Genomic DNA, 452,933 nt, shown 5'->3' with positions numbered 1-452,933 from the left:
GGCGACCTCCGCGTCCATGGTCGCCAGCAGCGATTCCGGACTGGCCAGCGCCTTCTCTACGTCGGCCGCCACTTTCGAGTACTCGATGGCGCTCTGAGCCATCAGCACATTGGCGTCAGCTTGCGCAATATTTCCCTTGGCGAGCAGGCTGTTGTACTCGGACATGTTGCCAAGGTGCCTAGCCATGGCCGCGGCCAACGGCCCCTCGATAGCCCCAGCAGCTTCCTGCGCTTGGCTGCGATAGCGGGCAATCTCATCTGCGCGCCGCTTCGCCTCCGCGTCGGCCTTGTCCCGTGCGCCCTTGTCAATATTCCCCGTTGGCCGGTAGCCCACGGCGTCAGGCTTCAGTGCAGATTCCGGCAACGGCTGCCCGTTGTCGATAACAACAACGGAGTCGGCCAAGTCCTTCATTCGTCGGCGCTTCAGAGCAGCATCAACGCGTTCCAACTCTGCTTCTCGGTCACGGACATACTTATCCCATGACTTGGCGTTAGCTTCGCTGTTCGTGTTCTGGAAAAGCCCTCCTTCCCACCATGATGCGTTCCCTGCTCGGGCCCTGGCGGCTACGTCCTTTGCGCCAGCGATCTGCTCCTCGATCCGCATGCGCTCCTGGATCAGACCGGCATAGCTTTTATCGGGAACAGACTTAAATCCTTGCGCTATCAGCGATGAGAGATTTCCAATCATCGACGCAGCTTCGGCGGCCTTGGTCGTTACTGTGGCCAAGCCTTGAACAATTACGCCGAACCCTTGTCGGAAATCGGGGTCGTTCAGGAGTTCAGAGAAATCCGATAGTGCCGGAATGATCTCCTCCGCCACGCTTACCTTTAGCCCCTTGAAGGCTAGATCGGCTTCAAGTGTGACCTTACGGAGGCGTTCGGTCGCCTTGTTGGTCTTTCCATCAATGATGGCCCCTGCCGCTTGCGCTGCATTGCCCCACTGCTGGAACCCAGCGCTGTTGTTGCGCAGCAGCGGGATAAGCGCCGATGCGTCGCTGGCGATAGCCTCCATGTAGAAGGTCAGTTCCGTCTGCGACAGGTTCGCCCGTTCAAGACTCTTGAAGTAGAGCCCTAACGCATCAGGCCCCGACAGCTTGCGCATTTGCTCGGCCGTGACACCCGTTCGCTTGGCGATATTGTCGAAGAAATCGGCAAGGGCTCCGCCCCCGGTCTGGACGTAGTCGCCTATCTTGTCCTGAACGTCCTTGAAGATATCCGCCAGCTTCTCGTGGCTCATGCCAACAGTGTTCGCGCCTGCCGCCATGCGCTGAAACTGCTCCGAGGTCGTCCCCGAAAGCTTGCCGAGCTTGTCGTACTCCACGCCAAGATCGGCGACCTGGCGCGTCCACTGAACCATGGCGGCGCCACAGGCCGTCACTCCAGCGGAAATTGCCAGGCCGATCGCCGTCCCAGCGCGCCGCGCGGACGCCTGCATGCTCTGCATTCGCTGATCAAATTGGCGCGCAGCCTTGCCGCCGTCGCGTTCAAACGAGCCCGTCTTAAGCAGAAGATCAACGGTAAGTGTGTAGAGGCTCATCGCGTAGTCCAAAGAAAAGGCCCGCACGTAGCGGGCCTTGGGCTCAATGTTAGGGGTGATGGCGAATCTGGATTCCCGACGAGCGGATGGGCGTATCGGTCAGGCCGGAACCTCCTCGAACTCCATGTATCCGGTGAAGTACTGCCTGCTGATGTTCTCCGCCGACGGCAGCTGTGTCGGATAACCGTAGATCGCCGACCGCGCCGCCAGCAGCGGGTCGAACGCCTTGCTGACCACGTCCCGGTACTGCGGAACAACGCAAGAGCGCCGGCGCCCCGCGATCGCTGCCGCCACCGTCTCCCAATCAGTCCCACCCAGCCCACCGCCGCGCACTATGGCAGTCGCCCGGCCAGACAGGGTGCATGTCAACCTGCGGTACAGACGCCCTGGAACCGTGTTCACCTGGGCGCCCTTCGTGCGGTTGTGCACACTGGTGTCGATAGTGGCCACCGCCCAGCCGTCGCTGATCCCCACACCGACCGCTCGGAAGATCCCGATCTCGCCAACGTCCACGTTCGTCGCGGTTGTCGCGATCTCGACGGACACGGTCGAAACCAGGGCATTGGCCTGCGGAAACAGCCATGCGCAGACACTCCTGTCGGGCAGTCGAACCGTGGTGCCGCTGGCGCCGGCCGCACTCACCTGCGTGCCGGGCGGGATGTTGAGGCCGAGGACCGCGATGATCCCCGGCACAACAGCCTCGGCCAGGGTGATCGTGATCGCCAGCGAACCGGTGCGCCGGATCCGCGACGATCGCCCCGGCTTGCCATCGAAGAGCGCCGAGCCCTGGTCCGCACTCAACCACGTGCCACCGGTGAGGGTCACCGTCGCGACTGCCGGCATGCCATATCCAATCAACACGTCATCATCCCCACACCGTCAGCACCACGTCCCCCGTGGCAGGGTTGCGCTCGACGCGCCGCACCAGGACAAGCTTGCCGTCCTCAAGCCCGTAGCGGCCATACGTGAGCCGGCCGATTTGACCCGGAAGCGGTGCCAGGTCCTGATCACCGCGCACCGTCAGTTGGTAGAAGTAGCGCTGCACCTGGTACAGCCCGAGTACCCGGTCCATTTCCACCTGGGCATCGCCGGCGTGCCAGAACAACGAGATGACCGGATCTGCCGCCTCCGCTCGCTGGTAGTGGACATGCAGCGGACCGGCGCCATACACCTGGCCTCGGTAGAGGCCAGTCAGCTCATCGCGTCGGGACTGGGGCACATCGACAACGTCGGTGACCAGGTCCGATGCGCCCAGCGCTTGCCCGTTGGGTCGGTAGGCCATGCGCCGCGTCAGGTTCGGAGCATCATCGGGCACCATGACCAGATCAGCGGCCAGATCATCCTCCGACAGGTCGAAGGCAAAAGCGCCGGCATAGGCCTCGGGTGCAGTCACGCGGACGAAGCGAAGCACTCCAGATGGATCCTGGTAGCAGCCGGCGCCGTAGCTGGGCAGGAGCGCATTCAGCGCAGCGCGGCCAGTAATGGCTGTGCCCGCGTAGTAGCCGATACCCATATAGCCAGTGGCCTGGTCGATTACCGCACAGTCGCTGGCCGACCACGCTGCTCGCCCCAACCTGGACATCACATCACCCACCGCCTGCTCCAACCGCGCCGGCATCATGCCCGCGCCGATGCTGGAGGCGTCAACCACCACCGGCGTCACCGGGGGCGACTTCAGGAGCAACTGTTGCCCGTCAGGGGCCTCGTTGTAGGTGTTGATCTCCATCAAGTCGCCGCGGTCCAAGACAGCGTTGATGTAGACCCGGCTGTCGGCGACGAACATTGATGTTGCGTCCGAGTTGGCGCCCATGGCCGGGATGCTTGCCACCGCGCCAATCACCACCGGCTGAGGCTTCCACGCCAGTGACGCCACATTCGGAAGGAACACGCCCCGGTTGATGGTCTCGTCCAGGTAGTCGTGCGCATCGCGCAGGTGCAGCGTCTTGGTGCCGTCGCCGTTGATCTCGATCTGCTCGATAGCGCAACGGAAGGCCGGGACCGCGTCGGCCCGCATCCCGTTCTCGGTTGCCAGCAGGATCTGCACCGAACTGCCTGAGGCGCCAGTGCCTGCCATTGCGTCCAGCAGGCCATCCGCATCGACCACGACGCACTCGGCGGCCGCTGCCTGGGATACCGGATCACCGCCCCATGGCCAGAACGCCAGCTCTTGGATCAGGTTGACGCCCTCGGCCACCAATCCCTCGTAGCGAACGTTCGCCGGGCTGTCGCCGGGCGCCGACAGCCAGTCCACGTCGGCCAGCCGGGTCGGGCTGACGGATGCAGAGGGCAACCGCCAGCCTGCAGCTGCCGCTTCGCTGCGCGGCCCCCACTGCCCCGCGTTTACTGCAAGGCACAGCCCGCCCGCCTTGGTGGCGGCCAGTGACGCGGCGAAGAACAGTGGCCCGGAGAGCTGCAGTTCACGCACCAAGATCTGCGCGCCGTTGAGGTAGAGCCGGATCTGGCGCGGCGCCCCGAAGACCACCTGCAGGCCGACAATGTCGCCGTGTGTCACCACCGGCAGACCCGTGGCGATTGCACCTCCAGCCTGCAGCAGGCGCCCGGCGGCGAGGTCCCAGCCGATGCTGGCGAGATCCGCACCCAGCGCCTTATTCAGCGCTGCGGGGCCGGTGGCGAAGCCTACGAGGGCTCCAACAGCGTCATCGCCCCACACCGCGAACTCCACGCCCACCGTCCCGGCATCAAGACTGAAATCGGAGCGCGCGTGGCTGGCCAACGTGGTGGCACCGGTGGTGGCCAGGGTAAGCCCGCCGTCTCGCGCAGCGAGTACCGGGCCAATGGGTGTGGCGGCGAACCGCCCGAAGGTGTCTGTCATGGTCATCCCAGTCCGTCGAACCAGTCCTGCGCCTCGTCCTCATCGGACCGTGGCACCAGGGCGTCGAGGTAGTGCTGAAAGGAGCGCTTGGTCCCGCCCTGGCTGTGCGAGGCGGTGATGTATGCGACGAAGGCAGCGGGCTTGATGTGCAGGCTCACGGGGTCGATGGGGTTCCGTTTGTGGAACTCCCACCATTCCAGGAACTCGCGGCGCGACATGGTGGCCCGCAAGTCCGACACCGGCCGGTGCAGGTGACCGGCGAGGACCTTCCAGAACCAGTCCTCGCCACGCTGCCTTAGCCGTTTCCCGCGTCGGCCTGAGCCTGCGCGGCATCGTCACCGAACCCGGAGTGCTTCATGGCCACGCGCTGCAGCTCAGCGGCCACCAGAGGCTTGAGCTGGGCGGCCTGCGTCACGTTCATGACCGGCTTGCCGTCTTCGTCGCAGATGGTTGCCGCGATCAGCTTGGCGCGGTCGCCCTCGCCCCACAGCTTGCGGAACTCCGCATCCGGCAGCTCGCGCACGTGGAACTGTGCCTTGGCGCCGTTCGGCAGGGTGATCGTATCGGCATGCACGTCCCTGGACGCGAACATGCCCAGGTCGGTGAACGACTGCAGGATGCTCACGGGCTGCTGCGGCTGGGTTTCGGTGGTTTCGCTGGTCTTGCTCATTGGCCGTTTCCTTGAATGGCGACAGGGCGCGCGGGTCGCGCACGGCTAACACGCGGAGGATCCGCGCGCCCTGTCAGAGAGATGGCCCGCCGCAGCGGGCCTGGGTGTGCGCCGTTGCCGCAGCCTTACGGCGTCGGGCGGTGCGTGGTGACGGCGCCGGAGCCGCGGATGGTGATCGTCGCCTTCCACACGTCGTTGTCCTGGCTGGTCACCGCGAAGTTCTGGACGAAGCCGTCGAACTGCTTGGACAGCACATCGGTGGGCGGGGTGATCTTGCCGGCGACTGCGGCCGGCTTCGCCGCTCCTTCGGTTTCCGACTTCGGCGCGGTCACCAGCCAGTTCACGACGGCACCGGTCTCGTGCAGCTCTTCCAGCTTCTCGTGGTCGACGCTGTCGTAGATGATCTCGATGCTGGTGCTGCCGGTCTGCTTGCGGCCGGCGACGAACTGGTCCCAGTCGTCGTCGTAGTCGGAGATATCGATCTCCGATGCCTGGCCATCGGGGAAGCCGACCGAACGCAGTCGGGTCACCTTGATGACCTCGGCCGCGGCGATGGCGACGAACAGCTGCGAATGCTTCGACTTGATTACCTGTCCCATAGGGGTTTCCTTGTGTTGCGCCCGTCGCCGGGCATGAAAAAGGCCCCTTGCGGGGCCAGTGGGTTGCCGTTGTGTGGTTCAGCGCAGTTGCAGGAGCCTGGCGTCGAAGGAGATGCCAAAGGCGTCCGTGCCGTCGCTGTCAGGCGTCGGGTTGTAAGACTCGATGCTGCCCGCGCGCTCGATCGCGTCGCGGATGGCGACGGCCGCGCCGTTGGCCTGCGTCAGCGCTTCGCCCCACACGGTCAATCGGACGCGCCAGCCGTCGGCCGGCGGCGGCTCGGACAACATCGCGGTGGGCGAACCGCCGACCACCTCCCACGTCGCGTAGGGCAGTGCTGCCTCCTGTGGCGCGGTTCCCGGCCACAAGCGGATCGGGTCGCCCAGCACGTGCCGAACCGCTGCATCACCCTGCAGCAGGGACTGGATCAGGGGAACCATCATCGCCAGCCATCCTTCTTCAGCTGCTTGCCCAGCGCCGCCCAGGTTTCATTGATGATCACCTGTGCCGCCTCCGGCCCCTTGGCCTCGCCTGCCGGCGTGAGGAACGGCTCGGCCCTCATCTTCCTGGTGCCGAATTCCTTGAAGCGCCAGTAATAGGCCCAGCCCGCCTCCTCGTAGACCTTCCCGACGCGGCCGCGGCGGCGGTTGCGCTTTGTGTTGGCGTACTTCCGGCGGCGACCGGTCTTAACTCCAACCGTGAAGTACTCGCCGCCTTGGCCTACACCTGCGCGCTGCCGGCTTTTGGTGTTGGCTCGGCGGGTGACGATCTGCGAGGCCATGAACCCCGATGCTCTCGGAGCGCGCCGCCGGGCATCGTCGCGGATGACGTTGCCGCCCTTGCGCATACCGGCTTGTACGACCCGCCCCTGGATCGCCTTGGGGGCCTCCCGAAGTGAACGCAGGAGGCCGTCCAGGCCGTCGATCTTCACCTGCTCAGCCATCGGACACCCCGGCATCGACCATCAGCGTGATATGCCCGCGTGCTGTCGCATCCGGCAGCACCGCACGAATCGCGTACACCTGCCCGTCAAACACCGCACGCATGGTTGGCACTACCCCGGGCAGGTAAGGGATCTCGATGCGTGCAGTTACCTGCCCATGCTCGGCCGAGGCCGCGGTGAACTCTCGACCCGAGAGCGGAACCACCTCTGCCGGCACGTCAGCCCGCCATCTACGCCATTGCTTCACGTCCCCGCCGAGCGGATCACGCACCGGGCCGTGGTCCTGCAGCTCGATCCGATGCCGGTATTTGCCTGCCCGCCTCATGGCAGCACCCGCCGGTAGGGGAACATCAGCCGGTCCAAGGTTGGGTTCTCGGCCAACTGCGAGCCAGCCACGACCGCCTCGCGGTTGGCGTACAGGTCACCCAGCAACAGCAGCACGGCCGCGCGCAGCGGTCCCGGAAGCGGGCCAGGTGTCGTCGTGAACTTCACCGGATAGGCGCCCGGCTCGCTGTCGAGCGTGGCTGGCTCAATCGGCAGCGGAGAGCGGCCCTCGCCGACCGGGGTCCACTCATAGGTCGCTGCTGCCAACGCATACCCCGTGGTGCGCTCCACCGACTCACGCGCGGCGGTGATGAAGGCGCCGATCAGCGCGTCGTCGGCATCGTGGATAACTACCAGGTGCGCCTTCGCTTCGCTCAGCGACACGGGTTCCTCTGCCGCCGGGGTCAACGTGCGCAGCATGGGTCATTCCTCCGGCATGGCCGAATTGATGGCATTGGGGTGGGGGTCGATCAGCCCGCCAAGGCGCAGCGCCTCAACGTGTGCCGCGTTGACCTGGATCACCTGGCCAATCTTCCCGAGGTGGTTGTTACTGAGCACCAGCGCCGGCACGGTTTCACCCTCCGGCGGAGCCGGTTCTTCATCCGGTGGTGGCAGGTCGTTGTCCGCCCCCACGGTTTCGGGCCTCTGGCTCTCTCCGCCCTCGTCCGTCTCCGGTTCACTGGCGGCCGCTGCCGCGTCAGCGTCGGGGCTTTCGGCGTCCGGCTGCTCGCCCTGGCTAGCCGCTGCGTCCACTACCGTAGCGGGCGCTTCCCGCGCGTCGGCCGGACCGCTGGCCGCCTGCGCGGAGGTGTTCTTCTGCTTTGCCATGATCGTCTCCGAGGGACGCCCGCGCTGGGGCGTCCCTCCGTTCGTGGGCCGAGGCGGTTAAGCCGCAGCGCCGTGCTTGAAGGTCTTCACCGCGCCGCCCACGTCGACCAGGTTGCCGCCGGAGCGCATCCAGGCCATGAAGCCCACCTGGCCCTTCTTCACGTAGGCCGAGTCGTTGAAGCGGAACAGAGTCACGGCCATCACGTCGCGGATCTTGTAGTAGCTGAAGTCGCCGAACGCGATCGAGGTGGCGCCTGCGGCCGGGGCCGGGGCGTGCTGGTTGATCTGGATATCGCGGTTCAGCACACGGTCCGGCGCACCGCCCGGATTGCCCTGCTCGTAACCCGGCACGAAGATCGGCCGGCCCTGGTCGTCCTTCACCTTGCGGATCAGCTTGAGCATGTCGTCGTGGAACATCCACTTGGCCAGCTGGCGGTATGCCGGATCGACGCTGTGTTCCAGGTCCACCAGGTCGTCGTAGGTGATGACCGGCAGCGCTGAGACGGCGCCGATCTTGCCGACAGCCGCGGCGGTGAAGGCGCCCATCGGCTGGCCAACGCCGGTGCCGACGGAGTAGTGGCGGTTGGTGACACGGCCCAGGCGGGTCTGCAGGCGCTTCTCGATGAAGCCGGCGGTATCGGCCGTGCTGTCCTGCAGCAGCTCCCACGGCACGGTCACCACCTTGGAGCTGTACTTGTACACCTGCAGGCCCTTGGTGCCGAAGGCCACGTCCTGGTCGTTCGCCGACTGGTTTTCAGCGACCAGTTCGCCCTCTTCGGAGGTGCCATCGCTGGTCGGGTACTGCATCGGCTCGCCGCCGGCAGTGCTGAACACATCAGCCACCTGGCGCATGCCGCCGAATGCCTTCAGGGCATCCAGGATCTGCTCGGCCAGCGTGGTCGGAACGGTGTAGCCACCCTGCTCCGGGTTGACGGCCGGATTGCCCGACATGGCCGCGTTGACCTGCTTCCAGTCCTCGGCGCTCAGGGCGCTGTCACCGCCACGCGCCCAGCGGTCGAACAGGCGCTCCTCGTTGGACAGCTCCCGGCCGCCGCGGTTGGCGGTGTCGTGTTCACGCACGCCCTGCTCGCGCAGTGCCTCGTCGGCCGTCAGGTCCATGACCTTCTGATGACGCTCGATCGCCGCGTCAATGCGCTCGATCTCGGCGATGTTGTTGTCGTACTTGGCCTGGTTCTCCGGCGTCCACTTGTTGCCGTCACCGGTGCTGGTGTCCAGCAGGTTGCGGGTTTCCTTTGCCAGCGCGGTGCGGCGCTCCCGCTCGGCCTGAATGTTGAAGGGCATTGGTGATTTCCTCGTGTCGAAAAAAAACCGCCTTTCGGCGGTCGGGATGAACTGCGGGCGGGAGTCGCTTACGCAGCGGAGCGTTCCAGCAGCGCCAGGCGGCGCGACAGGTTGGCCTTATGGGCGGCGGCGGCGGCGCCGTCGTCGGCTTCGGGAGTTCGGTTGGCCAGCGCGGCAGGCGCGTTGTCGTAGGCGGACAGGTCCCAGGTGTTGGACGTCTTCTTCTTGCCCACGATCTCCACCACCTCGTCTGCGAAGCCGTGTTCCTTGGCTTCGTCGGCCGTGAACCACGTCTCTTCGTCCATCCACTGGACGATCTGCGCCTGATCCTTCCCAGTACGGCGGGTGTAGTCGCCGGCCAGGCCGGCATCGATCTTGGCCAGCAGCTCACCAGTCTTGGTCATGTCGGCCTTGTTGCCGACCGTGATGGTCCATGCGTTGTGGATCATGAACGCACCACCTTGGCTGATCTCGACCTTGTCGCACGCCATGCAGACCCCGGTCATAGCCGAGGCAGCCAAGCCATCGATGTGGGCGATGACAGTGGCCTTGTGCTGGGCGATGGCGGTCATCATGGACCGGGCCGCAAACACGTCGCCGCCGGGCGAGTCGATGCGCAGATGAATCACGTCCGCCTCGATGCCGGCCATGGCCTGGGCAAACATCGTCTCGTCAATGTCGCCCCACCACCCGCCGATGACGCCGTGCAGGTAGATGGTTGCCTCCTTACCTTCGGTCTCCGCCCTGATGGGCTTGGACTGGCCGGCGTTGTTCTTGGCCAGCTGCAGCAGCTTAGGAATTGGCATCTTCAGGGTTCCTTTCAGGGTCGTCGCTGTCCGGCTTCGCCGGTGGCGCGGGGTCATTCTGTTGGTAGAGCTTGTCGCCGCCCTCGATGGGAGGCAGGTTCTTGAGGCGGCGGACTTCGTTGACGACCATCCAGCCTTGGGTGCCAGGGCCACCCAACGCCTTGCTGAAGTACTCGGCCTGCGTCTTCGAGTCGCCGGCCATGAACATGTCGACGTTGTGCTCAACGAAGTAGCGCGGCGTGCGGAACAGCTTGCGGTTCAACTCGTCCTTGATCCGCTTCAGGTGCGGGCCCAGCGTGTACTTCACGAAGCCGATGCCCATGCTCTCGATGCCACTGCCCCAGCTGGTCGACTTGGTGGTTTCACCGATCATGTGGGGCGGCACACCGAAGGCGCGGGCTACGTCGATCACCTGCCACTGACGCGACTCCAGCAGCTGCTGGTCGACCGCTGACATGGTCAGTTCGTGAACCTCCAGCCCCTCGGTCAGAACCAGCGGAATGCGACGGTTACCCTGCACCCCGCCGTACTTCTTGACCCACGCATCGCGGAAATCGTCTTGCTGCTCCTTGGTCATCTTGTTGGGCGTTCGGATGGCCACTTCGGGCTTGCCGCCCTCGCTGAAGAACTTGCCGGCGTGCTCGTCACCTTGGATGGCGATGCCGATGCCGTTCCGCGCGCCCCACTGGATCACCGACATGCCGTGCACGCCGTTGAAACCGAAGCCGGGGAAATGGAGCACGTCGTCCTGGTCAACGGTGAAGTACCCGTCCGCATCGTGGAACGTGTACTGCAGGCGTGTCGGCTCCCGTGGGCTGGTTTTCTCCTGCTTGAGGATCATCACCCTGTCGCGTGGCCAGGGGATCAACCCGGTCGCCACCCCGGCACGGTTGCGCGTCACGTACACCACACCATCACCGCGCAGCAGCATCTGGCCGACGATGAACTCCCAGCCGGTGGCGCTCGACCAGCCGGAGGAGAACTGCTCGTTCAGCAGCCACCAGTGGTCATGCTCCGCCCGCTTGCGATGGCCGTCCACCCGCTCGAACACAGGCAACGGCAGCTGGGCGATCGCGCCGGCCAGCAGCGAAACGGCAGCGAACACCGCCGAAACCCGCATCGCCGATTCCGGGCTGACCACGGCTCCGGAGGCCGTCATCGGGTTCCCGAACACCTCGAACATGCGCATGTCGGAGGACTGGATCACCTCGCCGTCGACCAGGCTGCTGATCGTCGGCTCGATACGGTCGCGGGCATCGGCCCGCCGGTTCTTCTCGAATAGTCCGAACATCAGTCGATCACCACGAAGCCTTGTTGGGTTGTGCCGGTGTCCCGCGCCTGCATGGCGCGGCCCATGGCCATGATTAGCGCCACCGCGCCGTCGATCTTGCTTTCCATCTTTTCCTTGCGGGGATAGACGTGTTCCTTGGCATCCACGCGCGCCACTACGTTGCCCATCATCCAGGTCATGGCCGCGTTGCCGTCGTGCCACAGGCGCCGCGACAGGATGAGCGCCTCCACTTCTTTCATGGGCTCGGAGAGATTGCGCACGGACTGCGCCATCTCCACGGTCGGCAGCCCTTCCTGTTCAAGGCGCGTCATCAGGTACGCCGCTTGGGCCGGGTCAAAGGCAATGTCCCGCAGGTCGACGCCCTGTGCCGCAAGCTCTTTCAGCTCCTCTTCGATGAACGCGTAGTCCGTCATGTTCCCGGGCGTGGACACGATCAGCTCGTCCAGCAGGAACTGCTGGTACTTCTCGTTTTCCTCCACGGCCGACTCCGGCACGTAGAACCGGGGAATGACGTAGTAGCTATCGCCCTTCTCGAACAGCAGCACCACGGCAGCCACGTCCAGCTTGGATGCCAGATCGACGCCCACCCAGCACGGACAGCCCGCAAAGTCCGACACCTCAAACCGTCGTTTCTGCCGCTGCCAGGCCAGCATGTTCATCCATGCCAGCTTGGCGCCGACCCAGTCGTTCAGGTGCTTGGTACGGAACGCGCTTTGCTTGCTGGCCGACCGCTTTGCCTTGGCGAGCTGGTCGAGCAGGAACTGCTCGAACACGGAAACGCCGTAGTTCGGGTTGGCCTTGCGCAGGCTCGCGGGATCATCCCAGCGGTCGCCCTCGTCTATGCAGTAAATCGCCGCGAAAACCGTCTCGTCGGTCACCTCACCGCGCAGGATGCGGATGGCATCGCCCCGCATCTCGAAGCATGGGCCCGACAGGTTCGTGCCTGCCGTGGTGATGATCGACAGCAGGGGTTGCTCGCGCGCGCCCATGCCGGTTTCCATGGCGTCGACCATGTGGTCATCGTCATGTTCGTGGTACTCGTCCACCAGCGCCGCGTGCGGGCTTGAACCGTCACCGGGCTTGCCGATCATGGTCTCGAACTTGGACATGTCCTCCATGACGAACAGCGGCCCCGGGTTCTTCGGGTTGCCCGCCTGTTCGATACCGAAGCGGGCGCGCAGCGCCGGCAGTTTCTGGACCATCTGCCAGGCCGGGCGGAACACCTCGTATGCCTGTTTCTCGCTGGTTGCGCCCGAATAGACCTCCGCGCCCGCCTCGCCGTCAGCGCAGAACAGGTACAGGCCACGGGCAGCCAGTCGCAACGACTTGCCGTTCTTGCGCGGGATCTCCTCGTATGCGCGGCGGAAGCGCCGGTGCCCGGTCTTCTTGTGGACCCAGCCGAACAGATTGCACTCGATGAAGTGCTGCCAGGGCTCCAGCACCAGCAGGCGCTTCTGCGCCGCCCACTTTCCTTTCGTGTGCGGCATCTTCTCCATGAACCGCACCGCGCGGTCCGCCTTCTCGGCGTCGTACTTGTAGGGCCAGTCGGCCCCCTTGCGCTTCAGGTCATCCAGGAACCGCTGGCACGCCAGACGGATGAACTCGCCGGCCGGGATCTTTCCTGACGTGACGCCCTTGGCGTATGCCTTGGCTGATTCGCTCGGCGTCATGGATCAGAACTCGTCGAATGGGTTGCCCTCCGGGGTCTTTTCGGTCCCCAGCTTCTGACGGTCAGCCGGGGTCAGGCCCAGGCGCGCCAGGCAGCCGATCAGGTGGGAGTACTTGGCCGCAACGAACTCGCCGCGGTTAGCACGGAACTCGGAAAGCAGCGATGACGCCACCTCCATGATGAAACGGTCGGCGCTGGTGAGGACGCCAGGCAGGGCGCACTTCTCCAGCTCCTTCCAGACCACCGCGACCTCGTCCGGCAGATGGCCGGGCACCTTGCCAAGTGCCTTCCCCGTCTTTGGCACCTCGGCCCTGTAACGCTGCGGGTTGCGCTTGTCCGCCCCCTTGAGCTTTGCCAGCTCGGCGGGCTGCTTGTGCCTGGCCATCGCCGGTCAGCTCCAAATCCAAAATTCAAATTCTGTGGACGCGAGAAGAAAGGGGGGCGCGCGTATCGGGCGAGGAAGGCCCTCAACTTTGCCCCTCCCCCCTCCCTCTCCGTTCAGCTTTCGGTGGATAACTCGCCGCTCGTCCAGCTCCGCTCTGCGGGCGGGCATCCCTGCCGAACCCGCCGTTCTCCCGCGCCGTCTTGGCGCTATGGCACGGCCGGCACAGCGGCTGCAGGTTGCTGTCGGCGTTGTTGCTGTCGTCCCCATCGATGTGGTCGACCTCGGTGGCTGGCCGCACCCTGCCCTGCCCAGCGCAGCATCTGCACAGCGGCTCACGGGTGAGCACCACCGAGCGGAGCCGGCGCCACAGCGAGCAGTTGGTGGGCAGGGCGCGGCGTGCCTGCCTCTTACGGACCTGAGCGGTGGTCTCCTTGTAGGGGCGCCAGCCGGCCGCACGGTGCTGGGGTGGCCGGGTTGGCATCAGTAAGGCTTCCCGTCCAGGTCGACTCGCTCCGGCTCGGCACCCTCGTCATGCACCGGCGTGCCGGCCTCCTCGCCCAGCAGCTGCGCCACGGCCTGCACCAGCAGGCCAACGTGCATTGCTAGCTCGGCGATCTGCTTGCCCTGCTGCTCGATGATCCCGACCAGTCGGTCGATACGGCTGTCGGTGCTGCTCTCAATCAGCCCCGCCAGGGCTGTGACAGCCGCAGCGCGCGCCACCTCTTCAATCCGTGCAGCGTCCATCACCTACCCTCGTCGTTCGCAGTACCAGGCCGTGGCGTATCCACCGCTCGACCCGCTCCCAGTCCGGTTCCATGCCCGTGGCCCGGGCAAACCACACCACCGCAGCCAGATACCACCGAAGCCACCACCGCATGCGTATCGACGCCCGCACTGTCGCAGTCATCAGAACTCCTCCACTGCCCAGCCGCCGCCATCCCGTTTCGGCTTGGCCTTAACCGCGATGAAGCGGAATGGGTACATGGCCGCGGCAATCTTGATCTTGGCCCTGGCATCGTCCTGCCAGTGCCCTTTCACCTCGTGGCACTCCATGACGCCGTCGGCAGCCATGACTGCAAAGTCCGGGGTGTAGAACGTGTTGTCCGCCAGGCGCAGCTTCATGCCCTCGAACCGGTGCCATTGGACCTTGCCCACGGCCTGCAGCGCGCGTAGGTGCTCGGCATATGCAGCCTCGGTCTTGTTCATCTCGCCGGTCTTCAGCCGACCCAGCGCGAGCACTCGGCGGTTCATTGCGTCACCGGTTGCCGGTCAGCCACGATCACTGCTTGGCTGGCGCGTACGTGGTCGTCGGCGTCGCGGCCGATTTGAACAGCAGCTCCCGCAACCTCTGCTCGTAGTTCGGCGTGCGCATCACGTTCGACGGCGCCGGCGACGGCTTGGGACAGGAGGCTGGTGCTGCAGGTGGCGAGGTCGTCGCGCAGCTGGAGACGACCAGCGCGCAGGTCAGCCACAACAGCAGCAGGGACGGTCGCGGCCGCAGTGCGGTCTTCTTCATGCTTCGCTCCGATGGTGGCCAGTGTCTCGGCCTTGGCGTGCTCGGTGGCACGGGTCTGGTTCACCTGGGCGGCGGCTGCCTCGGCGCCGGCGGCGCGCTGGATGGCCTCCCTGCCCTCTGCCCGATCACTGCGCCAGGCCCAGCCAACGCAGATCATTGCGCCGGACCACAGGACGAAGGCGGCGACTGCGATGGCGGTGCGGTTCACGGCCGGCCCTCGCACATGCGGCGCTCAGCGGCCCGCCGGTTCACCAGCCCCTGCACGCGCTTGCCGCCGGCATAGACCCATCGGTCCAGCTCCGGGCACCAGCTCGCGGCAGGCTGGCCAGCGTTGATACGCCCCACCAGCGTCGAGCGGCAGGCGGCGCCGACGCCCACGTTGTAGGTCCAGCTCAGAACCGCAGCCCACTCGCGTTCGCGTAGCGGCACCTTGATGCACTGGCTGATGCCGGTCATGTAGCTGCCTAGGCGGCTGTTGAGCTTCTCTGCACACTCCTGCTCGGTGTAGATCGCCTTCTCGGGGCTGCTGGTGTCGCCGTAGCAGTGAGTGGCGACGCCCACCATGTCGATGTAGGGCGTGGGCGAGTAGCCTTCCCACGGCTTGACCAGCGCGGCCGCAGCCAAAGCAATGACGGCGGCGGCGCTGCTTCCGATGATCTTGGCCTTCATGCACGCGCCCTCTGCCGCCATTCGCGAACCCAGCGCCAGCCCAGATAGCTGATCTGGCCCACCAGGTAGATGATCGTCAGAACCACCACCACGCGATCAAGGTTCGCTCCTGCGGCAACCGCGCCGGCTACCGTCACCGGTGGAGCAGCCTTCGCTACAGCACCAGCGGCAGTGCCAATGATTTCGTCCTTCATCGTGGCCCCGTATGTCGTCCGGTTCGGCATATGCCCCTCCCGGTTGATTGGTGCCCGCCCCTAGCGCCGGCTCGGCACGAGAGTTTGTCCGGCTGGGACGCGGGCAAAGAAAAAGCCCCGGCTGGGCCGGGGCTTGCGTCTGGATGCTGAGAAGATTGCGCCTGTTTTCGATGACCTAGGAAGTCATCGCTATGCAGCCTTGGAGAGAGCCCTGTTGAACTTCCTTGCAGCGCGAGATTCAGCCGCACGGAAGTTGACCAGCATCCACTCGTAGACGGGTCGCCAGAACCGGCTATAGGCGGACCAGTCGGCCCCGATGGCAGCCGCGCGTTTGCGTCCGCTCAGGGGCTCATGCCCGCTGCCGCAGCACTCCGTGCAGTTCACGACGCCTGGTACACGAGGGTCCTGAAGAACCCTCTTACCACCACAGTGTGAGCAGTCACGCGCACCGACCATCTCAGCGATCACAGCCCCGGCCAGTACGCCCAACTGCTCCATCGTGTTGTTGGGCCAAGCGACAGCGCGCGCATCGTCCAGGGCCGTCTCTGTACGGTGCAGCTCCCGCCGCTGCAACTCCGTAATCGTTCCGCCGCCCCAGCCCATGCTGGCTTTGGCGATGCCATATGCAGTCCGGGCGTCGGCAAGGTCGTGCATCTGACGGGTAAACTCGGGCGCGACCAGGGATACAACCGCCTGGCGCAGCTGCTCGCGCCTCCGCTGACCACTCTCCGGCCACCACAGCGCCTCCAGCAGTTCTCGACCAAGGCCGGCCGGGACATACGCCAGCGCGGCCAAGATTTCCTCAGTGCTCGGTCCGCCGATGCCCCCGTCGAAGCTCAGTGCCCTCGGCCCCGTCCGGCTCGACAGCAGTTCGCGTGCCTCGTTCATTCCCATGCGCCTTCCCCTTGGTGGTTTGCTCGTGCAGCGCGCGATCGCGCGTGGTCGTTACTCGATGCGGCACCGGTCACGCCGCGCGGTCCCAGCTGGCCGTCAGGCGCTGCACCTGCCCGCCCCGCGCCTCGAACTCCTCCACCGTCTCCGGCGGGCCACCAACCGCAGGCCGCGCCTTCACCCGCCGCGGGCGGGAAACGGTGTTGTGGTCCATCCTCCGCTCGCGCGGCGCACGCTGGGGGTTGATCCTCGGCGCCACGGCCTTCGTCTTCTTCATGCTGCCGCCCTCAGTTCGTTGATGTAGGTCTGCTGTGCGATCAGGTCGTCGTCGGATCCGAACGCCTCGTGGAATCTCTTGGACCAGTGCAGCGGTGGACCCCAGCGGGCCACCATTTGCTTCTGCGTCATGTGTTCCGTTCGGTAGCGCTGGTGATGCCACTGGCACAACGCGTAGCCGAAGAAATGGCCGCGCCGGATGTTTCCCGACTTGGCGTGGTTGTATTCGCAGCCGTAGATCACGTGCTTCTTCGCCAGCAAGCCCTGCGCGTAGCGAACGAGGCATGCCATGCACGGCCCGGTCTTCGCCAGTTCGATGCGTGCTGCCTCCGCCTCGGTCGGCGGCGGTGCGTTCGACCACATCAGCGCAGCTCCGGGATAGGGCCGGCATAGCGGGTGATCGGGATCTGGCGCATGCCGTCCCGCCAGACAGTCATCCCGCGCGTCGCGTAGACCACCAGCGGCTTGATCCCGTAGCCGTAGGCCAGATACCAACCCGCCTCCGCAACCGGCTCGCTCACAGGGCGCACTTCGACGTTGAAGTGATCGGGACTCATGCTGCTTTGCCCTCCAGCAGCTCCGCGATCTCCGCCAGGCGCGCGAGGGTTCGGGCGTCAGCGGTCGGGCATGCCTCGACAGTTCCAGCCAGCAGCGCCACCGGGTTGAATGCCGGCGTTGCCGGCGGCAGCGCCAGGTGCTCGGCCACCTGCTCGTGGGTCAGCTGGCCAGCGGCCACGGCCTGCTGCAGCACACCGTCCCGACCGGACACGTCGGCACCGAGGGACAGGTGGTAGTTGGCGGTCCGGTGTGCAGCGCGCGCTTCCTTCACCAGTCGGGCGTACACCTCCAGGAATGCCGGACGGGCGGCGATCTTGTCACCCGCCTGCACCAGCGGCAGCGCGGCGGCCCAGGCATTGCGCGTCTCCTCGGTCCAGACCACGGTTGCGCCTTCGTCGGCGGCACGGATCGCGTTGGCCCATGCCTCGTTCGGCGCCGGGTGGCCGTCCTCGATGCGTTCGAGGATCGAGGCCAACGACAGCCGCGCCTTCAGTTCCCGGCGGCACGAAGCCAGCGCGCGCTCCAGCATCGGCAGTGGGTACTGCGCCAGGTCCGAAACCATGTAGGCGGCGGCGTTCGGGCTGAGCTGGTCGCCAATCACCTCGGCGGTAGCTACCAACAGATCGACCAGCCGATCCTGCTCCTGATCACCCAGCATGCGCCGCCCTCCGCTGTGCCAGTAGTGCCTTGGCTGCGTCGGCCGCGCCAAGGTTCGTCTGCGTCTTGTCCGTCTGTCGGGCGGCTTCCTCGGTCACCTGCCGACCGGTGGCCCACTGCGTGCGGTATGCCTCGCACTTCGTCAGCAGCGCGCCCAGGTCGTGCATGTTCTGCACCACATAGCGCTCGTTGACGGTCAGGAACCACGCGGCGACCAGCGGCGCCTCGGTGTGGCCGAGCCTCTGCACGATTTGGCGAACGTTGCTGTTCACCTTTGCATTGCGGACCGGCGCCACACCGTGGCGGGTGCGGTAAGCGCTGGCGTAGGCCGCCCAGGTAGCGCGGCACGCGGCCTGCAGGTCGGTCTCGGAATCCACCGCCAGCGGCGCGGCCGGAAGGCCCGCCGGAAATGACGGTTCTCCTGACGGTTCATTGAGGGTTATATGACGGTTAGGCGGCAGGGGGCGCACCCCTAGACCTGCGCCCGGTGCATCCCCTCCTGCATGGGGCGCATCCCCTCCTGTAGCGGGCGCACCCCCTGCATGGGGCGCAGCCCCTGCGCCCGGTGCAGCACCTGCCTTTCCAGCCTTACGGCCAGCCTTCGACGGCGCGGCGGCCTTGTCGAAGTTGGCCGGAGTGACCTTGTAGACCGTGCTGCTGTTGAAGCGGCGGTCACGGGTCAGCAGGCCGACGGCCTCCAGATGATCCATTGCCGTACGCACAGCGCGCGCAGACATACAGCAGCGCGCGGCGATGGTGCCCACCGCCGGCCAGCACACGCCGTCGTCGTTCGCCTGATCAGCCAACGAGATCAGCACAGCCTTCTGCGTGACGCTCAGGCCCTGCAGCGGCCAGCACTGCGACATGATGATGGTCGACATGTCAGAGCCCCAGCGTCAGGTTCTCGCCCGGCGCAACCGGCCACCAGGTGCATGCGGGCTTGCCGGTGGTGGCGCAAGGCGCCGTCGGACCGCGCCAGATGCGCCCTTCGCGCGCCAGCTCAGGCAGGCGGCGCCCCAACATGTGGCGGTCAAGACCAGTCAGCGTCGACAGGTGCAGGCTGCTCTGGCCAGGATGACGGATCACCGCAGCTTCGGTCTTGGCGTGCTGGACACGAAGCGCGCCGCTTTCAGCGAGCGCGGCGGCGGCGATGTGACTGGACTGCGGATCAGTGGAGCGGGCCGGATGGTTCATCGGCGCGCCCTCCCCTTCGCTGCAGCGCGCGACACGTTGCGGATGAGGCGGTGTGCCATCGTGATCAGCGAGTTGGCCTCTTCCACCATCAGGCGCGCTTCGTCGCTGTCGATCTGGCGATCAGCCATCGCATCCACCGCAGTGCCCGACAGGCGCCCTACCCGCGTGGTGATCTCCAGCAGCTTCGTCTGGATGGCGCCAATCTCGTCGGACCAACCGCCCTCCGGCGGCGGCGGGACCGTGGCGACGGCCATGCCAAACTGCCCGGCCAGCGCCTGCATCCAGTCCAGGGCGTAGTCATTGCCGCCGGCCTTCTCCTGCATCCATTCGGTCAGTAGTTCGGCGATTTCCAGCGTCACCGATTCACCCTCCAGCCCGCGCAGCTTGGCGCGCAGCGTTTCCGGGTGCATGGACTTGCCGCGGCGGTCGGCCAGAAAGGCGGCTGCGTCCACGACACCTCCGGGCGTCTTGCGCACGGAGTTGTAGAGAACGTCGAGCCAGTTGAGAGCGGATGTACGGCAGGTCATGGGTCACCTTGGGGAAGGCTGTGTTTCAAGGTTTCGGGCTCGGCCCGGGTGGCGCACGATGGGCGCCATGGAGATCAACAAGTCAGGGACGATGGCCAGGGATGGCCTTTCAGGCGGTATCGACCGGGCCAATGCGGTCCGCGTCGGGGTCGTCGTTGACCGGGGTGGCCACGGGTTCCTGCTCTGTGTGCCCAAGCAGCTTCATCACCTGCGGCAGCGCCGGGACCATGTCCTCATCCGCCCAGCCGCTCACCTGCTCTACCGGCAGGCCCAAGACCTTTGCCAGGTGCTTGTCGTTGCTCAGGCCCAGCCGGGCGCGCAGCGCGCGCTTGTTCATTCGGCTGTCTACCAGGGCGCGCGTCTCGGCTCGAACAGGCGAAACCGATTCGCCGAAGATCATCGGCTCCTTCGCCACCCGTTCCGGGCCCAGCCGGCCGGACTCTTTCTCGATCAGAGCAGCCAGTCCTGGGCTAGGCCGTTTTCCTCTCCAGCGGGTGGCGATCTGCCACAGGTACTCTGGGCTGGTGCCGCAAGCCTCCGCGAGCGCTACGCGGCGGGGCATGTCCGAGATGTAGGTGAGTAGGTCCATGCAGCCAACATTAGCCGCAGGCTATTCAAAAGACAATAGCCAAAAGCTCGTTGGATTGAATAGCCTTTCGCTATTCAATGGCCGGATGCGCCCAATAGACGAAGTCCGCCACGACAACTTGGTTGCCTTGATCGCCGAACACGGCGGCCAGAGGTCCTTCGCCGATGCGGCCGGCATCAAGAATCCGGCCCAGGTGAGCCAATGGGTCAATCGAAGCCGAAACGCCACAACGGGCAAGCCGCGCGTAATGGCCGGCGCGACCGCCAGAGCTATCGAGGCTGCGCTTGGTCTACAAGCCGGATGGATGGACACCGCGCACGGCGACACGGACAAGTCGGTCTCACAAGTCGCGGCGACTGAGACGCCAGCGGGCTATGTTCGCTTCGATTTGTTTGAAGGGGGCGCAGGAATGGGTGTAGGGATCGTCAACCAGGACTACCCCGAGGTAGTGAAGACCATCGAGGTAGCAGAGTGGGAGGTGCGCCGGAAACTCGGCTACCTGCCCCAGCCTGGCAGGATCCAGATCATCACCGGCCGCGGCCCGTCCATGCGGCCCAAGCTGGAGGACGGCGACATTGTCTGGATCGACACCAGTTGCGACTACTTCGACGGCGACGACTACTACCTCATCAACATCGGTGGAGAGACGCAGATCAAGATGCTGCAGAAGCGAGGTGACGGTCTCTACGTGGTGAGCGTCAACACCGACTTCCCGGCCTACCGGCCAGATCCCGGCGACGTGAGTATCTTGGGGAAGGCACTGATCCACGCAGGCCTACGAAAATTCTAAGTTCTGACCCAAATTGGGACAACAAAAAAGCCCCGCCGAAGCGGGGCTTTTTGTAAGAGCGCTAACGCTTACGCAGCGAGCGCGAAATTGGAGCGTGCGAGGATGCTCGCCATTTCATCATGAATGACCTGGAAATCCGCGTTCACTTCACGAGCCAACGCGATGACCTGATCGCGACGCGCAGCCTCGGCTCCGTCGTGCAGTTCAACAAGCATTGCATTAGCTTTCATATCAACCTCATTCCTTTCGTGTGTGGGGACGTGATAGCCGCTAGGCAAATCAGACCGGGCAGTTCTTGACTTCGTGACGGAACATGCCGATGAGTCTATCGATACAGCTTCTGTACTCATCTTCATCGTTTCGCTGCAATGCGACGTGAACGCGACGGACCAAGTGAATGGCAGTGTCACAGTTGATGAGAGTGCTCACGCGCTCCACATCCTTCACCGTACCCGACGCACCGCTGGACAGCAGCAGATCCAGCATCGTCGCAACCTTCGTGCCTACTGCGGTCAACTGAGTGACGATCTTGTCAAGGCTCGGATCTGCCCATTCCAAGATGTACTCGAAGCCAAGCTTGTGGCCGGCGAATACGTCGTCAACATGACGCACTAGGTTCATCCAAATCTTTGTCACTTCGCTTTCAAGCACGTCATCGCGAAATGAACCAAAGTTCCCTGAAGTGTTATCACCGCTCATTCGTTGAGCTGTCCCCTGTAGATAAGACGAAGGCCGCCTACCAAGGGGAGGCGGCCGCTACCGGATGTAGCGATCCGCTACTCACAGGAGCGATATTAACGGCGAATTGCTCCTACCACAACTGGCGCATGCATCAACGGTTGACAAGCGGTCAGGTTCACAAATTCAACCGATTCCCCCCAATTCCTAGATCGGCTTGGCACATTCCAACTTAAGGAAAGCCTTGTGCTGCAAGGGCTCTACGGCACATGAACCGAAATTGAACCCGTTCAGTTTAACGTTAAATTTCACGACCAGCATGTCGTAGAACAGCGCTAAACCTTTGAGACTAGTGATAATCAAGCACTTCGACGCGTGTGCAAATGCTGCCGATTGCGCCAGCCAACTGCTTGCGGCGGCTTCTTAGGGCCGATCAGCCTGCCTGACGGCGGCACGGATGGTCGCCAATGCGCCCTGGGGCTCCTCCCCTTCTACCGGCGGCGCCAAGCGGCTAGGCCCTGGAGGCGTGCGCGCCTCTGCAATTGCGTTGGCCCTGCGCAGCTCTACAAGAATGTCCTGCAGCAGCGGCTTGATCCCGAAGATTGCGAATGGAACGAAGATCCACAGCACGGTGAGGACCAGGCCCAACAGTCCTAGCAACAGCGTCACCCCCGTAAAAGCCCACTCCATGGCACACCCCCTCCTGATGTTTTTGACGCGGCACCGTAGCACGCGCGAATGGAGCAGACCCGCATTCAGAAAAAGATTAGCCTTTGGCTATTGACTGCTGGATAGCCCATGGCTAATTTATCTCCGTCGCCCAACGCAGCCCCATCCCGGGGCCGGGCGCAGGAGATCACGCATGGCCACCCTTTCCCTGGGCTGCCGATCGGTAGAGATGAAAGTCACCGCTGACCCCGTCAGCGAGCGCGTCATCGCAGACATGGGCGCCGCCCGCCTGCACTTGACCGCCGATGAGGCAGAGAAGCACGCCCACACGCTGCTCGCCGCAGCCACACAGCTGCGCGCCGCGCAGCAGGACGCCGCCGCATGAGCGCCGTCATCGCCCACCACTCCAACGCACAGCGCGCGGCAGCCGCCGCCGGCATCGTTGCCCGCGCCGGGCGCCGCTGGGGACTGCTCCCCTACCAGGTCGTCATTGCCGCCAGCATCGCCGCCAATGCCGTCCTGCGGCAGGGCCAGAGCGCCGCAGGTGCCGTCGCCGCGGCCCGCCGCGCAGCGCGCGCGCAGGCAGGTGCTGCATGAGCCGCAGCGGATATAGCGACGACTGCGACACCTGGCCGCTGATCTGCTGGCGCGGCGCGGTTTCTTCCGCCTTGCGCGGCAAGCGCGGCCAGAAATTCCTGGTCGAACTGCGTGACGCGCTCGACGCGATGCCCGAAAAGCGACTCATCGCCGAACAGCTCCAGGACAGCACAGGCTGCCATTGCACGCTGGGCGTCATCGGCGCCAAGCGCGGCTTGGACATGACCGGCCTCGACCCCGACGACCGCGAAGCCGTGAGCAAGGCGTTTGGCATTGCCGAAGCGATGGCGGCGGAGATCGTCCACGAGAACGACGGTGAGTGGCGCCGGGACACCGAAACGCCGGAGCGGCGATGGACGCGCATGCGTGCCTGGGTCGAGAGCCACATTGCCGATGGAGCAGCCGCATGACCGCCTTCCCCTGCGCACCGGCCGCAATGCAGACCTTCACCCTGCCGCGCGGCGAAGACCTGCAGCGCGCTGACGCCTCGCCGCCCAGCAAGTTCACCGGCTTTGTGGTCGGCCCGTTCTTCTGCCACCACGTCATCAGCGACGACGAGTCGACCATGATGGGCGACCGCACCACGGCCGAACTGGGCGACTGGCAGGTCACGCACGTGGTCACCGGAGCGTGTGTGCAGCGCGGTCTGCCGACCCACTACCGCGCCATCTGGTTGGCCGAGAAGCTGTCCGCCTTCCTGGACTTCACGCTGCCCTCGTTCCAGGCCATCAAAGACGCCCTGGCGCCGCATGAGGAAGAAATCGCCTCCCTGCGCTGGGAAGCCAAGAACGGCAACTGTCAGCGCGCCTGCAATTTCAGCTTCACGGGAGTGCAGCCGTGACCGACAACGACTTCTTCGCCGCCATGGCCGTCGGCATCCCGCCCATCACCCCTCCCGTCGGCCAGGCGCCCGCGCCGGCCGAGCCCGCTGCCGAGCAGGAGACCGAGTAATGCGCCACCTGGCCCTGCCCTTCTACTGCGCTTTCATCGTCGGCCTGATGCTGGCGTTGCTCGCGCGCGCCATCTATACCGGCGCCCATTCGTTCGTGTTGGTCGCCCTGGTCGGTATCGGCTACTTCGGCTGGGCCTGCGTGAGGGACCTGCGTACCAGCTGGCCAGCTTTCCGCGACGAGACGAGCCAGCGCGCGGCCGCCCGAGAGCGCATGCCACTGCCAGCCGAGGACACCCACTGACCCCCTGCCCTGCGCTCGCCCCCTGTAGCGCAGGGAACCCGCGCCGGCCGGGTTCCACCAGCCGGCAACCCATTCCAGGAGTCCAGCGTGCGTAACCAGCTCGACATCTTCAAAGACGACCCGGTACGCATGGCCAAGGCCAACCGCGAAGCCGCAGACCACGCGCTGCACGACACACAGTTCACCGAGCGCGAGCGACTTGAGCGCTCCGCCTACTACACCAACGAAGCCGAGCGATGGGAGTTCCGCGCCGCCCTCGGCGGACAACAGATCAACGGCACACAGGAGCCGCGAGCATGACCACCGACAACAAGACCCTTGCAGACGCGCAGCCAGGTGGGAGGGTGAGGCTGGCAACTGTGCCGTACGACCGCGCACGCGACCTGCTGGGCGACGCATACAACGCCGGCACTCACGGCATCGGCTACAGCCAGCAGGCCATGGAGCTCCACGACGCAATCTTCTCCGCCCAGCCCTCCCCGGGTGGTCAGGGGGATGCGTTTTCGAGCGAGAGGGTCCGATGGTTTAAGCGCACAGGTGAGTATCTTGCGCGGGCGCAAGCAGCCGAGGCTGAGTTGGCAAGTTTCGATAGATTCCGAGCAACCTCACGTCGGCAGTCGGCGGTGGAACTCTTGTTGAATCAGGGGTTCATCTGGAATGGTGTGGAGTGGAAAGCCCGCCAGCCGGTGGCATCAAATCAGGTAGTCGAAGATATCGAGCAGCTGCCTTTTGATACCTCGGCTCAGCCGTCCGGAAATTCCGGAGAACTGGCCGTTGATACCCAGCCGGTGGGCTACGCCAACATCCACCAGCTCAACGATCCCCGTAATGACGGGGTGGTGCTTCGTAGGAAGGATGACGATGGGTTCTTCACCGAACCTCTTTATCGCCGGCCGCCCGCGCAGGCCGTGGACCTGGGCCGTTGGTCGCAGCGACATGCGGATGATCTGCACGTGGCAGTGCACACGGCCCTCAGCGTGCACGCTGGTTCGTTGAGCCAGAAGAAGCGCGCTGCAATCAGTGCCTACGTGAAGCGGCTGCTGATCGACAGCCAGGCGGTGGGCAATGGCTGATCTCATCAGCTCAGGGCTGGTCGATCAACTGCCGCGCAAGCTTCGACCCGTATTCGAAAGCTTCCTGGACGCTCTTGAACTCCTCGCTGTGACCGTCAGAAAGGCGGCGGCTTGGGTATCCATCAACGTCGATTCCTTCGACCGAGATTTCCCCGGTGGCGAACTGCCAGATCTGAACGACGAAACCAATGCCCTTGTACTCCCCTTCGCGGGGGTAGCGCTGAATGCTGTCCATGACCGCCTCTCCAATGGTGACGCGGCGGATGCTGGCCGAACTTTTCGCCCGGATCAAGTGGCGGTGTTCCATGGGTAAGGACATGCCTATCGGCCTGTGCTGCGTCTGCGATGACCCGCTCGACCTCAGCGATGCCGGTGTCTGCACGACCTGCGGCAAAGGCTTCTGCTGGAACGACTGCGGCGAATGGCATCACGGCCAACACACCTGCTCCACCTGCATGGACGCCGACGACGGCGACCTGGACGACGACGAGGAAGATTCCAATGGCTGACGGCTCCCGCGCATTCAACTTCCCCATGCCGCAGCGCTCCCGTCTGCGCCCCGGCGAGATCGTCGTGGATCTGTTCGCCGGTGGAGGCGGTGCATCGGAAGGGCTCAAGCAGGCCCTGGGCGTCGATCCCGCCCTGGCCTACAACCACGACGAACTGGCCATCGGCATGCACGCCGCGAACCACCCGCTGACCCAGCACCATCGCGAAGATATCTGGCACGCAGACCCGCGCGTGGACGTGGCCGGCCGCCCCATCGGCTGGTTCCATGCGTCGCCGGACTGTACGCACTTCAGCCAGGCCAAGGGCGGCCAGCCGCGCAGCAGGAAGACCCGCGCCCTGTCATGGGTGGTGCTGAAGTGGGTTGGCCAGCTGCTGCGCGCTGATCGCCTGCACGGGACCAACACCGCGCCGCGCATCATTTCCATGGAGAACGTCTGGCAGATCCTCACCTGGGGTCCGCTGGTGGCCAAGCGCTGCAAGGCCACCGGCCGCGTGATCAAGATGGATGGCACCGTCGCAGCGCGCGGCGAACGCGTGCCGGTCGGGCACCAGCAGCTGGTGCCGGACAAGCGACACAGCGGCCGCACCTGGCGCCAGTTCGTCGCCGCGCTGCGTTCTCTGGGCTACGCGGTCGAGTGGCGCAAGCTGGTGGCAAGCGACTACGGCGCCGGCACCAGCCGCGAACGCCTGTTCCTGCTCGGCCGACGCGACGGCCAGGCCATCGTGTGGCCCGCGCCAACCCATGGCCCGGCACCCGGGCAAAAGCCTCGCGTGAACGCTGCCGACTGCCTGGACTTCTCCATCCCCTGCTCGTCAATCTTCGGCCGCAAGCGCGACCTCGCGGAGGCCACGATGCGGCGGATCGCGAAGGGGGTAATGCGGCATGTGCTGCAAGCCTCTGATCCGTTCGTTGTACCGGCACAGACCACCTGCCTCGACAACAGCAGAGCCGCCGCCGCCTTCATCGCCGAGCACGCGAACAGCAGCCACGCCCTAGGCTCCATGCGCGTCGACGAACCGCTGCGCACGGTCTGCGCAGGCGTCAAGGGCGGCCATTTCTCCGTGGTCTCGCCAATCCTCGCTGGCGTCGGCGGTCGGGCCGGGCAGTCCGAGCCGCGCTCCGGCGCAGAGCCGCTCTACACGATGACCACCAAGGCCGATACCGCACTGGTTGCCCCGACCTTGGTGCAAACCGGTTACGGCGAGCGCGAAGGCCAGGGCCCGCGCGCTCTGGACCTGCAGCAGCCGCTGGGAACGATTGTTGCGGGCGGCGTGAAGCACGCTGTAGCCGCGCCGCATCTCGTGAAGTTCCGTGGCGACAGCATCGGCACCGCGGTCACCGAGCCAGTGCCGACGATCACTTCTGGCGCTGGTGCCGCCCGCCCTGCCGGCGCGGCGCATGCCCTTGGTGTGTCCACCGCCTTCATGGTGCAGGCAGCCCACGGCGAAGGTCGGCCGAATGGCCCGAAGCGCTGGGGCTCTGGTAGCAAGGATCCTCGATCACCGCTCGGCACGGTCACCGCCAGCGGCAATGGCGGGCAGGCCGTAGCTGAGGCGGAGCTGGCGCAGCTGTCGCCCGATCAGGAGGCCGGCGCGCTGCGCGTTGCCGCGTTCCTAGTGAAGTACTACGGCAGCGGCATCGCCGTGGGGCTCCATGACCCCGTGGACACGGTCACCACCAAGGACCGCCTGGCGCTGGTCACCGTGATCATCAAGGGTACGCCCTACGTGATCGTGGATATCGGACTGCGCATGCTCAAGCCGCATGAGCTGTTCCGTGCGCAGGGCTTCCCGGCAACCTACATCATCGACCGCACCGCCGACGGAACGGTACTGAAGACTACTGCGCAGGTTCGGATGTGCGGCAACAGCGTCAGCCCGCCCCCCATGTTCGCGATTGCAGAGGCGAACTTGGATCGTGTGCCGGCCGACATGGCGGTGGCGGCATGATTGCACCACTGCCCATTTCCCCGGCCACCGTTGTCGAGGTCACGAAGGCATCGTCGCCTGTCGCCGCGGTCGTCTCTGCCATGCGGCGCATCGTCCCCGCCGACGGTCCCGTTGCCGCCGACCAGGTGCGCGCGTGGGCCGACACCCTGATGACGGCGCTCTATACCGCGCAGCCGGTGCGCTGGGAGTACCGCCACAAAGACGATCATGCGCCGGGCTGCTGGATGCAGGCCGACGCCGGCCACGTGTATGGCGGGCACCAACGCGGCCTCGTTGTCCGCGCCCTGTTCGAGACCCCGCGCGTAATCCAGCCCGAGAAGGTCCACGACTTCCAAGCCAGGATCTGCGTTCGCTGCGGCGACAGTGAGGACTGGGCCGGTCCCGATTGTTCCCCACTGGTCAAGAAGGCCGACCCGCGCACCCTGCTGCCATTCGACCCCAGCTGGCTCATCCAGCCACTTCAGTGGCTCAGGGACGCACGGGCCAATCTCAACGCATACGACCGGCGCCATCGCGCCGAGCAAGCCGCCTTCCTTCTGGAAAAGCTCGAAGCCCACATCGAGGAGTGCAAGAAGCCATGACTCAAGAACATATCAGCCACCCGGAAGGGTTGCCGAACTGCGCTGCCGGCCACCGCGCGCGCCACATCCACGACAAGCGATGCGCCTCCGCCGGCGGCGGCCACCTGGTGGAATGCGCCTGCCGGTCGACCAGCAAGCATGCAGATCCCGAAAAGGCCATCGCAGCGTGGCGACGGCTCAACCGCCCCGGGCGCAGCGCGCGGCCGGCAGCTGTGCCTGCGGCGGTCGACAACGTAGTCCAGATGCGCCTGGTGATGGCAGGCGGAGGGAAGGTGGCCAGTGCTGTCTGATATGTACCTCTCGCGCGACGAGATCGCGGGCCTCTGCCGCACGCCACAGCGCGCGCGACAGGCTGCGTTCCTCCGCAAGAATGGGATCAAGCACTTCCTGGACGCGCATGACTGGCCAGTCGTGCTTCGCTCCAGCGTTGAAGGAACGGCGCCGGCTCCGAAGGCGCCGCCGACATGGACTTCCAGCAAGGTCGCGTGAAATGGGACGGAAACCGAGCAAGCCAGGGGCAATCCCCCGGTTCAGGGCACGCAAGCAGAAATCGGGAGTGATCCACTATTACTACGACCACGGCGGCAAGCCGCGGCGCGAAACACCGCTGGGCAGCAACTACGGCGTGGCCATCAAGCTGTGGGCAGAACATGAGCATGCGAACACGATCCCAGCTGCCGCGGTAGTTACCTTCCGTCACGTCGCCGACCGCTACCGGGCCGAGGTCGTGCCCACCAAGGCCGTGACCACCCAGCGTCTCAACAATCGATGCATCACCGCGCTGCTGAGCTACTTCGACGTGCCGCCGGCGCCATTTGAGGCTATCCGGCCTATCAACATCCGGCAGTACCTGGATTGGCGTAAGGCCAAGGTGATCGCGAACCGCGAGGTGTCGCTGTTCTCGCATATCTGGAACTGGGCCCGCGGCAAGGGCATCACCGACCTGCCCAACCCATGCGAGGGCATCCGGCGGAATAAGGAAGCCGGGCGCGATGTCTACGTGGATGATGACGCGTTCAAGTCTGTCTATGCCCATGCCGATGCAGCCTTGCGCGATGCCATGGACCTGGCCTATCTGACCGGCCAGCGCGTAGGCGATGTGTGGTCAATGGACGTGCGCCAGGTCACCGCGCGCGGCCTGATCATCCAGCAGTCGAAGACCAGCAACCGGGTCACCATGGAGATCACGGGCGAGCTGGCGGCCCTGCTCGACCGTATTGCGAAGCGTAAGGGGGAAAAGTGCCCGAACGGGCGAGAGAAGGTCTACAGCACGCGGCTGATCGTGGACGACGAGGGCTTGGCCTTGGGGCGGGCAGCACTGCGCTACCGGTTCGACAAGGCCAGGAAGGCGGCGGGCATTGCTAAGGGGGAGTTCCAGTTCCGAGATCTCCGCGCGAAGGCGGGCACGGACAAGGCCGATTCGGCAAAGGACATTCGCGAGGCGCAGGCCCAGCTGGGGCATTCATCGGTCACAACGACTGAGATCTATGTGCGAAAGAAGAGAGGATCCAAGGCCACACCGACGCGATAGCGCGGCTGTGCCTGTATGCAAATTAAAGCGTTACGCCTGCGTTATGGCGACTTTCTAACGGCTTTCGGCGAAATTCTTATCTCCATCCAAACCGAGATCACCGCCATGATGATGCGCAGTTTCCCAACCATGCGGCTCGCTTTTACATCAGCCAACAGGCTCATGGTCGAAGCAGAGCAGTGGCCGGAAGTCTTACAGCTGCTCAGCTCCGGAGGGGTGCAGGGAACCACGTCGGAGCAGACGTGCACGGTCTACCTGGACTCGACTCTGCCACCATCGGCCGGTCAGCCTGGATATTCAGAGACGTTCATTTGGTTTCAGGCATCCGACGCCGAATACGCGAAGCGCGGGCAGCAGCTTCTAGATTCAGTCGCCTGAAATTCCCCCGATTGCGGAGCGGGCCACATATTGCGGAGCGCCGCAAAACTTGGAACCCGTTGGGAGACATGGAGCGGGCGATGGGAATCGAACCCACGTCAGTAGTCGGGTGGGAAGGTGGCCTCGCGGCCACCCTCCCCCCTCAGAACCGTGCGTGAAAGTTACCCTTCACACGGCTCAAGCAGTCACAAACCCCCTTCGTCTATGGGAGGGGGCGACAGCCGTAGCCTGGCACGGGCGTGAAGCTGCTCGTGACAGGTGGTGTGGAGCAAAACAAGGTTGGAGAGGCGGTCAGACCCCCCGTACACCCTGAAAACCTTGTGGTGGATGTGCCAGCTGGTGCTGGTCAGTTTCCGCCCACAGCAGGCGCACTTGGCCTCTTGCTTTGTCCAAAGCCATAGCAGTTTCCTTTTTCCGGTCAGCGAGCGCTTCATGCGGTATTGCAACCGCTGATTAAAGTAGCTCTCGTCCTTGGGGTCGTAGGGGCTAACGTCAGACCGCACCTTGATGTATTCGCCGACCTTGAGGGACGACAGGCGCATCAGAGTGTGTTTACCGACACCGAAGATCCAATCGCGGGACTTGTTGCGCCGGAAGTACCGACGTTTGATCCAGCGGAGACCTTTGGTGGGGTGACGGCGTTTGGCCCAACACCAGACCGCGTGGTGGATAAGGTGATCCAGTCTTGCGAACGGTTCTGAGGCGTTCACAACTTGGTGATACATACCCCACCCCCGAATGATCGGGTTCAGGACATGCAGCACGTCGTCTTGCGTGGATCCCCGCAACAGCCGGAGCTGGCTGCGGATCTTAGCCATGAAGGCGTTGGTGTTTTGTTTCGACGGCCTTCTAAGGAGGAGATTTCCAAATTTCCGGAAGTTCCAACCCAAGAAGTCGAAGCCTTCGTCCATGTGCGTGATCTTCGTCTTGCTTTCGGAGAGCGTGAGCCCTCTTTCCGCGAGGAACTTGACGACGATCGGCTTGACCTTGCGTTCCAGGATCTCCGCAGAGGCTCCTGTGATTACAAAGTCGTCTGCGTAGCGGACGAAGTTGCACTTGTTGCGGCGTGGGAGCGCATCGATGAGCCGGCCCAGCCCGTCAAGGACAATGTTTGCGAGCACAGGGGAAATGATGCCGCCCTGTGGTGTGCCCGCATCCGTCGGAAACAACTTACGGTCTTCCATGAAGCCTGCTTTCAGCCACTGCGACAGCACATGCCGGTCGATTGGTACGTGTTTCATCAGCCAGTCGTGACTGATGTTGTCGAAGCAACCTTTGATATCCCCTTCCATCACCCAGCGTGAGCTGGTCTTCGTGCTCAGACAGGTCTTCAGGTGGGCGGCAGCGTCGGCTGTCGACCTGAAACTACGGAACCCGTATGAGTGAATGTCCCCATAAGCTTCGGCGACGGGGTCGAGTGCATACAGATACAGCGCCTGCATTGCTCGATCTTTCATCGTCGGTATACCGAGAGGGCGGGTGCCACCTCGGGCCTTGGGGATGTGGATTCGGCGAAGCGGTTTTGCCTTGTATCCCTTACGTTGCAAGGAGTTGATGGCATTCCACTTGGCCGCAGGTGTCGACCACGTTGCACGGTCTACACCCGGGGTACGACGGCCTTGGTTCTCCGTGACTCGACGTACAGCCGTTGCTTTGGCTGCAGTTGAGCGGACAAGTAGCTTTTGTAGGCGTTTAACCCTACGCCACTGCTTGTCCTTAGCTGCCTTCGCTATTCTTGCCTGCATCCTCGACACAGCGCAGCTTGTGGCTTTCCAGTTGATGGAGTGCCAGTTGCTGAGGTGTGAGGAGGCGACATCACCATCGATGATGGCGTCCATATCTACCTCCTGAAGTGGAGCGGGTGAAGGGAATCGAACCCTCGTCAGTTGCTTGGGAAGCAACAGCTCTACCATTGAGCTACACCCGCCCAGAGCCCGTCAGGGGATAGACGCCCCAAAGGGGAGTCGTTCCCCGTTGGGTATGAGTTTGCGAAGCCTGTTTAGCGACAGACCACCCGGTGGAAGTCAGCACCCTTTCGGGTTGGGGCGATCTTTTCATCCCCTATCCCCTCGATTACAGAGAGGCGTTCGCTTACTCCACCATCCTATACCCACTTGGTCATCGTTTCTCCTTGCGGAGAACCTAGTCGCCGAGGCGACAACCAGTTGGGCTTACCACGTTCCGTACATGCAACAGAGTACCTAGGATCTCGCCTTTTCGCCGGAGGTGCAATTGTCAGCGTGTCTCTACCAAGCAGAGAAACATCCGACCTCGTCCCGTTTTGGGTAGGGCCCAGTCGCAGTTGGCCCGTCTAGCTTGACGACGTTTATATGGCGATTCGTTTGTACTGATCCTTGATACTCAGCCTAGCGCCTACTCGGTTACGACTACCGAGGTCACGAGTCCTCCCTCACGGGAGAATCGTATCCGTGAGGATGGCTACATTAACGGAGAGCTTAGCACCGGAGAATTACTTCTCCCGCACCACTCCTTGGCTACCGGTGGCTGAACACCGGGTTGGTTCGAGAACCCTTGGCAGGGTGGACGACCAACAATTGCATGCACAGCCTTCGCCGTGCCAGTAGGGATGTACTCCTACCGTTCAACGTATCGTCCACCGTGTTGCTGGGGGACGTTTTGCTGCCAGACCGAGATCTGTACAGCTGTGGCCAGGAAACCGCCTGGTCGGTTGAACGTGCGGCACGGCTCGTGTCGCACGCTTGGGAAGCTACAGCTCTACCATTGAGCTACGCCCGCATTGCGGGTGAAAGTCTATGCGGAGCGGCCGGTGTTGCGCAATGGTGGCCCGCCACATCCGCCGGCAATGGGGTCAGAGCCGTTTCCGGGCGGAAACGGATCTGACCCCGTTCTGCATCAGAAGCTGCCGCTGAAGCTGGCGAAGATCGAGGTATCCATCGCACGCTTCTGCAGCGTGGTGGTGCTCAGGCCGATGTTGCTCTGCAGGCCGAACAGGTCCATGCGGGCACCGAGGATGGCGGTCGCATAGTTCTTGTCGAACTCCATGCCCGGCACGCGGTACATGCCCACGCCCGGCAGGCTCTGCACCCACGCGCTGGCCTGCTTGGTGTCCTCGAACTCGTGGTCGTAGGTCACCTGCACGTACGGCTTGACGCTGCCGCCGTCGAAGCGGGCCTGCCAGCCGATGCGGCCGACGGTGGAATCGACGTCCTGCTTGCCGTAACCCAGCGCGGTGGCCATCGTGCCGGCGTCGGCGCTTTCGGTGTAGCCGTCGATCTTCACCTTCTGCCAGATCACCGAGGCGATCGGGCCGTGGCGGAAGCCACCTTCGGTGCCGAACTCGTAACCGGCGTTCAGCGCCGCGGTCAGGTTGCTGCCGTCCGGCGAACCACCATGCTCGCGGGTGGCCGGGCCGAGCTGCACCTTGCGGTTCACGTCATAGGACAGCCAGCTGTAGCTGACCTGGCCGTTGACCCAGATGCGGTCGCCGTACCAGCCGGCGAACAGACCGGCGGTGGTGTCCTTCTGGGTGAAGTCGCCACGGCTGTTGCCGAAGTCGGCATCCATGCGGCCGAAGCCGGCGAAGCCGCCGAACACCATGCCGTTGCGGGCCCAGTCGACACCGAACAGGCCGGCCGGGGCCATGCCGTCGTACAGGTCGGCGTGGTCGTAGCGCTGCATGTCACCACGCAGGCCACCCCACCAGGACAGGCCATCAGCCGGTCGGCCGCTGCGGTGCAGGCTGACCTGGTCGGCACGCGAACGGCCGATGGTCTGCGCCGAATGGCTCAGCACCTGCTGCAGGCGCGGGCCTTCCAGGATCGAGATCGCGTACTGGCCCAGCATCTGGTGCGCGGCCGAGGTCGGGTGCACGTCGTCAGCGAACAGATAGGTGCTGGCCGCATCGGGACGCACGTAGGCCAGCGGGCTGCAGCTCAGCGACGAGGCCACCAGGCAGGCGCGGCCGGTAACGTTGCTGAAGCCGTACATGCCCGGGTTGGCGATGATTTCATGCAGCAGGGTGTAGGTATCGAGCGGGATGAACTCGATGCCGGCCTGCTTCAGGCCGCCGTACAGGGCGTTGTTGTACGCGGTGGCCAGGGCGGTGCCCTGCGCGCGACCGGCCGCGCCGCGGTCGATGAAGCCCGGGCTGCTGCCGATGTCCGGCAGGTTCGGCACCATCACGTACTGCGCGCCGGCCTGCTTGAGGCTGGCGACGATGCCGATCTGGTCGGTGACGGCGGCGCCGATGACCGCCGGGGCCTGCGCCGGTGCGGTGATGGAGAACAGATCGTTGGCGCCGCCCCACACGGTGTACAGGGCATTGGCGTCGGCCTTGCCGCCATTGGCGGCCAGGTAGCGGGCGGTCTGCGTCTTCAGCGACGGCACCGGCACGTTGCCGAACGCCGGCTGGGTCAGGTCCACGCCGACCCGCGCGCCGCCGACAGCGTAGTTGTCGCCGATCTGGCCGTTGCCGTTCGGGTTGGCGTCGGTGCCGTAGTAGCCGGCCACCACCTGCGCCCAGACCAGGCCCGGGTTGGTGGTGAACTGGCCGGTGACAGGACGCGCGTCGGCCGGCTGGATGAGCGGGCGGTAGTAGCCGCTGTCGGTCAGGCTGTCACCGAGGAACACGGTGCGCGAGAACGGGGATTCGCCTGCCATGGCCGGAAGCGCGGCCAGCGCGATCGCGGCCGCCATCAGGGAGCGGATCGGGCGTTTGCTGAGCTGCATGTAAGAAACTCCTGTGGGGATATCGTTGAGGTCCCGGCGCACGTACGCCGGCGCACGGTGAATGGTTTCACCGGACCGCCGTTTGCTCACGCTGCGCCGCCGCATGGATTGTCGCCGCCCTTGGCCACGCCCGGGTGTGCGGCAGGTGGCGGAACCGGCAATTTGCAAGGGTTCCGATCCGAGCAGGCCATCAGCGACAATGTGCAGATGGACATCCAGCTCAACGGCGAACCCCGCACCCTGCCCGCTTCGGCGACCCTCCACGACCTGCTGCAGGCCGAGCAGCTGCTGCAGCGCCGGGTGGCGGTGGAGGTCAACGGCGAGATCGTCAGCCGCAGCCGCCACGGCGAGCACGTGCTGGCCGAAGGCGACGTGGTGGAGATCGTGCACGCGCTGGGCGGCGGTTGAGACTGTCCGAAGACCCCAGGGTCAGATCCCTTTGCCAGGGGCAAAGGGATCTGACCCCGTTCTCCGCCCCCTTCAGCGTGACCCCATCTTCAGGCGGATAAGCGATAATCGCGTCATGAACGTTCATGTCTCCCCCGATTCGCTGGTGATCGCCGGCAAGACCTATGGCTCGCGGCTGCTGACCGGCACCGGCAAGTTCAAGGATCTGGAAGAAACCCGCCTGGCCACCGAGGCCGCAGGCGCCCAGATCGTCACCGTGGCCATCCGCCGCACGAACATCGGGCAGAACCCGGGCGAGCCGAACCTGCTCGACGTGCTGCCGCCGGAGCGCTACACCATCCTGCCCAACACCGCCGGCTGCTATACCGCCGAGGACGCCGTGCGTACGTGCCGCCTGGCCCGTGAGCTGCTGGACGGCCACAACCTGACCAAGCTGGAAGTGCTGGGCGACCAGAAGTCGCTGTACCCGGACGTGGTGCAGACCCTCAAGGCCGCCGAACAGCTGGTCAAGGACGGTTTCGAGGTGATGGTCTACACCTCCGATGACCCGATCCTGGCCAAGCGCCTGGAAGAGATCGGCTGCGCTGCGGTGATGCCGCTGGCCGCGCCGATCGGTTCGGGCCTGGGCATCCAGAACAAGTACAACCTGTTGCAGATCATCGAAGATGCCAAGGTGCCGATCATCGTCGACGCCGGCGTCGGCACCGCCTCCGATGCCGCCATTGCGATGGAGCTGGGCTGCGATGGCGTGCTGATGAACACCGCCATTGCCGGTGCGCGCCATCCAGTGCTGATGGCCAGCGCCATGCGTAAAGCGGTCGAGGCCGGCCGCGAAGCCTTCCTGGCCGGGCGCATTCCGCGCAAGCGCTACGCCAGCGCCTCCTCGCCGGTGGATGGGTTGATCGGCTGATGACCAATCCTTTCGACAGCGCCGGTTCCAAGGCCCCGCCCAAGCCCTTCACCGTCAGCGAAGGTCGCCGCGAAGTGCGCAGTTTCGTGCTGCGCCAGGGCCGCTTCACCCCCGCCCAGCAGCGCGCGTTCGACGAACGCTGGCCGCGCTTCGGCATCGACTACAACGGCCAGCCGCGTGACCTGGACGCCACCTTCGGCCGCCCGGCGCACAAGGTGCTGGAAATCGGCTTCGGCAATGGTGCCGCGCTGCGCTTTGCGGCCCAGCACGACCCGTCGCGCGATTACATCGGCATCGAGGTGCACGCGCCCGGCGTGGGCCGGCTGCTGAACGCACTGGCCGAGGACAACGCCGACCACGTGCGGCTGTACCACCACGATGCGGTGGAAGTGCTGCAGAACGAGATCGCCGACGGCGCGCTCGATGAAGTGCGCATCTACTTCCCGGACCCGTGGCACAAGAAGCGCCACAACAAGCGGCGCCTGCTGCAGCCGGCGTTCGCCGACCTGCTGGTGCGCAAGCTGCGCCCGGGTGGCCGCCTGCACTGTGCCACCGACTGGGAAGACTACGCCGAGCAGATGTGGGACGTGCTCGACGCCACCGCCGGGCTGGTCAGCCGCGCCGGCCCGCGTGGCAGCGTGCCGCGCCCGGACTGGCGCCCGCAGACCCACTTCGAGACCCGTGGCCAGAAGCTCGGCCACGGCGTCTGGGACCTGTTGTACGACCGCACCTGATCAACGCCTGAGGACGCCGCGCCCCACATGGATACCGCGCTGACGCTGACCAACGACATGAAGCTCGTGCTCGGGCTGGTCGGCTTCACGATGGCGATGTTCCTGTTCGAGCGCATCCGCGCCGACGTGGTCGCGCTGGTGGTGCTGGTGGTGCTGGGCGTCACCGGCCTGATCGCGCCGGAGGAGATCTTCGGCGGTTTCTCCGGTAACGCGGTGATGAGCATCATCGCCACCACCATCCTCGGCGCAGGCCTGGACCGCACCGGCGCACTGAACCGGCTGGCCGCGTGGCTGCTGCGGCGCGGCCACGGCGTCGAGCAGCGGCTGCTGATGATGACCACGGCCATTGCCGGCTTGAACTCTTCGTTCATGCAGAACCCTTCGGTGATGGCTTTGTACCTGCCGGTGGCCTCGCGGTTGGCCGCGCGTACCGGGCTGACCCTGCAGCGGCTGCTGCTGCCCATTTCGGCTGCGATCGTGATGGGCGGTGCGCTGACCATGGTCGGCAATTCGCCGCTGATCCTGCTGAACGATCTGCTGGCTTCGGCCAACAACAACCTGCCCTCCGGCCTGGCCACCATCGAGCCGCTGCGCATGTTCGCGCCGCTGCCGATCGGCGTGGCGCTGCTGGTCGCCTCGCTGCTGTACTTCCGCTACTACGGCGACCGCAAGCTGATCGAGGAAGAGAACCTGGTCAACGACGGGGTGACCCCGGCGCGCACCGAAAGCTACTTCGCCAAGACCTACGGCATTGAGGGCGATGTCTTCGAACTGGTAGTGACCGCCGAGAGCCCGCTGGTGGGCATGACCCTGGGCGAGGCGGAAAACCTGCACGACGCGCCGCTGCTGCTGGCCCTGAAGACCGGCAACGACACCCGCCTGGCGCCGCCAGCTGAGATGCGCATCTGGGTGGGCAGCGTGCTCGGTGCGATGGGCCCACGCGAGCAGATCAGCGATTTCGCGCAGAACCAGTTCCTGCGCATGTCTTCGCGCCTGAAGCACCTGGGCGATCTGTTCAACCCCAGCCGCGCCGGCATTTCCGAGGCCGTGGTGCCGCCCACCTCGAACGTGATCGGCAAGAGCGCGGCCGACCTGCGCCTGCGCAAGGAACGTGGCATCAGCCTGCTGGCGATCAACCGCGACAAGCAGGTGATCCGCGAGGATGTGCGCGACGTGCAGCTGCGCGCGGGCGATATGCTGGTCTTCCACAGCATCTGGACCGACCTGGCGCAGGCCGCACGCAGCCGCGACTTCGTGGTGGTAACCGACTACCCGACCGGCGAGCAGCGCCCGCACAAGTTCAAGATCGCCATGGCGATCTTCGCGCTGACCATCCTGATTGCGCTGACCAGCAAGCTGCCGGTGGCGCTGACCCTGATGACCGGCGTGGCCGGCATGCTGCTGACCGGCGTGCTGCGCATGGACGAGGCCTATGCCTCGATCAACTGGAAGACGGTGTTCATGATGGCCGGGCTGATCCCGCTCGGCTGGGCGATGGATTCCAGTGGTGCCGCCGCGTGGGTGGCCGGGCACACCATCGACAAGCTGCCCACCGGCATTCCGTTGTGGGTGCTGGAAGTGGCGCTGGCGCTGCTGACCACCGCGTTCTCGCTGGTGATCAGCCACGTGGGCGCGACCATCGTGATGGTGCCCATTGCGGTGAACCTGGCATTGGCGGCCGGCGGCAACCCGACTGCGTTCGCGCTGATCGTGGCGCTGTCGGCGTCCAACAATCTGATGACGGCCTCCAACCCGGTGATCTCGATGATCACCGGCCCGGCCAACTACACCCCGCGCGAGATGTGGCGGGTCGGCGGCCCGCTGTCGCTGATCTACACGCTGGTGGTGGTGCTGATGATCAACCTGATGTTCTGAGGGGATTGATCGGCAGGGCTGCGCCCTGCACCCGGCCGCTGGCCGGTAACCTCAACAGCAACAGCGTGCATTCCGTGGGATGGCGGGCACTGTGGGTTTGCGGGGACGCCGTAAACCCATCCATGGGGGCTTGGTCGCCGCATCCATGCCGCTCATACCCCCGCAAACACACAGTGCCCCGCCTTCGACAGTTTCACGCGGCTGGTGATGGGTGCCGACCGTTGGTCGGCACGGATCCCGCTCTGGCAGCTGTCGACCTTGGTCGACACGGACTTTGTAGCGTCGAGCCATGCTCGACTGCTTCTGGCCTCAGGCCAGGTAGACCCGCCCGTCGCGGATATCCACCGGCACCGCGCGCAGGCGGTCGCCCTTGCAGGGGCCGGCAATGCAGTCGCCGCTGTCGAGCGCGAACGACGCACCGTGCGCGGCACACACCAGATGGCCCTCGCGGCTCTTCAGGAACTGGCCCGGCGCCCAGTCCAGGCGGCGGCCGGCATGCGGGCAGATGTTCAGGAAGGCGCGCACCTGCTTGCCGTCGCGATACAGCAGCAGCGATTCGGCATCGCCATCAACCACCGCTTCGACCTCGGCAAACGCACCATCGGCAATGGCTTCAAGGGCGATCAGGGCAGCAGCGGTAGTCATGGCGAGGGCTCGGGCGGTAAAGCGGAATTGTCGCATGCCTGCTCAGGTGACTGGCTGCGACATGAACACAAGTCATTGATTGGTAATAAGCCTCAGCTATATTTAACGAGTTTTTCACTCAATGACAGTGGCACCTCCCGATACTCTGGTTTCGCTGATCCCAGCCTATCGAGCCGCCATGTTCAATCGCGCATCCGCCTTTACCCAGTTCCGCACCCTGTTCGCGCCGCGCAAGCCGCGCCACCCGCTGGTGCGCGTTGCCGTGGGCCTGCTCGGCCTGGCGATCCTGGCCGCGATGGTGTTCATCGGTGTGTTCGTGGGTGCAGCGATGATCCTGGTCGGTCTGGCGTGGAAGCTGCTGGCTTCGCGCAAGCCGGGCAGCGCGCGTCCGGTCGATCCGACCGTGGTCGAGGGCGAGTACCGCGTGGTGCGCAAGCCGGTACTGCCGGCCTCGCGCTGAGCCGCGCCTTTCGCGCCCGCTGACGGCGGGCGCCATGCGTTCTAGACTGCAGGCACGCCCTTCCTGGATGCCCGCATGTCCGATGTCTCCGATGTGATTCCTGCCGTAGCCCTGCCCCGTGTACCGGTGGTCGGCGGTGGCAGTTTCCCCGTGCACCGCGTCTACTGCGTCGGCCGCAATTTCGCCGACCATGCCCGCGAAATGGGCGCCGCAGTGCCGGCCGCCGATGACCGCGGCCGCCCGATGTTCTTCTGCAAGCCGGCCGATGCGATCGTGGTCGGCCACGACGATGCCATCCCCTACCCGCCGGCGACCACCAACCTGCACCACGAAGTGGAGCTGGTGGTGGCGATCGGCCGTGACGCACCGGCCGGTGAGCTGGCCGTGGCCGACGCCGATGCGCTGGTCTACGGCTATGCCGTGGGCCTGGACCTCACCCGCCGCGACCTGCAGGCCGCCGCCAAGGAAAAGGGCCACCCGTGGGATTCGGCCAAGGGCTTCGATGCCTCCGCGCCGATCAGCGAGATCGTGCATGCCGCCGAAGTGGGCGACCTGGCCGCGTTGAACCTGTCACTGGAGGTCAACGGTGAGGTGCGCCAGCAGGCGCTGCTGGACCAGATGATCTGGAACGTGCCGGAGATCCTGCACGAGCTGTCCAAGCTGTGGCAGCTGCGTGCCGGCGACCTGGTGTTCATGGGCACTCCCTCTGGCGTGGCCGCGCTCAAGCCCGGCGACCGCTTCAGTGCGCGCCTGGAGAACGTGGCCGAGCGCCACGGCGTGATCGCCGGCTGACATCACCTGCGCTACCCTGCGCGCTGTCCACTTCCCCCACCGGAGAAAAACAACAATGGGAATGCTCACCGAGTTCAAGGAATTCGCGATGCGCGGCAACGTCATCGACCTCGCCGTCGGCGTGGTGATCGGCGCAGCCTTCGGCAAGATCGTCACCGCGCTGGTGGAGAAGATCATCATGCCGCCGCTGGGTTACCTGATCGGCCGCGTGGACTTTTCAAGCCTGGCCTGGACGTTGTCGCCGGCCCGGCTTGGCCCGGATGGCAAGGAAATCCCGGCGGTGGTGGTTGGCTACGGCGACTTCATCAACACCGTCATCCAGTTCGTGATCGTGGCCTTTGCCATCTTCCTGGTGATCAAGGTGATCAACCGCCTGTCGCGCAAGAAGGAAGCCGCCCCGGCCGCACCGGCCGAGGAAGTGGTGCTGCTGCGCGAGATCCGCGACAGCCTGAAGAAATAAGGTGGTAGCGCCGGGCCATGCCCGGCGGGACGCCATCTTGCCGCTGGGCTCGCCGGGCATGGCCCGGCGCTACCGCAGAGGCACGCGAAAGCCTCGCTCCGGCGGGGCTTTCGCTTTGCCGGACGTGGCGGAAAACAGCGTTCGCGCCAGCCATGACCTCCCGCCCATGCGCCGGCCTGAACGACTGTTAAGCTCCAAGGCTTGGTCCCTTCCGGAGTTGCCCATGCGTCGCCGCGTTCTTGCCATCGCATCCTCCCTCGCCCTGCTGGCCGCCCCGGCCTTCGCGGCGCCGCGCACCACCACCCTGCCCCCGGCCTCGCTGGCCACCGCCGCGCAGCTGCGCGACCAGGCGCTGGCCGACGACACCGGCTGGAAGGTGGTCGAATCGCTGACCACCGAGATCGGCCCGCGCATCGCCGGCAGCGAAGCCGACGCCCGCGCCGTGGCCTGGGCCGAAGCCAAGTTCAAAGCCCTGGGCTTTGACAAGGTGTGGAAGGAACCGGTGACCTTCCCGAAATGGGAACGCCGCAGTGAGCACGCCGCCGTAACCGGCAAGCACCCGCAGCCGTTGCAGATCACCGCACTGGGTGGCAGCCCCGGCGGCACCGTGGAAGCGGAGGTGGTGCGCTTCGCCGACCTGGCCGCGCTGCAGGCTGCGCCGGCCGGTTCGCTGAAGGGCAAGATCGCCTTCGTCGATTACCAGATGCTGCCGTTCCGCGATGGCCGCGACTACGGCCGGGGCGGCGCGATCCGCAGCAAGGGCCCGTCCGAAGCGATCCGCAAGGGCGCGGTCGGCTTCCTGATGCGCTCGGCCGGTACCGACTCGCACCGCGTGCCGCACACCGGCATCACCCGTTTCGATGACGGCCTGACCCCGGTGCCGTCGGCCGCGCTGTCGGTGCCCGATGCCGACCAGCTGGCGCGCCTGCTGGCCCGTGGCAGCACCACGGTGAAGGTGGCGCTGGATTGCGGCTGGGATGGCACGGCGACGTCGTACAACGTGATCGGCGAGATCACCGGCCGCAGCCTGCCGAAGGAAGTGGTGGTGATTGGTGGTCACCTGGATTCGTGGGACCTGGGCACCGGTGCCGTCGATGACGGCGCAGGCGTGGGCATCACCATGGCCGCCGGCCACCTGATCGGCCAGCTCAAGCAGGCACCGAAGCGCACCATCCGCGTGATTGCCTTCGCCAACGAAGAACAGGGCCTGTATGGCGGCAAGGCCTACGCCGAAGCGCATGCCAAGGACGTGGCCCTGCACCAGCTGGCCGCCGAGAGCGACTTCGGCGCCGGCCGCATCTATGCCTTCAATACCGGTTCGCCGAATCCGGAAGGTTCGCGCGAAGCGACGAAGCAGATTGCCGAAGTAATGAAGCCGCTGGGCATCGAGTACCAGGCCGACAAGGGTGGCCCGGGCCCGGACGTCGGCCCGCTGGCAGCCAAGGGTGGCGCATGGGCATGGCTGGCGCAGGATGGATCGGACTACTTCCACCTGCACCACACCGCCGACGACACGCTGGACAAGATCGACCCGAAGGCGCTGGCGCAGAACGTGGCCGCGTACACCGTGTTTGCCTATCTGGCTGCCGAAGCCGATGGCAACTTCGGCAGTGAGGCGAAGGCGACCACGCCGCCGAACGAGTGATGCGGTAACGCCGGGCCATGCCCGGCGAGCGCAGCAGCAGGGGCGGTGCGAACCAAGGTTCGCACCCACCGGGCGTCACTCAACCGCGGCGACTCGCCCACTGCGCCAGCAGCACCGCGGTGGCCGAGGCCACGTTCAGGCTCTCCACCGCGCCGCTGCCAGGAATGGAGACCTGCAGGTCGCATTGCGCGGCCAGGCTGCGGTCCATGCCTTCACCTTCGGCGCCCATCACATACACCAAGCGTGCCGGCAACGGCGCGCGGAATACGTCATCACCACCTTCAACCAGGGTCGCGGCCAGGCCGAAACCGGCAGCGCGTAGCTGCGCCATCGCCTGTGCGGTCTCCGGCAGCTGCACCAGCGGCACCGCCTCGGCACCGCCCTCGGCCACGCGCGCGGCGGCGCCGGACAGGGCCAGCGTGCTGCCGGCCGGCAGCAGCAGCGCCTTGGCGCCGAAGTGCGCGGCCGAGCGCAGGATCGCGCCGAGGTTGTGCGGATTGCCCACACCGTCCAACCACAGCGCCAGCGCAGGGCCATCACCCACCTGCTGCAGCCACTGCGCCAGCGGCATTGCCGGTGCGCGCAGCACGTCGGCCACCACGCCTTCGTGATGGGTGGTGCCGGCGAGCTTGTTCAGATCGCCATCCTCGACCACGCGGTAGCCCACGCGGTTGGCCACGCACCACTTCAACAGCGGCTGCAGGCGCGGAATACGTGCCTCCAGCAGGTACAGCTTGCGCAGCGCCTGCGGCCGCGCTTCGAACGCGGCCAGCACGGCATTGAGGCCGTACAGGCGCAGCTCATCGCTGCCACCGCGCCCGCCACCGCCCGTGGCCGGCACCTCCGGGCGCGGCAACGGGGTTGCACGCGGCGGACGGGCGGACGGGCGGCGGTTGTTCCAAGGGTTGTTCACTTACACACTCTCCTGCTTGCGCTGGCGCCAGAAATCGGCGTTCTTGATGCCAAGAGCATCAGGGTCGAACACCGGATCCAGGCCCAGCTTCTTCTGTCGTTCGTAGTCACGCAGGGCCAGCATCGCCGGCTTCTGGATGATGAGGATGGCGATGATGTTCAGCCAGGCCATCAGGCCCACGCCGATGTCACCCAGCGCCCAGGCCAGGGTTGCATTGTGGAACGCGCCGAACACCACCATGCCGATGATGCCCAGGCGCAGCAGCAGCACGGTCAGCGGCCGCTTCCTGTTGTGGTTCACATAGCTGAGGTTGGTCTCGGCCATGTAGTAGTACGCCATGATGGTGGTGAAGGCGAAGAAGAAGATGGCCACCGATACGAACGCCGAACCCCAGCCCGGCAGCACCGCTTCCACGCCCGCCTGCGCATAGCCGGCGCCTTCGGGAATGCCGGCCAGGCCCTGGAAGATCGGTGCGCCGCCGGCCACCGGCGAGTACACGTTGTAGGTGCCGCTGGCCAGGATCAGGAACGCGGTGGCGGTGCACACCATCATGGTGTCGAAGTAGATGGCGAAGGCCTGCACGTATCCCTGCTTGGCCGGGTGCGAGACTTCCGAGGCGGCGGCCGCATGCGGGCCCGAGCCCTGGCCGGCCTCGTTGGCATAGATGCCGCGCTTGATGCCCCACTCCACCGCCAGGCCCATCATCGCTCCGAACGCAGCGTGGGTGCCGAAGGCACTGCTGAAGATGATGTTGAACATCTCCGGCACGCGGTCGTAGTTGATGATCATGATGATGATGGCCATCAGGATGAAGCCGGCGGCCATGAACGGCACCACCACTTCAGCGAAGTTGGCGATGCGCTTGACGCCACCGAAGATCACCACGCCCAGCAGCAGGGCTACCACGATGCCGATGCCCAGCTTCAGCGCCTGCACCGATTCCATGCCGAAGGCCTGGCCATCGAGCGGGCCGCACAGCGCGGTACCACGGCAGGCATTGATGATGCTGTCGGCGATGGCATTGGCCTGCACGCCCGGCATCAGGAAGCCGGCAGCAATGATCGTGGCGATGGCGAAGGCCAGCGCGTACCACTTCAGGCCCATCGCTTTTTCGATGTAGTACGCCGGGCCACCGCGGTAGCGGCCTTCGGCGTCCTTGGTCTTGTAGATCTGCGCCAGGGTGCATTCCACGTACGAGGTGGACGCGCCGAGGAAACCCATCACCCACATCCAGAAGATCGCGCCGGGGCCGCCGAAGGCGATGGCGGTGGCCACGCCGGCGATGTTGCCGATGCCCATGCGACCAGCCATCGACATGGCCAGGGCCTGGAACGAGGACACGCCGGCGTCGGATTTCTCCCCCTTGACGGTCAGGCGGCACATCTCGAGGAAGCCGCGGATCTGCATGAAGCGCGTGCGCAGGCTGAAGAACAGGCCGGCGCCCAGGCACACGAAGATCAGTGCCTTGCTCCAGATGATGCTGTTGATGAAATGTACGGTAGCTTCCACGCGCGCTCTCTCCAGTCGGCGGGTTGTAAGGACGTCCCGTCGGCTGGAAGGGACCGGTCGATTCTCCCTGATCGAAGGCCGCTGCGGTAGCGCTGTTTTGTAGAGCCGAGCCCATGCTCGGCTTGGGCCCCCGGGGGGGCAGCCGAGCATGGGCTCGGCTCTACAGCGACCCGCCCGCGCGTCAGGGCAGCTGCGTGCGCACCCGGGCGAAGCGGCGCAGGTCGTGCAGCACGCCGCGCTTGTAGACCGCGCAGCGATCCACCCCCTCTTCCTGGAAGCCGTTCTTTTCCAGCACCCGCGCCGAGCCGAGGTTGAAGTCGACCACCCCGGCCTGCAGCCTGAACAGGCGCAGTTCGTCCATCACCCACGGCGCGAACAGGCCGACCACGCGGGTCATCAGGCCTTGGCCCCAATGGGCCTGGCCCAGCCAGTAGCCAAGCTCAGCCATATGACCGCGCTCGGCGCTGCCCTGCTGCGCACCGACGCTGCCGCAGGCCTGGCCGTCGATCTCGATGGCCAGGTTCAGGGTGCCCGGCGTGAGCACGCGACCGGCGAGGAAGGCCTCGCCGTCGGCACGCGTGTAGGGGTACGGGAAGCGGTCGCGCAGACCGCGCGATACGTCGGGGTCGTTGGCGTGGCGCAGCAGTGATTCCAGATCGTCGGGGCGCCAGGGGCGCAGTTGGAAGCCGTCGCCTTGCAGCGGTGGGGTCAGAGCCCTTTCCCGTTGGGAAAGGGAACCGACCCCGTCAGGCACCCCGCCGGCGCGAGGGTCAGGCATGGCCGCCGACCGAGGGCGACTCGGCTTCCTGCTTCTCCAGTTCGCGCTTCACTGCTTCCGGCGAACGGGTGTACGGGGCCAGCCGCGCGTAGAACGCCGGCACCACGAACAGCGACAGGAACGTCGAGAGGGTCACGCCGAAGATGATCACGATGCCGATGGTGCCACGGCTGGCCGAGCCGGGGCCACCGGCCACCACCAGCGGGATGGCGCCGACCACGGTGGCGATCGAGGTCATCAGGATCGGGCGCAGGCGCACCATGGCCGATTCGATGATCGCCTCGCGCACCGTGCGCCCGTCGTCGCGCAGCTGGTTGGCGAACTCGACGATGAGGATGCCGTTCTTCGCCGCCAGGCCGACCAGCATGACGATGCCGATCTGGCTGAACAGGTTCACCGTGCCCCCGCTCACCCACAGCCCGACCAGCGCACCGAGCACACCCAGCGGCACGGTCAGCATGATGGTGAGCGGGTGGATGAAGCTTTCGAACTGCGCGGCCAGCACCAGGTACACCACCAGCAGGGCCATGGCGAAGGTCAGCAGCACCGCGCCGCCAGCGCTCTGGTATTCGCGCGACTCACCCTTCCAGTTCACCTGCGCGTACTGCGGCAGCTCCTCGCGGGCCACGTTCTGCGCCCAAGCAATGGCTTCGCCGAGCGGATAGCCCGGCGCCAGGCCGGCGCTGATGGTGATCGAGCGCAGGCGGTTGAAGCGGTTCAGGGTGCCGGCCTCGGCCACTTCGCTCAGCGTGACCAGGTTGGACAGTGGCACCAGCTCGCCGGAGGTGGCACGCACGCGGATCGCGGCCAGATCGGCTGGGCTGGCGCGGCCATCGCGGCCGGCCTGCACCAGCACGTCGTACTCCTCGCCGTTGTCGACGAAGGTGGTGACGCGGCGCGAACCCATCATGGTTTCCAGCGCCGAACCGATCGCGGTGACCGGAACGCCAAGGTCGGCCGCACGCTGGCGGTCGATGTTCACCCGCATCTGCGGCCGGGTTTCCTTGTAGTCCGAGTCGGGGCCGACCAGGCCGGGATTGTCGGCCATGCGCAGCAGGATGCGGTCGCGCCACTGCGCGATCTCGGCATATTCCGGGCCGCCGAGCACGATCTGGAACGGCTGGCCGCCACTGCGCACCAGCCCGCCGCCGACCTGGGTACGCACGCGCACACCGCGGATCGTGTCCAGTTCCTTCTGCAGTTCATTGGCCACATCCGGCGTGGCCTCACTGCGCTGGCGCCACGGTTGCAGGAAGATGCTGACGCGGCCGGTGTGCATTTCCTCGCTGGCACCGAAGCCGCCGGGCACGCGCGGGTTGGCACGGGCGATGGTCTTGTCGGCGCCGACATGCGGTGCCAGCAGCGCTTCCACCTGCTGCACCTGCTGCACGGTGTAGTCGTAGCCGGCGCCTTCCGGGCCGTCGATCATGATCTGGAACGAACCGCGGTCTTCGGCCGGCGCCAGCTCCGACGGCAGCAGCTTCAGCAGGCCCCAGCTGGCAGCCAGCGCGGCCACCATCACCAGCAGGTAGATCCAGGTGCGGTCGACATGGTGGTCGAGCACGCGGCCATAGCCCGATGCCAGGCGTTCCAGGTTGCGGTTGATGAAGCCATGCAGGCCACGCGGTGCCTGACCGGTGTGCGGCTTGAGCAGCTTGGAGGCCATCATCGGCGTCAGCGTCAGCGCCACGAATGCAGACAGCGCCACCGCCGCGGCCAGCGCCACCGCCAGTTCGCGGAACAATCGTCCGGTATTGCCTTCCAGGAAGCCGACCGGGAGGAACACCGCCACCAGCACGGCGGTGGTGGCGATGACCGCGAAGGCGACCTGCGCAGTGCCGCGCTTGGAGGCCACCAGCGGTGGCTCGCCCAGATCGATGCGGCGCTGCACGTTCTCCACCACCACGATTGCATCGTCCACCACCAGGCCGATGCACAGTACCAGCGCCAGCAGGGTCAGCAGGTTGATCGAGAAGTCGAACGCATACAGCGCGATGAAGGCGGCCACCAGACAGACCGGCACGGTCACCGCCGGAATCAGCGCGGCGCGGAAGCTGCCGAGGAACAGCCAGATCACCGCCAGCACCAGGATCATCGCCTCCACCAGCGTGGCGTAGACGCGGTCTACAGCGGCTTCGATGAAGGTGGTGTTGTCGAACGCCACGAAGATCTGCGTGCCCTTGGGCAACGACAGCGCCACGCGCTCGGCTTCGGCACGCGCGGTGCGCGCCACGTCCAGCGAGTTGGCGGTGGAGGTTTTGACGATGCCCAGGCCGATGCCCGGCTCGCCGTTGCTGCGGTAGTAGGCGCGACGCTCGGCCGAGGCCAGCTCGATCTTCGCCACGTCGCCCATGCGCACCACATAGCCGTCGCGGCCCTTGCCCAGCGGGATGGTCGCGAAGTCTTCGGGCTTGATGTAGTTGCGCTCCACGCGCAGGGTAAAATCGCGGTCGGTCGACTCGATGCGACCGGCCGGCAGTTCGACGTTCTCGTTGCGCAGTGCGGTTTCCACATCGCCGGTGGTCAGCCCACGCGCGGCCAGCTGGTCACGGTCCAGCCAGATGCGCATTGCGTAGCGCTGGCGGCCACCGATGCGGACCTGGGCCACGCCATCGAGGCTGGAGAAGCGGTCGACCACGTAGCGGTCGGCGTAGTCGCTCAGTTCCAGCGTGTCCATGGTCGAGGAGACCATGTTGAACCAGATGATCGGGTCGGCATCGCTTTCGACCTTGGCGATTTCCGGCGGCCGCGCTTCTTCCGGCATGCGGTCGGCGACGCGGCTGACCGCATCGCGCACGTCGTTGGCCGCCGCTTCGATATCGCGGTTGGAGGTGAATTCGATGCTGACCTGCGAGCGGCCGTTGGTGCTGCGCGCATTGATCGTATCGATGCCTTCGATACCGGCCAGCGCATCTTCCAGCACCTGGGTGATGCGGCTTTCGATGACCGCCGCCGACGCGCCGGTGTAGTCCACCGACACCGAGACGATCGGCGGATCGATGGCCGGCAGTTCACGCAGGGTCAGCCGGGTGAACGACATCACGCCCAGCACCAGCAGCAGCAGGCTCATCACCACGGCGAACACCGGCCGCTGGATGGAGATGTCGGACAGCTTCATCCGCCGTGGCCCTCGGCTGTGACCGGCGCCGGCGCGTCAGCCGGCTTCGCACCGCTGGCAGGTGCGGCGTCCTTGGCCGCGACCTTCAGGCCCGGGCGCAGCTTGCCGGTGCCGTCGACCACGATGCGCTGGCCGGCGTCCAGGCCCTGCTTGATTTCCACCACGCCGGCGCGGCGTGCACCGGTGACCACATCCACGCGCTCGACGCTTTCATCGGCCTTGATGCGGTAAACGAAGGTATCGCGGCCAACCTGCACCACGGCGATTTCCGGCACCACCAGCGCCGGGCGCTCGGGCCGGAACAGGCGCACATCGAGCAGCATGCCCGGGCGCAGCGCGTGGTCGCCGTTGGCGAAGTCGGCGCGCACGGTCACCGCGCGGGTGGCCGGGTCGATGCGCGCGTCGATGGTGCTGACCACACCCTCGAAGCTGCGGCCCGGCCACGCCACGCTGGTGGCACTGACCTTGTCACCGACACCAAGCGCGGCCAGTTCCACTTCCGGCACCTGGAAATCAACATGCATATGCTCGATGTCGTCGAGCGTGGCGATCACCGTGGTCGGTGTCAGCAGCGTGCCCGGGCTGACCTGGCGGATGCCGAGCACGCCGGCGAACGGCGCGCGCACACGACGGTCACCGATGTCCGACTGCATCTGGGTCACACGCGCCTCGGCGGCATCGCGGATCGACTTCTGCGTATCCAGCGTGGCGCTGGACACCAGCCGCTGCGTGGCCAGCTCGCGCTGGCGCTTGTACAGCTGGTCGGCTTCGTGGAAGGTAGCCTGCGCCTGTACCAGCGCCGCTTCCTGAGCCTGCCCGCGCAGGGTCACGATCGGCGCACCAGCGGCGATGTGCTGGCCGCTCTCGAAATGCACCTTCTCGACGATCTCGCTGACCTTGGCCGTGACGCTGATCGACTCGCGCGCCTTGGCCGTGCCCAGCGCCTGCAGGGTGTCATTCCACGGCCTGGACTGCACGACCTGCGCGGTGACCGGCACCGCTTCCCCCTGCCGGCGTGCGGCGGCCTCCGGTTTGCCTGCGCACCCGGCCAGCACGGCCAGGCTGAGGCCGAAGGCCAGGGTCGAAGCGATACGAGCCAACATGAACGGTCCTGATTGATCCACGGCCGCCGAGTGTAGGCAAGGGCCCGCAAAAGCGGTATGTGCCAAGCGTTTACCGTCGTGGAACCGATGTTGCGATGGCGCCTTGAACCCGTTCCGTGCAAGGCTGAAGGGCGCGGTGTCGGCGTGTGTCGGGGTGTATCCGGTGCCCCATCGACTGCGCTGTCATCGTAGAGTCGAAGGTGCCTGACAGAGGGCGTCGGGTGGGGGCGGATCCTGGCGGGGATCCGGCCCCGTTTTTTTGCCCGGTGCATGGGTAGCACCGGGCCATGCCCGGCGGATCAGTACCGGTAATTCACCTTCATCCAGACGCTGCGACCGGGCTCGTTGATGCGGACCGGATCGGCCGGGAAGCCGAAGTCGGCACTGCCGGCCAGGTTCAGATGCTCGCTGTAGGCACGGTCGAACAGGTTGTCGACGCCGGCGCTGAGCTGCAGCTGCGGGTTGAAGCGGTAGGCCGCATTGAGTGCGAGGGTGGCGAACCCCGCGCTCGGCCCGAGGTCCTGGGCCACCACGTTGCCCTGTCCATCTGCGACACGATGCTGCTGGGTCACGGCACGCACCAATGCACCGGCACTCCAGCGCTGGCCTTCCCAGTTCGCGCTCAGGCGCGCTTCCAGCGGCGGCATCTGCGGCAGCGGACGCTGCTGGTCGCGGTTCTCGCCCCAGGCATAGGCCATTGTACCGCCCAGCTTCCATTGCGCGCCCACGCGCACATCCAGACCCGCCTCGGCGCCGGCGATGCGCGCATCGATGTTGCTGGCCTGGCTCATGCCCATCATGCCGCTGCCGTGATAGGTGAACAGGATGTAGTCATGGATCTGCCCGGCGTAGGCCGAGACCCAGGCCTGCACGCGCGGCCCCTTGTACTGCAGGCCGATGTCGAGCTGGGTGGTGCGCTCGGGCTGGATGCCGGCAAACGCGTTCGGTGCACCGGCCGGGCCATGATCGGGTGAGAACAGCTCCCAGTAGTCGGGCATGCGCTGGCTGTGGCCGAGGCCGGCGTACCAGGTCAGGCCGTCGGCCAGGTCCTGCTCGTAGCGCAGGAAGCCGCTGCCCAGCCATTCCTTGCGGCGCTGGCCCGCGGTCGGGTTGGGCAGGTTGCCCATCATGCCGCGGATCGACTGCCGCTCATCGCGCACGCTGGCGCGATCGATGCGCAGGCCACTGATCCAGCGCTGGTCGCTGCCAGCGCCCAGCGTCAGTTCGGTGAACAGGCCATAGCGACGGAAGTTGGCATCGGTCTGCCAGTCGGCCTGCCTGTAGGTGTCACGGCCCATGCCCATGCGGCCACGATGACGGCTGTCCTCGCCGTCCACACCGGCCCCCAGCTGCACGTCCTGCCAGCGCCACTCGGAACTGACGCGGCCGCCCTGGGTACGGCGGTCCACGTTCGATGCCATCGGCATCGGCATCATGCTGTGCGGATTCGGCGTGCGCAGCGTGTAGTTGTCCATCACATGGTCGGCTTCGTTGTAGTACACATTGGCCTGCAACGTGTCCCAGGCACCGGGCAGGTTGCGCTTCTCGAAACGCGCCGCGTAGCTGGTTCGCTCGAACGCGGCACCGTCCATGCCGCGCCCGGCATAACGTGCGATCGCATCGCCGGCACCGGCGGAGACTTCCAGCAGCGTGTCCGGATCCGGCGTCCAGCCGACGGCCACGTCGCCATTCCACTTGCGCCACTTCGACGGCACCACCTCACCGTGGCCATCCTTGTAGTCATCGGCCTCGGAACGGTTGCCGCTGGCGCGTAGGTAACCAGTCGGGTTGCCCAGGGTCAGGTCCAGCACCTGGTCATTGCGGTTGCGCGAACCAACCAGGGCACTGGCATCGGCGCGCAGGCCCGGTTCCTCGAAGCGTGGCGTATCGCGTTCGAAGCGCACGGTGCCGGCCGAGGCACCGGCGCCCCAGCGCACGCTCTGTGGCCCCTTGATGATGATCAGCCGGTCGAAGCTTTCCGGCGCGATGTAGGACAGCGGATTGTCCATGCGCGAGGGGCAGGCACCGATCAGGTTGCCGTCGTTGCTGAGGATGTTCAGGCGCGAACCGAACATGCCGCGCAGCACCGGGTCCCCATTGGTGCCGCCATTGCGGATGGCGGAGAAGCCGGGAACGGTTTTCAGGTAGTCGGCGCCGTCACTGGCTGGTACCGGCTGCCGGGGCAGGCGCGGATCGGTCTCCCAGTGCAGCGGCGAAGACGGTGCGGCAGCGGTGACCACCAGCGTGTCGAGGGTGCGCGCTTCTTCGGCAGGCGCAGCGTGTGCCAGTGACGCGGCCACGGCCAGGCCGAGGGCAACCGGCAGGCGCGCGCAGGCGCCCGCAGGGCGGGAAGTCATTTTCATCGGAACAGCTCCAGGGTACGCAAGCGCGCACGGCGTCCGTGCGGACGTCGTGCGGCAGATTCATGGGGACATCAGCGGACGATGGAGCGGCGCGGCGGCCCACGCGCGGCATGTGCCGGCCAGCGCAGCGCCGGCAGCAGCTGCTGTGTGCACGCGAAGATCAGCCGCGGCCGCCACAGCAGCGGCAACAGCAGCACCAGCACCGCCAGCCAGGGCAGCAGGCGCATGGCCAGCACGCAGTATTCGCAGGCTTCGCCGTGCATGGCGTGGGGATCGGCCGGCCGACTGGGTGCTGTCGTCGCAGCGTTGTGCTGATCGTGCCCGGCCATGGCCATGTCGTGCATGTCATGGCCCATTGCGGCGTGATCCATGCCCTCCACCGCCGCGTGGTCCATCGGCGGCGCCTGCAGCGCGCGGCTGACCAGTGGCGCAAGCACCATCAGCAGCGTCGCCAGGACGGCGAGCTGGAGCAGAAGGCGTTGCGGGCGGGACAGGCAGGGCACCGCGCTAGTGTAGAGCCGGCTGCCGGGATGCCCGTGCGACGAACCGTCGCAGGAGGGGTTCATCGGCAGGGCTGCGCCCTGCACCCGCAGAGACCACGGCAAGAGCCGAAGCAACAACAAAAGCAAAAGCGGTTTCCTGTGGGTAGGCGGGGTAGGTCCGATTGCAGGGGACGCCGTGAATCCGTCCATGGAGGCTCGGTCGCGCCATCCATGGCGCTCACGCCCCCGCAACCGGACCCACCTCGCCTTCGACAGTTTTCTGCGAGCTGTCGGAATGGCATGGGGTCAGATCCGTTTTCCGCAGGAAAACGGATCTGACCCCAGATGTATTTCGATATCTGACAGAAGTGTCGACCAAGGTCGACACCTACCCACAGCCGCCGGAATCTGTCAGAGGTGGGGCGGTGTTGGAGTGCGGGGTGTCAGCCGCATGGATGCGGCTGCCAAGCCTACAGGGACGTACTTGCGGCGTCCCCGCACTCCGACACCGCCCCGCCAACCCACGGAATGCCCGCTTCTGTTGTTGCTGTTGAGGTTGCCGGCCAGCGGCCGGCACTACCGCAGGTGCAGGGCTGCAAGCCCTGCTCGCCCCCTCACACCGTGATGGTCTGGGTCAGCGATTCCCACGTCGGCGGCACCGGCCACGCGGCGGCCTGGTTGCCATCCAGCACCCTTCGCAGATCGCGCGGGTCGATCTGCGGGGCCAGCACATGCACCAGCTCCAGCGCGTAATCGCGCAGCACCCGGTCGCGCGGCAGCACCGCCCAGGCGATGCACTCACTGATCGGATCCGGCGCCGGCCATGCCTTCAGGTCTTCATCATTGGCACTGACCGCCATCTCGGCCAGCAGGCCCACGCCCAGCCCAGTGCGTACGTACGTCTTGATCAGATCGGCATCCAGCGCGGTCAGCGCCAGATCGGGCACCAGGCCATGTGCGGCGAAGGCGCGCTGCAGCGACGAGTTCGGGCGCGTGGAGGATTCATAGCTGATCAGCGGTTGCCGGGCCAGCGCGGCCAGGTCCGGCACGCGCCCGGCGCGGTCCAGCGGGTGGCCCTTGGGCACCACCACCAATCGCCGCCAGCGGAACAGCGGCACCGCGATGCCATCGGTCGGTTCACTGCCGGCCGTACTGATGATGGCGATATCGGCATCACCCTGCTTCAACCGGTCCAGCGCATCGGCTTCGGCCGCCTGCTGCAGATGCACGCTGACCTGCGGGTAGGCCTGCTTGATCGCCGCCACCGCCGGCGGCAGTACGAAACGCGCCTGGGTGTGGGTGGTGGTCAGGATCAGCTGGCCCTGGCTTTCACGGCGTTGGTTGGCCGCATAGGTCCGGATGTTGTTGGCTTCGGCCAGCACCGCACGGGCACGCGAAATGACCTCGGTGCCAGCCGGGGTGACCGATTCCAGACTGCGCCCCTTGCGCACGAACAACAGGAAGCCGAGCTCGTCCTCCAGCTGCTTTAGCTGCTTGGACAGGCCGGGCTGGGTGGCGTGCACGCGCGAGGCGGCCAGCGTGATGTTCAGCTCAGCGTCGGCGATGGCAACCAGGTAGCGCAGCTGGGTCAGCGTCATGGGCAGGCGGGCGGCATGGGGCGGAGGTCCACTCTAGGGTCAATTGCCGTCACCAGCTTATAACCAAAGGTTGTTTAAGAAAGGTATCTGGTCATTTCCGGGCGTCATATGCCGGCGCTACGGTCAGCCGGCAGCCGCTGGCCTGAACAGCCAGCCCTCCCCCTTTGCCCGCCGATGCCCGGCGCGGCCCCGTTTCCGGAGTGCATCCATGGCCCTGTACGACTCCATCCTCGATACCGTCGGCAACACCCCCATCGTCAGGCTGCAGCGCCTGGCGCCGCCACAGGTCAGCGTCTACGCCAAGGTCGAGTCGTTCAACCCCGGCGGCTCGGTGAAGGACCGCCTGGCGCTGGCGATCATCCTCGACGCCGAAGCGCGTGGCCTGCTCAAGCCGGGCGACACCATCGTCGAGGCCACCTCGGGCAACACCGGCGTGGCACTGGCGATGGTCGCCGCCGCACGTGGTTACAAGTTCGTGGCGACCATGGTCGAGACGTTCTCGGTGGAACGCCGCAAACTGATGCGCGCCTACGGTGCCAAGGTGATCCTGACCCCAGCCGCCGAACGTGGCAGCGGCATGGTGCGCAAGGCGCGTGAACTGGCCGAGCAGCATGGCTGGTTCCTGGCCAGCCAGTTCGCCAACCCGGCCAATCCGGCCTATCACCGCAACACCACCGCCGCCGAGATCCTGCGCGACTTCGCCGGCAAGCGGCTGGACTACTTCGTCAGCGGCTGGGGCACCGGCGGCACGCTCACCGGCGTAGGCGAAGTACTGAAGGTCGCGCGCCCGCAGACCCGCATCATCGCTACCGAGCCGGCCGGTGCCGCGCTGCTGAAGGGCGATGACTGGAAGCCGCACAAGATCCAGGGCTGGACCCCGGACTTCGTGCCCGACGTGCTCAACCGCGATGTGGTGGACGAGCTGGTGTCGGTCGACGACGACCGTGCCATTGCCACCGCACGCCGCCTGGCGGCCGAGGAAGGCATTTTCGTCGGCATCTCCGCCGGTGCCACCGTCGCCAGTGCGCTGGACGTGGCCGCGCGTGCTGAACCCGGCGCAGTGATCCTGGCCATGCTGCCGGACACCGGCGAGCGCTACTTCTCCACGCCGCTGTTCGCCGATGTGAATGAGGGCTCCGACGACGAGTGGCTGGCCGGTCTGCCGTGATGCACAGGGTCAGAGCCCTTTCCCGTCCGGGAAAGGACCTCGACCCTGTCGGCGCACCTCTGACCCCCTTCTGCTTCAGCTTGCGTGAAGGCCGTCGGATCGCAGCGGGTGAGACGGTCATGACGCAGTATCGATGCCCTGTCCCCTACCGTGGGAACAGCCGGCGCAGAGGCTGCGCGGATCACCTCACAGGCAGGAGACGGACGCATGAAGATCGAAGTTTGGCAGGGCGACATCACGACCCTGGCGGTGGATGCGATCGTCAACGCGGCCAATGAAACGCTGCTCGGTGGCGGCGGTGTCGACGGCGCGATCCATCGCGCGGCCGGCGCCGCATTGCTGACCGAATGTGCGCAGTTGCCGGAGCTGCGCCCGGGCGTACGCTGCCCGACCGGCGAAGTACGCGCCACCGGTGCCTATGCGTTGCCGGCGCGACATGTGCTGCACACGGTCGGCCCGGTCTGGCACGACGGCCAGCGCGACGAACCGGCACTGCTGGCCAACTGCTACTGGAAATCGCTGCAGCTGGCCGAGTCGTTGGGCGTGCAGTCGATCGCGTTCCCGGCCATCAGTTGCGGTGTGTATGGCTATCCGCTGTACCAGGCCGCGCAGATCGCGGTGACCGAAACGCTGGCGTGGCAGCGCAGCCATGCGCAGCCGATGCGCATCGTGCTGGTCGCCTTCAATACGGCCACGGCCAAGGCCTATCAGCAGGCATTGGCTGCGGCGGGCCAGAGCCCGGAGAGCGAGCCGCGCGGCGCGATGTTGCCGCCGCTGGGCGATGCAGGCCTGGCCGCCGCGCATTGAGCGACGGGTTGGGAGAACGAAGAAAGGCCGGGCATTGCCCGGCCTTTTCCGTTGTGCGGCCAGTGTCATCCACGCGTGGCGTGGATCTACCTCATGGGCTGGCGGCTTCCTCGGCGGCGTCTTCGGCCGCGGCGGCGTCAGCACCCGCGCTGGCGCCCTCCACCTGCACGCGCACTTCCACCAGACCGGCAGCGTCGTTCAGGCTGGACACGTCCACGGTGTAGTGACCGGCCGGCAGCGTTTGCTGCAGGCGCGCATTGGTGCCATTGCCACCATCGTCGTCGCTCAGCTCGACGTCGCCACCAACCACGCGCAGCACAGTGTCGACCTGGCTGGAGATCGCATCCAGACGCACGTCGGCCGGGCGATCCAGAGTCAGCAGGAAGCGGCGGCGGCCCTCATTGTCGAGCATGGTGTAGACGCTGCCCGAGCTCGGCAGCGCGCTGCCGTCACGCTCGACCAGATTGCCCGGCAGCTCGATGCGTGTGGCGGTCAGGGTGAACATGCCATTGACGCCGCTGCCGAGGCCACGCGCGGTCAGGGTGTACTTGCCCGGCTTCAGCGACAGGCTCAGGCGCGAGTTGGTGCTGTCACCGCCATCGTCGTTCTCGGCATCCACGCCCTGACCGGACAGCTTCAGCACCGGATCGAACACGTCCGACACCAGGCGAATCTCGTACAGGCCTTCCTTCTCCACCTGCAGCGTGTAGTCCTGCGAATCGCTGGCCAGCATGTCGACCACCTCGCCACTGCCCACCAGCGGCTTGCCGTCATACGGCTTCAGCTTCTCGGCGCGCAGGCGATACGGGCCAAAGGCGGTAGCGCCATCGGCGTTGACCGCCACCTGGTAGGTGCCGCCACCGTTGGCACGGAAGGCCAGCGAAACGTCACCTTCGCGCTCGTAGCCGGTGTTGCTGGTGGACACGAGGCTGCCGTTGCTGAACACGGCGATCGAGCCGCTCAGTGCACCGGTCAGCTTCAGGCCGACCAGATCCTTGTCGGCCAGCGTAATCTGGTAGAGCTGGTGATGGCTGCCGTCGTTGAAGTTGATGCCGCTGCGCGAGGTGATCTCGCCGGACACCGGCTTGTCGAATTCCAGCGACGCGGCCTTGCCCGCATCCGCGCTGCCACCGATGCGGTTGCAACCGCCGGCGACCAGGGCCGTGGCAACGGCCAGTGTGAGTGCTGCCAAACGCATGTTGTTTCTCCTTGGCCTTCCATGTAGTTCCCGCATGCCGGCCGGGCACGCGGGGGCGGAAACGATACCCGCAAAAGCAAACGCCGGCGTGATGCCGGCGTTGCCCTGTTCATCCTGCGATGGAACGGATCAACCGTTCCACTTGCCCAGCGCGGCCAGGCCGTTGTCCTTGGCGCGCTCGAACACGGTCTTCTGCGCCGCAGCGTAGTTGCCCTTCATGTCCTTGGCCCACAGCTTCAGCGCGGCCTGCTGCATGGCACGGCCGTAGGAGAAGCTGAGCGGCCAAGGCAGGTTGCCCAGCTGGTTCATCGCGTTCAGGTGTGCGGTGGACTGTTCGTCGGTCTGGCCGCCGGACAGGAACACCACGCCCGGCAGGATCGCCGGCACGGTGCTCTTGAGGCACATCACGGTCGATTCGGCCACTTCCTCGACGTCGGCCTGCTCATCGCAGCCCTTGCCGGAGATGACCATCGAGGCCTTCAGGATGGTGCCTTCCAGCAGCACGTTCTGCTGGTACAGCGCATCGAACAGCGAACGCAGGGTCGCTTCGGTCACTTCGTAGCAGGTCTCGATATCGTGGTCGCCGTCCATGATCACTTCCGGCTCGACCATCGGCACCAGGCCGCATTCCTGGCACAGCGCCGCATAGCGGGCCAGCGCGTGGGCGTTGGACTCGATGCAGGTGCCCGACGGAATGCTCTCGCCGATGTTGATCACCGCACGCCACTTGGCAAAGCGCGCGCCCAGCTTGTAGTACTCCTGCAGGCGCTCGCGCAGGCCGTCCAGGCCTTCGGTCACCAGCTCACCCGGGCAGCCGGCCAGCGGGTGCGCACCCTTGTCCACCTTGATGCCCGGAATCATGCCGTGGTCGGCCATGTACTTGGCGAACGGCACGCCGTCCTTGGTCGACTGGCGGATGGTTTCGTCGTACAGGATGGCGCCGGAAATGTGCTCGTTGAGCTTCGGCGTGGTCAGCAGCAGTTCGCGGTAGGCACGACGGTTCTCCTCGGTGTTCTCGATGCCGACGCCAGCAAAACGCTTGGCGATGGTAGCGGTGGATTCGTCGATCGCGATGATGCCCTTGCCCGGGGCAACCATGGCCTGGGCGGTTTCAGCCAGCTGTTCGATGCTCATGTACTTCCTGTGGCGGGTGCGGGAAAAACGTAAGTATAGCCCCGCCACCCGTTGCCTCGACGTCGAGGCCAGGATGGAAACGATTCCAATGTCCGCGCAGGACAACGCGTGTCCTGCGCCATGGGGTCAGAGCCCCATCGGGGATCCGACCCCGGGGTCGGATCCCCGATGGGGCTCTGACCCTGACCCGGCGGTTCCGCTTACAGGTCGCCCAGGCCGCTGGCGCGGCCGTCCTCGCCCACTTCCAGCAGGCGCAGGGTGTTGGTCGCGCCCAGCGTCTCCATGTGCTCGCCGCTGGTGAATACGACGCGGTCACCGGCCTGCAGCAGCTCCGATTCCACCAGCAGGCGGATGCTGCCCCGTGCGGCTTCGCGCGGGGTCAGCCCGCGGCTGTCGAAGTTGATCGGGTAGACATCGCGCATCAGCGCCATCTGCCGGCGTGCGCCGTCATGGCGGGTCACCGCGAACACCGGCGCCTTGGCGCGGAAACGCGACAGGTAACGTGCAGTGCCACCGGATTCGGTCATCGCCACGATCGCGCGCACGCCCACGTGCTGCGACAGGAACATGGTGGCCATGGCGATGGCCTGGTCGGCACGCTCCAGATTGCGCGGCGAGGCGTTGAAATCGGTCTCGGTCTGGAACTGGCGCTCGGCGCCCAGGCAGATGCGTGCCATCGCTTCCACGGCCTTGACCGGGTAGGCGCCGGCGGCGGTTTCGGCCGACAGCATCACCGCGTCGGTACCGTCGATGACCGAGTTGGCCACGTCCAGCACTTCGGCGCGGGTCGGGATCGGGCTTTCCACCATCGACTGCAGCATCTGCGTGGCGGTGATCACCACCTTGTTCTGCGCCAGTGAGGCCTTGATGATCTTCTTCTGCAGGCCCGGCAGTTCGGCGTCGCCGATTTCCACGCCCAGGTCACCGCGGGCCACCATCACCACGTCGCTGGCCTCGACGATTTCTTCCAGGTTCTCGATCGCCTCGGTGCGCTCGATCTTCGACACCAGGGCAGCATCGCAACCGTGCGAGCGGGCGATCTCGCGCGCATCGTTCATGTCCTGCGCGTTGCGGCAGAACGACACGGCGATGAAGTCCACGCCGATCTTGGCGACGATGCCGATCAGTTCCTTGTCACGCTCGGTCAGCGCGCCCAGCGACAGGCCGCCGCCCTGCTTGTTCAGGCCCTTGCGGTCGGACAGCACACCATCGTTGAGCACGGTGTTGACGATGCGGTCGCCCTGCACTTCCACCACCTGCAGCTGCATCAGACCATCGTCGAGCAGCAGCACATCACCGGGGCCGACGTCCTGCGGCAGGCCGAGGTAGCTGACGCCGACCTGGCTGGCGTTGCCCGGGCCGGCGTTCTCGCTGGCGATCAGATCGAAGCGGTCGCCCGCCTTCAGCTGCACCTTGCCTTCGGCGAAGCGCTCGATGCGGATCTTCGGGCCCGGCAGGTCGGCCAGGATGCCCACTTCCACGCCCACGCGCGCCGCGGCGGCACGCACTTCGGCGGCACGCTTGGCTTGGCCGGACGGGTCACCGTGGCTGAAGTTCAGACGCACCACGTTGACGCCGGCGCGGAACAGATCCTCCAGCACGCCCGGCGGATCAGTGGCCGGACCGAGGGTGGCAAGGATCTTGGTGCGACGCTGACGCTCGAACATGGTGAAGGGGCCTCTCCCGTTAAAGAACGGAAATTAGCACATCCTTCACGCCCCATGTATACGGTTACATCCTTGCGCCACCTGACTTCGCGGGTCATGCAACGGACATGCCCCGGACATACGCTGGCGCAGGGAGACCGGTAGCGCCGGGCCATGCCCGGCTGGGCCTTGGGCCGCAATCAGCCGAGCATGGGCTCGGCTCTACAGGAAGTTAGGCCAGCAGCGTCGTCAGCTGCGCCGGCTCGCGTGCCAGCTGGCCGGCACCGGCTTCTGTGAGTTCGGCCTCGCCACCAAAGCCCCACAGCACACCGACACTGCGCAGGCCGTGGTGACGTGCGCCTTCGATGTCCATGCGACGGTCGCCGATCATCCAGCACTGTGCCGGCTGCACCCGCAGGCGGCGCAGCGCCTCACCGACCAGTTCCGGCTTGTGGCTGCGTGAGCCGTCCAGGGTGGAACCGACGATCTCCTCGAACAGCCCACCAAAAGGCAGGTGGGCGAGGATACGGCGCGCGTGCGGCTCGTTCTTGGCCGTGACCACCGCCAGGCGGTGGCCGCGACCATGCAGTGTGCGCAGGGTGTCTTCGATCTGCGGATACACGGTGTGCTCGCGCCAACCTTCGGCGTCGAAACGCTCGCGGTAATAGCCCACCGCCTGCTCCACACGCGCCGGTTCACCAAACAGCGGCGCGAAGGTGGTGCGCAGCGACGGACCGATCCAGCCCAGCAGCGTGTCCTGCGCCGGCACTGGATGGTCCATCTTCTGCAACGCATAGGCGATGCAGGCGGTGATGCCCACCTGCGAATCGATCAGCGTGCCGTCCAGGTCGAAGAACAGGACATCCCTGCGCGGGTCGGCACTCATGCGCCGCGCGCCTCCAGTGCCGCCACTGCCGGCAGGGTCTTGCCTTCCAGGAACTCCAGGAACGCGCCACCACCAGTGGAGATGTAGCTGACGTCCTTGGCGATATCGAACTTGTCGACCGCCGCCAGGGTGTCGCCACCGCCAGCGATGGAAAATGCCGGCGAGCTGGCGATGGCGCGGGCCAGCGCTTCGGTGCCCTTGCTGAACGCTTCGAACTCGAACACACCGACCGGGCCATTCCAGACCACAGTGCCGGCCTTTTCGATCAGCTGCGCGTACTGCGCGGCGGTCTGCGGGCCGATGTCCAGGATCAGGTCGTCTTCGGCAACGGCGTCGACCGCCTTCACTTCGGCAGCGGCATCGGGCAGGAACTGCTTGGCGGTGACCACGTCCACCGGCAGCGGGATGTCGGCGCCGCGCGCCTTGGCATCGGCCACGATCTTCCTGGCAGTATCCAGCAGGTCCGGTTCGTACAGCGACTTGCCGACGTTGTAGCCGGCGGCGGCGATGAAGGTGTTGGCGATGCCGCCGCCGACAATCAGCTGATCGACCTTGCCAACCAGATTGGCCAGCAGTTCCAGCTTGGTGCTGACCTTGCTGCCGGCCACGATGGCCAGCAACGGCTTGGCCGGCGCGTCCAGTGCCTGCGCCAGCGCATCCAGCTCGGCCATCAGCAGCGGGCCGCCGGCGGCCACCGGGGCAAAGCGGATGACGCCGTGGGTGGATGCCTGGGCGCGGTGCGCGGTACCAAAGGCATCCATCACGAACACATCGCACAGTGCGGCGTACTGCTTCGACAGGGCTTCATCATCCTTGCCCTCGCCCACGTTCATGCGGCAGTTTTCCAGCAGCACCAGCTGGCCCGGCTGCACGTCCACGCCGTCAACCCAGTCACGCACCAGCGGAACCTCGCGGCCGAGCAGCTCGGACAGGCGGGCGGCGACCGGGGCCAGCGAATCGGCTTCGCTCCACACGCCTTCCTTCGGGCGCCCCAGGTGCGAGGTGACCATCACCGCGGCGCCCTGCTCCAGTGCGCGCTTGAGCGTCGGCAGCGAAGCGGTGATGCGCTGTTCGGAAGTGATGCGGCCATTCTCGATCGGCACGTTCAGATCCTGGCGGATCAGCACGCGCTTGCCGGAGAGGTCGAGGTCGGTCATGCGGACGATGGACATGGGCAACTCTTTGGCTCAGGGACGGGATGCCGGGATGCGGCAGACCGCCATTGTATCGGGTGCGCGTGGTGGGAGGGCCGATGCCTGCGGCAGGCAGAGGCGTACGGCAACGGCAACTGCAACGGCAACGGCAACCGCAACAGCCGAAGCGCTGGCGCTTCATGATGCTGTGGGTGGGCCGGGGCGGTGTGGGCTGGCAGGGGACGCCGTAAACCCGTCCTTGGGGGCTTGGCCGCGGCATCCATGCCGCGGACACCCCTGCCAACCCACACCGCCCCGGCCTCGACAGGTTCCTGCGGTGGAGCGGATGGCAAAGGCAGGAGCAAGAGCAGTTTGTGGTGTCGGATGAAGAAGGAAGGGGTCAGATCCGTTTTCCTGCGGAGAACGGATCTGACCCCGAGGGCCGTCGAGCGAAGCGACCCGCTTCCGCTCTTGCTCTTCTTCTTTCTCTTCCGTGGGTGGAAGCAACCGGAAACTGTCAGAGGCCGGGCGGGGTGGGTTCGCGGGGGGTGTCCGCCGCATGGATGCGGCGGCCAAGCCTACAGGGACGTACTTGCGGCGTCCCCCCGCGAATCCACCCCGCCCGGCCAAGCACGGCTGTTGCTTTACGCGACCAACCGCCCACCCACGAGGGGCTGCGCCGTTCGCCGGAACCTACGCCGAAGGCGACGGCTTCTGCTTCAGCAGGCTGAGTGCCAGGCCACCCACCACCAGCACGCCCAGGCCCAGCAGCGCCCATAGCAGCCACGCCTTCCAGTCATGCTGCGGCTTCAGCGCGGCATCGCCGGCCAGCGGCTCCGGGCTGCCCTCCAGTCGTGCCAGTGTCGGTTGCCATGACGGATCATTGCGCTGCCGCAGTTCCTCGATCAGTACCCCGATCGGGGCTTCGGCGCGGCGCGCGGTTGAACTGCCCACCGCCAACGCGTAGGGCGCGGCCCCCTGACTCAGGAACACCAGCACTTCCGGCTGGTAGCCCAGGCGCAGGGTCGGCGCGGTCGCGGACTCCGCCGGGTTTGCCACCAGTTTCCAGTAGCGGTCCCGGTACACGCCGCCCAACGGCTGCGCGGCCGACTGCTGGCGCTGGCCCTGCGTTCCCTGCTGCACCTGGTAGGCAATCCACGGCGCGCTGCGACGCTGCCATTCCGCGCCCGGGTCATCGCGGCTGAACAGCGTCCACTGCACCAGGCTGTTGTCGGTGCTGGCCACGTCGGCACGTGCCACCGGGAAGCGTCCGTCCATCTCGAAGGTGTACTCGCCCTTGCCGGCCGCGGACGGCTCCAGCGACAGCCATTCCCACGGAATCGTGGCCGGTGCCGGTGGCAGTTCAACCAGTACGCTGCGCAGGGCCGGCAGACGTGCGTCGCCCTGTGCCAGCACGCGCAGGTAGCGCGCTTCACCGTCCACCTGCAGGCGGCGCTGCAGCAGGCGCTTGCCGGCGCGCTGCAGATCCACCAGCGGAATGTCGCGGCCCAATGGACGCCAGTGCTGCAGGTCGTCGCTGGCGTCAAGCTGCACCTGCGCCTGCAGAGGCTGGCCACTGTCGGCCCAGTCCAGCACCAGCGCTGCCATCGGCTGCTTGTCCAGCACGCTGGCGTCGATCAGCCAGCCGCCCTGCGCGTTGGCAGCCACGCCGGCACCCACGCGCGCCTCGACGCGGCGCACGCGGCCGTCGGTATCACGTTCGGTCAGCAACTGCAGATCGTTGCGCTGCGCTTCGGCCAACGGCGGCAGCGCGAACCAGGGCAGTTCGCGCTGCACCGGCGGCTGCGCCAGCGGCTGGTCCGGCGCCAGCAGCGCCGAAGGCAGTGACTGCCCGGCCGCGTTGAACACCTGCAGATCGCCGAGGTCAGCGGCACCGGAACGGCGGTAGATCGCCGGTTCCAGCACGATACGGTAGGCACCGGATTGTGCGCTGGACAGCGTCAGCGGCCATTGTTCGGCGTACTGCGTTCGATACTCGGCGGCCTGCGCAGCCACAGCGGCCAGCAGGCCGAACATCGCCGGCAGCAGTGCCCTGCTCCACGTTTTCATTGTGTTTCCTCCACGGTCGGCGCCGCGCTGGGCGGTGCCGGTGCCAGATAGCCCACGACCGTGCACAGCAGGCCGTAGGCGATGAACGATGCGATGCCCAGCAGGTTGCCCAGATGCTGACGATCGACAAGCACCAGCTTGGCCAGCACCACGCCCATCAGCACCGCGCCGACCATCCACAGCACACGCTGGCCGCGGCGCGAGCCCCACACCCAGGCGATCACGCCAAGCACGCTCCACAGTACGGTCAGGCTGGTCTGCGCCAGGCTGAAGCGCAGCATCGATGTGCTCCACGACAGGCCACCCCACTGATGCACGCCATGCAGCACCAGGCTGGTCAGCGCGACGAACGCCGACAGTGCCAGCAGCGGCGTGCGGAGGTTCAACAGTGCCTGCGGTGCCTGCCCGCTGTACAGCCAACGCGCCAGCAGCAGCAGGCTCAGCCACTGCCCGACCTCGGCCGGGTTCAGCACCGGCAGCCACAGCAGCGGAGCGGCATCGCCCGGCAACAGCTGGCCGAACAGCCAGCCGATCGACAGCAGCCCGAACAGCACGCACTGCAGGGGCGTACGCGCGCGGTCGAACGCTTCACCCAGCGGCCAACGCAGTACGCTCCAGCGCCACAGCGACAGCGCGGCCATCAGCAGCCACGGCAGGGTGATCAGCAGCGTCGTCCAGCCCTGCGCCAGGCCAGCCTCGCCACCGCCCCACAGCGCCAGCAGCGAAAGCAGCGATGGCCACAGCAGCCACCACAGGAACTGCGCAATGCGCGCCACGGTGTCGCCGCCCTGGCGCAGGCACAGCAGCGTGCGCACGCCCAGCAGTGCGAAAACGGCCCAGGCCAGCGCGCCGTAACTTGCGAACGGCTGCTGGTGCGCATCGCTCTGCATCAGGGCCAGCGGGAAGCCCAGCGCCAGCATCGCCAGCGCCGTCACGCCCAGCGCACGCGCCGGCTGGCGGCGCTGCATCTCGGCGGCCAGCCACGCGGTGACGGCCACCAGCACCAGCAGCGCATCGGCTTCGGCACGGTGCGGGAAGAAGCGGAAGATCTCGTGGACAAGCCCGCCCAGCCACCACAGCAGCCCCCACAGGTAGTAGACCAGTGCGACCTCATGGCGCGGCCTGCGCTGGTAGCTCCACGCCGAGGCGAACCCGGCCACAGCCAGCAACAGTGCTCCGATGGCCGTTGGGTTGAGCAGGAAGCGCGCATCTTCAAGCCAATGGTCGGCGCCTGCAACAAAGGCGAACGCCGCGCCGATCTGCAGCAGCGCACCGGCCACCTGCGGCAGCCAGCGCTTCTGACGCAGCCCCAGCCAGACCAGGCCGGCGCCTTCCAGCGCGAACACCGCGCCGGTGGCGCGCGCCGACAACGCCAGCGGCACCGCCAGCGTGGCAAAGCCGACCGCCAGCACCGCATGCGACTGCGCCAGCACGGTGTACGACGCGCGTGCGATCAATGCCCGTGCCAGCACCGCGTAGATCGCCGCCAGGCCCAGCGCGCACAGCGCCAGCGTCATCGGCTGCTCATGCAGCATCCCCGCCTGCAGCGAGAACGCCACCAGCGGCGTGCCGAACACCAGGCTGCCGTCGACCAGATCGCGCCGCCCGGCCGGCTGCCGGCGCGCGTACAGCAGCGGGATCAGCAGGTAGAAAGCGAAGAACAGCAGCAGGAACGGTTCGGTACTGGCGAACTTGTCCGGCGCGTACTGCAGCACGCCCCAGAACGTGCCGATGCCGAAGGTGAAGGCGAAGCCCAGCAGGTTCAGCGCGCGCCACGGGCGGAACCAGGCGATGGCGAAGATGCCGGCATTGAGCACGGCGTAATAGCTGAACAATCCCACGTGATTGCCGCTGCCGGTGGACAACCACAACGGCGCCATGAAACCGGCCAGGATGCCAAGCACCGCCAGCGTGCGCGAATTCTGCACCACCGCCAGCACGCACAGCCCGGCCACCAGTGCAATTGAACTGGCAAAGGCGAACCCCGGCGTGAGCAGTTCAAACCGCTTGAACGCGGCAAAGATGGTCAACAGCAGCACGCCGATGGCCCCGCCCTGCAGGGCCAGCGCGAACAGGCGCCGGCGCTCCCGCTGATGCCAGCCGAATGCCAGCAGGCCCAGCGCACCCGCGGTGATGCCGGCCAGGCGCAGCTCGATCGGCAGCACCAGCCACCCCTGGTCGCTGACGTACTTCAGCAGCGCGGCGACGCCGGCCAGCAGCACCAGCATGCCGATCTTGACCGGCACGTTGCCTTCGGTGAACCAGCGCTTGACCGCGCCGATGCCACGCTCGATCAAATTCGGCAGCGCCGGTTCGGCCGGCAACGGCGGTGCGACGGGGGCCAACGGCACCGGCGGCGGTGCAACCGGGCGCGGCGCGGGCACGTCGGCGGGAGGCGCTGCGGGCACCGGCGGCTGCGCAGGCGGTGGCGCTGCGGTCGGTGCGGGCCGCAGGAAAGGCGGATCAGCGCTGGCCACAGGCGTCACCACCGGCCGTGCAGGCGCACCCTCGGCGGCGGCGACCGGGGCCGGTCGGGAAGCCGGTGCGGCGGCCAGCGCGCCTTCCAGCGCGGCAACACGGCGGCGCAGGCCGGCGATCATCACCAGCGCCACCACCAGCAACAGCGGAATGGCCAGCAGAACCAGGACAACCAGGGCGATCAGTGCTTCCATTGCATGCCTTCCAATGCGATCCCGCGCCCCAGCGGCGGCGGTCGACCGGCCCATGCTACGACAGGCCCGGCCCCATGAACGACGAACCCCGGCCAGGCCGGGGTTCGTTTGCGATCCTGGCCGGCCTTACTTGGCGGCGACGACCTTGGCCATTTCCAGGCACTTGTTCGAGTAGCCCCACTCGTTGTCGTACCAGGTCACCAGCTTGACGAAGGTGCCGTCCAGGGCGATACCGGCTTCGGCGTCGAACACCGAGGTGCAGGTCTCACCGCGGAAATCGGTGGCCACCACCTTGTCTTCGGTGTAGCCCAGGATGCCCTTCAGCGGGCCTTCGCTCTGCGCCTTCACTTCAGCGCAGATCTCGGCATAGGTGGCTTCCTTTTCCAGCTCGACGGTCAGGTCGACCACCGACACGTCCGAGGTCGGAACGCGGAAGCTCATGCCGGTCAGCTTCTTGTTCAGTTCCGGAATGACCACGCCGACGGCCTTGGCCGCACCGGTGGAGGAGGGAATGATGTTTTCCAGGATGCCACGACCGCCGCGCCAGTCCTTGTTGGACGGGCCATCGACGGTCTTCTGGGTGGCGGTGGCCGCGTGCACGGTGGTCATCAGGCCGCGCTTGATGCCCCACTTGTCATTGATGACCTTGGCCAGCGGTGCCAGGCAGTTGGTGGTGCACGAAGCATTGGAGACGATGGCCTGGCCGGCGTAGGTCTTGTCGTTCACGCCGTAGACGAACATCGGAGTGTCGTCCTTCGACGGCGCCGACATGATGACCTTCTTCGCGCCGGCATCGATGTGCTTCTGCGCGGTCTCCTTGGTCAGGAACAGGCCGGTGGATTCGATCACCACGTCCACGTCCACGTCGTTCCACTTCAGGTTGGCCGGGTCGCGTTCCTGGGTCAGGCGGATCTTCTTGCCGTTGACCAGCAGGTCGTTGCCCTGCACCGCCACGTCGGCCTTGAAGCGGCCGTGCACGGAGTCGTACTTGAGCATGTACGCCAGGTAGTCCGGCTCGAGCAGATCGTTGATGGCCACGATTTCGATGTCGTCGCCGAAGTTCAGCACCGCCGAGCGCAGGACGTTACGCCCGATGCGACCGAAACCGTTGATACCAACCTTGATTGCCATTTCTCAAGCTCCTGCGGCCGCGACGGGTGCGGCGGGATGGATAGGGCCCACAAGTCTAGCAAACCGGGGCTGGCCACCGTGGGCCAGCCCCCGGCGCGGCGGGCTGGCGGACAGGAATTGATCCGGATCAAAGCGTTAGCGCGGCGTGAGGCCGAGACTGTCGCCATCCACCCCGCAACGAGATCACCCCCATGCGCAAGACCTCCTCCCTTATCGTGGCCAGCCTGGCCGCCGCCCTGTCGCTCGCCGCCGCCCCGGCCATGGCCCAGTCCAAGGGCGACTGGACCGTCTCGGCCGGCGTGCACCAGGTGGCCCCGAAGTCGAACAATGGCTGGCTGGCCGGCCACACCCTGAAGGTCGACGTCGACAACGACGTCAAGCCGACCATCACCGGCGAGTACTTCATCGCCGACAACCTTGGCATCGAAGTGCTGGCGGCGCTGCCGTTCAAGCACGACATCAACATCAACGGCCTGGGCCGCGTCGGCAGCACCAAGCAGCTGCCGCCGGTGGTGACCGTGCAGTACCACTTCAACAGCAAGGGCAAGGTGTCGCCGTTCATCGGCGCAGGCGTGAACTACACGACCTTCTTCAGCGAAGACACCACCGGCGCGCTGAAGGACAGCCGCCTGAAGCTGCAGGATTCGTGGGGCCTGGCCGCGCATGCGGGCGTGGACTTCGCGATCGGTGAGAAGGGCGCGCTGCGCGTGGACATGCGCTGGATCGACATCGACAGCAAGGTGAAGTTGAACGGCGAGAAGATCGGAACAGTCAACATCGATCCGCTGGTCTACGGCGCGTCCTACGTCTTCAAGTTCTAAGCGGTGTGTTGACGGCGGGGGTCCGCTTCCGCCTACCGTTTTACGCAGAACCCTAGCAGCATGTTGCCCCGGCGTTTGCCGGGGCCTTTTTTCCGGTGGGATGGCTCATCCACGCGTGGGGGGATCTACCGCCGGGCGCGACGTCGCGACAGCGCGGAGCGGGCTGGTTGCCGGTCATTGATCCGGCGCCACTTCCACCCGGTTGCGGCCACTTTCCTTGGCCCGGTACAGCGCTGCATCGGCACGCGCCAACGCCTGCTCCAGCGTGTCGCCGCCATCGTCGTGCCAGCGCGCGACGCCGATGCTCACGCTCACCACCGGTGCCGCATCCGAATCGGCATGGGCGATCGCCAGCGCCTGCACCTGCTGCCGCAACTGCTCGAAAGGTGCGGACTCCGGCTCGCCGGGCACCCAGTGGCCCAGCGCCACGAACTCTTCGCCGCCATAGCGCGCCACCACCGAATCGTTACCGCGCAACTGCGCGGCCAGGGTCGTCGCCACCGCGTGCAGCACGGTATCGCCCGCCGGATGCCCGTGATGATCGTTGTAGCGCTTGAAGTAGTCGATGTCGATCATCGCGATTCGCAACGCGCCACGTGCATGTGGCGTGCGCAGGTAACGCTGGAATATCTGGTGGGCGTGGCGATCGAAGGCGCGCCGGTTGAACAGGCCGGTCAGGCCATCATGGTTGGCCAGCGCATCCAGACGCTGCTCGGCACGCCAGGTCGCACGCGCCTGCCGCTCGGAGATATAGCTGCCGACAATGCCAGCCAGGTTGCTGGCCAGCACGAACATCACGCTCTGCAGCATCTGCGCCCAGTGCCGGCCCACCTGCAGTTCGGCCAGCACGAAGGCCAGCGCGATCAGGGTTCCGGTCAGCGTCGCCACGCCGAAGCGCAGCCCGCACAGGAAGTAGTTCAACAGCAGGAACAGGCTGATGCCTTCATAGGGATAGTTCACGCCAGCACGGTGCGCGGTCCAGATCATGCTCACCAGCGCCAGGCCGCTGACCAGCACCACGCTGCCGCCCAGCCACTGCAGGTGGCGACGGAACACCGGTACGAAGGTGAGTGCCACGCCCAGCAGCAGGGTCGGCAACAGCACGCCCAGCCGCCAGCGCAGTACCGGCGCATGCACCTCCGGTGGCAACCAGTAGGAATCGAGTACGGCAAAGCCCAGCGAGAAGGCACCGGCCACGGCACAGGCCCAGCGCATGCGCCAGACGACCTGGGCGTTGAACGCGGCGGCGAACCCATCGTCTTCGGGGTGGCCTGCCTGGACCCGTCTGTCCGTGATGATCATCACCCTCTCCCACTCCCCTTGGCCGGGCTACCGTAGCGGCCACAGCATCAAGGCGACGTGGCGACCGGCCGGGCTCCATCAAGCCGCCAGTGCCTGGCCGCCGCTAGAATGTGCGCATGAAAGCCCTGCACTCCCTGTTCCTCGCCGCCGCCCTGGCGCCGGCCCTGCTGTCCGCTTCCGCCCCGGCCCATGCCTGGGGCGCACAAGGCCACCGCCTTGTCGCCGAAGTCGCCGACACCCGCCTCAACCCCACCGCCCGCGCCGAAGTGGACCGCCTGCTGGCCACCGAGCCCGACGCCACCCTGGCCAGCATCGCGCCCTGGGCCGATCAGCTGCGCGCCAAGGACCCCGGCCTGGGCCGTCGCTCGGCCGGTTGGCACTACGTCAACATCGCCGAAGACAACTGCCATTACGAAGCCCCCAAGCACTGCAGGAACGGCAACTGCATCGTCGAGGCATTGAAGGCACAGAGCGCCATCCTCGGCGACCGCAGCCTGACCGACGGCGAGCGCCTGCAGGCGCTGAAGTTCGTCGTGCACCTGGTCGGCGACATCCACCAGCCGATGCATGCCGGCTACGCCCATGACAAGGGCGGCAATGATTTCCAGCTGCAGTTCGGCAACCGCGGCACCAACCTGCATTCGCTGTGGGACAGCGGCATGCTCAACACCCGCAAGCTGGACGACAACGGCTACCTGCCGGTACTGCAGGGCCTGCGCGCGCCGAAGCTGGCACGCCAGTCCAACCCTCAGCGCGACCCGCAGACCTGGGCCGAGGCCAGCTGCCGCATTTCCATGCAGGCTGGCGTTTATCCCGCCACGCGTAAAATCGGTGACGAGTACACCGAGCGCTACCGGCCGCTGGCCGAAGCGCAGCTGCGACTGGCCGGCGAGAACCTGGCGCAGTTGCTGAACCGCGTGCTCGGCACGCGTTGAGGAGCGTTCCCATGTCAGTCCAGGTGCAGTCGTTCTTCCACCGTGACAGCAACACCTTCAGCTACCTGGTCAGCGACCCGGCCAGCGGCGAGGCGGCGCTGATCGACCCGGTCCTGGACTACGACCCGGACACCGACGCCAGCAGCGAATCACCGCTGCGCGACCTGCTGCAGGCCATCGAACAGCAGGGCCTGCAGCTGCGCTGGCTGCTGGAAACCCACGCCCACGCCGACCATGTGTCGGCGGGGCGTCGGCTCAAGCAGCGCTTCCCGCAGGCCGCGCTGGCCATCGGCGAAGGCATCCGCGCCGTGCAGGCCACCTTTGCACCGCGCTACGGCCTGCAGCTTCCTGCGGCCGATGACATCTTCGACCGCCTGTTCGCCGACGGCGAGACCTTCGCCCTCGGCGAGCTGCAGGCGCGCGTGATTGCCGTGCCCGGGCATACCAGCGACAGCGTTGCCTACCTGATCGGCGACGCCCTGTTCAGCGGCGACTCGCTGTTCATGCCTGACGGTGGCACCGCCCGCTGCGACTTCCCGGGCGGTGACGCCGCGCAGCTGTATCGCTCGATCCAGCGCCTGCTGGCCCTGCCCGATGCGACCCGCGTGTTCGTCTGCCACGACTACGGCCCGGGTGGCCGCGCGTTCGCCAACGAAACCACCATCGGCGAACAGCGCGCGCACAACATCCACGTGCATGACGGCGTGGCCGAGGCGGAGTTCGTCAGCGTACGCCAGGCCCGCGATGCGACGCTGGCCGAGCCGGCGCTGATGCAGCCGGCGGTGAAAGCGAACATCCAGGGCGGAGCCTGACGCGCGCCGCTGCACCCGCCGCGCATGGCACGGCGCTACCCGCCCTGTGTACGCACCACATGCTGGCCCTTCACGATCTCGAAGGTGAAGGCGTACTGCAGGGTGACGGCGACCGGCTCAACCCGCTCGGCGCTGCGGCAGTCGCCGCGATCGGCCGGCACCTTGCCTGCTGCGAAGTGGCAGACCGCGGCGGACGAGTACCGCCACATCGCAACCGCCTCCTGCGCGGCCTGCAGCAAGGGCGCATTCTCCGGCCTCGCGCCCGCACGGCATTCGCTGCGGTCGCTCAGCGGCATGCTGCGTTCAACGTCGCCCTGCGCATTCACCACCACCTGCAGGCAGACCGTGGTCGGCGGCAGTTCCGTGCGCGGGTCGCGTTCGCCCACCACCGGATCAGGCGCCGTATGCAACTGCGGCATCCGGTAGCCCTCGCTGTCGGCCAGCGTGTAGGGCTGGATCTGGCCGGCGCCGCCTGCGGCATCGGGCCGCAGACGCTGGTGACCGACATTCTCGCTGCGGGTATCGACGGTGGTCAGGCGATCCTGGGTTGCACACCCCACCAGCAGCGCCGCCATCATCAACAGCGGCGCCCGCCTCACTTCGTTTCCTCGGTCTCATCCATGGCGTAGGTGATCGGAATGCGGACGGCACCGGCCACCGGCTTGCCGTTCTTCCGCGCCGGTCGGTAGGTCCAGCTGCGCGCGGCGGCGATGGAGACGGCATCGAACACCCCCGGATTGGTTGCGCTGAGCACCTGCACATCGGTCGGATGGCCCTGTGCGTCCACCTCGATGCGCAGGTTGACCACGCCCACCTGGCTCTGCTCGAAGGCGGACTTCGGATAGGACGGCGGCGGCATCTTGTCGACCTGGATCGGACTGTCCAGCCCCGCCTTGGCCGCATCCTCTGCAGCGTATTCGAACGGCTCGACACCGATCCGGGTACCTGCCGCCGCACCGCCCTGGCTGGCCCACGCCACCGCCGCCATTCCCGCGCATAACCCGACCACCAGTACCTGACCCGACACCCACGGCAATGCCTTCCGCTTGGACTGCTTCAACATGGCGATACGCTCCTTCAACACGGGTTGGCTGCGCCAATGGCAGACCGCGGGCGCAACCGGATGGACCAGCTGCGCCTTCAGCAGCGTGCTGGCATAGAGGCCGCGCAGCGCAGGCTGCGGGGCAATGGTGCGGGCATCACAGGCCAGTTCCTGATCGCGCAGGAAACGGCGTGCAGCCCATGGCAGAAGCGGGTGGAACCAGAACACTGCGCGCACCAGCAGCAGGGCGCCGTTGGCCCAGTGATCGCCATTGCGGCGATGGCTGCGCTCGTGCTGCAGGATCAGGTTCTGCTCCTGTGCGGTGAACTGCTGATCGAATTGCGGACCGACCACGATGCGTGGCCGCCACAGGCCGACCAGCGCGGGCAGGCCCGGATCAGCGCTGGCCTGCCAACTACCGTCGGCGCGCGCGTGCAGCAGGCCCAGGCTGCGTTCGAAGCGGCGCTGCGCACGCAGGTCGCGCAACAGGCTGATGCCCACGCCCAGCGCCCATGCCAGCAACAGCAGCCGAGCCCACGGCAACGACTCCCCGCTGAGGCCGCCGGCAGCCCCCGGCACCACCGTCAACGGCAGCGTCGGCACCTGCTGCAGCAGCGCAACCTCGGGCAGCGGCAGCAACAGCGCCGCCAACAGCAACGGCAGCAGCCACCAGCTGCGGTAGGCCAGCGCGACGCCGCCCAGCCGTACCAGCAACGGGCGCAACGCGGCCAGCAGCAGCGCAGCCACCGCCAGCCACAGGCTGCCCTGCCACAGTCCATCAAGCAGCTCAGTCATGGTCCAGCTCCTGGATCAGCTTCTTCAGTTCGGCGATGTCCTGCGCGCTGAGCTGGCCGCGCTCGCTGAAATGCGCCACCAGCGGCGCCACCCTGCCCTCGAAGACACGACCGATGAAGTCCTGGCTCTGTGCCTCCACCCAGGCCTGGCGCTGCAGCAGGGGCCGGTACAGATAGCGCCGGCCATCGCGCTCGGCGGCGATCGCGCCCTTGGTCAGCAAGCGGTTGAGTAGAGTCTTGATCGTCGGCTCGGCCCAGTCGCGGTGGGCCAGCGCGGCCACCACGTCTTCGGCGCTACGCGGTGCCTGCTGCCACAGCACCTCCATTACAACGGCTTCGGCTTCGCTGATCGGTGTCATGGTTTACATCCGTAATCGACAACCCGATTACGCGCGTAATCGAACCCAGTGTCAAGCCCCCTCGACTCCGGGTTCATCGCAGCTGCGCCAGCATCGGTCCCTCCCGCCCCTGGCCCCGGATGAAAGCACTGCCCAAGAAGGAATTCCCGGTCGAGCAGGCCCGCCGCTTCCTCGAGCCCGGCCCGATCGTGCTGGTCAGTACCGCCTGGCGCGGCCAGCGCAACCTGATGACGATGGGCTGGCACATGGTGATGGGCTTCTCGCCGTCGCTTGTCGCCACCTACCTGTGGCACGAGAACCACAGCTTCACACTCGCCCGGGGCAGCGGCGAGTGCGTGATCAATGTGCCCGGCGTGGAACTGCTCGATACCGTGGTGGACATCGGCAACTGCAGCGGACGTGAGGTCGACAAGTTCGCCCGTTTCGGGCTGGACGCGATGCCCGCTCGCGAGGTCGGCGCGCCGCTGGTCGGGCAGTGCCATTCGTGCTTCGAGTGCCGCCTCTACGACGACAGCCAGGTGGCGTCGAGCAACCTGTTCATCTGGGAAATCGTGCGTGCACACGTTGCGCCGCGGCCGAAACTGCCGCGCACGGTGCATTACCGCGGCGATGGGCAGTTCATGGTGTCCGGCGCGGAAGTCTCGCGTCGACGGCGGTTCAAGCCCGACATGCTGTAATGCCCGAACTCCCCCACACGCAGGACCGCCGCGCATGACCGAACACCTCACCGACCTGGACGCCGCCGTGGACTGGTTGTTTGCGCGCGTGGAAGGGCCGTTGCGGATCGGGGCACCGCTGGCGCTGGGCAAGCCGCATCGGCTGCTCAATGCGCTGTATGCACGCGTCGAACATGACCCATCGCGGCCGCTGCAGCTGTACACCGCGCTGTCGTTGAACCCGCCGAAGGCGCGCGGCGACGGCCTGGAAGCGCGCTTCATGGCGCCGTTCGCGCAGCGCCATTTCGGCGACGACTTCCCGCGCCTGGCCTATGCCGATGCGATTGCGCGCGACGCGCTGCCGGCGCATGTACAGGTGGAAGAGTTCTACATGCAGTCCGGTGCCCTGCTCGGTTCGCGCCAGGCACAGTCCAGCTATACCAGCCTGAACTACACCCACGCCGCCGACGCGGTCGCCCAGCGTGCGCCGCAGGTGATCGTGCAGAAGGTGGCCATGCGCGCCGGTGACCGCCGGCTGTCGTTGTCATGCAACAACGACATCACCCAGGACACCCTGGATGCCATCGCCGCACGTGGCCTGCCGCGGCCCCTGCTGATCGCCGAGATCGATCCGCAGCTGCCCTACCTGGGCGGCTCGGCCACGGTGGATGTGTCGTTCTTCGATCTGGTGATCACCCCGCCGCCGCCGTACCCGGCGCTGTTCGGCCTGCCGCGGCAGCCGGTCGGCGATGCCGACTATGCCATCGGCCTGTATGCCAGCACGCTGGTGCGCGACGGCGGCACCCTGCAGATCGGTATCGGCACCCTGGCCGATGCACTCAGCCATGCGCTGGTGCTGCGCCACACCGACAACGCGCGCTACCGTCGCGTGCTGCACGCGCTGGATCCGCAGCTGGCCAGCCACCCACTGGTGCAGGAAATCGGCGGGCTGGACCCGTTCGAGGTGGGCCTGTACGGCTGCAGCGAAATGCTCAACGAGGGCTTCCGCCGGCTGGTGCAGACCGGGGTGATCAAGCGCAAGGTGCACGACGACCTGGCGTTGATGCAGCGCATCGAGAACGGCAGCACGCTGTCCATCGACCACGCTACCCTGGCGGCCGAAGGTGAGTACCTGCACGGTGCGTTCTACCTGGGTTCGCCGGAATTCTATGAGTGGCTGCGCACGCTGCCGGACGACGAGTGCCGCGCGATCGGCATGCGCCGCATCAGCGAGATCAACCAGCTGTATGGTGGCAACGAGACGCTGGAACGCCTGCAACGCCGCCATGCCCGCTTCTTCAATTCCTGCATGATGGCTACCGCGCTGGGCGCAGCCGTCTCCGATGCGCTGGACGACGGACGTGTGGTATCCGGCGTGGGTGGCCAGTACAACTTCGTGGCAATGGCGCACGCGCTGCCGGAAGCACGCAGCGTGCTGATGTTCCGCGCCGCGCGCGATGACAAGGGCCGGCGCGAATCCAATGTGCGCTGGAATTACGGGCACACCACCATCCCACGCCACCTGCGCGACATCTACCTCAACGAGTACGGCATTGCCGATCTGCGCGGCTTGACCGATGAGGACTGCGTGCAGGCGATGGCGGCGATCACAGAGGCGCCGTTCCAGGGCGGCTTGCTGCAGCAGGCGCAGGCTGCGCGCAAGCTGCTATCGGCTGCGCAACCGGATCCGCAGCGCCTGCAGCGCAACACGCCGCAGGCGTTGTCCGCTGCATTGGCACCGTTCCGCACCGATGGCAGCCTGCCGGACTATCCACTCGGCAGCGACTTCAACGAGATCGAGCAGGTGCTGGTGAAAGCGCTGGGCTGGTTGAAGGCCCACACGCAGACGCGCAGCAGCAAGCTGCGCACCGTGTGGGCCGCGCTGTGGCAGCCGGCCGGCGACGGCGATGCGGTGTACCTGCAGCGCATGGGCCTGCAGGCACCGAAGAATTTCGATGAGCGCTTGAACGCACAGCTGCTGCGCCTGGCGTTGGCGCGCACTGCGTAATCGCGCGTACGGTAGCACCGGGCCATGCCCGGCGAAAAAGCATCAGTGCCAACCAAGGTTGGCACCTACCAGGGTACGGCGGCACGCTATGCTGTGCCGATGAACGACGATTCCCGTTTCCTGCGTGACCTGCAACGCCGCCAGTCAGCTGGCGAGCCCCTGCGCTATCTCTGCTTCTGGGGCCACCAGCCACCACGCACGGGCGTTTCGGCGTCGTGTTTCAGCCAATGGTACGACGCAGGCTTCAACATCAATGGTGTGCGCTACCCCACCGCCGAGCACTTCATGATGGCTGGCAAAGCGCGTCTGTTTGGTGCCACCGACATCCTCGAACAGGTACTGGCCAGCCCCGCGCCCGACACAGTAAAAGCGCTGGGCCGGAAGATCGAGGGCTTCGATGAGGCTGTCTGGGCGCAGGCGCGCTACGGGTTGGTGGTCGAAGGCAATCGGGCCAAGTTTTCGCAGAATGCGGCGCTGGGCGATTTCCTGCGTGCTACGGCAGACCAGGTCCTGGTGGAAGCCAGCCCGGTGGATTTTGTCTGGGGCATCGGCCTGGCCAAGGATCACGTCGATGCGCACAACCCGGCGCAATGGCGCGGATTGAACCTGCTGGGGTTTGCGCTGATGGACGTGCGGGACGCGATGTAACGTTCATCCACGCATGGCGTGGATCTACCCTGGGGAACGGGAAAGGCCGGCTTGCGCCGGCCTTTCCTTCATCACGATGCGATGCTGCTTACAGCGCCTTGGCCGCTTCCACCACATGCGCGGTGGTGATGCCGAAGTGCTTGTACAGCTGGTCGGCCGGGGCCGAGGCACCGAAGGTGTCGATGCCGATCACCGCACCATCCAGGCCGACGAACTGGCGCCAGAAACCGGTGACGCCGGCTTCCACCGCCACGCGCTTGCGCACGGCGTTGGGCAGCACCGATTCACGGTAGGCCGCATCCTGGCGCAGGAACACGTCGGTGGACGGCATCGAGACCACGCGGGTCTTGAGGCCAGCCGCATCCAGCTGAGCCTTGGCTTCGGTGGCCAGCGAGACTTCCGAACCGGTGGCGATCAGGATCACGTCCGGGGTACCGGCGGCGTCAGCCAGCACGTAGCCACCGCGCTCGATCTGGGCGATCTGCTCGGCATTGCGCGGCTGGTGCGGCAGGTTCTGGCGGCTGAACACCAGGCAGCTCGGGCCGTCCTGACGGGTGATCGCAGCCTTCCAGCTCACCGCCGACTCGACCGCATCGCACGGGCGCCACACGTCGTTGTTCGGGATGTAGCGCAGCGAGGCCAGGTGCTCCACCGGCTGGTGGGTCGGGCCGTCTTCGCCCAGGCCGATCGAGTCGTGGGTGTAGACGTGGATGGCGTGGGCCGGGATCAGCGCGCTCATGCGCACGCCGTTGCGGGCGTAATCGCTGAACACCAGGAAGGTGGCGTCGAACGGAATGAAGCCACCGTGCAGGGCCAGGCCATTGGCAATGGCGGTCATGCCGAACTCGCGCACGCCGTAATACACGTAGTTGGCGTTGGCGTCGTCGCTGGCCACCGACGTGCTGCCCTTCCACAGGGTCAAGTTGGAGTGCGCCAGGTCAGCCGAACCGCCGACGATTTCCGGCAGCAGCGGTGCATAGGCTTCGATGGCCAGCTGCGAGGCCTTGCGCGAGGCGATCGTCGGGCCTTCAGCGGCCACCTGGGCGATGTAGGCATCGGCCTTGGCAACGAAGTCGGCCGGCAGTTCGCCGTGCGAACGACGGGTCAGCTCGGCCGCTTCGCCCGGGTACTGGCGGGCGTACTTGTCGAACAGCTGTTCCCACTCGGCCTGGCGCAGGGTGCCGGCGCCATTGGCACGCCAGCCGTCATAGATCGCCTGCGGAATCTCGAACGGGCCGTATTCCCAGCCCAGCTGCTTGCGGGTGGCTTCCAGTTCGTCCTTGCCCAGCGGGGCACCGTGGCTGGATTCCTTGCCCGCCTTGTTCGGCGAACCAAAACCAATGGTGGTGCGGCAGCAGATCAGGGTCGGCTTGTCGCTCTGCGACAGCGCAGCCTCGATGCCGGCCTTGATGCTTTCCGGGTCGTGGCCATCGACATCGCGCACCACGTTCCAGCCGTAGGCCTCGAAACGCTCCGGGGTGTTGTCGGTGAACCAGCCCTCGACGTTGCCGTCGATGGAGATGTGGTTGTTGTCCCAGAAGCAGACCAGCTTGTGCAGGCCCCAGGTGCCAGCCAGCGAGGCGGCTTCATGCGACACGCCTTCCATCAGGCAGCCATCGCCCATGAACACCCAGGTGCGGTGGTCAACCACTTCCAGCTCCGGGCGGTTGAAGCGCTGTGCCAGCAGCTTCTCGGCCAGGGCGAAGCCCACGGCATTGGCGAACCCCTGGCCGAGCGGGCCGGTGGTGGTTTCCACGCCCGGGGTCTCATGGCGTTCCGGGTGGCCGGCGGTGTGGCTGCCCAGCTGGCGGAACAGCTTGAGCTGCTCGATCGGCAGGTCGTAACCGCTCAGGTGCAGCAGCGCGTACTGCAGCATCGAACCGTGGCCGTTGGACAGCACGAAACGGTCGCGGTTGAACCAGTGCGGGTTGCTCGGGTTGTGGCGGAGGTAGTCGTTCCAGAGGACTTCGGCGATGTCGGCCATGCCCATGGGCATGCCGGGGTGGCCGGACTTTGCGGTTTCAACCGCATCGGCGGCAAGGAAGCGGATGGCGTTGGCCAACTGGCGACGGGTAGGCTGCGTCATGGTTCTGTCGGAATCGGGAGGCGGCCGCGGACGTGCGGGCGGCCTATTGTCCCATAGTCGCCGGGCGGGGTCAGGTCGGACCGGAAAACGAAAGGGGTCGGAGCCCATTCCGTTCGGAATGGGCTCCGACCCCGATCAGGTCGCCAGCAGTGGTGCCGGGCTCAGTCCTGGCGCGGGGTCAGCGCCGGGCCGTCGTGCGGCTCGCCTTTGGCCACCAGGGTGGTCAGGGCCAGATCGCCGGTCACGTTCAGTGCGGTACGGCACATGTCCAGGAAGTGGTTCACGCCCAGGATCAGGCCGATGCCCAGCGGGTTCACGCCCACCATCGCGCAGATCATCGCCACCACCGGCAGCGAGCCGGACGGCACACCGGCGGTACCGATGCCCCCGAGGATGCACACCGCCATCACCATGAACTGCTGGCCGATGCTCAGGTCCACGCCAAAGAACTGGGCCAGGAAGATCACCGTCACGCCCTCGAACAGCGCGGTGCCGTTCTGGTTGGCGGTGGCACCCACGGTCAGCACGAAGCGCGACACACGCTGCGGCAGGCCCATCTGGTCGGCCACGCGCAGCGCGGTCGGCAGGGTGGCATTGCTGGACGCGGTGGAGAACGCCATCACCGTCGCTTCCTGGGTATCGCGGAAGAACGACAGCGGCGAACGGCCGGACAGCCACACCGCGGTGCCGTAGGTCACGATCATGTGCAGGCCCAGTGCCAGCACCACCACACCCACATAGGCGCCCAGGCGGATGATCAGCTCGAAGCCGAACAGTGCCGCCAGGTTGAACATGAAGCAGGCCACCGCATACGGAGCCAGACGGATGACCAGGTTGATCAGGGTCATCGAGATTTCGAACACGCCTTCGATGGCGCGACGCAGCGGGGCGACCTTCTCATTGTCGGTCAGCACCATGCCAATGCCGAACATCAGCGCGAAGAACATCAGCGACAGGATCGCGCCGTTGTCCGATGCCGCCTGCAGCACGTTGCTCGGCACGATCGACAGCAGCATGTCCATGCCCTTCGGCGTGCCATGGATACCGGCCACGATCTCCTTGCTGCGCTCGGCATTCTCCGACAGCATCAGCGCCGCCGTCTGTGGGTCGACGCCCGCGCCCGGCTTGAGCACGTTCACCAGCACCAGGCCGATGCCCACCGCGATACCGGACAGCAGCACGGTGAACGCCAGCGTCTTCCAGCCGATGCGGCCGAGGGCGCGGATGTCCCCCATCTCCGATACGCCCATGATCAGCGCCGAGAAGATCAGCGGCACGATCAGCATGAAGATCAGATTGAGGAACAGGCCCGACGCCGGGGTGGTGACGTAGTCCATGACCCACTTGGCACCGGCCTGCAGGCCATCGACGCTGCCGCCCAGGGCATGCACGATCAGTCCCAGGACCAGGCCGATCGCAAAGCCGATGCCCATCTTCCAATGCAGGGGCAACTTCTTCCTGTCGGCAGCAGCTGCTGTCATACGCGGGTTTCCTCGAAAAATGAATGCACTCTAACAAAGCCCGCAAGCGGCGCCGGTTCAGGTTCGCCGCGGTGGATACAGCGGCGCCAGGCCAGTTTCGGCGGCGCCCGTAGCCGCTGACCAGTGCGGTCCGTCACGGAAGACCTCGCGCAGGCGCGCGCGCAGCGACGACAGATCGCCCTGCCCGCCCCAGCGCGCCTGCTGCAGCGCCTGCAGCACTTCTCGCTGGGCCGGATCACCGAGACGGGCAATGACCTGCTCGATGCGTTCAACGCCGGCCATTGCGCACAGCTGTGCTTCAACCTGTTCGAAACCTTCCGCGTCCAGCGCCCGGCGCAGTTCGGCCAGACCGGTACGTCCACTCGCTACCGTCGGCACCGCCGACGCGCCCGCCACGGACGCCGGCGCAGGCGGACGCCGCCCGCGTTGCCAGCCCCACAGCAGGGTCAGCAGCCACAGCACCGCCAGGCCGATGGCCGCGCCCATCCACGGCCACGGGTGCTCGGACAGGCCACTGGCCTGCGGGTCGGTTGCGGCGATGCGGCTGTCGCGGCCATCGGTACCCGGCAACGCGGCATCGGTGTCGATCGGCGGCAGTGCCGCCGGCGCGGTGTTGGCAGCGCCGGAACCGGCGGCAACAGCCAAGGTCAGGTCCGGCAGGTTCGCCTCCTGGGCCTTGCCCGTGCGCACGTCCCACCACGGCAGGCGCGGCCCCGGCACCACCAGCGAACCGGGCTGGCGCGGCACGATCGAATAGCGGCGGGTGATCTTCAACCGCGGCGTGCTGCCGTTGAAGGTTTCCTCGTACTGCGCTGGTTCGGCGAACACCTGCGCGCTGCTGCCGAGGTCGGGCACCGGCAGATCGGTGAACTGCGCGCGGGTGGCACCCTCGGCGATGGCTTCGACCACTACGTTGGCCGCCTCGCCGGCGCGGCCACGGGTGGGCGCGCTGGTGTAGCGCAGCTGCAGCGCCTGCAGCGGCAGCCAGGGCTGCGGTGCCTGCGCCGGCTGTGCCCGCACCTGCAGGGTGCGATCGGCACCGGTGGCGTTCATGCGCCCGTCGCCGCCGCCGAAGAAGTCGTCGAAGAAGCCGCCGGCACTGCGCCCGCTGAAGCGCGCACCGGCCAGCCGCAGCGCGCCGCTGCGCTCGGGAATCAGCAGAAAGCGCCGCTCGACCACGTTGTAGCGCCGGCCATTGACCTGGCGCACATCGGTGCGGTCATCGCCCACGCGCTGCAGCGACGCGCCGGCCGGGGTATCCAGCACCAGCTCGCCGGAGGCCAGCTGCGAGGCGAAGTACAGCCGCACCACCACGCCCACGCTCTGCTGCACATAAGGCGTCTGGTCATCGACAACGGTCTCGATGAAGGCCATCGCGTTGCTGTCCGGGCCGGCCACGCTGGCCGCCTCCACCTGCAGCGTCAGCGGCGCGGTACGCACGCTGCCCACCTGCAGGCCGGGAACCACCAGCGCGCCGCTGCGCCGGGGCGTCAACGCCACGCCGTACAGGTTGCGCTGCTGCATGCTGCCATTGCTCCACTCCACCTGGCGGCTGCTGGTCTGGCCGCTCAGGTCGAAGTCGGTGCGTAATGGCGTGAAGTCAGGGGCACCCTGGTCGCTCTCGACATTGAGGGTGACCGTATCGCCCATCACGATGTGGTCGCGGTCCAGCCAGGCACGCGGTTGCGCCCAGGCCAGCAGCGGCAGCCACAGCAGCAGTGCCGCCAGTACCTGCAGTGGCCAGCGCCCGTGCATGTTGATCGCCCGCGTCATCGCCCTTCCCTCTTCCTGCGTTCGTTTTCCAGCTGGAACTTGGCGCGCAGCAATGCGCCCGGATCATCCGGCACACGACGCATCCACGCCTCCACCGCCTGTTGCTCCTCGCGCTGGCGCGGCGTGCGGCCCTCACTGCCCGGCACGGGTTTGCCGTCCTTGTCGGCCTCACCCTCGCGCGCCTGCTGCATCGCCTGCTGCATGCGCTGGCGTTGCTGTTCGTCGGCCTGCGCCTGCGCCTTGGCATCCTCCACCTGCGGCGGAGCCTGCTGGCCATCGCGGCCACGTTCACCGGGCTGGGGGTTCGACCGCGAGGTGTCATCGCCGGGGCTGGGTTGCCCTTGCTGACCCGACGGCGGCTGACCCTGCCCGCGCGGCGTCTGGCCCTGCTGCGGCTGCCCCTGTGGATTCTGCTGGCCCTGCGGGCTCTGGGCCTGTTTCTGCTGTCCGTTCTGCGGCCGCTTCTGCTGATCCTGGCCCTGGCCGCCACCGGATTGCTTGCGCTTGCGCGCAGCTTCGACCACGGCACGGTTGGCCATCGCATCGGCCATGCCCGGATGCAGTGCCAGCGCACGGTCGTAGGCGGCGATCGCTTCGTCGTAGTTGCCTTGGCGCGCCAGCGTATTGGCCAGGTTGTACCAACCGGCATCGTTGTCGATGCCTTCGAACTGTCTGCGTGCAGTGGCGAAGTCGCCCTTGCGGTAAGCCTGAACCCCCTCGGCCAGGCGCTGGTGCTGCAGCTGGTCGCTACGCTGCCACAGCGTTCCCTGCGCGGGCTGCGAGGCCCGTGTCGCAGGTGCCTGCGCTTGCGCGTCATTCATCCATGGCATCAGGCCGACCGCGAGCACGGCTGCCAGTACCGCACGACGGCGGAAGGCCAGCAGTGCCAGCAGCATCACCAGCGGCAGCAGCCAGAAGCCTTCGTCGCGCCACTGCTTGCCTTCGCCCGGCCGCTGCGCGGCCGTACCCTCGCGCGCATCGAGTACGCCGAGCGCGCGCAGGTCGCTGTCATCGGCGGAGATCCCTGCATAGCGGCCACCACCGGCAGTGGCCACCGCGCGCAGGCTGCCCTCGTCCAGGGCGGCCTGGCGGATCTGCCCGCTGCCATCGCGATAGGCCGCACCAGCAGGCGTGCCCAGGCCCAGCACCGACACCTGCAGGCCCAGGCTGCGCGCCTGCGCTGCGGCCAGTGCAGCTTCACCATCCGCCTGGTCGCTGACCAGCAGGATCTGCCCCTGCAACGCACCGATCTGCCGCATCAACCGTGTTGCCCAGTCGATGCCGCGGTCCGCGCGCTGGCCATCGCGCGGCATCACCTCGGGCGACAACGCGTCCAGATACAGCGCAACGTTGCTGCCGTCGTCGGTGAGCGGCGCCACGGTGTAGGCATCGTCTGCATACACCACCAGCCCCACCTGCCCGCCCTGGCGCGCGCGCAGCAGCTGGCCCAGCTTCGCCCGCGCCTGCAACAGGCGCGACGGTGGCAGATCGGTGGCAGTGATCCGGCTGGACAGGTCCAGCACCACCAGCAGCGGCGCACTGGCCTGGAACATCGGTTGCGCCTGCTGGCGCCAGCTGGGTCCGGCCATGGCCAGCGATGCCAGCGTCCAGCCCAGCAGCAGGGCCCATGGCATGCGGGTACGGCGACGTGTACCGGCCGACAGCAGATGCGGCAGCAGGTGCGCATCCACGGACTGCCGCCACGCATCACTGCGTCGTTGCCGGTACAGCACCAGCGCAATGATCAGCGGCAACGCCAGCAGCGCCCACAGCCATTGCGGGCGCAGGAAATGGAGCGCGTTCCAGTCGGGAAGATTCGCGGCCAGGGCGATCATCGGCGCCGCTCCGGCCACAGCCAGGCCAGCACGCCCAGCAGCAACGCAAGACCCAATGGCCACGCATAGCGTTCTTCGCGCGGGCGCAGGCTCGGTCCCTTCGCGGCAATCGGCTCCAGCCGGTCCAGCTCGGCATAGATCCCGACCAGCTGCGCGGTATCGCGTGCACGGAAGAACCGGCCACCGGTCAGGCTGGCGATCTTCTTCAACGTGGCCTCATCCACCGGGTCCTGATCGGCGGAAACGGGAATGCCCAGAAAGCGCATGCTGCCATCCCCGCCGAAGGCGACGGTGTGGATGCGCACGCCTTCGGCGCGCGCCAGTTCGGCCGCGCGCAGCGGCTCCAGCACGCCTGCGTTGCTGACGCCGTCGGTGAGCAGGATCAGCACGCGCTGGCCTTCGGGCTGGCTGCGCAGGCGCTTCACCGCCAGCCCGATGGCATCGCCGATGGCGGTTTCGCGCCCCGCCAGGCCCACCACACTGTCGCGCAGCTGGTCACGCACGCTGGCCAGGTCGGCGGTGATCGGCGTGAGCGTGTAGGCACGGTCGCCGAAGATCAGCAGACCGATGCGGTCACCGGCACGGCGGTCAAGAAAGTCGGCCAGCACCGCCTTCGCTGCGGTCAGGCGGTCCACCGCCTGACCGCCCAGCACCATGTCGCCCTCGCTCATGCTGCCGGACACGTCCATTGCCAGCATCATCTGCCGGCCCTGCTGCGGCGGCGTAATGGCTTCACCCAGCTGCTGCGGACGCGCCAGTGCGACGCACAGCGCGCACCAGCCCAGCCACAGCAGCAGCGTGCGCAGCCACGACACGTCGACGCGCCCGCCAGCGGACAGCGCTTCCAGCTCACTCGCCGCATAGGGCACACGCAGTGCCGCGCCCGGGTCGGCGCGATGCTTCCACCAACGCATCAGCAATGGCAGCGGCAGCGCCAGCAGCACCAGCGGCCATGCCAACTGCAGCTCCGGCCACGGCCAGTAACTTGCCAGCAGGTTCATCGGCGGCGCTCCAGCAGCATCGCCAGATAACGCTCGCGGGCCCAGCTGCGCACCGCTGCCACGTCACCGGCGTCGACGCGGGGGCGATAGGCGCCTTCGGCCAACAGGCGACGGCGCGCGTTGGGCAACGTGCCGGCTGGATCCGCGCGCTGCCACCAGGCATCGTCGCGCAGCGATTCGCTGCCCGGCTGTGCGTGTCGCGCGGCACGGCGCAGCAGGCCGGCGATCGCCGCCAGTTGCGCTGTGGCATCGGTGGCGGTGGCCAGTTCCTGATCGAACACCTGCAACCAGCGCTGGCGACGACGGCGGCGCTGCCACCACATAAGGGCCAGCACCGCCACCACCAGCAGCAGCACGCCGCCGATCATCAGATAGCCCGGCGCCGGCGGCCACCACGGCGGTGCCGGCGGCAGCTGCACATCGCGCAGCGGCAGGTTGGCACTCATGCCGGCACCTCGGTCGGCGACGCAGCCAGCCAGGCGTCGCTGGGCGCGTCGGTGGACAGCACCTGCACATCGACGCGGCGTGCACCGAGCTGGCTCCGCAGTTCCTGCAGTGGTTCGACGAAGTGTGCCTGCCAGTGCGCCTGCACCTCGCCACGGCGCAGATCCAGACCGATGCGCTGCTGTGCGGTCTGGAACTGCAGGGCCGCCGAGGGCGGTTGCAGTTCCAGCGGATCGACCAGCAGCACCAGGCTGAGGTCGTGATGCTGGGCCAGCGCACTCCAGCGCGCCGGCGCAATCCGGATGGCCTGCTGCGGGTCTGCCAGCACCAGCATGCGCGCACCGGGGCGCAGTACGCGCGCCGCGTGGTCAAGTGCACGCTCCAGCCCCAGATCATCGGTGGGCGGTTGCGCATACCAGCGGGCCAGCGCGTCGAGCACACGCAGCACACCGCGTGGCCCACCGGCAGGCGCGATCGGGGCCTCGCGGTCACTACCGCGCAGGGCGCCAACGCGATCGCCGCGACGCTGCGCCGACCATGCCGCGACCGCGCCAGCGCGTGCAGCCTGCACCGACTTGAAGCGCACACGGGTACCGAAGTAGAGCGCTGGCGAAGTATCGGCCACGATCAGGCTGACCCGCTCGCGCTCGGCCTGGAACAGTTTGGTGTGGGCGCGACCGGTGCGCGCAGTGACGCGCCAGTCGATGTGGCGCGCGTCATCACCGGCAACGTACTCGCGCGACTCGGCGTACTCCATGCCACGTCCACGCATCGGTGACGGCGCCTGCCCGGCGTTGCCAGCACGCCCCCGCCGCGGCGGCGGCAGACGTTGCGCGAGGCGACGCAGGGCCACCAGTTCGGACAGCTGCGGGCGCAGCCCATCACCATCGCTGACGGTGGGTATCTGCTGCGGGGATCGATCGGTCATGCGCAGGCTCAGGGGGCCGGCACCCGGGCCAGCAGTTCCTGCACCAGCCGTTCGCCGTCCCAGCCCTCGGCGGTGGCTTCATAACTGGGCAGCACGCGGTGCCGCAGCACGTCGGCGGCGACGGCGCGCACGTCGTCGGGGGTGACGAAATCGCGGCCGCCCAGCCAGGCGCGCGCGCGCGCGCAACGTTCCAGGGCGATGGATCCACGCGGGCTGGCGCCCCAGGCGATGCGGCGGCCCAGGCCGGCGTCATAGCGCGATGGATCGCGCGAGGCCAGCACCAGTTCGATCAGATAGCGCTCCAGCGCCGGTGCCATGTGCAGGTCCAGCACTTCGCGGCGGGCATCGAACACGTCCTGCATCGGCAGCTTCTGCGGCGCCGCTGCGGCCTCGCCCAGCGCACCACGGGCGCGCTCGCGGGCCAGCCGCAGGATTTCCGATTCGGCCGTCTGGTCGGGATAGCCGATGCGCACGTGCATCAGGAACCGGTCCAGCTGCGCCTCCGGTAGCGGGAACGTGCCTTCCTGCTCGATCGGGTTCTGCGTGGCCATCACCAGGAACAACGGCGGCAACGCATAGGTGTGGCGCCCGACGGTCACCTGGCGCTCGCCCATGGCTTCCAGCAGTGCCGACTGCACCTTGGCCGGGGCGCGGTTGATTTCGTCGGCCAGCAGGATCGGGTGGAAGATCGGGCCGGGCACGAACTCGAATCGGCCTTCCTGCGGGCGCCAGATCTCGGTGCCGGTCAGGTCGGCCGGCAGCAGATCCGGAGTGAACTGCACACGGGCGAAATCGGTCTCCAGGCGTGCGGCAAGCGCGCGGATCGCGGTGGTCTTGGCCAGGCCTGGCGCCCCTTCCACCAGCAGGTGGCCATCGGCCAGCAGTGCGATCAACAGGCGCTCGACCAGCGCCGCCTGGCCGACAATTTCGGCCGACAATGCGTCGCGCAGCTGGCTGAAGGCCGCATGCAGGCGGCTGGCGCCCGGCGTGGACGGCGCGGGGACGGTTTCGGGCATCGGCGGAGGCAGGTTCATGGGGGCCTTTGACCGGCGCAGGACGGCACGGGTTCCCGACATCATCGCAGGGTGCCCTGCGATTGGCATCAAGAACGGCTGAACGGCATCCACGCATGGCGTGGATCTACCAGAGCATCCACGCGGGGCGTGGATCTACCCATGCCAGACGGCGCAGAACGAAGAAGGGCCGCACTGGGCGGCCCTTCTTGGTTTTGCCGGTGCGGGTGGCTCAGTTCTGCTTGGCCACGCGCAGCACCTTCGGGGTGACGAACACCAGCAGCTCGGCCTTGTCCTTGTTGCGGCCGCGCTTCTTGAACAGGTTGCCCAGGAACGGCACATCGCCCAGGAACGGTACCTTGCTGATGCTGCTGCGGTCGGTGAACTCGTAGACACCACCGATCACCACGGTCTGGCCATCTTCCACCAGCACGGCGGTGTTGACTTCGCGACGGTTGATCGACGGCACGGTGCCATAGCCCTGCAGTTCAATAAGGCGATCGACCTCATCCTTCTTCACCTGCATGTTGAGGAACACGCGGTTGTCATTGGTGATGGTCGGGGTGACGCGCAGTTCCAGCACCACTTCCTTGAACTGCACGTTCGGGGTGGAACCGGCGCCGCCTGCAGCACCGGTGCCGCTGATGGTGACGTAGCCGATTTCCTTGCCCTGCTTGATCATCGCCTCGCGCTGGTTGGTGGTGACCACGCGCGGGTTGGAGATCACCTCACCACGCGATTCCTCCTGCATGGCCGACAGCTCCACGTCCAGCAGGTAACCCGCATTGAGGATCGACAGCGCCAGCGAACCGGGATTGTTGGCCGCGGCCACCGGCAGGTTCCAGTTCAACCCGCGCTTGATGGTCGAGCCGCTGGGCACCGGTGCCGGGCCCACGCTGCCGCCGGCTTCCCATTCACGCACGGCCTTGGCATTGGCCAGCGCAGTATCGACCTGCGACTTGCGGGTCTCGGCGTTGGCGTCCAGGCTGCCGCTGAAGTAGACATTGTCACGGCTGCCGCTGATGCCGAACTTCGCACCCAGTTCGCGGGCGAAGGTATCGGTGGCAATGACGATGCGGCTCTCGATCAGCACCTGATCAACCGGACGATCGATCACCCCGATCAGTTCACGCATGCGCGCGATCTTCTTCGGAATGTCGCTGATCATCAGCGTGTTGGTGCGTTCGTCGGCCACGATGCGGCCACGCGAGGACAGGAACCCGCTGTCTTCCTGCGACGAGCTGCCACCATTTCCGCCGCTGCCACCACCACCACCGATGCCCTTGGCCTCGGTCAGCGCCTTGAAGATCTGCGTGGCGCTGTGGTAGTTGATCTGCACGTAATCGGTGACCAGGTCTTCGCGGTTCTCGATGGCGATGCGCGCGTCTTCCTTCTCCTGCTCGAACTTGGCCAGCTCGGCCTGCGGGGCCACCCAGATCACGCTGCCGTCGCGACGCTTGTCCAGGCCCTTGGCACGCAGCACGATGTCCAGCGCCTGGTCCCATGGCACGTTGACCAGGCGCAGGGTCACATTGCCCTGCACCGAATCGGATGCCACCACGTTGAGGTTGGATTCTTCGGCGATCAACTGCAGCACGGTGCGCACCGGCACGTCCTGGAAGTTGAAGGTCACCGGCTTACCGGTGAAGCCACGCTGGCCGACGGCCTTGGCCGCCTGGGTGACACTGCCGGCCGTGACCGCACCGACCGCAGCCGGTGCCTGGCGCGGGCTGATCTCGACCACGTACTCGTTGCCACTCTGGTAGGCCAGCGATTCCACCGCACCGCCGGTGCTCAGCACCAGCTGCGTGCCGGCCCCGGAGGGCTTGGCATCGATGCGCTGCACCGGCGTGGCGAAGTCGGTGACGTTCATCGGCTTCTGCAGGTTGGCCGGGAGGCGGGCGTTGCCGACGTCGACCACCACGCTGTTGCCCTGCGTGCGCAGGTCGGGGATCGCCCCCTGGCCGTCGAACTGCACGATCAGGCGCCCGGCGCCGTCATCGCCACGCTTGAAATCGATCTTGGCCACCGACAGGCCGGCCGGCGCGGTGGCTGCTGCCACGGTGGTGCCTGCCGGTTTCTCTGCCGGTGCGGCGGCCAGCGCCGGAGCGCTGGCCAGCATCAGCGCGACTCCCAGCGCGCTGATGCGGTTCAAGGTAGAGCGCCGGATGGGACGCAGCCCCTTGGCTTGGTGAAAGGTCATCGTGCTATCCCCAGTAAACGATCATTGATCTTCAAGCGAGAGCGTTGCAGGCCGTTCCAGCCAGCCGCCCGCGCCATCCGGCACCAGTTCGATCAGCTCCACGCGGTCTTCAAAGACCGCCGTGACCCGCCCGTCGCTCTGCCCCAGGTAACCGCCCGGGCGCACCCGGTAGGTCACCTTGTCCGGCCCCATCACCAGCGCTACGGTGCCGCCACCGGTACCGATGGTACCCACCATGTCCAGTGCATCCAGCGGGAAGCCTTCCAGAGGCTCCTTGCGCCGGTTCGGATCCGGCCGCAATCCGCCATTCCCCTGCTGCGGATTGGTCCAGGCATCGGTGAACGGATCGCGCATGCCCTGCGCGGAGTATTCAAAGGTTTCGAACTGCTGCATCACCGGCAGCGGCTCCAGCGGCTGCGCCGGTCGCGCACGCTCGCCTTCCACCCACTTTTCCAGGTTCGGTGCATCACCGGGAGTGCTGGTCACGCCGCGGCCGCAAGCGGCCAGCAGCAGCACAGCCAGCACCGTCGCACCCCGCAGGATCTGTGCGCGCATCACGGGGTCCCCTCCTTGCCTGCCTCAGCCGCCTGCTGCGCCTGCACCTCGGTCTCGTCCAGGTAGCGGTAGGTCTTGACCGTACCGGACAGTTCCAGGGCGCCGCTGCGGATATTGCCGCCGGTCTTTTCCTTGGGCTTGAGGTTGATGTCATGCATGGTCAGGATCACCACCCGCGGCAACGAAGCCACGCCACTGACGAACGCGCCGAACTGGTGGTAACTGCCCACCATGCGCAGCTTGATCGGCTTCTCGGCGTAGAACTCCTTGATCTGCTCCTGCTCCGGCTCGAACAGCTCGTTGGTCAGGCCACTGGACAACGCGGTCTGCGAGATGTCGATGATCAGGTCGGGCATTTCGGTCTTGCTGGGCAGCTGCCGCAGCATCTGCTGCAGCACCTGCTCCATCTGCGCCAGCTGCTGCTTCAGCGGCTCCAGGTTCACCGCGCGCTCCTGCTGCTTGGTGAACTCGCCGCGCAGCTCCACTTCCGTCGATTCCAGGCTGGCCAGCTCCTCGCGCTTGCCGCTGATCAGCAGCATCCACGCCACGAACATGATCACCAGCGCCAGCAACGAGCAGAAGACGATCTTGGCCTTCTGCGGCCAGTTGCCGATGTCGTTGAAATCCAGGTTCTTCAGATCGATCTTCTGGCTCATGCGCGGTCCCCCGTCAGCGGGGCGTTGAAGGCCTGCGGCGGCTGCGCCAGGCGGCTGCCCTCGGGCTTCGGCGCCGGGGCGGTGGGCGGGTTCGGCTTGGCCGCAGCAGGCGCCGGATTCGCAGCAGGTGCCGGAGCCGGCGCCGGTGCAGCCGGTGCAAGCTGGCCAGCGGCCGGTGCGGTCGGCGTTGCGGCGTCCGGGCCGGCGGCGAGCGGCGCCACCGGAGCCGGTGCAGGTGCCGCCACCGAGCCATCGGCGTTCAAGCCCGGCGTGGCCGAGGCCTCTTCACTCTGCGCCGGCAGCTTCACCTTGACCACGAACACGTAGGGCAGCGCCTTGATATCGGCAACCGGGCCGGTCTTGCCGTCCTTGTCCTTCTCCGGATCACGCGCCTCGATGATCGACAGTTCCGGGTTGGTCATCCAGCCGGACGTCTCCAGGTTGCGCATGTAGGCCGACACCCGCGCATTGGACTGGGTGCGCCCTTCCAGGGTCAGCACGTCGCCTTCCTGCTTCAGCGCGGTCAGCACCACACCGTCGGGAATCGTGCGCACCAGCGCGTCGAACAGGTGGACCATCTGCGAGCGCTTGGCCTGCAGTTCCTCGATCACCTTCTTGCGCGCCAGCAGGCGTTCCTTCTGCGCGTCGAGGCGGTCGATCTCCTTGTTCTGCTCCTTGACCTTCTCAATCTCGGCCTGCAGGTAGGCATTGCGGTCCATCTGGCCGCTGACCTGGCGGTCGTAGTAGAACCAGATCATCAGCGACAGCAGCAGGCCACCGACAGCGGCCATGCCCAGCATTGCGTAGAACTCGCGCTGGCGTTGCTTGCGCCGTTCGGCGCGCCAGGGCAATAGATTGATGCGTGCCATCAGTCGAAGCTCCTCAGCGCCAGACCGGTGGCGATCATCAGCGCGGGGGCATCCTGGGCCAGCGCATGCGCGTTCACCTTCGGCCCCAGGGTCATCTGTGCCAGCGGGTTGGCGACCACGGTCGGCACGCCCAGCTGTTCTTCGACCATCTCCGGCAGGCCCCCGAGCACGGCGCAACCGCCGGCCAGCACGATGTGATCGACGCGGTTGAATTCGCTGCCGGCATAGAAGAACTGCAGCAGGCGGCTGATCTGCTGGACCGTGGCCTCCTTGAACGGCTCCAGCACTTCCATCTCGTAGCTTTCCGGCAGCCCGCCCTGGCGCTTGGCCAGGCCGGCTTCCTCGTAGCTCAGGCCATAGCGGCGCATGATCTCGTCGGTCAGCTGCTTGCCACCGAACACCTGTTCGCGGCTGTACAGGCTGCGGCCGCCGCGCAGGACGTTGAGCGTGGTCATGGTGGCGCCGATATCGACCAGCGCAACCACGCCGTCGATGGACACCGGCAGTTCACTGGCGACCAGGGCGTAGGCGTTCTCGACCGCGAAGGCCTCCACGTCCATCACCTTGGCCTGCAGGCCGCCCAGCTCCAGTGCCGACTGGCGCAGCTCCACGTTCTCCGAACGCGATGCGGCCAGCAGCACCTGGACCATTTCCGGATTGTTCGGGATCGCCCCGATCACCTCGAAGTCCAGGTTCACTTCCTCGATCGGATACGGAATGTAGTTGACCGCTTCCAGCTCGATCTGGGCTTCCATGTCGTTTTCGTCCAGGTCGGCGGGCATCGGGATCACCTTGGTGATCACCGCCGAGCCGGCCACGGCAGCGGCGGCCAGCTTGGCCTTGCTGCCTGAACGGTTCATCGCGCGGCGGATGGCCTCACCCACGGCCTCCACTTCCACGATGTTCTTCTCCACCACCGCATTCGGCGGAAGAGGTTCCACAGCATAATGTTCCACACGGAAACGATTGCCGCTGCGGGACAGCTGCAAAAGCTTTACCGCAGTCGAACTGATGTCGACGCCAACGAGCGGCGACTGACTTTTTGGGATGAGCCCCACGGTTTCTCCCCTGCCGACGGGCACTTGGACGCAAGAGCTGCGTCCGCGCATTAATAACGTATTCTTAGCAAATGACAACCGCCCTGCTGTGAAATCCCTCACGGATTCACGATGCAGCCCCTGGCAATTCCCCTTGCGTTCCCCTGGTGCCGACCCCAGCCGCCACCTTGCGTAATCTATACTCTGCGACCACGAAATTCGCAATCGGAATCTGAACCCGATGACTCGACTCCGCCGCTGGCTGCGCTGGATCCTCCTGATTGTCCTGGTCCTGGCGCTGATCGGCGCGGCCGCTGTGGGCGGTCTGTATTACGCCGTGTCCTCCAAGCTTCCCGACGTGCAGACCCTGCGCGACGTGGAAATGCAGGAGCCGATGTACGTCTACGCTGCCGACGGCAAGCTGATGGCGGTGTTCGGCGAGACCCGGCGCACCCCCATCACCATGAAGGACGTGCCGGAGAAGCTGAAGCAGGCCTTCCTGGCCACCGAGGATGCCCGCTTCTACGAGCATGGCGGCGTGGACTACAAGGGCATCGCCCGCGCGGTGTGGCTGCTGGCCACCACCAACGACAAGCGCGTGCCCGGCGGCTCCACCATCACCCAGCAGGTGGCCCGCCAGTTCTTCCTCAGCTCCGAGTACAGCTATACCCGCAAGCTGGCCGAGATCCTGCTGGCGCGCAAGATCGAGTCCGAGCTGAGCAAGGACGAGATCTTCGAGCTGTACCTGAACAAGAGCTTCTTCGGCAACCGCGCCTATGGCGTGGCGGCTGCCGCCGAGTTCTATTACGGCAAGAAGCTGGGCGAACTGAACCTGGACGAGATGGCCTCGCTGGCCGGCATCCCGAAGTTCCCCTCCTCGGGCAACCCGATCTCCAACCCGGAGCGTGCCCGCCAGCGCCGCGACAACTATGTGCTGCAGCGCATGGCCGACCTGAAGTTCGTCACCCAGGCCGAGGCCGATGCGGCCAAGGCCGTGCCGATGCATGCCAGTGCGCATGAACCACCGGTGCAGGTGGACGCCCCCTACGTGGCCGAGCTGGTGCGCCAGGAAATGATCGCCCGCTTCGGCGGCGACGTGGTCAACAAGGGCTACCACGTCACCACCACCATCGATTCCACCCTGCAGACCGCGGCCAACCTGGCCGTGCGCGACGGCCTGCTGCTGTACGACCACCGCCACGGCTGGCATGGCGTGGAAAAGCAGGTGCCGCTGGGCGCTGGCGACGATGCCGCCGCCCTGGCCGAGCACCTGCGCGGCCTGTCCAGCCAGGCCGGGCTGTTGCCGGCGATCGTCGCCAGCACCGGCGCCGACGGCAGCGCCACGGTGGTGCTTGCCAACCGCAGCGAAGTGGTGCTGCCGGCCGGTGCCGCCAAGTGGACCAACAAGACCCCGGGCAAGCTGGTGCAGCGCGGTGACATCGTGCGCGTGCGCGCCGGCGCCAAGGAAGGCGAGTGGCTGCTGGACCAGATTCCGCGCGGCCAGTCTGCCCTGGTCTCGCTGGATGCCCACAGCGGCGCGCTGAAGGCGCTGGTGGGTGGCTTCAGCTTCTCCGGCAACAAGTTCAACCGCGCCACCCAGGCCCGTCGTCAGCCGGGCTCGAGCTTCAAGCCGTTCGTCTATGCGGCGGCCTTCGACAAGGGCTACAACCCGGCCTCGATCGTGCTCGACGCCCCGGTCGTGTTCCGCGACCGCCGCGGCAAGACCTGGGCGCCGCAGAACGACGGCGGCGGTTTCCGCGGCCCGATGCGCCTGCGCGAGGCGCTGGTGCAGTCGCGCAACCTGGTCTCGGTACGCCTGCTCGATGGCATGGGTGTGGACTACGCGCGCAAGTACATCAGCGAGTTTGGGTTTGCCGAATCCGAACTGCCGCCGAACCTGTCGATGTCGCTGGGCACCGCCTCGCTGACCCCGCTGTCGGTGGCGCGTGGCTATGCCGTGTTCGCCAATGGCGGCTCGCGCGTGGACAGCTGGCTGATCGACCAGGTCAACGACCGCGACGGCAACCTGGTGTTCAAGGAAAACCCGGCAATGGCCTGCCGCGATTGCGCCGGCAGCAGCGACCAGCCGGTCAACCAGGTGGTGGACGGCTTCAACTTCGGCGCCCCGGCGCCGAAGGTGGACCCGGCCGCGGTGGCCAAGACCGAAGCCAAGCCTGAAACCCCGGCGGCGCCGGCCAACCCGGATGCCCGCACCGCCCCGCGCGCGATCGACGCCCGCACCGCCTACCAGCTGGTGTCGATGATGCGCGACGTGGTCCAGCGCGGTACCGGCGTGCAGGCCAAGGTGCTCGGCCGCGAGGACGTGGGCGGCAAGACCGGCTCCACCAACGACCACCGCGACGCCTGGTTCTCCGGCTTCGGTGGCCCGTATGTGACCACCGTATGGGTGGGCCGCGACGACTTCCGTTCGCTGGGCTACCGCGAATACGGTGGCAAGGCCGCCCTGCCGATCTGGATCGACTACATGCGCACCGCGCTGAAGGACACCCCGATCGCGCAGAACGACCCGCCCAGCGGCATGGTCCAGGCCACCCTCAATGGCGCCACCGAGTGGGTGAAGGTGGAAGACATGGACCGCCTGACCGACTACGACCTGAACCTCAACACCCCGCAGGCCGACGCCGCCGCGTTCGATATCTTCTAAGAGGCAGGTATGGGGAGTGCCAACCTCGGTTGGCACTGCCTTTGTAGAACCGAGCATGGCTCGGCTCAACAGCATCAACGGCCTGCCTTGCCCCGGTAGCTGCCAACCTTGGTTGGCGCCCTGTGCCGACCAAGGTCGGCACCTGCCAGAGCCGCAACATCCGTCATACCCACGCAGATGTCACATCCTTGCGCTAGTCTGTAGCCAGGTCGCAACAGGAGTCATCGCATGCATCGCGCACGCCAGCATGCTGCCAGCCAGACCCGCGAGCGGCGCCACCGCCTCGCACATGAAGCCGCCCGCCTGATGGCCGAAGGCGGCATCCGCGACTACCACCAGGCCAAGTTGAAGGCCGCCAGCCGGCTCGGCATCCACGACGATGCCTCCCTGCCGCGCAACACCGAGATCGAAGACGCCCTGCGCGAGTACCAGCGGCTGTTCTCCGGGCCGCAGCACGGCAATGAGCTGCAGCGCCGCCGCGAGGCCGCGCTGCGCGCGCTGGAGTTCCTGCATGGCTTCACCCCGCGCCTGGCCGGCCCGGTACTGGACGGCACCGCCGACGCCAACAGTCCCGTGCAGTTGCACCTGCACAGCGATGACCCGGAAGCCGTGCACCGCTTCCTGGACGAGCATGGCATCCCTGCCGAATCGCGGGTGCGCCGGCTGCGCATGGACCGCGAGCGCAGCCTCGACGTACCGGTGTGGGTGTTCAGTGCCGAAGAGCTGACCTTCGATCTGGCCGTGCTGCCGTATGACGCCCTGCGCCAGGCGCCCTTGTCGCCGGTGGACGAGAAGCCGATGCGCCGCGCGTCCGCCGCGCAGTTGCGGCAGGTGCTGGCCGACGCCGAGATCACCGCGTACATCGGGGGATGACAGCGCGCCGGGCCCTGCCCGGCGCTTCCCGCTGCGTTACCAGAGCAGGTGCGGGTCCAGTGCATCGCCGTGCAGAACACGCGCCATCCATGGCGCCGCTGCGCGATGCGGGTACTCCAGCATCATCCGCGCGTGCATCCTTTGCAGCTCGCCCAGCAGCCAGAGCTGGTCATGCGTGTCACCGAACCCATCGGACCATGCGCTGCGTACGCGTACCCGCTCGCCACCGCTGAGGTCGGGCATCCTGTCCAGCGGCACCTCCAGGATCGCCTGCAGGCCGACGGTGATCGCCCTGTTCTCCGCCTCGGCCCGGCGCAGCAGTTGCAGGTGATGCAGCACCCGGTTGCAGTCATAAGGGAAGCAGCCGTCCGTCGCATCGATGTACTCGGCGACATCCGCGAGCAGATTGGCCTTCAGCTTCCAGAGCATCTCGCTCTGCAGCACCTGGCGCACACGCATCGCGCGCAGCGTGCCATCGCGCACCGCTTCCGGCGTCGCGAAGGGATCGCCGCCGCTGCCATTGCCATGGCGGACCAGCACGATGCGATGGATCGCCTCGCGCGAGACACTCTCCACACGCACGGCCACCACATCCGGATGCACGCGCGGTGGTGGCAGACCGACCACCCGTGCGTAGTACCAGAGCACCAGCACCACGCCGGCCAGGCACGACGCGCTCAACAGCGACCATCGATCCAGATGCCGGGTGTAGTAGCGATAGCGCGCACGCCACAGGTAATAGCTACGGTAGCTGATAAAGCGGCTCATGAACCGGTACACTGCCATCTCCTCGGCCAGTGCCCCGGCACGGCGGGGCTTGTTACGCGCACCACGCCGGGGCGTCATGGCTTACCAGCCGATACCCACACCCACGCCCAAGGTGCGTTCACCACTGTTGGTGAACGCACCATTGAGGCTGAAGGTGGCTGAGCCCTTGTCGTTGAGCACGCGCTGGTAACCGACCGCCATCGCCGACTCGCCATCGCTGTAGCCCACACCGGCACCGAGGCGGTTGTAGGTGGCAAGGCCAGCAGTGTTCATCGCCATTGCGCTCTGTGCGCTGCTCATCGCCGCCATGCGGTTGAAGCGCTTGTCCATCCTGTTCAGGCGCGCATCGACCTCGCGGGAGATGCCGTCGCTGTACTCATTGGCGCGGGCCAGCATCCGCTCCAGCTCAGCGGTGTCGACCTGCGGCGTGGGCGAGGCGGTGGCGTCCTTCTTCGGTGCAGTCTGTTGCACTGGCGCTGCGCCCTCCGCTGCGGACGCAATCGGTGGCGCTCCGTTGATGTCCGCAGCTGGCGCCCCCTCTTCGCCAGGCGGTGCCGACATCATCGCCAACGCGCGCGGCTGCGCCTGGTCATCGACACGCTGCTCCAGCCCGTCCATGCGGCCATTCAGTTGCTGCTGCACGGCATGCAACTGGCCACCGTTGACCGCTTCGCGGCTGCCAGCGGCGACCAGGCCGTTGGCCACGTTGGACAACACCATGCCATCGGCACCTGCAAAACTGATCTGGTCCCGGCCATCGGCGCGGAGATGGCCGGCATCCTGGAACATTGCGTGAAGCCGGGTTTCGACCTGGTCGATACGACGGCCGCCGGTGACGATGGCCGAATCAAGGGTGGCCAGCGCATCACCGACGGTTCGTTGTTCAGCGCCCTGCACGGTGTAGGTCGGGGCGATGATGCCGCCGCCGGCATCGACATCGGCGCCGCCACCCAGGGTGAACAGCGAGAGGCGCATCTGCTCGACGGTCACTGCGTCATGCCCGTCAATGCCACGGTTCACGTTGATCAGGCGCCGCTTCAACCCGAGGTTGCCCACGGACACCACATTGGAGCGATCGGCATACGAGCCATAGCCGAGAGCGACCGCATTGTCCGCGCCTGCGCCCACGCGGGAAGCGGCGCCCAGCGCCACGCCGGCCCGGGTCTCGACACGCGAGTTCGCCCCCAGTGCGAATCCATCCGTGGCTCCCGCAAGTACATAGGCCGCACGCCCCAGCGCAACCGAATTCGTGCCCAGCGCCTTGGTGAAGCTCCCCACAGCGGTCCCGCCTTCCTGCCCCGGCCCGGTACTGGCCTCGGACGATTCGCCCATTGCCACGCCGAACCAGCCTGCGGCCGCGGGCTCGCTTTCGTCATCGGTACCGATCCTGAAGAACCGGCCCACATCCTCGAGCGCGCGAACCCGGTCATTCGTGGCGAACAGCTGCCCACCGTTGACAGCGTCGGTGCTTGCTGCGGACGACACGTCACCAGCGGCAACACGCTGTATCGCGCCACCAGCGGCGTCCACGTTGCCATCTGCACCGAATCGCACGACACCCTCCAGATCCGGGTCGAAGTCCTCGAACTCGGCACGCAGCCGCTCCAGGTCGATGCGGTTGTCGCCGATGCGCAGGTTATGTGCGGCGATCTGCCGGCGCTGGTCATCGATCGTCAGCTGCGTCGCGTGCAGCTGGCGTCCGGTCACCGCGTCATTGCTGGAGTTGCTCAGCGTGCCATCGGCTACACCGGTGACCTTTCGATTCGCGTTCGATCGATTACGGATGTCGAGCACGAGACCGCTGTTCTCCGCGCCCACGCGCACGTTTCCACTCGTCGACACCTGATTGATCAAGCCTCGCAGCGCGGTGGTCTGGGACAAGGCAGTATTCGCCGAGCTCTGCGCTGCGTTGGCCGCGTTCCTGGCCGCGGTCACATTGGTATTGGTGGTGTTGAGCTGCTTGCCGGTCACAGCGTCGCTGCTGGATGCATTCACGTTGCCATCGGCCACATTGACGATCCTGCGCTTGCGTGTGCTGTTGCCTACGGAGAGCTGGTTGCTGCCGGTGGTCACCGAGTTGGCGCCGATGGCGATGGATTCGACATGCTGGGCGCGCGATCCGCTGCCGATCGAGATCGCGTTCTGGCCATTGGCATAGGCATCGTGCCCCAGTGAAGTTGCACCCACGCCGTTGGTCGCAGCCCGTGTACCTATCGCGGTGCCCTGCGATCCATTCATGTTGATGGCGTAGCCGACCGCGACGTGATCATCGCCACGTGCATGGCTTTCGGTGCCGTAGACATTGCTGCGGTTGCCATTGATGCTGGAGCGTGAGCCCAGGATCATGCTCTTGTTACCGGACACCGTGGAGTTCTGGTACGTCGTGTCTACAGTCAACGCACTCTGGTGGTGGAGACTGGATACGGCGGCGGCCGGCTGCATGGAGGGAGCGGCGAACAACGCCACCGGGAACACCGTCCCGGCAACCGGCACATCCTGCTGATACTCCTCATCACGCTCGTTGCCGGCCCAGGCCGGAAGGACAATCGCCAGGCCCAGCGCAAGACTGGTCACGGCCATCCATCTGCGCGGCGCGGCGGAGTCGCATGGCCGGCGGTGGGGAATGCCGGCCTGCATGCGGAAGCGGGGGGGGCGCGGAATCTTGCTCATCAGGTTCTCCTTGACACACTGCACGAATGCCGCCGCTGGCCTGGAACCGCACAGCCGCGGCGATGATTCAGGGGGTAAGCGTCTGCACGTGCTCGCGATATCCATCGCGGGTGAGCCGATAGCGCAGCTGGACGCTGTGGCCGGGCTGCAGGTCGAACGGCAGGGCCACCTGGCTGCCGGGGTACAGGCTCCGCGACAGCACGTGCGCCGTGCAGCGAGTGCCTTGGCAATCGGCCACGCTGGTGATGCCCAGGCGCAACGTTCCGGCGTTGTGCAGCACGTTGTCGCGCACCTGCACGTCGACCCGCCCATCGGCGGGCACCACGTTCACCAGGGCTCCCCACACCAGGCTCACGCCGAGACTGGCTCTGGCCGAGCTGTTGCCGGTGGCAAGCGTGCCTTCTTCCGGCCCCCGCACACCCTCGAAGTAGACGCGATAGGCGGTCTCGCGCTGTACAGGCTGCAGCGGGATCACACGGATGAGTCGATTGCCACCGCCTGCCAGCACGAACTTCGCCGGCGTGATCGCAATGGCCGCCGTACTCGGCTCGATGTCCACCTCCTGCTCATCCGCATCGGCAGCTTGGTCGATGCGCTTCAGCGACGCCTGAACGTACTGCGGCTGGGTGGACTGGGAGTACACGCGGATGTGCGTGCCCTTGCGTGCATCCACGGACGCCCGCATCGGGTGCACGGTCAGGTTGGCCTGCGCGCTGGGCAGGACCAGCAGCAGGGAAAGAGGCAGGTAGCGCAGGGCAAGGTTTCTCATGTCGTCTCCAGGCATCAGGGGGTTGCGGTCGGCACGCGCAGTTCCACCTGCAGCTGGCCTTCGTAGTAGCCGGCGTCCTTGCTGGTACTGGGAAAGCGCGGCGTGACCAGGGTCATCGGGGTGGGGACGCAGAACACCGGCTGGTTCATTCCGGGCAGGATCACCAGGCGCAGACGCGCGCTGTCGATGCCCTGCAGCTGCTGCTCCACGCCGTTGGACATGGGTACGGCAGCGCCGTTGTGATCGAGCGCGACGGTGTAGTCCACCCGCTGTCGTTCATCGCGCCCGCCGTCGCGGTGCCATACCGAAAAACCTGTCGCTCCAGGTGCCCTTGCACCCACGTCGCGCGCAGTCACGCCGAGGTACAGGCTCTGCGATCCGAGGCCGTCATACAGGCACATGTCCACCACCTTCCTGCCCTCGATGGTCTGCGCGAAAGGGTTGTAGCGCAGGTCAAGGCCGACGCTCGGCGTCGCGTTGTCGAACTCGGGGAGATAGACGGCCACCGCGTTGCGGTCGGTGACGGTCAGCGAGAAATCGAAGGAATACGTTGCCAGCCGGCTGCCGTTGGGGACATTCGCATGGAGTTCCAGCTTCGCGGTCCAGATGCCCGCGACCAGCTTGCGAAGCTCGCTGGACGCGATGGACAGCTGTGCCCCGGTGCCGGCCGGCTCATCCAGGGCGCAGCCAACGGCATGCGTGGACCAGGGCGCGAGAATCAGGTTCTGCCAGTAGTTGCCCAGGCAGGAGCGGCCCGACAGCGCGCGCTCCAGCCCCGCCCGTACGTTCAGCTCGGCCCTCATCTGCGATCGTTCTTCGACGAAGCTGAGCGGGATGCTGCGCAGGCCCGCTGTGCTGTCGGCCTGGCCGCCGGCAGGGCAGCGCCCGGTATCTCCGTTGCCCGGGTTGCACACCAGGTGCAGCGCTCCGAACTGCAGGGAGAGATCGGTATGGTCGTACGCCAGCATGGTCCGCGGCGCCCACAGTTCGATGTCCCCCGGCATCGCCGAGCGATCCCACGACATCACGATGTCGCGGCGTTCGCTGGCAGGATGTACTTCCGGCGGGCGCTGCGCGAACGCGTTGGAAGAGAACATGCCAATGGCGCAGGCCAGCGCCATCACCCAGCCCGTGAAGTGCTTCATGGCACGCCTCCCACGGCAGCCGTCTGCGGCGTGGCCGCGATCAGGGCTTGTTCCTGCAGCAGCCGGGTCACCCGCGCCTGCTGCCTGACATCGGCAGGCAGTTGTGCCACCGCCAGTGCTTCGCACTGCACCTCGCCTACCAGCAGCAGCACGCTGCGGCGCTCACGCACCTGCAGCGGACACTGCAGCAGGCGGTCGTCCTGCAGCAGGTACAACGACTTCTCGCGCCTCGGGAAGTCCGCCACGAAGCCGCCATTGGCGCTGGTGCCCGCGACGGGCGCATTTAGGATGCGTGCACCGCCCAGCGGTACCCCTGCGATGTCACGCGCGTTGCCGATGAACGTGTACGTCACTTCGATCGGTACCGGCAGGCGAGCCAACCGCCCCGGTGCGAGGAACAGCGGCCGTGCGCCCACCGCCCCGGCCACGCGCACCACAGCGCTGCTGTCCAGCGCGCTCACGTCCTGCAGCTCGGCCCGATGCGCCTGATAGGCCGCCAGTGGCAGCAGCCGGCGCTCGCCCAACTGCAGGCGCTGGCTGCGCAGCCCCCCCACCTGCAGTTCGGCCGCCACGCCGGTCAGATCAACGTCGTCCGCATCATCCACCTGCACGGCCAGGCCGGCTTCGCTGCCGATGCCATCGCCCCAGTAGAAGCCCTGCCGGCCCAGCGCGAACCCCGAGCTGTGGGTGGCGCTGTAGGACATCTCGCTGCGGCCCTGTTGCCGGTAGGTCGCCAGCGTAGCGCCGGTATGGCCTGTTCCGTTCTGCAGCTGTGCCGCCGCAATGGCGCCATAGCGATCATCATTACTGCCACGCAGCTCCAGCGACGCTTCGCGGAAGTCGCTGTCATGCTCCTGCCGGAACGTCTGCGCGGCGCTGTACTCCATCTGCGGGCGCGCATGCCGGGGCTGGCGCACATCCACCGCATAGCGACGCTGCGACAGGCCCGGCTCACGCCGCTGCAGGCGTGACAGGCTGAGATTGAGGTAGATGCCGCGATCAAGGCTGCTGCCGGCCGCGCCATCATTCCGCTGGTGCCAGGCCCCCAGCCGCGCCGATACGCTGAACTCGCTCCAGCGCCGGCTGACGCTGTAGCTCGTCTGCCACGTGCGGGCACGTTGCATCCGCCGGTCCAGTTCGGGACGCGACGGTGGCAACCACGGCACGCCGCCGCCCACGGGGTCATCGATGCCGTCCATCCAATCCCGGCCCGGGCGCCAGCTCTGGCGCCGCGTGTATCCCAGGTAGAGGCTGCCTGATGCCACCGGCAATGCCATCGATGCGCTCAACGAGTCCGTGCAACCCAGCCGGTCACGCGCGTCATCCTCCTGCCAGCACGCGGTGCCACGCTGCCGCTGGTGATACACGTTCCAGGAGGCACGGCGGCGGTAGGACAGCTGTTGCTGTTGTCCACGGCTACCGTCACTGCCATGCATGAGGCTGGCGCTTGCACGGATGTCCTGGGTGGGAAATGCATGGCGCAGATCCAGGCGCACCTCGCTGTAACGATGGCCTCCCATGTCGGCTGCACCGGCGGTCAACGCCAGGTCACGGCCCAGGGGAATGCGCACGCCGGCCAGGAAGGCCGACTCGCCATCGAAACGGTCATCGCGGCGCTCGTCGCGGCGCCCGCCCTGTACAAACCACTGCACGCTGCTGTTGGTCCAGTCGCCGCCTTTGTCGAAAGGCGCGTCCTCGGTGCGCACCAGTACACCGTCTTCGTAGATGCGCAGCGCGACCGTATAGGTGCCAAATGGAAAACGGCGTGTATCGAGCTGGTTGATGCCGGCCTGCAGGTAGAAGGTCTGCAGCAGGCGCTCACCGTCGAAGGCATCCACGCGCGCGTCGCGTGCCAGCAGCACCGTCAAGGGCGTGGCCTGCACGGCAGCGTCGGCGTTGACGTAGGCCTGGGTCGTTCCCAGGCGGATTCCCTGGAAGCGATCCAGCGGCAGCATGCTGAAGTTGAACGTGCCACCCTGCGGACTGGACAGGTTGCGACGGTCCATGCGCCCGGCCTGCAGATAGTGCTGCGGTCCAAGATCGTGGCGGTAGTAGCCGCTGTTGAGCTGGACGTCCGAGCGACCGCCATGATGACGGTAGCGCTGGTGATTGAAGTTCCACTCGGCGGCCAGATGGCCGCGGTTGAACAGCCCGAGCGTACCAATGCCCTGCGCGCTGGCCGCCTGGTAGTCACGGCCGCCACTGATGTTCAGCACCTGCTGGTGCAGGAATGCGTTCTCGACATTGCTGGAGATCTGGTTGAAGCGTTCCACCGCAGGTTCACCCGGAATCCAGTGGCGGGCCACGAACAGCCGTACGGCGCCTTCGCCCTCGTCGTACAGCGCGCGCACGGCATGAAGATCCTCGGGCGGATCGAGATAGCCGCAGCCCGCCTCGGCGCCACCGAAACGGCATGCCAGGTGGCTGTTGCGCGGCAACGGCCCTGACAGCGCAGGCAGCAGTGCCGCCTGTGCTTCGGGCGACAGGCCCAGCGCCTGCAAGACGCCCTCCGCCGCTTCCAGCTGTACGCTGTCCAGCGTCACGCGCACCGCTGAAAGGCCGGCAGAGCGCCCGAACAGGCTTACCTCGAGTTGTTCGGTCTGGCCATGGACCAGATCCTCGAAACCGGCAGGGACACCGCGCGCCGCGACCAGCGGCGTGGCCAGCGACAAGGCGAGCGCCACCGCCAGCCGGGTGACGGCGGGTGCGGGAGCTTTCATGGGGAGACGGCCGGAAGTGGCCGGCCCGTTGTACGGGCCGACACAGGTAAACGGGTGTTACGGCTTGACGTTCAGCACGATGCTGGCCATGCCTTCGTAGCTGCCGGCGGCAAGCGTGGCCAGCGTGGTCTGGGCGATGTCCAGGTTCATGGCGACCGAGGCATCAGGGATCGCGCCGTCGTACAACTCGGCCGCGGTGAACTCAATCGGCGTTGTCGACAGCGGCTTGCCGCCCAGGCGGACGCTCATTGGCACGTTGGCACCCGATGCGCTGCCCGGGATCAGCTCGACCGGCGCCTGCAGGCGTACCTGCACGTCGCTGGCGGTGTCGTTGGAAAAGATGCGTACGCGCTCGTTCCACGGGTTCAGGCCACGGGTCGGGTTGTAGGTCAGCTTGACTGCATCGGCGATGGCGCTGCCGTCGGCCTTGAGCAGGGTGAGCGTGTTGTCGATTTCGGCAGTCAGGGTAATGTTGGTCTGGGCGGCGTTCGCCGACAGCGAAGCGGTAACCAACGCTGCAGCCAGCGCGGCCTTCTTGAGCATGTGCATGGGTGTCTCTCTCGGACAGGGGGAATGATCGAAATCCCCCCTTGCGGCCTGGCCGCAAGGGGGACGCCGCAGGCAGAGGTGGTTGCCGGCGACGGAGAGAATGCTAGGCGCCCAGCGCAGTTCAGCCTATTCAAGGATTCCTAAAAGATTGAACGTCAATGAGAATTCTTGAGGTCGCTCAATCTTCTGGGGTTATGCAACTTTTCTCACTGATCAAATGCAAGAAACCTCATTGCACCCATCACCGCTTTTGTACGGTCGAACCATGCTCCACTGCGGTTCGCATCGCACGCATGAAGCGTGCATGGCCCGATGCTGGAATCGTTTCACCCCTGCATGCAGCGGATCTACCGGACGCGCACTGCTGGCACCATCAGGCAGCAAGAAAGCGCCCCGCTCAGGCGGGGCGCTCCCGGTACATGCTGCGCCGGGCCAGCGGCACGCCGATCGTCATACCAGAGTGACTGGTTGCCGCAGCCGGCCCAAGCAATGCTCAGAAAAAGATCGCGTACAGGATAAGCAGCGGAATCGGCACGCCCAGCAGCCAAAGCAGAATCATTTTCATGTCAGGTCTCCTTGCATGGAATTCAGACTACAGGTCACGGCGACGCCCTCCCCAGGTGGCGCTGAGGCTGGCGAAGAACGCGCCGATCAGCAGGGTGATGAACAGCCACAGCGCGGCATGCGCGGCGGCCTTGCGGGCATCGTCGGCCGCCTGCTTGGCGGTGGTCTTTGCCTTCTCCAGTGCGGCACGCATACGTGTCTGCACATCGGTCACACGGGCCTGCGCTTCGGTCGGGCTCATGCCGGTTTCGCGCGCGATGAGCTGCGACAGGTACTGGGTGTCGGCCGGGTCGAGGCCATCGCCCTGCAGGCTGTTGACGATGATGCGGTTCACTTCGGCGCGCAGTTCACGACGGTCTCCCGCCGGTGCACGGCCCGGCATCGGGCGCGGCGGCGCCATGCCGGCCTCGCGCGGGCCCGCATTCGGTGCCTGCGGCGGAGCCGCGTTCGGCTCCATCGGCGCGCCCGGCGGTGGCGGCGCCGAGGGATCGGCAGCACCGGCGTTGGTGACACTGCGGAACAGGGAATCCACCCAATAGTTGAGATCGCCTTCCGGTGCGGCCGCGGCGGCACTACCGGCACCTGCGGCGGCAACGCCTGCCGTGGATGCAGCGGCGCCTGCAGTGGCGCCGGCCACTTTCGCGCCCGTGCCGAGCACGCCGCCGATGGCCGAGGTCAGCAGGCCCGCGGTCAGCAGCGTGGCCACCGCCCACGACACGAAGCCGTGCGCGGTATCGCGGAAGTAGGTTTCATCGCCGTGGATCTGCGTCCACTTGGTGCGCAGGCGGCCGGCCAGATAGCCACCCAGGCCGGAAGCGGCCAGTGCGGTGAAGGTGAGCCAGGCGATGCTGGACCAGCCGAAAGTTTCCTTGCTGACGCCTTCGAACGACCACGGCGACACCGAGGAGAGGCCAAGGCCGACACCGAGGATAAGCAGGATGAGGGAGAGCGCGGCGGCGCCGGCGGCACCGGCGAAGATCGCGCCCCAGGACACGGCGCTTTCGCTGGCAGGCGGCACGACCGGGGCGGTGACGACCGTGGCGATGTCGGGACCGAGCGGACCGCGCTCGGGTGGATCAAAACGGGTATTCATGGAATGGACGCTCCGTGCATGCAGTGCTGCGGGTGCATCTGGCGTCCTGAGGCTGCGCGAGCGGTTGTGAAGCTGGTGAGACCCTTGAATCACGCGGTCTTTGCACGACGGCCGTGCCAGGGCGCGGTAGTTCAGCGCCATGCCTGGATGCTCTCCGTGGACACCACAGAGCGTGCCAACCAAGGTTGGCACCTACCCAGACGCAAAAAAAAAACGCCCCGCGGATGCGGGGCGTTTTCATCACAATCCACGCAGGGCGATCAGCCCTGGTAGTCGCGCACGTCGCTGCCGGTGTAGACCTGGCGCGGACGGCCGATCTTCATTTCCGGATCGACCTGCTGTTCCAGCCAATGCGAGACCCAGCCGGAGGTACGGCCCAGGGCGAACATGACGGTGAACATCTCGGTCGGGATCTGCAGCGCCTTGTAGATGATGCCGCTGTAGAAATCGACGTTCGGGTACAGCTTGCGGGCGACGAAGTACTCGTCCTGCAGCGCGGCCTGTTCCAGCTTCACGGCCACGTCCAGCAGCGGATCCTGCACGCCCAGCTGCTTGAGCACCTTGCTGGTCATCTCACCGATGACCTTGGCGCGCGGGTCGAAGTTCTTGTACACGCGGTGGCCGAAGCCCATCAGGCGGAAGCCGGAGGTCTTGTCCTTGGCCTTGAGCACGGCGGACTCGACGTTGTCGGCAGTGCCGATCTCTTCCAGCATCTTCAGCACGGCTTCGTTGGCACCGCCGTGGGCCGGACCCCACAGCGCGGTGACGCCCGCAGCGACCGACGCGTACGGGTTGGCACCGGTCGAACCGACCAGACGCACGGTCGAGGTCGAGGCGTTCTGTTCGTGGTCGGCGTGCAGGATGAACAGCAGGTCCAGCGCCTTGACCACGTCCGGGTTCAGATCGTACTGGCCGTCAGCCGTTTCGAAGGTCTGCTTCAGGAAGCGGCTGACGTAGTCCAGCGAGGTATCCGGCTTGTTGGCCGGCAGGCCCTTGCCGTGGCGGTAGATCAGCGCCGACAGGGTCGGCACCTTGGCGATCAGGCGCACGGCCGCCTGGCGGCGCTGTTCGGCGTCGGACAGGTCCAGCGAGTCGTGGTAGATGGCCGACAGCTGCGCGATGGCCGCTGCGAGGATGGCCATCGGGTGGGCATCCTTGGCGAAGCTGGCGATCAGGGCGTTGACCGAATCGTCGACGTTGGCTTCGGCGGTCAGCTCATCGGTGAAGGCCTTCAGCTGCTCGGCGCTCGGGCGCTCGCCGTTGATCAGCAGGTAGGCCACTTCGACGTAGCTCGACTTTTCCGACAGCTGCTCGATCGGGTAGCCGCGGTACAGCAGCACGCCCTTGTCGCCGTCGATGTAAGTGATGGCGGACTTGCAGCTGGCCGTCGCGGTGAAGCCGGAATCGTAGGTGAAGAACCCCGTTTCCTTGGTCAGCTTCGCGATGTCGACGCAGTCGTTGCCAAGGGTGGGTTTGATGACGGGCAGAACGACCGACTTATCGCCGGCGTTGAGCGTGACCTGATCAAGATCGGACACTGTGTGCGCTCCTTCATGGGAAGGCGCCTGCCCAAGCGCATTGGTCAGGCACGTGAATGACGTCCACGACCTGTGTCGTGGATCACGCCATTATCGCACAGCAGCATTTGCCCGGCGCTAGACAGAAGTCGTAGACGGCAGGCAGCCAGAACCCGGCCAGCTACCAGCCCGGATCGGCAAAAGCGTTGTCACACGAACGCAGTGTTCCGTCCATCCAAACGCCCGTTGGGCAGGCATTGGGGAAAAACAAACGGCCGCGCAGAGCGCGGCCGTCGGTTCGAAGCTGGATCGACAGATCAGCGCGCGTAGCGCTTCTGGAACTTGTCGATACGGCCCGAGGTATCGATGACCTTGTGCTTGCCCGTGTAGAACGGGTGCGAAGCAGAGGAAATTTCAACCTTCACCAGCGGGTATTCGTTGCCGTCTTCCCACTTGATGGTTTCCTTCGTGCCCATGGTCGAGCGGGTCAGGATCTTGAAATCGGAGGTGACGTCATGGAAGACGACGTCGCGGTAGTTCGGATGGATATCGGCCTTCATGGGCTCACACCGTAAATGGGCTGGTGGTCAAGAGCGGCATTATAAGCACCGGTTGCCCCCCGGGGCAACCGGTGCTGGGCAATTGACTTCAGACCGCACCCAGGGCCTGGCGTACCAGGGCCTCGAAACGCTGCTGGTCGTAGGCCATCAGCAGATCGCAGTTGTCCGGCTGCCCGGTCTGGCGGTTCCAGTCGACGATGGTGGCACCGCGGCTGAACGTTCCGTTCAGCTCCACGTTCAGCGGACGCGATTCGACCTGCAGCTGCCCTTCCGGGTTCAGCGCCCAGGCCATGGCCACGGCATCGGCGGTGTACCAGCGGCCGCCCTTGGCGTCTTCCGACAGCGCGCGGGTCTTGCGCGAGATCAGCTCGTAGAAGCGGGCGCGATCGGAATCGGCCTGCAGCCACTGCTCGGCCTGCTCAAGCGGCAGGCCGTGGGCGACGGTGGCTTCCCAGTCCGACACCAGCAGGTGCTTGAACGAGGTGAACACCACGTGCGCCGCTTCCGGGTCGAAGGCGATGTTGAATTCGGCCGCCGGGGTGATGTTGCCATGGCAGGTGACCGCACCGCCCATCACCACGATGCGCTTGATGCGCTGTGGCAGGGTCGGGTCCAGCTTCAGCGCCAGCGCCAGGTTGGTCAGCGGGCCGAGCATCACCAGCATCAGCTCGCCGGCGTGCTCGTGCGACAGGCGCAGGATCGCCAGCGCGGCGTGCTCGGCCTCGGCCTGGCGGCTCGGCGGCGGCAGGTCCACGTCGCCGTAGCCATCGCGGCCATGCACGTGGGCGGCGTCGACGGAGGGATGCAGCAGCGGATCCGGGCTGCCGGCGAACACCGGCACGTCGGTGCGGCCGACGATGTCGCAGAGCTTGAGTGCGTTGCGGACGGTATATTCGAGGCCGACATTGCCGGCGGCGATGGTCAGGGCGACCACGTCATGCCGTTCATCGGCAAAGGCCATCAGCAGGGCCAGGGCGTCGTCCACACCGGGGTCGGTGTCGATCAACAGGGGGATCTTGTGGGTCATCGTTGCCGTCTTCAGATCGGCAACGAAGTGTGGACCGGGATGATGACCGTTGCAAGTACGGGGTGTTGGGGTTCGGCAGGGCTGCGCCCTGCACCCGCAGAAGCGGTAGTGCCGACCGCTGGCCGGCAACTTCAACAGCAACGGCAAAAGCGGATTTCCTGGAGATGGCGGGGTGGGTCCGGTGGCGGGGGACGCCGTAAACCCGTCCATGGGGGCTTGGCCGCGGCATCCATGCCGCGGACACCCCCGCAACCGGACCCACCCCGCCTTCGACAGATCCCGCGACCTGTCGGAACGGCGTCCTGCCTTGGTAGGTGTCGACCTTGATCGACACATCCACGCGATGCGTGGATGAACATGGAAATGATCGAAAAGATTTTCCGTAGAGTCGAGCCATGCTCGACTCCCGCGCGCAGCGCGAACGACAGCCGAGCATGGGCTCGGCTCTACAGGGATCAGGCCGAGGCGTAACGCACGGCGGTGCCGATCCAGCGCTGCACCACGCGGTCGGCCAGCGCCGGTTGCTGGTCCATCAGGCGCTCGGCCAGGTCGTGCACGCCGGGCAGCAGGCCGGCATCGCGGGCCAGATCTGCAATGCGGAAGCCCGCCAAACCGGTCTGCCGCGTACCCAGCAGTTCGCCGGGGCCGCGCAGTTCAAGATCCTTTTCGGCGATGACGAAACCATCGTTGGTTTCGCGCATGGTCTGCAGGCGCTCGCGTGCCATCTGCGAAAGCGGGGCCTGGTACAGCAACACGCAGCGCGATACCGCCGAACCACGGCCGACGCGGCCACGCAGCTGGTGCAGCTGGGCCAGGCCGAGGCGCTCGGCGTTTTCTATCACCATCAGCGAGGCATTGGGCACGTCCACGCCCACTTCGATCACGGTGGTCGCCACCAGCAGGTCGATCTGCCCGGCCTTGAACGCCACCATCGTCGCCAGCTTCTCGGCCGCTTTCAGGCGGCCATGCACCAAGCCCACGCGCACGCCCGGCAGCAGCGCCTGCAGTGATTCGTAGGTGGCCTGCGCCGGGGTGGCATCCAGCTCTTCGCTTTCCTCGATCAGCGTGCACACCCAGTACACCTGCCGCCCTTCCTGGCAGGCCAGGGCGATGCGCTCGATCAGCTCCGGGCGGCGGTCGTTGTTCAGCGCCACGGTCTGCACCGGGGTGCGACCCGGCGGCAGTTCGTCGATGGCCGACACATCCAGGTCTGCGTACTCGGACATCGCCAGCGTGCGCGGAATCGGCGTGGCGGTCATCACCAGCTGGTGCGGCACGCTGTTGCCGCCTGCGCCCTTGTCGCGCAGGGCCAGCCGCTGATGCACGCCAAAGCGGTGCTGCTCATCGACGATGGCCAGGGCCAGATCCTGGAACACCACCGCCTCCTGCATCAGCGCATGGGTGCCGACCACCACCTGCGCTTCGCCGCTGGCAACCTGTTCCATCACCTTGGCGCGCGCCTTGCCGGTGACCTTGCCGGCCAGCCACGCGATGCGCACGCCCAGTGGTTCCAGCCAGCCCCGCAGGTTGTTGAGATGTTGTTCGGCCAGCAGCTCGGTGGGCGCGGCCAATGCGACCTGCTTGCCCTGCTCCACCGCCAGCATCGCCGCCAGCGCGGCAACCACGGTCTTGCCCGAACCGACATCGCCCTGCACCAGCCGCAGCATCGGGCTGGGGCGGGCGAGGTCTTCGCGGATCTGCTTGAACACACGCGCCTGCGCACCAGTCAGGGCGAACGGCAGTTGCTTCAGCAGCGCTTTGGCCAGCTTGCCGGGGCCGGCCAGCGGCGGCGCGTGGTGCGCCTGCAGCGCAATGCGCTGGCGGCGCAGGCTGAGGTGATGGGCCAGCAGTTCTTCCATCGCCAGGCGGCGCTGCGCCGGGTGCGTGCCTGCGGCCAGCGCAGCCAGATCGGCATCCGGCGGCGGCCGGTGCACGGTCAGCAGCGCGCTGCGCAGCGAAGGCAGGCCGAGGCCATCAAGCCAGCCGCTGGGCAGCAGTTCCAGCGTGCTTTCCTCGGGCAGCCGGTCCAGCGCCTGGCCGATCAGCTTGCGCATGGTCATCGGGCCGACGCCTTCGACGGTGGGATACACCGGGTCGAGGCGGTCGCCGAGTTCGGGATCGTCGTTGCGGCCCAGCACCTGGTAGCTGGGATGGACGATTTCCAGGCCGAGGTGGCCGGGCTTGGGCGTGCCGAAGCAGCGCAGCCGGTTGCCGACGGCGAACTGACCAACCTGCTGCTGGCGGAAATGGAAGAAGCGCAGCACCAGGGTGCCCTGCCCTTCATCTTCCACCGCCACCTTCAGCATCGGCCGGTAGCGCATTCCGCGCTCGACCGCGACCACCCGTACTTCCACCTGCGCCGGAACGCCGTTGCGCAGGTCCTCGATGCGGGTCAGCCGGGTGCGGTCTTCATAGCGCAGCGGCAGGTGCAGCCAGAGATCCTGCAGGGTGGCCAGGCCACGCGCCTGCAGTTTGGCGGCCACGGCCGGGCCCACGCCAGCGAGCATCGCCAGGGATGCTTCGCCGGACGGTGACAGGACCGGGGTGACCGCCGCCTTGCGTGCCACGTGGCGGTCAGTCGATGACCATCACCGCGTCGACCTCGAAGTTGGCGCCCTTCGGCAGGCCCGAGACTTCGATGGTGGAACGGGCCGGGTACGGGGCCTGGAAGTAGTCCTGCATGACCGCATTGACCTTGGCGAACTCGCCCAGATCGGTCAGGTACAGGCCCAGGCGCACGACCTTGTCCAGCGAGCCGCCAGCCGCTTCGGCCACCGCCTTGAGGTTGTCGAAGGCGCGACGGGCCTGCGCTTCGACGTCGCCGGCGCCGACGATGTCGCCGGTGGCCGGGTCAAGCGGGATCTGGCCGGAGAAATACACGGTGTTGCCGGCGCGCACGGCCTGCGAGTACGGGCCGATGGCGGCGGGAGCCTTTTCGGTGTTGATGATCTGGCGGGACATGGTCGCTCCGGTGCGTTGGGGGAAAACAGAGCGGTGATTGTACCGGGTGGGGATGCATCCACGCATGGCGTGGATCTACCGCGCCGCTTCGGTAGTGCCGGCCGCTGGCCGGCAACCTCACAAATGTCGGAAGCACCGCGACGTTGCCGGCCAGCGGCCGGCACTACAGGGTGTGCGCAGGATCTACTGGCGGCGTACCGACTGCACGACCGACAGGCGACGCAGGCGGCGCATCACTTCGGCCAGGTGGTTGCGGTCGCGTACCTGGATGTTGAACGCCAGCACGGCGGCGTTGAAGTCGCGGTCCAGGTAGTCCACGCGCTCGATGTTGGAGTGGCTCTGCGCGATGGCGGCGGCCAGCTGCGCCAGCACGCCGGTGCCGTTCTCCACTTCCACCACCAGCGAGGTGTCGTAGTCGCCGGAGACGGTGGTGTCCCAGCCGATCGGCACCCAGCGCTCGGGCGACTTGCGCAGCTCGGCCAGGTTCGGGCAGTCCATGCGGTGCACCACAATGCCCTTGCCGGCGGTGTGGTAGCCCATGATCTCGTCGCCGGGAATCGGCTGGCAGCAGCCGGCGAAGGTGACCACGCCGCGCTCGCTGCCGTTGATCAGGATCTTTTCCTGCGAATGGTGGCGCGAATGCGGGCCGCCCCGCAGTTCGGCGTAGGCCATCAGTGCCTGCGCGGCCTGGGTCGGCATCCAGTTGCCCAGTGCGACCTCGGCCAGCAGCGCCTCCAGGCGCGGGAAGCGGTGTTCGGTAAGGAACGCATCCAGGCGCCCCTTGGGCAGCCGCTCCAGCGACGAATCCATCGCTTCCAGCGCACGGTCGAGCATGCGATGGCCCAGCTGCACGGCGTCCTCGTGCTCCAGCTGCTTGAGCTGGTGGCGGATGGCGGTGCGCGCCTTGCTGGTGACCACGAATTCCAGCCACTGCGGTTTCGGCGTGGCCGAGCGTGCGGTGATGATCTCCACCGACTGCCCCGACACCAGCTTGGTGCGCAGTGGCACCAGCTTCTTGTCCACACGCGAGGCCACCGCCATGTTGCCGACGTCGGTATGCACGGCGTAGGCAAAGTCGAGCGCGGTGGAGTTGCGCGGCAGCGCCAGGATCTTGCCCTTCGGGGTGAACAGGTAGACCTCGTCCGGGAACAGGTCGACCTTGACGTTGTCGAGGAACTCCAGCGAGGAACCGGCCGCGCGCTGCGAGTCGATCAGTTCGACGATCCAGGCGTGGGCGCGGCTCTGCGCACTGTTGGGCGAATCGCCACCGAACTTGTAGGTCCAGTGCGCGGCCACGCCACGCTCGGCGATCAGGTCCATTTCCTCGGTGCGGATCTGCACTTCGATCGGCGAACCGTACGGCCCGAACAGCACGGTGTGCAGCGACTGGTAACCGTTGGCCTTGGGGATGGCGATGAAGTCGCGGAAGCGCCCATCCAGCGGCTTGAAGGTGGCATGCACCGAACCCAGCGCGTGGTAGCAGCTGGGCACGCTGCGCACGACCAGGCGGAAACCGAACACGTCCATCACCTGGTCAAAGGATTTGTTCTCGTCGCGCATCTTGTTGTAGATGCTCCACGGCGTCTTGATGCGGCTGACCAGACGGTGCTCGATCCCCTCCTTGGCCAGGCGCTGCGACAGCTGCACTTCCACCTGCGCCATCGCCTCGCGGCGCACCACCGGCTGGCTGCGGATGTGCTTTTCGATGATCGCGTGGCGCCACGGGTACAGCGCCTTGAAGCCCAGGTTCTGCAGCTCGCTCTTGACCAGGCTCATGCCCAGGCGCTGGGCGATGGGCGCGTAGATCTCCAGCGTCTCGCGGGCGATGCGGCCGCGTGCTTCGCGGCTCTGCGCGCCCAGCGTGCGCATGTTGTGCAGGCGGTCGGCCAGCTTGATCATGATCACGCGCAGGTCGCGCGACATCGCCAGCAGCATCTTGCGGAAGCTCTCGGCGGCCGCTTCCTGGCGGTCGCGGAACTTCAGCTTGTCCAGCTTGGTGACGCCGTCAACCAGTTCGGCCACAGCTTCGCCGAACTCGGCGGCCAGCGCCTCGCGGGTCAGCGGGGTGTCTTCGATGGTGTCGTGCAGGATCGCGGCGATCAGCGCTTCCACGTCCAGGCCCAGCTCGGCCAGCACCTGCGCCACCGCCACCGGATGGGTGATATAGGGCTCGCCCGACTTGCGCGTCTGCCCGGCATGCGCGGCGGCTCCGACTTCCCAGGCGCGGCGCAGCAGCGGCAGCTGCTCCGGCGGCAGGTAGTGGGCGGCGCGTTCAAGCTGGAGGACGTAGTCGGGTACGGCGGCAGCGGGGACTGCGGCGACCTTGGCAGTGGGGCCTGGGTTCATGCCCGAAGCCTATTCCAGCGCGACGTTTACGGCAAATCCTGAATGCGAAACAGCCCGCACGGGGCGGGCTGTTCGGCGATCCAGCAATGACGTTGATCGATGCGATCAATCGTCGTTCTTGGACATGTCTTCGTCGGCGACCACTTCGGCGGCGGCCCACTCCAGCGCTTCGCGCTCGGCGCGCTCACGCTCGGCCTTCTCGACTTCGTCGATCAGCGCGTTGTCGATCTTGCGGGCGGCGATTTCGCGCAGCGCCAGCACGGTCGGCTTGTCCTCGGTCTCGCTGTTGTCCAGCGTGGCCTGCACGCCGTTGGCGAGCTGGCGGGCACGCTTGGAAGCCATCATGACCAGTTCGAAACGGTTGTTAACGACTTCCAGGCAATCTTCTACGGTGATGCGGGCCATACGGGCTCCCGGCGACCGGTCGGCCGCTCAGTCGAATGAGGGAAAGGGGACGGAGTGTACTGGCAGGGGCTGGACAAAATCAAGCCAACCCCCACCCGATTCTTTTGGAATCAGTCAGTTGCGCCCGGATCGGGGGTCAGCAGCGCCTGGATCAGGCCGGCGTGGCGGACCTTCTGGGCCTCCCGGCGCAGGCGGCTGGCGGTGAAGATGGCGCACAGCTCGTCCACGGCGGTGTCGAACACCTCGTTGACGATGACGTAGTCAAACTCGTTGAAGTGCAGCATTTCATCGCGGGCCGCGCCCAGGCGCTGGGCGATGACCGCCTCGCTGTCCTGGCCGCGCTTGCGCATGCGGTCCTGCAGGGCCTGCTTGGAGGGCGGCAGGATGAACACGGTGACCGTGCCCGGCACCAGCTGGCGCACCTGCTGGGCGCCCTGCCAGTCGATCTCCAGCAGCACGTCCTGGCCGGCGGCCAGCTGCGGCTCCACCGACTGCCGGGCGGTGCCCTTCCAGTCGCCATGCACCCAGGCATGCTCGAAGAAGTCGCCGTCGGCGATCATTTCCTCGAACTTCTCCGCAGAGACGAAATGGTAGTGCTGGCCGTTCACTTCACCCGGACGCATCGCGCGCGAGGTGAAGGAGATCGACAGGGCGATCTGCGAATCACGCGCCAGGGTGGCGTTGACGATGCTGCTCTTGCCGGCGCCGGACGGGGCGGCAACGATGTACAGCGTGCCGCGCGCGATGGCGGCCGACGGATTCGACGGGGCGCTCATGCGGGGGATCCAACGGGTTGATTTCGCAAAGTTTTTCCTCGGTGTTCCGGATCCGGCGCGGAGGATCGCGCCAGGATGGCGGGGGCTGCGCGGAACATCCTGGAACCAGGCCCGGCAGACGCTTCCCCGGGGTGCGGGCACGCAACTTTACCAGAGCGACCCCTTCCCGCGCCCGTCCGGCCGGTGCCGGCCCTAGTGCCACATGGGCATCCGGGGGCCTGTGCTATAACCGCCGCGTACCTACCGACAGCCGGGTGGTCTGCGTGCCGCCCCGCCATCCAAGGAGAACGGCATGCCCTCGATGAGTCGCCGCCAGTTCCTGAAGGTCACCGGGACAACCCTGGTGGGCTCCAGCCTGGCTTTGATGGGCTTCGCGCCCGGCATCGCGCTCGCGGAGGTTCGGCAATACAAGCTGACCCGCGCGACCGAGACCCGCAACACCTGCACGTACTGCTCGGTGGCCTGCGGCATCCTGATGTACAGCCTCGGCGATGGCGCCAAGAACGCCGAGCCGAGCATCTTCCATATCGAGGGCGACCCGGACCATCCGGTCAACCGCGGCACGCTGTGCCCGAAGGGTGCCGGCCTGGCCGACATCATCCACAGCAAGTCGCGCCTGCTCTACCCCGAGTACCGCGCACCGGGCTCGAACGAGTGGAAGCGGCTGAGCTGGGACGATGCGCTGGACCGCATCGCGCGGCTGATGAAGGAAGACCGCGATGCCAACTTCGTGCAGAAGAACGAGGCCGGGCAGACGGTCAACCGCTGGCTGACCACCGGCATGCTGGCGGCCTCGGCCACCAGCAATGAAACGGCGGTGCTGACCCACAAGGTCGTGCGCTCCCTGGGCATGCTGGCATTCGACAACCAGGCACGTGTCTGACACGGCCCGACGGTGGCAGGTCTTGCCCCGACGCTAGGCCGTGGTGCGATGACGAACCACTGGGTCGACATCAAGAATGCCGACCTGATCCTGATCATGGGGGGCAATGCCGCCGAGGCGCATCCGTGCGGGTTCAAATGGGTGACCGAAGCCAAGGCACACAACAAGGCCCGCCTGATCGTGGTCGATCCGCGCTTCAACCGCTCGGCCGCGGTGGCGGACGTGTACGCGCCGATCCGCACCGGTACCGACATCGTGTTCCTGGGCGGCCTGATCAACTACCTGTTGACCGAAGACCGCATCCAGCACGAGTACGTGCTGAACTACACCGACATGTCGTTCCTGGTGAAGGACGAGTTCGCCTTCAAGGACGGCCTGTATTCGGGTTACGACGCGCAGAAGCGCAGCTATGACCGCTCCAGCTGGGACTACGTGTACGGCGATGACGGTTTCGTGCGCAGCGACCCGACGCTGAAGGACCCGCGCTGCGTCTACACCCTGCTCAAGCAGCACTACGCGCGCTACACCGTGGAGATGGTCGAGCGCATCTGCGGCACGCCGGCCGACAGCATCCGCCAGATCTGGGACATGATCGCGTCCACCGCCGGCAAGGACAAGGCGATGACCATCCTGTATGCGCTGGGCTGGACGCAGCACTCGATCGGCGCACAGAACGTGCGTGCCGGCACCATGGTGCAGCTGCTGCTGGGCAACATCGGCGTGGCCGGTGGCGGCATGAACGCACTGCGCGGGCATTCCAACATCCAGGGCCTGACCGACATCGGCCTGATGTCCGACCTGCTGCCCGGCTACCTGACCCTGCCGAAACAGGACGAGCAGGACTACGACGCCTACATCGCCAAGCGCACGCAGAAACCGCTGCGCGCCAACCAGATGTCGTTCTGGCAGAACTACCCGAAGTTCCACGTCAGCCTGATGAAATCGTGGTGGGGTGATGCCGCCACCGCCGACAACAACTGGTGTTTCGATTACCTGCCCAAGCTCGACAAGCCGTACGACATGCTGCAGGCGTACGAGCTGATGAACGAAGGCAAGATCCACGGCTACATCTGCCAGGGCTTCAACCCACTGGCCTCGGCGCCGAACAAGGGCAAGCTGATCAGCGCGTTCTCCAAGCTGAAGTTCATGGTCAGCATGGACCCGCTGGAAACCGAGACCATCGCGTTCTGGCAGAACCACGGTGCGTTGAACGACGTTGACCCGAGCACGATCCAGACCGAGGTGTTCCGCCTGCCGACCACTTCCTTCGCCGAGGAGAACGGCGCGGTGGTGAACTCCTCGCGCTGGCTGCAGTGGCACTGGAAGGGCGCCAACCCGCCGGGCGAAGCGCGCAGCGACATCGAGATCATGTCCGAGCTGTTCCATCGCATCAAAGCGCTGTACCAGAAGGACGGCGGCGCCTGGTGGGAACCGGTGCGCGACCTGGCCTGGAAGTATTCCAACCCCGAGGTACCGACGCCGGAAGAGCTGGCGATGGAATACAACGGCAAGGCGCTGGTGGATGTATTCGACCCGAAGGATCCGACCAGGCTGGTGCGCAAGGCCGGTGAACAGCTGGCCGCGTTCGGCGACCTGCGCGATGACGGCAGCACGTCCTCCGGCTGCTGGATCTACATCGGTGCCTGGGGCCCGACCGGCAACATGATGGCGCGACGTGACAACAGCGACCCGACCGGCATCGGCAATACGCTGGGCTGGGCCTGGGCATGGCCGGCCAACCGCCGCGTCATGTACAACCGCGCTTCGTGCGACGTGGCCGGGCAGCCGTTCGACCCGCGGCGCACCCTGCTGGCCTGGAACGGCAAGAACTGGGGCAGCGTGGACGTGCCGGACTTCAAGGCCGACGAGGACCCGGCCGGTGGCATGGGCCCGTTCATCATGAACCCGGAAGGCATCGCCCGCTTCTTCGCCAAGGCCGGCATGGCCGAAGGCCCGTTCCCGGAGCACTACGAGCCGTTCGACACCCCGCTGCGCAGCAACCCGCTCAGCCCCGGCCAGGCACAGACGCTGAACAACCCCGCCGCCCGCGTGTTCGCCAGCGACCGTGCGCAGATCGGTTCGCCGGACGAGTTCCCGCATGTGGCCACCACCTACCGCCTGACCGAGCATTTCCACTTCTGGACCAAGCACGGCAAGCTCAACGCCATCATCCAGCCCGAGCAGTTCGTCGAGATCGGCGCCGCCCTGGCCGACGAGCTGGGCATCAACAACGGCAGCCGCGTGCGCGTGAGCTCCAAGCGCGGCCATATCGAAGCCGTGGCGATGGTGACCAAACGCATCAAGGCCCTGCAGATCGATGGCAAGACCGTGCACCAGGTGGGCATACCGATCCACTGGGGGTTCCTCGGTGCAGCCAAGCCCGGCTACATCGCCAATACGCTGACCAACGCCATCGGTGACGGCAACTCGCAGACGCCCGAATCGAAGTGCATCCTGGTCAAGGTCGAGAAGGTGTAGGAGACACGCCATGTCACTGCAATCGCTGGACATCATCCGCCGCTCGGCCACCACCACGCCCTCGCCACAGGCGCGCAGCGCGCACACCGGCCAGGTCGCCAAGCTGATCGACGTGAGCAAATGCATCGGCTGCAAGGCCTGCCAGGTCGCCTGCATGGAGTGGAACGACCTGCGCGACGAGGTCGGCAGCTGCGTCGGCAGCTATGACAACCCACCAGACCTGAGCGACCAGTCGTGGACGGTGATGAAGTTCCGCGAGTACGAGGACGAGAAGGGCAAGCTGGAGTGGCTGATCCGCAAGGAAGGCTGCATGCACTGCAGCGATCCGGGCTGCCTGAAGGCCTGCCCGTCACCCGGCGCGATCATCCAGTACGCCAACGGCATCGTCGATTTCCAGGAGGAGCACTGCATCGGCTGCGGCTACTGCGTGACCGGTTGCCCGTTCGACGTGCCGCGCATTTCCAAGAAGGACCACAAGGCCTACAAGTGCACGCTGTGCTCGGACCGGGTGGCGGTGGGCCAGGAACCGGCCTGCGTGAAGACCTGCCCGACCGGCGCGATCACCTTCGGCAGCAAGCAGGCGATGACCGAGCATGCCGCCGGCCGCGTCGAAGACCTGAAATCGCGCGGTTACGAGAACGCTGGCCTGTACGACCCGCAGGGCGTCGGCGGCACCCACGTGATGTACGTGCTGCAGCACGTGGACAAGCCCGAGCTGTACGCCGACCTGCCCAAGGACCCGCGGATCAGCCCGATGGTGGAGATCTGGAAGGGCGTGGCCAAGCCGCTGGGCGTGCTGGCGATCGCCGCCACTGCCTTTGCCGGCTTCCTGCATTACATCGGCATCGGCCGCAATACGGTCAATGACGAGGAAGAAGAGGAAGCCGAGCACGAGGCGAAGACCATCGACGAGGAGCAGCGGCCATGAAGTACGCACCGCACCCGCGACAGATCATCCGCTACCGCGCGCCGACCCGCATCAACCACTGGATCGTGGCGATCTGCTTCGTGCTGACGGCACTGTCCGGACTGGCATTGTTCCACCCTGCCCTGTTCCCGCTCACCCAGCTGTTCGGCGGCGGACCGTGGACGCGCATCCTGCACCCGTTCGTCGGGCTGGCCATGGTGGTGGGCTTTGCCTTGCTGGCCCTGCGCATGTGGCGCGACAACCTGCCGACCGCCGACGACCGCGCGTGGCTGCGCGGCATGCGCGATGTGCTGCGCAACGAAGACGAGCGGCTGCCACCGGTGGGCCGTTTCAATGCCGGGCAGAAGCTGCTGTTCTGGGCCATCATCGGCTGCCTGTCGGCGCTGCTGCTGACCGGCTTTGTGATCTGGCGGCAGTACTTCAGCCACTTCTTCCCGATCGGGGTGATCCGCTTCTCGGTGCTTGCGCACGCGCTGTTCGGCTGGGTACTGATCTGCGCGATCGTGGTGCACATCTATGCGGCGATCTGGATCAAGGGCTCGGTGCGGGCGATGACCCAGGGCAAGGTGACCTACGGCTGGGCGTACAAGCACCACCGGCAGTGGTTCCGCGACATCCTGCGCGGGCGCCGGGAACAGGGTTAGCAGCAGGGCCTGCGGCCCTGCACCCGCTTCAAGCCAAGGCAACAGCAGCTATCGGTGGGATGGCGAGGTCTGATGGTGGGTGCCGACCGTTGGTCGGCACTGATCGAATCCCGACCAACGGTCGGGATCCACCTCTGTAGAGTCGAGCCACGCTCGACTGCTTTGACATTGGCACGCTGGACGCCAGCGCCGACAACGGCGAGGATGGAGCCTGGTTCTTCCGGCTGGCCCTGCATGGCGCAACGCATCCTTGAACCCGGTGAGATCGAGACGCTCGCCTCGCGCGACGTCCCCCGCATCATCCTGCCCGATCCAGCATCGCTGTTCACCGATCGCGCGGCGCGCCTGCGCAGCCTGGCCGTCCACAGTGCCATCGGCGGTTACCTGCAGCTGCTGGCGGCGCTGGCCGATGCCCAGCAGGCACTGCTGGATGAAGTGACACCGCAGCGGCGCGAGGCATTGCAGGCGCAGGCGCGCGCGCAACAGTCAAGCGCCGCTGCCGGTGCCGGCATGCCGTTGCGGCCGGCCAACACGCTTCAGCTCGATGATGGCTGGCGTGACTGGCTGCGCATGCTGTGCCAGCACTGCGCCGACGAAGCCGGGCTGCCGGCAGAAACACGGCAGGAGCTGCAGCGTGTCGCCGCCGCCGATGACCGCTGGCTCGATGCACAGGCCCATGCGGTGCTGGAGCGTGATGACGCACCGTCGGTGGATGCAGTGGCTGCGTTGCTGGTGATGAATGCATTGCAGGTGTACTGGGCCGTGCTGGCCGCCAGCTTCCGCGCCACCGACCTGAAACCACTGGCCGACGCACCCGGCCTGTGCCCGCTGTGCGGCACCCTGCCGGTGGCCAGCATGGTGCAGGCACGCCCGCCCTACGCGTCCTACCGATACCTGTCATGCTCGCTGTGCGCCTGCCAGTGGCACTACGTGCGTGTGCAGTGCAGCCAGTGTGGCGCCGCCGGCAAGGACATCGCCTATCGCGCGCTGGCCGATGTGGACGGTGACAGCGGCGAGGCTGTGCGTGAGAGCGCGGTTCGCGCCGAGACCTGCGACCACTGCCACAGCTACCGCAAGATCCTGTATCTGGAGAAGGACCCGCAGCTGGACCCGGTGGCCGACGATCTGGCGACGCTGGCGCTGGATATCCTGCTGGGCGAGGAAGGCTACGCGCGTGCCAGCCAGAACCCGCTGCTGTGGCAGGCCGACGGCGACTGAACCGATGCCACGCACCCGCCCTGCCCCGGCATCCTCGGCTGCGCTGCCTTCGCTGGATCGGCTGCTGCGCCTGCCGGCGCTGTCGGCACTGATCGAAGGCCACGGCCGCAGCCGCATCACCCAACTGCTGCGCTCGCAGGTGCAGACGCTGCGCGAACGCATCAGCGCCGGTGCGCTTTCGGCCGAGCATCTGCAGCAGGCAACCGAGGGCCCGGCACTGGTTGCGGCGCTCGAGGCGGTACTGGCTACCGATGCCCGCCAGAGCCTGCAGCCGATGTTCAACCTGACCGGCACCGTGCTGCATACCAACCTGGGTCGCGCCCTGCTGCCGGAGATCGCGGTGCACGCGGTCACCCGCGCAATGACCGCGCCGGTCGATCTGGAGTTCGACCTCGACCGCGGTCGCCGTGGTGACCGCGATGCGCGGGTGCAGGCACTGATCTGCGAACTCACCGGCGCTGAAGCCGCCACCGTGGTCAACAACAATGCCGCGGCGGTGTTGCTGCTGCTCAACAGCCTGGCCAACCGCCGCGAGGTGGTGGTGTCACGCGGTGAACTGGTGGAGATCGGCGGTGCCTTCCGTATCCCCGATGTGATGCGCAGCGCCGGTGCACGGCTGCGCGAAGTGGGCACCACCAACCGTACCCACCCGGCCGATTTCGCCGGCGCCATCAACGCGCGTACCGCGCTGCTGATGGAGGTACATGCCAGCAACTACGCCATCACCGGGTTCACTGCCAAGGTCGACACTGCGGCGATGGCCACCATTGCCCACGGGCACGGCCTGCCGCTGGTGGTGGATCTGGGCAGTGGCAGCCTGTGCGACCTGGCCGCCTTCGGCCTGCCATCCGAACCGACGGTGCAGGACGCGCTGGCCGCCGGTGCCGATCTGGTCTCGTTCAGCGGCGACAAGCTGCTGGGCGGGCCGCAGGCGGGCATCATCGCCGGCCGCGCCGACCTGATCGCACGGATCAACCGCAACCCGCTCAAGCGCGCACTGCGAATGGACAAGATGAGCCTGGCTGCACTGGAAGCGGTGCTGGCGCTGTACCGCGAACCTGAGTACCTGGCGCAGCGCCTGCCGACCCTGCGTACGCTGGCGCGCACGCAGCAGGACATCGATGCGCAGGCACAACGCCTGCTGCCGCCGATGCGGTCCGCGATGACGGACGACTACCGCATCGAAGCGGCGCCAATGCACAGCCAGATCGGCAGCGGCGCGCAGCCGCTGGCGCAGCTGGCCAGCGCGGGATTGCGCATCACCTGTACGCGTCGCGGGGGACTGGACCGTTTCGCCAAGCACCTGCGCCAACTGCCGCAGCCGGTTCTGGGGCGCATTGCCGATGACGCACTGTGGCTGGATCTGCGCTGTCTGGAGGACGCAGACGAAGCCGATTTCCTCGCCCAGTGGAGCGCGCTGCAGGCATGATCGTCGGCACGGCCGGGCACATCGACCATGGCAAGACCCGCCTGGTACGCGCATTGACCGGCATCGAGACCGATCGCCTGCCGGAGGAACGCACGCGCGGCATTTCCATTGAGCTTGGTTACGCCTATGTGCCGGTCGATGCGACCGCCACACTGGGCTTCGTCGACGTCCCCGGCCATGAGCGCTTCGTGCACACCATGGTAGCCGGCGCCACTGGCATCGACGTTGCCCTGCTGGTGGTCGCCGCCGACGACGGCGTGATGCCGCAGACCCGCGAGCACCTGGCGATCCTGCAGTTGCTGGGCGTGGATCGCGGCGCGGTGGCACTGACCAAGATCGACCGGGTGGATGTGGCGCGCATTGCCCAGGTGGAGATCCAGATTGCGGCACTGCTGGCGCGTACGTCACTGCAGGATGCACCCGTGTTCGCCTGCAACAGCCTGGATGCCGATGATGCGGGTGTCGCGGCACTGCGCTCCCACCTGCACGCGTGGGCCGCCGGCACCGACAGCGCGCACCCGGCTGAACGGCAAGGCGAACTGTTCCGCATGCCGGTGGACCGCGTGTTCTCGCTGGCGGGCCACGGCACGCTGGTGACCGGTGCGGTGCATGGCGGTGTGACCGGCGTCGGTGCACACCTGCAGCTGATGCCGGCCGGCAACGAGGTTCGCGTACGCAGCATCCATGCACAGAACCAGGCCAGTGAACAGGCCATGGCGGGGCAACGCTGCGCATTGAACCTGGCCTCCATCGCCCGCGATGCGATCGACCGCGGCGACTGGATCGCCGATCCGCGCGCACTGCTGGCCACCACCCGCGTCGATGTGCGCCTGCGGCTGCCTGCGCTGGCGGCGCCGTTGCGCGATTGGGCACCGTTGCACATCCATTGGGGCACGATGCACCGGCAGGCCCGCGTGGTGCTGCTGGAACACGACGATCACGGCAATGGGCAGCTCGTGCAGCTGGTGTTCGATACGCCAGTCTGCGCGATGTGCGGCGATCGCTTCATTGCCCGTGATTCAGCCGCCACCCGCACGCTGGGTGGTGGCATCGTGCTCGATCCGGATCCGCCACAACGGCGCCGGCGCAGCCCGGCGCGACTGGCCTGGCTGGGGGCGCTGGAGCAGCTGGCGGCCGGCGCCGGCAGCGGCCCGCTGCTGCAGCAGGCGCCCGCCGGTGTTTCCCTCGCCGCCCTGCAACGCTACTGCCGGCGTGCGATCGAGCAGATTGAACTGCCCGAGGACGCACGGCGCATCGCGACCCGCCAAGACACCGTCATCATTCTTGCCGCGCACTGGCAGGCGCTGCGCGATCAGGTGGTCAGCTCGCTGCGCGATTGGCATGAACGGCGCCCGGACGAGCCCGGTGTCGACAGCGGCCGCCTGCAGCGCAGCACCCTGCCCGCTCTGGCGGTGAGCCTCTGGAACGCGCTGCTGCAGGACCTGCTCGACGATGGCAGCGTGCAGCGCGTGGGCGCCTGGTGGCGCCTGCCCGGGCACGACCATGCGCCACCGGAGCGCGAACGCCTGCTGCTGCAACGGGTGCTGCCTCGGCTGCATGCCGGCGGCTTCGATCCGCCCTGGGTGCGTACCGTGGCCACTGATCTCGGCCTCGCCGAGGATGAGCTGCGCGCTGTCCTGCGCCGGGCGGCGGCACGCGGCGACCTGTTCCAGATCGTGCCGGACCTGTTCTATGCACCGGCGCGTATCGCCGAGCTGGCTGCCATCCTCGCGCAGCTGTCACATGCCACCGGCACTGTGGACGCGGCGGCGTTCCGCGATGCCATCGGCCTGGGTCGCAAGCGCAGCATCCAGATCTTGGAGTTCTTCAATCGCGTTGGCTACACTCGACGCGTCGGTGACCACCATCGGCCGCGCGGCGACCTGCAGTGGAACGCCCCGCACGGTTGAGCGCAGCGGCATCGCCGTACTTTCGGAAGGCATGCGCATCCGGGCATGCGGCTGGGCTTCAAACCCAGTAGGGGGCGTCGATCGCTCCCTGGTAGGTTCGACTCCTGCTGCCTTCCGCCATTCGTGTTTCCGCAGGAGATGCCGGCATGGCCACGCATGCGCAGTCCCCCACCGCTTCCACGGCCGAGGCCCCGCCGCGATTGACCTCGCTGGCCCATGGCGGCGGCTGCGGCTGCAAGATCGCACCGGGCGTGCTGTCTGGACTGCTGCGCGGTGTTCCAGCACTTCCCGCACCGGCTGAACTGCTGGTCGGCCGTGAGACCAGCGATGACGCAGCGGTGTACCGGCTGAACGACGACCAGGCGATCGTCGCCACCACCGACTTCTTCATGCCGATCGTCGATGACCCGTTCGACTTCGGCCGCATCGCCGCCACCAACGCGCTGTCGGACCTGTACGCGATGGGTGCGCGCCCGTTGTTCGCGCTGGCCATCGTCGGCATGCCGATCAACACGCTGCCGCAGGACACCATCCGCGGCATCCTGCAGGGCGGGGAACGCGCCTGCGCCGACGCCGGCATCGTGGTCGCCGGCGGCCACAGCATCGACGCGGTGGAACCCATCTACGGCCTGGCCGCGATCGGTGTGCTCGATCCGCAGCGGCTCAAGCGCAATGCCGATGCCCGCGCCGGCGATGTGCTGGTGCTGGGCAAGCCGTTGGGCGTGGGCGTGTACTCGTCGGCGCTGAAGAAGGAACGGCTCGATGCCGAGGGCTATCGGCAGATGCTTGATTCGACCACACGGCTCAACACCGTCGGCGTGCCGCTGGCGGCACTGGACGGCGTGCACGCGATGACCGACGTCACCGGCTTCGGCCTGCTCGGGCACCTGCTGGAAGTGTGTCGCGCCAGTGGTGTTTCCGCCGACGTGGACAGTGCCCAGGTGCCGCTGCTGCCTCAGACCCTGGAGTTGCTGCAGCGCGGCTGCGTAACCGGCGCCTCCAGCCGCAACTGGGCCTCGTATGGCGCCGAGGTTCGCTTCGCCGATGGCCTGGCCGCCCATTGGCAGCCGCTGCTGACCGACCCGCAGACCAGCGGCGGCCTGCTGGTGTCGTGCGCCCCGGAGGCGGTGGATGCGGTGCTGGCCTGCTTCCACGAAGCGGGGTTCGGCCAGGCGGCCGTGGTCGGGCGGTTGAGCGAAGGAACGCCGGGCGTCCGCGTGGCCTGAAGCGAGGAAGGGCGCCCCAAGGCGCCCCTCCAGCATCACTCGATGTTCTGCACCTGCTCGCGGATCTGGTCGATCAGAACCTTCAGCTCCACCGCGGCATTGGAGGTACGGCTGTCCACCGACTTCGAGCCCAGTGTGTTGGCTTCGCGGTTGAACTCCTGCAGCAGGAAGTCCAGGCGGCGGCCGACCGGCTCGCGCTGCTTGAGCACGCGGCGGATCTCGGCGATGTGACTGCCGAGGCGGTCCAGTTCTTCATCCACATCCAGCTTCTGCAGCCACAGCACCAGCTCCTGCTCGGCGCGGCCGGGATCGACCGGGTGCGGCAGATCGGCCAGGCGGGCGGCCAGCTTGGCGCGCTGGCCGTCGCGAATTGCCGGAATCAGCGTGCGCACTTCGGTGGCGATGCGCTCGATGCCGTCCACGCGCTCGGCGATGGCGGCGGCCAGCTTGCCGCCTTCGCGTTCACGCGCCTCGATGAAGCCATCCAGCACCTGGTCCATCAGGGCCAGGGCCTCGGCCTGCAGGGCGGGCGCATCGGTGGCCTCGCCGCGGGTCACGCCCGGCAGCTGCAGCAGATCGGTGAAGCTGACCTGCAGGTTGGGGAAATCGGAGGTCAGGCGGTGCGCCAGACGCCCCAGCTGGCCCAGCAGCGCCTCGTCCACCTGCAGGTTGGCAGCGGCCTCCGGTGCGCGCAGGCGCATCACCAGATCCAGCTTGCCGCGGCTCAGGCGCGCGGCGATGCGCTCGCGCAGCTGCGGCTCCAGCGCCCGCAGTTCCTCGGGCAGGCGGGTGCCGACCTCCAGGAAACGGTGGTTGACCGAGCGCAGCTCGCAGCCCAGCGTGCCCCACGGGGTGACGCGCTCGCCGCCGGCATAGGCGGTCATGCTTCGAATCATGGAATGTGTCCGGTGCGTGCAAAGGGGGAATGGTACCCTAGCGCCCTCACCAGAGCCCCCTTGCCCGCCCCGTGAAGGCCGCGGGCATGGCGGCGTACTCCCCTGCCCTTACGGAACCCGCACCATGTCCGATTCCCGCCCCAGCGGCCGCCAGCCCGACCAGCTCCGCCCGGTCGTCATCCAACGCGGCTTCACCCGCCACGCCGAAGGTTCGGTGCTGGTGTGCTTCGGTGAAACCCGCGTGCTGTGCACCGCCAGCGTCGAGAACCGCGTGCCGGGCTTCCTGCGTGGCAAGGGCGAAGGCTGGGTGACCGCCGAGTACGGCATGCTGCCGCGCGCCACCGACACCCGCAGCGACCGTGAAGCGACCCGCGGCAAGCAGGGTGGCCGCACGCTGGAAATCCAGCGCCTGATTGGCCGCAGCCTGCGCGCCTGCGTGGACCGCAATGCGCTGGGCGAACGCACCATCACCCTCGACTGCGACGTGCTGCAGGCCGACGGTGGCACCCGCACCGCCGCCATCACCGGCGCCTACGTGGCCCTGGTCGATGCGGTGAACGTGCTGATCAAGCGCGGCGAGATCAAGCGCAACCCGATCCTCGGCGCAGTGGCCGCCGTGTCGGTGGGCGTGTACCGAGGCGCTCCGGTGCTGGACCTGGACTACGCCGAAGACAGCGACTGCGACACCGACATGAACGTGGTGATGAACGACGGCGGCGGCTTCATCGAGCTGCAGGGCACCGCTGAAGGCCACGCCTTCCGTCGCGACGAGCTGGACGCACTGCTGGGCCTGGCCGAAAAGGGCGTGACCGAACTGCTGGCCGCACAGCAGGCGGCGCTGTCGGCATGAACCGCCGGATCGCCCTGACCACCCTGGTGGTGGCCGACTATGACGAAGCGATCGCCTGGTACACCGGCAAGCTCGGCTTCACGCTGCTGGAAGACATCGACCAGGGCACCAAGCGTTGGGTCGTGGTCGGCCCAACCGATGGCAGCGCAGCCGCCCTGCTGCTGGCACGCGCCAGCAACGACGAGCAGCGCAGCCGCATCGGCAACCAGACCGGTGGCCGTGTCGGCTTCTTCCTCAACACCGACGATTTCCACCGCGACCACGCCGCGATGCTGGCCGCCGGTGTCGAATTCCTGGAAGCGCCGCGCGAAGAACCCTACGCGACGGTCGCGGTGTTCCGCGATCTGTATGGCAACACCTGGGACCTGCTGGAGCCCCGCACATGAAGAAACTGGTACTGGCCAGCCACAACGCCGGCAAGCTGGTGGAGATGCAGGAGATCCTGGCCGACCTGCCCCTGCAGATCACCTCGGCCGCCGAGCTGGGCTTGGGTGATGTCGAGGAAACCGGCCTGACCTTCGTCGAAAACGCGCTGCTGAAGGCCCGCGCGGCCTGCGAAGCGACCGGCCTGCCGGCGCTGGCCGATGATTCGGGTTTGATCGTCGATGCCCTCGGCGGCGCACCGGGCCTGTACAGCGCGCGCTATGCCGGCCACCCGACCAATGCCGCAGCCAACAACGCCAAGCTGCTCGATGCCATGGCCGAGGTCCCCGATGGCCAGCGCAGCGCGCGCTTCTATGCGGTCATCGTGCTGCTGCGCCACGCCACCGACCCGCAGCCGCTGATCTGCGAAGGCCGTTGGGAAGGCCAGATCATCCGCGAGCTGCGCGGCACGAATGGTTTCGGCTACAACCCGGTGTTTCTGGACACCACCCACGGCCTGACCGCCGCGGAAATGGAGCCGGCACTGAAGAACGCCATCAGCCACCGTGCCCTCGCCCTGCAGCAGCTCAAGCAGCAGCTGGCGACGCTGTACTGACGCCACCTGATCGAACCAGGGAAGCCGGCCTGCGGCCGGCACTACCGATGAAGCCCATGCCGCACGCCCACGACCACTGCAACCACCTGCCCGGCGAAGCCTGCTCCGCTGACCACGACACGCCGCCGCGGCTGGTGCCGCCACCGCTGTCGCTGTACGTGCACCTGCCGTGGTGTGTGCGCAAATGCCCGTACTGCGACTTCAATTCGCACCAGGCCAAGGGCGAGCTGCCGTTCGACGCCTACATCGATGCCCTGCTGCGCGACCTGGACCAGGATCTGCCGCTGGTCTGGGGCCGGGTGGTGCATAGTGTGTTCTTCGGCGGCGGTACGCCCAGCCTGTTCCCGCCCGAAGCGATCGACCGCTTCCTGCAGCAGGCCAGCGCACGCCTGCGCTTCGCGCCGAATGCCGAGATCACCCTGGAAACCAACCCGGGCACCGCCGAGCACGGCCGCTTCGACCGTTACCGCGCAGCCGGCGTGAACCGCCTCAGCTTCGGCATCCAGAGTTTCGACGACGCGATGCTCAAGCGCCTGGGGCGCATCCACGACAGCGGCGAAGCCGAGCGCGCAGTGAAGATGGCGCAGGACGCGGGCTACGACAACTTCAACATCGACCTGATGTACGCGCTGCCGGAACAGACCCTGGCCGGCGCCGAGGCCGACCTGGAGCGTGCGTTCGCGCTGCAGCCGGCGCACATCTCGCACTACCAGCTCACGCTGGAGCCGAACACGGTGTTCTTCGCACGGCCGCCGCAGGGCATTCCCGATGAAGACAACGCCTGGGACATGCAGGAACACTGCCAGGCGCTGCTGGCCCAGGCCGGCTTCGGCCAGTACGAGGTCAGCGCCTATGCCCGCCCCGGCCGGCAGAGCGCGCACAACCTGAACTACTGGCGCTTTGGCGATTACCTGGGCATCGGTGCCGGCGCGCACGGCAAGATCAGTTCCGGCGCCGAGGAACACGTGCTGCGGCGCTGGAAGCTGAAGCACCCGCAGGCTTACCTGGACAGCGCCGGCACCCCGGCCTCGTTCGGCGGCGACGACGTGATCGCGCCCGCGCGACTGCCGTTCGAGTACATGCTGAATCTGCTGCGCCTGCACGAAGGCTTCAGCCTGCGCGATTTCGAGTCGCGTACCGGCCTGCCACGCGGCGTGCTCGACGCAGCGCTGGCCGAGGCTGTTCAGCGCGAGTGGCTGGAGGTGACCGACGGCCACGTACAGCCGACCGAACTGGGCCGCCGCTTCACCAACGATGTGGTGAGCCTGTTCCTGGAGGAATAAGGCCTCCGCCGTAACGGGTAGTGCCGGCCGCTGGCCGGCAATCGCGCATCCGGACCGTTCACGTTCACCCTAAAGTAGCGCCGGCATCGGCCGACACGGTAGATTCACCAGATCGATCCGCGGGAATCCGGGTACCGCCTGCCGATGTCAGCTGTCTTCTCCCTTACCTCCGCCGACAAGAACCGCCTGGCCGCCGCCGAGCTGCCACCGCGGGTGCGCGATCTGCTGGGCGCGCTGATCGGCCTGTGCCGGCAGGCACTGGCCGCGCCCCTGATCCTGACCGTCGAAGCATTGGAACAGACCCTGCTGCACGATGCCGACCGCGCCCGCAATCCGGCGCAGCAGGCCGACCTTATGGCCCAGCGCGGCCAGCTGCATGCCTTTGCCGGCCACTTCCCGGATCGCGTGCTGGATGCCCTGGCCGAGTCGCTGGCACGGCTGCGCGAACCGGCCAGTGCCGGCGCGCCTGCCACGCCCGCGCCGGCCCTGCCAGGCATGCAGGGCCTGTCGCTGGTCGCCGAGCACGACGTGGATCGCGACCTGCTGCTGACCGAAATGGTACGGCGCGAAACCCAGCGCTCGACCAACGCGCTGAATCTGCTGGGACAACGCCTGGGCGTGCTGGCCGCCGCACCGGCATTCGAAACGGACACCCTGCCGCTGGCACCGCAGGCGCTGTGCCTGATCGTGCGCCGGCTGGCCGAACAGGATGCGCTTGGCGCGGAGATCCAGCTGGCGCTGTACCGCAGCTTCGAGCGCCAGGTGCTGGAGCGCCTGGGCGACGTACTGGATCGCGCCAACGCCCTGCTGGCCCAGCACGGCATCCTGCCGGGGCTGGTCTACACCCCTTATCTGGCGCGCTCCTCCAGCACACGGCGGATCATCACCCAGTCGGTGGGCGGCGGTCGCGCCACGCAGCCGGCCCGGCAAGCGGCCGCACCGCTGACCGGTTGGAACGGCTCCGCCCCCGCCGGCTCGTGGTCGCATCTGGTACAGGACACCGTCAACGACGCTGGCAGTGCCGCTGTCGTCGGCCTGACTGCCTCCACCGGCGGTGCCCTGCATGAGCTGCTGCAGCAGGCCCGCCACGCAGCCGCCGCCCCGGTTGAAACCGGCGCCGTCCCCAGCGCCGCCGTCGACGCGGTGCTCGCTCGCCTGCAGGCCCAGTCCAGTGCCGCCACCGGCGTGGCCGACCTGCAGGCAGCGGTGGTCGCCCAGCTGCGCAGCGAGCATGGCGCCCAGGCCCAGCTGGGCAGCCACGACCGCGACAACCTCGACCTGCTGCGCATGCTCATGCAGCAGGTGCAGCAGCGGCAGCGCCCCGACCCGGTACCGGCCGCCCTGCTGGCGCGCCTGCAGGTTCCGCTGGCCCGCGCGGCAATGGCCGACCCCGGCTTCTTCGTGCGCGACGAGCACCCCGCGCGCGAGCTGCTCAACCAGATCGCCGAAGTCGGTGCGCACTGGCTGGCCGACGATGACGTCGACCCACAGCTGCTGCAACGCATGGCGCAGAGCGTGCAGGGCCTGCTCGCCCAGGATGCCCGATCACCGGACGCATTCGCCGCTGCCAACGAAGACGTGCAGCAGCACCAGCGCGCCGCAGCGCACCGCGCCGAGCTGGCTGAGCGCCGCCATGTCGAAGCGGCCCGCGGCAAGGAACGCCTGGAGCTGGCACGCCGCCAGGCCAATGCACAGATCGACCAGTGCTGTGATGCACAGCAGCCCCCCCGTTTCGTGCAGTCCCTGCTGCGCCAGGCCTGGGCCGATGCGCTGACCCTGACCCGCCTGCGGCATGGCGACGATTCGCCGCAATGGCAGGAGCGCCTGCAACAGACCGAACGCATTGCGGCGGTCACCGCCCAGGCCGTCGATGCCGCCGATGGCACCGATGCCACGCTGGCCGCCGATGTGGAAGCCGCACTGGTCCAGGTCGGGTACCACGCCGAGGAGGCGGCCGCCGTTGCACGGCGCCTGGCCACACCCGGCGGCGAAGACGAAACGACCTCACGCACCGAACTCAGTGCCCGCCTGAAAGCGCGTGCGCGCCTGGGCGAGCACGCCGCAGGTACTGACAATGCCGCAGCCCCACCACCGCTTCCCCGCAGCAGTGCGGAAGAGGCGGCCTACCAGCAGCTTTCCAGCCTGCCGTTCGGCAGCTGGTTCGATATCGACAGCGGCGACGGCAGCGTGCGACGGCAGCGCCTGTCCTGGTACAGCCTCCTGACCGGCCATGCCCTGTTCGTCAATCCGCGCGGACAGAAGATCGCCGAGACCGACCTGGACACGCTGGCGCGGCAGCTCAGCGCCGGCCACGCACAGCTGGTGACCGAAGACCGTGGCCGGCTGGTGGACCGTGCCTGGCAGGCCAGCCTTAGCGCCCTGCGCGCGCTGGCTGGCGGCCGCCGCAAGGAGACGCACGCATGAACCCGCTGCCACAGGACACCCGTCGCGCCCCGCGCCGCCAGGTCTCGGATCTGGTGCCGGTCACCGACCAGATGCGCGACTGCGTGGTGGGCCGGCTTGGCAATGTTTCCGAGACCGGCATGCTGATGCTGGCCAGTACGCCATTGCGCGAGGACGCGCTGTACCAGCTGCGCTTCCCGCTGCCGATGGGCGACGGTCGCCATGAAGCCATCGACGTGGGCGTGCACCTGCTGTGGAGCGAACCGGCACATGCGCCGGGTCAAAGCTGGACCGGCTTCCGCTTCCTCACCCTGTCGCGCGAGCATCGGCAGCTGCTGCGCCAATGGGTGGGCGAGGACAGCGACGAAGGGCCGCTTTCGACGGCCTGAGTGCCGGTTCCGGCACAGCGGTTTTTCGCGGTATGCGGCAGAATCTAGGGCCGTTTTCCGTGTCGAGCCACCGCAATGATCCAGCAAGACCCCGGCGCCCTGTATCCCGACCACCTGGCCGTGCTGTGCCGACGCGCCGAACAGGCGCTGGCCCGCGGCGGCTTCGATCACCTGGTGGTGCCCAGCGGCACCCTGCACTACCAGGTGTTCGACGATCGCGATTATCCGTATGCGGTGAACCCGCAGTTCAAGGCCTGGCTGCCGCTCACCCGCGTGCCCAACAGCTGGATCGTGTTCACCCCGGGCAGGCGCCCCGCGGTGATCTTCCACCAGCCCTTCGACTACTGGCACGTGGTGCCGGACGCGCCCAGCGGCTGGTGGGTGGACCACTTCGACATCCACATCATCCGCAAGCCCGAAGAGGCGCTGGCGCTGCTGCCGGCCGATCCGGCGCGCTGCGCGATCCTCGGCGAGCCGCAGAGTGCGCTGGGCGCCTTCGTGCCCAACAACCCGGCGCCGGTGGTGAACTACCTGGAATGGCACCGTGGCAGCAAGACGCCGTATGAAATCGCACTGATGCGCCAGGCACAGGTGCTGGGTGTGCGCGGCCACCGCGCCGCCGAGGCCGCCTTCCGCAATGGCGCCGACGAGTTCAGCATCCACATGGCGTACTGCCAGGCCGTGGGCCAGGATGCCAACGAACTGCCGTACGGCAACATCGTCGCACTGAACGAACACGCCGCCGTGCTGCATTACACCGAACTGGGCCGCAAGGCGCCGCAGCCGCTGCGCAGCTTCCTGATCGACGCCGGCGCCAGCGCTCACGGTTACGCCAGCGACATCACCCGCACCTATGCCGCACAGGGTCACGACGAATTTGCTGCGATGATCGCCGCCGTCGATGCCGCCCAGCAGCAGATATGCGCCGCGGTGCGCCCGGGCTTCGACTACAAGCAGCTGCATGTGGATGCACATCTTTCGCTGATGGGCGTGCTGAAGGACTTCGGCGTGATCAACGTCTCGCCGCAGACCGCGCTGGAAACCGGCGTCAGCGCCGCGTTCTTCCCGCACGGTATCGGCCACCTGATCGGCCTGCAGGTGCATGACGTGGCGGGCTTTGCGGCCAGCGACGTAGGAGGCCGCATCGAGCGCCCCGCCGGCCACCCCTATCTGCGCCTGACCCGCGTGCTGGAGCCGGGCATGGTGGTGACCATCGAACCGGGCCTGTACTTCATCGACATGCTGTTGAACGAAGTGAAGGACGCCGGCCATGGCGATGCGGTCAACTGGGACCGCGTGGACTTCTTCCGTCCGTATGGCGGCATCCGCATCGAGGACGAAGTGCTGTGCACCGACGGCGAAGCGGACAACCTGACCCGGCCGGAGTTTGCAGCGGCCAACGGCTGAGCCCCTCGTGGTTTGACGCTGAATTCAAAATGCCGCGCTTGGCGGGGCGGGGTGGGTTCGGGGGACGCCGTGAACCCATCCATGGGGGCTTGGCCGCGGCATCCATGCCGCGGACACCCCCGCGAACCCACCCCGCCCCACCTCTGACAGTTTCCGTGCGCGTCCAACCACGGAAAAGAAAAAGAAAAGCAGAAGCGGGTCGCTTGCTGCGCTCGCTCTGTGTCGACCAAGGTCCACACCTACCAACGGCCGCGCGTGCCAACAGCCTTCGTTACCAACAGCCGCGTGAACCTGTCGAAGGCGGGGCACTGTGGGTTTGCGGGGTGTGAGCCGCATGGACGCGGCGACCAAGCCTACAGGGACGTACTTGCGGCGTCCCCGCAAACCCACAGTGCCCCGCCATCCCACGGATAGCCGCTCTTGCTTTGGCCGTTGCCGTTGCTTCGGCTTGTAGCGGGTGCAGGGCTGCAAGCCCTGCAGAAAACCCCCTACTCCGCCATCACCGCTTCGATCTCGTCGGCGCTGCGCGCCAGCCCTTCGGTCAGCACCCGATGGCCATCATCGGTGATCAGCACATCATCCTCGGTGCGGATGCCGATACCGCGCCAGCGCGGCTCCACCGTCGTGTCATCCACGCCGATGTACAGCCCCGGCTCGATGGTGAAGGCCATGCCCGGCTCCAGCAGACGCGAATCACCGGCCAGGCGGTAATCGCCCACGTCGTGCACGTCCATGCCGATCCAGTGCCCGGTCTTGTGCCGGTAGAAGCGCTGGTACAGGCCTTCGGACAGGTTCTTTTCCAGTGTTCCCTTCAGCAGGCCCAGCCGCAGCAGGCCTTCGGTCAGGGTCTGCACCGCGGCCAAGTGACCAGCCTCATACGGCACGCCCGGCTTGGCCTGGCCCAGCGCCGCGGCCTGCGCGTCACCGACCAGATCGTGCAGCGCGCGCTGTTCGGCACTGAAGCGGCCGTTCACCGGGAAGGTGCGGGTGATGTCACTGGCGTAGCCGCGGTACTCGGCGCCGGCGTCGATCAGCACCAGCTCGCCGTCGCGGGAACGTGCGTTGTTGTCGCGGTAATGCAGGATGCAGCCGTTGCGGCCGGCGCCGACGATACTGCAATAGGCCGGCACGGCATCATTGGCGCGGAACACGCGTTCCAGCTCGGCCTGCAGTTCGTACTCGTGGATACCCGACCTGGCCGCTTTCATCGCCGCCAGGTGGGCGCGCACGCTGATCTGCGCGGCATGGTGCATCAGCACCACTTCCGCACCGGACTTGAACAGGCGCTGCTCGTGCAGCAGGTGGCCCAGTTCGAGGAATTCATGCGGTGGCTGCGCGCCGTGACGCACCTGCGAACGCACGCGGTTGACCCAGCCGATCAGCTTCAGGTCGAAGTCGGCATCGCGGCCGAAGTGGTAGTAGACGCGCGAGCGCCCTTCCAGCAGGCCGGGCAGGATGTCGTCCAGATCGTCGATCGGGTAGGCATCGTCCATGCCGTACTGCGCCACCGCACCTTCCTGGCCGGCACGGCTGCCGTCCCAGGCCTCGCGCTCGGCATCGCGCTCGCGGCAGAACAGGATGGCCTCGCCGTGGCGACGGCCCGGGATCAGCACCAGCACGGCTTCCGGCTCCGGGAAACCGCTCAGGTACTGGAAGTCCGAATCCTGCCGGAACGGATAGTGGGTATCGAGGCTGCGCACCTTCTCGGCCGCGGCCGGCAGCACCAGGATCGCGTCCTCACCGGCCATGTCCATCAGCTGGCGGCGGCGACGCTTGTACTCGCCGGCCGCAATGCCGGTGCGCTGCTTGAGATCCATCAGTTCAGGCGCTGCCGATGGCGCGAGGCCAGCACCACGTCGCCGTGCAGCAGCAGCACTGCCACGCGGATGAATTCCTCGATTTCCGACAGCGCTTCGTCATCGTCATCGCCACCGGCCTCGAAATCCTCGCTGGAGGCACGGGCCAGGCTGGCCATGTCGGTCAGCGCTTCTTCGCCCTCTTCGGACAGGGTCGGGCGGCGGCCGCCGCTGCCCAGGCCGAAACCGCCCAGGAAGGAACGGGTCCAGCTGAACATGGCATCGGCCTGCGCGGACACATCATCGCTGTCGGTCAGCAGCAGCTCGAAAGCGAAGTCGCGGTCTTCCAGCTGCTTGATGGTGGCCTGCTGCAGCTGCCCCAGCACGCTGTCGGCGGCCACCGGCGGCAGGTTGTCGTCGGCCAGCACGCGCGCCGGCCAATCATTGCCGGGGGCGCCGCCGGCGGCCAGCCAGCCGCACAGCGCACCGTGCAGTTCGGCAGCGGTGGCGCCCAGGCCCAGTTCCTGGCTGGCGCGGGAAACGTCGTCGACGGAGGGAAGTTCGGTCATCGTGCGGCTCGTTCGGAAAGGAAACCCGGAGCGCGCACGCGCGCGCCCGTCAGACCCGGTAGTGTAGCAACCCGACGGCATCCTCCCCGTGGCCGTCCAGCCCTGCTGCGACGGCGCTTGACCGCCCTCACCCCGCTTGCCTATCGTGCCCGCATGGAACCCGCCGATCCCCTTGCCCAGCTGCAGGACTTCGCCGCCCGCGTGGAAGCGTTGCTTGAACGCAACCAGCGCCTGGCCGAGGAGAACCGCAGCCTGCGCCACCAGCAGGAACAGCTGGTGGCGGAGCGCTCGACGCTGCTGGCCAAGAACGAGCAGGCACGCTCGCGGGTGGAAGCAATGATCAGCCGGCTCAAATCCCTGGAGCAGCACACATGAGCGCCGAACCGGTCAGTGTCCGCATCCTCGATCGTGAATACACCGTAGGCGTCGGCGGCGATGAGCGCGACAGCCTGATGGCGGCCGCGCGCCTGCTCGATGCACGCATGCGCGAGATCCGCGGCAGCAACCGCATGGCCGCCGTGGACCGCGTGGCGGTACTGGCCGCGTTGAACCTGGCCCACGAACTGCAGCTGCTGCGCGACGAGAACGCCCGCCAGGCCGTGGCCCTGCAGCAGACCCTGGCCGACCTGAACCGGCGCCTGGACCGCGCCATCGACGGCACCCCGTAAAAGGGGACGGAGGGGATCAAGCCGTATTCGCCCCATCCGTGCTGAACGCGTCTTAATCCCCTCCGTCCCCTTTTCTGAATTGGCACGGACTGTTGCCGACGAACGGCCTATCCAGAATCTGCGCGCTGGCTATAATGGCCACGCGTTCTCTGCGGTACTCGACGGCATGTGCAAACATTCGCCTTGTCCCTTAAGAACGACACCGGGAGCGCGACAGCGCCGGGAGTGCAGGTCCGCCTTGTAGCGGGAAGCCCGATGGTTCTCCAGCGTTCCCACTTGAGCCCCCGGGTTCAAGGTCGTTTCGCATGCATCGACATTGCGGAGAATGCAATATTCCAGCAAGGGCGGCGTCTTCGGGCGTCGCCCTTGTTCTTTGCGGCACAATGGCGGCTGTTCCTTGCCGCACGCTGCCATGACCGACCCGCGCCAGGCCCTGCGCCACGACCTGCGGCAACGCCGCCGCGACCTCACCGCCGCTGCGCGCATCGCCGCGGCCGAATCCCTTGCCGATGCCCTGCTGGCGCTGCCGTTCGCCCCGCGCGAAGGTGCGGTGGCCGGCTACTGGGCGCTGGATGGCGAAATCGCCCTGCACCGCTGGCAGCTGCAGTTGCCCGAAGGCGTCAGCTACTGCCTGCCGGTGCTGGCCGGCGAGGTGCTGCGTTTCGCGCCGTGGCAGCCGGGGCAGCCGCTGACCAGCAACCGCTACGGCATTCCCGAACCCGACGTGGCGCTGGAAGACACGCTGGAACCGTCGCAGATGGCGCTGGTGGTAACCCCGTTGGTGGGCTTTGACACGCAGTGCCGGCGGCTGGGCATGGGGGGCGGCTGGTATGATCGCAGCTTCGCCTTCCGCCACGACCGGCCGGCGCCGCCCTGGCTGGTCGGTGCTGCCTTCGCGGTGCAGCAGGTCGAGTCCTTGCCGGTGGCGTCGTGGGACGTGCCGGTGGATGCGATCTGCACCGAAGACGGCACCCTGTTCCCCTCCGCTGCCCCCGTGAACGCATGACCGCCCGCAAGCGCTACTGGCTGATGAAGTCCGAACCGGACGCCTTCTCCATCGATGACCTGGCCAAGGTCAAGGTCGAACCCTGGAACGGGGTGCGCAACTACCAGGCGCGCAATTTCATGCGCGACGGCATGCAGGTCGGCGACGGCATCCTGTTCTACCACTCCAACACCAAGGTGCCGGGCATCGTCGGCCTGGCCACGGTGGCCAGCACGGCCTATCCCGACGATACCCAGTTCGACCCGACATCCGACTACCACGACCCCAAGAGCACGCGCGAGAACCCGCGCTGGATGCTGGTGGACGTGGCCTACGACCGCAAGCTCAAGCAGGTGATCGCGCTGGACGAGATCAAGCTGCACGCCGACGAGCTCGGCGAAGGTTTCCCGCTGGTTGCCAAGGGCAACCGCCTGTCGGTGTTCCCGGTGACCGCCGCGCAGTGGAAGCTGCTGCTGTCGCTGGAAAAGAAATCCTGATTCCCTGCCTGAGAGTTCTTCCCATGTCCGAAGCCAAGCGCCTGGCCGCCGAGAAAGCCATCGAGTACGTTGAAGACGGCATGATCGTCGGTGTCGGCACCGGGTCCACCGTGGCCTATTTCATCGATGCCCTGGCCCGCATCCAGCACCGCATCAAGGGGGCGGTGTCCAGCTCCGAGCAGAGCACCGCGCGCCTGAAGCAGCACGGCATCGAGGTGATCGAGCTGAACCACAGCGGCAACCTGTCGCTGTACGTGGACGGCGCCGATGAGTGCGATCCGGCCAAGTGCCTGATCAAGGGCGGCGGTGCCGCCCTGACCCGCGAGAAGATCATCGCCGAGGCCAGCGAGCGTTTCATCTGCATCGTCGATCCGAGCAAGCAGGTGCCGGTGCTGGGCAACTTCCCGCTGCCGGTGGAAGTGATCCCGATGGCGCGCAGCCTGGTCGCCCGCCAGATCCGCGACATGACCGGTGGCCAGCCGACCTGGCGCGAGGGTGTGGTCACCGACAACGGCAACCAGATCCTGGACATCCACAACCTGCAGATCACCGATCCGGAAAAGCTGGAGCGCGAGCTCAACCAGCTGCCGGGCGTGGTCTGCGTCGGCCTGTTCGCGCGTCGCCGCGCCGATGTGGTGATCGTCGGCGGCGAACCGCCGATCGTGCTCTGACCCTCCTGAAGGATCCTGACGATGTCGCTGTTGCGTTCGCTGCTGATGCTTCCCTTGCTGGCGCTGGCCGGCTGCGCCACCGATGCGGCCCGCCACTGGGTCGAGCTCGATGGCGCCCGTTACCAGGTCGAGCTGGCCACCAATGACGAGACCCGTGCGCGCGGGCTGATGTTCCGCGACCAGATGGCGGCCGACCACGGCATGCTGTTCATCCACGACCGCGAGGAAATGCAGGCGTACTGGATGAAGAACACCAAGATCGCGCTGGACATCCTGTACTTCGACAACGAACGCAAGCTGGTGAGCCAGCAGCGCGACGTGCCTCCCTGCTCGGCCGGCGACATGTGTCCGCCCTACCCCAGCGGCGGCCCGGCGCGGTACGTGCTGGAGCTCAACGCCGGCCAGGCCGAGAAGCTCAAGCTCAAGGACGGCACCGCGTTGACCTTCGGCCCAGGCATCGAGTAACAGGGTTCTGCCGGGCTACGCCCGGCACCCGCGGTTGTGCCGGCCGCTGGCCGGCAATCCAACCCGACCGGGGTCAGATCCCTTTCGCAAGCGAAAGGGATCTGACCCCTGAATTTTTCACGCGACACTGCTTGAAACCGTCTGCGAATGACGCCAGTCTGTGGTCATGCAGGACCGGATCACACTCCCCGACTGGGATGCACTGGCCGACCTCGAAGACGGGGCGCTGCCGTTGTTGCCGACCGCGCTGCTGATCGCGCGCGATGAATACCCCGATCTGCAGCCGTCCACCTACGACGCGCTGATCCAGAGCCATGTCGATCACCTCCGCTCGGAAGTGGAGAGCATCGACAGCAGCCCGTTGAAGATGGCCGCGATCAACCGCCACCTGTTTGACGAACTGGGCTACAGCGGCGACCACGACGAGTACTACGACCCGCGCAACAGCTATCTCAACCAGGTGTTCGAACGACGCCTGGGCAACCCGATCTCGCTGGCGCTGGTGCAGATGGAAGTGTCGCGACGGCTGGGCATCCCGCTCGATGGCGTGTCTTTCCCCGGCCATTTCCTGGTGCGCCTGCCGGTAGACGACGGTGTGCTGGTGATGGACCCGTTCAATGGTGGCCGCCCCCTGGATGTGGACGAACTGCGCGAGCGGGCCAAGTCACATCTGGGCGGGCAGATGCCCGATGACCAGGTGCTTGCGCAAATCCTCGACCCGGCTCCCTCGCGCGCGATCCTGATGCGCATGCTGCGCAACCTGCACGGCGTGTATGCCGAAGCGGGAGAATGGGACCGCGCCGCGCGCAGTGCCGACCGCCTGCTGAAGCTGGCCCCGGACCAGCACGACGCCCTGCGCGACCGCGGCCTGGCCTACCTGCAGCTGGAGTACCTGGCCGGCGCCCGCCACGACCTGGGGCAGTACCTCAAGCGCAATCCCGAGGCCAGCGACGCGCAGTGGCTGCGCGAGAAGCTGATCGACCTCGGCGGGCCGATGCCGCGGCTGCATTGATTTGCCGGTGCGCGGACCAACGGTCCGCACCCACCCGCCTCAATCGACCTCGACCATCTCGAAATCGGCCTTGCTCACCCCACAGTCGGGGCAGGTCCAGGTCTCGGGAATGTCCTCCCAGCGCGTGCCCGGCGCGATGCCCTCTTCCGGCAGGCCGTCCGCTTCGCGGTACAGAAAGCCGCAGACCACACACATCCAGGTACGCAAGGTGGTGGGGGTGGCATCGCTCATCGGATAATCGGGGCTGGATTCACGGGCCGCCATTGTCCCATCGCGGCCCACGCACCGGTAGCCATCGATGACTTCTGCTTCCCCGGCGCCCCGCGGCGTCTACCTGATCACCCCGGACGAGCCGGATACCGCGCGCCTGCTGGACCGCACCGCGCCGCTGCTGGCCGCCGGTGCCACCTGGCTGCAGTACCGCAACAAGACCGCCAGCGATGCCCTGCGGCAGGAACAGGCGACGGCCCTGCAAGGCCTGTGCGCCGCCCACGGCGTGCCGCTGATCATCAACGACGATCCGGTGCTGGCCAAGGCCGTGGGCGCCGCCGGCGTGCATCTGGGCGGCACCGACGGCGACATTTCCAGCGCGCGCGCCCTGCTCGGGCCCGATGCCATCATCGGCGCCTCCTGCTACGACCAGCTGGCCAGTGCCGAAAAGGCCGTGGCCGCCGGTGCCACCTATGTGGCCTTCGGCGCGTTCTTCCCGACCACCACCAAGGTCACCACCAGCCGTGCCCATACCGATCTGCTGCGGCAAAGCGCCGCACTGGGCGTGCCGCGGGTGGCGATCGGCGGGCTGACCCCGGACAATGTCGGTCCCATCATCGAAGCCGGCGCCGACCTGGTGGCCGTGGTCAGCGGCATCTACGCCGCACCGGACCCGGTCGCAACCCAGCGCGCCTTCCTCGCCCAGTTCGCGTAATGCCCAGGAAAGCCCCATGAACCACGACCAGTCCCACGCCCTGTTCTCCCGCGCCCAGCAGCTGCTGCCCGGCGGCGTCAATTCCCCGGTGCGCGCGTTCAAGTCGGTGGGCGGTGAGCCGTTCTTCGTCGAGCGCGCCGACGGTGCCTACCTGTACGACGTCGACGGCAACCGCTACATCGACTACGTGGGTTCCTGGGGCCCGATGATCGTCGGCCACAACCACCCGGCCGTGCGCCAGGCGGTGAAGCGGGCGATCGACAACGGCCTGTCGTTCGGCGCGCCGTGTGCGGCCGAAGTGACCATGGCCGAAACCATTACCCGGCTGGTGCCGTCGTGCGAAATGGTGCGCATGGTCAACTCGGGCACCGAAGCCACGTTGTCGGCGATCCGGCTGGCACGCGGTGCCACCGGCCGCAATCGCATCGTCAAGTTCGAAGGCTGCTACCACGGGCACGGCGACTCGTTCCTGGTCAAGGCTGGCAGCGGCATGCTGACCCTGGGCGTGCCGACCTCGCCGGGTGTGCCGGCCGGCCTGAGCGAACTGACCCTGACCCTGCCCTACAACGATTTCGAAGCCGCCACCGCGCTGTTCGAACAGCAGGGCGAGGACATCGCCGGCCTGATCATCGAACCGGTGGTGGGCAACGCCAACTGCATTCCGCCGCGCGCGGGCTACCTGCAGCACCTGCGTGAACTGTGCACGACGCATGGTGCGCTGCTGATCTTCGACGAAGTGATGACCGGCTTCCGCGTGGCGCTGGGCGGCGCGCAGGCGCACTACGGCATCACCCCGGACCTGACCACCTTCGGCAAGATCATCGGCGGCGGCATGCCGGTGGGTGCCTATGGCGGCCGCCGCGAACTGATGCAGCAGATCGCCCCGGCCGGCCCGATCTACCAGGCCGGCACGCTGAGCGGCAATCCGGTGGCGATGGCCGCCGGCCTGGCGATGCTGGAGCTGGTCCAGCAGCCAGGCTTCCACGCCGATCTGGCCGAGCGCACCGCGCGCCTGTGCGCCGGCCTGGAAGCGGCTGCCGCCGAGGCCGGCGTGGCCGTGACCACCACCCGCGTGGGCGCGATGTTCGGCCTGTTCTTCACCGATGAAACGGTGGAGACCTACGCACAGGCCACCGCCTGTGACATTGCCGCCTTCAACCGCTTCTTCCACGCAATGCTGGAACAGGGCGTGTTCCTGGCACCGTCGGCGTACGAGGCCGGCTTCCTGTCCAGCGCACACGACGACACGGTGATCGAGGCGACGCTGGCCGCTGCACGCGTAGCGTTCAAGGCCGCGAAGGGCTGAGACACCTCCTGGTAGGTGCCAACCTTGGTTGGCACTGCCGCAGCGGGTAGGTGCCAACCTTGGTTGGCACAGAGCCGTCGAGCATGGCTCGACGCTGCAAACGGCATCAACCGAAGACGAGCTTGCCCTTCATCATCGCGAAGTGGCCGGGGAATGAGCAGAAGAAGGTGTAATCGCCGCCCTTCTGCAGGCCCTGCGTAGAGAAGCGCACGCGCGTGGTCTCGCCACCACCGATCACCCTGGTGTGCGCCAGCACGCGCTTGTCGGCCTTCGGCAGATAGCTGTCGGCCAGAGTCATGCGCATGCCGGCCATCGCCACCGGCTGGTAGTCGGCAGTGCGGGTCAGCACCCAGTTGTGGCCCATCGCGGTGGCGGCCAGCTTGCCGGTGTGGCGCAGGGTCAGGTCCACCGCACTGCAATCGGCGGCCACCTTGATCTCGCGGCTGCTGAAGCTCATCTGGTCAGTGCTGTCTATGCTCACCGCACACACCCGCGCCAGCGCCGACGGCGCCAGCATCAACGCGCCCAGTCCCACTGCGATCATCCAAGCCTTCATCGTTGTATCTCCTGCCGGTTCAAGCGCCATTCTAGGCAGGTGCCCGCAACCTGCGCTGCGACCGTCTGTCGCACGCCCGCTCCAGGGTTTCCGCGCCCGCATGTCGATGGCATGCTCGGCCAATGCAGATCGATCTGTTGCTGCTGGATGTGGATGGCGTGCTGGTGCGGTACCAGCGCGCGCAGCGCGTGCTGCAGCTTGCGCACGCACTGGACGTGCCGACGCAGGCGGTGCAGGCCGCGCTCTACGACAGTGGGCTGGAGGCGGCGCATGACGACGGCACGCTGGATGGCCCCGCCTATCTGGAGCGGCTGGCCTTACAACTGGGCAGGAGCGTGGATGTGCCCGCCTGGATCGCCGCCCGCCAGGCCGCCAGCCACCCGCAGCAGGCAGTGCTGCACCGGCTGGAAAGGCTGCAGCTGCCGATGGCGGTGCTGACCAACAACGGCGCGCTGATGAAACAGGCGTTGCCCATCCTGCTGCCGGAACTGTTCCCTGCCCTGCAGGAGCGTGTTTTCTGCAGTGCGGATTTCGGCCTGCGCAAGCCGGCACCGGAGGTGTTCCTACGCACGCTGGAAACACTGGGTGTGGCGCCTGCACACACGCTGTTCGTCGATGACCTGTTTGCCAACGTGCGCGGCGCACGTGCCGCCGGCCTGCACGCGGAAACCGTGCGCGACGGCCGTGGCCTCGGCAAGGTGTTGAAGCGCTACGCGGTGAGGTAGCGCCGGGCCATACCCGGCGTTCCCTGTTCCCCTACGCTCGCCGGGCATGGCCCGGCGCTACCAAATCGGCCTCAGCGCGCCGCGACGAACGCGGCAATCGCTGCGCGCAGTCGCTTGAGGCCTTCGGCCACTTCTTCGTCGGTGATGTTCAGCGATGGCACGAAGCGCAGCACGTCCGGGCCGGCCTGCAGAGTCAGCAGGCCCTGCTCGGCCGCCTGGTCGAGGATCGCACCGGCCTGGCCGGCGAAGTCCTTGCTCAGCACCGCACCCAGCATCAGGCCGCGACCACGCACCTCGCTGAACACGCCGAACTCGTCGTTGATGTGCGCGAAGCCATCGCGCAGTGCCTTCGACTGGCGGCTGACGTTGGCGGCGATCTCCGCCGAGGCCAGCTTGCGCAGCGCCACGCGGGCCACCGCAGCGGCCAGCGGATTGCCGCCGAAGGTGGTGCCGTGCGCGCCGAACTGCATGGTCTCGGCCACCTTCGGGCCGGCCAGCATCGCGCCGATCGGGAAGCCGCCGCCGAGTGCCTTGGCCAGGGTGACCATGTCCGGCACCACGTCATCCTGCCAGTGCGCGAACAGCGTGCCGGTGCGGCCCATGCCGGCCTGGATCTCGTCCAGCACCATCAGCGCATTGTGCTGGTCGCACAGTTCACGCACGCGCTTGAGGAAACCGGACTTGGCCGGCATCACGCCGCCCTCGCCCTGGATCGGCTCCAGCATCACCGCAGCCACGTCGCCGGCGGCCATCGCGGTTTCCAGCTGCACTTCATCGTTGAAGTCGATGTAGCGGAAGCCACCGGGCAGCGGCTCGTAGCCTTCCTGGTACTTCGGCTGGGCAGTGGCGGTCACCGCGCCCATCGTGCGGCCGTGGAAGCTGCCGCGGAAGGTGATGATGACGCGCTTGTCGGCCGGACGACCCTGGCTGGAGGCCCACTTGCGGACCATCTTGATCGCCACTTCGTTGGCTTCGGCGCCGGAATTGCACAGGAACACGCGCTCGGCGAACCGGCTGGCCTTGACCAGCTCCTCGGCCAGGTGCAGCGGCGGTGCGCTGTAGAACACGTTGCTGGTGTGCCAGAGCTTGCCGGCCTGTTCGACCAGCGCGGCCACCAGGTCCGGATCGTTGTGACCCAGGCCGCACACGGCGATGCCGGCGGCCAGGTCGATGAATTCACGGCCCTGGCTGTCCCACACGCGGGCGCCCTGGCCTCGCTCCAGAACCACCTGGCGGGGCTTGTAGACCGGCAGGTAGTAGTGCGAAAGGGAGATCAGCGGATCGGTCGCGGCGGTCATGGCAGTCGGCAAGGTTCAGGAATGCCCATTCTCGCGCCGGAACCCCTGCGGCACAATGCGCCCATGCGACCGTTTTCCGCCCCCCAGCTGAACCCCGCCACCGAGACCGGCTGGCGCCGTCGGTGGTTCGACATCATCTACCGCCACGACTCGCGGCCCTCGCGCAATTTCGACCTGATCCTGGTGGTGGCCATCGTCGCCAGCATCCTGGTGGTGATGATCGACAGCGTGCAGCACCTGCATGCCGAATGGTCCACCGGGCTGTACATCCTGGAATGGGGCTTCACGATCATCTTCACCGCCGAGTACCTGCTGCGGCTGGCGGTGGTCCGGCGACCACTGCGCTATGCGGTGAGCATCTGGGGCATCATCGATCTGCTGTCGATCCTGCCCGCCTACCTGTCCTTGTTCGTGCCCGGCGCGCAGAGCCTGCTGGTGGTGCGCGCACTGCGCATCCTGCGCGTGTTCCGCATCCTCAAGCTGACCCGCTACATCGAAGAAAGCGGCCTGCTGATGACCTCGCTGTGGCGCAGCCGGCGCAAGGTGCTGGTATTCCTGTTCACGGTGATCACCATCACCATCATCGCCGGTGCGCTGATGTATGTGATCGAAGGACCGGAGCACGGCTTCACCAATATTCCGGCCAGCATGTACTGGGCGGTGGTGACCATGGCCACGGTCGGCTTTGGCGACATCGTGCCGCAGACCGTGCTCGGCCGCTTCGTCACCTCGGTGCTGATCCTGATCGGCTACAGCATCATCGCCGTGCCCACCGGCATCTATACCGCCGAACTGGCCAGCACCATGCGCGAAGCCGAGCTGGCGGCGCGCCGTGATGCCCGCGGCTGCCCGCATTGCGGGCTGGAAGGCCACGAGCCGGATGCACGGCATTGCCGCAAGTGCGGCGGTGAACTGCCCGATGCGTTCAACCATTGACGGGTTCGCCGGGCATGGCCCGGCGCTACCCGTAGGCGGTCACGCATGGTTGCGTGCCGTTGCTCACCTCATGCGGTTGCTGGTGGTCACCAGATCGTTGTAGGCGTCCAGGATCGTCGACTGCGCTCCTTCAGGATCGGTGGTAAGCCAGCTGCCCGATGCCTTGCGCTCGGCAGCCAGCCCTTCGGCGGTGATCGGCTTGCCCTGCTGCAGACGCTCCACGCCGCGCCCGGCCGTGCGCACCAGCTTGTCCGCCGAACGCTGCACGTGGCCCCACATCGGGTCGTCCTTGCCCACCCCGGAATTCTGGATTTCCGTCACCAGCGCCTGGTAATCGGCCAGCTGCGTGCGCAACGCCGGCAGGTCCGGTGCGTCACCCTGGAAAGCCGTGGCCAGCTGCTTGCCATCGCCCAGCAGGCGCAGGTGGTAATAGGCCAGCGAACGGCCTTCGCTCTCCTCGATCTGCTTCAGCTGTGCCGCGCGACGATCGTTCTCGTTCTTCTCCAGTGCCGCATCCAGTGCCTCGCTGGCCTTGAAGAAACCGGCATAGGCCTGCATCAACGGCGCGTGCTGGCTGCGCAGGCCCTCACCGCCATCGCGGCGATAGTCCTCACGGGTGAAGTAGCCGTCGGCGCGTTCGATCAGCGCGTACAGCGACTGGAAGGCCTGCTGGTAGTCACGCGCTGGTGCATCCAGCGCGGTAGACGGGGTCTTTGCCAGCGCATCGGTCAGCGCCTGGCCGCAGTACTCCACGCGGTGCGACAGCACCTTGCCCGGTGAGCGCGGCTGCGTTTCCTTGCCGGTCGGACCGGCTTCGGGATCCTTCATCCAGCCGGTGTAGGTCTGGAAGCCTTCGTGGATGGGTTGTTCAACGCCGTTGTAGCACTCGATGTAGGCGTTGACCTTCTCCAGGCCGGGATCGGCCGCCGCCGGTCCCGGCACTTTGTCGCAACCGGCCGTACCGACCAGCGTGCCGAGCAGAAGAAGGGGAAGCAGGCGTACAGAAGCGTTCAAATCGATTCCTTGCAGAAAGAGGCGGTAGGTATCCTCGCGCATGGCGCAAGCACCCGCATCGGCGGCCTCGGGAAGGCCCCACCGTTCGAGAGTGTGCGATGCGATGCGTCGCAATCGACCTGTTCGATTGCGACACAAATGACGCGATGGAGGCTGCGGTTACTGGCGGTTGCTCTGGAAGACCAGCGTGTTGTATTCCTGCATCAGCTTGCTGGCCGAACCGCGCGGGGCCATCGAAGGCGAGTCCAGCATGCGACGCTCGAAATCGCTGTAGGGCGTCTTGCTGCTGACCCGCTGCAGGCGCTCCTTGCCCTCCCGGCGGAAGTTCTCGGCTTCGCGCTCGAAGCTGTTCCAGTCCAGCTTGCCCGGTTCCTGATCGGCCACCTTGGCATGCGCTTCGTCGGAAATGCGGTTGAACGCATCCAGTCGTTCACCGGCCTTGGCCGGATCAAAGTCGTCCTCGCTCATCAGCTCCACGATCGCCTTCGCTTCCAGCATCATTGCCAGGCGGTAGTACTCGCGCGTGCGCCCCTCGGCCTGTTCCAGCACCTTGAGCTGCTCGCGCTGGGCCGCGTCGTTCTGGCGCTCCAGCTCGGCATTGAACGCTTCGCTGGCGACCACGAACGCCTTGAAGGCCGCCATCAACGGCGCGTGCATCTGCTTGCCCTTGGCAAACTGGTCGTCCTCGTAATCCTGGCGATCGTAGTAGTCGTGGGCATCCTTGCTGACCGGCACCAGCGCCTTCAGCGACTGCTGATAGCGGCCCGCGGCGGCATCCAGATCGGCCAGTGCCGGCTTGGCAGCGATCGCCTCGCTCACCGGGGCGTCGCAGCGCTTCATGTCGTAATCGCTGATCTCCGACGGGCCGTACACCTGCGTCTCGCGCCCGGTCGGGCCCGCGTCCACGTCCTTGATCCAGCGCGTGTACGACTCGATGCTGCGGTGAGTCTTCGAATCGAGTGCGTTGAAGCACTCGATGTAGGCATTGAGTTTGGCAGTCAACTGCTGCTGCGTATCGGACAGCGTCGCGCCGCTGCCCGGCTTGGCGGCCGGTCCGCTTTCACCCGCCGTTGCGGGCGACTTGCCGCCGCAGGCAGTCAGGATCAACGACAGCGAAGCGGCCAGCGCCGCAGTGGAAAGCGTACGTGTCATGTGCTCACATCCTTGTTGAAAACGATTACATCCAAACATTCTAGCGCAGCTGGCCGAAGGCCGCAGCCCTCGGCCGGTGTTCAACGCAGTTCTCAGTCCAGGAACAGGTCCGGCAGCAATGGCCGCGACGGATCCACCGCATAGCCGGCAAGATCGGTGATGCCGGCCTGCGCCAGCACGTCATCGTCGATCAGGAACTGGCCGTGGAAACCCGCCGCCTCGCGCACCAGCACCGCATGCGCGGCGTCGGCCATGATCTGCGGCGTACGGCAACCGGCCGCGTCCACGCCGGGAATCATGTTGATCGCATCGGTGGCAATCACCGTGCGCGGCCACAATGCATTGACCGCCACGCCCTGCGGGCCGAATTCCGCGGCCAGGCCCAGGGTGACGAAGCTCATGCCCATCTTGGCCAGCGTGTAGCCGGTGTGCGGCGCCCACCACTTCGGTTCCAGGCTGGGCGGCGGGGCCAGGGTGAGGATGTGCGGGTTCGGCGCCTGCAGCAGATATGGCAGGCAGGCCTGCGCGCACAGGAAGCTGCCGCGCGCGTTGACCTGCTGCATCAGGTCGAAGCGCTTCATCGGCGTATCCAGCGTGCCGCGCAGCCAGATCGCACTGGCGTTGTTGACCAGGATGTCGATGCCGCCAAAGGTATCCACGGTGGCCGCCACCGCCGCCTGCACCTGTTCTTCCTCGCGGATGTCGCACTTCAGGGCCAGACCCTGGCCACCGGCGGCCGTCACGGCTTCGGCCGCGCTATGGATGGTGCCGGGCAGCTTCGGATTGGGCACCGACGACTTCGCCGCGATGGCGACGTTGGCGCCGTCGCGCGCAGCGCGCAACGCGATGGCCAGGCCGATGCCACGCGAGGCACCGGTGATGAAAAGGGTTTTGCCCTGCAGACTGCCCACGTTCCACACTCCAGCGTATGCAATGAGCCGCTAGTATGCCGCGCCGACGTGGAGTTCACCCGGCCTTGACGATACTCGGGCCTCCCGTCAACGCACGAGGTCCACGCCATGCGCCGTTCCCGCCTGCTGCTGCCTGCCCTGGGGCTTGCCCTGCTGACCGCCTGCCAGGGCCGTTCGCCGGAACCTGGCAAGGAGCCGCCCGCCGGTGACGCCTCCAGCGCGCAGCAGGCTGCCGCCGACGGCAAGATGCGCTGGAGCGAAGCGGTGGTGTGGGATGGCGACCTCAATGCCTGCCGCCAGGGCGAGAGCGCAGCCACCCGCGACTGCCTGCGTGATGCGATGCGTGCCGGTGGCGCCAGCGCCGAAGCGATCACCGCCGCCGAGCAGCTGTCCACCGGCGGCGAACTGGCCTATGTGACTGCCTGGCACGAGAACGAAGGGCTGGGCGTGGCCACCGTGGAATACCCGTTCCGCGCCAATACCAACGAAGGCACGCGCCTGGTCGATGCCAGCGGCAAGCGCATCGACGTGGATGCCGTGCAGCTGGATGACACCCTGCGTGCCGACCCGACCGTGCAGGAGCTGCTGAAGGCCAACCCGCAGGCCACGCCGTTCGCTCCGGCGCAGTCGGCCGGAGCGACGCCGCTGGAAAACGGCGGAATCCGCGTGCTGTACCGCACGCCGCTGCGTGACTGTCATGCCTGCCCGGACGTGGGCCAGCTGCAGATCGCCTACGACTTCGATGCCAAGCGCAACTTCATCGGCCAGCAGGTGGTGCCGGCGACGCCGTAAGGTCACCGGCGTCTATAGAGCCGAGCCATGCTCGGCTCTATATTTCTATTCCTGGTACAGCACTTCCACGCCATCACCACGGGCAAGACGTCTCACCTGATCCAACGTATCCACCGCCATGACGGAGTACGTGACCTCCACACCGGAGTGCAGGCGTCCCTCGGCAGTGTCCTCATCAGTCTCTACCGATATCAGCTTGCGGATTCCGGCGAATCGATAGAGGGACGGTTCACCGTCTTCCCCCATCAGGCGGCCGCTCAGATCCTCATACCCGCAAGCAAGCGCGTTTGCATTCTCAAGAGCGCGCTCGTCGTTATCGGCACTGATCAGGTACACGTTCTCATGCACCAGGAACGATTCCTGCCCTTGGCTCTCGTAATAGAAAATGGCGTGTGCGCAGTACCACATGCATCACCTCAATGATTCTCTTGCGGGTTGTCCCTGGTTTGGATGTCGCGAGCCTTCCGCTGCCAGCGGAATCCACATTTATGCGGCACTTGGCAATGAGCCGTTAAGCCGTTAAGCCGTTAAGCCCTTAAGCCGTTAAGCAGCCCGCGGATCACAAACCACATCCACGCATGGTGTGGATTTACCGGTAGGCCTGCACCTGCCTCCGCAGCAGATGCGGCACGATCAGCCGATGCACGGGTGCGACCGGCAGCATGTAGAGGCGCCCGAACGCGTTGTGGGTATGCACCACCGTCGCCACTTCCAGTACGTCGCCCTGCCATTGCAGGGCCAGCTGCACGCGCAGGTGGCGGTCATCGTCTTCCAGCACGATGGCATCGTCATCCAGCGACTGCAGGGTGAAGATGCCCAGCCGTTGCCCTGGGCGGGGATCTTCCACATCCTGCACTGCACGCAGCGAGCCCAGATCCTTCATGCCCAGCAGTCGCATGCCGTGGTTGCGCAGGGCCATCAAGCCATCGAACCAGCCGGGAATGGTCGCCGCCATGTCCTGGTAGGCCTGCAGGGCCGAACGCCCGTCGCGGCGGGTCGTCGCCCGGCAGGCGTGCACGAAGCCGGCACCGGGCAGCTGCGCATGCAGCGCGTTGCCCGCACTCGGCGCTCCACTCACGACCGCGGCGGCGCTCACGGCTTCGGCCCCTGCCCCTCGTTGTCTTCCCAATGCAGGATGCGGCGGGTGACAAAGCGGTAGACCGGCTTGCCGGTGGCGAACCACAGCTCGCGTACCCACGAGGTCCGCTTGAGCACGCGCTTCTCCACCGGGGTCAGCGATTCCCGGCAGTACATGCGCTTGTGCTTGAGCAGGTGGCGCAGGTCCTCGCGGGCCAGCAGGCGCATCCAGCGCGAACGCGGATGGCCGATCACCGCCAGCTGGAAGTCGATCAGCGCCGGACGACCGTCTTCGGTGACCAGCCAGTTGGCTTCCTTCGCCAGGTCGTTGTGCGCCACACCGCGCCGATGCAGCTGCTGCAGCAGGCGCCGCGCGGCATGGAACCAGACCACGTCGCCGCGCGGCGGGCGCTGGTACATGGCATCGCCGGCCATGAAGCTGCGGTCCAGGTGGCGGCCATCCCAGTCCAGCAGCTGTGGCACATCGGCCATGCCGTGGATATGGCGCAGCGCGCGTGCTTCGCGGCGGGCCAGCCACCAGGCCGGCAGCCGCAGCCACAGCGGCGTGGCCCCCAGATCACGGCGGACGAAGGGGCCTTCGGGCCCGTTCACGAGCAGGATGCGACCGAAGCTGTCGGCCTTCAGGGCGTGCGGTGGCGTGTCTGGCGAATGCGGCATGTGCCCATTCTAGGCGATGGCGCTGGTTGCAAACGGTCACGAAGGGGCTGGGAACCAGTCACCTTTGCGCCCCTATAATCGGGCAATGGACTCTTCATGGATCGACGCCACGCTCGCGTGGATTGCCGCTCACCCCGTACTGGCGGGTGCTGTCATCTTCCTCATCGCCTTCTGCGATGCGGTCATCATTCTCGGCGCCATCGTTCCGGCGCTGCCGTTGCTGTTCGCGGTAGGTGTGTTCATCGGCCTGGGCCAGATCTCCGGGCCGTATGCGGTGGCCGCCGCAGCGCTGGGCGCCTTTGCCGGCGACGGCATCAGTTACTGGATCGGCCGCCGCTGGGGCGACCGCCTGCGTGGCGTGTGGCCGTTCAGCCGCTATCCGCAGTTGCTCGACCGTGGCGAGAACCTGTTCCGCCGCAATGCCTTCAAGAGCATCCTGGTGGCGCGCTATGTCGGCGCGATCCGGCCGTTCGTACCGGCCATCGCCGGCATGATGAAGATGCCGGCCAGCCGCTACGTGCAGGCCAGCGGCATTGCCAGCATTTCCTGGGCGGTGCTGTTCCTGGCGCCGGGCTGGATCCTCGGCGAGGCGTATGACGCGGTCGCCGCCGTCGCCGGGCGGCTGGTGGTGGTGGTCGGCCTGCTGGTGGTGATCCTGGGCCTGGTCTGGGCCATCGTGCTGTACGGCTACCGCTGGTCGGCCGCGCGCATGGACAACTGGCTGGCGCGCCTGCTGGACTGGTCCAACCGCCACCCGACGCTGGGCCGCTACACGGTGGGTGTGCTGGACCCGAAACGCCGCGAGTCGGTGCCGCTGGCGATGCTGGCGCTGATGCTGCTGTTGCTGGGCTGGGGCTGGTTCGCACTGCTGACCGTGGTGGTCGCCCACGGCGAACCGCTGGCGGTCGATCTGCTGGTGCACCAGGCCATGCTGGCGCTGCGCAACCCGCTGGCCGACTATCCGATGGCCGCGCTGGCCTCACTGGGTGCCTGGCAGGTGCTGCTGCCGGCCACGGCGGCAGCGATGGGCTACCTGATCTGGCGCCGACGCTGGATGGCCGCCGCGCATTGGCTGGCCGCCCTGGCCTTCGGCCTGGCGCTGACCATGCTGCTGGGTGCCACCGTGGACGTGGTGCGCCCGCTCGATGCCAGCAGCGGCTTCGGCTTCCCGTCGGTGTCGGTGACCATGGCCACCATCACCTTCGGCTTCTTCGCGGTGCTGATCGCGCGCGAGATGCCCGGCCGTACCCGCGTCTGGCCGTACCTGGTGTCGGGCATCGTGGTCAGCCTGATCGGCTTCGCCCGCCTGTACCTGGGCGCGCACTGGCTGAGCGATGTGATCGGCGGCATGCTGTTCGGCACGTTCTGGCTGCTGGTGCTGGGCATCGCCTACCGCCGCCGCTTCAACCGCTCGTTCTGGGTGAAGCCGGTAGCGTGGCTGTTCTACGGCGTCTTCGCGGTGGCAGCGATGTGGTACGCACCGCGCAACATCCCGGTGAAGCTGGAGCGCTTCGAACCCACCCTGCCGGCACCGCAGGCGATGGACATGCAGGCCTGGTGGCAGCATGACTGGGCGCAGCTGCCGGCGCGCCGCAACGAATTCGACGACGACCAGCGCTGGCCGCTGGACGTGCAGGTGGCCGGCCCGTTGGCACCGCTGCAGGCGCAGCTGGAAGCGCGCGGCTGGAAGCGGCAGGAACAGGCCGGCTGGCAGGAAGCGCTGCTGATGCTGGACAAGAACACCGGCGCCGACGAACTGCCGGTCCTGCCGGCCACGCTGGACACGCGCGTGGAAGCACTGCTGATGGTGCGCCAGGGCGCCAGGCCGGACGAACGCTACGTGCTGCGCCTGTGGCCGGCCCCGGTGCAGTTGCAGCCGGGCGCCACTCCGTTATGGCTGGGCAGTGCGCAGACGCTGCGCTACGAGCGCCACTTCCAGTGGATCGGCATGTGGCACCCGGTGCGCGGCGTGGATCCGGCGATGAACGCGGTGAAGGAGGCTGTGCAGGGCCTGCCGCAGCGCGAGGACGCACACAGCGAAACCGGCTTGCCGGTGCTGCGCTTGAAGACCGCCACGCCCTGACGGGTACCGGTCGCGATCACCCACTGTAGAGCCGAGCCCATGCTCGGCTGCTCTTCGCGGAATCCATCAAGCCGAGCATAGGCTCGGCTCTACAGCAGATGCACGCCATGCGTGGATGGCTCTTACGGCATCCAGCCCAGCAACTGCTGCAGACGCTGGTGCGGGTCATCCAGCTGCAGCAGCTGCAACCGCTGCTGCTCGCTCAGCGGCAGCAGTTCGGCCAACCGCCAGCCGACCCAGCTGGCCTGGTCCAGCAGCGCCGGGGTGGCCGGCGCATAGGCCTCGCCGGCCTGTTCGATGATGTGCCCCAGCACCGTGGCCAGCAGCGCATGCTGCGGCCGCAGTTCGTCGTCAGGGTCCTGCTCGCACCAGCGCACGTCGGCCACCACCAGCCCGTTGTCGCGCACGCGGGTACGTTCGACGTGGAAACGCCGCGTACCACGCAGGCGCAGCTGCAGCACGCCATCGGCGCCGACATCGAAATCTTCGATGCGCACCTGCACGCCGTAGGCCGCCGGCGTTGCCGGAGCCCCCACTTCCTGGCCGTCGAGGATCAGGCAGACGCCAAAGCCTTCGCCGCTGCGACCGCAGTCGCGGACCAGATCCAGATAACGCCGCTCGAACACGCGCAGGCCCACCGCCGCCCCCGGTACCAGCGTGGTGTGCAGCGGAAACAGCGGCAGCGATCCGTCGTTGCTCATCGGGCCTGCAGCGCCGCCAGGAAGCGGCGCGGTGCGCCGTCGAAGCCGCCGTTGGACATGAACACCACATGGTCGCCGCGGCGTGCGCTCGATTGCAGCTGCGCCAGCAGCGCGTCGGTATCCGGCACGGCATGGGCTTGGCCGCGTACCGCGGCGATCACCGACGCCGCATCCCAGGCCAGTTCCGGACGGTGCAGGAACACCACTTCGTCGGCCAGCGCCAGCGACGGCGCCAGCGCCTGCGCATGCGCGCCCAGCCGCATCGAATTGCTGCGCGGCTCCATCGCGACCACGATGCGCGCATCGCCGACCTTGGCACGCAGGCCTTCCAGCGTGGTGGCAATCGCGGTCGGGTGATGGGCGAAATCGTCGTAGACGGTGATGCCGTCATGGCTGCCGATCACTTCCATGCGTCGCTTGACGCTGCGGAAACGTGCCAATGCCGGGATCACCTCGGCCGGCGCCACGCCCACGGCATGCGCGGCAGCAAGCGCGGCCAGACCGTTGAGCACGTTGTGCCGGCCCAGCAGCGACCACTGCACATCACCCAATGCCTGCCCGCGGTGGTGCACGCGGAACGCACTGCCATCGGCGGCCAGCAGTTCGGCATGCCATTCCAGCGACGGGTCGAAGCCGAAGCGCTCGACCGGGGTCCAGCAGCCCATCGCCAGCACCTCGGCCAGGTGCTGGTCCTCACCGTTGACGATCAGGCGGCCACGCGCCGGCACCGTGCGCACCAGATGATGGAACTGGCGCTGGATCGCGGCCACATCCGGGAAGATGTCGGCGTGGTCGTACTCAAGGTTGTTGAGGATGGCCACCAGCGGCCGGTAGTGCACGAACTTGCTGCGCTTGTCGAAGAAGGCGGTGTCGTATTCATCGGCCTCGACCACGAACTCGCGGCCCTGGCCCAGGCGTGCGGAAACGCCGAAGTCCTCGGCCACGCCACCGATCAGGAAGCCCGGCGAACGCCCGGCGCTTTCCAGCAGCCAGGTGAGGATGGTGGTGGTGGTGGTCTTGCCGTGGGTGCCGGCCACGGCCAGGGTGTCGCGGCCCGGCAGCACCTGTTCGGACAGCCACTGCGCACCGGAAATGTAGCGCTGGCCGGCGTCAAGCACCGCTTCCACGGCCGGATTGCCACGCGACAGTGCGTTGCCGATCACCACCTGGCCGGTACCGGCCGGCACGCTGTCGGCGCGGTAGCCCTGGTCCAGGGTGATGCCCAGCTGCTCCAGCTGGGTCGACATCGGCGGATAGATGGCCTGGTCGCTGCCACTGACCGGATGGCCCAGTTCCCGCGCCAGGGCGGCCACGCCACCCATGAAGGTGCCGGCGATTGCAAGGATATGTACGCTGCTCATGACCGAGGATTGTGACCGATGACAGCTGTATAGGGCCAATGTCTGCTCAGGGGTAAGACAACCCCTACAACGGATGTGAGAAAACTCCAATCTTCTGTCAGGGAATTCCCGATAGCGATGTTCTGTGAACCCGGACACAATTCGAACTGCCAGCCGCAGTACCCGAACCGGTCCTACTCCCCAAGAGGCCATCCCCAAGGGAGCTCATGCTGCGGGGCCCTGAGCAAGCCCTTCGCTGGCGCCTATGAAATGACACAGGCCTGATCCTCGCGGACCAGGCCTGTGTTTTTTGCGCCCGAGGGGCCGGCAGCGTGTGCCGGCCCGGCCGGATCAGGCCTTGATCGCCGCCAGGATGCGGGCTTCGATCTCGTCCAGTTCGCCCACGCCATCGACGCGGGCCAGGGTTCCACGGCCGGCGTAGAAATCGACCACCGGGGCGGTCTGGTCGTTGTAGACCTGCAGGCGCTGGCGCACCGATTCCGGATTGTCGTCTGCGCGACCCTGCTCCTTGGCGCGACCGGCGATGCGGTCGACCAGCAGCTCGGTGGCCACGTCCAGCTGCACCACAGCGTCCAGCGGCTGGCCGATCTTGGCCAGCAGGCCGTCCATCGCATTGGCCTGGGCCACATTGCGCGGGTAGCCATCAAGGATGAAGCCCTTGGCGACATCGGCCTGGGTCAGGCGCGACTCCAGCATGCCCAGCAGGATGTCGTCCGACACCAGGTTGCCGGCATCCATCACCGTCTTGGCCTGCTTGCCCAGCTCCGTGCCCGCGGCGATTTCCGCGCGCAGCATGTCACCGGTCGAAATGTGGGCGATCCCCAGCTTTTCCTTCAGGCGCGTCGCCTGTGTCCCCTTGCCCGAACCGGGCGGTCCCAACAGAACCAATCGCATTGACCTGACTCCAACGTGTTGAAAACAAAGAAGGTTCGCGCCCCGGACGGACCGGTATCGCTGCACCGCAATAGCGCCACTTTACCGCATCCGGGTAATGTCCCTGCAATGTCCCCTCCCCCGAGCAGGTAGAAGCATGCGCAACGGTACTCTCCTCTACGCCCAGTCCGGCGGTGTCACCGCAGTCATCAACGCCACCGCGGCGGCAGTGATCGAGCAGGCCCGGGCCAAGGGCATCAAGGTGCTGGCCGCCCGCAACGGCATCCTCGGCGCGCTGCGCGAGGAGCTGATCGACACCAGCAAGGAGAGCGCCGCCGCCATCCGCGCCCTGGCCCATACCCCGGGCGGCGCGTTCGGCTCGTGCCGGGTCAAGCTGAAATCGCTGGACGCCGACCGCGCCCGCTACGACCGCCTGCTGGAGGTACTGCGCGCGCACGACGTGCGCTGGTTCCTCTACAACGGCGGCAACGACTCGGCCGACACCGCGCTGAAGGTCTCGCAGCTGGCCAAGGCCTCCGGCTACGACCTGACCTGCATCGGCGTGCCCAAGACCATCGACAACGACCTGGCGGTGACCGACACCTGCCCCGGCTTCGGCTCGGCGGCCAAGTACACCGCCGTATCGGTACGCGAGGCGGCGCTGGATGTGGCGGCGATGGCCGAAACTTCCACCCGCGTCTTCATCTACGAGGCGATGGGCCGCCACGCCGGCTGGCTGGCCGCGGCCGCCGGCCTGGCCGGCAATGGCGACGACGAAGCCCCGCACATCATCCTGTTGCCCGAGCGCGCCTACGACGAGGCGGTGTTCCTGGCCAAGGTGAAGGCGGTGGTCGAGCGCGTCGGCTACTGCGTGGTGGTGGCCTCGGAGGGCATCGCCACTGCCGATGGCCGCTTCGTCGCCGACGCCGGCGGCGGCAAGGACTCGTTCGGCCACTCGCAGCTGGGTGGCGTGGCCGCGCACCTGGCCGGCCGGGTCAAGGATCAGCTGGGCCTGAAGGTACATTGGGCCCTGCCCGATTACCTGCAGCGCTCGGCCCGTCACCTGGCCAGCAGGACCGACTGGGAGCAGGCGCAGGCGGTGGGCAAGGCCGCCGTGCAGCTGGCGCTGAAGGGCCAGAACGGGGTGATGCCGGTGATCGTGCGCAGCAGTGATGCACCGTACCGCTGGAAGATCGAAGCGGCGCCACTGTCGAAGATCGCCAACCACGAGAAGAAGATGCCGGCCGGCTTCATTCGCCGCGATGGCTTCGGCATCACCGCCAAGGCCCGCGCCTACCTCTCACCGCTGATCAAGGGCGAAGCCCCGCTGCCCTACGGCGCCGACGGCCTGCCCAAGTACGTCACGCTGAAGAACGTGGCAGTGAAGCAGAAGCTGCCACCGTTCGAGGGCTGACCCGAAAAAGGGGACGGAGGGGATTACGTCGTATCCGCCCTCTGCCCCCCTTCAGCGCCAGCAAAGGGTTGAATACGACTTAATCCCCTCCGTCCCCTTTCATCGAGGAGCATCATGGCACTGCGTGTTGTTCGACTCGGTACGCCGCGCGCCGATGGCGAGGGCCTGCGCATCGGCACGGTGCGGCGACCGCCGCGTGGCGTGCTGCGCAGCGAGTTCGCCCGGCAGGACTGGTACGACGTCTGGTTCCCGACCCTGGCACCCAGCGCGGAACTGGTGAACCAGGCGCAGGCGGCGCAGGGCGCGGCCCAGTGGAACGCCTTCTTCCGCCACTACAAGGCCGAAATGAAGACGCCGGCTGCGGCCCACGCGCTGGACCTGCTGGCCGCACTGTCGCAGCACAGCGACATCAGTGTGGGGTGCTACTGTGAGGATGAAGCGCATTGCCACCGCAAGGCGCTGCGAGAGCTGCTGATGGCGCGCGGGGCAACGCTGGTCGAATGATGGCAGGGTTGCCAGCCAGCGGCCGGCACTACCTGGATCCGTGCCCGAGGGTCACACTGGATCCACGCCATGGGTGGATTCGCGCTGCCGGACGGCCTCAGTTGCAGGCCTTGCCTTCCATCTGCAACTGCGCGGCAAACATCGTCACCTTCGGGATCTGGCCGGCCGCGGCCTGCTTCTTTGCTTCTTCCAGGTAGATCCGCGACTGGCCCTGTCCGTCCAACGCCTGGCTGTTGTTCACCGGCAGGCGCCAGACGCGCACCACGGCCTGCTGTTCGGGACACGCGACGCTGGGCACGCGGATCACATCATTGAGTTTCCAGCCCTTGTCGGCGCTCGGCTGGGCCTTGGCGTAGTCGACGAAGCGAGCGCGCGGCTGGCACTGTTCGCTGGTGCGCACAGCAGAGAAGCGGTACGGCTCGGCGGCCTGGCCGGTGAACGCGCCCTCCAGGCGTGCGCAGGCCTCGGGAATCTGCCGCAAGGTGTGCACGGCGCCCACCGCCTGCGGTGCACCGACGGCACGTTGCAGTTCCGGGGTCTCGGCGGCCAGTGCCGGTACGGCCGGGACCAGAGCGGCAAGCATCAACAGGGACAGGCGCATGGAGATTCTCCGACAGGACTGTGCGCAGGCTTGCAGAGATTGGCTTAACGGGGTGCAAAGGGCGTGATCGTGCTTTACCCCGAGCGGCAGTCGAGCGGCAGTCGAGCGGCAGTCGAGCAAGCTCGACTCTACGGGGCGGTGAACGCATACTGCAGCCACCAGGGAATGCTGAACACCGCCATACGTCGGACGACCGCCAAGGTCGGTACGGGTTGGTTCCAGGCTGCAGCCCGTCGTCCCCCTCGTGGTGCCGTTCATCGCCACTGGATGCCTACATCCATTCTGCGGAGGGGTCTAATGCTGGAACGTCACGGGCTGTCACTGGCGCTGGGCTGCGCCATCCTCGCAATCCTGTTCGGAATCGTCTCGGCGCGCTGGATCCTGCGCCAACCCACCGGCAATGAACGCATGGTCGCCATCGCCACCGCGATCCAGGAAGGTGCGCGTGCCTACCTCAACCGCCAGTACCTGACCATCGGCGTGGCCGGCGTGGTGCTGTTCGTGCTGGTCGGGGTGTTCCTGAGCTGGTACACCGCGATTGGTTTCGCAGTCGGTGCAGTGCTGTCCGGCGCGGCCGGCTACATCGGCATGAATGTCTCGGTACGCGCCAACGTGCGCACCGCCGAGGCCGCGCGCAACGGCATCAGCGCGGCCATGGACGTGGCGTTCCGCGGCGGCGCGATCACCGGCATGCTGGTGGTCGGGCTGGGCCTGCTGGGCGTGGCCGGTTACTACGCGCTGCTGCTGCGCATGGGCCTGCCGATGGAACAGGCACTGCACGCGCTGGTCGGGCTGGCATTTGGCTCATCGCTGATCTCGATCTTCGCGCGTCTGGGCGGTGGCATCTTCACCAAGGGCGCCGATGTGGGCGCCGACCTGGTCGGCAAGGTCGAAGCCGGCATTCCCGAGGATGATCCGCGCAACCCGGCGGTGATCGCTGACAACGTCGGTGACAACGTCGGCGACTGCGCCGGCATGGCCGCCGATCTGTTCGAGACCTATGCGGTCACCGTCATCGCAACGATGCTGCTGGGCAGCCTGATGCTGGCCGAAGCCGGTGCCAATGCGGTTCTGTACCCGCTGGTACTCGGCGGCGTGTCGATCATCGCCTCGATCATCGGTGCGCTGTTCGTCAAGGTGAAGCCGGGCGGCTCGATCATGGGCGCGCTGTACAAGGGCGTGATCGTCTCCGGCGTGCTGGCCGCGATCGCGTTCTACCCGATCACCACCGGGCTGATGAGCGACAACGTGCACGGGCCGATGGCGCTGTATGGCTGCGCGCTGATCGGCCTGGTGCTGACCGGCCTGATCGTGTGGATCACCGAGTACTACACCGGTACCCAGTACAAGCCGGTGCAGCACGTGGCGCAGGCCTCGACCACCGGCCACGGTACCAACATCATTGCCGGCCTCGGCATCTCGATGAAGTCCACCGCGCTGCCGGTGGTGGCGGTGTGCGCGGCGATCTGGGCTGCATTCGCGCTGGGTGGCCTGTACGGTATCGCCATTGCCGCCACCGCGATGCTGTCGATGGCCGGCATGATCGTCGCTCTCGATGCGTATGGGCCGATCACCGACAACGCCGGCGGCATCGCCGAAATGGCCGAGCTGCCTTCGGAGATCCGCGACATCACCGATCCGTTGGATGCGGTCGGCAACACCACCAAGGCGGTCACCAAGGGCTATGCCATCGGCTCGGCGGCGCTGGCCGCGCTGGTGCTGTTCGCCGACTACACCCACAACCTGCAGGCCGCGCACCCGGGCCAGGAATTCCGCTTCGACCTCAGCGACCACACGGTGATCATCGGCCTGCTGATCGGCGGCCTGATTCCCTATCTGTTCGGCGCGATGGCGATGGAAGCGGTCGGCCGCGCCGCCGGTGCGGTGGTGGAGGAAGTGCGCCGCCAGTTCCGCGAAATCCCCGGCATCATGCAGGGCACCGGCAAGCCGCAGTACGACAAAGCGGTGGACATGCTGACCCGCTCGGCGATCCGCGAAATGATCGTGCCTTCGCTGCTGCCGGTGGCGGTGCCGGTGGTGGTCGGCCTGCTGCTGGGGCCACGCGCACTCGGCGGCCTGCTGATCGGCACCATCGTCACCGGCCTGTTCGTGGCCATTTCGATGACCACCGGCGGCGGCGCCTGGGACAACGCCAAGAAGTACATCGAGGATGGCCACTTCGGCGGCAAGGGCAGCGAGGCGCACAAGGCCGCGGTGACCGGCGATACCGTCGGTGACCCGTACAAGGACACGGCCGGCCCGGCGATCAACCCGCTGATCAAGATCATCAACATCGTGGCGCTGCTGCTGGTGCCGCTGCTGTAAATAGCCTTCTGTAGAGCAAAGCCCATGCTCGGCTCTACGCATTGCGGGGTCGGAGAACAGCCGAGCATCGGCTCGGCTCTACAAGGTCAACGCCCGCGCAGGAAGAACGACACCGGCACCATCACCTGCACCGGGTCGCCGGCCACTTCGGCCGGCGGCGCCGGCACCGGGTTGGCGCGCTGCACGGTGTCCAGCGTCTCCTGGTCAAGCAGCGCGAAGCCGCTGCTGCGGCCCAACGTCAAAGCGAAGACGGCGCCATCTCGCGCCACCGCGAAGCGCACGTAGACCACACCCTGCTGGCGCAGTCGCTCGGCCTGGCGCGGATAGCGCCGGTGCTTCTGCAGATGTCCCAGCAGGCGGCCTTCCCAGGTCGCCTCGGCACGGCTGCGCTCGCCGGCGGTGGTCTGCGGCGCGGTATAGCGCGTAGCCGCATCGGCGGCGACCTGCGGCGGTGCGCTGGTCTGCGCGACATTGGCCTCGGCGGTGTCCGGCGAAGGCATCGGCTCGGGCGTACGCGGCGGCGCCAGCTCACCCTGGGGCTGCACAGGCACCTTGGGCTGTTCGCGCGGTGGCGGCGTGGGCGCCTGCCGCTGCTGTTGCTGCTGCTGCAGTGGTCCCGTCGCCACTTCGCGCGGGGGCGCTGGAGGCGCCTGTGCCATCGGTGCCAACTCCAGCATCAATGCAGCGGGCGGCGCAGTCGCGGCCGGCGCAGGCGCAGGTGCCGCCCACCAGCACGCCGCACCGATCAGCAGTGCATGCACCAGCAGCACGATCGCCAGGCTGGTCGCCCAGCGCCGCAGTCCGCTCATCGTGTGCCCTGCTCCAGGCCAACCAGCGCTACCTTCAGGTAGCCGGCAGCGCGCAGCGCATCCAACGTGGCCATCAGCTCACCGTAAGGCACGCGGGTATCGGCGCGCAGGAACAGGCGCTGTGCGGTGTCGCCATGGGTAGCGGCCTGCAACGCCGCCGCCAGCCCGTCGCGCGCTACCGCCTGCTCGCCCACGCGCAGCGACAGATCGGCCTGCACGGTCACATACACCGGCGCCTGCTCCGGCGGCGTGGCGCTGGCACTGCTGGCCGGCAGCTGCACCGGCACTGACACCGTGGCCAGCGGCGCGGCCACCATGAAGATGATCAACAGCACCAGCATCACGTCGATGAAGGGCGTGACATTGATCTCGTGCGCTTCTTCGGGGGCATCGTCGCGGTCGGAGGCGGTTCTGATCGCCATCGTCGTACCTCAGTGCACCGCGCGCAGCGGTGCCGCTGCGTTACGCGGAACGGCACGATCAAGATCGCGCGAGACCAGCTGCTGTACCGCGGCAGACAGGTCGCCGAGCAGTCCACGCAGACCGGCCAGCACACGGCTGAAGTGGTTGTAGACCAGCACCGCCGGAATCGCTGCGACCAGGCCCAGCGCGGTCGCCAGCAGGGCCTCGGCAATACCCGGCGCAACCACGGCGAGGTTGGTGGTGTTGCTGTGGGCAATGCCGATGAAGCTGTTCATGATGCCCCACACCGTGCCGAACAGGCCGACGAACGGGGCCACCGCACCGATGCTGGCGAGTACGCCGATGCCGCGCCGCTGCTGTCGCGCCGTTTCCAGCTCGATGCGATCCAGCCGCGACGCCACTCGCTCCTTGATGCCCTCGCAACGGCCCAGCCCCTGCGATAGTTGCAGTTCGGTACGCGCAGCCTCCAGCATCGCCAGCGCGCTGCCCCGCTGCAGGCTTTCCGCTTCGCTCTGCACCGGCAACTGTGCGGACTGCAGCAACAGCGCGCGCGCCGCACGCAACTGCTTCGCCTGCCGGGCCAGTTCCCAGCCCTTGGCCAGCAGCACGGTCCAGGTGGCCAGCGATGCCAGCGCGAGGGCGATCATCACCGCCTTCACCACCACGTCGGCGGCCAGGTACATACCCCACGGGGTCAGTGCGGGGGCGGCCACGGGGGCCAGGTCAGCAAGCAGCATCATCTCGGGTTCCATCAGCATCAGGGGATGCGCCACGGCGACGGGCCGCGCGCGCATCGTTGAGATCGTCCACTTCCACCAGCGGCGTGGCTTCAATGCGCGGTGCAGGGCGACTGAGCACATAGCCGGCGCTGACCGCGAAGAACAGGCCCACGCCCAGCAGCAGGCGCCATGACGGATGCGCACCCCAGCAGAACAAGGCGAAGCCCACCGCCATGCCGGCGCTGGCGAACGCCTTGCCCTTGCGCGACACCGCGCCCTGTTCGCGCCACAGCCGCAGCGACGGGCCGTAGCGCGGATGGGCCAGCAGGCGCTGCTCGAACTTCGGCGAGCTGCGCGCGAAGCAGCCCACCGCCAGGATCAGGAAGATCGTGGTGGGCATCACCGGCAGCAGTGCGCCGATCACGCCGAGGCCGACCATCACCCAGCCCAGTGCGAACCAGAGCCAACGCATCAGCGGCACGCCCGCACGCGACGGGCGTGCATCAGTCGAACTCGACTTCAACGTGACCGTGCACACTCCGGAAGGCGGCATCGGCGGCCTCGATCACCTGCTGCTCCTGCTCGGCGTCCAGCGGCACGGCATCCAGCGCGGCGGTGAACTCACGCCAGTGGCGTGCGGCGCCATCCGGATGGGCAGCCAGGTGGCGGGCGCCGAAATCGCGGTCCAAGCCGAGCTTGTTGGCCATCTTGTACAGCACGGTGCCGCCAAGATTGGAGCCTTCGGCCACGTACAACCAGCCCAGGGCGGCCGGCAACGGCAGGTCGGTGGGCAGGGCGGTGATATCCGCGCCCGGCACGGTCTGCTCCAGATCCTGCAGGTCGCGCGCCACCTGGGTCAGGCGACGGCGCTCGGCCAGGTCCGGCAGCAGGGCATCCAGTGCCGGGTTGGCGTACAGCGCGTCGATGCTGCGGTGGAAGCGGTACTGCACGCGCAGGAAGCGGGCGAAGTTGCTGCGGTCGGCGAAGATGTCACCGGCCATGATGCGCTTGTCCAGGGCGCCGTGGCTGTCGCGGGTGGCGGCCTTGAGCCGCAGGCTGCGGCTGTCTTCGGGAGCGATATGTGCGTTCATGGGGAAATGCCAGGGGGTCGTCCTGCTGTAGACGTTCCGCGCGGGGCTTTCCCCAAGGCCATGTGCGCCGATAATGGGCATCCTCCTTCTTCCGCCAGGAATAGACGATGATCACCACCGAACCGCGCATGACCAACCTGTTCCTGCAGCTGGGCCTGGATGCCAGCGCCGAGGGCATCGCCCGCTTCATCGGCGAACACCAGCTGGCCACCGATGTGGAAGTGGTCGAGGCACCTTACTGGAGCGATGCCCAGCGCCAGTTCCTGTCTGAATCGCTGCAGGCCGATGCGGCGTGGAGCACCGTGGTGGATGAACTGAACGAGGCGCTGCACGAGGATGCGGTGAAGGCCGCGACCGGGTTGTGACCCGATGGGGTCAGAGCCCTTTCCACGGGAAAGGGATCCGACCCCGTTGATCAGTACTTCCAGGTCAGCGCCAGGCGCGCGGTGCGGCCCGGTGCCGGCATCACGCCCAGGGCCAGCGGGTCCAGGTAGTAGCGGTCGGTCAGGTTGTCCACGCCCGCCTCCACCGACCACTGGTCGTTGAAGTTCCAGCTGGCGAACAGGTCGACCAGCGTGTTCGGACGGTACAGCTGCTGGATCGCCGACAGGCCCACGTTCCATTCCTTGTCCAGCTTGCTGATCGGGCCGGCGTTGTGGACCACGCGGGTACCGAAGGTCAGGCGCTCGTCGAACAGGCGCGCGCCCAGGGTCAGGTTGACCATGTAGCGCGGCGGGTTCTGCGTGTTGGTGTACGAGCCCTCGAAGCCGCCATCCACGCAGTTGGGCGTGTTGGCCAGCTCATCGTTCCTGCGCTGCGCGCCATAGGCACGACGCTCGGCAGCGATGTCCGGCGCGCAGGTCTTGGCCTTGAAGTAGTAGTGCGCGGACAGATCGGCGAACAGTTTGCCGCTGTCATAGCTGGACTGGAACTCCATGCCCGAGACCTTGAACTGATCGACGTTGCGGATCAGGCCAGCCGACAGCGTGCGGTAGTCGCGGGTGATCAGATCGTCGATGCGGGTATCGAAGTAGGCCAGCTTCAAAGCCAGGCGGTCGCCTGCGGCGAACAGGTCGTAGCGGATCGTGCTGGCACCGATCTCCCAGCTGTGCGCGGTTTCCGGCTTCAGTTCGCCCACCGGCTTGGCGGCGGTGAACAGGCCCAGCGTGGTCTCGAACAGGCTCGGCAGCTTGGTGCCTTCGGCGTACTTCACGTAGACCATGGTGTCTTGGCTGAAGCGGTAGGCCACGCTGGCGGTCGGCGAGAAGGCGCTGTCGCGGCGCCGGATCGGCTGCGACCAGGTCCAGCTGACCGGCACTTCCAGATCCTGTGGCGCATCGGCATCGAAGAAGTTCCAGCCGCCAATGTCGGCCACCGTGCCCTTCTTGTACGGCGAAGCCAGCAGCGATTGCTGGGTGAAGTTGCCATTGGCGTCCGGGTACCAGTTCAGCAGCGCGATGCGCTTGGCCCGCCACGACGGCAGCGCCGGGTTGCCATTGAGCAGTTCGGTGTAGCGGTACTGGCCCTGCACGGCGAACGCATCGGCAGTGGCCAGGCGGTTGCGGTCGTGCACGTCCACGCGGTTCCAGCGGCCACCGGCCAGCAGCTCCCAGTGTTCGTCAGGCTGCCACTTCAGCGAAGCCACCGCGCTGTATTCCTTGCGTTCGGCGTTGCGCAGGAAACGGTTGTTGACCAGATCATCGTGCATGACCGGACCGGAACTGCCGGGTGCGATGTCCTCGTCGCTGTACGACAGGCCGTAGTCAAGCGTGAACGCACCGGCACGGGTATCGAACCGCGAGGTGTTGCTGGCATCCACGCCGAAGCGCTTCTGCCGCAGCGGGTTACGGTAGGCGTCCTTGTAGCCGGGATCGCCACTGAAAGTGGGGGCGTCGTACCACTCGGTGCGGCGGTCGAAGTACCACGGGGTGATGCCGGTGAGGCTGTTGTACATCACGCTGTCGGCGTCGGTGTACCAAGCATTGACGCGCAGATCGACCCACTCGCTGTCCGGATTGAAGCGGTAGCGCAGGCTGTAGCTGTCCATGTCGACATGGCCCGGATCCCACTGCGGGATGCGGTCGCGGTCGACGCGGATGATCTGCGAGGCCATGATCTCGCCGGCCGTGCCTTCATAGCGGCGATAGCCCGCTTCCAGGGTCTGCGCATCATCGATGCGCCAGGTGCCCTTGAGCAGCGTGGACTTCGAGCGCGAGGAGGTGTTGAACACTTCGGTGCGCGGCGGATTCAGTGGCGCCAGCGTGCGACGCGTCTGCGGGAAATCGTCGTAGCCGTGCTTGCCCGAGAAATAGTTGCCATTATCGCGGTAGGCGTAGGCGGCCACCAGATCGAAACGATCCCAATGCCCGGCGCCGGCCACGTTGAAGAACTGGCTGCCGGTGGCGCTGCGATCGCTCCGCGGCGCGGCACTGTAGGCCGGCAGGTTGTTGGCACTGGCGTTGGCCAGGCCACCACGCACGCGCACGCCGAAATCGCGGCCTTCGCGCAGCACGTCACCCACCTTGAGCGTTTCCATCTCCACGACACCACCGATGCCGCCGGAGGCGTTGGCCTGCAGGCTCGGGCCCTTGGTGATGGTCAGGCTGGAGATCAGATCCGGATCGAGGTAGCTGCGCTGGGATTGGCCGGCATAGCCGCGATAGGTGTCCATGCTGGACTGGCCGCCGTCGATGATCACCGGTACGCGGCTCTGGCCCTGGATGCCACGGATGTTGACGTCGAAGCCGTTGCCCACGCGCGGATCGCCGGCGGTGACACCGGCCACGCCCTTGACGATGTCGCCATTGGAGGTGCCACGGAAGCGTTCCAGGTGCGTGCGGTTAAGCGTGGTGGTCGAGCCGACGCTGCGGTAGCTGTCGAGCAGCCGCGCCTCGTCGCTGCCACCATCGCTGTCGACGCGGTCGCCGGCCACGCTCAGCGTGTCGGTGACGATCACGCCACCGTCGGCCTGCGCCGGGGCGGCCGCTTCCAGGGTGACCGCCTCGGCGCCGACCCGGCGCACCACCAGGCCACTGCCCTGCAACAACTGTTGCAGTGCTTCGCTGGCCGACAGGCTGCCGCTGACTGCCCGCGAGGTCACCCCCCGCGCCAGGGTGGCCGGATAGACCACCTGCACGCCGGACTGGCGCATGTAGCTGCGCAACGCTTCATCCAATGGCTGCGCCGGGATGTCGTAGCGCTGCTGGGCAGCGTGGCTGCCGGCGGCACTCTGCGCCCACACCGACGGTGCGGCGCTGGCAAGGCCGGCGGCGAGCAGGGCGATGCACAGGCGGGACGGGCGCAGCGCGCGGCCCGGACGATGGGAATCGAACATGGGGGAACCTGTCAGGTAATCGGTGCCGCAGGGCGCGGCGTCATCCGCAGGAAGTGCGGACACGGCGACGTACGTGGCGGCGGCGGGTACGTTCGCGGGGTAAGACGGGTGGGACGGTCAGAACCCCAAGAGCGATTCGCGGTCGTGGTGTGTGCCGACCGTTGGTCGGCACAATGGGATCACCGCGATGATCATCCACGCATGGCGTGGTTCTACTGGACGATGGCGACACCGAACGGCAAGCGGGTGACCTGCAACCCGGCGGTTGCTGCCAGCGCATCCAGCGCCTGTTCCGGGCGATCGATGCGCAGCGCGGCACTCACTGCGGGCAGCCGCGACAGATCGCCGCGCACGAAGGTCGGGCCGGCACGGTAGCGGCCGACCCGTTGCACAGCGTCGGCGACACTGGCCTGCTCCAGCAGCAGCTCGCCCTGCCGCCACGCGCCCACGCTGTCAGCCGCCATGTCGGCCAGGCGCGTCACTGCGCTGTGCTCGTCATAGGCCGCACGCTGGCCCGCCTTCAGGTAGGTCCAACCGCCATCGGCCGGGCTGGCCACGCGCACCCTGCCCTGCCCGACCTGGGTTTCCACCCGATCATCGCCGCGGGCCACGCTGAAGGCGGTGGAAATGTCCTCAACCACGCCGTTGCCGGCCTGCACGCTGAATCGCCGCTGCGCATCCGGACTGACCTCGAACCAGACACGACCGCGCAGCAGCTCCACCTGCCGCGCATCTGCATCGAAGTGCACGGCGATCGCGCTGTCGGCATCGAGTACCGCACGGCTGCCGTCGGGCAGGTGCACGCTCTGTACGACGTGCGTGCTGCGATGGTCGGCCTGCAGTCGCAACCAGGCTTCCGGCCAGGCCACCAGCATCGCCAGCGCGGCCGCCGCCGCCATCGCCCAGCGCAGGCGTTGCGGCCGACGCCGCACGGCGCGGGCCGCCTGCGGGCGCGGACCGACACCGCGCCACAGCGCGCGCTCGTGCTCGAACGCGCGGCGATGGCCCGGCTGTGCCAGCCAGCGCTCGAACGCCTGCATGCGCGCGTCGCTGTGGTCGCCCGAGGCCAACCACGCGATCCAGCCCCGGGCCTGTTCGGCCAGGGCATCGTCATTGGCGGCGGGCAGCATGTTCGGCGGGCTCATCGGCTGGCGGACAGGCGCATTCAAGCGCGGGCGGGGGAACTAGACCGCATCCACGGTCCAGTAATCAAGACGTTGCAGCGGGGAATGTCCCCAAGGCGGCGCGATCATCGACCGCTGCGCGCCCACGCCAGTCGTTGCAGCGCGGTGCGCACATGGTTTTCGATGGTGGTCACCGACACACCCAGGCGGCGTGCGATCTCGGCCTGGGTCAGGCCCTGCAGGCGGTTGAGCCGGAAGATCGTGCGGGTGGGTTCGGGCAGATGGCTGGCGGCATCCAGCACACGCTGCAGCTCATCCTGGGCCATGGCCTGCTCCTCGGTCGAGATCACCTCGTCCGGGCCCCACAGGTAGTGGTCGGCCAGCAGTCGATTGCGGCGGGTGGATTCGCGGCCGTGGTCGGTGGCCAGGTTGGCCGCCAACCGGTACAGATAGGCGCGTGGGTTGTCGATGGCCTGGCTGTCATCGACCCCGCGCGCCTTGAACCAGACCGCCTGGATCACGTCCTCGGCGCCGTTGTCGCCGCCGAGGATCCGCTGAACGCGGCGCAGCAGCGCCGGCCGCTCGCGGATCAACAGTTCGGTGAGGGTGACGGCATTGGAGGACATGCGCGGAGCCGGGACGGACGGGAGGCGCCGCGCATGCTACTCCGTTAATGCGAATCAGTCACGTTTGCATTGACGCCACAGGCACTACAGGCAATCGACCAGCGCGTCGTATGTGTTCTGCCCGGTGCCCGGCAACGGCGCATGCAAGGCGTCGTCCGCCGAACCCGCCTCCCACACCTCCAGCAGCTGGCTCAGCGGGGTTCCGGGCGCCACCGGCAGCACACAGGCATAGCTGCCCAGATCGACGTCGATCCGGCCGATGTTGCGCACCCAGGTATCACTGCCGGCAAAGGTCCAGACGCAGCTTCCAACCACGCCGGTATCGCGCCGCACCGAACAGCGCAGGCGCATCGCCCATAGGTTGTAGTACTGCCCCTCGCAGAAGGTGTCGCCGCAGATATTGTCGAAGCCGCGCACCAGGCGGCGTTCGGCGGCCAGAAATCGCTCATGGCCCATGGCAGGGGCGGGGTAATCACGCGCGTCCACGTACGCAGGACCCGCTTGCGCGGCACCGGCGATCAGAAGCAGCATCGCGACCCGCAGGGTTGATTCGGGGATGATCCGCATCAGCCTGCCCTCCCCAGCGGCCGCAGGCAGGCGGGCAGCACCTCGAACAGCCCGTGGTCGAGGCCGGGCAGCGGTGCGGTCAGGCCACCGGGGGCCTCCAGCGCGGCATGGAACGCCTCGACGGGCACGCCGGGCTGCAATGCCAACTGGCAGGTCCAGCGCCCGTTGTCGACCTGTACCTCCCCGCTGTCGGCGTGCACCGAAAGCTCGCTGGCGGCGATCACCCAGACGCAGCGCTGTACGGTGCCCCGGTGGGCCAGCACGGCGCAGCGGAATTCCATTACCCGGTAGTTGCTGTAGTCGCCCTCGCACCAGGTATCGGCGCAGATCGCGTTGAACTCGCGTGCCAGGGCCGCTTCCAGACCGTAGGCCCGGTCCCAGTTGGCCTCCGGCTGCGGGTAGTCGATCAGGTCCACATGTGGCCCGCGTGCCAGGCCGGGTAACGGGACAAGCAGTGCGATGGCGGCACAGCACAAGGTCTTCCAGCGCATGACAGGACTCCTTGGGGATGAGTCATCAGCCTGCGCCGCGCCACCCGCCATCCCCATCAGGGAAGCCCCTGCCGACGGGTGGTCCAGCACCGCGACGGGCGGTGGGAACACCGCCCCTGCACGGCGCCCGGCAAAGGCATAAAATGGGGGGCTATCCGTCTATATCCCCACCTGGAGCACACCATGGGTCTGGAACTCGTCTCGCCCGGCAAGAACCCGCCGGAAGAAATCAACGTCATCATCGAGATCCCGAAGGACTCGGAGCCGGTGAAGTACGAAGTGGACAAGGAAACCGGCGCAATCTTCGTCGACCGCATCCTGTCCACCCCGATGCGCTACCCGTGCAACTACGGCTATGTGCCGAGCACCCTGTGTGGCGACGGTGACCCGGCCGACGTGCTGGTGGTGCTGCCGCTGCCGCTGGTGCCGGGTTCGGTGGTGCGCTGCCGTCCGGTCGGCGTGCTGAAGATGAGCGACGAGGCCGGCAGCGACGAGAAGATCCTGGCGGTGCCGGTGTCGAAGATCTTCAGTGGCTACGCCCACGTCGAAGACATCGCCCAGGTCTCCAGCCACTGGCTGGAGCGCATCGGCCACTTCTTCGAGCACTACAAGGACCTGGAAAAGGGCAAGTGGGTGAAGCTTGATGGTTGGGGCGGCGCCGCCGAGGCCAAGCAGATCCTGGTCGAGGCGCACCAGCGCCATCTGGACAGCAAGGCCTGAGCCTGAACCGGATCGCTCCGGCAGGCCCTGCCGGAGCGATGCGGGTCACGTTTCATGACGACGGCACATCACTCTTGCCGCCGTATTAGGTAAATTGCGTCACTTCACACGTCGTCGACATCCATCGTCGAGACAGCCAGGGGAATGTGTCGTGCGTATTCTGCTTGTTGGGGATGCAGCCAGCCTGCCGGCTGAGCTGACCGAATTCATTGCCGATCTTGGGGAAGACTGGCAACCGCTGACCGCCACCGATGGCCACAGCGCGATGAGCGTGGTGGCTGCGCAGGGCGTGGACGCGGTGATCGTCTGCCCGCAGCTGCCCGATCTCAATGCCACCACGCTGCTGGGCCAGATCCGGACCTTGCGCCCGGAGACCATCCGCATCGCGCTGATCGATGCCCAGCATGGCAACCGGCCACCGCCGGCACGCCTGATCGGCGTCGCCCACCGCTTCCTGCCGCTGCCACTGGCGCCGGAAGTGCTGCTGGAAGCACTGACCAGCCTGGAAGAGCTGCGCGAGGTGCTGGACAGCCCGCGCCTGCGCGATGCCATCGGCCGTATCGAGAAGCTGCCCTCGCCGCCGCATCTGTACCTGAGCCTGACCCAGGCGCTGGAACATGACGACGACGCCGACAGCGCCGACGTGGCCAAGCTGGTCGCTGCTGATCCGGCGATCGCGGCCAAGGTGCTGCAGCTGTCCAATTCGGCGTTCTTCAGCCAGGGCCGCACCATCGCCGACCTGCGCACCGCAGTGACCCGCCTGGGCCTGTCCACCCTGCGCGACCTGGTTCTGGCCAGCGAAGTGTTCTCGGCACCAACGCTGTCGGCGGCCGAGCGCAACTCGTTGCAGCAGCGTGCCCTGCTCGCCTCGCGGCTGGCGGCACGGCTGCTGCCCGAATCCAGCGCCGAGCTGGGCGCGACCGCCGCGCTGCTGGCCGACATTGGCCTGCTGCTGCCGGGCGTGCGCAACGAGCGCAGCGAACCCTCGCTGGCCGGCGATGCCCGCCCCGGACACGCCGAGGCCGGCGCCTACCTGCTGGGCCTGTGGGGCCTGCCGATGCCGATCATCGAAGCGGTGGCATTCCATCTGCAGCCGCAGCGCGCCAACACGCGCAGCTTCTGGGTGACCGGCGCGGTGCACGTGGCGCTGGCGCTGGTCAACGGCGATCCGGTGGATGAGGACTACCTGCAGCGCGCAGGTGTACTGAACCGGCTGCCACAGTGGCGCGAGCATGCCAACGCGCTGATGGGCCTGGTGCCCAGCGACGCCTGAGCGGCGGCCCAACCGGCACGGACAATCGCAGGGCGCATCCAACGGGTGCGCCCTTTTTCGTGGCCCGCGCACGCGCATTCCTGCAAAAGAAAGAGGGCGGACCTTGCGGCCCGCCCTCCTCATGTTGCTACCGCACTTCGATGGATCAGAAGCGCTGGGTGTACTTCATGTACAGGAAGCGACCCACATCGAAGCCGCCGTAGTAGGCGAACGCCGAGTTCGGAGCCGAGTACTGCAGCGAACCCTTGTGGTCGAACACATTGTTCGCGCCCAGGGCGACGGTTGCATCCCACGGCGCCTTCCAGCTGACCTGCAGGTCGTGGAAGGTGTTGGAACCGGTGTGACGCAGCGGATCGCTCTCGCCGTTGGCCATGTGGTTCGGGGCATCGCACCAGCCGTCGTCCAGCGAGATGCAGCTTTCCTTCATGCCGGAGTAGTAGCGCGCGGTGTAGTTCACACCGAAGTCGCCGTACTGCCAGTTCACGCCCAGGTTCGAACGGACGCGGAACAGGCCCGGCTCGCTGACGCGGCCGATCATGATGTTGTTGCCGGCGCTGTTCTGGCCCTGCTCGTCGTACTTGGAGGTGTAGCTGGTGGTCCAGTCGATGCTGAACTGACCGATGGCCAGTTCCGGCAGGCGGTACTTGACGCCCAGGTCGTAACCTTCGGTCTTCATCTTGCCGAGGTTGGCGGTGCCGTAGGTGATCGCACTGACGTGGCCGTCAGCCGCACGGGTCACGCTCGAGCAGCGATCGGCATTGCCCAGCACGTAGCAGTCACGCAGGATGCGGTCGACGCTGTCAGCGATGATCATGTCGCTGATTTCGTACTTGTACCAATCCAGCGACAGGTCCAGGCCCTGCACCCAACGCGGGCTCCACACCAGGCCGAAGGTGGTGCTCTTGGAGGTTTCCGGCTTCAGGTTCGGGTTGGCACCGGAGATGAACTGGTCACCCGACTGGCACGGCAGAGTCGAGCATTCCTTGCCACCCTGGCCCAGCTGCACGTAGTTGGCCGGCACGCCTGCGCCGGAGCACGCTGCGTTGCCTGCAACGCTGCCCGGAGCCTTCACGCCGCACGGATCGATGTACGACTCGAAGCTCGAGCTCAGGCCACCGTACAGGTCGCTGATGGTCGGAGCACGGAAGCCCTCGGCGTAGGTGCCGCGGACCAGCAGTTCATCCAGCGGACGCCAGGTCAGGCCGAACTTGCTGTTGGTGGTGCCACCGAAGTTGCTGTAGTCCGAATAACGGCTGGCAACGTTCAGGGTCAATTCCTTGGCGAAGGCCATGTCGGCCAGCAGCGGCACGTTCAGTTCGAGGTAGACCTCGTTCAGATCGTACTCACCACGGGTCGGCTTCTGGCCCAGGCCGGTGGACTGGCCCGACTGCGCGAAGGCATCCGGCACGTAGCTGCCTTCTTCCTTGCGGTGCTCGACACCCAGGGCGAAGCCCAGGTCGCCGGCCGGCAGGGAGACGATGGCACCCGACAGGTTGGCGGTGAAGCTCGTGGTCTTGGTCACACCACGGGTGGTGAAGGTCGGGAACAGGAAGTCCTGCAGCTCCTGGTTCGCCAGCGAACCCTGACCGTCAACGCCGTACGGCAGCAGCGGGTTCCACGGACGGCAGTCGCCCAGGATCGGGTTGGCCGCGGTACCGCAGCGGGCAACGCCGCCGGCATCGATGAACGACGGGCCCAGGGCCTGGCGTGCACCGATCAGGCTCATGTCACCACGGTTGCTCTTGATCGACTCGTTGCGGTTCCACAGCGCGCCGACATCCCAATCGAAGGTCTTGCCGCCCAGCTCGAAGAAGCCGGTCAGGGTCGGGGCGAAGCGCAGGGTCTTCAGCTGGCTGTCAGTGGTACGCGGCACTTCCCACAGGCGACGGCGGAAGCTGAGGTCCTGGCCGACCGGGTTGAAGGCGCTGGCGGCCGACAACGGGGTCTTGATCGAATTGGACGCGGACTGGTACGGGTAACCGGCGATCTGCTGGAACGTCTGACGCTCGTTGTAGAGCACGTCGGTGTTCAGGCTGATCGAATCGGTGAAGTCGTAGGTGCCGTTGATGTAGACCGACTTGCGCTTCACACCGGTGAGCAGGGTCATCTGCTCGTTCGAGTTGGCGAACTCGTCTTCGGTGATGGCGTGGTAGTCGTTCGGGTTCTTCGGATTGCCACCCGGGTTCAGGGTCTGCCACACGGCGCTCGACTTGGTGCAGTCGTACAGCTTCGGGTTGCACCAGCTGCCGTTCTGGCTGATCGGGCTCCAGTCAGCCGAGGTCGAGTTCGGACCCAGCGAGCCGTCACGGCTGTACCAGCGGTCCTTGGCCCACACCGGGTCCTGCTTGGAGTACTCGGCCGACAGGGTCAGGCTGCCGCGCTCGCCGCGGGCACCGAGGGTCATCGAGTAGGTTTCGGTGTCGCCGTCGCCCTTGCCGTACTGGCCGACGTAGACGTTGGCTTCGCCGCCGTCGAAGTTCTTGCGGGTGATCACGTTGACCACGCCGGCAATGGCGTCGGAACCGTAGATCGACGAAGCGCCGTCCTTCAGGATCTCGATGCGCTCAACGGCCGACATCGGAATCTGGCTCAGGTCCTGCAGGCCCGAGGTCGAAGCGCCCAGGCGCTTGCCGTTCATCAGCACCAGGGTGCGCTCGGCGCCCAGGTTGCGGATGTCGACGTAGTAGCCGCCCACGTTCTCGCCCGAAGCCAGCGATTCCGAGCGCGAGATGGCCGGGGAGCCGGCCGAGGTCAGGTTGTTCAGCACGTCGGCGACGCTCGAGAAGCCCTGCTTTTCCAGGGATTCACGGGTCATCGTCAGGATCGGCTGCTGGGTTTCCACCGAGGCGCCGCGGATGCGCGAGCCGGTGACCGAAATACGGTCCAGATCGGTGGTGCCCTTTGCTTCCTGGGCGGAAGCAAAGGCCGGCGCCAGCGCCAGCGCAATGCCGGCCGGCAGCAAGCCGAACCGCACTGCGGGATTACGAACGTTCATCAATCTCTCCAAGGTACGTGTTAGCAGCGTGTTAAAACACCCCAGCACGTTACGATTGCGTTGCAGCGCTGTATTTGCGCGAACCAACCAGAGACTTTGCAGATTGTGGCGGGAGCAAGCCGCCGTTCTCCCTGAAGCGCGATGCGGACTGGCCGTAGCGGGCGCGGAACGCACGCGCGAAGCTGCAGCAGTTGTCGAAACCGCTGGCGGCAGCGACCTCGCCGACCATCATGTCGGTGTCACGCAGCAGATCGGCGGCGCGCTCAAGGCGCAACCGCGCCGAAAGCGACTGCGGGCTTTCCTCGTACAGGCTCTGGAACGTCTTGGAGAGATACCAGCTGGAGAAGTTGGTCAGCTCGGCCAGTTCGCCGATGCGTACCACGCGGTGGCTGTTGCCCTCCAGGTACAGGCGGGCGCGCTGCATGCGGCCGAACACCTGCCGCTTGCGGCTGCGCGAGCGCCCCGGGCAACGCTGCACGTTGTCGGCCAGGCCGCGCTGCAGGCCAGCCAGATGCAGCAGCAACGGGCGCAGTGCCTGTGCCGGCATGCCACTGGCCAGCGCATCGCGCCACAGCCGCAGCGCCACGCGGGCATCACTGCGGTTCATGCGACCGCGACCGGCATACAGACCGCAGTCGGCCATCTCGGCCAACACCCGAAGCGCCTCGACGTTCAGGTTCAGGCCGATGCACAGCCCATTGCGACCGGCCTGCACCAACGGACGTGATTCCTTCTCGAAGGCGATCCACTCGCCCTGGCGCAGGCGGAAACGTCCCTCCTTGGCCTCGACCCACGAACTGCCACGCACCTGCATCCAGACAGTGAAGCTGGTGCCGGCGGTCTGCAGGCTGCCCAGCCGGGCCACGCCTAGGCAGGTCGGCGCGGCATCGTCGGGCGCGCGATCCAGGGAGACGGTTTGGCCACGATCGGCCAGCGAGAGTTGACGCATGGGGCACCACGGATTTGCCTAGCACAGGCCTCCGTTTTGCCAAATCAGGCGGGTCCGCGTCAGGAAAGTCGGACGAGATCGCCACGAATTCGCGACGAGATCGCGACGAAGAAATTACGAAGGCCCATTTCCCTTGAACAACAACAACTTGGAGAACGCGGGGAACAGTGCCGGGGCACGCTCGGGTAAACGCATCACGCCGATGTCGGCGCCGTCACTGACCGCCATCGCCACGAACAGGTCATGTCCGTCAGCGCTGGCGCTGAGCCCGTTGCCTGCGCTGAGCCGCTGCGTGTCCAGGCAGTGTTCGGGTTGCTCGTGACCGGCCTGGATCCGTATCAACGTGGTGCCACAGGCGGTGGATGTGCCGAGATAGCCGATCGCATTGCTGCCGGCCACCGTCCAGGCCCGGTACCGCCAGCGGCTGGGCCGGTCATCACTGATCTGCTGCACGCTGGCTGGCGACAACACCGCATCGGCCGACCACAGACCACTGGCGGCCAGGCGGGTGAACAGCACCCGTCCGGTGCTGCGGTCGAAGCGCGCCTGCGAGACGCCATCGACACTGCCCAAGCGGCGCCATGGCTGCACGCTGCGGTCGTACAGGCTCAGCCGGATGCGCTGGTCGGCATCACGTTCGACCACCAGCAGCTGCTCCGGTGTCGCGCCATAGAGGGCCTGCAGCGGCTGCTCGCCGGGCACCGGCAACGGCTGCAGGCGTTCATCGCGCGGAGCAATCTCGTAGACCACGGTCCTGCCGTGCTCATCGCGGCCCACCACCAGCAACTGGCGGCTGTCGGCCGACCAGTCCGGCGCCTGCCGCGCTTCCGGACGCAGCCCTTCGATCGGTCGCAGCGAGTCGGGGCGCTGCATGTCGGCCCACCACAGGGCGAAACTGCCGGAACGATCGGAGGTGAACACCAGTTGGCGCCCGTCCGGTGCCGCCATCGGCTGGCCATCGCGGCCGCTGGAGGCGAACAGGCGTTCGGGTTCGCCATTGCCCTGCATCGGCACCTTGAACACGCCGAACTGCGCGCGGCGGTGAACGAAGGCGAGCATGCCGCCACGGCGCGACACGGCCGGCCACTGCGCATCATCCAGGCCCGCATCGCGCAGCGTGCGGCGCTCCACATCCAGGTAATAGAGCCGGGCTTCGCTGTCGACGCGGCGGCCAAACACGATGGTGCGGCCATCGTCCAGCCAGGCCCAACCGCGCAGCTCGGCCGCTTCGTTGGTGAGGCGCTCGGGTGTTCCGCCATTGGCCGGCACACGCCACAGATCGCCCAGCTGCGGGTTGCGCACGAACACCAGCCACTGCCCGTCCGGCGAATAGCGTGGCGCGTAGTCGAAATCATCCTGGTCCACGCCGTAGTCCAGCGCGCGCCACTGCCCGCTGCCGAGGTCCAGCACGCGGATGCCGCGATGCGCATAGCGCCCGACCATGCTGCCGAACACCAGGCCACGGCCATCGGGCGTCCAGTCGAAGCTGAGCAGTTCAGTGCCATCGCAGCGCGTGGCCTGGCGCAGTGCGCCACCGGTGGCGCTGGCTACCAGCACCTGGCAGCCGCCATCGGCGGAGAACCGCGCAAAGGCGATCTCACGCCCATCCGGCGACCAGTTCGGGAAACGATCGACCGCGCCGGCCGGCGGCACCAGCAGCTGGCGTGCGGGCGCATTGCCCGAGGTCTGCACCTTGATCGCACCGCCGCCATTACCGTCTTCGTTGGCGCCTTCGTAGGCCACCAGCGAGCCGTCGGGCGACAGCGTGGGATAGGTTTCAAAGCCACTTGTCGCGGTGATCAGCCGATACGGACGCTGCGGGCTGCCGATCACCCGCGTGCCGTTCTCCACGGCGGCATCCACCGGCGAACTGCTGGCCGGCGTGCGCCGCAACAGCAGCGCGGTCATTACCACCAGCGCCATCAGCATCACCACGCCCAGCGCCAGCAGCACACGACGACGCACATGGCGCCAGCGGCGGCGCGACACCTCTGCAGGCATGGGAGCGACGGCGATCACCGCCGGCGCGTCCTCCGCCTCGTCGTCAGCCAGCGCAGGCGCCGGCGTCTGCACGTCGTCCAGCACCTGCACCGGCATCAGCAGGCGATAGCCGGTCTTGGCGATCGTCTCGATGTAGGCCTGGCCGTTGTCTTCGTCGTGGCTGAACGCTTTGCGCAGCTGGGTAACGGCCTGGGTCAGCACGTCGTTGGTCGGCAGCGTGTCCGGCCACACCTCGGCGAACAGTTCATCGCGGGTGACCACACGGCCCGGTTGCCGCAGCAGCACGCGCAGTACGCCCAGCGCCTTCGGCGTGAGCCGACGCGGCCGGCGTGCGCCGACCACCTCCACCTCACGCGAGGACAGAGTGACGATGCACTCGCCTATCCGGATCCGATCGAATCCGGGGGGCTGGATTTCGCTGCTGTTCATTTTCTGCTACACAGTAGAGACAGGTTCCGGGCAGCGTTTGCCTTTGAAACCGCCCCGTTCCGGGAACAGCGAAAAGCCAGACTCCGCACAAAGCATCGGCGCATACCGCAAAAACAATTGAGCGCGCGAATACTAGCCTATGCCGGTTACCTCGCCTATCGCGTGGTCGACATCAGGCTCTCTCTCGCCGACGCATTCACATAATTTGCAGCACCATTCGCGCCCTTCCGGGCGCGAAATTTTTATCTGGCGTTCATTTTCAGGCACGCCTCAGCATGGTCAGTCCGACCAGTCGCGAAACCACCAAAGCTACGTACATCACGCCTGAAAACTGCTCCAGCATGACCAGCGCGCGGGCCTGTGGATGCAGCGGCACGACATCGCTCAACCCCACTCCAGACAACAAGCTGAAGCTCAGATAAAGCAACTCCATCCAGCTGCGCTGCGGACCCTCGCTGGCACCGTGGAAGCTGCCCGGGTACCACTGCTGGCAGACCGAAAACGCAAAGGCGAAGGCCCAGGCCAACAGGGTGAAGGTGGCCCCGGCAGCGAACAGTTCATCGCGGGTGACCTTGTGGTCCTGCAGCATGTACGCAATCAGCGCACCTGCCGTATAGAAATACAGCAGGCTTTCCAGCAGCTGTGCGGTGATCACCAGCGCGCTGCGCTCCAGCAGCGCCCCCGCCAACGAAAACACCACGGCGGGGATCGCCAGCAGCAGGGCCAGCCAGCTTCCCAACGGGCTGCGCTGCACCACCCACAGCGCCAGGCCCAGCACCGCCATTCCGAACATGCCCAGCGCGGCGCGTCCGCCGGCGGTGTCGTCCAGCGCCGGATACAGCACCACCGCCAGCAGCTGCGCCGCCAGCAGCCAGGCCGAGGGGTGGCGGCGGGCAATGGCCAGCCAACGCGTGGTCACGGCAACAGGCATGGCGTCCTTTCCTCTGGCAACGATGGGCCGAGCATAGCGGTGACCGGCGTGAGGAACGGTCATGCCGGCCTGCGGCCGGCATGACCGGCCACGCGTCAGCCCTGGTGGTAGACCTCGGCGCCCGAAGCGCGGAACTCGGCGGACTTTTCCTTCATGCCGGCCTCGGCGTAGTCGCGCACATCCTGGGTGATCTTCATCGAGCAGAAGTGCGGGCCGCACATCGAGCAGAAGTGGGCCAGCTTGTGCGCATCCTTGGGCAGGGTCTCGTCATGGAACTCCTTGGCCTTTTCCGGATCCAGACCGAGGTGGAACTGGTCCTCCCAGCGGAACTCGAAGCGTGCCTTGCTCAGGGCGTTGTCGCGCACCTGTGCACCCGGGTGGCCCTTGGCCAGATCCGCCGCGTGCGCGGCAATCCGGTAGGCCATGATGCCGTCGCGCACGTCCTGGCGGTTGGGCAGGCCGAGGTGCTCCTTCGGCGTGACGTAGCAGAGCATGGCGGTGCCGAACCAGCCGATCATCGCCGCACCGATCGCACTGGTGATGTGGTCATAGCCGGGCGCGATATCGGTGGTCAGTGGACCAAGCGTGTAGAACGGCGCCTCGCCACACTCGCGCAGCTGCTTGTCCATGTTCTCCTTGATCAGCTGCATCGGCACGTGACCGGGGCCTTCGATCATGGTCTGCACATCATGCTTCCAGGCGATCTTCGTCAGCTCGCCCAGTGTTTCCAGTTCACCGAACTGCGCTGCATCGTTGGCATCGGCGATACAACCCGGACGCAGGCCATCGCCCAGCGAGAAGGTCACGTCGTAGGCCTTCATGATTTCGCAGATCTCTTCGAAGTGCGTGTAGAGGAAGTTCTCCTTGTGGTGCGCCAGGCACCACTTGGCCATGATCGAACCGCCACGGCTGACGATGCCGGTCACCCGCTTGGCGGTGAGCGGCACATAGCGCAGCAGCACGCCGGCGTGGATGGTGAAGTAGTCCACGCCCTGCTCGGCCTGCTCGATCAGGGTGTCGCGGAAGATCTCCCAGGTCAGCGCTTCGGCGCGGCCATCGACCTTCTCCAGCGCCTGGTAGATCGGCACGGTGCCGATCGCCACCGGCGAGTTGCGGATGATCCATTCGCGCGTTTCGTGGATGTGCTTGCCGGTGGACAGGTCCATCACCGTGTCGCCGCCCCAGCGGATCGCCCACACCAGCTTCTCCACTTCCTCGGCGATACCGGAAGACACCGCGCTGTTGCCGATGTTGGCGTTGATCTTGGTGAGGAAGTTGCGGCCGATGATCATCGGCTCGCTTTCCGGATGGTTGATGTTGTTGGGCAGTACCGCGCGGCCGCGTGCGATCTCCTCACGCACGAATTCGGGGGTGATGATCTTCTGGATCGACGCACCGAAGGCCTCGCCCGGGTGCTGCTGCAGCAGGCCGGCATCACGGATCGCGTCCAGGCGCTGGTTCTCGCGGATGGCGACGAACTCCATTTCCGGCGTGATGATGCCGCGCCGCGCGTAATGCATCTGGGTGACGTTGGCGCCGGCGCGCGCACGCCGCGGCAGGCTGCGCGCGGGGAAACGCACCGCGTCGAGCTTCCGGTCATGCTCGCGGTCGCGGCCGAACGAAGAGCTCAGGCCATCGAGCTGTTCGGTATCACCGCGCTCTTCCACCCACCCACGGCGCAACGCAGGCAGGCCGGTAGACAGGTCGATGCGTACCTCCGGATCGGTGTACGGGCCCGAGGTGTCGTAGACGGTGACCGGTGCATTCTCTTCGCCGCCGAACAGCGTCGGCGTGCGGGTCAACGCAATCTCGCGCATCGGCACCTGCAGGTCCGGGCGCGAGCCGGGCACGTGGATCTTGCGCGAACCGGGGATGGGCCGGGTCACCGATTCGGAGAGTTGCTGGGCCTGTTGCTGCAGGGCGGAGAGCTGTGCGTTCATCGGGCATCGTCCAGGAAGGTCAGGGACGAAGCGGCGGCGCACTGCGCCCGCGCGCGGGCGGTCCTTGGGCGGAGTCCGGGCACGGCTGCACTGCAAAGCTTCCCTACGCCGGTATGAGCCGGATCAGGTTCCAAGGGACTGTCTCAACCGTGGCCACAAGGCCCGGTACCCCCGCTTCTTGGTGCGCATTAGAGCATAGACCGCCCGGCTCCGGGGTCAGATCCGCTTTCCTGCCGAAAGCGGATCTGACCCCAATTCCCGTTCGTTAACAGAACCATGACGTCGCGTTCAGTAACGTGCACGCCCATCGCGTCTCTGCGACCGATGTATCCCCGCCGCCTTCGCGGCCCCTGCCCGGCTCGTGCTGCATGCCGCCGGCCCTTCGCTGCAAGCTCTGCTCGCTCCCCTCAATCCCCTTGATCGGAGAAGCTCCTTCATGGTGTTTCGCGTTTCCATCGCACTGGTACTGCTGCTGGTGCTGCTGGCCGGCATCGCGCCCGGCCCCTTCAATACCGTTGTGCAATCCATGCTGGCCGAGGTCATCCGCAGTGTCGGCTGGCTGTACCTGCTGGTGGTGTTCCTGGCACTGGTGTTCCTGATGTACCTGGCCTTCGGCCGCTTCGGCAACCTGCGCATCGGCGGCGAAGACGCCGAACCCGAATTCTCGCGTGCCAGCTGGATGTCGATGCTGTTCGCAGCCGGCATGGGCATCGGCCTGGTGTTCTGGGGTGCAGCCGAACCGATCTCGCATTTCAGCAAGCCGCCAGAAGGCATCGCTCCGCAAAGCCTGGATGCGGCGCGGGCATCGATGCGCTACGCGTTCTTCCATTGGGGTCTGCACCCCTGGGCGATCTACGCGCTGATCGGCCTGGCGATGGCGTGGTTCCAGTTCAACCGCAACGGGCGCGGCCTGGTCAGTGACATGCTGCAGCCGATCATCGGCCGCCACCATCGCGGTTGGATCGGTCGCGTGGTCAACATCGCCGCGGTGGTCGCCACTGCGATCGGTGTCGCCACCACGCTGGGCTTCGGCACCATCCAGATCGCCGCCGGCATCGAGCGGGTGTTCGGCGTGCAGGCTACCGTGGCGGTGCAGATGACCATCATCGCCATCGCGTTCGTGCTGTACATGGCCTCCACCGCCAGCGGCGTGGAGCGCGGGGTGAAATGGCTGTCCAACTTCAACCTGGCATTGGCTGCGCTGCTGGCGGCGACCCTGCTGGTGCTGGGGCCGACCGGCTTCATCTTCGATACGTTCACCACCACGCTGGGGTCCTACCTCAACCAGCTGGTGACGATGAGCCTGCGCATGTCGCCGTTCTCGGGCAGCACCTGGGTGGCCGACTGGACGATCTTCTACTGGGCCTGGTGGATTTCCTGGGCACCGTTCGTGGGCTCGTTCATCGCGCGCATCTCGCGCGGCCGCAGCGTGCGCGAGTTCGTGATCGGGGTGGTGCTGGCGCCGACGCTGCTGGGGTTCTTCTGGTTCGCAGTGTTCGGCGGCACCGCGCTGTGGGCACAGATCTTCGGCCATGCCGACCTGGTGCAGGCACTGGGCAATGGCTACGAGACGGTGCTGTTCACCTTGTTCGACAGCATGCCGCTGCCGCTGCTGCTGTCGTGCATCGCGCTGGTGCTGCTGATGATCTTCTTCGTGACATCGGCTGATTCGGCGGTACTGGTGCTGGCCAGCATGTCCACCGACGAGGCCGGCGATCCGCCGCTGAAACGCAAGCTGGCCTGGGGCATCGCGGTGGCCCTGATTGCAGCGGCGCTGTTGCTGGCCGGTGGCCTGGACGCGCTGCAGGGCATGATCACGATCGCGGCGTTGCCGTTTGCGCTGCTGATGGTGCTGGTGATGGTGTCGCTGTACCGGGTGCTGGACCAGGAGTACACGCGCGAGCGACGCCAGGCACAGCGCCAGCGGCACATGATCGATGCGTGGATCGCACGCGAGATGGCGGCGCAGGAAGAAACCCAGGCGGAGGCCGCTCGCGCGCAGGATCAGGATTGAGGGAGTTTTGCAGCCTGCGGCTGCACCGCTTTTTTCAGGCAAGTGCAAGTGCAGGAGCCAAAGCGGCTCTGGGTTTCTGCTGGTTGGGCGGGGCGGTGTGGGTTGGCAGGACACGCCGTAAACCCGTCCATGGGGGCTCGATGGCGCCATCCATGGCGCCAACGGTCCTGCCAACCCACACCGCCCCACCCCCGACAGATTCCCGGTGACGGTAGGTCCATCCACGCCATGCGTGGATGAGGTGTATCGGAAAACACGAAGGGGTCGGATCCCACAGCGCGCGGCTGTTGCTGTTGCCTTTGCTTTTGATCTTCTTCTTTCTCTTCCTGCGGTGGCGGCCGCAGGAAACTGTCAGAGGCCGGGCGGGTGGGCTGGGCGGGGGTGTCAGCCGCATGGATGCGGCTGCCAAGCCTCCAGGGACGGATTCACGGCGTCCCCCGACCAGCCCACCCGCTCTGCCCAATCTCGCGATGCCGCTTCTACGAACCCCCACCGCAGAGGGGGCTCAGCCCGGTGGCCGGGAAACCTCAGTAGCCCGCCGCCTGCCCATCCTTGCGGCTCTCCGAAGCACCGTAGTACACCCCGGTCTCGGGATCACGCATGATCGCCTGATACCCACCATACGGGCCGTCGGCGAACACAATGCGATGCCCCTTGCGCATCAGCGCACGCACCGTCTCGTAGGGGAAGCCGGTCTCCAGATTCACTTCGCCACCATCGGTCATCGCCGTGGCCTGCCCGGTCGGCTCGGTGGAACCTTCATGCTGGATGCGCGGTGCATCGCCGGCTTCCTGCAGGTTCATGCCGAAATCCACCAGGTTCATCACGATCTGCGCATGGCCCTGCGGCTGCATCGCGCCGCCCATCACGCCGAAGCTGGCGTACGGCTTGCCGCCCTTGGTGATGAACGCCGGGATGATGGTCTGGAACGGGCGCTTGCCCGGCGCGTAGCCGTTGGGATGGTTCTTCTGCAGCACGAACATCTCGCCACGGTCCTGCAGGATGAAGCCCAGTCCCGGCGGTGCCATGCCGCTGCCCATGCCGCGGTAGTTGGACTGGATCAGCGAGACCATCATGCCGTCGGCGTCGGCCACGGTCATGTAGATGGTGTCGCCCTCCTCCAGCTGCTTCGGCGTGCCCGGCTGCACTTCCTTCAAGGCCTTGTCCATCGAGATCAGCGCGCGACGCTGCGCCGCGTACTCCTTGGAAATCAGCTTCTGCACCGGCGCCGGCTGGAACGCCATGTCGGCGTAGAAGCGCGCACGGTCAGCGAAGGCCAGCTTCTTCGCTTCCACGAACAGGTGCACATGCTCGGGTGAGCCGAATGGAATCTTCGAGAAATCGTAGCCTTCCAGCACATTGAGGATCTGCAGCGCGGCGATGCCCTGGCTGTTGGGCGGCAGCTCCCACACATCGTAGCCACGGTAGTTGCTGCTGACCGGCTCCACCCACTCTCCGTGGTGGTCGGCCATGTCCTGGTAGCTCAGATAGCCACCATTGGCCTTGAAATAGTCGCCGATGGTGTGGGCGATGTCGCCCTTGTAGAAGGCATCGCGGCCGCCGTCGGCGATCTTCTGCAGAGTGCTGGCCAGGTTCGGGTTCTTCCACATCTCGCCCTTGCGCGGGGCGTGGCCGTTGATCGTGAACTGTTCCTTGAAGCCCGGGTACTGTGAAAGCTTGGGCACCGAGCGGTCCCAGTAGTAGGCGATCACTTCGGCCACCGGGTGGCCTTCGCGGGCGTAACGGATGGCAGGGGCCAGGTTGTCGGCCATCGGCTTGCGGCCGAAGCGGTCGTGCAGGGCGAACCAGCCATCGACCGCGCCGGGCACCGACACCGGCAGCGGGCCGGTGGCCGGGATCTCCTTCAGGCCGCGGCGCTGGAACTCGGCCAGGGTCAGCGACTTCGGCGAGCGGCCCGAGCCGTTGTAGCCGTAGAGCTTCTGCGTCTTCGGGTCCCACACGATGGCGAACAGGTCGCCGCCGATGCCATTGCCGGTCGGCTCCATCAGGCCCAGCGCGGCGTTGGCGGCGATCGCTGCGTCGACCGCCGAGCCACCGCCCTTCATCACGTCCAGTGCGATCTGGGTGGCCAGCGGCTGCGAGGTGGCGGCCATCGCATGCGGGGCGATCACCTCCGAGCGGGTGGCGAAGGTGTGGCCGGTGATACGGTCTGCGGCGAAGGACAGTGCCGGCAGCGCAACGAGCACGGCGGCAGCGAGCAGGGAACGGGCAAGGCGACGGGACACGGCGGGTTCCGATGGAAGGGTGGTCCCCGATCTTCGCCGCTGCGGCCGCCACGCGGTATCGGGCAGAGGTCATGGGCGAGGGTCCTTCACTGGATGCGGATCAAGGTCCGCCCCCACCAAGGCGAAAACCACCCGGAATCCGCGCAAAAAGTACCCGGGAAAGACTGAATTCGGGTTCACCGAAACAATTTCAGCGGCAACCATCCTTGTGCCGCAAGCGATTGCGCCGGATGCACGTGAAACCGTAAAAATTTCTTCGGCAAGGGTTGACACCGCCGAAATGGCTGTGTTTCTCTCGATCACATGTTGCATCACAACACGCCACCGCGAACCCACACCGAAGCCGCCGACACCGGCGCTGCCTCGCTGCGTTCGATTCTTGTGCTCGTACTTATTACCCAGCCTACAGGTGCGGGACGAGCCAGCGTGTAAGCAACAAACACACCGGAACTCATCAAAAACCCGCACCCGCCCCGGTGCGGGTTTTTTCATTTCAGGACCTGGTTTCAGACGCAACCACCATGCACACCGCCCCTCGCAAAACCCGGACCCACACCGCCACGATGCCTCGTGGTGCCTGTGCCTGTGCGATGCGCGGCGCCTCCTCCACCGCTTTCCCCTGACCGGCCGGCACGTCACCTCGACGACCGGCCGTTCTTTTTTCTTCCCACCGCAAGGAACCTCCCCCATGAGCACCAACGACCTGCCCCAGACCAAGATCGCCGTCATCGGCTACGGCAGCCAGGGCCGCGCCCACGCGCTGAACCTGCGCGAATCCGGCTTCGACGTGGTGGTAGGCCTGCGTCCGGGCGGCCCCACCGAGGTCAAGGCGCAGGCCGATGGCTTCACCGTCAAGGCACCGGCCGAAGCCGTGAAGGATGCCGACCTGGTCGCCGTGCTGACCCCGGACATGGTGCAGAAGAAGCTGTACGACGACGTGCTGGCGCCGAACATGAAGCAGGGCGCGGTGCTGCTGTTCGCGCACGGCCTGAACGTGCACTTTGACATGATCAAGCCGCGCGAAGATCTCGACGTGGTACTGGTCGCACCGAAGGGTCCGGGCGCGCTGGTGCGCCGCGAGTATGAAATCGGCCGCGGCGTGCCGTGCATCTGGGCGGTCTACCAGGACAAGAGTGGCAAGGCGGCCGACTACGCCCTGGCCTATGCCGGTGGCCTCGGCGGCGCCCGCGCCAACCTGATCCAGACCACCTTCAAGGAAGAAACCGAAACCGATCTGTTCGGCGAGCAGGCGGTGCTGTGCGGCGGCGCTTCGGCGCTGGTGCAGGCCGGTTTCGAGACCCTGGTCGAAGCCGGTTACCAGCCGGAGATTGCCTACTACGAAGTGCTGCACGAACTGAAGCTGATCGTGGACCTGTTCTACGAAGGTGGCATCTCGCGCATGCTGGAATTCATCTCCGAAACCGCGCAGTACGGTGACTACGTGAGCGGCCCGCGGGTGATCGACGCCGGCACCAAGGCGCGCATGAAGGAAGTCCTGAAGGATATCCAGGACGGCACTTTCACCAAGAACTGGGTGGCCGAGTACGAAGCGGGCCTGCCGAACTACAACAGGTTCAAGCAGGCCGACCTGGAGCACCCGATCGAGAAGGTAGGCAAGGAACTGCGCGCCAAGATGGTCTGGTTGCAAGGACAGGCCGCGTAACCACGCGGCCTCCCCCACCCGCTCTGCAAGGTTCCCCCATGAACTCTTCCACACACCGCAGCGCGCCGCTCAACGGCGCGCGCTGGCTGACCCAGGCGCTGGAGGCCGAAGGCGTCCGCACGCTGTTCGGCTATCCCGGCGGCACCATCATGCCGTTCTACGACGCGCTGGTGGATTCGTCGCTGAAGCACATCCTGGTGCGCCATGAGCAGGGCGCGGCGCTGGCCGCCAACGGCTTCGCCCGCGCCAGCAACCAGGTGGGCGTCTGCGTGGCCACCTCCGGCCCGGGCGCCTCCAATCTGGTGACCGGCATTGCCGATGCGATGCTGGATTCGGTGCCGATGGTCTGCATCACCGGCCAGGTCGGCACCCCGCTGCTGGGCACCGATGCCTTCCAGGAGCTGGATGTGTTCGGCCTGACCCTGCCGATCGTCAAGCACAGCTGGCTGGTGCGCAGCGTCGATGACCTGCCGCGCGTGGTCGCCGACGCCTTCCGCATCGCGCGCGAAGGCCGTCCCGGCCCGGTGCTGATCGATCTGCCCAAGGACGTGCAGCTGGCCGATGCCAGCCATCTGCCAGCGCACGTGCCGAGCAGCGTCGAACCGCCGCCGGCGCCGGCCGACGACGCCATCGCCGACGCCATCGCCGCACTGGCCGCAGCCGAAAAGCCGGTGGTCTACGCCGGTGGCGGCATCGCACTGGGTGATGCGGTGCAGGACCTGCGCGACTTCGTCGAGGCCAGCGCCATCCCCACCGTGATGACCCTGCGTGGCCTGGGTGCACTGCCCCCGCAGCACCCGCAGTCGCTGGGCATGCTGGGCATGCACGGCACCCGCGCGGCCAACATGGCGGTACAGGAAAGTGATCTGCTGCTGGTGCTGGGTGCACGCTTCGATGACCGCGCCACCGGCAAGCTGGCCGAGTTCGCACCGTTCGCGCGCGTGGTCCATATCGACGCCGACGCCTACGAGATCTCCAAGCTGCGCAGTGCCGATGTCGCCGTGCCCGGCAATGTCGGCCATGCCATCCGCGCCCTGCGTGCGGCCTTCCCCTCCCCCAAGGCCCACCAGGACGCATGGCGCAGGCGCTGTGCGCAACATCGCGATCGCTTCGCCGCCCGCTACGACGCACCGGGCCAGCACATCTACGCGCCGGCCCTGCTCAAGCGCCTGAGCGAGCTGGCCCCGGCCGATGCCGTGATCGCCTGCGATGTCGGCCAGCACCAGATGTGGGTGGCCCAGCATTGCCGCTTCAACCACCCGCGCAACCATCTGACCAGCGGTGCGCTGGGCACCATGGGCTTCGGCCTGCCGGCGGCGATGGGCGCGCAGTTCGCCTGCCCCGACCGCACCGTGGTGCTGGTGTCCGGCGATGGCAGCTTCATGATGAACGTGCAGGAGCTGGCGACCATCGCCCGTTGCCGCCTGCCGGTGAAGATCGTGCTGCTGGACAACAGTTCGCTGGGCATGGTGCGGCAGTGGCAGGAACTGTTCTTCGCCGAGCGCTACAGCGAGATCGACCTGTCCGACAACCCGGACTTCGTGGCACTGGCGCAGGTGTTCGGCATTGCCGCCACCCGCATCGAGGCACGCGATGACGTGGAGGGTGGACTGGCCGCGCTGCTGGCCGAACCGGGCCCGGCGCTGCTGCATGTGGCCATCGACGCCCGCGCCAACGTGTGGCCGCTGGTGCCACCCAACACCGCCAACAGCACCATGCTGGAAAGCAACCCTGCCCATGCCCGCCAGGAGACCCCCAATGCAATACCGGCTTGACCTGGTGCTGCGCCCGGCCGAAGGCGCGCTGCTGCGCGTGATCGGCATGGCCGAGCGACGCGGCTTCGCGCCGCGCGCGATCAGCGGCGCGCCGGTAGCCGCCGACGATGGCCGCTGGCACCTGCAGCTGGTGGTGGACGGCCAGCGCCCGGCCGAAACGCTGTGCCGGCAGATCGAGAAGATCTACGACTGCGTGTCCGTGCAGGTCACCGCCGTGGAAGGAGTATCGCCATGAACACCCGTACCGTAATGACCACGGTGCCGGTACGGAGGCGTCTTCTTCGCCGCCCGTGCCCGCGTGCGGTGGTCGCCCGCACCCCGTCGGTGGCCCATGCCGGCCGCTGATACCAGCCAGGAAAGCGATGTCGGCGACGTAAGCGTCGCCGACGTCCTGGCCGCGCAGGCCCGCCTGCGCCGCTTCCTGCCGCCCACCCCGCTGCATCATGCCGAGCGTTTCGGCACCTGGCTGAAGCTGGAGAACCTGCAGCGCACCGGTTCCTACAAGGTGCGCGGCGCGCTGAACGCGTTGCTGGCCGGCCGCGAGCGCGGCGACACCCGGCCGGTGATCTGCGCCTCGGCCGGCAACCACGCCCAGGGCGTGGCATGGTCCGCCTACCGCCTGGATGTGCCGGCCATCACCGTGATGCCGCATGGCGCGCCAGCCACCAAGATCGCCGGCGTTGCCCACTGGGGCGCCACCGTGCGCCAACACGGCAGCAGCTATGACGAGGCCTACGCCTTCGCCGTGGAACTGGCACAGCGCCATGGCTACCGTTTCCTGTCCGCGTTCGACGATGCCGATGTGATTGCCGGCCAGGGCACGGTCGGCATCGAGCTGGCCGCGCACGCCCCGGACGTGGTGATCGTGCCGATCGGCGGCGGCGGACTGGCCTCCGGCGTCGCGCTGGCACTGAAGTCACAGGGCGTGCGCGTGATCGGCGCACAGGTGGAAGGCGTCGACTCGATGGCGCGCGCGATCCGCGGTGATCTGCGCGACATTGCCCCCGCAGCCTCGCTGGCCGACGGCGTGCGGGTAAAGATTCCCGGCATTCTGACCCGCCGTCTGTGCAGCTCGCTGCTGGACGATGTAGTGATCGTGCGCGAGGCCGAACTGCGCGAAACCCTGGTCCGGCTGGCGCTGGAAGAACACATCATCGCCGAGGGCGCCGGTGCGCTGGCGCTGGCGGCCGGCCGTCGCGTCGCCGGCCGGCGCAAGTGCGCGGTGGTGTCCGGCGGCAACATCGATGCCGGCGTACTGGCCGGCCTGCTCACCGATATCCGTCCGCGCCCGCCGCGCAAACCACGGCGACGGCGCAGTGAAACTCCGCGCTCGCCCGGCAAGGCCAGCGCCGCTGCTTCCCCCACGTCTTCCCCTTCCCCCCTGCAAGCCGCAACGCCCGCTGTCGAGGAGATTTCCCTGTGACCACCATCGAACGAATTACCACCCCGCGCATCCGCATCTTCGACACCACCCTGCGTGACGGCGAGCAGTCCCCCGGCTGCAGCATGAGCCCGCCGCAGAAACTGGTGATGGCGCGTGCGCTGGACGAACTGGGCGTGGACATCATCGAGACCGGCTTCCCGGCCAGCTCGCAGTCCGACCGCGAAGCGATGGCCCTGATCGGCCGTGAGCTGCGCCGCCCCAGCCTGAGCCTGGCGGTGCTGTCGCGCTGCCTGCAGGCCGACATCGAAACTTCCGCACGTGCCCTGGAAGCGGCGGTGAATCCGCGCCTGCATGTGTTCCTGTCCACCAGCCCGCTGCACCGCGAGCACAAGCTGCGCATGACCCGCGAGCAGGTACTGGAATCGGTACGCAAGCACGTCACCCTGGCGCGCTCGTACATCGATGACGTGGAGTTCTCGGCCGAGGACGCCACCCGCACCGAGCTGGACTACCTGATCGAAGTTTCACGCGTGGCGATCGCCGCCGGCGCCACCACCATCAACCTGCCCGACACCGTCGGCTTCACCACCCCGGAAGAGATCCGCGCGATGTTCCAGCAGGTCATCGCTGGCGTGGCCGATGTGCCCAACGCAGCCAACGTGATCTTCAGTGCGCACTGCCACAACGACCTGGGCCTGGCTGTGGCCAACTCGCTGGCCGCCATCGAAGGCGGTGCACGCCAGGTCGAGTGCACCATCAACGGCATCGGTGAACGCGCCGGCAACTGCTCGCTGGAAGAAATCGCCATGGTGCTGAAGGTGCGCCAGGCCTTCTACGAGCAGGACAGCGCGATCAACACCCCGCGCATCGTCGGCACCTCGCAGCTGCTGCAGCGCCTGGTCGGCATGCCGGTCCAGCGCAACAAGGCCATCGTCGGCGCCAATGCGTTCGCCCATGAATCGGGCATCCACCAGCACGGCATGCTGCGCCACCGCGGCACCTACGAAATCATGCGCCCGGAAGATGTGGGCTGGGAGGACTCGCAGATGGTGCTGGGCCGCCACAGCGGTCGCGCCGCCGTCGAGGCCCGCCTGCGCGCGCTGGGCTTCTGGCTGGAAGAAGACGAACTGAAGCTGGTGTTCGAGCAGTTCAAGGGCCTGTGCGAGCAGCAGCGCGTGGTCACCGATGCCGACCTGCAGACGCTGATGCAGGGTGGCTCCAATGCGCAAGGGTACCGCCTGGCCTCGATGACCATCAGTGACGTCGGCAGCCGCGCCAACGCCCTGGTGGAGCTGTCCGATCCGGAAGGCAACCGCGTGGCCGAAACCGCGCAGGGCGATGGCCCGGTCGATGCGCTGTTCGGCGCGCTGTCGGCCGCCACCGGCGTGCAGCTGATGCTGGACAGCTACCACGTGCATAGCGTCGGCATCGGCGCCGATGCGCGCGGCGAAGCCAACCTGAGTGTGCGCCACGAGGGCGTGGAGTATGACGGCACCGGCACCAGCAAGGACATCATCGAAGCCTCCGCGCTGGCCTGGCTGGACGTAGCCAACCGCCTGCTGCGCCAGCGCCAGGCCACCGCTCACAGCAGCACCGACGCTGCCACCCCCGCCACCGTTTGAGGAAGCCGAGATGAGCGCCTTCGACACCCCCACCACGGCCTCGGCCGGCCAGCAGTGGAATGCCCAGGACTATGCGATCGACGCCGGCTTCGTGCCGCTGCTCGGCGGCGCGGTCGCGCGCCTGCTCGACCCGCGCGCCGGTGAACGCATCCTCGACCTGGGCTGTGGGGATGGCGTGCTCAGCACCGAGCTGGCCCTGAGCGGTGCACGCATCCACGGCGTCGATGCCTCGCCGGAACTGGTGGTTGCCGCCCGCGCGCGTGGCGTCGATGCGCAGGTGATGGATGGCCACGCACTGGCCTTCGACAGTGAATTCGATGCGGTGTTCAGCAACGCGGCGCTGCACTGGATGGGCAACCCCGACCGCGTGCTGGAAGGCGTGCGCCGGGCGTTGCGCCCTGGCGGCCGCTTCGTTGCCGAGTTCGGCGGCCACGGCAACGTGGCCACGATCATCGCCGCAGTGCAGGCCGCACGCGTGGCCCATGGCCACGGCGCCAGTGCGTTCCAGTGGTACTTCCCGACCGCCGACAGCTACGCCGATCGCCTGCGCCAGCACGGCTTCCAGGTGCAGCTGATCGAAACCACGCCACGCCCCACCTCACTGCCGACCGGCGTGGCCGGCTGGCTGCGCGTGTTCGCCGCGCCGCTGCTGGACGACCTGCCAGACCACGCGCGCGCTACCGTACGCGATGCCGCAGTGGCACTGCTGGATGACCTGCCGCGTGACGCAACTGGCCAGCCGCTGGCCGACTACGTGCGGCTGCGCGTGCTCGCCCGTCGCCGCTGACTCAACACTTTTCGCTATCTTTCCTGATGTCCGCACCTTCGTACTTCTGCCAGGCAAACGCATGACTTCCGCACCCCGCACCCTGTACGACAAACTGTGGGACGCCCACGTGGTGGTTCCCGAATCCGACAGCGCCCCCGCCGTGCTGTACATCGACCTGCACCTGATCCACGAGGTCACCTCGCCACAGGCGTTCACCGAGCTGCGCGAACGTGGCCTGTCGCCGCGCCGCCCGGACCGCACCAAGGCAACGATGGACCATTCCACCCCGACCCTGCCGGCCGGTGCCGACGGCAAGCTGCCCTATGCCAGCGCCGCCTCCGAAGCCCAGGTGGCCACCCTGGCGCGCAACTGCGCCGAGCATGGCATCGAGCTGTTCGACATGGCCTCGGACAATCGCGGAATCGTCCACGTCATCGCGCCGGAACAGGGCTTCACCCAGCCGGGCATGACCATCGTCTGCGGCGACAGCCACACCTCCACCCACGGTGCGTTCGGTTCGCTGGCCTTCGGCATCGGCACCAGTGAAGTCGGCCACGTGTTGGCCACGCAGTGCCTGCTGCAGCGCAAGGCGAAGACCCTGGCGATCACCGTCGATGGCGCGCTGGCGCCCGGCGTCGGCGCCAAGGATGTGGTCCTCCACATCATCGGCGTGATCGGCGTCAACGGCGGCACCGGCCACGTCATCGAGTTCCGTGGCAGCACCATCGAAGCGATGGACATGGAACAGCGCATGACCCTGTGCAACATGTCCATCGAAGCCGGCGCGCGTGCCGGCATGGTTGCCCCGGACCAGGTCACCTTCGACTTCGTGGCCAACACCCCGCGCGGCCCCAAGGGTGCCGGGTTCGACGCCGCCGTCGCACGCTGGCAGCAGCTGCGCAGCGATGACGGTGCGCGCTTCGACAGCGAAGTGCACATCGACGCCACCGACATCCGTCCGACCCTGACCTGGGGCACGCATCCGGGCACCGCCATCGCAGTGGATGCACCGATTCCCGCCGCCAACGATGCCGCCGCGCAGAAGGGCCTGGACTACATGCACTTCCAGGCCGGCAAGGCGCTGGCCGGCACGCCGGTGGACGTAGTGTTCGTCGGCTCGTGCACCAATGGCCGCCTGAGTGACATGCGCGAGGTGGCGCAGGTGCTGCGCGGTCGTCGCGTCGCTGAGCGGGTGCGCATGCTGGTGGTACCGGGCTCGGAGATCGTCAAGCGCGAGGCAGAGGCCGAAGGCATCCACGAAATCGTGCGCGCGGCCGGTGCCGAATGGCGCGAGCCTGGCTGCTCGATGTGCATCGCCATGAACGGTGATCTGGTCGCGCCGGGCCAGCTGGCCGTCAGCACCAGCAACCGTAATTTCGAAGGCCGCCAGGGCCCCGGTTCGCGCACGCTGCTGGCCTCGCCGATGAGCGCCGCGTGGGCCGCGGTGAACGGGCACGTTGCCGATACCCGCGAACTGTTCGCGCAGGAGGTGGCGTGATGGCCGGTTTCCGCACTCTGACCTCGGCCAGCGTGGTGCTGCGCCAGACCAACATCGACACCGACCAGATCATTCCGGCGCGGTTCCTGTCCACCACCGAGCGCGCCGGCCTGGGCCGCAATGCGTTCAATGACTGGCGCTGGCAGGCCGACGGTTCGCCGGTGGCCGAGTTCGCCTTCAACCAGCCGCACAACGCCGGCCGCAGCATCCTGCTGGCAGGCCGCAACTTCGGCTGCGGCTCCTCGCGCGAGCATGCACCGTGGGCGCTGACCGACCTGGGCCTGCGCGCCATCGTCAGCAGCGAGATCGCCGACATCTTCCGCGGCAATTCGCTGAAGAACGGCCTGCTGCCGATCGTGCTGGACGAAGCCGATGTGCAGGCGCTGATGCAGCGCCCGGACGATGAGCTGACCATCGATGTGGCCGCACGCGAGCTGCGTACGCCCGATGGCCGCGTGTATTCCTTCCCGCTGGATGGCTTCTCGCAGACCTGCCTGCTGGAAGGCGTGGATCAATTGGGTTATCTGTTGGGCCGTGTCCCTGAAATCGAACGTTACGAGAGTGAGCATGCACGCTGAGATTGTTGTCCTGCCCGGTGATGGCATCGGCCCGGAAGTGGCCGCTGCGGCAGTTGCCGTCCTGAAGTCCGTCGCCGAACGCTTCAACCACACCTTCACTTTCAGCGAGCACGATATCGGTGGCATCGCCATCGACCGCCATGGCGAGCCGCTGCCGGCGTCGACCCTGTCCGCCTGCCAGGCCGCCAATGCGGTGCTGCTGGGCGCGGTGGGCGGCCCGAAGTGGTCCGACCCGAATGCCAAGGTGCGCCCGGAGCAGGGCCTGCTGGCGATCCGCAAGGCGCTGGGCCTGTATGCCAACCTGCGTCCGGTGCGTACCCACGAGGCCGCGCTGCACGCCTCACCGATCAAGGCCGAACTGCTGCAGGGCGTGGACTTCGTGGTGGTGCGCGAACTGACCGGCGGCATCTACTTCGGCGACAAGACCCGCGACGCCGACAGCGCCAGTGATCTGTGCCGCTACACCGTGGCCGAGATCGAGCGCGTGCTGCGCAGTGCCTTCCGCCTGGCGCAGCAGCGTCGCGGCAAGGTCACGTCGGTGGACAAGGCCAACGTGCTGGAAACATCGCGCCTGTGGCGTGACGTAGCCGCGCGCATCGGCCGCGAGGAATTCCCGGACGTTGCCCTGGAGCACCAGCTGGTCGATTCGATGGCCATGCACCTGCTGGCCAAGCCGCGCGAGTACGACGTCATCGTGACCGAGAACATGTTCGGCGACATCCTCACCGATGAAGCCTCGATGCTGGCCGGCTCGCTGGGCCTGCTGCCGTCGGCCTCGCTGGGCGAGCCGGGTGCGGTGGGCATCTACGAGCCCATCCATGGTTCGGCGCCGGACATTGCCGGCAAGGGCATCGCCAATCCGTACGCGACGATCTTCAGCGCGGCGATGCTGCTGCGCCATTCGTTGGGCCTGGAAGCCGAAGCCGCCGCGGTGGAAGCGGCCGTGCATGCGGTGCTGGATGACGGGGTGTTCACCGCCGACCTGGCCGCCAAGGGCCAGGCCGTGAGCACCGCCGCCGCGACCGATGCGGTGCTGGCCAAGCTCGCCTGATCCATCCGGCGACACCTGTAGAGCCGAGCCATGCTCGGCTCATTGAACGGCAGTCGAGCATGGCTCGACTCTACAGGCAGCCGGCAGCCACGCCCTGCGTGGCTTTGCTTACTTGGTCGTGTACCCACCATTGACCAGGATCGTCTGCCCGGTCATCCACCAGCCATCGGTCACCAGGAAGCGGATCCACGGCACGATGTCGACGATGTCGGTCAGGCCGGTACGGGTGAATGCAGACAGCGCCGCAGCAGTCTTGTGATACGCCTGCGCGTCGGCGCTCTCGGCCGGGTAGAAGAACGGCGTATCCATCGGACCGGGGCCGATCGCGGTCACCGAGATGCCGCGCTCGCCAAACTCCTTCGACGCCGCACGGGTGAAATGCTCGACCGGCGCCTTGGTGCCGGCGTAGCTGGAATAGAACGGCGTGTAGGCACCCAGCAATGAGGTGACCAGGGTACAGATGCGACCACCGTCGTTGACGTGGCGGCCGGCTTCCTTGAGGAAGAAGAACGCCGCCTTGGCGTTGACCGCGCTCATCTCATCGTACTCCGCTTCGCTGATGTCCAGCAGCGGCTTCTTCAATACCTTGCCCACTGTGTTGATGGCGATGTCGGGACGGCCGACTGTGGCCACGGCATCGGCGAACAGGCGCTCCATCGCTGCCGCCGACGTCAGGTCGCCCTGCAGCGCCACGGCCTTGCTGCCGGCCGCCTGCACCGCAGCGACGGTGGCTTCGGCGTCGGCCTGGGTGGCAGCACTGTTGTAGTGGATGACAATGGCTCTGGCGCCGTGCGCGGCGAAGTCGCGGGCCAGCAGGCCGCCCAGGTTCTTGGCGCCACCGGCGATCAGCACGGTCTTGCCCTGGAGGGAATGGTCGGTCATGGCTTCAGTCTCGGGGAGGAGGCTGCCCGGGGTGGCAACCCTGCCCTGACGACGATATCGTGCAGAAAAAGCGGATAAAGCCCGCCACATTGACTTAACTTTCCAGAGTCAGCGAACAATGGACCGGATCGACCGCTTCCGCATCTTCGCCCGGGTCGTGGAGTGCGCCAGCTTCACCCGCGCCGCCGACCAGCTCGGCCTGCCCCGCTCAACGGTCTCGGCGGCGGTGGCGGAGCTGGAGCAGCGGCTCGGCACGCGCCTGCTGCAGCGCTCGACCCGCCGCGTCTCCACCACCCACGATGGCGACGTGTTCCATGCGCGCTGCCTGCGCCTGATCGCCGAAGTCGAAGACGCCGAATCGCTGTTTCGCCAGGACGACGCGCAGCCGGTGGGCCTGCTGAAGATCGACGTGCCCAGCCGCATCGGCCGCCGCATCATCGCCCCGGCCCTGCCCGACTTCTTCGCCCGCTATCCGCAGGTGGAAGTGGATCTGGGCATGACCGACCGCGCGGTGAACCTGATCGAAGACGGCTGCGATGCGGTGCTGCGGGTCGGTCATCTGGGCGATTCCAGCCTGGTGGCACGCACGCTGGGCGAGCTGGATTTCGTCAACGTCGCTGCGCCCGCATATCTGCGCGAGCACGGCGAGCCGCAGCATCCTGCCGATCTGCAGCAGCATCGCGCGGTGAACTACGCCTCACCAACCACGGCACGGGTGGAACCCTGGGAATGGCAGGACGGTGCGCAGCTGCGTACGTTGCCGATACCCGGCTGGGTGCGGGTGAACAGCGCCGAGGCGTCGATCGCATGCTGCGCGGCCGGGCTGGGGCTGTTGCAGATTCCGCGCTACGACGTTCAGGCCGAGCTGCAATCCGGCGAACTGGTCGAGGTGATGCCGCAGTACGTGGCACAACCGCTGCCGGTGACCCTGCTGCTGCCGCATCGGCAGCACCGCGCACAACGTGTACAGGTGTTCATCGAGTGGCTGTTGCCGGTGCTTCGAACCGGCCTGCAATTGCGGTAGATCCACGCCATGCGTGGATGCTTCTCTAGAGTCGAGCCCTGCTCGACTCATCCCATCATCGCGCAAGGAACAGCCGAGCATGGCTCGGCTCTACAAAAAGCAGATCCCGCGAGCAGATCACTGCGCGCCATGCGTGGATGCAAAGCGCAGTGCCAACCAAGGTTGGCACATCCCAGGAGCGGTGGCCGTAGAACCCGGGGTGTTAGGCCCCGGATTCGTCCGGCTTGACCCGGAACCACGCTGCATACAGCGCCGGCAGGAACACCAGGGTCAGCACCGTGCCCACGATCAGGCCGCCCATGATCGAGATCGCCATCGAACCGTAGAAGGCACTGCGCGACAGCGGAATCATCGCCAGCACCGCAGCGAGCGCGGTCAGCACGATCGGGCGGAAGCGGCGCACGGTGGCATCGATGATCGAATGCCAGCGGTCATGCCCGGCGTCGATGTCCTGCTGGATCTGGTCGATCAGGATCACCGAGTTGCGCATGATCATGCCGGCCAGTGCGATCGTGCCCAGCAGCGCCACGAATCCGAACGGTGCACGGAACAGCAGCAGGAACAAGGTCGCGCCGATGATGCCCAGCGGTGCGGTGACCAGCACCATCGCCGCACGCGAGAAGCTGCGCAGCTGCAGCATCAGCAGCGTGGCCACCACCACCAGGAACAGCGGCATGCCGGCCTTGATCGAGTTCTGGCCACGTGCCGAATCCTCCACCGTGCCGCCGGTTTCCAGCAGGTAGCCACTGGGCAGCTCGGCACGGATGCCATCCAGCGTCGGCAGGATCTGGTGCACCACGTCCAGCGGCTGCATGCCATCGCTGATATCGGCGCGCACGGTCACCGTCGGCAGGCGGTTGCGGTGCCAGATGATGCCGTCCTCGAAGCCGTACTCCATCGTCGCCACCTGCGACAGCGTGATGCTGCCGCCGTTGGCCGTCGGCATCGACAGGCTTGACAGCAGCTCCAGCTGGTTGCGCTCGTCGGCCGGGCCACGCAGCAGCATCTCGATCTGGCGGTTGCCTTCGCGGTACACGCTCACCGACTGCCCGGCCAGCGAACTGGACAGGAACTGGCTGACCTGGGCACTGCTCACGCCCAGCGCGCGGGCGCGCTCCTGGTCGATCACCAGCCGCACTACCTTGCTCGGCTCGCTCCAGTCCAGGTTGACGTTCATCACGTGCGGATTCCCGCGCACCTTGGCCTCGACCTCGCGTGCGATCGCCTGCACCTTCTCGATGTGCTCGCCGGAGATACGCATCTGTACCGGATAGCCGACCGGTGGGCCGTTCTCCAGGCGGGTCACGCGCATCTGCACGTCCGGGAACTTCGGGATCACCTCGTGCAGCAGCCAGTCGCGGGTGCTTTCGCGTGACTTGATGTCCTTGGCCAGCACCACGAACTGGGCGAAGTTGGTCGCCGGCAGCTGTTGGTCCAACGGCAGGTAGAAGCGCGGCGAACCGGTACCCACGTAGGACACGTAGTTGGCGATGCCCTCACGGCTGGACAGCAGCTTCTCCAGCTTCTCGGCCTGGGCCTGGGTCGAACGCAGCGACGCGCCCTCGGCCAGCTCGATGTCCACCATCAGCTCCGGCCGCGTCGAGTCCGGGAAGAACTGCTGCGGCACGAAGCGGAACAGCATCAGCGAACCGATGAACAACGCGATGGTCGCGGCGATCACCCACCAGCGTCGGCGCAGGCAGGCGTCGAGGAAGCGGCGGAAGCTGCGGTAGAACGGGCGCTGGTAGGGATCATGGTCGTGCCCGTGCTGCGGCGGCGCGATCAGGTTGGCCAGCGCCGGGTAGCGGTCGGCCCACTGCTGGCGCTTGGCGTGCCAGCGCGCGGACAGGCTGCCCGGCTTCGGCGGCTGCGGATTGAACAGGTCCGGCAGCATCTTGTCGCCCAGGTACGGGATGAACAGCACCGCCGCGATCCACGACACCACCAGCGCGATGGTCACCACCTGGAACAGCGAGCGGGTGTATTCACCGGTGCTCGATGCGGCCGTGGCGATCGGCAGGAAGCCGGCTGCGGTGATCAACGTGCCGGTCAGCATCGGGAACGCGGTCGATTCCCAGGCGAAGCTGGCCGCGCGCAGGCGGTCATAGCCCTGCTCCATCTTGGTGGCCATCATCTCCACCGCGATGATCGCATCGTCCACCAGCAGGCCCAGCGCCAGCACCAGCGCGCCCAGCGAGATCTTGTGCAGGCCGATGTCGAAGTAGTGCATGACGAAGAAGGTCATCGCCAGCACCAGCGGAATGGTCACGCCCACCACCAGGCCGGTGCGCAGGCCCAGCGAGAAGAAGCTGACCAGCAACACGATCACCACCGCTTCGGTCAGCACCTGCACGAACTCGCCAACCGACTCCTCCACCGACTGCGGCTGGTCGGACACCTTGCGCAGCTGCATGCCCGCCGGCAGCGTCTTCTGCAGGCGCTCGAACTCGGCATCCAGGTTGGCGCCGAGCTTGAGGATGTCACCGCCGTCCTTCATGGCAACGGCCAGGCCGATCGCCTCTTCGCCCATGAATCGCATCTTCGGCGACGCCGGATCGGCGAAGCCGCGCTTGACCTCGGCGATGTCGCCCAGGTGCACGGTGCGCTCACCGGCGCGGATCGGGAACTGGCGTATCGCTTCGATATCGTTGAACTGGCCGGTCACGCGCAGCTGCACGCGGTCGGTGGCGGTCTCGAAGAAGCTGGTACCACTCACCGCATTCTGGTCGGCCAGCGCCTGCTGCACCTGCTGCATCGACACGCCCAGCGTGGCCAGGCGGGTGTTGGACAACTCGATCCACACCTTCTCGTCCTGCAGCCCAACCAGGTCGATCTTGCCGACGTCGGGCACGCGCTGCAGTTCCAGCTGGATGCGGTCGGCGTAGTCGCGCATCACCGCATAGTCGAAGCCCTTGCCGGTCAACGCATAGATATTGCCGTAGGTATCGCCGAATTCATCGTTGAAGAACGGGCCGACGATCTCGCGCGGCAGCGTCGCACGGATGTCCCCCACGCGCTTGCGCACCTGGTACCACAGGTCCGGAATCTGCTTGGAACGCAGGCTGTCGCGGGCCATGAAGATCACCTGCGATTCGCCCGGGCGCGAGTACGAGCGGATGAACTCGTACTCGCCGGTGTTCATCAGCGCCTTCTCGATCGGCTCGGTCACCTGCCGCGAGACCTGCTCGGCGGTGGCGCCCGGCCACAACGTGCGCACCACCATCGCCTTGAAGGTGAACGGCGGATCTTCGGATTGGCCCAGATGCTTGTACGACCACGCACCGATCAGGGCGAAGGCAAGCATCGCAAACAGCACCAGTGGTCGATTGGCCAGCGCCCACTCGGAAAGATTGAAGCGGCGCACCGGCTTACTCCTTGGCCTTGGCGGCAGCTGGCGGTGCGGCCGGCTTCAGCACCGGGCGGTTCTGCCGGTCCACCGCGATCACTGGCTGGCCGGCGCGCAGCAGATGGCCGCCGGCGGCAACCACCCAGTCTGCGGCACCGACGCCGGACAGCACCGGTACCGTCTCGCTGCCATAGGCACCGGTGGTGACGGGGGCGGCCTTCAGGGTGCTGTTGGCCGGATCGACCACCCACACGCTGGCTGCACCATTGGCACCGCGCTGCAGCGCGCCCAGCGGCAGCTGCAGCGTGCCGTGGCGGCCGGCGCTGCTGTAGACGCGCGCGCTCTGCCCCAGTTCGACATCGGCCAGCGCATCGGCGGCCAGGCTGACCCGCGTGGCGTAGGTGCGCGCCTGCGGATCGGCGGCGGCGGCGATCTCGCGGATCGTGCCCGGCAGGCGCTGGCCCGGACGGTTCCACAGTTCCACCTCGACCGGCTGGCCGACCGCGTAGTCGCGGATGGTGGCTTCGGGCAGGTCGATCAGCACTTCGCGGCCACCGTCGGCGGCCAGGTTGAAGATGGTCTGGCCGGCGGACACCACCTGCCCGGCTTCGGCCTCGCGGCTGGCGATCACACCATCAGCCGGCGCGCGCAGCTGCGCGTAGTCAGCCTGGTTGCGCAGTACATCGAGGTTGGCGCGGGCGGCGTTGGCCTGGCCCTGCGCAGCCTTGAAGGCGGCCGATTGCTGGTCCAGCTGCGAGCGGCTGACCAGCTGCTGGTCGGCCAGCACCTGGTAGCGCTTGAGGTCGTCGCGGGCGCGTACCAGATCGGCTTCGGCCGCGGCCAGCTGAGCCTGCGAGGCACGCGCCTGCAGCGCGAAGTCGGCCACATCCAGCTCAGCCAGCACCTCACCCTTCTTCACCCGTTGGCCGGCATCGACATGACGCTTGACCAGGTTGCCGCCGACGCGGAACGACAGCGGGCTTTCCTGGCGGGCACGCACCGTGCCCGGGAACGCCGCCGGCGCCTGCCCGGCCTGTTCGCCGGGATGCACCACCAGCACCGGCACGGCCGCCTGCGGCGCCTGCTCCTGTCCCGAACAGGCTGCCAGCGCAGCCACCCACACCATACCGCCCATCCAGCGCACGATCTTCATCGGTCAACGTCCTGAAAACGCAGGGTTGCAACAAGGGGGGGCCACGACTGCCGGCCCAATTTAATAAACCGGCCGGTATAGTATAAATATCGAACCGCTTGGTCTAGTATTGTTGCGATGAGTTCTTCCACTTCCCGCAAGCCGTCGGCCAAGCCTGCTGCCAAGGCCGCCGGACCCGGGCGCCCCAAGGATCTGGGCAAGCGCGCGGCGATCCTTGAAGCAGCCAAGGCACTGTTCATCGAACAGGGCTATACCGGCGTGAGCATGGACGCCATCGCCGCCCAGGCCGGCGTCTCGAAGCTGACCGTGTACAGCCATTTCGGCGACAAGGAGACCCTGTTCTCCGAGGCCGTGCAGTCCAAGTGCATTGAAATGCTGCCCGATGCGCTGTTCGTGGCCGATGCGGAGGGTCCTCTGCGCGACCAGCTGATCGGCATCGGCCTGGCCTTCTTCGAGCTGATCACCTCCGACGCGGCGATCTCGATCCAGCGCATGATGATGGCGCCGGAGACCGACGAGCGCCTGCGCGAGCTGTTCTGGCAGGCCGGCCCGGAGCGCACCTGCGAGGCCCTGGCCGACTTCCTGCGTGCCCGCGGCGAACGCGGCGAGCTGGACATCCCCGACTACTACCTGGCCGGCCAGCAGTTCCTGACCCTGGTGAAGGGCGAAGTGCACATGCATATGATGTGCGGCATGCCACTGTCACCGGTGGAGTGCGACCCTCTCACCCACGTGACCGCCAGCATCGACTTTTTCCTGCGCGCCTATGCGCCGCGAAGGGCCGGAACCGGCTGAAACGGCAAACCTGAATGAACCGGAGGTCGCGATGACTTCCGGCACTGCGACCCCGGCCCCCCGGCAGCTGATGCTCTGGGCGCGCCGCCGGCCTCCGGCACCGGTAAAATGGCCGGCCCACTGCGCTGGATTTGAACCTCATGACGATTGATTACGCCCACGCCCGCGAACTGATGGTGGAACAGCAGATCCGTCCCTGGGACGTGCTGGACATCAAGGTGCTCGACGTCCTGGCCCGCCTGCCGCGCGAGGCCTTTGTCGCCGATGCACACCGGGCGCTGGCCTACGCCGATGTTGAACTGCCGATCGGCAACGGCCAGAAGATGATGAAGCCGGTCATCGAGGGCCGTACCCTGCAGGCGCTGGACCTGCAGCCGGGTGACGAAGTGCTGGAAATCGGCACCGGCAGCGGTTTCCTGGCCGCCTGCATCGGCGCGCTGGCGCGCGACGTGCTGAGCCTGGAGATCGATGCGGAACTGGCCGCTGCCGCGCGCGCGCGCCTGGACGCTTCCGGCCTGGGCAGCAATGTCCGCGTGGAAGTGGCCGACGCCCTGTCGTGGCAGACCGAACGCCGTTTTGACGTGATCTGTGTCACTGGTGCGGTCGACGTTGTGCCGTCACAGTTTGCTTCGTGGCTGCGTCCGGGTGGCCGCCTGTTCGTGATCCACGGCCGCTCGCCGGCGATGGAGGCCCTGCTGGTCAAGGCCGACGGCAGCACCGAGTCCCTGTTCGAGACCGATATCGATTACCTGCGCGGTGCCGCCCCGGCACCCCAGTTCCACCTCTGAGTCCAAGGAAGCCGCAATGATCCGCCGATCCCTCGCTGTTGCGCTGGCCACTGCCCTGCTGCCGTTGTCCGCCCATGCCGCCGACCTGCTGCAGGTCTACGAAATGGCCCGCAACGGCGATCCGCAGCTGTCTGCCGCCGAATCGACCCGGCTGTACGACAAGGAAGGCGCCGTGCAGGCGCGCGCCGCCCTGCTGCCGCAGATCAACGGCCAGGCCACGCTGAACCGTTCGCGCAGCGAAGCCAATGCCGATGCCAACTCCGGCACGGTCACCAGCAAGCGCCGCAACTACACGATCGAGGGCAGCCAGACGCTGTTCAACTGGACCCAGATCAACAACCTGCGCTCGCAGCGTGAGCTGAGCAAGGCGGCGGACTTCACCCTCGATTCGGCCAACGACAGCCTGATCGTGCGCACCTCGGCGGCCTACTTCAATGTGCTGGTGGCGATCGAATCGCTGAACGCCGCACAGACCAATGAAGCGGCCGCGAAGAAGCAGTTCGACTTCGCCGACAAGCGCCTGGAAGTGGGCCTGGCGCCGATCACCGACGTGCACGAAGCCCGCGCCCAGTACGACCAGGCGCGCGCCAACACCATCGTTGCGCAGAACACCCTGGCCGATAACTACCAGGCGCTGACCGAACTGACCGGCCAGCCGGTGGTCAACCTGCGCGGCCTGCCGGCCGACTTCCGCCCGGAAGTGCCGGCCAACCGCGGCAACATCGACGAGCTGGTGCAGCAGGCCAGCACCCAGAACCCGGCGCTGAAGGCGCAGGAACTGAAGGTCAGCGCCGCCGAAGCCGGTGTGCAGGCGGCCCGTGGTGGCCACTACCCGACCCTGTCGCTGGGCGGCAGCTGGGGCAAGTCCGCCACCTGGGGTGACAGCACCGGTGCCGGCTCGCTGTCGCCGGATGCGCGTACCAACAGCATCGGCCTGACCCTGAGCGTGCCGATCTTCTCCGGCGGCGCCACCCAGTCCGGCGTGCGCCAGGCGCTGGCCCAGCGCGACATCGCCCAGGACGGCTACGAGCAGCAGAAGCGTGCCCTGGACCGCAACACGCGCAATGCCTACCAGACCCTGGTGCAGGGCATCAGCGAAGTCGAAGCGCGCCGCCTGGCGGTGGTCTCGGCGCAGAGCGCCTACGACGCGTCGCAGGTCGGCCTGGAAGTCGGTACCCGCACCGTGCTGGACGTGATCCAGAACCAGCGCATCCTGTTCTCGGCGCAGCTGGACTATGCCAACGCGCGTTACACCTTCCTGCAGAACCGCCTGCTGCTGAGCCAGTCGCTGGGCGCACTGGACGTGGCCGAACTGCAGGACATCAACCGCCTCCTGACCCAGGATGCCGGCAATCCGGCCACGACCACGCGCTGAGTCGAGGCCCCGCCTGCAACGAAGAAGCCACCCGCAAGGGTGGCTTTTTTGTGGGCGATGGCGCGGACGGCTGCGCGCAAGGCGCAGACTCTGCTCAGCCCGGCCACGCCCGCAGCCGTGCCAGTGCCGCCAGCAGGCACAGGAGCGCCGCCATCGGCGCCAACAGCGGCATTGTCCGGGCCGGCCAGCGCAACGGACCCTGCCCGGCTGCATCCGGGCGCGGGCGCAGCACCGCCAGGCACAGCATGCCCATCACCAGCAGCGCGGCTGCGCCCGGCAGTGCCGGCAACGCCCCCGCCGGTACCCACAGCGCCAGCAACGTTGCAGACATCACCACCGCCACCAGCCGTGGCCGCCACGCAGCGGCGTGCGGCGCAGGCCGCAGTGCCATCGCCAGCTGCACCGCCAGCGTCAACAGCACCATCTGCAACGCGACAAGGCCGGCGGCGCCGGCCAACGGCAGCAGCGGCAACATCCACTGCAACGGCGGATGGCTCTGCAGGGCCACCGACAGCGGCCGCGTGCTGGCCAGCGCCGGAAACTCGATCAGGCCGGCCTGCAGCGCCGCCAGCAGGATCAGCCACAGCATCGCCATCAACGACGCCAGCGCCAGTACGCTGGGTTGCCAGCGTCCGTGTTGCCGCCGCAGCGCGGGAAAGCCCAGCGCCAGCCCGACGCTGGCAAACACGCCCAGCAGCGGCACCGCAGCGGCCAGCACGCCGCCCAGACCGAAGCGATACGGTGCGGTGGCGTCCGGCAGCCACGGAACCCAGTGCGCGTAGTGCACATACCGCGCCGCCAGCGTGAGCAGCAGCAGCCCGGTGCCGATCTTCACCGTCAGCAGGGCACAGGCCACCAGCGCCACCACCCGCGCGGGCAGCAGCACGGTCGCGCCCAGCATCAGCAATCCCACCGCGGCGGTCAGCTGCACCGGTACCGTGTGATCGGCCTGGAACCCGTACAGGGCCAGCACCGCGTGCAGGTGGCTGGCGGAGGACTGCGCCGCACCCGCCGCGGTCACCACCAGCTCCAGCAGCAGCACAGCGCCCAGCACGCCGGCCACCCGCGGCCCCCAGCCGGCCACCAGCAACCCGTGCAGACCCGGCGCATCAGGTCGCCGCGCCAGCAGATCCTGCAGGCAACACAGCACCATACCCGCCCCGAGCGACGCCAGCAGCAGGCTCAGCACGATCGCCGGGCCGGCCTGCGCGGCCGTGTGCTGCCCGACCAGCGCGATCACGCTGCCACCGACCAGCAGCGTCAATGCCACCACTGCCAGATGGTCCAGTCCCGGCCGATCGTCATTGATGCCGTCCCTGCCCCCGTTGCCGTCCATCCCAAGTTCCCTTGATATCCGCCCAAGCGCGGTGGACATCAGGCTGGCAGGCTGCGGCAGCGGCGCGATATCGGAATCTGTAGCGCATGCGCCAGGTTGTGATCACAGGCACGCTGCAAGCGGCGGAGTCGGTCCAACCGCGACAGGCCACGCATCGCTAAGTGGATTTGATGAAGTCGATTACGACAGTGCGCCGCCAGATCACGGCAGCGCAGAGATCACTCGCGTGGTGGCGGCAGATGCGGTGCCACCAGCGCCAGGGTCCGCTGCAGCGCGCCACGGCCATTGCTGACCAGCGTGCACCCGGCGCGAGCCATGTCCTCGCGGGCCTGGGCGTTCTCAAGCAAATGCTGCAGCAGGTCGCCAACGGCCTGTGCGTCCTCGCCGATCAACAGCGCGCCGGCCTCGCGCATGCGCCGGGAGATCTCGGCGAAGTTGTGCAGGTGCGGGCCGGTGACCGAGGCGGTGCCCATGGCCGCAGGCTCCAGCAGGTTGTGGCCACCGATGGCCTGCAGGCTGCCACCGACGAAGGCGACCTGGGCGCAGGCGTAGAACGGCATCAGTTCGCCCAGGGTATCGATGACGAACACATCAGTGCCGCCTTGCGGCCACTGCTCCACCCGGCGGGTGGCCACATTCCAGCCCTGTTCGCGCGCCAGCGCTTCCACCTTCGGGAACCGTTCGGGGTGACGCGGCGCCCACAGCAGCAGCAGGTCCGGGTGCTGCTGGCGCAGGCGCCGGTGCAGCTCGACTACCGCCTGCTCTTCGCCCTCGTGGGTGCTGGCGGCGATCCACACCGGCCGCCCGGCCGGGACGCGGGCATGGAACTGCCCGACAAAGCCCTGCACGTCCGGGGTGGTGATGTCGAATTTCAGATTGCCCAGCGCCTGCACCTGCTCCGGCGCCGCCCCCAGCTGCACGAACCGCTCGGCGTCGTCCTGCGACTGCGCAGCCACGCAGGTGACGGTACGCAGTGCGCGCCGGATCAGCGCCGCCAGCAGCCGGTAGCCGCGCAACGAGCGCGCCGACAGGCGTGCGTTGAGGATGTAGACCGGAATGCCACGGTCGCGGCAGCCGAACAGCATGTTCGGCCACAGCTCGGTTTCCAGGATCAGCGCCAGGCTGGGCTGGAAATGGCCCAGAAAGCGATTGACGCTGCCCGGCACGTCGTAGGGCAGATAGACGTGGTCCAGGGCATCGCCCCACAGCGCGCGCACGCGCTCGGAGCCGGTCGGGGTGATGGTGGTGATGACCCAGCGGATGTCGGGGCGCTGCTCGCGCAACGCGTTGACCAGCGGCGCGGCGGCATTGACCTCGCCCACCGAGACCGCATGCAGCCAGACCCGCGGCTGGCCGCTGGGCTGCGGATAGGAGGCATAGCGCTCGTCCCAGCGCCGGAAGTACTCGCGGACCCGGAAACCGCGCCAGACCAGGTGGTACACGGTGATCGGCAGCAGGATGTAGAGCACGACCGAGTACAGGCCACGCAGGATCCATTCGACAGGGTCTTTACGCATGCGGCAAGGATACGGGAGCCCCCCGGGAAAGACACGCGGCCGGGTTGGTAGAATGGGGCAATGTCCGAAGCCACCACCGCCATCCGTCCTTCGCTGCGCGATCCCCGCAACTGGCCGATGTTTGCCGCCATGTTCGGCGCCTTCGCCCTCGCCCGCCTGCCGTGGTTGCTGCAGCGGGCACTCGGCCGCGGTGTCGGCTGGATCAGCTGGCGCCTGCTCGGCAGCCGCCGCCGCGCCGCCGAAGTCAACCTGAAGCTGTGCTTCCCGGAAAAGGACGACGCCTGGCGCCAGCGCCTGGTGCGAGACAGTTTCGATGCGCTGGGCGTGGGCGTGTTCGAGTGCATCCGCGCCTGGTGGGGCAGCATCGACAGCCTGCGCCCGCAGGTACAGATCGAAGGGCTGGAACACCTGCGGCAGATGCAGGCCGAGGGCCGTGGTGTGCTGCTGGTGTCCGGCCACTTCATGACCCTGGAAATGTGCGGGCGACTGCTGTGCGACTACGTTGATCTGTCGGGCATGTACCGCAAGCACAAGAACCCGGTGTACGAATGGGCGGTGAAGTTCGGCCGCCTGCGCTACGCCAAGGCGATGTTCGCCAACGAAGACATCCGCGCCACCGTGCGCCACCTGAAGAAGGGTGGCTTCCTCTGGTATGCGCCGGACCAGGACATGCGTGGCAAGGACACCGTGTTCGTGCCGTTCTTCGGCCACACCGCCTCGACCATCACCGCTACCCACCAGCTGGCGCGTATGACCGGGTGCGCGGTGATTCCGTATTTCCATCGCCGCGAAGGCGGGAAGTATTTCCTGAAGATCGGCGCACCACTGGAGAACTTCCCCAGCGAAGATGTGGAAGCCGATACCACGCGGGTCAACCAGGCCATCGAAGAGATGGTGCGCGAGGCGCCCGACCAGTACCTGTGGATCCACCGCAGGTTCAAGCGCCAACCGGGTGGACGGAGCGATTTTTACAAGTAACGGTGGGACCGGGGGCTCCATCCACGCCACGCGTGAATGTCGTGCCCAAAAGCATCGCAATGCCGGCAGATCCACGCCTTGCGGGGATGCGCCGTTATTTCAGCGCCGCTGATTCATCTGCATCACGCGCCAACAGGCTGCCGGCGAACAGCGCCGCCAGCAGCACGGTCAGCCCGCCCCAGAACGCCGAATAGAACGCCAGGTGGGTGTTGAGCGGAAACACGGTGACCGCCAGGGCCAGCATCGCCGGTCGCGCCCGCTCACGTGCGCCGGCCGGGGCGTAGCGCCAGGCACGCCAGGCCTGGGCCACGGCCGCCAGCCACAGCAGCAGGCCCAGCACACCGGTTTCGGCCAGGATCTCCAGCACGATCTGATGGGCATGCAGCGCCGGCAGGTCCCCCCACACCGCGGGGCCCTCGTCGGCCACACAGGCCGGGTAGGCATCGCGGAAACCGCGTGCGCCGACGCCGTTGAACGGGTGCTCTTCAATCATGCAGGCGGCCGCTTCCCAGATCCGCGCACGCCCGGACAGCGCCTCGTCCACACCACGCTCGCCACCGTCCCAGGCCATGGCTGTGCGCGCAACGCGTTCGCGCAGCTGCGGCACGCTGGCGGTCAGCGCAGCGGCGCCGAGCAGGGCAATCAACGCCAGCAGCGCCAATCGCTTCCAACCCAACTGGCGCATGCCGCTGTAGACCAGCACCAGCGCGAAGGTGATCCACGATGCCCTCGAACCGGCCAACAGCAGTACGCAGCCCAGCGCGGCGGCCGCCAGCAGCCATCCCAGGTTGCCGAAGCGACGCGCCACCGGCAGCAGCAGGAACGGTGACAGGCTGGCCAGCACCTGGCCGAACTTCAGGTTGCACGGTCCCAGCGCACCACTGAGGCGATCGACCAGGGCCGCTTCGCCGGCCGGGCACAAGGCGTGACCACTCACCGCCAGCTTCAGCTGATCCAGCGACCAGAACCATGGGCTGGTGCCGGCCACCGCCTGCACCAGGGCATCCAGCGTCCAGGCGCCAGTGATCAGCGCCAGGCCTGCGAAGGTCAGCCGCCGCCGTTCCGGCGTGGCCACCGCGATCGCCACCAGCCACATGAACGGCAGGTAGCGCAGGCCGGCGGCGGCCTTGGTCCACGAGGCCGCCGGGTCGATGGCATCGAACGCGGAGAACGCCTGCGGCAGCCAATAGCCCAGGAACAGGATCGAGGTCAGCGCCCAGGCAGCCGTGCTCAGCAGATGTGGCCGGCGCTGGAGGCGGCGCGTGACCATGCGCGCGGCGGCATACAGCGCGCCGAGCCCAAGCACGGTTTCGGCGATGCCCGGCAACGGCCACAGCGCCACGTATGCCAGCACCCACCAGGGCGCCCAGCGCCCGGCACGGTCCTCGCGCACGATGGCAATGGGATCAGCCGGCGAGGTCGGCATAGAGGCGGAGGGTGTCACGCTGCATGGCCTGCAGGGTAAACGGGATGCGGGTCGGTAAGGACGGCGGCTGCGCCAGCAGGGCCAGCGCACGTTCACCCAGCGCGCGCGCGTCGCCGAGCGGCACCGCGCCGCTGGGCTGCAGCTGCCGCAGCAGTTCGCCCACACCGCCATGGTCCCAGCCCAGCACCGGACGCCCCACCGACAGCGCTTCGACCACGGTGCGGCCGAACGCTTCGGGCTTGTCCGACAACTGCAGTACCAGATCGCTGGCCGCATAGGCCTGGGCGATGCGCGCGGTGGGTGTGCTGATCTGCACGGCCTCGGCCACGCCCAGCGCGGCGGCCTGCCGGCGCAGGTCGGCCACGTAGGCGTCCCGCCCGGGTTCATCGGTGCCCAGCATCCACAGCTGCGCCGGCACACCGGCGGCGCGCACATCGGCCAGCAGCTGCAACGCATGGATGTGGCCCTTCAGTCGGGTGCCGCGCCCCGGCAGCAGCAGCAGCGGACCGTCGACCCGGGCCAGCCACGGATAATCGGCGGCCAGCGCCAGGCGCGGGCGGCGGTCGGCACGTGCTACACGCGGGAACTGGCCGACATCGACGCCGCGCGGAATCACCTGCAGCCGGGCGTGGGGTACGGTCGGGTAATGCCGCTGCACGTAATCGCGCACGGTGTTGGACACGCAGATCACGCGTTCACCGCTGGTCATCACCGCGCTGTAGCGACTGGGTGAGTTCAGGCCGTGCACGGTGGTCACCCAGTGCGGGCGCTGCGCGGCGGGCATGGCGCGGATCGCGTACAGGCCCAGCCAGGCCGGCAGCCGCGAGCGGGCATGCACGATGTCGGCCCCCACTTCGGCGAACAGCCGGCGCAGGGTCGGCAGATGCCGCAGCGTGAGCAGCGACTTGCGTCCGATATCGAGGGTGAGGTGTTCGGCCCCGCTGTCGAGCAGCGGCTGCACCAGGCGGCCACCGGCGGACACCACCAGCGCGCGATGGCCGGCAGCGACCAGGGCCGCAGCGATTTCCAGGGTCGAGCGCTCGACACCGCCGGAGTGCAGCGCCGGCAGCAACTGCACCACGGTCAATCGGCGCATCGAAGGGGCGGCCGCTTAGTCGGCCAGCACGAACACGGAACCGCAGTACGGGCACTGCGCTTCGCCGTTGGGCTCGTCTTCGATCGGCAGGTACACGCGCGGATGCGAGTTCCACAGCGCCATTTCCGGGGTCGGGCAGCTCAGCGGCAGCTCGCTGCGGTGCACGGTGTAGCGCTTCTCGGCGTTGGCGGGCGCGGTGGCGGTATGGCTCATGGCGGATGTCGATGGACGGGTTGCGAGGGCTGTGATTCTAGCATCCGGGCCGCCCGGACATTGCGCCGCAGCAGGCGGTTGGAGGTGCCGGCGGGCGTGCACCGGGAAAATGCCTGCATCGATCCGCCCGGTTCCTCGCGCAAACCGGGGCTTGAGCAGATTTCCCGCATTTGGATCGAACTAAATGGCACTTGTCAGGCTGCGGCGGCTGTTGCAGGATCGGCCCAGGTCAGCACTCGACCTGCCCAATCCGACCCGATCGCATGGCCCGCCCCCACCGGACCGGCATCGCCTCTTCCGCCGCGAACGTGGCGGGTGGCGTGATGCTGTCCGTGGTGTCCGCCGATGCGGGTTCTGCCCGCCGCCAGCCCTTCCGGGAGACCCCTGCATGACCCTGTCCGATCCTCGCCGCGCCCTGCTTCCGCTCGCCCTGGCCCTGGCCTGTGCGACCACTGCGATGCCGGCACTGGCACAGGGGCTGCAGACCTCGTTCGAACCCGGAGAGCCGGCCCCGGCTGCGGCCGCCGGTGCCTTGCAGGTCACCCTCGGCAACGGCCCGGACGCGCCCTACGCGGCCAAGCGCAACGCCGGCTACAGCGGCCTGCATGCGCTGCGCTACAGCAGCGAAGGCGGCAGCGCGCGGCGCGAACTGTTCAGGACCGACCTGCCGATCGAGGCCGACACCACGCTGTCGTGGCTGGTGTTGCCGGAAATCGTCGGCAAGGACACCGTGGCCTCCACCTATGTTTCGCTGGATCTGCGGCTGGACGATGGCAGCCGCGTTTCGGCCGGTGCCGCGCGCGACCAGCACGGCGTGGCGATCGGCGCACGCGCGCAGGGCGAGTCGAAGACGCTGTACCCGCAGCAGTGGGCACGCAAGGCGGTGCGGCTGGGCGATGTGCCGGCATTGAAGGGCCGTCGCGTAGTGGCGATCGAACTGGAGGTGGCCAGCGCCGACGGTGCGCCGGTGTCCGGCTGGATCGACGATGTGCGCCTGGATGCCCAGACGCGGCAACAGCCGCAGCGTGCTTCGGACTGGGTGCTGACCACCCGCGGCACCCAGGCCAATGGCACCTTCTCGCGCGGCAACAACTTCCCGGCCACGGCGGTGCCGCATGGCTTCAACTTCTGGACCCCGGTGACCGACGCCGGCGCGCTGAACTGGCTGTACCGCTGGAACGAGCAGAACGACGCGCAGAATCGCCCGCAACTGCAGGCGCTCGCGCTGAGCCACCAGCCCAGCCCGTGGATGGGCGACCGCCAGACCTTCCAGGTGATGCCCTCGGCCAGCCAGGGCGTGCCGGAGGCCGACCGCCGCAAGCGCGCGCTGTCGTTCGATCGCAGCCACGAAAGCGCCCGCCCCTATCGCTATGACGTGCGCTTCGACAACGGCATCGCCGCCGCGATCGCACCGACCGACCATGCTGCGCTGTTCCGCTTCGATTTCCCCGAGGGCGGCGACGCCAACCTGCTGTTCGACAACGTCGACGCGCGCGGTGGACTGAGCCTGGATGCGGCCACGCAGACCCTGAGCGGCTACACCGATACGCGCAGCGGCCTGTCCAACGGCGCCAGCCGCATGTACGTGGTGGCCAGCTTCGACAAACCCTGGCGCAGCAGCGGACGTCTTGAGACCGGCCGCCCGACCGGCTACATCAAGTTCGATGCCGGCAGCGAGCGACGGGTGACCATGCGCATCGCCACTTCGCTGATCTCGCTGGAGCAGGCGCGCCACAACCTCGCGCTGGAAATCGCCGCCGCCGATACCCTGGAAAGCGTGGCCAGCCGCGCACAGGACGCGTGGGACGCACGCTTGGCCCGCTTCGACATCGGCGATGCCAGCGACGACCAGAAGACCACGCTGTACTCCAGCCTGTACCGGCTGTACCTGTACCCGAACTCCGGCCACGAGAACGCCGGCACTGCGGCGGCCCCGGACTGGCGCTACGCCAACCAGGCCAGCGCCAGCGATGACAACACCGACGGCAGTGCCAGCCGCAGCTTCACCGGCGTGCGCGATGGCAAGGTGTTCGTCAACAACGGCTTCTGGGACACCTTCCGCACCACCTGGCCGGCCTATGCACTGTTCACCCCCGACGATGCCGGGCAACTGGTGCAGGGATTCATCGAGCAGTACCGCGCCGGTGGCTGGATCGCGCGCTGGTCGTCGCCGGGTTACGCCGACCTGATGGTCGGCACCAGCTCGGATGTGGCCTTTGCCGATGCGTGGCTGAAGGGCATCGGTGGCTTCGATCCGGCCGAGGCGTATGCCGCCGCGCTGAAGAACGCGACGGTGGTACCGCCCGACCGCCATGTCGGCCGCAAGGGCATGGACCGTTCGACCTTCCGTGGCTACGCCAGCGCCGACGTGCACGAGGGCATGTCGTGGACGATGGAAGGCGCGCTCAACGACTTCGGCATCGCCAACATGGCCGACGCCCTGGCCAGGCGTGCGGCCACCCCGGCACTGCGCGAGCGCTACCGCACCGAGGCCGACTACTTCCGCTATCGCGCCGCCAGCTACGCGACGATGTTCGATCCGGCCGCTGGCTTCTTCCAGGGCCGCAGCGCCGATGGCCGCTGGCGCGTGGACAGCACGCACTACGACCCGCGCGTGTGGGGCCACGACTACACCGAATCCAACGGCTGGACCTTCGCCTTCACCGCCGCGCATGACGGCGAGGGCCTGGCCGCGCTGTACGGGGGCCGCGACAAGCTGGCCGCCAAGCTGGATGCCTTCTTCGCCACCCCGGAAACCGCCGACCCGGCGCTGGCCGGCTCCTATGGCGGCACCATCCACGAGATGACCGAAGCGCGCGACGTGCGCATGGGCATGTACGCGCACAGCAACCAGCCGGCGCACCATATTCCGTGGATGTACCTGTACGCCGGGCAGCCGTGGAAGACCCAGCAGCACGTGCGCGAGATCCTGTCGCGGCTGTACGTGGGCAGCGAGATCGGCCAGGGTTACCCGGGCGATGAGGACAACGGCGAGACCTCGGCGTGGTACGTGCTGGCCTCGCTGGGCCTGTACCCGCTGCGCATGGGCGACCCGGAGTACGTGATCGGTTCGCCGGCATTCCGCCACGCGCGGGTGGAACTGCAGGGCGGCGCGGTGCTGACCGTGAACGCGGAGAACAACTCACGCGAGAACGTCTACGTGCAGTCGCTGAAGATCAACGGCACGCCGTGGACGAAAACCTGGGTACCGCACGAGCTGATCGCCAAGGGCGCCACCCTGGACTTCGTGATGGGCCCGCAGCCCTCGCGTTGGGGCAGCGGCGTGGACGATGTGCCGCGCTCGCTGACCGCGCGTGGCCAGCGTCCGCAGTTGCTGCACGATCTGCTTGGCCACACCGCGAAGGCGACGCTGGCCGATGGCCGCGCGCTGCCGGCGCTGGTCGATGACGATGCCGGTACCACGGTGGGCCTCGGTGGCGGCGCAACCATCGCGCTGACCGGGCTGAGCGAGGGCATGCCGACGATGTACACGCTGACCAGCGGTGACGGCAGCATCCGTGGCGGTGCGTGGACACTGGAGGCACGCACCGGCGGCGGCGCTTGGATCACGCTCGACCAGCGCAGCGCCGAGGACTTCGAATCAGCACGGCAGACCCGTCCGTTCCGCATCGCAAAGCCGGGCCGCTACAGCGAGTACCGCCTGCGCCTGACGGCGCCAGGACGACTGCCGCTGGCGGAGATTGAACTGCTGGCACCGACCCCGGTTCAATGAGCCGGCGTGGGGGCGCGGCCTCAGCGTGACTGCACGAAGCCGGCGTACAGCGCGAACAGCTGCTGGAAATACCGCCGCGTCACTCGATTGCGCATGACACCCTCGCCGAAGAAAAGTGGGTCGGGCCCAGGGTGGGAAGGCCGGTCCGGTCCCTTCCCACGGCCGGGCCGCGTGGGCGTATTGGGCCGGAGCGGCGTTGCAGGCAAATGACTGCCTGACTGCAATTCATCTGGTAGCGCCGGGCCATGCCCGGCCGAATGCGAGAAGCGCCGCGCTGCGCGCTCGCCGGGCATGGCCCGGCGCTACCCGATCCGGTTTCCGCTGCGCGGAAACAGAAACGCGCCCCGTGGGGCGCGTTTCTGCATCTGTCGCTGGAAAGAAGGCTTACGCCTTCTTTTCCGCTTCCAGCTGTTTCCTGATCTGCGCATCCACCGCCGCGATGGCGGTCATGTTCAGGATCCGGCGCGAGGTCGCGCTGGTGGTCAGGATGTGCACCGGCTTGTTCACGCCCATCAGGATCGGGCCGATCGCCACGCCGTCGGTGAACACGCGCACCAGGTTGTAGGCGATGTTGGCCGCTTCCAGGTTCGGCAGCACGAACAGGTTGGCACGGCCCTGCAGGGTCGAGCCCGGCAGCAGCTTCTGCCGCAGCGCTTCGTCCCATGCGGTGTCGCCCTGCATCTCGCCATCCACGTTCAGACGCGGGTTGCGCTTGAGCAGCAGCTCGCGCACCTGGCGCATCTTCAGCGCGTCCTTCGAGTCGTGGCTGCCGAAGTTGGAGTGCGACAGCAGCGCCACCTTCGGCTCGATGCCGAACAGCTTCATGCGGTAGGCCGCCTGCAGCGTGGCTTCGCACAGCTGCTCGGCGGTCGGGTCTTCCTGCACGTGGGTATCGACGAAGAAGAACACGCCCTGCTGGTTGATCACGCCGGTCATCGCCGAGGTCGAGGTGACCTTCGGTTCCAGCGGCAGCACGCTGCGCACGTAACCCAGCTTCTTGTGGAAGCGGCCGACGATGCCGGTCAGCATCGCATCGGCTTCGCCACGGGCCACCATCACCGCTGCGATCAGGGTCGGGCGCGAACGCATCAGGTTCTTCGCCGCGGCCACGGTCACGCCACGGCGGCCGGTCAGGCCGTGGTAGTACTGCCAGTATTCGTTGAAGCGCGGGTCGTCGTTGATGTTGGTGACTTCAACGTTCTCGCCAATCTTCAGGCGCAGGCCGAGGCGCTCGATGCGCGATTCGATCACTTCCGGGCGGCCGATCAGGATCGGGTGCGCCAGGCCGTCATCGACCACGTTCTGCACCGCCTGCAGCACCACTTCCTCTTCGCCTTCGGCGTACACCACGCGCTGCTTGTCGCTGCGCGCGCGGTCGTAGACCGGCTTCATCATCAGGCTGGTGCGGTAGACGAACTGGGCCAGCTTGTCGCGGTAGGCGCCCATGTCGGCGATCGGACGCGCGGCCACGCCCGAATCCATCGCGGCCTGGGCCACGGCGGCCGACAGCTCCACCAGCAGGCGGCGGTCGAACGGGCGCGGAATCAGGTATTCACGGCCGAAGCTCGGGGTCTCGCCGCCATAGGCCGAACCCATGTCGGTGGCGGCGCGTCGCGCCAGCGCGGCGATGGCGCGCACGCAGGCGATCTTCATTTCCTCGTTGATCGCAGTCGCGCCCACGTCCAGCGCACCGCGGAACAGGTACGGGAAACACAGCACGTTGTTGACCTGGTTCGGGTAGTCCGAACGGCCGGTGCCGATGATCGCGTCCGGACGCGCGGCGCGCGCCAGTTCCGGCATGATTTCCGGGGTCGGGTTGGCCAGCGCGAAGATCACCGGGTCCGGCGCCATGGTCTTGACCATCTCGGCGGTCAGGATGCCCGGTGCCGACAGGCCCAGGAAGATATCCGCGCCGTCGACGATCTCGGCCAGGGTGCGCTTGTCGGTGTCGCGCGCATAGCGCTGCTTTTCCGGGTCCAGGTCGGTACGGCCGGTGTGGATCACGCCCTCGCGGTCGAAGGCCAGGATGTTCTCCGGCTTCAGGCCCAGCTGCACCAGCATGTTCACGCAGGAAATGCCGGCCGCGCCCATGCCCGTGGTCGCCAGCTTCACTTCCTCGATCTTCTTGCCGGTGATCGCCATCGCGTTGAGCACTGCCGCGCCGACGATGATCGCCGTGCCGTGCTGGTCGTCATGGAACACCGGAATCTTCATGCGCTCGCGCAGCTTGCGCTCGACCACGAAGCATTCCGGCGCCTTGATGTCTTCCAGGTTGATGCCGCCGAAGGTCGGCTCCAGCGAGGCGATGATGTCGACCAGCTTGTCCGGGTCGGTTTCATCCACTTCGATGTCGAACACATCGATGCCGGCGAACTTCTGGAACAGCACGCCCTTGCCTTCCATCACCGGCTTGCCGGCCAGTGCGCCGATGTTGCCCAGGCCCAGCACCGCGGTGCCGTTGGAGATCACCGCCACCAGGTTGCCGCGCGCGGTCAGCTCGCTGGCCTGCTGCGGGTCGGCCTTGATCGCTTCACAGGCGTACGCCACGCCCGGCGAATACGCCAGCGACAGGTCGCGCTGGGTCAGCATGGGCTTGGTAGCGGAAACCTTGATCTTTCCCGGCGGGGACATCCGGTGGTAATCGAGGGCGGCCTGTTTGAAATCTTCGTTGGACATCGATGTGGGTTACATGAATGGGCAGAAGGGACAGGGGATGATACCCCCGTTGGAGCGTCCGGACCTGTCGCTATCCTGTCGCAGCCATGCTGCGACCGCACAATTCCGTGCCGTATGCGACGGTACCGGGATACCAGCTTCGGCGCCTCCCATGACAACCCGGGGACGCCCTGAAACGCCGCGGGGCCGCACCACTATTGTGATCGGCCCCGCGGTACCACACACCTGGGTCAGCCCTTGGCCGGCAGCGCCTCGGGCAGTGCGTCCACCGGCGGCGGCAGCTCGCTTTCGCGACCGTCCAGCGCCAGCTGCAGGCGGTTGCGGTCCAGCGCGCCTTCCCAGCGCGAGACCACCACGGTGGCCACGGCATTGCCGATGAAGTTGGTCAGCGAGCGGCATTCGCTCATGAAGCGGTCCACGCCCAGGATCAGCGCCATGCCGGCCACCGGCACCTCCGGCACCACGGCCAGGGTGGCGGCCAGGGTGATGAAACCAGCGCCGGTGACGCCGGCCGCACCCTTGGAGCTGAGCATGGCCACCAACAGCAGGGCGATCTGGTGGCCCAGGGTCAGTTCGGTGTTGGTGGCCTGGGCGATGAACAGCGCGGCCAGGGTCATGTAGATGTTGGTGCCGTCCAGGTTGAACGAATAGCCCGTCGGGACCACCAGGCCCACGACCGACTTGCTGCAGCCAGCGCGTTCCATCTTCTCCATCAGCGACGGCAGCGCCGACTCCGACGACGACGTGCCCAGCACCAGCAGCAGCTCGGCCTTCAGGTAGCGCGCCAGCTTGAACACCGAGAACCCGCACAGACGGCAGACCAGGCCCAGGATGACCGCCACGAACAGGAAGGCGGTGAGGTAGAACGAGCCGACCAGCCAGGCCAGGTTGATCAGCGAGCCGACACCGTACTTGCCGATGGTGAAGGCGATCGCGCCGAAGGCACCGATCGGGGCGGCCTTCATCAGGATGTGCACCAGCTTGAACACCGGGGCGACCAGCGCCTCCAGAAAGTTCAGCACCGGCTTGCCCTTCTCGCCCACCATCGCCAGTGCGATGCCAAACAGCACGGCCACGAACAGCACCTGCAGGATGTTGCCGTCGACGAAGGCGCTGAGCAGCGTCTTCGGGATGATGTCCATCAGGAAGCCGACCAGGGTCAGGTCGTGCGACTTCTCGACGTAGCTGTGCACCGCGGTCTGGTCCAGCTCGGCCGGGTTGATGTTCATGCCGGCGCCGGGCTGCACCACGTGCGCCACGATCATGCCGACGATCAGTGCCAGCGTGGAGAAGAACAGGAAGTAGGCCATCGCCTTGGCGAACACCCGGCCCACCGTGCGCAGGTGGGTCATGCTGGCGATGCCGGTGACGATGGTCAGGAAGATCACCGGGGCGATGATCATCTTCACCAGGTTGATGAACGCATCGCCGAGCGGCTTCATCTTCTCGCCGATCAGCGGCTCGTAGTGGCCGAGGATGGCGCCCAGGACGATCGCCACGATCACCTGGAAATACAGCTGGCGGTAGATCGGCAACGGCTTGACAGGCGCCGGTGCTGCGGTCGGGATGTGCATGGCGGACTCCGGAAGGGGCGTTTTCAGGCACGTACGGGCCCGGGACTGCACGGGAACCGTTACCGTGGAAACTGCTCGCAGGCCCTGCGCAGCACGCGCAGGGTGCGACCAATGGACGCCTTTGTACGCGCCGGGCACGCCGGCGCAGATAACCTATTGGTACTAGCCCCCCGGTTCAGCTGGCAGTGATGCCTACACTGGCGCCGCACCGCCGCTCCCGGGGAGACCGGTGGCCCGTGCTGAACGGCCGGGCATGTCTTCGCGAAAGTTCTGGCCCTTGCGGCCGTTGTTGTCCTGTCCACACGCAATCTGAGAGAGCCGCACCCAACATGCGCCCGATTCCCACCTTGCTGGCCCTGTCCCTGGCCGCCCTTCCCGCCTTCGCTTCGGCTGCGGATTTCGACAACTGGCCGACCAAGTACACCTTCGGCGACGGCACCGAGCTGGCGGCCACCGCCAACATCGCCTACGACTACAACGATTTCTCCTCGGCCAGCGGCCTTGAGGACGACGACGCCGTGCGCCGCAAGGAATTCGGCGCGACGCTGAAGAAGAAGGGCGTGTATGACGCGATGGTGTACTACGACTTCCAGGCCGACACCTGGCTGGACGTGTTCGTGCGCTTGGAGAGCAAGGCCTTCTTCGGCCGTGACGTCGGCCGCTTCCGCTTCGGCTACATGAAGACCCCGGTCGGCCTGGACGCGAATACCTCTTCGCGCGCCGGCAGCTTCCTGGAAACCGCGCTGCCGGTGCAGGCGTTCTACGCCGGCCGCCGCACCGGTGTGGAATGGGTGCTGGAACGCCCGCAGTACCTGCTGCAGGCCGGCGCCTATGGCGGCAAGGATCTGCAGGGCGACAACCCCGGCACCACCCAGGCGGTACGTGCGGTGTGGACGCCGGTGAAGGCACCGGGTGATGTGATTCACCTGGGCGTGGCCTACTCGCAGGAAAACCCGCGCGGCTACAGCGATGGCCGTGACGTGCACCACGAGGCCAGCGCGCGCCTGCGTGCACGCCCGGAAGCCGGACTGACCGACATCCGCTACGTCGATTCCGGCGCACTGGTCACCGCCGACCAGATCCGTCGTACCGGCCTGGAAGGCATCTGGATCCGCGGCCCGTTCTCGCTGCAGGCCGAAGCCCTGCAGGCCACCGTCACCCGCAAGGGCCTGCCCGACTACACCGGCAGCGGCCAGTACGCGATGGCCAGCTGGGTGCTGACCGGCGAATCGCGCCCGTACAACGCCGGCGCGGTGGCCAACATCAAGCCCGCCCACGATTACGGCGCAGTGGAACTGCTGGCCCGCTACAGCCGTCTGGACCTGGACGATGGCAGCATCCTGGGCGGCCGCCAGCACGACCTGACCATCGGCGCCAACTGGTACCTGACCAGCCACTTCAAGTTCCAGGCCAACTACGTGAAGGTCGACGCCAGCCGTCGTGGCGTGCACAGCACGCCGGAAATCTTCGAACTGCGCGCGCAGATGCACTTCTGACCCCTTCCACGTCAGATCCCGGCGGGCGTGCACGCCACGCCCGCCGGCCCTGCGTAGACTGCCGCCATGTATTGGCTGAGCCGCCACCGGATGCTGTTGCTGACCCTGCTGGTGATGGTCGGTGGCACCGTGTTGTGCGCGGTTGCGGCCGGTCACTACGCCTGGCGCCGCGCGCTGGGCGACGAAAGCAGCCAGGTGCAACGCCAACTGCAGCTGTATGGCCAGGGCCTGCAGCAACGCATCGACTGCTTCGGCACGCTGCCGCAGGTGTTGGCGCTTGACCCGGACCTGTTGCACGCCCTGCGCGTGCCGCCCTCGCCTGCCGAACGGCAGCGGCTGAACCTCAAGCTGCAACGTGCCAACGAAGTCACCCGTGCTTCCACCCTGACCCTGGTCGGCCACGACGGCGTGGCGGTGGCGGCCAGCAACTGGGACCAGCCGACCACCAATGTCGGCGAGAACTACAGCTACCGGCCCTATTATCGCCAAGCCCTGGCCCTGGGCCGTGGCCGCTTCTATGGCATCGGCATGACCACCGGCGTGCCGGGCTACTACCTGTCGCAGGCCATCGAGGAAGACGGCCAGCGCCTGGGCGTGGTGGTGATCAAGGTCGAACTGTCGGCGCTGGAGCAGGAATGGCTGAGCAGCCCGGATGTGGTGCTGGCCAGCGATGACCATGACGTGGTGTTCCTGGCCAACCGCGATGCCTGGCGTTACCGGCTGCTGCGGCCGCTGGGTGCCGATGAGCGCCGCGAGATGCTCGACGCCCGCCAGTACGCCGATCGCGCCCTGCAGCCATTGCGCGCGCGTACCGAAGACGTGCTGGCCGACGGCGGACGCATGGTGCGCCTGCTCGACCCCGCATTGCCGCAGCCGATGCTGTGGCAGACCCTGGTGCTGCCGGCCGAAGGCTGGAACCTGCACCTGCTGCACGACGCCAGCGCCGCCAGCAGCGCCGGCCGGGCCGCCGCCGTCACCGGGGGCGCGGCGTGGCTGGCGCTGGGCTTCCTAGTGTTGTTCGTGCAACAGCGCCGGCGCCTGGCCAAGCATCGCCTGCGCAGCCGCCGCGAGCTGGAAACCCTGCTCAAGCAGCACGCACAGGAACTGCGCACCGCACAGGATGGCCTGCTGCAGGCCGCTACCGATGCCGACAGCGGGCTCAGCCGCAGCCTGGCGCACCTGCCGCAGGGCGTGGTGGTGATCGACCGCGAACTGCGGCTGGTGGCATGGAATGCACGCTATCTGGAACTGTTCCGGTTCCCGCCAGACCTGGTGCGCGTCGGCCGTCCGATCGAGGAACTGTTCCGTTTCAATGCCCGCCGCGGCCTGCTTGGGCCCGGCCCGGTCGATGAGGCCATCGAACGCCGCCTCAACCACCTGCGCAGTGGCCGTCCACATATGCGCGAGAGCGAGAAAGACGACGGCACGGTGCTGGAGATCCGCGGCAACCCGCTGCCCGACGGCGGCTTCGTCACCAGCTATGCCGACATCACCAGCTACAAGAACGCCGCGCGCGAACTGCGCTCGCTGGCCGACGCGCTGGAGCACCGCATCGCCGAGCGTACCCATGATCTGGATGAGGCGCGCCGCGAGGCCGAACAGGCCAACCGCTACAAGACCCGCTTCGTCGCTTCGGCGGTGCACGACCTGCTGCAGCCGCTCAACGCCGCGCGCATGTTCGTCTCGGTGCTGCGCGGCAAACTGAGTGACCCGGCACAGCAGCAGACCGCCGACCATATCGACGCGGCGTTGGCGGCGCAGGATGCGATCCTCAACAGCCTGCTGGATATCTCGCGGCTGGAGTCAGGATCGCTGCAGATCCGCGTGCGCGCCTTTGCGATTTCGCCTCTGCTGGAAACCCTGGCCCGTGAGTTCGGCATCGCCGCGCAGAGCCGTGGCCTGCAACTTCACTGGGTGGATACGCGCGCGGTGGTGGTCAGCGACGAGGCCCTGCTGCGGCGCATCCTGCAGAATTTCCTGTCCAACGCGCTGCGCTACACCCCGCGTGGGCGCGTGCTGATCGGCTGCCGGCGGGCAGGCGACCAGCTGCGCATCGAGGTGCATGACCAGGGCCCAGGCATTCCGGAAAGCCTGCAGGGTGAGATCTTCGAAGAGTTCCGCCGCCTGAACGATGGCGTGGAGCAGGAACGCGGCGCCGGCCTGGGACTGGCCATTGTCGAACGCATCGGTCGCCTGCTCGGTCACCGCATCAACCTGCGTTCCACGCTGGGCAAGGGCAGCGTGTTCGCGGTGAGCGTGACACTGGGGCACGCCGACGATGTGATTGCACCGCCGGCGGCGCCAGTCATCGTGACCGAGCCGTCTGATGACAGCCCACTGCGCCAGTGTCGGGTGTGGAGCATCGACGATGACCCCCACGTCTGCGCGGCGACCCGTGCGCTGCTGGAACGCTGGGGCTGCAATGTGGAACTTGCCGATGGGCCGCAGGGGGCACTTGAGATCGCCAGTGCATTGAACGTTCCGCAGTTGCTGCTGCTGGACGTGCGCATGGGGCAATGGCACGGTCCGGACCTGTACGAGGCGCTGTGCACGCTGTGGAAGGCACGGCCGCCGGTGATCCTGGTGACCGCCGAACGCGATGAGGCGCTGAAGGCGCACGCCGCCGAGAACGGCTGGGGCTTTCTGCTCAAGCCCGTGCGACCGCCGGCGCTGCGGGCATTGATGACGCAGGTTTTGTTGCGGCATCGGGGGTAGAGTCGAGCTTGCTCGACTGCCATGCCAGGTAGCGTCGAGCTTGCTCGACTGCTGTTGCCAGCCCAGTCGAGCAAGCTCGACGCTACAAAAGCAGCAGTGTGGGGTCAGATCCCACCCGCATCCCCTTCCGGCTCCAGCGCCTTCACCAGCACGGCCGCCTGGGTGCGGCTGTGGCACTCGAGCTTCTTCAGGATCGCGGTGACGTGCACCTTCACCGTGTTCTCGGCCAGGCCAAGCTCGTAGGCGATCTGCTTGTTGAGCAGGCCATCGGCCAGGCACAGCAGCACGCGGAACTGCTGCGGGGTCAGCTGCGCCAGGCGGCTGGCCAGCAGCGCATCGGCCTCGGAACGCTCGGCCGCCATCGCCGGGAACCACAGGCCGCCGTCGAGCACCGCCTGCACCGCCTCGCCGATGGTCTCGGCCGGGGCCGATTTCGGGATGAAACCGGCGGCGCCGAACTGCTGCGCGCGGCGGATCACCCGTGGATGATCGTTGGAGGAGAGGATCACCACCGGGATGTCCGGATGCGAACCGCGCACGTGCAGCAGTGCGGAAAAACCGTGTGCACCGGGCATGGTCAGGTCGAGCAGCACCAGGTCCACGTCCGGGTGTGCATCCAGCGCTGCGGCCAGCGCTTCGGCACTGGCCACCTCACGCACCTGCGCCAGCGGCAGGCTCTGCCGCAGGGACTGCACCACCGCCGAACGCAGCAGCGGATGGTCATCGGCAATCAGGATGGTGTATTCGCTCATGCCGCCATTGTACGGGCAGCAAACCGCATCCGCCGGGCATGGCCCGGCGCTACCAGCACATCAGCGCCCTGCCGGCTCCACGCTGCTGCGCCAGGCGTCGAGGAACTGGCGGCGCTTGAGCGCGTCCAGGTACACCAGCAGGCCGGGGCCGAGCTGGATCGGGCGGCGGCTGCGCCCGGGGGCATCGTCGGCGCGCGCGTTGCCGGTCACAATCGGCATCAGCCGTGCCTCGCGTGACAGCACCTGCTGGCCGCGTGGCGACAGCAGGTAGTCGAGGAAGCGCCGGGCTTCTTCCGGGTGTGGGCCGGTGCGTGGAATCACTGCGGTACGCAGCACCACCAGCGTGTAGTCCTCGGGCTCCACAATGCCCAGCGGAGCACCCGCCTCGATGCGCGCCTGCGCGTAGGAACCGAGCACGTTGTAGACCAGCGACAGCTGTCCGCTGGCCACCTTGTCCAGCAGCACGCCGGTGCGCTCCTCGCGCACCACGTCGTTGTCACCCAGCGCGCCCAGCAACGCACCGGCGATGCTGCCGCGCTGCGCGTCCTGGGTGGCCAGCAGGTAGCCGACGCTGCTGCGCTCGATGTCATAGGTGCCGACCCGGCCGCGCAGCGGCGCGCCTTCGGCACGCAGGCGGTCGAGCAGCTGGCGTCGCGTATGCGGCACCTTCGCCGCTGGCAGCGCGCGTGTGTTGTAGACCATCACCACCGGCTCGTAGCTGATGCCAAAGGCCTCGTTGCGCCACTGCGCCCAGGCCGGCAACGCGGCGGTCTGCGCCGAGCGGTGCGGCAATGCGTGGCCGTCATTGACCAGCTTGGTCTGCAGGTCCATGCCGCTGGAGATCAGCAGGTCAGGCGAGGCCGGTCCGGCGCGGTCATGCAGGTAACGCGCGTACAGGTCCTGGGTGATGATGTCCTCGTACACCACTTCGGTGCCCGGGTGCAGGCGCTGGTAGTCGGCGATCACCACCGCGAACACTTCGATGTCGGTGGTGCCGTGGATGCGCAGCTGCGCGGTGGCCTTTCCCTGTGCCGGAAAACGGCGCACCTCGCCAGGCGCGGCCAGCACCGGCAGGGCCAGCAGCAGAGCAACGGCAGCGGTGAACAGGCGGATCATGAACTGCTCCGGGGCAGGCGGATGGTGGCGACCAGGCCGCCCTGCGGGCGGTTGCTCAGATCGATGCGGCCGCCGTGGCTGTCAACCACGCGCTTGACGATGGCCAGGCCCAGCCCGGCACCCCCAGAGGGCGCCCCCTCGCCACGTGCGAAGCGTTCGAACACGCGCCCGGCATCAGCGGCGGCGATACCGGCGCCGTGGTCGGCAATGGTCAGCACCGCCTGCTCGCCCTCGACGGTCAGCGCGATCTGCAAGGGACCGTCACCCCCGTACTTCAGCGCGTTGTCGACCAGATTCTTGATCGCCTCACGCAGCAGCAGCGCATCACCATGCACCTGTACCGGTTCGGCGGTCATCGCCAGCTGCACGCGCGGTGCCGGGCCGGCCTGTGGCAGGGCTTCATGCAGGGCCTGGTGCACGGTCTCGGCCAGGTCCACCGCCGCGAAGCGCTGCAGATGCGAGCGGTGGATCACGCTGGCGTCGCTGAGCAGCTGGTTGAGCAGGCGGCTTATGTGGGTGGCGTTGCGCTCGATCGCCTGCAGGCTGCGCCGCATGTCCTCCGGATCATCATCGTCCAGCGCCAGCTGCGCCTGCGCGCGCAGCGCGGCCAGCGGGGTGCGCATCTGGTGCGCAGCCTCGGCCATGAAGGCGCGCAACGTCTCGTTGCTGCTGGACAGCCGCTCCATGAAGCGGTTCAGCGCCGCCACCATCTGGTCCATCTCGCGCGGCACGCGGGCGTCCAGCGGCTTCAGGTCGGACGGTTCGCGCCGCGACAGCTCGCGCTCCACCCGCACCAGCGGGCGGAACGCGCGGTGCACGCCGAACGCCACCAGGGCCAGCAGCAGGCCGGAGAGCACGCCGATCGACAGCAGGGCACGGTTGACCATGTCCTGCGCCACCGCTTCGCGCGCACGCCGGGTCTGGCCCACCTGCACCTGCACCTCGCCCTGTGCCGAGGCCGCCGCGAAGCTGCGGCCGACCACCACGAAGCGCACGGTCTCGCCACTGTAGGGAGCGTCGAACAGCTGCGGCTGCGTGCCCGGCCGGCGCGACGGCACGGGCAGGTCGCCGTAGCCGGTGATCAGGTTGCCGCGGCTGTCGGCCACCCGATAGAACACGCGGTCCTCCGGCGCCATCGCCAGCAGGTCCAGCGCCGCGTACGGCAGATCGACCTGCCATTGGCCATCGACCAGCGCCACCGAATCGGCGATGGACAATGCCGAGGACACCAGCAGATGGTCGTAGGAGCGGTTGGCCGCGCGCTGGCCGTAATCGCGTGCGGCGAACAGCAGTGCCACCGCGAACACCGCCAGCAACGCACCCAGATACAGCAGCAGCGTGCGTCGCAGCGAGCCCGGCGCGGCATTCGCAGCGCGTGCATCAACCATCGGCGTCGCCGCTGCCGTCGCTGGCTTCCAGCAGATAACCCACGCCGCGTACGGTGGTGATGCGCAACGGTGCGCCAGCCAGCTTCTTCCGCAGGCGCCCGACATACAGTTCGATGGCATTCGGGCCGGCCTCGTCATCGAAGCCGAACAGGCCGTTGCCGATCTCGTCCTTGCCCACCACCTGGCCCAGGCGCCCGACCAGGATCTCCAGCAGGCGGTACTCGCGGTTGGGCAGCTCGATCGCCTCGCCATCAAGGCTGACCCGGTGCGCGGCGTTGTCGAACTGGAAACCGCCGATCTGCACCACTTCGCTGGCCTGGCCACGCGCGCGCCGCAGCAACACACGGCAGCGCGCTTCGAATTCGCGGAAATCGAAGGGCTTGCCCAGGTAGTCGTCGGCGCCCACATCCAGCGCCTGCACACGGTCCTCGATGCCATCGCGTGCGGTCAGCATCAGCACCGGGGTGCTGTCGCCGCGCTCGCGCATGCCGGCCAGCACGCGCAGGCCATCGAGTTTGGGCAGGCCGATATCCAGCACCACCAGGTCGAAGCTCTGGTAGCGCAGCACGCTGGCAGCGGCCAGGCCGTCGGCCTGCCAGTCCACCGCATGGCCACTGCGACGCATGCGACGGACGATCGCATCGGCCAGATCCGGGTTGTCTTCGACCAGCAGCAGGCGCATGGGCACACCGGTGGGAGGGGAAGCGAATGCTACCGCATGGCGCACGGTCCGCCCGCCGGGCGTGGCCCTGCGCTACCGGGATACAGCGCATGGGTAGCGCCGGGCCGTGCCCGGCGGCCTTTTACGCTGCACCGCACAAACCGCTGACAGGACGATGACAGCTACGGCAACCCAGACTGCGGCCGCGCACCGTCCGGTGCCCACGATTGCCGCGCGCCTGGCGCGCACCTGGGAGGGTTTGTGGAATTCACGTTTGCCTGGCGGCGTCCTGCCGCCATGATGGCGCTGGCGGCCTTGTCGGCACCGGCTTTCGCTGCCGAAGACGACCGTCCGGTCACCGCCACCCTCGGTGGCCGCCTGCACCTGGACTTCGCCACCTTCGACAACGACAACCGCGGCACCCCGAACAAGGACGACACCGAGATCCGCCGTGCCTGGGTCGATGTGTCCGGCAAGTTCTTCGTGGTCGACTACAAGCTGGAAGCCGATTTCTCCGGCGACCGCGTCGAGGCCAAGGACGTGTACCTGGCGCGCAGCTTCGGCAAGGCCGGCAAGCTCACCGTCGGCCAGTTCAAGCAGTATTTCTCGCTGGATGACCGCACCAGCTCCAACTACGGCAGCTTCCTGGAGCGCGGCAACGCCGGCACCACGCTGGCGCCGCTGTACCGGCTGGGCGCGTCGTGGCAGGCCAACCCGGGTGACTTCACCTGGGCGGCCAGTGTCTACAGCCTGGAAAGCATCGATGCCTGGCAGGTGAAGGGCCGTGCCGCCGGTGGCCGCGTTACCTGGGCGCCCTCGCCCGCCGACGGCGACGTGCTGCACCTGGGCCTGTCGCTGGCCCGCGAGGCCTATGACAACCCCGGCGCCAACGGCGTTCCCGGCCTGAAGATCCGCCCGCGCCCGGCCGGTCATCTGTCCGACAACAGCCGCCTGACCCTGGTCGACTTCTCCGCCGGCCGCGATACCGATGTCAACAAGTGGTCGCTGGAGTACGCGCAGGTGCGCGGCCCGCTGTCGTGGCAGGGCGAGTTCAGCGGTGCCACCTTCGATGACGGCGCGCAGCGCGGCGATGTGATGGCCGCCTACGGCATGGTCAGCTGGTTCGTCACCGGCGAAAGCCGCGCCTATGACCGCAAGACCGGCCGCTTCGCACGGGTCAAGGACATCCGCCACAAGGCCGGTGCCTTCGAAGTGGCGCTGCGCTATGACCAGATGTGGGGCGCGCAGCATCTCGATGGCGCGCCCGACCTGCGCCGCGGCAGTACCGAAGCGTGGACGCTGGGCGGCAACTGGTACCTGCGCGACAACCTGCGCTTCATGCTCAACGTGATCGAAAGCCGCAACCGCGACCGCCTGGCCGGGATCACGGTGGACCGCACGCGCGCGGTCACCGGCCGCCTGCAGTACGACTTCTAAGCCCGGCTTCCCGGGCATGCCGCCCGGGCCCCTTCCACTCCCCCACGTCCTGTATTCGCAAGGAGTCCGCAGATGATGCTGAGCATCCTCGGCTTTGGCATGGTCATTACGTTCATGTACTTGATCATGAGCAAACGCCTGTCGCCGCTCGTCGCCCTGATCACCATCCCCATCCTGTTCGCGCTGATCGGCGGCTTCGGCGCCGGCATCGACGAGATGATGCTGGAGGGCATCAAGAAGATCGCGCCGACCGGCGTGATGCTGATGTTCGCCATCCTGTACTTCGGGGTGATGATCGATGCCGGCCTGTTCGATCCGCTGGTGCGGGTGATCCTGCGCTTCGTCAAGGGCGATCCGATGAAGATCGTGCTCGGCACGGCGGTGCTGGCGATGCTGATCTCGCTCGATGGTGATGGTTCGACCACCTATATGATCACCGTCTCGGCGATGCTGCCGCTGTACCAGCGCCTGGGCATGAACGCGCTGAACATGACCTGCGTGACCATCCTCGCGGGCGGCGTGATGAACCTGACCCCGTGGGGCGGCCCCACCGCACGCGCGGCGACCGCGCTGCACGTGGACCCGGCCGATGTGTTCGTGCCGCTGATCCCGTCGATGGTGATCGCCTGCGCCGGCGTGCTGCTGCTGGCCTGGTACCTGGGCCTGAAGGAACGCCGCCGCCTGGGCGTGGTGACCCTGCCCAAGGGTGGCAGCTGGATGGACAGCAGCGTGTCCGACGACAGCAATCCGCTTCCGACCGTGGAAGACGCCGAAGACATCAAGCGCCCGAAGCTGCTGTGGGTGAACCTGGCGCTGACCGTGGCGCTGATGACCGCGCTGATCATCGGCGTGCTGCCGATGCCGGTGCTGTTCATGGTCGGCTTCGCCATCGCGCTGGTGATCAACTACCCGAACCTGGCCGAACAGCGCCGCCGCGTGGTCAACCACGCCGGCAACGTGCTGTCTGTGGTGTCGCTGATCTTCGCCGCGGGCATCTTCACCGGCATCCTCAACAACACCGGCATGGTCGAAGCCATGTCGCACAGCTTCCTGGCGGTGATTCCGGAATCGTGGGGCCCGTACCTGGCGGTGATCACCGCTGTGGCGTCGATGCCGTTCACCTTCTTCATGTCCAACGACGCCTTCTACTTCGGCGTGCTGCCGATCCTGTCCGAGGCGGCCAGCAACTACGGCATCACGCCGGTGGAGATGGCGCGCGCCTCGCTGGCCGGGCAGCCGGTGCACCTGCTCAGCCCGCTGGTGCCGTCCACCTACCTGCTGGTGGGCCTGGCCAAGGTCGAGTTCGCCGACCACCAGAAGTTCACCCTGAAGTGGGCCATCGCCATCTCGATGCTGCTGATGATCGGCAGCCTGCTGTTCGGCCTGTATCCCCTCGCCGCCTGACCCCTTGCCAAGGAGCCTTCTGCAATGACGCTTCGAATCGCTTACGTCACCAGTGGAATGGGCAGTGTCGGCACTGCCATCTGCCAGAGCCTGGCCCGCAGCGGCCACACCGTGGTTGCCGGCTGCGCGCCGAACTCGCCGCGCAAGGCCAACTGGCTGCGCGAGCAGCGCGAACAGGGCTTCGATTTCATTGCCTCCGAGGGCAACGCCACCGACTGGGCCTCGACCAGCGCCGCGTTCGCCAAGGTGCGTGCCGAGGTCGGCGAGGTGGACGTGCTGGTCAACAACTCCGGTGGCAGCCGTGATCTGCTGTTCCGACAGATGACGGTGGAAGACTGGAACGCGGTGATCGCCTCCAACCTCAATGCGCTGTTCAACCTGACCAAGCAGGTGGTCGATGGCATGGCCACGCGGGGCTGGGGCCGCATCATCAACATCGGCTCGGTCAGCGCCCACAAAGGCCAGATCGGCCAGGTGAACTACGCCACGGCCAAGGCCGCGATGCACGGTTTCAGCCGCGCACTGGCCGCCGAAGTCGCCTCGCGCGGGGTCACCGTAAACACGCTGTCGCCGGGCTACATCGCCAGCCAGGCGATCAGCAGCTTCCCGCCGGATGTACTGGACCGGCTGGCGGCTTCGGTGCCGGTGCGCCGCCTCGGCCGCCCCGAAGAAGTGGCCGGCCTGTGCGCATGGCTGGCCTCGGATGAAGCCTCGTATGTGACCGGTGCCGACTACGCCGTCAATGGTGGCCTCTACATGGGTTGAGCCAATCTCCACGCAACGCGTGGACCGCCTCCCCCACGGAGTGCGCGGGGCCGGATCACCTTCCGTCGTGGAGGTGATCCGGCCTCTTTTTGTTTCTGCATTTCTGCGCCGCACTGCTCGATACCACGGCAGAACCGGTGCTATACCTGCCAACGCTCGCCGAGCCCGATGGACGAACGGCTTGAATCGCGCATCAAGGAGGTTGGCATGCGTGCGTTGCTGATTGCTCTTCTTGTGGTCACCATTACGCTGCTGGCGGTACCCGCCCGGGCAGAGCCACCGCCCATGCGGGTGATCACAGGTCTGGGCTGCCCCGACTGGCTGATCCCGGGAGCCCCCACGCTCGACGCACAGATCACCGGCCATCCGGAGTGGACGTTCTCCTGGGCCCCCGCGTCCTATACCGATCGCAATCCCATCCGTATCTACATTCAGTCCTTCGACTGCGATTCTTCCGACGTTCCGGGCTATTACTTCTGGATCGCAACCATTGCCCACGAAGTAGGGCATGCGCTGTACTTCGAGGGTATCGTTCGGAGCACCCGAGGTGCGTTCATCCAGCACTTCTGCACCCTGGAGGGGAAAGCCGTGCTCAACAACCTCACCGCGCGCGGTGAGCTTCTGGTGACCAGCCTGGGGTACTACGACATCGGCGTAGCGGCGTCCAACGGCCCTGGCCTCATCGCACAGGCCGAGGCCGGCGGTGAAGACATGGGCCGGCAAGTGGGTAAGCTGTTCTGCGACAACAACGCAACTTCGACCACCGGCGAGAACTACAACGACTTCTACGGCAGGATCTACGATGAAGCCATCGCAGCCCGTCCCTGAACTTCTTCTGTTCCTGAGCCTGTTGGTTGCCGGTTCTGCAACAGCAGCCCCGTCCGCTGCCACTGCGGAAGAGGCGGGTGCAACATGGCGGCTCGTGGAACGCTGGTCCTTGCAGCTGGCGCGCTCTGACCTTGTCGCGCAGCTGTCGACGCTGGCTCCACCCGGCTCGCGTTCGGAAGCAAGAATGGGCCGGGGCGACAGCGCCACCATCGATCTGGCACCCTTCGTGATCGCCGGGCGGATCAATGGGCCCTCTGGCCAGATCCACACCGATGCGTCCGGGCGAATCATCAAGGGCGTCACGCTCTCGCTGAGCGGTGCCTGCATCTCGCGAAAACAGATGGGTCGTCGCTACCCCGGCTTCAATGTCCTTTCCGTTCCATCAGGGCATAGCCTCGACGAGTCCACGGTGTTCGGTACGGTGGTGAACGGTATCCAGATCGGGTTCTCGTTCTCCGAACATGACCGCGACTGCATGAACCAGCTCACGTTGAGCTGGCCAGGGGAGCGTTTCTGATTTTCCCCGACACATCATCATGACGAACGTGTTGCAGGACACGAATCAGCGCCCTGCACCGTTCGTTGGTTTTTCGTAAAGAAGGTTTCATGTTCCGTTCGCATAGTGGCCATGCACCGCGCACGCGTGCCGGTGACCACCCCCAATGCAACGGACCACCATGCAGACCCGACACCTGACGATCGCCGTGGCGATCGCGCTTTCCGCCACCGCCAGCGCACATGCCGCCACCGTGGCCGACACCGGCGCCAACGCCAGCAACGAGGCCGCGCTGAGCGCGCAGACGCTGGATACCGTCTCCGTGATCGGCCAGGGCGAGACCCGCCAGGTGCAGCGCATTACCGCCGTCGACAAGCAGGTGCTGCCGCCGGGCACCAGTGGCCAGAAGATCCTCGACCGCCTGCCGGGCGTGTCGGTGCAGTCCAACGACGCCTTCGGTGCCAACGAGGAATCGCAGACCATCAGCCTGCGCGGCTTCGACAAGAGCCGCCTCGGCTATACGCTGGACGGCATCCCGCTGGGTGACAACAGCTACGGCAACTACAACGGCCTGAGCATCGCCCGCGCAATCATCGCCGAGAACCTGGCCGGCGCCGAACTGTCGCAGGGCATCGGCTCGCTGGGCGTGGCCTCGACCAGCAACCTGGGTGGCACCATCCAGTACTTCTCGATGGATCCGTCCACCGAGTTCGGTGGACGCGCCAGCGTCACCGTGGGCGACGACAGCCAGCGCCGTGGCTACCTGCGCGTGGATACCGGCGACATCAACGGTTTCTCGGCCTACGTGTCCGGCGTGCACCAGGACCAGGACATGTGGGCCGCGCCGTACCAGAACCAGACCACCCGCCAGTTCAACGCCAAGGCGGTGTGGAACGTGGGCGACCACCGCTTCGGTGCGTTCGTGGCCACCTCGCGCGCCAGCCAGGCCAACTACGCCTACCTGTCCAAGGACATGCTGGCTCGCGGCCTGGGTTATGACTGGAACATCTATGCGCCGGACTGGGACCGCGCCGTGGCGGCCGCGTACTGCGCGCCGGGCACCTACAACAAGGCGCGCTGTGCGTTCAGCGGTGGCGTCAACAGCATCGACGATGCCTACTACCAGAGCCGCGCGCTGCGCGACGACAATCTGTATTCGGTTGATGCCGACCTGCGTCTGGGCGACCAGGGCCGCCTGAAGCTGCTGGCCTATCACCATGACAACCGTGGCCAGGGCCACTGGTGGGCACCGGGCCAGCCGTCCTACCCGGGCACCGACAAGATGCTGCCAATCTCCATCCGCAGCACCAACTACACGATCAACCGTGATGGCCTGACCGCCGCGCTGTCGTGGACGGTGGGCATCCACGAACTGGAAGCCGGCCTGTGGTACGAGCAGAACGACCATAACGTGTCGCGCAACTTCTACTACATCAGCGGCCCGTTCCTTGACGACCTGTACCTGAAGAACCCGGACCGCCTGCTGTTCAACCAGGACTTCGACATCCGCACGCGCCAGTTCTACGTGCAGGACCGCATGCGCTTCCTCGATCAGCGCCTGACCGTGGACCTGGGCATCAAGAGCCCGAACACCCGCATGCGCGCCACCGCCAAGCCGGGCGTGGAAACCAGCATCGCCTCGGGAACGCTGACCGCCAAGGAATCGGTGCTGCCGCAGGTGGGCCTGGGCTTCAAGCTCAACGCCAACAACGAGCTGTTCGCCTCGTACGCCGAGAACATCGCCGCCTTCGTCGGTGGTGGCAGCGGTGGCCCGCTGCAGGTGTCGCCGGAATCGTTCGCGGCCAGCGCCGGCCTGGAGCCGGAGAAGTCGAAGAGCCTGGAAGCCGGCTTCCGTACCTTCGGTGAGAAGTACCAGGCCTCGATCGCCGCGTACAACGTCAAGTTCGACAACCGCCTGCTGTCGCTGAACCCGTGTTCGAGCATCGAAGTGGGCACGCGCCCGGAGTGCGTGACGCGCTTCATCAACGTCGGTTCGGTGAAGAGCCACGGCGCCGAGCTGACCTTCATCCTCAAGCCGATCGACGGCCTGCAGTGGTACAACGCGCTGTCCTGGAACAAGACCACCTACGAGGATGACTACACCTCGGGCGGCGCGATCGTGCCGGTGGCCGGCAAGATCACCGTGGATACGCCGCAGCGCATGGCCTCCAGTGAGATCAGCTGGAACCGCGACGGTTTCTTCGCCAGCCTGCGTGCCAAGTACACCGGCAAGCGCTACTACACCTACACCAACGACCAGTCGGTGCCGGGCGTGACCACCTTCGACGCCGGTGCTGGCTACGATTTCGGCCCGGGCCTGGGCCTGCGCAACGTGCGGGTATCGTTGAACGCGACCAACCTGACCAACAAGCGCTACGCCGGCCAGCTGAGCTCGTTCGCACCGACCGATCCGAAGGGCACGCGCTATGCGATCCATGCGAGCGCGCCGCGGCAGGTGTTCATGACGGTGGCGGCCGAGTTCTAAGTCAGAAGCGGGCGCTGCGGCGCATCGTACCGCAGCGGGGCGAGGTGGGACGGGCCGAGGCAGGACACGCCGCAAGTACGTCCCTGTAGGCTCGGTCGGCGCATCCATGCGCCTCACGGTCCTGCCTCGGCCCATCCCACCGCGCTCGACAATTTCCTGCCCCGGCGCGGGGGCAATGGAAAGCAAGAGCAAAAGCAAAGAGCCGGGCATTACCCGGCTCTTTGCTTCTTCAAGCGTAATCCCTCTGGTGGACCTGCTACCGCGCCCGCAGAAAACTGTCTGGAGGAGGCTTGGCACCCTGGCCAGGACACGCAAAAGCCCCTCCATGGTGCTCGATGGCGCCATCCATGGCGCCAACGGTCCTGGCCAGGGTGCCCCGCCTCCTCCCCTCCGATAGCAGGCAGGCGCTGGAGCGTCCGCCAACGCCTTTCACTCCGGCGCCAGCTGGTCCATCCGTATCCGGTTGGCGAACAGCGAAAACGCCAGCATGCCGGCCAGCCCGTTCGCCCGGCTCACCCAATGCGGCAGCCAGCGCGGCGGCTTCAATACCCCCGCCTCGAACAACGGCGCGAACGCAATCGCATCGGTCAGGCTCATCTTGCCGGCGAACAGCCAGCGGCAGACCTGGAGGCGGTCCTCGGCCAGCATATGGCGGAAGAAGGTATGCACAGAGACCAGGCCACGCAGGTACACCGTGTCCTTGGTGAAGGCCAGGCCGCCGCTCGGTGGCACGCCGCGGAACACGCGCTGCGCCGAAGCGAAGCTTTCTTCCACGTTCTGCCCGGCATCGCAGAAGTAGCGGAACACCTCGATGAAATCGGCGCCTTCGCGTGCCATCGCGATCGCCTCGGTGCGCAGGCTGATGCGTTTCAGGCGTTCGATGTCGATGCTGCCGGTGATCTGTTCGGCAAAAGTGGCCAGCCCTTCCTGGGTTGCGGTCACCCGTGGCGAAGACAACGCCAGGCTGGGCAGCACCGGCTGTTCGCGGCCGTTCAATGCGGTCAGCGAATGCACCAGCGCTTCGTGGTGGAACAGCTGCGCACGGTCGTAGGCGCTGAAACGCGCACTGGTGCGCAGGCGGATGCGGGTCGGGCCGGCGGCGGCCTTGGAGACCAGCTCCGGGTCGAGCTGCACCTGGATGATGCGTGATTCGAAGAAAGCGTCCAGATCGTTCTGCAGCTGCAGTTGCAGGGCGATGGCCGAGACCGGCACCTGCTCTTCCGGCGCCAGCAGTTCGTGGTCCAGTTCGGCGGCAATCTGGATGAAGTGCCGCGCCGCTTCACGCGTGCTCGGGCCATTGCCCGGCAGCGGCTGCTCGGGCGCGCCGAACAGCTGTACTGAACAGGTATCGACGGCGGCGGTGCCCAGCCCTTCCAGCAGCTGCGCGGCCAGGTCCCAGCTGTGCGCCGACTGCCGCACGTAGTGGCCCAGCGGATGAGTGTCATCGCACTCGGCAGAGATCGCCGCCAGTGCGCGGCGCTCTTCGCTGAAATCCAACCGCGGATAGTCGACCTTGGGCAGCACCGGTTGGCCGCGCGCCACGCTGTCCAGGAAGGGTGCCTGCAGCGTTGCCGGCCAGCTGGTCAGGCCCAGCAGGCGGATGCCTCCCACGGCCTCGACCAGGCGCGCATCGAGCGCTGCATGGTGGGCCACGTCACGGTCCAGCGTCGCGGTCGGTTCCATGGGCGGACTATAGCGCCCTGCCGTTTCCGGCGCAGAGCGCCGCCGCCCGAGCATCGGCTCGGGCGCTACAAGGTATCCCGGGATGCAACCGTTGTAGAGCCGAGCCCACGCTCGGCTGCACTGTCAGCGCCGGCGCGGCTTGCCGGCCGGGCGGAACTGCTGGCCCTTGCCCTTCCTGCCGCCGCGCTCCTGCGCGGTCTCGGCCTGGCGCACGGCCAGTTTGGCCGCAGCGGCAGCCACTTCTTCCTTCAGCTTGAAGTAGTTCAGCAGCCGGCTCTCTTCGATCTCGCCCGCCTCGATCGCCGCGCGCACCGCACAGCCCGGTTCCTGCTGGTGCTTGCAGTCGTTGAAGCGGCACTGTGCAGCCAACGCTTCGATATCGGCAAAGCCGCCTTCGGACAGCGTCTCTTCACCGGTCGGCTTCAGTTCGCGCATGCCAGGGGTGTCGATCAGGCACGCGCCCATCGGCAGCGGCATCAGTGCGCGATGGGTGGTGGTATGGCGGCCACGCGAGTCGTTGGCGCGTACCGCATTGGTCTTCATCCGCTGCTCGCCGAGCAGGGTATTGGTCAGTGTGGACTTGCCGGCACCGGAGGAACCGACCAGCACCACGGTGCGGCCCGGGCCCAGCCAAGGCTGCAGCACGGCCACGCTTTCCGCATCCAGGCCGTTGATCGCATGCAGCGCGATGCCCTGCATCTCCAGCTCTTCCAGCACCGCCAGCGCGTCTTCGCTGTACTCGGTCTGGTCGGCCTTGGTCAGTACCACCACCGGTTCGGCACCGCCGCCACCCACCAGCAGCAGGTAGCGCTCGATGCGGCGCGGATTGAAGTCGGCATCCAGGCCGCAGACGATGAACACCGTATCGATGTTGGCCGCGATCACCTGCTGGTGGTAATGCTCGCCGGCGGCGCCACGCTTGATCGCGGTGCGGCGCGGCAGCAGGGCGACGATGCGGATGCCGTCCAGCAGCACCCAGTCGCCCACCGCCGGCCGTTCATGGCTGGGGAAGCGCGGGCGCTGCCATTCCGGCAGTGACTCGGCCTTGATCGCCGTGTCCGGGCCGTCGGCCACCACATAGTGGGTACGGTGTTGCTCGATCACCCGCGCCGGGCGGGCCTGCGGGTGCGCGGCCATCGCGGCCTGCCAGTCGGCCTGCTGCGGCGGGCCCGGCCAGGGCCAGCCGATGGTCTGCAGGGCGGTGAAATCGGGGGTCTGGGTCATCACCGCCATTCTACCCGTGCCGATGCCCTGCCAGCCCAACAACGGCAGGCCCTGGGGCCTTGCCATGCATTGCAGCAATTCCGGTAGGATGGAAACCCCATGCCTTTTGACGGCCCATACCCCATGTCCACCTCCTCGCCCAAGCCCCTGGCCATCCGCGAGCGCCTTTCCGAAGTGCGCTACGAAATCCGCGGAGAACTGGCGCGGCGAGCCCGGGAGCTGGAGGCGCAGGGCCGCAAGCTGATCAAGCTCAACATCGGCAACCCGGGCAACTTCGGTTTCCGCGCGCCCGAGCACCTGCAGCGCGCGATCGCCGACGACATGGGCCGCACCGACCCGTACACCCACCAGCAGGGCCTGCCAGTGGCGCGCGAAGCGATCGCGGCGTACTACGCCCGTCGCGGCGCACCCGATGCGCACCCGGACCGCATGTTCGTCGGCAACGGCGTCAGCGAACTGATCGACCTGTCGCTGCGCGCACTGCTCAACCCGGGCGATGAAGTGCTGGTGCCCTCGCCGGACTACCCGCTGTGGTCGGCCTCGACCATCCTCAACGATGGCCGCCCGGTGTACTACCGCTGCGCCGCCGAAAACGGCTTCCAGCCGGAGCCGAGCGAGATCGAGACCCTGGTCTCTTCGCGCACGCGCGCCATCGTGCTGATCAACCCGAACAACCCCAGCGGCGCCAGCTACCCGCGCGAACTGCTGGAGCGCGTGGTGGAGATCGCGCGCCGCCACAACCTGCTGTTGCTGGTCGATGAAATCTACGACCAGATCCTGTACGACGATGCGGTGTTCCAGCCGGTCGCGCCGCTGGCCGGCGACCACCCATGCCTGACCTTCAGCGGCCTGAGCAAGGTGCACCGCGCCTGCGGCTGGCGCGTGGGCTGGGCCCACCTCAGCGGTGACGATGCACGCCTGGGCGACTTCCGCGCCGCGCTGGACCTGCTCGGTGCGCTGCGCCTGTGCGCCAACGTGCCGGGGCAGTATGCGATCGAGGCTGCGGTGAACGGCCCGGACACCATTTCCGAGCTGTGCGCCCCCGGTGGCCGGCTGTATGAAACCCGCCGCGCGGTGATCGAAGCGTGCGACGCCAGCGAGCACCTGTCACTGGTCGCGCCGGCGGGCGCGTTGTACGCGTTCCCGGCCGTGGTCGGCGCCGCCGCCAAGGGCTTCGACGACCACACCTTCGCGCTGGACCTGATGAACAATGAAGGCGTGCTGGTGGTACCGGGCTCCAGCTTCAACGTGCCCTACCGCCACCATTTCCGCGTGACCCTGCTGCCGGAAGCGGCGGTGATGCGCGATGTGTTCGCCCGCATCGACCGCGTGCTGGCGCGCCGTGCCGAGGACGTGACCAAGGTCGTGCCGATGAAGCCGCGCCGCTCGGTGGCCTGAGCCGTGGCGTTGTCCTACCTGGCACTGGGCGACTCGTACACCATTGGTGAAGCGGTTGCGGTTCAAGGCCGCTGGCCGCACCAGCTGGCCGCCGCGCTGCGTGCGCAGGGCGTGGACCTGGCCGACCCGCAGACGATTGCCACCACCGGCTGGACCACCGACGAACTCGATGCCGGCATCGATGCGGTGGCACCGCAGGGTCCCTTCGATTTCGTCAGCCTGTTGATCGGCGTCAACAACCAGTACCGTGGCCGCCCGCTGGACGAGTACCGCGAGCAGTTTGAAGCGCTGCTGCAGCGGGCAATCGGCTTCGCTGGTGGCGATGCAGGGCGCGTGCTGGTGCTGTCCTTCCCCGATTGGGGTGCGACCCCGTTCGGCGCCGGCAGTGGCCGCGACCTGGCCGCGATCGAGATCGAAACCGACGAGTTCAATGCCGCCGCCGAAGTGATCAGCACCCGGCACGGCGTGGCCTTCGTCGACATCACCGACATCAGCCGCGCCCAGGGCGACGCGCCGACGATGATCGCCGAGGACGGCCTGCACCCCTCGGCGCGGATGTACGCGCTGTGGAGCGAACGCGCGCTGCCGATTGCCGCGCATCTGCTCGGCAGCACGGGCTGAGGCGATGGACGGCACGCCACGGAATGGCACGCCCCTGCCCTGCACGCCGCTGACGGCACTCCAGGCCCGTTCGATTGCCGAGGCTTTCCGGCCGGCACAGGCCTGGGGCAGCCGCCGCGACTACTACTACACTCGCGGCAAACTCGGCAGCGATCCGCTGTATGACGGCGTCCTGCAACATTTGCCGGACGACGGGCAGCCGGTATTGGACCTGGGTTGCGGGCTGGGCCTGTTCGCCCATGTGCTGCGCCAGCGTGGCGGTACCCAGCGCTACCTGGGCGTGGACCTGGATGCCGGCAAGATCGCCCGCGCCCAGCGCGCTGCTGCCGACCTGCCCGATGTGCGTTTCGACTGCCTGGATGTGCAGGCACCGCTGCCGGCCCATCGCGGGCACGTGCTGCTGCTGGACGTACTGCAGTACCTGGACGCAGGCCCGCAGCAGGTGCTGCTGCATGCCGCCAGCGAGCAGGTGGCACCCGGTGGCCGCCTGCTGCTGCGCACACCGCTGGCCACCGGCGATGGCCGAGACCGCACTACCCGGGTCGCGGACCGGCTGGCCTGGCTGGTCGGTTGGATGGGCACGCGGCCGCGTCACTACCCCGACCCGCAGGTCGTGCAGGCGACGCTGGCCGCAGCGGGATTGCAGGTCAGGTCCCCGCGCCCGCTGCATGGGCGAACCCCGTTCAACAGCTGGCTGCTGGTGGCCGAACGCCCTGCGTTGTAGAACCGGGCCCACGCTCGACTGCTCTCCGACGCTTTCCGGTGCTGCGCACCGCCGCCCGAGCATCGGCTCGGGCGCTACAGGATGATCGCCCGCCCCTGTAGCGCCGAGCCCACGCTCGGCTGCTACAGAACCGGCAGCTGCGCCTTCAGCCCGCGCTCGTCCAGCGCCTGCAGCACGCGCTCGATGATCACCTGATTGTGCCCATGGGCGGCGCCTTCATGCAGCAGCACGATGGCCCCTGGGCGCAGGTCCGGCAGCAGCCGCGCCAGCACGCCGTCCGGGGTGCAGCCGACGCCGTCGTAGCCGCGGGCACTCCAGCCCACGCGCACCAGCCCCAGCGCCTTCAGCACCGGCGCCACGAACGGATTGGTCATGCCCACCACCGAACGGTACCAGCGCACCGGCTGCCCACCGACTGCCTGCAGCGCGTGCTGGCAGCCTTCGATCTCGGCGCGCATGGCAGACGGGCCCAGGCGCCAGAAACGGGCTTGCGGGTGGCTGAGGCTGTGATTGCCAAGATCGTGGCCGCGGCGCAGGATCTCGCGCACCAGCTCCGGCTGCGCCAGCGCACGCTCGCCCACCAGAAAGAAGGTGGCGCGGGCCTGATGGCGGTCCAGCAGGTCGAGCACCGCGCGGGTTTCCGGGCCGGGGCCATCATCGATGGTCAGCCAGACACTCCCGCCGGCCTCGGGGAGGCGGCTCAGCACCGGCGCGTAGAAGCGGCTGTTGGGCAGGAACACCGGCACCATGAACAGCGCGTGGCTGACCACCATCACGGGCAGGCCCCACGGCCACCCGGCGAGCGCCCAGATCAGGATCACGGCCAGTTGCGACAGCAGCAGCCAGGGCAGCCAGCGCCAGGGGCGGGCCGGGATGCGATGCAATGTTCCTGCGTTGCTCATCCCCCATGATGCCATGGGGGGTAGAATTGCTGATTCGAATTCCCGGAACCCCGACGTCCATGTCCCTCGATCCCGCCCTGCGTTCGCGCATCGAATCCATCCTCAACGCCAACCGCGTCGTGCTGTTCATGAAGGGCCAGCCGTCGATGCCGCAGTGTGGTTTCTCGGCCAAGGCCGTGGGTGCCCTGCAGGATCTGGGCGTCGAGTTCGCCCACGTCAACGTGCTGGCCGACCAGGAAATCCGCGAAGGCATCAAGGCCTACGGCGATTGGCCGACCATCCCGCAGCTGTACATCGACGGCGAACTGGTCGGCGGCAGCGACATCGTGCTGCAGATGGCTGCCAGCGGCGAGCTGAGCAGCGTGCTGGGCCTGGCCGCGCCGGACCGCACCCCGCCGAGCATCACTGTCACCCCGGCCGCGGTGGAAATGCTCAAGGGCGCACTGGCCGACGCCCCGGGCGCTGCCCTGCAGCTGACCATCGACGCGCGCTTCCAGCCGAACTTCCAGCTGGCCCCGCACGATGAAGGCGCGATCGCGGCCGAGTCCAATGGCCTGCGCGTGCAGTTCGACCTGGCCAGCGCGCGCCGCGCCAATGGCATCACCATCGACTGGGTGGACGACATCCGCGGCAAGGGCCTGGCCATCGACAACCCGAACGCGCCCAAGCCGGTGCAGGAAATCAGCGTGCGCGATGCCGACGATCTGGTGCGCGCCGGCAACGTGACCCTGGTCGACGTGCGCCCGGCCGACGAACGCGCCATCGCCGCCGTCGGCGTGCCGTTCAAGAGCTTCGACGGCAACGGCCGTGCCGAGCTGGAAGCCCTGCCCAAGGACACCGCGCTGGCCTTCCTGTGCCACCACGGTGGCCGCAGCGCGCAGGCCGCCGAGCAGTTCCGCGCCCTGGGCTTCAGCAAGGTGTTCAACGTCACCGGCGGCATCAACGCCTGGTCCGAAGAGGTCGACAACGGCGTGCCGAAGTACTGATCGGTTCCGGCATGGGGTCAGAGCCCTCTCCTGCGGAAAGGGATCTGAGCCCAGCACAGAAAACGCCGGCATTCGCCGGCGTTTTCTGCATCCACGCATGGCGTGGATCTACCCGGCGAAGCCACCTTCGGCCAGGTAATCCAGCTCTTCGGCCGTGGGAAAACGGCCGAGCACTGCGTTGCGGTGCGGGAAACGGCCGAAGCGGCGGATGATGTCGCGATGCAGTTCGGCGTACTGCAGGTATTCCTTGTCACCGAGCACGTCGAACATCGCCACCGAACGGTCCTGGTCCAGCGGATCTTCAGAGTGCTCGAACGGCAGATAGATGAAGGCGCGCAGCTTCGGCACCAGCTGCAGGTCCAGCCCTTCCTCGATCGCACGCATGGCGTAGTGCCGCGCCAGGCCGTCGGTAGCGTAGGAATGGGCGGTCCCGCGGAAGCAGTTGCGCGGGAACTGGTCCAGCAGCAGCATCAATGCCAGCGCGCCCTCGGCACTGCCCAGCCAGTGTTCGCGCGCGCGCGAGGCCGCAGCGAAATGCTCATCCAGAAACAACTGGCGGAACTGCGCGTCGAACGCGTCGTCGCGGGCGAACCACTTTGCAGGGCCCGCCTCCTTCCAGAATTCCACCACTTGCGCGGCAACATCCATCACCTACTCCCCAGGGCCGGCGCGCCGCGCCAGGCCGTCATCATCATTCGTCGAAGCGCAGGTGGCGGACCGACTTGCCGTTGCGCCGGATAAGCTTAAGCGCCTCGATGCCGATCTGGATATGGTTTTGCACGAACTGGGAGCTGACCTTGGCATCGGAGGCCTCGGTCTTGACCCCGTCCGGGATCATCGGCTGGTCCGAAACCAGCAGCAGCGCGCCGCTGGGGATGTGGTTGGCAAAGCCGGCGGCGAACACCGTGGCCGTCTCCATGTCGATGGCCATGCAGCGCATCGCCCGCAGCCGCTCCTTGAACGCCTCGTCGTGCTCCCAGACCCGGCGGTTGGTGGTGTAGACGGTGCCGGTCCAGTAGTCGTGACCGAGGTCGCGGATCATGGTCGACACCGCACGCTGCAGCGCGAAGGCCGGCAAGGCCGGAACTTCCGGCGGCAGGTAGTCGCCCGAGGTGCCCTCGCCCCGGATCGCAGCGATCGGCAGCACCAGGTCGCCCAGCTGGTTCTTGCGCTTCAGTCCACCGCACTTGCCCAGGAACAGCACCGCCTTGGGCATCACCGCCGACAGCAGATCCATGATGATCGCGGCGTTGGGGCTGCCCATGCCGAAGTTGATCATGGTGATGCCGTCGATGGTCGCACTGGCCATGGGCCGGTCCAGGCCGATGACGGGTGCGCCGGTCAGCTCGGAAAAGGTATGCAGGTAGCCGCCGAAGTTGGTCAGCAGGATGTGCTGGCCGAACTGGTCCAGCGGCACGCCGGTATAGCGTGGCAACCAGTTGTCGACGATTTCCTGCTTGCTCTTCATGGTCGGTCCGGTACGGCGGGGGACCGGCTATTTTCAGCCAGCCGGGCGATGCCGTCGAGCCGCCCGCCACTGCCCTGTGAAGAAGGTCACTTGGCAAGCCCACCACCGCCCGGCTAGCGTCGGCGGCTGGACTATGCCTGGAGGGGAGCTGGATGACATCAACGATGCTGCGCGCTGGGGTGGGGCTGGCACTGTTGGCCATGGCCACCGCACCCGCCGTGGGCGCCTCGCGCTTCGTGGCAGACCCCTATCCCAGCACCTACCAGGCCCATCCCGATGCGCCGGTGCTGATCCACAACGCCACCGTGCTGACCGGTACCGGCCAACGCCTGGACAACGCCGACGTGCTGCTGCGCGACGGCCGTATCGCCGCCGTTGGCCGCCAACTGCAGGCCGACGCCGGAGTCACCCGCATCGATGCGCAGGGCAAGTGGGTGACGCCGGGGCTGATCGACGTGCACTCACACCTGGGCGTCTACCCCAGCCCCGGCGTCGGCGCGCACAGCGACGGCAACGAAGTCACCGCGCCGGTCACCGCCAACGTCTGGGCCGAGCACTCGGTGTGGCCGCAGGACCCCGGCTTTGCCACCGCGCTGGCCGGCGGCGTGACCAGCATGCAGGTGCTGCCCGGCTCGGCCAACCTGGTGGGCGGCCGTGGCGTCACCCTGAAGAACGTACCGGCCATCACCTACCAGGCGATGAAGTTCCCCGGCGCGCCATGGGGCCTGAAGATGGCCTGCGGCGAAAACCCCAAGCGGGTCTACGGCGAAGGCAAGGGCGTAGCCCCGGCCACGCGCATGGGCAACGTGGCCGGCTACCGTGCCGCCTTCATCGACGCTGCCGACTACATCGCCAAGAACACGCCCAAGGCGGCCAAGCGCAAGCGCTGGTTCGGCAGCGACAAGGGCGACAGCGCCGGCGATGCCGGTGGCAAGCGCGACCTCAAGCTGGACACGCTGGCGGGCGCGATCCAGGGCGACATCCGCGTGCACATCCACTGCTACCGCGCCGACGAAATGGCCACCATGCTCGACCTGGCCAAGGAATTCGGCTTCAAGGTGGCCGCCTTCCACCATGGCGTGGAGGCCTACAAGCTGGCCGACCGGCTGGCCGCCGACGGCGTCTGCGGTGCACTGTGGGCCGACTGGTGGGGCTTCAAGATGGAAGCCTTCGACGGCATCCAGGAGAACATCGCGCTGGTTGACCGGCCGAAGAACAGCTGTGCCATCGTCCATTCCGATTCGCCCGAAGGCATCCAGCGCCTGAACCAGGAAGCGGCCAAGGTGATGGCCTCGGCACGACGCGCGCGCATGCCGGAGATCACCCCCGAACATGCCATCACCTGGATGACCGCCAACGCCGCCAAGGCGCTGGGCATCGAGGGCCAGACCGGCACCCTGGAGGCCGGCAAGATGGCCGACGTGGTGGTGTGGAACGGCAACCCCTTCAGTTCCTATGCGCTGGCCGAACAGGTCTTCATTGATGGCCGGCGCTTGTATGACCGCAGCGTGCCCGAGGCCACGCCGCGCTCAGATTTCCAGCTTGGCCAGGAGGTACGCTGATGGGCGCGTTGAACAAGCGTCGCCGGGCATGGCCCGGCGCTACCGTGGTGGCATTGCTGTTGCTGGCAACCACGGCATCGGCGCAGGACCTGCTGGTGCGCAACGCCACGGTGCACACCGCCAGCGCGCGCGGCAGCCTGCACAACGCCGACGTACTGGTGCAGGGCGGCATCATCCGCGCGGTGGGTGCCGGCCTGTCGGCACCGGCCGGGGTGACCGCGGTCGAGGCCAATGGTCGGCCGCTGACCCCGGCACTGTTCGGTGGCATCACCGAGATCGGCATCGAAGAAGTCTCCGGTGAATCGAGCACGGTCGACAGCACGCTGAAGATCGGCGAGCAACCGCTGCGACCCGAGTTCGACGTCACCCTGGCCTACAACCCGGCCTCGGTGCTGATCCCGGTGGCGCGGCTGGAGGGCATCGGCTTCACCGCGCTGGGTGCGGCCACCGGAGGCGGCTTCGTGGCCGGCCAGGGCGGCGTGGTCCGGCTGGACGGCAGCGCCGATCCCCTCGGGCCGCACGCCCTGTTCCTGCGCCTGGGCTCGTCAGCATCGGAGCTGACCGGCCACTCGCGCGCGGCGCAATGGATGCTGCTGCAGCAGATGGTGGATGAGGCCCGCGGCCAGGTGCCCGCCGATTCGCCGCATGCCTTGCTGACCCCGGCCGGGCGGCGCACGCTGGGCCGCTACCTGGCCGGCCAGGGCCGTATCGTGGTGGAGGTGGACCGCGCGGCGGACATCCGCCAGCTGCTGCGCTGGGCCGCGCGCGAGAAAGTGAAGATCGCCCTGGCCGGCGGCAGCGAGGCCTGGCAGCTGGCGCCGGAACTGGCAGCGGCGCATGTGCCGGTGTTCGTCGACGTGCTGGCCAACCTGCCGGCCAGCTTCGACCAGATCGGTGCCACCCTGGAAAATGCCGCGCGCCTGCAGCGGGCCGGCGTGGCGGTGTCGTTCGTGCAGCGCGGCGATGCCTCGCACAACGCGCGCAAGATGCGCCAGCTGGCCGGCAACGCGGTCGCCAACGGCCTGCCCTGGGCCGATGGCCTGGCCGGCCTGACCCGGGTTCCGGCACAGGCCTTCGGCGTGGCCGACCAGATCGGCAGCATCGAGCCGGGCAAGCGCGCCGACCTGGTGCTGTGGGAAGGCGACCCGCTGGATGTGGCGCACTATGCCGAACAGGTCTGGCTGGGCGGCCGTGCGATGCCGATGCGCTCGCGCCAGACCGAACTGCGCGACCGCTACCTGCAGCGCAACGCGCAGCCCTGACCGCCTTCAAGGAAACCCTCATGGCCACGCTGCGCTGGTATTTCGACTTCGTCTCGCCCTATTCCTACCTGCACTGGCAGAAGCTGAAGCGGCTGCCGCAGTTCGGCCAGATCCAGCCGGTGCCGATCGCCTTCGGTGCGGTGCTGCATCACCTGGGCAACCTCGGCCCGGCCGAGATTCCGGCCAAGCGCCGCTTCATGTACCGCCAGCTGCAGTGGACCGCGCAGGCCGAGGGCACGCCGCTGCGTTTCCCACCGGGCCATCCGTTCAACCCGCTGTCGGCGCTGCGCCTGTGCCTGGCGGCCGGTGCCAGCGCGCAGGCGGTGGACGTGCTGTTTGACTGGATCTGGCGCGAGGGCAACGCCGGCGACAGTGCCGAGGCTCTGCGCGAGCCCGGCGCCCGGCTGGACATCGAGGATGTGGCCACCGCCATTGCCGATCCGGCGGTGAAGGAGCAGCTGCGGCGCAACACGGACGCCGCCATCGGCGCCGGTGTGTTCGGCGTGCCGACCCTGGCCATCGGCGATGAACTGTTCTGGGGCAACGATGCGCACCCGTTGATCGCCGCCGTGCTGGACGATCCGGGCCTGTTGCAGCAGCCCGAGTGGCAGCGCCTGGACAGCCTGCCAGTGGCGGTGCAGCGTAGTCGCTGAACAGGCACTGGCGTATTTCCCTCGCGCGCCGGGCGCGGTTTTGAGATAGTTTTCACATTTCCGAACCTACAACCGCCCTGGAGGGGGAGCCGCGGATGCGCATCGGAATCGTCGTCGACTCGGCCTGCGACCTGCCGCAGGACTTCATCGCCGAACACAACATCGTGCTGCTGCCGATCACCGTCCGCATCGGCGAAGCCGTGCTGGCCGATCACCGCGATGAGCAGGCCACGCTCAGTTTCCTGCACGCCCATGTGGCCGAGCATGGCGCTGAAGCGGAAACCATCCCCTTCAGCGTCAACCAGATCCGCGACCTGTTCCTGCAGCAGCTGGTGATCGACTACGACCACGTGTTCTGCATGACCATCACCAAGACCCGCAGCCCCATCCACGACAACGCGCTGCAGGCCAGCTTCGCCATCCTCAACGACTACAAGCCGGTGCGGCAGGCGGCGGGCTACAACTCGCCGTTCGCGCTGCGCGTGCTCGACACCCAGAACCTGTTTGCGGCGCAGGCGGTGACCGCGATCGAGGCCGTGCGCCTGCGCGACAGCAACGCCAGCGTGCAGCAGATCCGCGAGCGGCTGGAGGAACTGGCCGGCAACGTGCATGGCTACATGGTCACCCGCGACCTGTACTACATGCGCGCACGTGCACGGCACAAGGGTGACCGCAGCGTCGGCCTGCTCAGTGCCGCGCTGGGCAGCGCGCTGGACATCAAGCCGGTGCTGCACGGCTACCGCGGCGAGACCGGGCCGGTGGCCAAGATCAAAGGCTTCGACAACGCCGTACAGAAGCTGTTCGCCGTGGTGGGCCAGCGTGTACGCGCCGGGCTGATGACACCGACGGTGTGCGTCAGCTACGGCGGTGAACTGGACGAACTGCGCGCCCTGCCCGGCTATGCGGCATTGAAGCAGGTCTGCGCCGAGCACGGCGTCAGCGTGTATGAGTCGGTGATGAGCCTGACCGGCATGGTCAACGTCGGCAAGGGCGCGGTCACCGTGGGCTTTGCCGATGGGCCGCATCGGTTTGAATGAAGGCCAACCGCGGCGGGAATCTGCACATCGATTCCACCGCGACTGTGCCAGCCTTGCCGCACTTCAAGGAGAACACCATGCCTGCGCAGTACCACATCAGCCTGCCCGACCCGTCCAAGGCCCGCGGCAACGACCCTGACCTGTCCTTCCATTCGCAGGGCGCCGCCGGCTTCGCCGAGGAACTGCAGAACGCCCTGCGCAGCGGCACGCTGTTCGAGCGCTGGAAGGCCAAGCAGCCCGACCCGGATGCGGTGGAACCGCAGTGGGGCGTGACCGATCCGGACGCCACCGTGACCGGCGAACAGAAGGACCTGCGCATCAACCTGGTGGCCACCACCCGCATCGACAGTGACGTGTTCAAGCAGCGCCTGCGCCTGCTGGCCGGCAGCCACTGGGAACTGCGCGACGTACGTTGAGGTGCCCGCCGGGCATGGCCCGGCGCTGACCATGCTCTGGTAGATGCCAACCTTGGTTGGCGCTTCTGCAAAAAGCTGCCAACCCAGGTTGGCAACTACCGGGCGCGAGGTAGTGCCGGCCGCTGGCCGGCATTACCAGCCGCCGCCCAGCGCGCGGTACAGCTCCACCCGGGCGATCGCCGCCGTGGCCTGGCTGTTGGCCAGCGCGGCCTGGTTGTCCAGCGCGATGCGCTGGGTACTGAGCACATCCAGCATGTCGACCACGCCGGCCTGGTACTGCCGACGCGCCGCACCCAACGCGGTTTCGCTCTCCTCCACCGCCACGTGCAACTGCACGGTGCGCTGCTGTTCGGTGGCATAGCCATCGATGGCGTCATCCACTTCATGCCAGGCCTGCAGCACCGTGCGCTGGAACTGCAGCGACGCCTGCTGCTGCTGCAGCCTGCTCAACGCGAGATTGGCCTTCAAACGCCCGCCCTGGAAGATCGGCAGGCTGATCGCCGGCCCGACGCTGAAGCGATGCGCGTTCCAGCCATCGAGGTCATCAAGCTGCTTGGCCTGGAAACCGGCATCGCCATTCAACCTGATACGCGGCAGGAAGCTGGCCTTGGCCACCCCGATACCCGCCGTTGCGGCATGCAGTGCCGCTTCTGCGCGCCGGATGTCCGGGCGGCGCTCGGCCAGTTCGCTGGGCAGACCCACCGCCACCGCCGGCAACGCCGGCCAGTCGCGACGTGCATCCTGCAACTGCGCATCCAGTGCCTGCGGGGGTTGCGCCAGCAGGAATGCCAGCGCATTGCGCAGCTGCGATTCGCGATGCCGCAGCGGCGCGATGCGTGCCTGCAATGAGGCCACCTGCGCCGCCGCGCTGGAGACCTGCAGCGTGCTGGCCACGCCCTGGCGCTGGCGTGCTTCGGTCAGGCGCTTGATGTCGTGGGCGATGCTCAGATTGTCCTCGGTGATCGCCCGCAGCTGCCGCGTCGCACGCAGCTGCAGATAGTCACGCGCGGTTTCCGCCAGCAACGCGATGCGCACCGCATGCGCATCCTCCTCGGCCATCTGCACGCGCGCATCGGCCGCTTCCAGCTGGCGCCGCACGCGCCCCCACAGATCCAGCTCCCAGCTCAGGCCCATGCCCGCCTGGAACAGCCCGTAGTCGTCGCGCCCGCCGTTGCCGGAGGGATCGTTCAGGCCCACCTCGCTGTTGCGTGCACGCGCGCCGCTGGCGGTTGCGCTGACGCTGGGCAGACGGTCGGCAGCGCTGATGCCACGCGCGGCGCGGCTCTGCTGCACGCGGTTGGCCGCCAGCCGCAGGTCGATATTGGCCTGCAACACCTGCCCTGCCAGCTGACCCAGCAGTGGATCGTCGAAGCCGGCCCACCAGGCCGCGTCCTGATCGATTGCACTGGCGGTCACCGCCTCACCCTGCCAGTGGCTGGGCAGTTGCGCCTGCGGACGCACGAAGTCCGGGCCCATCGTGCAGGCGGCCAGCGCCGTGCACACGGTGGCCGCGAAGAAGATGCGCAACACGGGGCCTGCGCTCATGCGCCCTCCCCGGCCGCAGGGCCCGCAGCACGCTGCGCGTTCTGGGCGCGCGCACGACTGTCCAGGTCGACGCTGGCCTCCACCGACATGCCGGCGCGCAGCTTGTCCAGCAACGGCTGGCCCGGCTCCAGCACGATCTTCACCGGAATGCGCTGCACCACCTTGGTGAAGTTGCCGGTGGCATTCTCCGGTGCGACGGCGGCGAAGGTGACGCCGGTGGCCGGGGCGATGCTGTCGATGTGGCCACGCAACGGCTTGCCGGGGAACACGTCCACCGTCAGCTCGACCTGCTGGCCGGCCTGCATGCGGGTCATCTGCGTTTCCTGGAAGTTGGCGACCACGAAGGCGCGCTGCAGCGGCACCACCGCCGCCACCGGCGTGCCCGGCGTGAGGTAGGCACCGACGCGAACCGCGCGACGACCGACCATGCCTTCGATCGGTGCGCGCAGCACGGTGTGCGAAAGATCCAGTTCGGCGCGAGCCTGCGCCGCTTCCGCGCGCTGCACGGCAGCCTGCGCGGCCTGCACACCGGCCGTCAGGATGTTGGTGCGCTGGCGCGCGGTCGACAGCGCGGCCTGGCCCTGCTGCAGATGCGCACTGGCCACTGCCTGCTTCGACTGTGCCTGCTGTGCGTTCTGCACGGTGCCGGCGCCATCACGGGCCAGCTCGCGGTAACGCTGCTGGTCGGCACTGGCCAGGGTCAGTTCGGAACGGCTGACATCGACACTGGCCCTGGCCTGCTCGATCAGCGAATCCTGCTGGGCCAGTGCGGCCTGCGCATTGGCCAGCTGCGCGCGGGCATTGGCGAGGTCAGCACGTGCCGCCTGCAGTGCCACCTGGTAGTCACGGTCGTCGATGCGGGCGAGCACGTCGCCGGCCTTTACCGATTGGTTGTCCTGCACATCCACGGTACTGACGAAGCCGGCCACCTTCGGTGCGACCACGGTGAAATCGGCATTGACGTAGGCATTGTCGGTGCGCTGGTAGCGCCCGTCGCGCAGCAGCAGCCAGCCGCCGATGGCCAGAGCCAGCACGCCCAGTGCAAGGCCGGTGTTGAGGATTGTCTTGTTGAGGCTCATGGGGGAGTCCTTGCGGGTAAGGGTCAGGCCACAGCACGTGGCGGATGGACACGGGTTGCCCACGGCAGCAGCGGCAGGCAGCCCAGAGCTACCAGCGCCACCAGCCAGTACAGGTCCGCCGAGGTCAGCGCCTGCACCTGGGCGTGCAGGCGCGCGGGCAGATCGGCGCTGGCCGGCAACCACGGCTGGTTGCCCAGGTGGTCGACCAGCGCGGTCGAATGGAGGTGACGCCGTGACTGCCCGACCGCATCGAGCACGCCACCGGCGAACACCGCCGAAAAGCCTTTGACGGTGTTGAACCAGGCCGAGGCATAGGGACCGTCCTGCGGCGCCAGGCCAGTGGTGGCCAGCAACAGCAACGGCAGTACCGCCATCGGCTGCGCCACGACCTGCAGCAGCTGCACCCACAGGAAGGTGTCACGGTTCCACTGCACATCCAGGTGCGCGCCGATGAAGCACGCCGCCGCCAGCAGCAACAGCCCGGCCGCCTGCACCCAGCGGCAGTCCACCACTCGCAGGTTCATCAGGGCAGCCACCAGCGGCAGCGCAATGACCTGCGGCAGCGCCAACCACAACAACAGCGGCGCGGTCTGCAACGGGCGGTAGCCCTGCACGCTGGCCAGGAACCCGGAGGGGATGGAGATGACCGCCAGCAGCACGAACAGCACGCCCACGCAGGTGACCAGCGAATAGCCGAGATTGCGATGGGCCAGCAGTTGCAGCTTGAAGAACGGCAGCGGGTGGAACCATTCATTGATGAAGAACAACACCAGCAGGCCGCTGCCGCCGCCCAGCAACACCGTGATCAGCGGTGAATCGAACCAGTTCAGGCGTGCGCCCTGGGTCAGGCCCAGCACCAGCATCACCAGCGCCGGCAGCCCCAGGGCCAGGCCCACACCGTTGAACTGGGCAAAGCGCTCCAGGCGCATCGGGTCCTGCGGCAGGCCCCAGCCGACCATCACCATGCCGGCCACGCAGAACGGCACGATCTGCCAGAACGCGAACTGCCAACCCGCGTGCTCCACCCACAGCGCGGCCAGCGGCGTGCCCATGCTCGGCCCGAACGTGGCGGTGAGCGCATAGCCTGCCAGGCCGTACAGCTTGATACCCGGGGGCAGGAAGCGCAGCGCCACGCTCATCAGCAGCGGAGGCAGGGCACCGCCAGACAGGCCCTGCAACGCGCGCAGCAGCAGGAAGGTCGGCAGGTTCGGCGCCAGCGGGCACAGCACACCCAGCAGCATGAAGGCGCCGATCATCACCAAGCCGAAGCGGCGCAGCGAGAAGGTGGCCGCGCACCAGGGCGCGAAGGCCATCGCGCTGACTGACATGGCGCTGTAGATGCCGGTGATCCAGTTGCCGTCATCGACGCTGAACCCCATCGCGCCGCGGATGTCAGCCAGCGCGACCTTGGTGACGTTCTCGTTGAATCCCGACAGCAAGACCACCAGCAGCACACCGCACAGCCCGACCACGATGCGGCGATCGAACGCGGGGGCAGCGGGGACTGCCGGGGCCTGTGGCAGGGTGATCGCGCTCATGGGTGCGGACCGATCCGTGCAGCGCACGGCAGATGAAGCGACATGGCGTGCGCTCGGTGAATGTGGGGAGCGCAGTCTAGGCAGGCCCACAGCTGCGAAAAATGGCGTGGGTGAAATGCCAGTCGTGCACCAGACGCACGGGTTGCCGCGCTCCATGGATTGCCGCTTCGAGGCGCACGGCGTGCCCGCGCTCCATCGAATGCCTTTTCATGGAGTCGAGCAGAAGTGGTCGGGCAGGCTCGACGCTACAACGCGTCGGCGTCGCACATGCTCTTGATCGTACGGCGCAGCCAACGGTGCGCTGGGTCGTTGTCCATGCGCGGATGCCAGGCCTGCACCAGCGCCACCGTGCGTACTGGCACCGGCAGCGGGAACATGCGCAGTGGCAGTCCCATGTAGGCAATCCGATCGAGCATCACGCTGGGCATCTGCGGCAGCACCAGGTCCGAGGAGGCTGCGGCGAAGATCGCACCGTGGAAGGTGGGGATGACCATCGCGACCCGCCGCCGCAGGCCCAACTGTGCCAGTTCGTCGTCGATCGGCCCATGCGCGATGCCGCGCCGCGAGACGGCGATGTGGTCGCAGGCGGCAAACCGCTCTGCAGTGATATCGCCGTCGAACAGCGGATGATCCTCGCGGGCTGCGCCGAGCAGTGCCGTGGTGAACAGGTTCTGGACCTTGGTTTCCTGCGTATGCTTGCCGGCAGTGCTGATATACAGGTCGATCCGGCCCTGCACCATCGCGTCATCGTCGGAGTCACCTTCGGGCATGAACCGCAGCGTGCAACGTGGCGCCTGCTGGCGGAACACTTCGCGCAGGCGGCCACCGTAGCTGCCGATGAACACGTCGTTGGCGCGGATGCTGAAGGTATGTTCCAGGGTCTGGATGTCCACCTCACGCCCATCGTTGAACACCCGATGGGCCTGCTCGATCACGTCGCGCACCTGCTCGCGCAGTTCCAGCGCGCGCGGGGTCGGCGCCAGGCCGCGGCCGGCGCGTACCAGTACCGGGTCGCCCAGCGCGTCGCGGATCCGCCCCAGGGTGCGGCTCATGGCCGGCGCGCTCAGGTTCATGCGCCGGGCCGCCCCGGCGACACTGCCTTCGTCCAGCAGGACATCCAGGGCCAGCAGCAGGTTGAGGTCGGGCAGGGGCATGGCAGTCTCCAACAGGTGGAATGACTCTACGACACTCTCGGTCAAAGTCGATTGCGTACCATGCACGCATTGCCTGCACCACACGGCATGGGTGCGCGGCGCGGCATGAGCGACCATCCCCGGCCTGCCAAGGAGACACCCATGTTCAACACCCTGCTGGTCGCCCTCGATGGCGGCCCCCAGCACGCGCGCGTGCTGGACCTGGCCGCAGCCGTCGCCGGCCCGCGCAGCCGCCTGCACCTGCTGTGCGTGCTCGACCCCGAATTCACGCTGGCCGCCGATGCCAGCGAAGCCGACCGCATCGAGTACCCGGAAGCCGCCCGCCAGCGCTCACGCGCCGAAGCGGTGCTGGCCGAAGCGCTGGCCGAGCTGCGCGAACGCGGCGTCGATGCCATCGCGCAGATCCCCTCCGGCGAACCCGGCGAAGTCATCAGCGACCAGGCCCGGCGCCTGAAGTGCGACCTGATCGTGATCGGCCATCGCCACCTGTCGCGCCTGGAACGCCTGTTCGAACCTTCGGTCGGGCAATGGACCATCGACCACGCGCCCTGCCCGGTGCTGGTGGAAACCCGCGACCGGCACGGCTAGCGGCCATGGCCTCCCGCGCTCCGTTGTTCCCCACCCGGGTCAGCTACCGCGCCTTCGGTCGTCAGTTCGGCCACGGCGAGCAGGCGCTGCTGGCGGCGATCCGCCAGCTGCGCGAGCCTGGCCTGCGGGCCGAGGGCCTCATCGGCCTTGGCGATCTCGGCCTGGACCGGCAGGGCTGCGATGCGTTTCTGGGCTTGTTGCCGCTGCTGACCACACCTTCGGCGCCGATCGACCTGCTGCGGCCCGGCTCCCCGTTCATCGCGGCCAGCGAACTGGACCTGCTGGTCTGCCTGCTGCGCATCGCCCAGTGGCGGCGTGCGCGCCCGCGCGCGGACGACCCGCTGGCGCCGCTGCGTCTGCAGCTGGCGCGCTGCGCCCAGGCGGTGCAGGCGGCGAACCTGCACCTGCGGCCACGCTCGCTGTCGCCGGTCGGGCTGCGGCTGCTGGATCCGGCCGGCTGGCACCGGCAGCGATGAGCCCGCGCCAGCGCGGGTGTGGGGCTGGCCGGTCGGTCTCAGCAGTCCAGGGTGCCGTGCGCGTTGCCCTCATCGTCGAGAACGTGCGCGTGCAGCATCACCTGGTTGCGGCCAGCGCGCTTGGCGGCATACAGGCCGGCGTCTGCATCGGCCAACAGCTGATCGGCGCTGGCCAGCGCGGGCGGATGCAGATAGCCCACGCCAACACTGATGCTGATCGATCCTTCCGGCAACGGCAGGGCCTCCACCGCCTCGCGCAAGCGCTCGGCCAGCGCCAGCACCCCCGACAATGCACTTCCGGACACGATCACCGCGAATTCCTCGCCACCGTAGCGCGCCACACTGTCGCCGGCGCGGCCGGCCGTTGTCTTCAGCACCGCCGCGACAGCCTGCAGACAACGGTCGCCGGCCGGATGGCCGTGCTGGTCGTTGAACGCCTTGAAGTGGTCGATGTCGACCAGCAGCAGGGCCAGTTCGCTGCCGTTGCGCCGCGCCCGGTTCCATTCGGCCTGCAGCACCGTGTCGAACTCGCGGCGGTTGGCCACCCCGGTCAGGCCGTCGCGCCGGGCCAGCTCATCCAGTCCCGCCTGGCGCTCCAGCAGATCCATCTGCAGCACGGTACTGCGCAGGCTGAAGCCCAGTGTGGCGACCACGAAGCCGGCCACCGCCAGCCATCGCGCGTGGTCCACCACCAGGGTGCCGACCACCAGCAGCAGCAGCGGCAGGATGATCGGCCCGCCGGCCTGGACCAGCCGCGAAAGGCGGGGGTGCAGCACGAAGCCGGGCGCCGGTGCCTGGCGCAGCGCCAGCACGGCCAACAGCAGGAACGGCAGGTCGATCAGCAGGTCGTTGTAGGCACCAAATGACTGCTCGGCGGTGTAGTGGTTGATGTAGAACGCCACCGCCAGGTAGACCAGCGCATACAGCGCCAGCGCGCGGAAGAAGCTGCGCCGCTCGGGCACGTCGCCGGCCAGCCAGCGCACCACCGCAAAGACGGCGATGCACAGGTTCTGGATGTCGAACATGCGCTGCATGTTCGCCATGGCCTGGTTGTCGATATCGATGCGGTCGGCGAACGACTGCGTATGCACGAAGAACAGCACGCCCAGCAGCGCCGCCATGCCACCGTCGATCACGCTGATCGACCAGCGCTCACGGCGCGCACGCGCCAGGATGAACACCAGCGGCACGCCGTACAGCACATACAGAAGCAGGCTCACCCGCGGAGTGATGTCGGCGCGATCGGCGCCAAGGGCATCGAGCATGTTCACGCCCATGCCGCCGGCCCACAGCAGCAGGGCCAGCGCCGTGGCCCGCCAGCCCAGCGCCGCGCGGTCGCGCTGACCACGCCACAGGCAGGCCGCTGCGGCCAGCACGGGGGCGCCGGTCAGGAAAACGAAGGACCCCGCACCCGCCGATCCCGGCCACAGGGTCAGCACCAGGCCATGGCAGAGCACATACAGCAGCGCCAGCACTACCGGCATGCATCCCCCGATCCACAAAGCCGTACGCGCGCACGATAGCCCGGGGCGGCGCCACGATGGTGTGATCCACCACTAAAAAGGCGGCGTGTAACCGTAGAGCCGAGCCCATGCTCGGCTGCCATCCAGTCGGAGGCCCAAGGGAAAGCCGAGCGTAGGCCCGGCTCTACCGGGGTCAACGCTTCAGCGCTTGGGCGTGATGGGCGATGTGCTCGCCGATGAAGCTGGCGATGAAGTAGTAGCTGTGGTCGTAGCCGGGCTGCAGGCGCAGGGTCAGCGGGTGGCCAACGGCCTCGCAGGCCTGCTGCAGGCGCTCGGGCTGCAGCTGGGTCTGCAGGAATTCATCGGCGGCGCCCTGATCCACCAGCAGCGGCAGCCGTTCTTCGGCCGTGGCCAGCAGCGCGCAGGCATCCCACTGCGCCCAGTCGGCCGGGTTGGCGCCCAGATAGGCGGTGAACGCCTTCTGTCCCCACGGCACCTGGCTGGGCGCAACAATCGGCGAGAACGCCGACACGCTGCGATAGCGGCCGGGATTGCGCAGGGCAATCACCAGCGCACCATGGCCGCCCATCGAGTGCCCGCTGATGGCGCGCGCAGCGGTCACCGGGAAGTGCGCCTCGATCAGCGCCGGCAGTTCCTGCGCCACATAGTCATGCATGCGGTAGTGCTTGGCCCACGGCTGCTGGGTGGCGTTGAGGTAGAAGCCAGCGCCCTTGCCCAGGTCGTAGCCTTCGGCATCGGCCACCTCGTCGCCGCGCGGGCTGGTGTCGGGCGCGACCAGGATCACCCCGTGCTCGGCCGCGTACCGCTGCGCGCCGGCCTTGGTGATGACGTTCTGTTCGGTGCAGGTCAGGCCGCTCAGCCAGTACAGCACCGGCAGCTTCTGCGTGGCCGCCTGCGGCGGCAGGTACACGGCGAACTGCATGTCGCAGCCCAGCGTGGTGGACGTGTGGCGGTAGACATCCTGCCAGCCGCCGAAGCAGGCGCGGTGTTCAATGCGTTCCATGATGTTCTCCTGCGCGGCGCGTCGGCGCACGCATGCTTCTGGTAGGTGCCGACCTTGGTCGGCTTATCCACGCCCGGCGTGGATGCCTTTGTTGATCAGTTCATCCAGCTGCGACAGCAGGCGCAGCAGCGGTTCGACGCCGGGCTGCCCGTCCAGGTTGCGGTACGCGGCCACCGCCGCCTGGCTGCGCGGCGGCCACTGGCCGTCGGCACGGGCTTCGTGCAGGCGGGGCAGGAACACCTGCGCCAGCCAGTGCTCGAACGGCATCTCGTCGGTACCGAACGGTGAATCCACCGCACGCGGCGGTCCGACCGGCCCCTCGACCCAGCCCAGCGCACGCAGCGCCTGCTCGATCGGTTCGACCAGGGCCGCGCGCGGATCGTCCGCGCGCGGCCTGCGCAGGGCATCGAGCCAGCCCATGCCGCGGCTCAGTAGTGGACCACCGAACGGATCGACTTGCCTTCATGCATCAGGTCGAAGGCTTCGTTGATCTTGTCCAGGTCCATGGTGTGGGTAACGAACGGCGCCAGTTCGATATCGCCCTTCATCGCGTCCTCGACCATGCCCGGCAGCTGGCTGCGGCCCTTCACGCCACCGAAGGCGGTGCCCATCCACTTGCGGCCGGTCACCAGCTGGAACGGGCGGGTGGAGATTTCCTGGCCCGACCCGGCCACGCCGATCACCACGCTCTGGCCCCAGCCACGGTGTGCGCATTCCAGCGCCGCGCGCATCACGTTGACGTTGCCTATGCACTCGAAGCTGTGGTCCACGCCCCAAGTGGTCATTTCCACGATGACCTGCTGGATCGGCTTGTCGAAGTCCTTCGGGTTGATGCAGTCGGTGGCGCCGAATTCGCGCGCCAGCTCGAACTTGGACGGGTTGGTGTCCACCGCGATGATGCGGCCAGCCTTGGCCTGGCGCGCACCCTGGATCACCGCCAGGCCGATGCCGCCGAGGCCGAACACGGCCACACTGTCGCCTTCCTGCACCTTGGCGGTGTTGTGCACCGCGCCGATGCCGGTGGTGACGCCGCAGCCGAGCAGGCAGACGTGTTCCGGGTTCGCGTCCGGGTTGATCTTGGCCAGCGACACTTCGGCCACCACGGTGTACTCGCTGAAGGTCGAGCAGCCCATGTAGTGGTAAAGCGGCTCGCCGTTGTAGCTGAAGCGGCTGGTGCCATCAGGCATCACGCCCTTGCCCTGGGTGGCGCGCACGGCCACGCACAGGTTGGTCTTGCCGCTCTTGCAGAACAGGCACTCGCCGCACTCGGCGGTATACAGCGGAATCACGTGGTCACCCGGTTTGACGCTGGTCACGCCCTCGCCCACTTCCACCACGATGCCGGCGCCTTCATGGCCCAGCACCACCGGGAACAGGCCTTCCGGATCGTCGCCGGACAGGGTGAACGCATCGGTGTGGCAGACACCGGTGTGGGTGATCTTGACCAGCACTTCTCCGGCCTTCGGCGGGGCGACATCGATCTCGACGATCTGCAGCGGCTGGCCGGGACCAAAGGCGACGGCGGCACGGGACTTCATGGTGGCTTCTCCAAAGACAGGCAGTAACAGGATGGGCGGCGCAATGTTGCGCCGTCGTTTATTTCAGGTACGAGCGGATCAACGCGCTCATGTCGCGCACGCGTTCGGCGCGCTGTTCGTCGGAGGCGGCGGGCTGGCCGAACTCCTCGCGCAGATGGGCTTCCATCACCTCGGACATCAGGCCGTTGACCGCGCCCCGGATGGCGGCGATCTGCTGCAGCACCGGCCCGCAGTCGGCACCAGCTTCGAGCGCGCGATCCAGCGCGTCGCACTGGCCACGGATGCGGCGGACGCGGGCCAGGACCTTCTTTTTCTCTTCGGGGGAGTGCGGCATGGCGGCGCCACCTTGGAACTATACTGGGGGATAGTATACACACCCCGCCACCGCACTCAATCCGCCGGGGTCAATCGAACACGCCCTGTCCTGCGAGCCGGGTCAACTCATCCACCACGTAGCGCACCTTCGGCCGCAGGTGCCGGGTTGGCGGCCACAGCGCGTGGATGTCGATATGCCGCTGCATGTGCGCGTCCAGCACCGAGTGCAGTGCGCCGGACTCCAGATGACGGCGCACCAGTGAGATGGGCATCTGGCAGATGCCCAGCCCAGCGATGGCCCCCTCGATCACCGCGTCGCCGTCGTTGAGCTGGTAGGTCGCGTGGGGGATGAACGTGCCTTCCGCATCATCGCTGCCGACCCGCCACGCCACCGGCTGGCCATGGCGGAAGCCGACGATGCTGCGGTGCTGCGCCAGTTCCTCCACGGTCTGCGGAGTGCCGTGCGCCTGCAGGTACTCCGGCGATGCGCAGGTAACCAGGCGCTGGCGCCCGAGCCGGCGCGCCACCAGATGTTCGGCCTGGTGCAGGCCACCGAAGCGGATCAGCAGGTCGATGCCCTCCTCGATCGGGTCCACGAAGTGATCGGTGAAGGTCATCGTCAATTGCAGGTCCGGGTACTGCCGGCACAAGCGCAGCAGCACCGGCAGCACCACCAGCCGACCGAACGAGGACGGCATGTCGATGCGCAGGCGCCCGCTGGGCAGGCCGGCCGAGCCCAGACAGGCTTCGGCAGCGGAGATCTCCTCCAGCGCCGCTGCGCAGGAGGCGTAGTACGCCTCGCCGTCGGTGGTCAACGCGATACGCCGCGTGGTGCGGTGGAACAGGCGCACGCCCAGCCGCGCTTCCAGCCGCGCGATGGCCTTGCCCACCGCCGAACGCGAGATGCCCAGCGCGTCGGCGGCTTCGGTGAAGCTGCCCGAACGGGCGGTGGTGACGAAGGTCACCAGGCCATTGAGGGATTCCAGCGGCAGCATCGTTCGCACCCCATTGGGGACAAATTGTCCCGCACCAAGGGAGATCGAAGCGCTTTATGCGCCCGCATGTCAACTCCATCCTGTCTGCATGGCGCCGCTGGCGCCTCTCCCCCGCACCGAGACGACCGACATGACTGCCGCCCTGTTCCACCCGTTCGACCTTGCAGGCACCGCCCTGCGCAACCGCATCGCGATGGCCCCGATGACCCGTGCCCGCAATCCCGGCACGGTCGCCAACGCACTCACCGCGCAGTATTACCGGCAACGCGCCAGCGCCGGCCTGATCATCAGCGAAGGCACGCCGGTCTCGCCGCAGGGCCAAGGCTACATCGACGTGCCGGGCATCTGGTCGGCCGAGCAGGTGGCCGGCTGGAAGCTCGTCACCGAGGCCGTGCATGCCGAGCAGGGCACGATCTTCGCCCAGCTCTGGCACGTAGGCCGTATGTCGCACAGCTCGCTGCAGCCCGATGGCGGGCAGCCGGTCAGCGCCGGCACGCGCCCGGTGGCCAGCGCGCCGAAGAACACCTCGTTCGTGTACCTGGCCGACGGCAGCCGCGGCCATGCCGATCCGACCCCGGCACGCGCGCTGGATACCGCGGAGATTCCCGGAATCGTCGACGACTTCGTGCGCGGCGCCGAGAATGCGATCGCCGCCGGCTTCGACGGCATCGAGCTGCATGCCGCCAATGGCTATCTGTTCGAACAGTTCCTCAACCCGCTCATCAACCAGCGTGAGGATCGCTACGGCGGCTCGCTGCCGAACCGTGCGCGGCTGATCCTGGAAACCGTCGATGCGATGGCGCAGCGCATCGGTGCGCACCGCATCGGCGTGCGCCTGGCGCCGAACAATCTCACCTTCGACATGCCGTTCTACGACGACAACGAAGCCACATACCTGTACCTGGCCGAAGAACTGGGCAAGCGCGGACTGGCCTATGTGCACCTCAACGACAACCTGCAGCAGGGCGAATCGGTGCTGGGTGAGGCGTTCCTGCAGCAGTTCAAGCAGGCCTACGGCGGCACGCTGATCCTGGCCGGCGGCATGACCCGCGCGCGCGCACTGCAACTGGTCGAAGCCGGCACCATCGATCTGGCGGCGTTCGGCCAACCGTTCATCGCCAACCCGGATCTGGTCGAGCGCCTGCGCCGCGACATCGCGCTGGCCACGCCCGACCGCAGCACCTATTACGGCGGCGGCGAGGAAGGCTACCTGGATTACCCGGCCGCAGGCTGATTCCGCACGGGGTCGGATCCCTTTCCAACGGAAAGGGCTCTGACCCCTGTTCGGCGAAGAAGGGGGCAGCGCCACGCTGCGCGCGGATCCGACCCCCGCCTTCAGGCATCCTCGCGCACGTAGGCGAACGACGCGTCCAACTGATCGAAGCCGATCACTTCGGCAACGATGGCCTGCGCGTCGTCGTCGCTGATGGCTCCTTCTGCAATGTCGCCTGTGCGAGCAAACAGGTGCTGCAACGCCGCGTGCTGATCACTGCGCAGAACCGACTGGTGGGTCTGCAACCAGCGCTGCAGATTCCCGGCCAGGTCGCCGTGCGAAAGCAGCGAGTACGGCGGCTCGTATTCGGCAACCGCTTCAACCATCTTGCGGAACAGGAAGTCCTGGTAATTGGCGGCCAGCACATCGGCACGATCATCGTCATGCCACACCAGCACCACCGGCGGCTCGGCAACACCGGGCGCGTTGCTCCAGAAGCAGTAGCTGTCGCCTGCTCCGGTTCGCGCGAACGGCAGCAGCTGCAGGTCGGCGCGCAGGGGATTGTAGTGATCTTCCGCGGTCAGCTCCTGCCACGCCTCCAGCAGCTCGTCAGATTCCAGCGGCTCATAGTCCTGGGCGTACAGCAGCACCGGCGGCTCGGCCTGCAGCGACGGAAACACCGCTTCGGACCATTGCGGGTGGGGGCTGCCCCAGCTCAACCGGCCCGCTGCATGCAGTTGCTTGAACAAAGGGGGGAAGACCTGCCCGGTGGCCTGTTCGATGTCAGGGAGTGCGCTCATGGAAGTCCTTGTCGACAGAGGTCGCCCAGCTTGCCCGATTCCGTGCAGGAGATGAATCGGCAACAGCCGGCAGCAGGACTAGACTGCCGGCCATCGACTGCCGAGGGTCGCTGCCATGCACTCCCCTGCACAGAGCTTCATCATCAACATCGACGTGCCCGACCTGCCCACCGCCGAAGCGTTCTATGGGGCCGCCTTTGGATTGCGCGTCGGCCGCCGCCTCGGGCCCGGTGCGGTGGAACTGCTGGGCGGCCCCACCCCGCTGTACCTGCTGCGGAACGACCACGGCAGCCCTGCCACCGAAGACGGCGACGTGCGCGATTACCAGCGCCACTGGACACCGTTGCATCTGGACTGGGTTGTGGATGACATCGAGGTCGCGCTGGCGCGTGCGGTTGCGGCCGGTGCGATCCTCGAACAACCGGTTGGCGAGCGCCGCTGGGGGCGCATCGCGGTGCTGGCCGATCCGTTCGGGCATGGTTTCTGCCTGATCCAGTTTGTCGGCCTGGGGTATGACGCGCTGGTGGAATGAGCGATCGTGGTGGGTATGGTGGGTGCCGACTGTTGGTCGGCACTGCATCACCTACCGCAGTTCACTCCCGCAGCATGTCCACGAACGCGCGCAGCGCGCCGGGCATCTGCCGCTGCTTCGGGTAATACAGTGCAAACCCGGCGAACGGCTCGCTCCAGTCTTCCAGCACCGCCACCATCTGCCCGGATTCGATGTACGGCCGCGCGGTGTCTTCCAGCACATAGGCCAGGCCGATGCCATCGAGTACTGCGCCGACCACGGTGCCCTGCTCGCCCAGCGTCAGCCGCCCCGGCACGTCAATTTCCAGCGCCTGCCCATCACGCTCGAACTGCCACTTGTACAGATGCCCGCTGGCGAAGCGGAAGCGGATGCACTCATGGCCGGCCAGGTCACGCGGATGCTGCGGGGCCGGGCGTCGGCGCAGATACTCCGGCGATCCGACGATCAAGCCGCGCAGCGGCGGCCCCATCGGCACCGCCACCATGTCTTCGGGTACGAACTCGTGCAGGCGCACGCCGGCGTCGTAGCCTTCGGCGACGATATCGACCAGGCCATCGTTCTCGGTCAGCTCCACCCGCACATCGGGGTGGGCGTGCAGGAAGCGCGCCAGCCTCGGCCCCAGCTGGGTCGCCACCGCCGCGCGCGTCGCGTTGATGCGCAGCAGGCCGGCCGGGGCGGCGCGGAACTGGTTCATCTCTTCCAATGCGTCATGCACCTGGCCCAGCGCCGGCTGCAGGCGTTCCAGCAGGCGCTGCCCGGCCTCGGTCAGGGCCACGCTGCGGGTGGTGCGATGGAACAGACCCACCCCCAGCCGCTCCTCCAGCGCGCGGATCGCATAGCTCACCGCCGAGGTCGACAGCGCCAGTTCCGCGCCGGCGCGGCGGAAGCTGCGATGGCGGGCGACCGCGGCGAAGGCGGCCAGGTGGGTCAAGTTGTCAGTGGCCATGATTGTGCAGTTCCACTTGATGAATCATGCCGATATCCGGGCTTCTTGCCGCTGGGTGCGGGGCGTATTGTAAAACGCCTTTCGACAAACCCTGCCAAGGATTCCCCATGTCCCTCGCCCGTGGTTACGCCGCCCATTCACATACCGACCCGCTGATCCCGTACGAGTTCGAACGCCGCGCGGTCGGCCCGGACGATGTGCGCATCGAGATCCTCTACAGCGGCATCTGCCACTCCGACCTGCACCAGGCCCGCGACGACTGGGGTGGCTCGATCTACCCGATGGTGCCGGGCCACGAGATCATCGGCCGCGTCACCGCGGTCGGCAGCAACGTCACCCGCTTCAAGGTCGGCGACCACGCCGGCGTCGGCTGCATGGTCGATTCCTGCCGCCACTGCGACGCCTGTGAGCACGATCTGGAACAGTACTGCGCCGAAGGCGCAACATGGACCTACAACGGCCGCGAGCGTGAAAGCGGTGCGCCGACCTACGGCGGCTATTCCGACCACGTGGTGGTCGAGCAGCGCTTCGTGGTGAAGGTGTCCGACACGCTGGACCTGAAGGCTGCCGCGCCGCTGCTGTGCGCCGGCATCACCACCTGGTCGCCGCTGCGCCACTGGAAGGTCGGCCCGGGCCAGAAGGTCGGCGTGATCGGCCTGGGTGGCCTCGGCCACATGGGCGTGAAGTTCGCCAAGGCGCTCGGCGCGCACGTGGTGATGATCACCACCACCCCGGAAAAGGGTGCCGACGCCACACGCCTGGGCGCCGACGAAGTGCTGGTCTCGCGCGATGCCGCACAGATGAAGGCCCACGCCGGCAGCTTCGACTTCCTGCTCAACACCATCCCGGTCGGCCATGACACCAACCCGTACATGGGCCTTCTCAAACGCGAAGCCACCATGTGCCTGGTCGGCGTACTGACCGAACTGGACCCGCCGCTGACCGGTGGCAGCGTGATCTTCGGCCGCAAGCACCTGACCGGCTCGGCGATCGGCGGCATGGCCGAGACCCAGGAAATGATGGACTTCTGTGCCGAGCACGGCATCGTCAGCGATGTCGAGATGATCGACATCAAGAACGTCAACGAAGCCTGGGAACGCATGGCGAAGAACGATGTGCGCTACCGCTTCGTGATCGACATGGCGACGATGAAGAACGCGGCCTGACCGCGCTGCCGCAGAAACGAAGAACCCCGGCATTGCCGGGGTTTTTCGTCTGGGATTGCCGGCCAGCGGCCGGCACTACCGCAGGGCGATCAGTACGCGAACTCGCGGAACACCGGATCCACATCGCCATGCCAGCGGCCATGGAACAGCGCCAGCTTGCGCTCGGCCGGGGTCAACCCGGACTCGACGATTTCCTGCAGCACGTCCAGGAACTTGCTCTCGTCCTGGCCATCGGCATTGCGCGCGGCACGACGCTTGAGGCCTTCCACCGAAATCTTCACCGCTTCGCGGGCCAGGTCGCGCACTGTGCCGGTGCGGAACGGCAGGTTCATCGCATGCCTGGGCACGCCGTCGCGCAGCGCGTGGCGCTCGGCCAGGCTGAAGTCACGCACCAGATCCCACGCCGCATCCAGCGCGGTGTCGTCGTACAGCAGGCCGACCCAGAACGCCGGCAGCGCACACAGCCGGCTCCACGGGCCGCCGTCGGCGCCGCGCATTTCCAGGTACTTCTTCAGGCGCACTTCCGGGAACGCGGTGGTGGTGTGGTCCGACCAGTCGCGCAGGGTCGGCAACGCGCCCGGCAGCACCGGCAGCTTGCCCTGCATGAAGTCGCGGAAGCTCTGCCCGCTGGCGTCGTGGTAGATGCCATCGCGGTAGGAGAAGTACATCGGCACGTCGAGCAGGTAATCGACATAGCGCTCGTAACCGAAGCCATCCTCGAACACGAAGTCGAGCATGCCGGTACGGTCGGCGTCGGTGTCGGTCCAGATGTGCGAGCGATAGCTCAGGTAGCCGTTCGGCTTGCCTTCGGTGAACGGCGAATCGGCAAACAGCGCGGTGGCGATCGGCTGCAGCGCCAGCGACACGCGGAACTTCTTCACCATGTCCGCTTCGCTGGCGTAATCCAGGTTCACCTGCACGGTGCAGGTGCGGGTCATCATGTCCAGGCCCAGCGAACCGACCTTGGGCATGTAGGCGCGCATGATCTTGTAGCGGCCCTTCGGCATCCACGGCATCTCATCGCGCGACCACTTGGGCTGGAAGCCCATGCCGAGGAAGCCCAGCTGCAGCTCGCCGGCCACCTGCGCCACTTCATTCAGATGGGTACCGGTCTCCACGCAGGTCTGGTGGATGGTTTCCAGCGCCGCGCCGGACAGTTCCAGCTGGCCGGCCGGTTCCAGCGTCACCGAGGCGCCATCGCGCAGCAGGGCGATGGTGTTGCCGTTCTCCTGCACCGGCTGCCAGCCGAAGCGGACCAGGCCCTTGAGCAGCGCTTCGATGCCGCGCTCGCCTTCGAAGGTCGGCGGGCGCAGGTCATCCAGACGGAACCCGAACTTCTCGTGCTCGGTACCGATGCGCCACTGCGCACGGGGCTTCTCGCCGGAGGCGATCTCCGCAACCAGCTGCGAGCGGTCGGTAATGGGCGTATCGGCGACGTGGCTGGGGCTCGACAAGGGGAGGACTCGCTGGACAGTGGCAGGGGATGTGGGGCCCAGGGCCCGCCATCGCAAGGGCGCACTATAGCGTGGCACCTCGTTGCGTCATGCGACGGTGACGGGTTTCAGCATCCTACCGACGCCCTCTTGACCCCCGTACACTCAAGGTCATGAGCCGCCATTCACGACACCCCGAACTGCACCGCTCCGAGCGCGTCGGCTGGCTGCGCGCCGCCGTGCTGGGGGCCAACGATGGCATCGTCTCGGTGGCCGGCCTGGTAGTCGGCGTGGCCGCCAGCGGCGCCTCGGCCAGCACCCTCCTGGCCACCGGTGTCGCCGGCACGGTGGCCGGTGCGATGTCGATGGCGGCCGGCGAGTATGTCTCGGTACAGACCCAGGCCGATACCGAAGACGCCGACCTGGCGATGGAAGAGCGCGAGCTGCACGAAGACCCACACAGCGAACTGGAAGAGCTGAGCGCAATCTACCGCCACCGCGGCCTGGACCCGGCGCTGGCCCGCCAGGTTGCCCAGCAGCTCACCGCCCACGATGCGCTGGGTGCGCACGCGCGTGACGAGCTCGGCATCACCGACACCCTGCGCGCGCGTCCCTTGCAGGCGGCGCTGGCCTCGGCTGGGGCGTTCACCTGCGGCGCCGCACTGCCGGTACTGACCGCCCTGCTCGCGCCGGTGGACAAGGTCGCGCTGATGACCACCGCCAGCACCCTGCTCGGCCTGTGCCTGACCGGCGCGATGGCCGCGCAGGCGGGCGGCGCACCGCCCTTGCGTGGCGCGATCCGGGTGATGTTCTGGGGCGCGCTGGCGATGGCGGCCGCCGCCGGCGTCGGCCGCCTGCTCGGCGCGCACGTGTCATGACCATCATGCTGCCGCCCGCCTCCGCGCTGCTGGCCGAGATGGCCAGCCTGGCCGGCTGCGAACGCGCCGAAGGCTATGCCTGCATCACCGCACGCCGCGAGCATGGCGCCAGCTCGGTGGAAATTCCGCAGCCACAGTTCGCGATCCTGCTGGAAGGACGCAAACAGGTACGTACCGCGCACCAGTCACTGGAATTCGTGCCCGGCGACATCCTGCTGCTGACCCAGCGCTGCCGCATCGATGTAGTCAACCGCCCCGATCCACACAGCGGCCGCTACCTCAGCGCGATCGTGCCGCTGTGCGCCGAAGTGCTGGCGGCAGCGCGCACGCTGTGGAACGAGGAGCTGCCCAGCGCCGGCCCGGCAATGGCGCGACTGCCATTGGCCGAACATGGCGCGATACTGCGGCAATGGCGGCAGTCGCTGCAGGACGGCCGCTACAGCGAAGCGCGGCTGGCGTTGGCCACGCTGGTGCTGACCCTGTGCCGCCAGGGCCACGGCAACCTGCTGCTGCCACATGCACCGAGCCTGGGCGAACAGATCCGCGACCGCATCGCCGCCGAGCCGGCACGCGACTGGCAATCACGCGATGTCGAGGAACAGTTCGCACTGAGTGGCGCCACGCTGCGACGACGCCTGGCCGCCGAGGCCACCAGCCTGCGCCAACTGCTGACCGAGGCGCGCCTGGCACATGGCATGCAGCTGCTGTACACCACCGACCTGCCGCTGAAGACCGTCGCCGCGCGTGCGGGCTACCGCTCTGCGGCGAGCTTCAGCAAGCGCTTCGCCGAGCAGTACGGACTGGCTCCCACAGACATTTGAGGGGGTTCGGCAGGGCTGCGCCCTGCACCCGCCGAGGCAACAGCAAGAGCCGAAGCAACAGCAACAGCGTGCATTCCGTGGGAGGGCGGGGCGGTGTCGGAGTGCGGGGACGCCGCAAGTACGTCCCTGTAGGCTTGGCAGCCGCATCCATGCGGCTGACACCCCGCACTCCGACACCGCCCCACCTTCGACAGGTTCACTCGGCTGTTGGTAGGTGTCGACCTTGGTCGACACGTCTGTCAGAGATCGAATGAATTTCTGGGGTCAGATCCGTTTTCCTGCGGAAAACGGATCTGACCCCAAGGGCATTCCCAACAGATCGCAGGAATCTGTCGAAGGCGGGGTGGGTCCGGTTGCGGGAGTGTCCGCGGCATGGATGCCGCGGCCAAGCCCCCATGGACGGGTTTACGGCGTCTCCCGCAACCGGACCCACCCCGCCTCCCCACAGGAAACTCGGCTCTTGACGTTGCCGTTGACGTTGAAGTTGATTCTGCGGGTGCAGGGCTGCAAGCCCTGCAAGCAACACCCCCTGAGCATTCCGCGCACTGCTTTGAGCGCCACGCACGCGCCGGCCACGGCACGCTAGGCCAACGGAACCACCCGTCGTCCACCGAGAACCGCCATGACCCTGCGTCACCTGCCGCTGCGCTCCGCCCTGCTGCTGGCCCTGTCCTCGCTGCCACTGGCCGCACTGGCCGAAGCCACCTCGCCCGCCCCCACCCAGCAGGTGCCCGGTGTCTACCACCAGCACATCGGCGCTCTGCAGGTCACCGCCCTGTTCGACGGCGTGGTCGCGCTGGGCCGGCAGGAAGTGGTCGACGTTGCGCCCTCGCTGGTCAGCCGCCTGCTCGATGGCCGCTACGTACCCGAAGACAAGAAAGGCCTGCAGACCGCAATCAATGCCTTCCTGGTGCGTCAGGGCAACCACCTGACCCTGGTCGATACCGGCACCGCGCAGTGCTTCGGCCCTGGCCTGGGCCAGGTGCTGGGCAACCTGCGTGCGGCCGGCGTGGACCCGGCCGAGGTGGATGACGTGCTGCTCACCCATGCCCATCCGGACCATCTGTGCGGCGTGCTCGACGCCCAGGGCAAGCCGGCCTACCCCAATGCCACAGTCTGGCTGTCCAAGGCCGATGCCGATTACTGGCTCGATCCCGCCAGCGAAGCCGGCGCGCCGCAGGGCGTGCGCTTCGCCTTCCCGTTGGCGCGCAACGCAGTGGCGCCGTACCAGGCCGCCGGTCATCTGCGCACCTTCAGCCCCGGCGATGCCCTGCCCGGCGGCGCGGTGGCGATGGATACCCACGGCCACACGCCTGGCCACGTCTCCTATCGGTTCGACAGCCAGGGCCAGTCGTTGCTGGTGTGGGGCGACGTGCTGCACTTCCATGCGGTGCAGTTCGCGCACCCGGAGGCGGCGTTCGAAGCGGACTCGGACCGCAAGGCGGCCACCGCCAGCCGTCGCAGTCTGCTGCAGCAGGCCACCTCCAAGGGTTGGTGGGTGGCCGGTGCGCATCTACCGTTCCCCGGCCTGGGCCACGTGCGCAGCGAAGGGCAGGCGTATGCCTGGGTGCCGGCGGAGTATTCGCCGTTGAAATGAGCCGATGAGCCCTCGTAGAGCCGAGCCCATGCTCGGCTACCGGGGCCTGGCCGCGCTGCGCGCGGCAGCCGAGCGTGGGCTCGGCTCTACAGGAAAGCCGGAAGCCTTACGCCAGACCCAGCCAGCCGCCGATCACGCCGCGGGCTTCGTCCACGCCGGTGCGGTCCTCGCCGGAGAACACCTGCACGCTGACGCTGTCGCCGTAGGCCGAATGCAGTTCCTTGCGCACTTTCTGCAGGGTCTGCATCTGCTGGCTGCGGCTGAGCTTGTCGGCCTTGGTCAGCAGCGCGTGCGCCGGCATGCCGCGCTGCACGGCATAAGAGAGCATCTGCCGGTCGTAGTCCTTCAGCGGATGGCGGATGTCCATCACCACCACCAGGCCCTTGAGGGCTTCGCGGGTGCGGAAGTACTTGTCGATGAAGGCCTGCCAGTGCGCCTGCAGTTCCAGCGGCACCTTGGCGTAGCCGTAACCGGGCAGGTCGACCAGGCTGGCTTCGGGGGTGATCTGGAAGAACACCAGCTGCTGGGTGCGACCGGGCGTCTTGGAAACACGGGCCAGCGCGTTCTGGCGGGTCAGCGCGTTGAGCGCACTGGACTTGCCGGCGTTGGAGCGGCCGGCGAAGGCGACCTCGGCCCCTTCATCGGGCGGCAGCTGCCGCGCGTTGTGGGCCGAAAGGTGGTAACGGGCGCGTTCGATGAGCAATGACATATGCCTAGGATCGCATGTTGCGGCGCCGCGCGCCCGTTCCGGGGGCCGCGCGGGGCATTTTGCTGCACTGCTGCGTTGACCGTGCGCGGAAACGCCGTTGATAATCCGGGCGATGCCGGCGGCCACCGCCCGGCCCGGTCCATACGGAGCTTTAGCATGCGCCACGCTCGCGTTCTTGCCGTATCCGCCCTTGCCACTGCTGTCGTCGTTGCCGCCGCTGCGTTCGCGCAGACCACGCTGACCCCGCTGCCCGACAACGGGCCGATCAACACCGCCTCGCTGGAAGTGGATTTCAGCAAGACCCACTGGGGCGATGCCAAGGCCGGCCAGACCAAGGCCTCGGCCTGCGCGGCCTGCCATGGCGCCGACGGCAACTCCACGGTCGAGATGTACCCGTCCATCGCCGGCCAGAGCGAGCGCTATGTGGCCCAGCAGATGGCCCTGATCGCCAACGGGCAGCGCAGTTCCGGCGCAGCGGTGGCGATGGTGCCGTTCGTGCAGAACCTTACCCCGCAGGACATGCGCGATATCGGCGCGTTCTTCGCCACGCAGAAGGCCACCGCCGGCATCGCCGACGATACGGTCGTCGCCGACGGCCCCTACAAGGGCATGAAGTTCTACGAGATCGGCCAGCAGCTGTACCGCGGCGGCGACGCCAAGCGTGGGCTGCCGGCCTGCATGGCGTGCCACGGCCCCAGTGGCGCCGGCAATCCGGGCCCAGCCTATCCGCATATCGGCGGCCAGCACGCCAGCTATGTCGCCCGCCGCCTGCAGGAATACCAGGCCGGGCAGACCCACGAGACCGACAAGACCCACTTCCAGATCATGGCCACGGTGGCGCAGAAGCTGAGCGAACAGGAAGTGCAGGCGCTGTCCAGCTACCTGCAGGGCCTGCACAACAAGGCCGACGATGTGGCCGCTGCGGCCACGCCGGCACAACCGGTCGCCGCCCCCTGACCACCACTGGTCGGCGCGGGCCGCCACCAGCGCCCGCTCCTGCGGTATGTTTCCTTCACGCCGGCGACTGCGCCGGCGTTGTTTTTTTCAACGGAGATGCGTGTCGATGAGGTTGATTTCCCGCCTGCTGTTGTCCCTGCTGGTCCTGCTGCCGCTGGCCGCGACCGCCGCCCCCGCCAGCGCGCCGCTGGTGGAGGGCAAAGACTACGAACGCATCGCCCAGCCCGGCCCGTTCCAGCCGCTGGCCGGCAAGATCGAGGTGGTCGAGGTGTTCGGGTACACCTGCCCGCACTGCGCCCACTTCGAACCGCAGCTGGCGGCCTGGGCGGCCAAACTGCCCGCCGACGTGCGCTTCACCCCGGTCCCGGCCGCCTTTGGTGGCCCCTGGGATGCCTGGGCCCTGGCCTATTACGCCGCTGACGAAGTGGGCGTGGCCAAGCGCAGCCATGCCGCCGTGTTCAAGGCCCTGCACCAGGACGGCTCGCTGCCGATGCAGAACGTTTCGGCCGATGAGCTCGCCACCTTCTACAAGGCCTACGGTGTGACCCCGGACCGCTACCTGCAGGCGCTGCGTGGCGAGGCCGTGCAGAAGAAGGTCGATGCTGCCCGCGCATTCGCCCAGCGCACCAAGGTGCCGGGCACCCCGGCCATCATCATCAATGGCCAGTATCTGGTGCGTGGCAGCAACTTCGACGACCAGCTGCGCATCGCTTCGGCGCTGATCGCCCAGGCCCGCGCCGCCCGCGGCCGCTGAACCAACCCCTACCCTCGACACGGCGCTGTCGCCGCCGCGTGTCATCATTTCCCCTTGGCCGGTGCTGCGGTGCCGGTCCCACCTTTCCAGATGCTGGAGACGTTTCCATGAAGACCCGTTTCGCCGCCCTCGCCCTCGCAGCGCTGCTGCCGATCCTGGCGGCCTGCAAGGCCGACGACGGCACCGCCAACACCACCGCGGCCCCGGCCGAACCGGCCGCTGCGCCGGCCAGCACTGAACCGGCGGCGCCTGCCGCAGGCGCCGAAGGCGCTGCACCGGCCGCTGCCGAAGGCGACAAGGCCGCTGCAGACGCCGCGCCGGCCGCCGCTCCGGCGCCGACCACCACCGCACTGACCGGCCCGGCCCCAGTGGAAGGCGCCGACTACCAGCTGATTCCGAATGGCCAGCCGTTCCAGCCGGCCGCCGGCAAGGTCGAAGTCGTCGAGATCTTCGGCTATGTCTGCCCGGCCTGTGCCGCGTTCCAGCCGCTGGTCGGCCCGTGGAAGGCCGGCCTGCCGAGCGACGTGAACTTCGTCTACGTGCCGGCCATGTTCGGCGGCACCTGGGACAACTACGCCCGTGCCTTCTACGCCGCGCAGACCCTGGGCGTGCAGGAAAAGACCCACGAAGCGCTGTATGCCGCCATCCACTCGCAGAAGACCCTGAAGGGCGAGCGCGGCACCGATTCGGTTGACGACATCGCCAAGTTCTACGGCGCCTACGGCGTGGATCCGAAGCAGTTCGCCGCCACCATGGGCAGCTTCGCGGTGAATGCCAAGACCAACTCGGCCAAGCAGTTCGCCCAGCGCAGCCAGATCAGCGGCACCCCGTCGATCATCGTCAACGGCAAGTACCTGGTGAAGGGCAAGAGCTTCCCGGACATGCTGCGCATTGCCGACCACCTGATCGCCCGCGAACGCGGTGCCGCCCAGGCTCACTGATCCAAAGGACGTTGTTCCCGGCCGTGAATTCCCCCCGTACACGGACCCTGCGCTTGCTGACGGCCAACATCCAGGCCGGCTCAAGTACCCGCCGCTACAGCGACTATGTGACCCGCAGCTGGTCACATGCGCTGCCGGCGGGGCGCAAGCGCAGCAGCTTGGACGCGATCGCCAGCCTGGCGCGCGAACATGACATCGTCGGCCTGCAGGAGGCCGACCCGGGCAGCCTGCGCTCGGGTTTCACCAACCAGACCCACTACCTGGCCCAGCGCGCCGGCTTCAACTACTGGAGCCACCAGCCGAACCGGCGCATGGGCGGGGTTGCCTCCAGCGCCAACGGCCTGCTGAGCAAGCTCGAACCGGTGGAAGTGCAGGACCACGCCCTGCCCGGCCGCATCGGCGGGCGCGGCGTGCTGCTGGCCAGGTTCGGCGATGGCGCCGACGGCCTGGCCGTAGCGGTGGCGCATCTGTCACTTGGTGCGGGCTCGCGGATGTCGCAGCTGGGCTTCATCGCCGAGCTGCTGTCCGACCACCCGAACGCGGTGCTGATGGGCGATTTCAACTGCCTGGCCGAGCGGCCGGAAATGCAGGTGCTGTACCAGAAGACCCGGCTGCAGCCGCCGGGCTGCATCGTGCCGACTTTCCCCAGCTGGCGCCCGGACCGCGCCATCGACCACATCCTGGTCAGCAGCGGCCTGCAGACCCGCAGCGTGGAAGCCGTACCGGCCGCGTTCTCCGATCACCTCGCCCTGGCCATGGCGATCGACGTCCCGGCCAACGCCCTGCGCTGAAAAAAGGGGACGGAGGGGATTAAGTCGTTTGTGGCACAAACGACTTAATCCCCTCCGTCCCCTTTTTCATGTGGTGACCGGCACCTTTAGCCGCCTTGCTGTCATCGTGCTGCCCACCGAGGCCAGCACCGTGCAGCCGATCGCCAGCCACTGCAGCCCATGCAGGTGCTCGTGCAGCAGCAGCATCGCCCATAGCGCGGCCACCGCCGGCTCCATGCTGATCAGGATGCCGAAGGTCTCCTTCGGCAGGCGCTTGAGCGCCATCATTTCCAGCGACATCGGGATCGCGCTGGAGACCAGCGCCACCAGCAGGCCGGCCACCAGGATCTTCGGATCGAGCAACGCGGCACCGGCATGCGCCACGCCCACCGGCACCACCACCAGCGAGGCCGCCAGCAGGCCCAGCGACACCGAATGCCCCGCGTGCAGGTGTCCGGCGCGCTTGCCGAACACGATGTACAACCCCCAGCAGGCCGCCGCGCCCATCGCGTACAGCACGCCGGCCGGATCCAGTGCCGGGCCGCCACCGATCGGCAGCAGCAACAGCAGCCCCACCGCCGCACAGCCCACCCAGAGGAAATCGATCGGCCGCCGCGACGACAGCATCGCCACCGTCAGCGGCCCGGTGAACTCGATGGCCACCGCAATGCCGAACGGAATCGTGCGCAGCGCCATGTAGAACAGCAGGTTCATCAGGCCCAGGGTCAGCCCGTAGCGCAGGATGGTGATCGCATCCGGGCGGCGGGTCTTCCAGCGCCACGGCCGCCAGAACAGCAGCAGCAACAGCGCCGAAAAGCCCACGCGCAGCGCGCTGGTGCCCTGCGCGCCGATCAGCGGAAACAGCTGTTTTGCGTAGGAGGTGCCGATGGCCAGCGAGGTGACCGAGCCGAGCACCGCCAGCGCCGGCAACATCGGCGCAAGTCGTGAGGTCTGCATGCGCAAAGTCTATTGCGCCAGGGCCGAGCACTTGGCTCAATTGACAGCCTGTTCGTGCAACTTCTGCTCACCATGGCCACCGCCCCCCTGCTCGACAGTTTCGACCGCGCCATCCTCGACCTGCTGCAGCGGGACAACACCCTGCCGCAACGCGAAATCGCCGAGGTCGTGCACCTGTCCACCCCGGCCGTGCAACGGCGGATCAAGCGCCTGCAGGACAGCGGGGTGATCGCCGCCAATGTGGCCGTGGTCGCCGCGGCGAAGGTCGGGCGGCCGCTGACCATCATCGTCGAGGTGCGTGTGGTCAGCGAGCAGCGTGAACACGTAGCGCCGTTCAAGCGCCGCGTACAGGACGACCCGGCCGTGCAGCAGTGCTACTCGATCACCGGTGATGGCGACTTCCTGCTGCTGCTTTCAGCCGCGTCGATGGAAGAGTACGAGGCGATCACCGAACGCCTGTTCGGCGCCGATGACAACATCGAGCGCTTCCGTACGTCGGTGGCGCTGGGCACGCTGAAGCGCAGCTTCGAGGTGCCGCTGCTACCACACCCGTAGAGTCGAGCTTGCTCGACTGCTGTGGGACCGCAAGGCGACAGCCATCGAGCATGGCTCGACTCTACAATCAAAAGCCATGAGCACAACCACCTCCCCCGCCCGTCGCCTGCGCCGCTGGCTGCTGCGCGGCCTGTTCCTGGCCAGTGCCATCGTTGCCGCGGTGGCGCTGTGGAACAGCCCGTGGGCGGCCGCACCGCGCATGCTCTGGTCGCTTTCGCAGATGCCGGCCGCCACGCACCTGCCGGTACCGGTGGACGGCATACGCCCAAGCCAGATCGCCGACACCTTCGGCGCACCACGCGGTGGTGACCGCTCGCACGCCGGCATCGACATCTTCGCCAGGCGCGGTACACCGGTGCGCAGTGCCACGGCCGGCGTCATCGCTGATGTGCGCGATGGAGGGCTGGGCGGCCGCCAGGTGTGGGTCATCGGTCCGGCCCGCGAACGCTACTACTACGCGCATCTGGAGAACTGGGCCGAGGGCCTGGCGCGCGGCCAGGTGGTGCAGGCCGGTGACCTGCTCGGACAGGTCGGCGACAGCGGCAACGCCAGGGGCACGCCGCCCCACCTGCACTGGGGCATCTACGGCGCCGACGGCGCACGCGACCCGCTGCCGCTGCTGCGCTGACCCACCTGCCCGCATGAACAACCAGCCGGTTCGTTCATGATTTGTAAATAGGAATAGTTCGTATTACCATTTCTTTCGTTTCCGGTGGTGCCAGGACGGCCTGCCCGCCCTTCCCCTACCCGTAGCGCCTCGCCTCCTGGATGCCGGCCGAACGCGCGTGCTCGTCCAGGAACTCCATGACCGCTCCCACCTTCCGTACCCCGCAGCCGCAGCGGCTGTCCGTTGCCGTGCTCGTTGCACTCTGTGCCCTGGCCCCGGCCGCTTTCGCCGAAACCGCCGCCGACCCGACCACCCTCGACAAGGTGGTGGTGAAGGGCGAGCGTGCCGAAGGTTACTCGGTGCGCCGCACCTCGGCCGGTACCCGCTTCGACCTGGCGCCGCGCGAGATTCCGCAGTCGGTCAGCATCATCAGCCACCAACGCATCGAAGATCAGAACCTGGACGACATCATCGACGTGCTGGGCAACACCACCGGCATCACCAGCACCCAGTCCGACAGCGAGCGCACCGAGTTCTATGCGCGTGGTTTCTACATCGATGCCTACCAGTTCGATGGCCTGCCCACGCAGATGGTGCAGAACTGGAGCTACGGTGACTCCGGCCTGGACCTGGCGCTGTATGACCGTGTGGAAGTGGTGCGCGGCGCCACCGGCCTGCTCAGCGGCGCCGGCAATCCGTCCGCATCGGTGAACCTGATCCGCAAGCACGCCGACAGCGCCGAGCTGGCCGGCAGCGTGTCGGTCAACGTCGGCAGCTGGGGCCGCACCCGCACCACCGTGGATGTGGGCAGCGCGCTCAATGCCAGCGGCACCGTGCGCGGCCGCGTGATCGGCAGCTATCTGGACACCGACGCGCAGATGGACCGCTACAACCAGCACAAGACGCTGGGCTATGCAGTGATCGATGCCGACCTGACCCCGGACACGCAGCTGAGCGTGGGCTACGACTACCAGCAGAAGCGCGCCAACGGCGCCACCTGGGGTGGATTCCCGATGCTGTACTCCGACGGCTCGCGCACCGGCTACGACGAATCGTTCAACGCCAGCCCGAACTGGACCTACTGGGATACCACCAGCAAGCGCGCCTTCGCCACCCTGCAGCATGCCTTCAGCAATGGCTGGAAGTTCAAGGTCGGCGCCACCCACGATGAGACCAAGGCCGACGACAAGCTGTTCTACCCCGCCTACAACGACTGGACCAGCGGCGCGTCGTACTTCGACAAGACCACTGGCGCGGGCATCTCGCCTTCGGCAGGCTTCTACAACACCGAGCGCAAGGTCACCGGCGTGGACGGCTATGTCGACGGTCCGTTCCAGCTGTTCGGCCGCGAACATCAGTTCATGGCTGGCCTGAGCTACAACAAGCGCGACTACGCCAACTACGGCGACTACCAGATCGGCGGCGCCGGCCAGACCTGGAACCCGTTTGCCAGCTACCTGAACTGGACCGGCAACATCAACGAGCCGAACTGGAACCCGCTGGCACTGGCCAGCGAAGGCACCATCACCCAGAAGGCCGGCTACGCCGCCGCACGCCTGTCGCTGGCCGATCCGCTGAAGCTGATCATCGGCGCCCGCTACACCGACTGGAAGAGCGAAGGCGAAGGCGCCGACCGCGCGCACAAAGTCACCACGCCGTATGCCGGCCTGGTGTTCGACATCAACGACACCTACTCGACCTACGCCAGCTACACCGAAATCTTCCAGCCGCAGACACTGAAGGACCGCAACGGCAGCTACCTGGATCCGGTGGACGGCAAGAGCTACGAAGTGGGCGTCAAGGGTGCCTGGTTCGACAACCGACTGAATGCTTCGGTGGCCGTGTTCCGCATCGAGCAGGACAACGTCGGCCAGTCCACCGGTGAGCCGGTCATCGGCGGTACCGGCGGCGAAACCGCCTACCGCGCCGCGCGTGGCACGGTCAGCCGTGGCTTCGAGTTCGAGCTGAACGGTGAACTGGCCCCGGGCTGGAATGCCACCTTCGGTGCGTCGCGCTACGTGGCCAAGGACATCAATGGTGCCGACATCAATACCAACCTGCCGCAGACCGCGCTGAAGCTGTTCACCAGCTACACCCCGCAGTCGCTGCAGGCACTGACCGTCGGTGGCGGTGCCAACTGGCAGAACCGCATCTACTATCCGGTGCCGGCCTACGGTCGCATCGAGCAGAGCGGCTATGCGCTGGTCAGCGCCTTCGTGCGCTACCGCATCTCGCCGGAGTTCAGCGTGCAGGCCAACCTCAACAACCTGCTGGACAAGCAGTACCTGTCGCAGATCAACGGCTACGGCGCGTTCGGCGATGGCCGCAACGGCGCGCTGACCTTCACCTGGTCGTTCTGATCCAGACGCGGCGCCGGTGCAACCCGGGCGCCGCGCTTCCCGTAGCGTCGAGCTTGCTCGACTGCCCCGCTCTTGTAGAGTCGAGCCATGCTCGACTGAACTGCGAAAAGCAGTCGGGCAAGCTCGACCCTACCAATTCACGGCAAACACACCGCCTGTGCGGTCCCAGCGCAACACGCCTCCCGCCCGCCCGGTCCAAGCGAAGCAAGCGCCGCGCCGGGAGAATTCCGGCGCGGCATCCCGCCATCAGAACCGCAGATCCGCGCGCAGGTACCAGTAGCGCCCACGCGGGATGTCGTAGGTCGAAGCGTCGTAGCCGTTCAACGAGCACGACAGGCAGATCGGCGGATCCTTGTCGAACACGTTGTTCAGGCCAGCGCTCAGCTGCAGCCCCTTCATCCAGTCGATCTTGTAGCCCACCTGCAGGTCGTGGAAGGTGGTGGCCGAGAGCGTATTGGTGCCCGCCGCCTGGTTGCTGCACACCGGGAAGGCCACCGCGTCACCGCAGTTCTCGGTCAGCTCGGAGATGTGCCGCACCGTCCAGTTGGCGCTCCAGCGGTCCAAGGTCCAGGCGATGCTGGCATTGCTGGTCCATTCCGGAATCGAGCTGTCGGCCACTTCCACACCCGGCTTCTGCGGCTGCCTCTGGCCGGCCGCACCGGTGGCCTCGTAACGACCGACGAAGGTGTTCTTCCAGCCCAGCTTGAACTGACCGATCGAGCTCTGCGGCAGTGTCCAGAACAGGTCCACATCCCAGCCATCGGTCTTGATCGAACCGAGGTTGGTCAGGCGGTTGTTGAAGCTGCTGACCGCACCGGTGCTGGCGCGCGTGATGCCATCGCAGTAGACCGGGTCGAGCGTATCCACGCACAGATCCAGCTGGGTCTGCGCGTTGATCGCCTGGATCGCACCATCGATGGCATGGCGGTAGAAGGTCACTTCCACGTCGAAGCGCTCCGACCACGAGGTGTTGTTGCCGAACCACGGGCTCCACACGAAGCCGGCGCTGAAGCTGCGGGAACGTTCCGGCTCCAGGTCGCGGTTGCCGCCGGTGGTCACCGAAATCTGCGAGTTGGCCTGCTGGAAGCCGGCCGGCACACCCAGCGCGGCGCAGTTGGCGGCGCTGCCGCGCGGCGGCGTGCCACCCAGGCCCACCGAGCACGGATCGAACAGCTGCAGATCGGCACGCGCGGCCGAGCCGTACAGCTCACCGATCGACGGTGCGCGGAAGCCCTCGGCGTAGGTGGTGCGCAGCACGAAGTCATCGGTCACCTGCCAGCGCAGGCCGTACTTGGGGGTGAACTCGCCGCCGAAGGTGGAGTAGTCCGAATAGCGCCCGGCCAGGCTCAGGTCCAGCTTCTTGCCCAGCGCGGAGTCGGCGAAGATCGGCACGCTCAGCTCCAGGTAGGCCTCGTTGACGTCATACGAACCGGAGGTCGGCTGCGACGGCACGCCGTTGTAGTGGCCGATCACGGTCAGCGGATCCGGCTGGTACCAGCCCTTGTACTTGCGGTACTCGTAGCCGCTGGCGAACGACACCGCGCCGGCCGGCAAGGTGAACAGTTCGCTGGACAGGTTGGCGGTGAACAGGCTCAGTTCGTTCTGGCTGCGGTCGCGCACCACCGGCTGGATCCACTTCAGCATGTCCGGGGTGATCGAACCGGCGCCGCCGAAGATGTTCAGCGGCACGCAGCCCGCCGTGGCCGCACACACCGCCGGGTCACCCAGGGCCATGTTGACGTTGTAGATGTTGTAGCTGCCGTAGTTGGTCTGTTCGGCCTTGTTCTTGCTGTACATGCCGTTGACGTCCCAGTACCAGTTGCGGTCGGCCGCATGGAAGTCACCGACCAGGCCGGTGGCCACGTAGGTGGTGTTCACCTCCTGCTTGAACACGCGTGCGCCGCCTTCCACCGGACGCCGGCCGATCAGGCTCATGTTGCCCGAGGACACCAGGTCGAAGCCGAACGGGTTGTACGGGTTCAGGCGCGAGACCACGATGTTGTCGGCCAACGGATTGCCGGTAGCGCCGTCGGGACCGAAGAAAAGCGGTTCCGGGCCGGCCTGGTTGGTCGACTCGCGGCGGTTGCCCAACGCCTTGATGTACCACTGCACGTTGTCGGTGATGTCGAAGCGGAACTGGCCGAACAGGCCTTTGCGTTCCGACGGCGTCAGCACCATGTTGTACTCAGCGAAATTGAAGCGGTCGGCGCTGGTGAAGCAGTGGTAGTCATCGCTGCGGTTGCAGCCGGCGCTGCCGTCATAGCGCGGGTTGCTCACGCCGGTGTTGGGCACGATGTCCTGCTCGGCACCGGTGTTGGGATCGACGAAGGCGAAGCGACCCTGCGGAATGCCGCCGCTGCCGAAGGCCAGGCCGGTGCCCGGAATCGGGAAGCGCGACTGCTCGCGGTCGCGGGCAAACACCGGGTCCTGCTTGGTCCAGCTGGCACCCAGGAACAGGCTGTAGCGGTCACCGCTGGTGCCCCAGGCCAGGTCCACGCCCTTCTGCGTGCCATCGCCCTTGCTGTACTCGCCGTAGTTCAACGTGACCTGGCCGCCATCGAACTCGCGGCGGGTGATGATGTTGACCACGCCAGCGATGGCATCGGAGCCGTACAGCGACGATGCGCCGTCCTCCAGCACTTCGATGCGTTCGACGATCGCCAGCGGAATGGTGTTCAGATCGGTGGCCGCGCCCACGCCCGACGCCGAGGACTCGTTGACCCAGCGGATGCCATCGACCAGCACCAGCACGCGCTTGGCACCGAGATGACGCAGGTCAACCTGGGCCGAACCGGCGCCCACGCCGCTGCCATCAGGCGGGAAACCGAAGTTGCCGGACGAATTGAACTTGGCGTTGAGCGCCGAGCCGGAACCGGTGAGCTGCTGCAGCACTTCACCGATCGAACTCAGGCCGGTGCGCTCGATGTCGCCGCGGGTCAGGGTCTGGATCGGCACCTGGCCTTCCACTTCAGCACGCTTGATGCGGGTGCCGGTGACTTCCACCGCGTCCAGATTGGTGGTGGATTGCGCAGCGGCACCCAACGGTGCCAGGGCCATCACGCACAGCGCAACGGCAACCGCCAACGGGCGGTGGTGCAGGTGATTCATTCGCTCTCTCTCCAAAGGAATGTCGGGACATGGGCTGCCGCGCTCCCCCCTGCATGGCGGCAGCGTCTCCTTTGTAAACAAGCGGTAAAAATCACGGCGTGATGATCGACACTTTTTCACACAGAATTGACGCAATTACCTACCAATTGCGTCAGATCACTACAGTTAAAAACCGGACGGTACTGTTCGAAGCGGGCGGTGTGATGCCGGGCACGACATCACGCGCCGAGACTTGCCAGCGGACATCAAGCGGCCTTGCCGGTGCCTGCGCTAGTAGCCCTGCGCGGTGACGCGAAGGCCATGGTCCTGGATGGCGAGCAGCACCCGCGCCATGTCGCCGTAGTCGGTACTGTCGGCGGTGGTCAGGTGCAGCGAGGGCTGGAGCCCCGGTGGCAACCGCTGGAGCTGGGCCAGGGCACGCTGCAATGCCGGGTCGTCCAATGGCTGGTCATTCCAGTAGAGGCCGCCGGCTGCGTCGAGACGCAGTGCAACCGATGCCGGCAACGCGTGGCCAGGGCCCGGCGGACATACCGTACGCTGTTCGAACGGCCGCAACGCTGTCGTCTGCGCCATCGGCAAGGTGGTGATCACCAGCGCCAACACCACCAGCAGTACATCCACCAGCGGCGCAAGATTGATGCCGGACATCAGCGCACGGGTGTGCACAGCCACATAGCGCATACCACGCTCCTTCGCGGAAACAGCGGCCCACGCAGGGCGGGCCGCGCTGTGCCGGAATCATCGCACGATTGCAATCAGCGCCACCGGTTGTCGCTTCTGCCGCCCCCGCATGGACACCTCCCCGGCCAGATCCATCGCCAGCCCATTCCATCCAAGGCGTGCACACGATGCGAAACTGAATTCAGCCAACGCCCGCTATGCTCAGCGCCATGACCCGACGCACTTCGACCGCCCTGTCCCTGCTGCCCTTGGCCACCACGCTGCTGATCGGCTGCGCCAATGCCCAGTCCCTCGACGCCCAGAACGCGCAGCTGAAGGCTGCCATCGCCGCTGCCGAACGTGGCCAGTTCGATCCCGGCCAGGCCGCCGCGCTCAGCCGCCATCCCGCCTATGGCTGGCTGGAGTACGCCAACCTGCGCCGCAACATCGACACCGTCGATCGCGCACAGGCGCAGGCCTTCCTCAAGCGCTACGACGGCCAGGCCGTGGCCACGACCTTCCGCAGCGTGTGGCTGCCCTCGCTCGCGCGCCGCCAGGACTGGCCCACGCTGCTGGCCAACTGGGCGCCCACCGACAACGTGGGCCTGCGCTGCGCGCAGCTCACGGCCCGCCAGGTGACCGGCAAGGTCGATCCGAAGTGGATCAGCGAAGCACAGGATCTGTGGCGCAAGAACGGCAAGTCGCTGCCGGACGGCTGCGACGCGGTGTTCGCCGTGCTGCAGGCACAGGGCGGCCTGAGCGATGCCCTGCGCTGGGAACGCATCGATGCCGCCGCCGACGCACAGCAACCGGCGGTAATGCGCAGCGCCGCGCGCGGCCTGCCTGCCGCCGAGCTGGCCCAGGCCAACAGCTACGCCGCCTTCGTCGACACCCCCAATGCCAGCGCGCTGAACTGGCCGCGCACCGAGCGCAGCCGGCGCATCGCCACCGATGGCCTGGAAAAGCTGGCCAAGGCCGACCCGGGCGCCACCGAACAGCAGCTGCCGCAGTACGCGCAGGCGCTGGGCCTGAGCGCTGCGCAGCAGGGCCAGGTGCTGTACCAGATCGCACTGTGGACGGTAGCCTCCTACCTGCCCGACTCGGCGCGCCGCCTCAACGCGGTACCGGAATCGGCCTACGACGAGCGGCTGCACGAATGGCGTGTGCGCGAAGCGATGTCGCGCGGCGACTGGCCGGCAGCGCTGGCCGCGATCCGCAAGATGGGCAGCAAGCAGCGCAGCGATTCGCGCTGGTCCTATTTCGAAGGCCGCATGCTGGAAAAGACCGGCCAGGCATCGCAGGCGCAGCCGTTGTTCCGCGACGCCGCCCGTGCTCCGACCTTCCACGGCTTCCTGGCCGCTGACAAGCTGCAACAGGGCTACACCCTGTGTCCGTGGAAGCCCAACGACAGCGCCCAGGCGCAGGCCACGATCGCCCGCGACCCGGCCATCCAGCGGGCGATGGCGCTGTACCAGATCGACCGCACCGGCTGGGCCGTGGCCGAATGGAACAGCGCGCTGTCGCGCTTCGATGACACCCAGCGCCGTCTTGCCGTGCGCGTGGCACAGGACAACGGCTGGTTCGACCGCGCCGTGTTCGCGCTCGGCAAGCAGCCGCAGGAACAGCGCCTGTACGACCTGCGCTTCCCGCTGCACCACGATGCCACCATCCGCCGCGAAGCCGCACGCAATGCACTGGACCCGGCCTGGGTGGCCGCCGAGATCCGCGCCGAGAGCACCTTCACCCCGCGCGCGCGCTCGCCTGCCAATGCGATGGGCCTGATGCAGGTGTTGCCGACCACCGGCGCCGGCGTGGCCAAGTCGATCGGCCTGACCGGTTACGGCGGCGCCGACAGCCTGTACGACCCGGACACCAACATAGCCATCGGCACGGCCTACCTGCGCCAGCTGATGAACAAGTACGACGGCCTGCCGTACGTGACCATTGCCGCCTACAACGCCGGCCCGACCCCGACCGCGCGGTGGCAGAGCCAGCGCCCGGGCTACGACCCGGACCTGTGGATCGAAACCATCAGCTACAAGGAAACGCGCGAGTACGTGGCCCGCGTGCTGGCCTTCAGCGTGATCTACGACTGGCGCCTCAACGGCGATGCCCTGCCGCTGAGCGACCGCCTGATGGGGCGCCTGGTGGACAAGCGCAAGAACTTCAGCTGCGCCGCCAACGCCGACCCGGGCGGGGATTGATCGCACCGCGGTCGTGCGATGATCCCGCCCATGAAGATCTATCTTGTCGGCGGCGCCGTGCGCGACCGCCTGCTGCAGCGTCCTGCCGGCGACCGCGACTGGGTGGTGGTCGGCGCCACGCCCGCGCAGATGGAGGCGCTGGGCTACACCGCCGTGGGCCGCGATTTCCCGGTGTTCCTGCACCCGAAGAGCGGTGAGGAATACGCGCTGGCGCGCACCGAGCGCAAGTCCGGCCGCGGCTATCGCGGCTTCGTGGTCGATGCCGATCCGGCAGTGACGCTGGAAGAGGATCTGCAGCGCCGCGACTTCACCATCAACGCGATTGCCTGCGACGAAGACACCGGCACGCTGGTCGATCCTTACGGCGGCGTGCGCGATCTTGAGCAGCGCATGCTGCGCCATGTCGGCCCGGCCTTCGTCGAAGACCCGCTGCGTGTGCTGCGCGCGGCGCGCTTCATGGCGCGCTTCGCGCCGCTGGGCTTCACCGTCGCACCGGAGTCGATGGCGCTGATGCGCGAGGTCGCCGCCAGTGGCGAGCTGGATGCACTGGTGCCAGAGCGGGTGTGGCAGGAACTGCGCAAGGCCCTGGTCAGCGCACGGCCCTCGGCGTTCCTGCGTACGCTGCACGACGCGCATGCGCTGGGCCCGATCCTGCCCGAGCTGGAAGCGCTGTACGGCGTGCCGCAGCGTGCCGAGTTCCACCCGGAAGTCGACACCGGCATCCACCAGGAAATGGTCAGCGACATGGCCGCGAAACTGGCGCCGGGCGATGACCTGGTCGGCTTTGCCGCACTCACCCACGATCTCGGCAAGGGCCTGACCCCACCGGACGAATGGCCGCGCCACGTCATGCACGAGCAACGCGGCATCGAGCCGCTGAAAGCACTGTGTGCGCGACTGAAGGTGCCCACCGAGCACCAGCAGCTGGCCGAAGCGGTCTGCCGCGAGCATCTGAACGTGCATCGCATCGACGAACTGCGCGACGCCACGGTGCTGGACCTATTGGGTCGCTGTGATGCACTGCGCCGCCCGGAGCGGGTGGCGCGCATCGCGCTGTGCTGCGAGGCCGACAAACGCGGCCGGCTGGGCTTTGAGGATGCCGACTATCCGCAGGGTGAAACGCTCAAGCGCCTGCATCAGGCTGCAATGTCGGTGCAGGCGCGGGACCTGGATACGACGCACCTGAAAGGCCCAGCGATTGGTGAAGCGCTGGCCAAGGCACGGGTGAAGGCGATTGCGGCGGCTCGGTAGGGACGAGCGGTTTGCTGGGGAGGATGGTGCGAGGAGCTACTGGTCAGTACCTGAAATAGGTATCGCCCAGCGCGGGATGGTCGCCCGGCTGACGCTTCTGCTTGGTGATACGCCTCAGATTGATGCGCTTTGCGTTGGGCCAACCCAGCGTTTCGAATATCGCATCGGCCATCTTTGCGAACCGCGTGAAATGGCGGCCAATTCTGGATCCAAGGTAGAAGCAAACCAGAACGCATATCAAGTACGCATCCGCGATCATCTCCAGGGGTGCCAGTCCGTCTCCCGTGAGGGCGTTGATCAGGGAAAACACGATGTAGATCATGTACAAGGGTACAGATAGAGCCAGCGAGTACCTGGCCACCGCGATCCAGTGGGCCCAGCTACCTGAACTGACATACGGATAAGAGACGATGAGTCTCTTCTGCTCATCGAGCACAGACAAGGCAATGAAGTTCCCCGCCTTGTCCCGACGCCCGACCACCCGCACGGAGTCGCCCTCATTGAAGGGCCAATTCCAGAACAGCCCCTTCACCAGCATTTCGCCAAACCGGAATTCAACTCTCGTGGCGGGCTCTTTCGTTTCCTCATTGGACATCATCGCCATGCCAGCGGCGGGACCGCTGAGGCCCAGCGCGGCGGCAACGGCGCCCGTGGCCGCCATCTTTTCGCGATCCCCGTCGCGCCAGAAGACGTTCTGCACCACGTGTCTGACCCGCAGGTTGGAAATGACACCGGCATCTGTTTCGAACAGCACTTTGCCAGGTGTCCGCAATCGCCTTTGAGTACTCACTACAATCTCCGCAAGGCACAGGCCTCCCAAGGGCGATAGACATCAGCCGCCAGTGGTTTCTATGACCACGCACGTTCAGTACCTGAAGTAGGTATCCCCAACACCGGAACCATCACCCTCTCGCGCTCGACCGAACCGTCGGGCTCTAAGGTTTTATCTTCTTTGGATTACTCCAGTCCAGCGCAGCGAATACCATATCTGCCATCCTCGCAAATCTAGATAAGCGACGTCCGATCCTCCATCCGATCACGCCAAAAATTATGGCTCCGGCAACGCAGGCGCCAGAAATGACTTCGAACTTGCTATCGGATTTAACTTCCCAGACAAAGGCAGTTGCGAGAGCGGCTGCGCCCCCCCACCAAACTACTGAGATCCCCAAGGAGACCCAGAAGACACGCAGCCAGTGCGAGGCACTGCCCGCCGTGACGTGCGGATAGGAAACGATCAGCCTCTGGTCTTCGTCCAGTACGGAAATCGCAAAGAACGTTCCATCGGGCCGTCGCTTGCCCACCACTCGAACCCTCTGCCCGTCCCTGAATGGCCAGTTCCACAGCAGCGCAGATACCGATAGTTCTCCCAGCATGAACCTGACTCGCACCACTGGCTCCGGCGCCCCTTCGCCTGACATCACCGCCATGCCTGCCGATGGCCCACTCAACCCGAGCGCAGCTGCAACTACACCTGCTGCGGCCATGTGCTCTCGATCGTCAGAACGGGACAGAACATCCTCCAACGCATGTTCAACGAAAAGTCCTGAGATCACACCAGCCTCCGTATCGAGCGGACTACTGCTCGGAACCTCCATGTGCTGTGCACCTTTCACAACTGCGATCTCGCAGCTACTTTCCCGATTGCTTTGTCAAATGCGTCCTTCTGCTTCAGAACGGCCACTTGTCTGTTCCTGCTGCCGCTACCCGTGCCCAGAACTTTACTAGCTCCCCTCCCGAATACGTTGGACTCACACCACTTCTCGAGATCGCTCGGACTGATAGCCCACACCCTCACCTCAATCACAATCAATGCCAATGCAATCTCCCAGCCGCTCAGGCGCAATATCCAACTACCAAGGCGTTTCATAGCCTGACTAGACAGAGCGAACTCCCCTTCCTTCGCGGCGGCAGCCTCTAGCCCAGCCCTCAATCCACGAAGGCCCAAGCTCAACGAATTTCGCCCCAAATGGCGCTCAACTACGGGAGATGAATAAGCTAGCGCGGTGAGAAAATTCGCAGTACCGATCGCCGATGTTAGCGCCGCCTTCATCAGCAAAGCCGCAGCAGTCCAGTGCCGCTCATCCTCAAGTCGATCTTTAAAGTCCGACAGACTGTAGTACGCCCCAATAAAACTACCCGCCCCGGCCATCACACTTCCGGCAACCTTCATCCGTATGGCACTGGCGCTACCCACACCAAAAAACTCCTTCGCCACCGCCTCGTGTACACCGGTATACACAGCCACAAGCGACATTCCAGAAGCCAATAACGTCGCATAGTCTCGCGTCTGCTTGTCCACCTTCGTGGCCAGATGGATGAAGTTCACCATTTCCAGCACGCCGGTCAGCGAGTTCAGGCGCACCACGTTGCGGCTGCTTTCTGCCGCAGCCTGCCAACGCGTGCGCATCGCCAGCGCACCGTGATGCAGCTCCAGGTCCCGAAGTGCGAACTGCATCGGCAGCGCGCTGCCCTTGGCGCGATAGAACTGGATACGCTCCAGGAAGTAACGCTTGCCCTGCTGGCCGCTGCTCAGTTCTTCGGCCACCAGGCTGACGGCCTCATCGCGCTCCATCAACGCCCGCGTCAGAAGCACGAACCGGACCATGGCATTGCCGGCGGTATCCTGGATGCCCTTCATCGGGAATCGATTCAGCAGGAACGCGCCGGTGGTGGTGACAAATCGATCAATGCCGCTGTTGCGAAGGATGCGGGCACTGGCGGTGGATGGCACTGCCTCCTTCTGCGCAGCCTCAATCTTGCGATAGTTGGAGATGAAGGTCTTCAGATGCGCCGTCCCGGACACAAAGGCCGCCCAGCTCGCACCTGCAGCGGACAGCACGGTGTTGGCCCCAGCCTCAGCCGCCTTGAGCGTCTGCTGCAGCTCCAGCCGGGCAGCGTCCTGGTTCTGTGCAATGACTCGCCACAGCAAGGACGATCTTCCGGTCACAGCCAGATCGCCAGCCAGTTCAGTCAACAGCGTTCGGCCGATCTCGTGCATGCCAAGCACCGCGATGGCGTCGGTGATGATCTCCTCGAACCACACTCCCTGCGCCGCAGATTGACCATCAAAGTCCTCCAGCGTTGCGAGGAGAAGATCATGGCGCAGCCACGCAACCAGCACCGACATCTTCGGTCCCAGCCGGTCGAGCACCTCCCGGTCATCGCCCCAACACTGACAAACACCATTCAATATCTGAAATAGGTATCGCCTAGGGCGGGATGGTCGCCCGGCTGTCGCTTCCTCTTAGTCACTCTACGGAGATTCATTCGCCTCGCCCCCTTCCACCCAAGCGTAGAAAAAACTGAATCCGCCATTCTGGCGCAACTGACAAATCTACGACCGATTCGATACCCAATTACACAAAAGACGAGAACACCAATCAAGTACGAACGAGCCAAGAAATGAAATGGCGCGGAGGTCATCCAGGCAAACCATCCTATTATAAGTCCCCACCAAGGAATCGATATAATTAGTGATAGTTTCAGTACGACAATCCAATGCGCTATCGAGCCAGCACTAACGTGCGGGCAGGAGACGATCAACCTCTTCTGCTCATCAAGAACTGAGATAGCAAAGAATTTTCCTTCGCTATCCCGTGTCCCGACAACTCGAACAAGATCGCCTTCGCTAAACGGCCAGTTCCAGAGAAGCCCTTCTACGGCGAGATCGCCAAGCCGGAACTCGACCTTAGTAACCGGCTCGGCCATTTCCTCGGCAGACATTATCGCCATACCTGCTGCTGGTCCACTGAGGCCTAGCGCAGCTGCGAAGGCCCCAGTTGCCGCCATTCCCTCATTATCACCATCGCGCCAGAATATATTCTTTACAGCATGCTGAACTCGAAGATCGGAGACTACACCGACCTCAGTGTCGAGGGGGCCATTGCCCCTAAGTCCCACCTGCTCTTGAGTAATCATTGCGTCCTCATCGAAACAGAGCCAAGAGCCTTCTCGAACGCCAGCCGTTGCTCCCGCGCTGTTGCGTAGAAGCTACCTCCTCTCTTCCCAGAACTCTTTCCAAATGAGTTTGACGCACACCATTTCTCCAATTCGTTTGGGCTGATCGCCCAGATCAGGACCTCGATGACCAGTAGAGCTAGGGCCAACTCCCATCCGCTTAATCGCAAAATCCATACGCCAACGCGCCTCATAGCTTGCGATGCGACTATACTTCCGCCCTCCCGTCCGGCAGCGATCTCAAGTCCAGCTTGCAGCCTTCTCAATCCTAGGGTGAGCGCATTCTTTCCGAGAGTCCGCTCGATTACAGGAGATGAATAAGCAAGCGCCGTCAAAAATTGAGCCGACCCGCTTATCCCAACTGTCCCGCCTTTGACCAAGAGCACCGTGGACAGAGCGCATTTGCCATTCCTGAAAGAGCTCAGAGCGTCAGCGAGGCTGTAAAGGGCCCCAATAGAACTACCCGCCCCCGCCATCACACTCCCGGAAACCTTCATCCGTATGGCACTGGCGCTGCCTTCGCCAAAAAACTCCTTCGCCACAGCCTCATGCACACCGGTATACACAGCCACAAGCGACATTCCAGAGGCCAATAGCGTCGCGTAGTCACGGGTCTGCTTGTCCACCTTCGTGGCCAGATGGATGAAGTTCACCATTTCCAGCACACCGGTCAGCGAGTTCAGGCGCACCACGTTGCGGCTGCTTTCTGCCGCAGCCTGCCAACGCTTGCGCATCGCCAGCGCGCCGTGATGCAGCTCCAGGTCCCGAAGTGCGAACTGCATCGGCAGCGCGCTGCCCTTGGTTCGGTAGAACTGGATACGCTCCAGGAAATAGCGCTTGCCCTGCTGGCCGCTGCTCAGTTCTTCGGCCACCAGGCTGATGGCCTCGTCGCGCTCCATCAACGCCCGTGTCAGAAGCACGAACCGGACCATGGCATTGCCGGCGGTATCCTGGATGCCCTTCATCGGGAATCGATTCAGCAGGAACGCGCCGGTGGTGGTGACGAAGCGATCAACGCCACTGTCGCGGAGGATGCGGGTACTGGCGGCGGAGGGTGCGACCTCTTTCTGCGCCGCCTCTAATTCGTGGACCGGGCATACAGATAATTCATACTGACGGCACTTGGTAGCCATAACGGACACCCACTTCTGGCCACTGCAACTCAGTTCAAGTCAGTACCTGAAGTAGGTATCGCCCAAGGCAAGATGGTCGCCTGGCTGTCGCTTCTGCTTGGTGATCCGCCGCAGATTTATCCGCTTTGCGTTGGGCCAACCAAGCGTCTGGAATATTGCATCAGCCATCTTTGCGAACCGAGTGAAACGCCGCCCCATTCTGTATCCAATGAAGCAGAAGAGCAGAACGCAGACCAAATAGGCCTGAGCTACCAACACACTTCCGCCCTCATTCCTGCCTACACTATCCTTAAGCTGAACCAGCCAAAAAAAACCGATGACAAGTGCGCACCAAGGCACCGAGAACATCAGGGAGTACTTTGCAACCGTCATCCAATGCGCCCACGTACCCGCACTAACGTGCGGATAAGACACAATCAGCCTACTCTGTTCTTGCAGAACTGAAAGGGCGAAGAAGTTTCCGTCGCCCTCATGTCGGCCAACTACTCGGACATCATCGCCCTCCAGAAATGGCCAGTTCCAGAGCATTGCTTTTACTTTGATTGCGCCGAGCCGAAACTCAACCCACGTAACTCGCTCCTCCATTTCCTCAGCGGACATCATCGCCATACTTGCGGCCGGACCGCTGAGTCCAAACGCTGCCGCAATGGTGCCGGTCGCTGCCATCCCCTCGCGGTCTCCTCTCCGCCAGAAGACGTTCTGCACTACATGCTGAACTTTCAAGTCAGAGATGATGCCAGCGTGAGTATCAAGCAACCCATGTTCGGCACGGTTCATTTGGAATTCGATACTCATTGCGACCTCACGGAAACTGAGCCAATAGCCTTTTCGAAAGCCAGTTGCTGCTCTAGTGAATTTACATAGCTGTTGCTGGACATGCGAGTTCCCCCTAAGGCCTTGCTCCCCTTCTTTCCGAACGCATTTGCCATGCACCACGTCTCCAAGTCATTTGGACTAATGGCCCATACGAATATTTCAATGCCGAGCAGAACCAATGCGACCTCCCATCCTGCCAATCGCAGCATCCACACACCGACTCGCTTCATCGCCTGCGACGCAACGACATTCCCACCCTCCGTGGCCGCCGCCTCAAGTCCAGCCCTCAGTCCTCTCAGCCCCAAAGTCAACGCGTTCCGCCCAAGGCTGCGCTCGATTACAGGGGATGAATAGGCGAGCGCGGTTAGGAATTGAGATGATCCAACCGTCGCCAGCGTCAGGGCCTTGGCAAGATATGCTACGAACGCCATCTTGTTTGGATACGCATAGGCTTGTTCCGCATCTGCCAAGCTGTAAGCCGCCCCAATAAAACTACCCGCCCCCGCCATCACACTCCCGGAAACCTTCATCCGTATGGCACTGGCGCTGCCTTCGCCAAAAAACTCCTTCGCCACAGCCTCATGCACACCGGTATACACAGCCACAAGCGACATTCCAGAAGCCAATAACGTCGCGTAGTCACGGGTCTGCTTGTCCACCTTCGTGGCCAGATGGATGAAGTTCACCATTTCCAGCACGCCGGTCAGCGAGTTCAGGCGCACCACGTTGCGGCTGCTCTCTGCCGCAGCCTGCCAACGCGTGCGCATCGCCAGCGCGCCGTGATGCAGCTCCAGGTCCCGAAGTGCGAACTGCATCGGTAGCGCGCTGCCCTTGGTTCGGTAGAACTGGATACGCTCCAGGAAATAGCGCTTGCCCTGCTGGCCGCTGCTCAGTTCTTCGGCCACCAGGCTGATGGCCTCGTCGCGCTCCATCAACGCCCGTGTCAGAAGCACGAACCGGACCATGGCATTGCCGGCGGTGTCCTGGATGCCCTTCATCGGGAATCGATTCAGCAGGAACGCGCCGGTGGTGGTGACGAAGCGATCAACACCACTGTCGCGGAGGATGCGGGCACTGGCGGTGGATGGCACTGCCTCCTTCTGCGCAGCCTCAATCTTGCGATAGTTGGAGATGAAGGTCTTCAGATGCGCCGTCCCGGACACAAAGGCCGCCCAGCTCGCACCTGCAGCGGACAGCACGGTGTTGGCCCCAGCCTCAGCCGCCCTGAGCGTCTGCTGCAGCTCCAGCCTGGCAGCGTCCTGATTCTGCGCAATGACTCGCCACAGCAAGGACGATCTTCCGGTCACAGCCAGATCGCCAGCCAGTTCAGTCAACAGCGTTCGGCCGATCTCGTGCATGCCAAGCACCGCGATGGCGTCGGCAATGATCTCCTCGAACCACACTCCCTGCGCCGCAGATTGACCATCAAAGTCCTCCAGCGTTGCGAGCAGAAGATCATGGCGGAGCCACGCAACCAGCACCGAGATCTTCGGTCCCAGCCGGTCGCGTACCTGTTGCGTCATCGCGTCCATGTTCCTCTTGAACGCGGTGAAACGGGGCTCGTCAATCAGTGGCCAGTACTTGTTTTTCCACGCGTCCTGGGCGTCCTTCAGGTAGAGCGGCAGGAACTGGCGTTCATACTCCCGCGCGAGTTCCCGCTTCTCCTCCTCGGAAAGCTTTACCTTGGGATCCCATGGGGGAAGCGAGGGATTGCCGAGGCGGCGCTGACGCTCCACTTCGCGCACCGTCTGTGCCGCGTAGTTCCCTGCCATTACCGCACCATTGAGCTCCAGCAGGCGCGAGATCTGTTCGATCTGGTCAACAGCGCTGACTTCCAGCTCGCGCTCGCTCTTGAACTGGTTGATGCAGGCAACCAGGTCGTTGCAATAGCCGCTGAGCTCGTGCACGACGCCAACCGCATCCCACAGCCCCAGCAGCATGGGCGGGTACTCCTGCCGATCACTGCCAATGCGCCCGTTGCTGCTGTGTTGCTGCAGGCGTTCAAAACGCTGTTGACGCGGGTCGAAACCTTCGCTGCGAGGATAGTCCCGCCGTGACCAGGGGTAACGCGTTCCATGCGCGTGCAGCCGCGCCTTGCGAAGCGCTCCGTCCGGATTGGAGGCACCCGGGAGCGCACTGCTGTACGGAAGGTCTGGCGGATCACCTGAGGGGTTGTCCAGCCATCGATATTCCATGATCGAGGCCAGCCCGGCGGCATCCTTCAATGGCGCTTGATCGCCTTCTGCCCTCGCCGACGTGATCCACCTGGCTGGCTCGATCGGCTGCATCCGCTCGGCGCGCAGGGCCGGATCAGCTCCATAGCGATCCAGTGTCGCTGGCGTCCAGGGGTGTTGGGAGTAGGCAAGCCAGACCGTTCCGCACAGATCGGGGCGTTGGATGGTGATGAACTCCGTGCGCACCGGATCGTGGCCACTACGGCCACAGCTGGGCAGGCCACCGCCTGCGATCGCGCGGGCACTGTAGGCGGTGGGTTGCCGCCACAAGGTGCCGTTCTCGGCGATGGCGTAGCATTCCCAGTATTCCGGACCGTAAGGGCCCTGCTCGTAGTACAGGTACAGCAGACCCTGGCGCAACGTTCTGAGCGCGTAGGTGTATCCCGCCGCACTGACATCAACATCGCTGGCGTAAGCGGGCGACAGGCCACCAAGGCCCACGTTGCAGCTGGCAGGCACCACCGTGTAGCGCACCGGCAGGATGGCCAGTCCAGTGGAGCGACAGATGTCGCAAACCAAGCGGCTCGGCGATTCCGATGGCACCACGGTTACAGCAGGAAGGTCGGATATCGTTTGGCCGGCCTCGCTGCGGATCCCCCTATTGCTGGTACCCGCGTAGGAACCACTCGCGTTGTTTCCATCCTCGTCGTGCGTCGTCATGTGGATTTCCCTCCCTTGATTGCAGATGCGTCTGCCGATGACGCCGCGCGGATGCGCTGCCACTCCGCGTCTTCAAGCCGCAATACGAGTTCGCCGTACCGCTCACCGTGCGCGATCTGCGCCAGCAGTGCCTGGACCGAGGGATCCCTGTGGAACTGAGGCCCGATCGAGAGCGCATGCGCGGCGAACAGATCCAGATCCGTACCGCTGGACACACCACTACGGCGTCCTTCTCCGACACTGCGCTGCACCTGCGCGAACGTGGCGCGATCCGGCGCAGTTCCGGCTTGCAGCGCGCCGATCCACGCCTGGTTCAATGCACCGATGGATTCCAGCTCGGGCCAGGACACGGCAAGGTCACCGGGCAGTGCAGGCGCCACGGCGTTGCTGATAGCCCACTCCCCCCATCTATCCAGAAACATCCACGTGGTGACACCTTCAAACCGATACGCCCGTTGCGAGCGCGATGAGCACTGCAGGAACAGATCCGTCACCATCGGGTCGTAGAAGCGCAACCACCGCTTCCGGCCCTGTGCATGCGGGCAGTGCGCGACCGCACGCTCGGCCAGCTGCCTGGCCAGCTGTGGTGTCAGCAACGGCGTCCATACCCACGCACACGCACGTTGTGGGCGCGCAGCCAGCAACGACGACACCGAGCGCTGCGCCATCGCCATTTCCACCGCCTGGCCCGACAACAGGGAATGCGTGCCTTTGCCCAGGTCCAGGGGGATCAGGCACGGCCACAGGGCCTTCGGTATCTGTCGAATGGCGACGGGAACCGGCGCTATCCCGACCGATTCCAGCAACGCGTCGAAGGCCTCATCGCGCTCGCATCGATCTTCCGCCGGCTGCATCAGCAGGTGGCATTGCCCCGCACTGCTGCGGTCGATGGCAACCAGCTGTTCGCACAATGCTTCAACCGACATCGGCGAAGGCCTCCTGCCGGCGCACGGCGGCATTCAAGTGCGGCTCACAGCCCTTGAAGCGCCCTTCAGGCACCTTCGCCTCCCCCGCCACACTCGCCGGCCCCACCCAATCGCGCTGGCTGGCCTTGAACTCCACCTTGCCCGGCGCGCCCAGCTCGATGTTGTCGCCCTCAATGCGGATGTAGGCACCAGCCGCCGTCGCCAGCAGATGCTTGCTCGGTGCCGACAGCTGCACATCCGCCTCAGTGCTGGCGATACGCACCTGGGTCTTGGCTGCCACGATCATCTGGTGCTTGTGCGCGCGCGCACTCACCTTGCCCTGCGCGGCGTGCAGCGCGATGCCGCGCTCCTGGTTCGGGCTTTCACCGCTGGGCTGCACGCCGGCGGTGTACAGCACCAGCCCGCCGGACACCGCCATCGTCAGTGAGCCCTGCGTCATCCAGTTCAGCGCCACGCCGCTGGCCAGCGTGGTGTGGGTGCCGCTCACCCACACCTGGTCGGCCGGGGTCAGGCTCAGCACGCCGGCCACGCCACTGCCCAGCAGTACCGGCGCGCTCCAGCCCGGCGCTTCGCCATCGCCCCCGGCGATGCTGCCGGCGGCGCTGCCGCTGTGGGTGGCGCGCAGCGTCTCCTGCAATTCGGTCAGCGTCGCGTCCACCGGCAGTTCGGTCGGGTCGTTGGGCAGCTGCGCCTGCTGGTTGACCGCCGATTCGGCCAGCTGCTGCAGCAGCTGCTGGCTTTCCTGCAGCTGGCTCAATGCCTGCGGCGCCGCCATCTGTGGCGTGCCCTGTTCGGTGGTCAGCAGCAGACCGCGACCGGCACGCAGTGCGCCCTGGGCCTGGGTGGACAGCTCCACGCCAAAGCCGCGCTCGCCCTCGCGCACGTTGTCCTGGCCGCCCTTCAGGTGGCCCAGGGTCAGCGTGGTCTCGTGCTGGGTGGTGGACAGCTGCGCGCGGCCCTGCCCGGGCGTGTCGTCGAAGCGCAGCTGCTGGTAGCCGCCGGTACCGCCCTGGCTGTCGGCCAGCGCCTGGCTCTTGAAGCCGGTGTACACCGCGGCGTGGTCATTGCCCTCGAACCAGGCGGCGGTGTTGCCGGTGGCGCTGGCGCCGCCGCCGTTGATCTGGTTGTGCGGTGCGTCCTGCTGGCCACGGCCGTTGTAGACCGCACCGACCACCACCGGGCGGTCGATGTCGTTTTCCAGGAACGCCACCAGCACTTCCTGGCCGCGCCGCGGCAGCACCACGCCGCCCCAGTTGTCGCCGGCCCAGGGCGTCATCACCCGCACCCAGGTCCAGGCGCCACCGTTGGCCGGGGCGTTGTCGTCACCACCGGGATGGGCCAGCCCGCTGCTGGCGTTGCCGCCGCGCTGCCACGGGAACTGCACCTTGATGCGGTGGTCGCGGTCGGACAGCAGCGGCTCGCCGTCACTGACCACGATCGCGCTGAGCGTGCCGGTGATGGTCGGGCGCGGATGCAGATGCGCGCCGTGGCCGTCCTCGGTCTGCGGCCGGTAGCTCACCTCGGCCGGAATGGCGACGAAGCGGTTGTCGTAGAACGCGGTGGACACCTCGCCCGACGCCTGGCCATTGGCCAGACCGGACAGCGCGCCCGGCAGGGCCGGCGCGGCCACGCTGGACGGGCCCAGTGCCTGCTCCAGTGCATCGAACACGTCGGCATCGAGGTTGTTGCGTGCCTGATGGTGCACCGACAGGCACAGGAACTGCGCGTCCTCGCCCACCTGCGGATGCTGCGACAGGCCGAAGCGCGCGCCCGGCGCCAGTGCCCGCCATTGGCCGGCACCGTCGATGGTATGCGCGCGCACGCGCAGCGCGTCCAGATGCTGCTGCGCGCGGCGCTGGCCGCGGGCGTTGTCCTGCCAGCCGTAGGGGCCGCAGGTGTCGCGGTCGACGATGCCGAGGTCGTTGCTCTGCGCGGCCTCGGCGCTGGCCTGGCGCCGCTCCAGGGTGCGGTAGTCCCAGGTCGCACGCTCGACCTTGCCCGGTCGCCAGCGGTGCGCGGTGGACCACTGCTGCACGCTGTCACTGCGCTCGCTTTCGTCGCGGCGATGGAAGCGCACGCTGCCCAGTTCGGCGGTGTCGTGGCTGTGGTCGGCCAGCACCAACGTGTGCGCCCCGAAGTCCGTGCCGCCGGGCTCGCCGGCATGCTCGAACCAGTAATAGATGCCCTCTTCGGCCAGCAGGCGCTGGACGAAGGCCAGGTCGCTCTCCTGGTACTGGGTGGTCAGGCTGCGTCGTGCGTACTGGCTGGCGTCACCCAGCGACCAGCGCCAGGCCGGGGCCAGCCCGCTGTAATCGGCGAACAGGTCTTCGACGATCTCGACCACGGTCTTGTCGTGGAAGACGTAGCTGTCCACCCGCTGTGACAGGAACGCCAGCCACGGTTGCAGGCGCAGCCGGTAGCGGGCCAGCCCGCCGTTGCCGCCCAGCCGCTCGGCGGCGGTGATGCGGCCATGCAGCGGGCGCACGCTGCCATCGGCCTGCTGCAGCTGCAGAAGCGCGCCCTGCCCGATCAGCGGTGCCAGCGCCAATCCCGCGTCCAGCGACAGGGCGGTGATCGTCCACTGGAAGCCGAGGCCGTCGACCTGCTCGACGCCATCGAGGGTTTCGGCGACCAGCACATCGGGGCCGCACGGCGTATGCAGTCTCAGGAAGCGATGGGCATCCCGGGGCATCGCCAACGCCGAGCGCAGGGCAATCCATTGCGAAGAAGGTACAGAGCCATCCATGGGGCAACGCGCGCAGGACCAAGGGGCCGTGAGCGTGTTGCGGGAATTGGGACCGATGAAGAGGCAAAGACGACACGGCAGACAGGGCCACCGTGAAATGCAGGCGCCACATGGGCGCCGGGCGCGCTAGGAAAAGTACGAAATAGCTGCCAGCGGCGCGCCAGGGCGGCTGCAACCGCCAGCAGGCCCGCCTGAACACGGCACCAGGCCGCGGTAGTGCCGGCCGCTGGCCGGCAACCACCTCACTGGATCAATGCGCCATGCCGCGCGTAATCGCCGCCGCCCGCTGCTTCAGCTGGGTCACCGCGTCGGGGATCATTTCCATGCCCACGTCCAGGCCCGGGTTCAGCACCAGGCCGACGCCGTCGCCGATACCGGCCAGCAGCGCATGCACCGCGATCGGCATCGCGTGGGCGAACTGCGGCAACTGCTCGTGCCACAGGCCGGCGCGCTCGGGCGCAGTGAACACCGCGAACATCGGCTCGCCGCTCTCGCTGGTCAGCACCAGCGGCGAGATGCTCTCGTCCCACGCACCGTCCTCACCGATGGCCTTGTCCAGCAGCACGAACGCCGTCGAGGTCAGCAGGCCATCGAGGAACTGCGATGCGGTCAACGTGCCGTCCTGGGCCTGCAGCAGGCTTACCTCGAGGTCGTTGAGGGGTTCGAACGGGGTGTCGTGGTCCATGGTCGGTTCCGGTACGTGATTGCAGGGCAGACTTTAACAGGCCCGGTCCTCAACCGATGAATCCGTGCCGCCACAGCCACCCGGCCACCGCCAGCGCGGCCACCCCCACCAGCATCAGCGGCAGGCCGAAACGATGCCGCCACGGAATCGGCACCCCGCCCAGCTGCTGGTCCATGCTGTCGGTATCCAGTACCCAGCCGTGTTCGCAACGGGTGCAGGCCAGCTCGTAACGGCGCTGGTAGGTAAAGCCGAACAGCAGGTCGATGCGCGCCATCCTGTAGCGCAGCTGCGCGGCGAAGTCGGTTTCGGTCTGGCAGTGCAGGCAGTGGTGCGCTTCGGTGGGGCCCACCACCATCACCCGCTCCTGCTGGCCGATCAGCAGCATCATGTGCGGCCCTGGCAGGCGGGCTGGGCCAGCAGCCACTGCTGAGCCGCCGCCAGCGTGGCCGCGTCCCCTTCCGTGTACTGATCCGGTTCGATCTTCAGGCCATCGCCGCGGCCGTCGCGATCCTGCATCACGCTGGTGGTCAGCACCAGGCGGCTGCCATCGGCCAGGGTGTGCACGACGTTCCCAGTCGAGACGCCTGCCGTCGGCTGGCCGAAGCTGCGCGTCTGCGCGCGGCCACGCCACGCCAGCGCCGAGGCCTCGCCGGAGCTGCCGGTGCGCGGCCCGAACAGCACCGCCACCGGCGCGCCGGGCTGCCGCAGCATATGGCCGGACTGGCCGAAATCCAGCAAGGGTTTGCCCGCCAGCTGCACGGCGCTGGCCGTCAACGTCCAGCGCTGCGGCCCGTGCGAGGTTTCGAACTTCCCCACATCCTCGTTGTTCAGCACCGAGGTGCGCAGCAGCGGTGCCATGCCCAGCAGCATCGGCCACATGGTGCCGCCGCCGTTGTCACGCAGGTCCACGATCCAGCCACAGCGCGCGCCGTCGTCCTTGCTGCGGATCACCTGCTGCCACCGCGCAGCGCGCTGGATGTCCTGGCGGAATTTTTCCTGTGGTGTCGCGCCGGGCGTGGCGGCATAGCCCTCGATGACCACCCAGCCGATACGTGCATCCACCGCATCGGCGACCTTGGCCCTGTCCACCGCGGCGGCGCCGGCCTGCTGCGCGCGCGCCAGGGAGTCGCGCTGGCGCTGGGTCGTCGTCCATAGACCATGGTGGCCCGTGCTGAGCGCGATGGCTTCGCGCAGCAACGCCAGCCGCTGCGTAGGCTCTCCCTGCACCGATTGCAGCCGTGTGCGCATGGCAGGCCAGTCCACCCGGTCGCGATACAACGCCTGCCGTTCAAGCAGGTTGAGGATCTGCACCTGCGCCTCCGGCGAGGGCAGCTCGACCGACGTAGGGGCCTCGGCCAGGGCGTTGGCAGCCAACAGCGCGATCATCAGCGCGCCGATGCGACGCACTTCCTTGCGAACCTGCATGCGACGTTTCCTTGTCGTTGACTCAGGCCGCAGCATAGCTTGCCGGCGATGCGCTTTGCCATGCGCGAACTGTCGTATCTGGCTCCGCCGCAGGCTGGGGAAGACGGCCTCGATGCGATCAGTACTTTGCAACTTTGCCCATGTCTTCGCTGCGTAGAACGCAAGAAGGTGGCCTCCGTCGGCGCCTCTTATGCCGGCCGGGATTGGCGTCCTGAATCAAACATCCAAGGGAATGAGTTGCCGTCACTGCGGCAATCACGACAATGCACCGGCTCGCCCATGGCGGGCGGTGCGTGGGGATCCTCGCGATCCGTCGGCTTTTTTCCCTTGGATTTTGACCGGCACGCCAACCCGCACCGCCCGCCACCTTGCATCCCGCAGGTGGCCTCGCCTAGTGAGGTTGCCGCCATGAACACGCCCTACCCCACCTATCCACGCCTGCATGCACTGCTTGGCGCTGCCCTGCCCGGCCTGCAGCTGTCCAATGCTGCCGCCGAAGCGTTGGAAGATGCGCTCACCGACGCCCATGAACACGCGCCGCCCTCGGCGTTCTTCGCGCGATTGCGTGGCATTGCGCGGGGCCAAGCCGCCGATGGGCAGGCGTGGCGCGAGCGGCAACTAAGCCAGGCACGCGGTCAGGAGCTGGCCGAGGCGACGCGCTGTATGGCGGCGGTGGTTGCGTGTGGCGGTGTGTTGTTGGCGGCGCAGTCCGCACGCGAGATGGATGATGTGCAGGGGCAGTGTCCGCCGCAGGTGGAGGAAGGGTTGCTGCATGCGGTGGTGGTGTTGGCCGATCATGCCGGGGCGCTGGTGGAACCGGATGCGTGCGCACCGTTGTTGTAGAGCCGAGCCCGTGCTCGGCTGCGCGGGGGATCTGTGCCGACCAAGGTCGGCACCTACCCGAGCGGGGGCCGCCCGGAGCGCGACGGCGCTACCAGTCCGCGCGCAGGCCGATGTTGCCTTCGATGATGCGGCGCTTCTCGTTGCGGTCGCCGCCCAGTTCGCGGGTGTAATCAGCCACGGCGTAGGCACTGATGGCGCGGTTGAAACGCCCGACCACACCCACGCCGGCCTCCAGCGCGCGCGAACGCTGCGCATTGACGATCACATCCTCATCGAAACGGATGCGATCTTCGCCAGAGCGGCCGTGCCAGTAGTTGAGCTTGAAATACGGCTGCCAGCCGTTGTCGGCCAGCTGGTAATCACCGGCCAGGCGCAGGCCGATGCGGCCGGTCCAGGCGTTGTCGTTGTCGAAGCCTACGCTCGACACCACATCGCGCCGGTCATCCAGCGCTGTGCGTTGCCAGATCACCTGCAGTTGCGGTTCCAGCCACCACGCAGACTGACCGAAGTGCAGTAGCGGCTTGCCTGCCTCCACCGACACGCTGGTGCCGTCACCGCTCAGGCCGAAGCCGAGCCCGCGCGAGGAACGCACGCGGCCGTCGTAGCGGCTCTGCATCGCCACGGCGTCGATGTAGCCCCCGCTGCTGTCGGTGAACGTCCAGTACAGGCCCACGTGCTTGTCGTCCAAGCGGTTCTGGCCCACCTGTACGTTCTCCCAGCCCAGTGCCAGGCCGGTGGTCTTGCCCTGCGCGCGGGTGCGGCCGACGAACACGCCGATCTGGTTGCGGTGGTGGTCAGACGCCGCGGCCCACACATCCAGACCGGCCTGCAGTCCCATCACATCTCCATCGAAGCCGGGCTGTGCATCGCCCTTCCAGTGGATCTCGCTGCTCTGCCCCACCAACCGGCCCCAAGCGGTGCGGAAGGCGCCCTGGTTGTACAGCAGGCGCTGTTCGCCCTGGCGCTCGTGGAACGTTCCGAGGCTGGCCAGCGAGGTCTCGCGCAGCAGTGGCGGCACCACCGCATAGGCAGCAGTTTCCACACGGTACAGCGGCACCACCGCGCCTTCGGCCGGACGCGCGCCGGGGGTTGGCGGTGTGCCGGTGCCGGGCAATGCACCACCGGCCACCGGTACATCGGGAACCGCTGGGTCACTGGGTGGTCCCACCGGTGCGGGTTCCGGCGGCGGCGGCGGCGGTGCGGTCTCGCCGGCGGTCAGGTCCGGGTCGATGGCGCCCTCCGGCGGCGGCGGCGGGGCCGGGGTGATCGGTGGCGGCGGGGCCACCGGCGGTGTCAACGGCGGCGGCGTGGCGGTGCCGTTGCCATTCGGTGCCGGCGTCGGCCCGGTCACCAGGGTCGAGCGCAGGTACCAGTTCTCGCTGGTGCCGGCACTCACTCCGCCCTTGAACAGGAAGTACTCGTAGGCACCGGCCGCTACCGGTGCGAACAACGAGAACGCGCCAGGAGCAGTACTCGCGCCGTTCAACGCCTGCACCACCAGGATGCCATCGGCCAGCGTGGCCGCACCGCCGCCGCCGGCATTGAGGATGCCGATGCCGGTGCTGCCGGTCGCAGCGCCGCCATCGATCACCAACCGGTCGCTGGTCGAGTTGTCCGCGCCCAGCACCGTGCGCAGGTACAGGCCACCGCCGTCACCGCGGTAGTTGCCGCGCACGGTGAACACATCGCCGGCACCGGTGCCGGTCAGGTCGATGCGCCCGGCGTTGACCATGTCCACCAGTGCGGCGCTGTTGAACGGGCGGATCGCGTGGCCGCCACTGCCGGCGTACACGGTACTGGTGTCATCCACGGTGAGCGTGCCGGAGCCGGTTGCGCTGTCGCCCAGCACAAGATCGCCGTCGAAGCTCAGTTCGGTACTGTTGGCCAGGCCGATCGCTTCCCAGTTCTGGAAGCGGCTGACGCCTGCGGTCTTGACGTTGCTGAGGTTGAGCTGGTCCACGCCGCTGCCACCCTCGAACAGGGGTACCGCGCCGAGGTTGCCCTGGTTGAGATTGCTGAGGTTGGCGACGTCGTTGTCCGGGCCCATGTCGATCGCGCCGTAGACGATACCGCCGCCATTCCAGGTGAAGGTGTCGTTGCCGGTGCTGAGCAGCACCTGCCCGCGCACGGTGCCATCGGTGATGGTCACGCTGTCGTTGCCGCCGCTGACGCTGATGTTGCCGCCGATGTACGCGGTACCGGAAATGATGATGGTATCGGTGTCGAAACCGGTGACCACGTTGCCATCCACAGTGCCGCCTGACTGGTCCCAGAGATTCTTGTCCAGCTTCATGTTGACGCGGCCGATACGGCCACCGGTCATCCAGGCCTGGTCGCCGTCCTCGAACGCACCGACGATGCGGCCCCCGCTCATGCGGAAGGTATCGATGTTGTCGCCCTGCTGCAGCGCGCCCACGGTACCGGCGGTCATGACGAAATCATCGCGGCCACTGCCCTGCGCCACCACGCCGGTGACGGTGCCGCCGTTGACCGTCATCTGGTCATCGCCCGTGCCTTGGTCAACGCTGTCGATCGTGCCATTGCCGAGCAGCAGCACATCGCTGCCAACGCCCTGCAGCACGCCGCCGGTGATACTGCCTGCCTGCATCTCCAGGCGATCATTGCCGGCATCGAACTGCACGCCGGTGCGCCCGCTGATCGTGCCGCGGTTGACCAGCACGCTGTCACCGGCACCGACGAACTGCAGGGCCGTGGTGTTGCCGGTACTGATGCTGCCGGTGTTGTCGACACGGCTGCCGCCACCGAGCTGCACGGCCACGCCACCGACCGAACTGATCGTGCCCAGGTTGGACAGCAGGTGCCCACCGGCGCCGACCAGCGCGATGGCGCTGGCGCCGCCGCTCTGCTCCAGCTGTGCGCCGTTGGCGACGTTGACGGTGATGCCGGCCGTGCCACTGGCGGTGATGGGCACCGTCTGCGGGTTCGGCGCGTTGGCGTTGCAGGTGACGGTCTGGCCGCCGACCGGGGCAACGGTATCGCAGCCGGCCCATGCAACGCCGGCGGACAACAGCAGGGAGGGGACCGCCAGGGCCTGCAGCACGGAAACGGAGAGGCGGCGCGGGCGAAGCGCGCGCGGGACGGCACGGGACATACAGCACTCCTGGACAGGGGAAACAGGAACTGCGGATATGCGGCACTGCGCTGGCAGTCTGCCGTGCGGTGAATGGTTTCGATAGATGAATTTATGCACTGAACATCACATTTTGAATGTGAAGTCCGACGATCATCACCTGGGTGTTATGTGGCTGAAATCGTTCAGCCTCGCAGGTGGGGTCAGAGCCGATTCCTGCGGAAAGGGGTCCGACCCCGGGGTGCTCAGATCTTCAGGTAGATCCTGCGCCTGTCCAGCCACCACGCCACGCCCCACCACAATGCAACGAACGCCAGCGCCTGCAGCATGGACGCCAGCTCGAGCGCCTGCGGCATTGCGGTGGCCAGCTGCTGCCAGATCCAGCCCCAGGCGCCGGTCGCCAGCAGCACCACCGACATCACCGAGGCGCCCAGGTACGCCGTGATCGCGTTGACGCCGAAACGCCGGCCCAACGCCGGCCAACCCTTCTGGTCGATCAGCCAGTGCCCCAGCCACAACGCCAGCGCGGCCAGCCCCCCCGTCCACAGCACGTAGCTGGGTGTCCACAGCTGCTTGTTCAACGGCAGCACGAGGGCCAGCAGCAGGCCGAGCACGGCGGTCGCTGCGCCCAGCCCGGCCAGTGCAGCAGCATGCCCGTTGCGCAGCAGGCCACCGGCCAGCAGGCCCAGCACGGTGCTGGCCAGCGCGCCCAGTGTGCTCAGCAATCCTTCCGGGTCATGCCCAAGGCCGGTATCGACGTGCCATTGATAGACCCACGGCGCGAACAGCGCGGTATCCAGACGGCTGGCCGGGTTGGTCCACGGCGCCAGGTCACCGATACCGAGCAGCAGCACGGTATAGCCCACCAGCAGCGCGACCAGCACGCCGGCCTGCACGCGCGGTCGTGCATACACCGCCAGCACACCCACCAGCGCTGCGCACACGGCGATGCGCTGGAGCACGCCCCAGATGCGGAAGTGGTGCGTATCCAGCGCCCACCAGATCAGCAGATGCAGCAGCGCACCGGCCACCAGGATGCGCAGCGCGCGCTCCAGCACACCGCGCGCCAGTGCGGGTCTCGCCGCCACGTCCAGCGCGCGTGGTGCCACGCTGAAGGCCATCGACACGCCGACCAGGAACAGGAAGAACGGGAACACCAGGTCGGTGGGCGTGCAGCCATGCCATTCCGAGTGACGCAGCGGTGCGAACACCGCACTCCAGTCGCCCGGGTTGTTGACCAGCAGCATCGCCGCCACGGTGATGCCGCGCAGGGCATCGATCGAGCCCAGCCGGCGTGGCGGCGTCGCGTTCATCAGGCGGCCTCGTACTGTCCGGCGATCCAGGTGCCACGCACCTGCAGCGCATCGTCCAGCAGCACCAGGTCGGCCTGGTAGCCTTTGGCGATGTGGCCCAGGCGGTCATCGACGTTGAGGAACTGCGCCGGATAGGTCGAGGCCATGCGTGCCGCTTCGGCCAGCGGCTGACCGAGCAGCTGCACGGTGTTGCGCACCGCAGTGGCCATGTCCAGCGCCGAACCCGCCAGCGAACCGGCAGCGTTGCGCACCACGCCGTCGATGGCGGTGATGGTTTCGCCGTACAGCACGTAGCTGGGATCGTCGGCACCGACTGGCGGCATCGCATCGGTGACCAGCAGCAGGCGGCCGCGCGGCTTGGCCGCCAGCGCCACGCGCAGGCTGGCCGGATGCACATGCACGCCATCGACGATGATGCCGATCCAGCTGTCGCGGTCTTCCAGCGCAGCGCCCACCGCGCCAGGCTCGCGGCCCTGCAGCGGCGACATCGCGTTGTACAGGTGGGTGAAACCGCGCACGCCGGCATCCAGCCCGGCGCGGATCTCTTCGTAGGTGCCTGCCGTGTGGCCGGCGGCGACGATCACGCCGCGCTCGACCAGCGCACGGATGGTTTCCAGCGGCACCCGTTCCGGCGCCAGCGTCAGCAGGGTCACGCCGTTGTCGAGCGAGGCCGCCAGCGCGATCTCCTCCTCATCCGGTACGCGGAACTTGCTGGCGTCGTGCGTGCCCTTGCGCGCCGGTGCGATGTACGGGCCTTCCAGGTGGATGCCGATCACGCCCGGCACGCCCTGTGCGATGGCCTCGCGCAGCGCTGCGATGGCCTCGCGCATCACCGCTACGTCGTCGCTGATCAGGGTCGGCAGCATTGCGGTGGTGCCGAAGCGCCGGTGCGCCTGCGCGATGGTGCGCAGCGCCGCCACGTCCGGCGTGTTGTTGAACAGCGCGCCGCCTCCGCCGTTGACCTGCACGTCGATGAAGCCGGGCAGCAGCCAGCCACCGCCCAGGTCCATCTGCTCATCGGCCTGGCCGAGCTGCGGCGCGGCGTCGGGCAACAGCGCGGTGATCTTCCCGTTTTCGATCACCACCGCCAGGTCATCGCGGAAATCATCCCCGACCAGGATGCGGGCATTGCGCAGCACGGTGGCCATCACACGGTCTCCGTAACCTTGTTCAGGTGCGGCGGTAGATCCGGGTTGAAGCCGCGACGCAGGGCCAGCGCGTTGATCGCGCGGTAGAAGCTCTGCACGGTCAGCAGCGGCGCGCACAGCGGATGCGGTGCGGCCGCGACCGGCAGGTTGCCACCGGCACCGGCCAGCCACACCCGCGCGCCACGCGCGGTGAACTCATCGACCACTGCACGGGTGCCGGCGCCGGTTTCATCCGGCTGGGCGAAAGCCAGCACCGGGAAGCCGCGGTCAACCAGCGCCATCGGGCCATGCTTCACTTCGGCCGAGCTGTAGGCTTCGGCATGCAGGCTGCAGGTTTCCTTGAACTTCAGCGCCGCTTCCTGCGCCGCGCCCAGGCCCAGGCCACGGCCCAGCACGAACAGATTGGTTGCCTCGACCAGGCCCTCGGTCACTGCGCTCCAGTCGCACTGCCACGCCTCGCGCATGGCATCGGGCAGCAGGTCCAGCGCATTGCGCAGGCTGCTGTCCTGCTTCCAGTACGCGGCCAGCTGCAGCAGCGCGGCCAGCGAGGCCAGGTAGCTCTTGGTGGCGGCCACACTCTTTTCGGCACCGGCATGCAGCGGGATGACCGTGTCGGCCAGCTGCGCCAGCGGTGAATCCTCGACATTGACCAGCGCAACCACGCGCGCGCCGGCGGCCTTGGCGGCTTCGGCGTTGCGCAGCAGGTCCGGGCTCTTGCCCGACTGCGAGATGACGATGAACAGCGCGCCGCGCAGCTGCAGCGGCGCGGCATACACCGACCCCACCGACGGCGAGGCCGAGGCGACCACCAGGCCCAGCTGGGTTTCCAGCAGGTACTTGCCGTAGGTGGCGGCGTGATCGGAACTGCCGCGCGCGCAGGTGACCACGAACGGCGGCGGCGCCGCGCGCAGGCTGGCGGCCAGGGTTTCCATGGTGGCGTGGTTGCGCGAGAACTGGCGGGCAACCACGTCGGCCGCTTCAGCGGCCTCGGCGAACATCAAGGTGGCGGTGGGGTCTGACAGCGACATGGCAGGCTCAGGCAGGATCGGAAGGAAGGGGACGTGCGCCGGCCGGGCGCATCGGCGCGGTCGAACCGCGCACCACCAGCTGCGGCACGAAGCCCTGGTTGTGCAGCGGAGCGGGCGCGTCGTCGTAGGCATCGCTGCGCAGCTGCGCGATCAGCAGGCGCGCGGCATGGCGGGCGATGTCCTCGGTGGCCTGCTTGGCGGTGGTCAGCGGCGGCCACGACTGGCGCGAGAACGGGCTGTCCTCGAAGCCGGCGATGGACAGGTCGTAGGGCACGTTCATGCCGGCCGACTTGGCCGCGGCCAGTACACCGGCGGCGATTTCGTCGTTGGAGCCGAAGATGGCGGTGGGCGGTTCGCGCAGCGCCAGCAGACGGCGCGCACCACGGAAACCATCATCGAAGGTGTAGTCGCCCTGCACCACCAGGTGCTTGTCCACGGTCATGCCGTAGTCCTTCAGCGCGGCCTCGTAACCGGCGTAGCGTTCGCCCGAGGAACGGTGCGAGATGCCGCCCCAGAGGAAGCCGATGCGCTGGTGGCCGAGCTGGATCAGATGCTCGGTGATCTCGTAGGCGGCCTCGCGGTCGTCGACGAACACGCAGGCACCGTCGGCCGGGTCTTCGGTGGCGGCGATGATGCGCACCAGCTTGATGCCGCGCGCGGTCAGCGCCTGGATCAGGTCGCGGCGCTCGGACATCGGCGCGGTCAGTACCAGCCCGGCCAGGCGCGAGCGCTGCACCCAGTCGGCCAGTTCATCGGCCAGCAGCGGCGAGCTGGAGTCGCAGGGATGGATCTGCAGGCCGAACCCGGTCTCGCGGCAGGCGGCCAGCACGCCGTTCTGCACGCCGATGATGTGGTACGGGTTGGGGTTGTCGTAGACCAGCCCGATCACGAAGGTGGTGCCGCTGCGCAGGTTGCGCGCGGACGGGTCGGGCTCGTAGTCAAGCTCGGCGATGGCACGCAGCACCCGCGCACGGGTGGCCTGCATCACCGACGGTTCGTTGTTGATCACCCGCGAGACCGTCTTCAGCGAGACCTTGGCCTTCTCCGCAACGTCCTTGATGGTCGCTCTGCGCATGGGTTTTCCCTGGGGTTGGCTGCCGTCCATCATCGCCGATCAGGCCTTGTCCTGCGGCAGGCCGGCGCGATGGCCGATCACCGAGTAGAACAGGATGTACAGGTAGCACGGCACCATCAGCAGCACGAACACCAGCTGGAAGTCGATGTGCTGCTTGAGCACGGCGAACAGCTGCGGAATGATCGCGCCGCCGGCGATGCCCATCACCAGCAGCGCCGAGCCGGTCTCGGTGAAGCGGCCCAGGCCACGGATCGCCAGCGGGAAGATGGCCGGCCACATCATCGCGTTGGCAAAGCCCAGTGCGGCCACGAAGCCCACCGAGACATAGCCGTGGGTGACCCAGGCGCCGAGGCAGAACACCACACCCAGCACCGCCGAGATGGTCAGATAGCGCGACTGCGAGACCACCTTGGGGATCAGCAGCAGGCCGACCACGTAGCCGATGAGCATGGCAAACAGGGTCAGCGAGGTGAACATCTTGGTCTGGTCCAGCGGCAGGTCGAAGCCGTGGCCGTAGGTACCGATCGCATCGCCGGCCATCACCTCCACGCCCACGTAGACGAACAGGCACAGCACGCCCAGCCACAGGTGCGGGAACTGGAAGATGCTGCGGCGCTCGGCCGCACCGGCGCTGGTGGGGGTGGCGTTGGCTTCGGCGGACTTGATTTCCGGCAGCGGCGAGAACAGCACCGCCACCGCCAGCAGCACCAGCAGGCCGGCCATGGCCAGGTACGGTGCGTGGATCTTGGCGGCGAACTCGTTGAGCAGCTGCGCCTTGGTCGCTTCATCGGCAACGGCCACGCTGGCCGACAGGTCGCCGATACCATGCAGCACCACGGTGCCGATCAGCACCGGCGCCAGCATGCCGGCGATCTTGTTGCAGATGCCCATCAGCGCGATGCGGCGCGCCGCCGTTTCGATCGGGCCAAGGATGGAGATGTAGGGGTTGATCGCGGTCTGCAGCAGGGCCAGGCCACTGCCGATCACGAACAGGCCGCCGAGCGCCCCGGGGTACCAGCGCTGGGTGGCGAACTCACCGAACAGCGCGGCGCCGCCGGCCATCACCAGCAGGCTCAGGCTCAGGCCCTTCTTCATGCCGGTGCGGCGAAGGATCCACGACGACGGCAGCGCCAGGAAGAAGTAGGACAGGTAGAACACCATCAGCACCAGGAAGGCGCCGACCTCGCTGAGCTCGAAGGCCAGCTTGACGAAGGTGATCAACGGGCCATTGAGCCAGGTGAAGAAGCCGATCAGGAAGAACAGCACGCCGACGATGGCGATGGAGGTGGCCACGTTCGGGCGCGCGCTTGCAGCGGGGACGGCGGACATCAGGAGGGCTCCTGCGGCGACGGCCGCAGAACACGGCGTCGGAGAGTGGCTGGGAACAACGTTGTCACATTCTTTCGATGGACAACCGCGCTTTGTCAACTTCCAAATGCAGCGCGGCGCTGCCCATCCTGCACTGCGCAACCGGCTCACGGGGCAGTGTGCTGAATGCGCAGTGGGCCTTGAGGCCCATGCGGCAACGGTTCTCGCGTGAAACCCATACTCACGCCATGTAAACGTTTACCGTCCGTCGCATTCGTTGCGGCGCAGCAACGAAAGTGTCACGAACTCGTTGACATCGTTGTCAGCGCGGTTACAGACTCCGCCCCAATCGCCGTCCCCGATCCTGGGTCCGGCCCCACCTGCAGCAGGAGCCCGCGTGACCGCCAGCCACCCCGCCCCGGCCCATGCCCTGTCCCGCGTTGCGCCCTCGTTCCTGGCTGCCGACGTGGGTGGCACCCATGTGCGCGTGGCCCGGGTCCAGGCCAGCGGTGATGATGCCCATCCGGTGCAGGTGCTGGAGTACCGCAAGTACCGCAATGCCGACCACGCTGGGCTGAGCGCGATCCTGCACGACTTCCTCGGCAACGGCCCGCGGCCCACGCACTGCGTGGTGGCCAGCGCCGGCTATGCCCGCGAGGATGGCACGGTGATCACCGCCAACCTGCCGTGGCCGCTGTCGGCGCGCCAGGTGGAGGCCGACGTCGGCCTGCAGCGGGTCTACATCGTCAACGACTTCGAAGCGGTGGCCTACGCCGCCGCGCAGGTGGACGCCAGTGGCGTGCTGCACCTGTGCGGACCGGAGACCGCTGCACGCGGCCCGACCCTGGTGGTGGGTCCCGGCACTGGCCTCGGCGCCGCACTGTGGATTCCCACCGCGCACGGCCCGGTGGTGCTGGCCACCGAAGCTGGGCAGCCGAGCCTGGCGGCCAGCACCGAACTGGAAATGGCCATCGTGCGCCACATGCAGCGCGACCGCGCGCACGTGTCGATCGAGCACGCGCTGTCCGGCCCGGGCCTGATGAACCTGTACCGCGCGGTGTGCGCGCTGCAGGGGCAGGCGCCGACGCTGGCCAGCCCCGATGCGGTCACCGCCGCGGCGATGGCCGACAGCGATGCGCACGCGCGCCAGGCGCTGGATGTGTTCTGCGGCCTGCTCGGCAGCACCATCGGCGACATGGCCCTGTTCTACGGCGCCCATGGGGGCGTCTACCTGGCCGGCGGCATCCTGCCGCAGATCCGCGAATACCTGCATGCCAGCACCTTCGTCGAACGCTACCTGCAGAAGGGGCCGATGGGCGAGGCGCTGGCACGCATCCCGGTGAAGGTGGTCGAGCACGGCCAGCTGGGCGTGGTCGGCGCTGCCAGCTGGTACCTGCAGCAGTCGGCCGCCTGACACCGCAACCGGCTTCAACGCAATCGCAGCACGCAGTACGTGGCACGCCAACGCACGGGACTTCGCCGCCACCCCGCGCATGTCTTTGCAACCGTAACCGAACACCGCCGCCGGCATCCAATCGAGTGATGAGGAGAGACATCATGAACACCCGCAAGACCCTGCTTTCGGCCGCCATCGTCAGCTGCATCGCCTTCAGTGCGCACGCGCAGCAGGCCGCCCCGACCGCCACCGATCTGGACACCGTGACGGTCACGGGCATCCGTGGTTCGATGGAAAAGTCGCTCGATACCAAGCGCGAAGCCAATGCGCGCGTGGAAGTGGTCACCGCCGAAGACGTCGGCAAGCTGCCGGCGCACAACGTCGCCGACACCCTGCAGCGCCTGCCGGGCGTGAACATCAGCTCGTCCAGCGCCGACGAAGGCGGCTTCGATGAAGCCGACCGTGTCAGCCTGCGCGGCACCAGCCCGAGCCTGACCCAGACCCTGATCAACGGCCACACCGTCGGCTCGGCCGACTGGTTCGTGCTCAGCCAGGGCAACAACGTCGGCCGCAGCGTCAGCTATTCGCTGCTGCCCTCCGAACTGGTCAGCTCGGTGGAAGTGAACAAGTCCTCGCAGGCCAAGCTGCAGGACGGCGGCACCACCGGTACCGTCAACATCATCACCCGCAAGCCGCTGGAGTTCTCCAAGCAGATCACCGCCGAAGGCTCGATCGGCATGGTGCGCTCGGACCAGGCCAAGTCGAACGACCCGCAGTACTCGGCGCTGTTCAACTACAAGAACGACGAAGGCACCTTCGGCGTGATGGTGCAGGGCTTCAGCCAGAAGCGCGAGCTGCGCCGTGAAGCACAGGAAATCCCGGGCGGCTTCTTCAAGATCGCCGCGACCGATCCGGTGGCCCAGACCAACCCGGACCTGATCGGCGTCAACCTGCCGGGCCTGCTGGGTTCGACCCTGTTCGAACAGACCCGTGAGCGCAAGGGCGGCCTGGTCTCGCTGCAGTTCAAGCCGACCGACACGCTTACCCTGGGCCTGAACGGTTTCAGTTCCAAGCTGGAAGCCAACAACTACAACCGCAACTTCATGATGTTCGGCAACAGCTTCGCCAAGTCGCAGGCGCCGAATCCGGGCTATGTGGTCAAGGACGGCGTGCTGACCAACGCCACCTACGCGGGCGTGCCGGGCACCAACTACGCGGTGTACGACATGATCTACCGCGAGTCGACGGCCAAGTCGAGCTACGTCACCTTCGATGCCGACTGGCAGATCAGCGACAGCCTGACCGCCAAGTTCCAGGCCGGCAGCACCAAGGGCACCGGCGAGACGCCGCGCCAGTACATCGCCGAAGTCACCCTGGCCAATGGCGGTGGCGCCAGCTGGGCCACCCACGGCAACGGCTCGCCGATCGACTGGAGCCTGGGCGGCGACCTCTCGCCCAACGGCGTCACCAGCTTCGGCACCTGGGGCAACCAGCAGGTCACTGCCGAGGACAAGGAGAAGTGGGCAACGCTCGACTTCAACCAGTACTTCAACGACGGCGGCGTGTTGAACTCGATCGATTTCGGCCTGCGTTTCGCTGACCACAAGCGCGAAGCGCTGTCGCCGGAAGGCGCAACGCCGGGCGATATCTGGAGCGCGCTGAAGAACGGTGCCACCTCCAACTACCCCAGCGGCTTTGCCGGCGATATCGGCGGCACCTTCCCGCGCAACATCTGGTACTTCACCCCGGGTGCGCTGAAGGACGCGGTGACCAACAACTCCACCTGGCTGGCCGGCAACGATGGCCCGACCGGTCGCCACAACTACGGTGCCGAGTGGAAGGTGCAGGAGAAGAACTTCGCCGGCTACGTGCAGGCCAACTTCCGTGGTGACTGGTGGAGCGGCAACGTCGGCCTGCGCTACGTCAACATCAAGCAGGACATCGACACCTACAACGCCGTCAGCAAGGCCGCCGATGCCGATGTCAGCAGCCTGTTCGGCATGTGGGAACGCATGGCCTTCCAGAACAAGCGCAACCGCGTGCTGCCCAGCGCCAACATCAAGTTCGACCTGGACGACAACCTCGTCCTGCGCGTGGCCGCTTCGCAGACCCAGACCCTGCCGGACTACTCGGCACTGGGCGCCTCCTCCTACGGTTCGGATCTGAACAAGACCGGTGGCGGCGGCAACCCGAACCTGAAGCCGACCCTGTCCAGCAATCTGGATGCCAACCTGGAGTGGTACTTCATGCCGCGCGGCCTGCTGTCGGTGGGGGCGTACCACATGAAGCTGAAGGACTACATCGCCTTCGACGTGGTCTCGCGCCAGCTGTACAGCGAACTGACCAACCAGCTCGAGACCTACCAGATCTCCACCCCGATCAATGCCGACGGCAAGGTGACCGGCGTGGAAGTGGCCTACGAGCAGCCGATCGGCGAGTACTTCGGCGTCAACGCCAACTACACCTACGCCAACGGCACCACCGCGCACACCTGGTCGGATGGTTCGCACAACCTGCTGGGTACCTCGAAGAACACCTACAACGTGGGTGCCTACTTCGAGAACGAACGCTTCGGTGCCCGCGTCAGCTACACCCGCCGCTCTTCGTTCCTGATCAGCCTGTCCGGTACCAACCCGTACTACCAGGATGACTTCGGCACGCTGTCGGCCTCGCTGAGCTACAAGGCCACCGACTGGCTGAGCATCACCCTGGACGGTCTGAACCTCAACAACCCGACCTACAAGTACTACCAGACCGCGGCCATCCCGACCTCGTTCTACAGCAACGGCCGCCAGTACTACCTCAACTTCCGCTTCAAGTACTGATCCAGCGGCGGCAACATCGCCGAGTCGTGCACGCACGCCGGGCCTGGGTCATTCCGGGCCCGGCGTTTTTCATGTATAGCGTTCATCGCACCGTTCCAAGGAGTCGTACCGATGCTCAAGCCTTCCCGCGCCCGGATGCGCAGCGCAGTGCTGCTGGGCAGCCTGCTCGCGCTGTTGCCGGCGCTGCCGGCCCTGGCCGCCGATCCCACGCCCGCCGCTGAAGCCCCCGGCCCGCAGCTGCGTGCCGGCAGCCTGATGCTGATTCCTGCACCGGCCACCGTGCAGCACGGCCAGGGCCGCGGCATCACCGTGCGCGCTGACACCATGCTGCAGGCTGAAGGCGAAGCCGCGCAGCGCGTCGCCGCGCAGTTTGCCGACCTGCTGGCCCGCAGTGGCGGCCCACGCCTGGCGCTGGCCAAGGGCAGGACAGCGGCCAAGAGCGGCAGCATCCACTTCCAGATCGTGCCCACCTTCCGCGACAGCGGTGAGAGCTACACGCTGGAAAGCACCGCGCAGGGCGTGCTGATCCAGGCCGGCAACGAGACCGGCCTGTTCTATGGCGCCACCACCCTGGCCCAGCTCGCCACCGGCGGCAGCAATGGCGTGCTGCCGGCCGTGCAGATCCAGGACGCGCCGCGTTTCAGCTGGCGCGGTTTCATGCTCGATTCCGCGCGCCACTTCCAGAGCCTGGACGAGATCAAGCGCGTGCTCGACGCGATGGCCGCGCACAAGCTCAACACCTTCCACTGGCACCTGACCGATGACCAGGGTTGGCGCATGGAGATCAAGCGCTACCCGAAGCTGACCGGGGTGGGCAGCTGCCGCCTGCCGGCCGGCGATGGCGGCATCGATCCGGTCAGCGGCCAGGAACACCCCTACTGCGGCTTCTACACGCAGGAGCAGATCCGCGAGGTGATCGCCTATGCGGCCAGGCTGCATATCCAGGTGATCCCGGAAATCGATGTGCCGGGCCACGCCACCGCGGCGATTGCCGCGTATCCGGAGCTGGGCACGATCGATACACCGCTGAAGCCGATCAGCGAATGGGGCGTGTTCCCCAACCTGTTCAACACCGAAGACAGCACCATCACCTTCCTGGAGAACGTGCTGGAAGAAGTGATCGACCTGTTCCCGGCCAAGTACGTGCACGTCGGTGGCGACGAGGCAGTGAAGGACCAGTGGGAAGCGTCCAAGCCGGTGCAGCAGCGCATGCGTGCGCTGGGCATCAACAATGAAATGGCCATGCAGAGCCACATCATCAAGCGCCTGGAGACCTTCCTGGAGCAGCACGACCGGCGCCTGATCGGCTGGGATGAGATCCTCGAAGGCGGCCTGCCACCACAGGCCACGGTGATGTCGTGGCAGGGCACCGAAGGCGGACTGGCGGCGGCCAGCGCCGGCCATGACGTGATCATGTCGCCGGTCGGCTACCTGTACCTGGATTACCTGCAGACCGCCTCGCCGAATGAACCGCCGGGCCGCCCGACCCAGGTCAACCTCGGCAAGCTGTACAACTTCGAACCGGTGCCGGCCGAACTGGCCGCCGACAAGCGCGGGCACATCCTCGGCCTGCAGGCCAACATGTTCACCGAGCACACGCGCAGCTACGCGCGCCTGCAGCACAACCTGTTCCCGCGCCTGGCGGCGGTGGCCGAGACTGGCTGGAGCACGCCGGAACATCGCGACTTCCGCGATTTCCTCGCGCGCCTGCCGTCCCAGCTGCAGCGCTACCGCGCCTGGGGCCTGGCCTACGCGCAGACACCGTTTGAAGTGGGCGTGGACTACACCGACAAACGCGCCGCCAACACCGTGACCGTGTCGCTGGCCAATCCGCTGGGTTATGAAGTGCGCTACAGCACCGATGGCCAGCCAGTGAGCGCGCAGTCGCCGCTGTACCAGCAGCCGCTGACCGCCACGCTGCCCGCCACCGTGAAGGCGGCCGCGTTCTACCAGGGGCAGATGCTGGCGGCGAAGCCGACGGTGGCGGCGTTCACCGCGCAGTCGCTGCTCAGCCGCCGCAGCGATGAGCTGCTCAGCTGCGTGGGCAAGAAGGGCCTGGTGCTGCGCCTGGAAGACGATGGCCCGCGCGAGGGCGAGCGCGCCGTGTTCAACGTGGACATCTTCCAGCCGTGCTGGCGCTGGCCGCAGGCGCAACTGGATGGCATCGGCAGCGTGGAAGTGCGTGCGGGGCGTATTCCGTACTACTTCCAGCTGGCCCACGACGAATCCAAGCGCCGCTTCGAGAAGGCCAAGCGCGCGCATGGCGAGATGCAGGTGCGCCGTGGCGATTGCCGCGGCAAGGTGCTGGCTGAAGTGGCATTGCCGGCCAAGCCGGATGCCGATGGCTTCGTGACCCTGCGCGCGGCACTGCCTAAGGGCACGAAGGGGAACGGTGATCTGTGCATCAACTTCACCGGCGACACGCGCCCGGCGATGTGGGTGCTGGATGAGGTGACGCTGGGGAAATAACGGCAGATCTGCCCTGGTGGGTGCCAACCTGGGTCGGCACCTCAGGCAATCCTGGTAGTTGCCAACCTTGGTTGGCACGCGGTTACCCGCGCCAGCGCAGCAGCAGATCGCGCAACGGAGTCAACGCGGTGGCCAGGCCCGCCAGCACGCCCACCGTGTTGGCGATGGCGTCCATCGGATCGGCCACGCGGTCATCGGTCAATGCGCCCTGCGCGAACTCGATGCCGATGCCCATCAGTACCAGGCCCACGCCTACCCACAGCAGCGGGCGCCCGCGCCGGAACAGCTGCACCGCGCTGCCGGCCAGGATGAAATAGGCGAGGAAGTGCTCCCCCTTGTCGCTGTTTTCCGGCAGCGGGATCGGCGGCGGCGGGATCAGGCAGACCACGATCACCGCCAGCACCGCCAGCGCCCACAGCGCGCCCCACAGCCGCGGCCGGCGCAGCGGCTTGATCACCGGCAACGCACTGCTCACAGGCGCCAGCTCAGGTCGCCCAGTGCAAAGGCCGGCTCGAAATCAACACCAAGCTGCAGGCCGATGGCCTGGAAGCGCTCGCCCATTTCGGTGGGCAGGGTCAGCTTCTTCACCTGGTCGCGCAGCTGGATGCGGCCAACCTCGTCGGTACGTTCCTCGGCCAGCAGCAGCACCTGGTCCAGGCCGTTGCCGAGCAGGAAACTGGCCTGGCTGCAGTAACCGGCCAGCTCGAACCCCCCATGCATGCCTGCCTCGGCCATCGCGGTGAAATCCACCGAGGCGGTGATGTCCTGCAGGCCCGGCCAGCGGTGCACGTCGTTGTGCACGTGGTGGCGGTAGAACGCGCGCACGGTGCCATCATCGCGGTCGGGCTGGTAGAACTCGCCCCGGTTGTAACCGTAGTCGACGAACAGCAGCGCGCCGCGCTGCAGGCCGCCGGCCACCGCCTGCAGCCAGTACGGCAGCTGCGGCAGCACTTCGGAGCGGTAACCCTCGGCAAAGGGCTTTTCCAGATAGCGCTCGATGTGGCGCACCGCGCCGTTGAGCAGGATGTCGGCCGGCTGCGCGCCACGGATGAAATTGCCGTCACCATCCAGCTCGACGGTTTCCTCATACACCTCGCCGTCGCGGATCAGGAAGCGCGGTGTCGGCAGCGCGTCGATCACTTCGTTGGCAAACACCACGCCTTCCCAGTCTTCCTCGAACGGGCGGTCGACCCACTCCACGCGCGCGGCCAGCTCGGCCGGCAGGTTCTGCTGCAGGCGCTGCTGCTGGCGCTCACGCAGGTCGGCACTGGGCTCGAGGATGGCGTAGCGCGAGGGCAGCACGTCCAGTTCGGCCAGGCGCAGCAGCACCGCCTCGGCGAAAGCGCCGGTGCCGCCGCCCAGTTCCAGCATCCGCGCCTGTGCGCTCAGCTGCGCGAACACCGGCGCCAGCGCATTGGCCACGCTGCCGGCGAACAGGCTGCCGAGCTCGGGCGCGGTGGTGAAGTCGCCACTGCCACCGAACTTGCTGGCACCGGCGCTGTAATAGCCCCAGCCGGGGGTGTACAGGCACAGCTCCATGAAGCGGGAGAAAGGCATCGCCCCGCCCTGGGCAAGGATTTCGGCGCGCAGGGCGGCGGCCAGCTGGTCGCTGTGGGCCAGGGCATCGGCTTCGGGCAGGGGGAAGGTGGGCTGCATGGCGTCTTCGAATGCGGTGACAATGGTGCACAGGATAGCCGAGCCTTGGAGGACCCTCGATGAGCGACACCCACCCCGTGGTCCTGATCACCGGCAGCGCACGCCGGATCGGCGCGGCCATTGCCCGCCAGTTCCACGCCTGCGGCTGGTCGGTGGTGCTGCATGCCAACACCTCCAGCGCCGAATTGCAGCAGGCCGCGTTCGACTTCGACAACGAGCGCCCGGGCAGCGTGCTGGCCCTGCAGGCCGACCTGCGTGACGCCGACGCCCTGCCCGACCTGGTTGAACAGGCCGTCAGCCACTTCGGCCGCCTGGACGCGCTGGTCAACAATGCCTCCAACTTCTTCCCGACCCCGCTCGGCCAGGTGACCGCCGAGGCGATGGACGAGTTGTATGCGGTCAACGCGCGCGCACCGCTGCTGCTGTCCCAGGCGGCCGCGCCCTACCTGCGCCGCCAGCACGGCTGCATCGTCAACCTGACCGACCTGCACGGCACCGACCCGATGCGCGACCACATCGCCTACACCATGGCCAAGGCCGCGCTGGAAATGGCCACGCGCTCGCTGGCGCTGGAGCTGGCGCCCAAGGTGCGGGTGAATGCGGTGGCGCCGGGCGCGATCCTGTGGCCGGAACAGGGCAAGGACGATTTCGCCCGCGAGGCCCTGCTGGCGCGCACGCCGCTGGCGCGGACCGGTACGGTCGAGGAGATTGCCGAAGCGGTGTACTGGCTGGTGGCCGAGGCCAGTTTCATCACCGGCCACACGTTGCGCGTGGATGGTGGGCGTACGGTCAGCTGAGGTGTTGCCGGCCAGCGGCCGGCACTCCGGTAGTGCCGGCCGCTGGCCGGCAACCTCCCTCATTCCAGGTCCACCACCTCGAACGCGGCGCCGTACTGCGCATGCGCACGCCACAGCGTGGCCAGGTCCTGCCCGCTGACCGGGTCGATGAAATCCGGCGCGATGTCGGCCAGCGGCTTCAGCACGAAGGCGTGCTTCAGCTCCGGGCGTGGGATGCGCAGGTGGCCGGGGCCTTCCACCACCAGGTCGCCGTAGAACACCACGTCGATGTCCAGCGTGCGGTCGGAGAAGCGCGGCCCGCTGCGGTCACGGCCATGGGCGTCTTCCAGCGCATGCAGCCAGTGGTCCAGTTCCTGCAGCGGCAGATCGGTGTCGATCGCCACGGCATTGTTGAGGAAGGCCGGGCCCTCGAAACCGACTGCGGCGGTGCGGTAGGCCGGCGAGACCTGCAGCGCGCCGAAGCGCTCGCGCAGGGCCGTCACCGCGGCGTGGAGGTAGCGGCGGGGCTGGACGTTGCTGCCCAGGCTCAGGAGCACGGTGGTCATGCGGTTCCGGTGGCGGCGTTCTGGGGGGACGTGGGCATGCCGTCATCACGGCGGCCTGCCTACACTCCGGGACGCACATGATAGGGCACCGACATGACCTATTGCGTTGGAATCGAGGTGGACCAGGGCCTGGTCTTCGCCGCCGACACCCGGACCAATGCCTCGCTGGACGATGTGCGCGTGCATCGCAAGCTGCACGCGTTCGAGTACCCCGGCCAGGCAGTCTACGTGCTGATGGCGGCTGGCAACCTGGCCACCACCCAGCTGCTGGTGTCACGCCTGGGGCGTGATGCCGATGAACGGCGCACGCCCAACCTGCGCGAAATGAACCACCTGTTCGAGGCCGCCGGATACGTCGGCCAACTGCTGGTGGACAGCCAGGTGCACAGCCACCACAGCGAGCATGGCCATGACGGGGTCAACACCCAGGCCACACTGATCTTCGGCGGTCAGATCGCCGGCGAGCGGCCGGGGCTGTACATGATTTATCCGCTGGGCAATGCCATCGCCGCCTCGCCGGAGACGCCCTACCTGCAGATCGGCGAATCCAAGTACGGCAAGCCGATCCTGGATCGCATCCTCAGCCCCGCCACGCGCCTTGAAGATGCCGCGCGCACCGCGATCGTGTCGCTGGATTCAACCATCCGCTCCAATCTGTCGGTGGGTTTGCCGATCGATCTGGCACTGCTGCGCGACGGTGAACTGCGCATCGGGCAGCAGCTGCGGTTGGGCGCGGATTCGGCGCTGTATGCCGACATCCACCAGAACTGGTCCCGGCGGCTGGAACAGGCGGTGGACGCGCTGCCGCGGTTCCCGTGGGAAACCGTGGATCGACCGACCTGACCTGCCGCCGGGCACGGCCCGGCGCTACCGAAGGCGGTGGGGAGCGCCGGGCCATGCCCGGCGACGCTTACTCAGCCCAGCGCTTCGGCCACCGCGCGGAACACCTGCTGCATCTGCAGCGGCTTGCGCAGCACGTGCACCTCCACGCCGGGCGGGAAGGCATCGGCCGGCACTGCCACCGCAGCGTCCTCAAGCACCAGTGCGGGGCCGCCATAGCCCAGCGCGGCCATCTCGCCCAGCAACTGGCTGGCCGGCAGCAGCTTGGAACCGGCATCGGCGATCACCAGGGCCGGCAGCGCTTCCTGCTGCATCCAGCGCAGCGCAGCCGGGCCGTCGGACGCCAGCTGCAGCTGGTAGCCCTGGCTGGACAGCGCATTGCCCAGCAGCGACAGGCGCGTGGCTTCACCATCGACCACCAGGATCGACTGGCCACTGCCCAGCGCCACCAGCTGCTCGACCGGCTCACCGGCATCGACGCTTTCATGCATCGGCAGGCGCAGCTCAAAACATGTGCCCTGCCCCAGCGCACTGCTGACATGAATGCTGCCGCCCGCACCTTCGACGATGCGCTTGCAGGAAATCAGGCCCAGGCCGGTACCATCGGCCTTGGTGGTGAAGAACGGATTGAACAGGTGCGAGAGCGTGTCCGCGTCCATGCCGATGCCTTCATCGACCACGCGGATGCACATCCAGTCCACCCCGTCGCGATGGCCGGCGTGGTTGGCAGTCAGGCTCAGGCGGCCGCCGTCGGGCATGGCCTGGATGGCATTGAGCGCCAGGTTCAACATCACCTGCTGCAGCTCGGTGTAGTTGGCATCGACCACCAGGCCCTCATCCTGCACCTGCAGTTCCAGGCGCACCGCGTCGGGCACGTTGCTGCGCAACAGCAATGCCACCGCATCGAACAGGCCGTTGATCTCGATGCGTTCGCTGGGTTTGCGCGAGCCGCGCACGAACGACAGCATCGACTCCGCCATCTCGTGGCCACGGCGCCCGCACTCGGCGATGACATCGGCCAGATGATGCAGCTGCGGATCATCGGTGCGTGCCTTCAGCAGGTCCGGCATGATCAGCAACGGCTGCAGGATGTTGCGCAGGTCATGGCTGAGCCCGGCGGCGAGCAGCGACAGGCTTTCCAGCCGTTGTGCGCGCATCAGTTCGGTTTCCACCCGCGCGCGCTCCACGGTACTGCGCGCATCGCGGATCGCGCGCGCCACCGCCGACGGCAGGCGCGCCGGTTGGTGCTTGATGATGTAGTCGTTGGCGCCCTTCTGCAGCGCCGCCACCGCGTTCTCCTCGCCCATGGTGCCGGAGACGAAGATGAAGGGCACTTCCGGCGAGGTCTCACGCACGATACGCAGCGCATCGTCGCCGGAGAAGCCCGGCATGCTCAGGTCGGACAGCACGATGTCCGGCTGGAACGCGGCCAGCGCCCGACGCAGCTCTGCCGCGCTCTCCACGCGCTCGAAACGGGCTTGCAGGCCCGCATCGAGCATCTGTTCGGACATCAGCTCGGCATCTTCCGGGGAATCTTCCACCAGCAGGATGCGCAGCGCCCCCAGGGCGGGACCGGTCAAGGGCATGGGCTCACTCGAGTTCCGGTGCCTGGTTGATCAACGCCCAGAACTTGCCCAGGGTCTGCACCGCGCCGAAGAACTGGTCCACATCCACCGGCTTGACCACGTAGGCATTCACGCCCATGTCCCAGCTGCGGGCCAGATCGCTTTCCTCGCGCGAGGACGACAGGATCACCACCGGCAGGCGCTTGAGTTCATCGTGCTCGCGGATCTGCCGCAGCACTTCCAGGCCATCCATGCGCGGCATCTTGATGTCCAGCAGCAGCACCGCCGGCAACCCTTCCTCGCGGTTGGCGAAGGCGCCACGGCGCAGCAGGTAATCCATCACTTCCACGCCGTCTTCGACGTGCACGATGGGGTTGGCCAGGCGCGCTTCTTCCAGTGCGTCGATTGCCATTTCGGCATCGGCCGCGCTGTCTTCGGCGAGCAGGATGGTGCGCAGAGTCGTCATGCAGAAGGACCTTGTTTGTCCGCGTCGATGGCGGGAGGCAGGTAGAAGTGGAAGGTGGCGCCGACGTCCGGTTCGGCCTCGGCCCAGATACGGCCGCCATGGCGGGTCAGCACGCGGCGCACGCTGGCCAGGCCGATGCCGGTGCCGGGGTAGTCGCTGGCCTTGTGCAGGCGCTGGAATACGCCGAACAGTTTGCCGGCATAGGCCATGTCAAAGCCTGCACCATTGTCGCTGACCGTGAACTGATGACCACCGTCGGGCTGCTGCCGGTAGTCCACGCGGATCCGCGCCGGTTCGCGGTTGCCCGAGTACTTCACCGCATTGCCGAGCAGGTTCAGCCAGACCTGCCGGATCATGTTCTCATCGGCCACCACGATCGGCAGCGGTGCGATGCTCCATTCCACCTGATGGGCGTGGCCAGTGCTTTCGGCCTCGGCCAGAAGATTAGCATCGAGCATGGCGCGGGTATCGGCCACCAGCGACTGCATGTCCACAGCCTGCTGGCGCATCGCCGCGCGGCCCAGCCGTGAATAGACCAGCAGGTCGTCGATCAGCGCTGCCATGCGCCGTGCCGAACTGGAGATCACCTCCAGATAATGGCGGCTCTTGTCGTCGGCCTGCTCGCCGAGGTGGCGCGACAGCTTGTCGGAGAAGCCGGCCACATGGCGCAGTGGAGCACGCAGGTCGTGCGACACCGAATAGCTGAACGCTTCCAGTTCGCGGTTGACCTCCGACACCTGCGCCACCTTGCCTTCCAGCTGGCGATTCAACTCTTCCACGCGCAGCTGTACGGCACGCTGCACGGTGACATCGCTGATGGTCAGCAGCACGACCTCGTCATCGGTGTCAGGCAGCGGCATGCGGCGCGCGTTGAGCAGCATGTAACGCGAGATGCCATCGGCGGTGCGCTGCTCGTGCTCGAAATCCCACAGCTCGCGCCCGCGCAGCAGCACGTCGGCCAGCCGCTGGCGCACCACCGGATCCTGCCAGGCGCCATCGCCAACGGCTTCCAGCAACAGGCCGTCGGCACGTTCGTCCTGCAGCCCGTAAAGCTCGGCGAAGGCCGGGTTGTGCAGCTGCACGCGCAGGTCGCGGTCGAGCAGCACGATCGGCTCACGCACGGTCTGCAACACCGAGGCGGCGCGCGCGGCCGAGCGCAGCGACTGCCGTTCGGCGTGCAGGCGGCGGCCGATCTGCCGTTGCAGCAGCCACAGCACCAGACCCAGCAGCGCCAGCTGCACCACCATTGAACTCCACGACACCAGTTCGGTCTGCTTGCGCTGGCGCGCGGCCTGCTCGGCGCGCGCGGTCAACAGCGTCTGCTCGCTGGCCTGCAGTTCCTCGACCAGACCGCGGATCGGGTAGCGTGTACTCAGGTCCTGCACCAGCGCGCGCTGGTCGCTGTCCGGCTTGGACCGGGCCAGTTCGCGGGCCACCGCCAGCCGGCCTTCCAGCATGGATTCGATGCGGCCGATGCGGATCAGCTGGTCGGGATTGTCGCGGGTCATCCGGCCCAGTTCGGCCAGCCGCCCGGGAATCTCGTTGGCCTTGGCCATGCGTTCGCGCAGGCCGGGCGCGTCGATGCCCTTGGACAGGGTCAAAGCCGCCGATTCGACATCACGGACATCGGCCTGCAGCTGTTGCAGGGCCACCCCGACAGCCTGGGTATGGCTGACCCAGGCCATCGCCTGTTCGTTGTCCTGCTGCAGATTGCGCAGCGTCAACCACGGCACCACGATGATCGCGGCAGCCGCCAGCGCCAGGGCCGGCAACCGCCAGCGGTCCCAGATGTCGTCACTGAAAACCAGTGCCATGGTTCCTCGTCAACCGAGCCGCGAATCGGAGGTCGGGACGAACCCGACGGCGGCGGAACCGGCAATATAGCGCAGGCGGTCACATGGGCGGGCGTTCCGGCGCGGCTGGCTGAACGGGTTATGGGAACCCGGCCGTAGAGTCGAGCTTGCTCGACTGCTGTGCCATTGACCTGGGGTTGATCGATGGCGCAAGTCGAGAAAGCTCGACTATGGCCGGCAGCGGGCGCCCCACGCGGGGGCGCCCACCGGGTTCAGCGCTTGGCCGCGGCGCTGACCTTCAATGCAGCGGCATCAACACGGGTCACGCCCTTGATGCCATTGGCGGTGGTGACCGCCTTGTCTTTCTCGGCCTGGCTGGCCACCGCGCCACTGAGGCTGACCACGCCGTTCACCGTTTCCACCTTGATTTCGGTGCCCGGCACGTTGCTGCTGGCCAGCAGGTCGGCCTTCACCTTGGTGGTGATCCAGGTATCGGTGACCGGTTCATTGGAGTCGTGGCGATCGGCATGGGTCGCCGGATGCGTGCTGGTCGGCGGGCTCTTGGCGGCCGGGTCCTTGGCGAATGCGGCGGAGGAAGACAGCGCCAGGCCCAGGGTCAGGGCCGAAGCAATCAGCGTACGGGTGGTATTGCTCATCGTGTCGTACTCCTTCGGGATGTGCTGCCAGTCTGGACAAATGCATGTGTGGCAGGCGTGGCGCCACGGTCATGCTGCTGTGAATCGAAACGTCTGCAGCGGCAACCGTTCAGTTTTGGCCTGCCAGCGCCCGTCGTTTACCCTGCCCTTCCCACTGCCGGAGCTCTGCCATGCGCCCCGACCTGCACCTGGCCCTGATCGGCTACGGCCTGGCCGGCCGTGTCTTCCATGCACCGCTGATCCAGCACACGCCCGGGCTGGTGCTGCACAGCATCGTCAGTTCGCAACGCGACACGCTGCTGCGCGCGTTCAGCGACGTGCACGTGCGCGCCACGCCGCAGGAGGTGTTCGACGACCCCGCAGTGGACGCGGTGGTGATCGCCACACCCAACCAGCAGCACGCCCCCCTGGCGATCGCGGCGCTGGCGGCGGGCAAGCATGTGCTGGTCGACAAACCGTTTGCACTCGACGTTGCCGAAGCCGAAGCAGTGCTGGCCGCTGCGCACGATGCCGGGCGCATCGCCACCGTGTTCCAGAACCGGCGCTTCGATGCCGACTTCCTCACCCTGCAGTCGCTGCTGGCCGATGGCGTGCTGGGTGAGGTGGCCGAGTGCCATGCCCACTTCGACCGCTACCGGCCGCAGGTGCGTGACCGCTGGCGCGAGCAGGAAGGACCCGGCAGCGGCCTGTGGTACGACCTGGGCCCGCACCTGCTGGACCAGATGCTGGTGCTGTTCGGTTGGCCGCAGGCCATCGATGCCGATCTGGCGGTGCAGCGCGAGGGTGGCCACGGCATCGACTACTTCCACGCCGTGCTGCACTACCCACGGCATCGCGCGATCGTGCATGCCGGTTCACTGGTGGCCGCCCCCACGCCGCACTTCAGCGTGCATAGCAGCCTGGCCAGCTGGATCAAGCACGGCCTGGACGTGCAGGAAGCGCAGCTGCGGCGCGGTGTTGCACCGGGTGCGCCGGGCTGGGGCATCGACCCGCGGCATGGCGAACTGGTGCGCCGCGATGCCGAGGACAACGTGCAGCGCAGTACCGTGGACAACCTGCCCGGCGACTACCGGCGACTGTACGCGCAGTTCGCAGCAGCGATGCACGGCGACGGCGAGCCCACGGTCAGCGCGGTGCAGGCACTGCAGCTGATGCAGTTGCTGCAGGCCGGCATGGACAGCGCGCGCGAAGGGCGGCGGGTGCGGTTGGGGTGACCGGCAGGGCTGCGCCCTGCATGCGCGGTAGTGCCGGCCGCTGGCCGGCAACAGCAACAGCCGGCTATCCGCGGGATGGCGGAGTGGGTCCGCCTTCGACAGATTTCTGCGGCCGTTGGTAGGTGTCGAGCTTGGTCGACACATCCACGCCATGCGTGGATGACGTGGAAGGGATCGACTGGCTTCATGGGGTCAGAGCCCTTTCCCGCGGAAAGGGATCCGACCCCGGTCGCGCGGCTTACGACTTCTTGATCGCGTGGCCGCCGAACTCGTTGCGCATCGCCGACAGCAGGCGGTCGGTGAACGAATTGGATTCGCGCGAGCGCAGCCGTTCCAGCAGCGAAAGGGTGATCACCGGTGCCGGCACGTCCAGCGCGATGGCTTCGGCCACCGTCCAGCGGCCTTCACCGGAATCCTCCACGTACGGTGCGATGCCGTCCAGCGATGGGTTGCGCTTGAGCGCCTCGGTGCTCAGGTCCAGCAGCCACGAACGCACCACGCTGCCGTGGCGCCACACCTCGGCCACCTGCGCCAGGTCCAGCTCCATCTCCTGCTTGCGCTCCATCAGTGCGAAGCCTTCGGCATAGGCCTGCATCATTCCGTACTCGATGCCGTTGTGGACCATCTTGGTGAAGTGACCGGCGCCGGACGGACCGACACGCGCCCAGCCGCGATCTTCGGCCGGTGCCAGCGTGCGCAGCAGCGGCGCGATCTGTTCCACCACCGACGCCTCGCCACCGACCATCAGGCTGTAGCCCTCCTGCAGGCCCCACACGCCACCGCTGGTGCCGCAGTCGACGTAGCCCAGATCGTCCTCGGCCAGCGCCTTGGCGCGGCGGATCGAGTCCTGGTAGTTGGAGTTGCCACCGTCGATGACGATGTCACCCTCGGCCAGGTGCGGGGTCAGCTGGCCCAGGGTCTGGTCGACCGTTTCGCCGGCCGGCACCATCAGCCACAGCACGCGCGGCACCGGCAGTGCGGCCACGGCGGCGGCCAGCGAATCAACCACCTCCAGGCCGGCCTCGGCAGCGCGCTGGCGTGCACCTTCGCCCGGGTCGTAGCCGACCACGCGGTGGCCGCCGCGATGCAGGCGCTGGGCCATGTTGGCGCCCATGCGGCCGAGGCCGATCATTGCAATATCCATTGTTTCACCTTCAGTTGGGGTCTAGGGTCAGGCTGCCTGGCCTGCCGGTAGCCGCGCAGTGGCGCAGCTGCGCCTCGCGCCAACGCCGGTAGAGCGTGGTATGCAGATTGTGCACCGCCAGGTCGATCGAAAACGGCGTGCGGGGGTTGCGATCGAGCAGGCGGGCGATGTGGTATCCGATGGGACGTATACCGCGTGGATGCACATAGATCACGAGCTGCTGGTAGAACGGATCGTCCAGCAGCTGGTCCATGCGCGCCAGCGTGGCGCGATGGCGCGGCGCCAGTGCGGCGCGCAGTTGCGCATCGCGCTCGAACAGCAGACGCTCGAAATAACGCATGCCGACGCGCGGCATGCCCTGCGCCAGCCGCCACAGCTCGGCATTGCGCTGGTCGTACCAGGCCAAGCCGCCGTGCAGGGCCAGTGCCTGCGCGGCGCCCTCGCCCACCTCGACCACGACGAAGTTCTCGGCCTGGTTGCTCAGGTCATCCAGGCTGCCCTTGTCGTACACGTGCTCGATGAAGCCGGGGACACCGACGAAGGCCTGCCGCCCCATCGCCGACGTGCGCACCGCCTTGCCATCGGCGAAGAAGTCGCCCGCATGCGCGCCGAGCAGGATGCTGTCGGTGTCATGCAGCGCCAGGAACGTGCCGATCGACAGTTCGGCGGGTTTGAACTCCGCATCGAATGCAGCATCGCCATACAGTTCGCGCTGGGTCGCCAGCTGCGCGACCTGGCGGCCCACTCCGCACTCGGTGCGCACGCGGCCGCTGTAGAACGCCTGCAACGCGCGGCTGTTGCCGTCGCTGGGCACAAAACCACGACCGAAACTGCGCGTGCGCTGCCAGCCCTGCGAAGGCGCGCCCTGCAGGCCGAAACCGATCCACCCCATCTGCAGGCCGGAGAAGCGGAAGCCTGTGTTGCCCTGCAATGCGGCCGTTGCACGGCCGGTGGCCGCGCCCAGTTCGAAGGCATAGGCGCAGACCGTGGCCGGATCGTCCAACAGCTGCTGCAACAGCGCCTGGCGCGATGCAGCCGGCAGATCCACAGGCCAGCGCACGTGCAGGTCACCTGCTGCCTGCGCCGCCGCCAGCGAGGCACGCGTGCACACCGGGCCGCCCTGCACCTCGGGCGCGGCAACCGGCGCGTCTTCGAAGCGCCAGCCCAGTCGCTGCAACAGGCCCTGCACGCAGTCGGTGGGCGTGGACGCGGCGCCCAGCGCAGGCACCAGCAGCAGCGCCACGCCCATCAGCCTGCCACGCACGCTCAACCCTGGTCCGTGGCCGCCGGTGCGGGTTCAGGGGCCGGCGGTGGCGGTGGCGGTGGCGGTGGCGGTGGTTTGCCGGAGTCTGCTGGCAGGTACTGTTGCAGGCGCTGGAAGAAGCGTCGATAGAACTCGGCATCGGTGACCGTGCTGCTGGCCACTTTCACCAGCGAGTCGTCATTGCTGCCGAACGGCAGCGATACCGAACCCAGCGCACCGACGCCGACACTGGCCGAGGTCGGACTCTTCTTCAGCGCGTAGCGGTCCTGCACGGCACTGACGAACACCAGCGCCTGGCTGCCGCGCGGCGCGCAGGAGATGCGCAGCACCAGCTGCTCGTGATCATCTTCGCGTGGCTGGAAATTCTTGTTCCCTTCCACCTGGGTGTCGTCGGCGCGGGCGATGGCATAGCCTTGGCTGAGCAGGGTACGGCGTGCCGCCTCGCAGGCCTCGCCGGGGCGACCCTCGACCGTGCGCGAGAAGGTATCGCCCGAATCAAAGGACTCGCGCAGTACGGTGCTGTCGGCGGCGCGACCACCGCAGGCCGACAGGATCAGGGCGCTGGACAGCGCCACGACAACGCTGGAAAGACGGGAGGCCCGCATGGGTACTCCTGCGAGGAGGGTACCGCCAAGGGTAGCCCTGCCCTCGTGTGCGGCAGGTCGAAACCGGCCCCCACGTTGGTCCCGGTTCATCCGCCGGGCATGGCCCGGCGCCACCGGGAAACAGTTCCTCAGACAAAGAAGGGCCGGCAATGCCGGCCCCTCGGGTCTCTCACCCGCTGAGCCGCTCAGTCCGCCCAGCGACCGGCACCGGTGGACTGCGGCAGCACCTGCGCCGACAGCGGGCGATCAGCCTCCAGAAGGTTCACTGCATCGGCCAGGATCGAGGCCGATTCACGCAGCAGCGGGTCCGGACGCTTCTCGGCGGCCTTCTCGCGCGCGGCATCCTTGACGATGTCACGCTCGTTGCCGGTCAGGCCGTCATCGCTGCTGTCATCGGCCAGCGGGTCCAGGGCCAGGCCCAGTTCCTTGCGCTGCAGCTGGCGCTCCTTGCGCTGGGTGTCCTGGCGCTCACGCTCGGCGCGGCGGGTGGCTTCGTTCAGCGAGATGTACTTCTTCGCCGCTTCGGTGCGGAACTGCTCCACATCCTCGTTCCACCACTGGAATTCCTTGTCGGTGGCGATACGCGCGTCGTGGCGGGTCTCCAGCTTCGGCAGCAGCGGCGCGAAGTTGCCGTACTGGGTGTGCGGCACGGCCGCGATGCGGGTCCACGGCAGCGCGTTGTCGTAGGTGCTTTCGCCGAACTCGGTGGCATCGACGCTGGCCGGGAAGGCCAGGTCCGGCACCACGCCCTTGTGCTGGGTGCTGCTGCCGCTGATACGGAAGAACTGGGCGATGGTCAGCTTCACCTGTCCAAAGCGCTGGGTTTCGCCACTCGGCCAACGGTCGAGGTCGACGATGTTCTGCACGGTGCCCTTGCCGAAGCTGGTCTCACCGATCACCAGGCCACGGCCGTAGTCCTGGATGGCGCCGGCGAAGATTTCCGACGCCGAGGCCGAACCACGGTTGATCAGCACGGCCAGCGGGCCGTCCCACGCCACGCCCTGGTTGCGGTCGCTGTTGACGGTGACGCGGCCACCGGACTCGCGCACCTGCACCACCGGGCCCTGCTCAATGAACAGGCCGGTCAGTTCGATCGCCTCATCCAGCGAACCGCCGCCGTTGTTGCGCAGGTCCAGCACCACGCCGTCCAGCTTGTCGTTCTTGAAGCCGGCCAGCAGCTTGGCCACGTCGCGGGTGGCCGAGGCATAGTCGGCCGCATTGCGGCGACGGCCTTCGAAGTCCTGGTAGAAGGTCGGCAGCTTGATCACGCCGACCTTGCGCGCCGGTTCGCCATTGGCGGCAGGAATGGTCATGGTCTCGCCCTTGGCGGCCTGTTCGGCCAGGCGCACCTTCTGCCGGGTCAGCACCAGCGTGTGGTGCTTGCCGTCGGCGCCTTCGGCGGCGGGGATGAATTCCAGCTTGACCTGGGTGTCCTTGGCACCGCGGATCTTGGCCACGACGTCATCGATGCGCCAGCCGATCACGTCCTCGACCTGGCCGGACTTGCCCTGGCCGACGCCGACGATGCGGTCACCCGGCTTCAGCGTGCCGTCCACCGCGGCCGGGCCACCGGCGATGATCTCGCGGATCACCACCACATCGTCCTGGCGCTGCAGCTGCGCACCGATGCCTTCCAGCGACAGCGACATCGCCTGGTTGAAGTTCTCGGCGGTACGCGGGGTGAAGTAATCGGTGTGCGGGTCGACCGCGCTGGTATAGGCGTTCATGAAGAACTGGAAGACGTCCTCGCCCTTCAGTTCATTGACCGACTTCTCCAGCGTCGCGTAGCGCTTGTCCAGCGTCTTGCGGATGTCATCGGGCTTCTTGCCGGCCAGCTTCAGGCGCAGCCAATCGTTCTTGACCGACTTGCGCCACAGCTCGTCGAGCTCGGCACTGCTGGCCGCCCACGGCACCTTCTTGCGGTCGTATTCGAAGCGCTCGTCGGTGGTGAAGTCCGGCTCCTGCTTGAGCAGCTTGCGCGCATAGGCCACGCGCTCGCCGACGCGCTGCTTGTAGACGGCGAACACCTGGAACGACGGCTCAAGCTCGCCGCCGCGGATGGCCGAGGCGATGTTGGCTTCAAACGGTGCGAAACGGGCCACGTCGGCCTGGGTGAAGTACTGCTTGCCGCCGTCCAGCGTCTCCAGGTAGCGCTTGAACACGTCCTTGGAGGTGGCCTCGTCCAGCGCGCGCGGGCGGTAGGCGTAGCGGCTGTCGGACAACAGGCCGTACACCAGCTTGGAGGTGGTGACCTGATCGGCGGTCGCCGCCGCAGGCAAAGCGGGCGAGTCGGCCTTGGCCGCCAGCGCCAACGGCGCAACCAGCGCCAGGGCCAACAGGAATGCGGGGGCTTTGAATTTCATTGACGTGCTCGAAGGCGCCTTGCCAAGGGGGAGACTGCAGGGTGTTCAGACACCCCGACAGTGCCGAAAGTTGCCGGGTTTGTCACCCGCCCACATCCGGCGGAAAACCAGCCTAGCGGGGCCGGTGTAGCAAATTGTGAATGGCTGAAGAGCAGGACAGCCGGAGGTGCCGTCTGTCCGGTTGCGGAGGGCATCGGGTTGCAAGCCCCCTGAGTCAGGGGGCGGCCGCGAAGCGGCGGGGGTGTGGGTGGTGGTAAGCCGGGGCCCACGGTGTGCGCAGCGCATCGTGGGAAGCGGTAGCGCGCATCGCGCAACCGCTTACCGGACGCCGGCGCCCTTGGCCTGCACGTCGGCGTGGTACGAGGAGCGCACCATCGGGCCGGAGGCCACGTGGCTGAAGCCCAGCTCGTAGCCGTAGTCTTCCAGCGCCTTGTAATCGTCCGGGGTCCAGTACTTCAGCACTGGGTGGTGGTGCGCGGTCGGCTGCAGGTACTGGCCGATGGTGATCATGTCCACGTCATGCGCGCGCAGATCACGCATGGTCGCCTTGATCTGTTCGAAGTCTTCGCCCAGGCCCAGCATGATGCCGCTCTTGGTCGGCACCTCCGGGTGCTGCGCCTTGAAGTTCTTCAGCAGGTTCAGCGACCACTGGTAGTCCGCGCCCGGGCGCACGTTGCGGTACAGGTCCGGTACGGTTTCGATGTTGTGGTTGAACACATCCGGCGGGTTCTGCGCCAGGATCTCCAGCGCGCGCTCCATGCGGCCCTTGCCGCGGAAGTCCGGGGTCAGCACTTCGATGCGGGTACCCGGCGACTTCTCGCGGATGGCGGTGATGCAGTCGACGAAGTGCTGGGCACCGCCGTCGCGCAGGTCATCGCGGTCGACGCTGGTCACCACCACGTACTTCAGGCCCATGTCGGCCACGGTCTGGCCGAGGCTGGCCGGCTCGTTGGCATCGGGCGGCTTCGGGCGGCCGTGGGCCACGTCGCAGAACGAGCAGCGGCGGGTGCAGACTTCACCCAGGATCATGAAAGTGGCGGTGCCGTGGCCGAAGCACTCGTGGATGTTCGGGCAGCTGGCTTCCTCGCACACGGTCACCAGGCGGTTCTCGCGCAGCTTGGCCTTCAGGTTCTGCACGGCATTGCCCGAAGGAATGCGCACGCGGATCCAGGACGGCTTGCGCAGCACCGGCGCGTCGGCGAACTGCACCGGCGAGCGGTTGATCTTGTCACCGCCCAGCTGCTTGACCCCGGCCTGCAACGGCGCGGCGGACGGAGAGTCGCCCTGCACGATCTGCAGGGGAATGGAACGGGCGGTGGTTTCAGTCATGGCAGTTCCGGGGGGCGGTCAGGCGGCCGCAGAAAGATCAGGCAGTTCCGGCGTGTGCTGCAGCAGCAGGCCGAACTGGCGGGCCAGGTGGTCCAGCAGCACCGGCTTGACGGCATCCATCCCGGAGGGGCCGCCCAAGTCTACCACCGAGGTCACCTGCAACCCCTGGTAGCCACAGGGATTGATGCGGTGGAAGGGTTCCAGGTCCATCGACACATTGAAGGCCAGGCCGTGGAAGGTGCAGCCGCGGCGCACGCGGATGCCCAGCGCAGCAATCTTGGCGCCACCGACATAGACGCCCGGGGCGCCCTCGCGGCGTTCGGCGCCGATGTTCCACTCGCCCAGGGTATCGATGAGGGCCTGTTCGATGCGGCACACGTAGTCGCGCACACCGATGCCCAGCCGCGGCAGGCGTAGCAGCGGATAGACCACGAGCTGGCCGGGGCCGTGATAGGTCACCTGGCCGCCACGGTCCACATGCAGCACCGGGATATCGCCCGGCGCCAGCACGTGTTCGTCCTTGCCGGCCTGGCCCAGGGTGAACACCGGGTCGTGCTCGACCACCCACAGCTCGTCGGCATCGGCGTCGCTGCGCTGGTCGGTGAAGCGCTGCATGGCGCGCCACACGGGCTCGTACGGCTGGCGGCCGAGGTCGCGGACCACCGCCGGTCGCGGCGCGCGGTCTTCCGGGGCGGCCGCGGCAGGGCAGCTGTCGGCTACAGCGTCCACTTCACTTCCGGGTGGTCGCGCAGCGCCTGGTGGGCCAGGTCGTACTGTTCGCGGCTTTCGGCCTTGAACACGATGCGGACGGACACGTACTTGCCGTTGGACGAATGCTTCCAGCTGATGCGTTCATTGACGACATCGATGCCGGCGGCCAGCAGCAGGCGGGGGAGCTCATGTTCCAGGCCGCGGTTGGCCGGGCCCATGGCGCTGAGCTCGAACTGGCCGGGGAACTGGAAGCCGTGGTCGGGGTTGTCGGACTTGATTTCCATGGCCCCATTATCGGGCCGCAGGGCAACAAACCCAAGAGTATTCATCAAAGTCAAAGGCGGCACCTGCGGGCTGCTGCGTTGCAGGCAGCGGCGGCACCCGCCGGCCACCCCAACGCCAGCTGACTGACACCGGCATGGCCCAGGGCGGCCCGGCCCGTGGCTTGGCCGGGCACCTGTAACGGATTGTGTCGTCCGGACAATGTTGTTTTCGGAACAGACAAGTGAGCGGAAAGCGCTCGTTCCGTCACAGGCGCACGAGTACCGTGTTGTTGCAGATAACGACAAACCCGTGCCCCCTTCCCCATGAGCATTCCATCCATGCGTAGCGTCGCAGCCCTCGGGCTGTCCGGCCTGTTGGCCGCCGCCCTCCCTCTTGCCGCCCAGGCCGCTGAACAATGCGGCCCGGACGCGATGCGCGACCACCCGCCCCAGGTCAACTTCCGCGTCGACAACGACCTGTTCGGTGGCCGCCACCAGGACCAGGGCTATACCAACGGCGCGCAGCTGACCCTGGTTTCGCCGAACCTGGTCGACTACACCGATGACCCCTGTCTGCCGCGCATGGCGCGCTGGGTGAACCAGTACCTGGAAGGGCTGCATCCGGGCAAGTTCGAGCAGCAGAACATGATCTTCAGCATCGGCCAGGGCATCTTCACCCCGACAGACCCGGCCCGGCGCGATCTGATCGAGGAGGATCGCCCGTATGCCGGCGTACTGCTGGCCAGCTTCGGTTTCAACGCGCGCAGCGGCGACCGCCTGCAGACCACCCAGCTGGCGCTGGGCGTGGTCGGGCCGTGGGCACAGGGCAAGCAGGTGCAGGATGCGGTGCACAGCCTGCTGGGTGACAAGAAGTTCGAGGGCTGGGACAACCAGCTGCACAACGAACCGGTGTTCATGCTGACCCACGAGCGCATGCGGCGCTGGCCGGCCGATGCCAGCATCAATGCCGGCGGCTGGGGCTGGGATGCAATCAGCCACTACGGCGGCTCGATCGGCAACCTGGAAACCAAGGCCAATGCCGGCGGCGAAGTGCGCTTCGGCTGGAAGCTGCCCGACGACTTCGGCAGCACGCCGCTGCGCCCGGCCGGTGAGAACACTGCGCCCACGCGCGGTGGCCGTCCCAGCGGCTGGTCCTGGCACCTGTTCGCCACCACCGATGCGGCGTGGGTGATCCGCGATATCACGCTGGACGGCAACACCTTCCGCAGCAGCCACAGCGTGGACAAGCGCCACGTGGTCGCCCAGGCCGGCTACGGCATCGCCGTGATGCGTGGACGCTGGAAGTTCGCGATGGCGCGCTACCACAGCACCCGAGAGTTCAGCGGCCAGCGCCAGTCACCGGTGTTCGGCAGCTTCACCATCAGCCGCTCGCTGTAGGTGCCGACCGTTGGTCGGCTGCGGGCATATCCCGGAGGGGTTCATGGGGGCCGACCAGCGGCCGGCAGGACCCGCAACCGCCATCCCGAAACGAAAAAGGCCGGCATTCGCCGGCCTTTTCCTTCACCACGCAGATGCGTGGATCATTCCGATTCCCACCACATCCAGAAGCTGTCCCACAGGCGCTTGAAGAAGCCGGCCTGCTCGACGGCAGCCACCGCCACCAGCGGTGCTTCGGCAACGACCTTGCCATCCAGGGTCACCTTCACGGTGCCGATCTGCTGGCCGGCGGTGAACGGTGCTTCCAGGGTCTTGGGCACGTCGATGCTCGGCTTCAGGTCGTTGTAGCGGCCGCGCGGCACGCTCACCAGCATCGGCTGGGCCACGCCCAGCTGCACCTTGTCGGTGGTGCCCTTCCAGACCTTGTGCTCGGCCACGGCCTTGCCCGGCTCGTACAGGCGGTGGGTCTCGAAGAAGCGGAAGCCCCAGTTCAGCAGGGCCAGGCTGTCATCGGCACGCTGCTTCTCCGATGCCCCCCCCAGCACCACCGCGATCAGGCGCTGATCGCCGCGCTGGGCCGAGCTCATCAGGCAGTAGCCGGCCTCGGAAGTGTGGCCGGTCTTGATGCCGTCCACGCTGCCATCGCGCCACAGCAGCAGGTTGCGGTTGGGCTGCTTGATGTTGCCGACCTGGAATTCCTTGATCTTGTTGTACGCGTAGGTTTCCGGGTAGTCGCGCACCATCGCCCGGCCCAGCAGCGCCAGGTCGTAGGCGGTGCTGTGATGGCCTTGCGCGGTCAGGCCGTGGGCGTTGACGAAGTGCGAATCCTTCATGCCGATCTTGGCGGCGTAGCTGTTCATCAGCGAGGCGAAGGCCTCTTCGCTACCGGCCACGTGTTCGGCCAGGGCGATCGCGGCGTCGTTGCCGGACTGGATCGCCATGCCCTTTTCCATGTCTTCCAGGCGTGCGGTCTGGTTGACCGGGAAACCGCTGTAGCTGCCGTCGGTGCCGGCGCCACCTTCACGCCAGGCGCGCTCGCTCATCATCACCTGGTCATCTGCACGGACCTTGCCGTTCTTGACCTCGGCGGCGATCACGTAGGACGTCATCACCTTGGTGATGCTGGCCGGGGCCAGCTGCTCGTGGACGTTTTCGCCGGCCAGTACCTGGCCGGTGGCGTAATCCATCAGTACCCAGGCCTTGGACACGCTCGGCGCCGGGGCCGGCGGAGTGGCGACGGTGGCCGGGGCGGCAGCGGCAGCGGCGGGCGCCGGCGTGGCCGGAGTCGGCAGCGGCGTCTGGGCGGAAGCCAGGCCCACCACCAGGGTGGCGGCCAGGGCGGTGGCGGCGGAACGGAAATTCATTGGACAGCAGGCTCCAGGGGACGGCCGGGAATGGAGGGTGGAACGTAACGGCCATTGTAAGGCCGGGGGAGCGTGGGCCGGCAGCACCGGCCCGGGCGGATCAATCCTTGACGATCTGCGGCGAACCCAGCCCCAGACCGGCGATGCGGCCGACAAGTTCCGCGGCACTGGCATGGTCGTTGGCGGGAACACGCAGGCGGAACAGGGTACGGCCACCGGCGGCGATATCGCTGATGGTGGCCCCGACGATGCCGGCAGCGTTGAGCTGGCCCATCGCGCGGTTGGCATTGTCGCGGCTGGAGAAGCTGGCGACCTGTACCATCACCGCGCCGACCACCTGTTGCGACAGGCTGGGCGTGGCCGGGGTGCTACGCACCGGTGCCGGTGCCACCGTACGCGGCGCCGTGCTGGCCACCACGGCCGGCGCAGGTGCCGTGCTGCGCACCGGCGGTGCGCTCGGCGGCAGGCTGCTGACCGCCACGTCCGGCGCCGTACTGGCCACGCCCTGGGTGGTGGCCGGCTGGCCGCGCGACGGTGCACCGTCGGTCGGCAGGCGATTGACCAGGCGATCAATGTCACTGTCGGCCGGCGCACGTGCGGCCGGTGCCGACCGCGTGCTGGCCATGGCGGTGGCGGCGGCTGCTTCGGCGGCACGACGCTCACGGCGCGAGGGTTTCTGCGCCAGCAGGTTGCTCTCGCCCGGCTGCAGCGCACGCACTTCCACATTGCCGGTGCCGCGCTGGGTGATGCCCAGCCGCACGGCGGCGGCGTAGCTGAGATCGACCACGCGGCCATCATGGAACGGGCCGCGATCGTTGACACGCACGATCACCGATTCGCCGTTGTCCAGGTTCGTCACGCGGGCGAAGCTGGGCAGCGGCAACGTCTTGTGCGCGGCGGTGAACTGGTACATGTCGTAGACCTCGCGGTTGGAGGTCAGGCGGCCATGGAACTTGGCGCCGTAGTAGGAGGCGGTGCCGCGCTCGACGTAATCATGGGTGTCGTCGAGCACCTTGTACGACTTGCCCAGCACCACGTACGGCGACTTGTTGCCGATCGCCGAGCGCTCCTCGGCGGTCACTTCCGGCTCGGGAATGCAGGCCACGTTCGGAATGTAGGTAGGCGTGCTGTCCTTCACCCCGGGCTTGTACAGGCCACCGGCGGTGTAGTTGCCGCGGGTGCTGAGGTCTTCCTTGGCCGCCGCGTAGGGCGAACCTTCCGGACAGTGCGCCGGGCGCGAACCGCGGCCCTGCACCAGCGTTCCGCTGGACTTGCCAGCATGGCCGGCGGTGGCCGGCTTCTTCGGCGCGCTGCTGCACGCTGCCAGCGCGAGGACGATCAAGCTCGGGACCAGCCATCTGATGTTCATGCCGGGGGCAGCTCCTGTCCGGCGATGGCCTGGGACAACTGGAACACGGCCATCGCGTACATCTTCGAGAGGTTGTAGCGGGTGATCGCGTAGTAGTTCTGGAAGCCCAGCCAGTACTGCTTGCCGGTGCTGCCTTCCAGGGTGATCGGGGTGGCGGTGGCGCCCGGCTGCACCGGCGCGCTGGGCTGGTAGCCGCGCTGTGCCAGGTCGGCCAGCGACCAGGTGGGCATCCACTCGGTCGGGTTGAACTCCTCGCGGCCCGGCGCCAGCGTGGCCGGCACGGCCACCTGGCCACCGCGCACCCAGCCGCCCTTCTTCACGAAGTAATTGGCGATGGACGAGAACACGTCGTCGTAGCTGTTGAACAGGTCGCGACGGCCATCGCCGTTGCCGTCCACCGCGTAATCGAGGTAGCTGGACGGCATGAACTGGCCCATGCCCATCGCACCGGCATAGCTGCCCTTGAGCGTGGTGATGTCGAGCTTTTCTTCGCGGCCCAGCTCGAACAGCTTGGCCAGCTCATCGCGGAAGAACAGCTCACGGCGCACTTCGCGCTCCAGCTTGGCCGGGTCGCCGCTGCGCGGGTAATAGAAGGCCAGCGTGTACAGCGCATCGAGCACGCGATGGCTGCCGGCGTTCCTGCCGTAGCTGGTTTCCACGCCGATGATCGCCACGATCACTTCGGCCGGCACGCCGGTGCGCTGCTGCACGCGATCCAGTTCGGCGCGGTGTTCGGCCAGGAACGCGCGACCACCGTCGATACGTGCCTTGCTGATGAACATCGGCCGGTATTCGTTCCACGGCTTGACCCGCTCGGCCGGGCGCGACATCGCGGCGATGATCGGCTGGCGCACCTGCGCCTGGTCGAGCACGTTGCGGATCTGCTCCGGCTTCAGGCCATAGCGCTTGGCGGTATCGGCAATGAAACGAGCCCGCGCAACCTCGAACGGCACCGGGGTGAGATCGACCGGCGGCGCGCTGGCGGCGGTGGCTTCGGGTGCGGCCTCGGCCGGACCGTGGGCCTTGGCGGCGGGCTGGCGCGGCGTACTGCTGGCCTGGGGCGAAGACGGTGGGGACTTTGGCTGGGTCGCGCAGGCGACCAGGCCGAGGGTGAGCATGCAGGCCAGAGTGCGTCGAATCATCGTCGCAGGTTAGCAGGTCATGGATGAATTAAAACCCCTAACACCATGAATCACAACGATTTGCCCGCGTTCAGCGGGAAATGTGAAGGCGTCGTGATCCGCCTGCCCCATTCAGTGAGAGGTGGCCGGTTGCGTCCCCATCCCCGCAGACGCAACCGGCGACCGGATCCGGTCGGTACCTGCGCGGCTGCCGCTCCCCAGTGGCAGTGCTCCGCGCTCCCTGTACCTGTTGGATCAGTACTGCTCCCGCCCGACGCCCCCTCGCGCTGCAACGATTGACGGCGCGCCGTGCCGAACGGGCCGCCATTGTGCAGGCCGATTACGACAAGTCCATTGATCAAGATCAACGCGGCGTAAAAGTGTGAACCCCTTAACAATTTTTCTGGCCTTTGGTCAGTGGGCGGGCCTCCACGCGTTGTTGTGAGAACGCTTCCACAACAGGCGTTGCGCAGAGTCAGGAAGGTTCCAGCCAACGGCGCAACCCCGCGTGGGTGGAGGTGGTCGGTGAAAGCCGGATTGCTGAGGGCTGGCCGGGTGGGTGGGCAGCGAGGGGACGCCGTGAACCCATCCATGGGGGCTTGGCCGCGGCATCCATGCCGCGGACACCCCGCGCTGCCCACCCACCCGGTCGCTGACAGTTTTCGGGTGCGTCCACCCACGGAGAGGAAAAAGAAGGTCAAGAGCGGGTCGCGCGCTGCGCTTGCTCGAGAGCCGAGCATGGCTCGGCTTTACAGGAAGCAATGATGCAACCGGCCTAGCTGGTTTTTTTTGCTTTTGCTTTTGATCTTCTCTTTCTTCTCCGTGGGTGGCAGACCGCCAAAATCTGTCAGAGGGCGGTCGGGTCGGGTACGCGGGGGTGTCAGCCGCATGGATGCGGCTGCCAAGCCTCCAGGGACGGATTCACGGCGTCCCCCGCGTACCCAACCCGACCGGCCCACCCGCGGCTTTTGCTTTCCGCGACCACCTCCACCCACGAGGGGCTGCGCCGTTGGCTGGAAACCTATCCGCCGTGCACGGGCCGGTGCCCCCGCACCGCCATCACCAACCCGATACCGGCCAGCAGCGACACCGCCGAGGTCCCGCCGTAGCTGATCAACGGCATTGGAATGCCTACCACCGGCAGCAGGCCGGAAATCATCCCGCCATTGACCAGCACATAGACGAAGAACGCCAAGCCCAGGCTGCCGGCCAGCAACCGTGCGTGCGTGTCGCGCGCATGCACCGCGATCCACAGGCAGCGCCCGACCACGAACAGGTACAGCGCGAACACGCTGGCCACGCCGATCCAGCCGAACTCCTCGGCCAGCACCGAGAACGCAAAGTCCGTGGTGTACTCGGGCAGGAAATCCAGGGTGGCCTGCGTGCCCTGCCCCCAGCCGCGCCCGTCCCAGCCACCGGAACCGATCGCGATGCGCGACTGCAGGATGTTCCAGCCGGTGCCGAGTGGATCGGCCGCCGGGTCGAGGAAAGTCAGCACGCGATCCTTCTGGTATTGCCGCAACAGGCCGAACCAGGCCAGCGGTGCGGCTACGGCCAGGCCCGTCGCGCCGGTCGCCACCCAGCCCCAGTGCAACCCGGCCAGCAGCAGCGCGAACACCCCGCTGGCGGTGACCAGCGTGGCGGTGCCGAGGTTGGGCTGCAGCAGGATCAACACCGCGGGTACGCCGATCAGCACGGCGGCGGTCAGCACCGTGCGCGGCGACGGGGGCAGCGGCTGCCGGTGCAGGTACCAGGCCATCATCAGCGGCAGGCTGAGCTTGAGCAGCTCGGACGGCTGCAGGTAGAACACGCCCAGGTTGAGCCAGCGCTGCCCATACTTGCCGGTGCCGATCACGTACACCGCCATCAGCGGCAGCATCGACAGTGCGTAGATCGCCGGCGTCCACGCGCGCAGGCGCAGCAGCGGGACGCGCGACAACAGCCACATCGCGACCAGGCCAGCGGCGAAGCGCGCCGCCTGCCCGACCACCGGCCCGGACACGCTGTGCAGCACCGCCAGGCCGGCGCCCATCAGGATCAACAGCGCGGCCAGCAACGGCAGGTCTATCGTGCGCACCGCCTCATGGCAGAGGCCAAGCAGTCGTTTCCATTCCACATGGGCACGGTAGCAATGCGTGCTTGCGTGAAGCTGTCAGGGGCACATGTGCACCTGTGGCGCCGAGCCATGCTCGGCTTGGGCCCGGGTGTGCTGTACGAAGGGCAGCCGAGCATGGCTCGGCTCTACAAGGAGCAGGAAGTGCGACGGCTAGCCGTAGCCGCCGTGCACCGGGTTGTGGCTGCGTACCGCCATCACCAGGCCGAAGCCGGCCAGAAGCGACACTGCCGAGGTGCCGCCGTAGCTGATCAGCGGCATCGGCACACCCACCACCGGCAGCAGGCCGGAAATCATGCCGCCGTTGACCAGCACGTAGACGAAGAACGCCAGACCGGTGGCACCGGCCAGCAGGCGCGAGTACGAGTCGCGCGACTGGCTGGCAATCCACAGGCAACGCCCGATCACCACCAGGTACAGCGCCAGCACGGTGGCCACGCCGATCCAGCCGAATTCCTCGCTCAGCACCGAGAACGCGAAGTCGGTGGTCTGCTCGGGAATGAAGTTCAGGTGTGACTGCGAGCCTTCGCCCCAGCCCTTGCCATCGAAGCCGCCGGAACCGATCGCGATCTTCGACTGGATGATGTTCCAGCCCGCACCCAGCGCGTCCATCTCCGGGTCCAGGAACATCATGATGCGATCCTTCTGGTACGGCCGCAGCAGCCAGAACCAGGCCAACGGCGCGACTGCGGCCACGCCGCCCACGCCCAACCCCACCCACCACCACGGCAGGCCGGCCAGCAGCAGCACGAACACCCCGCTGGCGGCGATCAGCACGCCGGTGCCGAAGTCAGGCTGCAGCATCACCAGCCCGGTCGGCACGCCGATGATGACCAGTGCGGTCAGCACGGTGCTCAAGCGCGGCGGCAACGGCATCTTGTGCAGGTACCAGGCCACCATCATCGGCAGGCTGACTTTCAGCAGTTCGGCCGGCTGCAGGTAGAAGAACTTCAGGTCCAGCCATTGCCGGCCGTACTTGCCGGTGCCGAGCACGAACACCGCCAGCAGCGGGATCATCGAGATCGCATAGATGAGCGGAGTCGCCGAGCGGATGCGCAGGATCGGCACGCGCGAGATGCCCCACAGCGCCGCCATGCCCACCGCGAAACGTGCGCCCTGGGCCATCACCAGGCTGTCGCCACCCGCGCTCTTCAAGGTGGCCAGGCCAATCACCATCAGCGCGCCCAACGCCAGGCACAGCACCCAGTCCAGCGTGCTGAAGAAGCGGCGCAGCATGTCGCCGGCCCAGCGCAGGAAAACTTTCATCGTGCAGGCTCCACAGCCGTCGGGCGCGGCGTGGCCGGCAGTGCGGCGGCAGCCGGCGTGGTCGGCGCAGGTGCCGGTGCGGGCGTCGGCACCCCCACCTGCACCGGGTGTTCGCCCAGCTGCGCGGCGCCCAGATCCCCGGCCTGCCGCGCGCCGGCGTCTTCGTTGTCGAACGCGGTGGCACCGATGGCGGTGGTGCCACGCTCGCTGTCCAGCGGCTGCATGCCCTCGGGCATCTTGCCCAGCAGGTAGGCATCGAACACCTTGCGCGCGATCGGCGCGGCGGCCGAACCACCGTAACCGCCGCCTTCCACCGCCACGGCGATGGCGATCACCGGGTTTTCGACCGGCGCGAAGCCGACAAACAGCGCGCGGTGGCGCAGGTGCATCGGCAGGCTCTTCGGGTTCACGGCTGCGGTGCCCTTGCGGCTGATGACCTGCGCGGTACCGGTCTTGCCGGCCATCACGTAGGGCGCACCGACCGCCACGCGCCAGCCGCTGCCGCCGGGCCGCATGGTCGCCATCATGCCTTCGCGCACTGCCTGCACGTTGTTGGGGTTGGGGCTGACCGGCTTGCTTTCGCCCGGCGGCGTCGCGGTCCAGTCGCTGTCGAAGCCGTCGCGCTGCTGGATCACCAGGTGCGGGGTGCGCAGCTGGCCGTCGGCCAGGCCGCTGACGCCGCGCGCCAGCTGCAGCGGGGTGACCTTCCAGTCGCCCTGGCCGATGCTGATGTTGACCGTATCACCGGGGTACCAGGCTTCCTTGCGGCTCTTCCGCTTGTAGGCCGGCGACGGCAGGATGCCGCCGATCTCGCCGGTCAGGTCGATGCCGGTCGGCTGGCCGAAGCCGTAGTACTCCATGTAGTGGTCGAAGCGCTCGATGCCCAGATCCAGCGCCAGCCGGTAGTAATAGGTGTTGACCGATTCGGCGATGGACTTGCGCAGGTCGGTCCAGCCGTGGCCGCCGCGATGCGCATCACCCCAGCCGCGGCTGGTGCCGGGCAGGTAGAACATGCCGGTGGACAGCACCTTGTCTTCCGGACGGCGCACGCCCGAGTCCAGGCCGGCCAGGCCGATCAGCGGTTTCAACGTGGAACCGGGGGCGACACCACCGAGTACCAGGCGGTTGAACTGCGGCCGCGATGGGTTTTCGTTCAGCGCCTTGAAGTCGGCATGGGAAATGCCGTTGACGAACAGGTTGGGGTCGTAGGACGGCAGGCTGACCATCGCCAGCACCTCGCCGGTGCGCGGGTCCATCGCCACCGCCGAGCCTTCCTGGTCGCCGAAGGCGGCCACCATGGCGCGCTGCAGGTCGGCATCGATCGACAGCCGCAGGTCGGCGCCGGACTGCGCAGCGACACGGCCGATGGTGCGGATCGCACGGCCCTGCACGTTGGTCTCGACCTGCTCGTAGCCGACCTTGCCGCGCAGCTGCTGCTCGTAATAGCGCTCCAGGCCGGACTTGCCGATGTGGGTCAGCGCGGCATTGCCCTCGCCGAGGATCTCCAGATCCTTGTCGTCGACGCGGCCGACGTAGCCGATGATGTGCGCAAACAGATCGCCGTACGGGTAGCGCCGGGTCAGGTAAGGCTCAAGCTCGACGCCGGGGAAGCGCCAACGATCGACGGCGAAGCGGGCCATCTCCTCGTCGCTCATGCGCAGCTTCAGCGTGACCGGCAGGAACTTGCGGCGCGCCTTGCGCGACTTGTTGAACGCTTCCAGCTCTTCCGGGCTGATGCTGATGATCTTCGCCAGCCCTTCCAGGGTGGCATCCATGTCCTTGACCTTGTCCGGGGTCACGTCCAGGCGAAACGCCGGCACGTTCTCGGCCAGCAGGCGGCCGTTGCGGTCGTAGATCATGCCGCGCCCGGGCACCACCGGCCGCGGCTTGATGCGGTTGGCTTCCGAGCGCGTGGCGTAGACATCGTGGTCCAACACCTGCAGCTTGAAGTACCAGCCGCCCAGGCCCAGCAGGCACACCAGTACGCCCAGGAAACCCAGCGCCGCGCGGCGGCGGAACTGTTCGGCTTCGGCGTGCGGGTTCTTGACCTGACGGCGCGGGATCATGGCTCAGCGCCCGCGCTTGCCGAAGCGCACCGCGTCCAGCAGCACGAACACCAGCGGCCACAGGCCCATGCCCAGCAGCGGCGCCCACCAGTACGACCACGGCAGGGTCGGCTCATCCACCACGATGTGGACCAGCGCGCTGACGATGCGGTCGTTGAACAGCAGGCCGCCGATGGCCAGCATCTGCTGCGACATCGGGAAGAAGCGGATGCGGGCACGGAAACGCTGCAGGATGAAGGCCAGCATCACCAGCCGCAGCGCCTGTTCGCCGAGCACCCCGCCGTACAGCAGGTCGGCGATGACGCCGCTGGCGAAGGCAATGCCCAGGCCCACCCGTTCGGGGGCTTCGATCACCCAGTAGGCCAGCACCAGCGCCAGCCAGTACGGGCGCAGCGGTTGCAGCAGCGCCGGCAGCGGCAGCAGGCCCAACAGCAGCGCAATGACCAGGCTGGCCGGCAGCACCCACGGGTTGTCGCGCAGGCGGCTCATCGCTGGGCCTCCGGAATGACCGGGGTCGGCTCGACCGGTTGTGGTGCGTGTGGTTCCGCCGACGGATCCAGCGCCGCTGGCGTTGCCGCCGGTGCGGTCGCCGCCGGCCGGCGGAGAGGAGCCGCTGCCGGGGTTGCAGGAGCCGTTGCCGGGGAGGTGGATGCAGCCGGGGCCGAGGCCGCCGGCGCGGTGGCGGTCTGCGCCGGCAGCGTCGCGCCATCGGCGGGCCCACCTGGAGCGGGCGCTTCCAGCTGCAGGCGCAACTCCGGCGGAATCCGGATCGCCGCACCCGGGCGCAGCAGCAGCACGTCGCGGCCGCGGTCGAGCTGTGCCGCCGGCTTCAGTTCGCCGACCAGGAAGGCGTGGGTATCGTCCGGACGCAGGCCGGTGATGGTTCCGACCGGGAAGCCGGCCGGGAAGCGGCCGCCGAGGCCGGAGGTGACAATCTCATCGCCCACTTCCACCCCCGCGCTGAGCGGGATGTCGCGCAGCTCCAGCGTATCGCCGCGGCCATAGACGATCAGGCGCACGCCGTTGCGGGCCACGGTCACCGGCACCGCATGGTCGGGATCGGTCAGCAGCAGCACGGTAGAGGTGCCGCCGGTGACGCTGATCACCTGGCCCATCAGACCGCCGGCATCGATCACCGCCTGGCCGACGTGCACGCCTTCGCGGCTGCCGGCGTCGAGCACCAGGCGCTGCTTCACCGGGTCCAGGTCGATGTCCAGGATCGGCGCCAGCTGCACGTCCAGGCCACTGCGCTCGGCCACGTTCAGCAGTTCGCGCAGCTGGGCGTTGTCCAGCGCGGCGGTCTGCAGGCGGGTCAGGCGGGCATTGGCCAGCAGCAGCTGGTTGCGCAGTTCACGGTTCTCGCTGACCAGCTGGGTGTGGCTGGCGGCGGAATCCTTGACCTGGTTGCCGAGCTTGCCGGGCAGGCCGGCCAGCGCCCATACCGGCTGCACCAGGCTGTTGGCCTGCTCGCGCAGGCGCGCCAGCCAGCCGGCCTGGTCGTCGAGGACGATCAGGGTGATGGCCAGTGCGAGGTAGGCCAGCAAGCGCAGGGGGCTGGCGGCATCACCGGATCGGGAGGCGACGGGAGGACCGGCGTAGGGCGGCACGGCAACGATTCAACTGGCAGGAGGCGGAGGGGAAACACGCGGACGCCCCGCCGGTGCCGGCCCGCCATGACGGCGGGCCGCACCCCGGAAGGGCGCGGCGGGCAGGAACGGCCGGGACGGCTTATTCCGGCGCAAAGAACTCGTTGCCGTGCATGTCCACCAGCTCCAGCGCACGACCGCCACCGCGGGCCACGCAGGTCAGCGGATCGTCGGCCACCTGCACGTGCAGGCCGGTTTCCTCGGAGATCAGGCGGTCCAGGTCACGCAGCAGGGCGCCGCCACCGGTCAGCACGATGCCGCGCTCGGCGACGTCGGCGCACAGTTCCGGCGGGGTCTGCTCCAGCGCCAGCTTGACCGCGCTGACGATGCCCGACAGCGGTTCGTGCAGGGCCTCGAGCACCTCGTTGGAGCTGATCTTGATCATCTTCGGCACGCCCTCGGCGAGGTTGCGGCCAGAGATTTCCAGTTCCTGCACTTCGGCCTGCGGGTAGGCACAGCCCAGTTCGACCTTGATGCGCTCGGCGGTGGCTTCACCGATCAGCATGCCGTGGTTGCGGCGCACATAGTTGGTGATCGACTCGTCGAAGCGGTCGCCGCCGATGCGGACCGAGGCCGAATAGACGATGCCGTTGAGCGAGATCACCGCCACTTCGGTGGTGCCGCCGCCGATGTCGATGACCATCGAACCACGGGCTTCGGTAACCGGCATGCCGGCGCCGATCGCGGCGGCCATCGGCTCTTCGATCAGGTACACGTCACGGGCACCGGCTTCCTCGGCCGATTCCTTGATCGCGCGGCGCTCGACCTGGGTCGAACCGGCCGGCACGCAGACCAGCACGCGCGGGCTCGGGCGCAGCACGCGCGACTTGTGCACCTTCTTGATGAAGTGCTTGAGCATCGCCTCGGTGTAGGTGAAGTCGGCGATGACGCCGTCCTTCATCGGGCGGATGGTGGTGATGTGGCCCGGGGTACGGCCCAGCATCTGCTTGGCTTCGGCGCCTACGGCTGCCACCGAGCGGGTGCCACCGATGGCACGGTCCTGGCGCACGGCCACGACCGACGGCTCGTTCAGCACGATCCCCTGCCCGCGCACGTAGATGAGGGTGTTGGCCGTGCCCAGGTCAATGGACAGGTCGTTGGAGAACATGCCACGGAGTTTCTTGAACATCTGAGGAAGGAGTCCTGAGGGGTGTCGTGCCCGCCGCGGGATGGCGAAAAAATGGGCAGAATTCGAGGCCGACAAGCCTAGCAACCCGCCTGCCGCCGAGCAAGGAAAAAACTAGCTGAACCCGCGTCTTGACAGGCTTTCGGCCGGATCGGGCATCACCCGGTTCTGGCCCTGAGCGGCACCAGCGGGTAACCTTTGCGCCGTCGGGCGCCCAAGGGCGCCGTTTGCTTGCCTGCTGAACCGGGCCGGCCCACCCCAAAATTCACCGCATAGGCTTACATCGATGTCCGCTCTGATCTGTGGTTCTCTTGCCTTCGACACCATCATGGTGTTCCCGGACCAGTTCAAGAATCACATCCTGCCGGACAAGGTGCACATCCTGAACGTGTCCTTCCTGGTCCCGCGCATGCGCCGCGAGTTCGGCGGCTGCGCCGGCAACATCGCCTACAACCTGCACCTGCTGGGCGGCCAGCCGATCCCGATGGGCACCGTGGGTTCGGACTTCGGCCCGTATCGCGAGTACTTCGAAGGCCTGGGCATCGACCTGTCGCGCGTGCGGGTGATCGATGAGCTGTTCACCCCGCAGGCGTTCATCACCACCGACCACGACAACAACCAGATCACCGCCTTCCACCCGGGCGCGATGATGCGTTCCTACGAAAACCACGTGCGCGGCGTGCCGGGCGTGACCCTGGGCCTGGTCGGCCCGGACGGCCGCGAGGGCATGATCCAGAACGCGCTGGAATTCCACGAGGACGGTATTCCGTTCATCTTCGACCCGGGCCAGGCCATGCCGCTGTTCAACGGCCCGGAGCTGCGCGCCTTCATCGAACAGGCCGACTACGTGGTGGTCAACGACTACGAGTCGAACCTGCTGCAGGAGCGCACCGGCTGGGACGAACAGGAAATCGTCAGCCGGGTGAAGGCCTACATCACCACCCGCGGCCCGAAGGGCGCGGTCATCCACACCCCGGAAAAGAGCTACGACATTCCGCCGGCGCACGAGCGCCGCGTGGTCGACCCGACCGGTTGTGGCGACGCCTTCCGCGCCGGCCTGATCTACGGCATCCAGAAGGGCTACGACTGGCTGACCATCGGCCGCATGGGCAACCTGATGGGCGCACTGAAGGTCGAGCACCCGGGCACCCAGAACCAGCGCTTCACCTTTGATGAGTTCAACGAGCAGTTCAAGCAGCAGTTCGGTTACGCGCTGGGCGCGTAAGCCGAACTGCCCGCGCATTCCACCTTGTCCCCGCGCCTTCGGCGCGCCCCCTTGAACAACAAAAGGGCTTTCCAGCCGATGCGCTGCGGGGAATGCTGTTGGTAGGTGTCGACCTGGGTCGACACTGCCGGCCAGCGGCCGGCACTACCGGAACCTTCGACCGGCACGTTGCCTGCGCTCTGTAGAGCCGAGCCCGCGCTCGGCTGGCACGCGCCGGCGCGATCTGACCGCAGAGCAGCCGAGCGTGGGCTCGGCTCTACACGGTCATGCGGCCTGCCACGCCGCCTGCAGCGCGCGGCAATCGGCGAAATGCCAATCGGCGCTGCCCGGCCACGGGTTCTCCGGCAGGTTGACCAGCACGGTATGCGTGCCCGCCGCGCGGCCGCATTCCAGATCGTAGGCGTGGTCACCCACCATCACCGCCTCCGCCGCTGCCACGCCCCAGCGCCGCAGGTGCTGCTGCAGGCCATCCGGTGACGGCTTGGGCACCGCTTCGTCGCGGCCGATGATGTCGGCGTCGTCGAACAGCGCGCCCACCCCGATTGCCTCCAGCGTCAGTTTCGCCAGCGCGTGGTCGTTGCGGGTGAGGATGCCCAGTCGGCAGCCCGCGGCCGCCAGCGCGCGCAGCAGCTTCACCGCGCCCGGCGCCGGCAGCGCGTCCTCGGCCAGCGCGCGCTCATGATCCAGCAGCCACGCGCGCTTGGCCTGCGCCGGTGCGTCCGGCAACGCCGCGATATGGTCGAGGATGTCTTCCTCGGCGGCGATCTGCAGCGCGCGGCGGATCGCGGCGAAATCATGCACGGCGATGGTAAGCGTGCCGTCCATGTCGAACACCCAGTGGCGGATCGCGGACAACGCGTGCACTGCGCTGCCCGCCGCCGCCATTACTGCCACCACTGCGGCATGCGACTGGCGTCGACGCCACCGGTCTCGAACACCGCCGTGCGGGTACCACCGGCCTTGACCGGGAATTCGATGCTGATCGACTTGCCCTTGCGCGCCAGCTTCCACAGCGCTTTCTGGTCGGTGATGAACAGCGCGATGGCTTCATCGGTCTTCGGGCGCCAGGCCGCCATCGACACCGGCTTGCCATCGTCCACGGTCACCTTCACCGTGCACTGTGGGCAGCGGAAATCGCCGGCCTGCAGCACCAGGTAGGCGTGCCGCTTCCACTCCGGATGGTCGCGGAACACCAGCTGCACCGGTTTGGCACCGCTGCCATCCACATCCACGCGCTCCTTGCTGAAGATCTGCGCCGAGATCTGGTGGCCCTTGTTGCCCACCGGAATCTGGTTGTACTGCCACAGCCCCTGCATGCGCCGCAGGTCGCGCGCGGCATCGCCCTTGGCCTTGACCTCGTCGAAGCCCGCGGCGATGCGCTCGGCGACGGCGGTGTCCTTGTACTGGTCCAGCAACGAGGCGCCATGCAGGCGCGCGCGCTCCCAGTCCTGCGCGGCCACAGCCATGTCGTACTGCCTGGCCACGTCTTCGGCCTTGGCTTCCTTCTGCGCCTGTGCAGCGGCCGCGGCGGCTTCCTGCGCTTTGCGCTCTTCCTCGGGGTTGCTGCAGGCGGCCAGGGCCAGGGTACAGGCGGTGAGCAGGATCAGTCGTTTCATCGGGGAGTCCTTTACGGGTGCATCCCGATTCTATCGGCAGCGAAAAGCGGATACAGCAACGGCGGGTTTCCCCGCCGCTGATGGTGAAGCAATGCCAGGTTGCCGGCCAGCGGCCGGCACTACCGTTTACTTGGCTTCAGCCTTGGCCAGCATGTCCTGCACCGAGGCGGTGGTGATCGGGTGGTAGCCCGGCTTGGCCTTTTCGAAGGCCTGCTTGGCCAGCTCCAGACCCTTCGGGGTCTTCACCAGTTCGGCGTAGATCGGCATGATCAGCTTGCGACGGCCGACGCGCTCGATGAATGCAGCCGCCCCTTCATTGGCCTGCTCGTAGCCGCTGCGGATCGCCAGCGGGTACCAGCGCATGGCGATTTCGCCATTCGGGGTGCCGGTGAAGTGGAACGCCTTGTCCAGCGTGGCCAGCTTGTCCAGCGGCTGGGTCGCGCCCAGGCCGTCGATGAAGCGCACCCATTCCTGGGTGCTCCAGTCGGCGATGACCTGGCTGCTGGGCACGGTGCCGGCGCTGGCAAAGGCGATGCGCGCGGTATCGACGCTGCTGAAGTTGCGCGACTGCGCCTTGGCCGCAAACGCCGGGATGCCCGGCTCGTCCAGCCACGCCTTCAGTTCGGCCTCGGTCACTGCCGACGGGTTCTTCGGCAGCAGGTTCTTCTTCATGTAGTCGACGAACTGGTCGGTGTTCGCGCTCTGGAAGGCATGGTCATCGAACCAGCCACGCAGGAACGGGTCGAAGGTCTCGCGGCCGAAGCGCTGTTCCAGGAACTCCAGGAACCACGAACCCTTGACGTAGGCCACCTGGCTGAGAACTTCGTCGGGGTCGCGCTCGTTCAGCGGCGGCAGCGCCAGCGCCTGGTCGGCCGGGCTCATGTCCTTCACTTCGGCCAGCAGATCGGTCTGATCGATCTGCTTTTCCATCTCGGCCATCTCCTTGCCGTACAGGGCTTCGGTGATGCGGCCCTGGACGTAGGTGGTGAAGCCTTCGTTCAACCAGATGTCCTTCCAGCTGGCGTTGGTCACCAGGTTGCCCGACCAGCTGTGCGCCAGTTCGTGGGCGACCAGCGAAACCAGCGACTTGTCGCCGACGATCACGGTCGGGGTGGCGAAAGTCAGGCGCGGGTTTTCCATGCCGCCGAACGGGAACGACGGCGGCAGCACCAGCATGTCGTAGCGGCCCCAGCGATATTCGCCGTACAGCTTCTCGGCAGCACCGATCATCTTTTCGGTGTCTTCGAATTCCTTGGCCGCCTTGTTGACCATGGTCGGCTCGGCCCAGACGCCGGAACGGCCGGAGATCGGCTCGAACACCAGGTCACCGGCGGCGATGGCCAGCAGGTACGACGGAATCGGCTGCGGCATCTTGAAGGTGTAGTCACCGTCACGCGCGGCCTTGGGATCGTTGTCGGCGCTCATCAGCACCATCACGTCCGGGCGCGAGACCACGTGCGCGCTGTAGGTGAAGCGCACGCTCGGGGTGTCCTGCAGCGGCACCCACGAACGGGCGTGGATGGCCTGCGACTGGCTGAACATGAAGGGCAGCTTCTTGCCCTCGGTCATCGACGGCGCCAGCCACTGCAGGCCCGAGGCGGTCGGCGCGGTGTGGTAGCTCACTTCCACCTTGGCCGGCTGTTCCGGGGCCTCGATGGTCAGCTTGCTGCCGAACACCTTGTCGACCGGGGCCAGCTCGAACTTCAGCGGGCTGCGCGCGCCATCGGCGGCGACGGCCTCGACCTTGGACACGGTCAGCTCGCGGGTGTCGAGCACCAGCTGCTTGGCGTCCTTCTGCTTCCATTCCAGGGTGTAGGTGGCGGTGCCGCCGATCTGCTTCTGGTCGAAGTCCAGCTTCAGATCCAGCGCGATGTCCTTGATGACGACCTTGTCCGGCTCGGCGTACGAGCTCTCGTCGTGGCTGCGGTTCTCGGCGTTCACGGGGGCGGCAGGGGCCTTTTCGGCAGTCGGAGCGGCGGCGGGCGCGGCCGCCTCCTGGGAGCAGCCGGCGGCCAGGGCCACGGCCAGCGGAAGGAGGATCAGCGGATTACGCATGAATCGGGACCGTTACGGGGATCAAACCCCAATGGTACCTCCGTCCGGCCCCGCAGGCGTTGCGCGGTGCGGGGTAATGCCGGGCACAGCGCCGGTAGTGCCGGTCGCTGGCCGGCAACCCCGTCGCCCGGTAATTGGCCGTGCAGATGCCGGCCAGCGGCCGGCACTACCGGAACACCGGGATTACAGCTTGTAGCCGGAGTGGATCGAAACGATGCCGCCGGTCAGGTTCTTGTAGTGGCAGCGCTCGAACCCGGCCTGCCCCATCATCGCCTTCAGTTCGTCCTGCGGCGGGTGCTTGCGGATGCTCTCGGCCAGGTACTGGTAGCTGTCCGAATCGTTGGCAAACAGCTTGCCCAGCTTCGGCAGGATCCTGAACGAGTGGAAGTCGTAGATCGGCTTGAACCAGTCGGCAGTGACCTCGGAGAACTCCAGCACGCGGGCCTGGCCGCCCACCTTCAGCACGCGGTACATCTCGCGCAGGCCGGCGTCCTTGTCGGTCACGTTGCGCAGGCCGAAGGCGATGGTGACCAGATCGAAGCTGTTGTCCGGGAACGGCAGGGCTTCGGCATTGCACTGCACGTAGTCCAGGCCGAGCACCAGGCCGCGGTTGGTCAGGCGGTCGCGGCCGACCGACAGCATGCCGGCGTTGATGTCGCCCAGCACCACCGAGCCCTCGGCGCCGACGCGCTCCTTCAGCAGCGCGGCGATGTCACCGGTGCCGCCGGCCAGGTCGAGCACGCGGTCGCCCGGCTTCACCTGCGCGGTGGCCACGTAATAGCGCTTCCACGCCCGGTGCACGCCCAAGCTCATCAGGTCGTTCATCAGGTCGTAGTTGCGCGCGACCGAGGTGAACACCTGCCCGACCAGCTTCTGCTTGTCCTTGGCGGCGACGTCGCGGAACCCGAAATGGGTGGTACCGGCTTTGTAGGGGGATTCGCTCATGGACCGATTATCGCACCGCCGGGAGCCAGCGGCACCCCCTGCCCGTATCATGGCCAGCCACGACTTACCGGAGCCCCGCATGATCACCACGCCCGACTACCAGGCCCTGCTGCAGACCGCCATTGCCGAAGCCCGCCAGGGCCTGGCCGAAGGCGGCGTGCCGATCGGCGCGGCGCTGTACCACAACGACGGCCGCCTGCTCGGCTGCGGCCACAACCGCCGCGTGCAGGAAGGCGACCCATCGGTGCACGGCGAAACCGATGCCTTCCGCAAGGCCGGCCGCCAGCGCCGCTACCAGGACACCATCATGGTCACCACGCTGGCGCCGTGCTGGTACTGCTCGGGCCTGGTGCGCCAGTTCAACATCGGCACCGTGGTGGTGGGCGAATCGCGCACCTTCCAGGGCGGCATCGACTGGCTGCGTGGCAACGGTGTCAACGTGATCGACCTGGACAGCCAGGAATGTGTCGATCTGCTCGGCGGTTTCATTGCGCAGCATCCGGAGATCTGGAACGAAGACATCGGCGAATGAGCACCGCGCAGTGTGCTGTTGAATCCGCTTAATGAACCCTTCAGCGCCGGCACAGCCTTGTGCCGGCAGCGTCTTCGCCCGGTGATGTGCGCCAGCGCACAGTCATCTGCAGGCGTTGCACACGCACCGCTAACATGCCACCCGCCGGGGACGCCTACGGTGAGGTGACCGGGGCCCCCTGTCCCGGTGGAGCCAGCCCATGTGCGCGCACGCCGTCTGTCCCCTGCCCGAGTCGGCCCTGGCCGGCATCCGCGAACGATTGATGCAGCAGTTCGTCCTGTATCGCAGCAGCGCCGCCTTCTGGAATGCGTTCCAGGGCATGCAGGAAGAAGTCACCCGCGATCACCCGCGCGAACACGTGCGGCTGTGCAACGCGATGGCCGACATCGCCCAGGAGCTCGGCGCGGTGCCGCAGGCCCAGCTGATCAATGACAACACCGGCTGCACGCCGCGCTGACGCGGCATGCACCGGTGCCTACGCCACACTGCGATCACCCCCATTCCCATCCACCTCAACCGATTGGATCGTCATGCACGCTGAAGTTCCCGCCATTCCCCCGGTCATCAATGTCGACGCCGAACTTGACCACTGGCGCCGCCAGCATGCCGACGGCGCGCTGCCGCACAACTCGTTCGGTTCCTACGTGCCGTGGATCAAGTTCGCCTGCGATTCGCTGATTACCCAACCCCGCGCCAGCAATGCCCAGCGCGATGAGATGTTCCAGACCCAGTACGCGCTGCAGATCATGCCGCGGCTGAGCGAAGCCCAGGCACGCGAGTTCGTCGACCGCTGCTGGCAGCATGTGTACCAGACCAGCCGCGTGCGCCTGCAGGACGCCCCGCGCCTGCGCGCCTGAGTCTCGCCCGAGACTGCACGGCTTCTGCACGAGGCACTGACGATCATCCTCGTCACCTGAGTGGGACGACGACGATGAAAGCAAGGAACCTGTTCAACACGATCGCCAAGAAGGCGGCAAGCGCCACCGGTTCGCCATGGACCTTCCTGGCGGCGGTGGCGATCGTGGTGGTGTGGGGCGTGACCGGCCCGCTGTTCCACTTCAACGACACCTGGCAGCTGGTGATCAATACCGGCACCACCATCATCACCTTCCTGATGGTGTTCCTGATCCAGCACACGCAGAACTCCGATACCGCGGCGATGCAGATCAAGCTGGACGAGTTGATCCGGGCCACTGCCGAAGCCAACAACGAGCTGCTGGACCTGGAAGAGATGGACGAGGAGCGGCTGGAGGAGATCCGCGCCGAGTACGAGCGCATGGCGCGCGAAGCCGGCGACGCACTGGATCGCGTGCGCGCCTGCCGGGCGGCCCCGCGCGATGATGAAGCGGTGTAAACCTACCAGCCGGTAGTGCCGGCCGCTGGCCGGCAGATGCACGATCTCCGATGATCCAACGCGTTGCCAGCCAGCGGCCGGCACTACCCGCGTTCGTGCCAGCCGCCGCCCAGCACCTTGTACAGGGTGATGCGGTTGGCCTGCTGCGCCAGCTTCGCCTGCAGCTGCGTCTGCTGCGCGCTGTAGGCGGTACGCCGTGCATCGAGCAGGGTCACGAAGCTGTCCAGGCCGGCGTCGTAACGCGCCTGCGACAGACGGTTGGCCTGCTCGGCCGCGTCGACCAGACGCGCCTGGGCCCCCACCTGCTCGTCCAGGCTGACGTTCAACGCGAGTGCATCGGCGGTCTCGCGGAAACCGACCTGGATCGCCTTCTCATACTGTGCCAGCGCGATATCACGATCGGCGTTGGCGATGGCCAGGTTGGCGCGCAGCTTGCCGCCCTGGAAGATCGGCAACGTGATCTTCGGCAGGAAACTCCACACGCGCGTGCCGCTGTCGAACAGGTTGGACAGTTCATTGGAGCCGCTGCCGATGCTGCCGGTCAGCGAGATGCTCGGGAAGAACGCCGCGCGCGCCGCACCGATGTTGGCGTTGGCCGCCAGCAGCTGGTGTTCGGCCGCCATGATGTCCGGGCGCTGCAGCAGCACGTCGCTGGGCAGGCCGGCCGGCGGCGGTGCCAACGCCAGCAGTTGCGGCTCGATGCTGTCCGGCAGCAGCGCCGGGTCGAGCTGGCCACCGGCCAGCAGGGCCAGCGCATTGCGGTCCTGGGCCAGTTGCCCGCGCAGGCGCGCGGCATCCGTGCGCGCGGTTTCCACCAGCGTGCGGGTCTGGGTCAGCTCCAGCGCTGAACTGCCACCGCGTTCGTGGCGGGCTTCGGCCAGGCGCAGCGAGTCCTCGTAGGTCTTCAGCGTGGCCTCGGCGATCTTCAGCTGCTGCGCGTCGGCCCCGTAGGTCAGCCACGCGGTGGCGGTCTCGGCCACCAGGCTCAGCTGCGCGTTGCGGCGGTTGGCGGCCACGGCGAAATACTGCTGCAGAGCGGCCTCGCTGAGGTTGCGCACGCGACCGAACAGGTCCAGCTCGAACTCGGCCACGCCGACACCGGCGCTGAACTGCTCGGTGACCCCGGCGTCGGTGCCCTGCCGCTGCATCTGGCCGGTCACTGCCACGCCGGGCACACGGTCGGCGCGCTGCACGCGGTACTGGCCACGCGCGCGCTCGACATTGAGCACGGCCACGCGCAGATCGCGATTGTTCTGCAGCGACTGGTCGATCACCTGCTGCAGGCGCGCATCGGTGAAGAAGTCGCGCCAGCCGACGGTGGCGACATCGGCCACCTGGCCCTGCGCAGCTTCAGCCGGCCACTGCGCCGGAATCGCCGGGGCGACGGCGGTGTCTTTCGGCACCAGGGTGGAGCAGCCGGCCAGCGTGAGCGCGGCGGTGATGGAAAGGAACAGGGATGCACTTTTCATGGGAATGACTTCCATCGGTACTGCCGGAAGGCAGGAGGTGATGCCGGCCAGCGGCCGGCACTACCGTTTCGATAACGCCAGCCCGGGGCCGGCGCGACCGTTTCGATTACGTCGTGGATTTGCGCTTGAACACGCGTTGCACCACCACGAAGAACAGCGGCACGAAGAACACGCCGAGCACGGTGCCGACGATCATGCCGCCGAGCACGCCGGTGCCGATCGCCTGCTTGGCGCCGGAGCCGGCACCGGTGGAGATCGCCAGCGGAACCACGCCCATGCCGAAGGCCAGCGAGGTCATCACGATCGGACGCAGGCGGTCGCGCACGGCATGCATGATCGATTCGATCAGGCCAGCGCCCTTCTCCAGGTTTTCCTTGGCGAACTCGACGATCAGGATCGCGTTCTTGCTGGTCAGGCCCACCGTGGTCAGCATGGCCACCTGGAAGTAGATGTCGCGTTCCAGGCCCTTGAAGGTGTTGGCCAGCACCGCGCCGAGAATACCCAGCGGAGCGGCCAGCAGCACCGCGGTCGGCACGCTCCAGCTTTCGTACATCGCGGCCAGGCACAGGAACACGATCATCAGCGACAGCGTGTACAGCAGCGGCGTCTGCGAGCCGGCCTGGCGTTCCTGGTAGGACATCGCCGTCCACTCGATGCCGAAGCCTGCCGGCAGCTGCTTGGCCAGCTGTTCGATCTCGGCCATGGCATCACCGGAGGCGACACCCGGGGCCGGTTCGCCCTGGATTTCCATCGCCGACACACCGTTGTAGCGTTCCAGGCGCGGCGAACCGTAGTCCCAGCGCTTGCTGGCGAACGCACTGAACGGCACCATCTCGCCCTTGTCGTTCTTCACCGACCAGAGATCGAAGTCCTCCGGCACCATGCGGAACGGCTGGTCGGCCTGCACGAACACGCGCTTGACGCGGCCGCGATCGACGAAGTCATCGATGTACGAGCTGCCCCACGCGGCGGCCAGGGTGCCGTTGATCTGGTCGATCGACAGCCCTAGCGAGGTCGCCTTGGCCGCATCGATATCGATACGGAACTGCGGCGTGTCTTCCTGGCCGTTCGGGCGCACGTTGGCCAGCTTCTTGCTGCCGGCGGCGAGGCCGAGCAGCTGGTTGCGCGCAGCCACCAGCGCCTCGTGCCCCTGGCCACTGTTGTCCTTCAGGAAGAAGGTGTAACCCGAAGCGGTACCCAGCTCCGGAATGGCCGGCGGCGGGAAGGCGAAGATGAAGGCATCCTTGATCTGGCCCAGCGCCGCCATCGCGCGACCGGTGATCGGCATCACGCCGTTGTCGGCGTCACGCTCGCTCCAGTCCTTGAGCTTGACGAAGGCCATACCCGCGTTCTGGCCCATGCCGGCGAAGCTGAAGCCCTGCACCGAGAACACCGAATCCACCGCATCCTTTTCGTTCTGCAGGAAGTGGTTTTCCAGTGCCTGGATCGACTCCAGCGTGCGTTCCTGGGTGGCACCGACCGGTGCCTGCACCAGCGCCATCAGCACGCCCTGGTCTTCGTTGGGCAGGAACGAGCTGGGCAGGCGCACGAACAGCACGCCCATCAGCACGAACAGCGCCGCCACGATGCCCATGAACCGCCACGGACGGTGGATGATGCCGCGCACGCCGCGCTGGTAGCTTTCGCTGGTGCGGTCGAAGCCGCGATTGAAGCCGTTGAAGAAGCGGCCGGCCAGGCCACGGTGGGCGACGTGGTGCTCGCCCTTCTTCAGCGGCTTGAGCATGGTCGCGCACAGCGCCGGGGTCAGCACGATCGCCACCAGCACCGACAGTGCCATCGCCGAGACGATCGTGGCCGAGAACTGCCGGTAGATCACGCCGGTGGAGCCGCTCATGAAGGCCATCGGCACGAACACCGCCGACAGCACCAGGCCGATGCCCACCAGCGCGCCGGTGATCTGGCCCATCGACTTGCGGGTGGCCTCCAGCGGCGACAGTCCTTCCTCGGACATGATGCGCTCGACGTTCTCCACCACCACGATGGCATCGTCCACCAGCAGGCCGATGGCCAGCACCATCGCGAACATGGTCAGCATGTTCACCGAGAAGCCGAGCATGGCCAGCACGCCGAAGGTACCCAGCAGCACCACCGGTACGGCGATGGTCGGGATCAGGGTGGCGCGGAAGTTCTGCAGGAACAGGTACATCACCACGAACACCAGCACGATCGCTTCGATCAGGGTCTGCACCACGCCCTTGATCGACACGCGCACGAACGGCGTGGTGTCGTATGGAATCTCCGCCTTCAGCCCGGCCGGGAAGAAGCTCTTCATGTCTTCCAGCGCGGCGTCAACGCCGGCGGCGGTATCCAGCGCGTTGGCGCCGGTGGCCAGGGTGACGGCCAGGCCGCTGGCCGGCTGGCCGTTGTAGCGGGTGACGAAGTCGTAGGATTCGGCACCCAGCTCGACGCGGGCCACGTCACCCAGGCGCAGCTCGGCACCGTCCTGCGCGCCGCGCAGGATGATGTTGCGGAACTGTTCGGGGGTCTGCAGGCGCGACTGCGCGTTGATGGTGGCGTTGAGCTGCTGGCCCTTCACCGACGGCGCACCGCCGAGCTGGCCGATCGCTACCTGGGCATTCTGCGCCTGCACCGCGGCGGTCACTTCGGCAACGGACAGGCCGTAGGTGTGCAGCTTGTTCGGGTCCAGCCAGATGCGCATGGCGTACTTGCCGCCGAACACCTGGATGTTGCCCACGCCCGGCACGCGGCTCAGACGATCAACGACATTGGAACCGACATAGTCGGCGATGTCGTTGGCGTCCATGCTGCCGTCCTCGGACACGAACGCGATGACGTTCAGGAAGCCCGAGCTGGACTTGGCCACGTTGATGCCCTGCCGCTGCACTTCCTGCGGCAGCAGCGGCATGGCCAGCTGCAGCTTGTTCTGCACCTGCACCTGGGCGATGTCCGGGTTGGTGCCGCTCTCGAAGGTCAGGGTAATGGTGGCCTGGCCGTTGGACGAGCTGTTGGAGGAGAAGTAGATCAGGCCATCAAGGCCCTTCATGTTCTGCTCGATGATCTGCGTCACCGAGTCCTCGACCACCTTGGCCGATGCACCCGGGTAGGTGGCGCTGATTTCCACCGCCGGCGGTGCGACGTTGGGGTACATCGAGACCGGCAGCTTGAACAGGGCCAGGCCGCCGGCGAGCATGATGATGATGGCGATGACCCACGCGAAGATGGGTCGATCGATGAAAAAGCGTGCCATGGGGTTCTCCGCTTACTTCGCGTCGCCGGCCGGGGCGGCAGGCTGGGCGGCGGCAGCCGGCTTGGCCGGTGCTGTGCCCTTCTCGGTGGCCTTGACCGGCATGCCAGGGCCGATCTTCTGCAGGCCTTCGACGATGACCTTGTCGCCGGCCTTCAGGCCGTCCTCGACCAGCCACTTGTCGCCGACCGTGCGGCTGACCTTGACCGGGCGCACTTCGACCTTGTTGTCCTTGCCGACCACCATCGCGGTGGTGTCGCCCTTCGGATCGCGCGCGATGCCCTGCATCGGTACCAGCACGGCGTCGCTGCGCACGCCGCCGCCGATCACCGCACGAACGTACATGCCCGGCATCAGCAGGCCGTCCGGGTTGTCCACCTTCACGCGCAGCGCGAAGCTGCCGGTGGCCGGATCGACGCTGACTTCGGAGAACTCCAGCGAGCCCTTGTGCTCGAAGGTGCTGCCGTCTTCCATCAGGATGCTGACCGGCAGCGTCTGGTTGTCCTGCAGGCGACCGGCGGCCAGTTCACGGCGCAGCTGCAGCAGCTCGGCCGAGGACTGGGTCAGGTCGACATAGATCGGGTCCAGCTGCTGCACGGTGGCCAGTGCCGTGGCCTGGCCTGCGCTGACCAGCGCACCCTGGGTGACGCTGGACTTGCCGATGCGGCCGCTGATCGGGGCAGTGATGCGGGCGTAACCGAGGGTGACGTTGGCCGCATCCAGCGAGGCCTTGGCGGCGCCGACGTCGGCTTCGGCCTGCTTCTGCGCGGCCACGGCGTTTTCCAGGTCCTGCTGGCTGACCGCATCGACCTTGGCCAGCTCGGTGATGCGCTTGGCGCTCAGGCGGGCGGCGTTGGCGGTGGCTTCGGCGCGGGCCAGCTGGGCACGGGCGCTGTTGGCCTGAGCGCGGTAGCTGGCGTCCTCGATCTGGTACAGCGGCTCGCCGGCCTTGACCATGCCGCCTTCGGTGAACAGGCGCTTGGCGACGATACCGTTGACCTGCGGGCGCACTTCGGCGACCAGGAAGGCGTTGGTGCGGCCCGGCAGTTCGCGGGTCAGGCCCACGGTCTCGGACTTCAGCGTGACCACGGTGACGTCGCCCGGGCCCTGCTCGGGGGCCTGGGGTTGGCCGCCGCAGGCAGCCACGGCCGCGGCGATGGCCAGCGACAGCGCGATGGGTCGGATTCGGCTCAGCAACATGACGGAAAGGCTCTCAGGGGAAGGAATCTCAAAACGCGCTGATACGGGCCGAAAGCGCCAGCAGGCAACGCTCACCGGCGGGGAGCAGCAGCCGGCAACGGCCTGCCACGCACACGGCGGGAACGATGGGACGGAAATATACATACATGCGTATTTGTTTGTAAACCGGTACAATTCAGCCACGTTTCACCCGCACTCGTACCCACCCATGGCCCGTAAGACCAAAGAGGACACCCAGGCAACCCGGGAAGGCATCCTTGACGCCGCCGAAGCCTGCTTCCATGAACACGGCGTGGCCCGTACCACGCTGGAGATGATCGGTGCCCGCGCCGGCTATACCCGTGGCGCGGTCTACTGGCACTTCAAGAACAAGGGCGAGGTGCTGGCCGCGATCGTCGAGCGCGTGCACCTGCCCTTCATGCAGGAACTGGAGCGCACCTCCACCGACCAGCGCGACACCCCGGTGCATGACCTGCGCGCGGTGATGATCCACTCGTTCATCGAGCTGTCCGAAGATGAGCGCCTGCGCAAGACCATGGAGATCATGCTGCGCAGCGATGCCTCGGCCGATACCAAGGTGCTGACCGAACTGCAGCAGGCCGGCTTCCGCGATGCGCTGGAGCGGATGGAGCGCGCCCTGCGCCGTGCGGGTGACCTGGGCCAGCTGCGCGACGGTGCCGACCCGAAGATCGCTGCGCGCATGCTGCACGCGACGATCCTGGGCGTGCTGCACGGCGCGATGGTCGAGCCGGACCTGATGGACCTCAAGCGCGACGGCATGCTCGCGCTGGACATGACTCTGGCCGCCTACGTGAAGGACGGCGTGTTCGTGCCGGGCACGGTGCCCGAGCCACTGCCGGAAGCGTGAGGGGACCGGGGTCAGGGCCCTCGCCAGGGCGAGGGATCCAACCCTTCAAACAAGAAGGCCGCCTTTCGGCGGCCTTCTGCATTACAGGATGTAGCGGCTCAGGTCCGGGTCCTGTACCAGCTCACCCAGGTGCGCGTCGACGTAGGCGCTGTCGATCGCCAGGGTTTCGCCATCGCGGTCCGGCGCCTCATAGCTGAGCGAATCCAGCAGGCGCTCCAGCACGGTGTGCAGGCGGCGCGCACCGATGTTTTCCTGGCGCTCGTTCACCTGGAAGGCGATCTCGGCCAGGCGCTCGATGGCATCGGCGGTGAAGCTGACCTTGACGCCTTCTGTGGCCAGCAGCGCTTCGTACTGCTTGGTGAGCGCGGCCTTCGGTTCGGTCAGGATGCGCACGAAGTCGCCCTTGCTCAACGCGCCCAGCTCCACGCGGATCGGGAAACGACCCTGCAGTTCCGGAATCAGGTCGCTGGGCTTGGCCAGGTGGAACGCACCAGAGGCGATGAACAGAATGTGGTCGGTCTTGATCGTGCCGTACTTGGTCGACACGTTGGAACCTTCCACCAGCGGCAGCAGGTCGCGCTGCACGCCTTCGCGCGACACGTCGCCACCACCCACGTTGTCACCGCGCTTGGCGACCTTGTCGATCTCGTCGATGAACACGATGCCGTGCTGCTCGCAGGCTTCGATCGCCGCAGTGCGGATGTCGTCCTCGTTGACCAGCTTGCCGGCCTCTTCTTCCACCAGCAGCGGGCGTGCGGCCCTGATGGTCAGCGTGCGCTTGTGCGCCTTGGCGCCGCCACCGAGGTTGGCGAACATCGACTTCAGCTGCTGGCCCATTTCCTCCATGCCCGGCGGGGTCATGATGTCCATGCTCACGTTCGCGGCCAGGTCGAGCTCGATCTCGCGCTCGTCCAGTTCGCCATTGCGCAGCATCTTGCGGAACTTGATGCGGGTCTCGTTGTCCTGCGCCGACGGCTCGTTGCGCGCCACTTCCGGATCGAAACCGATGCCACCACTGCGACGCGGCAGCAGCGCATCGAGGATGCGGTCTTCGGCCCGCTCTTCGGCCTGGGTACGCACGCGCACCTTGGCCTGTTCGCGATAGAGCTTGACCGCGGTATCGGCCAGGTCGCGGATGATCTGCTCGACGTCCTTGCCGACGTAGCCGACTTCGGTGAAGCGGGTGGCTTCGACCTTGACGAACGGCGCGTTGGCCAGCGTGGCCAGGCGCCGCGCGATCTCGGTCTTGCCGACGCCGGTCGGACCGATCATCAGGATGTTCTTCGGCATCACTTCATTGCGCAGTTCGGCCGGCAGCTGCATGCGGCGCCAGCGGTTGCGCAGGGCGATGGCCACCGCGCGCTTGGCGTCGTGCTGGCCGACGATGTGCCGGTCCAGCTCCTGCACGATCTCGCGCGGGGTCATGGTGGCGGAGGAAACTTCGATCTTCGACATGGATGTGCTCACGGATTCGTTGTCGGTAGCGCCGGGCCATGCCCAGCGGATCGGGAGGCGTTACAGCTCCTCGACCACCACGTTGCGGTTGGTGTATATGCAGATGTCGCCGGCGATGCCGATCGCTTCGCTGGCGATGGTGCGTGCATCCAGTTCGGTGTGCGCCATCAGCGCGCGGGCGGCCGACAGGGCATACGAACCACCGGAACCGATGGCGATGATGCCGTCCTCCGGCTCGATCACATCGCCGGTGCCGCTGATGATCAGCGAGGTTTCCTTGTCGGCTACCGCCAGCAGGGCTTCGAGCTTGCCCAGGCGGCGCTCGGTGCGCCAATCCTTGGCCAGTTCGACTGCGGCACGCTGCAGCTGGCCGTGCTTTTCCAGCTTGGCCTCGAACAGCTCGAACAGGGTGAAGGCATCGGCGGCGGCGCCGGCAAAGCCGGCCAGCACCTGGCCGTCACGGCCAAGGCGGCGCACCTTGCGCGCATTGCCCTTCATCACGGTGTGGCCCAGCGTGACCTGGCCGTCGCCGGCAATGGCCACGTGCTCGCCGCGACGGACGCAGACGATGGTGGTGGCGTGGAAAACGTTGGGGTTCTGACTGGGGTCCATGATGCCTCCGGGGTGACAGAACCAGAGGTGGGGACTGCCCTGCGCCCTTCAAGCCACCTGCGACCGGCTGCCGCAGGGGCAACGTTCAGCTTTCTCCGCTGCCCTCGTTGCTTTTGCGGCGCTTGGCGCGCGGGTGCGCGGCGTCGTAGACCTTGGCCAGGTGCTGGAAATCGAGATGGGTATAGATCTGGGTGGTGGCGATGTCGGCGTGGCCGAGCAGCTCCTGCACGCCGCGCAGATCACCGGACGATTCCAGGATATGGCTGGCAAAACTGTGCCGCAGCATGTGCGGGTGCACGTGCTTGAACAGGCCCTGGCGCTGCGCCAGTTGGCGGATGCGGATCTGCACCGCGCGCTGGCTGATCGGCCCGTTGCGGCCGGGGAACACCGGCGAGGCCGGGCCACCGCCACTTTCCGCACGCCACGCCTGCAGCGCCTCGCGCGCCGGCCGCCCGAACGGTACGCGGCGCTGGCGGTTGCCCTTGCCCATCACGTTGACCAGGCCACCGGCGAAATCCAGGTCGCGCCAGGTCAGCGCGCAGACTTCGCTCAGACGCAGGCCGGAGGAATAGAACAGTTCCAGCAGCGCGCGGTCACGGCGGCCGAGCTCACCTTCCGGTTCCAGCTCGACCAGCTGCACGGCTTCGTCGGCATCGAGCACCTGCGGCAAACGGCGCGGTGCGCGCGGTGCCTTCAGCGTCGCGGCCGGACTCACTTCGATGCGGCCATGCTTGAGCAGCCACGCATAGAAGCTTCGGCAGGCCGACAAACGGCGTTGAAGGCTCTTGGCCGACAGACCGCGCCGGTGCTCATCGGCCACGAACTGGCGCAACGCGTCGGCGTCCAGTGCCTCCACCGCCACGCCACGCGGCTCGGCCCACAGCGACAGCGCCTCCAGGTCGCGGCGGTAGGCGTCGAGCGTATGTGCCGACATCCGCCGTTCCACCTGCAGGTGCTGCAGGAAGGCCTGTACCGCGCTCATCGCCGTCGGGTCCTGCTCAGCCCGCGAAGCGCTTCAGGCCAGTGGCCAGGGAGTCGCCCATCATGCGCAGGAACAAGGTGCCCATGCCCGGATAGAAGCGGTTCGGGTCGTGGCTGCCGACCGCGATCAGGCCGACGCCCGGCAGCGGCAGCAGTGCGGTGGTCTGCACTTCCTCGCTGCGCACGCCGTACAGCACCGTGTTCTTTTCCGCCTGCAGGCGGCCGCAGATCGGCTCACCGTCCTTCAGGCAATCGCGGAAAGGCGCCAGCTGCGGATCATCGGCGGCAATCACCTGCAGCCAATCGGCCTGTTCCAGCCCGGCCACCGGCGCGTGCACCACCAGCCGCACCAGGTCACCGGCGAAGTCTTCCTGCAGCGAGGCGGCCATCGCGCGCAGGGTGTCGGCGGCGTTGTCCTGCTTCATCAGCGCCAGGGTCAGCTGATGCGTGCGCACCGCCAGCCGCTCGTTGACCTGGGCGGTCGCGCCCAGGTCGGCCAACCGTCGTGCCAGCTCGCGGTTCTTCTCGCGCAGCACTTCCAGCTGGTAGCTGGCCAGCGACGCGGTCGGGCCGTCATCGCGTGGCACCACCAGGGTCAATGCGAGGTCCGGGAACTGCTTGAGGAACCCCGGATGACGCCGCAACCAGGCAGCGACTTCGTGGGCACCGAGCTTGTCGACGGTTTCGGTCATGCGATCCACTCCCCTTCGAAGACGAATGCGGTCGGGCCGGCCATCACCACCGGCTGCCCATCGCCCGGCCACTGGATGCGCAGGTCGCCACCGGGCAGGCTGATGCGTGCATCGCGCTGCAAGCGGCCGCGCTGCATCAGGGTCACCGCAGCGGCGCAGGCGCCACTGCCACAGGCCAGAGTTTCGCCGACACCGCGCTCGAACACGCGCAGGCGCGCATGTTCCGGGCCCATCACCTGGGCAAAGCCCACATTCACCGAGCGCGGGAACGACGCATGCTGCTGCAGCAGCGCTCCGACGCGCTCGACCGGTGCAGCGTCGATCAGGCCCACCTCGATCACCGCATGCGGGTTGCCCATCGACACCGCGGCGAAGCGCACGCTCTCGCCCTGCAGCGGCAGCAGGTATTCCTCGCGCGCATGGGCGAAGCCCATCAACGGCACATTGGCCGGCTCGAACGCGGGCACACCCATGGTCACCGCGAACTGCCCCCCGCCCAGCACCTTCACTTCATGGCTGGCCAGCGGACTGTCGATGACGAAGGCATCGCCCTGTGCACTGCCCTCGCGCACCAGCCAGGCGGCGATGCAGCGCGCGCCGTTGCCGCACTGTTCGGAATTGGAGCCATCGGCATTCCAGATGCGGTAGGAGGCGACCGAGCCCTCCGCGCGCGGCGCTTCAATGGTCAGGATCTGGTCGCAGCCCACACCGGTATGGCGGTCGGCCAGGCGCGCGGCCAGTTCCGGCGTCGGCGGCGGGGTGCCGTCGCGCAGGTCGATCACTACGAAATCATTGCCTGCGCCGTGCATCTTGCTGAAGCGCAGGGCCGTGGAACCGCTCTTACTCATTCCCGCCGCCCGCCTTCTTCGCCGGCGCCGGCGTCGGTTGCGGTGCCGGCTCCGCGGTCGTAGCCGGGGTGCTGGTGCCTTCGGTCTGCGCCGGGGGCGCCTCGGTGGCGGGCTCGGCCGCCGGTTCAACGGCTTCTTCCACCGGCACCGGCTTCTGCGGCAGTACCAGCGGACCCTTGTTGCCGCAGGCGGCAAGGAACAGCAGCGAGGCCGCTGCCAGCGGAATCAGGAGGACATTTCGATGGGGGATCTTCATGCCCCGAGTATAGCCATTGGTGGCTGAGCGGTTGGTGCAGGGGATCGGGTTGCCAGCCAGCGGCCGGCACTACCGCTCCGGCGGCGGCAGCGGCCGGGTCCACAGCCAGATCGCCACCACCGTCATGCTGCTGATCGAGAACCACTTCACCCAGGCAATCGGCACGCACCACAGCATGATGCCGGCGCACACGGCCATGGTGATCGTGGCCATCCACTTGCCGTAGCGGCTGACCGCGCCATGCGCCTGCCAGTTGGCGATGGCCGGGCCGAAGCGCGGATGCTGCAGCAGCCAGTTGTGCAGTCGTTCGGAACCACGCGAGGCGGCCCAGGCCGAGATAAGGATGAATACGGTGGTGGGAAGGCCCGGCACGAAGATGCCGACGATGCCGGTGCCCAGGCTGACGTAGGCCAGCAGCCACCAGGCCCAGCGGAAACGCACCACGCGCGGCGGCGTGGCGGCATCGCGGGTGACGGGATCAGGTGGGCTCATGGCCGCAAGGATACCGGTTCAGGGTGCCAGGCAGTGCCCGGCACCCTGTCGCCATCACGGCTGGGCGATGCCCAGCTGCTGCAGCACGAACGCATACGACTCGGACAACTCGCGGTAGCGCTGGAAGCGCCCGGACTTGCCGCCGTGACCGGCTTCCATGTTGGTGCGGAACAGGATCGGGTAATGGCCGGTGTTGTCGTCACGCAGCTTGGCCACCCACTTGGCCGGCTCCCAGTACTGCACCTGCGAATCCCACAGGCCGGTGCCCACGAACAGTGCCGGGTAGGCCTGCTTCTTTACGTTGTCGTAGGGCGAGTAGGACAGCATGTAGTCGTAGTACGGCTTCTGTTCCGGGTTGCCCCACTCGTCGTACTCGTTGGTGGTCAGCGGAATGGTGGGGTCGAGCATGGTAGTGACCACATCGACGAACGGTACCTGCGCCACCATCACCCGGTAATCCTGCGGCGCCTGGTTGGCCACCGCGCCCATCAACAGGCCACCGGCGCTGCCGCCGGACGCAGCGACGCGGTCCTTCGCCGCCCAGCCCTGCGCCACCAGGCCACGGGTGACGTCGATGAAGTCGTTGAAGGTGTTCTGCTTGTGCAGCAGCTTGCCGTTCTCGTACCAGTCACGGCCCATTTCCTGGCCACCGCGGATATGCGCGATGGCATACACCACGCCGCGGTCGAGCAGGCTCACCGCAGTCTGGTTGAAATACGGGTCCATCGACATGCCGTAGCTGCCATAGGCGTACTGGAACAGCGCGCCCTTGCCATCCTTCTGGTAGCCCTTGCGGTAGACCAGCGACACCGGCACCTTCACGCCATCGCGCGCGGTGATCCAGACGCGGTCGGTTTCGTACTTGCTGGCGTCATAGCCGATCACCGGCTGCACCTTCAGCTGGCGGCGCTCGCCGGTGGCGGTATTCAGTTCGAACACCGTGGTCGGGGTGGTCATCGAGGTATAGACGTAGCGCAGCCACGGCGTATCGGCCTCGGTGTTGTCGCCCAGGCCCATCGAGTACGCCGGCTCATCGGCCTTCACGTAGTCGCTGCGGCCGTCCTTGAACAGCAGGCGGATGCGTTCCAGGCCTTCGGAACGTTCGGCGATGGCGGTGTAGTTGTCGAACAGCTCGAAGCCTTCGATGAACACTGCATTGTCGTGCGCGATCCAGTCCTTCCATTGCGCGCGCGAGGTCGCGTCGGTCGGTGCGGTGACCAGCTTGAAGTTCTTCGCACCGTCGTTGGTACGGATCACCCAGCGGCCATCGTAGTGGTCGGCGTCGTACTCCACATCGCGCTGGCGCGGCGCCAGCACGGTGAACGTGGTCGGGTCGCTGGCCGGCGCATAGCGCTCTTCCGAAGACACCGTGCTGTGTACGCCGATGGTGATGAAGCGATCGTCGCGGGTGCGGCCGATGCCCATGTAGAAGCTGTCGTCCTTCTCTTCGTAGACGACGGTGTCAGCGCTGGCCGGGGTGCCCAGCACGTGCTTCTTGACGCGCACGGTCAGCAGCGTTTCCGGGTCGTTTTCCACGTACAGCACGGTGCGGTTGTCGTCGGCCCAGACCAGGTCGCCGGAACTGCCGGTGATCACATCGGGCAGCACCTGACCGCTGCGCAGGTCCTTGAAGCGGATCGTGTACTGGCGGCGGCCAACGTCATCATCGGCCCAGGCCAGCAGCTGGTTGTCCTGGCTGACTTCCATCGAGCCGACGTTGAAATAGCCCTTGCCGGCGGCCATCGCGTTGACGTCCAGCAGGATCTCTTCGGCCGCGTCCATGCTGCCCTTGCGGCGCGCGTGGATCGGGTAGTCCTGGCCGGTCTCGAAGCGGCTGTAGTACCAGTAACCGCGCTCACGCGCCGGCACGCTGGAATCGTCCTGCTTGATGCGGCCGACGATCTCCTTGTACAGCGTGTCCTCCAGCGGCTTGAGCGGCGCCAGCAGCTGGTCGGCGTAGGCATTCTCGGCCTGCAGGTAGGCCAGCATGTCCTTGTTCTCGCGCTTGTCGTCGCGCAGCCAGTAGTAGTCGTCGTTACGGGTCGCACCGAACGGCGCCTTGACCACATGCGGGTGCTTGGCGGCATCCGGCGGAACGGGCGGCGTGGCGGCGGTAGCGGTCGTGGTCATCAGGCTCGCGAGCAACAGGCAGAGGAGGGATTTCATGAAATAAGGCTCCAGGCGCATCAATGCAATGGTCTTCGACGGGGTCAGATCCCTTTTCCCGAAGAGGGATCTGACCCCAATCGCGGCCAAGCGGCAACCCTGCGGATCGTCATGGGTCATGCCGACCGGCGTACCATGGGCTGCATGAGTACCCTGCCCCACACGCCGGGCTACAGCCGGCGCAGCCATGAAATCGCCCCGTTCCACGTGATGTCACTGCTGGCCCGCGCGCAGGCGCTGGAACAGGCCGGCCACGATGTGATCCACCTGGAAATCGGTGAACCGGACTTCACCACCGCCGAACCCATCGTGCGCGCCGGCCAGGCTGCACTGGCCGCCGGCCATACCCGCTACACCGCCGCACGCGGGCTGCCGGCCCTGCGCCAGGCCATCAGCGGCTTCTATCGCAGCCACTACGGGCTGGACATCGACCCCGAACGCATCCTGGTCACCCCCGGCGGCTCCGGCGCGCTGCTGCTGGCCAGCAGCCTGCTGGTCGATCCCGGCCGCCACTGGCTGCTGGCCGACCCCGGCTACCCCTGCAACCGCCACTTCCTGCGCCTGGTCGAAGGCGGCGCGCAGCTGGTGCCGGTCGGGCCGGAGACGGCCTATCAACTCACTCCGTCGCTGATCGAACAGCACTGGAACGCCGACAGCGTGGGCGCGCTGGTGGCCTCGCCGGCCAACCCGACCGGCACCGTGCTGTCGGCCGACGAACTGGCGACCTTGTCGCAGACGCTGCACGCGCGCGGCGGCCACCTGGTGGTGGACGAGATCTATCACGGCCTGACCTATGGCCTGGATGCGCCCAGCGTGCTGCAGGTGGATGACAGCGCGTTCGTGCTGAACAGCTTCTCCAAGTACTTCGGCATGACCGGCTGGCGGCTGGGTTGGTTGGTGGCACCGCCGGCGGCCGTGCCCGACCTGGAGAAACTGGCGCAGAACCTGTACATCAGCGCATCGAGCATTGCCCAGCATGCGGCGCTGGCGTGTTTCAGCGAAGAAGCGATGGCGATCTTTGAACAGCGCCGCGAAGCGTTCCGGCAGCGCCGCGATTTCCTGCTGCCCGCGTTGCGCGAGCTGGGATTCCGCATCGAGGTGGAACCGCAGGGTGCGTTCTATCTTTACGCCGATGTCAGCGCCTTCACCGACGACGCGCAGGCATTCTGCGCGCACTTCCTGGAAACCGAGCACGTGGCGTTCACCCCGGGCCTGGATTTCGGCTTCCATCGTGCGAACCAGCATGTGCGGTTGGCGTATACGCAGGAAGTGCCTCGGTTGCAGGAGGCGGTGGCGCGGATTGCGCGCGGGTTGAAGCATTTCCGGTAGCGCCGGCAACGAAAAACGCCGCCCTGGGGCGGCGTTTTCCGTTCTGCTTACTTACCGCCGAGGCGTTCCCACAGGAAGCTGTAGGCCAGCGCCGACATGTGTGCGGCCTGCGCGTTGTTGGCTGCACCGCCGTGACCGCCTTCGATGTTCTCGTAGTAGGTCACGTCCTTGCCGGCGTCGATCATCTTCGCCGCCATCTTGCGGGCATGGCCCGGGTGCACGCGGTCATCGCGGGTGGAGGTGGTGAACAGCACCGGCGGGTAGTTCTTCTTCGCATCGAACAGGTGGTACGGCGAGAAGGTCTTGATGAAGTTCCAGTCGCTGGTGTCCGGATTGCCGTACTCGGCCATCCACGAGGCGCCGGCCAGCAGGTGGCTGTAGCGCTTCATGTCCAGCAGCGGCACCTGCACCACCACCGCACCGAACAGTTCCGGGTACTGGGTGAGCATGTTGCCAGTCAGCAGGCCACCGTTGCTGCCGCCCTGCACGCCCAGGTGCTTGGCGGTGGTGATCTTGCGCTTGACCAGATCGCGTGCCACCGCGGCCATGTCTTCATAGGCCTTGTGGCGGTTCTGCTTCAGCGCCGCCTGGTGCCAGCGCGGGCCATACTCGCCACCGCCGCGGATGTTGGCGACCACGTACACGCCGCCCTTGTCCAGCCAGGCGCGGCCCATGCCACCGGAATAGCTCGGGGTCAGCGAGATCTCGAAGCCACCGTAGCCGTACAGCAGGGTCGGGTTGGAACCATCGAGCTTCATCGCCTTGTCGTGCACCACGAAGTACGGCACGCGGGTGCCATCCTTGCTGGTGGCGAAGTGCTGCTCGATCACCTTGCCCTTGGCATCGAAGAAGGCCGGCATGGTCTTCAGCGTTTCCGGTGCCTGGCCGATCTCGGCCAGCGCCAGCGTGGTCGGGGTCAGGTAATCGGTGGCGGTCAGCCACACCGCGTCGCTGTCATTGCTGTCCACCGCCGCCACGCCCAGCGTGCCGAAGGCCGGCGCGCCAACGAAGCGGCTGGTCTGCCAGCCATTGGCGCCCGGGGTCAGCACCGACAAGCGGTTCTTGACGTCGTCCAGCACGTTCAGCACCAGGTGGCTCCTGGTCCAGGTGGCGCTGGCCAGCGAGGTGGTCGCGGTCGGCGTGAACAGCACCTCGAAGTCGCGCTTGCCGGCCAGGAAGTCGTCCAGCCTGGTCGCCAGCAGCGAGCCGGACGCGTAGGTCTTGCCGCCGACGGTCCACGGATCACGCAGTTCCAGGGTCAGCCACTGCTTGTGCAGGCCCTTCTCGGCCGAGTTCGGCGCGTCGATCTTGGTCAGCGTGCCATCGTCGCCGCGCAGGTAGAGCTCGTTGTTGTAGAAGGCCAGGGTACGGCTGACAAGGTTGCGCTCGAAGCCCGGGGTGTCATCGTGCATCGCCGCGATGTACATGTCTTCCGGCTTGCCTTCATAGACCACGCTGGCCGAGGCCAGCGGCGTGCCGCGCTTCCACAGCTTGGCCACGCGCGGGTAGCCGGAGGTGGTCATCGAGCCGGCACCGAAGTCGGTGTAGACGAACACCGTGTCGCGATCGATCCAGTTCAGGCCACCCTTCGATTCCGGACGGAAGAAGCCATCCTTGATCCAGGTCTTGTTGGCCAGATCGAACTCGCGGGTGACGTCGGCATCGGCACCACCGCGCGACAGCGCGATCAGGCAGCGGCTGTAGTCCGGGCGCAGGCAGTCGGCACCGTGCCAGACCCAGTTCTCACCCTCGGCCTTGTTCAGCGCGTCCAGGTCGAGCACGGTTTCCCACTGCGGCGAGGCCTTGCGGTACTCGGCCAGCGTGGTGCGGCGCCACAGGCCGCGCTCGTGCTGCTGGTCCTTCCAGAAGTTGTAGTAGTAATCGCCGATCTTCTGCACGCCGGGAATCTTGGCGTCGGAGTCGAGCACTTCGCGGATGCTGGTCTCCATCTGCTTGAAGGCCGGGGTCTGCGCCAGGCGCGCCTCGGACTTGGCGTTCTGCTCCTTGACCCAGGACAGCGGCTTGTCGCCGGTGACGTCCTCCAGCCAGGCGTAGCGATCGGTGTCTTCAGCGGCCACGGCGGTTCCCACCGAGGCAGCGGTCATCATGCCGGCCAGCAGGCAGGCGGAAGCGAGTCGTGACATTGCAGCTCCAGGCAGTCATAAGCCGTGGAACGCTAGCACGGAACGTCGCCGCATCCCCTGTGTCGAAGGTCAGGCCGTGGCCGTCGAGCCACGGCGGACACGGGCCGCGCCACGGCCAGGGCGACGCGCCTGTCCACCGGTACGCCGCGCCAGCCGCAGCCACCCCGGGCGCGGCAATGGAAAGCGCAACAGCGCCCACCACGCCACCAGCGGCATGCCCACCAGCCACATCGGCAGCCAGCCGAGCCAGTCGCTGCTGCCACGCGCGGCCGGCCAGACCAGTACCAGGGCCACGCCGGCCAAGGCCACCTGCTGAACGCTGCGCAGCAGGCGTGGGTCGACGCGCTGGCTGACGCGTTCAGTTGCAGGGCGACGAGCGGAACGTGCGGTCATGAGCCTTCTCCGGTAGACAATGCAACACAGCTTGGGCATGTCCCTTCTCACAGGTTGCGACACCATTGACGGATCCCGCACGCACAGTCGACCATGCTCGGGCAAAGCCCATCCGAGCCCGCTCCCGCATGACTTCGATCCGCCCGTTCTGCGCCGTGTTGCTGGCCCTGTCCCTGGCGGCACCCGCCATGGCCGCCAGTGAGCCGCCGTCGCCCCGTACCAGCACCCCGGGTGCGGCTGCCCTGGATGCGCCGATCGACCTCAAGCGGTTCATGGGCACCTGGTATGTGATCGGCCGCGTGCCCAACTTCATCGAACGTGGCCATGTGGCCAGCGTCAACGAATACGAACTGCGCGACACCCACAAGGTCGGCATCACCTACCGCTACCGCGATGGCTTCGGTGAACCGCTGCAGGAAGTGCGCGCCCGCGCCAGCGTCGATCCGGACAGCGGCAACCACGGCTGGCGCACCTGGTTCTACCGTGTCGTGCCGACCCATTCGCGGGTGCTGGAAGTCGCGCCGGACTATTCCTGGGCGCTGATCGGCTACCCGGGCCGTGAGATGGCCTGGATCTTCTCGCGCACCCCGGACATGGACAAGGCGCTGTACAAGGAGCTGGCCGAACGCCTGCGCGACGAGTACGGCGTGAACACCGACAAGCTCAAGCGCGTGCCGCAGCACCCCGAGCAGGTCGGCAAGCTGGGTTACGAAGTGCCGAACGTGCGCTGACAAGGCGCCCGCCGGGCATGGCCCGGCGCTACCGTATCCGCGCGATCATTCTGGTGGCGCCGGGCCATGCCCGGCGGAAACACCGGTTACTTGCGGCTGTAATGCGCGACCAGCCGGTCGCCGAGCATCTGCAGCAGCTGCACCAGCACCAGCAGCAGCACCACGGTGACCAGCGCCACGTCGGTATGCGAACGCTGGTAGCCATCGCGGAAGGCCAGATCGCCCAGACCACCGGAACCGATCGCACCGCCCATCGCGGTGAAGCCGATCAGCGCCACGGTGGTGACCGTCGCACCGGCAATCAGGCCCGGACGCGCTTCCGGCAACAGCACGCGGGTGACCAGCTGCCAGGTGGTGGCGCCCATTGCCTGGGTGGCTTCGATCACGCCACGGTCCACTTCGCGCAGCGCGGTCTCCACCAGCCGCGCGTAGAACGGCGCGGCACCAATGACCAGCGGCACGATCGCGCCGCGAACACCCAGCGAAGTTCCCATCAGCAACAGGGTGACCGGGATCAGCACGATCATCAGGATGATGAAGGGCACCGAGCGCAGCAGGTTCACCACCAGCGCCAGTACGCCATAGGCGAACGGCCGGCGCTTCATCTGCGGCGCGCCGAACAGGTACAGCAGCACGCCCAGCGGCAGGCCGATGGCCAGGGTCAGCGGCAGTGAACCGAGCAGCATCAGCAGGGTGTCGATAGTGGCCTGGCCGATGTCGGCCCACTTGCCCGCATCCAGATGGCGGAAGAAACCACCGGCAGTGGCGATGATCATCGACGCAGTTCCTCAACGTGCACGCCGGCAGCCACGAACGCGGCCTGCGCGGCGGACTGGTCACCGCCCACCAGGGCGACCACCAGCTGGCCATACGGGGTGTCCTTGATCCGGTCGATACGGCCGGACAGGATGTTGTAGTCGACGCCGGTCTGCCGCGCGACGCTGCCGAGCAACGGCTCGTAAGTGTCGGAGCCGAGGAAGGTCAGGCGCACGATGCGCCCGCCGACCACATCGAAATCACGGTGCAGCGCACCTTCATCGACATGCTCCGATTCGCTGACGAAACGGCGCGTGGTCGCATGCTGCGGATGCAGGAACACCCGGGTGACCGGCCCGGTCTCGACCATCTGCCCGGCGTCGAGCACGGCCACACGGTCGCAGACACGGCGGATCACATCCATCTCGTGGGTGATCAGCACGATGGTCAGGCCCAGTTCGCGGTTGATCTTCGACAGCAGCGACAGAACCGAGGCGGTGGTCTGCGGGTCCAGCGCGCTGGTGGCCTCGTCGCACAACAGGATCTGCGGGCGCGTGGCCAGTGCGCGGGCGATGCCGACGCGCTGCTTCTGGCCACCGGACAGCTGCGCCGGGTACTTCTGCGCATGCGCTTCCAGGCCGACGGTCTGCAGCAGCTCGGCCACGCGCGCGTCGATCTCCGCCTTCGGCGTGCCGGCCAGTTCCAGCGGGAAGGCCACGTTGCCGGCCACCGTGCGCGAGGACAGCAGATTGAAGTGCTGGAAGATCATGCCGATGCGCCGGCGCAGCGCGCGCAGGCCATCGGCGTCCAATGCGGTGACATCCTCGCCGCCGATCAGCAGCCGGCCGCCGCTGGGTTCTTCCAGGCGGTTGATCATGCGGATCAGGGTCGACTTGCCCGCGCCGGAATGGCCGATGATGCCGAACACCTCGCCGGCCTCGATGGTCAGGTCCAGCGGTTGCAGCGCGCTGACTGCGCGGCCGGCAACGGCATAGGATTTGTGCAGGCGCTGGAACTCGATCACGGGCGTGGCTCACCGGCTGGGTGACGGAAGGGGGCGTGCAGCCTACCAGCGCCGGCGCTCGCGCGCCCGCGCCATGGGCCAGAATGTTATTCCTTTTGGTTCTAAGGCGCCCGTAACGCCTCGCGCCCGGTAGTGCCGGCCGCTGGCCGGCAACGACAGCGGTCACTGCGGCGCAAGGAGTTGCCGGCCAGCGGCCGGCACTACCCCGGGTTCAGGGATGATCCAGTGGCTTCGGCGGTTCCTGCCGGTTGACCCGTTCGCGGTGCAGCAGGTACAGGCCCGAAGCCACGATAATGGCGGCGCCGACCCAGGTGTAGCCATCCGGCAACTGGCCCCAGAAGGCCAGATCCCAGCCGATCACCCACACAAGGCCGCTGTACTCCAGCGGCGCGATCATCGACGCCTCGCCCAGCTGGAAGGCCTTGGTCAGGGCGATCTGGCCCAATGCCCCGGCCAGGCCCATGCCGGCGATCAGCGGCGCGTGTGCCAGCTGCAGCGGCACCCAGCCGGGAAGGGACAGCAGTCCGGCACCGAGGGCCATGATCACCAGGAACCAGACCACCATCGACTGCGAGGTATCGGTGCGGGTCAGCAGGCTGACCGTGATCGCGGCCACGGCGTAGGCAGTGGCCGCGGCCAGCACCATCAGGCCCGGCACCGAGATGAAACCGTCCACGCCTGGCCGCAGCACCACCAGCACGCCGATCAGGCCGATACCGATGGCCACCCAGCGCCGCGGCCCCACCCGCTCACCCAGCAGCGGCACCGACAGCGCGGCGATCAGCAGCGGCGCGACGAAATAGATGGTGTAGGCGGTGGACAGCGGCAGGTCGCGCAGGGCGAACACGAAGCAGCCGATCATCGCCATGCCCAGCGCGCCGCGCAGCAGGTGCAGGCCCCAACGCCGCGGCACCAGCGAGCGCGGCCCGGCGCTGGCCAGCACCCAGACCAGCACGAACGGCAGCGAGGCCGCACCACGCAGGAAGGTCACTTCCAGGGTGGGATAACTGGCCGACAGCTGCTTCATGCCGGCGTCCATCAGCGAGAAGCAGGCGACCGCCGCGACCATCCAGGCCACCGCGCGCGAGGGGGAGCGTTGCACGTTCATGGCTCATTATCGCGCACCGCACCCGGTCCGGGCATGCCCACCCTCAAGTTCCCGGCATCTCGGCCGAACTGGGTATCGACTTGCCAATGAGCGCCATGGATGAAGCTCTACGAAAACGTGGTCATCGGAAACTTCCTGTTCGCGCTCGGTTTCCATACCCATCGCGTCGCCCCCGCCAGCGGCACATTACCGGTGATGATCAACCTGCTGCAGCAGACGCCCGAAGACAAGAACCTTGGCGATGTCCTGCTTCAGCTCCCTGGCACAGTACGCCTGCTGGAGTTCAAGGCGCGCAGCGGGCGCAAGCGCAAGGAGCGGCAGCGGCAGGCCCAGCTGGCAACGGCGCTGTCCGGCGACAACCAGCATCTTGAAGCCGTTTCGCGCGCAATCCATTGGTACCTCGAATCAGACATAAAGCCGGGCTCGGGCTCACCGTCGTTGGCCAAGTGCCTGTTCGTTGCCTACCTGGACGCCTTCAACAAGGCCAAGGCCGCACACACGTCGCTGGAAGACATCGCCTCGGCGATGGCCGACGAAGGGGCAGATCCGGCAGCGGCGATTGAACCGTCCCTCGTCGGCAACTATCTGTCGCTGGTCAGGTTGACCGTGGGTAACGGTGAAACCGGAGCGGGAGGCATCGTCATCAACTGCAGTGCCAATGGCCTTGCGTTCGCCGAGCTGACGGACGTCGCCGATCTCAAGCTTTCGCACAGGGCGTGGATTCAGAAATGCGAGATTGAACGGGGGAGAGCGCTTTCCATGGTGCACGAGCATGACCAGCAGAAACAGGAACAGAAACAGAAACAGATCGCCATTCCCTCTCAGGAAGCAGGCCGTTGAGCATGAATAGCGTGGATAAAGCCGTCGAGGCGTTCGAGCACCGGTCGCAGGCCAACCTCACCGCGATCAACAACATCGTCGACGCCGCCAGAGGACAGCAGAAGAAGGCTCTTGAACTGCTCACCTCGCTGAGCGCTGCGGAGCAGCGGATCAGCGAGCACACCCGACGGGTGGAGGCTGCAGTCAAAAACACTGTCAGCGCGCTTGATCACAAGGTCAACACGACCGTCGCCGCACTTGCCGCGCAGAAGCTCACCGAGGCGGATGAGCAGCTGGTTGCATCAACGCTGAAGCTGACAGAGGCCGCTGACCGCCTGCGCACAATGCTGAGGGGCACCCTGGTGGCGCTCGTCATCGTGGTCGTCCTCGTTGCCGTTGCCTTCGTCGTGCTGATCCCCGGCAAAGCCGAGATCGACCAGCGCCGTGCTGAACTGTCGAAGCTGGACAACGAAATCGCAGTGAAGGAAGCGCTGGTCCAGGCGACCATCAGCCGGTGCGACGGAAGGCCCTGCATCCGCGTCCGCCCGGGGCCGGACTACACGCGCACATCGCCGGATCAGCGTGAAGAAGCCTTCAGGGTGATCTGGCTGGGCGACACCCGATAGCCGCAGCCCCATGCTGCGGCCTGCCACGCCCGGTTTCAGCGTGCTCGGATACAATCGGCACAGTCCACCTGCCAGGGAAATCCCCATGCCTTCCTTCGACGTCGTGTCTGAAGTCGACACCCACGAGCTGACCAACGCCATCGACCAGGCCAACCGCGAACTGGCCACCCGCTTCGACTTCAAGGGCGTGGACGCCAAATTCGAGCGCGACGGTGATGTCATCAACCAGACCGCGCCGACCGAGTTCCAGCTCAAGCAGATGAACGACATCCTGCGCGCGCGTCTGGCCGCACGCGGCATCGACGTGCTGAGCCTGGAATTCGGCGACATCGAGACCAACCTGGCCCAGGCCCGGCAGAAGATCACCGTCAAGCAGGGCATCGAGCAGAAGATCGCCAAGAAGATCGCCGCCGCACTGAAGGACGCCAAGCTGAAGGTGGAAAGCCAGATCAACGGCGACAAGCTGCGCGTACAGGGCAAGAAGCGCGACGACCTGCAGGATGCCATCGCCGTGCTCAAGGCCGGCAAGTTCGAGTTGCCGCTGCAGTTCAACAACTTCCGCGACTGAAGCGTCCGCCGGGCCTGACCGGCGCCGCCAGTGGCAGGCACGACGGCGCGTTGCCGGTCACACGCCTACAATGGCGGCCCCGCCAGCCGACGTGCCCGCCATGACCGATTTCCAGCTGCCCACCGATGACCCGATCGCCGCCACCCGCCTGTGGCTGGAGCGGATCGTGATCGGCCTGAACCTGTGCCCGTTCGCCAAGGCGGTGTACGTGAAGGAGCAGGTCCGCTTCGTGCTCAGCGATGCGACCACGCCCGAAGCACTGGTCGAGCAGCTGGCCGAGGAACTGGTGCTGCTGCGCGACACACCGGCCGAGCAGATCGACACCACGTTGATCGTGCACCCGCAGGTGCTGGCTGACTTCCTCGACTACAACGACTTCCTCGACAACGCCGACGCAGCCATCGAGGCGCTGGACCTGCAGGGCATCCTGCAGGTGGCCAGCTTCCATCCGGATTACCAGTTCGAAGGCGTGGCCGCCGACGATGCCAGCAACTACACCAACCGCGCGCCCTTCCCCACCCTGCACCTGCTGCGCGAAGACAGCGTGGCGCGCGCGGTGGACGCGTTCCCCGATCCGGACGTGATCGTGGAGCGCAACATCCAGACCCTGGACCGCATCGGCGTGGACGGCTGGTATCGGCGCCTGCGCGGCGAAGACCTGTCATGAGCCGCGTGCCGCCGATTGCCGCGTGGCCGGCCGCGCCGCTGGCAGGCAAGGTGGTGCTGGTGACCGGTGGCGCCAACGGCATCGGCCGTGGCATCGCCCAGGCCGTGCTCGGTGCCGGTGGACGCGTACTGATCGGCGACCTCGACGACGCGGCCGGACGGGCCTGCCTGGACGAATGGCAGCGCGATGAGGATGCCGCATTCCAGCGCCTGGACATCACCGACGAAGCCAGCGTCAGCACGTTCATCGCGGTGGCGCAGCAGCGCTTCGGCCGCATCGACGGGCTGGTCAACAATGCCGGCATCGCCGGCCCGCACGGCACGCGGCTGCAGGACATGGCGTGGGACGAATGGCAGCGCCGCCTGTCCTCGCTGCATGGCGCCTTCCTGTGCAGCAAGCACGCACTGCCGGCGCTGTCGGCCAGCGCGGCGGGTGCGATCATCAACATCGCCTCCACCCGTGCCTGGCAGTCGGAAGCCCACAGCGAAGCCTATGCCGCAGCCAAGGGCGGGCTGGTGGCCTTCACCCATGCGCTGGCGATCAGCGCCGGGCCGGCGGTGCGGGTGAACAGCATCAGCCCTGGCTGGATCAGTACCACAGCCTGGCAGGCGCCCGCGCGCCGCCACGAACCTGATTACTCGGCCATCGACCACGCCCAGCACCCGGTCGGCCGCGTCGGCCAGCCCGAGGACATCGGCGCGCTGGCGGTGTACCTGCTGTCATCGCTGTCCGGGTTCAGCACCGGCCAGGATTTCATTGTCGACGGCGGCATGACCCGGAAGATGATCTACGCCGAATAGAGCACCGCTCTTCGGTGGGTGCGGACCTTGGTCCGCACCATTGCCAGAACGTGCCAACCAGGGTTGGCACCCACCACCGCGGTTTACGCCATGCCCGAGTGGCGCAGCAGCGCGTCGATCTGCGGGGCGCGACCACGGAAGGCCCTGAAGTTCTCCGCCGCCGGACGGCTGCCCCCCCGCGACAGGATCTCATCGCGGAACCGCGCACCGGTCTCCGCCAGCGCCTGCGGCGCTTCCTCGAACGCGGCGTAGGCATCGGCGCTGAGCACCTCGGCCCACTTGTAGCTGTAATACCCGGCCGCATAGCCGCCGGCGAAGATGTGGCTGAACTGATGCGGGAAGCGGTTCCAGACCGGCGGATGGTTCACCGCCACTTCGCCGCGCACGCGATCGAGCAGCGCCAGCACGCTGTCCTGCGCCGGCTCGTACTGGCTGTGCAGCAGCATGTCGAACAGACCGAATTCCAGCTGGCGCACGGTAGCCATGCCACTGTGGAAGTTGCGCGCGGCCAGCATGCGCTCGTACAGCGCGCGCGGCAGGGGTTCGCCGGTTTCCACATGCGCCGTCATGCCCTGCAGGTGGTCCCACTCCCAGCAGAAGTTCTCCATGAACTGGCTGGGCAGTTCCACCGCATCCCATTCCACGCCGTTGATGCCGGCCACGCCCAGCTCGCCGATGCGGGTCAGCAGCTGATGCAGGCCATGGCCCATTTCATGGAACAGCGTGGTCACCTCGTTGTGGCTGAAGGTGGCCGGCTTGCCGTTCGCGCCGCGGCCGAAGTTGCACACCAGGTAGACCAGCGGCGTCTGCACGCTGCCATCGGTGCGCACGCGGCGGTTGCGGCAATCATCCATCCAGGCGCCGCCGCGCTTGCCTTCGCGTGCGTACAGATCCAGGTAGAACTGGCCGACCAGCGCGCCCTGCGCATCGACCAGGCGGAAGAAGCGTACGTCCTCGTGCCAGACCGGTGCGCTGTCTTCCTGCACATGCAGGCCGTACAGCTGCTCGATCACCGAGAACAGACCACCGAGCACCTTCGGCTCGGTGAAGTACTGCTTCACCTCCTGCTCGGAATAGCTGTAACGCGCCTGCTTCAGGCGGTCGGCGGCGAAGGCCAGGTCCCAGGCCTGCAGCTGCTCGATACCGAGCTGCTCGCATGCGAACTGCTCCAGCTCGGCGCGATCCTTGGCCGCGAACGGCTTGGCACGCATGGCCAGGTCGCGCAGGAAGCCGAGTACCTCGGCCGGGTCCTGTGCCATCTTGGTCGCCACCGAGTACTCGCCATACGAGCCGAAACCGAGCAGTGCCGCCAGTTCCGCGCGCAGGGCCAGGATGCGGTCGATGTTGCCGCTGTTGTCCAGCGCGTCGTCGCCGAATTCGGAGGCGCGCTGTGCACTGGCGCGGTACAGGATCTCGCGCAGGTCGCGGTCTTCGGCCCAGGTCTGCACCGGCAGGTAGCACGGCATCTGCAGGGTCAGTTTCCAGCCCTTGTTGCCGTCTTTTTCCGCTGCCGCATGCGCGGCGGCCTTCACGTCGTCCGGCACGCCAGCCAGGCGTGCCTCATCCTCGATGATCAACGACCACGCGTCGGTGGCATCGAGCACGTTCTGCGAAAACTTCGCCGACAGCGCCGACAGCTCTTCCTTGATCGCCGCGAAGCGCTGCTGCGCCTCCGGCGCCAGTTCGGCACCGCCCAGGCGGAAGTCACGCAGGGTGTTGTCCAGCACCTTGCGCTGGGCGTCGTCGAACGTCGCGGCCTCCGCGCTGGCAGCCAGTGCCTGGTACTGGCGATACAGCGCCAGGTTCTGGCCCAGCGCGCTGGCAAAGCGGGTCACCCGCGGCAGGTTGCTGTTGTAGGCCTCGCGCAGCTCGGGGGTGTTGACCACGCCCTGCAGATGGCCGACCAGGCCCCAGGCACGCCACAGGCGCTCGGTGGCGTCATCCAGCGGGGCCACGAAGGTCTGCCAGGTAACCGGCTGCACCTGCTCGGCCGTGCTGACGGCGGCTTCGGCCTCGGCCAGCAGCACGTCCAGCGCCGGCGCCACATGCTCGGGGCGGATCGCCTCGAAGCGCGGCAGGCCGGAAAAATCGAGCAGGGGGTTGGCAACGGTCACGGCAGATCTCCAGGGTACGGGCCCGGCAGGCGGGCAGCCCGGTAGATATGGCGTTGCCAGGCAGGGCTGACAAGGGGGCACGGCCCGGCATTCACGTCGGCCTTACGGTTCGGCGCCGAAGCTCTGGCTGCGGGGGAGTCCGCAGCGGTAGGTACCGAACGAGGCCCCACATGGAAGGTCTGGCTGCAGTTGCATCCGCCTCACCGGCACGATCGCTGGCGTTGTCCGCCAGCCCGGCCGAACTGACCTGGATCGCCGCGCTGTGCGATGCCGGCGACGACGCCCCACGCCACCTGCAACAGCTGCAGGCGGTACTGCAGCAGGGCGGCACCTTCAACGATGCGCAGGAGTGGTACCCGTTCGAAGTGGTCGAGCGCGGCGCCAGCCAGCTGCAGCTGGGCCACGAGCGCGAGTTTGTGATCTGCGTGCTGCTATGGCTGCAGGCGCTGGCCCAGGGCCGTGCCAGCGTGCTGGACCCGAGCCTGCACCTGGATGACCGCGCCATGGACATCGAGGCGCTGCCCGATGCGTTGCGCGATGCGGTGCTGGATGCGTTCACCGCGGCGGGGTATTGAGACGCCCTCGTGACCGTCGGGCGTGGCCCGGCGCTACCCGCCTGGCGTGACCGGTAGCGCCGGGCCATGCCCGACGACAACGTCGACCGGTTACAGCGCTTCCAGACTGCACCACGGCAGCTTGGGCAGCCCCTGCCCGGCCACTGCAGCGGCCAGCTGCGCGTCGGCGCCATCGACGTCGATGCCCTGGCGCACATACCACGCAGGATCGTAGTAGCTCTGCGCATAGCGCTCGCCGGCATCGCAGAGGATGCTGACGATGCTGCCCTGGTGACCGGCCTCGCGCATCCACTGTGCCGCCTGCAGCACGCCGATGAAGTTGGTGCCGGTGGAGCCGCCGACGCGACGCCCCAGCTGGCGGCTGACATGACGCATCGCGGCCAGGCTCAGTGCATCGGGTACCTTCACCATCGCATCGACGCAGGTCGGAATGAAGCTCGATTCCACCCGCGGCCGACCGATGCCCTCCACCCGTGAACCCCCGCTGCAGGTCCGGCCGCGCCAGTCCTGTTCTCCCGCCACAGCGGCCTGGTAGCCTTCGAAGAACACCGACACTTCCGGGTCCGCGCAGAGGATGCGGGTATCGTGCCGGCGGTAGCTGACGTAGCGGCCCAGCGTGGCCGCCGTGCCGCCGGTGCCCGGGCTGCACACGATCCACTCCGGAATCGGGCTGGGCTCTTCAGCCATCTGCTTGAAGATGGATTCGGCGATGTTGTTGTTGGCACGCCAGTCAGTGGCGCGCTCGGCATAGGTGAACTGGTCCATGAAGTGGCCGCCGGTTTCGCGGGCCAGCCTTTCCGATTCGCAGTTGAGGTCGCAGGCACGCTCGACCAGATGGCAGCGACCGCCATGGAATTCGATCGCCGCAATCTTCTCCGGCGAGGTCGTGGCCGGAATCACCGCGATGAACGGCAAACCGAGCAGGCGCGCGAAATAGGCTTCAGAGACGGCCGTCGATCCGCTGGACGCCTCGATCACCGGGCGCCCCTCGCGCAGCCAGCCGTTGGTCAGCGCATACAGGAACAGCGAGCGCGCCAGCCGGTGCTTGAGGCTGCCCGTGGGATGGCTCGATTCATCCTTCAGGTAAAGCTCGATGCCCTCGAACCCGGGCAGTGCCAGCGGAATCAGGTGGGTATCGGCGGAACGGTTGAAATCGGCTTCGATCTTGCGGATGGCGGCGGCCACCCATTCACGCTGCGACATGGCGGGCAATCGTTGTGAGGACGGAACGGTGCGATCCGGCCATTGTACGTCGCGGTGCCGTCAGGTGCCGGCCGGTAGAATGGCGCCATCCGGCCGGCAACGGCCCTGTCTGAAGGACTCCCCCATGACCATTCCCGCCCTGCGCGATGTCCCCGGCGTCGCCGCCCAGGCCCCGGCCGAAACCACCGGCTTCGTGTTCAACCACACCATGCTGCGGGTCAAGGACATCACCGCCTCGTTGGACTTCTACACCCGCGTGCTGGGCTACCAGCTGATCGACAAGCGCGATTTCCCGGAGGCCCAGTTCAGCCTGTACTTCCTGGCCTACGTGCCGGCCGGCGCGGTGGTGCCGGAAGACGATGCCCAGCGCCGACTGTGGATGGCCGGCCTGCCGGGCGTGCTGGAACTGACCCACAACCACGGCACCGAGACCCAGGACGGCGCGGTCTACCACGACGGCAACAGTGACCCGCGCGGTTTCGGCCACATCTGCGTATCGGTGCCGGACATCGAGGCCGCCTGCCAGCGCTTCGAGGCCCTCGGCGTCACCTTCCAGAAGCGCCTGACCGACGGCCGCATGAAGAACCTGGCCTTCATCAAGGACCCGGACGGCTACTGGGTCGAGATCATCGCCAACGCCTGACCCGGAAAGGGGCACAATTCCGGTAGCGCCGGGCCATGCCCGGCGGCCTTGAGCAGGCCGCGCTGCGCGCTCGCCGGGCACAGCCCGGCGCTACCGACTCCGCCCCCTTTTTTGCGAGGTTCGTATGGAAACGATGGAACTGCACCGTGGTCGCCTGATCGACCACATCCAGCTGGTGGTGCGTGATCTGGCCGCCAGCCGCCGCTTCTACCAGGCGGTGTTCGACACCATCGGCATCCCGATCGCCGGCGAAGGCGATGATTACTTCTGGGCCGACGAGCTGTTCATTTCCAGCGCCAGCAGCGAGGCCGCGGCCGGCCAGCTGACCGGTCGCCACCATCTGGCGTTCCAGGCACGCGACACCGCTACCGTGGATGCCTTCCACACCGCCGCGATCACCGCCGGCGGCACCGACAACGGCGCGCCGGGCGAGCGTCCCTACCATCCGGGGTACTACGGGGCGTTCGTGCTGGACCCGGATGGCAACAACATCGAGGTGGTCTACCACGGCCCGGCGAACTACAGCGCCGATTCGGTCAAGGTGACGTTCTAGCTAGGCCCTGGCTGCGATCGGAGCTGCTTGGTGCCGACGCGGTGCCCGCTTGGATGCGCGCAGCGCCTTCAGATCCCCAAGGCGCGCATATGCACACGGCCGGCCACCAGCTCCATCGAACTGGTGACGGCCAAGGGTGCCCACGCGGCCTGTCCGGCTCCCGCATAGATGCCGTGTTCGGACAGCAACGTGTGCACCACATCCATCGGATTGGCGACGCTCAGTGGTGAAGCAGCGCGCCGAAGGACCTCCTGCTCCCCAGGCCTTCTGACAGTGACGGCCGCGTCATCCAGTAGATTCCGCAGCGTCCGCCAGTCGTAAAGCGCGATGCCATCGTCGGTCACCTGCAGGTCAAGATGCGCGATGTTGTGGACCAGCAGGAAACTGCTGTTGGCGGCGGTCACGCCCGACAACCCGCGTGACGCCCACAGGGGCTCCAGCCGGCCATCTTCCAGGCAGGCCTTGGCCCCTCGCAACTGCCGCAGGCCATCGCTGAGATCCTTCTGCAGCGCCGCGACCACGCTGTCCAGATACCCCACCTCGCCCCTGGCGGCGTGCTTGGCCTGAATGAAGTAGTGATGCTGCAACAGCGAGTCGTGAAGGATGTATTCCACATCCAGATCGGCTGGCGGATCCTTCAGCACATGGTGCTTCTGGATTCCCTCGTGGACGGAATAGCGCTGCGGCTGGATCAGCTGGCGTTCAAGGCGGCTTCGGATATAGCTCCGTTCGAATCCATCACCGCCGATCAGCCTGCGCAGCAGCTCGGTCTCACCGACCGACTGCGCGAACTGCACCAGCACGCAGCGCAGCGCCTTGTCCCAGCCACCGGCCAGCATGTAGCCCGTCGGCCCCGGCACCACCATCCAATCGGTTCTCAATCCTTTTGACTGCCACGCCAGGATGGTCTGCAAGACATCATCCAGGTCTGCTTCGCGCAGCTGTGCTCGTCCAATGAACATCTCTCCTGCTCCATGGCGAGAAAGCATGAAAACGACCAGACGAGCAGCGTCATGGGCAAAGGCCATGCTTCTGTGCAAGGTGGCATCCGATTCCAGAAACGCCCAGGTAACGGTCAGTGCCCGGTCCAGTACCGCATGGGTCAGCAACTCATCCAGTTGCGTGGAACGACCTGCGGCCTGAGCGGAGCACTCGGCAATGCGAACCATCAACGCCATCTCGCTGTTGCTGTCCAGCCACCGCGCGAACCAGACCTGCTTAAGCAGACCCAGGCTATGGTCATCGCCGGGTTCAAGCAGCAGCGATCCGTCACTCTGCCGGGAGGCGCACGCCAATCCGGAAAGCACCAGCGCAAGCGCCTCGCTCAGCAGCATGACCTGCAGGGTCTGGCATACAACGTCGTCCTGCGATGGATCGCCCGCTCCGCACTGTGCGAGCTCCAGCAGGTCGGAGAGGCGCTCCAGCTGGATCTGCGCCGATGCCTGCGCACATTGCGGGAACGGCTCCGCGCCGCCCTGCCCGTGCCGCACGCTGGTCGCGACGCGATCTACACAGGCAGCGGCAGGCAGAATGATGGAGAGCCGATCCTGCAACTTTGCATGCAGTGCCGGCAACAGCGGCAATACGGCCGCCCGCTGTGCGTCGTACCAGCGCGCAAGCTCACACAATGCGTCGTAGTCCGGGCGTGTTTCAAGCAACCGGCGCAGATGCCTCTCAATGCTGTCCACCGCGCGGAACTCCAGCGGCCGCTTCAGCAGGCTATGCAGCGGGCCCAGTAATTCCCTTCTCGCATTCTGGAACATTCCATTTCCTCTCGCTGTCTGCAACGTGCACGCTCACGCCTGATCAGACTAGCCGAATCAAAGCGCGCACAGGAAAACGGCCAGGTGCATCCGCACCCGGCCGTTGTTCTGCTACCAGCGCGGCTTCTGTTGCAGCGTCAATGCGCCGCCATGTAGATGTCCTGCAGCACGGCCTTTTCCAGCTCCAGTTCGCCCAGCAGGTTCTTCACGATGTCGCCCAGGCTGAGGATGCCGACCAGGCGCGTGCCGTCGGTGACCATCAGATGACGGCGCCGCGAGTACGTCATCAGCGACATGGCCTGCTTCAGCGTGGCCTCCGGCGCGATGCCTTCCAGACCAGTGGAGGGCACGCTGGAAATCACCCGGCGCCCGGCCTGCGGGCCGTCATCGGCCAGGGTACGCACGATGTCCTTTTCGGAGATGATGCCGACCGGGGCATCGTCCTTCATCACCACCAGGGCAGCGATTTTGTTCGCGCTCATCTTGTGGGCGGCGGCACCGATGGTGTCTTCCGCATCAATGGTGATGACAGCTTCTTTCTTGGATTGCAGGAGTTCGCGGACGTTCATTCTTGTTTCCTGGTGCAGGTCACTGAAGTCAAAAAAGTGTGCTCTTCCGATACGCCCCCTCCCCGGGAACAGACCTTTCAGCGCACGTCTGGCGCACCGGCTGCGCGCTCCTGGATCGGACCGGCAGACCACGTGCTGCAACGCCAACGAGGCGGGTCCGGCAGCGCAACCCGTATCTCGGTCGGATCGATTCTACGACTGCCGACCATGGCCACTACCGGCACCGATGGGACAGTTCGTCGTGGGAACCCACCGACGATCCAGAGAATGGCACCGCCGCTGAAACCGAGGCTGAACACCGGCGGCTCCGCGCACTCAAGATTGATCTTCCGCGGCCGGGCACGGACAGAACGGCCCTGCGCCGTCCCACTTCGGGCGGGCCGGCGAAAGGCACAGCCTCCCGCCGGCCACCGGGGTTACTTCGAGCAACGCCCGTTCTGGGCCATCTTCAGCTGCATCACCTGGCTGCGGCCTTCCGCTTCCGGAACCACGGTCAGCTTCGCGCCGCCAACGAAAACGCCCATCTTGATCGACTGCTGGATGAAGTAGTTGCGACCGGCTTCGGTAAAGAGCTTGAGGTCGTTGGGCGAGAACTCCGACTCGGTGGAGATCACATGTTCCTGGTCACCGGCAACCTGGGTATAGAAGAACACCTTGTCGGCGGTTTCGCCCAGGCACTGCCCATCGATCAGCACGTCCTTCTTCAGTGCCTTGCCGACGAAACTGTTGCGGAACACGTACACCCCGGACTTGCCGTCCTGCGGTGCCGGGAAGGTCTTGGCCGTATCCACCACGCTCTTCTCGGTCATCGGAACGCTCGCGCAACCGGACAGCGCACTGATTGCCACCGCCAACGCGACTCCATGCAGCTTTTTCATCTACAGCCCCTGTAATGCGCGCCATCGCGCGCGGAATGGACATGGCCAGGCATACCCGTTGCGGGTGTGCACTGCCAACAGTGAAATGAAGCTCCGGCATCACTGTGCAGGGCATGGATCGTCGCATGGCAGCCTGCACAGGCATCCTCCGTGATGCGCGGGTTCGGCCGCAGAGAATGCCATGCCGGCATGAAAAAAGGGCGACCCATCGGGCCGCCCTCGTCGGTACTGCCAGCAGATCGGCCAGGCCTTACTCCACCGTCACGCTCTTGGCGAGGTTGCGCGGCTTGTCCACGTCGGTGCCGCGCGCCAGTGCGGTGTGGTAAGCCAGCAGCTGCACCGGGATGGTGTGCACGATGGGGCTGAGCACGCCGGCATGGCGCGGCGTGCGGATCACGTGCACGCCTTCGGACTCGTTGAAATTGCTGTCCTGGTCGGCGAACACGAACAGCTCGCCGCCACGCGCACGCACTTCCTGCATGTTCGACTTCACCTTCTCCAGCAGGCTGTCGTTGGGCGCGATCACCACCACTGGCATGTCTTCGTCCACCAGCGCCAGCGGGCCGTGCTTCAGTTCGCCGGCCGGGTACGCTTCGGCATGGATATAGGAGATTTCCTTGAGCTTGAGCGCGCCTTCCAGCGCGATCGGGTAATGCAGGCCGCGGCCCAGGAACAGGGCGTTGGCCTTGCGCGCGAAGCGCTCGGCCCAGGCGGCGATCTGCGGCTCCAGGTTCAGCGCGTGCTGCACGCTGCCCGGCAGGAAGCGCAGCTGCTCCAGGTAGTCCGCTTCCCGTGCCGCGTCGATGCGGCCATGCAGCTTGCCCAGCACCACGGTCAACTGGAACAGCGCGGCAAGCTGGGTGGTGAACGCCTTGGTCGAGGCCACGCCGATCTCGGCGCCGGCACGGGTGTAGCAGACCAGCTCGCTGGCGCGCGGAATCGCGCTTTCCGGCACGTTGCAGATCGACAGCGTGTGCTTGTGGCCCAGCGACTTGGCGTACTTGAGCGCCTCCATCGTATCCAGCGTTTCGCCAGACTGGGAAATGGTCACGATCAGGTGCCTGGGGTTCGCGTAGGCGGCGCGGTAGCGGTACTCGCTGGCGATCTCCACGCTGCACGGCAGGCCGGCGATCGCCTCGATCCAGTAGCGTGCGGTCAGACCGGCGTAGTAGCTGGTGCCGCAGGCGATGATCTGCACGCCTTCGATACCCGACAGCACCGCTTCGGCGTTCTTGCCGAACAGTTCGGCCGGGAAACCACCGGCGTCGATCGCCGCTTCGATGGTGTCCCCCAGCGCACGCGGCTGCTCGTGGATTTCCTTCTGCATGAAGTGGCGGTACGGGCCCAGCTCCAGCGAGGCCAGCGACACGTCGGACAGGTGCACCTCGCGCTCGACCGGCTGGTCATGGCCGTCGAAGATGCGCACGCCGTCGCGACGGATTTCGGCGGTGTCGCCCTCTTCCAGGAAGATCACCTTGCGCGTGGCCGAGATCACTGCCGACACATCCGAGGCAACGAAGTTCTCACCCTCGCCCAGGCCGACCAGCAGCGGGCAGCCCATGCGCGCGCACACGAAACGTTCCGGCTCGGCACGGCTGACCACGGCCAGCGCGTAGGCACCGGTCAGTTCCTTCACCGTGTGCTGCAGCGCCACCAGCAGGTCGTCGCCACTCTTCAGGTGATGGTGGATCAGGTGCGCGATGACTTCGGTGTCGGTCTGCGATTCGAAGGTATAGCCCAGCGCGCGCAGCTTCTCGCGCTGCTCCTCGTGGTTTTCGATGATGCCGTTGTGCACCAGCGCCACACCCTGGCTGATGTGCGGATGTGCGTTGGCCTCGGTGACGCCGCCGTGGGTGGCCCAGCGCGTGTGGCCGATACCCAGCAGCGCATTGAAGCCCTCGGCCTCGGCGGCCGTGGCCATCTCCGAAACGCGACCGGTACGGCGCACGCGACGAACGTCCGGACGCGCGTGCTGGTCGATCACGGCGATGCCGGAGGAATCGTAACCGCGGTACTCAAGCCGCTTCAGGCCCTCGATCAGCACCGGCACCACGTCGCGATCGGCGATCGCACCCACGATTCCACACATGTCACGCGTTTCCTTGAAGACGATCGCGGCATTCTAGCGTGCGTGTCCGCCTTCCCCCTCCTGTCCGCTTAATGAAAGTGTCCGGAAAGGTGTCCGCGGACACCCGGACACGTCCGCGCCATCTCCAACTCATTGAAAACAAATGAAATAAAGTTGGCACGCTACGTGCTTGGTACTGGCTACCACCGTCAGGCATGCACCCGATGATCCGCGACACTTCCGCCCAGGACCAGATCGTTTCCTCCGCCCCGGCCAGCGCCACCGGCGCCAGCTGGCACCGCTACCGCTGGCCGGCCCTGGGCGCCATCGCCCTGATCGCCGGCATCGGCTGGGCCGTGCATGCCTGGTCCAATGCCAGCCGCTCCTTCGACAGCAGCCGCGTGCGCATCGCCGAAGTGAAGCGCGGCGACCTGGTGCGCGACATCGCCGCCGATGGCCGGGTGATCGCCGCCAACAGCCCGATCCTGTACGCCATCTCGGCCGGTACCGTGGACCTGAAGGTGGTGGCCGGCGATGTGGTGAAGAAGGGCCAGGAGCTGGCGATCATCGACAGCCCGGAACTGCGCAGCAAGCTGGCCCAGGAGCAGGCCACCCTGGCCGGCCTGGAGGCCGAGGCCAGCCGCGCCGCGCTGGACGCCACCCTGGCCCGCGCCAAGTCGCGCAAGGAGACCGACCAGGCCACCATCGAACGGCAGGCCGCCGACCGCGACCTGCAGCGCTACCAGCGCGGCTACGACGGTGGCGCGGTGCCGCAGATCGACCTGGCCAAGGCCAAGGACTCGCTGAAGAAGGCCGACATCACCCTGGCCAACGCCACCACCGACGCCCGCCTGCAGAGCCAGGGCGCCGACCTGGACGCGCGCAACAAGCGCCTGCTGGCCGATCGCCAGAAGGCGGTGGTGGCTGAAGTGCAGCGCCAGGTCGATGCGCTGCCCCTGCGCGCACCGTTCGATGGCCAGGTCGGCCAGGTGCAGGCGGTGCAGTCCACCAACCTGGCCGCCAACGCGCCGGTGCTGGGCGTGGTCGACCTGTCCAAGTTTGAAGTCGAGATCAAGGTGCCGGAAAGCTTCGCCCGCGATCTGGCGATCGGCATGCCGGCACAGCTGACCGGCGGCAACGGCCAGCCGTTCCCGGGTGAGATCAGCGCGGTGTCGCCGGAAGTGGTCAACGGCGAGGTCAACGCCCGCGTGCGCTTCGCCAGCGCGCAGCCGGAAGGCCTGCGCCAGAGCCAGCGGATGTCGGTGCGCGTGCTGCTCGATACCCGCAAGAACGTGCTGAAGGTCGAGCGCGGCCCGTTCGTCGAACAGGGCAACGGCATGGCCTACGTGATGGATGGCCGCACCGCCGTGCGCCGTCCGGTGGAACTGGGCGTCAGCAGCCTGGGCGAAGTGGAAATCAAGTCGGGTGTGCAACCGGGCGACCGCATCGTGGTCTCCGGCAGCGACCTGTTCAAGGACGCCGAGCGCGTCTCCGTCAACTGATACCTGAACCCTGAATCCTGGAGAGAGGACACCCCATGTACATGCTCGAAATGCGCTCGGTCGCCAAGGTCTTCCGCACCGAACAGGTGGAAACCCATGCGTTGCGCTCGCTGGAACTGCAGGTCAAGGAAGGCGAGTTCGTCGCCGTCACCGGTCCGTCCGGTTCCGGCAAGACCACCTTCCTCAATATCGCCGGCCTGCTGGAAACCTTCACCAGCGGCACCTACATGCTCGACGGCCAGGACGTGAGCACGCTGGGCGACGACGCCCGCAGCCGCCTGCGCAACCAGAAGATCGGCTTCATCTTCCAGGGCTTCAACCTGATTCCCGACCTCAACCTGTTCGACAACGTCGATGTGCCGCTGCGCTACCGGAAGATGAGCGCCAGCGAGCGCCGCGAGCGCATCGAAAAGGCGCTGAGCCAGGTCGGCCTCGGCTCGCGCATGAAGCACTACCCCAATGAACTGTCCGGCGGCCAGCAGCAGCGCGCGGCCATCGCGCGCGCCCTGGCCGGCAGCCCGCGCCTGCTGCTGGCCGACGAACCGACCGGCAACCTGGATACGCAGATGGCACGTGGCGTGATGGAACTGCTGGAAGAGATCAACGCCGCCGGCACCACCATCGTGATGGTCACCCACGACCCGGAACTGGCCGCGCGTGCACAGCGCAACGTGCACATCGTCGATGGCCAGGTGACCGACCTGGTGCGCGAGCCGGTGCTGGCCACGCCGGTGCGCCACATCGTCGCCGTCAACGAGTGAGGGCCCGACCATGTTCGCCTACTACGCCCGATTGGCGGCCCGCAGCTTCCGCCGCAACAAGGTCCTGACCGCGCTGATGGTGATCGCCATCGCGCTTGGCATCGGTGCCTCGATGACTACCCTGACCGTGTTCCATGTGCTGTCCGGCGACCCGATTCCCGGCAAGAGCGACCGCCTGTTCTACGTGCAGCTCGACGCCGCCACCGGCGCCTATGTCGCCGGCGAAGAGCCGGAAACCCAGTTGACCCGCTTCGACGGTGAAGCGCTGCTGCGCGAAGCCAAGGGCGAACGCCAGGCGCTGATGAGCGGCGGCGGCGGCACCATCGAACCGGACAACAGCACCCTCAAGCCCTTCAGCATCGACACCCGCTGGACCTCGGCCGACTTCTTCCCGATGTTCGAGGTGCCCATGCAGTACGGCCGTCCGTGGACGCGCGAGGACGATGACGGACGCGCGCGCGTGGTGGTCATCTCCAAGGCGCTCAATGACAAGCTGTACCAGGGTGCCAACAGCGTGGGCCGCGACCTGCGCATGGAGGGCCAGAGCTACCGCATCGTCGGCGTGATGAAGGAATGGAGCCCGGAGCCGCACTTCTATGACCTGACCACCGGCAGCTACGGCAAGAACGAAGACCTGCTGCTGCCGATCTCCACCTCGTTCGATCTGAAGCTGGGCAACAACGGCAACATGAACTGCTTCGGCGAGAACCCCGACGGCAACAGCTATTCGCTCAACGCTCCCTGCGCCTGGCTGCAGTACTGGGTGGAGATGGACCCGGCCAAGGCCGGCGATTACCGCCGTTACCTGGAGAACTATTCGACCCAACAGCGCGAGGCCGGCCGCTTCAAGCACCCGCCGAACGTGCGCCTGCGCACCGTGATGGAATGGCTGGACTTCAACGGCGCGGTGCCCAGCGATGTGCGCCTGCAGCTGTGGCTGGCGCTGGGCTTCCTCGGTGTCTGCCTGGTCAACACGGTCGGCCTGCTGCTGGCCAAGTTCCTGCGCCGCAGCGGTGAGATCGGCGTGCGCCGTGCCCTGGGCGCCAGCCGCGGCCAGATCTTCCTGCAGTGCCTGGTGGAAGCCGGCGCGGTCGGTGTGGTCGGTGGCGTGCTCGGCATCGGCCTGGCCCTGCTCGGCCTGTTCGCGGTGCGCCAGCAACCGGTGGAGTACGCCAAGCTGGCCCACCTGGACGGCAACATGCTGCTGCTCGCACTGGGCCTGACCCTGTTTGCCAGCCTTGCCGCCGGTTTCCTGCCCGCCTGGCGTGCCATGCAGGTCACCCCGGCCATCCAGCTCAAGTCGCAGTAAGCACCCGAACGAGGACTCCCATGGACATCCGCCCCATCCTCAGCACACTGCGCCGGCACAAGACCGCTGCCGCCCTGATCGTGCTGGAAGTCGCACTGACCTGCGCCATCGTCTGCAACGCGCTGTTCCTGGTCAGCCAGCGCGTGGAGAAGATCAGCATGCCCAGTGGCATCGCCGAGAACGAACTGGTGATGCTGCGCGTCAGCGGCATCGGCAAGCAGACCGACGCCCTGGCCCGCACCCGCGAGGATCTGGCCTCGCTGCGTGCGATTCCCGGCGTCAGCAACGCCACCATCATCAACCAGGTTCCGTTCCGCAACGGCTCCTCCAGCAGCAGCATCTCGCGCGAGGTCGACCAGGAACGGCCGACCACCAACGCTTCGATGTACACCCTCTCGGAGAACGGGTTGGCCACGATGGGCATCAACCTGATCGCCGGCCGCGACTTCCTGCCCGACGAGTACCAGAACTTCGAAGACGTCAGCAAGGGCGGCGCCAAGGAAAAGGCCATCCCGGTGATCTTCACCCAGTCCACTGCCGCCAAGATGGAACCCAACGGCAGCGCGCTGGGCAAGACCTACTACATGGGCAAGCAGCCGCTGCACGTGGTCGGCATCGTCGACACGCTCAGCACGCCCAATGGCTGGAATGACAACTGGACCAACTCGATGCTGCTGCCGGTACGGCGCACCTTCGACGACGGTGGTACCTACATGCTGCGCACTTCGCCGGAACGCCGCCAGGAAGTGCTCGACGCCGGTGCGGTCGCGCTGGAACGCAACGACCCCAACCGGCTGATGCGCGACAAGCTGACCTATGAAGACCAGCGCAAGGATTTCTTCAAGAATGACCGCGCCATGGTCGGCCTGCTGATCACCGTCAGCATCTCGCTGCTGGTGGTCACCGCGCTGGGCATCATCGGCCTGGCCAGCTTCTGGGTGCAGCAGCGCAGCAAGCAGATCGGCATCCGCCGTGCACTGGGCGCCACCCGTGGGCAGATCCTGCGTTACTTCCAGACCGAGAACTTCCTGCTGGCCACGCTGGGCATCGTGCTGGGCATGCTGGCTGCCTATGCGATCAATCTGGCCCTGATGAACCTGTACGAGCTGCCGCGCATGCCACTGTTCTACCTGCCGCTGGGCGCGCTGCTGCTGTGGGTGCTGGGCCAGATCGCGGTGTTCGGGCCGGCCCGGCGTGCGGCAGCGGTGCCGCCGGCCGTCGCCACGCGAGGGGCGTGAGATGCGCGCCTGCACGATGGCGTTGATGCTGCTTCTGCCACTGCCGGCGCTGGCCGGCGGTGGCAGCGCGCAGACACTGGAATGGCGCCAGGACGATGCGCGCTTGTCGCTGCGCTCGACCGAGGGCCAGGTGCATGTGGAGGCGGCTAAACCGGAGGCACGCTTCGGCGTGCGCCACGGCGACCGCATCCTGCGGGTGAACGATACCGCCGTGCGCCGGGTCGAGCATCTGAGCGAGGCCCTGCGCCAGACCACCGCACCGACCGTGTACCTGTTGCTGCGGCGCGACAAGCGCGAGCTGACGGTACCGGTGGATGCGGTCGCCTGGCGCCTGGCGCTGGTCGCCCCGCCACCACCTCCGCCGCCGCCGCCCCCTCCGGCGCCGCAGCGCTGAGCAACGCGCCCTGCACGGGCGCCGGTTTGGCTATGCTTGATGGGTGGCGCCGGGCTCTCCCGGCGCAGGCACGCGAACGGCTCCAACGGCGCCGCCCATCCCTTTCCGCAGAACTGCTTGATGCCTTCGATCCTGATCATCGACGACAACGCCAGCGTGGGCACCGCGCTGGACGTGCTGTTCTCCCTGCATGACATCGACACCCTGCAGGCGCAGACCCCGGCCGAAGGCCTGGCGCTGCTCGAATCGCAGCCGGTCGACCTGGTGATCCAGGACATGAATTTCAGCGAAGACACCACCTCGGGCGAGGAAGGCGAGGCGCTGTTCGCACAGATCCGCGCGCGCCACCCGGACCTGCCGGTGATCCTGCTCACCGCCTGGACCCATCTGAGCAGTGCGGTGGACCTGGTCAAGGCCGGTGCCGCCGACTACCTGGCCAAGCCCTGGGACGACCGCAAGCTGCTGACCACGGTCAACAACCTGCTGGAACTGTCCGAGGCACGCCGCGAACTGGACCGCCGTCGCGCGCGCGAACTGCGCCAGCGCAACGCCCTGGAAGAGAAGTACGACCTGTGCGGCGCCGTGGTCGCCGATCCGGCCAGCGAACGCGTCATCACTCTGGCCTGCCAGGTCGCGCGCTCGGAGCTGCCGGTGCTGATCACCGGCCCCAATGGCGCCGGCAAGGAGAAGATCGCGCAGATCATCCAGGCCAACTCGCTGGTGGCCAAGGGGGCATTCGTGGCGGTGAACTGTGGCGCACTGCCATCAGAGCTGATCGAAGCCGAACTGTTCGGTGCCGAAGCCGGCGCCTATACCGGCGCCAACAAGGCACGCGAAGGCAAGTTCGAAGCCGCCGACGGCGGCACACTGTTCCTGGATGAGATCGGCAACCTGTCGCTGGGCGGGCAGATGAAACTGTTGCGTGTACTGGAAACCGGACGCTTCGAGCGCCTGGGCTCCAACCGCGAGCGCCAGGTCAAGGTGCGCGTGGTCAGCGCGACCAATGCCGACCTGCCGGCGATGATCCGCGACGGCAGCTTCCGCGAGGACCTCTATTACCGGCTCAATACCGTGGAGCTGGTGCTGCCGCCGCTGGCCGAACGCCCTGGTGACATCGTGCCGTTGGCCGAGCGCTTCCTGACCGCAGGCAAGCCGCTGTCCAGTGCCGCCACCGCTGCGCTGCAGCGGCATCCGTGGCCCGGCAACGTGCGCGAGCTGCGCAACGTGATCCAGCGCGCCGAGCTGCTGGCCACCGGCAGCCGCATTGAAGTGGCCGACCTGAATCTGCCGCGCGCGCCTGCGGCGCCCCGGCCTGCGCCCAGTGCGGGCAATGATCCCGACCGTGCGCGCATCGAGGATGTACTGGCACGCAACCACGGCGTCATCGCCCAGGCCGCTGCCGAACTCGGCCTGAGCCGCCAGGCGCTGTACCGGCGCATGGACCGCCACGGCATTCCACGCGAATGAAGCGGCGCTCCTTCACCTTCCGCCTGTTCCTGCGCCTGCTGCCGGTGCTGGCGCTGGCCGCCGCATTGCCATGGCTGCTGGCCTACTGGATGGATCACGGCTGGGTGGTGACCACGGTATCGGCACTGATCCTGCTGTCGCTGATGTGGTGGACGCTGCGCCGCGCCACCGCGCCGGTGCGTTCGCTGATGCGCGCCCTGTCCGGTACCACCAGCAGCTACCGCGATGGCGAGTACAACTTCGGCGTGCACTGGCCGGGCAATGACGAGCTGGGCGACCTGGTGCAGGCCCACCGCGAACTGGGCGACGTGCTGCGCGCGCAGCGGCAGGGCCTGGTGCAGCGCGAACTGCTGCTGGACACCATGGTGCAGAACACGCCGGTGGCGATGTTGCTGATCGCCTCCGGCGGTGATGGCATCGCCCGCGTGGTGTTCTCCAACCTGGCCGCACGCAAGCTGCTGCACGGCGGCTGGAAGCTGGAAGGCCAGCGCCTGGAGGACGTGCTGGAGCAGGTGCCGGTGGAACTGCGCGATGCCATCGCCCGTGGCGGCGACAGCCTGTTCGCGGTGCATGCCGAGGGCGAGGATGGCGATGAAGATGACGAGCAGGTCTACCACCTCTCGCGTCGCGCGTTCCAGCTCAACGGCCGCCCGCATGACCTGCTGCTGGTGCGCCTGCTGACCGCCGAACTGCGACGCCAGGAGGTGCAGACCTGGAAGAAGGTGATCCGGGTGATCAGCCACGAGCTCAACAATTCGCTGGCGCCGATTGCTTCGCTGGCTCATTCCGGCGGCGTGCTGGTGCAACGCGAACGCTTCGACCGGCTGCCGGAGATCTTCACCACCATCGAAGACCGCGCGCGCCACCTGGAAGGCTTCATCCGCGGCTATGCACGCTTTGCCAAACTGCCACAGCCGCAGCTGCAGACCGTGCACTGGGCACCGTTCCTGTCCAGCCTGCGCCAGCAGATTCCGTTCACCATGGATCGCGAGCCGGACGAGGAGCTGAGCAGCCGCATCGACATCGCGCAGTTCGGGCAGGCCCTGCTGAACCTGCTGAAGAACGCGCACGAAGCCTGCGCCGAGGCTGATCCGCCCAACGATGACGTGCAGGTGCAGCTGACGCGGTTGCCGCAGTGGCTGCGCCTGGATGTGCTCGATCGCGGCAAGGGCATGAACGAGCAGGTGCTGCAGAACGCGTTGATGCCGTTCTATTCCACCAAGCGCAACGGCACCGGGTTGGGGCTGGCGTTGACGCGCGAGATTGTGGAAGCGCACGGCGGGCGCGTGTCGCTGCAGAATCGCGGCGATGGTGGACTGTGCGTATCGATTCTGCTGCCGGTGGGGTGAGCGCTCCGATCGCGTTGGTGGGTCCACGCGTGAATGTGCCGACCAAGGTCGGTACCTACCAGAGCAGCCGCATCGCCACCCGCAGATGCATCGGAAACCCCAACGCGGCCTCTTCGGCCATCACTGCCTGCAGCGCCGCGCCCCACTCCGCTTCCGCTACGGTAACGAACCCTTCGCTGGCATAGAAGGCCGCATTCCACGGCACGTCGGACAGCGTGGTCAGCACCGCCGATCGGTAGCCGCCTGCCCGCGCCTGTGCCAGTACATGGCGCAACAACGCACGACCATGGCCCTGCCGCGCATGCGCAGGGTCCACATCCATCTGCAGTATGTGGAACTCACCTGCCAGTTCGCCCGCCAGCAGGTAACCGGCGATGCCACCGTCAGCCGCATCCACCACCCATAGCTGGCGGCGGTGCAGGCCTGCGTGCAGTGCCCGCAGATCCAGGCCATGCGCGGCAAACACCGCATACGCCTCATGACCCTTCAACAGCCCTCCGGCGCGCTGCTCGATGGCCGGCAGCGCGTCGAGTTCATCGGCGCGCGGAAGGCGCGGCTCAGGACTTCTTGAGCGGGCGCTTCCAGCCATCGATGGTTTCCTGTCGTGCGCGTGCCAGGGTCAGCTTGCCGTCCGGAGCATTGCGGGTGATGACCGAACCGGCGGCGATGGTCGCGCCATCGCCAATGGTCAGCGGCGCCACCAGCGAACTGTTGGAGCCGATGAACGCATTGTCGCCGATGGTGGTGGTGAACTTGTTCACCCCGTCGTAGTTGCAGGTGATGGTGCCGGCGCCGATGTTCACCTTGCTGCCGATCACCGCATCGCCCAGGTAGGTCAGGTGATTGGCCTTGCTGCCGACGCCGAGGGTAACCTTCTTGGTTTCGACGAAATTGCCGACGTGCACGCCATCGGCCAGCACGGTGCCCGGCCGCAGCCGCGCGAACGGGCCGACCTGCGCGGCGCCTTCGGTGACCACGCCTTCCAGATCGCAATGCGCGCGCACTTCGGTGCCCGGCCCGAGGTTGACGTCCTTCAGGCGGTTGAAGGGACCGATGGTGACGCCGTCACCCAGCACGATGTTGCCTTCCAGCACGACGTCGACATCGATCAGCACGTCGCTGCCGACAGTGACGGTACCGCGGATATCCAGCCGTGCCGGATCGCGCACGCGCGCGCCCTGCGCGCACAGTGCACGCACCGCGCGACGTTGCCAGGCACGCTCCAGCTGCGCCAGCTGCCACGGATCATTGGCACCTTCGGCATCCTGCGGGTCGGCAACCAGCGCCATTTCGGCCGGGGTGTACTCGTGCGCGGCGAAAGCGAACACGTCGGTCAGGTAATACTCGCCCTGCGCGTTGCTGTTGGACAGCTGCGACAGCCAGCGGCGCAGCGCAGTGGATTCGGCGGCGATGATGCCGGTGTTGATGATGCGTACGCGCAGCTGCTCGTCGCTGGCATCCTTCTGCTCGACGATCGCACCGACCTTGCCCTCGGCGTCGCGCAGCACGCGACCATAGCCGGTCGGGTCATCCACCTCGGCCACCAGCACTGCCAACCGCCCCGGCTGCGCCAGCAGGTCGCGCAGGGTCTGCGCGCGGATCAGCGGCACGTCGCCGTACAGCACCAGCACCTGCGCGGCATCGGGCACCTGCGGCATCGCTTGTGCGACCGCATGGCCGGTGCCGAGCTGTTGTGCCTGTTCAGCCCATTGCAGATCCTGCTGGCCGGCGAAGTACTGGCGCACGGCTTCGCCGCCGTGGCCATGGACCACGTGGATCGCCGCCGGGTCCAGCTCGCGCGCCGCGGCGATCACGTGTGCCAGCATCGGCTGGCCGGCGATCGGCTGCAGCACCTTCGGCAGCACCGACTTCATGCGCTTGCCGGCGCCGGCGGCGAGGATGATGACGTGCAGGGGTTGGGTCATGGCAACGGCGGTCCGTGGGTCGTTGCCGATGATTCTAGAGCGTGGGCCGTTAACATGGGCATCCCTCCTCCTCCTGCCGCCTGCCGATGAGTCTGTTCCGCCAGGGAAGCGCCTACCTCGTCATCGGGCTCGTGCAGCTGCTGGTGGACTGGCTGGTGTTCGTGGTCGCCACCGCGCTGGGCATGCCGGTGGCTCCGGCCAACATCACCGGGCGCCTGGCCGGCATGCTGCTGGGCTTCTGGCTCAACGGCCGCTACACCTTCGCCGAGGCCGGCAGCCATCGGCTGGGTTGGAAGCGTTTTGCCCGCTTCTTCGTGCTGTGGCTGCTGATGACCGCGGCAAGCACGCTGCTGGTGAGCCTGGTCGATCACGCACTCGGCCTGCAGTACACCTGGCTGGCCAAGCCGCTGGTCGAAGGCGGGCTGGCCTGCGTCTCGTTCCTGTTGATGCGGTATGTGGTGTATCGCTGATACAGCGCCAGGATCGGGATCGGTAGAGTCGACCGCTGGTCGGCTGCTCTTGCGTGAGGCCGCGGAAATCCCGCGCTGCGCGCGGTAGTCGACTAACAGTCGACTCTACCCATTCGGCGCTGCCGTACCCGCACAAACAAAAACGCCGGCACAAGGCCGGCGTTTTCGTGGATGCAGCGCGTGAACCTCAGTGCTTGAGGGTCTTGCGCAGGCGTTCCAGGGCCTGCAGCTGGACAACGGCTTCGGCCAGCTTCTGCTGGGCTTCGGCCACTTCCATCGCTTCGCCGCGGTTGGCCAGGATGCGCTCGGCTTCTTCCTTGGCCTTGCGGACCGAGGCTTCGTCGATGTCCTGCGCGCGGATGGCGGTGTCGGCCAGCACGGTCACTACCTGCGGCTGCACTTCCAGGATGCCGCCGGAAATGGCGAAATCCAGCTGCTCGCCGTTCGGCGTGGTGACCACGACCTTGCCGGGCTTGAGTCGGGTGATCAGCGGGGCGTGCTTGGGCGCAATGCCCAGCTCGCCCAGCTCACCGGTCGCCACGACCAGGGTCGCTTCGCCACGGAAGATTTCCTGTTCAGCGCTGACGATGTCGCAACGAATGGTGCTCATGATCAGGCCTTCTCAGCCATCTTCTTGGCCTTCTCAACCGCTTCTTCGATGCCGCCGACCATGTAGAACGCCTGCTCCGGCAGGTGGTCGTACTCGCCATCGACGATGGCCTTGAAGCCACGGATGGTGTCCTTCAGCGGCACGTACTTGCCCGGCGAACCGGTGAACACTTCGGCCACGTGGAACGGCTGGCTGAAGAAGCGCTCGATCTTGCGGGCGCGCGACACGGCCTGCTTGTCTTCTTCGGACAGTTCGTCCATGCCCAGGATGGCGATGATGTCCTTCAGTTCCTTGTACTTCTGCAGGGTCTGCTGGACGCGCTGGGCGGTGTCGTAGTGCTCGTGGCCGATGACCAGCGGGTCCATCTGGCGGCTGGTGGAGTCCAGCGGATCGACGGCCGGGTAGATACCCAGCGAGGCGATCGAACGCGACAGAGTGACGGTCGAGTCCAGGTGGGCGAAGGTGGTCGCCGGCGACGGGTCGGTCAGGTCGTCCGCGGGAACGTAGACGGCCTGGATCGAGGTGATCGAGCCATTCTTGGTCGAGGTGATGCGCTCCTGCAGAACGCCCATTTCCTCAGCCAGGGTCGGCTGGTAACCCACCGCCGACGGCATACGACCCAGCAGTGCCGACACTTCGGTACCGGCCAGGGTGTAGCGGTAGATGTTGTCGACGAACAGCAGAACGTCCTTGCCCTTGCCGTTTTCGTCCTTCTCATCGCGGAAGTATTCGGCCATGGTCAGGCCGGTCAGGGCGACGCGCAGACGGTTGCCCGGCGGCTCGTTCATCTGGCCGTACACCATCGCCACCTTGTCCAGGACGTTGGAGTCCTTCATTTCGTGGTAGAAGTCGTTGCCCTCACGGGTACGCTCACCCACGCCGGCGAACACGGACAGACCGCTGTGCGCCTTGGCGATGTTGTTGATCAGCTCCATCATGTTGACCGTCTTGCCGACGCCGGCGCCGCCGAACAGGCCGACCTTGCCGCCCTTGGCGAACGGGCACATCAGGTCGATGACCTTGATGCCGGTTTCCAGCAGTTCGGTGGCCGGGCTCTGGTCTTCGTACGACGGGGCCGCACGGTGGATTTCCCAGCTGTCGCTGGCGGCCACCGGGCCGGCTTCGTCGATCGGACGGCCCAGCACGTCCATGATGCGGCCCAGGGTGCCGGCGCCGACCGGCACCGAGATGCCACGGCCGGTGTTGACGGCAACCAGGTTGCGCTTCAGACCGTCGGTGGAACCGAGGGCGATGGTACGCACCACGCCGTCGCCCAGCTGCTGCTGGACTTCGAGGGTGATTTCGGTGTTTTCGACCTTCAGTGCGTCGTACACCTTCGGCACCGACTCACGCGGGAATTCGACGTCGACGACCGCGCCGATGATCTGAACGATCTTGCCCTGACTCATTGCTGCATCCTCTAATGTGTGCTTTGAACGAACGCGGTCAGACTGCTGCCGCGCCGCCGACGATTTCGGAGATTTCCTGGGTGATCGCTGCCTGGCGCGCCTTGTTGTAGACGAGCTGCAGGGTGCCGATCAGCTTGTTGGCGTTGTCGCTCGCCGCCTTCATCGCAACCATGCGAGCGGCATGCTCGGAGGCAACGTTTTCCAGCAGTGCCTGGTACACCAGCGATTCGATGTAACGCGTCATCACGTGCTCGAGCACGGTCGCGGCATCGGGTTCGTACAGGTAATCCCAGTCGTGGTGAGCGACCTGCTTTTCAGCCGGCGGCAGCGGCAGCAGCTGATCGAAGCTGGCCTTCTGCGTCATGGTGTTCACGAAGCGGTTGTAGACCAGGTACACGCGGTCGACCTTGCCTTCGGTGAAGGCGTCGAGCATGACCTTGATCACACCGATCAGCGATTCCAGCTTCGGCACGTCGCCGATGTGGGTCACGCTGCCGACCATGTTGACCTTCACGCGGCGGAAGAAGGTCGATGCCTTCTGGCCGATGGTCACCAGGTCCACTTCGGCACCCTTGTCCTGCCATGCCTTGGCTTCGCCCAGCATCTTGCGGAACAGGTTGTTGTTCAGGCCGCCGGCCAGACCGCGATCGGAGGAGATCACGATGAAGCCGACCCGCTTGACCTGCTCGCGCTCGACCAGGAACGGATGCTGGTAGTCGGTGCTGGCCTGGGCCAGATGACCGATCACCTGCTTCATCGCCTGCGCGTACGGACGCGAGGTCTTCATCCGATCCTGCGCCTTGCGGATCTTGGAGGCCGAGACCATTTCCAGGGCGCGCGTCACCTTGCGGGTGTTCTGCACGCTCTTGATCTTGGTTTTGATTTCGCGTCCGCTTGCCATCTCTTGTTTCCCGTGGCGCGGGGCTGTTGCCCCGCGTTGTTCAACCGTTTGTCATCTGGTCCAGCGGAGCCCGTGGCTCCGCTCTACAGGACCGCGATTACCAGCTGCCGGTGGTCTTGAACTCGGCGATGCCCTTCTTGAAGGCACCTTCGATGTCGTTGTCCCAGCCGCCGGTGGCGTTGACCTTGCTGACCAGCTCGCCCTGGGTGTTGGCGAAGTGGGCGTGCAGGCCTTCTTCGAACGCCAGCAGCTTGTTGACCGGCACGTCGTCCAGGTAGCCCTCGTTGACGGCGTAGATCGACAGCGCCTGGTTGGCGATGGACATCGGCGCGTACTGCTTCTGCTTCATCAGCTCGGTGACGCGCTGACCGCGCTCCAGCTGCTTGCGGGTCGCTTCGTCCAGGTCCGAGGCGAACTGCGCGAACGCAGCCAGCTCACGGTACTGGGCCAGCGAGATACGGATGCCGCCCGACAGCTTCTTGATGATCTTGGTCTGGGCCGAGCCACCGACGCGCGACACCGAGATACCGGCGTTCACGGCCGGGCGGATGCCGGCGTTGAACAGGTCGGTTTCCAGGAAGATCTGGCCGTCGGTGATCGAGATCACGTTGGTCGGAACGAAGGCGGACACGTCGCCGGCCTGGGTTTCGATGATCGGCAGCGCGGTCAGCGAACCGGTCTTGCCGGTGACCTTGCCTTCGGTGAACTTCTCGACGTATTCCTCGGACACGCGGGCAGCGCGCTCGAGCAGACGGGAGTGCAGGTAGAACACGTCACCCGGGTAGGCTTCACGGCCCGGCGGGCGCTTCAGCAGCAGCGAGATCTGGCGGTAGGCCACGGCCTGCTTGGACAGATCGTCGTACACGATCAGCGCGTCTTCGCCGCGGTCCATGAAGTACTCACCCATGGTGCAGCCCGAGTAGGCGCTGATGTACTGCATGGCAGCCGATTCGGAAGCGGTAGCGGCAACCACGATGGTGTGGGCCAGCGCGCCGTTCTCTTCCAGCTTGCGCACGATGTTGGCGATGGTCGAAGCCTTCTGGCCGATCGCAACGTACACGCACTTGATGCCGGTGCCCTTCTGGTTGATCACCGCATCGATGGCCATGGCGGTCTTGCCGGTCTGGCGGTCGCCGATGATCAGCTCGCGCTGGCCACGGCCGATCGGGATCATCGCGTCGACCGACTTGTAACCGGTCTGCACCGGCTGGTCGACCGACTTGCGCCAGATCACGCCCGGAGCAACGCGCTCCACCGGAGCGGTCAGGTCGGTGCCCAGCGGGCCCTTGCCGTCGATCGGCTCGCCCAGCGCGTTCACGACGCGGCCCAGCAGTTCCGGACCGACCGGCACTTCCAGGATGCGGCCGGTGGTCTTGGCGACGTCGCCTTCGCGCAGGTGCTCGTAGTCACCCAGCACCACGGCGCCGACCGAGTCGCGCTCCAGGTTCAGGGCCAGGGCGAAGGTGTTGTTCGGCAGTTCGATCATTTCGCCCTGCATCACGTCGGCCAGACCGAAGATGCGCACGATGCCGTCGGACACGCTGGTCACGGTGCCTTCGTTGCGCGATTCCGCGGCCAGCTTGACCTTCTCGATGCGGTTCTTGATCAGTTCGCTGATTTCGGAGGGGTTGAGCGTGGTTGCCATCGTCAAGTCCTAGTGCCGGCAGCGGGGCCGGACGTTAAATGAATTCAGTTAGCGAGCGCGGTCTGCAGACGGGCCAGCTTGCCCTTCAGCGAACCATCGATGACCACGTCGCCGGCGTCGATCACGGCGCCGCCGATCAGCGAGGCATCCACCGCAGTGGTCACATCGACCTCGCGGTTGAAGCGCTTGCGCAGCGCGACCTTGATCGCGTCCAGCTCGCCGGCCGACAGTTCGGCGGCCGAGGTCACCGTGGCCTTGACCACGTGCTCGGCTTCGGCGCGCAGGGCGTCGAACATGCCGGCGATTTCCGGCAGCAGCGGCAGACGATGCGAATCGGCCAGGATGGCCAGGAAGCGCGAGTAGGTCTCGCCGTGGGACACCGGCGCCAGCAGGGCGACGGCGTCGTCACGACCCAGCTCCGGGTTGGCGAGCAGGGCCGCCACGCGCGGGTCGGCGGCGACGTGGGCGGAGAACGCCAGGGCGTCCGACCACGGCGCGAACGCGCCTTCGTCGCGCGCGGTCGCGAACGCGGCGCGGGCGTACGGGCGGGCAAGCGTGAGGGCCTGGCTCATCCTTAGATCTCCGAGGCCAGCTCGTCGAGCAGCGCCTTGTGGGCGTTGGCGTCGATTTCGCGCTTGAGCAGCTTTTCGGCACCGGTCACGGCCAGCGCGGACACCTGCTTGCGCAGATCTTCACGGGCACGGTTGGCGGCGGCGTCGATTTCAGCCTGGGCCAGTTCCTTCTGACGGGTGGCTTCGGTGATCGCTTCGTTGCGGGCAGCATCGACGATCTGGTTGGCGCGCGCGTGGGCCTGATCGATGATCTCGTTGGCCTTGGTGCGGGCTTCCTTCAGCGCTTCGTTGACCTTCTCCTGCGCCTGGGCCAGATCTTTCTGGCTACGGTCGGCAGCAGCGAGGCCTTCAGCAATCTTCTGCTGGCGCTCTTCGATCGCGTTCATCAGCGGCGGCCAGATCTTGGTCGCGATGATCCAGATCAGACCAGCGAAGGCGAGCGCCTGCGCGAGAAGGGTGAAATTGATATTCATGGTTAGCTCGATCGCTGGTTTCGGGGTGGACGCGCCGCCGTAGCGGCGCATCCGGCCTTCATCCGAAACCGGGTGCATCAGCACCCGGTCGTCTCAAACCGCTGTATCAGCCGGCCAGAGCCTTGGTGACGGCGCCAGCGAAGGCAGCCGACAGCGGGTTGGCGAAGGCCAGCAGCAGGCCGACGGCGACCGAGATGATGAACGCGGCGTCGATCAGGCCGGCGGTGATGAACATGCGGACCTGCAGGACCGGGATCAGTTCCGGCTGGCGGGCGGCCGACTCCAGGAACTTACCAGCCATGATGGCCAGACCCAGACCGGCGCCCAGCGCGGCCAGGCCGATCATGATGCCGACGGCAAGGGCGGTGGAGCTCTGAATCTGCGCGAAGTTGGTCAGGACGGCGAAGTACATGGTTATCTCCAGGAACTTAAGTTGCTAAGGGTGATGAAACGGATGAAGGTTGAAACGCGTTGAAGCTTGAAACGTTAGTGAGCGTCTTCCGACAGGCTCAGGTACACGATCGACAGCATCATGAAGATGAAGGCCTGCAGCGGGATCACCAGCAGGTGGAACAGCATCCAGCCAAGGCCGAACGCACCACCGGCAATGGCACCGAAGAAACCGGCACCACCCAGCACCCAGATCAGCAGGAACACGATTTCGCCGCCGAACATGTTGCCGAACAGTCGCATCGCCAGCGAGATCGGCTTGCTCAGCCACTCGACGATGTTGAGGATCAGGTTGAACGGCATCATCCACTTGCCGAACGGCGCCGTCAGGAATTCCTTGATGAAACCGCCCAGGCCCTTCGCACGCAGGGCGAAGAACAGCATCAGGAAGAACACGCTGAAGGCCATGCCCAGGGTGGCGTTGACGTCAGCGGTCGGCACCGGCTTCCAGTAGTGGATGCCGGCCATTTCCAGCGGCTTGGCGATGAAATCGGCCGGGATCATCTTCAGCAGATTCATCAGCAGAATCCAGAAGAAGATGGTGATGGCGATCGGCGTGACCAGCTTGCTCTTGCCGTGGTAGGTGTCCTTGGCCTGGCGGTCGACGAACTCCAGGCAGATTTCCACGAACGCCTGCCACTTGCCCGGCACGCCGGCAGTGGCCTTGCGGGTGCCCAGCCAGAAGGCAACCACGATCACCAGGCCCATCAGGACCGCGGTGAGGAAGGTATCGACGTGGATATGCCAGAACATCCCCTCGCCCTTGCCGACCGGTGCGGTCAGGTTCTGCAGGTGATGCTGGATGTAGCTGGTAGGGGTTAGAGCCTCGCCCGCCATGTGTCCGGAACCTTAGTTATTTGAATTTTTGTCAACGCCTGGCCATGGCCAGGACCTGGAACATCAGGCCGACGGCGATACCGGCCAACAGCGCCAATGCAGGCAGCTTGAAGACCAGGAACCCCACCAGCAGGACGCCGAAAACGACCACCCACTTGGCCACGATCGCGACGATCAGCCGCGCCATCGCCGAACCCGCCGCCACCGCCCCGCCGCTGAGCGCCATTCGTGCCGCAACCCAGCCGCCGGCCGAAATGGCCACACCGGACGCCAGCGCGCCGAGGGCATATTTCGGACCCACCAGCAGGAAGGCCAGGGCCAGGACAGCGACCGCGGCCAGCGGGTAGACCGCGGCGCGCAGCATCAGTCGCCGACCCGCATCAACGGAGTTCAGCACAGGACGTCCCGCGTGGTTGCAAGTGGATGGCTGAGGCGGCTACAGCAGGGGGGCCTCATCGAGCCGCCAAATTATAGCAATGGGACAATTTGCGAGACAACCGCTCCCTGTTCATCCCGGAAGGCCGCAAGTTGCGGTAACGGTTACATTTTTGCGTTCCGCCCCGGGGACAATGACGTCCGTGTCATGTTGCAATGCAATATTGAACTTTGGTCGCAGGCGGCGGAACTTTTGCTGTGGGCGTCGGTCCGATCTTGCGACCTGCCTGCAGCAACCTCGTCGACGCTCCGCCCCGCAGGTCCCACGATGGCCCCGAAGCCCGGCTCCGGGGCCATCTTTTTGCGTCGCGGCGACAGCGCTGAACCGTCCACATGACGTGGACCATACGTTCACGGATGGTGGACGCCGGCGTCCGGCACAGTGGCTTTCATTCTGATGAACCCCTGCAAGGACTCTTCGATGCGCCCCGTACCCACCCTGCTCGCCCTCTCCCTGCTCGCCGCCGGCGCTTCGTTCGCCAATGCCGCACACGCCGCCGAAGGCGATGACCGCTTCGCCCTGCGCCTGGGTGCGATGAACATCGACTCGGACAACACGATCCGCGGCAAGACCAACGTCGCCGGCCAGGACATCGGCTTCTCCGAGGACTTCAAGCTGGGTGGCAAGGAGTGGGAACCGCGCATCGACGGCATGTTCCGCATCAGCAACCGCCAGCGCCTGCTGTTCAACTACTTCAAGTACGACAAGGACCGCCGCGAGACCCTCGGCCAGGACATCTCCGTCGGTGACGTCAACGTGCCGTCCGGCAGCTTCGTCAAGGGCGAGCTGAAGTACCAGGTGGCCAGCCTGGTCTATGACTACTCGGTGGTGGACACCGACACCTTCGACCTCGGCCTGCAGCTGGGTGCCGAGTACGCCAAGGTCAGCAGCAAGGCCTACGCCGATCTGGGCACCGTGTATGAGGGCCAGTTCCTCAACGAGAAGACCGACGGCGTGGCGCCGGTGGTCGGCGCGCGGCTGAGCTTCACCCCGTCGGAAAAGTGGATGATCACCCTGCAGGGCCAGTACCTGAACACCCGTTGGGGCAGCTTCGATGACTACAAGGGCGACCTGAGCCGCGCCAACGCCATCGTCGATTACCGCTTCACCCGGAACTTCGGTGTGTTCGCCGGCTACGACTGGTTCAAGCTCGATGCGGACAAGAAGGGCAGCGACGGCACCATCGGCCTGAAGCAGGAATTCAAGGGGCCGGTGGCCGGCGTCAGCTTCGTGTTCTGATCCCCCGCCTCTTCCACACACGCTCTCTCCTGGCGCGGCCTCCGGAACATCGGGGGCCGCGTTTTTTGTGCTGTTTTTCCCTGCGTGCAGGAGCAAGAGCAGCTGGGTCGAGCGCTTGAGGGAGAGGGGGATGGGTGCGAATGTCCCCGGGCGCCGGCCTGCGGCCGTCATCTCCTCCTTTACTTCGCACCCATCCCCCTCTCCCTCCGCGTGCAGGCGTCCAGGGGGCCTAGGCCGTGGCTCTCGACTGTCCGGCAAGCCGAGCCGCTGCGCGGGTGGCAGGCGTTTGGACAACGTAAAGGAGGAGGCGACCGCCGCAGGCGGACGACGGGGGACATTTGTCCAAACGCCTGCCACCCGCGCAGCGGCCCAGACCCTCGCGAGGTGCTGCCGAAGGCGTCCCCGCAGCCAACAAAAAACCCCGGCAGCTGCCAGGGCTTTTCGTTCGCAAGGCGCGGGCGCCTTACTTCTTCTTCGGCATGTACAGATCGGTGATCGTGCCGTCGTAGATTTCCGAGGCCATCGCCACCGATTCGCTCAGCGTCGGGTGCGCGTGGATGGTGTGGCCGATGTCTTCGGCTTCGGCACCCATCTCGATGGCCAGGCCGATCTCGGCCAGCAGGTCGCCGGCATGCACGCCGACGATCGCACCACCGATGATGCGGTGGGTCTCTTCGTCGAAGATCAGCTTGGTGAAGCCCTCGGTACGGCCGATGCCGATCGCGCGGCCACTGGCGGCCCACGGGAACTTGGCCACGCCGACCTTCAGGCCCTTGGCCTTGGCTTCGGTCTCGGTGACGCCGACCCAGGCGATTTCCGGGTTGGTGTAGGCCACCGACGGAATCACGCGGGCGACCCATTCCTTCTTGTGGCCAGCGGCCACTTCAGCGGCCAGCTTGCCCTCGTGCGTGGCCTTGTGCGCCAGCATCGGGTTGCCGACGATATCGCCGATGGCAAAGATGTGCGGCACGTTGGTGCGCATCTGCCGATCGACCGGAATGAAGCCGCGGTCGGTGACCTGCACGCCGGCCTTTTCGGCATCGATCTTCCTGCCGTTCGGCGAGCGGCCCACGGCCACCAGCACGCGGTCGAAGGTGCCCTGCGCCAGTGCCGGCGCCTGGCCTTCCTCGGCCGCTTCGAAGGTGACGGTGATGCCCTTGGCATCGGCGGTGACGCCCGACGCCTTGGTCTTCAGGTGCACGTCGATGCCCTGCTTCTTCAGGCGGTCGGACAGCGGCTTGACCAGGTCCTTGTCGGCACCCGGCATCAGCTGGTCCATGAACTCGACCACGGTGACCTTGCTGCCCAGCGCGCCGTACACGGTGGCCATTTCCAGGCCGATGATGCCGCCGCCGACGACCAGCAGCGAGCCCGGCACTTCGGCCAGCTCCAGCGCGTCGGTGGAATCCATCACGCGCTTGTCGTCCCACGGGAAGTTCGGCAGCTTCACCGCCTGCGAACCGGCGGCGATGATGCACTTCTGGAAGCGCAGCAGCTGGGTGCTGCCGTCGGCGGCGGTGATTTCCAGTTCGTTGGCGGACACGAACTTGCCCACGCCCTGCACGCTGCGGACCTTGCGCTGCTTGGCCATGCCGGCCAGGCCCTTGGTCAGCTGGTTGACCACCTTTTCCTTGTACTGGCGCAGCTTGTCTAGGGTGATGGTCGGCTTGCCGAACTCGACGCCGAAATCGCCGGCATGGGCCACTTCGTCGATGACCGCTGCGGCGTGCAGCAGGGCCTTGGACGGAATGCAGCCCACGTTGAGGCAGACGCCGCCGAGGCTGGCGTAGCGTTCGACCAGCACCGTATCCAGGCCGACGTCGGCGGCGCGGAAGGCAGCGGTGTAGCCGCCCGGGCCCGAGCCCAGCACGACCATCTCGCATTCGATGTCAGCCGGCTTGCCGCTGGACAGCGCCGGCTTCGGCGCGGCCGGCTCGGCCGGGGCACGGTGCGACGGGGTCACCGGCGGCTTGCTGGCCGGAGCGGCTGCTGCCGGGGCCGGCACGGCGGCCCTGGCCGGGGCTTCGGCGGCGCCTTCGGCGTCCAGCACCACAACCACGGCGCCTTCGGACAGGGTGTCGCCCAGCTTGACCTTGATTTCCTTGACCACGCCGGCGGCCGACGACGGCACTTCCAGGGTGGCCTTGTCCGATTCCAGGGTCACCAGACCCTGATCCTTCTTCACCGTGTCGCCGACGGCGACCAACACTTCGATCACCGGCACATCGCTGTAATCGCCGATGTCGGGAACCTTGACTTCAATCGTGGCCATGGTGGTTTTCCTTGTGCCCGGCCGGCATGGCCGGCGGGCTGTCACTGCATCTGTTCACACGGCTGCGCCCGGGGCAGCGGCCGCACGGTGGGGGCGAAGCGGTGCCTTACAGCAGCACGCGGCGCATGTCGGCCAGTACCTGCGACAGGTACGTGGTGAAGCGTGCGGCCAGGGCGCCATCGATGACGCGGTGGTCGTAGCTCAGCGACAGCGGCAGCATCAGCTTCGGCGCGAATTCCTTGCCATTCCAGACCGGCTGGATGGAGGACTTGGACACGCCCAGGATGGCCACTTCCGGTGCATTGACGATGGGGGTGAACGCGGTGCCACCGATGCCGCCCAGCGAGCTGATCGAGAAGCAGCCACCGCTCATGTCGGCCGGGCCCAGCTTGCCGTCGCGCGCCTTCTTGGCCAGTTCGCCGGTTTCCTGGGCGATCTGCACCACACCCTTCTTGTCCACATCGCGGATCACCGGCACGACCAGGCCATTCGGCGTATCGGCAGCGAAACCGATGTGGAAGTACTTCTTCAGGGTCAGGTTTTCACCACTGGCATCAAGCGAGGCGTTGAATTCCGGGAACTTCTTCAGCGCCGCGGCGCTGGCCTTGATCAGGAAGGCGAGCATGGTCAGCTTGATGCCGGCCTTCTCGTTTTCCTTGTTCAGCGCCACGCGCAGGCCTTCCAGGTCGGTGATGTCAGCCTGTTCGAACTGGGTGACGTGCGGAATCATCGCCCAGTTGCGGGCCAGGTTCGCCCCGGAGATCTTCTTGATGCGCGACAGCGGCTGCACTTCGGTTTCGCCGAACTTGCTGAAGTCGACCTTCGGCCACGGCAGCAGGTTCAGGCCACCACCGGCAGCAGCAGCGGCACCGCCGGCAGCCGGCACGCCACCGCTGAGCGCGGCCTTGACGAACTTCTGCACGTCACCCTTGGTGATGCGACCGCCCTTCTCGGTGCCGTTGATCTGCAGCAGGTCCACGCCCAGTTCGCGGGCGAACACGCGCACGGCCGGGGTGGCATAGGGCACCTTGGCCGGCAGCACGCCATCGGCGTTGAACTGCACCGGCGGGCTGGACGGCGTACCGGCAGAGGCGACCTCGCGGGCAGCCAGCTTGTCCGGCTGCGCCGGAACGGCGACCGGCTCAACCTTGGTAGCGGTCTCGGCAGCCGCCGGGGCGGCGGCAGCAGCAGCCTTGCTCGGGGCCGGAGCGGCGGCGCCTTCGGCTTCGATGATGGCAACCACGGCGCCCTGCGACAGAGTGTCGCCGACCTTGACCTTCAGTTCCTTGACCACGCCAGCCACCGAGGACGGCACTTCCATGGTGGCCTTGTCGCTTTCCAGCGTGACCAGGCCCTGGTCCTTCTTGACGGTGTCGCCCACGGCGACCAGCACCTCGATGACCGGAATGTCGGTGTAATCACCGATGTCCGGCACCAGGGCTTCAACGGCACCGCTGGCGGCCGGGGCGGCCGGAGCAGCAGCGGCCGGGGCCGGGGCGCTCTGGGCGGCGGCGGCCGGGGCGGCGGCCTTGGCCGGGGCCGGTGCGGTGGCAGCGGGCTTGGTGGCTTCGCCTTCGGCCACTTCGATCAGCGCCACGACCTTGCCCTCGGACAGGTTGTCGCCGACCTTGACCTTGATTTCCTTGACCACACCGGCGACCGAGGACGGCACTTCCATGGTGGCCTTGTCGCTTTCCAGCGTGACCAGACCCTGGTCCTTCTTGACCGTATCGCCGACGGCGACAAGCACCTCGATTACCGGGATATCGCTGTAGTCACCGATATCGGGGACAAGTGCTTCCTTGATTTCGGCCATGGGGATAACTCCGGCAATCTGGTGTAGGGAAACGTCTATTGTGCGGCCAGCGGGGGTCTGCGCCAACCGTTACAGGTGTTTTCAGTACGCACGCAGCCGGGACAGGCTGTTGCCCATGGGCGGCGGCTGCGACCAGTCGGTAGCGTATTGTCGGCAGGATGTCCGCTTCATGTCGCCAGTACGGCGGCCAGCGGATGCCAGGCCTGGCGCAGTCGTGGCAACGACCACGCCGCGTTGGCCGGGCTGGTGGAGGGCAGTGCCAGCAGCGTTGGCGGGGCCGCCAGGTGGGGCAGAACCCAGCGCTGGTACGCCTGCAGCGCGGCACCACCGTTGCAGCCGATCAGCTTCAGCTCAGGCAGCTGCGCGATCAGTTCCGGCAACGCATTGGGGACTTCCGTGCCACGCACGATGCCCGCATCCAGGCTGCCGCGTCGTTCGCAGCGGCCGATCACATCCCACAGGCCAATACCGGCGGCCTTCGCTGCCTGCAGGCGTTGCGCATAGTCCAGATCCGCAGCGAACCCGCAGATGTCGGCCACGATCGGCCAGAAGCGATTGCGCGGGTGGGCGTAGTAACGCTGCTCCTGCAACGACGCCACACCCGGCATCGAACCGAGCAGCAGCACGCGGCAGTCCGCGTTCACCTGCGCGCGCAGGCCGATGCACAGCATCGCCGCGCTCACATCTTCTCCAACTGCATGAATGTCACCGCACGCGGAAATGCCCATGAAAACAGGCTTTTCGCACCCTTCGCTGAACAAGGAAAACCATTTTTTAACGCGCGTCGGATTCGATTCATGTTGAGGCGACTACGTTGTGCTCGCCCCGCAACCGGGGGCCCAAAACAAGAAACATTAGGAGATACCCCCATGCGCTCCATCCGTATCCTGAGTCTCGCCCTGCTGACCTCCGCTGCCTTCGCACCGGCCGCCTTCGCCCAGGACAGCAGCTCTGCCGACACTGCCTCGGGCAAGCATTTTGCCGTGGTTGGCGGCATCTCGCTGCTGGAACCGAAGAACGATCCGATCACTGGCGTGAAGAAGACCGATGGCGGCCCGGCGCCGACCGTCAGCTTCAGCTACTACATCAACGACAACTGGGCCGTTGAGCTGTGGGGCGCGGCCGACAAGTTCGACAACAAGTTCAAGGGCCCGAACAACGCCCGCCTGGGCTCGGTCGAGCAGCAGCCGATCGCGCTGAGCGGCCAGTACCACTTCGGCCAGGCTGACAACGTGTTCCGTCCGTTCGTGGGCGTGGGCTACTACCAGTCGAGCTTCAGCAACGAGAAGCTGGGCAACGGCGCTGACACCGACATCCGCTTCAAGGATGCCAAGGGCGTGATCGGCACCGTCGGCGTCGACATGAACATCAACTCCACCTGGTTCGCCCGTGCCGACGCCCGCTACATGCGCGCACGCCCGGACATCAAGGTCGGCGGCGAGAAGATCGGCGAAGCCAAGATGGATCCGTGGACCGTCGGCTTCGGCATCGGCGCCCGCTTCTGATCCGCGCTGCACCTGCTTCATTGATGTAACGCGACGGGCCCTGCGGGGCCCGTCGTCGTTTCCGTCACCCGCGTTCTGTAGAGTCGAGCTTGCTCGACTATCGATCGGCACGGCAGTCGAGCAAGCTCGACTCTACAGACCGAATGCGGAGGCGCGATGGACGAAGTCGACCTGCTGGTGATCGGTGGCGGCATCAACGGTGCCGGCATCGCCCGTGATGCCAGCGGCCGCGGCCTGCGCGTGCTGCTGTGCGACCAGCACGACCTGGCCGCACACACCTCCAGCGCCAGCAGCAAGCTGATCCACGGCGGGCTGCGCTATCTGGAACAGGGCGAGTTCGGCCTGGTGCGCAAGGCACTGGGCGAGCGCGAGGTGGTCCGGCGCCAGGCCCCTTTCCTGGTTCGACCACTGCGTTTCGTACTGCCGTGGGAACCCCACCTGCGCCCACGCTGGATGCTGCGCGCAGGGCTGTGGCTGTATGACCACCTGGGCCGGCGCAGCGCCGCCTTCCCCTCCTCCCACGCACTGGACCTGCGGCATGACCCGCTCGGCACATGGCTCTCGCCGACGCTGCGACAGGCCTTCAGCTACGCCGATGCGCAGGTGGATGATGCGCGGCTGGTGCTGCTCAACGCACTGGATGCCGCGCAGCGGGGCGCACGGGTGCAGGTGCACTGCCGCTGCATGGATCTGCACGCCGAACAGGGCCGATGGCAGGCGCGGCTCGAAATGGCCGATGGCCGGCAGCAGCATGTAAGCGCCCGCGCGGTGGTCAATGCGGCCGGCCCATGGGCGGGCGGCCTGCTGGAACGGATGCAGGCGCGCAGCGGTGGCCCCGCGCTGCGGCTGGTACAGGGCAGCCACATCGTGCTGCGCCGGCGCTGGCCCGATGACAGCGCCTGCCTGCTGCAGCAACCCGACGGCCGCGTGGTGTTCCTGCTCCCGTTCGCCCACGATCATCTGCTGATCGGCACCACCGACACCGACTATCGTGGCGACCCCGCGCGCTGCAGCGTGCTGCCAACTGAAGTGGCGTACCTGTGCGAGGCGGCCAGTCGCTACCTGCGTGAACCGGTCGTGCCGGATGAGGTGGTCTGGGAATTTGCCGGCGTGCGCCCGTTGCTGGCCGACCCGGACCCGCGCGCGGCGAAGCTGAGCCGCGATTATCGCCTGCAGCTGCAGGTGGCCCCGGCACCGGCGCTGCATGTGCTGGGCGGCAAGCTGACCACCTACCGGGTACTGGCCGAAGAGGCGATGGACCTGCTGCGCCCGGCCCTGCCACAGATGGGGCAGGCCTGGACCGCTACCGGAGACCCGCTGCCCGGCAGTGACTGGGGAGACGCCGCACAGGCAGGCTCGCACCTGCTGGCACTGGCACCGTGGTTGCCCGCAGGTATCGCACAACGCTGGGCCGGAGCCTATGGCAGTCGCAGCGCGGAGCTGCTGCAGGGTGTACAGGGCCTGCACGATCTTGGCGAGGAGTTTGGCGGTGGCCTGCATGCCCGCGAAGTGGACTTCCTGCGCAAACATGAGTGGGCGTTCGACACCGACGATGTGCTGTGGCGGCGGAGCAAGCTGGGGCTGCGGCTGGATGCTGCGCAGGTGGCACGGCTGCAGGCGTGGATGGGGGGTCAGAGCCCTTTCCCACGGAAAGGGCTCTGACCCCGGTGTTGCTACGTGTGCCAACCAAGGTTGGCAGCTACCAGGGCGGCCGCGCGCGACGCGATCGATGCCGTAGGATTTCCCCATCGCTACCGGAGACGCTGCATGACGCCCCGCTACGTGCTGGCCATCGACCAGGGCACCACCAGTTCGCGCGCGATCCTGTTCGATCGGGCCGGCGACATCGTCGGCAGCGCGCAGCGCGAGTTCGCGCAGATCTTCCCGCAACCCGGCTGGGTCGAGCATGACCCGCGCGAGATCCTCACCAGCGTGTACGCCACGCTGACCGAACTGCTCAGCCGCGGGCAGATCGACCCACGCCACATTGCCGCGCTGGGCATCACCAACCAGCGCGAAACCACCGTGGTCTGGGACCGTGCCACCGGCCAGCCGATCCATAACGCCATCGTCTGGCAGTCGCGGCAGAGCCACGCGATCTGTGAGCGGCTGAAGTCCGAAGGGCATGAGGCACTGATCCGCGAGCGTACCGGCCTGCTGATCGACGCCTATTTCTCCGCGACCAAGGTGCGCTGGATCCTTGACCACGTAGACGGCGCCCAGCAGCGCGCCGAGCGGGGCGAACTGCTGTTCGGCACCATCGACAGCTGGCTGGTGTGGAACCTCAGTGGCGGCCAGGCGCACGTGACCGACTACAGCAATGCCGCGCGTACCCTGCTGTTCAACATCCACACGCTGGACTGGGACGACGACCTGCTGGCGCTGCTGGACATCCCGCGCGCGATGCTGCCGCAGGTGCGCGATTCCAGTGCGGTGTATGCGCACACCCGGCCGCAGTTCTTCTTCGACCATCCGATCCCGATCGCCGGCATCGCCGGTGACCAGCAGGCGGCGCTGTTCGGCCAGGCCTGCTTCCAGCCGGGCATGGTCAAGAACACCTACGGCACCGGTTGCTTCATGCTGATGCACACCGGCACTCAGGCGGTGCGTTCGCGCAACGGCCTGCTGACCACCATCGCCTGGGGCCTGGACGGGCGCGTGGAGTACGCGCTGGAAGGCTCGATCTTCATCGCCGGCTCGGTGGTGCAATGGCTGCGCGACGGGTTGCGCATGATCGAGCGTGCCGGCGACAGCCAGGCGCTGGCCGCGCAGGTTCCCGACAGCGGCGGGGCCTATCTGGTCCCGGCCTTCGTTGGCCTGGGTGCGCCTTACTGGCGCAGCGACGTGCGTGGCGCGATGTTCGGCCTGACCCGCGGCACCCGCAAGGCGCACTTCGTGCGCGCGGCGCTGGAGTCCATGGCCTATCAGACCCGCGATGTGCTCGATGCGATGCAGTCCGATGCCGGCATCGCGCTGACCGAACTGCGTGCCGACGGCGGTGCGATCGGCAACGACTTCCTGGCCGGCTTCCAGGCCGACATTCTCGGCGTGCCGCTGCTGCGGCCACGGCTGACCGAAACCACCGCACTGGGCGCGGCGTATCTGGCCGGGCTGGCGGTGGGGTTCTGGACCAGCCGCGAACAGATCGCCGCGCAGTGGGGCCTGGACCGGCGCTTCGAGCCGAAGATGGAAGTGGCCCGGCGCGAGAAGCTGTATGCCGGGTGGCAGCAAGCCGTGGCCGCCACCCTCGCCTTCCACGTCGATTGAGGGTAGTGCCGGCCGCTGGCCGGCAACCGCATGATCTTTGGCAGCGTTTGCAGATTGCCGGCCAGCGGCCGGCACTACCGCACGGTCAGAACGCCGGCAGCACCGCGCCCTTGTACTTGGTCTCGATGAAGGTCTTCACCTGCGGGCTGGTCAGTGCCTTGGCCAGCTTCTGCACGCGGGCGTCGTCCTTGTTGTCCGGGCGCGCGACCAGGAAGTTCACGTACGGCGAATCCTTGCTCTCGATCGCCAGTGCGTCCTGGGTCGGGTTGAGGCCGGCATCCAGCGCGTAGTTGGTGTTGATCAGGGCCAGGTCGACCTGGTCCAGCACGCGCGGCAGCATCGCCGAGTCCAGCTCGCGGAACTTCAGGTTCTTCGGGTTGGCGATGATGTCGCGCTGGGTAGCCAACGCATTGGTCGGGTCCTTCAGCTCGATCACCCCGGCCTTGTGCAGCAAGATCAGCGCGCGGCTGTTGTTGCTCGGGTCGTTGGGGATCACCACGTCGGCGCCTTCGCGCAGCTCGGCCAGCGACTTGATCTTGCGCGAGTACGCACCGAACGGCTCGATGTGCACGCCGATCACCTTGACCAGATCGGTCTTGCGGTCGCGGTTGTAGGCATCCAGGTACGGCTCGGTCTGGAAGTAGTTCACGTCCACCTGCTTCTGCACCAGCTGGTCGTTGGGCTGCACGTAGTCATTGAACACGCGCACGTCCAGGTCCACGCCTTCCTGCTTGAGGATCGGCTTGACCACCTCCAGGATCTCGGCATGCGGTACGGCCGTGGCGGCCACCACCAGCTTCTGCGAGGGCTCACCGGACTTGCCGCAGGCGGTCAGGGCCAGCGCAGCGGCGAGCAGGGGCAGCAACAGGGTCTTCTTCATGGGGGCAATGGGTCTCTCGGGGGGAGGGTCAGGCGTTTTCGTAGTTGCTCAGGGCCAGCTCAAGCAGCGCCTTGGCCTGCTCGCGCAGCATCATCGGCTCGACGATCTCGGCGTCCGAACCATAGTGCAGCACGTCCATCAGCAGTTCGCGCGAGACGCTGTAGGGCACCTTCAGCTCATAGCGGCCATCGGCCAGGAAACGGCCCTGCTGCTTTGAATGCCAGTGTTCGTCGGCCACCCAGCGTGCGGCCTTGGCGCTGAACAGGATGGTTGCCCAGCCCTTCGGGGCACCGGAGAAGATGCCGTAGCTGGCGCCCAGCTGCTCATCCAGCTCGCTGTCGGCCACATCGCGGGCGGTGCTGTCGATCACCCGCGCCTTGTGGATGCGGTCCACGGCGAAACTGCGCAGGGCTTCGCGGTCGTGGTCCCAGGCGTCCAGGTACCAGTTGTCGCGGTAGTGGGTCAGGCGCTGCGGCGATACGGTGCGCTTGGTCGGCTCGTCGGTGGAACGGGCGCGGTACTCGAACGCCAGCTGGCGGCGTTCCAGCACGGCCGAGGCCACGCTGCGGAAGCTGCCTTCATCGAACTTGCGGCCACGATGCGGGATCACCCGCACCCGGTCCACCGGCCAGCTGGACACACCCGCCTGCGCCGCCAGCAGGCTCTCAATGCGCTGCTGCAACGGTGCCAGCACCGACGACAGCACGCCGCCGCCAGTACGCGCCAGCAGATGCTGCGAGGCCAGCAGGGCGTGCAGCTCTTCCGAGCTGAGCCACAGGCCCGGCAGCTCGAAGCGGTCGCTCTCGTCGGCGTGGTAGCGGAAGCCGGCCTCGCCGTCGCCCTCGATCGGCGCCATCAGCGCATCGCGCAGGAAGGCCAGGTCGCGGTAGACGGTGGCGCGGGAACAACCGAGCTTGTCCTGCAGGGTCGCCACCGTCACCGGATAGCGCGCGGACTTGAGCAGACGATGCAGGGCGGTGATGCGTTCGTATCGGTCCATGCCCCCGATTATGTCCGAGTCGCGGGTCTTGTGTGGGACGTTTGGGCTATCGTGGGCGCCCCCGCCCCCATGGAAGCCCCGATGCGCCGGTTGCCTGCCCTGCCCCTGCTGGCCTGTCTGCTGCTGGCCGCCTGCAACGGAGCACCGCCCCCGGCGTCCTCCGCCGCCGTGGTCCCGGCCGCCGACCCGGCCCAGGCGGTGCTGGCCGCCAGCCAGCGATTTGCCGCCCTGCGCAGCTTCCATGCCGAGCTGGAGCTGCTGGGTGCGCCGCAGCCGGTGCGCAGTTCGATGGACTTCGTCGCCCCCGACCGCTTCCGGGTGCAGACCCCGGCCGGTGCGCAGACGATCATCGGCGATACCCTGTTCCTGCAGGCCGATGGCGCCATCCGCCAGGTGCCGGCCCCGGCGGGCCTGCTCGAACAGTGGCGCAATCCACTGCCGTTCGATGCCCTGCCCGCCGACCTGCAGGCCGAAGACCTCGGCGACCAGCTGCTGGATGGGGTCCAGACCCGCCACTACCGGCTGCGCGGTACGCAGCCCGGCGAGCGCCTCGAATACTGGCTGGATGCGCAGGGCCTGCCGCGGCAACTGGTACGCAGTGGCAGCAGCAATGGTCGCAGCTTCCAGCTGCGGCTGCGGTATTCGCGCTTCAACGACCCGGCACTGCGCGTCGATCTGCCCTGAATGGGCGATCGCGGCAACGCCTGCTGAAGCCGGTTTTGGATCGATTCGGACCGCCATCACGCTTCCAGTATCATCACCGGCTGTCAACCGCTTCGGAGAAGCCTCGATGTCCCTGCGCGTGTCCCTGCTGATTCCCCTGCTGCTGTGCGCGCCGCTGGCGTACGCGCAGGATGCCTCCGAACTGGCGGCGATGTCTTCGCCGTGGAGCGGCAGCGGCGGCGAGCTCGGCTTTGCCTCGGCGCGCGGCAACAGCAGCACCGAGAGCTTCAACGGCCGCCTGCGCCTGCGCTACACCGACGGTGACTGGGTGCACAGCATGGACCTGTTCGGCCTGCGCTCCAGCTCCAAGGTGACCGAGACCAACGACGACGGCACCACCACCCGCCGCAACAACACCACCGCCAACCGCTATACCGGCAGTGCCGGCAGCGCGCTGCAGCTGGGCGAGCACCGCCAGCTGACCGCGACGGTCCGTACCGAACGCGATGATTTCGCCACCTACGACCGCCAGAGCTCGTTCGGTCTGGGTTACGGCACCCGCCTGTGGAACACCGAGCGTTTCTCGTTTGATGCCCAGCTCGGCCCCGGTGTGCGCCGCACCCACAGCACCGAGGACGACCGCACCCGCACCGGCATGATCGGTCGCGGCCTGTTCGATCTGAAGTACTCGCTGACCGACAACACCGACCTGGTCAACACCCTGCTGGTCGAGTCCGGTTCGTACAACACCTTCGGCCAGAACGACTTCGGCGTGTCGGTGAGCATGAACGAGCACCTGGCGCTGAAGGCCGGCTGGCAGGCGCGTTACAACAGTGACGTGGCCGAGGACAAGCGCAAGACCGATACGCTGACCACCATGAACGTGGTCTACAAGTTCAAGTAAACAGAACGGGCGCCAGGGCGCCCGTTTTCTTTCGGTAGTGCCGGCCGCTGGCCGGCACTACCTGATGGCTCAGACGTCCAGCAGTTCGCCTGCGCCTGCGTCCAGCAGCATTCTCGCCACCTGCTGTCCCAGCGCTTCCGGGTCGCTGGCCGGGCCCACTGCCTCGGCACGCACCGCGCGGCCATCGCTGGCACTGCCCACCAGCCCCTGCAGGTGCAGATCCTGGCCCTGCCACTGCGCGATCGCCGCCACCGGCACATGGCAGCTGCCATGCAGCGCGCGGTTCATCGCCCGCTCCGCCTCGACGCAGGCACGCGTAGCGGCATCATCCAGGCCGGCGAACAGCGCCATCAGGCGCGTATTGCCACCATCGCATTCCACCGCCACCGCGCCCTGCGCCGGTGCCGGCAACCACTGCGGCGGCTGCAGACGCGCGACGATGCGATTGCCCAGGCCGAGCCGCTCCAGCCCGGCCACCGCCAGCACGATGGCGTCGTAGCCGCCGTTGTCGAGCTTGGCCAGGCGGGTGTTGACGTTGCCGCGCAGATCCAGCAGTTCCAGATCCGGGCGCAGCGCGCGCAGCTGGGCCTGCCGGCGCAGTGACGATGTGCCGACCCGCGCACCGATCGGCAGCGCGTCCAGCGAGGCGTAGAGGTTGGAGACAAAGCCGTCGGCAGGGTCGTGGCGGGTGAGCATCGCCGGCAGCGCGAACGGCGCGTCCAGCTCCATCGGCACGTCCTTCAGGGAGTGAACGGCGCAATCGGCCTCCCCACGCAGCATGGCCAGCTCCAGCTCTTTCAGGAACAGCCCTTTGCCGCCGATGGCCGCCAACGAGCGGTCCAGCACTTCGTCACCGCGGGTGCTCATCGGTACCAGTTCCACATGCAGGCCGGGGTGGGCATGGCGCAGGCGGTCGGCGACGTGTTCGCTCTGCCAGAGGGCGAGCGGGCTCTTGCGGGTGGCGATGCGGACGGTTTCCATCGGCACATTATCGCGCCTCCGGTGCGGATACGGCCAACGGCGGAGCCCCTCCTGGCTGGGGCGAACGGCTGGATCATTGCGTTTGGCCGGGCGGGGTGGGTTCGCGGGGGACGCCGTAAACCCATCCTTGGGGGCTTGGCCGCGGCATCCATGCCGCGGACACCCCCGCCACCCCACCCCGCCCGGCCTCTGACAGTTTCCGTGCGCGCCAGCCACGGAAGATCAAAAGAAAAGCGGAGCAACAGCGGATCGCTTCGCTCTGAGTCGAGCATGGCTCGACTCTACATTTCTCTCCCCCTCCGATAACACCAACGCTCTTGCTGTCCGACGCAGGAGACAACGAGAGGGTTGGGCCGGGGTGGGGTGGCGGAACCGTTGGCGTCATGGATGGCGCCATCGAGCTTACAGCGATGTACTTGCAGCGTGTCCCGCCACCCCACCCCGGCCCGACCCAGCACGTAGGAACACCGAGCCATGACCCGCTGTTGCTGTTGATGTTGATGTTGATTTCGAAGCAGTCGCGGCCGCAGGCCGCGCGGAACCCTACAGATGCCGCAGTTCCTGCTTCAGCGTCGCCACGCAGCGGCGGCTGACTTCCAACGGTTGCTTGCCATGCCGCAGCACCGCCTGCACCTGCCCGCCAGTGCCACGGCGCAGTTCGACCAGCTCATGCCGCGCCACCAGGCAGTTGCGATGGATGCGGATGAAACGGCTGGCGAATTCCTCTTCCAGCGACTTCAACGACTCCTCGATCAGATCCTCTCCGCGCGCATGGTGCACCACCACGTACTTCTCTTCGGCCTGCAGGTAGTGGATGTCGTCCAGCGGAATCAGCCGCAGGCTGCCACGCAGGCGCGCGCACAGCATGCTGCGCGCCTGCTGCCCGCTGTTGTCATGCGGCTGGCCGTCACGGCCGGCCAGGAAGGTGCGCGCACGCGCGATCGCCGCGGCCAGCCGCTCGGCGCGGACCGGCTTCATCAGATAGTCGATGGCCGCCGCCTCGAAGGCCGACAGCGCGTGTGCATCGTAGGCGGTGCAGAACACAACGGCCGGCCGCGGCTCGAAACTGGCCAGATGACGCGCTGCCTCCAACCCGTCCAGTCCAGGCATCGCGATGTCCAGCAGGACCAGGTCCGGCTGCAGTTCCGCGCACGCGTGCAGGGCCTGTTCGCCGTTGCCGGCTTCGGCCACCACGTCCACGCCCTCCTGCGCCGCCAGCAGGCTGCGCAGGCGCTCGCGCGCCAGCGGTTCGTCATCGGCGATGACTACCCTCACGATCGTTCCCTCACTGGATCGGCACTGTCACCTGGCAGGCATAGTAGCCCTCGCTCCAGCCAGCCGTCATCCGCGCGGCGCTGCCGAAGCGCCAGGCCAGCCGATGGCCGATGCTGTGCTGGGCGTGGCCAGCGCCACGCGCCAGGGCCAGCCCGGGCGCTTGCGGGTCGGGCGCCGGATTGCGCACGCGGATCTGCAGTTCATTGCCTTCGCAGGCCAGCTGCAGCTCGATGGTGCCGCCCTCAGGCAGGCGCGAGATGCCATGCAGCACGGCATTTTCGACCAGCGGCTGCAGCACCAGGCGCGGCAAAGGCTGATCCCACGGCAGTGGCTCATCACGCTGCCAGCGCACCTGCAGACGTTCGCCCAGGCGCAGCGATTCGATGGAGAGATAGCGCTCGGCCAGTTCGCATTCGTCGCGCAACGTGGAATCGCCCTCGCCCGCCCCCAGTGCCGCGCGGAACAGGTCGGACAGATCCAGCACTGCACGCTCGGCCACCGCCGGGTCGCGATGCAGCAGGCTGGCGATCAGGTTCATGCTGTTGAACAGGAAATGCGGCCGGATGCGCGCCTGCAGTGCATCGGCCTGCGCGCGTGCATTGGCCTGCACCTGCGCGGCCCAACGGTCACTCACATAGAAATAGCGCAGCGCCAGGGCGGTGATCAGCGCGGTGGTCGCCGCACTGCCCAGGGTGAAACGCCAGAAGCTGATGCCGCGCGCGAAGCTGTCACCCAGCACCGCGTACAGCGCATGCACGATGCCGGCGCAGACCACCGCGATCAGCGCCGCCAGCGCAATCGCCGTGACCGCGCCCAGCATCTGCGGCAGGCTCGACAGCGCCTGCCGCAGCAGGCACAGGCTGGCGGTCACCGCCAGCGCCAGCCACAGCGCAAAGCCACTGGCCGACAGCAGTTCGCCGAAGGTCCAGTGACGACTGCCATCGGGTGCCAGGGCCAGCACCACCACCACCAGCTCGGCCAGGCCGAGCATCGCCGCAACCCGCGGCAGGCGGCACAGCTCTGGCATCCAGGGGGGCGCGCTGGCCGGCGACATGGCTCAGGCAGCGCCCAGCCGGTCCTGCAGCCAGTCACCCAGCGCCTGGATTTCTTCGGCGCAGACCTGGTGGGCCATCGGGTAGCTGTGCCATTCCACCTCCAGCCCCAGCGTGCGCAGCGTCTGTGCGCTGTGCGCGGCCACCGGCTGCGGAATCACCGGATCGCTGCTGCCATGGGCCATGAATACCGGCACCTGCACCGCTCCATCCACCCGGGTGGCCGCATCGGCATCGGGAAGGTAGGTCGACAGTGCGATCAGCCCGGCCAACGGCGCGGTGCGCGACAGCGCGGCGGTAAGGATGATCGCGCCGCCCTGCGAGAAGCCGGCCAGGAAGATCTTTTCCGCGGCGATGCCGCGCGCGATCTCGCGCGCGATCAGCGCATCGAGCTGCGCCACCGATTCACGCACGCCGGCCATGTCGGCGCGCGAACGGAAATCCATGCCGACGATGTCATACCAGCCACGCATCGGCACGCCGTTGTTGATGGTGATCGGCCGCACCGGTGCATGTGGAAACACGAAGCGCAGCGCCGGCCAGTGCGGGCGCACCAGTTCCGGCACGATCGGCGCGAAATCGTGGCCGTCGGCGCCGAGCCCGTGCAGCCAGATCACCGACCATTGCGGCGAGGCGCCGGTTTCCTGTTCCACCGTTTGCAGCATGATGCGGCTCCTTCAAGTTCGAGCCGCATTATGCCGCTGGCGCGGGGCGATCAGTACAGGGGCGGCTGCTCGGCCGCTTCCCGGCGCAGCTGCGCGGCCCGCACCAGCACCGGCGGCGGAATGTTCTCTTCCGGGATGTCGAGCAGGCCCAGGCGATGCAGGAAGGCGCCCGGACCACGCGAAGAGGTCAGCGCCACCACCGGAATGGCCAGCACCATGCCGATCACCACCGGCGCCATCCAGGCGGCCAGCGACGGCGACACCGCCCAGGCCAGCACCCCCATGAAGGCGCCGAACACGCCCAGCCCGCCATAGCCGCGGATCAAGGCCATCCACGAAATGCCGCCATCGTCACGCTGCTGCGCGTCCCAGCCCGAATCGCGGCCGGACAGCACTTCGGCCACGCCGCGCGACTGCACGTACATCACCACCGGCGCCATCAATGCGGCCAGCACCGTTTCCACCAGCATCGACACGAAGGCACGGATCGCGCCACCACAGCCGCGACGGTCGACCGGATCGAGCAGCATCGCCAGGTAGCCCAGCACCTTGGGCAGCAGCAGTACCGCCATGGTGGCAGCAAACAGGCGCACCACCTGCTGCTCATCCTGGGCACGCCAGTACACGCTGGGCGACAGGTGCAGCAGGGCGTTGAAATCGATGCCCTCCTGGAACAGCGGGATGGCGATGCCGATCAGCATCAGCATCGCCCACATCGGCGCAGTGAAGTAATGACCGATGCCGATCAGCATGTGCGTGCGGCTGATCCAGTGCAGTCCGGCGCTGCCCACCACCTTGCCGTGCTGCAGGTTGCCCTGGCACCAGCGGCGGTCGCGCACCAGCAGGTCGGTCAGCGTCGGTGGGCCTTCTTCGTAGCTGCCACCGAGGTAGGGCACCATGTGCGCGGCCCAGCCGCCGCGACGCATCAGCGCCGCTTCGACGAAGTCATGGCTGAGCACGTGGCCACCGAACGGCTTGCGCCCCGGCAGTGCCGGCAGGCCGGCGTGGTCGGCGAAGGCACGGGTACGGATGATGGCGTTGTGGCCCCAGTAGTTGCTCTCGGCACCATGCCACCAGGCCACGCCGCGGGCGATCACCGGGCCGTACACGCGGCCGCCGAACTGCTGCATGCGCGCGAACAGGGTGCGCCCGCCGATCACCGACGGCAGGGTCTGGATCAGGCCGACATCGGCGTTGTGCTCCATGCCGGCCACCAGGCGCACGATGCTGTCGCCGGTCATCAGGCTGTCGGCGTCGAGGATCAGCATCTGCGGGTAGGCGCCGCCGAAGCGGCGCACCCAGTCGGCGATGTTGCCGGCCTTGCGCCCGCTGTTGTCGCCACGGCGGCGATAGAACAGCCGCGTCATGCCCTCCGGCACCCGCTCACGCAGTTCGGCGAACACCTGCTCCTCGGCGCGCGCGATGTCCTCGCGCCGGGTATCGCTGAGCACGAAGAAGTCGAAACGTTCGAGCTGGCCGGTGGCCGCCACCGATTCGTAGATTGCCTGCAGGCCGGCCAGCAGGCGCCGCGGATCTTCGTTGTAGGTCGGCATCAGCAGCGCGGTGCGGCTGTGTACGGTCGGCAGCGGTTTGTCCGGATCGATGCCCAGGCGGTAGCCGCGGTCGAACACTGCGGTCAGGAAGCCGGCCAGGGCGCTGGCGAAGGACAGCGCGATCCAGGCGAACAGGCCGACGAACAACACCAGCAGGCAGGCTTCGAGCACGCTGATGCCGTTGGCCGACAGCACCCGCCACATCATCCGCGTGGCCAGGGCCGTCATGGCCAGGGTGCCGCCGAAAATGTAGAACCGGCGCAGGCCGATCAGGCGCGGCGACGTACGATGCCGACGGACCTTCAGCGCGCCCTGGCGCAGGGTCTGCTCGGGCATCGGCAACGGAGATTCGGCCGGCAGCAGTGCCCAGCCGGCATCAAGCCCGGGCGTATCGGCTTCAGCGTGGATGGTCTGCACCCCCATTGCCGCCTACTCCGCGCAGTCGGCACGGCCGGCCATCCCGGCCGGGCTGCATGCACCAAGGTTCCCGGCGCGCTTTCCCGGCGCCCGCACTTGTCCTGGCTGCGTCGGCACAAGGCCACACAGTCGATGTCTGTCACTACCGGAACCCACACGATCTCCAACGGGGCGGAATCGAAAATGCGGCCCAGTCTAGGGCGCCGGATGTAAGCCGGGTGCGAAGGTCTACGCCGGGATTTCTCCCCATTCAGCCAATAGCAGGCGAGCGGGCGCGGTGCGCGCTGGATGTCACGATGTCGCCCCGGGTACTGGATCGTATCAAACGCGAACAGTTATCATTTCATTAACCAGGCAGGTCGCCGTCTTCCTCACGGCCCAGACCCACCCAGCTGCGCCGGTCCGAACCGCGCACCCCAGATGACCCATGGAAGGGGCTGGCTGCCGATTGCCTGCGCCTGCTGCTTCCACCGGGTCCCCCACCTCCCATGGAAGCCGTCATGTCCCTGCCGTCCCACCCCCGCTCCGCGCGCCTGCCGCGCACCCGCCTGGCCCACGCCCTGGCCACCGCCTGCCTGCTGACCCTGCCCGGCCTGGCCGCCGCCGAGGCCAGCGCCGATGCCTCCACCAAGGATCTGGACACCGTGGTGGTCACCGCCTCGGGTAACCAGCAATGGATCAAGGATGCGCCGGCCAGCATCAGCGTGATCAGCCGCGAGGACATCGAGCGCCAGCCAGTGCACGACCTGGCCACCCTGCTCAGCCGCGTGCCGGGCGTGACCGGTGGCCTCAGTGCGGTCGGCGAGCAGTCCAAGATCAAGCTGCGCGGCATGCCGTCCAATTACACGCTGGTGCTGGTGGACGGCAAGCGCATGGGCAGCTCGGCCTCGACCAACTACCGCCCCGACCTCGGCCGCCAGGATCTGAACTGGATCTCGCCCGACCAGATCGAGCGCATCGAAGTGGTGCGCGGACCGATGTCCTCACTGTACGGCTCCGACGCCATGGGCGGGGTGATCAACATCATCACCAAGCGCATCGGCGATGAGTGGCGTGGCAGTGCCACCCACAGCTATACCCGCCCCGTCGATGACACGCGCGGCGACACCCAGCAGATCGGTGCGACCTTCTCCGGCCCGCTCGGCGAACGCTTCGGCCTGCGTATCGGTGCCAACAGCATGCGCCGCGACTCGGACCGCTCCAACGGTGGTGTCTACGGCAACGCCTACGCCGGCGAGAAGGACCGCAACGTCGACGCGCTGCTGCAGTGGAAGCTCAGCGATGCGCAGGAACTGACGCTGGAAGCGGGCCACGGCGTGCAGCAGGCCTTCATCGACACCGCACTGGAGCAGCAGGACGAAGGCGCCTGGGGGGCCAGTGAACTCAAGCGCAGCTCGCTGGCACTCAACCACGATGGCACGTGGAGCTTCGGCAACTCGAAGATCAGTGCGTACTGGACCGAGTACAAGAACGACATCGGTGCCACAGGCCGCTCCGAAGCCACCGATACGATCATCGAGGGCAGCCTGACCACGCCGTTCACGCTGGGCGTGGAGCACCAGTTCGCCGTCGGTGGCCAGTGGAAGCGCCAGGAACTGACCAACACCGATACCATCGGCCGCGCGCCGATCGACTACGCCGGCAACCCGGTCAATGGCTCCAGCCTGGAAGTGGATACCTGGGCCCTGTTCGTCGAGGACGAACTGAAGCTGCACCGCACCGTGGCACTGACTTTGGGCGCACGCCTGGACCATCACGAGAAATTCGGCGGCCACGTCAGTCCGCGTGCCTACCTGGTCTGGCACCCGGCCGAGCAGTGGACGATCCGCGGCGGCGTCTCCAAGGGCTTCCGCGCGCCGAGCCTGACCGAGAACTCGCCCAATGCCGCCACCCAGTCCGGCGGTCGTGGCTGTACCTCGCTGATCCCGCTGGGCTACACCCGCGGCGGCTGCTACATGGCCGGCAACCCGGATCTGGATCCGGAGACCAGCACCAACCGCGAGATCGGCATCAGCTTCGACAATGAACGTGTCGATGCCGGCCTGACCTACTTCCATACCGATTTCAGGAACAAGATCGAGTACGCGCCGCTGGGCCGGTTCAACGGCATCTGGTGGACGCGCATGAGCAACGTCCAGCGCGCGCGTACCAGCGGCATGGAAGGCAACCTCAACGTGCGCTTCGGCGAGCACTGGCGCTGGCGCACCTCGGCGACCTGGATGAAGGAAGCCAAGAACCTGACCACCGGCCGCAACCTGATCGACACCCCGGAATTCTCGGGATACTCGTCGCTGGACTGGACGCCCAACACGGTGTTTTCCAGCAGCCTGTCGGCACAGTACACCGGCAAGCAGACCGGCGTGGCCACCACCTTCCTCAAGGCCTACACCCTGTATGACCTGACCGCGGCATGGAACGTCAACGAGGTACTGACCCTGCGCGGTGGCGTCAGCAACCTGGCCGACAAGAAACTGTATGCCGAAGGCTCCACCGACTACTTCGTGGCCGGGCGCAGCTACTTCATGAGCATGACAGCGCGGTTCTGACCGGCGGCGCGCGCCGCGATCGCGCTGGCAGCACGCCAGCGCGATCGGCGGTGTTGCGGATTACTCGCTTTCCAGCGCGGCCGCGGCCGCGTTCTGCGTAGCGGCCGTGCGTGCACGGTCAATCGCTACCGCCAGTTGCTGGCGTGCGAGCAGTTGTTGTGCCTGCACCACTTCAGGTGTCGGCAGGAGCACCGGTCCCGGTGCGTTTTCCGGTGTAGCAGGTGTGGTCATGCAACCTCCATGGACATCCCGCCGCCACCCGGGTTCAGCTGGGGTGGCAGCGGAACTGCGCACCCTATCCTAAAAACAAGGCGGATGGGTGACGGTGCGGCGCCCCGCCACACCACAACGAACAAGGCGGGCGTCACATTTTTGACGCCGAAGCTTGGATCCTGAATAGGACTTGCCCTATCATGAAAACGTTTTCCAACAGGGATGTTTCCCATGAATACCACTAACCTGTCCCAGTTCAGCCCGAAGTGGCAGTTCCGCTTCAACTTCTTCCGCCAGCACGGCGCCCCCAAGAATCCCGGCTTCAAGCAGGCCTGGAAGGCGCTGTCCTTCGGTGACCGCCTGAAGATCAACCTGAACTTCTTTGCGTTGTTCTTCGGCGCCATCTACCTGTTGATCCTGGGCATGTGGCGCAAGGCACTGGTGTTGATCGGCATCAACATCGTGCTCGCCATCATCACCATGTTCCTTCCGGACGTCGTGGGGCGCATGCTGTTCATCGCCATGAACCTGCTCGTCGCCTCCAGCACCAACTACAGCTACTACCTGGAGAAGGTGGAAGGACGCGCCAGCTGGAACCCGTTTGAAGGCATGTTCTGAGCCCTCAGAACTGCGCAGGGATGCGCGGCAAGGATGCAATCGACGCCCGGCCCCCGCCGGGCGTCTTCGTTTGCGGGATCAGGCCGCGCGGCGAGCCGTGACCACCGTTTCGGCCTGCAGGCGGAAGCGCGACACCGCCACCGCCAGCTGCTCGGCCTGTTCTTCCATCGCGCGTGCCGCGGCGCTGGCTTCCTCCACCAGCGCGGCGTTCTGCTGGGTGGTCTCGTCCATCTGCACCACGGTCTGGTTGACCTGCTCGATGCCCGCCGACTGCTCGCGCGAGGCCGCCGAGATCTCGGCCATGATCTCGTTGACCCGGCCGACCTGGCCGACGATCTCCTGCATGGTGCGCCCTGCACCGTGCACCAGCTGCGCGCCCGCGCCCACCTGGGCCACCGAGGCATCAATCAGTTCCTTGATCTCCTTGGCGGCGCCGGCCGAGCGCTGCGCCAGCGCGCGCACTTCACTGGCCACCACCGCAAAGCCGCGCCCCTGTTCACCGGCACGTGCTGCTTCGACGGCAGCATTGAGCGCCAGAATGTTGGTCTGGAACGCAATGCCATCGATCACCGAGATGATCTCGGCAATACGCTGCGACGAGGCTTCGATCTGCTCCATGGTCTGCACCACCTGGCTGACCACCTGCCCGCCTTCGCTGGCAACACCGGCTGCCGAGCCGGCCAGGGTATTGGCCTGCAGTGCGTGGTCGGCGTTCTGGCGCACCGTGGAGGTCAGTTCCTCCATCGAGGCCGCCGTCTCTTCCAGGTTGGCCGCCTGCTGCTCGGTGCGGCGTGACAGGTCGCTGTTGCCGGCGGCGATCTCGCCCGCGGCCAGGCGGATGCTGGCGGCCGACTGCTGGATCTGCCCGACGATGCCGGTCAGCTGCTGCACGGTGCTGTTGGCATCATCGCGCATCACCGCGAACACGCCATGGAAGTCGCCGTGCATGCGCGCGCTGAGGTCGCCGGCGGCAATGGCCCGCAGCAGCGTCGACAGTTCGGCCAGGTTGTGGTCGCTGACCTGCATCATGGTGTTGAGGGTGTCCACCATGCGGCGGAAATCATGATCGAAGCGCGACACATCGCCACGCACCGCGAAATCGCCGGCAGCAGCGGCCGCCGCCAGCTGCTGGATCTGCTCGTTGATCGCGGCCAGGTTGTGCTTGGTGGTGGCCATCGCAGCGGTGAACACCGCCTTCTCGCCCGGCAGCGCTTCCATGTCCACACTCAGGTCGCCCACCGCATAGCGCTGCATCACCTCCACCAGGCGCTGGGTGACGGCATTGCTGGCGGCCACCAGCTGGTTGCTGTCGGCGACCATGCGGCCGTACTCGCCCGGGAACGCGGTCGCGTCCATGCGATAGCTCAGTTCACCGGCCTCGTGGCGCCGCGCCATTTCCGCCTGTGCGGCCATCACCGCCTGCAACTGGCCGCGCATGCCCTGCATCGCGTCCAGCAGGCGGCCGACTTCATCGTTGCTGCGCGCCGGCAGCGTGCTGTCCAGCTTGCCGGCGGCCACATCACCGGCCACGCGCACGGCCTCGGCCAACGGGCGGATCGCCAGCCGGCGCAGCAGCACATACACGCCGACGCTGAGGGTCAGCGCCGCCACCACGCCCACCAGCAGGGTCAGCCACAGCAGCTGGCGCGCCTCGGCCACGATCACCGCATGCGGCATCACCACGCCCAACGCAAAGCGCTGCGGCGCATCGCCCACGCGCAGCGGCACGTACACGCGCACGTTGCCCTCGGCATCCGGGGTGAACGCCTCGAAGCGGCGGTCGGCCGCGATATCGGCCAGCATGCCGCGGGTCAATGCATCAGTACGCGGCTTGCCGATCTCGGCGGCATTGGCCGAGGCCAGCACCACGCCCTTGGGTGACAGCAGTTCGACATGGCCGGCGCCCATTGGCTTCAGCGTGGCCAGGTGCTTCTGCAAGGCCGCCAGCGAGAAGTCGACGGTGAACACGCCCAGGAAGGTGCCGTTCTCCACGATCGGCGAGCTCAGCGTGCTCATCAGCACCTGCTGGCCGGCGATGTCGTAGGCGTAGGGTTCGCTGACCTTGGGCAGCTTGTCGCGGCTGGGCACCACGTACCAGTCGGCCGAACCGTCAGCGGCCTCGGTGTAGTCGGTCATGGTCGACTGCTGCGGCTTGCCCTCGTGCCAGGCCCAGTAGCTCATGTAGCGGCCGGTGGCGTCGTGCATCTCGGTGTTGGCGAACTCGGCATCCTTGCCATCGAACGCTTCGGCTTCCCACATGGTGCTCTTGCCCAGCCATTCCGGATGGGTGCGCAGCTGCTCGCCGAGGACCGCGGCCAGGCTGGCGCGGTCCGGAACGTCGCCGCGTGCGCGCTGGGCCAGCACGGCTTCGACCATCGCATCGTTGCTGGCAAAAGCGGTGCCCAGGTCGGCGGCGACCTGGCGGGCCTCCGCATTGGCCTCGCTGGTCATGGTCTGGCGCGAGGCATCGATCAGGCTGGCACTGGCCTGGCGGTAGATCAGGAAGGCCGTCAGGCCGAAGCACAACAGCGCGATCAGGGCAGTGCCCAGCATCAGCTTGTGGGCGATGCTGCCCGGGCGGCGGGCAGTGGCGGAGCGGGAAGAAGGCATGGATGGGTCCGCAAGGCAGTTCAGGACGACCGGCACCGCGAGGCGCCGCGCAGGCGCGCGATCCGTCGCGCGGGCCCCCAGCGGCCGGGTCTGGCCAGGCACTGGAAGCGCACCGGGTTAGCGGCCGCCTACCCACGAGGTTGAGTCGCCCCGCCTACACATTGCTGAATCCGCTCAGGGACGGGTCATGAAGCGCCGCCCGCACAGCCACCTGCACCTACTCGGCCACGCGGTCCTTGATCCATTGCGCGCGCGGCAGGACCTCGATGCTGCCGGCCGCATACTGCTGCAGCACGTCATCCGGGCCGAAACGCGGCTGCCAGCCGAGCTCGCTGCGCAGCCGCGCACTGTCATAGACGCGATCGATGCTGAGCGGCAATGGCCAACCACGGTGCTCGAATTCGGCGAGCAACTTCGGGGCGCGGCGGGCCAGCACACTGCGCGGGCGCGCGGCCAGGTCCAGGCAATCCTCGCGCCGGAACGGAGTGGGCGCACAGGCGACGTAACGCGCGAACCCCTCGCCCGCATCCAGCAGCAGCGTGGCATGCGCGCTGGCCACATCACGCGCGTCCAGGCCACGATGCAGGCGGAACATCGCCATGCGTTCGGGAGGCTCGGGGAAGCAGCGGCCCATGCGCAGTACGCGCACGCTGAACCCGGGCGCCACCGCAGCCTCGGCCAGGGCCTCGGCCTGCAGCTTGGTACGGTGGTAGATCGTGCGCGGCAACGGCTCGGTGTCTTCGTCGATCCAACGGCAGCCGCCGGCGACCACCGCATGGCCGTACAGCGCCGTGGTACTGGTCAGCACGAAGCGCCGCGCGCCCGCCTCGCGTGCCGCCTGCAGCAGGTGGGCCGTGGCGTCCACATTGATCTGCTGGAACACCGCATCGGGCACCAGGCCCACGTGCGGTGCGTGCAGGGCGGCGGTGTGGATCACCGCGTCGACACCCTGCACCGCGCGGGCCACAGCCTGACGGTCGGTGACATCGGCAATGATGCGGGTGGTGGCGAATGGGCTGCGATCCAGCCCCACCACTTCATGGGTCGCCGCCAGCGCACCGAAGATCGCGCGTCCGATCCGCCCGGAACTGCCGGTCAACAGAATCTTCATTGAGTCCATTCACTCGAGGCTCCCGGGAACTACCGGGATGCTGCGATTCTAGGCAAGCCATCGGTCATCTGCGATAGCACCGGCGCCAACGCTGTGTTTGCCACCGTAGCGGCGCGTGAACGCGACTGCGACGTGGCGTGAAGGCTGCGCCGCCCGCGCGGACATGGCCTTAGCCGGGCATCGGCAAGGATGCTGCTTTCCTCCCTGCTCTGGAGAGTTCCCATGGCCGACCCGCATCGCGGCACTTCCCAACGCGGCTTCGCTTCGATGGACCAGGACAAGCAGCGCGCGATCGCCGCCAAGGGCGGCCGTGCGGCGCATGCCTCCGGCAACGCGCACGAATTCAGCCCGGCCGAAGCGCGCCTTGCCGGCCGCAAGGGCGGCCAGGCCATCAGCCGCGACCGCCAGCACATGGCCGCCATCGGCCGCGAAGGAGGTCACGCCCGCCACGCAGGCATGCGGCAGCAACAGCAACAACCGGCCGATGAGCCGCTGGCCGAACGCTCGCCGCGGCAGCAGGGCTGAGCAGGCTACGGACGGGCCGCCTGCCTCGCTCAGCGGTGAGCCAGGATATTGAGCAGGCGCCCGAACGGATCGCGGACGAAGAAGCGACGCACGCCCCACGGCTCGTCGGCCGGCCCGTATTCCAGTGCGATGCCAGCCGCGTGCACGCGGTCAAGCACCTGCTGCAGATCGTCCACCTCGATCGACAGGTCCGGCACCGGTGCACCGCCGCCGCCTTCGCTGGCGAAACTGATCTGGGCCAGCGCGTTGCCCTGGCCGCCGTGGGTGACGATCCATCCATGGTCCATCACTACCGGCATGCCCAGCAGACCGGTATAGAAGGCCGCCGCACGTGACGGGTCCGGGGTGGCGATGTTGGCGACGACACGTTTGACAGCCATGTGACTCCTTCGACGGAAACAGAAGAGCCCCGTCGCTGACGGGGCCCCACATCTTGCCGCTTCAACCGGCGCGACTCACACGCCCATGCACAGATCGATCACACAGGTGTTGTACGCCTGCTCGCACTCGGTGGCATCTCCGCCGGTGGACAGGCACGCCTGATAGGCCCGCCAGCACGGCCGGTCGCAGGGTTCCACCGGCCCGGCCACGGCCACCGAACCGGTACAGGCCAACGCGAACACCGCCGCCGCGATCACTTTCCTGAAAGTACGCATCGATATCACTCCTTGATAGGCCTGGTGAGCCCAGGCCGGCCCACGGTAAAGCGGCCGCCGGGAGACCACGTGAACGCCTCTGTCACGCAAAATTAACGCGTTCATAAAATTTCCTTCACACTACTGGGGGGTGTTGTCGCGCCTTGGCGTTAACGGCGTTGTTGACCGTCAACCAAGGAAGTTGTCCGATGAATCACCCGCTGTACGGCCGTTCGTCCCGCTCCCTGTCGCACCGCCCGCTGGCGCTTGCCGTTGCCAGTTCGCTGCTGCTGGCTACCGCGCTGCCCGCCCTGGCCAGCGAATCACTTGATGCCTGGCAGCAGCAGCGCCAGCTGCAGGCTGCGTGGGCGCAGCCTGCCACCGGCACGGCACCCGCAGCGACGGCCGCTGCCCCTGCGGCGACTCCCCCCGCCATTCTCGGCAACCCGGGTGACCCGGCAAGCTGGCGCAGCGACGAATTCAATGCCGATTGGGGCCTGGCTGCGATGGGGGCCGACCATGCCTACGCACGCGGCCTGACTGGCAAGGGCGTGCGCCTGGCGCTGTTCGACTCCGGTTCGGCACTGGCCCATCCCGAATTCTCCGGCCGCAACACTTCCAGCATCACCATCGGCGCGGACTGCGCGACACCGGGCGTAGTCGCAGGTGCCGGTGCTTGCGGGCAGACCCGTGGCGAACAGCCCGGCTACAACTACTACGGTCTCGGCGCCGGCGTTCCGGCAGCACTCGCCGCACGCCTGATCGCCGCCGGCCAGCCGTACGGCTTCAGCTATGCCGACCACGGCACGCATGTGCTGGGCACCATCGGTGCCAACCGCGATGGCACGGGTATGCACGGCGTGGCATTTGGTTCAGACCTCACCGCCGCCCGGGTGTTTGGCGACACCTACTACGAGTGGCGCCTGGATCCGGACAACTACTACCGTCCGCGTGCTGTCTATCGAACTGATCCGGACGACGCCGCGACACTGGACATGTATGCGCAGATCCAGGCGCAGGGCGTGCGCGCCATCAATCACAGCTGGGGCATCTCCACGCGCAACATGACCGCCGCCGCGCTGGACCAGCAGTACGCCAACATCGGTGCCGACTACGGCGTGTACGGCAGCATCTACGCCAGCAATGGCGATACCCCCGGCTCCACGCTCATCCAAGTGTGGTCAGCTGGCAACGGCAGTGGCGCCGTCGCCGGAATCACGGCCGCCATGCCGCGCTGGAAGCCCGAACTGGAACCGTACTGGCTGGCAGTGGCCAACGTCCGCCGGCCCAATGCTGCTGCGGGCGAAACCGACTACGTGATCGATGGCAGTTCCAGCATCTGCGGCGTTGCCGCCAACTGGTGCATCTCGGCTCCCGGTACCGACATCCTGAGCACCATCGTGTCCGGTGATATCCAGGGCCGCGTCGAGAACACTTCGGCCTACGTCCGCCTGATCATCGACAGCGAGAACACCCAGTACGTCTATGGCACCAAGACGGGCACGTCGATGGCGGCGCCACACATCACCGGCGCGCTCGGCCTGCTGATGGAGCGCTTCCCGTATCTGGACAACGCCCAGGTGCGCGACGTGCTGCTGACCACCGCGCGCGACCTGGGTGCAGCAGGCATCGATCCAATCTACGGCTGGGGCATGGTCGATCTGAAGAAGGCCATCGAAGGCTACGGTTCGCTGCGCGTGGACACCAACGTGGTGATGAACCAGAAAGCCGGTGGCCTGAAGGTCTGGGAAGGCGACGCCTGGGACAACTGGACCAATGACATCGGCGGCCCCGGCAAGCTGACCAAGTCCGGCATCGGCTGGCTGCGCCTGAGCGGCAACAACAGCTTCAACGGCGCTGTGCTGCGCGACGGCACGCTGGAATTGAATGGCACCAACACGCTGACCTCAGCGGTCGAGGTGCAGGGCGGCCAGTTCCTGCTCAACGGCAGCCTGGTCTCCACCGCACTGAACACCAGCGGCGGCGTCAGTACGGTCAGCAGCAGCGGCCTGCTGAAGAACAGCAGCCTGACCGTCAACGGCGGCGTGGTGTCGTTCAACGGCACCCAGACCGGCGGCACCACCACGGTCGGCGCCAACGGCCTGCTGAAGGGCATCGGTACGCTGGGCACCACCCGCGTGGACGGCATCATCGCACCGGGCAACTCGATCGGCACACTCACCATCAACGGCAACTACGTGCAGGGCGCCACCGGCGTGTATGCCGCGGAACTGGCTCCGGGTGGCCGCAGCGACCAGCTGCACGTCACCGGCACCGCCACGCTCGGCGGTACTCTGGTCGCACTACCGGAACCGGGCGTGTACTACCTCGGCGAACAGTTCAACTTCCTGCGCGCCGACGGCGGCGTCAGCGGCCAGTTCGCCAAGACCGACTTCAGCGCGTTCTCGCCGTTCCTGCAGTTCAGCCTGGCCTACGGCGCCAATGGTGCGCGTATCGACGTTGCCCGCGGTGCTTCCCTGACTACCGCTGCCACCACCCCCAACCAGCGCGCAGTGGCGGGTGCCGCTGACCTGCTGCCGATCAACCAGGGCCTGCCCAAGCCGCTCACCCAGCTGTTCCCGCAGCAGGTCGGCGGCGTGCTTGACGGCCTCAGTGGCGAGCTGCATCCGGCCACCGCTCTGGCCCTGGTCGAGGGCAGCCGCTATGTGCGCGATGCCGCGCTGTCGCGCCGTGCCGGTGCCGCCGCGCCCGGTGCCGAGACCGGCGATGCGACCGGTGCCTGGGTCCAGGCGATCGGTGGCAACGGCAAGCTGGACGGTGATTTCAACACCGCCCGTACCGAAGCCAACAGCAACGGCCTGCTGGTCGGCATCGACCGCGAGGTCTCCGGCTGGCAGCTGGGTGTGCTGGCCGGTACCGGCCGCACCGACGTGAAGCAGCAGGACCGTCGCGCCAAGTCGAAGATCGACAACACGCATTTCGGTGCCTACGCCAGCCACAGCTGGGGTGGCTTCGGCCTGCGCGGCGGTGTGGCATGGAGCCAGCACGAAGTGAAGAGCACGCGTGAAGTCGGCTTTGCTGGCTTCAGCGACAGCCTGAGCGCACGCTACGACGCCCGCACCCGCCAGGCCTTCATCGAGGCCGGGTACCGCTTCGGCGGGCCGGAAGCCGGGCTGGAGCCGTACCTGCAGGTGGCGCGCGTTGAAGTGGACCTCAAGCGCATCAACGAACGCGGCGGTGCGGCGGCACTGCGTGGCGAGGTGGATGACACCGGCACCACCATCGCCACCGCCGGCGTGCGCTTCGACAAGGGCCTGAAGGCGTCGTTCCAGCAGGAAAGCTGGCTACACCTGCGCGGCGGCGTCGGCTATCGCCGTGCCTCGGGTGACCGCAGCCAGGTGGCCAACCTGGCCTTCGCTGACGGCGCGACCACGTTTGCGGTGAACGGTGCACCGATTGCCGACAGCGCGGTGGTGGCCGAGATCGGCCTGGCGGCCTGGTTGAGCCCGCGCCAGCAGCTGGAACTGGGCTACAGCGGCCAGTTCGGCAGTGAAAGCCGCGACCATGGTGCCAATGCACGCTGGTCGATCCGCTTCTGACACGACCTGCCCTTGACGGGTTGGGGCGGCCTCACGGGCCGCCCCTTTTTTACATCCTGCGCCCGATGATCAGGCCGCCTTCATCGCGTGCTTGCGCGCGCGCATCACGTTGTGGCACTCCTGCACGTCCGGCAGCAGCTGGGTGACTTCCTGGCGCACCCCCGGCGGCAGATCGTTCTCCTTCAGCACATCCTTGAATGCGCCGAGCAGACGGTCCTCGGATTCTTCCAGTTCGGCCACATAGCCGTAGTTGGTGTCGCCGAACGCCGCGCGCACCTTGCCGTAGAACTGCTGCATCGAACCGACCAGGGTGCCGTGCTCGGCCGGCTTGCCACCGCTGGCGGCCACCGAGCCACTCAGCGCGGCGACGATCCTGCCCTTGACGCCGGCGATGCGGACGAACAGCGCCGACAGCTCGGCATCCTTCACCTTGGTGGCCGCTTCCTCGTAGAACGACTTGCCGTCGCGGGCAATTTCAATCAGGTCGTTGAGGCGATGTTCGATGGTGGACTGGGTGCTCATGGCGTTGCTCCTGTCTTCGGATCGGGGGAGAAAAGCAGCGTTGACTGCGCTGCCTGTGGGACCACTGTGGACACGTTGGTGTGGTTCGCGGGTGAGCAGCGATTGATGCCTGCCTCACTTCACCCAACCCGCACTGACTGCTTCACGCCACAGCCGCGTGCGGCTCACATCAAAGCGACCTCACGTGGTCACCAAGGCACGAAGAGAATGATCAGCACGATCACCAGCACGGCAGCGAGTGCTCCCATCAGCACATTTCTCTGGCGCCAGCTGGGCTTCGGTTTTCCGGGGGTATTCATGGCTTTCCTGCCTGCCTCTGTGGATGACCCCGGCAGACTGCGGGATGGGCGACAGCGCCTGCGTGCAGAACGCGTGCAGGCGAGGTGCAGGTCACTGTGGTCACTGTGGTCACTGTCGATTCCCGACACCGTCACGCGTCGGAACAACAAGGGCAGGCCCTTCCGTCTGCAGGAGCACACCGATGTCCCCGACACTCACTGCCTTTGCCACCTCCCCCGACCGCGGCCAGGGTCTGGCCCGTGACATGCGCGTGCGCTGGGCGCTGGAGGAACTGGGCATTGCCTACGACGTGCAGCTGCTCAGCTTTGCGCAGATGAAGCAGCCCGCCCATCTGGCCCGCAATCCGTTCGGCCAGATTCCCACCTGGCAGGAGGGCGAGCAGGTGCTGTTCGAGTCCGGCGCGATCGTCCTGCACCTGGCCGAGCAGCATCCCGGTCTGCTTCCGGCCGATCCGGACGCCCGCCTGCGCGCGATCATGTGGCTGTTCGCCGCCTTGAACACCGTGGAGCCGCCGATCGTCGAGCGCTCGATGGCCTGGGTGCTGGAGCGTGAGCAGCCCTGGTATGCGCAGCGCTTGCCGATGCTCGATGAGCGGGTGCGCACGCGGCTGTCGCAGCTGTCGGCGGCGCTGGGCGCTGCCACCTGGCTTGACGGAAGGTTCAGCGCTGGCGACCTGATGATGGTCTCGGTGCTGCTGCGGCTGAAAAGCAGCGGCATCGTCGATGAGTACCCTGCGTTGGCCGCGTATGTGGCGCGCGCAACGCAGCGCCCCGCCTACCAGCGTGCGTTCGCCGCGCAGCTGGCCGTGTTCCAGAATGCGTAGCTTCACCTACACACAGACTTCACCGCCGGTGGGCTCCGATCGCGTTCGTCGGCCATCCGCAAGGACCTCCCGTGAGCCACTCATCGCACTCGCTTGCCTACCTGCTTGCCCGCCTGCTGCTGATGGCGCTGTTCCTGGTCTCCGGGCTGGGCAAGCTCGGCAATCTGGCCGGCACCCAGGGGTATATGGAAACCATGGGCGTGCCCGGCATCCTGCTGTGGCCGACCATCATCTTCGAGATCGGCAGCGGCCTGTGCATCCTGTTCGGCTTCCAGACCCGGCTGGTCGCCATCGTGCTGGCCGGCTTCAGCCTGGTCACCGCGTTCGTCTTCCACCACAACCTCGGCGATGCGACCCAGCAGATCATGTTCCTGAAGAACCTGGGCCTGGCCGGTGGCTTCCTGTTGCTGGCGTGCACCGGCGCCGGGCGCTACAGCATCGACGGGCGCGGCCGGCGCGGCTAGGCGCCAACCGGCCCTGCCACCGTATCAGCGACGCAGCTCGGCCTCCGGTGCCAAGGTGTGGATCACCTTGCCCTGCGCATCAAGGAATTCGATCGCGCCATAGCCTTCGGCGGTGACCGTCAGGCGCAGGCGGGTGCGGTCGGCCTTGTCGTTCAGCGCAATGGCCGGCGTGCCATCGGCGCCGACCACCAGGCCGATACGGGTCGGTGCCTGCACGCCGGGAATCAGCTTGTTGTCGAGCGCCGGCTCGCGGATCAGCTTCGGCGCCTGGTTGATCGAAAAGCTCACCTGCCCGCCGGGTGACACCCGCCACCCGATCGCATCCATGGCCGGATGATCCAGCGCCAGCACCGCCATGCCACCGTCGACATCGGCGGTGCCGAAGCCACCGCGCTCGCTGCCCTTGTCGTCGTACAGCACCATGCCGGCCACGTTGAAGGCGCGCTTGTACTGGATGCCGTCGATGATCGGCGCCGGCGTCTTGCCGGACAACGTCATGCGGATCACGCCCTGCTCGTCGACGATATCGATGCGGCGCGCGGTGATGCGCTCGCTGTCCGGCGCTTCCACGCGTGTCTGCGGCGCCTTGTCCACGATCAGGCGCTGCAGGGTTTCCACTGACGGGCGCCTGGGCGAAACAGCGTCGTCGGACGCAGCGACCGCCACACTGGGGAGGAGGAAGAAAACCAACCACAGGCAGGAACTGCGCATCAGCGGACCTCCATCCGGGAATGCAGCGGGCGTTGGCAGGCCACCTGCACCAGCATCAGCTGCGCCACCAGGATCAGCATTGCGCAGCCGGACAGCAGCCACGGGTCGATGTACCACTGCGCATTGAGGCTGAATTCCCCGGCAGAAATGCGCTTCCAGCCGTTGAAGTGCTGCATCGCTGCCACCACGAAGGCGAAACCGCCGCACGTGTAGGCAAGCCACGGCACCACGATGCGGCCAGGCCGCGCGAACAGCAGCAGCACGCCCAGCACGCCGATGACCGTGCGCTGCACGCGGCAGTACGGGCAGACATAGGCCAGCCCGCTCCATTCCACCGACCACGCCAGTACGCTGATCAGCACACCCACGGCGCCTGCGATATACAAGGCCCTGGGTGTGATCGTCATGTTGCCGTTGTCTGCCATCTGGTGACTCCCTGCGCTGAGGACCCGCGCAGGGTAGCGCGGTTGGCGCCGTTCCGGCTCAGCGCAGCGGATCGGCCGATACCCCCTCGCGGGTGATCTTCACCGGCAGGATGTGCCCCTGCGCATCGAACTGCAGGCGTTCGATGGCGGTCTGCCGATGGTCGCGCGCGCGGTCTCCCAGCGGCCGGCGATGGTAGACGATGTACCAGCGGTCACTGCCCGGCACCTGGATCACCGAGTTGTGGCCGGCACTGGTGGCGATGGCAGGGTCCTGCTGCAACACCTTGCCGATGCGCTTGAAGGGCCCGGTGGGTGCATCGGCGATGGCGTAGGCCACCGAGTAATCCGGCCCACCCCAACCGCCTTCGGACCACATGAAGTAGTAGTGCCCACCGCGCTTGAACATCAGCGGGCCCTCGACGTACTCCGGTGCGGGCGTGATCTCCTTGAACAGCGTGCCATCGGCCAGCGGCAGCACACCGCTGAAATCGTCCTTCAGGCGCACGATGTTGGCGTGCTTCCAGCCGCCGTAGATCATGTACCAGGCGCCGTCGTCATCGCGGAAGACAAACTGGTCGATGGGCTGTGCGCCGTTGTGGAACGCGCCCACCAGCGGCTTGCCGAGCAGGTCCTTGTACGGCCCTTGCGGGTGATCGGCCACGGCCACGCCGATGCCGCCGAGCTCGCCATCGTTCTGGATATCGTTGGCGGCGAAGAAGAAGTAGTACTTTCCCTTGTTCTCCACCACCGAAGGCGCCCACATCGCGCGCCTGGCCCACGGTACCGCCCTGGCGTTCAGTACGTCGGCATGCTTGGTCCAGTGCAGCAGATCGGGCGAAGAAAACGCATCGAAGGTGGTCTGCGCGTCGTAGTCCGTCGAAGTGGTCGGGAATATCCAATAGCGGTTTCCGAATACCGCTGCTTCCGGGTCGGCATACCAGCCCGGCAGGATCGGATTACCCGAGGTGACTGCCGGCGCGGCCTGCGCACACGTTGCCCCTGCCGCCGCCATGCAGGCGGCCATCATCCACGTACCCAACGCCATGCCGTGCGCTCCCGTGCTGGATCGATAGGCGCATCTTAGATCGATTCAGGTGCGGGTGCGAAGGCAGGCAGCCCCGCGTCGCATGCGCAGTGGGATGCAGGCCTCAAGCTTTCTTGATGACGGTGCGCTTGCCGATGGTGCTGGTCTTGCCCGCCGTCGGCCTGGCCAGACCGGGAATCAGGAAATCGGTGACCTTGTGGCCCTTGGATACCTTGGCCGCCAGCCAGCGCGGCATGCGCCCGCGGCCACTCCAGGTCAGACGCTTGTATTCCGGATCGCGGTACTTGGGGGCGACTTTGCCGGATTTACGACGGGCGGGTCTGCGCGCGGGTGCGGCGTCTTCGGCAGCGCCTTCGCCAAAGAGTTCTTCGATGGTGTAACCGGCTTCGGCCGCGGCGGCCTTCAACAGGCGGCGCACCGCTGCAGCCGGGCGACGGGTGGTGATCAGGGCCTTGCGCTGTTCGGCAGCCACCACCAGGGCGCCCAGCTCGCGCAGGCTGAGCGATTCGATATCGATAGTCATGGAGGGGAAGGTCCATGTTGGCGGGCGGACTGTCAAGCTGGCTTTGCCGCAGACGCCAGGCGCCCGGCGCTCCTTACGGGTGAATTGCGTAGACGAAGAATGCGTCGTCGCGCTGCCAACCCAGGCCTTCATAGAGCCGCTGGGCAGGCAGATTGCTGCGGCCGGTCTGCAGTTCCAACCGGCCGGCACCACGCCGGCGTGCTTCGTCTGTCGCTGCGATCATCAGGGCGCGGGCCAGGCCCTGGCGGCGCGCCGATTTCGCGATGTACAGGTCATAAAGAATGAAACTGCGCTGTGCACTTACGGAATCGAACAGTGGGTACAGCTGGGTAAAGCCGACGATTCCGTGGTCTTCGGCTTCGATTACAAGCACCAGTGAATCACCGCTCTGCAACCGCTCACGCATGAAGCTGGTGGCCAGTTCAAGATCGGCGGGCTGTTGGTAGAACTGCCGGTAGTCGTTGAAGAGTGCAGCGACCTGGGGGAGGTCGGAAGACGCCGCGATGCGGATGGTGGGTGCCATGGGGAGCCTCCGTGCAGAGGCCTGAGCGTGGCGCTGCGGGTGTGAGCGCGGTGTGGCGGGCGATGGCGGCACTGGTGGGCCCATCAGGATTCGAACCTGAAACCAAGGGATTATGAGTCCCCTGCTCTAACCGTTGAGCTATAGGCCCTGTGCAGCGCCACAGTGTAGTGGAGCCCCCCCTTCCCTCGCTACTCAGTCATCAACGGCAAGCCCCTTCGAGACCTGCCGCAACCGAGCTTCAGCAGCCTCTGCGTACACCTGCATCTGCAGCAGATCCTTACGGAACCAGGCTACGTCGCTTTTCGCTCCCTCCAACCCCGACCGATTCTCTCCCCCCTCAAACAGTCCCGCACCAGACTGCGTCAGCAACGCGAACGTGGCGCACCGGGCAAAGTCCCAGCGATCCTCCAGCTCGTCCCGCATCACATCATTCCAGTCCAGCAGCGGCGGGAAATCGGGAAAGCCTCAATCCGAGGCAACGGGCTCAACATCATTCATCGTTGTACTCCAGATGCAGGGGTGATCAAAGCAACAGCCCGCCCCAGGAGTGGTGTGGCGTGTTGCGCGTCTGCATCGGTACCGGGTGTCCGATCCGCCTACGAGGTGTGTTGAGCAACCGCCGAGCCAGCGTGCAGCTGTCGCAGGGAGAATTCAAACGGCAGATGCGACACCGGGTAGGCGCAGCGGACTGGGCCTGGCGCTACCAAGCGGGGAGTTGTGGGACGAATAGTGTTACGTAATGCTCGTCAAACAACGCGCCTCACACGTCCACGTGAAAGCGCAAGCCTCTGTTTATAGGGAATTTTATCCACGACGCGATTGGAGCCCGCCAGAATAGTGTTACGTAACCAATACGAATCCAGACAAGAAAAAACCCCGCCGAAGCGGGGTTTTTCTCAACACATCAGCGCAACCCGGAAATCAGTCGATATCCAGGAAGCTGCGCAGCTGCTCCGAGCGGCTCGGGTGACGCAGCTTGCGCAGGGCCTTCGCTTCGATCTGGCGGATGCGCTCGCGGGTCACGTCGAACTGCTTGCCGACTTCTTCCAGCGTGTGGTCGGTGTTCATGTCGATGCCGAAGCGCATGCGCAGCACCTTGGCTTCCCTCGGGGTGAGGCCGGCCAGCACGTCGCGCACGGTTTCAGACAAGTTGATGTTGGTGGTGTTCTCGATCGGGGACTCCACGTTGGTGTCCTCGATGAAGTCGCCCAGATGGGAATCCTCGTCGTCGCCGATCGGGGTTTCCATCGAGATCGGCTCCTTGGCGATCTTCATCACCTTGCGGATCTTGTCTTCCGGCATGTCCATTTCCTTGGCCAGCTCCTCCGGCGTGGCCTCGCGGCCGTACTGCTGGAGCATCTGGCGGGAAATGCGGTTCAACTTGTTGATCGTCTCGATCATGTGCACCGGAATACGGATGGTGCGTGCCTGGTCGGCGATCGAGCGGGTGATCGCCTGGCGGATCCACCAGGTGGCGTAGGTCGAGAACTTGTAACCGCGGCGGTATTCGAACTTGTCCACGGCCTTCATCAGGCCGATGTTGCCTTCCTGGATCAGGTCGAGGAACTGCAGGCCACGGTTGGTGTACTTCTTGGCGATCGAGATCACCAGGCGCAGGTTGGCCTCCACCATTTCCTTCTTGGCCTTGCGCGCCTTGGCTTCACCGTAGGCCATGGCACGGCTGATTTCCTTCAGCTCTTCCAGGTCCAGCTGGGTCAGCGTCTCGATATCGATCGTCGCCTGCTGTTCGGCGATGATCTGGTCCTTCACTTCGCGCAGCGCCGAGGACCACTTCTGCTTGCGCTTCAGTGCGTCTTCCACCCACTCCAGGTTGGTCTGGTTGCCTTCCCAGGAACGGATGAAGTCCTTGCGCGGCATACGTGCGGTGACGGTGGCCAGGTTCAGCACGCGGCGCTCATGGGCCTTGATGTCGGCCATGGTGTCGCGCAGCTGCTTGGTCAGCACGTCGGTCAGCGGCAGCGGCAGCTTCAGGGTGACGAACACCGCCGACATTTCTTCGCGCAGGCGCGGCAGGTTCTTCTTGTCGCCCTTGGTGGCGGCCTTCTTGAAGGCGTTGAAGGCATCGCTCAGCGCCTGCATGCGCGCGGCGACTTCCTCCGGATCCGGACCGGTCGGTGCGGCTTCTTCCTCGCCACCGTCGACATCATCGTCCTCGTCCTCGTCGCCTTCGGCGTCGGCATCGCTGCTGTCATCGGCAGCGGCCGCCGGCGGCGCCGGCTCTTCGTCGGCCAGGTCGTTGAAGCCGACGATCACTTCGGCCAGGCGCTTCTTGCCTTCCTTGTGGGCTTCGTAGTCGTTCAGCAGCGACTCGACCGAGACCGGGAACTGGCCCAGTGCGGCCTGCACCTGCGAAAGGCCTTCCTCGATGCGCTTGGCAATGGCGATTTCGCCTTCGCGGGTCAGCAGCTCGACGGTGCCCATTTCGCGCATGTACATGCGCACCGGGTCGGTGGTACGGCCACCTTCGGTGTCGAGCGCGCTCAGCGCGGCGGCGGCTTCTTCGGCCGCAGTGTCATCGACTTCGCGGTTACCGGTGTTGCCGTCGTTGAGAAGCAGGGTCTCCACATCCGGCGCAACTTCATGGACATCAATGCCCATGCCGTTGATCATGCCGATAATGTCTTCGATCTGTTCCGGGTCGACCATGTCGTCCGGCAGATGGTCATTGACTTCGGCGTAGGTCAGGTAGCCCTGTTCCAGGCCCTTGCTGATCAGTTGCTTGATTTCGGATTGGGCAGGACGTTCGTTGGCCATGTAGTGCTCGCGCCACCGGCTGGGTAGGAAATAGGGAACGTAGCATTATACCAGCCCGGGGCCCCGCCTGCCGGGCGGTGGTCCCGGCGGCTTCAGGGCCTGAGAAGGAAGGTCACAGGACCGTCATTGACCAGGCTGACGACCATATGGGCACCAAATCGGCCCGTTTCCACCCCTGGGGCGTGATTTTCACGGCAGATCCCGACAAATCGGTTGAACCCGCGTTCAGCCTCGTCCGGCGGTGCGGCCGTGGTGAAACTGGGCCGCATGCCCGAACGGGTGTCGGCGGCCAGGGTGAACTGGCTGATCAGCAGTAGGCCGCCGCCGGTGTCGCGCAGCGACCGGTTCATCTTCCCGGCCTCGTCGGCGAACACGCGGTAGCCCAGCAGGCGCTCGGCCATGCGCTGCAGCTGGGCCTCGCTGTCGCCCGGCTCCATGCCGACCAGCGCCAGCAGCCCGGGGCCGATCTGCCCCACCGCTTCGCCCTCGACGTGGACGGCGGCCTGGCTGACGCGCTGGATCAGGACGAGCATGCGGGGGGCTTCCAATGAACACGGCCGGCCACGATAACAGCGCCCTTGGCTAAACTGGCGCCAATGAATCCGCAACGCAAAGCCCGGCTGGTCTACCGCGCCACCACCCTGTTCGCCCGCCTGCCCTGGCCGCTGCTGCGGGGCGTCGCGCGCGCCCTGGCGTGGGCGTGGATCAATCTCAACGCCCGTGAGAGCCGCGTCACCCGCCGCAACCTGGAACTGGCCTACCCGGAACTGGACGCTGCCGCGCGCGACCGCCTGCACCGCGAACTGCTGCGTTCGACCGCCCTGCAGGCCATCGAGACCCTGCGCCTGTGGAGCCAGAGGCCGGCCGACAACCTGCGCCTGCACCTGAAGCAGCGCCACGGCGAAGCCCTGTACGACGCGGCGCTGGCCAGCGGCAAGGGCGTGATCGTGGCCGCCCCGCACTTCGGCAACTGGGAGCTGCTGAACCAGTGGCTGGCCTCGCGTGGGCAGATCGCCATCGTCTACAAGCCGCCGGAGGACGAGGCCACCGATGCCTTCCTGCAGCTGGTGCGCGGCGGCCAGAATGTGCAGCAGGTGCGCGCCGAAGGCCCGGCCGTGCGCCAGTTGTTCAAGGTGCTCAAGGAGGGCGGTGCCACCGGCATCCTGCCCGACCAGCAGCCCAAGGCCGGCGACGGCGTGTTCGTGCCGTTCTTCGGCGTGCAGGCGCTGACCATGACCCTGGTCAACCGCCTGGCCGAGCGCACCGGCGCCACCGTGCTGTATGGCTGGTGCGAGCGCATCG

General features: G+C 66.9%; 418 protein-coding genes, 3 tRNA genes, 1 other RNA gene and 1 riboswitch (2 of these 423 cut by a window edge). Of the genes, 163 read left to right on the top strand and 259 right to left on the bottom strand.

Translation table 11 applies throughout. The annotated features are described in order from the left end of the window. The 31 genes from LZ605_RS20175 to LZ605_RS20025 all read right to left on the bottom strand — a co-directional run. Positions 1–1,536, bottom strand: the 5' portion of a protein-coding gene (locus LZ605_RS20175) for a phage tail protein (RefSeq protein ID WP_249843070.1). 2,256 nt of this gene lie to the left of the window's left edge; the window shows 1,536 of its 3,792 coding nt (coding positions 1–1,536); its start codon is at positions 1,534–1,536; the stop codon falls past the left edge of the window. A 99-nt stretch (positions 1,537–1,635) separates the two neighbouring features. Next, positions 1,636–2,379 (bottom strand): hypothetical protein, encoded by a 744-nt coding sequence (locus LZ605_RS20170; protein ID WP_249843069.1) that lies wholly within the window; start codon positions 2,377–2,379, stop codon positions 1,636–1,638. Positions 2,380–2,401: 22 nt separating this feature from the next. After that, positions 2,402–4,369 carry a hypothetical protein gene (locus LZ605_RS20165; protein WP_249843068.1) on the bottom strand — a complete coding sequence of 656 codons (1,968 nt, stop codon included), beginning with the start codon at positions 4,367–4,369 and terminating at the stop codon, positions 2,402–2,404. A 2-nt stretch (positions 4,370–4,371) separates the two neighbouring features. Continuing rightward, positions 4,372–4,587, bottom strand: coding sequence for a hypothetical protein (locus LZ605_RS20160; protein WP_099473310.1), 216 nt, complete (start codon positions 4,585–4,587; stop codon positions 4,372–4,374). 77 nt (positions 4,588–4,664) lie between these two features. Next, complete coding sequence (locus LZ605_RS20155; RefSeq protein WP_249843067.1) at positions 4,665–5,039, bottom strand: hypothetical protein; 375 nt, start codon at positions 5,037–5,039, stop codon at positions 4,665–4,667. 125 nt (positions 5,040–5,164) lie between these two features. After that, entirely contained in the window at positions 5,165–5,638 is a 474-nt protein-coding gene (locus LZ605_RS20150; protein ID WP_249843066.1) for a phage tail tube protein, read from the bottom strand. Between the two features lie 78 nt (positions 5,639–5,716). Then, positions 5,717–6,079: a tail completion protein gp17 gene (gp17, locus tag LZ605_RS20145; protein ID WP_249843065.1), complete on the bottom strand. Its 363-nt coding sequence runs from the start codon at positions 6,077–6,079 to the stop codon at positions 5,717–5,719. Next, a complete protein-coding gene (locus tag LZ605_RS20140; RefSeq protein WP_249843064.1) occupies positions 6,076–6,579 on the bottom strand; it encodes an HK97-gp10 family putative phage morphogenesis protein in 504 nt (167 codons plus the stop codon). The genes gp17 and LZ605_RS20140 overlap by 4 nt, the downstream gene beginning before the upstream one ends. Further along, positions 6,572–6,904, bottom strand: a complete 333-nt coding sequence (locus LZ605_RS20135; protein ID WP_249843063.1) for a phage head closure protein — start codon at positions 6,902–6,904, stop codon at positions 6,572–6,574. The genes LZ605_RS20140 and LZ605_RS20135 overlap by 8 nt, the downstream gene beginning before the upstream one ends. Continuing rightward, on the bottom strand, positions 6,901–7,323 hold the full coding sequence (locus LZ605_RS20130; protein ID WP_099473319.1) for a head-tail connector protein: 423 nt from the start codon (positions 7,321–7,323) through the stop codon (positions 6,901–6,903). The genes LZ605_RS20135 and LZ605_RS20130 overlap by 4 nt, the downstream gene beginning before the upstream one ends. Positions 7,324–7,326: 3 nt before the next feature. After that, a complete protein-coding gene (locus LZ605_RS20125) occupies positions 7,327–7,731 on the bottom strand; it encodes a hypothetical protein (protein ID WP_249843062.1) in 405 nt (134 codons plus the stop codon). Between the two features lie 57 nt (positions 7,732–7,788). Further along, entirely contained in the window at positions 7,789–9,033 is a 1,245-nt protein-coding gene (locus LZ605_RS20120) for a phage major capsid protein (RefSeq protein ID WP_249843061.1), read from the bottom strand. Between the two features lie 68 nt (positions 9,034–9,101). Further along, positions 9,102–9,839, bottom strand: a complete 738-nt coding sequence (locus LZ605_RS20115; RefSeq protein WP_249843060.1) for a head maturation protease, ClpP-related — start codon at positions 9,837–9,839, stop codon at positions 9,102–9,104. Then, a complete protein-coding gene (locus LZ605_RS20110) occupies positions 9,826–11,130 on the bottom strand; it encodes a phage portal protein (RefSeq protein WP_249843059.1) in 1,305 nt (434 codons plus the stop codon). Before LZ605_RS20110 ends, LZ605_RS20115 begins: the two co-directional genes overlap by 14 nt. Beyond that, positions 11,130–12,800, bottom strand: coding sequence for a terminase large subunit (locus tag LZ605_RS20105; RefSeq protein ID WP_249843058.1), 1,671 nt, complete (start codon positions 12,798–12,800; stop codon positions 11,130–11,132). The genes LZ605_RS20110 and LZ605_RS20105 overlap by 1 nt, the downstream gene beginning before the upstream one ends. A gap of 3 nt (positions 12,801–12,803) precedes the next feature. Then, positions 12,804–13,184: a hypothetical protein gene (locus LZ605_RS20100; protein WP_005408955.1), complete on the bottom strand. Its 381-nt coding sequence runs from the start codon at positions 13,182–13,184 to the stop codon at positions 12,804–12,806. An 82-nt stretch (positions 13,185–13,266) separates the two neighbouring features. After that, a complete protein-coding gene (locus LZ605_RS20095) occupies positions 13,267–13,665 on the bottom strand; it encodes an HNH endonuclease signature motif containing protein (protein WP_249843057.1) in 399 nt (132 codons plus the stop codon). Next, entirely contained in the window at positions 13,665–13,928 is a 264-nt protein-coding gene (locus LZ605_RS20090; RefSeq protein ID WP_235651490.1) for a hypothetical protein, read from the bottom strand. Before LZ605_RS20090 ends, LZ605_RS20095 begins: the two co-directional genes overlap by 1 nt. A 162-nt stretch (positions 13,929–14,090) precedes the next feature. After that, the gene (locus tag LZ605_RS20085) at positions 14,091–14,435 is read right to left on the bottom strand and encodes a DUF1064 domain-containing protein (protein ID WP_249843056.1); all 345 of its coding nucleotides are present in this window, start codon (positions 14,433–14,435) and stop codon (positions 14,091–14,093) included. Then, positions 14,432–14,908 (bottom strand): lysis system i-spanin subunit Rz, encoded by a 477-nt coding sequence (locus LZ605_RS20080; RefSeq protein ID WP_249843055.1) that lies wholly within the window; start codon positions 14,906–14,908, stop codon positions 14,432–14,434. Before LZ605_RS20080 ends, LZ605_RS20085 begins: the two co-directional genes overlap by 4 nt. Next, positions 14,905–15,369, bottom strand: a complete 465-nt coding sequence (locus LZ605_RS20075; RefSeq protein ID WP_249843054.1) for a lysozyme — start codon at positions 15,367–15,369, stop codon at positions 14,905–14,907. The genes LZ605_RS20080 and LZ605_RS20075 overlap by 4 nt, the downstream gene beginning before the upstream one ends. Continuing rightward, complete coding sequence (locus LZ605_RS20070; protein WP_032954460.1) at positions 15,366–15,563, bottom strand: hypothetical protein; 198 nt, start codon at positions 15,561–15,563, stop codon at positions 15,366–15,368. The genes LZ605_RS20075 and LZ605_RS20070 overlap by 4 nt, the downstream gene beginning before the upstream one ends. Before the next feature lie 189 nt (positions 15,564–15,752). Next, on the bottom strand, positions 15,753–16,457 hold the full coding sequence (locus tag LZ605_RS20065; protein WP_249843053.1) for a hypothetical protein: 705 nt from the start codon (positions 16,455–16,457) through the stop codon (positions 15,753–15,755). Positions 16,458–16,527: 70 nt separating this feature from the next. Then, entirely contained in the window at positions 16,528–16,731 is a 204-nt protein-coding gene (locus tag LZ605_RS20060; RefSeq protein ID WP_249843052.1) for a hypothetical protein, read from the bottom strand. Beyond that, the gene (locus tag LZ605_RS20055; protein ID WP_249843051.1) at positions 16,728–17,093 is read right to left on the bottom strand and encodes a Ref family recombination enhancement nuclease; all 366 of its coding nucleotides are present in this window, start codon (positions 17,091–17,093) and stop codon (positions 16,728–16,730) included. Before LZ605_RS20055 ends, LZ605_RS20060 begins: the two co-directional genes overlap by 4 nt. Further along, positions 17,093–17,287, bottom strand: a complete 195-nt coding sequence (locus LZ605_RS20050) for a hypothetical protein (protein WP_249843050.1) — start codon at positions 17,285–17,287, stop codon at positions 17,093–17,095. The genes LZ605_RS20055 and LZ605_RS20050 overlap by 1 nt, the downstream gene beginning before the upstream one ends. After that, positions 17,284–17,946, bottom strand: coding sequence for a hypothetical protein (locus LZ605_RS20045; RefSeq protein ID WP_249843049.1), 663 nt, complete (start codon positions 17,944–17,946; stop codon positions 17,284–17,286). The genes LZ605_RS20050 and LZ605_RS20045 overlap by 4 nt, the downstream gene beginning before the upstream one ends. Further along, complete coding sequence (locus LZ605_RS20040; RefSeq protein ID WP_249843048.1) at positions 17,936–18,826, bottom strand: helix-turn-helix domain-containing protein; 891 nt, start codon at positions 18,824–18,826, stop codon at positions 17,936–17,938. The genes LZ605_RS20045 and LZ605_RS20040 overlap by 11 nt, the downstream gene beginning before the upstream one ends. A 1-nt stretch (position 18,827) precedes the next feature. Next, positions 18,828–19,139, bottom strand: a complete 312-nt coding sequence (locus LZ605_RS20035; RefSeq protein ID WP_111190575.1) for a winged helix-turn-helix domain-containing protein — start codon at positions 19,137–19,139, stop codon at positions 18,828–18,830. After that, a complete protein-coding gene (locus LZ605_RS20030) occupies positions 19,136–19,591 on the bottom strand; it encodes a phage regulatory CII family protein (protein WP_249843047.1) in 456 nt (151 codons plus the stop codon). Before LZ605_RS20030 ends, LZ605_RS20035 begins: the two co-directional genes overlap by 4 nt. A gap of 184 nt (positions 19,592–19,775) precedes the next feature. Then, positions 19,776–20,255, bottom strand: coding sequence for a hypothetical protein (locus tag LZ605_RS20025; RefSeq protein ID WP_249843046.1), 480 nt, complete (start codon positions 20,253–20,255; stop codon positions 19,776–19,778). Here LZ605_RS20025 and LZ605_RS20020 point away from each other — a divergent pair. Beyond that, on the top strand, positions 20,254–21,045 hold the full coding sequence (locus tag LZ605_RS20020; RefSeq protein WP_249843045.1) for a S24 family peptidase: 792 nt from the start codon (positions 20,254–20,256) through the stop codon (positions 21,043–21,045). The two genes, LZ605_RS20025 and LZ605_RS20020, sit on opposite strands and share 2 nt — an antisense overlap. 68 nt (positions 21,046–21,113) lie before the next feature. Here the strand turns inward: LZ605_RS20020 and LZ605_RS20015 are convergent, their stop codons facing one another. The 3 genes from LZ605_RS20015 to LZ605_RS20005 all read right to left on the bottom strand — a co-directional run bounded on the left by LZ605_RS20015 (position 21,114) and on the right by LZ605_RS20005 (position 22,413). Beyond that, the gene (locus LZ605_RS20015; protein WP_249843044.1) at positions 21,114–21,275 is read right to left on the bottom strand and encodes a hypothetical protein; all 162 of its coding nucleotides are present in this window, start codon (positions 21,273–21,275) and stop codon (positions 21,114–21,116) included. A gap of 49 nt (positions 21,276–21,324) precedes the next feature. Then, positions 21,325–21,744, bottom strand: a complete 420-nt coding sequence (locus tag LZ605_RS20010; protein WP_249843043.1) for a hypothetical protein — start codon at positions 21,742–21,744, stop codon at positions 21,325–21,327. Between the two features lie 402 nt (positions 21,745–22,146). Then, positions 22,147–22,413 carry a hypothetical protein gene (locus LZ605_RS20005; RefSeq protein ID WP_249843042.1) on the bottom strand — a complete coding sequence of 89 codons (267 nt, stop codon included), beginning with the start codon at positions 22,411–22,413 and terminating at the stop codon, positions 22,147–22,149. A gap of 172 nt (positions 22,414–22,585) precedes the next feature. Between LZ605_RS20005 and LZ605_RS20000 the strand changes: the two genes are divergently transcribed. The 7 genes from LZ605_RS20000 to LZ605_RS19970 all read left to right on the top strand — a co-directional run bounded on the left by LZ605_RS20000 (position 22,586) and on the right by LZ605_RS19970 (position 25,255). After that, on the top strand, positions 22,586–22,777 hold the full coding sequence (locus LZ605_RS20000) for a hypothetical protein (protein ID WP_249843041.1): 192 nt from the start codon (positions 22,586–22,588) through the stop codon (positions 22,775–22,777). Then, positions 22,774–22,989, top strand: a complete 216-nt coding sequence (locus LZ605_RS19995) for a hypothetical protein (RefSeq protein ID WP_249843040.1) — start codon at positions 22,774–22,776, stop codon at positions 22,987–22,989. The genes LZ605_RS20000 and LZ605_RS19995 overlap by 4 nt, the downstream gene beginning before the upstream one ends. Next, positions 22,986–23,399 carry a hypothetical protein gene (locus LZ605_RS19990; RefSeq protein WP_249843039.1) on the top strand — a complete coding sequence of 138 codons (414 nt, stop codon included), beginning with the start codon at positions 22,986–22,988 and terminating at the stop codon, positions 23,397–23,399. Before LZ605_RS19995 ends, LZ605_RS19990 begins: the two co-directional genes overlap by 4 nt. Further along, positions 23,396–23,830: a hypothetical protein gene (locus LZ605_RS19985; RefSeq protein WP_249843038.1), complete on the top strand. Its 435-nt coding sequence runs from the start codon at positions 23,396–23,398 to the stop codon at positions 23,828–23,830. The genes LZ605_RS19990 and LZ605_RS19985 overlap by 4 nt, the downstream gene beginning before the upstream one ends. 109 nt (positions 23,831–23,939) lie before the next feature. Continuing rightward, positions 23,940–24,182 (top strand): hypothetical protein, encoded by a 243-nt coding sequence (locus LZ605_RS19980; protein WP_249843037.1) that lies wholly within the window; start codon positions 23,940–23,942, stop codon positions 24,180–24,182. An 87-nt stretch (positions 24,183–24,269) separates the two neighbouring features. Further along, positions 24,270–24,482 carry a hypothetical protein gene (locus tag LZ605_RS19975; protein ID WP_249843036.1) on the top strand — a complete coding sequence of 71 codons (213 nt, stop codon included), beginning with the start codon at positions 24,270–24,272 and terminating at the stop codon, positions 24,480–24,482. After that, complete coding sequence (locus tag LZ605_RS19970) at positions 24,479–25,255, top strand: hypothetical protein (RefSeq protein WP_249843035.1); 777 nt, start codon at positions 24,479–24,481, stop codon at positions 25,253–25,255. The genes LZ605_RS19975 and LZ605_RS19970 overlap by 4 nt, the downstream gene beginning before the upstream one ends. Positions 25,256–25,265: 10 nt before the next feature. Here the strand turns inward: LZ605_RS19970 and LZ605_RS19965 are convergent, their stop codons facing one another. Next, entirely contained in the window at positions 25,266–25,490 is a 225-nt protein-coding gene (locus tag LZ605_RS19965; protein ID WP_249843034.1) for a hypothetical protein, read from the bottom strand. Between LZ605_RS19965 and LZ605_RS19960 the strand changes: the two genes are divergently transcribed. The 7 genes from LZ605_RS19960 to LZ605_RS19930 are packed head-to-tail and all read left to right on the top strand — an operon-like array spanning position 25,489 to position 30,205. Then, positions 25,489–25,764: a hypothetical protein gene (locus LZ605_RS19960; protein ID WP_249843033.1), complete on the top strand. Its 276-nt coding sequence runs from the start codon at positions 25,489–25,491 to the stop codon at positions 25,762–25,764. The two genes, LZ605_RS19965 and LZ605_RS19960, sit on opposite strands and share 2 nt — an antisense overlap. Continuing rightward, positions 25,757–27,715 carry a DNA cytosine methyltransferase gene (locus LZ605_RS19955; protein ID WP_249843032.1) on the top strand — a complete coding sequence of 653 codons (1,959 nt, stop codon included), beginning with the start codon at positions 25,757–25,759 and terminating at the stop codon, positions 27,713–27,715. Before LZ605_RS19960 ends, LZ605_RS19955 begins: the two co-directional genes overlap by 8 nt. Continuing rightward, the gene (locus LZ605_RS19950; protein WP_249843031.1) at positions 27,712–28,296 is read left to right on the top strand and encodes a hypothetical protein; all 585 of its coding nucleotides are present in this window, start codon (positions 27,712–27,714) and stop codon (positions 28,294–28,296) included. Before LZ605_RS19955 ends, LZ605_RS19950 begins: the two co-directional genes overlap by 4 nt. After that, on the top strand, positions 28,293–28,586 hold the full coding sequence (locus LZ605_RS19945) for a hypothetical protein (RefSeq protein ID WP_249843030.1): 294 nt from the start codon (positions 28,293–28,295) through the stop codon (positions 28,584–28,586). The genes LZ605_RS19950 and LZ605_RS19945 overlap by 4 nt, the downstream gene beginning before the upstream one ends. Position 28,587: 1 nt before the next feature. Then, positions 28,588–28,785: a DUF4224 domain-containing protein gene (locus tag LZ605_RS19940; protein WP_249843029.1), complete on the top strand. Its 198-nt coding sequence runs from the start codon at positions 28,588–28,590 to the stop codon at positions 28,783–28,785. 1 nt (position 28,786) lies between these two features. Next, positions 28,787–29,827, top strand: coding sequence for a tyrosine-type recombinase/integrase (locus tag LZ605_RS19935; protein ID WP_249843028.1), 1,041 nt, complete (start codon positions 28,787–28,789; stop codon positions 29,825–29,827). A gap of 15 nt (positions 29,828–29,842) precedes the next feature. Continuing rightward, the gene (locus LZ605_RS19930) at positions 29,843–30,205 is read left to right on the top strand and encodes a hypothetical protein (RefSeq protein ID WP_249843027.1); all 363 of its coding nucleotides are present in this window, start codon (positions 29,843–29,845) and stop codon (positions 30,203–30,205) included. A 185-nt stretch (positions 30,206–30,390) separates the two neighbouring features. Here the strand turns inward: LZ605_RS19930 and ltrA are convergent, their stop codons facing one another. The 3 genes from ltrA to LZ605_RS19915 all read right to left on the bottom strand — a co-directional run bounded on the left by ltrA (position 30,391) and on the right by LZ605_RS19915 (position 34,915). Continuing rightward, positions 30,391–32,043, bottom strand: a complete 1,653-nt coding sequence (gene ltrA, locus LZ605_RS19925; protein ID WP_071229638.1) for a group II intron reverse transcriptase/maturase — start codon at positions 32,041–32,043, stop codon at positions 30,391–30,393. 15 nt (positions 32,044–32,058) lie between these two features. Next, positions 32,059–32,132, bottom strand: a tRNA-Gly gene (locus LZ605_RS19920). Positions 32,133–33,079: 947 nt separating this feature from the next. Beyond that, positions 33,080–34,915, bottom strand: coding sequence for an autotransporter outer membrane beta-barrel domain-containing protein (locus tag LZ605_RS19915; protein WP_249843026.1), 1,836 nt, complete (start codon positions 34,913–34,915; stop codon positions 33,080–33,082). A 207-nt stretch (positions 34,916–35,122) separates the two neighbouring features. Here LZ605_RS19915 and thiS point away from each other — a divergent pair, with 207 nt between their 5' ends. From thiS to LZ605_RS19895, 4 genes are all read left to right on the top strand, one after another. After that, positions 35,123–35,323 carry a sulfur carrier protein ThiS gene (thiS, locus tag LZ605_RS19910; RefSeq protein ID WP_057498832.1) on the top strand — a complete coding sequence of 67 codons (201 nt, stop codon included), beginning with the start codon at positions 35,123–35,125 and terminating at the stop codon, positions 35,321–35,323. A gap of 115 nt (positions 35,324–35,438) precedes the next feature. After that, positions 35,439–36,233, top strand: coding sequence for a thiazole synthase (locus tag LZ605_RS19905; RefSeq protein WP_005410813.1), 795 nt, complete (start codon positions 35,439–35,441; stop codon positions 36,231–36,233). After that, positions 36,233–36,967 (top strand): tRNA (guanosine(46)-N7)-methyltransferase TrmB, encoded by a 735-nt coding sequence (gene trmB / locus LZ605_RS19900; protein ID WP_249843025.1) that lies wholly within the window; start codon positions 36,233–36,235, stop codon positions 36,965–36,967. The genes LZ605_RS19905 and trmB overlap by 1 nt, the downstream gene beginning before the upstream one ends. Before the next feature lie 27 nt (positions 36,968–36,994). Then, positions 36,995–38,842, top strand: coding sequence for an SLC13 family permease (locus LZ605_RS19895; RefSeq protein ID WP_107231713.1), 1,848 nt, complete (start codon positions 36,995–36,997; stop codon positions 38,840–38,842). A gap of 309 nt (positions 38,843–39,151) precedes the next feature. On the opposite strand, the gene LZ605_RS19890 is transcribed toward LZ605_RS19895, so the two are convergent. Further along, a complete protein-coding gene (locus tag LZ605_RS19890; RefSeq protein WP_249843024.1) occupies positions 39,152–39,487 on the bottom strand; it encodes a Rieske (2Fe-2S) protein in 336 nt (111 codons plus the stop codon). 178 nt (positions 39,488–39,665) lie between these two features. Here LZ605_RS19890 and LZ605_RS19885 point away from each other — a divergent pair, with 178 nt between their 5' ends. The 4 genes from LZ605_RS19885 (at position 39,666) to LZ605_RS19870 (ending at position 42,844) form a co-directional block, all read left to right on the top strand. Continuing rightward, positions 39,666–39,947, top strand: coding sequence for a hypothetical protein (locus tag LZ605_RS19885; RefSeq protein WP_249843023.1), 282 nt, complete (start codon positions 39,666–39,668; stop codon positions 39,945–39,947). Between the two features lie 75 nt (positions 39,948–40,022). Continuing rightward, the gene (locus LZ605_RS19880; protein ID WP_249843022.1) at positions 40,023–40,739 is read left to right on the top strand and encodes a fumarylacetoacetate hydrolase family protein; all 717 of its coding nucleotides are present in this window, start codon (positions 40,023–40,025) and stop codon (positions 40,737–40,739) included. A gap of 55 nt (positions 40,740–40,794) precedes the next feature. Next, positions 40,795–41,199, top strand: coding sequence for a large-conductance mechanosensitive channel protein MscL (mscL, locus tag LZ605_RS19875; protein ID WP_249843021.1), 405 nt, complete (start codon positions 40,795–40,797; stop codon positions 41,197–41,199). A 223-nt stretch (positions 41,200–41,422) separates the two neighbouring features. Then, complete coding sequence (locus LZ605_RS19870) at positions 41,423–42,844, top strand: M28 family peptidase (RefSeq protein WP_249843020.1); 1,422 nt, start codon at positions 41,423–41,425, stop codon at positions 42,842–42,844. Between the two features lie 79 nt (positions 42,845–42,923). On the opposite strand, the gene LZ605_RS19865 is transcribed toward LZ605_RS19870, so the two are convergent. From LZ605_RS19865 to LZ605_RS19830, 8 genes are all read right to left on the bottom strand, one after another. Further along, positions 42,924–43,757 carry a TrmH family RNA methyltransferase gene (locus tag LZ605_RS19865; RefSeq protein ID WP_249843019.1) on the bottom strand — a complete coding sequence of 278 codons (834 nt, stop codon included), beginning with the start codon at positions 43,755–43,757 and terminating at the stop codon, positions 42,924–42,926. After that, positions 43,758–45,266, bottom strand: a complete 1,509-nt coding sequence (locus LZ605_RS19860) for an alanine/glycine:cation symporter family protein (protein WP_249843018.1) — start codon at positions 45,264–45,266, stop codon at positions 43,758–43,760. Between the two features lie 181 nt (positions 45,267–45,447). After that, entirely contained in the window at positions 45,448–46,044 is a 597-nt protein-coding gene (locus LZ605_RS19855) for a GNAT family N-acetyltransferase (RefSeq protein ID WP_249843017.1), read from the bottom strand. Further along, complete coding sequence (locus LZ605_RS19850) at positions 46,037–49,162, bottom strand: efflux RND transporter permease subunit (protein WP_249843016.1); 3,126 nt, start codon at positions 49,160–49,162, stop codon at positions 46,037–46,039. The genes LZ605_RS19855 and LZ605_RS19850 overlap by 8 nt, the downstream gene beginning before the upstream one ends. Continuing rightward, positions 49,159–50,265 (bottom strand): efflux RND transporter periplasmic adaptor subunit, encoded by a 1,107-nt coding sequence (locus tag LZ605_RS19845; RefSeq protein WP_249843015.1) that lies wholly within the window; start codon positions 50,263–50,265, stop codon positions 49,159–49,161. Before LZ605_RS19845 ends, LZ605_RS19850 begins: the two co-directional genes overlap by 4 nt. Before the next feature lie 299 nt (positions 50,266–50,564). After that, entirely contained in the window at positions 50,565–52,628 is a 2,064-nt protein-coding gene (locus LZ605_RS19840; RefSeq protein ID WP_249843014.1) for a TonB-dependent copper receptor, read from the bottom strand. 71 nt (positions 52,629–52,699) lie between these two features. Next, the gene (locus LZ605_RS19835; RefSeq protein WP_249844959.1) at positions 52,700–53,131 is read right to left on the bottom strand and encodes a DUF2946 family protein; all 432 of its coding nucleotides are present in this window, start codon (positions 53,129–53,131) and stop codon (positions 52,700–52,702) included. A 593-nt stretch (positions 53,132–53,724) separates the two neighbouring features. Next, positions 53,725–54,708: a LysR family transcriptional regulator gene (locus tag LZ605_RS19830; RefSeq protein WP_107231697.1), complete on the bottom strand. Its 984-nt coding sequence runs from the start codon at positions 54,706–54,708 to the stop codon at positions 53,725–53,727. Positions 54,709–54,916: 208 nt separating this feature from the next. Here LZ605_RS19830 and cysK point away from each other — a divergent pair, with 208 nt between their 5' ends. Together cysK and LZ605_RS19820 are read left to right on the top strand one after the other, a co-directional pair. After that, positions 54,917–55,876 carry a cysteine synthase A gene (gene cysK / locus LZ605_RS19825; protein WP_107231696.1) on the top strand — a complete coding sequence of 320 codons (960 nt, stop codon included), beginning with the start codon at positions 54,917–54,919 and terminating at the stop codon, positions 55,874–55,876. Positions 55,877–56,083: 207 nt separating this feature from the next. Beyond that, positions 56,084–56,683, top strand: a complete 600-nt coding sequence (locus LZ605_RS19820; RefSeq protein ID WP_249843013.1) for an O-acetyl-ADP-ribose deacetylase — start codon at positions 56,084–56,086, stop codon at positions 56,681–56,683. A 91-nt stretch (positions 56,684–56,774) separates the two neighbouring features. On the opposite strand, the gene LZ605_RS19815 is transcribed toward LZ605_RS19820, so the two are convergent. The 8 genes from LZ605_RS19815 to gap form a co-directional block, all read right to left on the bottom strand. Further along, positions 56,775–57,881, bottom strand: a complete 1,107-nt coding sequence (locus tag LZ605_RS19815) for an iron-sulfur cluster assembly protein (protein ID WP_249843012.1) — start codon at positions 57,879–57,881, stop codon at positions 56,775–56,777. A gap of 129 nt (positions 57,882–58,010) precedes the next feature. After that, positions 58,011–59,015, bottom strand: a complete 1,005-nt coding sequence (locus LZ605_RS19810) for a class I fructose-bisphosphate aldolase (RefSeq protein WP_107231693.1) — start codon at positions 59,013–59,015, stop codon at positions 58,011–58,013. 200 nt (positions 59,016–59,215) lie between these two features. Then, positions 59,216–60,682 (bottom strand): pyruvate kinase, encoded by a 1,467-nt coding sequence (gene pyk / locus LZ605_RS19805; protein ID WP_107231692.1) that lies wholly within the window; start codon positions 60,680–60,682, stop codon positions 59,216–59,218. Between the two features lie 211 nt (positions 60,683–60,893). Next, a complete protein-coding gene (locus LZ605_RS19800) occupies positions 60,894–61,547 on the bottom strand; it encodes an HAD hydrolase-like protein (protein WP_107231691.1) in 654 nt (217 codons plus the stop codon). Then, entirely contained in the window at positions 61,544–62,719 is a 1,176-nt protein-coding gene (locus LZ605_RS19795) for a phosphoglycerate kinase (RefSeq protein WP_249843011.1), read from the bottom strand. Before LZ605_RS19795 ends, LZ605_RS19800 begins: the two co-directional genes overlap by 4 nt. 654 nt (positions 62,720–63,373) lie before the next feature. Continuing rightward, positions 63,374–64,750, bottom strand: coding sequence for a DUF3999 domain-containing protein (locus LZ605_RS19790; RefSeq protein ID WP_249843010.1), 1,377 nt, complete (start codon positions 64,748–64,750; stop codon positions 63,374–63,376). Beyond that, positions 64,747–67,422: a DUF2339 domain-containing protein gene (locus LZ605_RS19785; protein WP_249843009.1), complete on the bottom strand. Its 2,676-nt coding sequence runs from the start codon at positions 67,420–67,422 to the stop codon at positions 64,747–64,749. Before LZ605_RS19785 ends, LZ605_RS19790 begins: the two co-directional genes overlap by 4 nt. A 126-nt stretch (positions 67,423–67,548) precedes the next feature. Next, a complete protein-coding gene (gene gap, locus LZ605_RS19780) occupies positions 67,549–68,553 on the bottom strand; it encodes a type I glyceraldehyde-3-phosphate dehydrogenase (protein ID WP_046984264.1) in 1,005 nt (334 codons plus the stop codon). Between the two features lie 191 nt (positions 68,554–68,744). Between gap and LZ605_RS19775 the strand changes: the two genes are divergently transcribed. Continuing rightward, entirely contained in the window at positions 68,745–69,374 is a 630-nt protein-coding gene (locus LZ605_RS19775; protein ID WP_249843008.1) for an OmpW/AlkL family protein, read from the top strand. A gap of 174 nt (positions 69,375–69,548) precedes the next feature. On the opposite strand, the gene LZ605_RS19770 is transcribed toward LZ605_RS19775, so the two are convergent. Beyond that, entirely contained in the window at positions 69,549–70,676 is a 1,128-nt protein-coding gene (locus LZ605_RS19770) for a GGDEF domain-containing protein (protein ID WP_249843007.1), read from the bottom strand. A 116-nt stretch (positions 70,677–70,792) separates the two neighbouring features. Between LZ605_RS19770 and LZ605_RS19765 the strand changes: the two genes are divergently transcribed. Next, the gene (locus LZ605_RS19765) at positions 70,793–71,611 is read left to right on the top strand and encodes a S1/P1 nuclease (RefSeq protein ID WP_249843006.1); all 819 of its coding nucleotides are present in this window, start codon (positions 70,793–70,795) and stop codon (positions 71,609–71,611) included. An 11-nt stretch (positions 71,612–71,622) separates the two neighbouring features. Beyond that, positions 71,623–72,423, top strand: coding sequence for an MBL fold metallo-hydrolase (locus tag LZ605_RS19760; RefSeq protein ID WP_249843005.1), 801 nt, complete (start codon positions 71,623–71,625; stop codon positions 72,421–72,423). 35 nt (positions 72,424–72,458) lie between these two features. On the opposite strand, the gene LZ605_RS19755 is transcribed toward LZ605_RS19760, so the two are convergent. The 3 genes from LZ605_RS19755 to LZ605_RS19745 are packed head-to-tail and all read right to left on the bottom strand — an operon-like array spanning position 72,459 to position 74,618. Next, positions 72,459–73,022, bottom strand: coding sequence for a hypothetical protein (locus LZ605_RS19755; RefSeq protein ID WP_249843004.1), 564 nt, complete (start codon positions 73,020–73,022; stop codon positions 72,459–72,461). Then, positions 73,019–74,260, bottom strand: a complete 1,242-nt coding sequence (locus LZ605_RS19750; protein WP_249843003.1) for a M56 family metallopeptidase — start codon at positions 74,258–74,260, stop codon at positions 73,019–73,021. Before LZ605_RS19750 ends, LZ605_RS19755 begins: the two co-directional genes overlap by 4 nt. Further along, positions 74,253–74,618: a BlaI/MecI/CopY family transcriptional regulator gene (locus LZ605_RS19745; protein ID WP_249843002.1), complete on the bottom strand. Its 366-nt coding sequence runs from the start codon at positions 74,616–74,618 to the stop codon at positions 74,253–74,255. Before LZ605_RS19745 ends, LZ605_RS19750 begins: the two co-directional genes overlap by 8 nt. A 119-nt stretch (positions 74,619–74,737) precedes the next feature. Here LZ605_RS19745 and LZ605_RS19740 point away from each other — a divergent pair, with 119 nt between their 5' ends. From LZ605_RS19740 to LZ605_RS19730, 3 genes are read left to right on the top strand one after another with little or no spacing between them, the layout of a single operon-like run. Next, the gene (locus LZ605_RS19740) at positions 74,738–75,295 is read left to right on the top strand and encodes a flavin reductase family protein (protein WP_249843001.1); all 558 of its coding nucleotides are present in this window, start codon (positions 74,738–74,740) and stop codon (positions 75,293–75,295) included. A gap of 34 nt (positions 75,296–75,329) precedes the next feature. Continuing rightward, entirely contained in the window at positions 75,330–77,282 is a 1,953-nt protein-coding gene (locus tag LZ605_RS19735) for an acetyl-CoA hydrolase/transferase C-terminal domain-containing protein (protein ID WP_249843000.1), read from the top strand. A gap of 24 nt (positions 77,283–77,306) precedes the next feature. Next, entirely contained in the window at positions 77,307–77,930 is a 624-nt protein-coding gene (locus LZ605_RS19730) for an NADAR family protein (protein ID WP_249842999.1), read from the top strand. Positions 77,931–78,018: 88 nt separating this feature from the next. On the opposite strand, the gene tkt is transcribed toward LZ605_RS19730, so the two are convergent. The 13 genes from tkt to LZ605_RS19665 form a co-directional block, all read right to left on the bottom strand. Beyond that, positions 78,019–80,016, bottom strand: coding sequence for a transketolase (gene tkt, locus LZ605_RS19725; protein WP_249842998.1), 1,998 nt, complete (start codon positions 80,014–80,016; stop codon positions 78,019–78,021). A 161-nt stretch (positions 80,017–80,177) separates the two neighbouring features. Then, a complete protein-coding gene (locus LZ605_RS19720; RefSeq protein ID WP_107231676.1) occupies positions 80,178–81,497 on the bottom strand; it encodes a dicarboxylate/amino acid:cation symporter in 1,320 nt (439 codons plus the stop codon). 57 nt (positions 81,498–81,554) lie between these two features. After that, a complete protein-coding gene (locus LZ605_RS19715; RefSeq protein WP_249842997.1) occupies positions 81,555–83,270 on the bottom strand; it encodes a BatD family protein in 1,716 nt (571 codons plus the stop codon). After that, the gene (locus tag LZ605_RS19710; protein WP_249842996.1) at positions 83,267–85,105 is read right to left on the bottom strand and encodes a tetratricopeptide repeat protein; all 1,839 of its coding nucleotides are present in this window, start codon (positions 85,103–85,105) and stop codon (positions 83,267–83,269) included. The genes LZ605_RS19715 and LZ605_RS19710 overlap by 4 nt, the downstream gene beginning before the upstream one ends. Continuing rightward, on the bottom strand, positions 85,102–86,106 hold the full coding sequence (locus LZ605_RS19705) for a vWA domain-containing protein (RefSeq protein WP_249842995.1): 1,005 nt from the start codon (positions 86,104–86,106) through the stop codon (positions 85,102–85,104). Before LZ605_RS19705 ends, LZ605_RS19710 begins: the two co-directional genes overlap by 4 nt. Next, complete coding sequence (locus LZ605_RS19700) at positions 86,103–86,552, bottom strand: DUF4381 family protein (RefSeq protein ID WP_249842994.1); 450 nt, start codon at positions 86,550–86,552, stop codon at positions 86,103–86,105. The genes LZ605_RS19705 and LZ605_RS19700 overlap by 4 nt, the downstream gene beginning before the upstream one ends. Continuing rightward, positions 86,549–87,478 (bottom strand): DUF58 domain-containing protein, encoded by a 930-nt coding sequence (locus LZ605_RS19695; protein ID WP_249842993.1) that lies wholly within the window; start codon positions 87,476–87,478, stop codon positions 86,549–86,551. The genes LZ605_RS19700 and LZ605_RS19695 overlap by 4 nt, the downstream gene beginning before the upstream one ends. Positions 87,479–87,486: 8 nt before the next feature. Continuing rightward, on the bottom strand, positions 87,487–88,512 hold the full coding sequence (locus LZ605_RS19690) for an AAA family ATPase (protein ID WP_249842992.1): 1,026 nt from the start codon (positions 88,510–88,512) through the stop codon (positions 87,487–87,489). Positions 88,513–88,723: 211 nt separating this feature from the next. Further along, on the bottom strand, positions 88,724–90,694 hold the full coding sequence (locus LZ605_RS19685) for a type IV pilus secretin PilQ (protein ID WP_057496787.1): 1,971 nt from the start codon (positions 90,692–90,694) through the stop codon (positions 88,724–88,726). Positions 90,695–90,715: 21 nt separating this feature from the next. Next, on the bottom strand, positions 90,716–91,249 hold the full coding sequence (locus tag LZ605_RS19680) for a pilus assembly protein PilP (protein WP_107231669.1): 534 nt from the start codon (positions 91,247–91,249) through the stop codon (positions 90,716–90,718). Further along, a complete protein-coding gene (locus tag LZ605_RS19675; protein ID WP_107231668.1) occupies positions 91,249–91,905 on the bottom strand; it encodes a type 4a pilus biogenesis protein PilO in 657 nt (218 codons plus the stop codon). The genes LZ605_RS19680 and LZ605_RS19675 overlap by 1 nt, the downstream gene beginning before the upstream one ends. Further along, the gene (locus LZ605_RS19670) at positions 91,902–92,774 is read right to left on the bottom strand and encodes a PilN domain-containing protein (protein ID WP_249842991.1); all 873 of its coding nucleotides are present in this window, start codon (positions 92,772–92,774) and stop codon (positions 91,902–91,904) included. The genes LZ605_RS19675 and LZ605_RS19670 overlap by 4 nt, the downstream gene beginning before the upstream one ends. Continuing rightward, positions 92,774–93,832: a pilus assembly protein PilM gene (locus tag LZ605_RS19665; protein WP_057496791.1), complete on the bottom strand. Its 1,059-nt coding sequence runs from the start codon at positions 93,830–93,832 to the stop codon at positions 92,774–92,776. The genes LZ605_RS19670 and LZ605_RS19665 overlap by 1 nt, the downstream gene beginning before the upstream one ends. A gap of 220 nt (positions 93,833–94,052) precedes the next feature. Here LZ605_RS19665 and LZ605_RS19660 point away from each other — a divergent pair, with 220 nt between their 5' ends. Continuing rightward, positions 94,053–96,476 carry a penicillin-binding protein 1A gene (locus tag LZ605_RS19660; RefSeq protein ID WP_306803761.1) on the top strand — a complete coding sequence of 808 codons (2,424 nt, stop codon included), beginning with the start codon at positions 94,053–94,055 and terminating at the stop codon, positions 96,474–96,476. Between the two features lie 228 nt (positions 96,477–96,704). After that, positions 96,705–97,349: a hypothetical protein gene (locus LZ605_RS19655; protein ID WP_107231665.1), complete on the top strand. Its 645-nt coding sequence runs from the start codon at positions 96,705–96,707 to the stop codon at positions 97,347–97,349. Positions 97,350–97,385: 36 nt separating this feature from the next. Here the strand turns inward: LZ605_RS19655 and LZ605_RS19650 are convergent, their stop codons facing one another. The 15 genes from LZ605_RS19650 to gmk form a co-directional block, all read right to left on the bottom strand. Then, positions 97,386–98,129, bottom strand: a complete 744-nt coding sequence (locus tag LZ605_RS19650; RefSeq protein WP_249842990.1) for a hypothetical protein — start codon at positions 98,127–98,129, stop codon at positions 97,386–97,388. 69 nt (positions 98,130–98,198) lie between these two features. Then, a complete protein-coding gene (locus LZ605_RS19645) occupies positions 98,199–100,787 on the bottom strand; it encodes a YadA-like family protein (RefSeq protein ID WP_249842989.1) in 2,589 nt (862 codons plus the stop codon). Positions 100,788–100,854: 67 nt separating this feature from the next. Further along, positions 100,855–101,556: a pilus assembly protein gene (locus LZ605_RS19640; RefSeq protein WP_249842988.1), complete on the bottom strand. Its 702-nt coding sequence runs from the start codon at positions 101,554–101,556 to the stop codon at positions 100,855–100,857. Between the two features lie 14 nt (positions 101,557–101,570). Continuing rightward, the gene (locus LZ605_RS19635) at positions 101,571–102,701 is read right to left on the bottom strand and encodes a CfaE/CblD family pilus tip adhesin (protein WP_249842987.1); all 1,131 of its coding nucleotides are present in this window, start codon (positions 102,699–102,701) and stop codon (positions 101,571–101,573) included. After that, a complete protein-coding gene (locus LZ605_RS19630) occupies positions 102,698–105,421 on the bottom strand; it encodes a TcfC E-set like domain-containing protein (RefSeq protein ID WP_249842986.1) in 2,724 nt (907 codons plus the stop codon). The genes LZ605_RS19635 and LZ605_RS19630 overlap by 4 nt, the downstream gene beginning before the upstream one ends. Before the next feature lie 57 nt (positions 105,422–105,478). Further along, positions 105,479–105,970 (bottom strand): CS1 type fimbrial major subunit, encoded by a 492-nt coding sequence (locus LZ605_RS19625; protein ID WP_249842985.1) that lies wholly within the window; start codon positions 105,968–105,970, stop codon positions 105,479–105,481. A gap of 592 nt (positions 105,971–106,562) precedes the next feature. Next, a complete protein-coding gene (locus tag LZ605_RS19620; RefSeq protein WP_249842984.1) occupies positions 106,563–107,627 on the bottom strand; it encodes a hypothetical protein in 1,065 nt (354 codons plus the stop codon). A 260-nt stretch (positions 107,628–107,887) separates the two neighbouring features. After that, positions 107,888–109,165: a citrate synthase gene (locus tag LZ605_RS19615; protein WP_249842983.1), complete on the bottom strand. Its 1,278-nt coding sequence runs from the start codon at positions 109,163–109,165 to the stop codon at positions 107,888–107,890. A 296-nt stretch (positions 109,166–109,461) separates the two neighbouring features. Continuing rightward, complete coding sequence (locus LZ605_RS19610) at positions 109,462–109,704, bottom strand: type B 50S ribosomal protein L31 (protein WP_249842982.1); 243 nt, start codon at positions 109,702–109,704, stop codon at positions 109,462–109,464. Between the two features lie 88 nt (positions 109,705–109,792). Beyond that, positions 109,793–110,731 (bottom strand): nucleoside hydrolase, encoded by a 939-nt coding sequence (locus LZ605_RS19605; protein WP_249842981.1) that lies wholly within the window; start codon positions 110,729–110,731, stop codon positions 109,793–109,795. Positions 110,732–111,186: 455 nt separating this feature from the next. Beyond that, entirely contained in the window at positions 111,187–113,298 is a 2,112-nt protein-coding gene (gene recG, locus LZ605_RS19600) for an ATP-dependent DNA helicase RecG (RefSeq protein WP_249842980.1), read from the bottom strand. A 7-nt stretch (positions 113,299–113,305) separates the two neighbouring features. Then, complete coding sequence (locus LZ605_RS19595) at positions 113,306–113,692, bottom strand: RidA family protein (RefSeq protein WP_005410875.1); 387 nt, start codon at positions 113,690–113,692, stop codon at positions 113,306–113,308. Between the two features lie 183 nt (positions 113,693–113,875). Next, entirely contained in the window at positions 113,876–116,038 is a 2,163-nt protein-coding gene (locus LZ605_RS19590) for a RelA/SpoT family protein (protein ID WP_107231655.1), read from the bottom strand. A gap of 105 nt (positions 116,039–116,143) precedes the next feature. Further along, positions 116,144–116,443, bottom strand: coding sequence for a DNA-directed RNA polymerase subunit omega (rpoZ, locus tag LZ605_RS19585; protein WP_005410877.1), 300 nt, complete (start codon positions 116,441–116,443; stop codon positions 116,144–116,146). 110 nt (positions 116,444–116,553) lie between these two features. Then, entirely contained in the window at positions 116,554–117,219 is a 666-nt protein-coding gene (gene gmk / locus LZ605_RS19580; RefSeq protein ID WP_249842979.1) for a guanylate kinase, read from the bottom strand. 292 nt (positions 117,220–117,511) lie between these two features. Between gmk and fdnG the strand changes: the two genes are divergently transcribed. From fdnG to selD, 8 genes are all read left to right on the top strand, one after another. Further along, complete coding sequence (fdnG, locus tag LZ605_RS19575) at positions 117,512–120,580, top strand: formate dehydrogenase-N subunit alpha (RefSeq protein ID WP_249842978.1); 3,069 nt, start codon at positions 117,512–117,514, stop codon at positions 120,578–120,580. 10 nt (positions 120,581–120,590) lie between these two features. Beyond that, a complete protein-coding gene (gene fdxH / locus LZ605_RS19570) occupies positions 120,591–121,508 on the top strand; it encodes a formate dehydrogenase subunit beta (protein ID WP_249842977.1) in 918 nt (305 codons plus the stop codon). After that, positions 121,505–122,152, top strand: a complete 648-nt coding sequence (locus tag LZ605_RS19565; RefSeq protein ID WP_249842976.1) for a formate dehydrogenase subunit gamma — start codon at positions 121,505–121,507, stop codon at positions 122,150–122,152. The genes fdxH and LZ605_RS19565 overlap by 4 nt, the downstream gene beginning before the upstream one ends. Positions 122,153–122,386: 234 nt before the next feature. After that, positions 122,387–123,370: a formate dehydrogenase accessory protein FdhE gene (gene fdhE / locus LZ605_RS19560; protein ID WP_249842975.1), complete on the top strand. Its 984-nt coding sequence runs from the start codon at positions 122,387–122,389 to the stop codon at positions 123,368–123,370. A 4-nt stretch (positions 123,371–123,374) separates the two neighbouring features. Beyond that, entirely contained in the window at positions 123,375–124,799 is a 1,425-nt protein-coding gene (gene selA / locus LZ605_RS19555) for an L-seryl-tRNA(Sec) selenium transferase (RefSeq protein ID WP_249842974.1), read from the top strand. Further along, positions 124,796–126,709 carry a selenocysteine-specific translation elongation factor gene (selB, locus tag LZ605_RS19550; RefSeq protein WP_249842973.1) on the top strand — a complete coding sequence of 638 codons (1,914 nt, stop codon included), beginning with the start codon at positions 124,796–124,798 and terminating at the stop codon, positions 126,707–126,709. Before selA ends, selB begins: the two co-directional genes overlap by 4 nt. 24 nt (positions 126,710–126,733) lie before the next feature. Further along, positions 126,734–126,829 (top strand) — tRNA-Sec (locus tag LZ605_RS19545). A 26-nt stretch (positions 126,830–126,855) separates the two neighbouring features. Further along, the gene (gene selD, locus LZ605_RS19540) at positions 126,856–127,935 is read left to right on the top strand and encodes a selenide, water dikinase SelD (RefSeq protein ID WP_249842972.1); all 1,080 of its coding nucleotides are present in this window, start codon (positions 126,856–126,858) and stop codon (positions 127,933–127,935) included. A gap of 35 nt (positions 127,936–127,970) precedes the next feature. On the opposite strand, the gene LZ605_RS19535 is transcribed toward selD, so the two are convergent. After that, positions 127,971–128,831 (bottom strand): YicC/YloC family endoribonuclease, encoded by an 861-nt coding sequence (locus tag LZ605_RS19535; RefSeq protein WP_057498412.1) that lies wholly within the window; start codon positions 128,829–128,831, stop codon positions 127,971–127,973. A gap of 124 nt (positions 128,832–128,955) precedes the next feature. On the opposite strand from LZ605_RS19535, the gene rph reads away from it, so the two are divergent. The 7 genes from rph (at position 128,956) to pepQ (ending at position 136,142) form a co-directional block, all read left to right on the top strand. Next, the gene (gene rph / locus LZ605_RS19530; protein ID WP_249842971.1) at positions 128,956–129,681 is read left to right on the top strand and encodes a ribonuclease PH; all 726 of its coding nucleotides are present in this window, start codon (positions 128,956–128,958) and stop codon (positions 129,679–129,681) included. After that, the gene (locus tag LZ605_RS19525) at positions 129,678–130,067 is read left to right on the top strand and encodes a VOC family protein (protein WP_249842970.1); all 390 of its coding nucleotides are present in this window, start codon (positions 129,678–129,680) and stop codon (positions 130,065–130,067) included. The genes rph and LZ605_RS19525 overlap by 4 nt, the downstream gene beginning before the upstream one ends. Then, positions 130,064–130,660 (top strand): RdgB/HAM1 family non-canonical purine NTP pyrophosphatase, encoded by a 597-nt coding sequence (rdgB, locus tag LZ605_RS19520; protein WP_249842969.1) that lies wholly within the window; start codon positions 130,064–130,066, stop codon positions 130,658–130,660. Before LZ605_RS19525 ends, rdgB begins: the two co-directional genes overlap by 4 nt. Positions 130,661–130,716: 56 nt before the next feature. Next, positions 130,717–131,943, top strand: a complete 1,227-nt coding sequence (hemW, locus tag LZ605_RS19515) for a radical SAM family heme chaperone HemW (RefSeq protein WP_249842968.1) — start codon at positions 130,717–130,719, stop codon at positions 131,941–131,943. 144 nt (positions 131,944–132,087) lie between these two features. Then, complete coding sequence (locus LZ605_RS19510; protein WP_249842967.1) at positions 132,088–134,367, top strand: DUF1631 family protein; 2,280 nt, start codon at positions 132,088–132,090, stop codon at positions 134,365–134,367. A gap of 5 nt (positions 134,368–134,372) precedes the next feature. Beyond that, positions 134,373–134,735 (top strand): PilZ domain-containing protein, encoded by a 363-nt coding sequence (locus LZ605_RS19505; RefSeq protein ID WP_057498843.1) that lies wholly within the window; start codon positions 134,373–134,375, stop codon positions 134,733–134,735. Between the two features lie 75 nt (positions 134,736–134,810). Next, positions 134,811–136,142, top strand: coding sequence for a Xaa-Pro dipeptidase (pepQ, locus tag LZ605_RS19500; protein ID WP_249842966.1), 1,332 nt, complete (start codon positions 134,811–134,813; stop codon positions 136,140–136,142). 488 nt (positions 136,143–136,630) lie between these two features. Here the strand turns inward: pepQ and LZ605_RS19495 are convergent, their stop codons facing one another. After that, entirely contained in the window at positions 136,631–137,959 is a 1,329-nt protein-coding gene (locus tag LZ605_RS19495; protein WP_249842965.1) for an aminopeptidase P N-terminal domain-containing protein, read from the bottom strand. After that, positions 137,959–138,507, bottom strand: coding sequence for a UPF0149 family protein (locus LZ605_RS19490; protein WP_249842964.1), 549 nt, complete (start codon positions 138,505–138,507; stop codon positions 137,959–137,961). Before LZ605_RS19490 ends, LZ605_RS19495 begins: the two co-directional genes overlap by 1 nt. 153 nt (positions 138,508–138,660) lie before the next feature. Here LZ605_RS19490 and LZ605_RS19485 point away from each other — a divergent pair, with 153 nt between their 5' ends. From LZ605_RS19485 to LZ605_RS19450, 8 genes are all read left to right on the top strand, one after another. After that, entirely contained in the window at positions 138,661–138,882 is a 222-nt protein-coding gene (locus LZ605_RS19485; RefSeq protein ID WP_005410898.1) for a TIGR02449 family protein, read from the top strand. Continuing rightward, on the top strand, positions 138,879–139,175 hold the full coding sequence (locus LZ605_RS19480) for a cell division protein ZapA (protein ID WP_005410899.1): 297 nt from the start codon (positions 138,879–138,881) through the stop codon (positions 139,173–139,175). Before LZ605_RS19485 ends, LZ605_RS19480 begins: the two co-directional genes overlap by 4 nt. Positions 139,176–139,318: 143 nt before the next feature. Further along, positions 139,319–139,504, top strand: a non-coding RNA gene (ssrS, locus tag LZ605_RS19475) — 6S RNA. An 83-nt stretch (positions 139,505–139,587) separates the two neighbouring features. Continuing rightward, a complete protein-coding gene (locus LZ605_RS19470) occupies positions 139,588–140,181 on the top strand; it encodes a 5-formyltetrahydrofolate cyclo-ligase (protein WP_249842963.1) in 594 nt (197 codons plus the stop codon). Next, positions 140,178–140,657 (top strand): EVE domain-containing protein, encoded by a 480-nt coding sequence (locus LZ605_RS19465; protein ID WP_249842962.1) that lies wholly within the window; start codon positions 140,178–140,180, stop codon positions 140,655–140,657. Before LZ605_RS19470 ends, LZ605_RS19465 begins: the two co-directional genes overlap by 4 nt. Before the next feature lie 23 nt (positions 140,658–140,680). After that, complete coding sequence (gene rpiA / locus LZ605_RS19460; RefSeq protein WP_249842961.1) at positions 140,681–141,328, top strand: ribose-5-phosphate isomerase RpiA; 648 nt, start codon at positions 140,681–140,683, stop codon at positions 141,326–141,328. Positions 141,329–141,349: 21 nt separating this feature from the next. Then, complete coding sequence (locus tag LZ605_RS19455; RefSeq protein ID WP_249842960.1) at positions 141,350–141,793, top strand: DUF192 domain-containing protein; 444 nt, start codon at positions 141,350–141,352, stop codon at positions 141,791–141,793. Positions 141,794–141,959: 166 nt separating this feature from the next. Further along, positions 141,960–142,805, top strand: coding sequence for a SirB1 family protein (locus LZ605_RS19450; RefSeq protein ID WP_249842959.1), 846 nt, complete (start codon positions 141,960–141,962; stop codon positions 142,803–142,805). Positions 142,806–142,844: 39 nt separating this feature from the next. On the opposite strand, the gene LZ605_RS19445 is transcribed toward LZ605_RS19450, so the two are convergent. Next, a complete protein-coding gene (locus tag LZ605_RS19445) occupies positions 142,845–143,069 on the bottom strand; it encodes a rubredoxin (protein WP_057497622.1) in 225 nt (74 codons plus the stop codon). A gap of 34 nt (positions 143,070–143,103) precedes the next feature. On the opposite strand from LZ605_RS19445, the gene thiE reads away from it, so the two are divergent. Together thiE and hemL are read left to right on the top strand one after the other, a co-directional pair. Beyond that, positions 143,104–143,730, top strand: a complete 627-nt coding sequence (gene thiE / locus LZ605_RS19440) for a thiamine phosphate synthase (RefSeq protein WP_249842958.1) — start codon at positions 143,104–143,106, stop codon at positions 143,728–143,730. A gap of 16 nt (positions 143,731–143,746) precedes the next feature. Next, positions 143,747–145,036: a glutamate-1-semialdehyde 2,1-aminomutase gene (gene hemL, locus LZ605_RS19435; RefSeq protein ID WP_249842957.1), complete on the top strand. Its 1,290-nt coding sequence runs from the start codon at positions 143,747–143,749 to the stop codon at positions 145,034–145,036. A gap of 106 nt (positions 145,037–145,142) precedes the next feature. Here hemL and azu read toward each other — a convergent pair whose 3' ends face one another. Beyond that, a complete protein-coding gene (gene azu, locus LZ605_RS19430) occupies positions 145,143–145,592 on the bottom strand; it encodes an azurin (RefSeq protein ID WP_249842956.1) in 450 nt (149 codons plus the stop codon). A 122-nt stretch (positions 145,593–145,714) separates the two neighbouring features. On the opposite strand from azu, the gene LZ605_RS19425 reads away from it, so the two are divergent. After that, positions 145,715–146,317 (top strand): HAD-IA family hydrolase, encoded by a 603-nt coding sequence (locus LZ605_RS19425; protein ID WP_249842955.1) that lies wholly within the window; start codon positions 145,715–145,717, stop codon positions 146,315–146,317. Between the two features lie 71 nt (positions 146,318–146,388). Here the strand turns inward: LZ605_RS19425 and LZ605_RS19420 are convergent, their stop codons facing one another. Continuing rightward, positions 146,389–147,615, bottom strand: a complete 1,227-nt coding sequence (locus LZ605_RS19420; protein WP_249842954.1) for an acetylornithine transaminase — start codon at positions 147,613–147,615, stop codon at positions 146,389–146,391. A gap of 63 nt (positions 147,616–147,678) precedes the next feature. Between LZ605_RS19420 and LZ605_RS19415 the strand changes: the two genes are divergently transcribed. Then, entirely contained in the window at positions 147,679–148,551 is an 873-nt protein-coding gene (locus tag LZ605_RS19415) for an ion transporter (protein WP_249842953.1), read from the top strand. A gap of 63 nt (positions 148,552–148,614) precedes the next feature. On the opposite strand, the gene LZ605_RS19410 is transcribed toward LZ605_RS19415, so the two are convergent. From LZ605_RS19410 to LZ605_RS19400, 3 genes are all read right to left on the bottom strand, one after another. Beyond that, a complete protein-coding gene (locus LZ605_RS19410) occupies positions 148,615–149,565 on the bottom strand; it encodes a YiiG family protein (protein WP_249842952.1) in 951 nt (316 codons plus the stop codon). 159 nt (positions 149,566–149,724) lie between these two features. Next, the gene (locus LZ605_RS19405) at positions 149,725–150,717 is read right to left on the bottom strand and encodes a YiiG family protein (RefSeq protein WP_249842951.1); all 993 of its coding nucleotides are present in this window, start codon (positions 150,715–150,717) and stop codon (positions 149,725–149,727) included. A gap of 92 nt (positions 150,718–150,809) precedes the next feature. Beyond that, complete coding sequence (locus LZ605_RS19400; RefSeq protein WP_249842950.1) at positions 150,810–151,628, bottom strand: SDR family oxidoreductase; 819 nt, start codon at positions 151,626–151,628, stop codon at positions 150,810–150,812. Between the two features lie 108 nt (positions 151,629–151,736). Here LZ605_RS19400 and LZ605_RS19395 point away from each other — a divergent pair, with 108 nt between their 5' ends. Further along, positions 151,737–152,420, top strand: a complete 684-nt coding sequence (locus LZ605_RS19395; protein ID WP_249842949.1) for a hypothetical protein — start codon at positions 151,737–151,739, stop codon at positions 152,418–152,420. 45 nt (positions 152,421–152,465) lie between these two features. Here LZ605_RS19395 and LZ605_RS19390 read toward each other — a convergent pair whose 3' ends face one another. From LZ605_RS19390 to LZ605_RS19380, 3 genes are all read right to left on the bottom strand, one after another. After that, positions 152,466–152,828 carry a DUF4288 domain-containing protein gene (locus LZ605_RS19390; RefSeq protein ID WP_249842948.1) on the bottom strand — a complete coding sequence of 121 codons (363 nt, stop codon included), beginning with the start codon at positions 152,826–152,828 and terminating at the stop codon, positions 152,466–152,468. A gap of 181 nt (positions 152,829–153,009) precedes the next feature. Continuing rightward, positions 153,010–153,516: a DUF2867 domain-containing protein gene (locus LZ605_RS19385; protein WP_249842947.1), complete on the bottom strand. Its 507-nt coding sequence runs from the start codon at positions 153,514–153,516 to the stop codon at positions 153,010–153,012. Beyond that, positions 153,513–154,175 carry a serine/threonine-protein kinase gene (locus LZ605_RS19380; RefSeq protein WP_249842946.1) on the bottom strand — a complete coding sequence of 221 codons (663 nt, stop codon included), beginning with the start codon at positions 154,173–154,175 and terminating at the stop codon, positions 153,513–153,515. The genes LZ605_RS19385 and LZ605_RS19380 overlap by 4 nt, the downstream gene beginning before the upstream one ends. Before the next feature lie 85 nt (positions 154,176–154,260). On the opposite strand from LZ605_RS19380, the gene LZ605_RS19375 reads away from it, so the two are divergent. Next, entirely contained in the window at positions 154,261–156,258 is a 1,998-nt protein-coding gene (locus LZ605_RS19375) for a bifunctional DedA family/phosphatase PAP2 family protein (RefSeq protein ID WP_249842945.1), read from the top strand. A gap of 122 nt (positions 156,259–156,380) precedes the next feature. Here the strand turns inward: LZ605_RS19375 and LZ605_RS19370 are convergent, their stop codons facing one another. The 3 genes from LZ605_RS19370 to LZ605_RS19360 all read right to left on the bottom strand — a co-directional run bounded on the left by LZ605_RS19370 (position 156,381) and on the right by LZ605_RS19360 (position 159,214). After that, a complete protein-coding gene (locus LZ605_RS19370) occupies positions 156,381–156,959 on the bottom strand; it encodes an LON peptidase substrate-binding domain-containing protein (protein WP_249842944.1) in 579 nt (192 codons plus the stop codon). After that, entirely contained in the window at positions 156,956–158,320 is a 1,365-nt protein-coding gene (mpl, locus tag LZ605_RS19365) for a UDP-N-acetylmuramate:L-alanyl-gamma-D-glutamyl-meso-diaminopimelate ligase (RefSeq protein ID WP_249842943.1), read from the bottom strand. Before mpl ends, LZ605_RS19370 begins: the two co-directional genes overlap by 4 nt. A gap of 330 nt (positions 158,321–158,650) precedes the next feature. After that, positions 158,651–159,214: an adenylate kinase gene (locus LZ605_RS19360; protein WP_107231620.1), complete on the bottom strand. Its 564-nt coding sequence runs from the start codon at positions 159,212–159,214 to the stop codon at positions 158,651–158,653. Positions 159,215–159,350: 136 nt separating this feature from the next. Between LZ605_RS19360 and LZ605_RS19355 the strand changes: the two genes are divergently transcribed. Continuing rightward, entirely contained in the window at positions 159,351–160,607 is a 1,257-nt protein-coding gene (locus LZ605_RS19355) for a 6-phosphofructokinase (RefSeq protein WP_249842942.1), read from the top strand. A 114-nt stretch (positions 160,608–160,721) separates the two neighbouring features. Then, positions 160,722–161,111 (top strand): DUF488 domain-containing protein, encoded by a 390-nt coding sequence (locus tag LZ605_RS19350; RefSeq protein WP_249842941.1) that lies wholly within the window; start codon positions 160,722–160,724, stop codon positions 161,109–161,111. 97 nt (positions 161,112–161,208) lie between these two features. Here LZ605_RS19350 and LZ605_RS19345 read toward each other — a convergent pair whose 3' ends face one another. Then, entirely contained in the window at positions 161,209–161,712 is a 504-nt protein-coding gene (locus LZ605_RS19345; RefSeq protein ID WP_249842940.1) for a hypothetical protein, read from the bottom strand. Between the two features lie 297 nt (positions 161,713–162,009). Between LZ605_RS19345 and LZ605_RS19340 the strand changes: the two genes are divergently transcribed. Continuing rightward, positions 162,010–164,037, top strand: coding sequence for a sodium-translocating pyrophosphatase (locus LZ605_RS19340; RefSeq protein ID WP_249842939.1), 2,028 nt, complete (start codon positions 162,010–162,012; stop codon positions 164,035–164,037). A gap of 86 nt (positions 164,038–164,123) precedes the next feature. On the opposite strand, the gene LZ605_RS19335 is transcribed toward LZ605_RS19340, so the two are convergent. Genes LZ605_RS19335 through LZ605_RS19315 form a run of 5 tightly spaced genes read right to left on the bottom strand, consistent with a single transcriptional unit; the run spans position 164,124 to position 167,079 of the window. Beyond that, positions 164,124–164,846: an energy transducer TonB gene (locus tag LZ605_RS19335; protein ID WP_249842938.1), complete on the bottom strand. Its 723-nt coding sequence runs from the start codon at positions 164,844–164,846 to the stop codon at positions 164,124–164,126. Beyond that, the gene (gene exbD, locus LZ605_RS19330; RefSeq protein ID WP_249842937.1) at positions 164,843–165,268 is read right to left on the bottom strand and encodes a TonB system transport protein ExbD; all 426 of its coding nucleotides are present in this window, start codon (positions 165,266–165,268) and stop codon (positions 164,843–164,845) included. The genes LZ605_RS19335 and exbD overlap by 4 nt, the downstream gene beginning before the upstream one ends. A 9-nt stretch (positions 165,269–165,277) precedes the next feature. Continuing rightward, positions 165,278–166,006, bottom strand: a complete 729-nt coding sequence (exbB, locus tag LZ605_RS19325; RefSeq protein ID WP_249844957.1) for a tonB-system energizer ExbB — start codon at positions 166,004–166,006, stop codon at positions 165,278–165,280. Then, the gene (locus LZ605_RS19320; RefSeq protein WP_279920375.1) at positions 165,993–166,460 is read right to left on the bottom strand and encodes a YbaN family protein; all 468 of its coding nucleotides are present in this window, start codon (positions 166,458–166,460) and stop codon (positions 165,993–165,995) included. Before LZ605_RS19320 ends, exbB begins: the two co-directional genes overlap by 14 nt. A gap of 31 nt (positions 166,461–166,491) precedes the next feature. Next, on the bottom strand, positions 166,492–167,079 hold the full coding sequence (locus tag LZ605_RS19315) for a biliverdin-producing heme oxygenase (RefSeq protein WP_249842935.1): 588 nt from the start codon (positions 167,077–167,079) through the stop codon (positions 166,492–166,494). Between the two features lie 107 nt (positions 167,080–167,186). Between LZ605_RS19315 and LZ605_RS19310 the strand changes: the two genes are divergently transcribed. Then, a complete protein-coding gene (locus tag LZ605_RS19310) occupies positions 167,187–167,444 on the top strand; it encodes a DUF2789 domain-containing protein (protein WP_249842934.1) in 258 nt (85 codons plus the stop codon). A gap of 50 nt (positions 167,445–167,494) precedes the next feature. Here LZ605_RS19310 and LZ605_RS19305 read toward each other — a convergent pair whose 3' ends face one another. The 5 genes from LZ605_RS19305 to LZ605_RS19285 all read right to left on the bottom strand — a co-directional run bounded on the left by LZ605_RS19305 (position 167,495) and on the right by LZ605_RS19285 (position 173,221). After that, positions 167,495–170,413, bottom strand: coding sequence for a TonB-dependent receptor (locus LZ605_RS19305; protein WP_249842933.1), 2,919 nt, complete (start codon positions 170,411–170,413; stop codon positions 167,495–167,497). 212 nt (positions 170,414–170,625) lie between these two features. Then, complete coding sequence (locus LZ605_RS19300; RefSeq protein ID WP_249842932.1) at positions 170,626–171,558, bottom strand: FecR family protein; 933 nt, start codon at positions 171,556–171,558, stop codon at positions 170,626–170,628. A gap of 104 nt (positions 171,559–171,662) precedes the next feature. Then, positions 171,663–172,163: an RNA polymerase sigma factor gene (locus tag LZ605_RS19295; protein WP_107231608.1), complete on the bottom strand. Its 501-nt coding sequence runs from the start codon at positions 172,161–172,163 to the stop codon at positions 171,663–171,665. A gap of 84 nt (positions 172,164–172,247) precedes the next feature. Next, a complete protein-coding gene (locus LZ605_RS19290) occupies positions 172,248–172,730 on the bottom strand; it encodes a hypothetical protein (RefSeq protein WP_249842931.1) in 483 nt (160 codons plus the stop codon). Then, positions 172,730–173,221 carry a hypothetical protein gene (locus LZ605_RS19285; protein ID WP_249842930.1) on the bottom strand — a complete coding sequence of 164 codons (492 nt, stop codon included), beginning with the start codon at positions 173,219–173,221 and terminating at the stop codon, positions 172,730–172,732. Before LZ605_RS19285 ends, LZ605_RS19290 begins: the two co-directional genes overlap by 1 nt. Positions 173,222–173,404: 183 nt before the next feature. Between LZ605_RS19285 and ppa the strand changes: the two genes are divergently transcribed. Together ppa and LZ605_RS19275 are read left to right on the top strand one after the other, a co-directional pair. Continuing rightward, entirely contained in the window at positions 173,405–173,941 is a 537-nt protein-coding gene (ppa, locus tag LZ605_RS19280) for an inorganic diphosphatase (protein WP_057497596.1), read from the top strand. Between the two features lie 151 nt (positions 173,942–174,092). Then, positions 174,093–175,214 (top strand): HDOD domain-containing protein, encoded by a 1,122-nt coding sequence (locus LZ605_RS19275; RefSeq protein ID WP_249842929.1) that lies wholly within the window; start codon positions 174,093–174,095, stop codon positions 175,212–175,214. 145 nt (positions 175,215–175,359) lie between these two features. On the opposite strand, the gene LZ605_RS19270 is transcribed toward LZ605_RS19275, so the two are convergent. The 5 genes from LZ605_RS19270 to thiC all read right to left on the bottom strand — a co-directional run bounded on the left by LZ605_RS19270 (position 175,360) and on the right by thiC (position 184,459). Beyond that, positions 175,360–178,209, bottom strand: coding sequence for a TonB-dependent receptor (locus LZ605_RS19270; protein ID WP_249842928.1), 2,850 nt, complete (start codon positions 178,207–178,209; stop codon positions 175,360–175,362). A 49-nt stretch (positions 178,210–178,258) separates the two neighbouring features. Further along, entirely contained in the window at positions 178,259–179,158 is a 900-nt protein-coding gene (locus LZ605_RS19265; RefSeq protein WP_249842927.1) for a helix-turn-helix transcriptional regulator, read from the bottom strand. A 114-nt stretch (positions 179,159–179,272) separates the two neighbouring features. Next, positions 179,273–181,588, bottom strand: coding sequence for a winged helix-turn-helix domain-containing protein (locus LZ605_RS19260; protein WP_249842926.1), 2,316 nt, complete (start codon positions 181,586–181,588; stop codon positions 179,273–179,275). A 259-nt stretch (positions 181,589–181,847) separates the two neighbouring features. Beyond that, the gene (locus LZ605_RS19255; RefSeq protein WP_249842925.1) at positions 181,848–182,519 is read right to left on the bottom strand and encodes an ion channel; all 672 of its coding nucleotides are present in this window, start codon (positions 182,517–182,519) and stop codon (positions 181,848–181,850) included. A gap of 95 nt (positions 182,520–182,614) precedes the next feature. After that, positions 182,615–184,459 (bottom strand): phosphomethylpyrimidine synthase ThiC, encoded by a 1,845-nt coding sequence (gene thiC / locus LZ605_RS19250; protein WP_249842924.1) that lies wholly within the window; start codon positions 184,457–184,459, stop codon positions 182,615–182,617. Between the two features lie 82 nt (positions 184,460–184,541). Continuing rightward, positions 184,542–184,642, bottom strand: a riboswitch (TPP riboswitch). 253 nt (positions 184,643–184,895) lie between these two features. On the opposite strand from thiC, the gene LZ605_RS19245 reads away from it, so the two are divergent. Next, positions 184,896–186,473: a BCCT family transporter gene (locus tag LZ605_RS19245; protein ID WP_249842923.1), complete on the top strand. Its 1,578-nt coding sequence runs from the start codon at positions 184,896–184,898 to the stop codon at positions 186,471–186,473. 527 nt (positions 186,474–187,000) lie between these two features. Here LZ605_RS19245 and ggt read toward each other — a convergent pair. Together ggt and LZ605_RS19235 are read right to left on the bottom strand one after the other, a co-directional pair. Further along, positions 187,001–188,719: a gamma-glutamyltransferase gene (ggt, locus tag LZ605_RS19240; protein ID WP_249842922.1), complete on the bottom strand. Its 1,719-nt coding sequence runs from the start codon at positions 188,717–188,719 to the stop codon at positions 187,001–187,003. A gap of 69 nt (positions 188,720–188,788) precedes the next feature. Continuing rightward, positions 188,789–189,031, bottom strand: a complete 243-nt coding sequence (locus LZ605_RS19235) for a hypothetical protein (protein WP_249842921.1) — start codon at positions 189,029–189,031, stop codon at positions 188,789–188,791. Between the two features lie 376 nt (positions 189,032–189,407). Between LZ605_RS19235 and ilvC the strand changes: the two genes are divergently transcribed. The 9 genes from ilvC to leuB all read left to right on the top strand — a co-directional run bounded on the left by ilvC (position 189,408) and on the right by leuB (position 199,059). Then, positions 189,408–190,382, top strand: a complete 975-nt coding sequence (ilvC, locus tag LZ605_RS19230; RefSeq protein ID WP_107231597.1) for a ketol-acid reductoisomerase — start codon at positions 189,408–189,410, stop codon at positions 190,380–190,382. Positions 190,383–190,420: 38 nt separating this feature from the next. Next, the gene (ilvG, locus tag LZ605_RS19225) at positions 190,421–192,157 is read left to right on the top strand and encodes an acetolactate synthase 2 catalytic subunit (protein ID WP_249842920.1); all 1,737 of its coding nucleotides are present in this window, start codon (positions 190,421–190,423) and stop codon (positions 192,155–192,157) included. After that, on the top strand, positions 192,141–192,392 hold the full coding sequence (locus LZ605_RS19220) for an ACT domain-containing protein (protein ID WP_249842919.1): 252 nt from the start codon (positions 192,141–192,143) through the stop codon (positions 192,390–192,392). Before ilvG ends, LZ605_RS19220 begins: the two co-directional genes overlap by 17 nt. Positions 192,393–192,488: 96 nt before the next feature. Next, on the top strand, positions 192,489–193,580 hold the full coding sequence (locus LZ605_RS19215; protein WP_249842918.1) for a threonine dehydratase: 1,092 nt from the start codon (positions 192,489–192,491) through the stop codon (positions 193,578–193,580). Continuing rightward, the gene (locus LZ605_RS19210; protein ID WP_249842917.1) at positions 193,577–195,163 is read left to right on the top strand and encodes a 2-isopropylmalate synthase; all 1,587 of its coding nucleotides are present in this window, start codon (positions 193,577–193,579) and stop codon (positions 195,161–195,163) included. The genes LZ605_RS19215 and LZ605_RS19210 overlap by 4 nt, the downstream gene beginning before the upstream one ends. Positions 195,164–195,173: 10 nt before the next feature. After that, positions 195,174–195,950, top strand: a complete 777-nt coding sequence (locus tag LZ605_RS19205; protein WP_249842916.1) for a class I SAM-dependent methyltransferase — start codon at positions 195,174–195,176, stop codon at positions 195,948–195,950. A 61-nt stretch (positions 195,951–196,011) separates the two neighbouring features. Beyond that, positions 196,012–197,430: a 3-isopropylmalate dehydratase large subunit gene (gene leuC, locus LZ605_RS19200; protein WP_249842915.1), complete on the top strand. Its 1,419-nt coding sequence runs from the start codon at positions 196,012–196,014 to the stop codon at positions 197,428–197,430. After that, positions 197,430–198,008, top strand: a complete 579-nt coding sequence (leuD, locus tag LZ605_RS19195; RefSeq protein ID WP_249842914.1) for a 3-isopropylmalate dehydratase small subunit — start codon at positions 197,430–197,432, stop codon at positions 198,006–198,008. Before leuC ends, leuD begins: the two co-directional genes overlap by 1 nt. Next, entirely contained in the window at positions 197,998–199,059 is a 1,062-nt protein-coding gene (gene leuB / locus LZ605_RS19190; protein WP_249842913.1) for a 3-isopropylmalate dehydrogenase, read from the top strand. Before leuD ends, leuB begins: the two co-directional genes overlap by 11 nt. A gap of 108 nt (positions 199,060–199,167) precedes the next feature. Here leuB and LZ605_RS19185 read toward each other — a convergent pair whose 3' ends face one another. Beyond that, entirely contained in the window at positions 199,168–199,941 is a 774-nt protein-coding gene (locus LZ605_RS19185; RefSeq protein ID WP_249842912.1) for an SDR family oxidoreductase, read from the bottom strand. Positions 199,942–200,059: 118 nt separating this feature from the next. On the opposite strand from LZ605_RS19185, the gene LZ605_RS19180 reads away from it, so the two are divergent. Continuing rightward, the gene (locus tag LZ605_RS19180; protein ID WP_249842911.1) at positions 200,060–200,965 is read left to right on the top strand and encodes a LysR family transcriptional regulator; all 906 of its coding nucleotides are present in this window, start codon (positions 200,060–200,062) and stop codon (positions 200,963–200,965) included. Positions 200,966–201,167: 202 nt separating this feature from the next. Here LZ605_RS19180 and LZ605_RS19175 read toward each other — a convergent pair whose 3' ends face one another. Both LZ605_RS19175 and LZ605_RS19170 read right to left on the bottom strand, forming a co-directional pair. Further along, positions 201,168–204,329 carry an efflux RND transporter permease subunit gene (locus LZ605_RS19175; protein ID WP_279920541.1) on the bottom strand — a complete coding sequence of 1,054 codons (3,162 nt, stop codon included), beginning with the start codon at positions 204,327–204,329 and terminating at the stop codon, positions 201,168–201,170. 4 nt (positions 204,330–204,333) lie between these two features. Next, complete coding sequence (locus LZ605_RS19170; RefSeq protein WP_249842910.1) at positions 204,334–205,464, bottom strand: efflux RND transporter periplasmic adaptor subunit; 1,131 nt, start codon at positions 205,462–205,464, stop codon at positions 204,334–204,336. 117 nt (positions 205,465–205,581) lie between these two features. On the opposite strand from LZ605_RS19170, the gene LZ605_RS19165 reads away from it, so the two are divergent. The 3 genes from LZ605_RS19165 (at position 205,582) to LZ605_RS19155 (ending at position 208,422) form a co-directional block, all read left to right on the top strand. Next, entirely contained in the window at positions 205,582–206,259 is a 678-nt protein-coding gene (locus LZ605_RS19165; RefSeq protein WP_249842909.1) for a TetR/AcrR family transcriptional regulator, read from the top strand. Positions 206,260–206,399: 140 nt separating this feature from the next. Next, positions 206,400–207,047, top strand: coding sequence for a protein-L-isoaspartate O-methyltransferase family protein (locus tag LZ605_RS19160; RefSeq protein WP_107231583.1), 648 nt, complete (start codon positions 206,400–206,402; stop codon positions 207,045–207,047). Positions 207,048–207,063: 16 nt separating this feature from the next. Next, the gene (locus LZ605_RS19155) at positions 207,064–208,422 is read left to right on the top strand and encodes a TolC family outer membrane protein (protein ID WP_249842908.1); all 1,359 of its coding nucleotides are present in this window, start codon (positions 207,064–207,066) and stop codon (positions 208,420–208,422) included. A gap of 94 nt (positions 208,423–208,516) precedes the next feature. On the opposite strand, the gene LZ605_RS19150 is transcribed toward LZ605_RS19155, so the two are convergent. Both LZ605_RS19150 and waaA read right to left on the bottom strand, forming a co-directional pair. Then, positions 208,517–209,758: an amino acid transporter gene (locus LZ605_RS19150; RefSeq protein ID WP_249842907.1), complete on the bottom strand. Its 1,242-nt coding sequence runs from the start codon at positions 209,756–209,758 to the stop codon at positions 208,517–208,519. Between the two features lie 218 nt (positions 209,759–209,976). After that, complete coding sequence (gene waaA / locus LZ605_RS19145; RefSeq protein ID WP_249842906.1) at positions 209,977–211,275, bottom strand: lipid IV(A) 3-deoxy-D-manno-octulosonic acid transferase; 1,299 nt, start codon at positions 211,273–211,275, stop codon at positions 209,977–209,979. Positions 211,276–211,335: 60 nt separating this feature from the next. Here waaA and LZ605_RS19140 point away from each other — a divergent pair, with 60 nt between their 5' ends. Next, on the top strand, positions 211,336–212,253 hold the full coding sequence (locus LZ605_RS19140) for an LpxL/LpxP family Kdo(2)-lipid IV(A) lauroyl/palmitoleoyl acyltransferase (RefSeq protein WP_249842905.1): 918 nt from the start codon (positions 211,336–211,338) through the stop codon (positions 212,251–212,253). A gap of 94 nt (positions 212,254–212,347) precedes the next feature. Here the strand turns inward: LZ605_RS19140 and LZ605_RS19135 are convergent, their stop codons facing one another. From LZ605_RS19135 to LZ605_RS19125, 3 genes are read right to left on the bottom strand one after another with little or no spacing between them, the layout of a single operon-like run. Next, the gene (locus tag LZ605_RS19135) at positions 212,348–213,679 is read right to left on the bottom strand and encodes an O-antigen ligase family protein (protein WP_249844955.1); all 1,332 of its coding nucleotides are present in this window, start codon (positions 213,677–213,679) and stop codon (positions 212,348–212,350) included. Continuing rightward, entirely contained in the window at positions 213,660–214,775 is a 1,116-nt protein-coding gene (locus LZ605_RS19130) for a glycosyltransferase (RefSeq protein ID WP_249842904.1), read from the bottom strand. The genes LZ605_RS19135 and LZ605_RS19130 overlap by 20 nt, the downstream gene beginning before the upstream one ends. Before the next feature lie 15 nt (positions 214,776–214,790). Next, the gene (locus tag LZ605_RS19125) at positions 214,791–214,988 is read right to left on the bottom strand and encodes a zinc-finger domain-containing protein (RefSeq protein WP_057497568.1); all 198 of its coding nucleotides are present in this window, start codon (positions 214,986–214,988) and stop codon (positions 214,791–214,793) included. A 388-nt stretch (positions 214,989–215,376) separates the two neighbouring features. On the opposite strand from LZ605_RS19125, the gene LZ605_RS19120 reads away from it, so the two are divergent. Then, positions 215,377–218,721, top strand: coding sequence for a GH92 family glycosyl hydrolase (locus LZ605_RS19120; RefSeq protein WP_249842903.1), 3,345 nt, complete (start codon positions 215,377–215,379; stop codon positions 218,719–218,721). Between the two features lie 384 nt (positions 218,722–219,105). Here the strand turns inward: LZ605_RS19120 and LZ605_RS19115 are convergent, their stop codons facing one another. Together LZ605_RS19115 and LZ605_RS19110 are read right to left on the bottom strand one after the other, a co-directional pair. Continuing rightward, positions 219,106–221,397, bottom strand: a complete 2,292-nt coding sequence (locus LZ605_RS19115) for an NADP-dependent malic enzyme (RefSeq protein WP_107232075.1) — start codon at positions 221,395–221,397, stop codon at positions 219,106–219,108. Between the two features lie 230 nt (positions 221,398–221,627). Continuing rightward, positions 221,628–222,971, bottom strand: a complete 1,344-nt coding sequence (locus LZ605_RS19110; protein ID WP_107232074.1) for a dicarboxylate/amino acid:cation symporter — start codon at positions 222,969–222,971, stop codon at positions 221,628–221,630. A gap of 329 nt (positions 222,972–223,300) precedes the next feature. Between LZ605_RS19110 and LZ605_RS19105 the strand changes: the two genes are divergently transcribed. Next, positions 223,301–224,467 (top strand): OprO/OprP family phosphate-selective porin, encoded by a 1,167-nt coding sequence (locus LZ605_RS19105; RefSeq protein WP_249842902.1) that lies wholly within the window; start codon positions 223,301–223,303, stop codon positions 224,465–224,467. Between the two features lie 66 nt (positions 224,468–224,533). Continuing rightward, positions 224,534–227,182, top strand: a complete 2,649-nt coding sequence (locus LZ605_RS19100; RefSeq protein ID WP_249842901.1) for a hybrid sensor histidine kinase/response regulator — start codon at positions 224,534–224,536, stop codon at positions 227,180–227,182. 104 nt (positions 227,183–227,286) lie between these two features. Here LZ605_RS19100 and LZ605_RS19095 read toward each other — a convergent pair whose 3' ends face one another. From LZ605_RS19095 to LZ605_RS19080, 4 genes are read right to left on the bottom strand one after another with little or no spacing between them, the layout of a single operon-like run. Continuing rightward, entirely contained in the window at positions 227,287–227,934 is a 648-nt protein-coding gene (locus LZ605_RS19095; RefSeq protein WP_249842900.1) for a response regulator, read from the bottom strand. 60 nt (positions 227,935–227,994) lie between these two features. Next, on the bottom strand, positions 227,995–229,050 hold the full coding sequence (locus tag LZ605_RS19090) for an ABC transporter substrate-binding protein (protein ID WP_249842899.1): 1,056 nt from the start codon (positions 229,048–229,050) through the stop codon (positions 227,995–227,997). After that, positions 229,047–230,438 carry a sensor histidine kinase gene (locus LZ605_RS19085; RefSeq protein ID WP_249842898.1) on the bottom strand — a complete coding sequence of 464 codons (1,392 nt, stop codon included), beginning with the start codon at positions 230,436–230,438 and terminating at the stop codon, positions 229,047–229,049. Before LZ605_RS19085 ends, LZ605_RS19090 begins: the two co-directional genes overlap by 4 nt. Next, positions 230,431–231,120 (bottom strand): response regulator transcription factor, encoded by a 690-nt coding sequence (locus LZ605_RS19080; protein WP_249842897.1) that lies wholly within the window; start codon positions 231,118–231,120, stop codon positions 230,431–230,433. The genes LZ605_RS19085 and LZ605_RS19080 overlap by 8 nt, the downstream gene beginning before the upstream one ends. Before the next feature lie 276 nt (positions 231,121–231,396). On the opposite strand from LZ605_RS19080, the gene LZ605_RS19075 reads away from it, so the two are divergent. From LZ605_RS19075 to LZ605_RS19050, 6 genes are all read left to right on the top strand, one after another. Then, the gene (locus LZ605_RS19075; RefSeq protein ID WP_107232066.1) at positions 231,397–232,536 is read left to right on the top strand and encodes an OprO/OprP family phosphate-selective porin; all 1,140 of its coding nucleotides are present in this window, start codon (positions 231,397–231,399) and stop codon (positions 232,534–232,536) included. Positions 232,537–232,611: 75 nt separating this feature from the next. Further along, positions 232,612–233,940: a CitMHS family transporter gene (locus LZ605_RS19070; protein ID WP_249844954.1), complete on the top strand. Its 1,329-nt coding sequence runs from the start codon at positions 232,612–232,614 to the stop codon at positions 233,938–233,940. Between the two features lie 24 nt (positions 233,941–233,964). Further along, the gene (gene phbB / locus LZ605_RS19065; protein WP_005414435.1) at positions 233,965–234,705 is read left to right on the top strand and encodes an acetoacetyl-CoA reductase; all 741 of its coding nucleotides are present in this window, start codon (positions 233,965–233,967) and stop codon (positions 234,703–234,705) included. Positions 234,706–234,912: 207 nt separating this feature from the next. Continuing rightward, positions 234,913–235,533 carry a hypothetical protein gene (locus LZ605_RS19060; RefSeq protein ID WP_249842896.1) on the top strand — a complete coding sequence of 207 codons (621 nt, stop codon included), beginning with the start codon at positions 234,913–234,915 and terminating at the stop codon, positions 235,531–235,533. Beyond that, entirely contained in the window at positions 235,508–236,050 is a 543-nt protein-coding gene (locus LZ605_RS19055) for a hypothetical protein (RefSeq protein ID WP_249842895.1), read from the top strand. The genes LZ605_RS19060 and LZ605_RS19055 overlap by 26 nt, the downstream gene beginning before the upstream one ends. Before the next feature lie 160 nt (positions 236,051–236,210). Next, positions 236,211–238,514: a TonB-dependent receptor gene (locus LZ605_RS19050; protein WP_249842894.1), complete on the top strand. Its 2,304-nt coding sequence runs from the start codon at positions 236,211–236,213 to the stop codon at positions 238,512–238,514. A gap of 429 nt (positions 238,515–238,943) precedes the next feature. Here the strand turns inward: LZ605_RS19050 and LZ605_RS19045 are convergent, their stop codons facing one another. Next, positions 238,944–240,197, bottom strand: a complete 1,254-nt coding sequence (locus LZ605_RS19045) for a flavohemoglobin expression-modulating QEGLA motif protein (RefSeq protein WP_249842893.1) — start codon at positions 240,195–240,197, stop codon at positions 238,944–238,946. Between the two features lie 123 nt (positions 240,198–240,320). Beyond that, positions 240,321–241,430 carry a ribosome small subunit-dependent GTPase A gene (gene rsgA / locus LZ605_RS19040; RefSeq protein WP_423172571.1) on the bottom strand — a complete coding sequence of 370 codons (1,110 nt, stop codon included), beginning with the start codon at positions 241,428–241,430 and terminating at the stop codon, positions 240,321–240,323. 114 nt (positions 241,431–241,544) lie between these two features. Here rsgA and LZ605_RS19035 point away from each other — a divergent pair, with 114 nt between their 5' ends. From LZ605_RS19035 to LZ605_RS19025, 3 genes are read left to right on the top strand one after another with little or no spacing between them, the layout of a single operon-like run. Beyond that, positions 241,545–242,819 (top strand): pyridoxal phosphate-dependent aminotransferase, encoded by a 1,275-nt coding sequence (locus LZ605_RS19035; protein WP_249842892.1) that lies wholly within the window; start codon positions 241,545–241,547, stop codon positions 242,817–242,819. Between the two features lie 3 nt (positions 242,820–242,822). Then, the gene (locus tag LZ605_RS19030) at positions 242,823–243,440 is read left to right on the top strand and encodes an SGNH/GDSL hydrolase family protein (protein WP_249842891.1); all 618 of its coding nucleotides are present in this window, start codon (positions 242,823–242,825) and stop codon (positions 243,438–243,440) included. 4 nt (positions 243,441–243,444) lie between these two features. Beyond that, a complete protein-coding gene (locus LZ605_RS19025) occupies positions 243,445–244,164 on the top strand; it encodes a class I SAM-dependent methyltransferase (protein ID WP_249842890.1) in 720 nt (239 codons plus the stop codon). 122 nt (positions 244,165–244,286) lie between these two features. Here LZ605_RS19025 and LZ605_RS19020 read toward each other — a convergent pair whose 3' ends face one another. Further along, positions 244,287–245,066, bottom strand: a complete 780-nt coding sequence (locus LZ605_RS19020) for a polysaccharide deacetylase family protein (protein ID WP_249842889.1) — start codon at positions 245,064–245,066, stop codon at positions 244,287–244,289. Between the two features lie 59 nt (positions 245,067–245,125). Here LZ605_RS19020 and grxD point away from each other — a divergent pair, with 59 nt between their 5' ends. Then, positions 245,126–246,052 (top strand): Grx4 family monothiol glutaredoxin, encoded by a 927-nt coding sequence (gene grxD, locus LZ605_RS19015; protein WP_249842888.1) that lies wholly within the window; start codon positions 245,126–245,128, stop codon positions 246,050–246,052. Between the two features lie 108 nt (positions 246,053–246,160). Here grxD and LZ605_RS19010 read toward each other — a convergent pair whose 3' ends face one another. Together LZ605_RS19010 and LZ605_RS19005 are read right to left on the bottom strand one after the other, a co-directional pair. Then, on the bottom strand, positions 246,161–246,700 hold the full coding sequence (locus tag LZ605_RS19010; RefSeq protein ID WP_005410992.1) for a DUF924 family protein: 540 nt from the start codon (positions 246,698–246,700) through the stop codon (positions 246,161–246,163). A gap of 43 nt (positions 246,701–246,743) precedes the next feature. Next, complete coding sequence (locus LZ605_RS19005) at positions 246,744–247,520, bottom strand: AMP nucleosidase (protein ID WP_057497361.1); 777 nt, start codon at positions 247,518–247,520, stop codon at positions 246,744–246,746. 152 nt (positions 247,521–247,672) lie between these two features. Between LZ605_RS19005 and LZ605_RS19000 the strand changes: the two genes are divergently transcribed. The 5 genes from LZ605_RS19000 to LZ605_RS18980 all read left to right on the top strand — a co-directional run bounded on the left by LZ605_RS19000 (position 247,673) and on the right by LZ605_RS18980 (position 252,450). After that, the gene (locus LZ605_RS19000; protein WP_249842887.1) at positions 247,673–249,082 is read left to right on the top strand and encodes an amidohydrolase; all 1,410 of its coding nucleotides are present in this window, start codon (positions 247,673–247,675) and stop codon (positions 249,080–249,082) included. Further along, positions 249,082–250,344, top strand: coding sequence for an amidohydrolase family protein (locus LZ605_RS18995; RefSeq protein ID WP_249842886.1), 1,263 nt, complete (start codon positions 249,082–249,084; stop codon positions 250,342–250,344). The genes LZ605_RS19000 and LZ605_RS18995 overlap by 1 nt, the downstream gene beginning before the upstream one ends. A gap of 20 nt (positions 250,345–250,364) precedes the next feature. Continuing rightward, positions 250,365–250,997, top strand: coding sequence for a 2-hydroxychromene-2-carboxylate isomerase (locus tag LZ605_RS18990; protein ID WP_249842885.1), 633 nt, complete (start codon positions 250,365–250,367; stop codon positions 250,995–250,997). A 95-nt stretch (positions 250,998–251,092) separates the two neighbouring features. Then, complete coding sequence (locus tag LZ605_RS18985; protein WP_107232054.1) at positions 251,093–252,034, top strand: DegV family protein; 942 nt, start codon at positions 251,093–251,095, stop codon at positions 252,032–252,034. Positions 252,035–252,111: 77 nt separating this feature from the next. After that, complete coding sequence (locus LZ605_RS18980) at positions 252,112–252,450, top strand: hypothetical protein (RefSeq protein WP_107232087.1); 339 nt, start codon at positions 252,112–252,114, stop codon at positions 252,448–252,450. A 132-nt stretch (positions 252,451–252,582) separates the two neighbouring features. Here the strand turns inward: LZ605_RS18980 and LZ605_RS18975 are convergent, their stop codons facing one another. The 4 genes from LZ605_RS18975 to LZ605_RS18960 all read right to left on the bottom strand — a co-directional run bounded on the left by LZ605_RS18975 (position 252,583) and on the right by LZ605_RS18960 (position 257,766). Then, a complete protein-coding gene (locus LZ605_RS18975) occupies positions 252,583–253,995 on the bottom strand; it encodes an efflux transporter outer membrane subunit (RefSeq protein WP_249842884.1) in 1,413 nt (470 codons plus the stop codon). Beyond that, entirely contained in the window at positions 253,992–255,074 is a 1,083-nt protein-coding gene (locus LZ605_RS18970; protein ID WP_249842883.1) for an HlyD family secretion protein, read from the bottom strand. The genes LZ605_RS18975 and LZ605_RS18970 overlap by 4 nt, the downstream gene beginning before the upstream one ends. 23 nt (positions 255,075–255,097) lie before the next feature. Then, the gene (locus tag LZ605_RS18965; protein WP_249842882.1) at positions 255,098–256,612 is read right to left on the bottom strand and encodes an MFS transporter; all 1,515 of its coding nucleotides are present in this window, start codon (positions 256,610–256,612) and stop codon (positions 255,098–255,100) included. Between the two features lie 245 nt (positions 256,613–256,857). After that, the gene (locus tag LZ605_RS18960) at positions 256,858–257,766 is read right to left on the bottom strand and encodes a LysR family transcriptional regulator (RefSeq protein ID WP_249842881.1); all 909 of its coding nucleotides are present in this window, start codon (positions 257,764–257,766) and stop codon (positions 256,858–256,860) included. Between the two features lie 141 nt (positions 257,767–257,907). Between LZ605_RS18960 and LZ605_RS18955 the strand changes: the two genes are divergently transcribed. Continuing rightward, positions 257,908–258,354, top strand: a complete 447-nt coding sequence (locus LZ605_RS18955; protein ID WP_249842880.1) for a universal stress protein — start codon at positions 257,908–257,910, stop codon at positions 258,352–258,354. A gap of 5 nt (positions 258,355–258,359) precedes the next feature. Further along, complete coding sequence (locus LZ605_RS18950) at positions 258,360–258,830, top strand: hypothetical protein (protein ID WP_249842879.1); 471 nt, start codon at positions 258,360–258,362, stop codon at positions 258,828–258,830. Between the two features lie 38 nt (positions 258,831–258,868). Here the strand turns inward: LZ605_RS18950 and LZ605_RS18945 are convergent, their stop codons facing one another. The 6 genes from LZ605_RS18945 to LZ605_RS18920 all read right to left on the bottom strand — a co-directional run bounded on the left by LZ605_RS18945 (position 258,869) and on the right by LZ605_RS18920 (position 264,165). After that, the gene (locus LZ605_RS18945) at positions 258,869–260,314 is read right to left on the bottom strand and encodes a GGDEF domain-containing protein (RefSeq protein ID WP_249842878.1); all 1,446 of its coding nucleotides are present in this window, start codon (positions 260,312–260,314) and stop codon (positions 258,869–258,871) included. A 172-nt stretch (positions 260,315–260,486) separates the two neighbouring features. Then, a complete protein-coding gene (fghA, locus tag LZ605_RS18940) occupies positions 260,487–261,317 on the bottom strand; it encodes an S-formylglutathione hydrolase (protein WP_249842877.1) in 831 nt (276 codons plus the stop codon). Positions 261,318–261,380: 63 nt separating this feature from the next. After that, positions 261,381–261,737: a YqcC family protein gene (locus tag LZ605_RS18935; protein ID WP_249842876.1), complete on the bottom strand. Its 357-nt coding sequence runs from the start codon at positions 261,735–261,737 to the stop codon at positions 261,381–261,383. A gap of 8 nt (positions 261,738–261,745) precedes the next feature. Then, positions 261,746–262,855 (bottom strand): S-(hydroxymethyl)glutathione dehydrogenase/class III alcohol dehydrogenase, encoded by a 1,110-nt coding sequence (locus LZ605_RS18930; RefSeq protein WP_107232044.1) that lies wholly within the window; start codon positions 262,853–262,855, stop codon positions 261,746–261,748. Positions 262,856–262,913: 58 nt separating this feature from the next. Continuing rightward, positions 262,914–263,189, bottom strand: a complete 276-nt coding sequence (gene frmR / locus LZ605_RS18925; protein ID WP_005411009.1) for a formaldehyde-responsive transcriptional repressor FrmR — start codon at positions 263,187–263,189, stop codon at positions 262,914–262,916. Positions 263,190–263,259: 70 nt separating this feature from the next. Then, on the bottom strand, positions 263,260–264,165 hold the full coding sequence (locus tag LZ605_RS18920) for a LysR family transcriptional regulator (RefSeq protein ID WP_249842875.1): 906 nt from the start codon (positions 264,163–264,165) through the stop codon (positions 263,260–263,262). Between the two features lie 130 nt (positions 264,166–264,295). Between LZ605_RS18920 and LZ605_RS18915 the strand changes: the two genes are divergently transcribed. Then, positions 264,296–265,399: an alkene reductase gene (locus LZ605_RS18915; RefSeq protein WP_249842874.1), complete on the top strand. Its 1,104-nt coding sequence runs from the start codon at positions 264,296–264,298 to the stop codon at positions 265,397–265,399. Between the two features lie 101 nt (positions 265,400–265,500). On the opposite strand, the gene LZ605_RS18910 is transcribed toward LZ605_RS18915, so the two are convergent. After that, positions 265,501–266,178, bottom strand: coding sequence for an SMI1/KNR4 family protein (locus LZ605_RS18910; RefSeq protein WP_249842873.1), 678 nt, complete (start codon positions 266,176–266,178; stop codon positions 265,501–265,503). 115 nt (positions 266,179–266,293) lie between these two features. Between LZ605_RS18910 and LZ605_RS18905 the strand changes: the two genes are divergently transcribed. After that, positions 266,294–266,710, top strand: a complete 417-nt coding sequence (locus LZ605_RS18905) for a VOC family protein (RefSeq protein ID WP_249842872.1) — start codon at positions 266,294–266,296, stop codon at positions 266,708–266,710. 61 nt (positions 266,711–266,771) lie between these two features. On the opposite strand, the gene LZ605_RS18900 is transcribed toward LZ605_RS18905, so the two are convergent. Next, a complete protein-coding gene (locus LZ605_RS18900; protein WP_249842871.1) occupies positions 266,772–267,656 on the bottom strand; it encodes a LysR family transcriptional regulator in 885 nt (294 codons plus the stop codon). 107 nt (positions 267,657–267,763) lie between these two features. Here LZ605_RS18900 and LZ605_RS18895 point away from each other — a divergent pair, with 107 nt between their 5' ends. Further along, entirely contained in the window at positions 267,764–268,822 is a 1,059-nt protein-coding gene (locus tag LZ605_RS18895; RefSeq protein ID WP_249842870.1) for an NAD(P)-dependent alcohol dehydrogenase, read from the top strand. Between the two features lie 89 nt (positions 268,823–268,911). Here LZ605_RS18895 and LZ605_RS18890 read toward each other — a convergent pair whose 3' ends face one another. Beyond that, entirely contained in the window at positions 268,912–270,276 is a 1,365-nt protein-coding gene (locus LZ605_RS18890; protein ID WP_249842869.1) for a glutamate--cysteine ligase, read from the bottom strand. A gap of 152 nt (positions 270,277–270,428) precedes the next feature. On the opposite strand from LZ605_RS18890, the gene LZ605_RS18885 reads away from it, so the two are divergent. From LZ605_RS18885 to LZ605_RS18875, 3 genes are all read left to right on the top strand, one after another. After that, complete coding sequence (locus LZ605_RS18885; protein ID WP_249842868.1) at positions 270,429–271,133, top strand: VIT1/CCC1 transporter family protein; 705 nt, start codon at positions 270,429–270,431, stop codon at positions 271,131–271,133. Continuing rightward, positions 271,130–271,954, top strand: coding sequence for a helix-turn-helix transcriptional regulator (locus LZ605_RS18880; RefSeq protein WP_249842867.1), 825 nt, complete (start codon positions 271,130–271,132; stop codon positions 271,952–271,954). The genes LZ605_RS18885 and LZ605_RS18880 overlap by 4 nt, the downstream gene beginning before the upstream one ends. A gap of 622 nt (positions 271,955–272,576) precedes the next feature. Then, positions 272,577–273,551: an MBL fold metallo-hydrolase gene (locus LZ605_RS18875; RefSeq protein ID WP_249842866.1), complete on the top strand. Its 975-nt coding sequence runs from the start codon at positions 272,577–272,579 to the stop codon at positions 273,549–273,551. 106 nt (positions 273,552–273,657) lie between these two features. Here the strand turns inward: LZ605_RS18875 and yihA are convergent, their stop codons facing one another. Further along, complete coding sequence (yihA, locus tag LZ605_RS18870; protein ID WP_107232034.1) at positions 273,658–274,260, bottom strand: ribosome biogenesis GTP-binding protein YihA/YsxC; 603 nt, start codon at positions 274,258–274,260, stop codon at positions 273,658–273,660. Positions 274,261–274,416: 156 nt separating this feature from the next. Between yihA and LZ605_RS18865 the strand changes: the two genes are divergently transcribed. The 4 genes from LZ605_RS18865 to LZ605_RS18850 all read left to right on the top strand — a co-directional run bounded on the left by LZ605_RS18865 (position 274,417) and on the right by LZ605_RS18850 (position 277,703). Then, a complete protein-coding gene (locus LZ605_RS18865) occupies positions 274,417–275,217 on the top strand; it encodes a c-type cytochrome (RefSeq protein ID WP_107232033.1) in 801 nt (266 codons plus the stop codon). 106 nt (positions 275,218–275,323) lie between these two features. Then, the gene (locus LZ605_RS18860) at positions 275,324–275,971 is read left to right on the top strand and encodes a thiol:disulfide interchange protein DsbA/DsbL (RefSeq protein WP_057497386.1); all 648 of its coding nucleotides are present in this window, start codon (positions 275,324–275,326) and stop codon (positions 275,969–275,971) included. A gap of 107 nt (positions 275,972–276,078) precedes the next feature. Next, on the top strand, positions 276,079–276,912 hold the full coding sequence (locus tag LZ605_RS18855) for a thiol:disulfide interchange protein DsbA/DsbL (RefSeq protein WP_249842865.1): 834 nt from the start codon (positions 276,079–276,081) through the stop codon (positions 276,910–276,912). Between the two features lie 53 nt (positions 276,913–276,965). Then, positions 276,966–277,703 (top strand): endonuclease/exonuclease/phosphatase family protein, encoded by a 738-nt coding sequence (locus tag LZ605_RS18850; protein ID WP_181358691.1) that lies wholly within the window; start codon positions 276,966–276,968, stop codon positions 277,701–277,703. Between the two features lie 66 nt (positions 277,704–277,769). Here the strand turns inward: LZ605_RS18850 and LZ605_RS18845 are convergent, their stop codons facing one another. Continuing rightward, positions 277,770–278,639, bottom strand: a complete 870-nt coding sequence (locus LZ605_RS18845; protein ID WP_249842864.1) for an EamA family transporter — start codon at positions 278,637–278,639, stop codon at positions 277,770–277,772. Positions 278,640–278,711: 72 nt separating this feature from the next. Here LZ605_RS18845 and LZ605_RS18840 point away from each other — a divergent pair, with 72 nt between their 5' ends. The 3 genes from LZ605_RS18840 (at position 278,712) to fhuE (ending at position 282,161) form a co-directional block, all read left to right on the top strand. After that, complete coding sequence (locus tag LZ605_RS18840; protein WP_249844952.1) at positions 278,712–279,194, top strand: Lrp/AsnC family transcriptional regulator; 483 nt, start codon at positions 278,712–278,714, stop codon at positions 279,192–279,194. Positions 279,195–279,270: 76 nt separating this feature from the next. Then, positions 279,271–279,822 carry a M23 family metallopeptidase gene (locus tag LZ605_RS18835; RefSeq protein WP_249842863.1) on the top strand — a complete coding sequence of 184 codons (552 nt, stop codon included), beginning with the start codon at positions 279,271–279,273 and terminating at the stop codon, positions 279,820–279,822. A 176-nt stretch (positions 279,823–279,998) separates the two neighbouring features. After that, positions 279,999–282,161: a ferric-rhodotorulic acid/ferric-coprogen receptor FhuE gene (fhuE, locus tag LZ605_RS18830; protein WP_249842862.1), complete on the top strand. Its 2,163-nt coding sequence runs from the start codon at positions 279,999–280,001 to the stop codon at positions 282,159–282,161. Between the two features lie 246 nt (positions 282,162–282,407). Here the strand turns inward: fhuE and LZ605_RS18825 are convergent, their stop codons facing one another. Both LZ605_RS18825 and LZ605_RS18820 read right to left on the bottom strand, forming a co-directional pair. After that, positions 282,408–285,218: a TonB-dependent receptor gene (locus tag LZ605_RS18825; RefSeq protein WP_423172566.1), complete on the bottom strand. Its 2,811-nt coding sequence runs from the start codon at positions 285,216–285,218 to the stop codon at positions 282,408–282,410. 321 nt (positions 285,219–285,539) lie between these two features. Next, the gene (locus LZ605_RS18820) at positions 285,540–285,950 is read right to left on the bottom strand and encodes a biopolymer transporter ExbD (RefSeq protein ID WP_249842860.1); all 411 of its coding nucleotides are present in this window, start codon (positions 285,948–285,950) and stop codon (positions 285,540–285,542) included. A gap of 197 nt (positions 285,951–286,147) precedes the next feature. Between LZ605_RS18820 and LZ605_RS18815 the strand changes: the two genes are divergently transcribed. Both LZ605_RS18815 and LZ605_RS18810 read left to right on the top strand, forming a co-directional pair. Then, a complete protein-coding gene (locus LZ605_RS18815; RefSeq protein WP_249842859.1) occupies positions 286,148–288,133 on the top strand; it encodes a transglycosylase SLT domain-containing protein in 1,986 nt (661 codons plus the stop codon). A gap of 30 nt (positions 288,134–288,163) precedes the next feature. Beyond that, entirely contained in the window at positions 288,164–289,384 is a 1,221-nt protein-coding gene (locus LZ605_RS18810; RefSeq protein ID WP_249842858.1) for a multifunctional CCA addition/repair protein, read from the top strand. Positions 289,385–289,427: 43 nt separating this feature from the next. Here the strand turns inward: LZ605_RS18810 and LZ605_RS18805 are convergent, their stop codons facing one another. The 12 genes from LZ605_RS18805 to LZ605_RS18750 all read right to left on the bottom strand — a co-directional run bounded on the left by LZ605_RS18805 (position 289,428) and on the right by LZ605_RS18750 (position 303,966). Next, positions 289,428–290,138 carry a putative type VI secretion system effector gene (locus tag LZ605_RS18805; RefSeq protein WP_249842857.1) on the bottom strand — a complete coding sequence of 237 codons (711 nt, stop codon included), beginning with the start codon at positions 290,136–290,138 and terminating at the stop codon, positions 289,428–289,430. Between the two features lie 181 nt (positions 290,139–290,319). Continuing rightward, the gene (locus tag LZ605_RS18800; protein ID WP_249842856.1) at positions 290,320–290,979 is read right to left on the bottom strand and encodes a putative type VI secretion system effector; all 660 of its coding nucleotides are present in this window, start codon (positions 290,977–290,979) and stop codon (positions 290,320–290,322) included. A gap of 14 nt (positions 290,980–290,993) precedes the next feature. Beyond that, the gene (locus tag LZ605_RS18795) at positions 290,994–292,511 is read right to left on the bottom strand and encodes a T6SS effector BTH_I2691 family protein (RefSeq protein ID WP_249842855.1); all 1,518 of its coding nucleotides are present in this window, start codon (positions 292,509–292,511) and stop codon (positions 290,994–290,996) included. A 59-nt stretch (positions 292,512–292,570) separates the two neighbouring features. Then, a complete protein-coding gene (locus LZ605_RS18790; RefSeq protein WP_249842854.1) occupies positions 292,571–293,302 on the bottom strand; it encodes a putative type VI secretion system effector in 732 nt (243 codons plus the stop codon). Continuing rightward, entirely contained in the window at positions 293,299–294,474 is a 1,176-nt protein-coding gene (locus LZ605_RS18785; protein WP_249842853.1) for a hypothetical protein, read from the bottom strand. Before LZ605_RS18785 ends, LZ605_RS18790 begins: the two co-directional genes overlap by 4 nt. 39 nt (positions 294,475–294,513) lie before the next feature. Then, the gene (locus tag LZ605_RS18780; protein WP_249842852.1) at positions 294,514–295,269 is read right to left on the bottom strand and encodes a putative type VI secretion system effector; all 756 of its coding nucleotides are present in this window, start codon (positions 295,267–295,269) and stop codon (positions 294,514–294,516) included. Beyond that, the gene (locus LZ605_RS18775; protein WP_249842851.1) at positions 295,266–298,184 is read right to left on the bottom strand and encodes a T6SS effector BTH_I2691 family protein; all 2,919 of its coding nucleotides are present in this window, start codon (positions 298,182–298,184) and stop codon (positions 295,266–295,268) included. Before LZ605_RS18775 ends, LZ605_RS18780 begins: the two co-directional genes overlap by 4 nt. Further along, entirely contained in the window at positions 298,181–299,110 is a 930-nt protein-coding gene (locus LZ605_RS18770) for a DUF4123 domain-containing protein (RefSeq protein ID WP_249842850.1), read from the bottom strand. Before LZ605_RS18770 ends, LZ605_RS18775 begins: the two co-directional genes overlap by 4 nt. Beyond that, a complete protein-coding gene (locus tag LZ605_RS18765; protein WP_249842849.1) occupies positions 299,100–301,856 on the bottom strand; it encodes a type VI secretion system Vgr family protein in 2,757 nt (918 codons plus the stop codon). The genes LZ605_RS18770 and LZ605_RS18765 overlap by 11 nt, the downstream gene beginning before the upstream one ends. 250 nt (positions 301,857–302,106) lie before the next feature. Beyond that, positions 302,107–302,541 (bottom strand): SseB family protein, encoded by a 435-nt coding sequence (locus tag LZ605_RS18760; protein ID WP_107232016.1) that lies wholly within the window; start codon positions 302,539–302,541, stop codon positions 302,107–302,109. 49 nt (positions 302,542–302,590) lie between these two features. After that, positions 302,591–302,926: a hypothetical protein gene (locus tag LZ605_RS18755; protein ID WP_249844951.1), complete on the bottom strand. Its 336-nt coding sequence runs from the start codon at positions 302,924–302,926 to the stop codon at positions 302,591–302,593. Beyond that, positions 302,926–303,966, bottom strand: a complete 1,041-nt coding sequence (locus LZ605_RS18750; RefSeq protein ID WP_249842848.1) for a S41 family peptidase — start codon at positions 303,964–303,966, stop codon at positions 302,926–302,928. Before LZ605_RS18750 ends, LZ605_RS18755 begins: the two co-directional genes overlap by 1 nt. A gap of 408 nt (positions 303,967–304,374) precedes the next feature. On the opposite strand from LZ605_RS18750, the gene LZ605_RS18745 reads away from it, so the two are divergent. Next, positions 304,375–304,809: a hypothetical protein gene (locus LZ605_RS18745; RefSeq protein ID WP_249842847.1), complete on the top strand. Its 435-nt coding sequence runs from the start codon at positions 304,375–304,377 to the stop codon at positions 304,807–304,809. 88 nt (positions 304,810–304,897) lie between these two features. Here the strand turns inward: LZ605_RS18745 and LZ605_RS18740 are convergent, their stop codons facing one another. The 6 genes from LZ605_RS18740 to LZ605_RS18715 all read right to left on the bottom strand — a co-directional run bounded on the left by LZ605_RS18740 (position 304,898) and on the right by LZ605_RS18715 (position 313,793). Beyond that, the gene (locus LZ605_RS18740; protein WP_249842846.1) at positions 304,898–307,921 is read right to left on the bottom strand and encodes an autotransporter outer membrane beta-barrel domain-containing protein; all 3,024 of its coding nucleotides are present in this window, start codon (positions 307,919–307,921) and stop codon (positions 304,898–304,900) included. Positions 307,922–308,145: 224 nt separating this feature from the next. Beyond that, positions 308,146–309,213, bottom strand: a complete 1,068-nt coding sequence (locus tag LZ605_RS18735) for an acyltransferase family protein (protein WP_249842845.1) — start codon at positions 309,211–309,213, stop codon at positions 308,146–308,148. Continuing rightward, positions 309,213–310,361: an N-acetylglucosamine-6-phosphate deacetylase gene (gene nagA / locus LZ605_RS18730; protein WP_249842844.1), complete on the bottom strand. Its 1,149-nt coding sequence runs from the start codon at positions 310,359–310,361 to the stop codon at positions 309,213–309,215. Before nagA ends, LZ605_RS18735 begins: the two co-directional genes overlap by 1 nt. After that, a complete protein-coding gene (locus LZ605_RS18725) occupies positions 310,361–311,389 on the bottom strand; it encodes an SIS domain-containing protein (protein ID WP_107232007.1) in 1,029 nt (342 codons plus the stop codon). Before LZ605_RS18725 ends, nagA begins: the two co-directional genes overlap by 1 nt. Before the next feature lie 7 nt (positions 311,390–311,396). Beyond that, positions 311,397–312,464 carry a LacI family DNA-binding transcriptional regulator gene (locus LZ605_RS18720; protein WP_006391719.1) on the bottom strand — a complete coding sequence of 356 codons (1,068 nt, stop codon included), beginning with the start codon at positions 312,462–312,464 and terminating at the stop codon, positions 311,397–311,399. 39 nt (positions 312,465–312,503) lie between these two features. After that, on the bottom strand, positions 312,504–313,793 hold the full coding sequence (locus tag LZ605_RS18715) for a sugar MFS transporter (RefSeq protein ID WP_107232006.1): 1,290 nt from the start codon (positions 313,791–313,793) through the stop codon (positions 312,504–312,506). Between the two features lie 376 nt (positions 313,794–314,169). On the opposite strand from LZ605_RS18715, the gene LZ605_RS18710 reads away from it, so the two are divergent. The 3 genes from LZ605_RS18710 (at position 314,170) to LZ605_RS18700 (ending at position 320,462) form a co-directional block, all read left to right on the top strand. Beyond that, the gene (locus LZ605_RS18710) at positions 314,170–315,186 is read left to right on the top strand and encodes a glucokinase family protein (protein WP_249842843.1); all 1,017 of its coding nucleotides are present in this window, start codon (positions 314,170–314,172) and stop codon (positions 315,184–315,186) included. 143 nt (positions 315,187–315,329) lie between these two features. Beyond that, positions 315,330–317,993 carry a TonB-dependent receptor gene (locus LZ605_RS18705; RefSeq protein ID WP_249842842.1) on the top strand — a complete coding sequence of 888 codons (2,664 nt, stop codon included), beginning with the start codon at positions 315,330–315,332 and terminating at the stop codon, positions 317,991–317,993. A 111-nt stretch (positions 317,994–318,104) separates the two neighbouring features. Further along, entirely contained in the window at positions 318,105–320,462 is a 2,358-nt protein-coding gene (locus tag LZ605_RS18700; RefSeq protein WP_249842841.1) for a beta-N-acetylhexosaminidase, read from the top strand. An 82-nt stretch (positions 320,463–320,544) separates the two neighbouring features. Here LZ605_RS18700 and LZ605_RS18695 read toward each other — a convergent pair whose 3' ends face one another. Next, a complete protein-coding gene (locus LZ605_RS18695) occupies positions 320,545–320,946 on the bottom strand; it encodes a VanZ family protein (protein ID WP_249844950.1) in 402 nt (133 codons plus the stop codon). After that, on the bottom strand, positions 320,934–322,118 hold the full coding sequence (locus tag LZ605_RS18690) for a class I SAM-dependent methyltransferase (protein WP_249842840.1): 1,185 nt from the start codon (positions 322,116–322,118) through the stop codon (positions 320,934–320,936). The genes LZ605_RS18695 and LZ605_RS18690 overlap by 13 nt, the downstream gene beginning before the upstream one ends. 59 nt (positions 322,119–322,177) lie before the next feature. Between LZ605_RS18690 and LZ605_RS18685 the strand changes: the two genes are divergently transcribed. Then, positions 322,178–322,915, top strand: a complete 738-nt coding sequence (locus LZ605_RS18685) for a pteridine reductase (RefSeq protein WP_249842839.1) — start codon at positions 322,178–322,180, stop codon at positions 322,913–322,915. A 59-nt stretch (positions 322,916–322,974) separates the two neighbouring features. On the opposite strand, the gene folK is transcribed toward LZ605_RS18685, so the two are convergent. Further along, positions 322,975–323,460 carry a 2-amino-4-hydroxy-6-hydroxymethyldihydropteridine diphosphokinase gene (gene folK, locus LZ605_RS18680; RefSeq protein ID WP_249842838.1) on the bottom strand — a complete coding sequence of 162 codons (486 nt, stop codon included), beginning with the start codon at positions 323,458–323,460 and terminating at the stop codon, positions 322,975–322,977. Positions 323,461–323,553: 93 nt separating this feature from the next. On the opposite strand from folK, the gene LZ605_RS18675 reads away from it, so the two are divergent. Beyond that, positions 323,554–324,303: a 20S proteasome subunit A/B gene (locus LZ605_RS18675; RefSeq protein ID WP_249842837.1), complete on the top strand. Its 750-nt coding sequence runs from the start codon at positions 323,554–323,556 to the stop codon at positions 324,301–324,303. 71 nt (positions 324,304–324,374) lie between these two features. Here the strand turns inward: LZ605_RS18675 and LZ605_RS18670 are convergent, their stop codons facing one another. The 4 genes from LZ605_RS18670 to LZ605_RS18655 form a co-directional block, all read right to left on the bottom strand. After that, a complete protein-coding gene (locus tag LZ605_RS18670) occupies positions 324,375–325,886 on the bottom strand; it encodes a hybrid sensor histidine kinase/response regulator (RefSeq protein ID WP_249842836.1) in 1,512 nt (503 codons plus the stop codon). A 4-nt stretch (positions 325,887–325,890) separates the two neighbouring features. Continuing rightward, positions 325,891–326,331 (bottom strand): response regulator, encoded by a 441-nt coding sequence (locus LZ605_RS18665; RefSeq protein ID WP_057496590.1) that lies wholly within the window; start codon positions 326,329–326,331, stop codon positions 325,891–325,893. Next, positions 326,328–328,145, bottom strand: a complete 1,818-nt coding sequence (locus LZ605_RS18660) for a sensor histidine kinase (RefSeq protein ID WP_249842835.1) — start codon at positions 328,143–328,145, stop codon at positions 326,328–326,330. The genes LZ605_RS18665 and LZ605_RS18660 overlap by 4 nt, the downstream gene beginning before the upstream one ends. A gap of 251 nt (positions 328,146–328,396) precedes the next feature. Next, complete coding sequence (locus LZ605_RS18655; RefSeq protein ID WP_249842834.1) at positions 328,397–328,780, bottom strand: BON domain-containing protein; 384 nt, start codon at positions 328,778–328,780, stop codon at positions 328,397–328,399. A 170-nt stretch (positions 328,781–328,950) separates the two neighbouring features. On the opposite strand from LZ605_RS18655, the gene LZ605_RS18650 reads away from it, so the two are divergent. After that, positions 328,951–329,994, top strand: coding sequence for an oxidoreductase (locus tag LZ605_RS18650; protein ID WP_249842833.1), 1,044 nt, complete (start codon positions 328,951–328,953; stop codon positions 329,992–329,994). 238 nt (positions 329,995–330,232) lie between these two features. Here LZ605_RS18650 and gnd read toward each other — a convergent pair whose 3' ends face one another. The 7 genes from gnd to LZ605_RS18615 all read right to left on the bottom strand — a co-directional run bounded on the left by gnd (position 330,233) and on the right by LZ605_RS18615 (position 337,694). Further along, positions 330,233–331,138, bottom strand: coding sequence for a phosphogluconate dehydrogenase (NAD(+)-dependent, decarboxylating) (gene gnd, locus LZ605_RS18645; RefSeq protein WP_107231993.1), 906 nt, complete (start codon positions 331,136–331,138; stop codon positions 330,233–330,235). Between the two features lie 10 nt (positions 331,139–331,148). Beyond that, positions 331,149–332,387 carry a hypothetical protein gene (locus LZ605_RS18640; protein WP_249844949.1) on the bottom strand — a complete coding sequence of 413 codons (1,239 nt, stop codon included), beginning with the start codon at positions 332,385–332,387 and terminating at the stop codon, positions 331,149–331,151. A 17-nt stretch (positions 332,388–332,404) separates the two neighbouring features. Further along, positions 332,405–333,007, bottom strand: a complete 603-nt coding sequence (locus LZ605_RS18635) for a DUF2242 domain-containing protein (protein WP_249842832.1) — start codon at positions 333,005–333,007, stop codon at positions 332,405–332,407. Positions 333,008–333,192: 185 nt separating this feature from the next. After that, positions 333,193–335,370 carry a carboxy terminal-processing peptidase gene (locus LZ605_RS18630; RefSeq protein ID WP_107231991.1) on the bottom strand — a complete coding sequence of 726 codons (2,178 nt, stop codon included), beginning with the start codon at positions 335,368–335,370 and terminating at the stop codon, positions 333,193–333,195. Between the two features lie 318 nt (positions 335,371–335,688). Continuing rightward, a complete protein-coding gene (gene lipA / locus LZ605_RS18625) occupies positions 335,689–336,699 on the bottom strand; it encodes a lipoyl synthase (RefSeq protein WP_249842831.1) in 1,011 nt (336 codons plus the stop codon). Between the two features lie 18 nt (positions 336,700–336,717). After that, on the bottom strand, positions 336,718–337,428 hold the full coding sequence (lipB, locus tag LZ605_RS18620) for a lipoyl(octanoyl) transferase LipB (RefSeq protein WP_249842830.1): 711 nt from the start codon (positions 337,426–337,428) through the stop codon (positions 336,718–336,720). Then, a complete protein-coding gene (locus tag LZ605_RS18615) occupies positions 337,416–337,694 on the bottom strand; it encodes a YbeD family protein (RefSeq protein WP_005411067.1) in 279 nt (92 codons plus the stop codon). The genes lipB and LZ605_RS18615 overlap by 13 nt, the downstream gene beginning before the upstream one ends. Positions 337,695–338,012: 318 nt before the next feature. Here LZ605_RS18615 and LZ605_RS18610 point away from each other — a divergent pair, with 318 nt between their 5' ends. Further along, positions 338,013–339,071, top strand: coding sequence for a lipid A deacylase LpxR family protein (locus LZ605_RS18610; RefSeq protein ID WP_249842829.1), 1,059 nt, complete (start codon positions 338,013–338,015; stop codon positions 339,069–339,071). A gap of 143 nt (positions 339,072–339,214) precedes the next feature. On the opposite strand, the gene LZ605_RS18605 is transcribed toward LZ605_RS18610, so the two are convergent. The 9 genes from LZ605_RS18605 to LZ605_RS18565 form a co-directional block, all read right to left on the bottom strand. Then, positions 339,215–340,435, bottom strand: a complete 1,221-nt coding sequence (locus LZ605_RS18605) for a D-alanyl-D-alanine carboxypeptidase family protein (protein WP_249842828.1) — start codon at positions 340,433–340,435, stop codon at positions 339,215–339,217. Between the two features lie 100 nt (positions 340,436–340,535). Next, positions 340,536–341,804 (bottom strand): septal ring lytic transglycosylase RlpA family protein, encoded by a 1,269-nt coding sequence (locus LZ605_RS18600; RefSeq protein WP_249842827.1) that lies wholly within the window; start codon positions 341,802–341,804, stop codon positions 340,536–340,538. Further along, on the bottom strand, positions 341,801–342,946 hold the full coding sequence (gene mltB / locus LZ605_RS18595; RefSeq protein ID WP_249842826.1) for a lytic murein transglycosylase B: 1,146 nt from the start codon (positions 342,944–342,946) through the stop codon (positions 341,801–341,803). The genes LZ605_RS18600 and mltB overlap by 4 nt, the downstream gene beginning before the upstream one ends. A gap of 1,000 nt (positions 342,947–343,946) precedes the next feature. Next, a complete protein-coding gene (rodA, locus tag LZ605_RS18590; protein ID WP_249842825.1) occupies positions 343,947–345,041 on the bottom strand; it encodes a rod shape-determining protein RodA in 1,095 nt (364 codons plus the stop codon). 150 nt (positions 345,042–345,191) lie between these two features. Beyond that, positions 345,192–346,304: a rod shape-determining protein RodA gene (rodA, locus tag LZ605_RS18585; RefSeq protein WP_249842824.1), complete on the bottom strand. Its 1,113-nt coding sequence runs from the start codon at positions 346,302–346,304 to the stop codon at positions 345,192–345,194. Beyond that, positions 346,301–348,370 (bottom strand): penicillin-binding protein 2, encoded by a 2,070-nt coding sequence (gene mrdA, locus LZ605_RS18580; protein ID WP_249842823.1) that lies wholly within the window; start codon positions 348,368–348,370, stop codon positions 346,301–346,303. The genes rodA (LZ605_RS18585) and mrdA overlap by 4 nt, the downstream gene beginning before the upstream one ends. 3 nt (positions 348,371–348,373) lie before the next feature. Next, on the bottom strand, positions 348,374–348,859 hold the full coding sequence (gene mreD, locus LZ605_RS18575) for a rod shape-determining protein MreD (RefSeq protein WP_249842822.1): 486 nt from the start codon (positions 348,857–348,859) through the stop codon (positions 348,374–348,376). Further along, entirely contained in the window at positions 348,856–349,977 is a 1,122-nt protein-coding gene (gene mreC / locus LZ605_RS18570; RefSeq protein WP_249842821.1) for a rod shape-determining protein MreC, read from the bottom strand. The genes mreD and mreC overlap by 4 nt, the downstream gene beginning before the upstream one ends. A 121-nt stretch (positions 349,978–350,098) precedes the next feature. After that, positions 350,099–351,145 carry a rod shape-determining protein gene (locus LZ605_RS18565; protein WP_005411077.1) on the bottom strand — a complete coding sequence of 349 codons (1,047 nt, stop codon included), beginning with the start codon at positions 351,143–351,145 and terminating at the stop codon, positions 350,099–350,101. Between the two features lie 283 nt (positions 351,146–351,428). Here LZ605_RS18565 and LZ605_RS18560 point away from each other — a divergent pair, with 283 nt between their 5' ends. Further along, a complete protein-coding gene (locus LZ605_RS18560) occupies positions 351,429–352,367 on the top strand; it encodes a carbohydrate kinase family protein (protein WP_249842820.1) in 939 nt (312 codons plus the stop codon). Positions 352,368–352,631: 264 nt separating this feature from the next. Here LZ605_RS18560 and LZ605_RS18555 read toward each other — a convergent pair whose 3' ends face one another. The 4 genes from LZ605_RS18555 to ubiE all read right to left on the bottom strand — a co-directional run bounded on the left by LZ605_RS18555 (position 352,632) and on the right by ubiE (position 356,983). Next, on the bottom strand, positions 352,632–353,252 hold the full coding sequence (locus LZ605_RS18555; protein ID WP_249842819.1) for an HAD family hydrolase: 621 nt from the start codon (positions 353,250–353,252) through the stop codon (positions 352,632–352,634). Then, positions 353,252–353,983, bottom strand: a complete 732-nt coding sequence (locus tag LZ605_RS18550) for a hypothetical protein (RefSeq protein ID WP_249842818.1) — start codon at positions 353,981–353,983, stop codon at positions 353,252–353,254. Before LZ605_RS18550 ends, LZ605_RS18555 begins: the two co-directional genes overlap by 1 nt. Positions 353,984–354,109: 126 nt before the next feature. Continuing rightward, entirely contained in the window at positions 354,110–356,038 is a 1,929-nt protein-coding gene (locus tag LZ605_RS18545; protein WP_249842817.1) for a M1 family metallopeptidase, read from the bottom strand. Between the two features lie 183 nt (positions 356,039–356,221). Beyond that, positions 356,222–356,983: a bifunctional demethylmenaquinone methyltransferase/2-methoxy-6-polyprenyl-1,4-benzoquinol methylase UbiE gene (ubiE, locus tag LZ605_RS18540; protein WP_006471026.1), complete on the bottom strand. Its 762-nt coding sequence runs from the start codon at positions 356,981–356,983 to the stop codon at positions 356,222–356,224. Between the two features lie 79 nt (positions 356,984–357,062). On the opposite strand from ubiE, the gene LZ605_RS18535 reads away from it, so the two are divergent. The 4 genes from LZ605_RS18535 (at position 357,063) to LZ605_RS18520 (ending at position 358,869) form a co-directional block, all read left to right on the top strand. Further along, entirely contained in the window at positions 357,063–357,515 is a 453-nt protein-coding gene (locus tag LZ605_RS18535) for a nucleoside deaminase (protein ID WP_107231974.1), read from the top strand. Between the two features lie 199 nt (positions 357,516–357,714). Continuing rightward, positions 357,715–357,972: a hypothetical protein gene (locus LZ605_RS18530; protein WP_249842816.1), complete on the top strand. Its 258-nt coding sequence runs from the start codon at positions 357,715–357,717 to the stop codon at positions 357,970–357,972. Between the two features lie 73 nt (positions 357,973–358,045). Continuing rightward, complete coding sequence (locus LZ605_RS18525; RefSeq protein ID WP_107231972.1) at positions 358,046–358,372, top strand: hypothetical protein; 327 nt, start codon at positions 358,046–358,048, stop codon at positions 358,370–358,372. A 74-nt stretch (positions 358,373–358,446) separates the two neighbouring features. Further along, on the top strand, positions 358,447–358,869 hold the full coding sequence (locus LZ605_RS18520) for a low affinity iron permease family protein (protein ID WP_249842815.1): 423 nt from the start codon (positions 358,447–358,449) through the stop codon (positions 358,867–358,869). Positions 358,870–358,952: 83 nt separating this feature from the next. Here LZ605_RS18520 and smeF read toward each other — a convergent pair whose 3' ends face one another. From smeF to smeD, 3 genes are all read right to left on the bottom strand, one after another. After that, positions 358,953–360,353: a multidrug efflux RND transporter outer membrane subunit SmeF gene (gene smeF / locus LZ605_RS18515; RefSeq protein WP_249842814.1), complete on the bottom strand. Its 1,401-nt coding sequence runs from the start codon at positions 360,351–360,353 to the stop codon at positions 358,953–358,955. Between the two features lie 91 nt (positions 360,354–360,444). After that, a complete protein-coding gene (gene smeE / locus LZ605_RS18510) occupies positions 360,445–363,567 on the bottom strand; it encodes a multidrug efflux RND transporter permease subunit SmeE (RefSeq protein WP_107231969.1) in 3,123 nt (1,040 codons plus the stop codon). Between the two features lie 12 nt (positions 363,568–363,579). Beyond that, complete coding sequence (gene smeD / locus LZ605_RS18505) at positions 363,580–364,764, bottom strand: multidrug efflux RND transporter periplasmic adaptor subunit SmeD (protein ID WP_249842813.1); 1,185 nt, start codon at positions 364,762–364,764, stop codon at positions 363,580–363,582. Between the two features lie 208 nt (positions 364,765–364,972). On the opposite strand from smeD, the gene smeT reads away from it, so the two are divergent. Further along, entirely contained in the window at positions 364,973–365,632 is a 660-nt protein-coding gene (gene smeT / locus LZ605_RS18500; RefSeq protein WP_249842812.1) for an efflux transporter SmeDEF transcriptional repressor SmeT, read from the top strand. Between the two features lie 81 nt (positions 365,633–365,713). Here smeT and hslU read toward each other — a convergent pair whose 3' ends face one another. The 8 genes from hslU to LZ605_RS18460 form a co-directional block, all read right to left on the bottom strand. Beyond that, positions 365,714–367,087 carry an ATP-dependent protease ATPase subunit HslU gene (gene hslU / locus LZ605_RS18495; RefSeq protein ID WP_249842811.1) on the bottom strand — a complete coding sequence of 458 codons (1,374 nt, stop codon included), beginning with the start codon at positions 367,085–367,087 and terminating at the stop codon, positions 365,714–365,716. A 60-nt stretch (positions 367,088–367,147) separates the two neighbouring features. Beyond that, positions 367,148–367,699: an ATP-dependent protease subunit HslV gene (gene hslV, locus LZ605_RS18490; protein ID WP_005411093.1), complete on the bottom strand. Its 552-nt coding sequence runs from the start codon at positions 367,697–367,699 to the stop codon at positions 367,148–367,150. Between the two features lie 85 nt (positions 367,700–367,784). Continuing rightward, entirely contained in the window at positions 367,785–368,681 is an 897-nt protein-coding gene (xerC, locus tag LZ605_RS18485; protein WP_249842810.1) for a tyrosine recombinase XerC, read from the bottom strand. A gap of 16 nt (positions 368,682–368,697) precedes the next feature. After that, positions 368,698–369,372, bottom strand: coding sequence for a DUF484 family protein (locus LZ605_RS18480; RefSeq protein WP_249842809.1), 675 nt, complete (start codon positions 369,370–369,372; stop codon positions 368,698–368,700). Beyond that, complete coding sequence (dapF, locus tag LZ605_RS18475) at positions 369,369–370,220, bottom strand: diaminopimelate epimerase (RefSeq protein WP_249842808.1); 852 nt, start codon at positions 370,218–370,220, stop codon at positions 369,369–369,371. The genes LZ605_RS18480 and dapF overlap by 4 nt, the downstream gene beginning before the upstream one ends. Next, complete coding sequence (lptM, locus tag LZ605_RS18470; RefSeq protein WP_249842807.1) at positions 370,213–370,476, bottom strand: LPS translocon maturation chaperone LptM; 264 nt, start codon at positions 370,474–370,476, stop codon at positions 370,213–370,215. Before lptM ends, dapF begins: the two co-directional genes overlap by 8 nt. A 69-nt stretch (positions 370,477–370,545) precedes the next feature. Next, positions 370,546–370,968, bottom strand: a complete 423-nt coding sequence (locus LZ605_RS18465) for a YbaN family protein (protein ID WP_249842806.1) — start codon at positions 370,966–370,968, stop codon at positions 370,546–370,548. 54 nt (positions 370,969–371,022) lie between these two features. Then, positions 371,023–373,134, bottom strand: coding sequence for a S9 family peptidase (locus tag LZ605_RS18460; RefSeq protein ID WP_249842805.1), 2,112 nt, complete (start codon positions 373,132–373,134; stop codon positions 371,023–371,025). A gap of 144 nt (positions 373,135–373,278) precedes the next feature. Here LZ605_RS18460 and LZ605_RS18455 point away from each other — a divergent pair, with 144 nt between their 5' ends. Then, positions 373,279–374,463, top strand: coding sequence for a pyridoxal phosphate-dependent aminotransferase (locus tag LZ605_RS18455; protein WP_249842804.1), 1,185 nt, complete (start codon positions 373,279–373,281; stop codon positions 374,461–374,463). Positions 374,464–374,510: 47 nt separating this feature from the next. Here the strand turns inward: LZ605_RS18455 and LZ605_RS18450 are convergent, their stop codons facing one another. Continuing rightward, the gene (locus LZ605_RS18450; protein ID WP_249842803.1) at positions 374,511–376,607 is read right to left on the bottom strand and encodes a prolyl oligopeptidase family serine peptidase; all 2,097 of its coding nucleotides are present in this window, start codon (positions 376,605–376,607) and stop codon (positions 374,511–374,513) included. Positions 376,608–376,676: 69 nt separating this feature from the next. Continuing rightward, positions 376,677–377,000, bottom strand: a complete 324-nt coding sequence (locus LZ605_RS18445) for a hypothetical protein (protein ID WP_249842802.1) — start codon at positions 376,998–377,000, stop codon at positions 376,677–376,679. 128 nt (positions 377,001–377,128) lie between these two features. Here LZ605_RS18445 and LZ605_RS18440 point away from each other — a divergent pair, with 128 nt between their 5' ends. Beyond that, positions 377,129–377,731: a lipocalin family protein gene (locus LZ605_RS18440; protein ID WP_249842801.1), complete on the top strand. Its 603-nt coding sequence runs from the start codon at positions 377,129–377,131 to the stop codon at positions 377,729–377,731. 86 nt (positions 377,732–377,817) lie between these two features. On the opposite strand, the gene LZ605_RS18435 is transcribed toward LZ605_RS18440, so the two are convergent. The 3 genes from LZ605_RS18435 to LZ605_RS18425 form a co-directional block, all read right to left on the bottom strand. Continuing rightward, on the bottom strand, positions 377,818–378,507 hold the full coding sequence (locus LZ605_RS18435; RefSeq protein ID WP_249842800.1) for a methionine ABC transporter permease: 690 nt from the start codon (positions 378,505–378,507) through the stop codon (positions 377,818–377,820). Then, entirely contained in the window at positions 378,504–379,511 is a 1,008-nt protein-coding gene (locus LZ605_RS18430) for a methionine ABC transporter ATP-binding protein (protein ID WP_249842799.1), read from the bottom strand. Before LZ605_RS18430 ends, LZ605_RS18435 begins: the two co-directional genes overlap by 4 nt. Before the next feature lie 211 nt (positions 379,512–379,722). Next, positions 379,723–380,619 carry a DMT family transporter gene (locus LZ605_RS18425; RefSeq protein WP_249842798.1) on the bottom strand — a complete coding sequence of 299 codons (897 nt, stop codon included), beginning with the start codon at positions 380,617–380,619 and terminating at the stop codon, positions 379,723–379,725. 99 nt (positions 380,620–380,718) lie between these two features. Here LZ605_RS18425 and LZ605_RS18420 point away from each other — a divergent pair, with 99 nt between their 5' ends. The 5 genes from LZ605_RS18420 (at position 380,719) to LZ605_RS18400 (ending at position 384,099) form a co-directional block, all read left to right on the top strand. After that, on the top strand, positions 380,719–381,459 hold the full coding sequence (locus LZ605_RS18420) for a hypothetical protein (RefSeq protein ID WP_249842797.1): 741 nt from the start codon (positions 380,719–380,721) through the stop codon (positions 381,457–381,459). A gap of 2 nt (positions 381,460–381,461) precedes the next feature. After that, complete coding sequence (locus tag LZ605_RS18415; protein WP_249842796.1) at positions 381,462–382,064, top strand: hypothetical protein; 603 nt, start codon at positions 381,462–381,464, stop codon at positions 382,062–382,064. An 85-nt stretch (positions 382,065–382,149) separates the two neighbouring features. After that, positions 382,150–382,632 (top strand): YajQ family cyclic di-GMP-binding protein, encoded by a 483-nt coding sequence (locus LZ605_RS18410; RefSeq protein ID WP_006471121.1) that lies wholly within the window; start codon positions 382,150–382,152, stop codon positions 382,630–382,632. A 100-nt stretch (positions 382,633–382,732) separates the two neighbouring features. Further along, complete coding sequence (locus LZ605_RS18405) at positions 382,733–383,299, top strand: DUF1415 domain-containing protein (protein ID WP_249842795.1); 567 nt, start codon at positions 382,733–382,735, stop codon at positions 383,297–383,299. Beyond that, a complete protein-coding gene (locus LZ605_RS18400) occupies positions 383,296–384,099 on the top strand; it encodes an SDR family oxidoreductase (RefSeq protein WP_249842794.1) in 804 nt (267 codons plus the stop codon). The genes LZ605_RS18405 and LZ605_RS18400 overlap by 4 nt, the downstream gene beginning before the upstream one ends. A gap of 83 nt (positions 384,100–384,182) precedes the next feature. On the opposite strand, the gene LZ605_RS18395 is transcribed toward LZ605_RS18400, so the two are convergent. Continuing rightward, positions 384,183–386,213, bottom strand: coding sequence for a M3 family metallopeptidase (locus LZ605_RS18395; protein WP_249842793.1), 2,031 nt, complete (start codon positions 386,211–386,213; stop codon positions 384,183–384,185). A gap of 170 nt (positions 386,214–386,383) precedes the next feature. On the opposite strand from LZ605_RS18395, the gene LZ605_RS18390 reads away from it, so the two are divergent. After that, positions 386,384–386,788 (top strand): hypothetical protein, encoded by a 405-nt coding sequence (locus tag LZ605_RS18390; protein WP_249842792.1) that lies wholly within the window; start codon positions 386,384–386,386, stop codon positions 386,786–386,788. A 90-nt stretch (positions 386,789–386,878) separates the two neighbouring features. Here LZ605_RS18390 and LZ605_RS18385 read toward each other — a convergent pair whose 3' ends face one another. After that, positions 386,879–387,991, bottom strand: a complete 1,113-nt coding sequence (locus LZ605_RS18385; RefSeq protein WP_249842791.1) for a PLP-dependent cysteine synthase family protein — start codon at positions 387,989–387,991, stop codon at positions 386,879–386,881. Between the two features lie 124 nt (positions 387,992–388,115). On the opposite strand from LZ605_RS18385, the gene gloA reads away from it, so the two are divergent. Together gloA and LZ605_RS18375 are read left to right on the top strand one after the other, a co-directional pair. Further along, entirely contained in the window at positions 388,116–388,634 is a 519-nt protein-coding gene (gene gloA / locus LZ605_RS18380; protein ID WP_249842790.1) for a lactoylglutathione lyase, read from the top strand. Positions 388,635–388,758: 124 nt separating this feature from the next. Next, positions 388,759–389,187 carry a VOC family protein gene (locus tag LZ605_RS18375; RefSeq protein ID WP_249842789.1) on the top strand — a complete coding sequence of 143 codons (429 nt, stop codon included), beginning with the start codon at positions 388,759–388,761 and terminating at the stop codon, positions 389,185–389,187. A gap of 68 nt (positions 389,188–389,255) precedes the next feature. Here LZ605_RS18375 and LZ605_RS18370 read toward each other — a convergent pair whose 3' ends face one another. The 4 genes from LZ605_RS18370 to glmS all read right to left on the bottom strand — a co-directional run bounded on the left by LZ605_RS18370 (position 389,256) and on the right by glmS (position 394,486). After that, the gene (locus LZ605_RS18370) at positions 389,256–390,950 is read right to left on the bottom strand and encodes a hypothetical protein (RefSeq protein WP_249842788.1); all 1,695 of its coding nucleotides are present in this window, start codon (positions 390,948–390,950) and stop codon (positions 389,256–389,258) included. Between the two features lie 137 nt (positions 390,951–391,087). Beyond that, positions 391,088–391,519 carry a CBS domain-containing protein gene (locus LZ605_RS18365; protein WP_164137747.1) on the bottom strand — a complete coding sequence of 144 codons (432 nt, stop codon included), beginning with the start codon at positions 391,517–391,519 and terminating at the stop codon, positions 391,088–391,090. Between the two features lie 416 nt (positions 391,520–391,935). Beyond that, positions 391,936–392,397: a DUF2846 domain-containing protein gene (locus LZ605_RS18360; protein ID WP_053518720.1), complete on the bottom strand. Its 462-nt coding sequence runs from the start codon at positions 392,395–392,397 to the stop codon at positions 391,936–391,938. Between the two features lie 250 nt (positions 392,398–392,647). After that, positions 392,648–394,486: a glutamine--fructose-6-phosphate transaminase (isomerizing) gene (gene glmS / locus LZ605_RS18355; RefSeq protein WP_249842787.1), complete on the bottom strand. Its 1,839-nt coding sequence runs from the start codon at positions 394,484–394,486 to the stop codon at positions 392,648–392,650. Between the two features lie 203 nt (positions 394,487–394,689). On the opposite strand from glmS, the gene LZ605_RS18350 reads away from it, so the two are divergent. The 7 genes from LZ605_RS18350 to LZ605_RS18320 all read left to right on the top strand — a co-directional run bounded on the left by LZ605_RS18350 (position 394,690) and on the right by LZ605_RS18320 (position 402,485). Further along, a complete protein-coding gene (locus LZ605_RS18350; protein WP_249842786.1) occupies positions 394,690–395,967 on the top strand; it encodes an efflux RND transporter periplasmic adaptor subunit in 1,278 nt (425 codons plus the stop codon). A 35-nt stretch (positions 395,968–396,002) separates the two neighbouring features. Then, positions 396,003–396,728 (top strand): ABC transporter ATP-binding protein, encoded by a 726-nt coding sequence (locus tag LZ605_RS18345; RefSeq protein WP_057496528.1) that lies wholly within the window; start codon positions 396,003–396,005, stop codon positions 396,726–396,728. A gap of 10 nt (positions 396,729–396,738) precedes the next feature. After that, positions 396,739–398,037, top strand: coding sequence for an ABC transporter permease (locus LZ605_RS18340; protein ID WP_107231941.1), 1,299 nt, complete (start codon positions 396,739–396,741; stop codon positions 398,035–398,037). Between the two features lie 20 nt (positions 398,038–398,057). Next, a complete protein-coding gene (locus tag LZ605_RS18335; protein WP_249842785.1) occupies positions 398,058–399,275 on the top strand; it encodes an ABC transporter permease in 1,218 nt (405 codons plus the stop codon). Between the two features lie 16 nt (positions 399,276–399,291). Further along, positions 399,292–399,669 carry a PDZ domain-containing protein gene (locus LZ605_RS18330; RefSeq protein WP_249844948.1) on the top strand — a complete coding sequence of 126 codons (378 nt, stop codon included), beginning with the start codon at positions 399,292–399,294 and terminating at the stop codon, positions 399,667–399,669. Between the two features lie 120 nt (positions 399,670–399,789). After that, a complete protein-coding gene (locus LZ605_RS18325; RefSeq protein ID WP_249842784.1) occupies positions 399,790–401,136 on the top strand; it encodes a sigma-54-dependent transcriptional regulator in 1,347 nt (448 codons plus the stop codon). Then, positions 401,133–402,485, top strand: a complete 1,353-nt coding sequence (locus tag LZ605_RS18320) for a sensor histidine kinase (protein WP_107231937.1) — start codon at positions 401,133–401,135, stop codon at positions 402,483–402,485. The genes LZ605_RS18325 and LZ605_RS18320 overlap by 4 nt, the downstream gene beginning before the upstream one ends. Positions 402,486–402,540: 55 nt before the next feature. Here the strand turns inward: LZ605_RS18320 and LZ605_RS18315 are convergent, their stop codons facing one another. Together LZ605_RS18315 and glmU are read right to left on the bottom strand one after the other, a co-directional pair. Then, positions 402,541–403,074, bottom strand: coding sequence for a GNAT family N-acetyltransferase (locus tag LZ605_RS18315; protein ID WP_249842783.1), 534 nt, complete (start codon positions 403,072–403,074; stop codon positions 402,541–402,543). Further along, on the bottom strand, positions 403,043–404,410 hold the full coding sequence (gene glmU, locus LZ605_RS18310) for a bifunctional UDP-N-acetylglucosamine diphosphorylase/glucosamine-1-phosphate N-acetyltransferase GlmU (protein ID WP_249842782.1): 1,368 nt from the start codon (positions 404,408–404,410) through the stop codon (positions 403,043–403,045). Before glmU ends, LZ605_RS18315 begins: the two co-directional genes overlap by 32 nt. Before the next feature lie 86 nt (positions 404,411–404,496). On the opposite strand from glmU, the gene LZ605_RS18305 reads away from it, so the two are divergent. Next, on the top strand, positions 404,497–404,880 hold the full coding sequence (locus tag LZ605_RS18305; RefSeq protein WP_249842781.1) for a GtrA family protein: 384 nt from the start codon (positions 404,497–404,499) through the stop codon (positions 404,878–404,880). Positions 404,881–405,067: 187 nt separating this feature from the next. On the opposite strand, the gene LZ605_RS18300 is transcribed toward LZ605_RS18305, so the two are convergent. From LZ605_RS18300 to LZ605_RS18260, 9 genes are all read right to left on the bottom strand, one after another. Further along, a complete protein-coding gene (locus LZ605_RS18300; RefSeq protein WP_005411127.1) occupies positions 405,068–405,490 on the bottom strand; it encodes a F0F1 ATP synthase subunit epsilon in 423 nt (140 codons plus the stop codon). Between the two features lie 2 nt (positions 405,491–405,492). Continuing rightward, positions 405,493–406,899: a F0F1 ATP synthase subunit beta gene (gene atpD, locus LZ605_RS18295; RefSeq protein ID WP_005411128.1), complete on the bottom strand. Its 1,407-nt coding sequence runs from the start codon at positions 406,897–406,899 to the stop codon at positions 405,493–405,495. A gap of 37 nt (positions 406,900–406,936) precedes the next feature. After that, positions 406,937–407,800, bottom strand: a complete 864-nt coding sequence (atpG, locus tag LZ605_RS18290; RefSeq protein ID WP_006471334.1) for a F0F1 ATP synthase subunit gamma — start codon at positions 407,798–407,800, stop codon at positions 406,937–406,939. A gap of 97 nt (positions 407,801–407,897) precedes the next feature. After that, entirely contained in the window at positions 407,898–409,445 is a 1,548-nt protein-coding gene (gene atpA / locus LZ605_RS18285; protein WP_008266965.1) for a F0F1 ATP synthase subunit alpha, read from the bottom strand. 44 nt (positions 409,446–409,489) lie between these two features. Continuing rightward, positions 409,490–410,017 (bottom strand): F0F1 ATP synthase subunit delta, encoded by a 528-nt coding sequence (locus LZ605_RS18280; protein ID WP_107231932.1) that lies wholly within the window; start codon positions 410,015–410,017, stop codon positions 409,490–409,492. 2 nt (positions 410,018–410,019) lie between these two features. Next, positions 410,020–410,490, bottom strand: coding sequence for a F0F1 ATP synthase subunit B (locus LZ605_RS18275; protein ID WP_005419512.1), 471 nt, complete (start codon positions 410,488–410,490; stop codon positions 410,020–410,022). A gap of 106 nt (positions 410,491–410,596) precedes the next feature. Next, positions 410,597–410,902, bottom strand: a complete 306-nt coding sequence (gene atpE, locus LZ605_RS18270) for a F0F1 ATP synthase subunit C (RefSeq protein ID WP_005411133.1) — start codon at positions 410,900–410,902, stop codon at positions 410,597–410,599. 74 nt (positions 410,903–410,976) lie between these two features. Next, a complete protein-coding gene (gene atpB / locus LZ605_RS18265; RefSeq protein ID WP_057496519.1) occupies positions 410,977–411,777 on the bottom strand; it encodes a F0F1 ATP synthase subunit A in 801 nt (266 codons plus the stop codon). A 31-nt stretch (positions 411,778–411,808) separates the two neighbouring features. Next, positions 411,809–412,174: a hypothetical protein gene (locus LZ605_RS18260; RefSeq protein ID WP_181358707.1), complete on the bottom strand. Its 366-nt coding sequence runs from the start codon at positions 412,172–412,174 to the stop codon at positions 411,809–411,811. Between the two features lie 459 nt (positions 412,175–412,633). On the opposite strand from LZ605_RS18260, the gene LZ605_RS18255 reads away from it, so the two are divergent. After that, a complete protein-coding gene (locus LZ605_RS18255) occupies positions 412,634–413,452 on the top strand; it encodes a hypothetical protein (RefSeq protein ID WP_249842780.1) in 819 nt (272 codons plus the stop codon). A gap of 463 nt (positions 413,453–413,915) precedes the next feature. Here LZ605_RS18255 and lpdA read toward each other — a convergent pair whose 3' ends face one another. From lpdA to LZ605_RS18240, 3 genes are all read right to left on the bottom strand, one after another. Continuing rightward, entirely contained in the window at positions 413,916–415,724 is a 1,809-nt protein-coding gene (gene lpdA, locus LZ605_RS18250) for a dihydrolipoyl dehydrogenase (RefSeq protein WP_249842779.1), read from the bottom strand. Positions 415,725–415,830: 106 nt separating this feature from the next. After that, positions 415,831–417,540, bottom strand: coding sequence for a dihydrolipoyllysine-residue acetyltransferase (aceF, locus tag LZ605_RS18245; RefSeq protein WP_249842778.1), 1,710 nt, complete (start codon positions 417,538–417,540; stop codon positions 415,831–415,833). 167 nt (positions 417,541–417,707) lie between these two features. After that, a complete protein-coding gene (locus LZ605_RS18240) occupies positions 417,708–418,223 on the bottom strand; it encodes a DNA-deoxyinosine glycosylase (RefSeq protein ID WP_249842777.1) in 516 nt (171 codons plus the stop codon). A gap of 186 nt (positions 418,224–418,409) precedes the next feature. On the opposite strand from LZ605_RS18240, the gene LZ605_RS18235 reads away from it, so the two are divergent. The 3 genes from LZ605_RS18235 to glpK all read left to right on the top strand — a co-directional run bounded on the left by LZ605_RS18235 (position 418,410) and on the right by glpK (position 422,312). Continuing rightward, the gene (locus LZ605_RS18235; protein WP_107231927.1) at positions 418,410–419,045 is read left to right on the top strand and encodes an OmpW/AlkL family protein; all 636 of its coding nucleotides are present in this window, start codon (positions 418,410–418,412) and stop codon (positions 419,043–419,045) included. 156 nt (positions 419,046–419,201) lie between these two features. Beyond that, positions 419,202–420,707: a glycerol-3-phosphate dehydrogenase gene (gene glpD / locus LZ605_RS18230; RefSeq protein WP_249842776.1), complete on the top strand. Its 1,506-nt coding sequence runs from the start codon at positions 419,202–419,204 to the stop codon at positions 420,705–420,707. Between the two features lie 105 nt (positions 420,708–420,812). Then, entirely contained in the window at positions 420,813–422,312 is a 1,500-nt protein-coding gene (gene glpK, locus LZ605_RS18225; protein WP_249842775.1) for a glycerol kinase GlpK, read from the top strand. Between the two features lie 85 nt (positions 422,313–422,397). On the opposite strand, the gene LZ605_RS18220 is transcribed toward glpK, so the two are convergent. After that, complete coding sequence (locus tag LZ605_RS18220; RefSeq protein ID WP_249842774.1) at positions 422,398–423,192, bottom strand: MetQ/NlpA family ABC transporter substrate-binding protein; 795 nt, start codon at positions 423,190–423,192, stop codon at positions 422,398–422,400. Positions 423,193–423,220: 28 nt separating this feature from the next. After that, positions 423,221–424,192, bottom strand: a complete 972-nt coding sequence (locus LZ605_RS18215) for a helix-turn-helix transcriptional regulator (RefSeq protein WP_107231923.1) — start codon at positions 424,190–424,192, stop codon at positions 423,221–423,223. An 81-nt stretch (positions 424,193–424,273) separates the two neighbouring features. Here LZ605_RS18215 and LZ605_RS18210 point away from each other — a divergent pair, with 81 nt between their 5' ends. Both LZ605_RS18210 and LZ605_RS18205 read left to right on the top strand, forming a co-directional pair. Next, the gene (locus LZ605_RS18210; RefSeq protein WP_249842773.1) at positions 424,274–424,876 is read left to right on the top strand and encodes a LolA family protein; all 603 of its coding nucleotides are present in this window, start codon (positions 424,274–424,276) and stop codon (positions 424,874–424,876) included. Positions 424,877–424,982: 106 nt separating this feature from the next. Then, positions 424,983–425,759: a DUF481 domain-containing protein gene (locus tag LZ605_RS18205; RefSeq protein WP_107231921.1), complete on the top strand. Its 777-nt coding sequence runs from the start codon at positions 424,983–424,985 to the stop codon at positions 425,757–425,759. A 69-nt stretch (positions 425,760–425,828) separates the two neighbouring features. Here LZ605_RS18205 and hemC read toward each other — a convergent pair whose 3' ends face one another. The 5 genes from hemC to mdoH form a co-directional block, all read right to left on the bottom strand. Beyond that, positions 425,829–426,740, bottom strand: coding sequence for a hydroxymethylbilane synthase (gene hemC / locus LZ605_RS18200; protein ID WP_249842772.1), 912 nt, complete (start codon positions 426,738–426,740; stop codon positions 425,829–425,831). A gap of 543 nt (positions 426,741–427,283) precedes the next feature. After that, the gene (locus LZ605_RS18195; protein ID WP_107231919.1) at positions 427,284–428,015 is read right to left on the bottom strand and encodes a LytR/AlgR family response regulator transcription factor; all 732 of its coding nucleotides are present in this window, start codon (positions 428,013–428,015) and stop codon (positions 427,284–427,286) included. 10 nt (positions 428,016–428,025) lie between these two features. Further along, the gene (locus tag LZ605_RS18190; protein ID WP_249842771.1) at positions 428,026–429,069 is read right to left on the bottom strand and encodes a sensor histidine kinase; all 1,044 of its coding nucleotides are present in this window, start codon (positions 429,067–429,069) and stop codon (positions 428,026–428,028) included. 3 nt (positions 429,070–429,072) lie between these two features. After that, positions 429,073–429,732, bottom strand: a complete 660-nt coding sequence (locus tag LZ605_RS18185) for an alpha/beta hydrolase (RefSeq protein WP_249842770.1) — start codon at positions 429,730–429,732, stop codon at positions 429,073–429,075. Positions 429,733–429,782: 50 nt separating this feature from the next. Further along, positions 429,783–431,708 (bottom strand): glucans biosynthesis glucosyltransferase MdoH, encoded by a 1,926-nt coding sequence (mdoH, locus tag LZ605_RS18180; protein ID WP_249842769.1) that lies wholly within the window; start codon positions 431,706–431,708, stop codon positions 429,783–429,785. A 494-nt stretch (positions 431,709–432,202) separates the two neighbouring features. On the opposite strand from mdoH, the gene LZ605_RS18175 reads away from it, so the two are divergent. Continuing rightward, positions 432,203–434,248, top strand: a complete 2,046-nt coding sequence (locus LZ605_RS18175; protein WP_249842768.1) for a TonB-dependent receptor domain-containing protein — start codon at positions 432,203–432,205, stop codon at positions 434,246–434,248. A gap of 60 nt (positions 434,249–434,308) precedes the next feature. On the opposite strand, the gene LZ605_RS18170 is transcribed toward LZ605_RS18175, so the two are convergent. Then, positions 434,309–434,479 (bottom strand): hypothetical protein, encoded by a 171-nt coding sequence (locus LZ605_RS18170; protein ID WP_249842767.1) that lies wholly within the window; start codon positions 434,477–434,479, stop codon positions 434,309–434,311. Positions 434,480–434,692: 213 nt separating this feature from the next. Between LZ605_RS18170 and LZ605_RS18165 the strand changes: the two genes are divergently transcribed. After that, positions 434,693–435,079, top strand: a complete 387-nt coding sequence (locus LZ605_RS18165; RefSeq protein WP_249842766.1) for a DUF2628 domain-containing protein — start codon at positions 434,693–434,695, stop codon at positions 435,077–435,079. A gap of 78 nt (positions 435,080–435,157) precedes the next feature. Here LZ605_RS18165 and LZ605_RS23115 read toward each other — a convergent pair whose 3' ends face one another. Next, the gene (locus LZ605_RS23115; RefSeq protein ID WP_279919523.1) at positions 435,158–437,689 is read right to left on the bottom strand and encodes a methyl-accepting chemotaxis protein; all 2,532 of its coding nucleotides are present in this window, start codon (positions 437,687–437,689) and stop codon (positions 435,158–435,160) included. A gap of 217 nt (positions 437,690–437,906) precedes the next feature. Then, positions 437,907–438,800: an NAD-dependent epimerase/dehydratase family protein gene (locus tag LZ605_RS18150; RefSeq protein WP_249842765.1), complete on the bottom strand. Its 894-nt coding sequence runs from the start codon at positions 438,798–438,800 to the stop codon at positions 437,907–437,909. Between the two features lie 222 nt (positions 438,801–439,022). Here LZ605_RS18150 and LZ605_RS18145 point away from each other — a divergent pair, with 222 nt between their 5' ends. Further along, complete coding sequence (locus LZ605_RS18145; protein WP_249842764.1) at positions 439,023–439,325, top strand: KGG domain-containing protein; 303 nt, start codon at positions 439,023–439,025, stop codon at positions 439,323–439,325. 29 nt (positions 439,326–439,354) lie between these two features. Here the strand turns inward: LZ605_RS18145 and LZ605_RS18140 are convergent, their stop codons facing one another. Next, complete coding sequence (locus LZ605_RS18140; protein ID WP_249842763.1) at positions 439,355–439,705, bottom strand: VOC family protein; 351 nt, start codon at positions 439,703–439,705, stop codon at positions 439,355–439,357. Between the two features lie 75 nt (positions 439,706–439,780). Next, positions 439,781–439,981, bottom strand: coding sequence for a hypothetical protein (locus LZ605_RS18135; protein ID WP_249842762.1), 201 nt, complete (start codon positions 439,979–439,981; stop codon positions 439,781–439,783). Positions 439,982–440,169: 188 nt separating this feature from the next. On the opposite strand from LZ605_RS18135, the gene LZ605_RS18130 reads away from it, so the two are divergent. Next, the gene (locus tag LZ605_RS18130; RefSeq protein WP_249842761.1) at positions 440,170–443,520 is read left to right on the top strand and encodes an autotransporter domain-containing protein; all 3,351 of its coding nucleotides are present in this window, start codon (positions 440,170–440,172) and stop codon (positions 443,518–443,520) included. 69 nt (positions 443,521–443,589) lie between these two features. Here LZ605_RS18130 and LZ605_RS18125 read toward each other — a convergent pair whose 3' ends face one another. Then, positions 443,590–444,042 (bottom strand): PA2169 family four-helix-bundle protein, encoded by a 453-nt coding sequence (locus LZ605_RS18125; RefSeq protein ID WP_249842760.1) that lies wholly within the window; start codon positions 444,040–444,042, stop codon positions 443,590–443,592. Positions 444,043–444,523: 481 nt separating this feature from the next. Between LZ605_RS18125 and LZ605_RS18120 the strand changes: the two genes are divergently transcribed. Together LZ605_RS18120 and LZ605_RS18115 are read left to right on the top strand one after the other, a co-directional pair. Beyond that, positions 444,524–445,165: a glutathione S-transferase family protein gene (locus LZ605_RS18120; protein ID WP_249842759.1), complete on the top strand. Its 642-nt coding sequence runs from the start codon at positions 444,524–444,526 to the stop codon at positions 445,163–445,165. Positions 445,166–445,236: 71 nt separating this feature from the next. After that, positions 445,237–445,629, top strand: coding sequence for a DoxX family protein (locus LZ605_RS18115; protein ID WP_107231906.1), 393 nt, complete (start codon positions 445,237–445,239; stop codon positions 445,627–445,629). A gap of 24 nt (positions 445,630–445,653) precedes the next feature. On the opposite strand, the gene LZ605_RS18110 is transcribed toward LZ605_RS18115, so the two are convergent. The 9 genes from LZ605_RS18110 to dtd form a co-directional block, all read right to left on the bottom strand. Beyond that, positions 445,654–446,340 carry a hypothetical protein gene (locus tag LZ605_RS18110; RefSeq protein ID WP_249842758.1) on the bottom strand — a complete coding sequence of 229 codons (687 nt, stop codon included), beginning with the start codon at positions 446,338–446,340 and terminating at the stop codon, positions 445,654–445,656. Next, positions 446,340–446,765, bottom strand: coding sequence for a hypothetical protein (locus LZ605_RS18105; protein ID WP_249842757.1), 426 nt, complete (start codon positions 446,763–446,765; stop codon positions 446,340–446,342). The genes LZ605_RS18110 and LZ605_RS18105 overlap by 1 nt, the downstream gene beginning before the upstream one ends. Positions 446,766–446,823: 58 nt before the next feature. Further along, complete coding sequence (locus LZ605_RS18100) at positions 446,824–447,810, bottom strand: glycoside hydrolase family 43 protein (RefSeq protein ID WP_249842756.1); 987 nt, start codon at positions 447,808–447,810, stop codon at positions 446,824–446,826. A gap of 103 nt (positions 447,811–447,913) precedes the next feature. Further along, positions 447,914–448,333 (bottom strand): H-NS family nucleoid-associated regulatory protein, encoded by a 420-nt coding sequence (locus LZ605_RS18095; protein ID WP_249842755.1) that lies wholly within the window; start codon positions 448,331–448,333, stop codon positions 447,914–447,916. Positions 448,334–448,406: 73 nt separating this feature from the next. Continuing rightward, positions 448,407–448,856, bottom strand: coding sequence for a GNAT family N-acetyltransferase (locus LZ605_RS18090; protein WP_249842754.1), 450 nt, complete (start codon positions 448,854–448,856; stop codon positions 448,407–448,409). Between the two features lie 72 nt (positions 448,857–448,928). Continuing rightward, positions 448,929–449,004, bottom strand: a tRNA-Ile gene (locus LZ605_RS18085). Between the two features lie 44 nt (positions 449,005–449,048). Continuing rightward, positions 449,049–449,279 (bottom strand): hypothetical protein, encoded by a 231-nt coding sequence (locus LZ605_RS18080; protein ID WP_249842753.1) that lies wholly within the window; start codon positions 449,277–449,279, stop codon positions 449,049–449,051. A gap of 498 nt (positions 449,280–449,777) precedes the next feature. Beyond that, positions 449,778–451,631: an RNA polymerase sigma factor RpoD gene (gene rpoD / locus LZ605_RS18075; RefSeq protein WP_249842752.1), complete on the bottom strand. Its 1,854-nt coding sequence runs from the start codon at positions 451,629–451,631 to the stop codon at positions 449,778–449,780. A 92-nt stretch (positions 451,632–451,723) separates the two neighbouring features. Then, positions 451,724–452,164 (bottom strand): D-aminoacyl-tRNA deacylase, encoded by a 441-nt coding sequence (gene dtd / locus LZ605_RS18070; RefSeq protein ID WP_249842751.1) that lies wholly within the window; start codon positions 452,162–452,164, stop codon positions 451,724–451,726. Positions 452,165–452,227: 63 nt separating this feature from the next. On the opposite strand from dtd, the gene LZ605_RS18065 reads away from it, so the two are divergent. Then, positions 452,228–452,933 carry the 5' portion of a lauroyl acyltransferase gene (locus tag LZ605_RS18065; protein ID WP_249842750.1) on the top strand. 215 nt of this gene lie beyond the right edge of the window, so 706 of the gene's 921 nt are visible here — the first part of the coding sequence; its start codon is at positions 452,228–452,230; the stop codon falls past the right edge of the window.

Source organism: Stenotrophomonas maltophilia, from assembly GCF_023518235.1.
Taxonomy (GTDB): Bacteria; Pseudomonadota; Gammaproteobacteria; order Xanthomonadales; family Xanthomonadaceae; genus Stenotrophomonas.
The sequence above is the reverse complement of the archived record's forward strand: the minus strand, read 5'-3'. Positions and strand labels throughout refer to the sequence as shown.

Bases quoted from the DNA above. Each gene is read 5' to 3' on its own strand.
- LZ605_RS19680 (WP_107231669.1), bottom strand. From the start codon at position 91,249: ATGCGCGCACAGATCCTGCGGGGTGCGACGGTGCTGGCTGTGCTGCTG.
- LZ605_RS18365 (WP_164137747.1), bottom strand. From the start codon at position 391,519: ATGAACGTCCGCGAACTCCTGCAATCCAAGAAAGAAGCTGTCATCACC.
- rpoZ (WP_005410877.1), bottom strand. From the start codon at position 116,443: ATGGCCCGCATCACCGTAGAAGATTGCCTGGAAGTCGTTAACAACCGT.
- LZ605_RS20105 (WP_249843058.1), bottom strand. From the start codon at position 12,800: ATGACGCCGAGCGAATCAGCCAAGGCATACGCCAAGGGCGTCACGTCA.
- LZ605_RS20170 (WP_249843069.1), bottom strand. From the start codon at position 2,379: ATGCCGGCAGTCGCGACGGTGACCCTCACCGGTGGCACGTGGTTGAGT.
- LZ605_RS19990 (WP_249843039.1), top strand. From the start codon at position 22,986: ATGAGCCGCAGCGGATATAGCGACGACTGCGACACCTGGCCGCTGATC.
- LZ605_RS18755 (WP_249844951.1), bottom strand. From the start codon at position 302,926: ATGCTGCTGATCGGCCAGCAGGAGCGGGTGATGGTGGTGGGCCCCACC.
- LZ605_RS18930 (WP_107232044.1), bottom strand. From the start codon at position 262,855: ATGAAGTCCCGTGCCGCCGTCGCCTTTGGTCCCGGCCAGCCGCTGCAG.
- LZ605_RS19425 (WP_249842955.1), top strand. From the start codon at position 145,715: ATGCAGATCGATCTGTTGCTGCTGGATGTGGATGGCGTGCTGGTGCGG.
- LZ605_RS19045 (WP_249842893.1), bottom strand. From the start codon at position 240,197: ATGGAACCGACCGCGACGCTGGACCGTGACGTGGCCCACCATGCAGCG.
- LZ605_RS18385 (WP_249842791.1), bottom strand. From the start codon at position 387,991: ATGTCGCAGCGTGAATGGGTGGCCGCCGCCATCCGCAAGATCGAAGCC.
- LZ605_RS18315 (WP_249842783.1), bottom strand. From the start codon at position 403,074: ATGGCTGGAAGCGCCCGCTCAAGAAGTCCTGAGCCGCGCCTTCCGCGC.
- LZ605_RS18790 (WP_249842854.1), bottom strand. From the start codon at position 293,302: ATGATTACTCAAGAGCAGGTGGGACTTAGGGGCAATGGCCCCCTCGAC.
- LZ605_RS19880 (WP_249843022.1), top strand. From the start codon at position 40,023: ATGTCCGATGTCTCCGATGTGATTCCTGCCGTAGCCCTGCCCCGTGTA.
- LZ605_RS19050 (WP_249842894.1), top strand. From the start codon at position 236,211: ATGCAGACCCGACACCTGACGATCGCCGTGGCGATCGCGCTTTCCGCC.
- LZ605_RS19220 (WP_249842919.1), top strand. From the start codon at position 192,141: ATGCAATACCGGCTTGACCTGGTGCTGCGCCCGGCCGAAGGCGCGCTG.
- LZ605_RS18450 (WP_249842803.1), bottom strand. From the start codon at position 376,607: ATGTCACGACTCGCTTCCGCCTGCCTGCTGGCCGGCATGATGACCGCT.
- LZ605_RS19855 (WP_249843017.1), bottom strand. From the start codon at position 46,044: ATGCCTGACCCTCGCGCCGGCGGGGTGCCTGACGGGGTCGGTTCCCTT.
- rph (WP_249842971.1), top strand. From the start codon at position 128,956: ATGTCCGATTCCCGCCCCAGCGGCCGCCAGCCCGACCAGCTCCGCCCG.
- LZ605_RS18820 (WP_249842860.1), bottom strand. From the start codon at position 285,950: ATGCGCTATGTGGCTGTGCACACCCGTGCGCTGATGTCCGGCATCAAT.
- LZ605_RS20155 (WP_249843067.1), bottom strand. From the start codon at position 5,039: ATGAGCAAGACCAGCGAAACCACCGAAACCCAGCCGCAGCAGCCCGTG.
- LZ605_RS18185 (WP_249842770.1), bottom strand. From the start codon at position 429,732: ATGCTGCAAACGGTGGAACAGGAAACCGGCGCCTCGCCGCAATGGTCG.
- LZ605_RS18165 (WP_249842766.1), top strand. From the start codon at position 434,693: ATGAATACCACTAACCTGTCCCAGTTCAGCCCGAAGTGGCAGTTCCGC.
- LZ605_RS19735 (WP_249843000.1), top strand. From the start codon at position 75,330: ATGACCGAACACCTCACCGACCTGGACGCCGCCGTGGACTGGTTGTTT.
- LZ605_RS19255 (WP_249842925.1), bottom strand. From the start codon at position 182,519: ATGCCTGTTGCCGTGACCACGCGTTGGCTGGCCATTGCCCGCCGCCAC.
- LZ605_RS19260 (WP_249842926.1), bottom strand. From the start codon at position 181,588: ATGAACAGCAGCGAAATCCAGCCCCCCGGATTCGATCGGATCCGGATA.
- lpdA (WP_249842779.1), bottom strand. From the start codon at position 415,724: ATGGCCACGATTGAAGTCAAGGTTCCCGACATCGGCGATTACAGCGAT.
- LZ605_RS18905 (WP_249842872.1), top strand. From the start codon at position 266,294: ATGCACTCCCCTGCACAGAGCTTCATCATCAACATCGACGTGCCCGAC.
- LZ605_RS19445 (WP_057497622.1), bottom strand. From the start codon at position 143,069: ATGGCGGCCCGTGAATCCAGCCCCGATTATCCGATGAGCGATGCCACC.
- LZ605_RS20025 (WP_249843046.1), bottom strand. From the start codon at position 20,255: ATGGACCTACTCACCTACATCTCGGACATGCCCCGCCGCGTAGCGCTC.
- thiC (WP_249842924.1), bottom strand. From the start codon at position 184,459: ATGAACGCACAGCTCTCCGCCCTGCAGCAACAGGCCCAGCAACTCTCC.
- fhuE (WP_249842862.1), top strand. From the start codon at position 279,999: ATGACCGCTCCCACCTTCCGTACCCCGCAGCCGCAGCGGCTGTCCGTT.
- LZ605_RS19470 (WP_249842963.1), top strand. From the start codon at position 139,588: ATGACCGACCCGCGCCAGGCCCTGCGCCACGACCTGCGGCAACGCCGC.
- LZ605_RS18950 (WP_249842879.1), top strand. From the start codon at position 258,360: ATGGCCTCCCGCGCTCCGTTGTTCCCCACCCGGGTCAGCTACCGCGCC.
- LZ605_RS19070 (WP_249844954.1), top strand. From the start codon at position 232,612: ATGCTGAGCATCCTCGGCTTTGGCATGGTCATTACGTTCATGTACTTG.
- LZ605_RS19320 (WP_279920375.1), bottom strand. From the start codon at position 166,460: ATGCGTTGGCTCTGGTTCGCACTGGGCTGGGTGATGGTCGGCCTCGGC.
- LZ605_RS18210 (WP_249842773.1), top strand. From the start codon at position 424,274: ATGCGCCGGTTGCCTGCCCTGCCCCTGCTGGCCTGTCTGCTGCTGGCC.
- LZ605_RS18960 (WP_249842881.1), bottom strand. From the start codon at position 257,766: ATGCCCCTGCCCGACCTCAACCTGCTGCTGGCCCTGGATGTCCTGCTG.
- LZ605_RS18685 (WP_249842839.1), top strand. From the start codon at position 322,178: ATGAGCGACACCCACCCCGTGGTCCTGATCACCGGCAGCGCACGCCGG.
- LZ605_RS18220 (WP_249842774.1), bottom strand. From the start codon at position 423,192: ATGAAGAAGACCCTGTTGCTGCCCCTGCTCGCCGCTGCGCTGGCCCTG.
- LZ605_RS18350 (WP_249842786.1), top strand. From the start codon at position 394,690: ATGATCCGCGACACTTCCGCCCAGGACCAGATCGTTTCCTCCGCCCCG.
- LZ605_RS19930 (WP_249843027.1), top strand. From the start codon at position 29,843: ATGCAAATTAAAGCGTTACGCCTGCGTTATGGCGACTTTCTAACGGCT.
- LZ605_RS19165 (WP_249842909.1), top strand. From the start codon at position 205,582: ATGAGTTCTTCCACTTCCCGCAAGCCGTCGGCCAAGCCTGCTGCCAAG.
- LZ605_RS19315 (WP_249842935.1), bottom strand. From the start codon at position 167,079: ATGAACGCACATATCGCTCCCGAAGACAGCCGCAGCCTGCGGCTCAAG.
- LZ605_RS19775 (WP_249843008.1), top strand. From the start codon at position 68,745: ATGCGCAAGACCTCCTCCCTTATCGTGGCCAGCCTGGCCGCCGCCCTG.
- exbD (WP_249842937.1), bottom strand. From the start codon at position 165,268: ATGGCGATCAGAACCGCCTCCGACCGCGACGATGCCCCCGAAGAAGCG.
- LZ605_RS18090 (WP_249842754.1), bottom strand. From the start codon at position 448,856: ATGGCACCCACCATCCGCATCGCGGCGTCTTCCGACCTCCCCCAGGTC.
- smeT (WP_249842812.1), top strand. From the start codon at position 364,973: ATGGCCCGTAAGACCAAAGAGGACACCCAGGCAACCCGGGAAGGCATC.
- LZ605_RS19710 (WP_249842996.1), bottom strand. From the start codon at position 85,105: ATGATCGCCCTGGCCGCGAATCTTCCCGACTGGAACGCGCTCCATTTC.
- glpK (WP_249842775.1), top strand. From the start codon at position 420,813: ATGACGCCCCGCTACGTGCTGGCCATCGACCAGGGCACCACCAGTTCG.
- LZ605_RS18970 (WP_249842883.1), bottom strand. From the start codon at position 255,074: ATGAGCCTCAACAAGACAATCCTCAACACCGGCCTTGCACTGGGCGTG.
- LZ605_RS18910 (WP_249842873.1), bottom strand. From the start codon at position 266,178: ATGAGCGCACTCCCTGACATCGAACAGGCCACCGGGCAGGTCTTCCCC.
- ilvG (WP_249842920.1), top strand. From the start codon at position 190,421: ATGAACTCTTCCACACACCGCAGCGCGCCGCTCAACGGCGCGCGCTGG.
- LZ605_RS18795 (WP_249842855.1), bottom strand. From the start codon at position 292,511: ATGTCGGTGCTGGTTGCGTGGCTGCGCCATGATCTTCTCCTCGCAACG.
- frmR (WP_005411009.1), bottom strand. From the start codon at position 263,189: ATGCCGCACTCCCCCGAAGAGAAAAAGAAGGTCCTGGCCCGCGTCCGC.
- LZ605_RS18440 (WP_249842801.1), top strand. From the start codon at position 377,129: ATGACTTCGATCCGCCCGTTCTGCGCCGTGTTGCTGGCCCTGTCCCTG.
- LZ605_RS19170 (WP_249842910.1), bottom strand. From the start codon at position 205,464: ATGAAGATCGTGCGCTGGATGGGCGGTATGGTGTGGGTGGCTGCGCTG.
- LZ605_RS19035 (WP_249842892.1), top strand. From the start codon at position 241,545: ATGTCCACCTCCTCGCCCAAGCCCCTGGCCATCCGCGAGCGCCTTTCC.
- LZ605_RS19790 (WP_249843010.1), bottom strand. From the start codon at position 64,750: ATGAAAACGTGGAGCAGGGCACTGCTGCCGGCGATGTTCGGCCTGCTG.
- LZ605_RS20020 (WP_249843045.1), top strand. From the start codon at position 20,254: ATGCAGCCAACATTAGCCGCAGGCTATTCAAAAGACAATAGCCAAAAG.
- gap (WP_046984264.1), bottom strand. From the start codon at position 68,553: ATGGCAATCAAGGTTGGTATCAACGGTTTCGGTCGCATCGGGCGTAAC.
- LZ605_RS19395 (WP_249842949.1), top strand. From the start codon at position 151,737: ATGCGCCGTTCCCGCCTGCTGCTGCCTGCCCTGGGGCTTGCCCTGCTG.
- LZ605_RS19455 (WP_249842960.1), top strand. From the start codon at position 141,350: ATGTCGCTGTTGCGTTCGCTGCTGATGCTTCCCTTGCTGGCGCTGGCC.
- glpD (WP_249842776.1), top strand. From the start codon at position 419,202: ATGGACGAAGTCGACCTGCTGGTGATCGGTGGCGGCATCAACGGTGCC.
- LZ605_RS18760 (WP_107232016.1), bottom strand. From the start codon at position 302,541: ATGGACCACGACACCCCGTTCGAACCCCTCAACGACCTCGAGGTAAGC.
- LZ605_RS18460 (WP_249842805.1), bottom strand. From the start codon at position 373,134: ATGAAATCCCTCCTCTGCCTGTTGCTCGCGAGCCTGATGACCACGACC.
- LZ605_RS18445 (WP_249842802.1), bottom strand. From the start codon at position 377,000: ATGACCGCACGTTCCGCTCGTCGCCCTGCAACTGAACGCGTCAGCCAG.
- LZ605_RS19245 (WP_249842923.1), top strand. From the start codon at position 184,896: ATGGTGTTTCGCGTTTCCATCGCACTGGTACTGCTGCTGGTGCTGCTG.
- LZ605_RS19215 (WP_249842918.1), top strand. From the start codon at position 192,489: ATGCCGGCCGCTGATACCAGCCAGGAAAGCGATGTCGGCGACGTAAGC.
- LZ605_RS19785 (WP_249843009.1), bottom strand. From the start codon at position 67,422: ATGGAAGCACTGATCGCCCTGGTTGTCCTGGTTCTGCTGGCCATTCCG.
- LZ605_RS19960 (WP_249843033.1), top strand. From the start codon at position 25,489: ATGACCGCCTCTCCAATGGTGACGCGGCGGATGCTGGCCGAACTTTTC.
- LZ605_RS19705 (WP_249842995.1), bottom strand. From the start codon at position 86,106: ATGAACCTGCTGGCAAGTTACTGGCCGTGGCCGGAGCTGCAGTTGGCA.
- LZ605_RS19620 (WP_249842984.1), bottom strand. From the start codon at position 107,627: ATGAATACCCGTTTTGATCCACCCGAGCGCGGTCCGCTCGGTCCCGAC.
- LZ605_RS19905 (WP_005410813.1), top strand. From the start codon at position 35,439: ATGAACGTTCATGTCTCCCCCGATTCGCTGGTGATCGCCGGCAAGACC.
- dapF (WP_249842808.1), bottom strand. From the start codon at position 370,220: ATGAGTAAGAGCGGTTCCACGGCCCTGCGCTTCAGCAAGATGCACGGC.
- LZ605_RS18520 (WP_249842815.1), top strand. From the start codon at position 358,447: ATGAAAGCAAGGAACCTGTTCAACACGATCGCCAAGAAGGCGGCAAGC.
- LZ605_RS20010 (WP_249843043.1), bottom strand. From the start codon at position 21,744: ATGAGCGGTGATAACACTTCAGGGAACTTTGGTTCATTTCGCGATGAC.
- lipA (WP_249842831.1), bottom strand. From the start codon at position 336,699: ATGACTGAAACCACCGCCCGTTCCATTCCCCTGCAGATCGTGCAGGGC.
- exbB (WP_249844957.1), bottom strand. From the start codon at position 166,006: ATGCTGCTTGCTGACCTGGCCCCCGTGGCCGCCCCCGCACTGACCCCG.
- LZ605_RS18600 (WP_249842827.1), bottom strand. From the start codon at position 341,804: ATGAACATCAGATGGCTGGTCCCGAGCTTGATCGTCCTCGCGCTGGCA.
- LZ605_RS20085 (WP_249843056.1), bottom strand. From the start codon at position 14,435: ATGAACCGCCGAGTGCTCGCGCTGGGTCGGCTGAAGACCGGCGAGATG.
- LZ605_RS20110 (WP_249843059.1), bottom strand. From the start codon at position 11,130: ATGTTCGGACTATTCGAGAAGAACCGGCGGGCCGATGCCCGCGACCGT.
- LZ605_RS19950 (WP_249843031.1), top strand. From the start codon at position 27,712: ATGATTGCACCACTGCCCATTTCCCCGGCCACCGTTGTCGAGGTCACG.
- LZ605_RS19810 (WP_107231693.1), bottom strand. From the start codon at position 59,015: ATGAGCATCGAACAGCTGGCTGAAACCGCCCAGGCCATGGTTGCCCCG.
- LZ605_RS20040 (WP_249843048.1), bottom strand. From the start codon at position 18,826: ATGTCGACCATCATCATGTCGCAGTGCTGGCCGCTGCAGGGCCTGAGC.
- lptM (WP_249842807.1), bottom strand. From the start codon at position 370,476: ATGAAGATCCCCCATCGAAATGTCCTCCTGATTCCGCTGGCAGCGGCC.
- LZ605_RS18725 (WP_107232007.1), bottom strand. From the start codon at position 311,389: ATGTCGCTGTCAGACCCCACCGCCACCTTGATGTTCGCCGAGGCCGCT.
- LZ605_RS19270 (WP_249842928.1), bottom strand. From the start codon at position 178,209: ATGAACGTTCGTAATCCCGCAGTGCGGTTCGGCTTGCTGCCGGCCGGC.
- LZ605_RS19535 (WP_057498412.1), bottom strand. From the start codon at position 128,831: ATGATTCGAAGCATGACCGCCTATGCCGGCGGCGAGCGCGTCACCCCG.
- LZ605_RS19995 (WP_249843040.1), top strand. From the start codon at position 22,774: ATGAGCGCCGTCATCGCCCACCACTCCAACGCACAGCGCGCGGCAGCC.
- LZ605_RS18735 (WP_249842845.1), bottom strand. From the start codon at position 309,213: ATGAACGCGACGCCGCCACGCCGGCTGGGCTCGATCGATGCCCTGCGC.
- LZ605_RS19945 (WP_249843030.1), top strand. From the start codon at position 28,293: ATGACTCAAGAACATATCAGCCACCCGGAAGGGTTGCCGAACTGCGCT.
- selD (WP_249842972.1), top strand. From the start codon at position 126,856: ATGGCCACGCATGCGCAGTCCCCCACCGCTTCCACGGCCGAGGCCCCG.
- LZ605_RS19450 (WP_249842959.1), top strand. From the start codon at position 141,960: ATGCAGGACCGGATCACACTCCCCGACTGGGATGCACTGGCCGACCTC.
- LZ605_RS18175 (WP_249842768.1), top strand. From the start codon at position 432,203: ATGTCCCTGCCGTCCCACCCCCGCTCCGCGCGCCTGCCGCGCACCCGC.
- LZ605_RS19605 (WP_249842981.1), bottom strand. From the start codon at position 110,731: ATGACCCACAAGATCCCCCTGTTGATCGACACCGACCCCGGTGTGGAC.
- LZ605_RS19750 (WP_249843003.1), bottom strand. From the start codon at position 74,260: ATGACTGAGCTGCTTGATGGACTGTGGCAGGGCAGCCTGTGGCTGGCG.
- LZ605_RS19345 (WP_249842940.1), bottom strand. From the start codon at position 161,712: ATGCGCCTGTCCCTGTTGATGCTTGCCGCTCTGGTCCCGGCCGTACCG.
- LZ605_RS19135 (WP_249844955.1), bottom strand. From the start codon at position 213,679: ATGCCGACCTCGCCGGCTGATCCCATTGCCATCGTGCGCGAGGACCGT.
- gmk (WP_249842979.1), bottom strand. From the start codon at position 117,219: ATGAGCGCCCCGTCGAATCCGTCGGCCGCCATCGCGCGCGGCACGCTG.
- LZ605_RS20045 (WP_249843049.1), bottom strand. From the start codon at position 17,946: ATGCTGGGTGATCAGGAGCAGGATCGGCTGGTCGATCTGTTGGTAGCT.
- LZ605_RS20130 (WP_099473319.1), bottom strand. From the start codon at position 7,323: ATGCTGCGCACGTTGACCCCGGCGGCAGAGGAACCCGTGTCGCTGAGC.
- LZ605_RS18170 (WP_249842767.1), bottom strand. From the start codon at position 434,479: ATGACCACACCTGCTACACCGGAAAACGCACCGGGACCGGTGCTCCTG.
- leuB (WP_249842913.1), top strand. From the start codon at position 197,998: ATGCACGCTGAGATTGTTGTCCTGCCCGGTGATGGCATCGGCCCGGAA.
- nagA (WP_249842844.1), bottom strand. From the start codon at position 310,361: ATGGCCACCGTGCTGCGCAATGCCCGCATCCTGGTCGGGGATGATTTC.
- LZ605_RS19140 (WP_249842905.1), top strand. From the start codon at position 211,336: ATGTCCGAAGCCACCACCGCCATCCGTCCTTCGCTGCGCGATCCCCGC.
- LZ605_RS19740 (WP_249843001.1), top strand. From the start codon at position 74,738: ATGAAAGCACTGCCCAAGAAGGAATTCCCGGTCGAGCAGGCCCGCCGC.
- LZ605_RS20000 (WP_249843041.1), top strand. From the start codon at position 22,586: ATGGCCACCCTTTCCCTGGGCTGCCGATCGGTAGAGATGAAAGTCACC.
- LZ605_RS19490 (WP_249842964.1), bottom strand. From the start codon at position 138,507: ATGACCGAACTTCCCTCCGTCGACGACGTTTCCCGCGCCAGCCAGGAA.
- LZ605_RS20135 (WP_249843063.1), bottom strand. From the start codon at position 6,904: ATGAGGCGGGCAGGCAAATACCGGCATCGGATCGAGCTGCAGGACCAC.
- LZ605_RS18565 (WP_005411077.1), bottom strand. From the start codon at position 351,145: ATGTTCAAGAAACTCCGTGGCATGTTCTCCAACGACCTGTCCATTGAC.
- smeD (WP_249842813.1), bottom strand. From the start codon at position 364,764: ATGTTGCTGAGCCGAATCCGACCCATCGCGCTGTCGCTGGCCATCGCC.
- LZ605_RS18915 (WP_249842874.1), top strand. From the start codon at position 264,296: ATGACTGCCGCCCTGTTCCACCCGTTCGACCTTGCAGGCACCGCCCTG.
- LZ605_RS20100 (WP_005408955.1), bottom strand. From the start codon at position 13,184: ATGGCCAGGCACAAGCAGCCCGCCGAGCTGGCAAAGCTCAAGGGGGCG.
- LZ605_RS18205 (WP_107231921.1), top strand. From the start codon at position 424,983: ATGTCCCTGCGCGTGTCCCTGCTGATTCCCCTGCTGCTGTGCGCGCCG.
- LZ605_RS20050 (WP_249843050.1), bottom strand. From the start codon at position 17,287: ATGAGTCCCGATCACTTCAACGTCGAAGTGCGCCCTGTGAGCGAGCCG.
- LZ605_RS19870 (WP_249843020.1), top strand. From the start codon at position 41,423: ATGCGTCGCCGCGTTCTTGCCATCGCATCCTCCCTCGCCCTGCTGGCC.
- LZ605_RS20015 (WP_249843044.1), bottom strand. From the start codon at position 21,275: ATGAAAGCTAATGCAATGCTTGTTGAACTGCACGACGGAGCCGAGGCT.
- LZ605_RS18985 (WP_107232054.1), top strand. From the start codon at position 251,093: ATGCGCATCGGAATCGTCGTCGACTCGGCCTGCGACCTGCCGCAGGAC.
- LZ605_RS18545 (WP_249842817.1), bottom strand. From the start codon at position 356,038: ATGCGTAATCCGCTGATCCTCCTTCCGCTGGCCGTGGCCCTGGCCGCC.
- LZ605_RS18895 (WP_249842870.1), top strand. From the start codon at position 267,764: ATGTCCCTCGCCCGTGGTTACGCCGCCCATTCACATACCGACCCGCTG.
- pepQ (WP_249842966.1), top strand. From the start codon at position 134,811: ATGATCCAGCAAGACCCCGGCGCCCTGTATCCCGACCACCTGGCCGTG.
- pyk (WP_107231692.1), bottom strand. From the start codon at position 60,682: ATGTTCGAGCGTCAGCGTCGCACCAAGATCCTTGCCACCCTCGGTCCG.
- LZ605_RS20140 (WP_249843064.1), bottom strand. From the start codon at position 6,579: ATGGCTGAGCAGGTGAAGATCGACGGCCTGGACGGCCTCCTGCGTTCA.
- LZ605_RS19420 (WP_249842954.1), bottom strand. From the start codon at position 147,615: ATGACCGCCGCGACCGATCCGCTGATCTCCCTTTCGCACTACTACCTG.
- gnd (WP_107231993.1), bottom strand. From the start codon at position 331,138: ATGGATATTGCAATGATCGGCCTCGGCCGCATGGGCGCCAACATGGCC.
- LZ605_RS18785 (WP_249842853.1), bottom strand. From the start codon at position 294,474: ATGGCTACCAAGTGCCGTCAGTATGAATTATCTGTATGCCCGGTCCAC.
- mltB (WP_249842826.1), bottom strand. From the start codon at position 342,946: ATGATTCGACGCACTCTGGCCTGCATGCTCACCCTCGGCCTGGTCGCC.
- rodA (WP_249842824.1), bottom strand. From the start codon at position 346,304: ATGAAAGTTTTCCTGCGCTGGGCCGGCGACATGCTGCGCCGCTTCTTC.
- glmU (WP_249842782.1), bottom strand. From the start codon at position 404,410: ATGACCCAACCCCTGCACGTCATCATCCTCGCCGCCGGCGCCGGCAAG.
- thiS (WP_057498832.1), top strand. From the start codon at position 35,123: ATGGACATCCAGCTCAACGGCGAACCCCGCACCCTGCCCGCTTCGGCG.
- LZ605_RS18995 (WP_249842886.1), top strand. From the start codon at position 249,082: ATGGGCGCGTTGAACAAGCGTCGCCGGGCATGGCCCGGCGCTACCGTG.
- hslV (WP_005411093.1), bottom strand. From the start codon at position 367,699: ATGGACCCCAGTCAGAACCCCAACGTTTTCCACGCCACCACCATCGTC.
- LZ605_RS19265 (WP_249842927.1), bottom strand. From the start codon at position 179,158: ATGCGTCAACTCTCGCTGGCCGATCGTGGCCAAACCGTCTCCCTGGAT.
- LZ605_RS19380 (WP_249842946.1), bottom strand. From the start codon at position 154,175: ATGCCGCATTCGCCAGACACGCCACCGCACGCCCTGAAGGCCGACAGC.
- LZ605_RS20070 (WP_032954460.1), bottom strand. From the start codon at position 15,563: ATGAAGGACGAAATCATTGGCACTGCCGCTGGTGCTGTAGCGAAGGCT.
- LZ605_RS19715 (WP_249842997.1), bottom strand. From the start codon at position 83,270: ATGACGCGGGCGATCAACATGCACGGGCGCTGGCCACTGCAGGTACTG.
- LZ605_RS19955 (WP_249843032.1), top strand. From the start codon at position 25,757: ATGGCTGACGGCTCCCGCGCATTCAACTTCCCCATGCCGCAGCGCTCC.
- LZ605_RS18640 (WP_249844949.1), bottom strand. From the start codon at position 332,387: ATGGGCGTGGCGCTGCTGCTGGTGCCTGCGCTGGGCGCCGCGTCCACG.
- LZ605_RS19660 (WP_306803761.1), top strand. From the start codon at position 94,053: ATGACTCGACTCCGCCGCTGGCTGCGCTGGATCCTCCTGATTGTCCTG.
- rpiA (WP_249842961.1), top strand. From the start codon at position 140,681: ATGTCCGAAGCCAAGCGCCTGGCCGCCGAGAAAGCCATCGAGTACGTT.
- LZ605_RS19670 (WP_249842991.1), bottom strand. From the start codon at position 92,774: ATGGCACGCATCAATCTATTGCCCTGGCGCGCCGAACGGCGCAAGCAA.
- LZ605_RS19150 (WP_249842907.1), bottom strand. From the start codon at position 209,758: ATGGACGGCAACGGGGGCAGGGACGGCATCAATGACGATCGGCCGGGA.
- LZ605_RS19595 (WP_005410875.1), bottom strand. From the start codon at position 113,692: ATGTCCCGCCAGATCATCAACACCGAAAAGGCTCCCGCCGCCATCGGC.
- LZ605_RS19155 (WP_249842908.1), top strand. From the start codon at position 207,064: ATGATCCGCCGATCCCTCGCTGTTGCGCTGGCCACTGCCCTGCTGCCG.
- mreD (WP_249842822.1), bottom strand. From the start codon at position 348,859: ATGAGCCGCCTGCGCGACAACCCGTGGGTGCTGCCGGCCAGCCTGGTC.
- LZ605_RS19350 (WP_249842941.1), top strand. From the start codon at position 160,722: ATGGCACTGCGTGTTGTTCGACTCGGTACGCCGCGCGCCGATGGCGAG.
- xerC (WP_249842810.1), bottom strand. From the start codon at position 368,681: ATGAGCGCGGTACAGGCCTTCCTGCAGCACCTGCAGGTGGAACGGCGG.
- LZ605_RS19885 (WP_249843023.1), top strand. From the start codon at position 39,666: ATGTTCAATCGCGCATCCGCCTTTACCCAGTTCCGCACCCTGTTCGCG.
- LZ605_RS19355 (WP_249842942.1), top strand. From the start codon at position 159,351: ATGCGCAACGGTACTCTCCTCTACGCCCAGTCCGGCGGTGTCACCGCA.
- LZ605_RS19090 (WP_249842899.1), bottom strand. From the start codon at position 229,050: ATGATCCGCCTGTTCACCGCTGCCGTTGCTCTGCTGCTGGCCCTGCCG.
- thiE (WP_249842958.1), top strand. From the start codon at position 143,104: ATGACTTCTGCTTCCCCGGCGCCCCGCGGCGTCTACCTGATCACCCCG.
- LZ605_RS18980 (WP_107232087.1), top strand. From the start codon at position 252,112: ATGCCTGCGCAGTACCACATCAGCCTGCCCGACCCGTCCAAGGCCCGC.
- LZ605_RS18885 (WP_249842868.1), top strand. From the start codon at position 270,429: ATGAGCCGCCATTCACGACACCCCGAACTGCACCGCTCCGAGCGCGTC.
- hemC (WP_249842772.1), bottom strand. From the start codon at position 426,740: ATGGAAACCGTCCGCATCGCCACCCGCAAGAGCCCGCTCGCCCTCTGG.
- LZ605_RS19010 (WP_005410992.1), bottom strand. From the start codon at position 246,700: ATGGATGTTGCCGCGCAAGTGGTGGAATTCTGGAAGGAGGCGGGCCCT.
- LZ605_RS19760 (WP_249843005.1), top strand. From the start codon at position 71,623: ATGTCAGTCCAGGTGCAGTCGTTCTTCCACCGTGACAGCAACACCTTC.
- LZ605_RS19085 (WP_249842898.1), bottom strand. From the start codon at position 230,438: ATGGTTGATGCACGCGCTGCGAATGCCGCGCCGGGCTCGCTGCGACGC.
- LZ605_RS20150 (WP_249843066.1), bottom strand. From the start codon at position 5,638: ATGGGACAGGTAATCAAGTCGAAGCATTCGCAGCTGTTCGTCGCCATC.
- LZ605_RS18660 (WP_249842835.1), bottom strand. From the start codon at position 328,145: ATGGCACTGGTTTTCAGTGACGACATCTGGGACCGCTGGCGGTTGCCG.
- LZ605_RS18775 (WP_249842851.1), bottom strand. From the start codon at position 298,184: ATGACGACGCACGACGAGGATGGAAACAACGCGAGTGGTTCCTACGCG.
- LZ605_RS19485 (WP_005410898.1), top strand. From the start codon at position 138,661: ATGGAACCCGCCGATCCCCTTGCCCAGCTGCAGGACTTCGCCGCCCGC.
- LZ605_RS18340 (WP_107231941.1), top strand. From the start codon at position 396,739: ATGTTCGCCTACTACGCCCGATTGGCGGCCCGCAGCTTCCGCCGCAAC.
- LZ605_RS19965 (WP_249843034.1), bottom strand. From the start codon at position 25,490: ATGGACAGCATTCAGCGCTACCCCCGCGAAGGGGAGTACAAGGGCATT.
- selA (WP_249842974.1), top strand. From the start codon at position 123,375: ATGCCACGCACCCGCCCTGCCCCGGCATCCTCGGCTGCGCTGCCTTCG.
- LZ605_RS19290 (WP_249842931.1), bottom strand. From the start codon at position 172,730: ATGCGGATCATCCCCGAATCAACCCTGCGGGTCGCGATGCTGCTTCTG.
- LZ605_RS19985 (WP_249843038.1), top strand. From the start codon at position 23,396: ATGACCGCCTTCCCCTGCGCACCGGCCGCAATGCAGACCTTCACCCTG.
- LZ605_RS18325 (WP_249842784.1), top strand. From the start codon at position 399,790: ATGCCTTCGATCCTGATCATCGACGACAACGCCAGCGTGGGCACCGCG.
- LZ605_RS18525 (WP_107231972.1), top strand. From the start codon at position 358,046: ATGCACGCTGAAGTTCCCGCCATTCCCCCGGTCATCAATGTCGACGCC.
- LZ605_RS19970 (WP_249843035.1), top strand. From the start codon at position 24,479: ATGACCACCGACAACAAGACCCTTGCAGACGCGCAGCCAGGTGGGAGG.
- LZ605_RS19375 (WP_249842945.1), top strand. From the start codon at position 154,261: ATGGACTCTTCATGGATCGACGCCACGCTCGCGTGGATTGCCGCTCAC.
- LZ605_RS18835 (WP_249842863.1), top strand. From the start codon at position 279,271: ATGAGCACAACCACCTCCCCCGCCCGTCGCCTGCGCCGCTGGCTGCTG.
- LZ605_RS18455 (WP_249842804.1), top strand. From the start codon at position 373,279: ATGAGTACCCTGCCCCACACGCCGGGCTACAGCCGGCGCAGCCATGAA.
- LZ605_RS19130 (WP_249842904.1), bottom strand. From the start codon at position 214,775: ATGCGCCGATTGACCGTGGTGCAGTTGCTGCCGGCGCTGCACTCCGGC.
- LZ605_RS19120 (WP_249842903.1), top strand. From the start codon at position 215,377: ATGACCCTGTCCGATCCTCGCCGCGCCCTGCTTCCGCTCGCCCTGGCC.
- rsgA (WP_423172571.1), bottom strand. From the start codon at position 241,430: ATGGCGGTGATGACCCAGACCCCCGATTTCACCGCCCTGCAGACCATC.
- LZ605_RS18330 (WP_249844948.1), top strand. From the start codon at position 399,292: ATGGCGTTGATGCTGCTTCTGCCACTGCCGGCGCTGGCCGGCGGTGGC.
- LZ605_RS18415 (WP_249842796.1), top strand. From the start codon at position 381,462: ATGAATAGCGTGGATAAAGCCGTCGAGGCGTTCGAGCACCGGTCGCAG.
- ltrA (WP_071229638.1), bottom strand. From the start codon at position 32,043: ATGGACGCCATCATCGATGGTGATGTCGCCTCCTCACACCTCAGCAAC.
- folK (WP_249842838.1), bottom strand. From the start codon at position 323,460: ATGACCACCGTGCTCCTGAGCCTGGGCAGCAACGTCCAGCCCCGCCGC.
- LZ605_RS19935 (WP_249843028.1), top strand. From the start codon at position 28,787: ATGGGACGGAAACCGAGCAAGCCAGGGGCAATCCCCCGGTTCAGGGCA.
- leuD (WP_249842914.1), top strand. From the start codon at position 197,430: ATGGCCGGTTTCCGCACTCTGACCTCGGCCAGCGTGGTGCTGCGCCAG.
- LZ605_RS18190 (WP_249842771.1), bottom strand. From the start codon at position 429,069: ATGTCGCCGGCCAGCGCGCCCCCCTGGATGCCAGAGCTGTGCCGCCTG.
- LZ605_RS18630 (WP_107231991.1), bottom strand. From the start codon at position 335,370: ATGAAATTCAAAGCCCCCGCATTCCTGTTGGCCCTGGCGCTGGTTGCG.
- LZ605_RS19095 (WP_249842900.1), bottom strand. From the start codon at position 227,934: ATGAGCGAATACACCATCCTGATTGCCGATGACCATCCGCTGCTGCGT.
- LZ605_RS20165 (WP_249843068.1), bottom strand. From the start codon at position 4,369: ATGACAGACACCTTCGGGCGGTTCGCCGCCACACCCATTGGCCCGGTA.
- ubiE (WP_006471026.1), bottom strand. From the start codon at position 356,983: ATGAGCGAATCCCCCTACAAAGCCGGTACCACCCATTTCGGGTTCCGC.
- LZ605_RS18140 (WP_249842763.1), bottom strand. From the start codon at position 439,705: ATGGCTGTCAAACGTGTCGTCGCCAACATCGCCACCCCGGACCCGTCA.
- LZ605_RS18865 (WP_107232033.1), top strand. From the start codon at position 274,417: ATGCGCCACGCTCGCGTTCTTGCCGTATCCGCCCTTGCCACTGCTGTC.
- trmB (WP_249843025.1), top strand. From the start codon at position 36,233: ATGACCAATCCTTTCGACAGCGCCGGTTCCAAGGCCCCGCCCAAGCCC.
- LZ605_RS18235 (WP_107231927.1), top strand. From the start codon at position 418,410: ATGCGCTCCATCCGTATCCTGAGTCTCGCCCTGCTGACCTCCGCTGCC.
- LZ605_RS19235 (WP_249842921.1), bottom strand. From the start codon at position 189,031: ATGCAACATGTGATCGAGAGAAACACAGCCATTTCGGCGGTGTCAACC.
- LZ605_RS19060 (WP_249842896.1), top strand. From the start codon at position 234,913: ATGCGTGCGTTGCTGATTGCTCTTCTTGTGGTCACCATTACGCTGCTG.
- LZ605_RS19465 (WP_249842962.1), top strand. From the start codon at position 140,178: ATGACCGCCCGCAAGCGCTACTGGCTGATGAAGTCCGAACCGGACGCC.
- LZ605_RS19005 (WP_057497361.1), bottom strand. From the start codon at position 247,520: ATGAAGAGCAAGCAGGAAATCGTCGACAACTGGTTGCCACGCTATACC.
- fghA (WP_249842877.1), bottom strand. From the start codon at position 261,317: ATGGAACGCATTGAACACCGCGCCTGCTTCGGCGGCTGGCAGGATGTC.
- ppa (WP_057497596.1), top strand. From the start codon at position 173,405: ATGGGTCTGGAACTCGTCTCGCCCGGCAAGAACCCGCCGGAAGAAATC.
- gloA (WP_249842790.1), top strand. From the start codon at position 388,116: ATGACCATTCCCGCCCTGCGCGATGTCCCCGGCGTCGCCGCCCAGGCC.
- LZ605_RS20120 (WP_249843061.1), bottom strand. From the start codon at position 9,033: ATGCCCTTCAACATTCAGGCCGAGCGGGAGCGCCGCACCGCGCTGGCA.
- LZ605_RS18550 (WP_249842818.1), bottom strand. From the start codon at position 353,983: ATGAAACGACTGATCCTGCTCACCGCCTGTACCCTGGCCCTGGCCGCC.
- LZ605_RS19635 (WP_249842987.1), bottom strand. From the start codon at position 102,701: ATGAAGCACTTCACGGGCTGGGTGATGGCGCTGGCCTGCGCCATTGGC.
- LZ605_RS18335 (WP_249842785.1), top strand. From the start codon at position 398,058: ATGGACATCCGCCCCATCCTCAGCACACTGCGCCGGCACAAGACCGCT.
- glmS (WP_249842787.1), bottom strand. From the start codon at position 394,486: ATGTGTGGAATCGTGGGTGCGATCGCCGATCGCGACGTGGTGCCGGTG.
- LZ605_RS18275 (WP_005419512.1), bottom strand. From the start codon at position 410,490: ATGAATATCAATTTCACCCTTCTCGCGCAGGCGCTCGCCTTCGCTGGT.
- ilvC (WP_107231597.1), top strand. From the start codon at position 189,408: ATGAGCACCAACGACCTGCCCCAGACCAAGATCGCCGTCATCGGCTAC.
- LZ605_RS19625 (WP_249842985.1), bottom strand. From the start codon at position 105,970: ATGCACATGCTCAAGAAGGCCGCGCTGGCTGCAGCGTTGGTTACCGCT.
- LZ605_RS20060 (WP_249843052.1), bottom strand. From the start codon at position 16,731: ATGAAGAAGACGAAGGCCGTGGCGCCGAGGATCAACCCCCAGCGTGCG.
- LZ605_RS18555 (WP_249842819.1), bottom strand. From the start codon at position 353,252: ATGGCGGCGGCGGGCAGCGCAGTGCACGCGTTGTCCGCGATCCGCCAC.
- LZ605_RS19415 (WP_249842953.1), top strand. From the start codon at position 147,679: ATGCGACCGTTTTCCGCCCCCCAGCTGAACCCCGCCACCGAGACCGGC.
- LZ605_RS20090 (WP_235651490.1), bottom strand. From the start codon at position 13,928: ATGGACGCTGCACGGATTGAAGAGGTGGCGCGCGCTGCGGCTGTCACA.
- phbB (WP_005414435.1), top strand. From the start codon at position 233,965: ATGACGCTTCGAATCGCTTACGTCACCAGTGGAATGGGCAGTGTCGGC.
- LZ605_RS19830 (WP_107231697.1), bottom strand. From the start codon at position 54,708: ATGACGCTGACCCAGCTGCGCTACCTGGTTGCCATCGCCGACGCTGAG.
- LZ605_RS18815 (WP_249842859.1), top strand. From the start codon at position 286,148: ATGCTCAGCGCCATGACCCGACGCACTTCGACCGCCCTGTCCCTGCTG.
- LZ605_RS18875 (WP_249842866.1), top strand. From the start codon at position 272,577: ATGACCCTGCGTCACCTGCCGCTGCGCTCCGCCCTGCTGCTGGCCCTG.
- LZ605_RS18745 (WP_249842847.1), top strand. From the start codon at position 304,375: ATGAACACGCCCTACCCCACCTATCCACGCCTGCATGCACTGCTTGGC.
- LZ605_RS19160 (WP_107231583.1), top strand. From the start codon at position 206,400: ATGACGATTGATTACGCCCACGCCCGCGAACTGATGGTGGAACAGCAG.
- mrdA (WP_249842823.1), bottom strand. From the start codon at position 348,370: ATGATCCCGCGCCGTCAGGTCAAGAACCCGCACGCCGAAGCCGAACAG.
- LZ605_RS18990 (WP_249842885.1), top strand. From the start codon at position 250,365: ATGGCCACGCTGCGCTGGTATTTCGACTTCGTCTCGCCCTATTCCTAC.
- LZ605_RS19890 (WP_249843024.1), bottom strand. From the start codon at position 39,487: ATGACTACCGCTGCTGCCCTGATCGCCCTTGAAGCCATTGCCGATGGT.
- LZ605_RS19480 (WP_005410899.1), top strand. From the start codon at position 138,879: ATGAGCGCCGAACCGGTCAGTGTCCGCATCCTCGATCGTGAATACACC.
- LZ605_RS19495 (WP_249842965.1), bottom strand. From the start codon at position 137,959: ATGGATCTCAAGCAGCGCACCGGCATTGCGGCCGGCGAGTACAAGCGT.
- LZ605_RS18280 (WP_107231932.1), bottom strand. From the start codon at position 410,017: ATGAGCCAGGCCCTCACGCTTGCCCGCCCGTACGCCCGCGCCGCGTTC.
- LZ605_RS18145 (WP_249842764.1), top strand. From the start codon at position 439,023: ATGGCCGACCCGCATCGCGGCACTTCCCAACGCGGCTTCGCTTCGATG.
- atpG (WP_006471334.1), bottom strand. From the start codon at position 407,800: ATGGCAAGCGGACGCGAAATCAAAACCAAGATCAAGAGCGTGCAGAAC.
- fdxH (WP_249842977.1), top strand. From the start codon at position 120,591: ATGTCACTGCAATCGCTGGACATCATCCGCCGCTCGGCCACCACCACG.
- LZ605_RS19205 (WP_249842916.1), top strand. From the start codon at position 195,174: ATGAGCGCCTTCGACACCCCCACCACGGCCTCGGCCGGCCAGCAGTGG.
- LZ605_RS18605 (WP_249842828.1), bottom strand. From the start codon at position 340,435: ATGAATTTCCGTTCCGCCGCCACCGCCCTGGCCGCCACCCTGGTGGTG.
- LZ605_RS19115 (WP_107232075.1), bottom strand. From the start codon at position 221,397: ATGTCCAACGAAGATTTCAAACAGGCCGCCCTCGATTACCACCGGATG.
- atpE (WP_005411133.1), bottom strand. From the start codon at position 410,902: ATGTACTTCGCCGTCCTGACCAACTTCGCGCAGATTCAGAGCTCCACC.
- LZ605_RS18390 (WP_249842792.1), top strand. From the start codon at position 386,384: ATGGAAGGTCTGGCTGCAGTTGCATCCGCCTCACCGGCACGATCGCTG.
- LZ605_RS19655 (WP_107231665.1), top strand. From the start codon at position 96,705: ATGCATCGCGCACGCCAGCATGCTGCCAGCCAGACCCGCGAGCGGCGC.
- LZ605_RS19800 (WP_107231691.1), bottom strand. From the start codon at position 61,547: ATGAGTGCCGACCCGCGCAGGGATGTCCTGTTCTTCGACCTGGACGGC.
- dtd (WP_249842751.1), bottom strand. From the start codon at position 452,164: ATGCTCGTCCTGATCCAGCGCGTCAGCCAGGCCGCCGTCCACGTCGAG.
- LZ605_RS18750 (WP_249842848.1), bottom strand. From the start codon at position 303,966: ATGCAGGTTCGCAAGGAAGTGCGTCGCATCGGCGCGCTGATGATCGCG.
- LZ605_RS19720 (WP_107231676.1), bottom strand. From the start codon at position 81,497: ATGACAGCAGCTGCTGCCGACAGGAAGAAGTTGCCCCTGCATTGGAAG.
- LZ605_RS18700 (WP_249842841.1), top strand. From the start codon at position 318,105: ATGCTCAAGCCTTCCCGCGCCCGGATGCGCAGCGCAGTGCTGCTGGGC.
- LZ605_RS19025 (WP_249842890.1), top strand. From the start codon at position 243,445: ATGGACGGCACGCCACGGAATGGCACGCCCCTGCCCTGCACGCCGCTG.
- LZ605_RS19630 (WP_249842986.1), bottom strand. From the start codon at position 105,421: ATGAAAGCTCCCGCACCCGCCGTCACCCGGCTGGCGGTGGCGCTCGCC.
- LZ605_RS18845 (WP_249842864.1), bottom strand. From the start codon at position 278,639: ATGCAGACCTCACGACTTGCGCCGATGTTGCCGGCGCTGGCGGTGCTC.
- LZ605_RS18665 (WP_057496590.1), bottom strand. From the start codon at position 326,331: ATGACGACTCTGCGCACCATCCTGCTCGCCGAAGACAGCGCGGCCGAT.
- LZ605_RS18135 (WP_249842762.1), bottom strand. From the start codon at position 439,981: ATGCGTACTTTCAGGAAAGTGATCGCGGCGGCGGTGTTCGCGTTGGCC.
- LZ605_RS20160 (WP_099473310.1), bottom strand. From the start codon at position 4,587: ATGTCGCGCCGCGAGTTCCTGGAATGGTGGGAGTTCCACAAACGGAAC.
- LZ605_RS18670 (WP_249842836.1), bottom strand. From the start codon at position 325,886: ATGCCCTTGACCGGTCCCGCCCTGGGGGCGCTGCGCATCCTGCTGGTG.
- LZ605_RS19335 (WP_249842938.1), bottom strand. From the start codon at position 164,846: ATGAGCGGACTGCGGCGCTGGGCGACCAGCCTGGCGATCGTGCTGCTG.
- LZ605_RS18945 (WP_249842878.1), bottom strand. From the start codon at position 260,314: ATGCCGGTAGTGCTGGCGCTGCTGTATGTGCTCTGCCATGGCCTGGTG.
- LZ605_RS19340 (WP_249842939.1), top strand. From the start codon at position 162,010: ATGCTGGAACGTCACGGGCTGTCACTGGCGCTGGGCTGCGCCATCCTC.
- LZ605_RS19765 (WP_249843006.1), top strand. From the start codon at position 70,793: ATGAAAGCCCTGCACTCCCTGTTCCTCGCCGCCGCCCTGGCGCCGGCC.
- LZ605_RS18690 (WP_249842840.1), bottom strand. From the start codon at position 322,118: ATGCAGCCCACCTTCCCCCTGCCCGAAGCCGATGCCCTGGCCCACAGC.
- LZ605_RS20115 (WP_249843060.1), bottom strand. From the start codon at position 9,839: ATGCCAATTCCTAAGCTGCTGCAGCTGGCCAAGAACAACGCCGGCCAG.
- LZ605_RS18860 (WP_057497386.1), top strand. From the start codon at position 275,324: ATGAGGTTGATTTCCCGCCTGCTGTTGTCCCTGCTGGTCCTGCTGCCG.
- LZ605_RS18935 (WP_249842876.1), bottom strand. From the start codon at position 261,737: ATGGGCTGGCTCGATGCCCTGCGCAGGCCGCGCGCGGACGATCCGCGC.
- cysK (WP_107231696.1), top strand. From the start codon at position 54,917: ATGGCCCTGTACGACTCCATCCTCGATACCGTCGGCAACACCCCCATC.
- LZ605_RS18770 (WP_249842850.1), bottom strand. From the start codon at position 299,110: ATGTCGGTTGAAGCATTGTGCGAACAGCTGGTTGCCATCGACCGCAGC.
- azu (WP_249842956.1), bottom strand. From the start codon at position 145,592: ATGAAGGCTTGGATGATCGCAGTGGGACTGGGCGCGTTGATGCTGGCG.
- LZ605_RS18110 (WP_249842758.1), bottom strand. From the start codon at position 446,340: ATGCGCAGTTCCTGCCTGTGGTTGGTTTTCTTCCTCCTCCCCAGTGTG.
- mpl (WP_249842943.1), bottom strand. From the start codon at position 158,320: ATGAGCAGCGTACATATCCTTGCAATCGCCGGCACCTTCATGGGTGGC.
- LZ605_RS19185 (WP_249842912.1), bottom strand. From the start codon at position 199,941: ATGACCGACCATTCCCTCCAGGGCAAGACCGTGCTGATCGCCGGTGGC.
- aceF (WP_249842778.1), bottom strand. From the start codon at position 417,540: ATGGCCGAAATCAAGGAAGCACTTGTCCCCGATATCGGTGACTACAGC.
- LZ605_RS19105 (WP_249842902.1), top strand. From the start codon at position 223,301: ATGCGCCCGATTCCCACCTTGCTGGCCCTGTCCCTGGCCGCCCTTCCC.
- LZ605_RS19645 (WP_249842989.1), bottom strand. From the start codon at position 100,787: ATGAGCAAGATTCCGCGCCCCCCCCGCTTCCGCATGCAGGCCGGCATT.
- LZ605_RS19510 (WP_249842967.1), top strand. From the start codon at position 132,088: ATGTCAGCTGTCTTCTCCCTTACCTCCGCCGACAAGAACCGCCTGGCC.
- LZ605_RS19000 (WP_249842887.1), top strand. From the start codon at position 247,673: ATGACATCAACGATGCTGCGCGCTGGGGTGGGGCTGGCACTGTTGGCC.
- LZ605_RS18975 (WP_249842884.1), bottom strand. From the start codon at position 253,995: ATGAGCGCAGGCCCCGTGTTGCGCATCTTCTTCGCGGCCACCGTGTGC.
- LZ605_RS18100 (WP_249842756.1), bottom strand. From the start codon at position 447,810: ATGGCGTTGGGTACGTGGATGATGGCCGCCTGCATGGCGGCGGCAGGG.
- LZ605_RS19590 (WP_107231655.1), bottom strand. From the start codon at position 116,038: ATGAACCCAGGCCCCACTGCCAAGGTCGCCGCAGTCCCCGCTGCCGCC.
- atpA (WP_008266965.1), bottom strand. From the start codon at position 409,445: ATGGCAACCACGCTCAACCCCTCCGAAATCAGCGAACTGATCAAGAAC.
- LZ605_RS18535 (WP_107231974.1), top strand. From the start codon at position 357,063: ATGATCACCACGCCCGACTACCAGGCCCTGCTGCAGACCGCCATTGCC.
- fdhE (WP_249842975.1), top strand. From the start codon at position 122,387: ATGGCGCAACGCATCCTTGAACCCGGTGAGATCGAGACGCTCGCCTCG.
- LZ605_RS20095 (WP_249843057.1), bottom strand. From the start codon at position 13,665: ATGCCAACCCGGCCACCCCAGCACCGTGCGGCCGGCTGGCGCCCCTAC.
- LZ605_RS19125 (WP_057497568.1), bottom strand. From the start codon at position 214,988: ATGAGCCATACCGCCACCGCGCCCGCCAACGCCGAGAAGCGCTACACC.
- LZ605_RS19080 (WP_249842897.1), bottom strand. From the start codon at position 231,120: ATGCGCCTGCTGCTGGTCGAAGACAACCCGGATCTGGCCGATGCGATC.
- LZ605_RS19610 (WP_249842982.1), bottom strand. From the start codon at position 109,704: ATGAAGGCCGATATCCATCCGAACTACCGCGACGTCGTCTTCCATGAC.
- LZ605_RS19310 (WP_249842934.1), top strand. From the start codon at position 167,187: ATGATCACCACCGAACCGCGCATGACCAACCTGTTCCTGCAGCTGGGC.
- LZ605_RS19100 (WP_249842901.1), top strand. From the start codon at position 224,534: ATGTATTGGCTGAGCCGCCACCGGATGCTGTTGCTGACCCTGCTGGTG.
- LZ605_RS19305 (WP_249842933.1), bottom strand. From the start codon at position 170,413: ATGTTCGATTCCCATCGTCCGGGCCGCGCGCTGCGCCCGTCCCGCCTG.
- LZ605_RS18425 (WP_249842798.1), bottom strand. From the start codon at position 380,619: ATGAACGTGCAACGCTCCCCCTCGCGCGCGGTGGCCTGGATGGTCGCG.
- LZ605_RS19795 (WP_249843011.1), bottom strand. From the start codon at position 62,719: ATGTCCATCGTCCGCATGACCGACCTCGACCTCTCCGGCAAGCGCGTG.
- LZ605_RS19820 (WP_249843013.1), top strand. From the start codon at position 56,084: ATGAAGATCGAAGTTTGGCAGGGCGACATCACGACCCTGGCGGTGGAT.
- leuC (WP_249842915.1), top strand. From the start codon at position 196,012: ATGACTTCCGCACCCCGCACCCTGTACGACAAACTGTGGGACGCCCAC.
- LZ605_RS19295 (WP_107231608.1), bottom strand. From the start codon at position 172,163: ATGTCCTCCAATGCCGTCACCCTCACCGAACTGTTGATCCGCGAGCGG.
- LZ605_RS18480 (WP_249842809.1), bottom strand. From the start codon at position 369,372: ATGACCGAAACCGTCGACAAGCTCGGTGCCCACGAAGTCGCTGCCTGG.
- waaA (WP_249842906.1), bottom strand. From the start codon at position 211,275: ATGCGTAAAGACCCTGTCGAATGGATCCTGCGTGGCCTGTACTCGGTC.
- LZ605_RS19055 (WP_249842895.1), top strand. From the start codon at position 235,508: ATGAAGCCATCGCAGCCCGTCCCTGAACTTCTTCTGTTCCTGAGCCTG.
- LZ605_RS18880 (WP_249842867.1), top strand. From the start codon at position 271,130: ATGACCATCATGCTGCCGCCCGCCTCCGCGCTGCTGGCCGAGATGGCC.
- LZ605_RS18615 (WP_005411067.1), bottom strand. From the start codon at position 337,694: ATGGAAATCAAGTCCGACAACCCCGACCACGGCTTCCAGTTCCCCGGC.
- tkt (WP_249842998.1), bottom strand. From the start codon at position 80,016: ATGACGCAGCCTACCCGTCGCCAGTTGGCCAACGCCATCCGCTTCCTT.
- smeE (WP_107231969.1), bottom strand. From the start codon at position 363,567: ATGGCACGCTTTTTCATCGATCGACCCATCTTCGCGTGGGTCATCGCC.
- LZ605_RS18900 (WP_249842871.1), bottom strand. From the start codon at position 267,656: ATGGCCACTGACAACTTGACCCACCTGGCCGCCTTCGCCGCGGTCGCC.
- LZ605_RS18965 (WP_249842882.1), bottom strand. From the start codon at position 256,612: ATGAGCGCGATCACCCTGCCACAGGCCCCGGCAGTCCCCGCTGCCCCC.
- LZ605_RS18560 (WP_249842820.1), top strand. From the start codon at position 351,429: ATGTCCGCTCTGATCTGTGGTTCTCTTGCCTTCGACACCATCATGGTG.
- LZ605_RS18215 (WP_107231923.1), bottom strand. From the start codon at position 424,192: ATGGACCGATACGAACGCATCACCGCCCTGCATCGTCTGCTCAAGTCC.
- LZ605_RS18300 (WP_005411127.1), bottom strand. From the start codon at position 405,490: ATGAGCACCATTCGTTGCGACATCGTCAGCGCTGAACAGGAAATCTTC.
- LZ605_RS19730 (WP_249842999.1), top strand. From the start codon at position 77,307: ATGCCCGGCGAAAAAGCATCAGTGCCAACCAAGGTTGGCACCTACCAG.
- LZ605_RS18720 (WP_006391719.1), bottom strand. From the start codon at position 312,464: ATGCGCAGAGCGACCATCAAGGACGTTGCGGAGAAGGCCAAGGTCTCG.
- LZ605_RS18715 (WP_107232006.1), bottom strand. From the start codon at position 313,793: ATGTCCGCCGTCCCCGCTGCAAGCGCGCGCCCGAACGTGGCCACCTCC.
- LZ605_RS18410 (WP_006471121.1), top strand. From the start codon at position 382,150: ATGCCTTCCTTCGACGTCGTGTCTGAAGTCGACACCCACGAGCTGACC.
- LZ605_RS18655 (WP_249842834.1), bottom strand. From the start codon at position 328,780: ATGAGCAATACCACCCGTACGCTGATTGCTTCGGCCCTGACCCTGGGC.
- LZ605_RS18375 (WP_249842789.1), top strand. From the start codon at position 388,759: ATGGAAACGATGGAACTGCACCGTGGTCGCCTGATCGACCACATCCAG.
- LZ605_RS19840 (WP_249843014.1), bottom strand. From the start codon at position 52,628: ATGAAAATGACTTCCCGCCCTGCGGGCGCCTGCGCGCGCCTGCCGGTT.
- LZ605_RS18405 (WP_249842795.1), top strand. From the start codon at position 382,733: ATGACCGATTTCCAGCTGCCCACCGATGACCCGATCGCCGCCACCCGC.
- LZ605_RS19110 (WP_107232074.1), bottom strand. From the start codon at position 222,971: ATGCACATCCCGACCGCAGCACCGGCGCCTGTCAAGCCGTTGCCGATC.
- LZ605_RS18360 (WP_053518720.1), bottom strand. From the start codon at position 392,397: ATGAAAAAGCTGCATGGAGTCGCGTTGGCGGTGGCAATCAGTGCGCTG.
- LZ605_RS19285 (WP_249842930.1), bottom strand. From the start codon at position 173,221: ATGCGCTGGAAGACCTTGTGCTGTGCCGCCATCGCACTGCTTGTCCCG.
- smeF (WP_249842814.1), bottom strand. From the start codon at position 360,353: ATGGAAGTCATTCCCATGAAAAGTGCATCCCTGTTCCTTTCCATCACC.
- LZ605_RS20035 (WP_111190575.1), bottom strand. From the start codon at position 19,139: ATGAACCATCCGGCCCGCTCCACTGATCCGCAGTCCAGTCACATCGCC.
- yihA (WP_107232034.1), bottom strand. From the start codon at position 274,260: ATGTCATTGCTCATCGAACGCGCCCGTTACCACCTTTCGGCCCACAAC.
- LZ605_RS19915 (WP_249843026.1), bottom strand. From the start codon at position 34,915: ATGCAGCTCAGCAAACGCCCGATCCGCTCCCTGATGGCGGCCGCGATC.
- LZ605_RS18920 (WP_249842875.1), bottom strand. From the start codon at position 264,165: ATGCTGCCGCTGGAATCCCTCAATGGCCTGGTGACCTTCGTCACCACC.
- LZ605_RS19360 (WP_107231620.1), bottom strand. From the start codon at position 159,214: ATGCGATTGGTTCTGTTGGGACCGCCCGGTTCGGGCAAGGGGACACAG.
- LZ605_RS19815 (WP_249843012.1), bottom strand. From the start codon at position 57,881: ATGCGTTTGGCAGCACTCACACTGGCCGTTGCCACGGCCCTGGTCGCC.
- LZ605_RS23115 (WP_279919523.1), bottom strand. From the start codon at position 437,689: ATGCCTTCTTCCCGCTCCGCCACTGCCCGCCGCCCGGGCAGCATCGCC.
- LZ605_RS18305 (WP_249842781.1), top strand. From the start codon at position 404,497: ATGAGTCTGTTCCGCCAGGGAAGCGCCTACCTCGTCATCGGGCTCGTG.
- LZ605_RS19405 (WP_249842951.1), bottom strand. From the start codon at position 150,717: ATGACACGTACGCTTTCCACTGCGGCGCTGGCCGCTTCGCTGTCGTTG.
- LZ605_RS20065 (WP_249843053.1), bottom strand. From the start codon at position 16,457: ATGGGAATGAACGAGGCACGCGAACTGCTGTCGAGCCGGACGGGGCCG.
- rpoD (WP_249842752.1), bottom strand. From the start codon at position 451,631: ATGGCCAACGAACGTCCTGCCCAATCCGAAATCAAGCAACTGATCAGC.
- atpD (WP_005411128.1), bottom strand. From the start codon at position 406,899: ATGAGTCAGGGCAAGATCGTTCAGATCATCGGCGCGGTCGTCGACGTC.
- LZ605_RS19690 (WP_249842992.1), bottom strand. From the start codon at position 88,512: ATGAACCTGCCTCCGCCGATGCCCGAAACCGTCCCCGCGCCGTCCACG.
- LZ605_RS18125 (WP_249842760.1), bottom strand. From the start codon at position 444,042: ATGAGCACCCAGTCCACCATCGAACATCGCCTCAACGACCTGATTGAA.
- LZ605_RS18955 (WP_249842880.1), top strand. From the start codon at position 257,908: ATGTTCAACACCCTGCTGGTCGCCCTCGATGGCGGCCCCCAGCACGCG.
- LZ605_RS18400 (WP_249842794.1), top strand. From the start codon at position 383,296: ATGAGCCGCGTGCCGCCGATTGCCGCGTGGCCGGCCGCGCCGCTGGCA.
- LZ605_RS19850 (WP_249843016.1), bottom strand. From the start codon at position 49,162: ATGAAGCTGTCCGACATCTCCATCCAGCGGCCGGTGTTCGCCGTGGTG.
- LZ605_RS18105 (WP_249842757.1), bottom strand. From the start codon at position 446,765: ATGGCAGACAACGGCAACATGACGATCACACCCAGGGCCTTGTATATC.
- LZ605_RS18840 (WP_249844952.1), top strand. From the start codon at position 278,712: ATGGCCACCGCCCCCCTGCTCGACAGTTTCGACCGCGCCATCCTCGAC.
- LZ605_RS18465 (WP_249842806.1), bottom strand. From the start codon at position 370,968: ATGAGCCCACCTGATCCCGTCACCCGCGATGCCGCCACGCCGCCGCGC.
- LZ605_RS18080 (WP_249842753.1), bottom strand. From the start codon at position 449,279: ATGCGGGACGAGCTGGAGGATCGCTGGGACTTTGCCCGGTGCGCCACG.
- LZ605_RS18740 (WP_249842846.1), bottom strand. From the start codon at position 307,921: ATGTCCCGTGCCGTCCCGCGCGCGCTTCGCCCGCGCCGCCTCTCCGTT.
- LZ605_RS18095 (WP_249842755.1), bottom strand. From the start codon at position 448,333: ATGACTATCGATATCGAATCGCTCAGCCTGCGCGAGCTGGGCGCCCTG.
- LZ605_RS19075 (WP_107232066.1), top strand. From the start codon at position 231,397: ATGATGGCGCTGGCGGCCTTGTCGGCACCGGCTTTCGCTGCCGAAGAC.
- grxD (WP_249842888.1), top strand. From the start codon at position 245,126: ATGTCCCTCGATCCCGCCCTGCGTTCGCGCATCGAATCCATCCTCAAC.
- LZ605_RS18370 (WP_249842788.1), bottom strand. From the start codon at position 390,950: ATGTTCCAGAATGCGAGAAGGGAATTACTGGGCCCGCTGCATAGCCTG.
- LZ605_RS19390 (WP_249842948.1), bottom strand. From the start codon at position 152,828: ATGTGGTACTGCGCACACGCCATTTTCTATTACGAGAGCCAAGGGCAG.
- LZ605_RS19685 (WP_057496787.1), bottom strand. From the start codon at position 90,694: ATGACCTTTCACCAAGCCAAGGGGCTGCGTCCCATCCGGCGCTCTACC.
- mdoH (WP_249842769.1), bottom strand. From the start codon at position 431,708: ATGGGGGTGCAGACCATCCACGCTGAAGCCGATACGCCCGGGCTTGAT.
- LZ605_RS19980 (WP_249843037.1), top strand. From the start codon at position 23,940: ATGCGCCACCTGGCCCTGCCCTTCTACTGCGCTTTCATCGTCGGCCTG.
- LZ605_RS20005 (WP_249843042.1), bottom strand. From the start codon at position 22,413: ATGGAGTGGGCTTTTACGGGGGTGACGCTGTTGCTAGGACTGTTGGGC.
- LZ605_RS19770 (WP_249843007.1), bottom strand. From the start codon at position 70,676: ATGATCATCACGGACAGACGGGTCCAGGCAGGCCACCCCGAAGACGAT.
- LZ605_RS18530 (WP_249842816.1), top strand. From the start codon at position 357,715: ATGTGCGCGCACGCCGTCTGTCCCCTGCCCGAGTCGGCCCTGGCCGGC.
- LZ605_RS18825 (WP_423172566.1), bottom strand. From the start codon at position 285,218: ATGGCCCTGGCACCGTTGGGTGCCGCTGCGCAATCCACCACCAATCTG.
- LZ605_RS20075 (WP_249843054.1), bottom strand. From the start codon at position 15,369: ATGAAGGCCAAGATCATCGGAAGCAGCGCCGCCGCCGTCATTGCTTTG.
- LZ605_RS18320 (WP_107231937.1), top strand. From the start codon at position 401,133: ATGAAGCGGCGCTCCTTCACCTTCCGCCTGTTCCTGCGCCTGCTGCCG.
- selB (WP_249842973.1), top strand. From the start codon at position 124,796: ATGATCGTCGGCACGGCCGGGCACATCGACCATGGCAAGACCCGCCTG.
- LZ605_RS18420 (WP_249842797.1), top strand. From the start codon at position 380,719: ATGAAGCTCTACGAAAACGTGGTCATCGGAAACTTCCTGTTCGCGCTC.
- LZ605_RS18705 (WP_249842842.1), top strand. From the start codon at position 315,330: ATGAACACCCGCAAGACCCTGCTTTCGGCCGCCATCGTCAGCTGCATC.
- LZ605_RS18810 (WP_249842858.1), top strand. From the start codon at position 288,164: ATGAAGATCTATCTTGTCGGCGGCGCCGTGCGCGACCGCCTGCTGCAG.
- LZ605_RS18650 (WP_249842833.1), top strand. From the start codon at position 328,951: ATGCGCCCCGACCTGCACCTGGCCCTGATCGGCTACGGCCTGGCCGGC.
- gp17 (WP_249843065.1), bottom strand. From the start codon at position 6,079: ATGATGGTTCCCCTGATCCAGTCCCTGCTGCAGGGTGATGCAGCGGTT.
- LZ605_RS19695 (WP_249842993.1), bottom strand. From the start codon at position 87,478: ATGACCGATCGATCCCCGCAGCAGATACCCACCGTCAGCGATGGTGAT.
- LZ605_RS19370 (WP_249842944.1), bottom strand. From the start codon at position 156,959: ATGAGCAACGACGGATCGCTGCCGCTGTTTCCGCTGCACACCACGCTG.
- LZ605_RS19020 (WP_249842889.1), bottom strand. From the start codon at position 245,066: ATGAGCAACGCAGGAACATTGCATCGCATCCCGGCCCGCCCCTGGCGC.
- LZ605_RS18675 (WP_249842837.1), top strand. From the start codon at position 323,554: ATGACCTATTGCGTTGGAATCGAGGTGGACCAGGGCCTGGTCTTCGCC.
- LZ605_RS19565 (WP_249842976.1), top strand. From the start codon at position 121,505: ATGAAGTACGCACCGCACCCGCGACAGATCATCCGCTACCGCGCGCCG.
- LZ605_RS19180 (WP_249842911.1), top strand. From the start codon at position 200,060: ATGGACCGGATCGACCGCTTCCGCATCTTCGCCCGGGTCGTGGAGTGC.
- atpB (WP_057496519.1), bottom strand. From the start codon at position 411,777: ATGGCGGGCGAGGCTCTAACCCCTACCAGCTACATCCAGCATCACCTG.
- LZ605_RS18435 (WP_249842800.1), bottom strand. From the start codon at position 378,507: ATGATCATCGCCACTGCCGGTGGTTTCTTCCGCCATCTGGATGCGGGC.
- LZ605_RS18765 (WP_249842849.1), bottom strand. From the start codon at position 301,856: ATGGATGGCTCTGTACCTTCTTCGCAATGGATTGCCCTGCGCTCGGCG.
- LZ605_RS18610 (WP_249842829.1), top strand. From the start codon at position 338,013: ATGCGTAGCGTCGCAGCCCTCGGGCTGTCCGGCCTGTTGGCCGCCGCC.
- LZ605_RS18255 (WP_249842780.1), top strand. From the start codon at position 412,634: ATGCGCCCCGTACCCACCCTGCTCGCCCTCTCCCTGCTCGCCGCCGGC.
- hemW (WP_249842968.1), top strand. From the start codon at position 130,717: ATGCCGCACGCCCACGACCACTGCAACCACCTGCCCGGCGAAGCCTGC.
- mscL (WP_249843021.1), top strand. From the start codon at position 40,795: ATGGGAATGCTCACCGAGTTCAAGGAATTCGCGATGCGCGGCAACGTC.
- LZ605_RS19675 (WP_107231668.1), bottom strand. From the start codon at position 91,905: ATGAGCCAGAAGATCGATCTGAAGAACCTGGATTTCAACGACATCGGC.
- hemL (WP_249842957.1), top strand. From the start codon at position 143,747: ATGAACCACGACCAGTCCCACGCCCTGTTCTCCCGCGCCCAGCAGCTG.
- LZ605_RS18855 (WP_249842865.1), top strand. From the start codon at position 276,079: ATGAAGACCCGTTTCGCCGCCCTCGCCCTCGCAGCGCTGCTGCCGATC.
- LZ605_RS19640 (WP_249842988.1), bottom strand. From the start codon at position 101,556: ATGAGAAACCTTGCCCTGCGCTACCTGCCTCTTTCCCTGCTGCTGGTC.
- LZ605_RS19300 (WP_249842932.1), bottom strand. From the start codon at position 171,558: ATGAGCCCGCCGAACATGCTGCCCGCCGCCAATGACGATGCCCTGGCC.
- hslU (WP_249842811.1), bottom strand. From the start codon at position 367,087: ATGTCGAAGATCGAAGTTTCCTCCGCCACCATGACCCCGCGCGAGATC.
- LZ605_RS19940 (WP_249843029.1), top strand. From the start codon at position 28,588: ATGTACCTCTCGCGCGACGAGATCGCGGGCCTCTGCCGCACGCCACAG.
- LZ605_RS19525 (WP_249842970.1), top strand. From the start codon at position 129,678: ATGAACCGCCGGATCGCCCTGACCACCCTGGTGGTGGCCGACTATGAC.
- LZ605_RS18345 (WP_057496528.1), top strand. From the start codon at position 396,003: ATGTACATGCTCGAAATGCGCTCGGTCGCCAAGGTCTTCCGCACCGAA.
- LZ605_RS19700 (WP_249842994.1), bottom strand. From the start codon at position 86,552: ATGAGTGCCAACCTGCCGCTGCGCGATGTGCAGCTGCCGCCGGCACCG.
- LZ605_RS18635 (WP_249842832.1), bottom strand. From the start codon at position 333,007: ATGCGGGCCTCCCGTCTTTCCAGCGTTGTCGTGGCGCTGTCCAGCGCC.
- LZ605_RS20125 (WP_249843062.1), bottom strand. From the start codon at position 7,731: ATGGCAAAGCAGAAGAACACCTCCGCGCAGGCGGCCAGCGGTCCGGCC.
- LZ605_RS19845 (WP_249843015.1), bottom strand. From the start codon at position 50,265: ATGTTGGCTCGTATCGCTTCGACCCTGGCCTTCGGCCTCAGCCTGGCC.
- rdgB (WP_249842969.1), top strand. From the start codon at position 130,064: ATGAAGAAACTGGTACTGGCCAGCCACAACGCCGGCAAGCTGGTGGAG.
- LZ605_RS19895 (WP_107231713.1), top strand. From the start codon at position 36,995: ATGGATACCGCGCTGACGCTGACCAACGACATGAAGCTCGTGCTCGGG.
- LZ605_RS18780 (WP_249842852.1), bottom strand. From the start codon at position 295,269: ATGAGTATCGAATTCCAAATGAACCGTGCCGAACATGGGTTGCTTGAT.
- LZ605_RS18120 (WP_249842759.1), top strand. From the start codon at position 444,524: ATGTCCCCGACACTCACTGCCTTTGCCACCTCCCCCGACCGCGGCCAG.
- LZ605_RS18150 (WP_249842765.1), bottom strand. From the start codon at position 438,800: ATGAAGATTCTGTTGACCGGCAGTTCCGGGCGGATCGGACGCGCGATC.
- LZ605_RS18130 (WP_249842761.1), top strand. From the start codon at position 440,170: ATGAATCACCCGCTGTACGGCCGTTCGTCCCGCTCCCTGTCGCACCGC.
- LZ605_RS18800 (WP_249842856.1), bottom strand. From the start codon at position 290,979: ATGGAGGTTCCGAGCAGTAGTCCGCTCGATACGGAGGCTGGTGTGATC.
- LZ605_RS19745 (WP_249843002.1), bottom strand. From the start codon at position 74,618: ATGACACCGATCAGCGAAGCCGAAGCCGTTGTAATGGAGGTGCTGTGG.
- LZ605_RS20055 (WP_249843051.1), bottom strand. From the start codon at position 17,093: ATGTGGTCGAACGCACCGCCGCCGACCGAGGCGGAGGCAGCACGCATC.